Origin of the sequence: Actinoplanes campanulatus (assembly GCF_014647795.1) — a bacterium.
Lineage (GTDB): Bacteria > Actinomycetota > Actinomycetes > Mycobacteriales > Micromonosporaceae > Actinoplanes > Actinoplanes campanulatus.
The window spans coordinates 738,242-1,098,338 of sequence record NZ_BMPW01000001.1 but is presented as its reverse complement, the minus strand read 5'-3'; the positions used below and the strand labels follow the sequence as shown (position 1 = coordinate 1,098,338).

The 360,097-nt window shown below is 71.7% G+C and carries 313 protein-coding genes, 4 tRNA genes and 1 pseudogene (1 of these 318 only partly in view); 204 read left to right on the top strand and 114 right to left on the bottom strand.

Annotated features, from left to right (window positions below; all coding sequences use genetic code 11):
* The 11 genes from IEZ13_RS04840 to IEZ13_RS04790 form a co-directional block, all read left to right on the top strand.
* A partial coding sequence (locus IEZ13_RS04840; RefSeq protein WP_189285727.1) for a non-ribosomal peptide synthetase occupies window positions 1–10,838 on the top strand: 10,838 nt, incomplete at its 5' end.
* Between the two features lie 68 nt (window positions 10,839–10,906).
* A complete protein-coding gene (locus IEZ13_RS04835; protein ID WP_183217007.1) occupies window positions 10,907–12,154 on the top strand; it encodes an MFS transporter in 1,248 nt (415 codons plus the stop codon).
* A 291-nt stretch (window positions 12,155–12,445) separates the two neighbouring features.
* Window positions 12,446–12,709, top strand: coding sequence for a hypothetical protein (locus IEZ13_RS04830; RefSeq protein ID WP_183217005.1), 264 nt, complete (start codon window positions 12,446–12,448; stop codon window positions 12,707–12,709).
* A 39-nt stretch (window positions 12,710–12,748) separates the two neighbouring features.
* Window positions 12,749–15,022: an MMPL family transporter gene (locus tag IEZ13_RS04825; RefSeq protein ID WP_183217003.1), complete on the top strand. Its 2,274-nt coding sequence runs from the start codon at window positions 12,749–12,751 to the stop codon at window positions 15,020–15,022.
* 2 nt (window positions 15,023–15,024) lie between these two features.
* Window positions 15,025–15,651 carry a DUF4097 family beta strand repeat-containing protein gene (locus IEZ13_RS04820; protein WP_229794440.1) on the top strand — a complete coding sequence of 209 codons (627 nt, stop codon included), beginning with the start codon at window positions 15,025–15,027 and terminating at the stop codon, window positions 15,649–15,651.
* A 108-nt stretch (window positions 15,652–15,759) separates the two neighbouring features.
* Complete coding sequence (locus IEZ13_RS04815) at window positions 15,760–16,527, top strand: thioesterase II family protein (RefSeq protein WP_183216998.1); 768 nt, start codon at window positions 15,760–15,762, stop codon at window positions 16,525–16,527.
* Window positions 16,524–16,802 carry an MbtH family protein gene (locus IEZ13_RS04810; RefSeq protein ID WP_183216996.1) on the top strand — a complete coding sequence of 93 codons (279 nt, stop codon included), beginning with the start codon at window positions 16,524–16,526 and terminating at the stop codon, window positions 16,800–16,802. The genes IEZ13_RS04815 and IEZ13_RS04810 overlap by 4 nt, the downstream gene beginning before the upstream one ends.
* A complete protein-coding gene (locus tag IEZ13_RS04805) occupies window positions 16,799–22,468 on the top strand; it encodes a non-ribosomal peptide synthetase (protein ID WP_183216994.1) in 5,670 nt (1,889 codons plus the stop codon). The genes IEZ13_RS04810 and IEZ13_RS04805 overlap by 4 nt, the downstream gene beginning before the upstream one ends.
* Before the next feature lie 96 nt (window positions 22,469–22,564).
* On the top strand, window positions 22,565–22,894 hold the full coding sequence (locus tag IEZ13_RS04800; RefSeq protein WP_183216992.1) for an ArsR/SmtB family transcription factor: 330 nt from the start codon (window positions 22,565–22,567) through the stop codon (window positions 22,892–22,894).
* Between the two features lie 8 nt (window positions 22,895–22,902).
* Entirely contained in the window at window positions 22,903–23,175 is a 273-nt protein-coding gene (locus tag IEZ13_RS04795; protein WP_229794459.1) for a hypothetical protein, read from the top strand.
* Between the two features lie 85 nt (window positions 23,176–23,260).
* A complete protein-coding gene (locus IEZ13_RS04790; RefSeq protein WP_183216988.1) occupies window positions 23,261–26,428 on the top strand; it encodes a non-ribosomal peptide synthetase in 3,168 nt (1,055 codons plus the stop codon).
* Window positions 26,429–26,497: 69 nt separating this feature from the next.
* Here IEZ13_RS04790 and IEZ13_RS04785 read toward each other — a convergent pair whose 3' ends face one another.
* Window positions 26,498–27,784, bottom strand: a complete 1,287-nt coding sequence (locus IEZ13_RS04785; protein WP_229794439.1) for a lamin tail domain-containing protein — start codon at window positions 27,782–27,784, stop codon at window positions 26,498–26,500.
* 311 nt (window positions 27,785–28,095) lie between these two features.
* Between IEZ13_RS04785 and IEZ13_RS04780 the strand changes: the two genes are divergently transcribed.
* Window positions 28,096–28,851 carry a pentapeptide repeat-containing protein gene (locus IEZ13_RS04780; protein WP_183216986.1) on the top strand — a complete coding sequence of 252 codons (756 nt, stop codon included), beginning with the start codon at window positions 28,096–28,098 and terminating at the stop codon, window positions 28,849–28,851.
* Between the two features lie 9 nt (window positions 28,852–28,860).
* Entirely contained in the window at window positions 28,861–30,075 is a 1,215-nt protein-coding gene (locus IEZ13_RS04775) for a TerC family protein (RefSeq protein WP_183216984.1), read from the top strand.
* Here IEZ13_RS04775 and IEZ13_RS04770 read toward each other — a convergent pair.
* Both IEZ13_RS04770 and IEZ13_RS04765 read right to left on the bottom strand, forming a co-directional pair.
* Window positions 30,064–30,912: a translation initiation factor 2 gene (locus IEZ13_RS04770; RefSeq protein WP_183216981.1), complete on the bottom strand. Its 849-nt coding sequence runs from the start codon at window positions 30,910–30,912 to the stop codon at window positions 30,064–30,066. The genes IEZ13_RS04775 and IEZ13_RS04770 overlap by 12 nt on opposite strands.
* Window positions 30,913–31,072: 160 nt before the next feature.
* Complete coding sequence (locus IEZ13_RS04765; RefSeq protein ID WP_183216979.1) at window positions 31,073–31,924, bottom strand: spermidine synthase; 852 nt, start codon at window positions 31,922–31,924, stop codon at window positions 31,073–31,075.
* 81 nt (window positions 31,925–32,005) lie between these two features.
* On the opposite strand from IEZ13_RS04765, the gene IEZ13_RS04760 reads away from it, so the two are divergent.
* From IEZ13_RS04760 to IEZ13_RS04750, 3 genes are all read left to right on the top strand, one after another.
* A complete protein-coding gene (locus IEZ13_RS04760; protein ID WP_229794438.1) occupies window positions 32,006–33,556 on the top strand; it encodes a DUF1800 domain-containing protein in 1,551 nt (516 codons plus the stop codon).
* Window positions 33,557–33,560: 4 nt separating this feature from the next.
* Entirely contained in the window at window positions 33,561–34,826 is a 1,266-nt protein-coding gene (locus IEZ13_RS04755; protein ID WP_229794437.1) for a DUF1501 domain-containing protein, read from the top strand.
* Window positions 34,827–34,889: 63 nt separating this feature from the next.
* Window positions 34,890–35,228, top strand: a complete 339-nt coding sequence (locus IEZ13_RS04750) for a hypothetical protein (protein WP_183216978.1) — start codon at window positions 34,890–34,892, stop codon at window positions 35,226–35,228.
* Here IEZ13_RS04750 and malQ read toward each other — a convergent pair.
* Window positions 35,183–37,192 carry a 4-alpha-glucanotransferase gene (gene malQ / locus IEZ13_RS04745; RefSeq protein ID WP_183216976.1) on the bottom strand — a complete coding sequence of 670 codons (2,010 nt, stop codon included), beginning with the start codon at window positions 37,190–37,192 and terminating at the stop codon, window positions 35,183–35,185. The two genes, IEZ13_RS04750 and malQ, sit on opposite strands and share 46 nt — an antisense overlap.
* A gap of 84 nt (window positions 37,193–37,276) precedes the next feature.
* Between malQ and IEZ13_RS04740 the strand changes: the two genes are divergently transcribed.
* Window positions 37,277–37,510 carry a hypothetical protein gene (locus IEZ13_RS04740; protein ID WP_183217255.1) on the top strand — a complete coding sequence of 78 codons (234 nt, stop codon included), beginning with the start codon at window positions 37,277–37,279 and terminating at the stop codon, window positions 37,508–37,510.
* 22 nt (window positions 37,511–37,532) lie between these two features.
* On the opposite strand, the gene IEZ13_RS04735 is transcribed toward IEZ13_RS04740, so the two are convergent.
* From IEZ13_RS04735 to aroA, 6 genes are all read right to left on the bottom strand, one after another.
* Window positions 37,533–38,294, bottom strand: a complete 762-nt coding sequence (locus IEZ13_RS04735) for a carbohydrate-binding protein (protein ID WP_183216974.1) — start codon at window positions 38,292–38,294, stop codon at window positions 37,533–37,535.
* Window positions 38,295–38,379: 85 nt separating this feature from the next.
* A complete protein-coding gene (locus IEZ13_RS04730) occupies window positions 38,380–38,937 on the bottom strand; it encodes a DUF5709 domain-containing protein (protein WP_183216972.1) in 558 nt (185 codons plus the stop codon).
* A 29-nt stretch (window positions 38,938–38,966) separates the two neighbouring features.
* Window positions 38,967–39,683 (bottom strand): ATP-binding protein, encoded by a 717-nt coding sequence (locus IEZ13_RS04725; RefSeq protein WP_229794436.1) that lies wholly within the window; start codon window positions 39,681–39,683, stop codon window positions 38,967–38,969.
* A 143-nt stretch (window positions 39,684–39,826) separates the two neighbouring features.
* Window positions 39,827–40,627, bottom strand: a complete 801-nt coding sequence (gene hisN, locus IEZ13_RS04720; RefSeq protein WP_183216968.1) for a histidinol-phosphatase — start codon at window positions 40,625–40,627, stop codon at window positions 39,827–39,829.
* 58 nt (window positions 40,628–40,685) lie between these two features.
* On the bottom strand, window positions 40,686–41,747 hold the full coding sequence (gene rsgA, locus IEZ13_RS04715; RefSeq protein WP_183217253.1) for a ribosome small subunit-dependent GTPase A: 1,062 nt from the start codon (window positions 41,745–41,747) through the stop codon (window positions 40,686–40,688).
* A gap of 2 nt (window positions 41,748–41,749) precedes the next feature.
* Complete coding sequence (gene aroA / locus IEZ13_RS04710) at window positions 41,750–43,093, bottom strand: 3-phosphoshikimate 1-carboxyvinyltransferase (protein ID WP_183216966.1); 1,344 nt, start codon at window positions 43,091–43,093, stop codon at window positions 41,750–41,752.
* Window positions 43,094–43,192: 99 nt separating this feature from the next.
* Here aroA and IEZ13_RS04705 point away from each other — a divergent pair, with 99 nt between their 5' ends.
* The 5 genes from IEZ13_RS04705 to rsrA all read left to right on the top strand — a co-directional run bounded on the left by IEZ13_RS04705 (window position 43,193) and on the right by rsrA (window position 46,237).
* Window positions 43,193–43,870: an SOS response-associated peptidase gene (locus IEZ13_RS04705; RefSeq protein WP_183216964.1), complete on the top strand. Its 678-nt coding sequence runs from the start codon at window positions 43,193–43,195 to the stop codon at window positions 43,868–43,870.
* Between the two features lie 191 nt (window positions 43,871–44,061).
* Window positions 44,062–44,457 (top strand): WhiB family transcriptional regulator, encoded by a 396-nt coding sequence (locus IEZ13_RS04700; RefSeq protein WP_183216962.1) that lies wholly within the window; start codon window positions 44,062–44,064, stop codon window positions 44,455–44,457.
* A gap of 13 nt (window positions 44,458–44,470) precedes the next feature.
* Entirely contained in the window at window positions 44,471–45,079 is a 609-nt protein-coding gene (locus tag IEZ13_RS04695; RefSeq protein ID WP_183216960.1) for an alpha/beta hydrolase family protein, read from the top strand.
* 71 nt (window positions 45,080–45,150) lie between these two features.
* Complete coding sequence (locus tag IEZ13_RS04690; protein WP_183216958.1) at window positions 45,151–45,954, top strand: sigma-70 family RNA polymerase sigma factor; 804 nt, start codon at window positions 45,151–45,153, stop codon at window positions 45,952–45,954.
* A 4-nt stretch (window positions 45,955–45,958) separates the two neighbouring features.
* Entirely contained in the window at window positions 45,959–46,237 is a 279-nt protein-coding gene (rsrA, locus tag IEZ13_RS04685) for a mycothiol system anti-sigma-R factor (RefSeq protein ID WP_183216956.1), read from the top strand.
* 40 nt (window positions 46,238–46,277) lie between these two features.
* On the opposite strand, the gene IEZ13_RS47830 is transcribed toward rsrA, so the two are convergent.
* The gene (locus IEZ13_RS47830; protein WP_369700219.1) at window positions 46,278–46,352 is read right to left on the bottom strand and encodes a 50S ribosomal protein bL37; all 75 of its coding nucleotides are present in this window, start codon (window positions 46,350–46,352) and stop codon (window positions 46,278–46,280) included.
* Between the two features lie 137 nt (window positions 46,353–46,489).
* On the opposite strand from IEZ13_RS47830, the gene IEZ13_RS04680 reads away from it, so the two are divergent.
* A complete protein-coding gene (locus IEZ13_RS04680; protein WP_183216955.1) occupies window positions 46,490–46,705 on the top strand; it encodes a biotin/lipoyl-binding carrier protein in 216 nt (71 codons plus the stop codon).
* An 8-nt stretch (window positions 46,706–46,713) separates the two neighbouring features.
* Here IEZ13_RS04680 and IEZ13_RS04675 read toward each other — a convergent pair whose 3' ends face one another.
* A complete protein-coding gene (locus IEZ13_RS04675; RefSeq protein ID WP_183216953.1) occupies window positions 46,714–48,252 on the bottom strand; it encodes a tetratricopeptide repeat protein in 1,539 nt (512 codons plus the stop codon).
* Window positions 48,253–48,413: 161 nt separating this feature from the next.
* Here IEZ13_RS04675 and IEZ13_RS04670 point away from each other — a divergent pair, with 161 nt between their 5' ends.
* Both IEZ13_RS04670 and IEZ13_RS04665 read left to right on the top strand, forming a co-directional pair.
* Complete coding sequence (locus IEZ13_RS04670) at window positions 48,414–49,448, top strand: SIS domain-containing protein (RefSeq protein WP_183216951.1); 1,035 nt, start codon at window positions 48,414–48,416, stop codon at window positions 49,446–49,448.
* A 15-nt stretch (window positions 49,449–49,463) separates the two neighbouring features.
* A complete protein-coding gene (locus tag IEZ13_RS04665; RefSeq protein WP_183216949.1) occupies window positions 49,464–51,014 on the top strand; it encodes a sensor histidine kinase in 1,551 nt (516 codons plus the stop codon).
* Here the strand turns inward: IEZ13_RS04665 and IEZ13_RS04660 are convergent.
* Window positions 50,903–52,099, bottom strand: coding sequence for a glycosyltransferase family 39 protein (locus IEZ13_RS04660; protein WP_183216947.1), 1,197 nt, complete (start codon window positions 52,097–52,099; stop codon window positions 50,903–50,905). The genes IEZ13_RS04665 and IEZ13_RS04660 overlap by 112 nt on opposite strands.
* 382 nt (window positions 52,100–52,481) lie before the next feature.
* On the opposite strand from IEZ13_RS04660, the gene IEZ13_RS04655 reads away from it, so the two are divergent.
* The 3 genes from IEZ13_RS04655 to IEZ13_RS04645 all read left to right on the top strand — a co-directional run bounded on the left by IEZ13_RS04655 (window position 52,482) and on the right by IEZ13_RS04645 (window position 55,817).
* Window positions 52,482–54,176: a nitrite/sulfite reductase gene (locus IEZ13_RS04655; RefSeq protein WP_183216945.1), complete on the top strand. Its 1,695-nt coding sequence runs from the start codon at window positions 52,482–52,484 to the stop codon at window positions 54,174–54,176.
* Between the two features lie 154 nt (window positions 54,177–54,330).
* Entirely contained in the window at window positions 54,331–55,095 is a 765-nt protein-coding gene (locus tag IEZ13_RS04650) for a phosphoadenylyl-sulfate reductase (protein ID WP_183216943.1), read from the top strand.
* Window positions 55,077–55,817: a sirohydrochlorin chelatase gene (locus IEZ13_RS04645; RefSeq protein ID WP_183216941.1), complete on the top strand. Its 741-nt coding sequence runs from the start codon at window positions 55,077–55,079 to the stop codon at window positions 55,815–55,817. The genes IEZ13_RS04650 and IEZ13_RS04645 overlap by 19 nt, the downstream gene beginning before the upstream one ends.
* A 346-nt stretch (window positions 55,818–56,163) precedes the next feature.
* Here IEZ13_RS04645 and IEZ13_RS04640 read toward each other — a convergent pair whose 3' ends face one another.
* Window positions 56,164–56,418: a WhiB family transcriptional regulator gene (locus tag IEZ13_RS04640; RefSeq protein WP_183216939.1), complete on the bottom strand. Its 255-nt coding sequence runs from the start codon at window positions 56,416–56,418 to the stop codon at window positions 56,164–56,166.
* 408 nt (window positions 56,419–56,826) lie between these two features.
* Complete coding sequence (locus tag IEZ13_RS04635; protein WP_183216936.1) at window positions 56,827–57,777, bottom strand: diacylglycerol/lipid kinase family protein; 951 nt, start codon at window positions 57,775–57,777, stop codon at window positions 56,827–56,829.
* Between the two features lie 52 nt (window positions 57,778–57,829).
* On the opposite strand from IEZ13_RS04635, the gene IEZ13_RS04630 reads away from it, so the two are divergent.
* Both IEZ13_RS04630 and IEZ13_RS04625 read left to right on the top strand, forming a co-directional pair.
* Window positions 57,830–58,225, top strand: coding sequence for a hypothetical protein (locus tag IEZ13_RS04630; RefSeq protein WP_183216935.1), 396 nt, complete (start codon window positions 57,830–57,832; stop codon window positions 58,223–58,225).
* A 38-nt stretch (window positions 58,226–58,263) separates the two neighbouring features.
* Window positions 58,264–58,956 (top strand): FadR/GntR family transcriptional regulator, encoded by a 693-nt coding sequence (locus IEZ13_RS04625; RefSeq protein ID WP_183216934.1) that lies wholly within the window; start codon window positions 58,264–58,266, stop codon window positions 58,954–58,956.
* A 672-nt stretch (window positions 58,957–59,628) separates the two neighbouring features.
* On the opposite strand, the gene IEZ13_RS04620 is transcribed toward IEZ13_RS04625, so the two are convergent.
* Window positions 59,629–60,036 carry an ATP-binding protein gene (locus tag IEZ13_RS04620; RefSeq protein WP_183216933.1) on the bottom strand — a complete coding sequence of 136 codons (408 nt, stop codon included), beginning with the start codon at window positions 60,034–60,036 and terminating at the stop codon, window positions 59,629–59,631.
* 165 nt (window positions 60,037–60,201) lie between these two features.
* Window positions 60,202–60,606 (bottom strand): superoxide dismutase, Ni, encoded by a 405-nt coding sequence (sodN, locus tag IEZ13_RS04615; protein WP_183216932.1) that lies wholly within the window; start codon window positions 60,604–60,606, stop codon window positions 60,202–60,204.
* A gap of 85 nt (window positions 60,607–60,691) precedes the next feature.
* Between sodN and IEZ13_RS04610 the strand changes: the two genes are divergently transcribed.
* The 3 genes from IEZ13_RS04610 to IEZ13_RS04600 all read left to right on the top strand — a co-directional run bounded on the left by IEZ13_RS04610 (window position 60,692) and on the right by IEZ13_RS04600 (window position 63,377).
* Window positions 60,692–61,003: a S24/S26 family peptidase gene (locus IEZ13_RS04610; RefSeq protein ID WP_221244936.1), complete on the top strand. Its 312-nt coding sequence runs from the start codon at window positions 60,692–60,694 to the stop codon at window positions 61,001–61,003.
* A 214-nt stretch (window positions 61,004–61,217) separates the two neighbouring features.
* On the top strand, window positions 61,218–62,375 hold the full coding sequence (locus IEZ13_RS04605; RefSeq protein WP_183217251.1) for an NAD(P)-dependent malic enzyme: 1,158 nt from the start codon (window positions 61,218–61,220) through the stop codon (window positions 62,373–62,375).
* A gap of 60 nt (window positions 62,376–62,435) precedes the next feature.
* Window positions 62,436–63,377, top strand: coding sequence for a zinc-binding dehydrogenase (locus IEZ13_RS04600; RefSeq protein WP_183216930.1), 942 nt, complete (start codon window positions 62,436–62,438; stop codon window positions 63,375–63,377).
* On the opposite strand, the gene IEZ13_RS04595 is transcribed toward IEZ13_RS04600, so the two are convergent.
* Window positions 63,374–64,201 (bottom strand): alpha/beta hydrolase family protein, encoded by an 828-nt coding sequence (locus IEZ13_RS04595; RefSeq protein WP_229794434.1) that lies wholly within the window; start codon window positions 64,199–64,201, stop codon window positions 63,374–63,376. The two genes, IEZ13_RS04600 and IEZ13_RS04595, sit on opposite strands and share 4 nt — an antisense overlap.
* Window positions 64,202–64,318: 117 nt before the next feature.
* On the opposite strand from IEZ13_RS04595, the gene IEZ13_RS04590 reads away from it, so the two are divergent.
* Entirely contained in the window at window positions 64,319–64,477 is a 159-nt protein-coding gene (locus IEZ13_RS04590; RefSeq protein WP_183216929.1) for a hypothetical protein, read from the top strand.
* Here the strand turns inward: IEZ13_RS04590 and IEZ13_RS04585 are convergent.
* The 7 genes from IEZ13_RS04585 to IEZ13_RS04555 all read right to left on the bottom strand — a co-directional run bounded on the left by IEZ13_RS04585 (window position 64,474) and on the right by IEZ13_RS04555 (window position 74,364).
* Entirely contained in the window at window positions 64,474–65,583 is a 1,110-nt protein-coding gene (locus IEZ13_RS04585) for an acetate/propionate family kinase (protein ID WP_183216928.1), read from the bottom strand. The two genes, IEZ13_RS04590 and IEZ13_RS04585, sit on opposite strands and share 4 nt — an antisense overlap.
* Window positions 65,580–67,649 (bottom strand): phosphate acetyltransferase, encoded by a 2,070-nt coding sequence (gene pta, locus IEZ13_RS04580; RefSeq protein ID WP_183216926.1) that lies wholly within the window; start codon window positions 67,647–67,649, stop codon window positions 65,580–65,582. Before pta ends, IEZ13_RS04585 begins: the two co-directional genes overlap by 4 nt.
* Window positions 67,650–67,712: 63 nt before the next feature.
* A complete protein-coding gene (locus IEZ13_RS04575; RefSeq protein WP_183216924.1) occupies window positions 67,713–67,892 on the bottom strand; it encodes a DUF6104 family protein in 180 nt (59 codons plus the stop codon).
* Between the two features lie 60 nt (window positions 67,893–67,952).
* Entirely contained in the window at window positions 67,953–71,642 is a 3,690-nt protein-coding gene (locus IEZ13_RS04570; protein ID WP_183216922.1) for a multifunctional oxoglutarate decarboxylase/oxoglutarate dehydrogenase thiamine pyrophosphate-binding subunit/dihydrolipoyllysine-residue succinyltransferase subunit, read from the bottom strand.
* Window positions 71,643–71,933: 291 nt separating this feature from the next.
* Window positions 71,934–72,740 carry an ABC transporter permease gene (locus tag IEZ13_RS04565; RefSeq protein ID WP_183216920.1) on the bottom strand — a complete coding sequence of 269 codons (807 nt, stop codon included), beginning with the start codon at window positions 72,738–72,740 and terminating at the stop codon, window positions 71,934–71,936.
* Window positions 72,737–73,657: an ABC transporter ATP-binding protein gene (locus IEZ13_RS04560; protein WP_183216918.1), complete on the bottom strand. Its 921-nt coding sequence runs from the start codon at window positions 73,655–73,657 to the stop codon at window positions 72,737–72,739. Before IEZ13_RS04560 ends, IEZ13_RS04565 begins: the two co-directional genes overlap by 4 nt.
* Before the next feature lie 41 nt (window positions 73,658–73,698).
* On the bottom strand, window positions 73,699–74,364 hold the full coding sequence (locus IEZ13_RS04555; RefSeq protein ID WP_183216916.1) for a hypothetical protein: 666 nt from the start codon (window positions 74,362–74,364) through the stop codon (window positions 73,699–73,701).
* A gap of 93 nt (window positions 74,365–74,457) precedes the next feature.
* On the opposite strand from IEZ13_RS04555, the gene IEZ13_RS04550 reads away from it, so the two are divergent.
* From IEZ13_RS04550 to IEZ13_RS04520, 7 genes are all read left to right on the top strand, one after another.
* Window positions 74,458–75,219: a GNAT family N-acetyltransferase gene (locus IEZ13_RS04550; RefSeq protein WP_183216913.1), complete on the top strand. Its 762-nt coding sequence runs from the start codon at window positions 74,458–74,460 to the stop codon at window positions 75,217–75,219.
* Window positions 75,216–76,034 (top strand): lysophospholipid acyltransferase family protein, encoded by an 819-nt coding sequence (locus IEZ13_RS04545; protein WP_229794433.1) that lies wholly within the window; start codon window positions 75,216–75,218, stop codon window positions 76,032–76,034. Before IEZ13_RS04550 ends, IEZ13_RS04545 begins: the two co-directional genes overlap by 4 nt.
* A gap of 74 nt (window positions 76,035–76,108) precedes the next feature.
* Window positions 76,109–76,822 carry a response regulator transcription factor gene (locus tag IEZ13_RS04540; RefSeq protein WP_183216911.1) on the top strand — a complete coding sequence of 238 codons (714 nt, stop codon included), beginning with the start codon at window positions 76,109–76,111 and terminating at the stop codon, window positions 76,820–76,822.
* An 8-nt stretch (window positions 76,823–76,830) separates the two neighbouring features.
* The gene (locus tag IEZ13_RS04535; protein WP_183216909.1) at window positions 76,831–78,414 is read left to right on the top strand and encodes a sensor histidine kinase; all 1,584 of its coding nucleotides are present in this window, start codon (window positions 76,831–76,833) and stop codon (window positions 78,412–78,414) included.
* Between the two features lie 39 nt (window positions 78,415–78,453).
* Entirely contained in the window at window positions 78,454–79,968 is a 1,515-nt protein-coding gene (locus IEZ13_RS04530; protein ID WP_183216907.1) for a S1C family serine protease, read from the top strand.
* Window positions 79,969–80,201: 233 nt separating this feature from the next.
* Window positions 80,202–83,384, top strand: coding sequence for a cyclic nucleotide-binding protein (locus IEZ13_RS04525; RefSeq protein WP_183216905.1), 3,183 nt, complete (start codon window positions 80,202–80,204; stop codon window positions 83,382–83,384).
* A 39-nt stretch (window positions 83,385–83,423) separates the two neighbouring features.
* A complete protein-coding gene (locus tag IEZ13_RS04520; protein WP_183216903.1) occupies window positions 83,424–83,639 on the top strand; it encodes a hypothetical protein in 216 nt (71 codons plus the stop codon).
* A 4-nt stretch (window positions 83,640–83,643) separates the two neighbouring features.
* Here IEZ13_RS04520 and IEZ13_RS04515 read toward each other — a convergent pair whose 3' ends face one another.
* Window positions 83,644–83,991: a thioredoxin family protein gene (locus IEZ13_RS04515; RefSeq protein ID WP_203833597.1), complete on the bottom strand. Its 348-nt coding sequence runs from the start codon at window positions 83,989–83,991 to the stop codon at window positions 83,644–83,646.
* The gene (locus tag IEZ13_RS04510; protein ID WP_183216901.1) at window positions 83,973–84,335 is read right to left on the bottom strand and encodes a MerR family transcriptional regulator; all 363 of its coding nucleotides are present in this window, start codon (window positions 84,333–84,335) and stop codon (window positions 83,973–83,975) included. The genes IEZ13_RS04515 and IEZ13_RS04510 overlap by 19 nt, the downstream gene beginning before the upstream one ends.
* Before the next feature lie 65 nt (window positions 84,336–84,400).
* On the opposite strand from IEZ13_RS04510, the gene IEZ13_RS04505 reads away from it, so the two are divergent.
* Both IEZ13_RS04505 and IEZ13_RS04500 read left to right on the top strand, forming a co-directional pair.
* On the top strand, window positions 84,401–85,252 hold the full coding sequence (locus IEZ13_RS04505; protein ID WP_183216900.1) for a patatin-like phospholipase family protein: 852 nt from the start codon (window positions 84,401–84,403) through the stop codon (window positions 85,250–85,252).
* Window positions 85,253–85,275: 23 nt separating this feature from the next.
* Complete coding sequence (locus IEZ13_RS04500; RefSeq protein WP_372441799.1) at window positions 85,276–86,295, top strand: 1-acyl-sn-glycerol-3-phosphate acyltransferase; 1,020 nt, start codon at window positions 85,276–85,278, stop codon at window positions 86,293–86,295.
* Here IEZ13_RS04500 and IEZ13_RS04495 read toward each other — a convergent pair.
* A complete protein-coding gene (locus tag IEZ13_RS04495) occupies window positions 86,292–87,035 on the bottom strand; it encodes a hypothetical protein (RefSeq protein ID WP_183216898.1) in 744 nt (247 codons plus the stop codon). The two genes, IEZ13_RS04500 and IEZ13_RS04495, sit on opposite strands and share 4 nt — an antisense overlap.
* Before the next feature lie 140 nt (window positions 87,036–87,175).
* On the opposite strand from IEZ13_RS04495, the gene IEZ13_RS04490 reads away from it, so the two are divergent.
* Window positions 87,176–88,324, top strand: coding sequence for an FHA domain-containing protein (locus tag IEZ13_RS04490; protein ID WP_183216897.1), 1,149 nt, complete (start codon window positions 87,176–87,178; stop codon window positions 88,322–88,324).
* Window positions 88,325–88,364: 40 nt separating this feature from the next.
* Here IEZ13_RS04490 and rocD read toward each other — a convergent pair whose 3' ends face one another.
* The 4 genes from rocD to IEZ13_RS04470 form a co-directional block, all read right to left on the bottom strand.
* A complete protein-coding gene (gene rocD / locus IEZ13_RS04485; protein WP_183216896.1) occupies window positions 88,365–89,579 on the bottom strand; it encodes an ornithine--oxo-acid transaminase in 1,215 nt (404 codons plus the stop codon).
* Window positions 89,576–90,373: a dimethylargininase gene (gene ddaH / locus IEZ13_RS04480; RefSeq protein WP_183216895.1), complete on the bottom strand. Its 798-nt coding sequence runs from the start codon at window positions 90,371–90,373 to the stop codon at window positions 89,576–89,578. Before ddaH ends, rocD begins: the two co-directional genes overlap by 4 nt.
* Window positions 90,374–90,566: 193 nt before the next feature.
* Window positions 90,567–91,067, bottom strand: a complete 501-nt coding sequence (locus IEZ13_RS04475; protein WP_183216893.1) for a Bax inhibitor 1 family protein — start codon at window positions 91,065–91,067, stop codon at window positions 90,567–90,569.
* 86 nt (window positions 91,068–91,153) lie between these two features.
* A complete protein-coding gene (locus IEZ13_RS04470; RefSeq protein WP_183216891.1) occupies window positions 91,154–91,759 on the bottom strand; it encodes an ATP-dependent Clp protease proteolytic subunit in 606 nt (201 codons plus the stop codon).
* A 91-nt stretch (window positions 91,760–91,850) separates the two neighbouring features.
* On the opposite strand from IEZ13_RS04470, the gene IEZ13_RS04465 reads away from it, so the two are divergent.
* On the top strand, window positions 91,851–92,687 hold the full coding sequence (locus tag IEZ13_RS04465; protein ID WP_183216889.1) for an Fpg/Nei family DNA glycosylase: 837 nt from the start codon (window positions 91,851–91,853) through the stop codon (window positions 92,685–92,687).
* Here the strand turns inward: IEZ13_RS04465 and IEZ13_RS04460 are convergent.
* Together IEZ13_RS04460 and IEZ13_RS04455 are read right to left on the bottom strand one after the other, a co-directional pair.
* On the bottom strand, window positions 92,659–93,924 hold the full coding sequence (locus tag IEZ13_RS04460) for a polysaccharide deacetylase family protein (protein ID WP_229794432.1): 1,266 nt from the start codon (window positions 93,922–93,924) through the stop codon (window positions 92,659–92,661). The two genes, IEZ13_RS04465 and IEZ13_RS04460, sit on opposite strands and share 29 nt — an antisense overlap.
* Window positions 93,925–94,106: 182 nt before the next feature.
* Window positions 94,107–95,279, bottom strand: coding sequence for a carboxylate-amine ligase (locus IEZ13_RS04455; protein ID WP_183216887.1), 1,173 nt, complete (start codon window positions 95,277–95,279; stop codon window positions 94,107–94,109).
* Window positions 95,280–95,416: 137 nt separating this feature from the next.
* Here IEZ13_RS04455 and IEZ13_RS04450 point away from each other — a divergent pair, with 137 nt between their 5' ends.
* The gene (locus IEZ13_RS04450; RefSeq protein WP_183216885.1) at window positions 95,417–96,793 is read left to right on the top strand and encodes a carbohydrate-binding protein; all 1,377 of its coding nucleotides are present in this window, start codon (window positions 95,417–95,419) and stop codon (window positions 96,791–96,793) included.
* 9 nt (window positions 96,794–96,802) lie between these two features.
* On the opposite strand, the gene IEZ13_RS04445 is transcribed toward IEZ13_RS04450, so the two are convergent.
* Window positions 96,803–97,450 carry a DedA family protein gene (locus IEZ13_RS04445; protein WP_183216883.1) on the bottom strand — a complete coding sequence of 216 codons (648 nt, stop codon included), beginning with the start codon at window positions 97,448–97,450 and terminating at the stop codon, window positions 96,803–96,805.
* Between the two features lie 126 nt (window positions 97,451–97,576).
* Here IEZ13_RS04445 and IEZ13_RS04440 point away from each other — a divergent pair, with 126 nt between their 5' ends.
* The 6 genes from IEZ13_RS04440 to IEZ13_RS04415 are packed head-to-tail and all read left to right on the top strand — an operon-like array spanning window position 97,577 to window position 103,295.
* A complete protein-coding gene (locus IEZ13_RS04440) occupies window positions 97,577–97,924 on the top strand; it encodes a PadR family transcriptional regulator (protein ID WP_183216881.1) in 348 nt (115 codons plus the stop codon).
* The gene (locus IEZ13_RS04435; protein ID WP_183216879.1) at window positions 97,921–98,934 is read left to right on the top strand and encodes a hypothetical protein; all 1,014 of its coding nucleotides are present in this window, start codon (window positions 97,921–97,923) and stop codon (window positions 98,932–98,934) included. The genes IEZ13_RS04440 and IEZ13_RS04435 overlap by 4 nt, the downstream gene beginning before the upstream one ends.
* Window positions 98,927–100,573, top strand: a complete 1,647-nt coding sequence (locus IEZ13_RS04430; protein WP_183216877.1) for an alpha-amylase family protein — start codon at window positions 98,927–98,929, stop codon at window positions 100,571–100,573. The genes IEZ13_RS04435 and IEZ13_RS04430 overlap by 8 nt, the downstream gene beginning before the upstream one ends.
* A 49-nt stretch (window positions 100,574–100,622) precedes the next feature.
* Window positions 100,623–101,387 carry a 3-oxoacyl-ACP reductase FabG gene (gene fabG, locus IEZ13_RS04425; protein WP_183216875.1) on the top strand — a complete coding sequence of 255 codons (765 nt, stop codon included), beginning with the start codon at window positions 100,623–100,625 and terminating at the stop codon, window positions 101,385–101,387.
* A 47-nt stretch (window positions 101,388–101,434) separates the two neighbouring features.
* On the top strand, window positions 101,435–101,833 hold the full coding sequence (locus tag IEZ13_RS04420; protein WP_183216873.1) for a hypothetical protein: 399 nt from the start codon (window positions 101,435–101,437) through the stop codon (window positions 101,831–101,833).
* 1 nt (window position 101,834) lies between these two features.
* The gene (locus tag IEZ13_RS04415) at window positions 101,835–103,295 is read left to right on the top strand and encodes a glutathionylspermidine synthase family protein (protein WP_183216871.1); all 1,461 of its coding nucleotides are present in this window, start codon (window positions 101,835–101,837) and stop codon (window positions 103,293–103,295) included.
* A gap of 211 nt (window positions 103,296–103,506) precedes the next feature.
* Here the strand turns inward: IEZ13_RS04415 and IEZ13_RS04410 are convergent, their stop codons facing one another.
* The gene (locus IEZ13_RS04410; RefSeq protein ID WP_183216869.1) at window positions 103,507–103,929 is read right to left on the bottom strand and encodes a hypothetical protein; all 423 of its coding nucleotides are present in this window, start codon (window positions 103,927–103,929) and stop codon (window positions 103,507–103,509) included.
* Window positions 103,922–104,287: a hypothetical protein gene (locus IEZ13_RS04405; protein ID WP_183216867.1), complete on the bottom strand. Its 366-nt coding sequence runs from the start codon at window positions 104,285–104,287 to the stop codon at window positions 103,922–103,924. Before IEZ13_RS04405 ends, IEZ13_RS04410 begins: the two co-directional genes overlap by 8 nt.
* A gap of 76 nt (window positions 104,288–104,363) precedes the next feature.
* On the opposite strand from IEZ13_RS04405, the gene IEZ13_RS04400 reads away from it, so the two are divergent.
* Window positions 104,364–105,257, top strand: a complete 894-nt coding sequence (locus IEZ13_RS04400) for a Gfo/Idh/MocA family protein (RefSeq protein WP_183216865.1) — start codon at window positions 104,364–104,366, stop codon at window positions 105,255–105,257.
* Here IEZ13_RS04400 and IEZ13_RS04395 read toward each other — a convergent pair.
* Window positions 105,254–105,436, bottom strand: a complete 183-nt coding sequence (locus tag IEZ13_RS04395) for a hypothetical protein (RefSeq protein WP_229794462.1) — start codon at window positions 105,434–105,436, stop codon at window positions 105,254–105,256. The two genes, IEZ13_RS04400 and IEZ13_RS04395, sit on opposite strands and share 4 nt — an antisense overlap.
* Window positions 105,437–105,761: 325 nt before the next feature.
* Here IEZ13_RS04395 and IEZ13_RS04390 point away from each other — a divergent pair, with 325 nt between their 5' ends.
* Window positions 105,762–106,088, top strand: coding sequence for a hypothetical protein (locus IEZ13_RS04390; protein ID WP_183216863.1), 327 nt, complete (start codon window positions 105,762–105,764; stop codon window positions 106,086–106,088).
* Between the two features lie 7 nt (window positions 106,089–106,095).
* Here the strand turns inward: IEZ13_RS04390 and IEZ13_RS04385 are convergent, their stop codons facing one another.
* Window positions 106,096–107,076: a helix-turn-helix transcriptional regulator gene (locus IEZ13_RS04385; protein WP_183216861.1), complete on the bottom strand. Its 981-nt coding sequence runs from the start codon at window positions 107,074–107,076 to the stop codon at window positions 106,096–106,098.
* 290 nt (window positions 107,077–107,366) lie between these two features.
* Here IEZ13_RS04385 and IEZ13_RS04380 point away from each other — a divergent pair, with 290 nt between their 5' ends.
* Window positions 107,367–107,723, top strand: coding sequence for an STAS domain-containing protein (locus IEZ13_RS04380; RefSeq protein WP_183216858.1), 357 nt, complete (start codon window positions 107,367–107,369; stop codon window positions 107,721–107,723).
* A gap of 194 nt (window positions 107,724–107,917) precedes the next feature.
* On the opposite strand, the gene IEZ13_RS04375 is transcribed toward IEZ13_RS04380, so the two are convergent.
* Both IEZ13_RS04375 and IEZ13_RS04370 read right to left on the bottom strand, forming a co-directional pair.
* The gene (locus tag IEZ13_RS04375) at window positions 107,918–108,379 is read right to left on the bottom strand and encodes a hypothetical protein (protein ID WP_183216856.1); all 462 of its coding nucleotides are present in this window, start codon (window positions 108,377–108,379) and stop codon (window positions 107,918–107,920) included.
* A 10-nt stretch (window positions 108,380–108,389) separates the two neighbouring features.
* Complete coding sequence (locus IEZ13_RS04370; protein WP_183216854.1) at window positions 108,390–110,021, bottom strand: CocE/NonD family hydrolase; 1,632 nt, start codon at window positions 110,019–110,021, stop codon at window positions 108,390–108,392.
* A 90-nt stretch (window positions 110,022–110,111) separates the two neighbouring features.
* Here IEZ13_RS04370 and IEZ13_RS04365 point away from each other — a divergent pair, with 90 nt between their 5' ends.
* The 4 genes from IEZ13_RS04365 to IEZ13_RS04350 all read left to right on the top strand — a co-directional run bounded on the left by IEZ13_RS04365 (window position 110,112) and on the right by IEZ13_RS04350 (window position 114,659).
* On the top strand, window positions 110,112–111,620 hold the full coding sequence (locus tag IEZ13_RS04365; RefSeq protein ID WP_229794431.1) for a serine/threonine-protein kinase: 1,509 nt from the start codon (window positions 110,112–110,114) through the stop codon (window positions 111,618–111,620).
* Window positions 111,621–111,697: 77 nt separating this feature from the next.
* The gene (locus IEZ13_RS04360; RefSeq protein ID WP_183216850.1) at window positions 111,698–113,596 is read left to right on the top strand and encodes a capsular polysaccharide synthesis protein; all 1,899 of its coding nucleotides are present in this window, start codon (window positions 111,698–111,700) and stop codon (window positions 113,594–113,596) included.
* A gap of 143 nt (window positions 113,597–113,739) precedes the next feature.
* Window positions 113,740–114,273 (top strand): hypothetical protein, encoded by a 534-nt coding sequence (locus tag IEZ13_RS04355; protein WP_183216848.1) that lies wholly within the window; start codon window positions 113,740–113,742, stop codon window positions 114,271–114,273.
* Entirely contained in the window at window positions 114,273–114,659 is a 387-nt protein-coding gene (locus tag IEZ13_RS04350) for a SpoIIAA family protein (protein ID WP_183216846.1), read from the top strand. The genes IEZ13_RS04355 and IEZ13_RS04350 overlap by 1 nt, the downstream gene beginning before the upstream one ends.
* 18 nt (window positions 114,660–114,677) lie before the next feature.
* On the opposite strand, the gene ptsP is transcribed toward IEZ13_RS04350, so the two are convergent.
* The 5 genes from ptsP to IEZ13_RS04325 all read right to left on the bottom strand — a co-directional run bounded on the left by ptsP (window position 114,678) and on the right by IEZ13_RS04325 (window position 118,679).
* On the bottom strand, window positions 114,678–116,375 hold the full coding sequence (gene ptsP / locus IEZ13_RS04345; protein WP_183216845.1) for a phosphoenolpyruvate--protein phosphotransferase: 1,698 nt from the start codon (window positions 116,373–116,375) through the stop codon (window positions 114,678–114,680).
* Between the two features lie 23 nt (window positions 116,376–116,398).
* On the bottom strand, window positions 116,399–116,656 hold the full coding sequence (locus tag IEZ13_RS04340) for an HPr family phosphocarrier protein (protein ID WP_183216843.1): 258 nt from the start codon (window positions 116,654–116,656) through the stop codon (window positions 116,399–116,401).
* Between the two features lie 433 nt (window positions 116,657–117,089).
* Window positions 117,090–117,161: transfer RNA gene (locus tag IEZ13_RS04335), tRNA-Arg, on the bottom strand.
* Window positions 117,162–117,267: 106 nt separating this feature from the next.
* Window positions 117,268–117,882 (bottom strand): DUF305 domain-containing protein, encoded by a 615-nt coding sequence (locus IEZ13_RS04330; RefSeq protein WP_183216841.1) that lies wholly within the window; start codon window positions 117,880–117,882, stop codon window positions 117,268–117,270.
* Between the two features lie 2 nt (window positions 117,883–117,884).
* Window positions 117,885–118,679: a DUF3105 domain-containing protein gene (locus tag IEZ13_RS04325; protein ID WP_183216839.1), complete on the bottom strand. Its 795-nt coding sequence runs from the start codon at window positions 118,677–118,679 to the stop codon at window positions 117,885–117,887.
* 86 nt (window positions 118,680–118,765) lie between these two features.
* On the opposite strand from IEZ13_RS04325, the gene argS reads away from it, so the two are divergent.
* From argS to thrC, 5 genes are read left to right on the top strand one after another with little or no spacing between them, the layout of a single operon-like run.
* The gene (gene argS, locus IEZ13_RS04320) at window positions 118,766–120,430 is read left to right on the top strand and encodes an arginine--tRNA ligase (RefSeq protein ID WP_183216837.1); all 1,665 of its coding nucleotides are present in this window, start codon (window positions 118,766–118,768) and stop codon (window positions 120,428–120,430) included.
* Window positions 120,431–120,433: 3 nt separating this feature from the next.
* Window positions 120,434–121,819 (top strand): diaminopimelate decarboxylase, encoded by a 1,386-nt coding sequence (lysA, locus tag IEZ13_RS04315; RefSeq protein ID WP_183216835.1) that lies wholly within the window; start codon window positions 120,434–120,436, stop codon window positions 121,817–121,819.
* Window positions 121,816–123,114 carry a homoserine dehydrogenase gene (locus tag IEZ13_RS04310; protein ID WP_183216833.1) on the top strand — a complete coding sequence of 433 codons (1,299 nt, stop codon included), beginning with the start codon at window positions 121,816–121,818 and terminating at the stop codon, window positions 123,112–123,114. The genes lysA and IEZ13_RS04310 overlap by 4 nt, the downstream gene beginning before the upstream one ends.
* A complete protein-coding gene (locus tag IEZ13_RS04305; RefSeq protein WP_183216831.1) occupies window positions 123,114–123,482 on the top strand; it encodes a VOC family protein in 369 nt (122 codons plus the stop codon). The genes IEZ13_RS04310 and IEZ13_RS04305 overlap by 1 nt, the downstream gene beginning before the upstream one ends.
* 46 nt (window positions 123,483–123,528) lie before the next feature.
* Complete coding sequence (gene thrC / locus IEZ13_RS04300; protein WP_183216829.1) at window positions 123,529–124,578, top strand: threonine synthase; 1,050 nt, start codon at window positions 123,529–123,531, stop codon at window positions 124,576–124,578.
* Here the strand turns inward: thrC and IEZ13_RS04295 are convergent.
* Entirely contained in the window at window positions 124,575–125,147 is a 573-nt protein-coding gene (locus IEZ13_RS04295; protein WP_229794430.1) for a MarR family winged helix-turn-helix transcriptional regulator, read from the bottom strand. The two genes, thrC and IEZ13_RS04295, sit on opposite strands and share 4 nt — an antisense overlap.
* Window positions 125,148–125,186: 39 nt before the next feature.
* Between IEZ13_RS04295 and IEZ13_RS04290 the strand changes: the two genes are divergently transcribed.
* The 5 genes from IEZ13_RS04290 to IEZ13_RS04270 all read left to right on the top strand — a co-directional run bounded on the left by IEZ13_RS04290 (window position 125,187) and on the right by IEZ13_RS04270 (window position 134,308).
* Window positions 125,187–128,453 carry an efflux RND transporter permease subunit gene (locus IEZ13_RS04290; RefSeq protein ID WP_183216828.1) on the top strand — a complete coding sequence of 1,089 codons (3,267 nt, stop codon included), beginning with the start codon at window positions 125,187–125,189 and terminating at the stop codon, window positions 128,451–128,453.
* A gap of 63 nt (window positions 128,454–128,516) precedes the next feature.
* A complete protein-coding gene (locus IEZ13_RS04285) occupies window positions 128,517–129,773 on the top strand; it encodes an MFS transporter (protein WP_183216826.1) in 1,257 nt (418 codons plus the stop codon).
* A gap of 20 nt (window positions 129,774–129,793) precedes the next feature.
* On the top strand, window positions 129,794–130,738 hold the full coding sequence (thrB, locus tag IEZ13_RS04280) for a homoserine kinase (protein WP_183216824.1): 945 nt from the start codon (window positions 129,794–129,796) through the stop codon (window positions 130,736–130,738).
* 293 nt (window positions 130,739–131,031) lie between these two features.
* On the top strand, window positions 131,032–133,008 hold the full coding sequence (rho, locus tag IEZ13_RS04275; protein WP_183216822.1) for a transcription termination factor Rho: 1,977 nt from the start codon (window positions 131,032–131,034) through the stop codon (window positions 133,006–133,008).
* Between the two features lie 190 nt (window positions 133,009–133,198).
* On the top strand, window positions 133,199–134,308 hold the full coding sequence (locus IEZ13_RS04270; RefSeq protein WP_373292963.1) for a nitric oxide synthase oxygenase: 1,110 nt from the start codon (window positions 133,199–133,201) through the stop codon (window positions 134,306–134,308).
* Window positions 134,309–134,373: 65 nt separating this feature from the next.
* On the opposite strand, the gene IEZ13_RS04265 is transcribed toward IEZ13_RS04270, so the two are convergent.
* The 3 genes from IEZ13_RS04265 to IEZ13_RS04255 are packed head-to-tail and all read right to left on the bottom strand — an operon-like array spanning window position 134,374 to window position 136,943.
* On the bottom strand, window positions 134,374–134,991 hold the full coding sequence (locus IEZ13_RS04265) for an RNA ligase family protein (protein ID WP_183216817.1): 618 nt from the start codon (window positions 134,989–134,991) through the stop codon (window positions 134,374–134,376).
* Window position 134,992: 1 nt separating this feature from the next.
* Window positions 134,993–135,889 carry a phosphatase domain-containing protein gene (locus tag IEZ13_RS04260; RefSeq protein ID WP_183216816.1) on the bottom strand — a complete coding sequence of 299 codons (897 nt, stop codon included), beginning with the start codon at window positions 135,887–135,889 and terminating at the stop codon, window positions 134,993–134,995.
* Window positions 135,890–135,902: 13 nt separating this feature from the next.
* Window positions 135,903–136,943, bottom strand: coding sequence for an RNA ligase (locus tag IEZ13_RS04255; protein ID WP_183216814.1), 1,041 nt, complete (start codon window positions 136,941–136,943; stop codon window positions 135,903–135,905).
* 198 nt (window positions 136,944–137,141) lie between these two features.
* On the opposite strand from IEZ13_RS04255, the gene rpmE reads away from it, so the two are divergent.
* Window positions 137,142–137,366 carry a 50S ribosomal protein L31 gene (gene rpmE, locus IEZ13_RS04250; protein WP_183217236.1) on the top strand — a complete coding sequence of 75 codons (225 nt, stop codon included), beginning with the start codon at window positions 137,142–137,144 and terminating at the stop codon, window positions 137,364–137,366.
* 85 nt (window positions 137,367–137,451) lie between these two features.
* Window positions 137,452–138,543 (top strand): peptide chain release factor 1, encoded by a 1,092-nt coding sequence (prfA, locus tag IEZ13_RS04245; protein ID WP_183216812.1) that lies wholly within the window; start codon window positions 137,452–137,454, stop codon window positions 138,541–138,543.
* On the opposite strand, the gene IEZ13_RS04240 is transcribed toward prfA, so the two are convergent.
* Window positions 138,527–139,873 (bottom strand): outer membrane protein assembly factor BamB family protein, encoded by a 1,347-nt coding sequence (locus tag IEZ13_RS04240; protein WP_183216810.1) that lies wholly within the window; start codon window positions 139,871–139,873, stop codon window positions 138,527–138,529. The two genes, prfA and IEZ13_RS04240, sit on opposite strands and share 17 nt — an antisense overlap.
* The gene (locus tag IEZ13_RS04235) at window positions 139,870–141,366 is read right to left on the bottom strand and encodes a GGDEF domain-containing protein (protein WP_183216808.1); all 1,497 of its coding nucleotides are present in this window, start codon (window positions 141,364–141,366) and stop codon (window positions 139,870–139,872) included. The genes IEZ13_RS04240 and IEZ13_RS04235 overlap by 4 nt, the downstream gene beginning before the upstream one ends.
* Window positions 141,367–141,433: 67 nt before the next feature.
* Here IEZ13_RS04235 and prmC point away from each other — a divergent pair, with 67 nt between their 5' ends.
* From prmC to IEZ13_RS04215, 4 genes are read left to right on the top strand one after another with little or no spacing between them, the layout of a single operon-like run.
* Window positions 141,434–142,321 carry a peptide chain release factor N(5)-glutamine methyltransferase gene (gene prmC, locus IEZ13_RS04230; protein WP_183216806.1) on the top strand — a complete coding sequence of 296 codons (888 nt, stop codon included), beginning with the start codon at window positions 141,434–141,436 and terminating at the stop codon, window positions 142,319–142,321.
* 24 nt (window positions 142,322–142,345) lie between these two features.
* Complete coding sequence (locus IEZ13_RS04225) at window positions 142,346–142,990, top strand: L-threonylcarbamoyladenylate synthase (protein WP_183217234.1); 645 nt, start codon at window positions 142,346–142,348, stop codon at window positions 142,988–142,990.
* 1 nt (window position 142,991) lies between these two features.
* Window positions 142,992–143,588 carry an arsenate reductase/protein-tyrosine-phosphatase family protein gene (locus IEZ13_RS04220; protein ID WP_183216804.1) on the top strand — a complete coding sequence of 199 codons (597 nt, stop codon included), beginning with the start codon at window positions 142,992–142,994 and terminating at the stop codon, window positions 143,586–143,588.
* 16 nt (window positions 143,589–143,604) lie between these two features.
* Window positions 143,605–144,579 (top strand): L-threonylcarbamoyladenylate synthase, encoded by a 975-nt coding sequence (locus IEZ13_RS04215; RefSeq protein WP_183216802.1) that lies wholly within the window; start codon window positions 143,605–143,607, stop codon window positions 144,577–144,579.
* Here the strand turns inward: IEZ13_RS04215 and IEZ13_RS04210 are convergent.
* Entirely contained in the window at window positions 144,576–146,027 is a 1,452-nt protein-coding gene (locus IEZ13_RS04210; RefSeq protein ID WP_183216800.1) for an SDR family oxidoreductase, read from the bottom strand. The genes IEZ13_RS04215 and IEZ13_RS04210 overlap by 4 nt on opposite strands.
* A gap of 81 nt (window positions 146,028–146,108) precedes the next feature.
* Here IEZ13_RS04210 and IEZ13_RS04205 point away from each other — a divergent pair, with 81 nt between their 5' ends.
* The 14 genes from IEZ13_RS04205 to IEZ13_RS04140 all read left to right on the top strand — a co-directional run bounded on the left by IEZ13_RS04205 (window position 146,109) and on the right by IEZ13_RS04140 (window position 157,919).
* Window positions 146,109–147,419 (top strand): serine hydroxymethyltransferase, encoded by a 1,311-nt coding sequence (locus IEZ13_RS04205; RefSeq protein ID WP_183216798.1) that lies wholly within the window; start codon window positions 146,109–146,111, stop codon window positions 147,417–147,419.
* A 148-nt stretch (window positions 147,420–147,567) separates the two neighbouring features.
* Window positions 147,568–147,984 carry a hypothetical protein gene (locus IEZ13_RS04200; protein WP_229794429.1) on the top strand — a complete coding sequence of 139 codons (417 nt, stop codon included), beginning with the start codon at window positions 147,568–147,570 and terminating at the stop codon, window positions 147,982–147,984.
* A 210-nt stretch (window positions 147,985–148,194) separates the two neighbouring features.
* The gene (locus IEZ13_RS04195; protein ID WP_183216794.1) at window positions 148,195–148,431 is read left to right on the top strand and encodes an AtpZ/AtpI family protein; all 237 of its coding nucleotides are present in this window, start codon (window positions 148,195–148,197) and stop codon (window positions 148,429–148,431) included.
* 15 nt (window positions 148,432–148,446) lie between these two features.
* Window positions 148,447–149,232, top strand: coding sequence for a F0F1 ATP synthase subunit A (gene atpB / locus IEZ13_RS04190; protein ID WP_183217232.1), 786 nt, complete (start codon window positions 148,447–148,449; stop codon window positions 149,230–149,232).
* Between the two features lie 79 nt (window positions 149,233–149,311).
* Window positions 149,312–149,548 carry an ATP synthase F0 subunit C gene (locus tag IEZ13_RS04185; RefSeq protein WP_183216792.1) on the top strand — a complete coding sequence of 79 codons (237 nt, stop codon included), beginning with the start codon at window positions 149,312–149,314 and terminating at the stop codon, window positions 149,546–149,548.
* 25 nt (window positions 149,549–149,573) lie between these two features.
* Window positions 149,574–150,125, top strand: a complete 552-nt coding sequence (locus IEZ13_RS04180; RefSeq protein ID WP_183216790.1) for a F0F1 ATP synthase subunit B — start codon at window positions 149,574–149,576, stop codon at window positions 150,123–150,125.
* A complete protein-coding gene (locus tag IEZ13_RS04175; protein WP_183216788.1) occupies window positions 150,125–150,946 on the top strand; it encodes a F0F1 ATP synthase subunit delta in 822 nt (273 codons plus the stop codon). The genes IEZ13_RS04180 and IEZ13_RS04175 overlap by 1 nt, the downstream gene beginning before the upstream one ends.
* 75 nt (window positions 150,947–151,021) lie before the next feature.
* Window positions 151,022–152,584, top strand: coding sequence for a F0F1 ATP synthase subunit alpha (gene atpA, locus IEZ13_RS04170; RefSeq protein ID WP_183216786.1), 1,563 nt, complete (start codon window positions 151,022–151,024; stop codon window positions 152,582–152,584).
* Window positions 152,585–152,586: 2 nt separating this feature from the next.
* Window positions 152,587–153,516, top strand: coding sequence for a F0F1 ATP synthase subunit gamma (locus IEZ13_RS04165; protein ID WP_183216784.1), 930 nt, complete (start codon window positions 152,587–152,589; stop codon window positions 153,514–153,516).
* On the top strand, window positions 153,516–154,958 hold the full coding sequence (atpD, locus tag IEZ13_RS04160) for a F0F1 ATP synthase subunit beta (protein ID WP_221244932.1): 1,443 nt from the start codon (window positions 153,516–153,518) through the stop codon (window positions 154,956–154,958). Before IEZ13_RS04165 ends, atpD begins: the two co-directional genes overlap by 1 nt.
* A gap of 233 nt (window positions 154,959–155,191) precedes the next feature.
* A complete protein-coding gene (locus IEZ13_RS04155; RefSeq protein WP_183217231.1) occupies window positions 155,192–156,247 on the top strand; it encodes an LCP family protein in 1,056 nt (351 codons plus the stop codon).
* A gap of 81 nt (window positions 156,248–156,328) precedes the next feature.
* Entirely contained in the window at window positions 156,329–156,610 is a 282-nt protein-coding gene (locus IEZ13_RS04150) for a F0F1 ATP synthase subunit epsilon (RefSeq protein ID WP_183216780.1), read from the top strand.
* Between the two features lie 8 nt (window positions 156,611–156,618).
* On the top strand, window positions 156,619–157,086 hold the full coding sequence (locus IEZ13_RS04145) for a DUF2550 domain-containing protein (protein WP_183216778.1): 468 nt from the start codon (window positions 156,619–156,621) through the stop codon (window positions 157,084–157,086).
* 38 nt (window positions 157,087–157,124) lie between these two features.
* Window positions 157,125–157,919 (top strand): PhzF family phenazine biosynthesis protein, encoded by a 795-nt coding sequence (locus IEZ13_RS04140; protein ID WP_183216776.1) that lies wholly within the window; start codon window positions 157,125–157,127, stop codon window positions 157,917–157,919.
* A 281-nt stretch (window positions 157,920–158,200) separates the two neighbouring features.
* On the opposite strand, the gene IEZ13_RS04135 is transcribed toward IEZ13_RS04140, so the two are convergent.
* Complete coding sequence (locus tag IEZ13_RS04135; RefSeq protein ID WP_183216774.1) at window positions 158,201–158,773, bottom strand: cob(I)yrinic acid a,c-diamide adenosyltransferase; 573 nt, start codon at window positions 158,771–158,773, stop codon at window positions 158,201–158,203.
* Window positions 158,774–158,815: 42 nt separating this feature from the next.
* Between IEZ13_RS04135 and murA the strand changes: the two genes are divergently transcribed.
* The gene (gene murA, locus IEZ13_RS04130) at window positions 158,816–160,105 is read left to right on the top strand and encodes a UDP-N-acetylglucosamine 1-carboxyvinyltransferase (RefSeq protein ID WP_183217229.1); all 1,290 of its coding nucleotides are present in this window, start codon (window positions 158,816–158,818) and stop codon (window positions 160,103–160,105) included.
* Window positions 160,106–160,118: 13 nt separating this feature from the next.
* On the opposite strand, the gene IEZ13_RS04125 is transcribed toward murA, so the two are convergent.
* On the bottom strand, window positions 160,119–160,469 hold the full coding sequence (locus tag IEZ13_RS04125; protein ID WP_183216772.1) for a hypothetical protein: 351 nt from the start codon (window positions 160,467–160,469) through the stop codon (window positions 160,119–160,121).
* A gap of 111 nt (window positions 160,470–160,580) precedes the next feature.
* On the opposite strand from IEZ13_RS04125, the gene IEZ13_RS04120 reads away from it, so the two are divergent.
* A complete protein-coding gene (locus tag IEZ13_RS04120) occupies window positions 160,581–161,429 on the top strand; it encodes a 3-hydroxyacyl-CoA dehydrogenase family protein (RefSeq protein ID WP_183216770.1) in 849 nt (282 codons plus the stop codon).
* 351 nt (window positions 161,430–161,780) lie between these two features.
* Here the strand turns inward: IEZ13_RS04120 and IEZ13_RS04115 are convergent, their stop codons facing one another.
* From IEZ13_RS04115 to IEZ13_RS04100, 4 genes are read right to left on the bottom strand one after another with little or no spacing between them, the layout of a single operon-like run.
* Window positions 161,781–162,536, bottom strand: coding sequence for a hypothetical protein (locus tag IEZ13_RS04115; RefSeq protein ID WP_183216768.1), 756 nt, complete (start codon window positions 162,534–162,536; stop codon window positions 161,781–161,783).
* Window positions 162,523–165,066, bottom strand: coding sequence for an FtsK/SpoIIIE domain-containing protein (locus IEZ13_RS04110; RefSeq protein WP_183216766.1), 2,544 nt, complete (start codon window positions 165,064–165,066; stop codon window positions 162,523–162,525). Before IEZ13_RS04110 ends, IEZ13_RS04115 begins: the two co-directional genes overlap by 14 nt.
* Before the next feature lie 57 nt (window positions 165,067–165,123).
* Window positions 165,124–166,455: a hypothetical protein gene (locus tag IEZ13_RS04105; RefSeq protein ID WP_183216764.1), complete on the bottom strand. Its 1,332-nt coding sequence runs from the start codon at window positions 166,453–166,455 to the stop codon at window positions 165,124–165,126.
* A gap of 8 nt (window positions 166,456–166,463) precedes the next feature.
* Window positions 166,464–167,084, bottom strand: a complete 621-nt coding sequence (locus IEZ13_RS04100) for a DUF4126 domain-containing protein (protein ID WP_183216762.1) — start codon at window positions 167,082–167,084, stop codon at window positions 166,464–166,466.
* 70 nt (window positions 167,085–167,154) lie between these two features.
* Between IEZ13_RS04100 and nucS the strand changes: the two genes are divergently transcribed.
* Window positions 167,155–167,814, top strand: coding sequence for an endonuclease NucS (nucS, locus tag IEZ13_RS04095; RefSeq protein ID WP_183216759.1), 660 nt, complete (start codon window positions 167,155–167,157; stop codon window positions 167,812–167,814).
* A 13-nt stretch (window positions 167,815–167,827) separates the two neighbouring features.
* Here nucS and IEZ13_RS04090 read toward each other — a convergent pair whose 3' ends face one another.
* From IEZ13_RS04090 to IEZ13_RS04080, 3 genes are read right to left on the bottom strand one after another with little or no spacing between them, the layout of a single operon-like run.
* Complete coding sequence (locus IEZ13_RS04090) at window positions 167,828–169,312, bottom strand: DUF6297 family protein (RefSeq protein WP_183216757.1); 1,485 nt, start codon at window positions 169,310–169,312, stop codon at window positions 167,828–167,830.
* Window positions 169,309–169,968 carry an ABC transporter ATP-binding protein gene (locus tag IEZ13_RS04085; protein WP_183216755.1) on the bottom strand — a complete coding sequence of 220 codons (660 nt, stop codon included), beginning with the start codon at window positions 169,966–169,968 and terminating at the stop codon, window positions 169,309–169,311. The genes IEZ13_RS04090 and IEZ13_RS04085 overlap by 4 nt, the downstream gene beginning before the upstream one ends.
* Complete coding sequence (locus IEZ13_RS04080; RefSeq protein WP_183216753.1) at window positions 169,952–171,445, bottom strand: aldehyde dehydrogenase family protein; 1,494 nt, start codon at window positions 171,443–171,445, stop codon at window positions 169,952–169,954. Before IEZ13_RS04080 ends, IEZ13_RS04085 begins: the two co-directional genes overlap by 17 nt.
* A 54-nt stretch (window positions 171,446–171,499) precedes the next feature.
* Here IEZ13_RS04080 and IEZ13_RS04075 point away from each other — a divergent pair, with 54 nt between their 5' ends.
* Window positions 171,500–171,826 (top strand): hypothetical protein, encoded by a 327-nt coding sequence (locus IEZ13_RS04075; RefSeq protein WP_183216751.1) that lies wholly within the window; start codon window positions 171,500–171,502, stop codon window positions 171,824–171,826.
* Window positions 171,827–171,836: 10 nt separating this feature from the next.
* Complete coding sequence (locus IEZ13_RS04070) at window positions 171,837–172,619, top strand: alpha/beta hydrolase (protein WP_183216749.1); 783 nt, start codon at window positions 171,837–171,839, stop codon at window positions 172,617–172,619.
* Here the strand turns inward: IEZ13_RS04070 and IEZ13_RS04065 are convergent.
* The 4 genes from IEZ13_RS04065 to mce all read right to left on the bottom strand — a co-directional run bounded on the left by IEZ13_RS04065 (window position 172,600) and on the right by mce (window position 177,443).
* Window positions 172,600–173,718, bottom strand: coding sequence for an AI-2E family transporter (locus IEZ13_RS04065; RefSeq protein WP_183216747.1), 1,119 nt, complete (start codon window positions 173,716–173,718; stop codon window positions 172,600–172,602). The genes IEZ13_RS04070 and IEZ13_RS04065 overlap by 20 nt on opposite strands.
* 42 nt (window positions 173,719–173,760) lie before the next feature.
* Window positions 173,761–175,149 (bottom strand): coiled-coil domain-containing protein, encoded by a 1,389-nt coding sequence (locus tag IEZ13_RS04060; RefSeq protein WP_229794456.1) that lies wholly within the window; start codon window positions 175,147–175,149, stop codon window positions 173,761–173,763.
* Between the two features lie 228 nt (window positions 175,150–175,377).
* Window positions 175,378–176,700, bottom strand: coding sequence for a coiled-coil domain-containing protein (locus IEZ13_RS04055; RefSeq protein ID WP_183216745.1), 1,323 nt, complete (start codon window positions 176,698–176,700; stop codon window positions 175,378–175,380).
* 260 nt (window positions 176,701–176,960) lie between these two features.
* On the bottom strand, window positions 176,961–177,443 hold the full coding sequence (gene mce, locus IEZ13_RS04050; RefSeq protein WP_183216743.1) for a methylmalonyl-CoA epimerase: 483 nt from the start codon (window positions 177,441–177,443) through the stop codon (window positions 176,961–176,963).
* A gap of 81 nt (window positions 177,444–177,524) precedes the next feature.
* Here mce and IEZ13_RS04045 point away from each other — a divergent pair, with 81 nt between their 5' ends.
* On the top strand, window positions 177,525–178,709 hold the full coding sequence (locus tag IEZ13_RS04045; RefSeq protein ID WP_183216742.1) for an acetyl-CoA C-acetyltransferase: 1,185 nt from the start codon (window positions 177,525–177,527) through the stop codon (window positions 178,707–178,709).
* On the top strand, window positions 178,706–179,665 hold the full coding sequence (gene meaB / locus IEZ13_RS04040) for a methylmalonyl Co-A mutase-associated GTPase MeaB (RefSeq protein WP_183216740.1): 960 nt from the start codon (window positions 178,706–178,708) through the stop codon (window positions 179,663–179,665). Before IEZ13_RS04045 ends, meaB begins: the two co-directional genes overlap by 4 nt.
* Before the next feature lie 13 nt (window positions 179,666–179,678).
* On the opposite strand, the gene IEZ13_RS04035 is transcribed toward meaB, so the two are convergent.
* Entirely contained in the window at window positions 179,679–180,260 is a 582-nt protein-coding gene (locus IEZ13_RS04035; RefSeq protein ID WP_183216738.1) for a PadR family transcriptional regulator, read from the bottom strand.
* 52 nt (window positions 180,261–180,312) lie between these two features.
* On the opposite strand from IEZ13_RS04035, the gene IEZ13_RS04030 reads away from it, so the two are divergent.
* From IEZ13_RS04030 to IEZ13_RS46290, 4 genes are all read left to right on the top strand, one after another.
* On the top strand, window positions 180,313–181,476 hold the full coding sequence (locus IEZ13_RS04030; protein WP_183216736.1) for an FAD-dependent oxidoreductase: 1,164 nt from the start codon (window positions 180,313–180,315) through the stop codon (window positions 181,474–181,476).
* Between the two features lie 31 nt (window positions 181,477–181,507).
* Window positions 181,508–183,181, top strand: a complete 1,674-nt coding sequence (icmA, locus tag IEZ13_RS04025) for a coenzyme B12-dependent isobutyryl-CoA mutase large subunit (protein ID WP_183216734.1) — start codon at window positions 181,508–181,510, stop codon at window positions 183,179–183,181.
* A 106-nt stretch (window positions 183,182–183,287) separates the two neighbouring features.
* Window positions 183,288–184,217, top strand: a complete 930-nt coding sequence (locus IEZ13_RS04020) for a tetratricopeptide repeat protein (RefSeq protein ID WP_183216732.1) — start codon at window positions 183,288–183,290, stop codon at window positions 184,215–184,217.
* 61 nt (window positions 184,218–184,278) lie between these two features.
* The gene (locus tag IEZ13_RS46290) at window positions 184,279–186,480 is read left to right on the top strand and encodes an arginase family protein (protein WP_229794428.1); all 2,202 of its coding nucleotides are present in this window, start codon (window positions 184,279–184,281) and stop codon (window positions 186,478–186,480) included.
* Between the two features lie 417 nt (window positions 186,481–186,897).
* Here IEZ13_RS46290 and IEZ13_RS04010 read toward each other — a convergent pair whose 3' ends face one another.
* Entirely contained in the window at window positions 186,898–188,796 is a 1,899-nt protein-coding gene (locus IEZ13_RS04010) for a penicillin-binding transpeptidase domain-containing protein (protein ID WP_183216730.1), read from the bottom strand.
* Between the two features lie 209 nt (window positions 188,797–189,005).
* Between IEZ13_RS04010 and IEZ13_RS04005 the strand changes: the two genes are divergently transcribed.
* Window positions 189,006–193,874 carry an NAD-glutamate dehydrogenase gene (locus tag IEZ13_RS04005; protein WP_183216729.1) on the top strand — a complete coding sequence of 1,623 codons (4,869 nt, stop codon included), beginning with the start codon at window positions 189,006–189,008 and terminating at the stop codon, window positions 193,872–193,874.
* A 260-nt stretch (window positions 193,875–194,134) separates the two neighbouring features.
* Here the strand turns inward: IEZ13_RS04005 and IEZ13_RS04000 are convergent, their stop codons facing one another.
* Window positions 194,135–195,592, bottom strand: a complete 1,458-nt coding sequence (locus tag IEZ13_RS04000; RefSeq protein WP_183216727.1) for a glycoside hydrolase family 3 protein — start codon at window positions 195,590–195,592, stop codon at window positions 194,135–194,137.
* 173 nt (window positions 195,593–195,765) lie between these two features.
* Here IEZ13_RS04000 and IEZ13_RS03995 point away from each other — a divergent pair, with 173 nt between their 5' ends.
* Genes IEZ13_RS03995 through IEZ13_RS03985 form a run of 3 tightly spaced genes read left to right on the top strand, consistent with a single transcriptional unit; the run spans window position 195,766 to window position 198,707 of the window.
* The gene (locus IEZ13_RS03995) at window positions 195,766–196,944 is read left to right on the top strand and encodes an ROK family transcriptional regulator (protein WP_183216726.1); all 1,179 of its coding nucleotides are present in this window, start codon (window positions 195,766–195,768) and stop codon (window positions 196,942–196,944) included.
* A gap of 44 nt (window positions 196,945–196,988) precedes the next feature.
* The gene (locus IEZ13_RS03990; protein ID WP_183216725.1) at window positions 196,989–197,816 is read left to right on the top strand and encodes an ABC transporter ATP-binding protein; all 828 of its coding nucleotides are present in this window, start codon (window positions 196,989–196,991) and stop codon (window positions 197,814–197,816) included.
* A complete protein-coding gene (locus tag IEZ13_RS03985; protein ID WP_183216723.1) occupies window positions 197,817–198,707 on the top strand; it encodes a ribokinase in 891 nt (296 codons plus the stop codon).
* Here the strand turns inward: IEZ13_RS03985 and IEZ13_RS03980 are convergent.
* A complete protein-coding gene (locus tag IEZ13_RS03980) occupies window positions 198,704–199,165 on the bottom strand; it encodes a DUF6232 family protein (RefSeq protein WP_183216721.1) in 462 nt (153 codons plus the stop codon). The genes IEZ13_RS03985 and IEZ13_RS03980 overlap by 4 nt on opposite strands.
* A gap of 86 nt (window positions 199,166–199,251) precedes the next feature.
* Here IEZ13_RS03980 and IEZ13_RS03975 point away from each other — a divergent pair, with 86 nt between their 5' ends.
* Together IEZ13_RS03975 and IEZ13_RS03970 are read left to right on the top strand one after the other, a co-directional pair.
* Window positions 199,252–200,025: an enoyl-CoA hydratase/isomerase family protein gene (locus IEZ13_RS03975; protein ID WP_183216719.1), complete on the top strand. Its 774-nt coding sequence runs from the start codon at window positions 199,252–199,254 to the stop codon at window positions 200,023–200,025.
* Window positions 200,026–200,104: 79 nt separating this feature from the next.
* Window positions 200,105–202,093: an Hsp70 family protein gene (locus IEZ13_RS03970; protein ID WP_183216716.1), complete on the top strand. Its 1,989-nt coding sequence runs from the start codon at window positions 200,105–200,107 to the stop codon at window positions 202,091–202,093.
* Between the two features lie 15 nt (window positions 202,094–202,108).
* On the opposite strand, the gene IEZ13_RS03965 is transcribed toward IEZ13_RS03970, so the two are convergent.
* Genes IEZ13_RS03965 through IEZ13_RS03955 form a run of 3 tightly spaced genes read right to left on the bottom strand, consistent with a single transcriptional unit; the run spans window position 202,109 to window position 203,200 of the window.
* Window positions 202,109–202,441, bottom strand: coding sequence for a PLD nuclease N-terminal domain-containing protein (locus tag IEZ13_RS03965; protein WP_183216714.1), 333 nt, complete (start codon window positions 202,439–202,441; stop codon window positions 202,109–202,111).
* A gap of 38 nt (window positions 202,442–202,479) precedes the next feature.
* Window positions 202,480–202,833, bottom strand: coding sequence for a DUF202 domain-containing protein (locus tag IEZ13_RS03960; RefSeq protein ID WP_183216712.1), 354 nt, complete (start codon window positions 202,831–202,833; stop codon window positions 202,480–202,482).
* Between the two features lies 1 nt (window position 202,834).
* Window positions 202,835–203,200, bottom strand: coding sequence for a YidH family protein (locus IEZ13_RS03955; protein ID WP_372441801.1), 366 nt, complete (start codon window positions 203,198–203,200; stop codon window positions 202,835–202,837).
* A 409-nt stretch (window positions 203,201–203,609) separates the two neighbouring features.
* Here IEZ13_RS03955 and IEZ13_RS03950 point away from each other — a divergent pair, with 409 nt between their 5' ends.
* The 11 genes from IEZ13_RS03950 to IEZ13_RS03900 all read left to right on the top strand — a co-directional run bounded on the left by IEZ13_RS03950 (window position 203,610) and on the right by IEZ13_RS03900 (window position 218,277).
* On the top strand, window positions 203,610–204,386 hold the full coding sequence (locus IEZ13_RS03950; protein WP_183216711.1) for an electron transfer flavoprotein subunit beta/FixA family protein: 777 nt from the start codon (window positions 203,610–203,612) through the stop codon (window positions 204,384–204,386).
* Window positions 204,387–204,406: 20 nt separating this feature from the next.
* Window positions 204,407–205,339, top strand: coding sequence for an electron transfer flavoprotein subunit alpha/FixB family protein (locus IEZ13_RS03945; protein ID WP_183216709.1), 933 nt, complete (start codon window positions 204,407–204,409; stop codon window positions 205,337–205,339).
* A gap of 620 nt (window positions 205,340–205,959) precedes the next feature.
* Window positions 205,960–207,135, top strand: a complete 1,176-nt coding sequence (locus IEZ13_RS03940; RefSeq protein WP_183216707.1) for a cysteine desulfurase family protein — start codon at window positions 205,960–205,962, stop codon at window positions 207,133–207,135.
* 9 nt (window positions 207,136–207,144) lie between these two features.
* Window positions 207,145–208,233: a tRNA 2-thiouridine(34) synthase MnmA gene (gene mnmA / locus IEZ13_RS03935; protein WP_183216705.1), complete on the top strand. Its 1,089-nt coding sequence runs from the start codon at window positions 207,145–207,147 to the stop codon at window positions 208,231–208,233.
* The gene (locus IEZ13_RS03930; RefSeq protein ID WP_183216703.1) at window positions 208,226–209,221 is read left to right on the top strand and encodes a methionine synthase; all 996 of its coding nucleotides are present in this window, start codon (window positions 208,226–208,228) and stop codon (window positions 209,219–209,221) included. The genes mnmA and IEZ13_RS03930 overlap by 8 nt, the downstream gene beginning before the upstream one ends.
* Window positions 209,222–209,268: 47 nt before the next feature.
* On the top strand, window positions 209,269–211,488 hold the full coding sequence (ligA, locus tag IEZ13_RS03925) for an NAD-dependent DNA ligase LigA (protein WP_183217223.1): 2,220 nt from the start codon (window positions 209,269–209,271) through the stop codon (window positions 211,486–211,488).
* A gap of 125 nt (window positions 211,489–211,613) precedes the next feature.
* Window positions 211,614–213,674, top strand: a complete 2,061-nt coding sequence (locus IEZ13_RS03920) for a putative bifunctional diguanylate cyclase/phosphodiesterase (RefSeq protein WP_183216701.1) — start codon at window positions 211,614–211,616, stop codon at window positions 213,672–213,674.
* On the top strand, window positions 213,647–213,946 hold the full coding sequence (gatC, locus tag IEZ13_RS03915) for an Asp-tRNA(Asn)/Glu-tRNA(Gln) amidotransferase subunit GatC (protein ID WP_183216699.1): 300 nt from the start codon (window positions 213,647–213,649) through the stop codon (window positions 213,944–213,946). The genes IEZ13_RS03920 and gatC overlap by 28 nt, the downstream gene beginning before the upstream one ends.
* 2 nt (window positions 213,947–213,948) lie before the next feature.
* A complete protein-coding gene (gene gatA / locus IEZ13_RS03910) occupies window positions 213,949–215,412 on the top strand; it encodes an Asp-tRNA(Asn)/Glu-tRNA(Gln) amidotransferase subunit GatA (protein WP_183216697.1) in 1,464 nt (487 codons plus the stop codon).
* Between the two features lie 13 nt (window positions 215,413–215,425).
* Window positions 215,426–216,907: an Asp-tRNA(Asn)/Glu-tRNA(Gln) amidotransferase subunit GatB gene (gene gatB / locus IEZ13_RS03905; protein WP_183216695.1), complete on the top strand. Its 1,482-nt coding sequence runs from the start codon at window positions 215,426–215,428 to the stop codon at window positions 216,905–216,907.
* 176 nt (window positions 216,908–217,083) lie between these two features.
* Window positions 217,084–218,277, top strand: a complete 1,194-nt coding sequence (locus IEZ13_RS03900) for a hypothetical protein (RefSeq protein ID WP_183216693.1) — start codon at window positions 217,084–217,086, stop codon at window positions 218,275–218,277.
* 61 nt (window positions 218,278–218,338) lie between these two features.
* On the opposite strand, the gene IEZ13_RS03895 is transcribed toward IEZ13_RS03900, so the two are convergent.
* The 3 genes from IEZ13_RS03895 to IEZ13_RS03885 form a co-directional block, all read right to left on the bottom strand.
* A complete protein-coding gene (locus tag IEZ13_RS03895) occupies window positions 218,339–220,072 on the bottom strand; it encodes a metallophosphoesterase family protein (protein WP_183216691.1) in 1,734 nt (577 codons plus the stop codon).
* A 48-nt stretch (window positions 220,073–220,120) separates the two neighbouring features.
* Window positions 220,121–221,281, bottom strand: coding sequence for a PQQ-dependent sugar dehydrogenase (locus tag IEZ13_RS03890; protein WP_229794426.1), 1,161 nt, complete (start codon window positions 221,279–221,281; stop codon window positions 220,121–220,123).
* 65 nt (window positions 221,282–221,346) lie between these two features.
* Window positions 221,347–221,742 carry a PH domain-containing protein gene (locus IEZ13_RS03885; RefSeq protein WP_183216687.1) on the bottom strand — a complete coding sequence of 132 codons (396 nt, stop codon included), beginning with the start codon at window positions 221,740–221,742 and terminating at the stop codon, window positions 221,347–221,349.
* Window positions 221,743–221,934: 192 nt separating this feature from the next.
* Here IEZ13_RS03885 and IEZ13_RS03880 point away from each other — a divergent pair, with 192 nt between their 5' ends.
* Window positions 221,935–224,448 (top strand): putative bifunctional diguanylate cyclase/phosphodiesterase, encoded by a 2,514-nt coding sequence (locus IEZ13_RS03880; protein WP_183216685.1) that lies wholly within the window; start codon window positions 221,935–221,937, stop codon window positions 224,446–224,448.
* Here the strand turns inward: IEZ13_RS03880 and IEZ13_RS03875 are convergent.
* Entirely contained in the window at window positions 224,445–225,458 is a 1,014-nt protein-coding gene (locus IEZ13_RS03875; protein WP_183216684.1) for a LacI family DNA-binding transcriptional regulator, read from the bottom strand. The genes IEZ13_RS03880 and IEZ13_RS03875 overlap by 4 nt on opposite strands.
* A gap of 261 nt (window positions 225,459–225,719) precedes the next feature.
* On the opposite strand from IEZ13_RS03875, the gene IEZ13_RS03870 reads away from it, so the two are divergent.
* The 4 genes from IEZ13_RS03870 (at window position 225,720) to IEZ13_RS03855 (ending at window position 230,137) form a co-directional block, all read left to right on the top strand.
* Window positions 225,720–227,003, top strand: coding sequence for an ABC transporter substrate-binding protein (locus tag IEZ13_RS03870; protein ID WP_183216682.1), 1,284 nt, complete (start codon window positions 225,720–225,722; stop codon window positions 227,001–227,003).
* 70 nt (window positions 227,004–227,073) lie between these two features.
* Window positions 227,074–228,054 (top strand): carbohydrate ABC transporter permease, encoded by a 981-nt coding sequence (locus tag IEZ13_RS03865; protein WP_183216680.1) that lies wholly within the window; start codon window positions 227,074–227,076, stop codon window positions 228,052–228,054.
* On the top strand, window positions 228,051–228,905 hold the full coding sequence (locus IEZ13_RS03860; protein WP_183216678.1) for a carbohydrate ABC transporter permease: 855 nt from the start codon (window positions 228,051–228,053) through the stop codon (window positions 228,903–228,905). Before IEZ13_RS03865 ends, IEZ13_RS03860 begins: the two co-directional genes overlap by 4 nt.
* A gap of 344 nt (window positions 228,906–229,249) precedes the next feature.
* A complete protein-coding gene (locus IEZ13_RS03855; RefSeq protein WP_183216676.1) occupies window positions 229,250–230,137 on the top strand; it encodes a hypothetical protein in 888 nt (295 codons plus the stop codon).
* A gap of 427 nt (window positions 230,138–230,564) precedes the next feature.
* Here IEZ13_RS03855 and ilvD read toward each other — a convergent pair whose 3' ends face one another.
* Entirely contained in the window at window positions 230,565–232,412 is a 1,848-nt protein-coding gene (ilvD, locus tag IEZ13_RS03850; protein WP_183216674.1) for a dihydroxy-acid dehydratase, read from the bottom strand.
* 101 nt (window positions 232,413–232,513) lie between these two features.
* Between ilvD and IEZ13_RS03845 the strand changes: the two genes are divergently transcribed.
* The 5 genes from IEZ13_RS03845 (at window position 232,514) to serA (ending at window position 240,198) form a co-directional block, all read left to right on the top strand.
* Complete coding sequence (locus tag IEZ13_RS03845; protein ID WP_229794425.1) at window positions 232,514–234,868, top strand: putative bifunctional diguanylate cyclase/phosphodiesterase; 2,355 nt, start codon at window positions 232,514–232,516, stop codon at window positions 234,866–234,868.
* A gap of 144 nt (window positions 234,869–235,012) precedes the next feature.
* Window positions 235,013–236,842: an acetolactate synthase large subunit gene (locus IEZ13_RS03840; protein ID WP_183216672.1), complete on the top strand. Its 1,830-nt coding sequence runs from the start codon at window positions 235,013–235,015 to the stop codon at window positions 236,840–236,842.
* Window positions 236,843–236,930: 88 nt separating this feature from the next.
* Window positions 236,931–237,449: an acetolactate synthase small subunit gene (gene ilvN, locus IEZ13_RS03835; RefSeq protein ID WP_183216670.1), complete on the top strand. Its 519-nt coding sequence runs from the start codon at window positions 236,931–236,933 to the stop codon at window positions 237,447–237,449.
* A 78-nt stretch (window positions 237,450–237,527) separates the two neighbouring features.
* Window positions 237,528–238,541, top strand: a complete 1,014-nt coding sequence (gene ilvC / locus IEZ13_RS03830; RefSeq protein ID WP_183216668.1) for a ketol-acid reductoisomerase — start codon at window positions 237,528–237,530, stop codon at window positions 238,539–238,541.
* A gap of 58 nt (window positions 238,542–238,599) precedes the next feature.
* Entirely contained in the window at window positions 238,600–240,198 is a 1,599-nt protein-coding gene (gene serA / locus IEZ13_RS03825) for a phosphoglycerate dehydrogenase (protein ID WP_183216666.1), read from the top strand.
* 310 nt (window positions 240,199–240,508) lie between these two features.
* Here serA and IEZ13_RS03820 read toward each other — a convergent pair whose 3' ends face one another.
* Complete coding sequence (locus IEZ13_RS03820; protein ID WP_183216664.1) at window positions 240,509–242,344, bottom strand: hypothetical protein; 1,836 nt, start codon at window positions 242,342–242,344, stop codon at window positions 240,509–240,511.
* A gap of 587 nt (window positions 242,345–242,931) precedes the next feature.
* Here IEZ13_RS03820 and IEZ13_RS03815 point away from each other — a divergent pair.
* From IEZ13_RS03815 to IEZ13_RS03795, 5 genes are all read left to right on the top strand, one after another.
* On the top strand, window positions 242,932–243,951 hold the full coding sequence (locus tag IEZ13_RS03815; protein ID WP_229794424.1) for a hypothetical protein: 1,020 nt from the start codon (window positions 242,932–242,934) through the stop codon (window positions 243,949–243,951).
* Window positions 243,952–244,040: 89 nt separating this feature from the next.
* On the top strand, window positions 244,041–247,784 hold the full coding sequence (locus IEZ13_RS03810; RefSeq protein ID WP_183216660.1) for a hypothetical protein: 3,744 nt from the start codon (window positions 244,041–244,043) through the stop codon (window positions 247,782–247,784).
* A 14-nt stretch (window positions 247,785–247,798) separates the two neighbouring features.
* Window positions 247,799–248,128, top strand: a complete 330-nt coding sequence (locus IEZ13_RS03805) for a hypothetical protein (protein ID WP_183216658.1) — start codon at window positions 247,799–247,801, stop codon at window positions 248,126–248,128.
* A 334-nt stretch (window positions 248,129–248,462) separates the two neighbouring features.
* Complete coding sequence (locus tag IEZ13_RS03800) at window positions 248,463–249,488, top strand: 3-isopropylmalate dehydrogenase (RefSeq protein WP_183217219.1); 1,026 nt, start codon at window positions 248,463–248,465, stop codon at window positions 249,486–249,488.
* Window positions 249,489–249,611: 123 nt separating this feature from the next.
* On the top strand, window positions 249,612–250,709 hold the full coding sequence (locus IEZ13_RS03795) for a branched-chain amino acid aminotransferase (protein ID WP_183216656.1): 1,098 nt from the start codon (window positions 249,612–249,614) through the stop codon (window positions 250,707–250,709).
* A gap of 115 nt (window positions 250,710–250,824) precedes the next feature.
* Here IEZ13_RS03795 and IEZ13_RS03790 read toward each other — a convergent pair whose 3' ends face one another.
* The gene (locus tag IEZ13_RS03790) at window positions 250,825–251,715 is read right to left on the bottom strand and encodes an RpnC/YadD family protein (RefSeq protein WP_183216654.1); all 891 of its coding nucleotides are present in this window, start codon (window positions 251,713–251,715) and stop codon (window positions 250,825–250,827) included.
* Window positions 251,716–252,412: 697 nt separating this feature from the next.
* Here IEZ13_RS03790 and IEZ13_RS03785 point away from each other — a divergent pair.
* On the top strand, window positions 252,413–252,679 hold the full coding sequence (locus tag IEZ13_RS03785; protein ID WP_183216652.1) for a hypothetical protein: 267 nt from the start codon (window positions 252,413–252,415) through the stop codon (window positions 252,677–252,679).
* A 688-nt stretch (window positions 252,680–253,367) separates the two neighbouring features.
* Here the strand turns inward: IEZ13_RS03785 and IEZ13_RS03780 are convergent.
* Window positions 253,368–254,114, bottom strand: coding sequence for a hypothetical protein (locus tag IEZ13_RS03780; RefSeq protein ID WP_183216650.1), 747 nt, complete (start codon window positions 254,112–254,114; stop codon window positions 253,368–253,370).
* Between the two features lie 255 nt (window positions 254,115–254,369).
* A complete protein-coding gene (arfB, locus tag IEZ13_RS03775; RefSeq protein ID WP_183216648.1) occupies window positions 254,370–254,792 on the bottom strand; it encodes an alternative ribosome rescue aminoacyl-tRNA hydrolase ArfB in 423 nt (140 codons plus the stop codon).
* Between the two features lie 126 nt (window positions 254,793–254,918).
* On the opposite strand from arfB, the gene IEZ13_RS03770 reads away from it, so the two are divergent.
* The 5 genes from IEZ13_RS03770 to thrS all read left to right on the top strand — a co-directional run bounded on the left by IEZ13_RS03770 (window position 254,919) and on the right by thrS (window position 260,623).
* Window positions 254,919–256,232, top strand: a complete 1,314-nt coding sequence (locus tag IEZ13_RS03770; RefSeq protein WP_183216646.1) for a M16 family metallopeptidase — start codon at window positions 254,919–254,921, stop codon at window positions 256,230–256,232.
* Window positions 256,229–257,569 (top strand): M16 family metallopeptidase, encoded by a 1,341-nt coding sequence (locus tag IEZ13_RS03765; RefSeq protein ID WP_183216644.1) that lies wholly within the window; start codon window positions 256,229–256,231, stop codon window positions 257,567–257,569. Before IEZ13_RS03770 ends, IEZ13_RS03765 begins: the two co-directional genes overlap by 4 nt.
* Window positions 257,570–257,727: 158 nt before the next feature.
* Complete coding sequence (locus tag IEZ13_RS03760; protein WP_183216642.1) at window positions 257,728–258,723, top strand: endonuclease/exonuclease/phosphatase family protein; 996 nt, start codon at window positions 257,728–257,730, stop codon at window positions 258,721–258,723.
* Complete coding sequence (locus tag IEZ13_RS03755; RefSeq protein ID WP_183216640.1) at window positions 258,720–259,253, top strand: GNAT family N-acetyltransferase; 534 nt, start codon at window positions 258,720–258,722, stop codon at window positions 259,251–259,253. Before IEZ13_RS03760 ends, IEZ13_RS03755 begins: the two co-directional genes overlap by 4 nt.
* Window positions 259,254–259,402: 149 nt before the next feature.
* The gene (gene thrS, locus IEZ13_RS03750) at window positions 259,403–260,623 is read left to right on the top strand and encodes a threonine--tRNA ligase (protein ID WP_183216638.1); all 1,221 of its coding nucleotides are present in this window, start codon (window positions 259,403–259,405) and stop codon (window positions 260,621–260,623) included.
* On the opposite strand, the gene cimA is transcribed toward thrS, so the two are convergent.
* Window positions 260,590–262,176 (bottom strand): citramalate synthase, encoded by a 1,587-nt coding sequence (gene cimA / locus IEZ13_RS03745; protein ID WP_183216636.1) that lies wholly within the window; start codon window positions 262,174–262,176, stop codon window positions 260,590–260,592. The genes thrS and cimA overlap by 34 nt on opposite strands.
* A 256-nt stretch (window positions 262,177–262,432) precedes the next feature.
* On the opposite strand from cimA, the gene IEZ13_RS03740 reads away from it, so the two are divergent.
* A complete protein-coding gene (locus tag IEZ13_RS03740; RefSeq protein ID WP_183216634.1) occupies window positions 262,433–263,185 on the top strand; it encodes a tyrosine-protein phosphatase in 753 nt (250 codons plus the stop codon).
* A gap of 224 nt (window positions 263,186–263,409) precedes the next feature.
* Here IEZ13_RS03740 and IEZ13_RS03735 read toward each other — a convergent pair whose 3' ends face one another.
* The gene (locus IEZ13_RS03735; protein ID WP_183216632.1) at window positions 263,410–264,351 is read right to left on the bottom strand and encodes a 3-methyladenine DNA glycosylase; all 942 of its coding nucleotides are present in this window, start codon (window positions 264,349–264,351) and stop codon (window positions 263,410–263,412) included.
* A gap of 133 nt (window positions 264,352–264,484) precedes the next feature.
* Here IEZ13_RS03735 and IEZ13_RS03730 point away from each other — a divergent pair, with 133 nt between their 5' ends.
* The 4 genes from IEZ13_RS03730 (at window position 264,485) to IEZ13_RS03715 (ending at window position 267,375) form a co-directional block, all read left to right on the top strand.
* Entirely contained in the window at window positions 264,485–265,414 is a 930-nt protein-coding gene (locus IEZ13_RS03730; RefSeq protein ID WP_183216630.1) for an ABC transporter ATP-binding protein, read from the top strand.
* Window positions 265,411–266,253, top strand: coding sequence for an ABC transporter permease (locus IEZ13_RS03725; protein ID WP_183216628.1), 843 nt, complete (start codon window positions 265,411–265,413; stop codon window positions 266,251–266,253). The genes IEZ13_RS03730 and IEZ13_RS03725 overlap by 4 nt, the downstream gene beginning before the upstream one ends.
* A gap of 17 nt (window positions 266,254–266,270) precedes the next feature.
* On the top strand, window positions 266,271–266,513 hold the full coding sequence (locus tag IEZ13_RS03720; protein ID WP_183216626.1) for a helix-turn-helix transcriptional regulator: 243 nt from the start codon (window positions 266,271–266,273) through the stop codon (window positions 266,511–266,513).
* 67 nt (window positions 266,514–266,580) lie between these two features.
* Window positions 266,581–267,375, top strand: a complete 795-nt coding sequence (locus IEZ13_RS03715; RefSeq protein WP_183216623.1) for a fumarylacetoacetate hydrolase family protein — start codon at window positions 266,581–266,583, stop codon at window positions 267,373–267,375.
* On the opposite strand, the gene IEZ13_RS03710 is transcribed toward IEZ13_RS03715, so the two are convergent.
* Complete coding sequence (locus IEZ13_RS03710; protein WP_183216621.1) at window positions 267,364–268,068, bottom strand: TetR/AcrR family transcriptional regulator; 705 nt, start codon at window positions 268,066–268,068, stop codon at window positions 267,364–267,366. The two genes, IEZ13_RS03715 and IEZ13_RS03710, sit on opposite strands and share 12 nt — an antisense overlap.
* Window positions 268,069–268,115: 47 nt before the next feature.
* Here IEZ13_RS03710 and IEZ13_RS03705 point away from each other — a divergent pair, with 47 nt between their 5' ends.
* The 4 genes from IEZ13_RS03705 (at window position 268,116) to IEZ13_RS03690 (ending at window position 269,522) form a co-directional block, all read left to right on the top strand.
* On the top strand, window positions 268,116–268,919 hold the full coding sequence (locus IEZ13_RS03705; RefSeq protein WP_183216619.1) for an NAD(P)H-binding protein: 804 nt from the start codon (window positions 268,116–268,118) through the stop codon (window positions 268,917–268,919).
* A gap of 63 nt (window positions 268,920–268,982) precedes the next feature.
* A tRNA-Gln gene (locus IEZ13_RS03700) sits at window positions 268,983–269,054 on the top strand.
* A 52-nt stretch (window positions 269,055–269,106) separates the two neighbouring features.
* Window positions 269,107–269,179: transfer RNA gene (locus IEZ13_RS03695), tRNA-Glu, on the top strand.
* Between the two features lie 270 nt (window positions 269,180–269,449).
* Window positions 269,450–269,522 (top strand) — tRNA-Glu (locus tag IEZ13_RS03690).
* Window positions 269,523–269,566: 44 nt separating this feature from the next.
* Here IEZ13_RS03690 and IEZ13_RS03685 read toward each other — a convergent pair.
* The 4 genes from IEZ13_RS03685 to IEZ13_RS03670 all read right to left on the bottom strand — a co-directional run bounded on the left by IEZ13_RS03685 (window position 269,567) and on the right by IEZ13_RS03670 (window position 274,709).
* Entirely contained in the window at window positions 269,567–270,316 is a 750-nt protein-coding gene (locus IEZ13_RS03685; RefSeq protein ID WP_183216617.1) for an MBL fold metallo-hydrolase, read from the bottom strand.
* Window positions 270,313–271,101: an alpha/beta hydrolase gene (locus IEZ13_RS03680; RefSeq protein WP_183216615.1), complete on the bottom strand. Its 789-nt coding sequence runs from the start codon at window positions 271,099–271,101 to the stop codon at window positions 270,313–270,315. The genes IEZ13_RS03685 and IEZ13_RS03680 overlap by 4 nt, the downstream gene beginning before the upstream one ends.
* Window positions 271,102–271,155: 54 nt before the next feature.
* A complete protein-coding gene (locus IEZ13_RS03675) occupies window positions 271,156–273,921 on the bottom strand; it encodes a helix-turn-helix transcriptional regulator (RefSeq protein ID WP_183216613.1) in 2,766 nt (921 codons plus the stop codon).
* Between the two features lie 101 nt (window positions 273,922–274,022).
* Window positions 274,023–274,709, bottom strand: coding sequence for an IclR family transcriptional regulator (locus IEZ13_RS03670; protein ID WP_014447202.1), 687 nt, complete (start codon window positions 274,707–274,709; stop codon window positions 274,023–274,025).
* Window positions 274,710–274,758: 49 nt separating this feature from the next.
* Between IEZ13_RS03670 and leuC the strand changes: the two genes are divergently transcribed.
* The 4 genes from leuC (at window position 274,759) to IEZ13_RS03650 (ending at window position 278,347) form a co-directional block, all read left to right on the top strand.
* The gene (gene leuC, locus IEZ13_RS03665) at window positions 274,759–276,213 is read left to right on the top strand and encodes a 3-isopropylmalate dehydratase large subunit (RefSeq protein ID WP_183216612.1); all 1,455 of its coding nucleotides are present in this window, start codon (window positions 274,759–274,761) and stop codon (window positions 276,211–276,213) included.
* 20 nt (window positions 276,214–276,233) lie between these two features.
* Complete coding sequence (gene leuD, locus IEZ13_RS03660; protein ID WP_183216610.1) at window positions 276,234–276,824, top strand: 3-isopropylmalate dehydratase small subunit; 591 nt, start codon at window positions 276,234–276,236, stop codon at window positions 276,822–276,824.
* 166 nt (window positions 276,825–276,990) lie between these two features.
* Complete coding sequence (locus tag IEZ13_RS03655) at window positions 276,991–277,803, top strand: HU family DNA-binding protein (protein WP_183216608.1); 813 nt, start codon at window positions 276,991–276,993, stop codon at window positions 277,801–277,803.
* A gap of 88 nt (window positions 277,804–277,891) precedes the next feature.
* Entirely contained in the window at window positions 277,892–278,347 is a 456-nt protein-coding gene (locus IEZ13_RS03650; RefSeq protein WP_183216606.1) for a hypothetical protein, read from the top strand.
* Here IEZ13_RS03650 and IEZ13_RS03645 read toward each other — a convergent pair.
* From IEZ13_RS03645 to cofC, 4 genes are read right to left on the bottom strand one after another with little or no spacing between them, the layout of a single operon-like run.
* Window positions 278,274–279,167 carry an NUDIX hydrolase gene (locus IEZ13_RS03645; RefSeq protein WP_183216604.1) on the bottom strand — a complete coding sequence of 298 codons (894 nt, stop codon included), beginning with the start codon at window positions 279,165–279,167 and terminating at the stop codon, window positions 278,274–278,276. The two genes, IEZ13_RS03650 and IEZ13_RS03645, sit on opposite strands and share 74 nt — an antisense overlap.
* Window positions 279,167–281,539 (bottom strand): RNA degradosome polyphosphate kinase, encoded by a 2,373-nt coding sequence (locus IEZ13_RS03640; RefSeq protein ID WP_183216602.1) that lies wholly within the window; start codon window positions 281,537–281,539, stop codon window positions 279,167–279,169. Before IEZ13_RS03640 ends, IEZ13_RS03645 begins: the two co-directional genes overlap by 1 nt.
* Before the next feature lie 55 nt (window positions 281,540–281,594).
* Window positions 281,595–281,792, bottom strand: coding sequence for a cold-shock protein (locus tag IEZ13_RS03635; RefSeq protein WP_183216600.1), 198 nt, complete (start codon window positions 281,790–281,792; stop codon window positions 281,595–281,597).
* 20 nt (window positions 281,793–281,812) lie between these two features.
* Entirely contained in the window at window positions 281,813–282,454 is a 642-nt protein-coding gene (gene cofC, locus IEZ13_RS03630; RefSeq protein ID WP_183217217.1) for a 2-phospho-L-lactate guanylyltransferase, read from the bottom strand.
* 181 nt (window positions 282,455–282,635) lie between these two features.
* On the opposite strand from cofC, the gene IEZ13_RS03625 reads away from it, so the two are divergent.
* The 4 genes from IEZ13_RS03625 (at window position 282,636) to IEZ13_RS03610 (ending at window position 285,919) form a co-directional block, all read left to right on the top strand.
* Entirely contained in the window at window positions 282,636–283,361 is a 726-nt protein-coding gene (locus IEZ13_RS03625; protein WP_183216598.1) for a lysophospholipid acyltransferase family protein, read from the top strand.
* Window positions 283,358–284,350: an NAD(P)H-dependent glycerol-3-phosphate dehydrogenase gene (locus tag IEZ13_RS03620; protein ID WP_183216596.1), complete on the top strand. Its 993-nt coding sequence runs from the start codon at window positions 283,358–283,360 to the stop codon at window positions 284,348–284,350. The genes IEZ13_RS03625 and IEZ13_RS03620 overlap by 4 nt, the downstream gene beginning before the upstream one ends.
* Window positions 284,347–285,468, top strand: a complete 1,122-nt coding sequence (locus IEZ13_RS03615; RefSeq protein WP_183216594.1) for a cystathionine gamma-lyase — start codon at window positions 284,347–284,349, stop codon at window positions 285,466–285,468. The genes IEZ13_RS03620 and IEZ13_RS03615 overlap by 4 nt, the downstream gene beginning before the upstream one ends.
* A gap of 88 nt (window positions 285,469–285,556) precedes the next feature.
* Window positions 285,557–285,919 (top strand): hypothetical protein, encoded by a 363-nt coding sequence (locus tag IEZ13_RS03610; protein WP_183216592.1) that lies wholly within the window; start codon window positions 285,557–285,559, stop codon window positions 285,917–285,919.
* Window positions 285,920–286,330: 411 nt separating this feature from the next.
* Here IEZ13_RS03610 and IEZ13_RS03605 read toward each other — a convergent pair whose 3' ends face one another.
* Window positions 286,331–286,771, bottom strand: a complete 441-nt coding sequence (locus tag IEZ13_RS03605; RefSeq protein WP_183216590.1) for a hypothetical protein — start codon at window positions 286,769–286,771, stop codon at window positions 286,331–286,333.
* Between the two features lie 119 nt (window positions 286,772–286,890).
* On the opposite strand from IEZ13_RS03605, the gene IEZ13_RS03600 reads away from it, so the two are divergent.
* The gene (locus tag IEZ13_RS03600; protein WP_275408346.1) at window positions 286,891–287,985 is read left to right on the top strand and encodes a D-alanine--D-alanine ligase family protein; all 1,095 of its coding nucleotides are present in this window, start codon (window positions 286,891–286,893) and stop codon (window positions 287,983–287,985) included.
* Window positions 287,986–287,988: 3 nt separating this feature from the next.
* Here IEZ13_RS03600 and IEZ13_RS03595 read toward each other — a convergent pair whose 3' ends face one another.
* Both IEZ13_RS03595 and IEZ13_RS03590 read right to left on the bottom strand, forming a co-directional pair.
* Complete coding sequence (locus tag IEZ13_RS03595; protein WP_183216586.1) at window positions 287,989–288,609, bottom strand: DUF3515 domain-containing protein; 621 nt, start codon at window positions 288,607–288,609, stop codon at window positions 287,989–287,991.
* Window position 288,610: 1 nt separating this feature from the next.
* Window positions 288,611–288,844 (bottom strand): Lrp/AsnC ligand binding domain-containing protein, encoded by a 234-nt coding sequence (locus tag IEZ13_RS03590; protein ID WP_014447186.1) that lies wholly within the window; start codon window positions 288,842–288,844, stop codon window positions 288,611–288,613.
* A gap of 98 nt (window positions 288,845–288,942) precedes the next feature.
* Between IEZ13_RS03590 and IEZ13_RS03585 the strand changes: the two genes are divergently transcribed.
* Both IEZ13_RS03585 and IEZ13_RS03580 read left to right on the top strand, forming a co-directional pair.
* Window positions 288,943–289,881: a thiamine-phosphate kinase gene (locus tag IEZ13_RS03585; protein WP_183216584.1), complete on the top strand. Its 939-nt coding sequence runs from the start codon at window positions 288,943–288,945 to the stop codon at window positions 289,879–289,881.
* 20 nt (window positions 289,882–289,901) lie between these two features.
* The gene (locus IEZ13_RS03580; RefSeq protein ID WP_183216582.1) at window positions 289,902–290,360 is read left to right on the top strand and encodes a GNAT family N-acetyltransferase; all 459 of its coding nucleotides are present in this window, start codon (window positions 289,902–289,904) and stop codon (window positions 290,358–290,360) included.
* Window positions 290,361–290,857: 497 nt separating this feature from the next.
* Here IEZ13_RS03580 and IEZ13_RS03575 read toward each other — a convergent pair whose 3' ends face one another.
* On the bottom strand, window positions 290,858–291,829 hold the full coding sequence (locus IEZ13_RS03575; protein WP_183216580.1) for an endonuclease domain-containing protein: 972 nt from the start codon (window positions 291,827–291,829) through the stop codon (window positions 290,858–290,860).
* A gap of 618 nt (window positions 291,830–292,447) precedes the next feature.
* Window positions 292,448–292,639: a 50S ribosomal protein L28 gene (gene rpmB, locus IEZ13_RS03570; protein WP_026207002.1), complete on the bottom strand. Its 192-nt coding sequence runs from the start codon at window positions 292,637–292,639 to the stop codon at window positions 292,448–292,450.
* A gap of 200 nt (window positions 292,640–292,839) precedes the next feature.
* Between rpmB and IEZ13_RS46285 the strand changes: the two genes are divergently transcribed.
* From IEZ13_RS46285 to IEZ13_RS03550, 3 genes are read left to right on the top strand one after another with little or no spacing between them, the layout of a single operon-like run.
* Window positions 292,840–294,774, top strand: a complete 1,935-nt coding sequence (locus IEZ13_RS46285; RefSeq protein ID WP_203833601.1) for a DAK2 domain-containing protein — start codon at window positions 292,840–292,842, stop codon at window positions 294,772–294,774.
* Window positions 294,771–296,951: an ATP-dependent DNA helicase RecG gene (gene recG, locus IEZ13_RS03555; protein WP_183216578.1), complete on the top strand. Its 2,181-nt coding sequence runs from the start codon at window positions 294,771–294,773 to the stop codon at window positions 296,949–296,951. The genes IEZ13_RS46285 and recG overlap by 4 nt, the downstream gene beginning before the upstream one ends.
* Complete coding sequence (locus IEZ13_RS03550; protein WP_183216575.1) at window positions 296,948–297,283, top strand: DUF952 domain-containing protein; 336 nt, start codon at window positions 296,948–296,950, stop codon at window positions 297,281–297,283. The genes recG and IEZ13_RS03550 overlap by 4 nt, the downstream gene beginning before the upstream one ends.
* Here IEZ13_RS03550 and IEZ13_RS03545 read toward each other — a convergent pair.
* Window positions 297,273–297,437, bottom strand: coding sequence for a hypothetical protein (locus tag IEZ13_RS03545; RefSeq protein WP_183216573.1), 165 nt, complete (start codon window positions 297,435–297,437; stop codon window positions 297,273–297,275). The two genes, IEZ13_RS03550 and IEZ13_RS03545, sit on opposite strands and share 11 nt — an antisense overlap.
* Before the next feature lie 38 nt (window positions 297,438–297,475).
* Window positions 297,476–298,411 carry a hypothetical protein gene (locus IEZ13_RS03540; protein WP_183216571.1) on the bottom strand — a complete coding sequence of 312 codons (936 nt, stop codon included), beginning with the start codon at window positions 298,409–298,411 and terminating at the stop codon, window positions 297,476–297,478.
* A 279-nt stretch (window positions 298,412–298,690) separates the two neighbouring features.
* On the opposite strand from IEZ13_RS03540, the gene rsmD reads away from it, so the two are divergent.
* The 9 genes from rsmD (at window position 298,691) to mutM (ending at window position 304,864) form a co-directional block, all read left to right on the top strand.
* Entirely contained in the window at window positions 298,691–299,254 is a 564-nt protein-coding gene (gene rsmD / locus IEZ13_RS03535) for a 16S rRNA (guanine(966)-N(2))-methyltransferase RsmD (RefSeq protein WP_183216569.1), read from the top strand.
* Complete coding sequence (gene coaD / locus IEZ13_RS03530; RefSeq protein WP_183216567.1) at window positions 299,251–299,730, top strand: pantetheine-phosphate adenylyltransferase; 480 nt, start codon at window positions 299,251–299,253, stop codon at window positions 299,728–299,730. Before rsmD ends, coaD begins: the two co-directional genes overlap by 4 nt.
* Window positions 299,731–299,794: 64 nt before the next feature.
* Entirely contained in the window at window positions 299,795–300,292 is a 498-nt protein-coding gene (locus IEZ13_RS03525) for an ATP synthase subunit B family protein (protein WP_183216565.1), read from the top strand.
* 86 nt (window positions 300,293–300,378) lie between these two features.
* Window positions 300,379–300,942, top strand: coding sequence for a YceD family protein (locus IEZ13_RS03520; protein ID WP_183216564.1), 564 nt, complete (start codon window positions 300,379–300,381; stop codon window positions 300,940–300,942).
* Between the two features lie 5 nt (window positions 300,943–300,947).
* The gene (rpmF, locus tag IEZ13_RS03515; RefSeq protein WP_043527495.1) at window positions 300,948–301,121 is read left to right on the top strand and encodes a 50S ribosomal protein L32; all 174 of its coding nucleotides are present in this window, start codon (window positions 300,948–300,950) and stop codon (window positions 301,119–301,121) included.
* Between the two features lie 35 nt (window positions 301,122–301,156).
* Window positions 301,157–302,122 carry a phosphate acyltransferase PlsX gene (locus IEZ13_RS03510; protein ID WP_229794455.1) on the top strand — a complete coding sequence of 322 codons (966 nt, stop codon included), beginning with the start codon at window positions 301,157–301,159 and terminating at the stop codon, window positions 302,120–302,122.
* Window positions 302,115–302,840, top strand: coding sequence for a ribonuclease III (rnc, locus tag IEZ13_RS03505; protein ID WP_183216560.1), 726 nt, complete (start codon window positions 302,115–302,117; stop codon window positions 302,838–302,840). Before IEZ13_RS03510 ends, rnc begins: the two co-directional genes overlap by 8 nt.
* Window positions 302,837–304,000 (top strand): mannosyltransferase family protein, encoded by a 1,164-nt coding sequence (locus IEZ13_RS03500; protein ID WP_183216558.1) that lies wholly within the window; start codon window positions 302,837–302,839, stop codon window positions 303,998–304,000. The genes rnc and IEZ13_RS03500 overlap by 4 nt, the downstream gene beginning before the upstream one ends.
* A 12-nt stretch (window positions 304,001–304,012) precedes the next feature.
* A complete protein-coding gene (gene mutM / locus IEZ13_RS03495) occupies window positions 304,013–304,864 on the top strand; it encodes a bifunctional DNA-formamidopyrimidine glycosylase/DNA-(apurinic or apyrimidinic site) lyase (RefSeq protein WP_183216555.1) in 852 nt (283 codons plus the stop codon).
* 93 nt (window positions 304,865–304,957) lie between these two features.
* Here the strand turns inward: mutM and IEZ13_RS03490 are convergent, their stop codons facing one another.
* From IEZ13_RS03490 to IEZ13_RS03480, 3 genes are read right to left on the bottom strand one after another with little or no spacing between them, the layout of a single operon-like run.
* Window positions 304,958–305,509, bottom strand: a complete 552-nt coding sequence (locus IEZ13_RS03490; RefSeq protein ID WP_183216553.1) for a spherulation-specific family 4 protein — start codon at window positions 305,507–305,509, stop codon at window positions 304,958–304,960.
* Window positions 305,506–307,665 (bottom strand): hypothetical protein, encoded by a 2,160-nt coding sequence (locus tag IEZ13_RS46280; protein ID WP_229794423.1) that lies wholly within the window; start codon window positions 307,663–307,665, stop codon window positions 305,506–305,508. Before IEZ13_RS46280 ends, IEZ13_RS03490 begins: the two co-directional genes overlap by 4 nt.
* Window positions 307,662–309,206, bottom strand: a complete 1,545-nt coding sequence (locus tag IEZ13_RS03480) for a DUF3492 domain-containing protein (protein WP_183216551.1) — start codon at window positions 309,204–309,206, stop codon at window positions 307,662–307,664. The genes IEZ13_RS46280 and IEZ13_RS03480 overlap by 4 nt, the downstream gene beginning before the upstream one ends.
* A 652-nt stretch (window positions 309,207–309,858) precedes the next feature.
* On the opposite strand from IEZ13_RS03480, the gene IEZ13_RS03475 reads away from it, so the two are divergent.
* The 3 genes from IEZ13_RS03475 to IEZ13_RS03465 all read left to right on the top strand — a co-directional run bounded on the left by IEZ13_RS03475 (window position 309,859) and on the right by IEZ13_RS03465 (window position 314,462).
* The gene (locus IEZ13_RS03475) at window positions 309,859–310,053 is read left to right on the top strand and encodes a hypothetical protein (protein WP_183216550.1); all 195 of its coding nucleotides are present in this window, start codon (window positions 309,859–309,861) and stop codon (window positions 310,051–310,053) included.
* Window positions 310,054–310,257: 204 nt separating this feature from the next.
* Complete coding sequence (gene smc / locus IEZ13_RS03470) at window positions 310,258–313,839, top strand: chromosome segregation protein SMC (RefSeq protein ID WP_183216548.1); 3,582 nt, start codon at window positions 310,258–310,260, stop codon at window positions 313,837–313,839.
* 8 nt (window positions 313,840–313,847) lie between these two features.
* On the top strand, window positions 313,848–314,462 hold the full coding sequence (locus IEZ13_RS03465; protein WP_183216546.1) for an HAD family hydrolase: 615 nt from the start codon (window positions 313,848–313,850) through the stop codon (window positions 314,460–314,462).
* Window positions 314,463–314,467: 5 nt separating this feature from the next.
* On the opposite strand, the gene IEZ13_RS03460 is transcribed toward IEZ13_RS03465, so the two are convergent.
* Entirely contained in the window at window positions 314,468–316,147 is a 1,680-nt protein-coding gene (locus tag IEZ13_RS03460; RefSeq protein WP_183216543.1) for an alkaline phosphatase D family protein, read from the bottom strand.
* 139 nt (window positions 316,148–316,286) lie between these two features.
* On the opposite strand from IEZ13_RS03460, the gene ftsY reads away from it, so the two are divergent.
* From ftsY to IEZ13_RS03420, 8 genes are all read left to right on the top strand, one after another.
* Entirely contained in the window at window positions 316,287–317,480 is a 1,194-nt protein-coding gene (gene ftsY / locus IEZ13_RS03455) for a signal recognition particle-docking protein FtsY (protein ID WP_183216541.1), read from the top strand.
* An 82-nt stretch (window positions 317,481–317,562) separates the two neighbouring features.
* Window positions 317,563–318,360 carry an aminoglycoside phosphotransferase family protein gene (locus IEZ13_RS03450; protein WP_183216539.1) on the top strand — a complete coding sequence of 266 codons (798 nt, stop codon included), beginning with the start codon at window positions 317,563–317,565 and terminating at the stop codon, window positions 318,358–318,360.
* Window positions 318,361–318,598: 238 nt separating this feature from the next.
* Window positions 318,599–319,984, top strand: coding sequence for an ammonium transporter (locus tag IEZ13_RS03445; protein WP_183216537.1), 1,386 nt, complete (start codon window positions 318,599–318,601; stop codon window positions 319,982–319,984).
* A 36-nt stretch (window positions 319,985–320,020) separates the two neighbouring features.
* Window positions 320,021–320,359, top strand: coding sequence for a P-II family nitrogen regulator (locus IEZ13_RS03440; RefSeq protein ID WP_183216535.1), 339 nt, complete (start codon window positions 320,021–320,023; stop codon window positions 320,357–320,359).
* Window positions 320,360–320,363: 4 nt separating this feature from the next.
* Window positions 320,364–322,631, top strand: coding sequence for a [protein-PII] uridylyltransferase (locus IEZ13_RS03435; RefSeq protein WP_183216533.1), 2,268 nt, complete (start codon window positions 320,364–320,366; stop codon window positions 322,629–322,631).
* A 66-nt stretch (window positions 322,632–322,697) separates the two neighbouring features.
* Complete coding sequence (locus tag IEZ13_RS03430) at window positions 322,698–325,160, top strand: glycosyltransferase family A protein (protein ID WP_183216531.1); 2,463 nt, start codon at window positions 322,698–322,700, stop codon at window positions 325,158–325,160.
* Window positions 325,157–326,191, top strand: coding sequence for an O-methyltransferase (locus IEZ13_RS03425; protein WP_183216529.1), 1,035 nt, complete (start codon window positions 325,157–325,159; stop codon window positions 326,189–326,191). Before IEZ13_RS03430 ends, IEZ13_RS03425 begins: the two co-directional genes overlap by 4 nt.
* A 2-nt stretch (window positions 326,192–326,193) precedes the next feature.
* Window positions 326,194–328,179 (top strand): acyltransferase family protein, encoded by a 1,986-nt coding sequence (locus IEZ13_RS03420; RefSeq protein ID WP_183216527.1) that lies wholly within the window; start codon window positions 326,194–326,196, stop codon window positions 328,177–328,179.
* 178 nt (window positions 328,180–328,357) lie between these two features.
* Here IEZ13_RS03420 and IEZ13_RS03415 read toward each other — a convergent pair whose 3' ends face one another.
* Entirely contained in the window at window positions 328,358–330,742 is a 2,385-nt protein-coding gene (locus IEZ13_RS03415) for a glycosyltransferase family A protein (protein ID WP_183216526.1), read from the bottom strand.
* An 83-nt stretch (window positions 330,743–330,825) separates the two neighbouring features.
* Here IEZ13_RS03415 and IEZ13_RS03410 point away from each other — a divergent pair, with 83 nt between their 5' ends.
* From IEZ13_RS03410 to IEZ13_RS03390, 5 genes are read left to right on the top strand one after another with little or no spacing between them, the layout of a single operon-like run.
* Window positions 330,826–333,009 carry a glycosyltransferase gene (locus tag IEZ13_RS03410; RefSeq protein WP_183216524.1) on the top strand — a complete coding sequence of 728 codons (2,184 nt, stop codon included), beginning with the start codon at window positions 330,826–330,828 and terminating at the stop codon, window positions 333,007–333,009.
* Window positions 333,006–333,662 carry a hypothetical protein gene (locus IEZ13_RS03405; protein ID WP_229794422.1) on the top strand — a complete coding sequence of 219 codons (657 nt, stop codon included), beginning with the start codon at window positions 333,006–333,008 and terminating at the stop codon, window positions 333,660–333,662. The genes IEZ13_RS03410 and IEZ13_RS03405 overlap by 4 nt, the downstream gene beginning before the upstream one ends.
* A complete protein-coding gene (locus tag IEZ13_RS03400; RefSeq protein ID WP_183216520.1) occupies window positions 333,659–335,230 on the top strand; it encodes a hypothetical protein in 1,572 nt (523 codons plus the stop codon). Before IEZ13_RS03405 ends, IEZ13_RS03400 begins: the two co-directional genes overlap by 4 nt.
* Complete coding sequence (locus IEZ13_RS03395) at window positions 335,227–336,195, top strand: glycosyltransferase family 2 protein (RefSeq protein WP_183216518.1); 969 nt, start codon at window positions 335,227–335,229, stop codon at window positions 336,193–336,195. The genes IEZ13_RS03400 and IEZ13_RS03395 overlap by 4 nt, the downstream gene beginning before the upstream one ends.
* Window positions 336,182–336,553 carry a GtrA family protein gene (locus IEZ13_RS03390; protein WP_183216516.1) on the top strand — a complete coding sequence of 124 codons (372 nt, stop codon included), beginning with the start codon at window positions 336,182–336,184 and terminating at the stop codon, window positions 336,551–336,553. The genes IEZ13_RS03395 and IEZ13_RS03390 overlap by 14 nt, the downstream gene beginning before the upstream one ends.
* Window positions 336,554–336,902: 349 nt before the next feature.
* Here IEZ13_RS03390 and IEZ13_RS03385 read toward each other — a convergent pair.
* Window positions 336,903–338,172, bottom strand: a pseudogene (locus IEZ13_RS03385) (nucleotide sugar dehydrogenase).
* Window positions 338,173–338,195: 23 nt separating this feature from the next.
* Window positions 338,196–339,947 carry a stealth family protein gene (locus IEZ13_RS03380; RefSeq protein WP_183216514.1) on the bottom strand — a complete coding sequence of 584 codons (1,752 nt, stop codon included), beginning with the start codon at window positions 339,945–339,947 and terminating at the stop codon, window positions 338,196–338,198.
* A 238-nt stretch (window positions 339,948–340,185) separates the two neighbouring features.
* Between IEZ13_RS03380 and IEZ13_RS03375 the strand changes: the two genes are divergently transcribed.
* From IEZ13_RS03375 to IEZ13_RS03360, 4 genes are all read left to right on the top strand, one after another.
* Window positions 340,186–340,416, top strand: a complete 231-nt coding sequence (locus IEZ13_RS03375; RefSeq protein ID WP_183216512.1) for a hypothetical protein — start codon at window positions 340,186–340,188, stop codon at window positions 340,414–340,416.
* Window positions 340,417–340,478: 62 nt separating this feature from the next.
* Complete coding sequence (gene ffh / locus IEZ13_RS03370) at window positions 340,479–342,038, top strand: signal recognition particle protein (RefSeq protein WP_183216510.1); 1,560 nt, start codon at window positions 340,479–340,481, stop codon at window positions 342,036–342,038.
* 50 nt (window positions 342,039–342,088) lie between these two features.
* On the top strand, window positions 342,089–342,706 hold the full coding sequence (locus IEZ13_RS03365; protein ID WP_183216508.1) for a Uma2 family endonuclease: 618 nt from the start codon (window positions 342,089–342,091) through the stop codon (window positions 342,704–342,706).
* Between the two features lie 17 nt (window positions 342,707–342,723).
* Window positions 342,724–343,800 carry an amidohydrolase family protein gene (locus IEZ13_RS03360; protein ID WP_183216506.1) on the top strand — a complete coding sequence of 359 codons (1,077 nt, stop codon included), beginning with the start codon at window positions 342,724–342,726 and terminating at the stop codon, window positions 343,798–343,800.
* Here the strand turns inward: IEZ13_RS03360 and IEZ13_RS03355 are convergent, their stop codons facing one another.
* Together IEZ13_RS03355 and IEZ13_RS03350 are read right to left on the bottom strand one after the other, a co-directional pair.
* Window positions 343,801–345,279, bottom strand: coding sequence for an outer membrane protein assembly factor BamB family protein (locus IEZ13_RS03355; protein ID WP_183216504.1), 1,479 nt, complete (start codon window positions 345,277–345,279; stop codon window positions 343,801–343,803).
* On the bottom strand, window positions 345,269–345,772 hold the full coding sequence (locus IEZ13_RS03350; protein ID WP_183216501.1) for a SigE family RNA polymerase sigma factor: 504 nt from the start codon (window positions 345,770–345,772) through the stop codon (window positions 345,269–345,271). The genes IEZ13_RS03355 and IEZ13_RS03350 overlap by 11 nt, the downstream gene beginning before the upstream one ends.
* An 83-nt stretch (window positions 345,773–345,855) precedes the next feature.
* Here IEZ13_RS03350 and proS point away from each other — a divergent pair, with 83 nt between their 5' ends.
* From proS to IEZ13_RS03285, 13 genes are all read left to right on the top strand, one after another.
* Entirely contained in the window at window positions 345,856–347,262 is a 1,407-nt protein-coding gene (gene proS / locus IEZ13_RS03345; RefSeq protein WP_183216499.1) for a proline--tRNA ligase, read from the top strand.
* An 8-nt stretch (window positions 347,263–347,270) separates the two neighbouring features.
* Window positions 347,271–347,924, top strand: coding sequence for a ribonuclease FAU-1 family protein (locus tag IEZ13_RS03340; protein ID WP_183216497.1), 654 nt, complete (start codon window positions 347,271–347,273; stop codon window positions 347,922–347,924).
* 310 nt (window positions 347,925–348,234) lie between these two features.
* Window positions 348,235–348,699: a 30S ribosomal protein S16 gene (rpsP, locus tag IEZ13_RS03335; protein WP_183216495.1), complete on the top strand. Its 465-nt coding sequence runs from the start codon at window positions 348,235–348,237 to the stop codon at window positions 348,697–348,699.
* On the top strand, window positions 348,677–348,934 hold the full coding sequence (locus IEZ13_RS03330) for an RNA-binding protein (protein WP_014447131.1): 258 nt from the start codon (window positions 348,677–348,679) through the stop codon (window positions 348,932–348,934). Before rpsP ends, IEZ13_RS03330 begins: the two co-directional genes overlap by 23 nt.
* Window positions 348,935–348,940: 6 nt before the next feature.
* Entirely contained in the window at window positions 348,941–349,507 is a 567-nt protein-coding gene (gene rimM / locus IEZ13_RS03325; protein ID WP_183217212.1) for a ribosome maturation factor RimM, read from the top strand.
* Between the two features lie 40 nt (window positions 349,508–349,547).
* On the top strand, window positions 349,548–350,312 hold the full coding sequence (trmD, locus tag IEZ13_RS03320; RefSeq protein WP_183216493.1) for a tRNA (guanosine(37)-N1)-methyltransferase TrmD: 765 nt from the start codon (window positions 349,548–349,550) through the stop codon (window positions 350,310–350,312).
* Window positions 350,313–350,438: 126 nt separating this feature from the next.
* A complete protein-coding gene (gene rplS / locus IEZ13_RS03315; RefSeq protein ID WP_183217210.1) occupies window positions 350,439–350,795 on the top strand; it encodes a 50S ribosomal protein L19 in 357 nt (118 codons plus the stop codon).
* A gap of 166 nt (window positions 350,796–350,961) precedes the next feature.
* Window positions 350,962–351,855 carry a signal peptidase I gene (gene lepB, locus IEZ13_RS03310; protein ID WP_183216491.1) on the top strand — a complete coding sequence of 298 codons (894 nt, stop codon included), beginning with the start codon at window positions 350,962–350,964 and terminating at the stop codon, window positions 351,853–351,855.
* Window positions 351,852–352,511 carry a signal peptidase I gene (gene lepB, locus IEZ13_RS03305; protein WP_183216489.1) on the top strand — a complete coding sequence of 220 codons (660 nt, stop codon included), beginning with the start codon at window positions 351,852–351,854 and terminating at the stop codon, window positions 352,509–352,511. The genes lepB (IEZ13_RS03310) and lepB (IEZ13_RS03305) overlap by 4 nt, the downstream gene beginning before the upstream one ends.
* A 24-nt stretch (window positions 352,512–352,535) precedes the next feature.
* Window positions 352,536–353,012: an NUDIX hydrolase gene (locus IEZ13_RS03300; protein WP_229794421.1), complete on the top strand. Its 477-nt coding sequence runs from the start codon at window positions 352,536–352,538 to the stop codon at window positions 353,010–353,012.
* Window positions 353,013–353,852, top strand: coding sequence for a ribonuclease HII (locus IEZ13_RS03295; protein WP_183216487.1), 840 nt, complete (start codon window positions 353,013–353,015; stop codon window positions 353,850–353,852).
* Window positions 353,849–354,172, top strand: a complete 324-nt coding sequence (locus IEZ13_RS03290) for a DUF2469 domain-containing protein (protein ID WP_014447123.1) — start codon at window positions 353,849–353,851, stop codon at window positions 354,170–354,172. Before IEZ13_RS03295 ends, IEZ13_RS03290 begins: the two co-directional genes overlap by 4 nt.
* A gap of 73 nt (window positions 354,173–354,245) precedes the next feature.
* Window positions 354,246–354,713 (top strand): murein hydrolase activator EnvC family protein, encoded by a 468-nt coding sequence (locus IEZ13_RS03285; RefSeq protein ID WP_183216485.1) that lies wholly within the window; start codon window positions 354,246–354,248, stop codon window positions 354,711–354,713.
* Here IEZ13_RS03285 and IEZ13_RS03280 read toward each other — a convergent pair.
* From IEZ13_RS03280 to IEZ13_RS03270, 3 genes are all read right to left on the bottom strand, one after another.
* A complete protein-coding gene (locus IEZ13_RS03280; RefSeq protein WP_183216483.1) occupies window positions 354,694–355,881 on the bottom strand; it encodes an aminotransferase class V-fold PLP-dependent enzyme in 1,188 nt (395 codons plus the stop codon). The genes IEZ13_RS03285 and IEZ13_RS03280 overlap by 20 nt on opposite strands.
* Window positions 355,882–355,899: 18 nt before the next feature.
* Window positions 355,900–356,886 (bottom strand): tyrosine recombinase XerC, encoded by a 987-nt coding sequence (locus IEZ13_RS03275; protein ID WP_183216481.1) that lies wholly within the window; start codon window positions 356,884–356,886, stop codon window positions 355,900–355,902.
* Between the two features lie 124 nt (window positions 356,887–357,010).
* Window positions 357,011–357,316 carry a hypothetical protein gene (locus tag IEZ13_RS03270; protein ID WP_229794420.1) on the bottom strand — a complete coding sequence of 102 codons (306 nt, stop codon included), beginning with the start codon at window positions 357,314–357,316 and terminating at the stop codon, window positions 357,011–357,013.
* A 623-nt stretch (window positions 357,317–357,939) separates the two neighbouring features.
* Here IEZ13_RS03270 and IEZ13_RS03265 point away from each other — a divergent pair.
* Window positions 357,940–358,125: a regulator gene (locus tag IEZ13_RS03265; protein WP_067698744.1), complete on the top strand. Its 186-nt coding sequence runs from the start codon at window positions 357,940–357,942 to the stop codon at window positions 358,123–358,125.
* Between the two features lie 209 nt (window positions 358,126–358,334).
* On the opposite strand, the gene dprA is transcribed toward IEZ13_RS03265, so the two are convergent.
* Window positions 358,335–359,540 carry a DNA-processing protein DprA gene (gene dprA, locus IEZ13_RS03260; RefSeq protein ID WP_229794419.1) on the bottom strand — a complete coding sequence of 402 codons (1,206 nt, stop codon included), beginning with the start codon at window positions 359,538–359,540 and terminating at the stop codon, window positions 358,335–358,337.
* Window positions 359,541–359,736: 196 nt separating this feature from the next.
* Window positions 359,737–360,097, bottom strand: the 3' end of a protein-coding gene (locus IEZ13_RS03255) for a YifB family Mg chelatase-like AAA ATPase (RefSeq protein ID WP_183216478.1). 1,175 nt of this gene lie beyond the right edge of the window; only the last 361 of its 1,536 coding nucleotides appear in the window; the start codon falls outside the window, past its right edge — the gene reads right to left on this strand; its stop codon occupies window positions 359,737–359,739.

Genomic DNA, 360,097 nt, shown 5'->3' with positions numbered 1-360,097 from the left:
TCTCCGCCGCCCTCTCGGCCTGTGCGGGTGTCCGTGAGGCGGTCACCGTCCTGGCCGACGGTCGCCTGGTCGGCTACCTGGTTCCGTCCGCCGGCCGGCTGGACACCCGGGCGATCCGCGAGACGATCGCCCGCACGCTGCCCGACTACATGGTTCCGGCCGCCCTGGTCGAGATCGACGCGATCCCGCTGACCACCAACGGCAAGCTGGACAAGCGGGCCCTGCCCGCCCCGGACGGCGGTCAGCTCCCGGCCGCCACCGGGGTCGCCCCGCGCACCCCGCTGGAGCAGCAGCTCGCGCTGGTCTGGGCGCAGGTGCTGGACCTGCCGCAGGCCGGGGTCGAGGACTCGTTCTTCGACCTGGGCGGCGACTCGATCCGGGCGGTCAGCCTGGTCGGCGCGGTCCGGGCGGCCGGCCACGACATCTCGGTCACCGACGTGTTCGAACGGCGTACCGTCGCCGCGCTCGCCGAGCTGATCGGCAGCCGGACGGCTCCGGCCGAGCCGCACCGGGCCACCGCGCCGTTCGCGCTGATCAGTGACGCGGACCGGCGGCTCGTGCCGGACGGGGTGGCGGACGCCTACCCGATGCTCCAGGCGCAGGCCGGCATGCTGTTCGAGCTGGAGGCCGGCGAGGTGGCGCACTACCACAGCACCGGCGGCTACAGGGTGATCGACGACGCGCCGTTCGATGTGGACGCGCTGCGGGCCGCGGTCCGGGCAGTCTGCGCCCGGCACGAGGCGCTGCGGACGTCGTTCGACCTGTCCACCTACTCGATCCCGCTCCAGCTGGTGCACGAGCGGGCCGAACCGCCGGTCGGCGTGGTCGACCTGCGCGGCCTGGACGACGCGGCGCGCGACGCCGCGCTGGACGACTACGTCACCGGCGAGCAGTCCCGGCCGATCGACCCGGCCGCCGTCCCGCAGCTGCGGATCGGCGCCCTGGTCGCGGACGACGGCTGGTGGCTGGCGCTGTCCCGGTCCCACATGATCACCGAGGGCTGGAGTCAGCACGAGATGCTGATGGAGCTCGTCGACTGCTACCGGGCGCTGCGCGACGGCGCCACCCCAGCGCGGCCGGACACCCTCGGGGTCCGGTTCGCCGACACGGTCGCCGCCGAGCTGGCCGCGCTGGAATCCCCGGCGCACCGGGAGTTCTGGCAGGGCGTCGTCGACGACCGGATGCCGTTCCGCCTGCCCGCCTGGGGCGACGCGACCGGGCCGGACGAGGCGTACCAGATCACGGTTCCGGCCATGGACCTGGAGGGGCCGCTGCGCGGGCTCGCCATGAGCTCCCGGACGTCGGTGAAGAGCGTGCTGCTCGCCGCCCACCTCAAGGTGCTCAGCCAGCTCACCAACGAGCCGGCCTTCCACGCCGGGCTGGTCTGCGACACCCGGCTGGAGGTGCTCGGCGCGGACCGGGTGCACGGCATGTTCCTCAACACCCTTCCCTTCCCGTACGACCGGTCGGCCGCCACCTGGCGGCGGCTGGTCCGCGCGGTGTTCGACGCCGAGGTGGCCATGTGGCCGCACCGCCGCTTCCCGATGGCCGGGGTCTCCCGGCTGGCCGGCGGCACCGGGCGGCTCGTCGACGTCATCTTCAACTACCAGGACTTCCACAACCTGGACGGCGAGCGGATCGACCTGGCGGCGGGCTTCGGCACCGGCACCAACGAGTTCGGGCTGACCGTCACCACCTCCAACGGCGGTCTCACCCTCAAGACCCGTACGTCGGTGCTCTCCCGCGAGCACGCCGACCGCCTCGCCTCGATGTACCGCCAGGTGCTGGAGGCGATGGCCGCCGACCCGGAGGGCGACGCCACCCGGGTGTTCCTGCCCGCCGACGACACCGCCCGGATCGCCGCCTGGGAACCGGCCACCGAGGACACGGTCACCGACCGTCCGGTGCCGCTCTCCTTCGCCGGGCAGGCCGCCCGTACCCCGCGGGCGCTCGCCGTCCGCGGCGACGGCTTCGAGGTGACGTTCGCCGAGCTGCTGGGCCGGGCCGGCGCGGTCGCCGGGCGGCTCCGGGCGGCGGGGGTGTCCCGCGGTGACCGGGTCGGTGTGCTGGTGGACCGGGGTCCGTGGCTGCACGCCGCGATGCTCGGCGCCTGGTTCGCCGGCGCCGCCTACGTGCCGGTCGACCCGGCGTTCCCGGCGGCCCGGATCACGGCGATGCTGGACGGCGCGGCCGCCCTGGTCACCGACGCGGACACCGCGTTCGACGGCCCGGTGGTCCGGGTCGAGGGCCTGGAGCCGGCCGTGTTCGAGCCGGTCGACGTCGACCCCGACGAGCTGGCCTACGTCATCTACACCTCCGGTTCGACCGGAAAGCCGAAGGGCGTCGCGGTCTCCCACCGCGGCCTCGCGAACCACGTCGGCTGGGCGGTGCGCGATCTGGCCGTCGCGGGTTCGAAGACCGGCGGGGGTACGGGCGGAGCCGTCTTCTCCTCGGTCGCGTTCGACCTGGTCGTCCCGAACGTGTGGGCGCCGCTGCTGGCCGGTCAGCCGGTCGAGATGCTCCCGCCGGACCTGGACCTGTCCGAGCTGGGCGCACGCCTGCACTCGGCCGGCCCGTTCGCCTTCCTCAAGCTCACCCCCGGCCACCTGGAGGTGCTCTCCCACCAGCTCACCCCGGAGCAGGTCACCGACCTGGCCGGCGTGATCGTGGTGGCCGGTGAGGCGCTGCCCGGCACGCTGGCGGGCCGCTACTCGCCGTCCGGCCGGGTCGTCAACGAGTACGGCCCCACCGAGGCGAGCGTCGGCACCTGCATCTTCCCGGTGCCCGCCGACCCCGGTACGGGTGTGGTGCCGATCGGCGCCCCGCTGCCCGGCATGGTGATGCGGGTCCTCGACGAGCGCCTCAACCAGGTGCCGGTCGGCGCTCTGGGTGAGCTGTGCGTCGGCGGCACCGGCGTGGCCCAGGGCTATGTGGACCGTCCCGGCCTGACCGCGCAGAAGTTCGTGCCCGACCCGTACGGCCCGGCCGGCTCCCGCCTCTACCGCTCGGGTGACGTGGTCCGCTGGCGTGGCGACGGTGTGATCGAGTACCTGGGCCGTTCCGACGACCAGGTCAAGATCCGTGGCTACCGGGTGGAGATCGGCGAGATCGAGACGGTGCTCAACGAGCACCCCGCGATCACCGAGGCTCGTGTCCTGCTCGTGGGGGGACGGCTCATCGCGTACGTCGTCGGGTCTTCGGAAGTCGGGTCTTCCGAAGGGGTTGCCGCGTTCTGCGAGCAGCGCCTCCCGGAGTGCATGGTCCCGGCCGCGTTCGTCGAGCTGGACGTCATGCCGCTGAACGCCAACGGCAAGGTCGACCGCCGGGCGCTGCCCGAGCCGCCGGCCGCCGGGCCGGAGACCGTCGACGACACCCCGATGACCGCCGTCGAGACGGCCGTCGCCGAGGCGTTCCAGCGGGCGCTGGGCGCCGCCCCGATCGGCCGCAACGACCGCTTCTTCGAGCGGGGCGGCGACTCTATCCGGGCCGTCGCGGTGGTCGGCGCGCTCCGCGGCCACGGCTTCGACCTGACCGTGCGGGACGTCTTCGCCCAGCGCACGGTCGCCGACCTGGCCGCCGTCCTGGCCGGCCGGGGCGCGGGCGTCGCGGCGCCGGCGGTCACCGAGCGGTACGCGCTGATCAGCGCCGCCGACCGGGCACTGCTCCCGGCCGGAACCGTCGACGCCTACCCGCTGGGCGAGGTCCAGCTCGGCATGGTGGCCGAGTACTTCGCCAGCGGTGAGCGCCGGACCTACCACAACGTGGCCGCCCGGCGGATCACCGACGGCCGGCCGTTCGACGAGGCCGCGTTCCGCCGCGCCGTCGAGGTGATCACCGCCCGGCACGAGAACCTGCGGACGTCGGTGCACCTGACCGGCTACTCGGTGCCGATGCAGATCGTGCACGGGACAGCCGAGGTGCCGGTGCGGGTGGTGGACGCCCGCGGCGCCGACGAGCGGCTGCTCACCGCCGAGGTGGCGGCCGAGCGGGCGAACCCGATGGACTTCCGGTCCGCGCCGCTGATGCGGCTGGCCGCGCTGGTGGAGAACGACACCACCTGGTGGCTGCTGATCACCTGCTCGCACGTGATCACCGACGGTTGGAGCAGCGCCACCTTCGAGATGGAGCTGGCGAACGCGTACCGGGAGATCCGCGACACCGGCGCGCCCGCCGCCTACGAGCCGCCTGCCGTCCGCTACGCGGACGTCATCGCCGGAGAGCTGGCGTCGCTGCGTGATCCGGAGGACGCCGCGTTCTGGAAGCGGGTGGTCGAGGGGCACGCACGGTTCGACGTTCCGGCCGCGTGGGCGGTCACTCCGGGCGACAGGCCGGAGGCGTACGGGGTGAGCGTCCCGATCGACGACCTGGCAACCGATCTGCGGGCCCGTGCGGCCGAGGCTGGTGTCCCGTTCAAGACCCTGCTGCTCGCCGCCCACCTGGAGGTGCTCAGCCGGGTGGCCGGCGCGCCGGCCTTCCACACCGGTGTGGTGTTCCACGGCCGGCCCGAGGCGGTCGGCGCGGAGCGGGTGCTCGGCATGCACCTCAACACGCTGCCGTTCCCGCACCGGGCCGGCGCCCGGACCTGGCGTGAGCTGCTCACCCGGGTCCTGGAGCAGGAGACCGAGGTCTGGTCGCACCGGCAGTACCCGCTGTCCCGCATCCAGCGGGACGCGGCCGTCGACGGCCGGCTGATCGACGTGCTCTTCAACTACATCGACTTCCACCAGGTCGACGGCGAGATCGTCGACCAGGGCTTGGCGGTCAACCAGCGGGCCAACGACTTCGGTCTGTCGGTGCACGCGTTCGGCGACCGCCGGATCGGCATCGCCACCGACGGCGTGCTGCTCGCCCCGCGGTACGCGGACCAACTCGCGGCGCAGTACCGGTCGGTTCTGACCGGGATCGCCGCCGGACTCGACGAGGAGGCGACAGTGCTTCACGATGGCGACCCGCTCGCACACGACCCGCTCGCACACGAGCTGTTCGAGGCCCGGGTGGCCGCGGACCCCGATGCTGTCGCGGTCGTGGCGGGCGATGACGAGCTCACGTACGCCGAGGTCAACGCCCGGGCCAACCGTCTCGCGTGGCTGCTGCGCGACGCCGGGGTGGGCCCGGAGGACCTGGTCGGCGTGCACCTGGAACGCGGCCTGGACCTGGTGCCGACCCTGCTGGGCGTGCTCAAGTCCGGGGCCGGTTACCTGCCGCTGGACCCGGCCAACCCGGTCGAGCGCCTCGGCTACGTGCTGGAGGACGCGGGCGCGGACATCGTGGTCACCTCGGCCGCCCTGGCGCCCGGCCTGGCCGACGTGTTCGACGGGAAGCTCATCCTGCCGCCCACCGAGGGCCGGATCGACAACCCGCCGCGGGTGTCCACCCCGGAGAACGTGATCTACACGATCTACACGTCCGGTTCGACCGGGAAGCCCAAGGGCGTGGTGCTGACCCACCGCAACGTGACCCGGCTGCTCGACACCGCGCAGGAGCACTACTCCTTCGACGACGCGGACGTGTGGTCGATGGCCCATTCGTACGCCTTCGACGTGTCGGTCTTCGAGATGTGGGGCGCCCTGGCGTTCGGCGGCCGCCTGGTGGTCGTGCCGCGGGACGTGTCCCGCTCGCCGGAGGACTTCCTGAACCTCCTGGTCGACCAGCAGGTCACCGTCCTGTCGCAGACGCCGACCGCGTTCCGGTCGGTGGTCACCGCGGCGGCCGGCGGTGACCGGCGGATCAAGCTGCTCAGCCTGCGCGCGGTCGTCTTCGCCGGCGAGAAGCTGGAGGTGGCCGAGCTCAAGCCGTGGGTGGACCGGGTCGGACTGGGCCGGGTGGCGCTGGTCAACATGTACGGGATCACCGAGACCACCGTGCACACCACGTACCACCGGCTCACCAAGCGCGACCTCGCGCCCGGCGCGGGAAATCCGATCGGCCGGCCCCTCTCCGACCTGGAGATGCACCTGCTGGACGAGGGCGGCAACCCGGTTCCGCCGGGTGTCACCGGCGAGATCTACGTGTCCGGGCCCGGCGTGGCCCGCGGCTACCTGGGCCGCCCGTCGCTGACCGCGCAGCGGTTCGTGCCGGACCCCTACGGCCCGGCCGGCAGCCGCATGTACCGCAGCGGCGACCTCGCCCAGCAGCGCCCGGACGGCGCCTTCGAGTTCTTCGGGCGGGCCGACGACCAGGTGAAGATCCGCGGCTTCCGGATCGAGCTCGGCGAGATCAGCGCGGCGATCAGCGGCTGCGACGGCGTCCGCGAGGCGGTCACCGTGCTCGGCGCGGACGGCCGGCTCGTCGGCTACGTGGTGCCGGCCGAGGGGCAGACCCCGGACCCGCGGGCGATCCGGGAGACCATCTCCCGCACCCTGCCCGAGTACATGGTCCCGGCCGCGCTGGTCCCGATCGCCGCGATCCCGCTGACCACCAACGGCAAGCTGGACAGGCGGGCCCTGCCCGCGCCGGAGGCGAGCCAGTGGCGCAGCGGCGGCGAGTACGTCGCCCCGCGCACCCCGCTGGAGGCCTCGGTCTCGCAGATGTGGCAGTCGGTGCTCGGCATCGACCGGGCCGGCGTCACCGACAGCTTCTTCGACATCGGCGGCGACTCGATCCGGGCCGTGGTGCTCATCGGCACGCTGCGCGACCACGGGTACGACGTCGAGGTCAAGGACCTGATGCGGCACCCGGTCCTGGGCGAGCTGTCCGCGCTGCTGGCCCAGCGTGCCGGAGCCGCCGCGCCGGCCGACCCGGTGCGGCCGTTCAGCCTGATCAGCGAGGACGACCGGGCGCTGCTGCCGGACGGTCTGGACGACGCGTACCCGCTGCTCCAGGCGCAGACCGGCATGCAGGTCGAGATGCTGGTCGGCGGGGAGCACCCGCCGTACCACGTGGTCACCAGCGTCCGGATCCGCGACGGCCGCCCGTTCGACGCGGAGCGGTTCCGGGCCGCCGCGGCCCTGCTCGCGCCGCGCCACGACGTGCTGCGCAGCACCGTCAGCCTGGACGGCTACTCGACACCGATGCAGCTCGTGCACACCGAGGTGCCGGTGATCGTCCCGGTCGCGGACCTGAGCGGACTCGACGAGGCCGAGACCGCCGCGGAGATCGAGCTGTTCGTCGCCGACGCCGGCCGGCACCCGCTCGACCCGGCCGGGCCGCCACTGCTGAAACTCGCCGTGCACCTGTGCGCGGACGGCAGCTGGCAGCTCACCGCCATCAACTCGCACGTGGTGCTGGACGGCTGGAGCCGGCGGACGCTGTTCGTCGAGCTGTTCGAGGCGTACCACAACCTGATCGAGGGCCGTCCGGTCGAATGGGCGCCGCCGGCGCTGCGGTTCGCCGACACGGTCGCCGCCGAGCTGGCCGCGCTGGCCTCCGAGCCGGAGCAGGAGTTCTGGCGCTCGCAGGTGGAGAACTGCCCGCGGTTCTCGCTCCCGGCCGGCTGGGGTGTCGCGGACGGCGAGCCGGGCGGCACGATCGTCGTGGACATCCCGTTCGCCGACCTGGAGGACGGACTGCGCACGGTGGCCGCGCGGGCCGGCGCCCCGATGAAGAGCACGCTGCTGGCCGCACACCTCAACGTGCTCGGCGGGCTCACCCCGGAGTCGTCGTTCCTGTCCGGGCTCACCCACCACGTACGGCCGGAGTCCGCGGACGCCGACCGGGTGCACGGCATGTTCCTCAACGTGCTGCCGCTGCGCCACGACCGGGGTGCGCGCACCTGGCGGGACCTGGTGGCGGCCACCTTCGCCCGGGAGCGGGAGGTGTGGGAGCACCGGCACTTCCCGATGCCGCAGATCGAGCGCAGCCACGGCGACGGCGGCCGGATGATCGAGGCCTACTTCAGCTACCACGACTTCACCGGGCTGGGCTCCAGCCTGGACGGTGAGGTGGCGGTCGGCGACAGCCTCGGCCACAGCAGCAACGAGTTCGGGCTGTCCATCTCGACTGGCCCGGGACTGCTGCACCTGCGCTGCAACCTCCAGCTGCTGTCCCGCGAGCACGCTTCCCGGCTCGCCTCGATGTACCGCTCGGTGCTGGAGGCGATGGCCGCTGACCCGGAGGGTGACGCCACCCGGGTGTTCCTGCCGGTCGGTGAGGCCGAGACGGTCGCCGGTTGGGAGTCGGCGGCCGAGGGCGCGGTGACCGACCGTCCGGTGCCGCTCTCCTTCGCCGGGCAGGCCGCCCGTACCCCGCGCGCGGTCGCGGTCCGTGGTGACGGCTTCGAGCTGTCGTTCGCCGAGTTGCTGGGCCGGGCCGGCGCGGTCGCCGGGCGGCTCCGGGCGGCGGGCGTGTCCCGCGGCGATCGGGTCGGTGTGCTGGTGGACCGGGGTCCGTGGCTGCACGCCGCGATGCTCGGCGCCTGGTTCGCCGGCGCCGCCTACGTGCCGGTCGACCCGGGCTTCCCGGCGGCTCGCGTGGAGTCGATGCTGGACGGCGCGGCCGCTCTGGTGACCGATTCCGATCGGTTTGCCGACGGTCCGGTGGTCCGGGTCGAGGGCCTGGAGCCGGCCGCGTTCGAGCCGGTCGACGTCGACCCCGACGAGCTGGCCTACGTCATCTACACCTCCGGTTCGACCGGAAAGCCGAAGGGCGTCGCGGTCTCCCACCGCGGCCTCGCGAACCACGTCGGCTGGGCGGTCCGGGACCTCGCGGTGGCCGGCTCCCTGATCGGCGGGGGCACCGGTGGCGCGGTCTTCTCCTCGGTCGCGTTCGACCTGGTCGTCCCGAACGTGTGGGCGCCGCTGCTGGCCGGTCAGCCGGTCGAGATGCTCCCGCCGGACCTGGACCTGTCCGAGCTGGGCACGCGCCTGGAGGCCGCCGGCCCGTTCGCGTTCCTCAAGCTCACCCCCGGTCATCTGGAGGTGCTGTCGCACCAGCTCACTCCCGAGCGGGTCACCGGCCTGGCCGGCGTCATGGTGGTCGCCGGCGAGGCGCTGCCCGGAGCCCTGGCCGGTCGCTACTCCCCGTCCGGCCGGATCGTGAACGAGTACGGCCCGACCGAGGCGAGTGTCGGCACCTGCATCCACCGGGTGCCGGCCGACCCGGGCTCCGGCGTGGTGCCGATCGGCGCCCCGCTGCCCGGCATGGTGATGCGGGTCCTCGACGAGCGCCTCAACCGGGTCCCGGTCGGGGCGGTGGGCGAGCTGTTCGTCGGCGGCGAGGGCGTGGCCCGGGGCTACCTGGACCGTCCCACGCTGACCGCGTCCCGGTTCGTGCCCGACCCGTACGGTCCGGCCGGCTCCCGGCTCTACCGCTCGGGCGACGTGGTCCGCTGGCGGGGTGACGGGGTGGTCGAGTACCTGGGCCGTTCCGACGACCAGATCAAGATCCGTGGCTACCGGGTGGAGATCGGCGAGATCGAGGCGGTGCTCAACGAGCACCCCGCGGTCACCGAGGCCCGGGTGCTGCTGGTCGACGACCGGCTGACCGCGTACGTGGTCGGCTCCGCCACCGGTCTGCGGGCGTTCTGCGACGAGCGGCTGCCCGACTACATGGTCCCGGCCGCGTTCGTCGAGCTGGACGTCATGCCGCTGAACGCCAACGGCAAGCTGGACCGGCGCGCGCTGCCCGAGCACACGCTGTCGATGGACGACTTCGAGCCGCCGGTCACCGAGACCGAGCGCGGCCTCGCCGAGGTCTTCACCGAGCTGCTCGGCGTCGAGCGGGTCGGCCGTGGCGACGGCTTCCTCGCGCTCGGCGGCCACTCCATCCTGGTGATCAAGGCGGTCGCGACCGCCCAGCGCCGGGGGCTCCCGCTGTCGCTGTTCATGATGTACCAGCACCGGACCCTGGCCGCGCTGGCCGAGGCGGTCGACGAGCAGATCGCGACCGAGGCCGCCGCCAAGGCCGCGCCGCAGGTGGCCGCGCCCGGCCTGGTGTCCCGTCAGGAGTGGCGCGACGCCATGGAACGGCACCACGTGCCGGGCCTGAGCGTGGCCGTCATCGCCGGCGGCGAACTGGTCGAGGTGGAGACGTTCGGGCAGGCCGCGGCGGGTGTCCCGGTCACCGGGCGGACGCCGTTCCAGGCCGGCTCGCTGAGCAAGCACCTCACCGCGCTGGCCGTGCTGCGGCTGGTCGACGAGGGCCGGCTCGACCTCGACGAGGACGTGAACCGTTACCTGACCGGCTGGCAGGTCCCCGCCGGGGACGGTCCGGTCACGCTGCGGCAGCTGCTGGCGCACCGCTCCGGCCTGTCGTCCACCCCCGGCGGCGGCTTCCTCCCGGGCGGTCCGGCGCCCTCGCTCACCGAACTGCTCGACGGGGTCACCCGGATCGAGGCGGCCGGCGCCGGCTTCCGCAAGGCCAACGTCCACTACGTGGTGGTGCAGCAGATCCTGGGCGACGTCACCGGGGAGCCGTTCGACGGGCTCATGCGCCGGCTGGTGCTGGACCCGCTGAGCATGGTGGACAGCGGCTTCGACCAGGACCACCCGGCCCGGTCGGCCGGCCCGGTCGCCCACGGCCACGACCGCGACGGGGAGCCGATCGAGGGCGGCTGGCGGGTCCGCCCGGACGCCGCCGCCGCCGGTCTCTGGTCCACGCCGGCCGACCTGGCCCGGGTGGCGATCGAGCTGCGACGGTCCGCCCTGGGCCGCCCGCAGGCCCTGCTCCGGCGGGACACCGCGGCCCTGATGATCACCCCCTACGAGGACAGCCTGTACGGGCTCGGCACGGTCGTCGACCCCAGCGCCGGGACCGAGTTCGGTCACGGCGGCACGCCGACCGGCTACCACGGGCTGTCGGTGATCGCGCTCAGGTCCGGTGACGGGCTCTGCGTGATGACCAACGGCGACGCCGGTGAGCAGGTCGTCAAGACCGTCGCCGCCCGGCTGCGCTCCCGATAGTCCACCGTCCACGGCCGGCCGGCTCGCCCATCGAGCCGGCCGGCCATTCCCTTTTCCGGAGCTTGCTGATGACCTCGACCTCGCACATCACACCGGGCGCCGAGGCGCCGGCCCCGGTGCCGCCACTGCGCCGTAACCGGGACTTCCGGATGCTCTGGGTGGGCGCCGGCGCCTCGCTGCTAGGGACCCGGGTGGCGGTCGCCGCGTACCCCCTGATGATCCTGTGGGGTGGCGGCACGCCGGCGGACGCCGCGCTGGTGGCGTTCGCGACTCTGCTGCCGCAACTGCTGTTCGTGCTGCCGGCCGGCGCGCTCGTCGACCGGTGGAACCGCCGCCGGGCCATGCTGATCTGTGACGCCGTCGGGTTCTCCGGCATGGCGAGCCTGGTGGTGGCGCTGCTGTTCGGCGAGGTGTGGCTGCCGCACGTCATGCTGGTCGCCTTCCTGGACGGCGCCGCCGTGATCGTCTACCGGCTGGCCGAGCGCGCCTCGGTACGCCACGTCGTGCACCCCACGCACCTGGGCGCCGCCCTGTCCCAGAACGAGGCCCGCGGCCAGTCCACCGGCCTGATCGGGCAGCCGGCCGGAACCGCCCTGTACTCGGTGTTCCGGTGGCTGCCGTTCGCCTTCGCCACCGTCACCCACCTGGTCGCCTTCCTGACGCTGCTGACCGTGCGCCGGGACCTCCAGGACGAGCGGGTCAAGCCACGGCGGATGCTGACCACCGAGATCGCCGAGGGGTTCGCCTGGGTGTGGCGGCACCGGTTCATGCGGTCGGCGATCCTGCTGGTCGGCGGCAGCAACCTGGCGTTCCAGGTGATCAACCTGACCCTGGTGCTGATCATCCGCGAGGGCGGGCATCCGCCGTACATGGTCGGTCTGCTCGGTCTGCTCGGCGGCCTGGGCGGGCTGCTCGGCGCGCTGGGCGCCGCCCGGGTGATGCGGCGGGTGCCGGTCCAGGGAATCCTGATCGGCGTCCTGGGGCTGTGGGCCGTCCTGATCGCCCTGGTCGCCGTCACCACCCTCCCGGCCGGGCTGGGTGCGCTGATGGGCGGCATGGCGGCGCTGGGCGCGCTGCTCAACGTGGCCGCCGCGACCTACCAGATCCGGGTCACCCCGGACGTCATGCAGGGCCGGGTGACGAGTGTGTTCGCGCTGATCGGATCGGGTCTGAACTCGGTCGGCGCGCTGCTCGGCGGGGTCCTGCTGAGCGCCGCCGGAACGTCCCGGGCCGCCCTGATCGCGGCCGCCGGCATGGCTGTGCTGGCCCTCCTGGCGCTCTGTGTGCCGTCGATCCGCCGCCCACCCGTCGAGTGAGACAAACACGTGTCAGTTTTCTTTGACAGGTGCCCGACCCTCCTGTAAGTTTTTTCTTACACATGAAGTGCCCTGCTGATAGGGGTCCCCCTGGAACCCGTTTGATCACCCCGAACGAGGCCGGTCCGCCCGAAAAATCCACTTAGGATCACTTCGAGGCAAGCCGGGCCGGGGTTCAGATCACGTCAGCAGGCCGCGAGAAGGGGATGGCCACATGAGCGAGCTTGCGAGCGAATCATCCAGCTCAGTCCTGAACTCATTGCGACACCGGAGCGCAGCGGAGGTGGCGCGATGAGCTACGGCAACGACCTCACCAGCGTGCTGGCAGTGGTGGGAATCGTCCTGGTCCTGGTCCTGATCATCACTCAGGTCGCCGCCACCTGGCGGGCCCGCATCGTCGCCCAGCGGGACGACGACCACTACCGCGAGCTCAGCCAGCGGTATGCCGAGCTGGTCCTCGAGCACGACGAGCTGCGGCAGCGGGTGGCCGGCGAGCTCACCGGCGTACGTGAGTCGGTGGTCTCGATGGAGCAGATGATGCGCGAGCTGAAGTGAAACCCCTCCCCCCTCTCAGCTGATCCAGGAAGGACAGTCATGTCACGGAAGGCGTCGTCGACGACGGCGAAGGGTCCCCTGTTGGAGCGGATGGTGGGCTGGTCCGCCCGCCATCCCAAGAAGGTCATCGTGGGCTGGATCCTCCTGGTCGCCGTGGCGGTGCTGCTCGGCGACGCGGCGGGATCGGGCGCCAAGACCACCGACGCCGGTGAGGCCGGTCGTGCGCAGAGCATGATCCGCGAGCAGAAGGTCACCTCGTCGTACACCGAGAACGTGCTCATCGAGGCGCCGGGCCGGGACAAGCCGTTCCTCGGCAGCGCCGAGCTGGAGAGCACCGCCAAGGACCTGAGCGACCGGATCAGGGCGCTGCCCGGTGCCACCACCGAGATCGTGACGCCGCTCGACAACGAGCGGACGCGCGCCGTCCTGGTCTCCGAGGACGGGAAGTCCGGCCTGGTCAGCTTCACGATCCCGGGCCCCGGGGCGGAGGCGGACAAGCACTTCGCGAAGATCAGGACCGAGGTCGAGGCGGTCCAGGCCGCGCACCCGGACGCCCGCGTCGCGATGGCCGGTGACATCTCACTGACCTCCGCGGTCGACAAGGCCGCCGACGAGGACCTGGCCCAGGCCGAGCTGCTGTCCCTGCCGGTCACCCTGATCATCCTGGTGGTCGTCTTCGGCGCGCTGATCGCCGCCGCCGTCCCGCTGTTCCTCGCCGCCACCGCGGTGCTCGCCGGCCTCGGCGTCCTCGGCCTGGTCGGCACGGTCATCCCGGCCAACAGCACGGTGTCGTCGGTGGTGCTGCTGATCGGCATGGCGGTCGGCGTCGACTACTCGCTGTTCTACCTGCGCCGTGAGCGGGAGGAACGGGCCGCCGGTAGGGACGCGGCCGAAGCGCTCAAGATCAGCGCCCGGACCTCGGGGCACGCCGTGGTCGTCTCCGGCATCACCGTGGTGCTGTCGCTGGCCGGCCTCTTCCTGGCCCAGATCGACACGTTCAACGGCATGGCCATCGGCACGATCATCGTGGTGAGCCTGGCGGTGCTCGGTTCGGTCACCGTGCTGCCGGCGATGCTCAGCCTGCTCGGCCGTCGGGTCGACGCGCTCCGGCTGCCGTTCCTCGGCCGTTCCCGGACCACGGCGACCACCTCCCGCGGCTGGTCGGCGATCGCCGGCGGCGTGACCCGCCACCCGGTCGTCTTCGGCGGCATCGCCCTGATCGCGCTGGTGGCGCTCGCCCTCCCGGCCTTCGGCATGAAGCTCAGCGAGCCCGGTCAGCTCGACTCGCTGCCGCGCAGCATCCCGGCGGTCGACGCCGGTGTCCGGCTCCAGCAGGCGTTCCCCGGCGGCGCCGACCCGGCGCAGGTCGTGGTCTGGGGCGCCGGCGCCACCACCGGCGCGGCCGACCAGGCCGTCGAGGAGCTGCGCCGGCAGGCGGCCGCGAGCGACCTGCTCGGCGACCAGATCTCGGCCAACCCGGTCGGGGACGTGCTGAGCATCAAGGTCCCGCTCGCCGGCGGCGGCACCGACGACACCTCGGTCGAGGCGCTGCGCACCCTGCGCGAGGACGTGCTGCCGCAGGCGTTCGCGAACACCTCCGGCCTGGAGTACGCGGTGGGCGGCCGCACCGCCGGCCTGCACGACTTCGCCACGGTGCTGGAGACGCGGACCATCTGGGTGATCGGCTTCGTCCTGGTCCTGTCGTTCATCGTGCTGGTCATCGCGTTCCGGGCGCCGCTGGTCGCCGCGGTGTCGATGGTGCTCAACCTGCTCGCGATCGGCGCGGCGATCGGCATCGTGGTCCTCGGCTTCCAGAACGGCAACCTCGCCGGGCTGCTCGGCTTCTCCTCCTTCGGCGGAGTCGTCAACTGGCTGCCGCTGTTCATGTTCGTGATCCTCTTCGGACTGAGCATGGACTACCACGTCTTCATCCTGAGCCGGGTCCGGGAGCGCTGGGCCCGCGGCGAGTCCGCCAAGGACGCGGTCATCCACGGCGTCGGCAGCAGCGCCGGCGTGGTGACCAGCGCGGCGGTCGTCATGATCGCGGTCTTCGCGATCTTCGCGACGCTCTCCGGCATCGAGTACAAGATGCTCGGCGTCGGCATGGCGGTCGCCATCCTGATCGACGCGACGATCGTCCGGGGCGTGCTGCTCCCCGCGTCGCTGTCGCTGCTCGGAGACCGGGCCTGGGCCCTGCGCGGCCGGCCCGCCCCGGTCGTCGAGCCCGAGCCGACCACAGAGAACACGATCGAGCCCGGCGAGGACGTCAAGGTCCTCAGCCAGGTGGGCGCCACGGAGGAAGGAACCCGATGAAGATGACCAAGGCAGGCGTGAGCACGCTGGCGATCGCGATGTGCGCGCTGCTGGCGGCCGGGTGCGACCCGAACGCGAGCGGATCCGACCAGAGCGCCGGGAACACGTACGACATCAGCGACAAGGTGAGCACCATCTCGCTGGACGCCCGCGGCGGCAACGTCACCCTCACCGCCTCGGACACCTCCGCGGTGAAGGTCACCGAGGACCTGAACTACTCGGACACCAAGCCGGAGACCTCGCACAGCGTCGACGGCGACACGCTCAAGCTGGTCGACAAGGGCTGCGGCGGCGACAGCTGCCACGTCAACTACAAGATCGAGCTACCCAAGGGCACGGTCGTGCAGATCAAGACCGCGGGTGGCGACATCACCGGCCACGGTCTCGGCGCGAACGCCACGGTCGACACGTCGGGCGGTGACGTCAAGCTGGAGTACTCCACGGCGGCGACCCTGGTCGACGCGACGAGCGCGGGTGGCAACGTCACGATCAAGGTGCCGGCCGGGCCGTACGAGGTGGACGCCAAGACCGACGGCGGCAACCGCGAGGTGTCGGTGCAGGAGGTCCCGGGCTCGTCGAACAAGATCAAGGCGAAGTCCGGCGGCGGCAACGTCACCGTCTCCAGCTGACCGGGCGAAACACAATAAATATAGATAGACGCGGCACAGTGGGGTCCCGGACGGTCGTCGCCGTCCGGGACCCGGCCGTTCCGGCCACGAGCAGAGAGTCTGCACGCCATGACTGTTGCCAAGCACGTAGCGGCGCGTGACTGCTTCCGGGTGATAGCGCCTCGGCCCGCCGCACGGTTGACCCTCTTCTGTTTCCCGCACGCGGGTGGCGCCGCCAGCTCGTTCCATCAGCTGGCCACGCTGCTCCCGCCCGACATCGAGCTGGTCGCGGTGCAGTACCCGGGCCGGCAGGACCGGTACGGCGAGCCGATGCCCCGTACCCTCGCCGAGCTGGTCGACGAGATCACCGGCGCCATGCTGGAGCGCCTCGACCGCCCGGCCGCCTTCTTCGGTCACAGCATGGGCGCCACGGTCGCCTTCGAGACGGCCCGCCGCCTGCGCTCCCGGCGGCCGAACGCGCTGCGGCGCCTGTTCGCCTCCGCCCGCCGGGCCCCGCACCACGACAACAGCAGGGCGCTGACCTTCCCGGACGACGCGTCGGTGCTGCGCTATGTCGACTCGCTCGGCGGTGCGGGCGCCCAGTTGCTCGCCGACGCCGAGCTGCGGGAGCTGGCCATGCCGATCCTGCGCGGTGACTTCCGGCTGATCGCCGACTACCGGTACGCCCCCGGCGCCCCGCTGACCTGCCCGATCACCGCCATCGCCGGGGACATCGACGCGTCCTTCACGGTCGACCACGCCACCGAGTGGGCCCGGCACACGGTCGCCGGGTGCGAGGTCCGCGCCGTCCAGGGCGGCCACTTCTACACCGAGACCGCGCCGGGCGCGCTGGCGCGGCTGATCACCGAGAAGCTCGCCGCGGAGGTGACGGCATGAGCGCGAACCCGTTCGACGACAGCGAGGCCCGGTTCCTGGTGCTCACCAACGAGCACGACCAGCACTCGCTGTGGCCGGCCACGGTCACCGTGCCGGCCGGCTGGAGCGTCGCGCTCGCCGAGTCCGCGCGCGACGAGTGCGTCCGCTACGTCGAGCGCAACTGGACCGACCTGCGCCCGCGGGGAGCCTCGCCAATGAGCGAGCTTGCGAGCGAATCATCGAGCTCAGCATCCCTCGCATGCCGGCACCGGAGCGAAGCGGAGGTGGCGGCATGAGCGCGGCCAAGCTGCCCGAGGGCATCGAGTCGGCGCTGCCGCTCACCCCGCTCCAGGAGGGCCTTCTGCTGCACGCGGTCCAGGAGCAGGACGACGGGGCGGGGATCGACGTCTACGCCACCCAGCTGCGGCTCGACCTCGACGGCGACCTCGACCCCGCTCGCCTGCGGTCGGCCGCCGACCGGCTGATCGCCCGGCACGGCGCGCTGCGCGCGGCCTTCCACCATCGTGGGCTCAAACGGCCGGTGCAGCTCATCCACCGCGAGGTGCCGGCGGCCTGGAGCGAGCACGACCTGACCGGTACGCCCACCGCGTCCCGCGAGGACGAGGCCGCCCGGATCGCAGGAGCCGAGCGGGCGGCCGGGTTCTCCCCGCACCGGCCGCCGCTGCTGCGGTTCGCCCTGCTCCGTCTCGCCCCCGGCCGCCACCGGCTGGTCCTCACCGTGCACCACCTGCTGTGGGACGGCTGGTCGGTGCCGGTGGCGCTGGGCGAGCTGTTCACCCTCTACGCCGGGCGGGACGCGACGCTGCCGCCGGCGCCCCAGTTCCGCGACTTCCTGGCCTGGCTGCGCGCCCGGCCCACCGAGCCCGCCGAGCAGGCGTGGACCGGGGCGCTCGCCGGCCTCGGGACGCCCACGCTGTACGCGCCGCAGGCCGCCGAGCTGCCCGCGATCATGCAGCACGAGGTGCGTGCCGTGCTGCCCGCGGAGATCGCCGACCGTCTCGCCGAGCAGGGCCGCCGGCACGGCTGGACCCTGAGCACCGTGATCCAGTTCGGCTGGGGCGTGCTGCTGTCCCGGGTGCTGGACTCGGGTGACGTGGTGTTCGGCACCACCGTCTCCGGCCGCCCACCGCTGCTGCCCGGCAGTGACCGGATCGTCGGCCTGCTGCTGAACACGGTGCCGGTCCGCCTGCGCCCGGAGGCGGGGGAGACCGCCGCGAGCTGCCTGGCCCGGCTCCAGACCACCCAGGCGGAGCTGATCGAGCACCACCACACCCCGCTCGCGGCCATTCAGCGGGCCGCCGGGCACCCGGCGCTGTTCGACACGACGACGGTGTTCCAGAACTTCCCGCTCGACCACGAGGCGGTCACCGCGCCGCTGACCGCGGCCGGCGTACGCGTCACCGGATACCGGATCGAGGACAGCACCCACTACCCGCTGCGCCTGGCGGTCACCGCGGGCGACGGGCTGGAGATGCGTCTCGGCCACCGCCCGGACGTGGTTCCGGCGGACGAGGCGGCGGCCCTGCTGGACCGGCTCGCCCGGCTGCTGACCGCGGTCGCCGAGAACCCGGACGTCGCCGTCGACGACCTGGACCCGCTCAGTGCCGGGGAGCGCGCCGACGTCCTGTACCGGTGGAACGACACCGCGGCGGAGGTGCCCGGCGGCACGCTGATCTCCCGGTTCGAGGAGCAGGCGGACCGGACCCCGGATGCCGTCGCCCTGCGTTTCGAGGGCGCGGCTCTCACGTACCGTGAACTGGATGAGCGGGCGAATCGCCTGGCCCGGCGGCTGATCGCCGAGGGCGCCGCGACCGGCCGCCTGGTCGGTGTGGCCCTGCCCCGCTCGTTCGACCTGGTCGTGGCGCTGTACGCGGTGCTCAAGACGGGCGCCGCCTACCTGCCGATCGACCCCGACTACCCGCCCGCCCGGATCGCCCGGATGATCGAGGACGGCGACCCGGTCTGTGTCCTGACCGAGGACACCACGGTCGACCTGACCGGGGTTCCCGCCCACCGGCTCACCGCGGCCGAGCGGCGGCCCGCCGGCCCGGACGACACCGCGTACGTCATCTTCACCTCCGGATCGACCGGCCGCCCGAAGGGTGTGGCCGTCCCGCACCGCGGCATCGTCAACCGTCTCGTGTGGATGCAGGAGCGGTACGGCCTGCGCCCCGGCGAGCCGGTCGCGCAGAAGACGCCGGCCGGTTTCGACGTGTCGGTGTGGGAGTTCTTCTGGCCCTGCCTGGTCGGCGCGACCCTGGTCATCGCCCGTCCGGAGGGGCACCGCGACCCGGCCTACCTGGCCGCGCTGATCCGCGACGAGCTGATCACCACGGTGCACTTCGTGCCGTCGATGCTCGGCGAGTTCCTCCGGGAGCCGGCCGCCGCCGGCTGCACCGGGCTGCGCCGGGTGATCTGTAGCGGCGAGGCCCTGCCGGTGGACCTGGAGCGCCGGTTCGCCGAGCTGCTGCCCGGGGTGGAGCTGCACAACCTGTACGGCCCCACCGAGGCGTCGGTCGACGTGACCGCCTGGGAGTGCCGCCCCGAGCCGGGCGCGGTGACCGTGCCGATCGGCTCGCCGATCACCAACATCCAGGTGTACGCCCTGGACCGCCGCCTGCGCCCGGTCCCGCCCGGTGTGGTCGGCGAGCTGTACCTGGCCGGGGTGGGCCTGGCGCACGGCTATCTGGGCCGGGCCGGGCTCACCGCGGAACGGTTCGTGGCCTGCCCGTACGGCCTTCCCGGCGAGCGCATGTACCGCACCGGCGACCTGGTCCGCTGGCGTCCCGACGGCGCCCTGGAATACCTGGGCCGCAGTGACCACCAGGTCAAACTGCACGGGCAGCGGATCGAGCCGGGCGAGATCGAGGCCGCGTTCGCCGCCTGCCCGGACGTCTCGCAGTCGCTGGTGCTGGTCCGCGAGGACCGTCCCGGCGTGCAGCGGCTGGTGGCCTACGTGATTCCCGAGCCGGGAACCGCCCCGGATCCGGCCGGCCTGCTGGAGTCGGTGGCCGGAACGCTGCCCGCGCACATGGTCCCGACCTCGCTGGTGCTGCTGGACGCGTTCCCGGTCACCCCGAACGGCAAGGTGGACCGCAACGCGCTGCCCGCCCCGGAGACGCCCGTCGTCGGCCGTACCGGGGGTGACGAGCCGCGGTCGGCGGCCGAGACGGTGTTCGCCGACGCCTTCGCCGCGGTGCTGGGCCAGGAGCGGGCCGGTGTCTCGGACAGCTTCTTCGACCTGGGCGGCGACAGCATCCTCGCGATGCGGGTGGTGTCGCTGGCCCGGCAGGCCGGCTGGATCGTCACCGCCAAGGACGTGTTCCGGCTGCGCACGGCGGCCGCGTTGGCCGCGGCCGCCCGGCCCGCCGACGCGGTCACCGTGGAGAGCGCGGACGCCGCGATCGGCCGCGCGCCCCTGCCGCCGCTCGGGTCGTCGCTGGTCGCCCGGGGCGGTGAGTTCCGCGGCTTCCACCAGGCCGTCGTGGTCGAGACACCGGCCGGGCTGGACGACGCCACGCTCGCCGCCGCGCTGCGCGACGTCGTGCGTCACCACCCGGTGCTGCGGGCCCGTCTGCTGCCCGGGAACGACGGCTTCGAGATCCCGCCGCCCGCCGGTGACGACGTGGAGATCCTGCTGCCCGCGCCGGGGGAGACGTCGGCACACGACGCGGCCGAGTTCGCCGCCCGCCGTCTCGATCCCGGTCAAGGTCAAAACCTTCTGGGCGTACGGGTGAGCGCCGACCGTCTCGTGCTCTGCGCGCATCACCTGGTCGTCGACGCCGTCTCCTGGCAGGTGCTGCTGCCCGACCTGGCCGCCGCGGCCGCCGCCCGCACCAGGGGTGGGTCACCCACCCTGGACCCGGTGCCGGTCTCCTACCGCACCTGGGCCGTCGGCCAGGCGGCCGGCGACGTGCGGAGCACCACCTACGGTGTGGCCGGCGACGCCCGGCACGACGAGATCACCGTGCCGGCGGACGTGGTCGAGCGGCTCGAACGGGTGGCGGAGAAGTTCCACGCCCGGCTCGACGACCTGCTGATCACCGCGCTGTCCCGGGCCCTGCCCGGACCCGGCGGGCCGATCGACGTGGAGGGGCACGGCCGCGACACGGACGCCGACCTGTCCCGTACGGTCGGCTGGCTGACCAGCGTGCGCCCGGTCCTCGCGGAGGGTGCGGGCGCCGACCGGCGGGCCGCCCTGATGCGGGTGAAGGAGCAGGTGCGGTCCGGCGCCGCCACCGTTCCGGCGGCGGTGCTGTTCAACTACCTCGGCGCCGTCGGCGGGGCGATCCCCGGCGCGTGGCCGCTGGTCACCACGGAGGCACTGCCCTCCGGCACCGACCCGGGCATGCCGCTGGGCTACCGCACCGAGGTGCACGTCCAGGCGCGCCCGGGGGAGCGGGGGACCACCCTGCACGCCCGGTGGATCACCGCGGCCGGGTACCGGGTGCCCGCCGAGCGGTGGCGCGACGAGCTGACCGGCCTGGCCGCACTGGCCGATCCGGCGGTTCCGGGCGGGCGTACCCCCTCCGACCTGCCGCTGGCCGGGTTGTCCCAGGCGGAGGTCACGGCGCTGGAGGCCCGCGTACCGGATCTCGCCGACGCCCTCGCGCTGAGCCCGCTCCAGGAGGGTTTCCTGTTCCACGCCGCGGAGGCGCGCGACGGCGGCACCGACGTCTACACCACGCAGGTGCGGCTCGACCTCTCCGGGAACGTGGACCCGGCCCGGATCCGGGCGGCCGGTCAGGCGCTGATCGACCGGCACTCGGCCCTGCGTACCGGCTTCCACCAGCTCGAGAGCGGCGCCGCGGTGCAGGTCGTCCGGCCCGTCGGGGTGCTGCCGTGGCGGGAGACCGACCTCGGCGTGCTGCCCGCCGAGGAGCGGGAGGCGGCGGCCGACCGGTTGGCCGCCGCCGAGCGGGGCGGCTTCGACCTGGAGCGGCCGCCGCTGCTGCGGCTGGCCCTGATGCGGCTCGGCCCGGACGCGTGGCGGCTGGCGGTCACCGGCCATCACATCGCGCTCGACGGCTGGTCGATGCCGATCCTGGTGGACGAGCTGCGCCGGTTGTGGAGCGACCCGGAGGCGTACGCGGACACCGTCGCGCCGGCCCACCGCGCGCACGCCGAGTGGCTGTCCACCCGGGATGCCGGCGCGGCCGAACGGGCCTGGGCCGGGAACCTGCACGGACTGCCCGGCCCGCTGCTGGTCGCCCCGGAGACCCCGGGCGCGGCGGTCACCGCTCAGCGGCAGACCATGCGGGAGCTGCCCGGCACGGTCGTCCGCCGGCTGCTCGACTCGGTCCACCCGCTGGGCGTCACGCTCAACACCGCGGTCGAGTTCGCCTGGGGCCTGGTGCTGGCCCGGATCACCGGCCGGGAGGACGTGGTGTTCGGCACCACCGTCTCCGGCCGCCCGGCCGACCTGCCCGGCGCGGACCGGGTGATCGGCCTGTTCGTGAACACCGTGCCGGTGCGGGTGCGGCTCGACTCCGGCCGGACCGTCGGGCAGGCGCTGACCGCGTTCCAGGACGAGCAGACCGAACTGCTCGACCACCAGCACCTCGGGCTGGGCCGGATCCACCGGCTGACCGGCTGCACCCAGCTCTTCGACACCACGACGATGCTGGTCAACTACCCCTTCGATGTGGAGTCGCTGGCCGAGGAGGACGGCGCCGGCATCCGGGTCACCGGGCTCGGCCTGGACGACGCCACGCACTATCCGCTGCGGCTGGTCGCGGTGCCGGGCCCGGACGACGGCCTCACCGTACGTCTCGGCTACCGGCCCGACCTCGTCACGCTCGCCGAGACCGAGGCCCACCTGGACCGGGTGATGCTGGCGCTGGAGACCCTGGCCGACGGCCTGGACCGGCCGGTGCGCGAGATCGACCTGCTCAGCGCGGCGGAGCGGGATACGGTCGTGGCGCAGTGGGGAGGCTACTGATCACGTGACAGAATTCTCTGACACCTGTCATGTCTCATTGACACCTCTCCGCGCGTGTGAAAGGCTCTGCATGCGCCGGAAATGAGGTTCACGCGGATGGATGTCACAGGGGATGACCTGCTGAAAATGCTGACGGCGCTGAGCAATCAGCACCGTCTCAGGATCGTGGGGCTGCTCTCCGTCGAGCGTGACTATGTCAGCCGGTTGGCGGGGCGCCTGGGCATGAGCCGGCCGCTCCTGCACATGCACCTCGCCCGGCTGGAGGCCGCGGGCCTCATCGAGGGGAGCCTCGAGCTGTCCGCGGATGGCAAGGCGATGAAGTTCTTCGAGGTCACACCGTTCGCGCTGCATCTGACACCGGAGTCGGTGGCGGAGGCGGTGAAGACGCTGAGTGACGACCGGCGCGGCGATGGCGACGAGAAGTGAAGGCGATGGTGAGTGCGTTGGGTTCCACGAGCGACGACTGGGTGGGCGTGCTGGCTGCCGCCGGGATCTTCGCGGTGCTCATCGTGATCGTGTGGCAGGTCGCCGCCACCTGGCGGGCGCGCCTGGCCGCGGCCCGCGAGAAGCAGTACCAGGAGCTTGCCGAGAAGTGCGCCCGGCTGCTGGAGGAAAATGCCGAGTTGCAGCGGCGGACCGTCGCCGAGCTCCTCCAGGTGCGGGAGGCCACCTCGGCGATGGAGAAGATGATGCGCGAGGTCGGGTGACACCAGAAATATAGGCCTCATCGACACAGTGGAGCCCTGCGATTCCCCCGTATCCAGGGCTCCACTGTCGTGAGATGAGAGACCTATGCAGCTACCTTTGTCAGCCGGGCAGATGGGCATCTGGCTCGGGCACGAACTCGACCCGACCGGGCACGCCTACAACATCGCCGAGTTAACCGAGGTGGACGGCGAGCTGGACCAGGACGCCTTCGAGCAGGCCTGGTCCCGCGTCCTGGAGGAGGCGCCCACCTTCAAGGCGATCGCGGTCCGCCGCGACGACCAGGGCGAACTCCGCCTGATCATCAACGACGCGCGTGCCGGGATCAGCCGCGTCGACCTGCGCGCCGCACCGGACCCGGAGGCCGCCGCCCGGCGGTTCATCCAGGCGGACATGGACCAGCGGATCGACCTGGAGGCCGGGGGCCTGTTCACCTTCGCGCTGCTGCGGGTCGCCGACCGGCGCTTCCTGTACTACGCCCGCGGGCACCACATCGCCTGCGACGGCTACGCGGCCTCGCTGCTGTTCCGCAAGATCGGCGTCTACTACACCGAGATCGTGACCGGGGAGCCGGTCGACGGCGCGCCGCCGGTCGCCGGGCCGCTGGCCGAGACGCTGGCCGCCGACATCGAGTACCGCGAGGGCTCCGACTTCCAGGAGGACCTGCGGTTCTGGCGCGAGCACGCGGGCTCGGCCAGCCCGGTCAAGCTCAGCGACCACTGGGCCACCCGCGGTCCGGCCGCACCCGACCCGGGCGTCGTGCACCTGCGCCGTTCCGGCCACGTCACTCCGGGGCAGACCGGCGCCATCGCCGAGGTGGCCCGCGAGCTGCGGACCCGCTGGCCGGTCCTGCTGATCGCCGCCACCGCGGCCTTCCTGCACCGCTGCACCGGGCGTACCGACGTGGTCCTCGGCGTGCCGGTCACCGGCCGGACCAGCAAGCTGCTGCGGGCCACCCCGAACCTGTCCTCCAACGTCGTGCCGCTGCGCGTCGAGGTGAACCCGGGCGACACCCTGCGCGAGCTCGTGCCCCGGGTCTCCGGCGAGTTGCGGCAGGCGCTGCGCCACCAGCGGTGCCGCTTCGAGGACTGGCAGCCGGAGCGCACCGCCGGCACCGGCTGGGGCACGGTCGTCAACGTGATGGCGTTCGACTACCAGGTGACGCTCGCCGGGATTCCCACCGTCACCCACAACCTCTCCCTCGGGCCGGTCGACGACCTGTCGCTCGGCTTCTACGACCGGGGTGACGGCAGCGGCTGGCGGCTCGACGTGGACGGCAACCCGGACCGCTGGTCGCGCGACGACCTCGCCACGGTCCAGGGCCTCTACCAGCGGTTTCTGCTGGCCGTGACGGCCCTGCCGGACGCCGCCGTGGGCCTGTTCGAGCTGACCACCGCGGACGAGCGGCGGCGGATGCTGATCGAGTGGAACGGGTCGCCGGCCGCCGCTCCGCGGGGCGACCTGGCCACCGCCTTCGCCCGGCAGGCGGCGCTCACCCCGGAGGCGGTCGCCGTCGTCGACGGGACCCGGGAGATCACGTACGCGCGGCTGGACGCCGCCGCCGACGCGCTCGCCACCCGGCTGGTGAACCGGGGGATCCGGGCCGAGGAGCCGGTGGGCATCCTGGCCGAGCGCTCGGCGCTGGTCGTGCTGACCACGCTGGCCATCATCAAGGCCGGCGGGGCCTACCTCCCGCTGCGGCCCACCGATCCGCCCGCCCGGCAGGAGGCGATGCTGGCCGACGCCGGGGTCCGCCTGCTGCTCACCGACGCGCCCGCCGGGCTCCCGGTCGAGGTGCTCTCCGTGTCGGCCGCCGACCTGGACGCGCCGGCCCCGGCCGTCACCCCGTCGCGGCCCGGTGACCCGGACCGGCTGGCCTACATCATGTACACCTCGGGATCCACCGGGCGGCCCAAGGGCGTCGCCATCACCCACGGCAACGTGCTGGCCTTCGCCTCGCACGGGCGGTGGCGCGACGGTGACCACGAGCGGGTCCTGATGCACTCCTCGCACGCCTTCGACGCGTCGACGTACGAGATCTGGGTCCCCCTGCTCGCCGGCGGCCGGATCGTGGTGGCTCCGCCCGGGCAGCTCACCACCGACGAGGTGGCCCGCCTGGTCCAGGCGCACGGCGTGACCGCGGCCTTCCTCACCACCTCGCTGTTCAACCTGATCGCCGGCACCCGGGCGGCGGCGTTCGCCGGGCTGCGCACGGTGCTCACCGGCGGCGAGGCGGCGTCCGGTGAGGCGATGCGGGCGGTTCGGGCGGCCTGCCCCGGCACGAAGCTGGTCAACGCGTACGGGCCGACCGAGACCACCACGTTCGCCACGCTCATGCCGGTGGACGAGGTCGACGGGGTGCCGCCGATCGGAGCGCCGCTGGACGCCACGCAGGTGTACGTGCTCGGCCCGGATCTGCGCCCGGTGCCGGCCGGTGTCTCCGGCGAGCTCTACCTGGCCGGATGGGCGAACGCCCGCGGCTATCTGAACCGGCCGGCCGTCACCGCCGAGCGGTTCGTGGCCTCGCCGTTCGGCCCGCCCGGCTCGCGGCTGTACCGCACCGGCGACATCGTCCGCTGGCGTGCGGACGGCGTCATCGAGTACGTGGGCCGTGGCGACCAGCAGGTGAAGATCCGTGGCTTCCGGATCGAGCTGGGCGAGGTCGAGGCGGCGCTCACCCGGCTGCCGGAGATCTCGCAGGCCTACGCCACCGCCCAGGAGACCGCCCCGGGCGTGAAGCGGCTGGTGGCCTATGTGGTGGGCGCCGAGGGACACACCCCGGAGCCGGCCGCGGTCCGCGAGGGCCTGCGCGACACCATGCCGGACTTCATGATCCCCGCCGTCGTCATGGTCCTGCCCGCGCTGCCGCTCAACGCCAACGGGAAGGTGGACCGCAAGGCCCTGCCCGACCCCGAGGTCACCGTGAACCTGGGCCGGGAGGCGTCCGGCGCCGCCGAGCGGGCGCTGGCCACCGCCTTCGCCGAGGCGCTGTCGGTCACCCGGGTCGGCGCCTCCGACTCGTTCTTCGACCTGGGCGGCGACAGCATCCGGGCGATCCAGGTGGTCACCCGGTCGCGCAGCGCCGGCTGGCAGATCAGCGTGAGCGACGTGCTGACCCTGCACACGGTCGAGCGGATCGCCGAGAAGGCGGTGCCGGCCGGCCCGGAGACCGCCGCCGGGCCCTCCGCCGAGGATCTCCTCGCGCTGGACGACGACGACCTGGCGGCCCTGGTCTCGGCCCTCGCCGAGGACTGACCCCTCCGGAAAGACGAAACGGCCCTCCGGGTTGCTCCCGGAGGGCCGTCGTCGTGTCGCTACGACTGATCAGCAGTTGGTGTAGCCGCTGCCCGGCTTCGTCCACTTGCAGGTGTCGATCGTCTTGTTGGCGCTGGTGCGCACGTAGGCGACGTCGCCGCCGTTGTTCCACACGTGCTTGGTCTTGCCCCAGTAGCGGGTGGACGAGGTGTTCGAGCCCTTACCGGTGCGGACGTAGACGTTCTTGCCCGCGCCCAGGTAGTAGTTCGCGGTGAACCGGTAGAGGTTTCCGGCGGCGTCCCGCACGATCCAGCCCTTGAGGTTGACGGTGCTCTTGGTCTTGTTCGTGAGGCGGAAGTACTCGCCGTTGATGCTCTTGTTGGTCTTCTTGTCCACGCCGGGAGCGTTGTACTGGATCCGGGTGAACTGGATCGAACCCACCGCGGGGCCGGCCGGGGTCGTCGCCGGAGGCTTGGTCGGCGACGTGGTCGGGGGCTTGGTGGGCGTCGTCGTCGGCGGAGTGGTGGTCGGCGGCGTCGTCGTCGGCGGGGTGGTGGTGGTCGGCGGCGTCGTCGTCGGCGGCGTCACCACACCGGTGTCGTACACCGGCGACGGGAGCCGGTTGGCCGGCGGCACCCCGTGGCTGCTGCCGCTACCGACGGTGGCCGGCTGGTTCTCCGAGTAGTTCGCGACGATGTAGTTGGACTCGTCCGCCCAGTCCGTGTCGTCGCCCTCGAGGAACGCCCGGTAGTACGAGGTGCCGGCCGGCTGGCTCGCGGCCGAGCCGCTCCAGGTGGCGGCGTTTCCGTCCTGGACGGTCGCGCCCGTGGTCACGTTCCTGACCCAGGTGCCGCCGTCGTAGCGCTGGATCTCGATCGGCAGGCCCGGCTGCGACGGGTCGGTGCTGACGTCGAAGTTCACCGTCGTGCCGCTGACGCTGACACTGAGGTCCGCCTTGACGCGCAGCGGCGCCTTGCGGATCTGCGAGTAGTCGCTGCCCACGCCGACCATGAACACGTGGCCCGAGTCGAGGTTGCGACTGATGGTCCACTGGCCGCTGGAGTTGGCCGTGGTGTGGACGAAACCGCCGTTGTCGTAGTCGACGGCCTTCTCCTGGGAGAGCCGCGCCTTGTCCCAGTCGGCACCCCACACGTACGCGTACTCGTAGAGCTCGACCGTGGAGTTGGGCGCCGCCGTGCCGGTGAGCGCGACCGGCCCGAACGCGGTCCGCAACGGGACGATGTTGAAGGTCGGCGCGGTCGCGGCCGACACCGGGCTGACGCCGAACACCGCCGCGGTGGCGGCCAGTGCACCGGCGGCGACGCTGCCGAGAATCGTTTTCGGTCGTCTTTGCATGTCGTTAGAGATCCTCCGTGGTGAGGGCAGCACCCAGAGCGCCCGCTCCGGCATTGAACGTCGACGCTATCGAGAATCGATGCGCATGGTTATCGTTCATCCCGCCTGGGCACCCTACCCGCTGGTGCTACCCGCATGTCGTCCCTCACGGCACGCAGTGATCAAAAGCGCAGGTAAACGGCCCGATGAACCGCTGTCGGTAAAGTGACGCAGGTACCGGCCACGGTGATATTGGGCGATTTCAGTCAGCCGCCCGATTTCGCCGATAACGGCCCGGTGCGCGAAACCCGCAGTTCTATGAATCGGATGACATGACTGACTTGACTGCTGATTGTGCGCGGTGCGCTGCACTCTGTTGTGTCGCCCCGGCCTTCGCCCGTTCCTCGGATTTCGCCGTCGACAAGCCGGCCGGCCAGCCCTGCCGCAACCTGGGCGCCGACTTCCGCTGCACCATTCACGAACGGCTGGAACAGCGCGGTTTCCACGGCTGCGTGGTGTTCGACTGCTTCGGCGCGGGTCAGCGCATCACCCAGGAGACGTTCGGCGGGCGGGACTGGCGGTCCACCCCGGGAATCGCCGGGGACATGTTCGCGGTGCTGCCGGTGATGCGTCAGTTGCACGAATTGATGTGGTACCTCACCGAGGCGCTGGAACTGGCCGAGACGCGGAAGCTGCACCCCGAACTGCGAGCCGCTCTCGACGAGACCGATGCGATGGCGGGCCGGTCGCCGGCCGAATTGCGAGAAATGGACGTGGACGCGTACCGGGGAAGGGTTGTTCCGCTTCTGCGCAGAGCGAGTGAAATGGCCCGGGCGAGCCGCCGGGGGCCGGACCACAGCGGCGCCCGCCTGATCGGCCGCCGCATGCGCGGCGCCGATCTGCGCGGCGCCAGTTTCCGCGGCGCGCTTCTCATCGGCGCCGATCTGCGCGACGCCGACCTGCGCCGGGCCGATTTCACCGGGGCCGACATGCGCGGTACGGATCTGCGCGGCGCGAATCTGAACGGGGCTCTCTTCCTGACCCCGTCCCAGTTGCGTGCCGCAGTGACGGACGACGATCGACCCTAGGATGGGTGGATGCAGCAGGTGTCCGGCGTGGTGTGGGTTCTGACCGTCCTCGGAATCGTCGGTCTCCTGCTGTTCGACTTCTTCTTCCACGTCCGCAAGGCGCACGTGCCCCGGCTGCGCGAGGCCGCCCTGTGGACCTCCGTCTACGTCTCCGTCGCCATTCTGTTCGGGGTCGGGGTGTGGGTGTTCGGCGGTTCCACGATGGGCGCCGAGTACTTCGCGGGATACGTCACCGAGGAGGCGCTCTCGGTCGACAACCTGTTCGTCTTCCTGCTGCTGCTGGGCAGTTTCAAGGTGCCCCGGGCGGACCAGCAGAAGGTGCTGCTCTTCGGGATCGTGGTCTCGCTGCTGGCCCGGACCGGGTTCATCCTGCTCGGCGCCGCGCTGATCAACTCGTTCGCCTGGATCTTCTACCTGTTCGGCCTGATCCTGCTGGTCACCGCGGGGAACCTGCTGAGGGAGAAGCATGACGGCGAGGGCGAGCCGCCGAACAACATCGTGATCCGGCTGGCCCGCCGGTTCCTGCACACCTCGGAGACGTACGACGGGGACAAGCTCTTCACCCACCAGGACGGCAAGCGGGTGCTCACCCCGATGCTGCTGGTCATGGTGGCGATCGGCGGCACCGACATCCTCTTCGCGCTGGACTCGATCCCGGCCATCTTCGGCCTCACCCAGAACGTCTACCTGGTCTTCACCGCCACCGCCTTCTCCCTGCTCGGGCTGCGGCAGCTGTACTTCCTGATCGACGGGCTGCTGGACCGGCTGGTCTACCTGTCCTACGGGCTGGCCGCGATCCTCGCGCTGATCGGCGTGAAACTGGTGCTGCACGCCCTGCACGAGAACAACGTGCCGTTCATCAACGGCGGCGAGCCGGTCGAAGTGGTCGAGATCCCGACCGCCGTGTCGCTCGGCGTCATCGTCGGCGTCCTGCTGATCACCGTGATCGCCTCGCTGCTCAGCCCCAAGGGCCGGGCCCGCACCTCGGTGGCCGCGGCCCGCCGGCACGCCACCGAGTTCCTCGACGTCGAGACCGATCCGGCCTACTGCGACGAGATCTACCACCGGCTGCTGGCCGAGGAGGAGAATCTCAAGCGCCTGCCGGAGCGGTACCGGGCCCGGGTCCGGGAGCAGGCCGAACTCATGGACCTGCTCCAGCGGGCACACCGGCGGCACGGCGAGCGGGTCGCCGCGGGGCACTGCTTCGCCCCGTCAGCGACCTGAGCGGTAATCCTCGTCGAGGTAGGCGGAGAGGTTCGTCTGCCCGCCCTCGGGAGCCTCCGAGACCAGGTTGGCCACCCGTGCCGCCAGGCTGGCCGCGCGCGACGCCAGATCCGGCTCGGCGCTGCGGGAGTCCCGCTCGGCGCGCATCGCCTCCTCCGCGCGGAGCGCGTCGGCCTCCCGGCCGGGACGATCGGCGTACGCGCGGGGTCCGGAGACCGGGGCGTCCTCCTGATGGACCGGCTCCGGCTCGGGCTCGGGAAGCTCCGGGGCGGGCACCGGCACCGAGCCGAGCACCGTCACGGTCTGACCCGCGCCGCCCTGGAAGTTGCTGAACTCGGGGCCGATCGCCAGGCGGGACAGCATTCGCACCTGCGGCGCCGGGACGCCGATCAGGTCGGCGTTCTCCACCCGGAAGTGGGCGATGGTCTTCCGCAGCAGGTTGGCGAGCCGGTCCGCGTCGCCGACCGTCGCCAGGTCGCCGCCCGCGAAGATCAGCGCCGGATAGGTGCCGGCCGGGCCGACGCAGACGAGCTGGATCTGGGTGACCGTGGCGTTGCGGCCGGTCTCCCGGTTGCCGGGCTGCACACGCAGGTGCTGCGGCCAGAGCCAGAACAACTCGCCACTACTCTGCGTTCCGTCGGCCACGTGCACGTACCGGACCCGGCGATCCGTGACGATGACGTCGGTCTCCTCCGGAAGCGTCCACCGGGGCAGCGACGAGGCCTCGTCGAACGCGTACTCGGCGACGGCGCAGCGACCGCGCCACAGCACCCGCTCACCGCTGTCGAGCGGTCCGAGGTCCGTGCCGATGGCGGACAGGAAGTGCTGGTGGTACATGTTCGCCTTCCCCCGGTGGTCGCCGCGATCAGGATCTCGCGGCAACATCGATTACAACCGGCTACCGCCGGTGTTGCCAGTGGCCGGGCGTGAATCACACCCGAACTCGAGAATTCGACACAACACGGTGATCATTGGTGCACCTTCGGCCTCTCGGTGGTTACTTTCGGTTACCGAAAAGGCCTTCCGGTGGCAGGGGAGAGGCTACCGCCGCGGAGTCAGGAACGGGTGCCGCTCCGGCCGCGAACCGGTCCAGATCCGTCTCCACCCGGCCCGGGAACCAGTCCCCCGCGGCGCGCCGGGACAGCTCGGCGACCGGCGGCGGGGTACGCCCGGCGACCACCACGAGATTGCCGAAGCGCCGCCCGCGCAGCACCCCGGCGTCGGCCACCAGGCAGGCCTCCGGCAGCGCGGCCCGGATCGTGGCCACCTGACCGCGGGCGAACCGCAGCGGCGGGCCGTCGGCCACGTTGGCGATCAGCCGGCCGGCCGGATCCAGGATCCGTGCCAGCTCGCCGGCGAACTCGGCCGAGGCGAGGTGGGCGGGTGTGCGGGCGCCTGCGAAGACGTCCAGGACGATCAGGTCGTAGCCGGAGTCGCGCATCCCCTCCACGGCGGCCCGGGCGTCCGCGACCCGGACCCGGATGTTGGCCGAGGACGGCAGGGGCAGCGCCGAGCGGACCAGCTCGACCAGCGGCCCGTCGATCTCCACGACCCGCTGCGCCGAACCGGGCCGGGTGGTGGCCACATAGCGCGGCAGCGTCAGCGCGCCGCCGCCCAGGTGCAGCACCCGCAGCGGGCGGCCCGCCGGGGCCGCCAGATCGATCGCGGCCGCCATCCGCCGGATGTACTCGAACTGCAGGTGGGTGGGGTCGGCCAGGTCGACGTGCGACTGCGGGGCGCCGTCCAGCAGCAGGGTCCACGCGGTGTCCCGGTCCGGGTCGGGGACCAGCTCGGCGACCCCGGAGGCGACCGTCTCCACCCGCCGTCGCGACGCCCTGCGCTGTGCCATCCGGCCAGTATCCCGGTAGCAGGTGGGTAGCGCGGAGCGGGGAACCCACAGGTCTCAGCGGAAACACCCGACCTCTGACCTGTGAGCATCTTCGAGCAGACGGTGACGCGCCGGGGCGTCGTGGGCGGGATGGCCGCGGTCGGCGCCGCGGCCGCCCTGGCCACCGGCACGCCTGCCGTCGCCGCCGTCGCCGCGCCGGCCCCGGCCGCCTTCCTGCCCACCGACCCGCTGCTGCACCTGCTGCGCCGGGCCACCTTCGGGCCCAGCCCGTCCTCGATCGCCGAGATCCGGCGGCTGGGCGCCAAGGCGTGGCTGGACCGGCAGCTCGACCCGTCCTCGATCGCCGACCCGGTGGCCGACGGCGTGCTCGCCCGTCTGCCGCTGGCCCGGCTGAGCATCGACGGGATCCGTGCCCGGGTCGCCGCCGGCACCCTCAAGCAGCACAGCTGGGAGCCGATGTGGCAGCTCGGCTTCGCGGCTGTGACCCGGGCCCTCTGGAGCGAGCGGCAGCTGCTCGAGGTGATGACCGACTTCTGGAGCAACCACCTCAACGTGACCTGCCCGTCCGGTGACGTCTGGGACAGCCGGATCGACTACGACACGATGATCCGGCAGCACGCCCTCGGGAGGTTCTCCGACCTGCTCAAGGCGTCGGCCCGGCACCCGGCGATGCTCACCTACCTGGACAACCGCTACTCGACCCGGACCGCGCCCAACGAGAACTACGGGCGGGAGCTGCTGGAACTGCACACCGTAGGGCTGGCGTACACCGAGGCCGACGTGAAGAACGCCGCCCGGCTGCTCACCGGCCTGACCGTGGACCGGGCCACCGGCAGGTACCGGTACGACGGCGCCGAGCACGGGACCGGGGCGATCCGGGTGCTCGACTTCCAGCACGCCAACACCACCGCGACCGGGGGCGAGGCGGCCGCGCTGGCCCTGCTCGACCACCTGGCGATGCACCCGTCGACCGCCCGCCGGATCGTCACCAAGCTGTGCGTCCGTTTCGTTGCCGACGAGCCGCCCGCCTCGCTGATCACCAGGTTGGTCAAGGTCTACCTCGACAACCGGTCGGCGATCGCACCGGTGCTGCGGGCGCTGTTCGGGTCCGCCGAGTTCACGGCGTCGATCGGGGCCAAGACCCGGACACCGTACGAGGACCTGGCGGCGACCGTGCGCATCCTCGGCTACGGCCCGGCCACCAGCGGCACCAAGTTCCTGGAGAGTCTCTACGGGATGGCGCGCGACGCCGGTCAGGCGCCGCTGTCCTGGGGGCCGCCGAGCGGCTACCCGGACGTGGCCGCCGCCTGGGACTCGCCGTCCGGGCTGCTGGTGCGGTGGAACTCCCACCTGTCGATCGCGGCCGGCTGGTGGCCGGAGACGCTGGTCCGGCCCGCGTCACTGCTCACCGGGATGGTGGGCGCGCTGCCGGCGACCTACGGCGCGCTGATCGAGAAGACCGCGGTCCGCCTGTGCGGAATCGCTCCCACCGCGAGCCAGATCGCCGCGCTGGCCGAGTTCTACGGAAAGACGCCGGCGTCGCCGCTCAAGGCGAACGACCCGGCGGCCGGTTGGATGTATCCGTACCTGATGGGGATGCTGCTCAACTCCCCGTCCTTCGCGTTGAGGTGAGCCTGTGACGACTTCCGTGTGTGGATGCGAGGACAACCGGCAGGCCGTGCTCTCCCGGCGGCGGCTGCTGGCGGGCGGCGCCGCGGTGGCCGCCGGAGTGGCCGGGGCCACCGTCGACACCGGGTACGCGTTCGCCGCCGACCCGGCGTACGCCGGTGACGTGCTGGTCCTGATCTCGCTGCGGGGCGGCTTCGACGGGCTGTCCGCCGTGGTGCCGGCCGGCGACCCCGCCTACTACGCCGCCCGGCCGACCATCGGGGTGCCGAAGGCGCAGCTGATCGGCGGCGACGCGTTCTTCGGGCTGAACCCGGGGCTGGCGCCATTGCTGCCGTACTGGACCGGCAAGCAGCTCGCCGCGGTGCACGCGGTCGGCCAGCCGGCGCCGAACCGGTCGCATTTCTCCGCGATGGAGGAGCTGGAGCGGGCGGCCCCCGGCACCTCGCTGCGGACCGGCTGGCTGAACCGGATGCTCGGCACGGTCGGCTCCGGCGACCCGTTCCAGGCGGTCGCGATGGGAACCGCCATGCCGGCCCGGGTGCTGGGCGGGCCGGCGCCGTACGTCGGGGTCACCGCGATCGACCGGATGGCGCTCACCGGGGAACAGGCCGACCGGCCGATCGCCGCCACCATGACCAAGCTGTTCGAGGGCGCGCCCACCTCGCTCCGGGGCACCGTCGGGCAGTTGACCGGCGGCCTGCAACAGGTCGCGAAACTGCGGGCCAAGGCGTACACGCCGGCCAACGGCGCGGTCTACCCGGGCAGCGACCTCGGCAACGCGCTGCGCGACGTGGCCCGGCTGGTCAAGACGAACAGCGGGCTGCGGAGCGCGACGGTCGACTCCGGCGACTGGGACATGCACGAGAACCTCGGCGTCGCGGCGCCCGGCAAACGGATGTACGACCAGCTCAAGGCGTTCGCCACCGCGCTCGCCGCGTTCGCCGCCGACCTGGGCCCGGAGCACCTGCGCCGGGTCACCGTGATCACGATCAGCGAGTTCGGGCGCCGGGTGGCGCAGAACGGCTCGGGCGGCCTGGACCACGGCTACGGCAACGCCATGTTCGTGCTCGGCGGCAACGTCAAGGGCGGCAAGGTGTACGGCCGGTGGCCCGGACTGACCGCGGCCCAGCTGCGTGACGGCGACCTGGCGGTGACCACCGACTACCGCGCGGTGATCGGCGAGATCCTGCGCTCCCGGTGCGGGGTGGGCGACCTGAACGGCGTGTTCCCCGGCGTCACCGCGGCGGGCCTGGGGATCGTCACCGCAAGGTGACGAACCCTACGATATTCGGCAAAACCTCTATAAGCCCCATCAGGTGCGTTCCACACTGATCGCATGTTGAGCAACCTGCTTGCCGAGATCATCGGCGCGCAGCGGCGGCCGCCCGCCACGGACCGGTCACCGGCCGGGCCGCCGCTGCGGATCCGCCGCCACGCCGCGGCCGAGGGCGCGCCGTTCTGGCGGTGGGACTGCTCGGGCTGCGGCGAGTACGGCGGTGGCCAGCACCACGACGACGCCGTCAGCCGGGCACTGCGGCACTGCCGGGAACACCCGGAGCACCGCTCCTCCCTGGTCCCACCGGCCTGCTGCCGGCAGGAGCGCACCTACCTGCCGCTGCACCCGATGCTCTACGCGCTCGACGACGACCCGCCGCCGGAGCCGCTGGCGACCTGAGCGGTCCCGGCCGCCGGATGCCGGCCCGGCAGCGGCCGCTGCCGGCCGCCGAGGATCCCGGCCACCCTGCGGAACAGCGGATCGGCGACCACGCCGGCCACATCCCGGCCGAGCGGGATGCGCCAGTTCGGGTACTCGTCGAAGGTGCCGGGCAGGTTCGGCTGGCGGCGCTCCATCAGGACGTCGTGCAGCGAGGCGACGACGAGACGGCAGGGCGTACGGGCGAGGAACTCGTGCATGGCCGCCACCACCTCCCCGGCCGGCGGCTCGGCCCCGGTCAGCAGGCCCTCGGCGCGCAGCCGGTCCAGCAGCTGCGCCCGGTCCTCCCGCCAGGCCGCCCGCTCCCGCTCGACCGGGCCGGTCAGCTGGCCCAGCGCGGCGCGCACCTCCACCTGCTCGCCGGCCAGGAAGCCGGACGCGGTCGGCAGATCGTGGGTGGAGACGCTGGCCAGCGCGTTACGCGGATATCCGGCCGAAGGACGGTAGCCGCCCGTCTCGTCCCGGGTGAACCAGAGCACCGCCGAGCCCAGCATGTTGGTCCGCTCCAGCCACTCGGTGACCACCGGCATGACCGTCCCGAGGTCCTCGCCGATCACCACGGCCCCGGCCCGGTACGCCTCCAGCGCCAGGATCCCCAGCATCGCCTCCGGGTCGTAGTGCACGTACGTCCCCTTGGCCGCCCCGAGTCCGGACGGCACCCACCACAGCCGCCAGAGCCCCGCCACGTGGTCGACCCGCAGCCCGCCCGCGTGCCGGAAGATCCGCCGCAGCATGTCCCGGTAGGCCGCGTACCCGGTCTCGACCAGCCGGTCCGGCCGCCACGCCACCCCGCCCCACTCCTGGCCGAGCTGGTTGAACGCGTCCGGCGGCGCCCCGGTCCGGGCCTCCATGGCCAGCACGTCCTGGAGCAGCCACCCGTCGGCGCCGCCCGGCTCGACCGCCACCGCGAGGTCGTGCACGATGCCGACCGGCATGCCGTGCTCCCGGGCCGCCTCCCCGGCCGTGTCGAACTGCTCCTCCAGCAGCGCCTGCAACCAGACGTGGAAGGCGATCCGGTCACCGCGGTACGCCAGCACCGCCGGCGCGTCGGGGCGGCGCAGCTCCTTCGGCCACTCCCGCCAGTCCGGCCCGTGCTCCTCGGCCAGCGCGCAGAACCGGGCGAAATCGGTGAGCCCCGGATCCCGGTCCAGGTCGACCGGCCCGGCCAGCGGCCAGAGCAGGTCCAGCGCCGCGAACTTGGCGGCCAGCACGGCGTCGTAGTCGATCAGACCGTCCGCCGGTGGCGCCGGCCGCAGCGCGTCCACCCGGGCCCGCAGCGCCGGATCGGCCCGCTGGTACTCGGCGGTGTCGGCCACCCGCAGGTAGAGCGGGTTGGCGAAGCGCCGGCTCGACGGCGAGTACGGCGACGCCGGCACCGGCCGGGTCGGCGTGACCGCGTGCAGCGGGTTCAGCACCACCAGCCCGGCGCCGGCCGACCCGGCCACGAAGTCGCGCAGGTCACCGAGGTCGCCCATGCCCCACGAGCCGGCCGAGTGGAGCGTGTAGAGCTGCACCATCCAGCCCCAGGTGTCCGGCGGCTCGGGCAGCCGGGTGGGCACCACCACGAGGGTGACCTCCTGGCCGCCGCAGCGCAGCCGGTGCCAGCCCAGCGGCAGGTCATCGGGCAGCCGCCGGTCCACCGTCCGGACGCCGCCGTCCTCCAGCCGGATCTCGGCCGGCCCGGGCAGCGGCCGCCCGGCGCCCTCGCGCAGCACGATCGTGCCGGGCAGCCGGTCAGCGGTGTCCCGGCGCCGGGCCGCGGCCAGCGAGGCACGGACCGCCGCCGGTGTGCCCGCGTCGACGCCCAGCATGCCGAGCACGCCGATCAGCGACTCGGCGGCCACCTCGGTGCGTTTACGCCGCCAGTTCTCGTACCACGTGGCCACCCCGTGTGCCTCGGCCAGCGCCACCAGATTCGCGTCCATCGTCCGTCCCCTTCGGTCGCAACACCTCAGTAAACGATCCCTCACTCGTTGCGTACATCGGTCAGCATGGGGCACATGGCTGACATGACCTCAGTGATCAAGAAGTGGCTCACCGCGGCATTGGCCGGCGTGACGATGGCGTTGCTGGTCCCGGCGGCGGCCTGGGCGTCGACCGGCACCGGCGAGATGGTGATCGAGGCGGCCCGCCGCGGCCGGCGCGGTGGCTTCGGCTTCCTCGGAGCGCTCTGCTGTCTGGCCGTGGTGGGGATCATCGTCATCGTGGTCCTGCTGATCTCCCGCGGCCGCAGGCGCCGCTGAGGGCCTCGACCACGACGTTTCGCTAGACCTTCAGGAACAGCGCCGGCACCAGGTTCGGATCCCAGCCGGGCAGGGACGTGTGCGGCTCGCGCACCCGGTAGACGACGTTCCGCTGGGAGACCAGATCCCCGGTCCGGTAGGCGGTGAACGCCCGCCACGCCGGCGCGGATTTCGACGCGATCGGGGCGGTGGTCCGGGCCGTGACGGTGATCGCGTCGACCACCATGCCGGAGGAGCGGTAGCCGCCGCCGGACGCCGGGTTCAGCACGAAGGAGTACGGCCGGCTGTCCTTCTCGAGGGTGAGCCGGAGCACCTCGCGGCCGTCCAGTGACCAGGTCAGGGTGGCTGGGGTCCAGTCGACGGCGTACGTGTGGAAGTCGTCGCCGTCCACCCGGTCCGAGCCGAGCACCTCGACCTGTCCGTCCGGCGCCCGCCCGTCGGCGCCGAGCACCCCGAGGGGCCGCCGGGCGCCGTCCTCCCGGTTCACCAGGATTCGCGCCTCGGCCCGCCCGTACGCCTGCCCGAAGGTCTTCCGGGTGCGCAGCGCCGAGCCGAGCAGGAGGTGCCCGTCACCGTCCAGCCAGGGGGAGGACCGGCGGTCGCCGTCGGTGTCCCAGCGGCCGGCGTCGGGGGCGTCGCCGCGGTCGCCGGAGAAGTCGTCGCGGAGCACCACGCGGTTCACCGTGTCGGCCACGGCGGCGGCGGGTGTCACCGTCACCGCCGCCGTCCCGGAGACGACCACCACGGCCGCGGCCAGCGCGCGCCGCAGGCTCCCGCTCAGCATCGAACAACCCCCACTCAGATCAGCAGGGTGCACTGTGCGGACCTGGGAGCGCTAACAGCAAGGGTTTCGCGGAGAAATTTATGATCTAGTCGTAGTCCGGCCCACGGGTCTCGTGCATCGCCAGTTCCTCCGCGCTCGCGCCGCCACCGGCGGCGCCCGCGTCGTAGGCGATGCTCTCCGCCTCGTCGTCCCAGCCGGAACCACTGTCCGGCGCGACCAGGCGGCCCACCCGGCGCGGATCGTCGTCGTCCAGCTGGCCGTCGTCGTAGAGTGAGATCGGCGACCGTGGATCAGATGTCGGGCCCTGGCCCCACACGTCCCGGTCCAGGTCACGCCGCTCCGGATCGTCGAGCGTCTCGTTCAGTGGGTCACGGCGCGGCGGGTTGGCCGGCTCGGCCCCGAAGTCCGGCTCCTCCTGGCGCAGCCGACGATCCAGCGACTCGCCCCGGCGCTGCTCCTCGGCGGTGTCGCCGAACCGGTTCGACCCGCCTGGTCCGGTGCCGGCGAGCGCGGCCGGGTCCTGGCCGTCGCTCCACCGCGGGCTGTTCACCTCGTCGTACGCGGTCGAATCGTCATCGGCGGTGTCCGGCAGTCCGGAGGCCTCCGGATCGATGACCTCGGTTGGGTAGTCGTTGTCTCGCATGCCCGTTGACTACCCACGCCCAGGGCGGCTCATGCCCCTTCGAGGCAAGCCCAGACGACCTTCCCGTCGGCCAGTGCCAGATGACCCCAGCGGGCCGAGACCGCGTCGATCAGCAGCAGGCCACGACCACCGTACGAGGTGACCGGCACCGGCCCGGTGAAGCGCGGCGGCACGGGGGAGCCGTCGCGCACCGCCACGCTCATCGTCGCGCCGTGCAGCGCCAGCAGGACCCGCATCGGCGTACCGGCGTGCGCCACCACGTTGTTGACCATCTCGGTCGCCACGATGCAGGCGTTGCCGGCCAGGCCGGGCCGCTCCCAGCGCCCGCACGCCTCGGTGATCATCTCGCGGGCGGCCCGGGCCGCGCCCGCCACCGGATCCAGGTCCAGGCCGGCTCGGTGATCGACGGTCGGCGGGCCCAGGGCCGCGAAGGCGCCGGCCGGATCGGGCCAGACCGGCCATCCGGTGGCGCGCCAGGCCGGTGCGTCGGCCGGGTCGCAGAGCATCAGGTGGCTGCCCGGCCAGTAGCGGGTCTCCTCGCGGATCTCGCGCAGTACACCCACCGCGGCGGCCCGGGACACCCGCAGGTCCGCCACGTCGACCACGAGTGCCTCGGGCTGGGTGGCGAGCACGGCGAGTAACGCCGCGCGGATCGGAGCGGTGGTGTCGTCGTCGAGCACTCCGGTGATCCGGACCAGCGGGTAGCCATGATCACTGTCCACCCGGTGACGAACCTCGCTCGGCATGATCGCTCCATTGTGCATAACACGTCCCGTCCTCGCATTTCGGCGCGTGAGGATCCGGTGCCGCGGTCAGCCGCAAGGGGCGCTACGACGGGCATGTCCGAGGTGGTACCCCGGTCTGGGACGGGTATGCCGGAAAGAGCGGATCAGCTCCGGCGGGCCAGCGCGGTCAGCACGCTTTCGTGCAGTAGACCGTTGGTGCCGATCACCGAACTCTTGTCGGCGGTCGGCCGCCCGTCCAGGTCGGTGATCCGGCCGCCCGCCTCGGTCACGATCGGGATGAGCGCCGCCATGTCCCAGAGCGACAGCTCCGGCTCGGCCATCGCGTCCAGCGCGCCCTCGGCCAACAGCATGTAACCGTAGAAGTCGCCGTAGGCCCGGCTGCGCCACACCCCGAGCAGGATGTCCATCATCTGGTCCAGGCGCCCGATGTCGGCCCAGCCGTTCAGGCTCGCGTAGCAGAAGCTGGCGTCGGTCATCCGGCGCACCGAGGAGACGCTGATCCGGGTCGCCGAGTGCTGGTTCTTCCCGGCGAAGGCGCCCAGGCCGCGACCGGCCCACCAGCGCCGGCCCAGGGCCGGCGCGGACACCAGGCCGACGACCGGGGTGTCACCCTCCATCAGCGCGATCAGGGTGGCCCAGATCGGCACGCCACGGACGAAGTTCTTCGTCCCGTCGATCGGGTCGATCACCCAGTACCGGCTGCCCGGTCCGGCGGCCGCGGCCGACCGGCCGAACTCCTCGCCCAGCACCCCGTCCCGGGGGCGCGCCCGGGCCAGCGTGGAGCGGATCGCCTTCTCCACGGCGGTGTCCGCGTCGGACACCGGGGTGAGATCCGGTTTCGACTCCACCCTCAGGTCGAGCGCGCGGAACCGGGCCATCGAGATGGTGTCGGCCGAGTCGGCGAGGACGTGGGCAAGCGCAAGATCGTCGGCATATCCGGCCATGCCGAAAAGCTAGCCCATCCGGCGCCGGCCAGCGTGCCGGGTTTCCCGCTTTCCAAGATCAGATTTCCTCCGCGGGCTGATCCCGCACGTCACCCTCGCCGGCACGCGAGGCCAGCAGGCGACGGTACGACGCCAGGCGGCGCCCGTCGGCCTTCCCCTCGGCCACCCAGGCGTCCAGCCGGCAGTCCCCGTCGGCGGCCGTGTGCCCGCAGTTCGGCTGATCATCGAGCGTGCCCTCGACCAGGTCCGGGAACCCGTGCAGCAGGCTCTCCGCGCTCACGTGCGCCAGCCCGAAACTGCGGATCCCGGGAGTGTCGACGATCCAGCCCGGGTCCCGGCGGGAGCGGCCGACCGCGGGCAGGCGCAGCGCCACCGCGCTGGTCGAGGTGTGCCGCCCCTTGCCGATCGCGCTGACCGCGCCGACCGCCCGCAACGCGTCCGGCACCAGGCGGTTGACCAGCGTCGACTTGCCCACGCCGGAGTGCCCGACCAGCACCGAGATGCGGCCGGCCAGCCGGGCGCGCAGCTCGTCCAGGTCGCTGCCCGGCCGGACCAGCACGTGCGGCAGGTCCAGTTCGGCGTAGTAGCCGAGCACGCCCTCCGGCCCGGCCAGGTCGGCCTTGGTGAGGCAGAGCAGCGGTTCCACGTCCGCGTCGTACGCCGCCACCAGGCAACGGTCGATGAACCCGGTCCGCGGCGGCGGGTCGGACAGCGCGCTGACGATCACCAGCTGATCCGCGTTGGCCACCACGACCCGCTCCAGCCGGCCCTCGGGGGTGGTGTCGTCGTCGTCCGCCGTCCGGCGGAGCACCGACGAGCGGTCGCTGATCCGGACGATCCGGGCCAGCGCGCCGGGCGCCCCCGAGACGTCCCCGACCAGGGCCACCCGGTCGCCCACCACCACCGACTTGCGGCCCAGCTCGCGGGCCCGCATCGCGGTGATCACCTCGGTGCCGCCGCCCTCCTCACGGACGCAGCCGTACCGACCCCGGTCGACGGTGATGACCAGGGCGTCGACCGCGTCGTCGTGCTTCGGTCGCGTCCGGGTACGCGGACGGGACGACCTGCCCGGCCGGATCCGGACGTCGTCCTCGTCGTACTCCCGTTTACGCGCTGGCAGATCTAGCTCCTCGCCACGAGTCCCGCCCAGAGTTCCGGGAACTCGGGCAACGTCTTCGACGTACAACCTACGTCGGTCAGGTGGACGCCCGGCACGGCGAGTCCGATCACGGCCGCGGCGTGCGCCATCCGATGGTCCGCGTACGTCTCGAAGGTGGCCCCGCGCGGCGGCCCCGGGACGATGCGCAGCCCGTCGCGGAACTCGGTCACCTCGGCGCCCACCTTTCCCAGCTCGGTGGCGAGCGCGGTGATCCGGTCGGTCTCGTGGCCCCGGATGTGCTCCACCCCGCGCAGCTCGGACGGCCCCTCGGCGAGCGCGGCCAGCGCCGCCACCACCGGGGTCAGCTCGCCCACCTCGGAGAGGTCGGCGGCGATGCCGCGCAGCGTGCCGGTGCCCCGCACGGTCAGCCCCTCGGCGGACCGGGTGACCTCGGCGCCCAGCGCCCGGAAGATCCCGATGGCCTGGTCGACCGGCTGCCAGCTGTCGGCCGGCCAGCCGGCCAGCGTGACGGCGCCACCGGTGACCGCGGCCGCCGCGAAGAACGGCGCCGCCCCGGACAGGTCGGGCTCGATGACCCACGTGCGGCCGCGCAGCGGGCCGGGCTCGACCCGCCACACGTCGGCCACGCTGTCGTCGATCACCGCGCCGGCGGCCCGCAGCATGTGCGCCGTCATCCGCAGGTGCGGCGCGGACGGCACCGGCGGGCCCTCGTGCCGCAGGGTCAGCCCCTTGGCGAACCGGGCCGCGGAGAGCAGCAGGCCGGAGACGAACTGGCTGGACGCCGAGGCGTCGATCACCGCCTCGCCACCCTCCACCACGCCGGTGCCGTGCACGGTCAGCGGCAGGCCGTCGATCGGTGAGGCGTCCACCGTCACGCCGAGCGAGCGCAGCGCCGCGACGATCGGGCGCAGCGGCCGCTTGCGCATGTGCGGGTCGCCGTCGAACTCGACGACGCCCTCGGCCAGCGCGGCGGCCGGCGGCAGGAACCGGGTGATGGTGCCGGCCAGCCCCACGTCCACCCGGGCCGGGCCGCGCAGCGGGCCGGGGGTCACGGTCCACCGGTCGTCGGCCGAGATGTCCACCTCGACGCCGAGCGCACGCAGGCCGGCCGCCATCAGCACGGTGTCACGGGCCCGCAGCGGCGCCTCGATCACCGAGGGGCCGTCGGCCAGCGCGGCGAGGATCAGGGCACGGGCGGTCATCGACTTGGAGCCGGGCAGCCGCACGGTCGTGGTTACCGGGCCGGTGGCGGTCGGGGCGAGCCAGGGACGGGGTTCTGCAGTCACGCCGCCATTCTGCCGCCGCCGTACGACGGTTCCGGGCCGCCTTCCCGCCTCCCGGGACATGCGTCACCCGGCTGGGCGTGGGCCTTGAGGCAGCACTGAGGGCCGGCCGGACGTGTGGCGGGGCGGACGAGTGTTCGAAACCGGCGTACCGTGCTGCCCATGTGCGGGCGATACGCGACCACCCGGAGCAACGCGGACCTCACCAGGCTGTTCGAGGCCGTGGATGTGGCCGAGCCGTTGCGCGCGAGCTGGAACGTCGCACCCACCGATCCGGTCCCGCTGATCCGGATGTCGAAGGAGCACGAGGGCCGGGTGCTGGACACCGCCCGCTGGGGTCTCGTGCCGCACTGGGCGAAGGACCTGAAGGTCGGCGCCCGCATGATCAACGCGCGCGCCGAGACGGTCGCCGAGCTGCGGTCGTTCGCCCCGTCGTTCGCCAAGCGGCGCTGCCTGGTCCCGGCCGACGGCTGGTTCGAGTGGGTCCGCGACGGCAAGGAGAAGCAGGCGTTCTACATGACGCCGGCGGACGGGTCACCGCTCGCCTTCGCCGGTCTCTGGTCGGCCTGGGGCCCGGAGTCGGTGCTCACGTGCAGCGTGGTCACCACGGCGGCGGTCGGCGGGCTGGCCCGGGTGCACGACCGGATGCCGCTCGTCCTGCCGCCCGAGCGGTGGGCGGACTGGCTGGCCGGTGGTGGCGAGCCGGAGCGGTTGCTGCGCCCGCTCTCCGCAGCGGAAGTGGAAGCCATCGAAATCCGTCCGGTGGGACCGACGGTCGGCAATGTGCGCAACGACGGACCCGAGTTGATCGAAGCCGATCCGCGGGTAACGCTTTTTTGAACAAGTGAAGATCAACGAAGGTCTTTGTCGGTTTATGTGGCCATTCTCGTTGGTCAACTTTGTTTCAAGATAGATCACCCCCTTGTTCTGATCTTGTACCCTGCGGTACAAACCAGCGCCGGAGTGGTGCCGGACCGTAAGGTGCGGCCCGGCCGCCACAGCAGTTCCGGTCCCACGGGGGAGGTGGGCTGATGACACGAGCACGCATGCCGCGTCCGCACGAGGTAGCCATCGCGCGACGCGACCCGCGGCTGCTCGAGGCGATCGCGCAACGACGTACCGACGAGGCCTGGCGCACACGGGGCGCCTGCCGCAGCGTGGATCCCGAGACGTTCTTTCCGGCACCGAACGAGCCGTCCGGTGGCGCCGTCGCCCTGTGCGGCACGTGTGAGGTGCAGGGCCCATGCCTGGCCTGGGCGCTCCAGGTCGGCGACTGCCACGGCGTCTGGGGCGGCACCACGCCACGGGAGCGCCGGGCCATGCTGGTCGCCTGGCGGGAGCGGATCCAGGCCGACGGTGAGGAGATCGACGACTCGCCGGACGCCGAGGATCGCCGTCTGCTCAACCTGATTCCGGTCAGTCGCTGATACAACGGGACTCGTGTCCCGATCGGATCTTGAAATCGAAACGCCGCGCGGCCCCGCGGTCGTGGCCGTCAGCGACCCCTCGAGTCCGGCGCTGTCCCTGCTCGTCCTCGGTCACGGGGCCGGTGGCGGGGTCGATGCGCCGGACCTGGTGGCGGTGTGCGACGCCGCGGTGGCCGCCGGGGTCCGGGTCGCCCTGGTCACGCAGCCGTACCGGGTGGCGGGCCGTCGTGCGCCCGCGCCGGCCGGGCACCTCGACGAGGCCTGGACCGCGGTGGTGCGCGCGATCGGCGTACCGGGGATGCCGTTGATCGTGGGCGGGCGCTCCAGCGGAGCGCGCGTCGCGTGCCGGACCGCGACCACGCTCGGCGCCGCGGGGGTGCTCGCCCTGGCCTTCCCGCTGCATCCGCCGGGTAGGCCGGAGAAGAGCCGGGCGGGGGAGTTGCCCACCGATCTGCCGGCACTGGTGATCAATGGTGACCGGGACCCGTTCGGGGTGCCGGAGCCGGCCGGCACGGTCGAGGTGGCCGTTCGGCCGGGCGCCGTGCACGATCTACGCAAAGGCCTCTCCGACTCGGTGGTGATCGCGATCGAATGGCTCCGTCGCCATTCCTGGGCACGCTGAGATCGGGAATGTGAGGCACCCTTGCCGGCGTTGCAGCCGATGAGACTTTGTCGGCGGGAAGGGGTTCTGTGGTGCGTGCCGGTACCGAATGCGTCGAGCGTGACGGCCGGGGGGCGAACCGGGTGCGGGGCCTTCTGAGTTCCCCCGAGTGGCCCGCGGCCGAGACTCCGCCGGTGTCGCCGTCGGTGAGCGTGAGCACACCCGCGGTTTTCGAGAGCGGCACAGGGGCTCTACCCGTATCCTCGGCGGGGCGGTCGAGGGGAGAGTCCAGGGTGGTCCAGAGGGAGCGGATCGAGGAGCGCCGAGAGCGCTTCGAGCGTGAGGCGTTGCCGTTCGTCGACCAGTTGTACGCGGCCGGCCTGCGAATGACGCGGAATCCGGCCGACGCCGAGGACCTGGTGCAGGAGACGTTCCTGAAGGCGTTCTCCGCCTTCCACCAGTTCGAACAGGGGACGAACCTCAAGGCCTGGCTCTACCGGATCCTGACGAACACGTACATCAACTCGTACCGGCGCAAGCAGCGGCAGCCGGTGCAGGCGCCGACCGAGGAGATCACCGACTGGCAGCTCGCGTCGAGCGAGTCGCACACGTCGCAGGGTCTGCGGTCGGCCGAGACCGAGGCGCTGGACCGGCTGCCGGACAGCGACATCAAGGAAGCGCTGCAATCCCTGCCGGAGGACTTCCGGCTCGCCGTCTACCTCGCCGATGTCGAGGGTTTCTCGTACAAGGAGATCGCCGACATCATGGGCACGCCGATCGGCACGGTCATGTCCCGGCTGCACCGCGGCCGGCGCAACCTGCGCAAGCTGCTCGAGCAGTACGCGGCGGACCGGGGCATCACCCGGGCCGCGACCTCCGAGCCGCAGGGGGCGTGACGACATGGAGCCCGAGGAGAATGAGAACGACTGCGGGATCGTCCTGAGCGAGGTCTACCTCTACCTGGACCTGGAGTGCTCGGAGGAGCGCCGCCGGCTGATCCAGAAGCACCTCGACGAGTGCGCCGGCTGCCTGCGTGAGTTCGGCATCGAGCACGACGTTAAGGCGCTGGTCAGCCGGTGCTGCGGCGACGAGCGGGCGCCGGCCGAGCTGCGCGACCGGCTGCGTCACAAGCTGGGGCAGCTCGAGGTCCAGACGGAGACCAAGGAGTTCCTGCCCTGAAATGACGAAAGGCCCGGCGATCGCCGGGCCTTCTCGCTTTTCAGCTGTTGGGGCGCTTGCCGTGGTTGGCGCCGCTCTTCTTACGGGCCTTCTTCTTGCGAGCCTTCTTGGCCATGTCGCGTCTCCTGTTCGTGGTGCTGGAACTCGTTGCCGATCGTAATGGGCCGGTCCGGCCGGACCGGACTCACCCGCGTCGGATCCGTGGTTTGATGACCTTCACCGAACCGTGCCGACGGACGAGGAGGCCGAGTCATGGCGGACGAGATCCGTGCCGAGATGGGGGCCAACGTGTGGAAGGTCGTGACCGCGCCCGGCGCCACCGTCACCCAGGGGGACACGCTGGTCATCCTGGAGTCGATGAAGCTGGAGGTCCCGGTGCAGGCCGAGACCACCGGCACGGTCGCCCGGCTGGCCGTGCACGAGGGTGACACGGTCCAGGAGGGCGACCTCATCGCCGTCATCGACTAGGGCACGTCCTAGTCGCGCCGCCAGCGCAGCAGGGAGCGGCCCCGGCCCCGCTGACGGGGGACGGCCGGGACACGGATGGTGGCCGCGGCCAGTTCCCGGGTCGGCCGGTCCAGGGCGGGCGCGGCCAGGGCGAGTTCGGCGACCGCGCGGGCGTTCGGCCGGGAGGCGGTCTCGGTGAGCCGGGCCGCCACCACGGCGGCCACGTCGGCCCGGGCGTCCGGATCCACCCAGGCGTAGGCGACCAGGGCGAACAGCGCGGCCTGGGTCACCCGGTCCACCTCGCCGTCGAGCAGGCCGAGCAGCAACCGGCGGCGGCTCGACTCCGGCCAGGGCTCCTCGGCCCCGTGGTGCAGCAGCCCGAGGCAGGCCCACACCTCCAGCCCGTTCTGCTGGTCGGCGCGGGCGGTCTCCGGATGGGCGAGCAGGGCCAGCAGTTCCCACGGCTCGACCAGGACCAGACCCAGCGCCCGGTCGTAGGCGCCCGGCGGGTGCGGCCAGGTGGGGCCGGAGATCCGGTGCAGCCGGTGCAGCGCGTCGGCGGACGGCTCGGCGTTGACCGGCGCCCGGCCGGCGGGCAGCGTCGCCCCGGCCGGGAGCCCGCCCAGCCACGGCGTCTCCCGGCAGCACTCCTCCAGGTCGGTGTGCTCGTGGGCGTCGTCCGGGTGGCCGCGGATGAAGTCGGCCAGGTCGACCAGGTGGGCGACGTCGCCGTCGGCGCGGTAGCGCAGCCGGTGGGCGGTGTGCACCACGCAGTCGAAGTCCGGGTCGCGCTCCAGGGCGAGTTCGGTCCAGCGGAGCGCCTCGTCGAGCCGGCCCAGGTCGGCCAGGGTGGCGGCGACGTCGGCGTACACCGAGAGGTCGTCGGGGTCGTAGGCGACGGCGCGGCGCAGTGCGGCGAGCGCCTCCGGCATCCGGCCGGCACTGCGGTACGCGTACCCCAGCCAGATCTCGGCGAGCTTGGACGGCTGCGCCCGGGCGCCCCGCCCGGCCCAGTCGACGGCCAGCCGCACCTCACCGAGCCGGCGGGCCAGCGCCGAGCCGGCGCCGAGCAGCATGCCGTGTTCGCCGTGGGCGGCGATCGCGTGCCGGACCACCTCGAGGTACGGCCGCAGCGAGGTGACCGAGCCGGCCGGGGCCGGGTCACCGACCGCGGTGCAGAGCCGCATCACGGTACGCGCGAGCACCCCCGGATCGATTCGCGCACCGAGGGCCGGGTCGCCGACCCAGGGCACTCCGGCCCAGTCCAGCCCGGGGCTGTGCCCGCTGGCGGCGGCGAGCAGTGGCAGCCCTTCCTCGGGGCGCCCGGTGGCGGCGAGCAGGTGCGCCCGGGCGGCGAGCCGGCCGACCGGCGCGTGCGCCTCCATCGGGAACAGGTCCAGCCCGCCGTCGACTCGTGCCGCCAACCGGCTGAGCAGCTCGTGGGTGTCGGGCAGGGTGGGGGCGTGGGCCAGAGCGGCGGCGATGTGCCCGGCCGCGGACGCGGTGTCGCCGCGATCGAGGGCGTCACGAGCACGCGCGAGGTCACGGTGGGCCGAGGGGGAATCCACGAGTGATGACCCTAGGGGAAGCGCCGCTCGTTGTCAGTCCTCACGTTTGCGCGTTCATGCACGAAACCTTGACCTAGTAAGCTGTTTCTTGCAAGACTGCGCACAGAATGCGCAAAGAGCGCGCGAAAGGGGAGGATCACGTGACACAGCGAGGCCAAGGGATGGCAGCGGACATCGCGGAGCAACCCGCCGGTTTCGCGCGGCTGCTGGAGGACGGGCCCGCCGGCGCCATCGCCGAGGTGGCCGCCGAGGTGGCCCGCCGGGCGCCGCGCAGCGTCCTGTTCGTCGGCCGCGGCACCTCCGATCACGCCGCGCTCTACGGCGCCTACCTCGCCGAGATCCGGCTCGGCCTGCCGGTGGCCAGCGCCTCCCCGAGCGCCATCACGCTCTACGGCGCCCGCCCCGACCTGACCGGCACGCTGGTGATCGGCGTCAGTCAGAGCGGCGGTTCGCCCGACCTCGCCGGGGTGCTCAACGTGGCCCGGGAGACCGGCGCGCTCACTCTGGCGGTCACCAACAACCCGTCATCACCGCTCGCGCAGGCCGCCGAGCTGTCGATCGACGTGGTCGCCGGGCACGAGCGGGCGGTCGCCGCCACCAAGACCTACACGGCCGAACTGCTCGCCCTGCTGCTGCTGGTCGAGGGCATCCGGGCCGGCGACGGGCGGCTGCCCGCCGACGAGCGGGCGGCCCTCGACAAGCTGCCCGAGCTGGCCGCCGAGGTGCTCGCCGACCGGTCCGCCGAGGAGCTGGCCCAGCGCTACCGGTTCGCCTCCAGCCTGGTGACCACCGGGCGGGGGTACGCGTACCCCACCGCCCGGGAGACCGCCCTCAAGCTGATGGAGACGTCGTACCTGCCGGCGCTCTCGTTCTCCGGCGCCGACCTGCTGCACGGCCCGCTCGCCATGACCGACCCGGACGTGCCGGTGCTCGCGGTGGTCGGTGACGGTCCGGGTGGCCGCTCGATGCGGGACGTGGTGACCCGGCTCGGGGAGCGCCGCGCCGACGTGGTGACCATCGGCGCCGCCGACGTGCCCGGCGCCTCGGCCCGGCTCGCTGTGCCGGCCGTCGACGAGCGCTACTCGCCGCTGCTCGACATCCTGCCGTTGCAGCGGCTCGCGCTCGCGCTGGCCCTGGCGCGTGGCGAAGATCCCGATGCTCCTCGCGGTTTGAAGAAGGTCACCACCACGCTTTAGAAATAGGCTGGGCCGGTGTCCACCCTCCGCGACCTCGTCGAAGAACACACCGGCCTGAGCCCCGCCGACATCGATCACCTGCACCGGATCGCCGGTGACTGGCAGCTGCTGTCCGACCTCTCCTTCGCGGACCTGCTGCTCTGGGTGCCGATCAAGGGCGAGCCGCGACAGCCGCGGGAGTTCCTCTGCATCGCGCAGGTGCGGCCCACCACGGCGCCCACGGCGTACCAGGACGACCAGGTCGGCAAGATCGTCGGTGGGCCGGAGGTGGCGCACCTCGACGTCGCCATCACGCAGGAGCGGATCTGGCGGGAGGGCGACCCGGTCTGGTACGGCGACACCCCCGCCCGGCACGAGGCCATCCCGGTCCGGCTGCGCGACGCCACCGACCTGGAGGAGGCGCTCAGCGAGGTGATCGCGGTGATCGGCCGGGACACCAACCTGAGCACCGCGCGCACCCCGAGCCAGCTCGAGCTGAACTACCTGACCACGGCCGACGACCTGGCGCAGATGGTGGCGGACGGGACGTTCCCGCCGCCCCGTCTGCCCGGCGAGATCACCTCGGCGCCCCGGGTCGGGGACGGGCTGATCCGGCTGAACGCCTCCGGCAAGGTGACCTACGCCAGCCCGAACGCGCAGTCGGCGTACCGGCGGCTCGGCTTCAACGCGCACCTGGTCGGGGAGGAGCTGGCCAAGCTCGCCAGCCGGCTCTCCGGCGACCCGCTGGAGGGCAACGACGCGGCCGAGCGGATCCTGGCGTCGCTGCGCGGCGAGTTCCCGGCCCGGATGGAGGTGGAGGCGCGCGGCGCCACCGTCCTCACCCGGGCACTGCCGCTGCTGCCGGCCGGTGTGCCGATCGGCGCCCTGGTGCTGGTCCGGGACGTGACCGAGGTCCGCCGCCGGGAGCGGGCGCTGATGACCAAGGACGCCACCATCCGGGAGATCCACCACCGGGTGAAGAACAACCTGCAGACCGTGGCCGCGCTGCTGCGCCTCCAGGCCCGCCGGGTGGACGCGCCGGAAGCCCGGATGGCGCTGGAGGAGTCGGTCCGCCGGGTCGCCTCGATCGCCCTGGTCCACGAGACGCTGTCGATGTCCAGCGACGAGGCGGTCGAGTTCGACGGCATCGTGGACCGGGTCGCCCAGGCCGCGACCGAGGTGGCCACCACCGGCTCCCCGGTCCGGATCCGGCGGGACGGCACCTTCGGCGTGCTGCCCGCCGAGATCGCCACCTCCCTGGTCATGGTCCTCAACGAGCTGCTGATCAACGCGGTCGAGCACGGCTTCCCGGAGCCCGAGGAGGACGAGGAGGAGGCTGGCGCCCCGGCCCACAGCGACGGCGAGGTGGTCGTCTCCGCACACCGGTTCCGCAAGCAGCTGCACGTCACCGTGGCCGACAACGGGCGCGGCCTGCCGGACGGCTTCAAGTTCGAGGGCAGCAACCGTCTCGGGCTTCAGATCGTCCGGGCGCTGGCCACCGGGGAGCTGCGTGGCAGCATCGAGCTGCGCAACCGGGCCGGCGGCGGCACCGAGGCCGTGCTGGTGGTGCCGCTCGGCAAACGCTGACGCAGCGCCTGCTGCTGGGGAAGCCCGAGCGCGGCCACCAGGACCACCGCGACCACCGCGCGCAGCCGCAGACCGCGCAGCGCGGCCGCGGCCAGCAGCACGACCGCGGGCAGGGCGAAGAGCACGTAGCGGGGATCCCACAGCGGGCCGGTCAGGAAGGACGCGGCGAGCAGCGCGACCGGCGGCAGGACGGCCAGCACCGTCAGCTCCCGCAGCAGCGCCCGGTCCGGCCAGCGGGCGGCCAGGGCCAGGCCGGCCACCAGCAGCCCGGCCCCGGCGGCACCGAAGAACGCCTCCGGGGCGGCGCGCAGCATCTCCCACGGCGTGCCGGGCCGGTAGAGGAAGAGCGCGGTGTGCTGACGCACCCCGAGGGCGACCAGCGGCGCCGGGATCACCAGGGCCAGCAGGGTCACCGGGAACCACCAGAACAGCGAACGCTGCCGGCTGAGCCGCCACCGGGACACCACGGTGTACGTATGCCCCGCCAGCACCAGCAGGGTCGCCGGATGCGCCAGCCCGGCCACCGCGACGGCCAGCCCGTACCCGATCCAGCGCAGAGCCCCCGGCCGGTCCAGGGCGAGGTAGAGCAGCAGTGTGGCAGTGGTGGCCGCGCACAGGGCCAGGGCGTGCGGGCCGGCCTGCTGGGCATACCGGCTGGTCACCGGCAGCGCCACCAGCAGCAGCCCGCCGCACAGGCCGGCGCCGGGGGTGAGCAGCCGGCGCCCCAGCTCCCCGGTGAGCCCGGCGGCGAGCGCCATGGCGAGCAGCGACGGCGCCCGCAGCGCGACCACCGAGTCGCCGGCCATCTGGCTCCAGTAGTGCAGCAGGAGCCGATAGGGGACCAGCACGGCGTCGGCCGCGCGGCCCGCCTCGACGAGGGCGGCCGGGGAGCCGCCGGTCAGCGCCTCCCGCGGGCCGGGCGCCGGGCCGGTCAGCCCGATCCGGCCGACGGTCAGCATGGCCGCGGCCGGCAGCAGGGACGGGATCCACGTCCAGAACAGGGTGGCCGCCCGGCGCGCCGGGCGACGGTGCGGGCCGGAGAGCGGCCGGGTCGGTGAGTCGTCGTGGACGGCCTGAGCCTGCATGAGCGCCTCCGGCCAGAGTGTCGCAACTCCGGCTCGTAATGCGCTACTCACGGAGCGTAGCAATACAGCTTAGGGGCCAACTGTTACAAGATGTTGCCGTTGTGCGACTCGGCACACTCCCGAAATCTGGACCGTGCTGGCCGAGAATCGCTGGGCGTGAGAGGCTAGCCGACATGACCGCTGCAGTTGACCGCCGCTTCGTGGCCCGCCGCCACGTCGACTACGGCCGTGTCCGCAGCGCCATGTGTCCGGCTTCCTGACGACGCCCGATTTCCATTTCCGGGCGCTCGACCGCCGGGCCCAACTCCTGACACAGATGTCACGAGCCTCCCACGGGCCGTGAGCGGCACAGCGCGCCCACGAAACCCGGAGGAACGCCGAGATGGCGCCCAGCAACACTCCCGCTGCAAGGCCGACCGCCCGCCCCCGCAAGGCGCGCGGCGAGGGTCAGTGGGCGCTCGGACACCGCGAGCCGCTCAACCCCAACGAGCGCAGCAAGAAGGACGACAACCCGCTCAACGTGCGGGCCCGGATCGAGAACATCTACGCCCACGGCGGGTTCTCCTCGATCGACCCGGCCGACCTGCGCGGCCGGTTCCGCTGGTGGGGCCTCTACACCCAGCGGCGCGCCGGGATCGACGGCGGCCGCACCGCGGTGCTGGAGCCGGAGGAGCTCGAGGACGAGTACTTCATGCTCCGCGTGCGGATCGACGGCGGCGCGCTGAACCTCGCACAACTGCGCGTCATCGGCGGCATCGCCACCGAGTTCGCCCGGGACACCGCCGACATCACCGACCGGCAGAACATCCAGATGCACTGGATCCGGGTCGAGGACATGCCGGAGATCTGGCGCCGGCTCGAGGCGGTCGGCCTCCAGACCACCGAGGCCTGCGGTGACTGCCCCCGCGTCGTGCTGGGCAGCCCGGTCGCCGGGGTCTCGGCCGACGAGGTGATCGACGCCACCCCGGCGATCGACGAGATCGTCGAGCGGTACGTCGGCGACCCGCGCTACTCGAACCTGCCACGCAAGTTCAAGTCGGTCATCTCCTGGCTGCCCGACGGCCCCTACCAGGCGAACGACATCGCCTTCGTCGGTGTGCACCACCCCGACCACGGCCCCGGCTTCGACCTCTGGGTCGGCGGCGGCCTGTCCACCAACCCGCGCCTGGCCGAGCGGCTCGGCGTCTGGGTGCCGCTGGCCGAGGTCCCGGACGTCTGGGAGGGCGTCGTCGGGATCTTCCGGGACTACGGCTACCGCCGCCTGCGGCACCGCGCCCGGCTCAAGTTCCTGCTCGCCGACTGGGGCGTGGCGAAGTTCCGCGAGGTCCTGGAGAAGGAGTACATGGGCCGTGCGCTGATCGACGGCCCGGCCCCGGAGCTGCCGGAGAAGCCGCTCGACCACATCGGCGTGCACAAGCAGATCGACGGGCGGAACTACATCGGCGCGGCCCCGGTGGTCGGCCGGTCGTCCGGCACCCAGCTGACCACGCTCGCGGACCTCGTCGAGAAGCACGGGTCGGAGCGGGTGCGGCTCACGGCGTACCAGAAGCTCCTGGTCCTGGACATCGCCGACGACCAGGTGGAGCCGATCATCGAAGGTCTCCGCGGCATCGGGCTGGAGGCCCGTCCGTCGGCCTTCCGCCGGGGCACCATGGCCTGCACCGGCATCGAGTACTGCAAGCTCGCCATCGTCGAGACCAAGGCGCGCGGCGAGGAGCTGGTGGCCCGGCTCGAGGACCGGCTCAAGGGCTTCGACGCCGAGCTGTCGATCCACATCAACGGCTGCCCCAACGCGTGCGCCCGCACCCAGGTCGCCGACATCGGCCTCAAGGGCCAGCTCGTCCTGAACTCGCACGGCGAGCAGGTCGAGGGCTTCCAGATCCACCTGGGCGGCGCGCTGGGCATGGCCAAGGGCGAGACCGCCGGGTTCGGCCGCAAGGTCCGTGGCCTCAAGGCCACCGCCGAGGAGCTTCCGGAGTACGTGGAACGCGTCGCCCGGCACTACCTGGACGGCCGTGACCAGGGCGAGACCTTCGCCAACTGGGTGATGCGGGCCGACGAGGAGCTCCTGAAATGAGCGATGCCAGATCGGCCCCCCTGTACTGCCCTTACTGCGGTGAGGAGGACCTCCGCCCCAACGAGTCCTCGCACGGCGCCTGGGAGTGCCACTCCTGCGCCCGTGTGTTCTCGGTCAAGTTCATCGGCCTCTTGTCCAAGGGAGTGAGTTCGTCATGAGTCTCCTCAACGCCTCCGGTCTTGGTCTGGTCAACCTCGGCGCGCCCGCGGTCAGCGCGGACTCCGAGCGCCGGAAACCCGAGGAGCTGAAGGCCCTCGCGCTGGCGGCCGCCGAGATGCTCGAGGGCCGGCCCGCCGAGGAGATCGCCAAGTGGGCGACCGACACCTTCGGCGCGCGGTTCTGCGTCACCAGCTCGATGGCGGACGCCGTGGTGGCGCACCTCTTCTCCCGGGTGTCGCCCGGCGTGGACGTGGTCTTCCTGGACACCGGCCTGCACTTCCCGGAGACGCTGAAGGTCCGGGACACGGTCGTCCGGACGATGAACGTCAACGTCCGCTCGATCCGGCCGCGCCTCACCGTCGGCCAGCAGGACGGCGAGTACGGCCCCCGGCTGTTCGCCCGCAGCCCCGACGAGTGCTGCTTCCTGCGCAAGGTGGAGCCGCTGGAGCGGGCCCTCGCCGAGTACGACTCCTGGGCCACCGGCCTGCGCCGGGACGAGTCGCCGACCCGGGCCAACACGCCGGTCGTCGCGTTCGACGCCAAGAAGGGCAAGGTGAAGGTCAACCCGATCGCCGCCTGGACCCAGGCCGACGTGGACGCCTACATCAGCCGGTGGAACGTGCCGGTCAACGAGCTGTTCAAGAAGGGCTACGGCTCGATCGGCTGCTGGCCGTGCACCCGGCGGACCAAGGCCGGCGAGGATCCGCGGGCGGGCCGCTGGGCGATGTTCGAGAAGACCGAATGCGGTCTGCACGTCTGACCTTCGCGTACCGGCCGGCCGTGGTCCTGGTGGCCCACGGCAGCCGGGACCCCCGGGCCGCGGTGTCGACCGAGGCGCTGGCCCGGGCGGTGCGGCGGGCCCGCCCCGACTGGACCGTCCGGGCGTCGTACCTCGACCACGACGGGCCCCGCCCGCTGGACGTGCTGGCCGCTCTGCCCGGCCGGCGCGTGGCCCTGGTGCCGCTGCTGCTCACCGCCGCCTACCACGGCCGGGTGGACCTGCCCGCGGTGATCCGGGAGGCGGAGCCGCTCCCGCTCACGGTGACCGCCACCGACGTGCTCGGCCCGGCGTCCCCGCTCCTGCTGGCCGCTCTGGAGCGGCGACTCCCGGGAAATGATCTGGACGCCGTCGTGCTGGCCGCTGCCGGCACGAGAGACGACGCCGCACGCGCGACGGTGGCCGAGGCGGCCGCGGCCCTGGGGCGGCGTCTGGGGCTGCCGTCCGCGGTGTCCTACGCCTCCGGGCCCGGTGCCCGCTCCGGCGAGGCGGTGGCCCGGCTGCGGGCGGCCGGCGCCCGGCGGGTCGGGGTGGCCGCCTACTTCCTGGCGCCCGGGCTTCTCTACGACACCGCCGTACGGGCGGCCGTCGAGGCCGGTGCGGTCACCGCCGCCGAGCCGCTGGGCGACGCCCCGGAGCTGGTCCGGCTGATCGGCGCACGGGCCGAGGCGGTCCTGAGCGAGCCGCTGCCCGTCGCGGCCTGAGTCGCGGCCCGAGGCGAGTCGGCCGGCTCTCAGAGCTGTTTCGGGCGGCCTGAGACATTCCTGAGAGCCGGCCGAATTGATCACTACTCTGCGCGACTGCCACTCTGCGTTCGGCGACGGCCTTGATGTGATTGGCGTCCCGATCCCGATCGTCCATTGCGGAGTGTGTGTGACTCGCAACGCAAAGCGTCATGGACGGAATTTCGAGATCATTTCGGCGGGGCCGGGGAAACGTACCGTGATCAAATTAGCGCGCATTGAAGTTGTCGGCTGTGAGGAACCTGAAACAGCAAGACGCCCCGGTGCCGTACGGCCCGGGGCGCAAATGCTGTGTTGGGGGATTGATTCAGGCGGTGGGGGCGCTGATCCGAAGACCGCCACGACGCTTGACGGCGCGCCGCTCGTCCTCGCTCATCCCACCCCATACGCCGGCGTCCTGACCGGACTCGAGTGCCCACGAGAGGCATTCCTCGGTCACCGGGCACCGGCGGCACACGGCCTTGGCCTGCTCGACCTGCAGGAGCGCCGGACCACTCGTCCCGATCGGGAAGAACAGCTCGGGGTCCTCGTCGCGGCAGATCGCATCGTGACGCCAGTCCATGGCGGCAAACTCCTTGTTTCGGATGGGGTAATGAAAACAGTGCTGTTTACCTATATGCGAGCGCAGTGATGGCGACGGCTTGTGCCCGTACGCTCACCGATGCGTCAGCAAGCTTTGGTGTTTGGTGCTGTTTGCGCTTCCGGATTAAGGAACGCGCACAACCGGCAACCGGTTACTTCTTATCGCTTGTGAATGCTTTCACGAACTCACGCGATGTCAAGGGTAGCGCTGGAAGTTTCTCCCGGCGGGTGAGCTGGCTCACGCACCCATATGTCCGGTTCCGCCGCTGTCGCCGGAGCCGGTTGACGAACGCTCCCATCAATGTAGTACGGTCCCGGCCATCTCGCAGACCTTTTGCCCGCGCTCTGTAACTGATCGTGAGCACGTGCGGAGACACGTACCCCGACGTCAGCAGATCACACGCAGAGCCGAGGGGACGGACACGAAGTGCACCTTCTGTCGGTCCCCTAGGTAGTCACCGTCCAGCTGGAAAGGCTGTGGCCGGGACGCCACGACGGTGAACTCCGCGATGTCATGCAGACGCAACACCTGTTTACCGCGTGGATCACCGCTACGCCACGCGAGTTGTGTCACGGTCCGCGCTCCGGCCGCGATCGTGAGGCGGCGCAGGGCGGTCACATCCAGACCCAAATCGAACGAGGCGTCCGGATTCAGATGGACCGGACGGTCACCGACGTACGTCCATGGGGCGGTGTTCTGCACGATCACCGTGGCCAGCCCGGTGTCCGGCGTCTCATCCGGGCGCTCCAGGGTCAGCGGCGGATCCTTACGGTCCAGGCCGGTGAAGAACTGGCCGAACGTCGCGCGCATGTAGAGGGCCGGCGTCGACGTACGGCCCCGCAGCCGGGACTGCTCCACCCGGCGGATGGTCGCCGCGTCCCAGCCCAGCCCGGCCGTGAAACAGAAATAGCGGTCGTCGGCGCGGCCCAGCCCGATCACCCGGTGCCGGCCGTCCCGCAGCCCGTCCAGGATCACGCTCGTCCCGTCCGCCCAGTCACGGGGCATGCCCAGCGCTCGGGCGAAGACGTTCGTGGAACCACCCGGGACCACGGCCAGCGCCGGCAGCCGGTCCGCCGGGGTCGCGGAGAGACCGTCGAGCGCGGTCGGGGCGGTCAGCAGACCGTTCACCGCCTCGTTCACGGTGCCGTCCCCGCCGAGCGTCACCACCAGGTCGATCCCGCTCTCGGCGGCGTCCCGGGCCAGCCTCGTGGCATGACCGCGCCGCTCCGTGTAGGACACCGTGAGGTCCACCGCGCTGCGCAACGCCCGCACCAGCACGTCGCGGGCCCGTTCGCTGGTCGTCGTCGCCCGGGGGTTGACCACCAGCAACGCTCGCATGCGCGGCACCTTACCCGGCGGAACCCCCGGAAGCTGTCGGTATGGTGCAGCGGTGACCGGTGAGAAGCCCGCAAGTGCCGACGCAGCCACCCTCGACTGGGGGGTCCGCCTGCTCTACCTGCAGTGCGCCGGACTCGTGGCGCTCACCGCGTACCTGATCGTCCTTGATCTGACCAGCGACGACATCATCGTCGCGATCGCCGTCTCGCTCACCGTGATGTCCGCGCTGGCCGCGCTCGCCGTCTTCGCGGTGGCCCGCGCCCTCGGCCGGCGCTCCGTCCGGGCCCGTGGCCCGGCGATCGTGGTGCAGCTCTTCCTCCTCGCCACCGGCGGCTTCCTGCTCCAGATCGGCCCGCGGTGGGCCGGCGCCGGACTGCTCGCCCTGGCCGCGCTGACCGCATCGCTGATCCTTCTTCCACCCAGTAGCCGAGCGTTGGGCGTCGATTAGCCGGTCTTCCGGTGCGGATCAGGGCCTAACCTGGACGGGTGACCGGCTCAACGGTGCGCCCGCCCGCCTACCAGCAGCTCGCCGACGAGCTACGCGCGGAGATCACGTCCGGCCGCCTCCAACCCGGCGAGCGGCTACCACCCGAACCCGAGTTGTGCGTCAAGATCGGCGTCAGCCGGAGCACGGTGCGTGAGGCCCTCCGCCTTCTCGCCAGCCAGCACCTCATCGTCACGACGCGAGGTGTCACCGGCGGCAGCTTCGTCGCACACCCCGACGCCGGCCAGCTCGCCGACGGCCTCTCCACCGGCTTCGCGCTGCTCGCCCACTCCGCCGACGTCGGCCTCGCCGACCTGCTCGAGCTGCGCCGCGCCCTGGAGGTCCCGGCCGCCGGCCTGGCCGCCGTCCGCCGCGCCGACAACCACCTCACCGAGCTGCGGGGCGCCCTCTTCGACCCGGCGATCGACGACTTCGACACCATGATGGCGGCACACGCCGCCTTCCACCGGGCGATGGCCAAGGCCACCGGCAACCCGCTCTTCGAGCTGGTCAGCCTCCCGCTGTACGAGGCCACCTACGGCGAGGAGGTGACCAGCGGCCTCCCCGCCGACTACTGGAACCGCATCGACGCCGATCACCGCGCGATCCTCGACTGCGTGGTCGCCCGCGATGCCGACGGCGCCACCCGGACAGCGGCCGCCCACCTCGAATTCATCGCCGAAACTGTCCGCTGACCAGGCCGTCTTCGGCCGGGCGGTTCCTTTCGGTGAGAGGGGTGCGCTTCTCTTTTCAACCCCTTTCCGGTACGGGCTGCGCCGCCCCCGCCGAATCCTGGTAGTCCCGTCGGTTCACGCGAGCGACTGCCACTCCAGCCTGTGCCGCGCCCGCCGGGCTGAGCTCGGTGGTCCAGCTTGACCGGGCGGCTGGCACCGCACGGTCCGGCCCGAGCGGCTGGCGCCGCACGGTCCACCGGGTCCAGCCGAAAAGATCAACCAACCAACCCTGCCGACTGGATCTTCGCGGCTAGCCATGAGCGCTGTTTCGTGGGGCTTGAGACGGCGCTGATCCTGCTGGCCAATTGATCGCCGCCTACTTCCCCGGCCCGTTTCGCGCCGGTTAGCGCGCACGCGACGACGTCCGTGGTCGCTCACCCTCGTTTTAGCGGCAGCCCGGGCCCACGGGCAGCGCAACGTGTGCGCTCACCCGGCCGGAAGGCGGGCAGCGATCGGCGCTAGTCGTTGAGGTCCAGCTGGACCCGGTGGCCCGTGCGGCGCCAGCCGCCCGGGTCGGACCGTGCGGCGCCAGCCGCCCGGTCAGGCTTGGCCCGGCATGACGGTCGCGGGGTGCCACGGGGCGGCCGGGATTCGGCGGGGGCGGCGCACCCCCCCGTACCGAAAGAAGGGGTTTTAGAACTCGGTGCGGCGGGTCAGGAGGCGGATCGTGGCCTGGCGGCCGTTGGCCTCGGCGGCGGCGCTCGTGGTCAGGGCCGTGAGGACCTTCCACGCGAAGGACGACTCGGAGGGGAGGCGGGCGCCGCGGACGGTGGCGACGGTGACCTCGACCGTGAGGGCGTCGTCGGTGACCGCGAAGCGGCACTCGAGCTCGGCGCCGCGGGTGGCGATGGCCAGCAGCATGGCGCACGCCTCGTCGACGGCGATGCGCAGGTCCTCGATCTCGTCGAGGGCGAAGTGCAGGCGGGCCGCCAGGCCGGCGGTGGCCGTCCGGAGGACGCTGAGATAGCCGCCGTCGGCGGGCACCGTCAGTAGTACGACGTCGTCTCCGACGACCGGCTCCGTGTCGATCAGCTGAGTCATCCGAGGCCTCCTCCCGATGGAGAGACTCTAGCGGCTGCGGGACGCTGCGGGAGCACCCGGTGACCGCGAGTTCCGATGTGTGGGTGATATGGCCTGGAAAACGGGGGAGTGAGACGCCGACGGCCGGCTCGCACGGGGCGGGCCGGCCGTCGGCACAGGCGCGGATCAGGCCTGCTTGGTCTCCCAGAAGATCTTGGAGATCTCCTCGATCTTGCCGAGCAGCTGCTCGGCGATCGCCGGGTCCACCGAGCCCTTGGCACCGGCGGCGCCGGCGAGCTTGGTGGCCTCGTTGAAGAGCTGGTGCAGGTTCGGGTACTTCTCGAAGTGCGGGGCCTTGAAGTAGTCCGTCCACAGGACCCAGAGGTGGTGCTTGACCAGCTCGGCCCGCTGCTCCTTGATGAGGATGGCCCGGGTGCGGAACTCGGGGTCGGTGTTCCCCTGGTACTTCTCGGCGATCGCCTTGATCGACTCGGCCTCGATCCGGGCCTGGGCCGGGTCGTAGACGCCGCACGGCAGGTCGCAGTGCGCGCTGGCCACGGTGCGCGGGGTGAGGAAACGCGGAAGTCGCATCAGGACTCCTCCATAGAGTTTGCGATGATCCGAGGTTGACCCTACCCCTTACAGCCCGGACGTAACGCGACGGAGGCTTGATGCGTTGAGATGGCAATTACCACTGTTCGCGGTGCTTGTGAACGGGCCCTCGATGGCTCCGACTCTGCGGTCCGGAGATGCCCTGATCGTGCGCCGGGGGGAAGATCATGTAAGGGCTGGGGACATCGTCGTCGGCGAGTTCCGTTCCCGGCCGGGTCTGCTGGTCGTGAAACGGGCCGTGGAAAAGCGCGACGGCGGGTGGTGGCTGGTCGGTGACAATCAGTTCGTGGAGGACGATTCCCGTGCTCACGGCGTCGCCGATGTCATCGGGCGTGTGATATTTCGCTACTACCCGAGACCCTTCCGGTTAAGTTAGTGTCCTCTAATCCCCAGCGCACACCCGTGCTGTGGACGGTTTACCGGGTGATCCCCGCATGCACCGCCGCCTGGCGCATACTCGCGACCAGGACCCGCTGGTGCCACGTATCAATGTCGATGCAGTGTGGAGTTTCACCGTGTCTTTCTTCAGTTTCGAACTCGATCCCGCCCTCGCCGCCGATCCCGTCTTCGACCTGCACCGCCGGGGCAAGATGACGATGAGCGCGACCATTCCGCTGGCCAGCCGTGACGATCTTTCGCTGGCCTACACGCCGGGTGTCGCCCGGGTGTGCGAGGCGATCGCCGAGGACGAGTCGCTCTACGCCGACTACACCTGGACGTCGAACACGGTCGCCGTGGTCACCGACGGATCCGCCGTCCTGGGTCTCGGCAACATCGGTCCCAAGGCCGCCATGCCGGTCATGGAGGGCAAGTCGGTCCTGTTCAAGCAGTTCGGCGGCGTCGACTCCATCCCGATCGTGCTGGACACGCAGGACGTCGAGGGCATCATCGCCACGGTCAAGGCGATGGCGCCGTCGTTCGGCGGGATCAACCTCGAGGACATCAGCGCGCCGCGCTGCTTCGAGATCGAGCGCCGCCTCGACGCCGAGTTGGACATCCCGGTCTTCCACGACGACCAGCACGGCACCGCGGTCGTCACGCTGGCCGCCCTGCGTAACGCCGCGAAGCTGCTCGGCCGCTCCTTCGGTGACCTGCGCGTCGTCGTGAGCGGGGCCGGCGCGGCCGGTGTCGCGATCACGAACACCCTGATGGCGGCCGGTGTCCAGGGCGCCAACATGATCGTCGTCGACTCGCGCGGCATCATCCACGCCGAGCGCGGCGACCTGAACGGGATGAAGGCGGAGCTGGGCGCCGTCACGAACGTCTCCGGGCGTACCGGGGGGATCGCGGAGGCGCTGATCGGCGCCGACGTGCTCGTCGGCGTCTCCGGCGGCAACATCCCGGAGGAGGCGCTGACCGGCATGGCCCCGGGCGCGATCATCTTCGCGCTGGCCAACCCGACGCCGGAGGTTCCGCCGGCGATCGCGCACCGGTACGCGGCGATCGTCGCGACCGGCCGCAGCGACTTCCCGAACCAGATCAACAACGTGCTGGCCTTCCCCGGCATCTTCCGGGGCGCGCTGGACGTCCGGGCCACCACGATCACCGACCGGATGAAGGTGGCGGCGGCCGACGCGATCGCCGCCATCGTCGCCGACGACCTCCGCCCGGAGGCGATCGTGCCGTCGCCGCTCGACCCGCGGGTCGCCCCGGCGGTCGCCGCCGCCGTCGCCGCGGCCGCGATCGAGGACGGGGTCGCCCGCCGGACCGCCACGCCGGCTCCGGCCCAGACGCGGCAGAGCGTTTAGTCGACGGTGTTCAGGGGATCACGCTTCTGTGGTCCCCTGAACCAGCCCTAAGGTCGGGTCATGCGAGCTGCTTACGCCTCCGCCCTGCACCCCGAAGCGCCGCTCGACGGCCTGACCGTGGGTGACCTGCCGTTCTCCGTCCCGGACGGCTGGGTGCCCGTCGACGTACGGGCATCCTCGCTCAACCACCACGACATCTGGTCCCTGCGCGGGGTCGGCCTGCCCGCCGACCGGCTGCCGATGATCCTCGGCTGTGACGCGGCCGGGGTGGACCCGGACGGCAACGAGGTCGTGGTCTACCCGGTGGTCGAGGACAAGGCCGATCCACGGGGCTTCTCGCTCTTCTCCGAGCGGCACCCGGGCACGCTGGCCGAGCGTCTCGCCGCGCCCCGGGAGAACCTGATCCCGCTGCCGGCCGGGGTGTCCTTCGCCGAGGCCGCCTGCCTGCCGACCGCCTGGCTCACCGCCTACCACATGCTGTTCACCCGGGGCCGGGTCGCCGAGGCCGGCTCGGTGCTGGTCCAGGGCGCGGGCGGCGGCGTGTCCACGGCGGCCGTGGCGCTCGCCGCGGGCCTCGGCAAGCGGGTCTACGTGACCAGCCGCGACGCCGCCAAGCGGGAGCGGATCGCCGAGCTGGGCGCCACCGCGGTGGAGTCCGGCGCCCGGCTGCCGGAGCGCGTCGACGTGGTGATCGAGTCGGTCGGCGCGCCCACCTTCGAGCACTCGATGAAGTGTTCCGCCCCGGGCGCCCGGATCGTGGTGTGCGGGGCGACCGCCGGCCACCTGGCCCAGGTCGACCTGCGCCGGGTCTTCGCCATGCAGCTGGAGATCCTGGGCAGCAGCATGGGCACCCCGGACGAGCTGGCCGCCCTGCTCGAGCTGGTGGCGTCCGGCCGGGCCCGCCCGGTGATCGACTCGACCTTCGCGTTCGACGCGGTCGGTGAGGCGTTCGCCCGCCTCGCCGCCGGTGACGTCTTCGGGAAGGTCGTCGTCGCCTTCTAGAAGGCGCTGGTCAGGCCGGCCACGCCGGTCGACGAGGCGTCCTGCGGCAGTTTCTGCTTGGCGGCCTCGTCGCCGTCCAGGGTCCAGTGCCAGAAATCCGTGGTGGTGGCGGCCACCACGGCCGGCTGGTCCCGGTGCGGCAGGTGGGTGCCCTGCGGAAGCTCCAGGAAGCCCTTGGGCCAGCTCACCTCGTTGTACGCGCCGTACGCCTGCTCGTAGGTCACCGTCGCGTCGAGCTTGCCCTGGACGAACAGCAGCGGCGCCGGCGTGCCGGAGAACGGGGCGGGCTGCGGCATCTGCCGGCCGGCGATCAGCACCCCGGCCTTGAGCCGCTCGTCCCGGCTGCCGCTGAACAGGCCGATCGTGGTGATCGCGCCGGCCGAATGCCCGGCCGCCGCGATCCGGTTCGCGTCGATCCGGCCGGGCAGCGCCTTCAGCACCTCGGTGATCACGAACTGGGCGTCGGCGGGCTGGTTGACGATGTCGTCGGCGTTGTACTCGGGCGCCTCGTGCCAGGTGTGCGGGTACTTCGGGGCGGCCACCACGAAACCGGCGGCCTGCCAGGCGGTCAGCAGCTCGGCGTAGTCGTCGGGCTGGGAGGTCAGGCCGTGGCTGAAATAGATCAGCGGGCGGGCCCCACCGGCGGCGGGCAGCCACACCTTGGTCGGCAGGGGGCGGTCGCCGCCGCGGTTGAAGTCGAACTCGGTCGTACCGGCAGGGGTGGTGGTCTTCTCCGGGACGGGTTCCGCTTCTTTCTGAGGAGCGGAGGTGCAGGCGGCCAGACCGGCCGTGGCGACAAGGGCGAGGAGGGAACGGCGCAACACGCCGACCATTGTGCCGTCAGAAGATCAGAGTTCCCTGGTAGCGGACATCACACCGGGTTACGCCGAACAGGTGGATGTGTTTCGCCAACCTTGACCTGTGTGGTTAGGGTCGGCCCCATGCCTGACAACCAAGTCGACCCGAGCGGCAACACCGAGGCGTTCCGGGCTTTCTCCCGGACGGGGCCGGACGACGCGGCACCGTCCAAAATGCCCTACCTCGTCGGTGGCGCCGTGGCGGTCCTGCTGATCGCCCTGCTGGCCTGGCTGGTCCTCTAGGCCCCGACCGCCCTACGGGCCTCGGAGGCGATCTCCAGCTCCTCCTCGGTGGGCACCACGCAGACCGTCACGGGGGAGCCGTCGGGAGAGATGATCGAGGCGTTGGCCCGGTTACGGTCCGGGTCGATCGCGATGCCGAGGGCCTCCAGGCCCGCCATGGTCGTCGCCCTGATCTCCCGTGAGTTCTCCCCGACCCCGCCGGTGAAGGTGATGGCGTCCACCCGGCCCAGGACGGCCAGGTAGGAGCCGGTGTACTCGCGGATCCGCCGGCAGTAGATGTCGTAGGCCAGGGTGGCGTCCGCATCGCCGGCCGCCCACCGCTCCTGCACCGTACGCATGTCGTTGTCCCCGGTCAGGCCGAGCAGCCCGGACCGGCGGGTCAGCATCTCCTCGATCTCGTCCAGCGACTGCCCGGCCACCCGGTGCAGATGGAAGATCAGGCTCGGGTCGATGTCGCCCGAGCGGGTGCCCATCACCAGCCCGGGCAGCGGGGTCAGGCCCATCGAGGTGGCCACGCTGCGCCCGCCGCGGACCGCCGTGGCGCTGGCCCCGTTGCCCAGGTGCAGCGTGATCACGTTGGTGTCGGCGACCGGCCGGCCGAGCACCCGGGCGGTCTCCCGGGAGACGTACGCGTGCGACGTCCCGTGGAACCCGTAGCGCCGCAGCCCCCACTTGCGCGACACCTCCCGGTCGATCGCCCAGAGCGCGCCCTCCGGCGGGATCGTGGCGTGGAACGCGGTGTCGAAGACGGCCACCTGCGGGACTCCGGGCAGCAGGTCACGGGCCACCCGCAGCCCGGTCAGCGCGGCCGGGTTGTGCAGCGGGGCGAGCGGGATCAGCTCCTCGATGGCCGCCAGCACCTCGTCGTCGACCACGGTCGAGGCGGTGAACCGCTCGCCGCCGTGCACCACCCGGTGCCCGACCGCGGTCAGCCCGGACAGGTCCAGCTCGTCCATGAGCCGCCGCAGCGCGGCACCGTGGTCGGCCGCGTCGCCGCCGGGCTCGCCGATCCGCTGGATCAGGCCCTTGGCCAGCACGTCCGAACCGTCGAAGAGCCGGTACCGCAGCGACGACGAGCCGCTGTTGAGCACGAGCACCCGAGTCATTTCGCTCCCGCCTGGATCGCCGTGATGGCGACCGTGTTCACGATGTCCTTGACCGTCGCGCCGCGGGACAGGTCGTTGACCGGTCGCCGCAGGCCCTGCATCACCGGGCCGACCGCGACCGCGTTCGCCGATCGCTGGACCGCCTTGTAGGTGTTGTTGCCGGTGTTCAGATCCGGGAAGACGAAGACCGTGGCCTTGCCGGCGACGGCGCTGCCGGGGAGCTTGGCGGCGGCCACCGCCGGGTCGATCGCCGCGTCGTACTGGATCGGGCCCTCGACCGGCAGATCGGGCCGCCGCTGCCGGACCAGCGCGGTCGCCGCCGCCACCTTGTCCACGTCGGCGCCCGCCCCGGAGCTGCCGGTGGAGTAGGAGAGCATGGCGACCCGCGGCTCGATCCCGAACGCGGCGGCGGTCTGGGCCGAGGACAGGGCGATGTCGGCGAGCTGTTCGGCGTCCGGGTCGGGGTTGACCGCGCAGTCGCCGTAGACCAGCACCCGGTCGGCGAGCAGCATGAAGAACACACTGGACGCCACGGTCAGCCCGGGCACCGTCTTGATGATCTCGAAGGCCGGGCGGATCGTCGCGGCCGTGGTGTGGGTGGCGCCGGAGACCATGCCGTCGGCCAGACCGCCGGCCACCATCAGGGTGCCGAAGTAGTTGACGTCGGTGACCACGTCGTAGGCCAGATCCAGGGTGACGCCGCGGTGCTTGCGGATCTCCGCGTACCGGGTGGCGAAATCCTGCCGCCACTCGCTCGTGGCCGGGTCCACCAGCCGCGCGCCGGCGATGTCCACGCCGATCTCCCGGGCCCGCCGGTTGATCTCCTCCGGGTCGCCGAGCAGGGTCAGATCGGCCACCCCACGCCGCAGCAGCGTCTCCGAGGCCCGCAGGATGCGCTCCTCGGTGCCCTCCGGCAGCACCAGGTGACGGCGGTCGGCGCGGGCTTTTTCGATCAGATCGTTCTCGAACATCAGCGGGGTGACCCGGCTCGACCGGGCCACGTCGAGCAGCCGGGACAGCTCGGCGGTGTCCACGTTCTCCTCGAAGATCCCGAGTGCCGCATCGATCTTGCGAGGGGTGCTGAGCTGCGCCGTGATCCGGTCGGCCGCGGCGATCGTGTGGTAGCTGTCGGTCTTGGTGCCCAGCATGGCCAGGCCGGTGTTGAGGCGCTCGATGACGCGGAGCGCGCGCTCGTCGGCCGGTTCGCCCAGGGTCAGCACCAGCCCGGCCAGCGTGACGTTGCCGGCCGCGTGCGCCGCGCTCGCCGCGACCAGCAGGTCCGCCCGGTCGCCCGCGGTGATCAACAGCGCTCCGTCGGTCAGCGCGCCCAGCACGGTCGGCACCTGCCCGGCGCCGACCACGTAGTCCAGCACGTCCCGCTCCAGCGATCCGGCGGAACCGGCGATCACCTCGGCGTCCAGCGCGGCGGCCACCTCGCCGACGGTCGGCGCGGCGATCGCGGGGATCTCCGGAAGGGCCCAGAACGGCACCGGCAGCCCTTCGGGCTCACCACCCATGGCCGCTGACGGGACCCGGTTGGCGATCACCGCCACCACCGTCGTGCCAAGATCGACAAGCGAGTGGTACGCGCCGCGCGCGGCCCCCGCGAGCGAATCCCGGGACCGGCCCTCGCCGCTGACCACCGGCACCACCACGCTGCCGAACTCGTTCGCCAGCCGGGCGTTGAAGGCGAACTCCCGGGGCAGCTCGTCCTGCCCCTCGCCGGGCTTGTCGGCGAAGTCGCTCCCGATGATCACCACGGCGCTCGCGTGCCGCTCGACCTCCCGGTAGCGCTCCACGATCCGGCCGATCAGCTCCTCCCAGCGGCCGTCGGCGACCAGCGCGGACGCCTCGGCGAGGGTGACGCCGTACGCATCCGCGGGGTTCGGTCCCGGATAGCGCTCGTGGAGCACGGCGAGCAAGGGATCGGGGTTGCCACCGGAGATCATCGGGCGGAAGACGGCCACCGAGGCGACCTGCCGGGACAGCGCCTCGACGATGCCGAGCGCCACGGTCCCCTTACCGACGGACGGGCCCAAACCTGCTACGTAGACGCTGCGTGCCACGCCTTCAAACTACCGGCCGGGAATGCCCCTGGCCGGGCCAAAGGTCCCGGATCTACTGATCATCTAGTCCTCGTCGTCCTCGTCGCCGCGGGCCAGCCAGGTGGCGAGACGCTCGATCGGGGTCTCGAACTCCGGGTTCATGTCGACGAAGGTGCGCAGCTGCTCGCCGAGCCACTCCAGTGTCACGGTCTCCTCGCCGCGCCGCTGGACCAGTTCCTCGATGCCACGATCGGTGAAGTACATGATGCGGATATTAGGAGGGGCCGCCCCGGTTTCCGGAGCGGCCCCTACCTTTTCAGCGTGTCACGGACGCGGCAGCGCGGCCTCGACCAGCGCGGCCTGCTCGGCGTCGTGCATCTTCGCCGAGCCGACCGCCGGGGCGGCCGCGGCCGGGCGGGAGATCCGCCGCAGGCGGACACCCTCCAGGTGCTCCAGCAGGTTGAGCGCGACGAACGACCAGGCGCCCTGGTTGGCCGGCTCCTCCTGCACCCAGGCGAAGTCCTCGGCGTTCGGGTACTGCGCCAGGACGGCCTTGAGCTCCTCGACCGGGAGCGGGTAGATCTGCTCCATCCGGATGATCGCGGTGTCGGTGATGCCCCGGTCACCACGCGCCTGGAGCAGGTCGTAGTAGACCTTGCCGGAGCAGAGCAGCACCCGCTTCACCGAGGCGGCGTCGAGCTGCTGGCCGTTGTTGCCGGCGTCGCCGAGGACCGGCTGGAAGGCGCCCTGGGTGAACTCGTTGACCCCGGAGACCGCCAGCTTGTGCCGCAGCAGCGACTTCGGCGAGAAGACCACGAGCGGCTTGCGCTTGGTGGACAGGGCCTGGCGGCGCAGCAGGTGGAAGTAGTTCGCCGGGGTGGTCGGGTTCGCCACCCGCATGTTGTCCTGCGCGCAGAGCTGGAGGAAGCGCTCCGGGCGGCCGGACGAGTGGTCCGGGCCCTGGCCCTCCATGCCGTGCGGGAGCAGCAGCACCAGCGACGACTGCTGGCCCCACTTCACCTCGCCGGAGGAGAGGAACTCGTCCACGATCGACTGGGCGCCGTTGACGAAGTCACCGAACTGGGCCTCCCAGAGGACCAGCGCGTCCGGGTTCTCCACCGAGTAGCCGTACTCGAAGCCCATCGCCGCGTACTCGCTGAGCAGGGAGTCGTGCACGAAGAACCGGGCGTTCCCGGTGATCAGCGACGACAGCGGCAGGAAGTCCTTGCCGGTCTTCGAGTCGACGATGGCCGCGTGCCGCGAGGTGAAGGTGCCCCGGCGCGAGTCCTGGCCGGCCAGCCGGATGGTGACGCCCTGGGCGAGCAGCGAGCCGAAGGCGATCAGCTCACCGAAGCCCCAGTCGATGCCGCCGTCGGTGGACATCTTGGCCCGCCGGTCGAGCAGCTGCTGGACCCGCTTGTGCGGGGTGAAGCCCTCGGGCAGCTCGACGTGCGCCTGGCCGACGGCCCGCACCACGCTCGCGTCGACGGCGCTCGCCACCTCGGGCTCCGGCTCCTCGGCGATGATCCGCGACCGCTGCGGGCTGCCCGCCGCGTCCCGGGTGGCCTTGAAGACCTCCTCGAGCCGGCCCTGGTAGTCGCGCAGCTGCTCCTCGGCCTCCTGCACGGTGATGTCGCCGCGGCCGATCAGCTCCTCGGTGTAGAGCTTCCGCACGCTGCGCTTGGTGTCGATGATCTGGTACATGCGCGGGTTGGTCATCGACGGGTCGTCGCCCTCGTTGTGACCGCGGCGCCGGTAGCAGATCATGTCGATCACGACGTCCTTGTTGAACGCCTGCCGGTACTCGAAGGCCAGCTTCGCGACCCGGACCACGGCCTCGGGGTCGTCCCCGTTCACGTGGAAGATCGGGGCCTGGATCATCCGGGCGACGTCGGTCGAATACATCGACGAGCGGCTGTACTCCGGGGCGGTGGTGAAGCCGACCTGGTTGTTCACGATCACGTGCACCGTGCCGCCGGTCCGGTAACCGCGCAGCTGCGACAGGTTGAGCGTCTCGGCGACCACGCCCTGGCCGGCGAACGCGGCGTCGCCGTGCACCAGCAGCGGCAGCACCGTGTAACCGTGCAGGCCCAGGTCGAGGCGGTCCTGCTTGGCGCGGACGATGCCCTCCAGGACCGGGTCGACGGCCTCCAGGTGGGACGGGTTCGCGACGACGCTGACGGTGGTCGAGTACTGCCCGTCGGGCGTGGTGTACTTCCCGGTCTGGCCGAGGTGGTACTTGACGTCACCGGAGCCGTGCGCCGACTTCGGGTCCATCTGACCCTCGAACTCGTTGAAGATCTTCTCGTACGGCTTGCCGACGATGTTGGTGAGCACGTTCAGCCGGCCGCGGTGGGCCATGCCGATCACCATCTCGTCCAGCCCCGCCTCGGCGGACGACTGGAGCACGGCGTCGAGCAGCGGGATCAGCGACTCGCCGCCCTCCAGCGAGAACCGCTTCTGGCCCACGTACTTCGTCTGGAGGAAGGTCTCGAACGCCTCGCCGGCGTTGAGCCGGTGCAGGATGTGCTTCTGCTCGTCGGTGTCCGGCTTCGTGTACTTGACCTCGATGCGCTCCTGGACCCAGCGGCGCTCCTCCGGGTCCTGGATGTGCATGTACTCGATGCCGACCCGGCGGCAGTAGGTGTCGCGCAGGACGCCGAGGACGTCGCGCAGCTTCATCCGCTGCTTGCCGGCGAAGCCGCCGACCGGGAAGGTGCGGTCCAGGTCCCACAGGGTCAGGCCGTGCTGGAGCACGTCCAGGTCGGGGTGCTTGCGGATGGTGAACTCGAGCGGGTCGGTGTCGGCCATCAGGTGACCGCGCACCCGGTACGCGTGGATCAGCTCGACCACCCGGGCGGCCTTGTCGATCTGGCCCTCGGAGGTCCGGGCGACGTCACGCACCCAGCGGACCGGCTCGTACGGGATCCGCAGTGAGGTGAAGATCTCGTCGTAGAAGCCGTGCTGGCCGAGCAGCAGCTCGTGCATCACCTTGAGGAACTCGCCGGACTGGGCGCCCTGGATGACCCGGTGGTCGTAGGTGCTGGTCAGCGTGGTGACCTTGCTCACCCCGTGGTCGGACAGGGTCTCGTCGCTCATCCCGGAGTAGGGGGCCGGGTACTCCATGGCGCCGACGCCGATGATGGCGCTCTGCCCGTTCATCAGCCGGGGGATGGAGTGGACCGTGCCGATGCCGCCGGGGTTGGTCAGCGAGATCGTGGTGCCGGCGTAGTCGTCCATGGTCAGCTCGTTGCGGCGGGCGCGCCGGACGATGTCCTCGTACGCCTGCCAGAACCCGCGGAAGTCGAGCGTCTCGCAGTTCTTGACCGAGGGCACCACCAGCGTGCGGGACCCGTCCTTCTTGACCAGGTCGATCGCGATGCCGAGGTTGACGTGCTCCGGCTGGACCAGGGTGGGCTTGCCGTCGATCTCGGCGTAGGTGTTGTTCATCTCCGGGTGGGCGATGACCGCCCGCACCAGGGCCCAGCCGATCAGGTGGGTGAAGCTGACCTTGCCACCGCGGCCGCGGGACAGGTGGTTGTTGATGACGATGCGGTTGTCGACCATCAGCTTCGCCGGGACCGCGCGCACCGAGGTGGCGGTGGGGACCTGCAGCGAGGCCTCCATGTTCTGCACGATCTTGCCGGCCACACCGCGCAGGGTGGTGGTCCGGGCGCCGGCCGGGGCGGCCTCGGCCGGCTTCGGCGCGGGCTTGGCGGCCGGCTTCGGGGCGGCCTGCGGGGTCACCGGCTTCGGCTCGGCGACCGTGGTGGCGGCCGGCGCGTCGGTGCCCGCCTTGGCGGCGGTGGCCGTGGCGTTCGCCGCGGTGGCCTGGTCCGGGGTCGCGATCGGTCCCTGGGAGGTCGCCGGCTTGTAGTCGGCGAAGAAATCGTGCCAGGCGGGGTCGACACTGGTCGGGTCGGCCAGGTAGCGCTGGTACATCTCATCGACGATCCACTCGTTGGGACCGAAATCCGCGAGTGGATTGTCCTGCGAAGTCTGCTGCGTCGACACTGCCGCGTTCGCCTCTTTCACCGTTTTGTCATCACGTGACTGCTCCGTCACGCGGGACGGGTAGGATTCGGTGTCCAGGCTACGCCGTGGATGGGCGCTGTCGGTGCGGACGTCCACCCTGTGACCTACGGCTCCGGCACCCGCCGCACCGTCGCGACGGGGCGACACTACACCCTCCGTTTTCTCGCCGACCGGCGCACCGGAGACCTCCCAGGACCACGTTTTCGCTGGTCGTGCCAACGAAAAACGCACGACCGGACAGGCCGGCCGTGCGTCGTTCGCAAACTCTGGTTACGAGATGTCCCGTCGCTTGGTGACCAGTGTGCCGATCACCGACATGATGGCCGCATAACCGATCAGGATCACACCGCCGACCCAGCGGGGCGGGTCGTCCGGCAGCGACGGCCCGGAGATCAGCAGGTCCGAGGCGAACGTCGGGACCAGCACCCGGAGAGCCATGAACCCCTCCCAGACGTACTCGTCGAGCACGAAGAAGACGATGCTGAGCAACTGGGTGCCGATGACGTAGACGACGGACAGCGTGATCGTCGCGCCGATCTGGCTGCGGATCAGCACGCCGGCGCCGACGCCGAGCAGCGACCAGAGCACGAAGGCCAGCCCGTTGAGCCCGATCGCCTGCCAGACGAAGGACTCGCCGAGGTACGTCGGCTGGTCCATGGTGCCCAGCACGATCGGGCTGAGGGCCAGGTTGAGCACGGTGGTGAAGAGCCAGACCGCCACCGCGATGATCACCGCGACGACCATCTTGGCGACGATCACCCGCTCCCGCCGGGGCGTGGTGAGGAACGTCGACGTGGCGGTCAGGTGGAAGAACTCGCTGGTCACCAGGATCGCGCTGAGCAGCAGCACGAGCAGCACGCCGGCGAACTGGCCGCTGGTGTAGAGGCCGGAGACGAGCCGTTCCACGTCGCCGAGCCCGGCCGCCTCGATGTCGGCCTCGCTCAGGCTCAGCGCCGCGTTCATGCTCAGCCAGTTGAAGCCCAGCGCGAGACCCCAGAGCGGCACCAGGATGATCGCGAAGATCCACCAGAGCGCGGTGGTCCGCAGCTTCAGCAACTCGGCACTGATGAGGTTCATCGGGCCCCCGCCTTTCCGGCCGTCAGCTCCAGGAAGACCCGCTCCAGGTCGGCGGCCTCCCCGATCAGCTCGTGCAGCTCGACTCCGGCGGTGAAGGCGACGTTGCCGACCTTCGCCGGCTCCGCGCCGAGCACCTGCAGCGAGCCGTCCGCCTGGGCGGACACCTCCAGTTGGGCGTCGCGCAGCGCGGCGGACAACTGCTCCGGCTGCGGGGTGCGGACCCGCACCTTCGCCACCCCGGCGGTCTCGCCGAGCACGTCGCTGACCGGGCCCTGCCGGATCAGCCGGCCGGCCGCGATGATCACCACGTCGTCGGCGAGCTGCTGCATCTCACCGAGCAGGTGGCTGGAGACGAGGACCGCGCGGCCCTCGGCGGCGAACGCCTTGAGCAGGTCGCGCATCCAGCGGATGCCCTCCGGGTCGAGGCCGTTGGTCGGCTCGTCCAGGATCAGCACCCGCGGGTCGCCGAGCATCGCCGCGGCGATGCCCAGCCGCTGCTTCATGCCCAGCGAGTAGCCCTTGAACTTGCGGCCGCCCACGGTGTGCAGGCCGACCATCTCGAGGACCTCGTCGGCCCGGCGGTCCGGCAGCCCGGAAGCACGGCAGATGACCCGCAGATGGTTGCGGGCGGTGCGGCCACGGTGCGCGCTGGAGGCCTCCAGGATCGCGCCCACGTGGCGGATCGGATCGGGCAGGTCCGCGTACCGGACGCCGCCGATCGTCGCGGTCCCGGAGGTCGGCGTGACCAGACCCAGGATCATCCGCAACGCGGTGGTCTTGCCCGCCCCGTTCGGGCCCAGGAAGCCCGTGACACGGCCGGCGTGCACCGTGAAGGAGAGATCGTCGACGGCCCGCACCTTCGAGTACTGCTTGGTGAGATGCTCGACGCTGATCTCCGCATGGTTGGGCCGGCTCATGATCGCGGCTCCTTCCCCGTCAGCTGGAAGCGATCAAGGTACTAGACCAGGGCGAGCCATGTGGCCCTCGCGTACGCCAGACGCTCCCCGTCCGGACCGTACAGGGCCGAGTCCACCGTCGCCTTGCGGCCGTCCACGCCCGACAGCGCGCCGACCACCACACACTCCGTCCCCGGGCCGGGCAGCGCGCCGACGGCCGCGGTGATCCGGCCCAGCACGTACGGCCGGCCGCCGGAGCCGATCGCCGTCCACCCGCCGGGGCAGTCCAGCGCGGCCCAGACGGTCTCCGGGGTGACCTCGCCGGGGACCGTCCACGGGGCGGCCGTACGGTCGCCGGGCAGCGGCCCCGGGAAGATCCGCAGCCCGTCGCCGGGCGCCCGGTCCGGCCCGCAGACGTAGCAGCCCGGGAACGGGTGGGCGGTGAAGCCGGGATAGCCGCGGGACGCCGTCACCGCCTCGGCGAACGGCACGCCGGGGACCCCGGGACCGGCGTCGGCGGCCTCGGCCACCTCGGCGACCAGGGTCCGGTCCGCCCAGACCGACCCGTCCCGCAGCTCCAGCGGGGTCTCCAGGGGCGGCGGCACCCGCAGGGTCACCTGATGGGGCGGTCCACCGGGCCGGGCGCCGGCGGCGGCCGCGAAGGCGCCCGCGCACCAGCCGCCGTTGCCGGAGCCGGGCGGGCCGTTGAAACGAGCCGGAACGATCATCCCCAGACCTTCGCACACGTCGTTCATCCAGCGGTCACACATCGCCACCGAACCGGACACGCCATCGGCAGACGTCGGGCTTACACAGATCACATGGCAGTTCTGATGACCGCCGCCGCACCCACCGGGACCAGCGGCTACACCCTGCTCCTCGCCGACGACCCGGGTCTGGTCGAGGCCGCGCAGCGCCTGCGCCACGAGGTCTTCGCCGGCGAGCTCGGCGCCCGTCTCCCGGGCACCGCGGACGGCGTCGACGCCGACGAGTTCGACGCCTACTGCGACCACCTGATCGTCCGGGACGACGCGACCGGCGAGGTGGTCGGCACCTACCGGATGCTGCCGCCGCGCGCCGCCGAGCTGGCCGGCCGCCGGTACGCCGACGCCGAGTTCGACCTGAGCGCCCTGCGCCCGCTGCGCGACCATCTCGTGGAGATCGGCCGCTCCTGCGTGCACCCCGATCACCGCTCCGGCGCGGTGGTCAACCTGATGTGGGCCGGCATCGCCCGCTACCTGCACCTGAACAACCTGCGCTGGCTGGGCGGCTGTGCCTCGGTGCCGCTCGGCGACGGTGGCGCGACGGCCGCCGGGGTGCGTGAGCGGATCAACGGCCGGCACCTGTCGCCGCCCGCGCTGCGGGTCCGGCCGCGCCGCCCGTGGACCGTTCCGGACGGCGTGGTGGCCGACCCGAAGGTGGCGGTGCCGCCGCTGCTCCGCGGCTACCTGCGGCTGGGCAGCTGGGTGTGCGGCGAGCCGGCCTACGACGCCGACTTCGACTGCGCCGACTTCTACGTGCTCTTCTCGCTGGACCGGCTGGACCCGCGGTACCGCCGGCACTTCCTCGGAGCATCCCGATGAGCGAGCTTGCGAGCGGAATCATCGGGCGCGGCGGAGACGGGGCGATGAGCGCGACGCTGTGGCAGCCCGCGTCCGGCTGCGACGACCGCTGCCGGGACGGTGGCTTCCGGCGGGCCGGCGCGGTCGCCGCCGCCGCGCGGGTGACCGTGCTCTGGGCCGTACTCCTGCTGGGTCTGCTGCCCGCGGGTCTGCTGGGTGGCGCCGCGCTGCGGGTCCTGTGCCGCGCCATCCTCGCGGCCCTGGGGGTCCGGACGGTCTGGCGCGGTCCCCGGCCGCGCCCCGGCAGCCTGCTGGTCGCCAACCACGTCTCCTGGCTGGACGTGGTGGCGCTGGGCGCGCTGCTGCCCGCGGCGCCGGTGGCGAAGCACGACGTGGCGGCCTGGCCGGGCATCGGCGGCACCGCGCGGCGGGCCGGCGCGATCTTCATCGACCGGACCCGGCCGAGGGCGCTGCCGGGCACGGTGGCCGAGGTGGCAGCCGCGCTGCGGGCCGGGCGATCGGTCGCCCTCTTTCCGGAGGGTACGACGTTCTGCGGCCCCGACCAGGGCAGGTTCCGTCCCGCGCTGTTCCAGGCGGCGATCGACGCGGGCGCCCCGGTCGTGCCGGTCTCGATCGGCTACGACTCGACCGAGGCGTCCTTCGTCGCGGCGGACACCCTGTGGGAGTCGGTGCGCCGGGTGGCCCGGGTGCGCCGCCTGACGGTGACCCTGGTGGCCGCCCCCGCGATGCGCCCGGCACCGGGCGCGGACCGGCGGGCGCTGGCCCGGGCGGCCCAGGCCAGCCTGGGTGGGGCGGGCTACCGCCTGGCCGCCTGACCGGGTCCGGCGCTCACAGATAATTTTCAGCGAGTGTGCAGGCAAGCCGCAGCGGTCGGGTAAAGAATGACCCCATGGCCATCCAGACCCAGCCCAAGCAGAGCGAGGCGAAACTCCTCGTCGTCGAGGACGACGCCAACATCCTGGAGTTGCTCTCCGCGAGCCTGCGTTTCGCCGGGTTCGAGGTGACCACCGCGACCAGCGGCAGCGCCGCGGTGAGCGCGGCCCGCAGCTCGACGCCGGACCTGGTCGTCCTCGACGTGATGCTGCCCGATCTGGATGGCTTCGAGGTGATCCGGCTGATGCGTGAGGGCGGCCAGCGGACCCCCGTGGTGTTCCTGACCGCCCGGGACGGCACCGACGACAAGATCCGTGGGCTGACCCTGGGCGGCGACGACTACGTCACCAAGCCGTTCAGTCTGGAGGAGCTCACCGCTCGGATCCGGGCGGTGCTGCGCCGCACCAACGCCACCGACGAGCAGCCGTCCCGCCTGGTCTTCGCCGACCTGGAACTGGACGAGGAGACGCACGAGGTCTACCGGGCCGGCGCCCGGGTGCAGCTCTCGCCGACCGAGTTCAAGCTGCTGCGCTACCTGATGCTCAACGCCAACCGGGTGCTCTCCAAGGCGCAGATCCTGGACCACGTGTGGAAGTACGACTTCCGCGGTGACGACAACATCGTCGAGTCGTACATCTCGTACCTTCGCCGCAAGGTGGACAACGTTCAGCCGCGCCTGATCCACACCCTGCGCGGCGTGGGCTACGTGCTGCGCAAGCCAGCCGTCTAGGCCACGGGATGAGTTTGACCGAGCGGGTCCGCGAGCGGATCCCGCGCCACCCCACCCTGCGCCGGATCTCGCTGCGGACCAAGCTGGTCGCCTCGGTGCTGGTCCTGGTCTTCGCCGCGCTCACCCTGATCAGCGCCGCCAGCACGTACGCGCTGAACACCTACATGGTCGGCCGGCTCGACAAGCAGCTCGACATGATGGCCGACAGCGCCGCCGTGGACATGGCGAACCTGCACTACCGCGCCGTCTTCGCGCCACCCGACTACATCGTCGCCTTCACCTCCGTGAGCGGGGAGGCCGCGGTCGGCACGTTCGGCTTCGGCGTCGCCGCCGACGACACTCCCCGGCTGCTCAGCGGCGTCGACGTGATCGCCGCCCACGACGGCAAGGCGTACACCGTCAAGGGCCGCAACGGGAAGTACATGTGGCGGATGCTGGTGCGCCGCCTGCCCGACGACAGCGTCCTGCACATCGGCCAGCGGATGGCCGGCATCGACGACGTGATCGCCCGGCTGATCTGGGTGGATGTGCTGGTCGGCGTGGGGGTGCTGGTCACCCTCGCCACGGTCGGCGCCGCCCTGGTCCGGCAGAGCCTGATCCCGCTGATCCAGGTGGAGCGCACGGCGGCGGCCATCGCGGCCGGCGACCTCACCCGCCGGGTGCCCGACCCGGAGGAGTCCGGCGGCCATCCCACCACCGAGCTGGGCCGGCTCTCCGGTGCCCTGAACACGATGCTCGCCCAGATCGAGGCGGCCTTCCTGGCCCGGGCGCAGTCCGAGCAGGCGGCCATGGAGGCGGCCGAGGCGGCGCAGCGCTCCGAGTCCCGGGCCCTCGCGTCGGAGTCCCGGGCGTTGCAGTCCGAGGAGAAGATGCGGCGGTTCGTCGCGGACGCCTCGCACGAGCTGCGCACCCCGCTGACCACTATCCGCGGTTTCGCCGAGCTGTACCGGCAGGGCGCCGTCTCCGACCCGGAGCAGGTCGCCCGTCTGGTCCGGCGGATCGAGGACGAGGCCGCCCGGATGGGCCTGCTCGTCGAGGACCTGCTGCTGCTCGCCCGGCTGGACCGGGAGCGGCCGCTCACCCTGGCGCCGGTGGAGCTGCCGGTGCTGGCCGTCGACGCGGTGCAGGCCGCGCAGGCGACGGCCCCGGACAAGGAGATCGGCCTGGAGGTGCGGGACTCGCCGGAGCGCCTGGTGGCGTACGGCGACGACGCCCGGTTGCGCCAGGTGATCGGCAACCTGATGACGAACGCGCTGGTCCACACCCCGCCCGGCGCCTCGGTGACCCTCCGGCTGTATGCCGGGGAGGAGGGCCGGGCCGTGGTCGAGGTGGCCGACACCGGGCCCGGCATGAGCGAGGAACAGCGCGCCCGGGTCTTCGAGCGGTTCTACCGGGTGGACGAGGCGCGGACCCGCAACACCGAGCGCGCGGCCACCGGAACGGGCCTGGGGCTGGCCATCGTGGCCGCCATCGTGCGAGCCCACGAGGGATCCGTCGAGGTGCTGTCGGAGCCCGGTGCCGGAGCGACGTTCCGCGTGTCATTGCCGACCATAAATGCGGATAAAGGGTTCACAGAAAACGTCCAGGACTAACACAGTTCGGTACGAGTACGACGGGGCAGAGTTATTCACATGAACGAGAACGAGACCAACCCGCAGACCGCGGACGCCGCCGCTGACCACAGCAGCACGGAGCGGGTGGCGTCTGAGCAGCCGACTCTTGCGCAGCCGCCGGTTGCTCCGCAGTCCGGTGCTCCCCAGTCCGCGGCACCCCAGCAGCACAGCGCCTGGGCACAGTCGCCCTGGCAACAGCAGCAGCCCGTCTCCGGGCAGCCCGCTTCCGCGCAGCCGGTGTCCACCCAGCCGGTCTCCGCGCAGCCGGGCCAGGTTCCCTACGGCCACCCGCACTACGGCTACCAGTCCCCGCAGGCCGGCTACCCGGACTATGCGCAGCAGCAGTCGGCGTACCAGGCCTGGCACGCCGCCGCGACGGCCCAGGCGGCCGGCGGCGCAGGCTCCGTCCCGCCGGGCTGGGGCGCGTCGCAGGCCGCCGGTGTCCCGGGCCGGCCGGGCTCGGGCCGCAAGGTCCTCCTGGCCGGAGCGGCCGCGCTGCTGATCGCGCTCACCGCGGGCGGCGTCGGCGCCGCCACCGCGCTGGCCCTCGACGGCGGCAACGCGGTCAACACCGTGCAGAGCGGCAACTCGTCGGTCACCCGGGTGGTGGACCGGTCGTCGCTGGCCCAGATCGCCGCCGCCGTCCAGGACAGCGTCGTGTCGATCACCACCGGCTCGGGCGAGGGCTCCGGCGTGGTGCTGACCGCCGACGGCTACATCGTGACCAACAACCACGTGGTCTCGACCGCCCAGGGCTCGAACGTGACGGTCATCTTCGCCGACGGCACCAAGACGCAGGCCACCGTCGTCGGCACCGACGAGCGCACCGACCTCGCGGTGATCAAGGCGACCGGCGTCTCCGACCTGAAGGCCGCCACCTTCGGCGACAGCGGGCAGATTCAGGTCGGCGACACCGTGCTGGCTCTGGGCAGCCCGCTCGGCCTGGAGGGCTCGGTCACCGCCGGCATCATCAGCGCCAAGGACCGCACCATCCAGTCCGGCGGCGAGGAGCAGCAGAGCCCGTTCGGCAGCCAGCAACAGCAGCAGCAGTCCGGGACCACCACGATGACCGGCCTGTTGCAGACCGACGCCCCGATCAACCCGGGCAACTCGGGCGGCGCGCTGGTCAACACGAACGGCGAGGTGATCGGCATCAACTCGGCGATCGCCACCTCCGGCTCCAGCACCGGCAACATCGGCCTCGGCTTCGCCATCCCGAGCAACAAGGCCAAGCAGGTCGCCGAGTCGCTCATGCAGGGCAAGAAGGTCAGCCACCCGGCGCTCGGCGTCAGCGTCACCGACGCGGAGAACGGCGGGGCCCTGATCAGCAACGTCACCAGCGGCAGCGCGGCGGACAAGGCCGGCCTCCAGACCGGCGACGTGGTGACCGAGGCGGACGGCAAGGCCATCGACGACTCCGACGACCTGGTCGCGGTGGTCCAGGCGGGCACCGTCGGGCAGAAGATGACGCTGAACTTCACCCGCAACGGCAGCAAGCAGACGGTCACCGTCACTCTGCAGGAGACGCAGTAACCATTGGCTCTTCCCGCCACGGCGGGTGACGTACCCGGGGGTGGGTGCGTCACCCGCCGTGATTGTGTCTATGCCGGGATTCGGGACCTTAGCGACCAACAGGACGGTTTCCCCGCGTGGGGCTCGCGTTTGTGCAGGCGACCGCCTAATCTCCATTCGCCATCGGCGACGCCTTCGCCAGTCGCCGGCGAGCAACCCCCCACCACGACCGGCGGAGTGAAGGGCCTCCTGAGTTGACGTACGTCGAGACCCGGACCAACGTCTGGGAAGCCCTGGCCGGCCGGGCTCCGGGAGTGCCCTCCGGCCCCGCCGACACCGGCCTCTGGCACACCGTCGCGGACCGGCTCAACCCGGCCAGCGCCCGCCCGATCCTGCGCTCCGGCATCGAGGTCCGGCATCGTACGGCGGTACGCGGCGGACGGTACGTGATGCTGCGCTCGCCCGAGGACGGCGGCCGCAGCTCGTACCTTCGGCTGACCCCGGAGGAGTACCAGCTCGCCCTGATGATGGACGGCGACAGCACGGTGGCCCGGCTGGTCGCCGAGTTCGCCCGGATCGCCGGCCGCCTCGCGCCCGACCAGGTCCGCCGGGTCGTCGCCGACCTGGCCGCCAACCGGATGCTCGAAGAGCTGCCGATGGACGCCTTCCGCTCGCTGCGCGACCTGCGCCGGGACCCGCTGCCCCGGCGGATGGGCGACTCGCTGGCCGCCGCCGCGCGTGGCCGTGTCGTCCTGTCCTTCCCGGTCGACGGCCTGGTCACCACCCTCTACAACACCGTCGGCCGGCTGCTCTTCACCCGGGTCGCGGTGTGGATCGGCGCGGTGGTGGCGGCCCTCGGCTTGCTGCTGTTCGCGGGCACCTGGCAGCGGGGCAGCCGGTCCCTCTTCCTGGTGGGTGACTCGTACCTGCTCGGCGCGCTCGCCCTGGTGTCACTGAACGTGCTGGTCCTGGCGGTGCACGAGCTGGGGCACGCGCTCGCCGCGAAACGGGTCGGCCGGGATGTCCCGGTCGCCGGCCTGATGCTCTACTTCGGAGTCCCCTCGGTCTTCGTCGACGCCAGCGACGTCTGGATGGCCGGCCGCCGCGCCCGGATCGCGGTCACCGCGGCCGGCCCGGCCACCGCCCTGGGCCTGGCCGGGCTGTTCCAGCTGACCGGTCTCGCCATCCCGGCCGTCGCCGGGGTGACCTTCAAACTGGCGTTCCTGTTCTACCTGCACACGTTCTTCAACCTCAGCCCGCTGCTGCCGCTGGACGGCAAGTACCTGCTGATGGACTGGCTGGAGATCCCGGACGTCCGGGCCCGCGCGCTGTCCTGGATGGGCGGCCGCCTGCGCCGCCGCGGACCGGGCTGGAAGGCCCTGGACCGGGAGGGCCGGCTCGTCGCCCTCTACGGCTTCCTGTCGCTGCTGTGGCTGGTCAGCGCCATCGGGCTGGGCTATCGACTGTGGACCGACCGGATCGAGGGCCTGATCGTCGGCCTCTGGTACGCGGGCGTCGCCGGCGCGCTGCTGCTCCTGGTGATCGTCCTAGGGGTCGTCGCGCCGCCGCTCTACTTCCTGCTGGGCCGCCTGGTCCGGGCCGTCCGCCGGGCGCGCCAGCAGATCGCCGAGCGCGACCGGGAGGCCGACCTGCCCCGCCGGGTGGCCACCCTGCGCGCCTCCGAACTGGGTGGCCTGCCCGAGCCGTCGTTGAACGCGCTCGCCGCCCGGGCCCGGTGGTACCGTCCGGCGACCGGCCGTCAACTGGTGCTCGCCGGGGAGACCCAGGGCGCCGTCTACGTGGTGGCCGAGGGCGCGCTGCACGGCCGCCGTCCCGGTGACCCGGGCGGCACCATCCGGCACCACGTCGGCCCGGGTGGCGTGGTCGGCCTGGCCACCGCGCTCACCGGCCGCAGCGCTCAGCTCGACTGGCACACCGCCGGCGTGACCCTGCTGACCCTGCCCACCTCCACGGTGGCCACCGTGGTCGGCCCGATGCCCGGCCCGCCGCCGCAGGAGCGCGCCGAGGCCGAGGCCCTGTTCGCCGACACCCCGGCGCTCGCCGCGCTGGAGGAGGACCAGCGGCTGGCCCTGATCGCCGCCGCGCACCCGGCCGACCTGGACCCGGGCGCACCGGTGATCCTGCCCGGCCCGACCCACGCGGTGGTCGTCGAGTCCGGCGTGATCGCCATGCCGGACGGCGTCGAACTGCGCCGCGGCACCCTGGTCGGCCCGGTCGGCGACGGCAGCCCCGGCATGGTGGCCCAGGCCCGGACCCCGGTCCGGCTGTGGGTCATCCCGGACGCCTCCGACCTGCCCCCGCTGATCGGCTCGTACGGCCCCGGCGTCCCGATGCCGGCGCTGCGGCCCAGCACCCCGGCGGTGGCCCGGCCCGGCGCCGCGCACCCGCCCCTCGCCGTGCCGCCCGGCCCGCCGGACGCCGACGAGCAGTACGACGTGGACCGTCACTTCGAACGCCGGATGTGGGGCTTCGTGAGCCTGCTGGTGGTGTTCGCCCTCGGCAGCCTGCTGGTGAACGTGAGCTCCGGACCGGCCTGGGCGGAGATGCCCGCCGAGCGGGTGCTGCTGTCCGTGCAGCGCGGCTCCGCCACGGCGGTGGCCGACCGGGAGTCGATCGCGCTCGGTCCGGACGACCGCCGCTACCTCGCGGCCGGCGCCGAGATCGAGGTGCCGGGCCGGGGCGTGGCCCTGCTGACCTTCCCGGGCGGCGCCGCGGTGGTGCTGTGCGGCGGCTCGCGGACCGAGGTCACCGCGGTGGGCGTGGACAACGGGCGGCGGTCCACCCCGTCCGGGCGGCTCACCCTGGAGAACGGGCGGCTGCTGGCCGACACGAGCAGCCCGAGCGGGGCGTACCAGCCGCTGGATCTGACCGTGCTGCGCACCCAGGGTGACGTGACCAGCGACGGCCGGGCGTGGTATTCAGTGGACACCGCCGGTGTCGCGGTCTCGGAGGGCGCCGTGAGCGTCGGCGGTTCCCGTAACGAGGCCGACAACCAGCCGCTGAACTGCGGCGACGGCGTGCCGGTCACCCCGCCGACCGAGGCCGAGCCGACCCCGGACCCGACCGAGGAGTCGTCCCCGGCCGAGGCGCCCGCCATCCCGGCGCCCTCGACCGACCCGACTACCGTTCCGGGCACCGAGAACGAGCCGGTGGACGGCTCGGACGACGGCGACCCGGCGACGACGACGAACCCGACGACGACCCGGACGACGACCCGGCCCACCACCGGCAACCCGACGATCACGGTGCCGACCAACCGGCCCACCACGACGAAGCCGACGACCACGAAGCCGAACACGCCGAAGCCGACGACCACGGCGCCGGATCCGGATCCGACCACCACGCAGCCGGACCCGGACCCGACCACCACCCAACCGGATCCCGAGCCGACGACCACGGCGCCGTCCAGCAGCTGACCATGGGCGGCCGCCCGACGTGAGAAGGAGTGGCCGCCCATGTTGTGCTGGTTCTGCGCCGAGGGGGCGCGTGCGATCTGCCGGTTCTGCGGGCGCGGGGTGTGCGCCGAGCACGCGCGCTTCGGGCCGTACCTGCTGGAGGTGACCCGGTCGGCCCGCCGGGACCGGGCCGAGGCGCTGGTGGTCGAGGACGCGGTGCAGTGCGGCACCTGCCGTCCCCGGCCACAGCCGGTCGCGATGCCGGAGCTGGACTAGCCGGCTAGACGTTCGCGTACGGCGTGATGAGGTTGGTGATCGCCGGCCGGAGCACCGACTTCGGCCGGGCGCCGACGATCGTCTGGGTGACCGTCCCGTCCCGGAGGAACAGCAGGGTCGGCATGGAGTGCACCCGGTAGGCGATGGTGGTCGACGGGTTGGCGTCCACGTCCAGGGTGGCGATCAGCACCCGGTCGCCGAACTCGCCGGCCAGCTCGCTCAGCACCCGCTTCAGCGGCCCGCACGGCGGGCACCACTGGGCCCAGAAGTCGACGAGCACCGGGACCTTCGCCGACAGCACGATCTCGGCGAAGGTGGCGTCGGTGACGGTGGTCAGGGTGTCATCTGGCATCGGATCTCCTTCAACTGGTCCTGGAGCCGCTCCCGTACGCCGGTGAGGCGGTCCAGCAGGTCGTCCACTTCGGCCAGTCGCCGCCGCAGCACGACCGCCGACTCCGGGCAGACGTGCCCGGCGCTGTTGCCGGCCCGCAGGCAGGCGACGAACGGTTTGATGTCGTCCACGCCGAATCCGTCGGCGAGCAGCGTGCGGATCTCGTGCACCACGCGCAGTTCCGCGTCGTCGTACTGCCGGTAACCGTTGGCGTCCCGGCGCGGACGGATCAGCCCGTGCTCCTCGTAGTAGCGCAGCGTTCGCGGGCTGGTGCCGGCCCGGTCGGCCAGCTCTCCGATAAGCATGAGCCGACGGTAAGCCCTGACATCGGTGTCAGGGCAAGGATGAAAGATCGTGCGAGGATGGTGACATGGTCGACGGTCCGGTGGCTTTCGTGCTCGGCGGCGGGGGCGTGCTCGGCGCGGTCGAGGTCGGCATGCTGCGGGCGCTCTTCCGGGCCGGGTTCCGCCCGGACCTGGTGGTGGGCACGTCGATCGGTGCGGTGAACGGCGCTCTGGTCGCCGCCGACCCGGCCGAGCACGTCACCGAGCGCCTGGTCCGGCTCTGGACGTCGCCGGAGGCCGCCGCGGTGTACGGCGACTCGCTCGGCCGCCAGATGCGCCGGTTCGCCGCCCGTACCCATCTGCACTCGCCCCGCCCGCTGCGCCGCCTGCTGGAGAGCGAGCTGGGGGAGAACGCCACGTTCGCCGATCTGAAGGTGCCGTTCCACTGCTGTGCGGCAAGCATCGAGCGGGCCGCCGAGCACTGGTTCGACAGCGGCCCGCTGGTCGACGCGGTGGTCGCCTCGTCGGCCGTGCCGGGGCTGCTGCCGCCCATGGAGATCGACGGCGAGCACTACGTCGACGGCGGGATCGTCAACTCGATCCCGATCGGCGAGGCCGTCCGGCTCGGAGCGAAACTCATCTTCGTGCTCCAGGTCGGCCGGGTGGAACGCCAGCTCAGCGTGCCGAAGCGGCCGTGGGAGGTGGCGCAGGTGGCGTTCGAGATCGCCCGGCGGCACCGGTTCGCCCGCGAGCTCGCGTCGCTGCCGGACGACGTCCGCGTCCACGTGCTGCCGAGCGGCGGCGGGGAGAACCGGGACGACTCGCCGTGGGCGTACCGGGACATGGCCGCGGTGGGGCGCCGGATCAGCCGGGCCTACACCGCCTCCCGCCGCTACCTGACCGCCAACGTGAACCCGCTGCCGGGGCCGGGCCGCTGATGCCCCCGGTCTGGGTGCGCCGCATGGTGATCGCCCCGGCCGTCGTGCTGCTCGCCTTCACCCTGCTCACCACCCTGCCGGTCTGGCTGCTGATCGCGCTGGCCGTCTCGCCCGTGGTGCCGGGCCGGCTGCGGGTGCCCCGGGTGGTCTTCCTGCTCATCGTCTACCTGGTGTGGGACGCCGTGGCGCTGGCCGGGCTCGCGGTGCTCTGGGTGGCATCCGGTTTCGGCTGGAGGATCCGCGGCCCCGCTTTTCAGCGGGCGCACTACGTGCTGACCGGCTGGTTCCTGCGCAGCCTCTTCTGGTTCGCCCGCTGGTCGCTGCACCTGACGATCGACGTGGTCGGCACCGACCCGGACACCGCGCAGCCCGGCCGCCCGGAGATCGTGGTGAGCCGGCACGCCGGGCCGGGCGACTCCTTCACCCTGATCCACGCGCTGGTCAACTGGTTCGCGCGGGAGCCGCGGATCGTGCTGAAGGCGGCCCTGCAGTGGGATCCGGCGGTGGATGTGCTGCTCAACCGTCTGCCCAACCGGTTCATCTCGCCGGGCCGCACCGGGACGGCGACGCTGGAGCAGCAGATCGGTGAGCTGGCCACCGGACTGGACGACAACGACGCCTTCGTGATCTTCCCGGAGGGCGGCAACTTCACGCTCCGCCGTAGGGCCAGTGCCATCGCCCGGCTGTGGTCCCGTGGTCTGCACGACCTGGCGGCCAGGGCGGAGAGTCTGAACAACCTGCTGCCGCCGAAGCCGGGCGGGCTCTTCGCCGCGATCGACGCGGCCCCGGACGCCGGGGTGATCTTCGTGGCGCACACCGGCCTGGACCGGATGACGAGCGTCGCCGACGTGTGGCGGGAGCTGCCGATGGACAAGCGGCTGGTGATGCGGTTCTGGAGTGTGCCGCCGGAGGAGGTGCCCACCGGCGAACAGGAGCGGATCGACTGGCTCTACGACTGGTGGGCCCGCATCGACGCGTGGATCGACGAGAACCGTCCGGAGCCCCGGCCGCTGTGGACGCGGCCGGGGCGCGCCGAAGCCTAGGCCGTCTGGCTCAGCGACTTGAGCATCTCGGCCGGCATCTCGGTGACCTCGGCGGCCGGCGGGGCCTCCACCGACACCGGGGTGCCGAAGTCGGAGTAGGTGGTCGTCATCTTGCCGGCGCCGGCGCCCAGCGAGCTCATGTCGATGACCAGCTCGGTGAGCCGGCCCTCACCGTCCACCTTGGCGGTGAACGGGACGGCGGACGCCTTGTCGCCCAGGGCCTTCAGCGACTCCGGGTCGACGGTCGGCGACTTGGTCATGTCGAGCGTGCCGGAGAACGTGTCCCCGTTCTTCTCCACCTTGACCGCGGTCTGCGCGAAAGCCGACGCGTCCGCCATGTTCTTCGGGTTCATCGAGCTGCTCGCCGGAAGCTTCGACACGTCGAGACGCCACCACTTGGCGCCCGCGGTGGCGCCGTACTTCATGAACATCTCATCGCCGACCAGGCGGACCGCGATCTCCATGGTCTGCCCGGCGGCGCCGACGCTCATCACCATGTCGACCTTCTTGCCGGCGAGGTCGGACACGCCGCTCGCCTCGATGCCGCCCGGCATCTCCATCTTCATCTTCATCGTCTCGGTGCCGAGCTTCTTCGACGCGGCGACGAACTCGGCCAGCGGGTCGGCGGCGGCCTGCGTGGTGGCCGCGGGCTTCGAGTCGGTGGTGGCCGAACCGCAGCCACCCATCCCGGTGAGGGCCGCGATCGTCACCGTGACGACGGCCAGCCGTTGGAACCTCATGTGTGTCTCCTTGTCGATTCGTCGAGCGGCGCCCACCATAGCGGCCAGGTCCGACAAATACCGGCCCGATTTCCCCGGCGATCATGGGCGGGGCATGATGGGTCGGAGGGGCCGCACGCGTACGTAACAGGGGAGGACTCGTGAGATTCGAGGTCAGCAAGGTCCTCGATGCCATCGAGGCCCGGCTCACCACCGATCCGGCACTGGCCCGGGGCGTGGTGGATCTGTCAGAGGTGGTCCGTTACGCGGACCTCGACGGGGGCCGCCCGGCCAGTCTGGTCCGCCTAGGTCTGCTGATCGACGCCCTGGGGCGGTATGTGTCGGAGGAGAGCGTCCCGGTCTACGCGGTCGCGCCCCGGGCGCTGCTCTCCGACGCCGACCTGACGTCGAACGAGCGCATGGTGGTGCGCCGCTGGGCGGACGACGGCAAGGTCGAGGTGGTTCCGCAGATCGAGGACCGGGTGCTGGAGGTGGCCGAGATGCTCGGCCTGCCGGTGCTCACCCGTGACCGGGAGGACCGGTTCCGGGACCGCAGGCCGTGGGTGACCGATCCGGGCCGGCTGCTCGCCCTGGTGTCGAACCAGGGCGGCCCGGTGCTGGTGGCCCGGGTCGGCCGGGGCGAGGCGGTGCCGCCGGTGCCGCGGTCCCCGCTGGGTGAGCGGCTGCTCGCCCGAGTGTGGCGCTGCCCACAGATGAACTGCAACACCTACGGCGACGGCGGCGACCCGGACAGCCCGTTCGCCGACATGCGCACCTTCACCAGCCCGGTGTCGCAGCCGCCGCCCGCCCTGCGGGCCGGCGCACCGACCTGCCCCCGGCACGGCGACCGGCTCAAGGACATGGGCGCGCGCCCGGCCACCGAGGTCTTCTCGGTGCGCATCGACGGCGTGATCCGTCAGCGTTTCGTGGTGTCCGAGGACAAGGCCGTGGTGATCGGCCGCGCGCCGGAGGGCGGCGGCGGGGTCATGCTGGGCCAGTGGCTCACCGAGGACGCCCGGAAGTGGATCAGCCGCGGGCACGTCCGGCTGTCGCTGCGCGGCGGTGAGGTGACCGCTCAGGACATCAGCACCAACGGCACCGGGATCCGCCCGGGCGGCTCACTCGACGACGACCAGCGGCTCACGCTGCGCCGCGACGAGCGCCGGGTGCTCGGCCCGGAGGACATCGTCGAGCTCTACGCCCAGGTGCACGTGGGCCGGTCGAAGATGTGGGCGACCGGCGGCGTGGTCCAGCCGGAGTCGGTGATGAGCGAGGCTCCCACCATGGCGTTCCGGCCGGTCGGCCGATAGCGATGCGCCGCCGCCGGTCCGGCGGCGGCGCATGCTCCGATCAACCCTGGAGTACGGCGGCCAGCTGCGCCAGCGCGTGGTCCAGGTCCTCCTCGGTGACCACGAGCGGCGGCGCGAGCCGGATCGTCGACCCGTGGGTGTCCTTGGCCAGCACACCCCGCTCGGCGAGCCGTTCACAGGCCTGCCGGCCGGTCATCAGCACCGGGTCGATGTCCACCCCGGCCCACAGCCCGCGGCCGCGGACCGCCACCACACCGTGGCCGATCAGCGCCTCCAGGCCGGCGTGCAGCCGTGCGCCGAGACGGGCCGAGCGCTCCTGGAACTCGCCGGTGGCGAGCAGCCGGACCACCTCGGCGCCGACCGCGCACGCGAGCGGGTTGCCGCCGAAGGTGGAGCCGTGCTCGCCGGGCCGCAGCACACCGAGGACGGCCTGGTCGGCGGCGACCGCGGAGACCGGCACGATGCCGCCGCCGAGGGCCTTGCCGAGCACGTACATGTCCGGGACGACGCCCTCGTGCTCGATGGCGAAGGTCTTCCCGGTACGCCCGAGCCCGGACTGGATCTCGTCGGCGATCATCAGCACGTTGTTCGTGTCACACAGCTCACGCAGCCCGGCCAGGAACCCGGCCGGCGGCACCAGCACACCGGCCTCGCCCTGGATCGGCTCCATCAGCACCGCCACGGTGTTCGGCGTGATCGCGGCCCGGACCGCGTCCAGATCGCCGTACGGCACCACGACGAACCCGGGCGTGTAGGGCCCGAAGTCGGCCCGCGCCTCCGGATCGGTGGAGAAGCTGACGATCGTGGTGGTACGCCCGTGGAAGTTGTTCGCCGCCACGATGATCTCGGCGCGCTCGTCGGCGACGCCCTTGACCCGGTAGCCCCACTTGCGGGCCACCTTGATCGCGGTCTCCACGGCCTCGGCGCCGGTGTTCATCGGCAGCACCATGTCCTTGCCGCACAGCTCGGCCAGTCCGCGGCAGAACGCGGCGAACTGGTCGTGCACGAAGGCCCGGCTGGTGAGGGTGACCCGGTCGAGCTGGGCGTGCGCGGCGGCGATCAGGCCGGGGTGCCGGTGCCCGAAGTTGAGGGCCGAGTAGCCGGCCAGGAAATCCAGGTAGCGGCGGCCGTCCACGTCGGTCACCCAGGCGCCCTCGGCCTCGGCCACGACCACCGGCAGCGGGTGGTAGTTGTGGGCGGTCCAGCGCTCGGCGTCGGCCAGCGCCCCCGGCGTACGGAATTCAACCGTGGTCATGAACGCACCTCCAGCGTGCAGCACTTGGGTCCGCCGCCGGCCTTGCGCAGCTCGGACATGTCGACCCCGATGGTCCGGTATCCGGCCGCACGCAGCGCGCCGGCCAGGTGGGTGGCCTGCTCGGCCAGCACCACGGTCTCACCGTCGCTGACCGCGTTCAGGCCGAGCACGGCGGCGTCCTCCGGCGTGGCGATGATCGCGTTGGGGAAGAGCTGCCGGAGCACGGCCTGCGAACCGGGCGAGAACGCCTGCGGCAGGTACGCGATGTTGGTCTCGTCCAGCACGCAGAGGGCGGTGTCGAGGTGGTAGTACGCCGGGTCGACGAGCTGGAGGGTGATCACCGGCCGCTGGAGGAACTCCTGGGTCTCGGCGTGCGAGGCGTGCGAGGTCCGGAAGCCGGTGCCGGCCAGCAGCACGTCTCCGGCGAGGAGGATGTCGCCCTCGCCCTCGTTGGTGTGCTTGGGCTCGAGCACGTCGAAGCCGTTCTCACGGAACCAGGCGGCGTACGCCGGGGCCTCGTCGGCCCGCTCGGCGTCGCGGAACTGCACACCCAGGGCCCGGCCGTCGACGACGGTGGCGCCGTTGGCGGCGAAGACCATGTCGGGCAGCCCGGGTAGCGGGTCGATCAGCTCGACGGTGTGGCCGAGACCCAGGAAGGTCTGCCGGAGGTTCTCCCACTGGCTGATGGCCAGCGCGTTGTCGTACGGCGCCGTCGGGTCCATCCAGGGATTGATCCGGTAGGTGACGGCGAAGTGGGTGGGCCGACACATCAGGTAGCGGCGCTTGAACGTCATGGAAGAAAACGGTAGGTCGCGGGGACCGTCGGATGCCCCTGATCAACCATGCGTGACGCGGCCGATCGTTGCGTGATCGCGGCGGCCCGCGGCGATTCGTTGCAAAGGCCCCGGCGGGGCGGCGAACCGCCACCCATGCCGGGGCCTTGGCGTCCTCCGCGAACCGCTGAAGGACTTGTGAGACGAATACCCGTCAGATCCGGTTCGCAAACTGTGAGTCGAGCCACGTTCTGAGTTCCCCCGCCGAGTGGGTGCCGGTGTCCAGCCACCAGACCTGACCGGTCAGCGCGAGCACGCCCAGCACGATCGCGCCGATGGACAGGACCATCCCGATCAGCGCGCTGGTCTTGCCGGCCACGTGCCGCTTACGGGTCGCGAAGACGCCGGCGAGCGAGATGATCAGGGCTACCGCGGCGACGCCGACGCCGTACCCCAGAAGGGGGCCGGAGAGCACGAGCATCGCGCCCGCCACCGCGAGGATGAGGCCGAGGGTGGCCAGGAAGCCGGTCCGGGCCCGCGGAGCGGGCGACGGGATGGCGACCGGCTCGGAGATGGTCCGGGCGCGCTCGGTCTCGGAGCGGACCGGGGGCAGGGTCGTGGTGGTCGCGCCGTCGTCCCGGCGGGGGGTCACCGGAGTCCGCCCGGTGGCCGTGTCCTCATCCGTGGACTGGCGCGGGAAGGTAGGAATCCGCACGTCAGCACCTCCTTGTCAGGTTCTGACGTGGTTATGTACCCGCGCCGCCCGGAATTGACACGGGCGGCGCGGGTGACGGTCCTTCCTCAGACCAGCGAGGACACCGCGTTCACGTCGGTCGCCTTGGCGATCACGTGGTCGACGAGGCCGTACTCCTTCGCCTGCTGGGCGGTGAACCAGCGGTCCCGGTCCGAGTCGCGCTCGATCTCCTCCGGGGTGTGCCCGGTGTGGAAGGCGATCCGTTCGTTCATCACCTGCTTGATGTGCAGCATGCTCTCGGCCTGGATGGCGATGTCCGCGGCGGTGCCGCCGATGCCGCCGGAGAGCTGGTGCATCATCACCCGGGCGTGCGGCAGCGCGTACCGCTTACCGGGGGTGCCGGAGCAGAGCAGGAACTGGCCCATCGAGGCGGCCATGCCCATCGCGATGGTGGCCACGTCGTTCTTGATGTATTGCATGGTGTCGTAGACCGCCATGCCGGCGCTGATCGAGCCGCCCGGAGAGTTGATATAGAGAGCGATGTCGCGCTCGGAGTCCTCGGAGGCGAGCAGGAGCATCTGCGCGCAGATCCGGTTGGTCACCTCGTCGTTCACCTCGCTGCCGAGGAAGATGATCCGCTCCCGCAGCAGCCGGTCGAACACCTGGTCGTCGAAGGACGCGCCGCCGCCCCGCATGGTCGTCTCAATGCTCATGAACCCACCTTCTCCCACTCGGTCCCCGGATCCCAGCGATTCGCCTCAGGGCGAATCCGCTCACGGCATAATGCCCGGCTACCTTTGGTGCGTGCCGGAGGGACATACCATTCACCGCCTCGCGACCCGCCACCGTGAGCTCTTCGCCGGGCATCCGGTGCGGGCGCACAGCCCGCAGGGCCGCTTCACCGCGGGGGCCGCCCTCATCGACGGGCGTGTGCTGCTCGACACCGAGGCGTGCGGCAAGCATCTGCTGCACCACTACGAGGGCGATCGCATCCTGCACGTCCACCTCGGGCTGTACGGCAAGTTCGCCGACGGCGAGCTGCCCGCCCCCGCCCCGGTCGGCCAGCTGCGGATGGTCCTGACCGGTTCTGGTCACTGGCTGGAGCTGCGCGGCCCGACCGCCTGCGAGGTCCTCGACCCGGCCGCGGCCGACCTGCTGCGGGCCCGTCTGGGCGCCGACCCGCTGCGCGACGACGCCGACCCGGCGTTCGCGTACGGCCGGATCCGGTCCAGCACCAAACCGCTGTCCGCGTTGCTCCTGGACCAGTCCATCGTGGCCGGTTGCGGCCTGATCTACGCCAACGAGGTGCTGTTCCGGGCCGGCCTGTCGCCGGCCACCCCGGGCGTCGCGATCGACCCGGACCGCTGGACGGCGATCTGGGACGATCTGCGGGCGCTCATGAAGGAGGGCGTGGCCCGCGGCCGGATCGACACGGTGCACACCGAGCACACCCCGGAGGCGATGCGCCGGGCGCCGCGGGTGGACCGGCACGGCGGCGAGGTGTATGTCTACCGCCGCCCCGGCCAGCCCTGCCTGGTCTGCGGCACCCCGATCGCCCGGGGCCCGATGGCCGGGCGCAACCTCTACTGGTGCCCGGCCTGCCAGCCGCCGGTCACAGCGCCGCGGAAGCGCTCGGCGTAGCGGACGGCGTCTCGGCCGGGGCGGTCGAGGGCGTGGGCGTGGGCTCCGACGGGGTGGGGGTCGGCTCGGACGCCGCGCCCGGGACGCCGACCTGGAAGTTCTCCACCAGCCAGGGGAGCAGTTCGGCGTACGCGGCCGTGGTGTCCGGCTGGTTGAAGTCGTGCGACAGCACGATCGCGCCCGGCCGGGTCTCCTTCCTGACCTGCGCGACGATCCGCTTCACGTGCTGCTCGGAGGTCTCGCCCTCGGGGTGCTCCCAGTCGCGCGGGTCCACCTCCCAGTAGAGGGAGGTCATGCCGTCGCCGTACGCCGTCTTGACCAGCCGGTCGGTGAAATTGCCGCCGGGCGCCCGGAAGTAGGGGATCTCGGCATCCGGTACGGCCGCGCGGATCGCCGCGTTCGTCCGTTCCAGATCAGCGAGGATCTGGTTGGGCTTCTTCTTGCCGATCCGCAGGTCGTGGCTCCAGGTGTGGTTGCAGAGCACGTGCCCGGCGTCGGCGATCTGCCGGACCAGGTCCGGATGCCGCCGCGCCTGCGTGCCGACCAGGCAGAACACCGCCTTCACCTGATGCTTCTCCAGCAGTGCCAGGATTTTCGGCGTCTCCTCCGGGTCCGGCCCGTCGTCGAAGCTCAGCATCACCACCTGCGATCCGGTGGTGCGCAGCGAGTTGAACGGCCCATCGCCGACCGGGACCACGACCTGCTCCGGCCGCTTCTCGGTGGGCTGGACGGTGGGCGTGACCGACGGCGCCGGCGGTGAGGGCGCCACCGACGGGTCGACGGCCGCCGGAAGGGCCTGGACCGGGTCCGGCTCGGCCTTCTTCTCCGGCTTCTTCTTCTCGCTCTTGCTGATCACGCCGACCGCCTCGGCGGCGGCCGTCATCACGCTGTTGCTCTCCCCGCCGGACTGCGGGATCGGCACGGCGGTGAGCAGCAGACCCGCGGCGACGAGCGTGCCGAGCAGCACCTGCGGCCGGTTCCGGGCGGCCTGCACCCAGGCCTCCACCGGCAGGCTGTTGGGCGCGCGATGCGCGCCGGCGGATGCCCGGTCCGTCGTGGACCCGCGCCGGTTCTGCGCGTGCCTGGCCTCCGCGGCGCGCGTCCGGCGGGCGGCTGTCCGGGAGGATCCATACGATTCGTCCGCCCCGGCGCGGTGCCGTGCGGAGCCGCCGCCGTCCAGGAAGGCGACCCGGGGAACCGGGATCCGGGGCAGGGGGACGGTTGACGCGTCTGGCACCCGGTGCCGCCCCACCGGTCTGTCCCCTTGGGACGTCGGCGCTGGTGAGAGCGAAGAGTGCGGCGGCATCCGTCATGCCTACCGTGCCGCAAGATCAAGCGCGATACCGAATTAGTCACCTTGTCGGCACACGCGGTGATATTTCCAGCTCATGTTATGCGACTACGGAGCGCAAACATCCGTCAGATCGATGAAGTAGCGTCCTCTCCACGGGTGGCGGCGGCCAGCCAGGTCACCACATCGGCCACCGAACCACCCCGGGCCAGCAGCGCCCGCTGCCGTGCCGCGCCGGTCCCGTGCTCGCGCAGCCGTCCCATCAGGAGGGTGACGGTGGCCAGGTCGCCGTGCCGGTCCAGCTCCGGCCGCACGTAGTCGAAGAGCTGCCGGAGCAGGCGCCAGGCCGGGCGTGGCTGCCGGGTGGCCATGTCGATGTTCAGCCCCTCGAGGCCGTCGTGCGCGGCCCGCCAGTGCGCCGCCATCAGCAGCGGGTGCGGCACGTCCGGCGCCTCCACCCCGGCGCGCACCTCGTGGAGCAGGGTGGCGACCAGGGCCCGGGTCAGCGCGGCGAGCAGCACGGCGTCGTCGGTCGTGGGCATCACGTCGCCCATCCGGATCTCCACGGTGGGGTAGTGCGCGGAGAGCCGGGCGTACCAGTAGAGCATCCCCTCGTCGAGCATCGCGCCGCTCTGCTGGAGGTCGGCGACCAGGGTCAGGTAGTGCTCGTGCGACCGCAGGTACGGCGTCGGCCCCACGGTGGGCCACCGCTCCCACATCATCGAGCGCCAGCTGGCGTACCCGGTCTCGTGCCCGGCGAAGAGCGGTGAGTTGGCCGTGGCCGCCTGGAACACCGGCAGCCACGGGCGCAGGTGGTTGAGCACGCGGACGCCGGTCTCCGGGTCGGGGATGCTGACGTGCACGTGGGTGCCGCACATGCCCTGGCCGGGGGAGAGGTCGCCGAAGTGCTCCCGCATCCGGTGGTAGCGCGGGTCGTCGACGATCCGGATGCAGGGCCCGGCGGCCGGCCCGGTGCCGACCGCGAGCAGGCGCGCGCCGGCCCGTGCGGCGGCGTCGGCCACCCCGGCGCGCAGCCGGCGCAGGGCCGCGGCGAGGTCGTCCAGCTCCAGCTGCGGCGGGCCGGCCACCTCGATCTGGCTGCGCTGGTACTCGTGCTGCACCACGTCCCGCAGTTCCCCGGGCACCTCGGCGAAGACCTTCTCGACGGCCTCGACGGCGTGCGGCTCCACCGCGTCGACCAGGAGGTACTCCTCCTCGACGCCGAGGGTGAGCAGGTCTTCGCGTTCGGCCTTGGCGGCGAGTTCGGGGGAGATCGCCGTGCCCTCGGTGGCGGTTGTCATGGGCACCGGGATACCCGGCGCCCTCTCCCCGGAAACGATCGGTGAACTTCCATGTTGACAACTCCCGGAAACAAGCGTGCAATCTGTGAGAGCGCTCTCTCCCGACAAATCCCCCTCCCCGTGAAAGGCGCGTCCCCATGAAAATCCCCCGACGCATACTCGCCGTGGCCACCGCGGTGCTCGCGGTCGGCGCCTCGGTCACCTTCGTCGCCCAGGCCGAGGCCGCCGTCCCCTCCGCCCCGGCGGGGATGAGCCTGGTCTTCAGCGACGACTTCACCGGCGCGGCCGGCACCGGCCTCAACCGCTCCAACTGGCTCTACTCCACCGGCACCGGCTATCCCGGCGGCGCGTCCAACTGGGGCACCGGCGAGATCGAGACGATGACCGACTCGACCGCGAACGTCTACCAGGACGGCGGCGGCAACCTGGTGATCAAGCCGATCCGGGACTCCGCCGGCCGGTGGACCTCCGGCCGGGTCGAGACCCAGCGCACCGACTTCGCCGCCCCGACCGGCGGGAAGATGCGGATGGAGGCGCGGATCCAGCAGCCCAACGTGACCGGCGCGGCCGCGGCCGGCTACTGGCCGGCGTTCTGGGCGCTCGGCGCGGCGGCCCGCCCGGTCGGCGCGACCAACTGGCCGAGCATCGGCGAGATCGACATCCTGGAGAACATCAACGGCCGCTCCAGCGTCTTCTCGGCCCTGCACTGCGGCAGCAACCCCGGCGGGCCGTGCAACGAGACCACCGGGCTGACCAGCGGTGAGCGGGCCTGCAACGGCTGTCTCGGCAGCTTCCACACCTATGCCATGGAGTACGACCGGAGCACCTCCCCGGAGCAGCTGCGGTTCTACCTGGACGGGTCCAACTACTTCACCCTGACCTCCACCGCGGTCGACTCCACCACCTGGAACAACGCCCTGCACCACGGGTTCTTCATGATCCTCAACGTGGCGATCGGCGGCGGGTTCCCGGCGGCCTTCGGAGGCGGCCCGACCTCGGCCACCCAGTCCGGCGTGCCGATGTTGATCGACTACGTGGCGGTCTACCAGTCGGGCGGCGGCACCACGCCGACGACCAGCCCCACCCCGACCCCGACCAGCGGCACCAGCCGGGACGCCTACTCCCGGATCGAGGCCGAGTCGTTCAACGGCTCCGCCGGTGTCCAGTTGGAGACCTGCTCCGAGGGCGGCCAGAACGTCAGCTACGTCGCGAACGGTGACTGGCTCCAGTTCAACAACGTCAACTTCGGGACCGGCGGGGTGAAAGACTTCGTGGGCCGGGTCGCGTCCGGTGCGGGAACCGCGGTCAGCGGCCTGGTCGAGGTACGACTGGACAGTCGCAGCAACGCCCCGATCGGCAGTTTCGCCCTGGCCAACACCGGCGGCTGGCAGACCTGGACCTCGGTCCCCGCCAACGTGTCGAACGTGACCGGATCGCACACCGTCTACCTGACCTTCACCAGTGGTCAGCCGGCCGACTTCGTGAACGTGAACTGGATCCAGTTCCGGAAGTGACGGAAGTTCTCACGTGCGGGCGGCGGCGCGCTGCCGCCGCCTGCGCACCTTCTTCACCACCCAGGACGCGATCGCGACGGCGAAGAACGCCATGATCGCGTAGTCGAACCAGTGGCTGTACCTCTCCACATCCTGCCAGCGGGAGCCGAGCGCGTACCCGGCGCCGATGAACAGCGCGTTCCACACCCCGCTACCGATCGCGGTGCAGAGGATGAACCAGCCCATCGGCATGCGGTTGGCGCCCGCCGGGATGGAGACCAGACTGCGCACCACCGGGGCGCACCGGCCGAACAGCACGGCGGCCCGCTCGTGCCGCTCGAACCAGCGGTCCGCCCTGTTCAGGTCGTCCGGGTCGACCAGCGGGATCCGGTCCAGCCAGTGCTTCAGCCGCTCCTCGCCCAGCCCACGGCCCAGCCAGTAGAGCGCCACCGCCCCGAGCAGCGCGCCCAGCGTCGCGGTGACCCAGACCAGGACCGGATTCACCCGGCCCTCGCCGGCCAGGTACCCGGCCATCGACAGGACGATCTCGCTGGGGATCGGTGGGATCAGGTTCTCCAGGGCGACCAGCAGGCCGACCCCCACCTCGCCGAGCGATTCGATCACCGAGGCGACCCAGCCGGTCAGTCCGCCGAGATTGCCGAGATCGCCGTCGGCCATGTGCGCGCCTCCATGGGTTGAGCGTTGGGAACTCTCTACACAGTGCAGCCGGTTGCTGAGAGTTACCCGAGAAAGATGCTGTGAACCGCCCCCCGTATATACCTGTCATCGGTATATGCTTCCGGCATGAGTGAGAGCCCGATGCGGGAGCCGACGTTCCTCGTGCTCACCGCCCTGGCCGAGGAGCCCCGGCACGGTTATGCCGTGATCGAGGACGTGGCCACCATCACCGCGGGGCGGGTCCGGCTGCGCGCCGGCACGCTCTACGCCGCCCTCGACCGGCTGCGCGCCGAGGGCCTGATCGAGGTCGACCGGGAAGAGGTCGTGCAGTCCCGGCTGCGGCGCTACTACCGGCTCACCGGGGCCGGGGCGATGAGCCTGGCCGCCGAGACCGCCCGCCTGCGCAGCCAGGCGACCATCGCCGAGCGGCGCCTGCGTGCCCGCCGCGCCGAACTCGGAGGGGCCCCCGCGTGACGACCCTGGAAGTGCGCTACCGCCGCCTGCTGCGGATCTATCCGTCCGGCCATCGGGCCGCCTACGAGGAGGAGATGGTCGGCGTGCTGATGTCCGGCGCCGAGCCCGGCCGCCGCTTCCCCTCCCCGGCCGACGCGCTGGATCTGCTGCGTGCGGGCCTCACGGCCCGTCTGGGTCACTCCTTCCACACCCAGCGGGGTACGGGGTGGCGCGCCGCCGCCGCGGTCACCGGCCTGTTCGTCGCGCTGGCGCTGGCCGGTGGCGCGGTCAGCCGGCTGGCGGCCGGCCTGCTGCTGTGGGGCCGGGGCGACCCGATGCGCGCCCTCGGCGTCGACGGCCTGATGCTGGCCGACCCGGCGGCGCGCACGACGATCTGGCTCCTGGTCGTCACCGCGGCGGTGCTGGGCCTGCGGCGGGCGACGGTGGCGCTCGCGGCCGTCGGCGTGCTGGTGCAGGCCGGGGCGATGCTCCTGTGGTCGGCGATCGTGCCGGGGTTCGCCATGTTCCTGCTCTGGCAGCTCGGTCTGGCGGTCGTGGTGACCGGCCTGTTCGCGTTCTCCGACCGCCCGGTCCGGGCCGTTCTGAGCGGCCGTGGCCTGGCCCTCGTCGCCGCCGGGACGGTGGTCGCGGCGGCGACCGAGGCGATCGCCCGGTCTCGCGCCCAGGAGCGCCCGTGGTTCGACCCGCGGTTCTTCGAACTGTTCTGGGACCTGGCCTACTACGGGTTGCCGGTTCTGGCCCTGGCCGCCGCGGCGTGGACCGCCGGCCGCCGGGTGCGCGGCCGGATCGCGGTGCTGTCCGCCGTCGTCCTGATGATCGCTTTCGTCCTCCAGGCGCTGGACCAGGTGGTGACCGAGTGGCGCTACTTCGGCCCGACGGTTGGCGGCGTCCTGTCCGCCGTGGTGCTGTTCCTGCTGCCGTTCCTGGTGCTCGGTGGGGGCGTGCTGCTGCTGGGCCTCCGGGAACGTTTGGCCGGCCGGGGCCACGGACATGTAAGGGCGCATGAATGACCGGTGGTACTCGAAAGCCGTCGTCTACTGCCTCGACATCGACTCGTTCGCCGATTCCGACGGCGACGGCTGCGGTGACATCCGCGGCCTGATCGGACGGCTCGACTACCTGGCCCGGCTCGGCGTCAACTGCCTGTGGCTCAACCCGATCCACCCGTCGCCCGGCCGCGACGACGGGTACGACGTGTCCGACTTCTACAACGTGGACCCCCGGTTCGGCAGCCTGGGCGACTTCGCCGAACTGCTGCATCAGGCCGCCAACCGGGGCATCAAGGTGATCATCGACCTGGTGGTGAACCACACCTCGGACCAGCACCCGTGGTTCAGGTCCGCGCGTTCGTCGCCGGACTCGCCGTACCGTGACTGGTTCGTCTGGAGCGAGACCGCTCCGCCGGACCGGGACCAGGGCATGGTCTTCCCCGGCGAGCAGGAGGCCACCTGGACCTACGACCGTACGGCGAAGCTCTGGTACTACCACCGGTTCTACAAGTTCCAGCCCGACCTGAACGTCCGGAACCCCGAGGTCCGGGCCGAGATCAAGAAGATCTGCGCGTTCTGGTTGCAGCTCGGGGTGGCCGGATTCCGGATGGACGCCGTGCCGTTCATCATCGAGGAGACCGAGCCGGGCAACCCGTCCTCGCCGATGGACTTCGGCTTCCTCACCGAGCTGCGCCAGCACGTGCAATGGCGGCGCGGCGACGCGATCCTGCTGGCCGAGGCCAATGTGGAGCCGGAGCGGCTGGTCGCCTACTTCGGCGACGAGAGCGGCTCCGGCAACCGCATCCACATGCTGTTCGACTTCATGCTCAACGCGAAGATGGTGCTCGCCCTGGCCCGGCAGGACCCGGAGCCGATCATCGACGCGCTGCGCGACACGCCGAAGCTGCCGGACGGCGGGCAGTGGGCCAACTTCCTGCGCAACCACGACGAGATCGACCTGTCCCGGCTCACCGCCGAGCAGCGCCGCGAGGTGTTCGAGCGGTTCGGGCCGGACGAGGCCATGCAGCTGTACGGCCGGGGCATCCGCCGTCGCCTGGCCCCGATGCTGGGCAACGACCGGCGCCGGCTGGAACTCGCCTACTCGCTCCAGTTCAGCCTGCGGGGCACTCCCGTGCTGCGGTACGGCGAGGAGATCGGGATGGGCGACGACCTCGCGCTGCCGGGGCGCAACGCCATCCGTACCCCGATGCAGTGGTCCCTGCTGCCGAACGGCGGCTTCTCGAGCGCCGGGGAGAAGGACCTGATCCGGCCGGTGATCTCCGGCGGCGAGTTCGGGTTCGAGAAGGTCAACGTGACCCTGCAACGGCACGATCCGGCGTCGCTGCTGTCCTGGTTCGAGCGGATGATCCGTACCCTCCGGGAGGCCCCCGAGATCGGCAGCGGCCGCTGCACCCACGTCGACGTGCCCGCCCCGCGCGGCGTGCTGGCGCATCGCGCCGACGACGGCACCGGCACCATGCTGTTCGTGCACAACCTGAGCGACGCCGACGCGGTGGTCGATCTCAGCGGCCTGGCCGGGGAGGCCGAGTTCCCGAACGACGTGCTGGCCGACCAGGAGTACCCGGAACCGGACGGACTGGACAAGATCAAGGTCAGCGGGTACGGATACCGGTGGATCCGGATGCGCAGAACCGCCTGACGGGGTTTAGGCTCGCCTCCAATCGCGGAGATCACTGCTGGAGGCCGCAATGTCGCAGTCCGTACCCTCTCGTGTCGCCATCGTGACCGGAGCCGCCCGCGGCATCGGCGCCGCGATCGCCCGCAAGCTCGCGGCCGACGGCCTGGCCGTGGCGGTCGTCGACCTGGACGAGAAGTCCGGCGCCGAGACGGTGGCCGCGATCGAGGAGGCGGGCGGCCGGGCGATCGCCATCGGCGCCGACGTGGCCGACTCCGATCAGGTGGTGGCCGCCGTCGAGCGGACCGTCGCCGAGCTGGGCGCGCCGACCGTGCTGGTCAACAACGCCGGCGTGCTGCGCGACAACCTGCTCTTCAAGATGAGCGAGGACGACTGGGACACGGTGATGGCCGTCCACCTGCGCGGCGCGTTCCTGTTCAGCCGGGCCGTCCAGCAGCACATGGTCGCCGCCGGGTACGGCCGGATCGTCAGCCTCTCCAGCACCTCCGCCCTCGGCAACCGCGGCCAGGCCAACTACGCCGCCGCCAAGGCCGGGCTCCAGGGCTTCACCAAGACCCTCGCGATCGAGCTGGGCAAGTTCGGCATCACGGCGAACGCGGTGGCGCCGGGCTTCATCGTGACCGACATGACCAAGGCGACCGCCGCCCGGATCGGCGTCGACTTCGCCGACTTCGAGAAGCACACGGTGAGCCAGATCCCGGTGGCCCGTGCCGGCCGCCCGGAGGATGTGGCGAACACGGTCGCCTTCCTGGCGAGTGAGGGTGCCGGATTCGTCTCCGGACAGGTGATTTACGTGGCCGGCGGACCGAGGGACTGAGGGAACGTGGTTGCTGGCAACTTGCTGAGAAGAGTTACAAAGAAATCATGAACCGACGCATGAGTTCCCGGACCGTGTCGTTGACCAGCACCTTCCTCCTGCTGGCCGCGGGGGGTACGGCGGCGTGCGACAACGACGAATATGTCGACGAGGGTTTCTACTGTGCCGACGCCAACGGTGTGATCGTCGACGAGGACTACTGCGACGACGACGGTGGCGGCGGCGGGGGCGGGAGCGGCTTCTTCATCTGGCACTCCGCCGGCTACCGGTCGGGTTACCTGGCCGGCCAGAAGCTGCCCTCCGGCGGGTCCAAGTTCGCGTACAACGACGCCGCCTCGCGTGCCAAGTACGGGCTGCCGTCGACCGGGCGGATCAGCAACGGGACGGTCAAGACGAGCGTGGTCGGCAAGGGCGGCGGCGGCTCGTCGAGCAGGTCCGGGGGCTGAGGTGCGGCGGATCCCGTACGGTCCGGTCCGGGACGGTTGGCAGCTCACCAACTACAGTCTCGGGCTGACGTACAACGACGACGTCCTGCCCGACGGGACGGCGTACTCGTACTGGCAGGAGGGCCCGTACTACGAGTTCACCGCGGCCGAGATCGAGGAGCTGGAGGCGGCCACCACCGCCCTCTACGCCATGTGCCTGGAGGCCGGCGACTGGATGGCCGGTCAGTGCCCGCGGCGCACCGCCGAGGGCCGCCGCCAGGGCTTCTTCACCTCGGTCTGCACCGCGGACTCGTGCTTCCTGACCCGTATCGGGATCCCCGAGTACACCCACGAGCAGATCCTCCGGACCTGGTTCGACGGTGACGCCGAGACCTGGACGCACCGCGACAAGGATCCGGACGGCCGCCTGCCGATGCAGACGCCGGACTACTCGCCGACCGTCTACGGCCGTTTCGACCTCTGGTACAACGGCGCCGGCACGGTCCCGAGGCTGCTCGAGTTCAACGCGCAGACGCCGACGTCCCTGGTCGAGGGCGCGGTCATCCAGTGGCACTGGATGGACCAGACCGGTGTGGCCCAGCACGAGTGGCGGCAGTGGAACTCGATCCACGAGCGCCTGGTCGGCTGGGAGGACCAGCCCGGCGAGCCGGGCGATCCGGGCGCGTGGCGGCGCAACATCGCCAAGTTGCGCGAGGCGCGTCCCTGGCTCCCGGAAAAACCCAAGATCTATTTCGCGTACGAGACGAGCGAGACGTCCGGCGAGGACCGGATGAACGTGGCGTACCTGATGGCGACCGCGGAGGAGGCCGGCTTCCCGGTCGAGCTGATCGCGATGAGCCAGATCGGGTGGGACGTGGCCGGCGACCGGGTGCTCTTCGTCCCCGGGCCGGGCCAGGAACACCGGGCCGAGCCGATCGACGTCGTCTTCATGCTCTACCCGTGGGAGTGGTTCTGGCACGAGGAGGGCGGCAAGGCGTTCTTCCGGAACATGGCCGACCCGGAGAAGCGCGGGACGGTGTGGATCGAGCCGCCCTACAAGGCCGCGCTGCTCGGCAACAAGGCCCTGCTCCCGGTGCTGTGGAAGCTCTTCGGCGATGATCCGGAACGGTCGAAGTACCTGCTCCCGTCCTACTTCGCCGAGTCGTCCGGCGCCGGGTCGCTGAGGTCGTACGCGAAGAAGCCGGTCTGGGGCCGCGAGGGTGGCTCGGTCACCCTGGTCCGCGACGGCGTCCCGCTCACCTCGACCCCCTCGGAGTACGGCGCGGACGGCCGCTACATCGTCCAGGAGCTGTGCGAGCTGCCGTCCTTCGACGGCCTGGAGGGCACCGTCCACCCGGTGATCGGCTCCTGGCTGATCGACGGCGAACCGGCCGGCATGGGCATCCGCGAGGGCCTCGGCACCGCCGGTCTAGTGACCACCAACACGTGTAACTTCGTTCCCCATGTTGTTGGTATTGCCTGATTGCTGTGCCTGATTGCTCCGCTTCGCTCCGCGGCAAAACGCCTTGTAACCGGTGACGGGGCGGCTGATTTTCCGCCACCGCAAACCCCGCGGCGTCGGAAAATCAGTCGCCCCGTCACCGGCGGCGTTTTGCGGGTTGTTCTGTGGCATGGGGCTCACTGGAAAGCGGCGGGGTGAGTGGTGGCGCGGGTGTGGTGGACCTACGCCCTTGCTACTCGGGCTTGTGGCGCCAGATCCACCACAAGCCGATGAAAGGCAGGACCAAGGGGACGTAGCCGTAGCCGCTGCCGAAGTTGGACCAGACGGTGGCGTCCGGGAAGTCGCCCTTGTCCAACACGCTCAGGGTGCCGATGATCAGCACGCCGATCAGCTCGATGGTGCAGCTGATCAGGGCGATCCGGCGGCCGCGCGGGCCGCCGCGGGCCAGGCCCACGGTGGCCGCGATGTAGACCAGGCCGGCCATGGCGGACAGCAGGTACGCCAGCGGCGCCTCGTCGAAGTGGGTGGTGATCTGCACCAGTGCGCGGGCGCTCGCGGAGAGGGCGAAGATCCCGTAGACGAGCAGCAGCACCCGGCCGAGGCCGGAGCCGAGCGCGGCGTCGCTGGGGCGGGTAGCGGTGGTTTCCTCAGGCACCGGTCACCGACGCGATCTGCTGCAGGCGCAGCACGAGAACGGGCAGGACGAGGCAGGCGACCCCGAGGATCACGCTGCCCCAGCGGGTCGGCTCCATCTTGGCGAGCACCAGCGCCGTCGGGACGAAGGCGATCGTCGTGATCAGATAGCCGGCGAAGGTCCCGGTGTCGGCCGGGCGGCCGCCGTCGAAGAGGCCGGCCACGGCGACCACGACGAGAACCACGACCAGCGCCGCGAGCACGACGGCGGCGAGCAGGTCGAACCGGCTGGGCGCGCGGTCGAGCGCGGCCCGCAGCAGATACCACGCCGCCAGGACTAGGGCGGCGATGATTGTCGCCACCGACAGGGGACCGTTCACCCGGCCAGGTTACTGAGGGCCTGCCGGCCTGGTAACTTCCGGCCCGGAGATCAGTGACGTGAAGGTGGTCGATCCGGTGCGCTTCGGACTTTTCGGTACGGGCCCGTGGGCTCAGTTGGCACACGCCCCGGCGCTTGCCGACTCACCCGGTGTGGAGTTCGCCGGCGTGTGGGGGCGTGATCCGGAGAAGGCGGCCGCCCTGGCCGGTCAGTACGGCGTCCCCGCCTACACCGACGCGTCCGCCCTGATCGCGGACGTGGACGCGGTCGCGGTCGCCCTGCCGCCGGACGTGCAGGCGCCGCTCGCCGTCGAGGCGGCCACCGCCGGACGGCATCTCCTGCTGGACAAGCCGATCGCCACCCGCACCGCGGACGCCGATGCGCTCGTGGCCGCGGCCGCGGACGTGGCGTCGGTGGTCTTCTTCACCCGCCGGTTCACCCCGGTGCTGGACGACTTCCTGGCCGGGGCGGTCGCGGCCGGCGGCTGGACCGAGGCACGGGTCGACCACCTGGGCTCGATCTTCACGCCGGACAACCCGTTCGGGGCGTCGCCGTGGCGGAAGGAGCGGGGCGGCCTCTGGGACGTCGGCCCGCACGCTCTGGCCCTGGTGCTCCCGGTGCTGGGCCCGGTCGCCGAGGTGGCCGGGATGGCCGGCGGGCGTGACCTCACCCATCTCATGCTGCGGCACATCGGCGGGGCGGTGAGCCGGTTGACGCTCGCCGTCGACGCCCCGCCCGCGGCCGCCCGTGAGGAGGCGGTCTTCGCCGGGGAGGCGGGGGTGTGGAGCGTCCCGCAGGTCGACTGGGCGCCGGTCGACGCGCTGCGCCGTGCCCTCTCCGGGCTGCTGACGGCGGCGGAGGGCGGTGAGCGGCCGTCCTGTGACGTGCGGTTCGGCGCCGAGGTGACCGCGATCCTGGTCGCCGCCGAGCGGGCGGTCACTGAACGGACCACGATCACCCTGGCCGGCTAGGGAACCGTGCGCTCGATCGCGGCGGCGCCGTCGCGCTCGAGCTCGGCTTTGGCGCGGGCGATGTTCTCCGGCGTCGGGTACTTACCCTGCGCGACGGCCAGATCCTCCGGATCCCAGGGCTGCTCAGCGCCTGTCCGCCAGTTCGGTGTGTTCGGCCGGGTCTCGGTGCTGCTCATCATGGCCCCCTCCATGAATCGGGTGTGATCGGCGGATACCCGATTCCGGGCGTTCTACGCGGGGTCGGCAACGAGGACCGGTCGAACTGAGCGCTAACTGGACAGAGCCTGCGCGTTACGGATGGACGCATAGTAGCGAGCCGAATACATTTTCGGCTTGTCACGCGCACCGGGGGGACGGCCCGGTGGCGGCTGTCGCGGGCCCGCGACGACCGCCGGGCGCGTGTCGGGGTGAGGGGATGCATTGCATGACCGACCGCACAGCAAGAGGCACGACGGATTGCACCGCAGCCGGAGCGAAGCCGGCCCGGCTTGGGGGAGCGCCGGCGTGACCAGCCTGTGGGACGCCGAGCGGGACGCGTCCGCGGTGGTCCAGGCCCTGTCCGGCCTGGCCGAACTGCTGCGCGACGTGGAGACGGCCGATCCCCGGGTGCTGCGGAGCCTGGTTGAGAACGGTGAGGCGGCCGCCGAGCGCGTGGTCGCGTTCCTGCGGCAGCAGTGCCGGGCCGGTGACGGCGAGGTGGCCACGGTGCCGCCGCGCCTGGCGGCCTGGAGCGACTGGACACCGCTGCGGGGTCACCTGTTCGGGGCCTCCGCGGCGCCGCGAAGCACCGGAGGGGTGCCACAGCCGCGCCGCTGCGACCCCGGGGAGTGACACCCGATCAGGTGTTCCCGGCCCGCAATGTCTCCGACGGCGAGACGCCGAAACGCTTCCGGTACGCCGACGCGAACCGGCCGAGATGGGCGAACCCCCAGCGGTGCGCCACCTCGGCCACCGTGACGGCGGCCGGATCGCCGTGCCGCAGCGCCTCGTGCGCCCGGGTGAGCCGGACGTCCTGGAGGTAGGCCCTCGGCGCGCAGCCGACGTGCCGCCGGAACCCGGACTGGAGCGAGCGGACGCTGATCCCGGCGATGGCGGCCAGCTCGCCGACCGTGAAGGCGTACTCCGGCTCGTCGGTGATCGCCGCCATGGCCCGGCGGATCGGCCGGGGCGGTCCGGCGGCGGACGGAGTCACCAGCTCCTCGTGGTACCGGTGCGGGACACTGAGCAGCAGTCCGCTGAGCACGCTGCCGCACAGCTGCTCGGCGATGACCGGCTCGTAGATCAGGCTGCTCTCGTGCTCCAGCTCGTCGCGGAGCAGCCGGATGAGCCGGCTCCAGCTGTGCGCCGGCCCCTCGGTCAGGTCGAACGCCGGCGGCAGGTCGATCGGTCCCTCGATCGGGTGACCCAGCAGCCCGGCGAGCTCCGCCTCCAGGGCCCAGCTCTCGATCCGGACGCCCAGCTCCGCGCTGTTTGGCTCGTGCCGCAGGCGGATCCGGTCCCCGGGCCGGAACGCCAGCGCCGTGGCCGGGGTCGCGGTCAGCTCCCGCCCGCCGCGCCGCATCCGTACCAGCCCCGCCGTGGGCAGCGTGACGTGGTAGGCGCCGGCCTCGGCGACCTCCAGAGTTGCGCTACGAGCGAACGTCAGGTGACCCACGGTGAGCGGTCCGAGTTGGATCAGCTCGGCGCCCAGTTCGAGATCGGCCCCGATCGACGCAGGGTGGTAGAAACGATTCAGGACCTCACGGGCACGCTCACCGTCGACACTGTCGAAGTAGACGGATCCCGGCGCCGACGTGGCGCGCGGAAGGGCGTCAACCATTCCGGCCGGAGCTCCAACGCATACGGTGAGTTTCGGTCCGAGTCAGTGGACAGTCAACGTGGCCGCCACGCGGTGACCGTTCCAGCGCATTCCGGCCATATGAACTACTCTGGCGTTCCGCGCCTACGTGGCGTAACTTGCAGACCAGCGGATTGTTGAAGGTACGCGGGTTCCGGTCGGCGTCCTCCAACGATCGCCTCCAGCGCACGGCCCCTTTCTCCGGCCGGCGCACCGAGTGTCCCGCGGCATGTCGGCGTCAGCCCCGGCTGTGCGCCAGAAAGAGGGCAGCTGTGTATCTGCCGATCACGACCCGCCAGCTGGCTGACGGCACCGTCGAGATCGCACCTAGCGGCGAGATCGATCTGGATAACGCACACGTCATGCGGGACGCGGTGAACGACGTCCTGACCGGCATGACGCCGAGCCGGATCTGCCTGGACCTGCAACGGGTGATGCTGATCGACAGCATCGGGATCGGCATCCTGGTCGCCTGCTTCCACACGGCCGCGGCGAGCGGCGTGAAGCTGGTGGTCAGCCACCCGAGCGCCACCGTCTACCGGCAGCTGTGGGTCTCCGGGCTGGTCGGCCTGCTGGGCTGTGCCGAGCCGCCGAGCCCGCGGACCTCGGTGGGCCTGCGCCCGTCCTGATGTCACCCGTCCGGGGAGGGCCGGCCGATCGTGGCCGGCCCCACCGATGGATGCCCTAGTGCGGGGCGGATCCCGCTTCAGTCGCTCGTCCCCGCTCAGCGTGGAGAGCGGCTTCTCCTTGTTGACCTCTCATTAGCGCATCCGTTCGCTCGCGCAACGTGCGCCCCAGGTGAACTTGCAGTTTGTGCAAAAAGTTAATCGTTGAGCTGGGCCCGCTCGATCTCGGCGAGGGTCGCGGTCCACCACGGGGCGAGCGGCCGGCCGGCCAGCAGGTCGGCGAGCAGCACGGCGGCGTTACGGGCCAGCGCGTCCGGTTTCGGGGGCGGTGTCCCGTCCTCGTCCAGCACCCCGAGCGCGCCGGCCAGCAGCCAGAGCACCACCTGCGGGTCGGCCTGTTCGGGCCAGGACCGGACACAGCTCGCCAGCGTGGCCCGTACGTCGTCGGCGGTGAGCCCGTCCGGATGGCCGTCCTCGAGCAGCAGGCGCACCGCGGTGCCGAGAACCAGGCCGCTCTGCGCCGGATCGAGCCCGGCCAGGGCGGTCACCGCGTCGTCCAGGGCCGTCGAGTCCTTCGCCCGGACCGCGGCGACCGCGGCGGTGGCCGAGGCGGCGATCGGGCGGGCCGGTGCGGGCAGATGCCGCCAGGTATCGGTCATGGAGGCGACCCTACGGCCGGACGGTCACCGGGATCAGCAGCCGGGTGCCGGACAGGTGGACGGTGTGCAGGCAGGGCGCCATGTGCCGGCCCTCGGCCGGATCGCCGGGCGTGCCCAGGTTGCGGGCGAACCGGGGGAACGCGCCGCCGGAGATCTGCAACCGCAGCCGGTGACCGGCCCGGAGCCGGTGGAAGCACGGATCCAGGGTCAGGGTGACCTGCTGGACCTGCCCGGCCGGCGTCGCCGGGTCGAGGCGCAGGTGCTTGTCGGTGATGTTGAACGACCGCCCCCGCTCGTCGACGTCGCAGATCCGGGCGAAGACGTCGCCGTACGGGTTGTCCAGCGCGACCGCCAGCTCCACGACGGGTGAGCCGATCACGTCGACCGCGGTCGGCAGCGGATCGGTGGTGAAGGTCAGCACGTCGGAACGGCGCTCCAGCCGCCGGTTGTCGCGGATCCCGGCCGCCCCGGTCAGGGTGCGCCCGCCGACCGAGGGGGTCGGGTCGGCCGGGTCGTAGGTGAACGCCGCGTTGCCCTCCGGCCGCTCGGGCGCCGCCGTGGTGAGGCCCCGGTCGGCGCGCGGGTGGAAGGCGACCGGCTCGGCCGGCGGCGGCCAGGACGGCATCTCGTGCCAGGCGTCCTGCCCGGTGCGGTAGACCCGGACCGGCTGTCTCCGGGCGGCCGGCCCACCGGCGAGGTGCTGGTCGAGCCAGGCCACGCTCTCCCGGGCGACCAGCCCGGCGGCCCGGGTGGCGACCTGGAAGTGCGTCCACGGGCCGACGGTGAGGGCCACGTCGGCGCCGCGGCCGGCGAGCACGGCGTACTGCTGGAGGGTCTGGTCGAGGAACAGGTCCTGCCAGCCGCCGATCAGCAGCACCGGCACGTCCGCCTTCGCCAGGGCGGCGCCGGCCCGGTACGGCTCCCACCACGGGTCGTCGCCGTCCGGGTGGGACAGCCACTCCCGGTACCAGGGGGCGCGCCCGCGCAGCACCGGCACCGCGGCGTGCGGCAGCGGCAGCCCGGTGAGGCCGGGCGCCACCCGGCGGGGCGCCCACGCCATCCCGAGCAGCCGCCGCAGCCCGCCGCCGTCCTCCTGGTGGGCGATCTGGTCGCTCCAGCCGAGGAAGTCGCCCAGGGTGAACGCCCCGGTGCCCCACACCGCCTCGCGGAAGTCGTGCGGCGCCACGTAGATCACCGCGGCGCACAGCTCGGGCGGCGGGTCCTGCAGGAGCGTCCACTGCGTCCACCCGAGGTAGGAGGCGCCGAGGGTGGCCAGCCGCCCGTCGAACCAGGACTGTCCGCGCAGCCACGCGACGGTGTCCTGACCGTCCTCGGTCTCCTGGGCCATCGGCCGGAACGCGCCGCCGGAGCCGAACGTGCCGCGCACGCTCTGCAACAGCACGTGGTAGCCGCGGGCGGCCAGCAGCCGCCCGTTGAGCGCCGAGGTGGGGAAGCCACGGCCGTACGGCGTACGGATCAGCACCGTCCCCCGGGCGCCGGCGGAATCCGGCGCGAAATGATCACCAATCAGTTCGGTGCCGTCGCGCATCGGCGTGCGTACTTCGGAGATCGAATACGAATGGAGCGCCGGAGCCTGCCCGAGAACCCGGCCGAGAATGCTGTCCACCGTGGAGACCACCATGCCCGCACGATATCCGAATGTGAAAGGTGAATGGCATTCGAGCGCGGCTCGGATGTGCGAATTCCCGAGCATTTCGGCAGACTGCCTCGGGTGGAGGTGGAGCGGAAACTCGGTGGCCGGTATCGGCTGATCAATGAACTCGGCCGCGGCGGCATGGCCGTCGTCTGGCACGCCCTGGACGAGGTGCTGAACCGCCCGGTCGCGGTGAAGGTGCTGGCCGGGCGTTATGCCGGCGACCCCCGGTTCGGGCTGCGGATCCTGCACGAGGCGCGGGCGGCGGCGACCCTCTCGCACCCGAACATCGCGCAGATCTACGACTTCGGGGAATGCGAGGAGAACGGGCAGCCGGTCCCCTATGTGGTGATGGAACTGATCAACGGGCCGACCCTGCAACAGCGGGTGTCGCGCGGCCGCGTGCCACCGCGCACGGTCTTCCGGATCTGCGGCGAGGTGGCCGCCGCGCTGGCCGTCGCGCACGCCGACGGGCTCGTGCACCGGGACGTCAAACTCGCCAACATCATGGTCACCCCGGCCGGCGCCAAGGTGGTGGACTTCGGCATCGCCGCCGTGGCCGGGCCCGCCTCGCCCGAGGACGCCCTGCTCGGCACACCCGCCTACCTGGCGCCGGAACGGCTCACCGGCGGCGCGATCGAGCCCGCCTCGGACGTCTACGCGCTCGGCGTGCTGCTCTACCGGCTGCTCACCGGGGGCGCGCCGTGGAGTGTGGAGACCACCACCCAGATGCTCGAGGCGCACGTCTACCAGGAGCCGCTGCCGCTGCCCGAACTGCCCGGCGTGCCCGCCGAGATCATCGACCTGGTCGGCCGCTGCCTGGCCAAGGATCCGTGGATGCGTCCGGACGCGGCCGAGGTGGCAGGCGTTCTGGGCGACGCCGCCGAGGCCGCGGGCGTGCCGAAGACCGAGGAGGTACGGGGACCCGCACCCGATTCCCAGGACGCCCCCGACGAGGTCACCCGGCGGATCGAGCCACCCGTGGACGAGTGGACGGCGCCCGTCCCACCCGTACCGAAAAGGGGTCTGAAGCGTGCCCGGCTCCTGGCCGGCGCCCTGGCCGCGGTCCTGCTCGCCGCCGTGCCGATGCTGCTCGCCGGGCGCGAGGGTGACCCGGCCGGCGAGCCCGGCGTGGCCGCTCCGCCCGCTGCCTCACCCGGAGTGACCAGAAGTGGTGCCGGCGGCCCGGCCGTCACGCGCCCCGCCGAATCCGCCACCCGGCCCACCAAAGCGGCGGTGAACAGCAGCGTCCCGCTCGTCTGGCCCAGTCTGCCGGCCGGTCCGAACGGATCGGGGAGGCCGTCGAGGCCCGGTCCGCAACCGAGCGTGACCATCACCGAGCCGTCCGGGCCGGCCGAACCGCGGAGCACCCGGCTGGAGTCGCCGGGCGGGTCGGTGGTGGCCCGGTGCGTCCCGGCGGGCGCCGAGCTGCTGGCCTGGGAGCCGCGGCCCGGATTCACCGTGGAGCGGGTCGACCGGGGCCCGTCGCTGACCGCGGTCGTCGTCTTCGCCGGTGGCCTGGCGCGCTTCCGGATGACCGTGACGTGTGTGGGGAACCGGCCGTCCGCCGTGGTGCTGCCGATATAGGACGGGGGATCCCGCGGGCTGCCGGACTGCGTCGGATGTCCGACTAAACTGCGGCGGCACGCTGCGAAGGGACATCGATGACGGCGACCGCACCCACCGACCAGAGCATGCTGACCCGGTTCCGGGCCGCGTTCCGGCTCACCCCGCCGCCACCGCTGGCCGAACCGGCCCCGGCCCCGCCGTCCGTGCTCAACCTGGTGCCGGACCCGGGGTTCCGCGGCGACCCGGCGGCCGTGCCGGTCTCCGCCGGAACGGCGGCCGAGGCCGTCGAGGTGCCCGGCCTGCCCGGCGTGACCGGCCTGCGGGTGACCGGGCTGACCGGCGACGACGACACGTTCGCGGCGCCCGCCGGGATCGTCCTGCGGCCCGGCGGCACCTACACGGCGAGTGTCTCGCTCTTCCTCGCCGAACCGCTCGGCGGCCGGCTGCACCGGTCCGCGCTGCGGCTGGCCGCCGAGTGGACGGCCGACGACGCGGCAGCCGCCGCCCCGGCCCGGTCGGCGCCCGCCCGCAACGAGCACGGGCACCACCGGATCAGCGTGACCTTCACCGTCCCGGCGGGCGCCCGGGACGCGGTCGTCCGGCTGCGCGCCGGCATGGCCGCCGGGCAGGGCGCGGTCGTCTGGTACGACTACGCGGTCACCGAGACCGCCGCCCCGATGCCCCACTTCGACGGCTCGACCCCGGACGACCCCTGGTTCTCCTACGAGTGGACCGGCGAGCCGGGCGCGTCACCGTCACGCCGGACGCTGCTGCCCGCAGCCCATGCCGCCGGCCTGCCCCGGCTCACCGCGGAAGAAGCGGCGTTCCTGCGGTCGTCCGCGGGGGACGACCCGCTGGCGCTCGCCCGGATCGCGCTGGCCGAGGACGACCTGGAGGCCGCCGGCACGGAACTGCGCCGGGTCGTCAAGGCCGGCGATCCGGACGGCGAGGCGGCGTACCGGCTGGGCCTGATCGCGCTGGCCGAGGAGCGCTGGGCGGCGGCCGAGCAGCTGCTGCGCGGCGCGGCGGCGAAGAGCCCGGAGGACTTCGAGCGGGGGTACGCGCTGGCCACCGCGTACGACCGGCTCCGGCGCCGGGACGACAGCCGGCGTGCTTCGGCGGCGGCCCTGGCGCACGACACCAAGCTGCCGTTCGACGGGCCGGCCGTGCTGGACTCCGACGTACCGGCCTTCGGCGCCCGCCGGGAGCTGGGGATCTTCCTGGCCGAGCACCTCGGGCAGATCCGTACGCAGGTGGCGCAGCGGCTGGACCGTCCGGTGCGCAGCCGCTTCGACCAGCCGATCTTCGTCTACTGGGCGCAGGGCTTCGACGCCGCGCCGCCGGTGGTCCGGGCCTGCCTCGCGGCGTTGCGGGCACACAACCCGGGCGTGCACGCGCTGTCCCGGGACGACATCGGCAACTACGTCGACGTGCCGGAGGACCTGGCCGTCGCGCTGAAGGACGACCACGGGCACTTCTCCGAGCTGCTGCGGATGCTGCTGCTGGAGAAGTTCGGCGGGGTCTGGGTGGACGCCACCTGCTTCGTCTCCGAGCCGCTGCGCCCGCACGTCGACCGGGCGCTCGCCAAGGGGAGCGTCTTCGCGTTCGACTACACCGGTCCCTACCTGTCGAACTGGTTCCTGGCCGCCCGTGCCGACAGCTACGTCATGCACCTGTGGCGGGCCGCGTCGTTCCTGTGGTGGGAGAAGCGCGGCGAGCTGATCGACCCGCTGCTGCACCACCACGTCTTCGAGATGCTGTGGCACTCCGACGACCGGTTCCGGGCCGAGTGGGACGCCGGGCTGCGGCTCAACGCTACGCCGCCGCACGCGCTGCGGTCGGTCATGCTGCGGCCGTACGAGCCGGAGATGTTTCAGACGATCATGGAGGGGGCGTTCGCGCACAAGCTGCGCCTGCGTTACGACCCGGGCGAGTTGAGCAGCGAGTCGTATCTGGCCCGGATCATTCGGGGCGACCATTCCTACGGTGCGTGACCGCGCCCTTTCGTGCATTTCTCGGGATTCCCAGGAATTGTCTCCCATAATGGGTCTCACCCGGATCTCTCATCTACCCGGGGTGAGGCGGTCCACCGCCGGAGCACGGCATCCTGCGGAGATCCGTGAGAAGGGAGCCAGCGATGGCAGTGGACACGTTCCTGGTCTATGTCGGGGCGTACTCGAGTGTGGCCCAGGCGCGGGCCGACTACGACGCGGTGAAGGAGCTGCACCGGAAAGCGAACCTGATCGACGCGTACGACGCGGCGGTCATCGAGCGCAAGGCGAACGGCAAGACCGCGATCGTCAAACAGCACGAGACGCCGACCCGGGTGGGCGGTGTGGTGGGCGGCGGCTTCGGTCTGGCCACCGGGCTGGTCGTGGCGCTGTTCCCGTTCGCGGCGATCGGCGGCGGGCTGCTGGCGGCGAGCACGGCCGGGGGCGTGGCCCTCGGGGCGCTGGCCGGTCACGCCGCGGCCGGGCTGAGCCGGCACGACCTCAAGGAACTGGGCGAATACCTGGACGAGGGCCAGGCCGGGCTGGTGGTGATCGCCGTCGCGGACATCGGCTCGAAGGTGGAGCAGGCGATGGCCAACGCCGAGAAGACCGCCACCCGGGAGTTGCAGGCCGACACCGCCGAGATCGAGAAGGACGTCGCCGAGGCCGGGGAGAAGTAATGATCGAGGTTCTGCCGGACCTGCCGGAGACCGTTCTGGGCTTCCGGTTCGCCGGATCGGTGACGCGGGAGGAATACCGTACGGTCTTCCTCCCGCGGACCCGGGCCGCGCTGGGGGAGGGCTGGCGGATCCGCTTGCTGGTGGTCGTCGACGACGACTGCGGGTGGTTCCAGCCCGGGGCGTTCTGGGAGGACCTGAAATTCGGGCTCGGGACGGCCCTGCGGCACCACTCGCTGTGGGAGCGGATCGCACTGGTCTCCGACGCCGAGTGGGTGACCCGTGCGCTGACGGTCTTCGGCCGGACCATCCCCGGCGAGGTGCGCCATTTCCCCCGGGCCGACCTGGCGGCCGCGACGGATTGGCTGGCCGTGCGGCCCGGCCACTGAACCTGTCCCGGCCCGCGCTCATTCCGTCAGCCGGCTGAGCGCGGCGCGGGCCGCGTCCCGCGCCTCGGCGGGGTCGCCTGCCGCGAGCGCCACCTCGGCGGCCCGGGAGCACTGCCGCGCCGTGACCTGACCGAGCTGCGCCCCGACCGGTCGGACCGCCGCCGCGGCCATGGACAGCGACGTGATGCCCAGGCCGAGCAGCACCGCCGCCAGCGCCGGGTCGGCGGCGGCCTCACCGCACACACCGACGGGCTTGCCCGCCCGCTGCCCGGCGCGGGCGGTGATCGCGATCAGCTGGAGCACGGCCGGCTGCCACGGGTCGGTGAGATGCGCCAGCTGGGTGGCCATCCGGTCGGCGGCCATCGTGTACTGGGTCAGGTCGTTGGTGCCGATCGAGAGGAAGTCGACGACGGTCAGGATCCGGTCGGCCAACAGCGCCGCCGAGGGGGTCTCCACCATGACACCGGCGGTCAGGCCGTACCGGCGGACCCGGCCGGCGAAGGTCGCCGCCTCGGCCACGGTGGCGACCATCGGCGCCATCACCCAAGGCCTGGTGCCGGTGACCGCGGCGGCGGCGGCGATGGCCTCGATCTGCCGCTCCAGCATGCTGGGGTCGGTGAAGGACAGCCGCAGCCCGCGGACCCCGAGAGCGGGGTTCTCCTCCGCGGCGGGAGTGGCGTAGGCGATCGGCTTGTCCGACCCCGCGTCGAGGGTACGGACGACGACGTGCCGGTCGGGACCGAACGCGGACAGCACCTCACCGTAGATGGCGGTCTGCTCCGCCACGGTCGGTTCGGTGGTCGTGTTGAGGAAGCACAGTTCGGTACGGAACAGGCCGACGCCCTCCACCGGGGCGGCCGCGGCCTGGCGTGCGGAGGCGCCGTCGGCGACGTTGGCCAGCACCTTGATGCGCTGACCGTCCGAGGTGGCGGCCGGTCCGTTCCAGGACGCCAGGGCGGCGTGCCGGATCCGTTCGGCATCGACCCGGGCGACGGCGCCGGCGGTGTCCGGATTGACCTCGATCGCGCCGGTGATGCCGTTGACGAGGACCGGGGTACCCGGGGCGACGGTGGTGGCTCCGGTGACGCCGACGACGCAGGGCAGGCTGAGCTGACGGGCGATGATCGCGGTGTGGCTGGTGGGGCCGCCCAGTTCGATCACCAGCGCGACCACCCGGGCCGGGTCGAGGCCCGCGGTGTCAGCGGGCGCGAGATCGGAGGCCACCAGGATCGACGGGACGTCGGGCAGCTCCAGGCCGGGTTCGGCGACGCCGACGATGCGGGCCAGCAACCGCTGCTCGATGTCACGCAGGTCGGTGACCCGCTCGGCCATCAGGCCGCCCATCTTCGCGAACAGGTCGGCGAACTGGTTCACGGCGCCGTGCAGGGCGTCGGGCAGATCCACCTCGCCGTCCATCCGCTTCGCCACGGCCGCCCGCAGCCCCTTGTCACGGGCCAGTTCGGCGGTGGCCAGCAGGACCTCCGCGGCGTCCCCGGACGCCTTCGCGGCCCTGTCGGCGAGACTCGCCGCGACTGCGGCCACGGCGCCGTCGAAAAGCTGTAGAGCGTCCCGCGCGGTGCCGGAGAAGCGGTCGCGGAACGCGGTGACCGCCTCCTCGGGGATGCCGGCGACGATGGTGACGACGGGCCCGAAGGCCAGGCCCGGAACCACCGGCGTGCCCTGGAGGATGCCTGCTGTCTCAGCGGAGGCGGACATGGGCCGTCCTTCTGCGACCGAGGTCAGGCGCTCAGGTCCTGAGTGACGAGAGCGGCGATCCTGTCGTGCGCGGACTGCGACGGACTGGAGACCTCGACGGGGTCTCCCAGGGCGGCGCCGAGAGCCATGATGAGCATCGCCGAGCCGGCATCGACCGGATCACCGCCGGGTATCGCCATGGTCACCTCTTCGCCCGTCTCGTTCACGGCGGCGGCGATGATGGCGGCAGGCCGGGCGTGCAGCCCGACGACGGATCCTACGACGACGGTGCTGGTCGGCATGGTGAGTCTTCCTGCACGGATGCCCGCGGACGGGCCAGATGGGTTGGCGGCGGACAGCGCGGTGCCGATCACCACCATCGCCGCCGGCTGAGTGGTGATCAGGCCACGTCGGTGACGGCGACGGTCACCGCCCCGCAACTCCTCGCCCAGGCTCGGATCTGAGTCGTGGACGTCTGGAGTCCCCCAGGCGCTCCAGGCGGCGTGTTGGCCTCTTCCCGCGTAGCCGAGGCAAGGTCGTGTCGACAACTACGCACTGTACTAGTCGAACTACCCTGAATACGTCCCAAATAAGGCATCTATGATGCAACGCAAGATGCACGCATTTATGAGGAATACGTCCCAGACCTGCTAGCCCCACGGCAGGGCCGAAGGGGAAAATGACGAGGCCACCAGGTTCGCGCTTCTCAGCGAACACATGGCGGCCTGGAACTCGTGCCCCCGGCAGGATTCGAACCTGCGCTTTCGCCTCCGGAGGGCGACGCTCTATCCCCTGAGCTACGGGGGCTCAGTGAGGATGAGCCTAGCAGGGCTCCCGAGGCCCCGGCCAATCGGTATCGCGAAAACACGGCGGGCCGCCGGCATGATGCCGGCGGCCCATCGATAAGCGCAGTTCAGGAGGCGGTGTCGAGCCGCTTCTGGAGATCCTGCATGTCGGTCAGGTCGCGCTGCTGGCTGTTGATGGAGAGCTGCGCCGACTCGACGACCTCCGGGTCGTCGCTCAGCTCCACCACCTCCTGGGCCATGTGGATGCCGCCCAGGTGGTGGTTGATCATCAGCTTCATGAAGAGGCGGTCCTCGTCGAGGCCGGTGGCCTCCCGGAGCTGCTTCAGCTCCTCCGGGGTGGCCATGCCGGGCATCAGGCCGTCCTTCACGCTCTCCGCCCCGCCCGGCATCCACGACATGGCCGGCTTCGAACCGGTCGGCTGGAGATTCCACTCGCGCAGCCACGCCTGGAACATGCCGATCTGACCCTGCTGGGTGAGAGCGATGTCGCGGGCCATCATCCGGACCTCGTCGTTGGTCGCGCGGGTGTAGGCGATCATGCCCATCTCCACGGCCTGCGAGTGGTGGGTGGACATGTCCCGTGCGAAGCCGGCCTCCGCGGAGTCGTCGGCCGGCAGGTCCTCGCCGCGGGGGATGAGGAATCCGATCGCGACGCCCAGCAGCAGGCCGGCCACCAGGGTCGCGGGCAGCCAGTAGCCGAAGCGGCGCTTCTCCGTGGACAAGGTCAGCTCTGCGGGACGACGCCGGTGGCCGACACGCCGCCGTCACAGGCCGCGGTCGGGCCCTCGATCGACGCGTTGATCCGCAGCGACTGGATGAACTCGTCGATCCGCGGGTCGTCCACCGAGTCGACCTTCAGCTGGTAGCCCCAGGCCTGGAGGGAGACGTTGCTGCTCAGGCCGGGCACCGGGCTCAGCATGAGCTTCTCCTTGCCCTCGACCCGGTCGGCCAGCTTCTCCACCTGGTCGGAGGGGAGGCCCTGCTTGTAGGTCACCCAGACGGTGCCGTGCTCCATGCTGTGCACCGCGTGCTCGTTCGCGATCGGCTCGGAGTAGACGACGCCGTTGCAGTTCTGCCAGCTCGGGTTGTGCTCACCGGCGACCGGGGGCTGCTGCTCGTACGCCAGCTTGCCGTTCTTGTGCTGGCTGCCCTTCACCAGATCCGGGTTCGACTCGCGGAAGTTGGTGATGCCCGCGATCGCGGCGGCCCGGTCGGCCCACGGCACGGCTTGCTTCTTCTCCTGCTGGATCGATGCGACGACCCCCCAGCCGATGATGCCGACCGCGATCAGGACGACGACGCCGGCGACCGCGATCGGCCCCCAGTTGCGTCCGCCGGCCACCTTGACCGGAGTGACCGGCTTGCGGCCCTTTCCGCCCTTCCCGCCCTTTCCGGCGGGCCGGTTGCCCCCTGGCCGGTTCGCGCCGGACCTCGCCGTCGGCGGCTTGCCCTGGCCAGTGGTCTTGTCGACCTTGACGGTGGACGGGACCCGTTCGGGCCCCGGCGTGCTCATGCTCATCGTGCCTCGTCGATTCGTCTGAATGGGGAGGGGCGGGGCTCGGGTGGCCGCCGAACGACGAAGTCTACCCCCGATAGCATGGTTGAGTGACTCCCGCCAACCTTGCTGACACCGTTCTCTCAGCCGCTCGTGCCATTTTCGAGACGCGTGGACTCGACGTCGGCGCGCTGCCCGCCACGACGACGGTGGAGCGTCCGCGTAACCCCGAGCACGGCGACTACGCCTCGACGCTCGCCCTCCAACTGGGCAAGAAGGTCGGGGTCGCCCCGCGTGAGCTGGCCGCGGCGCTGGCTGAGGAGCTGGGCCGCCGGGACGGCGTCAAATCGGTGGAGATCGCGGGTCCCGGCTTCCTGAACATCCGGCTCGACGCGGCCGCGGCCGGCGTGCTGGCCCGCGACATCGTGCTCGCCGGTTCAGCCTACGGGCGTACCGACCGGCTCGCCGGGGAGCGTGTCAACCTGGAGTTCGTGTCGGCCAACCCGACCGGTCCGGTGCACATCGGCGGGGTCCGCTGGGCCGCCGTGGGCGATGCCCTCTCCCGGGTGCTGCGGACCGCCGGCGCCGACGTCGGCACGGAGTACTACTTCAACGACGCCGGTTCGCAGATCGACCGGTTCGCCCGCTCGCTGCTCGCCGCCGCCAAGGGTGAGGCGGCGCCGGAGGACGGCTACGGCGGCGCCTACATCGCCGAGATCGCGGCCGACGTGGTCAAGGCCGAGCCGGAGGTGCTGTCCCAGGAGCCGGAGGCCGCGCAGGAGACCTTCCGGCGGGTCGGCGTCGAGCTGATGTTCGCCGAGATCAAGAAGTCGCTGACCGAGTTCGGCGTGCACTTCGACACCTACTTCAACGAGAAGGACCTGCACGACCGCGGCGAGCTCCAGGAGGCTCTGGACCGGCTGCGCGAGCAGGGGCACATCTTCGAGCAGGACGGCGCGACCTGGCTGCGCACCACCGACTTCGGTGACGACAAGGACCGGGTGCTGCGCAAGTCCGACGGCGACTGGACGTACTTCGCCGCCGACTGCGCCTACTACCTGGACAAGCGCAAGCGCGGCTTCGAGCGGGTCGTGATCATGCTGGGCGCCGACCACCACGGCTACATCGGCCGGATGAAGGCGATGGCCGCGTGCTTCGGCGACGACCCGGCGAAGAACCTGGAGATCCTGATCGGCCAGATGGTCAACCTGGTCCGTGACGGCGAGCCGGTGCGGATGAGCAAGCGCGCCGGGACGGTGGTCACCCTGGAGGACTTCGTCGAGGCGCTGGGCGTCGACGCCACCCGGTACGCGCTGGCCCGCTACTCCTCGGACTCCCCGATCGACATCGACATCGACCTGTGGACCCGGGCCGGCAACGACAACCCGGTCTACTACGTGCAGTACGTCGCGGCCCGTACCGCGAACGTGGCCCGCAACGGCGCCGACGCCGGGCTCACCCGGGGCGACGCCGCCGACATGAAGCCGGAGCTGCTCAGCCACGAGAAGGAGAACGCCCTCCTGAAGAGCCTGAACGAGTACCCGGACGTCGTCGCCCGCTCGGCGGAGCTGCGGGAGCCGCACCACGTCGCGCGCTACCTGGAGAAGGTCGCCGGCGACTACCACCGGTTCTATGACAAGTGCCGGGTCACTCCGATGGGCGACGAGGAGATCACCGACCTGCACCGCGCCCGGCTGTGGCTCAACGACGCCACTCGTACGGTGATCGCCAACGGGTTGGCCCTCCTCGGGGTCTCCGCGCCGGAGAGGATGTAGAGCATGCGCGCACACGAGGCCGGGGCCCTGCACGGTGACCTCGGCAGCCGCGGGCCGGCCTGGCTGCGTAGCCCGGAGGACGTGAACGCCCTGGTGCCGCAGCTGTGGCCGCGGACCGTGAGCCGTACCGGGGCCGGGTCCCTGGAGATCGGCGGCGTGAACGTCCTCGATCTGGCCGCCGACTACGGCACCCCGGCGTACCTGCTGGACGAGGACGATCTGCGGGCCCGCTGCCGGGACTTCGCGGCCGCCTTCGCCGAGGCCGACGTCTATTACGCCGGCAAGTCGTTCATCTGCAAGGCCGTCGTCCGGATCATCGACGAGGAGGGGCTCTTCCTCGACGTCTGCTCCGGCGGCGAGCTGGCGGTGGCGCTGGCGGCCGGGTTCCCGGCCGAGCGGATCGGCTTCCACGGCAACAACAAGTCGGAGAGCGAGCTGCGCCGGGCCCTGGAGGCCGGGGTGGGCCGGATCATCGTCGACTCGTTCCATGAGATCGACCGCCTGACCGCGCTGGCCGGCGAGCTGAACAAGCGGCCCGGCGTGCTGATCCGGGTGACCGTCGGCGTCGAGGCGCACACCCACGAGTTCATCGCGACCGCGCACGAGGACCAGAAGTTCGGCTTCTCGCTGGCCGGCGGTTCGGCTTTCGCGGCCGCCGCGCAGATCCTCGACGAGGGCGCGCTCGACCTGCGCGGCCTGCACTCGCACATCGGCTCGCAGATCTTCGACACCAGCGGGTTCGAGGTGGCCGCCCGGCGGATCCTGGAGCTCCAGGCGCAGATCCGGGACGCGCGCGGCGTGGAGCTGCCGGAGCTGGACCTCGGCGGTGGGTTCGGCATCGCTTACACCACTCAGGACGACCCGTCCACCCCTGGAGACCTGGCGAAGCGGATCAACAAGATCGTCGAGTCCGAGTGCGAGCTGGCGTCGCTGCGCAAGCCGCACCTGTCGATCGAGCCGGGGCGGGCCATCGTGGGCCCGTCGGTCTTCACGTTGTACGAGGTGGGGACGGTCAAGGACGTCGATGGCATCCGGACCTACGTGAGCGTCGACGGCGGCATGAGCGACAACATCCGGACCGCCCTTTACGACGCCTCCTATTCGGCCACGCTCGCCAATCGCAGCAGCGCCGGGACCCCTATGCTCGCCCGAGTGGTGGGAAAACATTGTGAGTCCGGGGACATCGTCGTGAAGGATGAATTCCTGCCCGCCGACGTGCAGCCCGGAGATCTTATTGCGGTCCCCGGGACCGGCGCCTACTGCCGGAGTATGGCCAGCAACTACAACCACGTTCCTCGGCCACCCGTGGTGGCGGTGCGCGACGGCGCGGCACGCGTCATCGTGCGGCGGGAGACCGAGGACGACCTGCTTGCATTGGATGTTGGATGAGCCCCGCCAAATCGGTCCGCCTCGCCCTGCTGGGGTGCGGCATCGTCGGTTCCGAGGTCGTCCGTCTGCTGCACGAGCAGCAGGAGGACCTGACCGCCCGGATCGGCGCCCCTCTGGAAATCGCCGGCATCGCGGTGCGGCGCCCCGGCCGTGAGCGCGGCGACCTGCCGGTCGACCCGTCGCTGTTCACGACCGACGCCCTCGGCCTGATCAAGCGCGACGACGTGGATGTGGTCATCGAGGTCGTCGGCGGCATCGAGCCCGCCCGGACCTGGCTGGTCGAGGCGCTCCGGGCCGGCAAGAGCGTCATCACGGCCAACAAGGCGCTGCTCGCCGAGGACGGCGGCGCGCTGCACGACGCCGCCGCCGAGGGCGGCGCCGATCTCTACTACGAGGCGTCGGTGGCCGGGGCGATCCCACTGCTGCGCCCGCTGCGCGAGTCGCTGCACGGCGACCGGGTGACCGCGGTCACCGGCATCGTGAACGGCACGACCAACTTCATCCTCTCCTCGATGGCCGCCACCGGCGCGGGCTTCAACGAGGCCCTGGAGGAGGCCACCGAGCTGGGGTACGCGGAAGCCGACCCGACCGCGGACGTCGAGGGCTTCGACGCCGCCGCCAAGGCCGCCATCCTCGCCTCCCTGGCGTTCCACACTCGGGTCACCGCCGCCGACGTGTTCCGTGAGGGCATGACCGCGGTGACCGCCGGCGACATGGCCAGCGCCAAGGAGATGGGCTGCACGATCAAGCTGCTCTGCATCGCGCAGCGCGGCGCCGATTCGGTGAGCGTCCGGGTGCATCCGGCGATGATCCCGCTCAGCCACCCGCTGGCCGGCGTCGGCGACGCCTTCAACGCGGTGTTCGTGGAGACCGAGGCGGCCGGGCCGCTGATGTTCTACGGCCGCGGCGCGGGTGGCCGCCCGACCGCCAGCGCGGTCCTCGGCGACATCGTGGCGGCGGCCCGCAACCGGCTGACCGGGGCCCGGGCGCCGAGCGAGAGCAACTACGCCAAGCTGACGGTCCGCCCGATCGGCGAGTCGCTCACCCGCTACCACATCAGCCTGGACGTGGCCGAGAAGCCGGGCGTCCTGGCCAGCGTGGCCGGGGTGTTCGCCCAGCACGAGGTGTCCATCGCGACGGTCCGCCAGTCCGGCCGGGCGGACGACGCGAAGCTGGTGATCGTCACCCACAGCGCGCCCGACGCGGCCCTCGCCGCGACCGTGGACTCACTGTCCCGGCTGGACATCGTCCGGTCGATCGCCAGCGTGCTGCGTGTCGAGGGAGGGGCCGGCTGATGCTGGACCACGTCGGGTTCCAATGCGCCGATCTGTCGCGCAGCGCCGCCTTCTACGACGCCGTGCTGGCGCCGCTGGGCGGCCGCCGGCTGATGGACTTCAAGGTCGCGATCGGGTATGGGTCGGACCACGCGGATTTCTGGATCGGTGAGTTCAACGAGGGCGAGGGCTTCCGCGAGAGCCACATCGCCTTCGCGGCGGCCGACCGGCCCGCGGTCGACGCCTTCTTCCGGGCCGCGGTCGAGGCCGGGGCCGAGGTGCTGCACGAGCCGGGCCTGCACCCGGAGTACCACGAGCACTACTACGGCGCCTTCGTCCGCGACCCGGACGGGAACAACGTCGAGGCTGTCTGTCACCGTCCTGAATAATGGCCGGAAATTCTCGAAGATTGACACGCGAGTGAGGAGAACGGCCATGTGGCGGGGCTTGATCGAGGCGTACCGGGACCGGCTGCCGGTCACCGACGCCACCCCGGTGGTCTCGTTGCACGAGGGGAACACCCCGCTGGTGCCGGCGCCGGTGCTGTCCCAGCGCACGGGCGCCGACGTCTACCTCAAGGTGGAGGGCGCCAACCCGACCGGTTCGTTCAAGGACCGGGGCATGACGATGGCCGTGTCGAAGGCCGTCGAGGAGGGCGCCAAGGCGATCATCTGCGCCTCGACCGGCAACACCAGCGCCTCCGCCGCGGCGTACGCGGCCCGCGCCGGCATCACCTGCGCGGTGCTCGTGCCGCAGGGAAAGATCGCGCTGGGCAAGCTGGCCCAGGCGCTCGTGCACGGCGCCCGGCTGCTCCAGGTGGACGGCAACTTCGACGACTGCCTGGCGCTCGCCTCGAAGCTGTCCCTGGACTACCCGGTCGCGCTGGTCAACTCGGTGAACATCTTCCGGCTGCACGGCCAGAAGACGGCCGCCTTCGAGATCATCGAGGCGCTCGGGGACGCTCCGGACATCCACTGCCTCCCGGTCGGCAACGCCGGCAACATCTCCGCCTACTGGATGGGCTACCAGGAGGACAAGGAGGCCGGAAACTCGACGAGGCTGCCGAAGATGTACGGCTTCCAGGCCTCCGGCGCCGCCCCGATCGTGAACGGCAAGGTGGTCGAGAACCCGTCAACCATCGCCACCGCGATCCGGATCGGGAACCCGGCCAGCTGGACCAAGGCGCTGGACGCACGGGACTCCTCGGGCGGCCTGATCTCGGCGGTCACCGACCGGGACATCCTGAACGCGTACCGCCTGCTGGCCCGCGAGGTGGGTGTCTTCGTCGAACTGGGCAGCGCCGCCAGCGTGGCCGGTCTGCTCCAGCAGGCGGAGGCCGGGAAGATCCCGGTCGGCTCCCGGGTGGTCTGCACGGTGACCGGGCATGGCCTCAAGGACCCGGAGTGGGCGATCTCCACCGCCCCGTCGCCGACCGTCATCGCGAACGACGCGCTGATCGCGGCGAAGGCGCTGGACCTGGCCTAATCCTCAGGCTCAGGCTCAGGCTCCGGGGGCGGGCACGCGGCGGCCTCCCGGAGCAGGAGCTCCATGGCTTGAGCGACGATCGCGAGCTCCTCGGCTGAGAGACGGCTGAGGAGCTCGCGCTGTTTCGTGGCGCCCGCCGTGATGATGCCATCGATGAGCTCGGTGCCCGCCCTGGTCAGCCCGATCCGGCGAACCCGCCGATCGTGCACGTCCTCCGTGCGCGTGACCAGCTCCTGCACGACCAGCCGGTCGATCATGCCGCTGAGCGCGGCCGCTCCCACACCGACCATCCGGGCCAGCTCGCCGCCGGCGATCGTGCCGTGCCGGGCCAGCAGCAGCATGATCTTCAGCTGCGACATGGTCAGGTGCGAGGAGAAGAGCGGATCCGACCGATCTCCGGCGAACAGATGCTCCAACCGGATCTGCGCGCCCATGATGTCCGCGATGAGCTGCTCTTTCTCGCCCACCGCGCGCTCCTCTTGTGACGTGCTGATGGCCGGTACGGGACCGTCCGACCTCGGACGGTACCAGTGGAACCCCGGCGAAAACCATTTGTTCGCGTCATGCAAACTATCAGTATCGACCGAACCTTTCTCGGGGGAGCCCCCATGTCAGCACTGACACGGCTTAGCCTTGCCAACCGAGGTCTCGTCGCCCTGATCGCAATCGTGATCAGCGGCTTCGGGCTCTACGCCATCCCGTCCCTCAAGCAGCAGCTCTTCCCCTCGATCGAGCTGCCCGCCGCGTTCGTGAGCGCGGTCCTGCCCGGAGCCTCGCCGGAAGCGGTCGAGGAACAGGTGACCAAGCCGATCGAGGACGCGGTCAAGGGCATCGACGGCATCGACAGCGTGACCTCGACCTCGCGCGAGAACGTGTCCAGCGTGGTCGTGCTCTTCGAGTTCGGTACGGACATCGAGTCCGCCGTCAACCAGGTCACCACCTCGGTGAACCGGATCCAGCAGCAGCTGCCGGAGAACGTCGACCCGACCGTCTTCGCGGGCGGCACCGACGACATCCCGGCGATCGTGCTGGCCGCCTCGTCCGGTGACAAGGACGAGGCCGAGCTGCTCGCCGCGCTCAACGAGACCGTGGTGCCCGAGCTCAACGGCATCGAGGGTGTCCGCGACACCCAGGTCACCGGCGCCCGCGCCCTGGAAGTGGTGATCACTCCGGACATGGCGAAGATGGGCGCCGCCGGGGTCAGCCCCGCCTCGCTCACCACCGTGCTCCAGGCCAACGGCGTCTCCATCCCGGCCGGCACCGTGGTCGAGGGCGACAAGTCGCTGACCGTGCAGGTGGGCACCCCGATCACCACCGTCGACCAGCTCAAGGACGTCTACCTGACCGGCTCGCGCGGGCCGGTGCGGCTCGGTGACGTGGCCGCCGTGGAGAGCAAGCTGCCGCCCGCGGAGTCGTACACCCGGACCGACGGGGTGAACAGCCTCGGCATCGCGGTCACCGCGCGGCCGGACGGCAACCCGGTGGACATCTCGCACGAGGTCCGGGACATGCTGCTCGACCTGGAGAAGGCTTCCGGCGCGACGCTGACCGTCATCACCGACCAGGCGCCGTACGTGGAGCGCTCGATCGAAAGCCTCACCACCGAGGGCCTGCTCGGCCTGCTGATGGCGGTCGTGGTCATCCTGATCTTCCTGATGAGCGTCCGGTCCACCCTGGTGACCGCGGTGTCCATCCCGCTGTCCGTGCTGATCGCGCTGATCGCGCTCTGGGTCGGCGACTACACCCTCAACCTGCTCACCCTGGGCGCGCTGACCATCGCGATCGGCCGGGTCGTGGACGACTCGATCGTCGTCCTGGAGAACATCAAACGCCATCTCGAGTACGGCGAGGAGAAGGTCCACGCCATCCTCACGGCGGTTCGTGAGGTGGCCGGGGCGGTGGTCGCCTCGACCCTCACCACGGTCGCCGTGTTCGCCCCGATCGCCCTGGTGGGCGGCCTGGTCGGGCAGATCTTCTCGTCCTTCGCGATTACCGTGACGGTGGCCCTGCTGGCCTCCCTCGTGGTGTCGCTGACGATCGTGCCGGTGCTGGCGTACTGGTTCCTCAAGCCGCCGCCGGCCGGCGCCGACACCGAGGCGATCCGCAAGGCCGCCGAGGAGAAGGAGCTGCGCAGCCCGCTCCAGCGTGGTTACCTGCCGGTGATCCGGTTCGCCACCACGAAGCGCTGGACCACGGTGCTCATCGGCATCGCGGTGCTGCTCGGCACGTTCGCCCTGAGCACCCGGCTGGAGACCAACTTCCTCGACGAGTCGGGGCAGGACAGCATCACGATCAGCCAGGAGATGCCGGCCGGCACCAGCCTGGCGGCCACCGACGAGGCGGCCAAGCAGGTCGAGGCGATCCTCGCGGACCAGGACGGCGTCAAGACGTACCAGGTGACCGTCGGCGGCAGCTCCGCCAACCCGTTCGCGGGTGGCGGCGGCGCCGGCACCGCCACCTACAACGTGGCGCTGGAGGAGGACGCGGACGCCGCGGAGATCTCCGACGAGTTGGACCGGAAGTTCGACGGGCTGTCCGGCGCCGGTGAGGTCAAGATCGGTCAGGAAGGCGCCGGTCTCGGCAGCAGCCAGCTGTCGGTCTCGGTGACCGCCCCCGACAACGAGGCCCTGACCACGGCCACCGAGCAGGTCCGTACGGCGATGACCGGGGTGGCCGGGGTCGCCGACGTCGACACCTCGCTCGCCGAGAGCGTGCCGCGTCTCGACGTGGTGGTGGACCGCAAGGCCGCCGCGCAGGTGGGTCTCACCGAGGCGCAGATCGCCCAGAACGTGGCGGCGCTGTTCCAGTCCGCCCCGGCCGGCCAGATCAACGTCGACGGCACCACCCAGGACGTGGTGATCTCGTTCGGCACGGCGCCCGCCGACCCGGCCGCACTGCGCGCCGTTCCGCTCACCACCCCGCGCGGCGTGGTCCCGCTGGACCAGGTCGCCGACGTCAAGCAGGTGGACGGCGCGGTCGAGATCAACCGGGTGGACGGCAGCCGTACCGTCACCGTGACCGGCGCGGTCACCGGCGACAACCTCACCCAGATCAACCAGGACCTGACCGCCGCGCTGGAGGAGCTCGACCTGCCGGCCGGCGCCGAGTGGGCCGTCGGTGGCGTCAGCGCCGACCAGGAGGAGGCGTTCGGGCAGCTCGGCCTGGCCGTGCTCGCCGCCATCGCGATCGTCTTCGTGATCATGGTGGCCACCTTCCGGAGCCTGATCCAGCCGGTGATCCTGCTGGTGTCCATCCCGTTCGCGGCGACCGGCGCGATCATCCTGCTGCTGATCACCGGCACCGCGCTCGGCGTGCCGGCCCTGATCGGTGTGCTCATGCTGGTCGGCATCGTGGTGACGAACGCCATCGTGCTGATGGACCTGATCAACCACTACCGGGCCGCCGGGTACGGCGTACAGGAGGCGGTGATCGAGGGTGGCCGGCACCGGCTGCGCCCGATCCTGATGACCGCGATCGCCACCATCTTCGCGCTCATCCCGATGGCGCTCGGCCTCACCGGCGAGGGCGGCTTCATCTCCCAGCCGCTGGCCATCGTGGTGATCGGCGGCCTGGTCAGCTCGACCCTGCTGACCCTGATCCTGGTGCCGACCCTCTACACCATGGTGGAGAACCGGAAGGAGAAGAGCCGGGCCAAGCGGCAGGCGAAGCGGCTGATCAAGGGACAGGTCGCCGGTGAGCCGAAGCACGCCGCCGACAAGCCCGTCGACGACCTGGTGCCGGCCGGTGTGGCGCCGGACTCCAGCGGCGGCGCGCACGAGGCGCCGGAGGCGGGTGGGAAGTCCGCGCTGCGCGGCCTGACCGACCAGTTCGAGGTGCTGAAGATGCCGCGGAAGCCGGCGAACCCGGCCGAGTAGGCGAGATCCGAACCGATGCCCGGCCCGCCGCGGCCGGGCATCGGCGTATCTACACTTCGGTACGTGCCAGCAGACTTCTCGGTCCTTACCCGCAACCGTGACTTCCGCCGGCTGTTCGCCGCTGAGCTGGTGGTCTTCGGAGCGGACTGGTTCGTCATGGTGCCGCTGCTGGTGCTGCTGCCGGAGCTGACCGGCGGTGGCCTGATGGGCGCTCTGGTGCTGGCCGTGGACACCGGCATCCTGGCGCTGCTGCTGCCCTTCACCGGCACGGTCGCCGACCGGGTGGACCGCCGCCGGATCCTGATCATCGCGAACGCCGCGGCCTTCCTGTCGGTGCTGCTGCTGTTCGCGGTGCGTTCCGCGGCGACCGCCCCGCTCGCCCTGGTGGCGGTCGGGGCCATCGCGGTGTCGAAGGCGTTCTACTCCCCGGCCGCGTCGGCCGCCCTGCCCAACCTGGTGGACCCCGCCGACCTGCCGGCCGCGAACACCATCGCCGGCTCCGCGTGGGGCACCATGACCGTGGTGGGCGCTTCCCTCGGCGGCGTGGTGAGCAGCGTCTTCAGTCCGTACGCCTGCTTTGCCGTGACCGCCGTCTGCCTGCTCACCGGAAGCCTGCTGACCGCCCTGATCCGGCGTCCGATGCAGGCGCCGCGCAGCGGCGACGGCGAGCCGGCCCGGGTCCTGACCGCCCTGCTCGAGTCGCTGCGCCACATCGCCCTGCGCCCCCGCCTGCGGGCGCTCGTGACGGTGAAGTCGGCGGTTGGCCTGGGCAACGGGGTGCTGACCGTGTTCCCGCTGATCGCGGCGGCGCACGGGGCCGGGGCGCTGGGCACCGGCCTGCTGTTCGCGCTGCGCGGCCTGGGCGCCCTGATCGGGCCGCTGGTGATGCGCCCGGTGCTGACCCGCCCGTCCTGGCTGCTGCCCGGTCTGGCCGTGTCCATGGGCCTGTACGGCGTCGGCTACCTGGGTGTCGCCTTCGCGCCGTGGTTCCCGCTCACGCTGGCCCTGGTCTTCGTGGCGCATTTCGCCGGCGGCAGCAACTGGGTGCTGTCCAACTTCGCGCTCCAGGGCGAGGTGCCCGACGAGTTGCGCGGCCGGGTCTTCGCCACCGACATGATGCTGGCGACGGTCGCCATCGCGGTGAGCCAGCTGGCCGCGGGCGCCGTCATCGACCGTGTCGACCAGCAGTGGATCATCGCGGGGTGCGCGTCGATCACCCTCACCTATGCGATCGGGTGGCGGCTGGCCACCCGCCGGCTCCGCCCGTCCACCGAGCCGACATTCGCCGATCACCGGGACCGTGAGCCGCCCCCGAAATGATCAGCGCCTAGCATGTGGCGATGGGTTTGTCCTTCGTCACCGAACCGGTCTTCGTCAGCACGCCGGCGACCAGCGCCAACCTCGGCCCCGGCTTCGACGCCCTGGGCCTGGCGCTGACGCTGTACGACGACCTGACCGCCCGGGTAACCGGCGACTCCTACACGGTCACGGTGTACGGCGAGGGCGCGGGCGAGTTGCCGACCGGCCCCGACCACCTGGTGGTGCGGGCCATGCTGGCGACCTTCGACGAGGCCGGCGAGCGGCCGCCGGGCGTCGCCGTCGAGTGCGTCAACCGGATCCCGCAGGCCCGTGGCATGGGCAGCTCCTCGGCGGCCATCGTGGGCGGCGTGCAGCTGGCCCGCGGACTGATCAAAGGCGGTCTCGAGCTGATCGACGACGCGGCCGCGCTGCGGATCGCGGCCCGTCTCGAGGGCCACCCGGACAACGTGGCGCCCTGCCTGCTCGGTGGCTTCACCGTCGCGTGGACCGAGCCGGACGGCGCCCGTGCCGTCACTCTGACCCCGGCCGCCGGTGTGCGCCCCACCGTTTTCATCCCCTCCGAGTTGGGGTATACGGCGTCCGCGCGCGCCGCGCTGCCGCCGGAGGTCCCGCACCACGACGCGTCGTTCAACGCGGGGCGGGCCGCCCTGCTCACGCACGCGCTCACCACGGATCCGTCCCTGCTGTTCCCGGCCACCGAGGACCGGCTGCATCAGGACTACCGCGCTCCGGGGATGCCGGGATCGGCGTCCCTGGTGGCGGCCCTCCGGGCGGCCGGGGTGGCCGCCGTGGTCAGTGGAGCCGGCCCGACCGTGCTCGCGTTGACCCAGGTCCCGGCCGATTTCGCGCCGGGTGCGCACTGGCACAGCGAAGTGCTGGGCGTGGATGACGCCGGTGCTCGTGTGAAAGGGGGTATGGTGGAACACGCCGAGCGGGGCCCTGTTGCCGCAGGTCGCACGAGTTGACTACGCTCAAGACCTAGCACAGCCGCGAAGCAAGCGATCTCTGCGGTTCGGCGCACCCCCGAGGTTTCTGGCCTACGGCCTTTCTCAACTCTCATCAAGGCAAACGCCGGGCAGCATCCATAGATCGCTGCACTCGCCGAGACCTACCCGTCAAGCCCTGACGGGCAGGGATACCGGTCGAGCTGCCGTGCTGCACTAACTCCCGCGCCGCTGTTGCGAAGCGGGTTCCGAGGGCACCCGGCCCAGGCTGCAGTTCCGGGTGGACTCGGGCTTTTTCCGACGGAAGGAATCCATTGAGCGACACCACCGACGTGACGTCGGGTGTTTCTGACGTCGCTGACGGCGCCGGCACCACCGCGACCGCTACGAAGCGCCGCCGGGGCGGCACCGGGCTGTCCGCGATGCTGCTGCCCGAGTTGCAGAGCCTCGCCGCCTCCCTCGGCATCTCCGGCACCGCCCGGATGCGCAAGGGCGAGCTGATCGCCGCGATCACCGAGCGCCAGAGCGGCGGGACGCCCGCCGCCGAGCCGGCCCCGCGCCCGCGTACCAACAGCGCCGAGGCTGTCGCCGCCCCCGCGCAGCCGGCCCCGGCCCAGGCCGCTCCGGCCGAGGCGCCCAAAACCGCAGCCGCACCCGCTGAGTCGGCTCCGGCCGAGCGCCCCGCCCGGAGCCGCCGTGAGCGCGCTTCGCGGGAGCCCCGGGAAACCGCCCCGCGCGAGCCGGAGGCGGCGACCGTGGAGGCCGCTGCGGCCCCGGCCGAGGCGCCCGCGCCCGCGGTCGAGACCACCGAGCGTCCCGAACGCGGCGACCGGCCGGAGCGCGGTGAGCGCAACCGGGACCGGCAGCGCAACCAGCGTGACGGCCAGCGTGACAACCAGCAGCGCGAGGACCGCGGCAACGACCGTGGTCAGCGTGCCGAGGGTCGTGGCGACCAGGGTCGTGGCGACCAGGGTCGTGGTGACCAGGGTCGTGGTGACCAGGGTCACGACGACGACGACAACGAAGAGGGTGGCCGCCGGAGCCGGCGCAGCCGCTTCCGGGACCGCCGCCGGGGCCGGGACCGCGACGGCGACCAGCGTGACGACCGCGGCCAGCGGGAGGGCCGGGAGCCGCACGTCGCCGAGGACGAGGTGCTCGTCCCGGTGGCCGGCATCCTGGACGTGCTGGACAACTACGCGTTCGTCCGCACCACCGGCTACCTCTCCGGGCCGAACGACGTCTATGTCTCGATGTCGCAGGTCAAGAAGTACGGTCTGCGCCGCGGTGACGCGGTCACCGGTGCGGTTCGCTCCGCCCCGCGTGAGGGTGGCAACGACGGACAGCGGCGGGACAAGTACAACCCGCTGGTCCGGCTCGACACCATCAACGGGATGGAGCCGGACGAGGCCCGCCGCCGTCCCGAGTTCTACAAGCTCACCCCGCTCTACCCGCAGGAGCGCCTGCGGCTGGAGACCGAGCCGCACATCCTCACCACCCGCATCATCGACCTGGTGATGCCGATCGGTAAGGGCCAGCGCGCGCTCATCGTCTCCCCGCCGAAGGCCGGTAAGACGATGGTCCTGCAGGCGCTGGCCAACGCGATCACCCGCAACAACCCCGAGTGCCACCTGATGGTCGTGCTCGTGGACGAGCGTCCCGAAGAGGTCACCGACATGCAGCGCACGGTGAAGGGCGAGGTCATCGCGGCCACGTTCGACCGTCCGCCGCAGGACCACACCACGGTCGCCGAGCTCGCCATCGAGCGGGCCAAGCGGCTGGTCGAGCTGGGCCACGACGTGGTCGTGCTGCTCGACTCGGTGACCCGGCTCGGCCGGTCGTACAACCTGGCCGCTCCGGCTTCCGGCCGGATCATGTCGGGTGGTATCGACTCGACCGCGCTCTACCCGCCGAAGCGGTTCCTCGGCGCGGCGCGCAACATCGAGAACGGCGGTTCGCTGACCATTCTCGCCACCGCGCTGGTGGAGACCGGGTCGATGATGGACACGGTCATCTTCGAGGAGTTCAAGGGCACCGGTAACGCCGAGCTCAAGCTGGACCGGAAGATCGCCGACAAGCGGGTCTTCCCGGCCGTGGACGTCTCCGCCTCCAGCACCCGTAAGGAAGAGATCCTGCTGGGCAAGGAGGAGCTGGCGATCATCCACAAGCTCCGCAAGGTGCTCAGCTCGCTGGAGTCCGGCGCGGCTCTGGACCTCCTGATGGACCGGCTCAAGCAGACCCGGACCAACATCGAGTTCCTGATGCAGATCGCCAAGTCGACGCCTGGCGAGTAACGGTACAAATGTGATGCGGCCCACCCAATCGGGTGGGCCGCTCCGCTTTTGTCGCACACCTTGTCTGATTCGCCCGCTACGGGGTCGTGCGAACCTCCGGTATCCCCATCCCACGACAATCCGGAGGCGCTCGATGATCGTGCCCGGTTACCGGGACCAACCGGCGGAACCCTGGGATCCGAGCTCACCCGTGGATCCCGGCGAGGCCGAGGACTTCCTACGGCGTTGCTACACCGAGAACCCACGCCTCGGACCGGTCGAGCCGCGACTCGCCATCGTCCGCGCGCAGATCGCCGCGACCGGGAGCTACGTGCACACCACGGACGAGCTGACCCACGGCGCGAAGATGGCCTGGCGCAACGCCAGCCGGTGCATCGGGCGGCTCTACTGGCGCAGCCTCCTGGTGCTGGACCGCCGGCGCGCCCGTACCGCCGACGAGATCTACTCGCTGCTGGTGCAGCACCTCCAGGCCGCCGGGAGCGGGCAGATCCGCCCGGTGATCAGCGTCTTCGCCCCGGCCCAGCCCGGCCAGCAGCACGCCCGGATCTGGAACGAGCAGCTCATCCGCTACGCCGGGTACCGGACCGAGGTCGGCGGCACGGTCGGCGACCCGCGGATGATCGAGTTCACCGAGGCCGTCCGCGGCTACGGCTGGCAGGGCAAGGACGAGGCGTTCGACGTGCTGCCGCTGGTGATCGAGACGCCCGGGGACGGGGTGCGCCTCTACGAGCTGCCCGAGCGAGCCATCCGGGAGGTGCCGCTCAGCCACCCCGACCATCCGTGGTTCGCCGAGCTGGGGCTGCGCTGGCACGCCGTACCGGCGATCTCCAACATGCGGCTCACGGTCGGCGGCGTGCACTATCCGCTCGCCCCGTTCAACGGCTGGTACATGGGCTCGGAGATCGGCGCGCGGAACCTCGCCGACGCCGACCGCTACAACCTGCTGCCGCTGGTCGCCGCGCGGATGAACCTGGACACCAGCCGGGAGTCGACGCTGTGGCGGGACCGGGCGCTGGTCGAGCTGAACCGGGCCGTCCTGCACAGTTTCGAGCGTGCCGGGGTCAAGATGAGCGACCACCACACCGAGTCGCAGCGCTTCATCACGCACCTGCGCAACGAGGAGAAGGCCGGGCGCCGGGTCCCCGCCGACTGGAGCTGGATCGTCCCGCCGATCTCCGGCGGCATCACCCCGGTATTCCACCGCTACTACGACGAGTTCGACGAGCGGCCGGCCTTCTACCTGGACGACGAGGCCGCCGATCTGGCCCGGCACGGCTCGCGGTGCCCGTACCGGGGATGATCAACCACGACTGGCCGTGAGGGCTGTCTCAACGGCGTCGAGACAGCTCTGGGAGCCGGCCGGATCTACGCGAACTCGTTGACCGGGAAGTCGTCGCGGTGACGCCAGGAGGCGGGCGTACGCACGTGGCCGGGGCGGACCCACTTCAGGACCTTGTGATCGAACTCGGACGCCGGGATGCGGCCGGTGGCGCGGACCACGAAGCCCTCCGAGTCGTCCTCGGTGCGCTGGGCGGCCCAGGCGGCACGGGCCTCGGAGAGGCTGCCGCCCCGGTAGAGGACCGGGACGACGGGCAGCTCCAGGCGGCGGGCCCAGTCGACGGTGTCGTCCCAGCCGAGCAGTGTGTCCGTCTCGTCCCAGATCCCGAAGACCAGGAAGACACCGGGCAGATCGGTGTAGGCGACGCTGCGGCGGGCCCACATGGACTCACCGCAGACACGCCAGTCGTCGGGTATCCGGTACGCCGTCATGGCCCACAGCGCCTTCGCCGGACGGTCCCACGGGTGGGTGCCGGAGTCGAGCGAGCGGGCGAACATGGTGTCCCGGGTGAAGGTGAGATTCCCGCCGTCCATCTTCTCGGTCACCACGAGCTCGCCATCCAACCAGGACAGATCATGCTGAATCCGGTCGTCGGCGGTCGCTCCCGGTGAGCCGGGCAGATGGAACGTCCGCGGGTATTTCACCCTAGAAATCTCCCTCCGCCACCTGGAACACGGTCAGGCCGAGCTGCCGCCACATGCGTACCACCTGTTGACGGTCGTCGAACACTCCGACGATCCGCCAGCGCTCCCTGACCTCACGGTCGAAGATCTCTCGCTTGACGATCGAGTCCTTCCGGCTGTCGCCCTCGGCACGCATGAACAACGCCTCGTACGGCACCCCGACGTACAGGTCCAGCCAGGCCTCGGTCTCCGGGCGGCACACCGCGTCCCGCCCGGAGCAGAAGACGACCGCGTGCCCCGCGGCGTGCATCGCCCGGACCGCGGCGATCACCGCCGGGTTGGGCTCGTCCTCGCCGACCCGGCGCCAGTCGTACGGGCTGCGGCCGTTCATCAGCGCCACCGTCCCGTCGATGTCGACCAGCACCGCCTCGGGCAGCTCCGGATCGGGCCGGTAGACCACCCCCGGCCCGCCCCGCTCGACGAACGGGACCGGCAGCGGCAGGTTCTTCCCAGCCAGATAGCGGTCGTGCAGGCGCCGGATCGCGTCCTCGCCGACCCGGTCGCCCTCGGGACGCTCGGCGTCGCGCCGGACGCACTCGCCGACCGGCACGTCGGTGAAGTCGTGCACCTCGAACGACGCCTCGAACCGGGCCGCCATCTCGGCCCACTCACGGACCGTCTTGGCACGCAGGTTCGTGTCGTCGACGATCACGCTGGCCCGGGCCCGCAGCAGCGCCTCCACGGCGGACCGCTGGGCGTGCGTGACCTGGCCCTCGGCCACCTGCGTGTAGAGCCGGCCGCCGTGCAGCATGCGGCGCAGGTCGTCCCGGTTCACCCGGACCACGCCGGGCTGGAGCTTGCGCGCGAACGTCGTCTTGCCGGAGGCCGGCAGGCCGCGCGTGATCAGAAGTCGTGTCATCCCCAGTTACCCCTCAACCGGCCGGCCGGACCCGCTGCCACAGGCCGGGACGGTAATCCTTGCCGTCCAGCCGGAGGAACAGCTCGGCGCGGTGCCCACTGCGCACCGCCTCGATCGCGAACTCCCGGCGGCCCCAGCCCTCCGGCAGCCCGGCGACGATCTCGTCGAAGGCGGCCTCGACCGCGGCCGCCCGTGCCTCGACCTCCGCGGTGAGTTCCGTCACGACACCCCGCGCCCACACGTGGAACTCGTCCGGCAGCGGCTCCAGCATGGCGTCCAGGTCGCCGCCGGTGACCAGCAGCTCCCACACGCTGCGCGGAGTGAGCCCGGTGACCAGACGGTGCAGCCGGACGTAGTCCGCGTACTTGATCTTCACCCGCTGGTCGGCGTCGGTGAAGTGCACGACCAGGCCCTCCTGGCCGTCGCGCGGCGGAGCGGCCAGCGCTTCGGTCAGCGTCGCGTAACCGAACGTCTCGACCACCGGGCCCGGCCAGCCCGGCACCGCCTCCGGGCCGAAGCTGCGGCCGGTGGCGATGTCGACGGCCCCGAGAAGCACCAGGTCGTCGAGGCCCCGATAGTCCACGACGATCCGGTTACCCGGATAGATGATCTCGACAAGCACGGTCAAACCCGCCGGGGGTACGAAGGACGCGTACCGCGTACGCAGAAGGTCTGTGGCGTGCAGTGCCTGATCCGACGCGAAGGACCCACGCGTGGCGACGGCGTAGCCGGAGCCGTCGTGATAGATCACACCGAGGCTGCCGTCGGCCTTGTCCGTCACCGAGACCCGGGCGCCCGGATCGAGCGCCGGAGCCTGCGCCTGGTCGTGGTTGAAGAACTTGCGGAACGGCCGGGCCACGATCCGGCCGCCGGCGTCCACCACCAGGCCCCGGCAGGCCAGGGTGATCGGCGTCCAGGCGCCGCTGTACTGGCAGGCCTCGGTGTAGTTGTAGATCACGAACGGCAGGCTGGGGTGGCGCTGCGTCCGGATCAGTCCGTTTCCGATCGCCTCGGTCAGTTCGACCGGATCGAGGACGTCGTGGAGCAGCGTCATGGGGTGCCTTCCCGGGGGCTGGAATGAACGGAGGGACGCTCACGTTAACCAGCATGAATCCGCTTGCGCCTCCTGATTTCCGGCCGGTACGGGAGGCATGGCAGACTGGTACATCGGCCAGTAGGGGTTCCGGTTCACGCCTTGACCACATCAGTGGGGCGACCCGGCGACCCGATCATCGAGAGGGACCGAGAAGACATGAAGAGCGGCATCCACCCCGAGTACTCGACCACCGAGGTCGTCTGCTCCTGCGGCAGCACCTTCACCACCCGCAGCACCGCCAAGGGCGGCGAGATCCGCGTCGAGACCTGCAGCGCCTGCCACCCGTTCTACACCGGCAAGCAGCGCGTCCTCGACACCGCGGGCCGGGTCGCGAAGTTCCAGGCGAAGTACGCCAAGGTCACTGCCGCGAAGAAGAAGTAACTGCTTCAACGGCGCCCGTCCCGGTTTCCGGGGCGGGCGCCGTTCGCGTGTGGTCCGCTTCTTCCTGACGACTTGGAGAGATTCGATGAGCAACGACCGTTTGAGCACGCTTCTCGCCGAGTACGCGGACCTGGAGCGGCGCATGGAGGATCCCTCGATCCACACCGACCAGGCGCTGGTCCGGCGGGTCGGCCGCCGGTTCGCCGAGCTGGCCCCGCTGAACGCCGCGCACCAGGAGCTGGAGGCCGCACGCGCCGACCTGGTCGCCGCGAAGGAGCTGGCCGCCGAGGACCCGGCGTTCGCCTCCGAGGTCGAGGCGGTCGCCGCCACGCTGCCCGCGCTGGAGGAGAAGCTCGGCGAGATGCTGATCCCGCGCGACCCGAGCGACGCCAAGGACGTGATCATCGAGATCAAGGCGGGCGAGGGCGGCCAGGAGTCGGCGCTGTTCGCCGGCGATCTGCTGCGCATGTACACCCGGTACGCGGAACGCCGCGGCTGGGTGGTCGAGGTGATCGACTCGCAGGAGTCGGACCTCGGCGGTGTGAAGGACATCTCGGTGGCGGTGAAGACCCGGGGCGTGCCGGAGGGCGGCCACGGGGTCTGGTCCCGGATGAAGTGGGAGGGCGGCGTGCACCGGGTGCAGCGGGTCCCGGTCACCGAGTCGCAGGGCCGCATCCACACCTCGGCGGCCGGCGTGCTGGTGCTGCCCGAGGCCGAGGAGGTCGACATCGACATCCAAAGCGGTGACCTGCGGATCGACGTCTACCGGTCGTCCGGCCCGGGTGGGCAGTCGGTCAACACCACCGACTCCGCCGTCCGGATCACGCACCTTCCCACCGGCACCGTGGTGAGCTGCCAGAACGAGAAGAGCCAGCTCCAGAACAAGGAGTCGGCGATGCGCATCCTGCGGTCCCGGCTGCTGGCGCAGGCGCAGGAGGCGGCCGACGCCGCGGCCGGTGACGCCCGCAAGGCCCAGGTCCGTACGGTCGACCGGTCCGAGCGGGTGCGCACCTACAACTTCCCGCAGAACCGGATCACCGACCACCGGATCGGCTACACGGCGTACAACCTGGACCTGGTCCTCGGCGGTGAGCTGGACGGCGTGCTGGAGGCGCTGGCCGCCTCCGACCGGGCGGCCCGCCTGGCCGGGGACCCGGACCTCAGCCGACGGCAGTGAACGTGATGTCGTTCCCGTCGCGGCAGCCGATGTAGCGGCCGTCGCCGTCACAGAAGCCGTCCCGGCTGATCGGGATGATGCCGAGCACCACGGACCGGCCGGTGACCAGGTCGAGCCGGCGCAGTACGGCCCGGTTGTAGTCCGGCGGCAGCGCCCGGGAGAGCAGCATGCTGCCGTCCTCGCGGTTGTGGTGGACCACGGCGCCGCGGCCGCCGGAGCCGAGCACCCGGCCGTCCACCGAACTCAGGACCGTCTGCTGGGCGTTGTCACCGTTGTCGCTGATCAGCATGCGGTCACCGGGCAGGGCGCCGGCGTTCACCTGGCCGGGCCGGCGCCAGCGCTCGATGCCGGTGGCCGGGTCGAGGGCGATGATGTCGGTGCCGGCGACGAGGCAGAGCACCGGGCCGCAGTCCTGCACGTACGGGTTCTCGTCGCTCTCCCGCTCCCAGAGCCTCTCCAGGGTGCCCACCCGGTACGCGGTGACCTTGGCGTGGTGCTGTGCCAGGTTCTCGGTGACCAGGACCAGACCGGTCGCCGTGAAGAGCGAGCTGCCCCGGCCGGTGGACGGCCGCAGCGGCGTCCACGGCAGGCGGCGGCCCACCACGGTGACGCCGTCGGCATAGCGCAGCACGGTGGTCTCGCCGTCCGCCGCGACCAGCACCACGTGCGCCGGGGTCGACCCGTCGACCTGGAGCATCGCGGACTGGGCGTCCTTCAGGCGGCGTTCCCAGAGGAGCTCGCCGTCCCGGGCCCGGACCACCCGCACCGCGGCCAGGCCGTCGCGGTCGTACTCGTACAGCAGGACCGTGCCGCGGGTGTCGGCCCACTCCTGGAAGCCGGGGTGCTTCCACAGCGGTGTGCCGGTCGCCGGGTCGAGGGCCGTGACCGTGCCGCCGTAGATCTCCACTCCCCGGCTGCCGTCCTCGTACTCCACCTCGACGGTCTGCTCGTTTCCGGGGATGAGCAGCACCTCCTCGTTCTGCCCGCCGCTCAGCCAGCTCACCTGCCCGCCGGTCACCCGGGCCCAGCGGACCTCGCCGGTCGCCACGTCGTACGCCGTGAGCTCGGCGCCGCCGGGGCGGGCGCGGTGCACGAACGCGAGATCGCCGCGGATCGCCATGGTGTCCGCCTGGCCGAACGGGACCGACCACAGCCGGCGGAACCCGGCCGGGCCGGGCGGCGCCGAGGCGCTCAGCAGCGCGGCACAGAGCAGGGTGAGGCCGACCAGCACGAGACGGCGGACCGTGCCCCGCTGGAACTCGGGCGCCGGCTCCGGGTCCGGCGGCTCGGCCGGAATCCTGCTGACGTCGCCCAGTTCGATCACTGTCACGTCGGCTTCCGGCTCGCCGCGGCGGCCGCCAGCGCGGCGCTCAGGCCACGGCCGTGGGAGCCGATCTCGGACCAGCCCGAGGCCAGCCCGATCGGCGTGCCCGGGACCAGGGCCTGCCAGTTCTCCGCGGTCGCGGCCGCGCCGATCCGGCGGGACACCTCGGCCGCCTGGTGCGGGCCGGCTCCCGGCAGGACCAGCACGAACTCGTCACCGGCGAAGCGGGCCACGAAGTCACCGCGGCGCATCACCCGGTGCAGCACCCCGGCGATCCGCTGGAGGACCAGGTCACCGCAGTGCCGGCCGTGCCGCATGTTGACCGAGGTGAACCCGACCACGTCACAGACACCGACCGCGGCCCGTTCGCCGCGGGACAGCAGGGTGTCGACATACCGCTCCAGCTGGCGGCGGTTGGGCAGCCCGGTGAGCGGGTCGGTGAGGGTCTCGTCGCCGTACCGGCCGGGGTCGCGGTGGGTCTCCTGGGCGTCCAGCCGGGCGGCGACACCGTCCAGATAGCCGTCGCGGAGCTGGTCGATGCGCTGGGCGGCGAGGCGGAACGCGTACCGGTCGGCGGCGTGCGCGGCGGCGTGGTCGCCGGCGCTGGCGTGGCAGATGCTGCGCAGCCGGGCCGGCTCGGGCGCGCCCAGCACCTCGGCCGAGACCGGCACCGCCCGGAGCATCGACAGCGCCCGCTCCGGCCGGCCGCCCGCGATGGTCAGGCAGACCGCCCCGAGATGTCGCAGGTCCCGGGTCCGGACGCTGTCGCCGCCGCCGGTCAGCCAGCGGGCGGCGTCGGCGCCGGTCGGCTCGCCCAGGGCGGCGCGGCGGGCCAGCGCGTAGCCGTAGACCGCCCGGCTGCCCGGGCGCAGCTGGTCGGTGGCGACGTAGCGGGACAGCTCGGCGTCGATGTCGCGCAGCACCCGCAGGCAGCCGTCGGTGTCGCCCTGATGGTCCAGCGCTACGGCGTTGCGCAGCCGGATGCCGGGGGCCGCGAACACCTCGGAGGCCAGGCCGGCCGCCGCTCCGACCTCCCGGGCCTGCTCGATGGCGATCAGCGCCTGGCCGTGGAAGCCCAGGTACGAGTACGCCATGGCGAGATCGTGCCAGCCCCAGGCGGTCTCCGAGTCGCGTTCCGGGACGGCGGCCAGCGCCCGCGACGCCTGCACCAGGTGGGTGACGCCGCGGTCCAGGTTGCTCTGGAGGTGGGCGCCGAGGGCCGCGAAGGCGTGCATCTGGCCGCGCAGATAGGGGTCGGGCACCTCGCGGACCGCCTCGGCGACGGCGGCCATCGCGACCGCCAGCTCGGCCACCCGGCCCAGGTTGATCAGCGCGCCGAAACGCTGGACCAGCGCGTACGCCCGGGTGGTCGGGTCGGAGGCGGAGGAGAGCACCGCGTCGAGGATCGGCAGCGCCTGCGCGGACTGCCCGTTCTGTTGCAGGTGTCCTGCGCGGCGCAGGTCCTCGACGTGTTCCGCGAGCTGGTCCAACCAACTCACCAGGCGCCTCCCACGGCCTCGGCGGGTCGCCCGCTACCCCGCGTGCGCGACGTCCCATGATTATGCCGTGACACCGCGACACGAACACCCCCGTGAAGGCACGGATCGGACCCGTCTGGCGCCGGTCCTGACCGCGGCCGCCGCCGACCTCGCGGCGGCCGGGGTCTCCTCCCCACGGGTCGACGCGGAGCTGCTGGTCGCGCACGTGCTGGGGGTGCCGCGCGGGCGCCTGCTGCTGATCGACTCGATCCGGGCCGCGGAGGTGGACCGGTTCCGGGAGCTGGTCGCGCGGCGGGCCCGCCGGATCCCGTTGCAGCATCTGCTCGGCACGGCCGCGTTCCGGTACGTGGAGCTGGCGGTCGGGGACGGCGTCTTCGTGCCGCGGCCGGAGACCGAGCTGCTGGCCGGCTGGGGGGTGGCCCGGACCGACCCGGGCGCCGTCGTGGTCGACCTGTGCAGCGGCAGCGGCGCGATCGCGGTGTCGATCGCCGACGAGACGAAGGCCGGCCGGGTGATCGCCGTGGAACGCTCACCGGCCGCGCTGACCTGGCTGCGCCGCAACACCGCCGCCCACCCGGTGATCGAGGTGGTGGCCGGGGACGTCACCGACCCGGGGCTGCTGTCCGAACTGCACGGTGCGGTGGACGTGCTGCTGTGCAACCCGCCGTACGTGCCGGACGGCACCCCGGTCCCGCCGGAGGTCGCCGGTCACGACCCGGCCGAGGCGGTCTTCGGCGGCGGCGACGGGCTGACCGTGATCCGGCCGGTGATCGAGCTGGCCGCGGCCCTGCTCAAGCCGGGTGGCTCGGTCGGGATCGAGCACGACGACGTGCACGGGGAGGCGGTGCCCGCGCTGCTGCGCGCCGACGGCCGTTTCACCGAGGTGGCCGCGCACGACGATCTCACCGAGCGTCCCCGCTACGCGACCGCACGCCGCCGGTGGGAGACCGGCTAGCCGCATGGCAGACTGCATCCCGTGATGCTCTACGACTGCTCCACCGTCACGGACCGGGACCGTGGCATCGCCGCCGCGGTCGAGGCGGCCAAGAGTGGCGAGCTCGTGGTGATCCCCACCGACACGGTCTACGGCGTGGGCGCCGACGCGTTCACCCCGCACGCCGTCAACCAGCTGCACCACGCCCGCGGCTCGGACCGCCGGGTGCCTCCGCCGGTGCTGGTCGGCTCGCGGCACACCCTGGACGGGCTGGTGTATTCGCTGCCCCGCGCGGCCCGGGAGCTGGCCGACGCGTTCTGGCCCGGCGCGCTCACCATCATCGTGGCGCACTCGCCCAGCCTGACCTGGGATCTCGGCGACACCGGCGGCCAGGTGGCGGTGCGGATGCCGCTGCACCCGGTGGCGCTGGAGGTGCTGCGCGAGGTCGGCCCGATGGCGGTCACCGCGGGCAACAAGATCGGCTCGCCCGCGCCGCTGACCGCCGAGGAGGCCCGCGACCAGCTGGAGTACACGGTTCGCGTCTACCTGGAGGCCGGCCCGGCCGCCGACCCGGCGCCGAGCACGATCGTCGACGTCACCGGAGACCTGCCCCGGGTGCTGCGGGCCGGCGCCATCCCGCTCGAGAAGCTTCGTGACGTGGTTCCGGACATCATCGATGGGCAGGCCTGATTTGCCTCCGTTCACCGTTCTGCACGTCTGCATGGGCAACATCTGCCGTTCCCCGATGGCCGAGCGCCTGCTCGCCCGGGCGGTCCGGGACCGGGCCGGCGACGCCGACGGCGACACGCTGATCCGCAGCGTGAGCGCCGGCACCGGCGGCTGGCACGAGGGTGAGGAGATGAACCCGCCGGCCGCCCGGCTGGTCCGCGCCCGCCGCGGCACCGACGAGGACTTCCTGGCCCGCAAGCTGCGCGGCGACTTCATCGACGACGCCGACCTGATCCTCACGGCCACCGCCGACCAGTACGACTACGTGGTGGCGCTGCGTCCCGAGGCGGCCGACCGCACCTTCGTACTGGGCGAGTTCGGTCGCCTGCTGGGCGCGGTCAACGCCGCCGGGCTGCCGCCGGCCGAGGCGAAGCCGGAGGCGGTGCACGCCCGCGGTGTCGCGATCGTCGAGCAGGCGGCCACGCTGCGCGGACCGGACGCGCCGCAGGCCGCCGACGACCTGGACGACCCGTGGGGCCGTGGCGACCAGACCTTCCAGCGGGTGGCCGACGAGATCGAGGACACCACGATGCCGCTCGCCGCGCTGCTGCTGCCCTGACCGGAGCCGATCCTCGATGCCCATTGCCGTGATCGACTCCGCCGCGAGCCGCATCGTCCGGCCCGATGCCGAAGGGCTGGCCCGGGCCGCGGAGATCTTGCGCACCGACTCCGTCGTCGCGTTCCCCACGGAGACCGTCTACGGACTCGGCGCCAACGCCTTCTCCGAGAAGGCGGTCGCCGAGATCTACCGGCTGAAGAACCGTCCCACCTGGAACCCGCTGATCGTGCACGTGCCCGATGTGGCCGCGGCCCGTGAACTGACCGACGAGTGGCCGGCCCTCGCCGGCGATCTCGCGGCGAGGTTCTGGCCCGGACCGTTGACCCTGGTCCTGCGTCGGGCCCGGCATCTGCCCGGGATCGGCGCCGCCAACGACACGGTCGCCGTCCGGGTGCCCGCTCACCCGATCGCCCTCGACCTGCTGAGGGCGTCCGGGCTTCCGCTGGCCGCCCCCAGCGCGAACCGCTCCGAGGGCATCTCGCCGACCACCGCCGAGCACGTGATCCGGAGCCTTCCGGACGTTCCGCTGGTCCTCGACGGCGGGACCTGCTCGTGGGGCATCGAGTCGACGGTCCTGGACGTGACCGGTGACGTGCCGCGACTGCTGCGGCCGGGCGCCCTCGGCCTGCGGGTCCTGCGGGATGCCGCCGGAGCGATCACGTTGCCGGAGTCGGAGACCGTGGACGGCGCGGAACGTCCCTCGCCGGGCATGAGCCGGCGGCACTACGCGCCGCGCGCCCGGGCCATCCTGTGCGAGGCCGTCCGGGACGTGGACCGGTCCGGCCTGGCCGAGCCGATCGCCACCCTGGTGTACGAGGGGAGCGACGGCACCGAGGTGCTCTCCGCCGACCCGCGGGAGTACGCCGCCGACCTGTACGCCGCCCTGCACCGCCTGGACGACGCGGGATTCGCGACGATCCTGATCCAGGAGCCACCGCACACCGAGGACTGGCTGGCCGTACGCGATCGGTTGTCCCGCGCCGCGGCCTAGCGTGTCTCCGCGGTCCGAGTGATGTTGCGGGCCATGCCGTTGAAGACGATGCCGTGGAAGGGCAGCACCGACGCCCAGTAGAGGTGCCCGGCCAGCCCGCGCGGCAGGAAGACGGCCCGCTGCCGGTAGACGCTCCGGCCGTCCTCGCCGCGGCACACCCGCATCTCCAGCCAGGCCCGCCCCGGCACCCGCATCTCGGCGCGCAGCCGCAGCAGCGAGCCGGGTTCGATCTCCTCGACCCGCCACCAGTCCAGGGCCTCGCCGACCCGGAGCCGGTGCCGGTCGCGCCGGCCGCGCCGCAGCCCGACGCCGCCGGCCAGCCGGTCCAGCCAGCCGCGCACCGACCAGGCCAGCGGGAACGAGTACCAGCCGTTCTCGCCGCCGACGCCCTCGATGACCCGCCACAGCCGGTCGGGTGGCGCGTTCACCGGGCGGGACCGTTCGTCGACGTAGACGGTGCCGCCGGACCACTCCGGGTCGGTGGGCAGCGGCTCGGCGGCGGCGTCCCGGCCGGCGGCGCTGGACCAGCGGGTCTCCACGTCGGCGTCGCGGATCTTGCCGAGGGCCCGGCGCACCGCCTCGTCGAAGCCCATCGGCTCGGGGCCCGGCAGCAGCGTGGCCAGGTCGTTCTCGTGGGCCACCGCCTCGTGGACGAGACTGGCCACCAGCGGGCGGGCGATGGCGTTCGGGACCGGCGTGATCAGGCCGACCCAGTGGGCGGACAGCCACGGGCTGAGCACCCGGGTGGGCAGGATGATCCGGCGGGGGAGCCCGGCCACCCGGGCGTACCGCTGCATCATCTCGGCGTAGGTGAGCACGTCGGCGCCGCCGATGTCGAAGGCGCGGCTGACCTCCGGCGGGAGGGCCGCCGCGCCGATCAGGTAGCGCAGCACGTCCCGTACCGCGATGGGCTGGATCCGGTTGCTCACCCACCGGGGCGTGACCATCGCCGGAAGCCGTTCGGTGAGATGGCGCAGCATCTCGAAGGACGCCGACCCGGAGCCGATGATCACCGGCGCCCGCAGCACCGCGGTCGGCACCCCGCTGTCCAGCAGGATGCGGGCCACCTCGGCCCGGGAGCGCAGGTGGGCGGAGGGTCGCTCATGTGCGGGCGGCTCCGGGCCGCCGAGATAGACGATCCGGCGTACGCCCGCCGCGCGCGCCGCCGCAGCGAAGTTGGCGGCCGCCTCCCGGTCGAGCCGCTCGAAGTCCCGCCGCCCGAGCGAGTGGACCAGGAAGTAGGCCACGTCGACGCCCTCGAACGCGGCCGGCAGGGTGTCCGGGTCGGACAGGTCCGCCTCGGCGACCCGCACACGGCCGGCCCACGGGACGTCGCGTAGGCGGCCGGCGCCGCGGGCGAGACAGCGGACGTCGTACCCCGCGTCGAGCAGGCGGGGCGCGAGCCGCCCGCCGATGTAGCCGGTGGCTCCGGTGACCAAGCACAACATGACTGCACAGTGTGCCCACGAAGTGACCCTCCGAAGCAATATGCTCGGAACCGGCAGGCTCCTCGAGCTCGGGAGGCCAGGGTGGGCACCTTCTGGGGGCCGGACTTCGCGGCGCTGGAACGCGAGGATCCGGAGATCGCCGACGTGCTCGTCGACGAGGTGACCCGCCAGCGGGACACACTCCAGCTGATCGCGAGCGAGAGCTTCACCTCACCGGCGGTGCTCGCGGCACTCGGCTCCACGCTCGCCAACAAGTACGCCGAGGGCTACCCCGGGCAGCGCTACTACGGCGGCTGCGGGCAGGTGGACCGGGCCGAGCGGCTCGCCGTGGAGCGGGCTCTCGACCTGTTCGTGGCCGAACACGTCAACGTCCAGCCGCACTCCGGGACGTCGGCGAACCTGGCGGCCTACGCGGCGCTGGCCGAGCCGGGCGACGTGGTCCTGGCCATGGGCCTGCCGCACGGTGGGCATCTCACCCACGGCAGCAAGGCCAGCTTCTCCGGCAAGTGGTTCCACCCGATCGCGTACCGGGTGACGCCGGAGACCGAGGAGATCGACTACGACGAGGTCCGCGACCTGGCCCTCGCGCACCGGCCCAAGCTCATCATCTGCGGCGCCACCAGCTACCCCCGCCTGATCGACTTCGCCCGGTTCCGGGAGATCGCCGACCAGGTGGGCGCGTACCTGATGGTCGACGCGGCGCACTTCATCGGCCTGGTGGCCGGGCGGGCGGTGCCCTCGCCGGTGCCGTTCGCCGACGTGGTCACCGGCACCACCCACAAGGCGCTGCGCGGTCCCCGCGGCGGCATGATCCTGTGCCGGGCCGAGCTGGCCCAGCGGATCGACAAGGCGGTCTTCCCGTTCGCGCAGGGCGGCCCGATGATGCACGCCGTGGCGGCCAAGGCGGTCGCCTTCCGCGAGGCGGGCACGCCCGCCTTCCGGGGGTACGCGAACCAGACCGTCCGCAACGCGCGGGCCCTGTGCGCCGGGCTCGCCGCCGAGGGGATGCGCCCGGTCACCGGCGGCACCGACAACCACCTGGCCGTGCTGGACCTGCGCGATCTGGGCGTGACCGGCCGAGAGGCCGAGGCGCGGTGCGCCCGTGCGGGCATCGCGCTCAACAAGAACGCGGTTCCGTACGACCCGGAGCGTCCCGCCGTGGCTTCCGGTGTCCGCGTCGGGACGCCGAGTGTCACCTCGCAGGGGATGCGGGAGGGCGAGATGCGGCAGATCGCCGGTCTGATCGGCCGAGTGGTGCGCAACGGCACGGACACCGAGGCGGGCGCGGCGGTGATACGTGAGACGGCCGCCGCGGTGAGCGAGATCGTCCGCGGTTTTCCGCCCTATCCGCTCGACACTGAATTGACGGTCGACTCCGCGCTGGCACGTTGAATCGGACAGGGATCGAATTCCGGGTGAGGGTTCCGGAAATCGCGCCTTAACGAGCGATAACCGGTGGTAGATGTGTCGGCCGGGGTGATCCGGGCGCGGTGATAGCGTTGCGCGCTGCAATGGTCCGGAGGGAGTCATGGTGAGTCAGGTGCCGACCGAGGAACGTCCGGCCGCCCCAGCGAACCCGGGTTGGCGGACCGAACACCTGCCGCTGCTTTCCGCGGTCTCGATGGCGATGCTTCTGTGTGCCGCTTCGGCCGGTTTCCTCACCGGCGGGCCGGATTCCGCGCTGGGGGCGGCGGCCGGCGTGCTCATCGTGACGGTCAGTTACACGATGTCCACCCTGGTCATCGCCTGGGCGGACACGGTACGGCCGGCCTTGCTGATGCCCCTCGGGATGCTCACTTATGTGGTGAAATATTCCTTGTTGGGGGTCATCCTGGCGTTCGGTGTGCACATCAAGTGGCCGGGATGGACCGCGCTTGGCTGGGGGATCGTCGCCGCCGTGGTGGTCTGGACCGGCGTGCAGGCCTGGTGGGTGCATCGCCGAGTCGTCCAAAAGTGATCTAGGGCACCACGTCTGCCCTGGTCAGTGAGGTGAAAACCGGGCAGCCCGCCACGATCCGGTGACCGGGCCGTTCGTGCCGTGTTCCGATTTGGCGCGACAGGAGTACCGTGTCCAGTCAGTTGCGAGACTCCTGACGCCTGGACAACCGTGGTTGTGCGGGGGGTCCCGCTTAGCTTCGTGTTTCCTGCTGATATCGTTCGGGCCGTCATGACCGGCCAGAAACCTTCCCCCGAATCCCGCGGCGACGACGGTTCGAACCCGCCTCCTGACTCAGGCGCGGGCATGACCGCACTGTCGTATCTCATCGCCGGGATTTTGGCGTGGGGTGGGATCGGCTGGCTTGTCGACCACTTCGTTGGAACCACGGGCATCTTCGCCGGAATCGGCGCCGTTCTCGGGGTCGCCGGCGCTGTGTACCTCATCGTGCGCCGTCTCGGCGCCTGACAGGAAAGGGCCATGGTGATCGGTCAGTCGACGGTCCTCGCGGCGGCATTCCCGCCCGATGTCGAGGACTTCTACCTGCCCAGCATCCTGCCGTGGGGCGCCCACGACGCCTACTGGTTCACCAAGATCACGGTGCTGGTCTGGGTGGCGGCCGCGGCGATCATCATCTTCTTCCTGGCGTCGTACCGGAAGCCGCAGTTGGTGCCGACCAAGAGGCAGTGGCTCGCCGAGAGCATCTACGGCTTCGTGCGGAACAACATCGCGGTTGACATGATCGGCCCGCAGGGTGTGCGCTTCGCGCCGTACCTGACGACGCTCTTCATGTTCATCCTGGTCAACAACTTCTTCGGCATCCTGCCACTGGTGCAGATCTCGCCGATGTCGCACATCGCCTTCCCGGCGGTCCTCGCGGTGATCAGCTATGTCATGTTCATCTGGGTCGGCATCAAGAAGCACGGCATCGCGTACTTCGTGCACGCGGTCAAGCCGAACGCTCCGATCGGCATCCTGCCGCTGCTGATCCCGATCGAGATCTTCTCGAACTTCCTCGTGCGGCCCTTCTCGCTGGCGGTTCGTCTCTTCGCCAACATGTTTGCGGGTCACATGCTGCTGCTGGTGTTCACGCTCGGCGGCTTTGCCATGATCAACGCAAACGCCTGGCTGGCGCCGATCTCGGTCCTCTCCTGGGCGCTGACCATCGCGATCACCTTCCTCGAGTTCATGGTGATCTGCCTGCAGGCCTACGTCTTCACGGTGCTGACCGCGAGCTACGTGCAGGGTTCGCTCGCCGACGAGCACTGAGAGCAGCATCTGATCTTCAAGTAGTACCCCGTTTGTCGTCCCGCGTGACAGACACGCGAGATACCAGGAGGAATTGGTAATGGAGATTCTGGCCAGCCTTACCGGCAGCACCGCCGCCATCGGTTACGGCCTCGCCGCCATCGGCCCCGGCATCGGTGTCGGTCTGGTCTTCTCGGCCTACATCCAGTCCACCGCTCGCCAGCCGGAGTCGTCCCGCCTGACCCTGCCGTTCGTCTGGATCGGCTTCGCCGTCATCGAGGCGCTCGCGCTGCTGGGCATCGCGTTCGGCTTCATCTGGCAGGGCACCGGACTCTGATCTCAACCTCGACTAGGAGGTTCCCATGATCAACCTTTACCTGGCCGTGGCCCCGGAAGAGGGTGCCGCCGAGCACAACCCGATCGTTCCCATCTGGGAAGAGATCGTGGTCGGCACGGTTGCCTTCGCGGTGCTCTGCTTCGTGCTGATGAAGTTCGTCTTCCCGCTGATGGAGAAGACGTTCCAGGCTCGCGTCGACGCGATCGAGGGCGGCATCAAGCGTGCCGAGACCGCGCAGGCCGAGGCCAACCAGCTGCTCGAGCAGTACAAGGCGCAGCTTTCCGAGGCGCGTACCGAGGCCGCTCGCATCCGCGACGAGGCCCGGGCCGACGCCGAGGGCATCCGGCAGGACGTGCTGGCCAAGGCTCGCGAGGAGTCGGACCGCATCATCGCGGCCGGCAACGAGCAGCTCGCCGCCCAGCGCGAGGCCATCGTCCGGGAGCTCCGGTCCGAGGTCGGCACGCTCGCGGTCGACCTGGCCAGCAAGATCGTCGGTGAGGCTCTCGCCGACGAGGCGCGCACCCGTGGCACCGTCGAGCGGTTCATCGCCGACCTCGACACGGCGGGACAGCGCTGATGGCGTCGAGCGTAAGCCGCGAGGCCTACGGCGAGGCGTCGGACCAGCTCGCTGCGAACACGGCGGCGGCCACGGCCCCGCAGCTGGCGACGGTCGCCGACGAGATCCTGTCGGTGGCCGCCCTGCTGCGGGCCCAGCCCCGGCTGCGCCGGGCGCTGACCGACCCGTCCCGGCCCGGTTCCGACCGTGCCGGCCTGCTGCGGTCGCTGCTCTCCGGCAAGGTCTCGGAGACGACGGTGAATGCGGTGGCTGCCCTGGTGGCCGGCCGCTTCTCCCGTCCGGCCGAGCTCCTCGACGCCGCCGAGCGGCTGGGCGTGGACGCCCTGCTCGCCTCGGCGGACCGCGAGGGCAAGCTGGCCGACATCGAGGACGAGCTGTTCCGGTTCGGCCAGATCGTGTCCGGCGATTCCCAGCTGGCCGTCACACTCAGTGACGCCAGTGCGCCGGTCGAGCCGCGGGTTAAGCTGGTGCGGGACTTGCTCGAGGGCAAGGCGCACGGCGTCACCGGCCGCCTCGTCGAGGTGGCGCTGACCGGCTTCGGTGGTCGTGGCTTCCAGGCCTCGCTGACCCGGCTCGTCGAGGTGACCGCTACGAAGCGGGACCACGAGGTGGCGTACGTGACGGTTGCCAAGCCGCTCACCGACGCCGACGAGCAGTCCCTGGCCGGGAAGCTGTCCGCCCTCTACGGCCGTGAGGTCTCGCTGAAGGTGGATGTGGACCCGTCGGTTCTCGGTGGTGTCAGCGTCCGGGTCGGTTCCGACCTTTACGACGGCACGGTCCTGCGCAAGCTGAACCAGGCCAAGCAGGCGTTCGCTAAATAGTCGTTTCCCCTCGATTCCCATCGAGAAGCCCCCTCGGCGGCGGTGACGTCCCGAGCTAGACAGAGAAGGCAGAGGATGGCCGAGCTGACCATCTCCTCGGACGAGATCCGGGGGGCGCTAGAGCGCTACGTCTCGTCCGCTACGACCGACCTCACCCGTGAAGAGGTCGGCATCGTCTCCGACGCGGGTGACGGCATCGCGCACGTCGAGGGCCTCCCCTCGACGATGGCGAACGAGCTGCTCGAGTTCGCCGACGGCACCCTGGGTGTCGCGGCGAACCTCGACGTCCGCGAGATCGGCGCCGTGATCCTGGGCGACTACGCCAACATCGAGGAGGGCCAGCCGGTCAAGCGCACCGGCCGGGTCCTCTCCGTCCCGGTCGGCGACGCCTTCCTGGGCCGCGTGGTCGACGCCCTGGGCAAGCCGATCGACGGCCTCGGTGAGATCGCGAACGAAGGCTTCCGCGAGCTCGAGCTCCAGGCGCCGAACGTGATGGCCCGTCAGCCGGTGAAGCAGCCGCTGCAGACCGGCATCAAGGCGATCGACGCCATGACGCCGATCGGCCGTGGCCAGCGCCAGCTGATCATCGGCGACCGCAAGACCGGTAAGACCACGGTCGCGATCGACACGATCATCAACCAGAAGGCGAACTGGGACTCCGGCGACCCGGACAAGCAGGTCCGCTGCATCTACGTGGCGATCGGCCAGAAGGCCACCACCGTCGCCAGCATCCGGGGCACCCTGGAGGCGCAGGGCGCGCTGGAGTACACGACCATCGTCGCCGCGCCTGCGTCCGACCCGGCCGGCTTCAAGTACATCGCCCCGTACACCGGCTCGTCCATCGGACAGCACTGGATGTACAACGGCAAGCACGTCCTGATCGTCTTCGACGACCTGACGAAGCAGGCCGAGGCGTACCGCGCGGTGTCGCTGCTGCTGCGCCGCCCGCCGGGCCGCGAGGCGTACCCGGGTGACGTCTTCTACCTGCACTCCCGCCTGCTGGAGCGTTGCGCCAAGCTCTCCGACGAGCTGGGTGGCGGCTCGATGACCGGTCTGCCGATCATCGAGACCAAGGCCAACGACATCTCGGCCTTCATCCCGACCAACGTCATCTCGATCACCGACGGCCAGATCTTCCTCGAGACGGACCTGTTCGCCTCGGGTGTGCGCCCGGCCATCAACGTCGGCACCTCGGTCTCCCGCGTCGGTGGTTCCGCGCAGGTCAAGGCGATGCGCTCGGTCTCCGGCCGTCTGCGTCTCGACCTGGCCCAGTTCCGTGAGCTGGAGGCCTTCTCGGCCTTCGCCTCCGACCTGGACCGCGCCTCGCGTGCTCAGCTCGAGAAGGGCGTCCGCCTGGTCGAGCTGCTCAAGCAGCCGCAGTACTCGCCGTACTCGACGGTCGACCAGGTCATCTCGATCTGGTCCGGCACCACCGGGCAGCTCGACGACATCCCGGTCGATGACGTGCGCCGCTTCGAGCAGGAGTTCCTGCAGTGGTTCAAGCAGCACAACAGTGACGTCTACACCGCGATCGAGTCGACGAACCTGCTGAGCGACGACAACGTCGAGAGCCTGAAGGCCGGCGTGGTCGAGTTCAAGAAGGTGTTCCGGGGCGGCTCCACCGAGAGCGGTAGCTAGGCATGGCCGGTCAGGTACAGGCGCTGCGGCGGCGTATCCGAACCGTCAAGTCGACCAAGAAGATCGCCAAGGCGCAGGAGCTGGTCGCCACCAGCCGGATCGCCAAGGCGCAGGAGCGGGTGAACGCCTCCCGGCCGTACGCGGAGGCGATCACCAAGGTCCTGGGCGCCCTGGCGACCAACGCGTCGGTCGACAACCCCCTGCTGGTCGCGCGTGAGCGTGTCCAGCGGGCGGGTGTCCTGCTGATCACCAGTGACCGGGGCCTGGCCGGCGCCTACAACGCCAACGCCATCCGCACCGCCGAGCAGCTGATCGCTCAGCTGAAGTCGGAGGGTAAGGAGGTCGCGGTGTACATCGTGGGCCGCAAGGGCTTGGGTTTCTACCGGTTCCGCAACCGGCCGGTGGCCGCCAGCTGGACCGGTTTCTCGGAGCGCCCGTCGTTCGCCGACGCCAAGCGCATCGGTGACGCCCTGATCGAGGCGTTCGAGGCCGGTTCCGACGCGGACGGCACGTTCGGCCCGGAGAACATCGAGGGCGTCGACGAGCTGCACATCGTGAGCACCGAGTTCAAGTCTCTGATGACGCAGAGCGCCAACGCGAAGCCTCTCGCGCCGGTGCAGGTCGAGAAGCAGGAGAAGAAGTCCTCCGAGCTGAAGGCGGCCTACGAGTTCGAGCCGGAGGCGGACGAGCTGCTCGACGCGCTGCTGCCGAAGTACCTCAACACGCGTCTCTACGCGGCGTTGCTGGACTCGGCGGCCAGCGAGTCGGCCTCGCGCCGTCGGGCGATGAAGAGCGCGTCGGACAACGCCGACGACCTCCTCAAGCGGTACACGCGCGAGATGAACTCCGCGCGGCAGGCTGCGATCACCCAGGAAATCAGTGAGATCGTCGGCGGCGCCAACGCGCTGGCCGCGGCGGGAAGTGATGTGTGATGACTGCTGTAGCTGAGCCCACCAAGGCGGAGACCGCTGTCGGCCGCGTCGTCCGGGTCATCGGCCCGGTCGTCGACGTCGAGTTTCCCCGTGACGCCATGCCGGCCATCTTCAACGCGCTGCACGTGGAGGTCACCCTCTCCGGCGGCACGAAGAAGCTGACCATGGAGGTCGCCCAGCACCTGGGTGACAACCTGCTCCGCGCCATCTCGATGCAGCCGACCGACGGCCTCATCCGGGGCGCCGAGGTCAGCGACACCGGCGCGCCGATCTCGGTGCCGGTCGGTGACGTGACCAAGGGCCACGTGTTCAACGCCCTCGGCGAGGTGCTCAACGTCGACCCGTCGACGCTGGACATCCAGGAGCGCTGGGCGATCCACCGCAAGCCTCCGGCGTTCGCGGACCTCGAGCCGAAGACCGAGATGCTGGAGACCGGCATCAAGGTGCTCGACCTGCTCGCGCCGTACGTGCGTGGTGGCAAGATCGGCCTGTTCGGCGGTGCCGGCGTGGGCAAGACGGTGCTCATCCAGGAGATGATCATCCGCGTTGCCCGTAACTTCGGTGGTACCTCCGTGTTCGCCGGCGTCGGCGAGCGCACCCGTGAGGGCAACGACCTCATCCTGGAGATGGAGGAGGGTGGCGTTCTCGACAAGACCGCCCTCGTCTTCGGCCAGATGGACGAGCCGCCGGGCACCCGTCTGCGGGTCGCCCTGACCGCCCTCACCATGGCGGAGTACTTCCGGGACGTCCAGAACCAGGAGGTGCTGCTCTTCATCGACAACATCTTCCGGTTCACCCAGGCCGGCTCCGAGGTCTCCACCCTGCTCGGCCGTATGCCGTCGGCCGTGGGTTACCAGCCCACCCTGGCCGACGAGATGGGCGAGCTCCAGGAGCGGATCACCTCGGTCCGGGGCAAGGCCATCACCTCGCTCCAGGCGATCTACGTGCCCGCCGACGACTACACCGACCCGGCGCCGGCCACCACGTTCGCCCACCTGGACGCGACCACCAACCTCGAGCGGTCGATCTCCGACAAGGGCATCTACCCGGCCGTGGACCCGCTGGCCTCCAGCTCGCGGATCCTCGCGCCCGAGTTCGTGGGCGCCGAGCACTACACGGTCGCCCGTGAGGTGCAGCGGATCCTGCAGAAGTACAAGGACCTCCAGGACATCATCGCCATCCTCGGTATGGACGAGCTCTCCGAGGAGGACAAGGTCACGGTCGCCCGGGCCCGTCGTATCGAGCGGTTCCTGTCGCAGAACACCTACGCGGCGGAGCAGTTCACCGGCGTTCCCGGCTCGACGGTCCCGCTCAAGGAGACCATCGAGGCCTTCAAGAAGATCGCCGAGGGTGAGTACGACAACTACCCGGAGCAGGCCTTCTTCATGTGCGGTGGCCTCGAGGACCTCGAGAAGAACGCGCACGAGCTGATGAAGGGCTGATTCAGCCCGCACGCTGTGGGGCCGCGCCGGCATACGCCGGCGCGGCCCTTCGCGCTTTCCGAGGATTCCCGTATCCCGGCCGTCATCAGGCCGCCCGGGTATGCTGGGCCGCGCATTCGCTGATCTCCTGGCCACGCCGGGGATGCAGAGTTGGGATTCCTGTGGCGAAGTCTCTCCAGCGCCGGCGTGCGCCGCGGTGGGCCCGGCTCTGTGCCGGGGCCGGCTGCATGCTGATGGTCGTGAGCGGTGGTGTGCTGGTCTCCGGCAAAGCCCTGATCGCCAGATACACCAACGGCATCGACGCGCCCGGCACCCTGATCGGCGACCCGGCGCCCGGCGCCACCAGGAAGACGGCCGACATCGAGGGCCCGCTCGACATCCTGCTCGCCGGCATCGACCCGCGCGACGACTCGCAGGCCCCGCGCTCCGACTCGATCATCGTGGCGCACATCCCGGAGACGATGGACCAGGTGTTCCTCTTCTCCATCCCCCGGGACCTGTACGTGCGGATCCCGGCCTTCTCCAAGACCGGCTTCAACGGCACCACCGCGAAGATCAATTCGGCGATGTCGTTCGGCAGTGACACCGGCAACGGCCGGCACGACGTGGGGCAGGGCTTCCAGTTGCTCGCCGAGACGGTCGGCGACGTCACCGGAATCAGGGGCTTCGACGCCGGCGCGATCATCAACTTCGGCGGCTTCAAGAAGATCGTCGAGGCCATGGGCGGCGTCACCATGACGATCGACCAGACCGTCGAGTCCGAGCACCTCCAGCCCGACGGCACGGCCCGGCCCAAGACCGCGGCCTGCCGTAACGGGGGCTGCGACCATCCGTACACCGGTCCGCGGAAGGTCTACGAGAAGGGCACCTACCACCTCCAGGCGTGGGAGGCGCTGGACTACGTGCGCCAGCGGTACGGGCTGCCCAACGGCGACTACGACCGGCAGCGGCACCAGCAGCAGTTCATCAAGGCGATGGCCGAGCAGGCGATGAGCAGGGAGGTGGTGACCGACCCCACCAAGCTGCTCAAGGTGCTGGACGCGGCCGGTGACTCGCTCACCTTCGACGGCGGCGGCAACAGCGTCCTCGACTGGGGTCTGGCCCTCCAGGGCATCGACACCGACGACATGACGCTGATCAAGCTGCCCGGTGGTGGCCTCTACTCCAACGGGAAGTACCTCGGCGAGCAGCTGGACCCGTCCAGCGAGGAGTTCTTCCAGGCGGTTCAGGAGGACCGGATCGGCGCCTTCCTCCTTGATCATCCGGAATACGTGGCCGCCGAGAGTTGACCTGCCCACCCCGTACCACATCGGCGTCGGCCGCCGATTAGACTTCACCCGAACGGAATCGCAGCGTCAAAGGGAGACAGCGTGGCCAACCAGCTGCACGTCGAGGTCGTCGCCGTCGAGGAGAAGGTCTGGTCCGGCGAGGCCGAGATGCTCGTCGCGCGCACCACCGAGGGCGAGATCGGTGTGCTCCCCGGTCACTCGCCGTTGCTGGGCCTGCTGACCGAGCCCTCCCAGGTCCGGGTCAAGCTCGCCGGTGGTGAGCAGCTGACCTACGACGTGGCCGGTGGCTTCCTCTCCATCGACGCCAACGGTGTGACGGTGCTCGCCGAGAGCGCCACGGCCGCCACGCCCGAGTCTCACTGACACCGGCGATGCGGATTCTGGAAGCCTCCGGGATCTGCGTCGTCGCGCTGTTCGCGCTCCTCTTCGCCATCTTCTTCCGCCGCCGCCTGCTCATGGTCGGCGGCGGAACCATTCGTGTGCAGGTGCGCATCAACACGATGGTGCTCGGCCGGGGCTGGTCGCCCGGGCTCGGCCAGTTCCTCGGCGACGAGCTCCGGTTCCACCGCATGTTCAGCCTGGCGATCCGCCCCAAGCGGGTGCTCGACCGGCGGGCCCTCACGGTGGAGGAGCGGCGCCCGCCGGCCGGCCCGGAGCGCCTCACCATGCCGGGGCACTGGGTGGTCCTGCGCTGCCGGACACCGGAGGGCGAGGTCGAGATCGCCATGGCGGAGACCACGGTGACCGGTTTCCTGTCCTGGCTCGAGGCGGGCCCACCCCGCGACCCGGGCAGCCTCCGCGGCCGCACGGTCTTCGGCCCCCGCCCGATGGAGAGCTGAGCCCCCACGGCGGCCGGTCCATCGCATAGCTTGAATCCATGCGGATCCGAATCGTCGACGCCTTCACCGACCGTCCCTTCACCGGCGCGCCCGCCGGGGTGCTGATCCTCGACGGCGACGCTTTCCCGTCCGACGAGTGGATGCGCCAGGTCGCCGCCGAGGTGAACCACGCCGAGACGGCCTTCGCGCACCCGCTGCCGCCCGGCTCGGATGCCGATTGGGCGCTGCGCTGGTTCACCCCCACCGTCGAGGTCGACCTGTGCGGGCACGCCACCCTGGCGATCAGCCACGTGATCGACCCGGCCGCCCCGATCCGTTACCGGACCCGCAGCGGCATCCTCACCGCAGTGCGAACCCCGGAGGGTCTGATCACCCTCGACTTCCCGACCGCCCCGCTGGCGGAACGCCCGATCGACCCGGAGCTCGCCGCTGCCCTCGGCGCCGAGATCGTCTCGGTGCACCACACGGGTTCCACGGACGATCTGCTGGTCGAGGTCGCCGACGAGAAGACGGTCCGGGCGGTCACCCCCGACCTGCGCGCGGTGACCCGGCTGAGCCGCCGCGGCGTCATCGTCACGGCCGCGTCCGACGATCCCGGCCACGACTTCGTGTCCCGCTTCTTCGCCCCGGCCGTCGGCGTCGACGAGGACCCGGTCACCGGTAGCGCCCACACCGCCCTGGCGCCGTTCTGGGCGGCCCGCCTCGGCCGCACCGAGCTGACCGGCTACCAGGCCTCCCCACGCGGCGGCACGGTCCGCGTCGCCCTCCACGGCGACCGCACCCTCCTGAGCGGCCGCGCGGTGACGACACTCGAAGGCGACCTGAGAGCCTGAAACCCTTTCCCGGTACGGGCGCCCACACACGCTGAGAGCCAGCCGGAAAGATCAACTCCCACGTGACTCGTCCTTGCCACGAAAGGGCCACCTGAGCTGAACGGCGGTACACTCGCCACCCCCGCAAAACGCCGCCGGTGTCGAGGCAGGTGATTTGCCGACGCAGCGGGGTGTGCTGCGGCGGGAAATCGCCTGCCTCGACACCGGTTACAAGGCGTTTTGCCGCGGAGCGAAGCGGAGCCATCAGGCCCAGCGTTTTGCCGCGGAGCGAAGCGGAGCCATCAGGCACCGCCGCCGGGGACCCACTTGACGTCGCCGGACGGGTTTGCCACCCGGCTGAGGATGAAGAGCAGGTCGGAGAGGCGGTTCAGGTATTTCAGCGGCAGGTCCGAGGTGCGGTCGGGCTCCTGCTCGTAGAGGGCCCAGGCGGTACGTTCGGCGCGGCGGGCCACCGTCCGTGCGACGTGCAGCAGGGCCGCTCCCGGAGTGCCGCCCGGGAGGATGAAACTGTCCAGCGGGGCGAGGCGCTCGTTGTACTCGTCGCACCACTTCTCCAGGCGGGTCACGTACGCCTCGGTGATCCGCAGTGGCGGGTACGGCGGGTTCTCGGCCACCGGGTTGCCCAGGTCGGCGCCCAGGTCGAAGAGGTCGTTCTGGATGGCGGACAGCACCGCGACGACGTCCTCGGGCAGCTCACCGAGCGCAAGCGCCACGCCGACCGCGGCGTTGCACTCGTCGGCGTCCGCGTAGGCGGCGATCCGTGGCGCGGTCTTCGGCGCCGGCTCGTTGTTGACCAGCCGGGTCTGCCCGGCGTCGCCGGTCCGGGTGTATATGCGGGTGAGATGCACAGCCATGGACCCCACCCTACGAGGCGCGGGTGGGCCACGGCTCCTACGATTGCCCGCGTGGATGTGATCAGGGTGAAGGGCGGGGCTCGCCTCGCCGGTGACGTCATGGTGGGCGGCGCGAAGAATTCGGCGCTCAAACTGATGGCGGTCGCGCTGCTGGCCGAGGGGCGCAGCGTGGTGGCGAACGTTCCCCGGATCACCGACATAGCCATCATGGCCGAGGTGCTCCGCCGGCTCGGCTGCGATGTCACGCTCGACGGCACCGAGGCGGTCATCGACGTGCCCGCCGAGCCGGGCAGTGAGGCCGACTACGACCTGGTCCGGCGGCTGCGCGCGTCGATCTGCGTGCTCGGCCCGCTGCTGGCCCGCCGGGGTTATGTGCGGGTCGCCCTGCCCGGCGGCGACATGATCGGGTCCCGTGGCCTGGACATGCACGTGTCCGGTCTGGCCCGGATGGGCGCGGAGATCTCCGGCGAGCACGGTTTCGTGATCGCGTCGGCGCCCGGCGGCCTGCACGGCGCCAAGATCTGGCTGGACTTCCCGAGTGTCGGCGCCACCGAGAACATCCTGATGGCCGCGGTCCTGGCCAAGGGCGTCACCGAGATCGACAACGCGGCCCGGGAGCCGGAGATCGTCGACATCTGCGAGATGCTCAACGCGATGGGCGCCCGGATCGAGGGCGCCGGCACGTCCACGCTGGTGATCGAGGGGGTGCAGGGTCCGCTGAAGCCGGTCCGGCACACCACGGTCGGCGACCGGATCGTCGGCGGCACGTGGGCGTACGCGGCGGTGATGACCCGTGGCGACGTGACCGTCCACGGGGTGCGGCCGGAGTTCCTGGACATCGCGCTGGACAAGCTGGCGACCGCGGGCGCGACGATCGAGCCGGGCGACAACTGCTTCCGGGTGCGGACCAGCGAGCGGCCGCGCGGCGTCGACATCGTGACGCTGCCCTACCCGGGGTTCGCGACCGACCTGCTGCCGATGGCGCTGGGCCTGGCCTCGGTGGCCGAGGGCTCGTCGCTGATCACGGAGAACATCTTCGACGGCCGGTTCATGTTCGTGAACGAGATGGTGCGGTTGGGGGCGGACATCCGTACCGACGGGCACCACGCGGTCGTCAACGGCCGGGACCGGCTCTCCGGGGCGCCGGTCCGCGCCACCGACATCCGGGCCGGGGCGGGGCTGGTCATCGCCGGGCTCTGCGCGGACGGGGTGACCGAGGTGGGCGAGGTGCACCACATCGACCGTGGCTATCCGGACTTCGTGGCCGACCTGGCCCGGCTGGGTGTCGAGGTGGAGCGCACCGACGTGCCGGAGCCGACCTTCGACTTCTAGAAGGATTCGACTTCTAGAAGGAGCCGACGAGGCGGCGGGCCTCCTCGACCTCTTCGCAGAAGACGAGGACGCTCACCCGCCCGTCGCGCCGGATCGCTGTGGTGGCACGGATTCCCGCATCGGCTAGGAGCCGCCGGATCTCGTCGGCCACCTCCGGGTGTTCGGTGACGGCGGCCGGGAAGAGCAGGCCGTAGTCGTCCCGCTCGCCGAAGATCGCCAGGCCGTCCGCGTACCCGTCCCGGCCCGGCCTTCCGGGGGAGCCGGTGGGCTGCAGGCCCATGCGCCAGAACACCGCGCCGAGGAAGCCGACCAATCCGAAGGCGATCAACGGTCCGATGAGGTACCAGCCGTCGCTCGTGGCCATACGCACAGTCTGGCATCGCGATTCCCGGTATTCCGGCGATTCGCCCTGATCGGGGGCGGTGCTGAACCTGCGTTAAGCTGACGGCGCCTCGGCGCTAACGAAGGAGTGAGCATGGCGGGTCGTCTCGCGGTCATCGGTTCCGGATTGATGGGTTCCGGCATCGCCCAGGTCTCGGCGCAGGCCGGATGGCAGGTCACCATGCGGGACGTCGACGACGCCTCGCTCAACCGCGGCATGTCCGCGATCAAGGACTCGCTGAGCCGGTTCGCGGCCAAGGGCAAGATCGCCGAGGCGGACGTCGAGGCCACCCTCGCCCGGATCACGCCCACCACCGACCTGGACGCGGCCGCCGACGCCGACGTCGTGGTCGAGGCCATCTACGAGAAGATCGAGGCCAAGCACGAGGTCTTCAAGGCCCTCGACAAGATCTGCAAGGCCGGCGCGATCCTCGGGACCAACACCTCGGCCATCCCGATCACCCAGATCGCCACCGTCACCAGCCGGCCGGAATCGGTCGTCGGCATCCACTTCTTCTCGCCGGTCCCGATGATGCGGCTGGTCGAGCTGGTCCGTGGCTACCAGACCTCGGACGAGACCCTCGCGGCCGCGCGGTCCTACGCCGAGGAGGTCGGCAAGACCTGCGTCGAGGTCAAGCGCGATGTCGCCGGCTTCGTCTCCAACCGGCTCTTCTCGGCGATCCTCGTCGAGGCGATCAAGCTGGTCGAGTCGGGCGTCGTCTCCGCGGCCGACCTGGACACCGTCATGAAGCTCGGTTTCGGTCACGCGATGGGCCCGCTCGCCACCGTCGACCTGACCGGCCTCGACGTCATGCTGAACGCGGCGAGCAACATCTACCGCGACACCGCCGACGAGAAGTTCTTCCCGCCGGAGCTGCTCCAGCGCATGGTCCAGGCCGGCGACCTCGGCCGCAAAACCGGTAAGGGATTTTACTCCTACTGATCCTTTTCGGTCGCGCTCTCGGTGCCGGGTCTCGCTCAGCGGGGCCCGGCACGCTTGCGTTCGTCCTTAAAACCATTTCCGGTACGGATACACCTCCGACAACCGCAGGAGGACCGAACCCCGCCTTCGGCGGCTACCGCGGCCGGCCGGCTGCCACTCCAGGCCATACCCCGCCCGCCGGCCGAGCGGCCCGCCCAGCCGGCCGTGAGACAGCTCTGGGGGCCAGCCGGACCACCGATCTACGCCCGGCGGGCGCGGCACAGGCTTGACCCGCGACTGGATCGCGTGGCTCGGCGGGACGGCCGTTGTTGCCGGGGGCGGGGAACGCCGTACCGGAAAAGGGTTTCGGGGTCAGCGGGTTGTTGCGAATGAGAGCGAGAGGGCCGTGGCGGCGACCATGCCGCCCAGCAGGGTGAGGCCGATGCCGCCGATGTCGAGGCGGGCGTGCAGGCGGCTGTGGGCCGTGTAGGCGGCCAGCGGGACGCCCGAGGAGGGCGCGACCAGGAAGGTGAGCCAGCCGAGGCCGCGGATCACGGGGCCGCCCCAGAGCACCGTGTCGCCGAAGGTGACCAGGCCGGCCGCGATCAGGCCGGTGAGGACGGCGGTGAGCCCGCCGACCAGCGGGAGCAGCGGGAGTGTCCAGCGGGGCAGGGCGCCGTTGCCGGCCGGGCGGATCGTGACGTCGATGCGGTCGGCCGCGCGGGAGAGCAGGACCCGCGGGGACTGCCGGCCGGGCGCGATCACGTCCTCGCCGGGTTCCGGGCGGCGTTGCAGGGCGATCCGCGGCATGGCCTCGACCGGGGCGGGCTCGGGGAGCTCGCCGAGGGCGCGGACCCGGAGGCCGCCGGCGCGGCGGAGCTGCTCCCAGAGGCGGCCGGCTTCCCGGTCGACGTCGAGGACCTGTGCGGCGGCGGCGCCGGCCCAGCGGTCGGCGGCCAGGGCGTCGCTCTCGGCGCGGGCCAGTTCGCCGGCGGCCCGGGCGGCGCTGTCCTGGTAGGCCTGTTCGGCCTCGGCCACCTCGGCGTCGCGGCGGCGGGTCACGTCGGCGAGCGCGCTCACCATGAGCTGGTAGTCCCGGCCGAGCGGCTGGCGGTCACGTGTGGTCACTGTTCACCTCGTACGGGATGATCACCTCGGGCGTGCGGTGCACCGAGCGGTCGAAGAAGAGGGCCCGGCGGGGGCGCGGGTACCAGAGCGGGCCGCCCGGCTGGGGGTAGAGCGGCGCCAGTTCGGAGCCGTGGACGTCGAGTGCCACCCACGCGCCGATCGGGTCGTACCGGCCGGCCAGGTCGTCCCGGAGCCGGCCGGCGCCCCGCCACCAGCCGAGCACGTGGATCCGCTGTTCCGGGCCCTCGGTGAGCAGCGTGCGCAGGGCCGGCCGGTGCGGTGGCCCGGCCGCGTCCAGCCCGTAGCCGATCACGTAGCGGGGCACGTCGGAGGCGGGTGGGCCGAAGTGGACGTCCGAGGAGTCGTACCAGTCGGCGGCCGGCAGTTCGGCGACCAGCCGGGCCGCGGCCCGCTCGGCGGCCGGCTCCAGGCAGACGATGCTGAAGTGGGCCGGCCCCTGGGCGGCCAGCGACAGCGCGGCCGCCGCCAGCACGTCACACGCCTCGTCCGTCCGGGTGCCGAGAACCGCCAGGTTGCGGCCGGGCATCCGGCCCAGGCGCAGCCGGGCCGGACGGGCCGCCACGTCGATCCGCTCGCCGAGCACCGCGCCGGGCGAGGACCCGACCGGGGCGTCGGCGGACGGCACCCGCCCGGACGGCCGGTACGCCGACGGCAGCCGCGGGACCGCGTTCCCGTCGAAGAGCCGCGGCTCCTCGCATCCGGAGGGCCGGGACCGCCACAGCCGGCGCTGGACGGCCCGCCAGGCGGTCCGGTCGCCGGCGTCCGGCAGCCGCACCACCCGGTTCGCCCCGGCCAGGCCGGACTCGGGGTTCACGACGGCGTGATGGCGGGGGATGACCGATGCGGCCAGGTTGTCGTCGGCCAGGACCCGCCGCGCCTTGGGCAGGGCGATCCGCAGGGTGAACTGGGCGATCAGCCCGGGACGGCCCCACAGCACCTGGATGCCGGACACCTCCTGGCAGGCCAGGATCAGGTGGATGCCCTGCGAGCGGCCGCGCCGGGCCAGGTCCTCGAGCAGCTCGGCGGCCTCGTCGGCGAGTCCGTCGCGGCCGCCGAGGAGCGCCGGGAACTCGTCGATCACCGCGACGATCCGGGGCCAGTGCCCGCCCGGGTCGGCGCCGCGCAGCCCGGACAGCCGGTCGGTGTCGTGACGTTTGGCGGCCTGGGCCCGGGTGCGCAGCTCCTCGCCGAGGTGGCGGAGCATGGCCAGGCCGAACTCGCGGTCGCCGGACACGTTCACCCCGGCGAGCCGGACCTGGGGGAGCCAGCTCGGGTCGCGGGGGCCGGGCACGTACCGGGCGAAGGCCTCGCCGTCGGTGAAGTCGAGCAGGTAGAGGGCCAGTTCCTCGGGGCCGTACCGGGTGGCGAGCGAGCCCAGCCAGGTGTGGATCAGGTTGGTCTTGCCGGACTCGGCCGGGCCGCCGATAAGGGCGTGCGGCGGGTCGTCGCCGAGCGTCACCTCGACCAGGGAGCTGTCGGTGCTGTCGCCGATCGGGGCGATCAGGCCGTACCGGGAGGACTCGGCCCAGGTGCGGGCCGGCTCCAGGTCGGCGAGCCGGGCCGGGGGCGGGCCCTCGCACAGCCGCTCGGTGGTCTCCCGGCAGAACGCGGCGACCCGTTCGGCGGGTGGCGGCGGGTCCAGCTGGACCTCCAGCCGACCCAGCGAGGCGCAGGTGGCGACCCGGTCCCGGACCACGATCCGTTCGACAGCCGAATGGTCCTCCAGCTCCAGGCCGCGGACCACCAGGTGCACCCCACGGCCCACCCCGGTACGCACGATGCGGTCCAGCTGGGCCCGTTGCGCCCGGGTCATCTCCTCGGTGGTGGCCCGGTCGGCGAGCAGCACCACGAGGCGCCAGGACTCCCGTACGGCCGCCGAGCAGATGTGCTCGACCGTCTCGTCGAGCAGCGCCGTCAGTCCGCCCGGACCGACGATCCGTGGCCCGAGCGGCGCGAACGCACCCAGCGTGCCGCCCAGGCGCTCCGGGTCGTAGACGGTCAGCTCGACCTCGCCGGGCCGGGTGCTGCCGAGGGCCCGCAGCAGCAGCCCGGTGATCACCTCGTCCAGGATCGCGGGCGGCCCGCTCAGGTGCAGGTGTGCCACGTCGAGCAGCGGGACGAGGCCGGGCAGCGGGGTCGCCCCGTCGAAGCTGATGGTGCCGATCCGCAGCAGGCCGGGTGACCGGCCGGGCGCGGGCTCGCTGGGCGCCCACAGCTTCCAGGGTGCCCCGGCCGCCCCGGTGGCGCTGACCGTGGCCAGCCCGCGCAGGTGCCCGGCGAGGCGGGCGGCCTCGCCGCGGTAGCGGTCCTCGATGTCGGCGCGGGTCGCCTCCCGGGCCTCGGCGAGGCGGCTCAGGCAGGTGGCGTACGCCTCCCGGACCAGCCGTCGCCGCTGCTGGGCCTCGCCCCGGGCCGACTCGGCGGCCGCCAGGACGGCACGGGCGGTCCCCCGCGCCTCGGCGAGCTCCTGCCGGATCGCGGCGACCAGCGCGTTGCGGTGGCTACCCACGCGTTACCCCGGCGTCCATGGTGGGCGATTTTAGCCATCTTTACGGCTTTTATCCGCTTACCGGTTGCGTGTCGTGATCTCGTCCGGCGTGGCGGGCAGTGCAGGCTGCCTGGTGGCCACCTCGGTCCACAGTCGTTCGGCCACGATCATCGCGGCCTCCCGGACCCACTGCTTGGTGACCGCCTCCGGCACATACCGCCGGAACCAGTCGACGGCCAGCCGCGCCTCCCGGCTCATCCCGTCGGTCTTCGGCCGCCGGGCGTACGGGTTCAGCCCCAGCACGCAGCAGAACTGGAGCACGTTGTAGTACCGCCAGTCGTCGGTGGTGCCGAACGGGCCGGGCGGGCGCAGCGCCGAGACGGACTCCCGCAGCACCGCCCGCAACTCCCGGGCCCGCGCCCGGGGCTGATCCTCCCGCCCGGCCAGCCGCCGCTCCACCGACGGCAGATCGGTCAGCGGGCTGCGGGCCAGCCGGTTCAGGTCGCCGAAGTCGGTGAGCGCCCGCCGGGTCATCCGCAGGAACTCGGTCTCGCCGACGGTGTGCAGCCGCCGGCGCTCCCGGCGGCGCAGCAGCGCGTCCGCGTTCAGGAACAGGGCCGCCCGGTCCGAGCGCAGCCGGTCCTCGCCGGCCAGCGCCAGCCGGTCCAGCAGCCGCCGCACCTGGGCGCCCAGCCCGGCCAGCGTGGCCCCGGCCGCCAGCACCAGGAACTGGAGCGCGGCCACCCCGTCGTGCTCCGGGACCAGGAACATGGTGGCCGCCGCCGGGATCCCGGCCAGCACCAGCACGGCCAGCCCGGCGACCATCGCACGGCGCAGATCGGGCCGCAGCCGCTCACCGGCCTCGGCCGCGTGCGACACCGCCACCAGGTAGCCCACCACCAGCAGGTCCAGGCCCAGGGCGGCGATCGCGGCGCGGGCGCCCCCGGCGGTGAACAGCAGCAGGCCCAGCGCGCCCGTGCAGAGCACCGCCATCACGGTCAGCGCGACCGGGATCATCCGCGGCACCACCTGGGCGCGCAGCCGCCACAGCAGGGTCAGCCCACCGATGAGCGGGGCCAGCACCACGAGGCGGCCCGCCTGCGGCAGGAAGACGATCATCAGGAGGAACGCGGCGCCGAGGGCCAGCGCGCCGCGGTCCACCGGGCGGCGCTCGGCCGGGGTGAGCGGCAGCAGCGACACCACCGCCCCGGCCCAGCACAGCGCCGGGATGCAGAGCAGGATCTCGGCGGCATCGGAACCGGGGGCCAGCGTCCAGGCGGCCACGCCGAGGGCGTACGACACGAGGGCCGTCGCCTGCCAGCGCAGACTGGCCCGGTCCGGATCACGGCCGATCAGGTAACAGGCGAACCACCAGGCGAGGGCGAAGGTGGGTACGGCGATCGCGGGCACCCGAGAAGTCAACCAAACAGGTGACGGGTCTCGACACTCCCGATCCGCTCACGCTTACGGCGGCGACGCCGGCGCACCACCCAGACCGCCGCCCACACCAGCACCCCGAGAACGCCCAGGACGAGCACCGGAAGCACGATGGCCAGCACCGACATGACGACGCTGCCGATGTCCTCGGCCGTGCTGGCGACCGGGGCGCCGAGCCCGCCGGTGGTCGCATTGACCACAGGCCGGGACGCCGATTTCACACCGTGGACGCAGAGCGCGATCACCACCCCCGCCGCGATGGGCATCCACTGGTGCGAGCCGAAGAACGCGCCCGGGTCGGCGACGGTCACCGTCTCCGAGGAGGAGCCGGCCCCGAACGCCAGACCACCGGCGGTCGGCCGGACGAACGTCTGCACCACGTCGTTGACGTGATCGACCACCGGCACCTTGTCCGCGACCACCTCGACGGCGAGCAGAACCGCCAGAATCGTCAGGGTCCAGCCGTTCGACACCCAGGACCAACTGGACGGCAGCTCGATGGCGTCGGTGTAACGGGCCAGCAGGCCCATGGTGAGCAGGGGGATGTAGGCGTTCAGGCCGGCCGATGCGGCCAGACCGGTACCGGTCAATGCTTCGAGCACGATCTCAGCATGGCACCGCCGCGCTCGTGCCGCCCGCCCGGCGCCGGTCCGCCTCAGGTACCGTCGCTGGGTGCGTCTGGTCATCGCGAAGTGCTCCGTGGACTATGTCGGCCGTCTTTCCGCCCACCTGCCCCCGGCGGTGCGGCTGCTGATGGTCAAGGCCGACGGGTCGGTGTCGATCCATGCCGACGACCGTGCCTACAAGCCGCTCAACTGGATGAGCCCGCCCTGCAAGCTGCAGGAGGCGCCGGGCGTCTGGAAGGTGGTGAACAAGGCCGGCGAGGAGCTGCGGATCACCCTGGAGGAGGTCTTCCAGGATTATTCGTACGAGCTGGGCATCGACCCCGGCCTCCAGAAGGACGGCGTCGAGGCGCACCTCCAGGAGCTGCTGGCCAAGCACCCGGAGACGTTCGGCGAGGGCTTCACCCTGGTCCGCCGGGAGTTCATGACCGCCATCGGGCCGGTCGACCTGCTGTGCAAGGACGCCGCGGGCGGATCGGTGGCGGTCGAGGTCAAGCGGCGCGGGGAGATCGACGGGGTGGAGCAGCTCACTCGTTACCTCGAACTGATGAACCGGGATCCGCTGCTCGCCCCGGTGAAGGGCATCTTCGCGGCCCAGGAGATCAAGCCACAGGCCCGGGTGCTGGCCACCGACCGCGGCATCCGCTGCGTCGTCGTCGACTACGACGCCCTGCGCGGCATGAAGCGCGACGAGCTCACCCTCTTCTGAACCCGGTCGGCGGTCAGCGGGTGGCCAGCTCGACCCGGTCGGGTGAGGTGGTGAAGGTCAGGTAGGCGTGCACGCCCAGGTATCCGAGGCCCACCTGGAAGACCAGCAGGCTCAGGGTGGCCGGGGCGGCCGTCGCCAGGGCGACCACCGTGGGCAGTGCCAGGATCAGCAGGTCCAGGCCCGCGAAGGCGTGCAGGAGCGGGCCGGTCGGGACCGAGCCCATCGGCGTCTCCACCGGCAGCAGGTCGTTGCGGACCAGACCGGCCCGGGCCGCCCGCAGAGCGGCCACCGCGCCGATCGGGCCCAGCGCCAGGCCCAGCGGCCACCACTGGCCGGGCGGGAGCGCGCCGGTCAGCTGGAGCAGCCCCAGCGCCACGGTGGCCCAGATCGTGCCCAGCGAGGCCGGCACCCACAGCCGCTGCCACAGCGTCCGGCGTGAGGTCAGGCCCAGCAGGCGCAGCAGCACCGGGTTGGTGGCGTCGGTCTTCACGGCGGACGTCGTGGTCCGGGCGGCGAGCATCGTGCCGATCAGCAGGGTGCTGGCCAGCAACCACGGTGGGGCGCCGGACAGCAGCAGCGGCAGCGTGGTGGCGGCCGCCGCCCAGAGCAGCCGGGGGACCCGGCGCCGGGCCAGCAGCAGGTCCTGGGCGGTCAGCGGCGGCAGCCGGCGGGGCAGCGGGGTGGACCGCAGGCGGCGGTGTGCCCAGTAGCGGCGCTCCAGCATGTCGGCCAGGAAGGACGGCTCCACGCCGTACACCGAGTCGGCCAGGGTGCCCGCCGTCTTGGCCGAGTCCAGGATCAGGTCGTTCGGGGTGCGCGCGAGGTCGCGTACGGCCAGAAGGAAGCCGGCGGCGGCGACCACCGCGAGCAGCCCGGTGAGCGGGACCACGACGACGGCCGGCGGCCACCCACCGGGAGTGGGCGGCGTCCACCCGGCCTCCTCGGCGACCAGCACGGCCAGCCCGGCGGCGACCGCCACCCGCCCGGCCGTGTCGGCGATCCGGGACACCCGGGGCCGCGCCTGCGCGGTCGCGGCGGCCACCGCGAGCAGGACGCCCAGGACGGCGCCGGTCGCCACCAGGACGATCGAACCGGTGGACGCGGCGTGCCCGAGGATGCCGAGCGCCGCGGCGGCGCCCGCCAGGGCCGCGCCGACTGTCGCGACGGTCAGCGTGGGCGAGAGCAGGCGGCGGCGGCTGACCGGCGCGGTGAGCAGGAAGTACGCGGCCGGGCGGCTGACCGTGACCGGGCCCAGCCGGCGCAGCGTGGCGAAGAGCAGGCCGGCGCAGACGGCGGCCCAGGCCAGCGCACCGGAGCCGGTGAGGTTCGGGACCAGCGGGCTGAAGACCGCGGCCAGCGTCTCCTGGGCCATGGCGGCCAGCACCAGGATCGAGAAGACGACGACGTACGCCGTGGTGGCGGTCTCCCCGCGATCCCGGTGGGCGGACTGCGTGCGGCGGATCCAGCGGCGCACCGGCCGCAGCTCGACGACGGTCACAGCATGTCCATCGAGACGATCTCGGCGCCCGAGGCGACCGCGAACTTGTCGTCGTGGCTGGCCAGCAGCAGCGAACCGCCGCCGGCCAGGTAGTCGGCGAGCATGCCGGCGACCACGGCCCGGCCGTCCGGGTCCAGGCGCTGCTCCGGCTCGTCCAGGATGAGCAGCGCGCTCGGGCGCAGCAGGACCAGCGCCAGGGTGAGCCGCTGCTTCTGGCCGGAGGAGAGCGACGGCGGGATGGCGTCGGCGTGCCCGCCCAGCCCGAGCCGCTCCAGCGCCTCGTCGATGCCCGCCTCGGCCGGATCCTGTCCGTGCGCCCGGCAGACCAGTTCGGCGTGCTCGTGGGCGGTCAGGCCGGGGTACCAGGTGGGCGGCTCGACCGTGGTGGCCACCGCCCGCCAGAAGTCCGGACGGTCGCCCGGCTCGCAGCCGTTCACCCGGATCACGCCCGAGTCCGGGCGCTGGAGGCTGCTCACACAGCGCAGCAGAGTGGACTTGCCGATGCCGTTCTCGCCGGTGACGCAGACACCGGCGCCGGCCGGGACGGTGAGCCCCACGTCGACCAGCACCGGGGTCGAGCCGTAGCTGACATTCAGATCATGGACTTCGACTGCGGGATGATCGGCCACCCCTTCGAGGCTAAGGCTTCCGTCCATAGAGCAGACGCAGGGCCTTCACGATCTGCTTCACCTGGGCCGGGGTGCGCTCGAAGGTCATCGCCGGGAGCAGGGACGGGCCACGCCGGACGGTGATCGCCTTGGCTCGGGCGAACTCGCGCAGCCCGTCGTCGCCGTGGATGCGCCCGAAGCCGGACTCGCCGACCCCGCCGAACGGCAGGTTGCCCATGCCGACGAAGGTGAGCGTCCCGTTCACGGCGACCATGCCGGAGCGCAGCCGGCGGGCGATCCGGATCGCGTTCTTCTTCCCGAAGACGGAGCCGCCCAGCCCGTACGGCGTGTCGTTGGCCTTCGTGACGGCCTCGTCCGCGTCCCGCACCTTCGTGATGGTGAGGGTCGGGCCGAACGTCTCCTCGCGCATCTCCGACGAGTCCTCGGGCACGTCCACCAGCACGGTGGGGGAGACGTACGGCGCCTGCACCGCCTCCGCGCCGCCGAGCACCGCCCGGCCGCCCTTGGCCAGCGCGTCCTCGATGTGGTCGCGGATGATGTCGAGCTGCTTCGGCATGGTGATCGGGCCGATCTCCTCGCCGGTGCGCAGCTTGCCGGCCTTCGCCACGACGGCGTCCACGAACCGGTCGTAGACCGGCTCGACGGCGTAGACCCGCTCGATGCCGATGCAGGTCTGCCCGGCGTTGGTCATGGCGCCCCAGACGGCGGCCTCGGCGGCCGCCTCCACGTCCGCGTCGGCGTCGACGATCAGGGCGTCCTTGCCGCCGGCCTCGAGCACCACCGGCACCAGGTTCTCCGCGCAGGCGGCCATCACCTTCTTGGCGGTGGCGGTCGAGCCGGTGAAGGAGATCTTGGCCACCCCGGAGCGGCACAGCGCGCCGCCGACGTCGCCGAGCCCGTGCACCACCTGGAGCACCGGGTGCTCCGGCACCACCTCGGCGAACGAGTCGGCCAGCCACTGCCCGACCACCGGCGTGTACTCGCTCGGCTTGAAGACGATCGCGTTGCCGGCCGCGAGCGCGCCGCTGATCGGGCCGACCGGGGTCACGATCGGGTAGTTCCACGGGCCGATCACGCCGACCACGCCGTACGGCTGGTACTCCAGGTGGCCGGAGTGCTCGGCGACCAGCAGCCGGGTCCGGACGCGGCGCGGCCCGAGCACCCGCTTGGCGTTGCGGGCCGCCCAGTCCAGGTGCTCGACGGCGGCGGTGGCCTCGATCAGCCCGTCGGTGACCGGCTTGCCGGACTCCCGGTGGGTCAGCTCGGCCAGCTCCTCGATCCGCTGCACGATCAGCGAACGCCAGCGCAGCATGCGGGTCCGGCGGCCCGCGAAGCCGAGGCCCTGCCACCAGACGGCCGCCTCCCGGGCGCGCTCGACGGCCGCGAGCACCGCCTTCTCGTCGGCGACCGGTACGCGGCCGGCCTCCTCACCGGTGGCCGGGTTCGTCGAGATCAGCCGGCCGTCCTCGATCACTGGCAGGCCGGGAACGTGAGTCGCCGTCATGTCCGCGAGTCTAGGGTGATTGTTACCAGTGAGTCACTACGTACGCTTGAGCTTGTGAGCCCCCGCCGTAATCGCCCCCGGTCCGCCAACAAGGACGAGGAGCGGCCCGACCGTCCCGGCATCACCGAGGACCGCGTCCAGCAGTGGCAGGACGGTGACTTCATGGTGCGGAACGTGTTCGGTGCGGCGGCCGTCAAGACCTACCGCTGTCCGGGGTGCGTCCAGGAGATCCGGCCCGGTGTGGCGCACGTGGTGGCCTGGCCGGTCGACGACCGTGGTGACCTGACCGACCGCCGCCACTGGCACTCCGGCTGCTGGCGGGCCCGTGACCGCCGGGCCCCAGGGGTGGAGCGGTCGCGCAACGCCCCACGCTATGGGTAATGATCGCGGCATGAGCAACCACATCCGTGCCAACTCGATCCTCCCGGCCCACCGGGAGGACATCGAGCTGCACACCGCGGACGGCGTCACCCTCGTCGGTGAGCTGGCCCGGCCGCTCGACCGCGAGCCGGTGGCCACCCTCGTCTGCCTGCACCCGCTGCCCACCCACGGCGGCATGATGGACAGTCACGTCTACCGCAAGGCCGCCTGGCGGCTGCCCGCCCTGGCCGGGATCGCCGTGCTGCGCTTCAACACCCGCGGCACCAGCAGCGTCCGGGGCACCAGCGGCGGGGCGTTCTCGCAGGCGGTGGACGAGCGCTACGACGTGGCCGCCGCCATCGAGTTCGCGGAGTTCGCCGACCTGCCGAACATCTGGCTGGTCGGCTGGTCCTTCGGCACCGACCTGACCCTGATGTACGGGCTGGACCCGGCGGTCGCCGGCGCGATCCTGCTCTCCCCGCCGCTGCGCTTCTCCCGGCCGGAGCATCTCGCGGCCTGGGCCGGCGACGGCAAGCCGCTGACCGCGCTCATCCCGGAGTTCGACGACTACCTGCGCCCGGCCGAGGCGGCCGAGAGGTTCGCGGCCATTCCGCAGGCCGAGGTGGTGCCGGTTCCGGGCGCCAAGCACCTGTGGGTCGGCGACGCCGAGAAGGTGCTCGACGAGATCGTCCGCCGGGTGGCGCCAGAGGTGCCGACGCCGCTGCCCACCACCTGGGATGGTCCGATGGAAACCGGCGACGCCAGCGCCTATGCCGACCGGACAGTGGCCGCTTTCAACGGTCCTCAAGACTAGGGATCGCCACCTCGCGCATGATCAGCTGGATGGCGGCCACCATCGGGATGGCGACCAGGGCGCCGATGACGCCGAAGAGCCCCACTCCGACCAGGGCCGCCACCAGCGCCGCGACGTCGCTCACCCGGACCGACCGGCGCATCACCCGCGGGTAGATCAGATAGTTCTCCATCTGCTGGTAGACGATGAAGAACACGATGCAGACGATGCCGGCGGTCACCGATTCGGCGAAACCGACCAGGCTGACCACGACGGCGCCGATGGTCGCGCCGATCTGCGGGATCAGGTCGCAGATCGCCACCACCACGGCCAGCGCGAACGGATAGGCCAGGCCGAGAGCGAGCGCCAGCCCGAAACTGCACACCCCGGCCAGCACGGCGATCGCCAGCGCCCCGACCATGTAGGCGCCCACCTTACTGAGGATCTCGTCGGTGAGCAGCGCGACCCGCTCCCGGCGGCTGGCCGGCACGAGGCGGTAACCGGTCGCCTTGATCCGGTCGAAGGCGGCCATGAAGTAGATCGTCAGCACCAGCACGGTCAGGATGTTGAAGATGGTGCCGAACAGCAGCCGGGCGCCGCCGACCACCCCGCCCAGGGCGTTGCCGATCGTCCCGGCGTTCACCGCGCCCTGCACCTTGGTCGCGATGTCGTAGCGCTGCACCAGATCGTTGACCGTCCGGCTGCGGCGCAGGCTCTCCACCACCTCGGGCGCGTTGTTGATCAGCTCGGTGGTCTGGGTGACCAGCGGCGGGATCAGCGCCACCAGACCGCCGACCAGCAGCAGCACCACGCTGAGCGCGACGACCGCCACGGCCGCGCCGCGCGGCAGGCCCCAGCCGCGCAGCCGGGTCACCGCCGGGTTCAGCCCGATCGCCAGGAACAGCGCGATGAAGATCAGAACCAGGATCGAGGCCGCATTCCGTACGCCCAGGAAGAGCGTGTACGCCAGGATCAGGCCCAGCCCGAAGAGGAAGCCGAGCAGGAAGGGGTTACGCCGGTTCAGTGGGGGACCGGGCGTGCCGAAGGGCGGCCGCTCCTCGACCGGCGGCTGCTCCTCGACGGGCGCAGTCTCCTCGGGCACGGGTGGCTCGGCGGACATCAACTGAGGCTATCGCCGCTGGGCCACCCCTGCCACCGGTAGTCAATCGGCGTCGGCCGCCACCCGGCTCGCCTGCGGGACGGTCACCTTCGCCGAGGCGGTGACCTTGGCGGGCGGCTCCTTCTCGGCCGGCTGTGTGGTCACCGAACCGGCGGGATCGGCGGGCTTCTCGTCGTCCTCGGGCTCGGCGGCGGCGGCCAGCACCGCGGCGGCGGCCAGCTCGGCCACCCGTTTCGCCTCTTTCTGCACCTGGCGGCGGACCTCGGCGGCATGCCGCTCGGCGGCCTCACCGGCGCGCTTGGCCTCGGCCGTCCGGTTCAGCTCGGCCTCCAGCTCCTGCTTCGCCTCGGAGAGCCGTTGCGCGACCTGCTCGGTCTCCTTCTCGGCCGCCTTCGCCGCCTCCTGCGCGGCGTTCCGCCGCTTCTCTGCGCCGGACGTCTCGACCAGAGCGGTCTCCAGATCGCGGCCGGCCTGAGCGATCTTCTCCTGCTGCGCGGCGATCTCCTTGCGTACGGCGGTGGCCTGGTCGTCGGAGCGGCGCAGCACCTCCTCGGCGTACTTGTCGGCCTCGCTGCGCAGGTCGGAGCACTGCTTCTCGACGCCGGCGCGCATCTGGCCCAGCTCCTCGATCACCGAGTGCCGGCGCAGCGCCAGCTCGTGCTCCACGGCCGCCTTGAGGTCGGCCTGCTCCCGCTCCGCCTCGGTGCGCTGCGCGGTGATCTCCTGCTGCGTCTTCTCCCGCAGCGCCTTGAGCTCCTGCTCGGCCTGCATCCGGGTGGACTGCACGTAGCCGTCCACTTCGGCCTTGGTCCGCTGAGCGTCCTGAGTGGCCTTCTCGGTGATGTGCTTGCCCTCGTTGCGGGCCCGCGCCAGCACCGCCTCGGCCTCGGCGCGCTTCTGCTCCGCGGCCTGCCGGGCGGCGGCGATCGCCTTGTCGGTGGCGACCCGCTTCGCGGTGTCGGCCTTCTCCTCCTCGGCGCGGCGCGCGGCCAGGGTGATCTCGAAGTCCCGGATGCCGTTGTGGGCGTGCGCCTCGGCCTCGGCCCGGATCCGCTCCGCCTCGGCGAGCCGGCTCGCGATGTCGTCGGTGGCGGACGCCTTGATCGCCTCGGCCTGCTCCTCGGCGAGGAGCAGGATCTGCTCCACCCGCTTGCCGAGGTGCCGGAACGACACCTCGCCGGTGATCCCGGATTCGCGCCGGGCCTGGGTGAGCTCCGCCTGCAGGCCCTTGATCTGCGCGCTCAGCGCCTGGATCTGCGAATACGCCTGTTCGCGGTCGTTGAGGAGGGCGGCTATCTCGTTCTCCGCCCGGGTGACGTATCGCTCGACCTGCTTCTTCTCATAGCCCCGGAGGGCCGTTTCGAAGCTGGGCTCGGTGGCCGCCTCTCCGCCGAGACCGAAGATTTCACCGCCGTGCGACATGCTGTCCATCCTCACATACGCATCGTCCCGTGGCGTGTCGATACACACCGGGTTGGAAGAGACCATGCGTGTAGTTGCGATTTGTCTGACCTCGGTTGGCAAACCCAGGCAAGCGCGAAACGAGTCAGGCCGTACCGGAGAAACTCCGGTACGGCCTGATTTCGTCATGTACCGCCCGGCGGGTTCACGGTCGCGTATCCGCGACGGGTCCGCAAGCGGAGGAAGCTGAGAGCCCGGTCAGGAATTGGTCTGAGCCGCCACCGGCTCGTCACCGGTCTCCGCCTCTTCGGTCTCCTCGGCCTCCGGCTCAGCGGCCCGCTGAGCAGGGGCCGCGGCGGCGGCCACGGCAGCGGCGGCCGCCGCGGCCGGAGTGGCGGCACCGCCGACCCCCGGAACCAGGCCGGAGAGACCGGACAGCATCTGGCCGAGCTGGTTGGTGACCGCGTCCTTCTGACGGGTGAGGTCCTCGACCTCGCGGCGCGCCGCCTGGGTGGTCAGCTCCGCCTCGGTGCGGGCTTCGCTGAGCAGTCGGTTGCCCTCGGCGCGGGACTCGGTGACGGTCTTCTCCGCCAGGGCGCGCGCCTTCTCCACGGTCTCCGAGGAGTACCGCTCGGACTCGATCCGGCGAGCCTCGGCGCGCTGCTCGATCTCCTTGGCGCGGTCCTCGGCGGCGCGGGCCCGCTCCTCGGCCTCGGACACCATCTTCTGGGTCGCGGCGACCTGGGCGGCGTGCCGCTCCGACTCCTCGCGCTCCGCCTTCTCCCGGCGCTCGGCGATCTCCAGGGCCAGTGCCTGCAGATCCTTGTCACGCTTGTCACGGGCGTCGGTGAGCAGCTTGGTGGCCTCGGCGCGCTTCTCCTCGGCCTCCCGGGCGGCCTTGGCCCGGGCCTGGGTGATCTCCCGCTCGGCGGTGGCGCGCAGCGACGCGACCTCACGCTCCACGGTCGACTTGAGCTCGGCGACCTCGTGGGCGGTGACGGTACGGAGTTGCTTGGTCTCCCGGTCGGCGTCCGACCGGAGCGTGTCGGCCTCGCGGCGGGCCTGCACCCGGGTCTCGGCGGCCTCCCGCTCGGCGTGGGTGCGCACCTGCCCGGCCTCGCGCTCGGCGGTCGCCTTCATGGCGGCGGCCTCGGCGCGGGCCTTGTCGGTGATCTCCCGGGCCTCGAGACGGGCCGCGGAGAGAATGCCCTCGGACTCCCGCTTCGCCTCGTTCCGGTGGTCGTTCGCCTGCTCCTCGGCGAGACGCAGGATCTGCTCCACCCGGGTGCCCAGCCCGGAGAGCGTCGGCCGGTTGTTCTCCTCCAGCAGCTTGTTGCTGTCGGCCAGTTTCTGCTCGAGCGCGTTCAGTCGCTGCTCGGCCTGGCGCAGACGCCGCTGAGCGTCGTTCATCCGTTGCTCGGCCTCGCCGCGGGCCTGCTCGGACTGGTTCAGCGCGGCGAGCAGCCGGCCGATGTGTCCGTCGACCTGGTGACGGTCGTAGCCGCGGAGGACGACCGTGAAGTCGTGCTGCGAATTCGCGGTCTCGAAGAAGGCCAGGTTCTGATCCTGCTGCTGGGGCATTGCGCCATCCTGGCGAGAAGGGGGCGGACATGCAAGAGCCGAGGGGCATCCGAACCGCATAGTAGATCAGCTTTGACCTGGACCGTCGCGCGGCCCCGGACCGTTCGGGTGACGGCCCCGGCCGCACCGGCCGGTCCGGTGCCGTCCCGCCGCGACCTGGTCAGTCGGGGCTTCGGGTGATCACGATTCCGGCGCAGACGTCGTCGGCGCTGCTCAATGGCCCCGATCCTGCCAGGAGACCGGGGCCGCGTCAGGTCGATTCACCCGACCGGCGTACCCCCTCCGGCGGGCTCGACCAACTCGACCAGCACGCCGCCGGCGTCCTTCGGGTGGACGAAGTTGATCCGGGATCCGGCGGTGCCGCGTTTGGGGGCGTCGTACAGAAGGCGCAAACCGCGGGACCGCAGGGCCGCGGCGGTCGCCTCCACGTCGGCCACCGTGTACGCCAGCTGTTGCAGACCGGGACCGCTGCGGTCGAGGAACCGTGCGATCGCCGAGTCCGGCCGGGCCGGGGCCAGCAGTTGCAGCCGGGGGCCGTCGCCGTCGCCGACCGCGAGCATCGCTTCCCGTACGCCCTGCTCCTCGTTGGTCTCCTCGTGCACGCAGCGGAGCCCGAAGTTCGCCGCGTAGAAGGCGATCGCCTCGTCCAGGTCGGGCACCGCTATCCCGACGTGATCGATGCGGAGCAGTCCGGGGAATGTGACATTCTCGTCCCGTCCAGCGCTCGGTGTGTCGTCTGTCATGCGGTTAGTCTCTGACCTGACCCATCGTTAAGGCCACCCCGGGTGCCCCCAGGCCCGGTCGTCGCAGATCGGATCGTGACCATGACCAGCTCCGTCATCGTCAGTGGCGCCCGGACCCCGATGGGGCGCCTGCTGGGCAACCTCAAACACCTCCCCGCCACCGCTCTGGGCGGTCACGCGATCGCGGCGGCGCTGAGCCGCGGCGGCGTCGACCCCGAGCGGGTCCAGTACGTGATCATGGGTCAGGTGCTCCAGGCCGGCTGCGGCCAGATCCCGGCCCGGCAGGCCGCGGTGGCCGCCGGCATCCCGATGACCACGCCCGCCCTCACTGTCAACAAGGTCTGCCTCTCCGGCATCGACGCGGTGGCGCTGGCCGACCAGCTGATCCGGGCCGGCGAGTTCGACGTGGTGGTGGCCGGCGGCATGGAGTCCATGACCAATGCGCCGCACCTGCTGGCCGATCAGCGCCAGGGCCGTAAGTTCGGTGACGTGCTGGTGCGTGACCACACCGCGATCGACGGCCTGATGGACCCGTGGGCCGGCATCTCGATGGGCGAGTCCACCGAGGCGAGCGGCGCCCGCCTGGGCATCACCCGGGAGCAGCAGGACGCGTTCGCCGCCCGCAGCCACCAGCGGGCCGCCGCGGCCCAGCGCGACGGCCGGTTCGCCGAGGAGATCGCCGCGGTCCCGGCCGGCGGCCGGGACGCCGGTCAGGTGATCGACACCGACGAGGGTGTCCGCCCCGGCGCCACCGCCGAGTCGCTGTCCACCCTCCGCCCGGCCTTCACCCCGGACGGCACCATCACCGCGGCCAGCTCCTCGCCGATCTCCGACGGCGCGGCCGCGCTGATCGTGATGAGCCGGGCGAAGGCCGAGGAGCTGGGCCTCACCTGGATCGCAGAGATCGTGTCGCACGGCAACGTCGCCGGGCCGGACAGCTCGCTCCAGTCCCAGCCGTCCAATGCCATCAAGCACGCGCTGGACAAGGCCGGGCTCGAGGTGGACGATCTCGACCTGATCGAGATCAACGAGGCGTTCGCTCAGGTGGCCATCCAGTCGGCCCGCGAGCTGAAGGTGGATGAGGAGATCGTCAACGTGAACGGTGGCGCCATCGCGCTCGGCCATCCGATCGGGATGTCCGGCGCCCGGCTGGTGCTCACCCTGGCCCTGGAGCTGCGGCGCCGCGGCGGCGGGCTGGGCGCGGCCGCGCTGTGCGGCGGCGGTGGCCAGGGCGACGCGCTGATCATCAAGGTGCCGGCGGCGTGACGTCGAGGCGGACCCGTGATGTGCCCTCCCTCGTCGCCAAGGCCCGGGAGGGCGACGCGCGGTCCGTGGCCCGGCTGATCAGCCTGGTGGAGAACGGCGATCCCGCGCTGCCCGAGGTGGCCGCCGCAATGGCGCCGTTCGCCGGCCGGGCCCAGGTCGTCGGCTTGACCGGCGCGCCCGGCGTGGGCAAGTCGACCACGACGAACGAGCTGGTCCGGGCCCTCCGCGAGGCGGGGAACCGGGTCGGGGTGCTGGCCGTCGACCCGTCCAGCCCGTTCACCGGCGGGGCGATCCTCGGCGACCGGATCCGCATGCAGGACCACACCGCCGACTCCGGCGTCTACATCCGCTCGATGTCCAGCCGCGGCCAGCTGGGTGGGCTCTCCGCGGCCACCCCGCAGGCGGTCCGGGTGCTGGAGGGCGCCGGCTGCGATGTGATCCTGGTCGAGACGGTCGGTGTCGGGCAGGCCGAGGTGGAGATCGCCTCCCTCGCCGACACCACGCTCGTGCTGCTCGCGCCGGGGATGGGCGACGCCATCCAGGCGGTCAAGGCCGGGGTGCTGGAGATCGCCGACGTCTTCGTGATCAACAAGGCGGACCGGCCCGGCGCCGACGCCACCTATCGCGACATCCAGGGGATGCTCGCGCTCGGCGAGCGCGGCCCGAACGAGTGGCGGCCCCAGGTGGTGCGCGCGATCGCGGCCAAGGGCGAGGGCATCGACGACGTGGTGGCCGCCGTCGGCAAGCACCGGGACTGGCTGGAGAGCACCGGCAACCTGCGCCGGCGCCGGGAGCACCGGGCGTCGGCGGAGATATCGGCGCTGGCACTGGGCACGCTGCGGGCCCGGATCGGCGATCTCAGCGGCGGCACGGCCCTGCCACTGCTCGCCGCCCGCGTCGTGGACGGTGAGATCGACCCGCACGCCGCCGCCGCCGAGCTGGTCGCCGGCCTGTAGGGCCTGTCCGGCCCTAGCCGAAGCGGGCCAGCGTCTCGTCGATGAGCGCGCGGTCCCAGCTCAGGCTGCCGTCGTCCAGGTCGGCGACGATCCCGCGCAGCCAGCCGATCTCGGCCCGCAGCACGGCCGCCCGGTACTCGTCCTCGATCAGGAAGAGCCGGGGCAGGCCGGGCGGCGCCTGCGCGTCGATGGCCGCGACCCGGTCGGTGAGCGTCTCGAGCCGGCGTTCGAGCAGCTCCCGGGTCTCGGCCGGGCTGAGGATCGGCAGGAAGGCGAGCGCCACCGGGAACTCCGGGAACTCACGGGCCGGCTCGGGCAGCATCTCCAGCAGCCAGCGGCGCAGCGTGGCGGCGCCCTCCTCGGTCACCTCGTAGACGGTCCGCTCCGGGCGCCCGGCCTCCCGGCTGGTGCCGCCGGGGCGGGCCAGTCCCTCCCGGACCAGCCGGTCGAGGGTCTGGTAGACGCTGTTCCGCTGCGCGACGTTGACCAACTGGTCCTGACCGCGCTGCTTGATCACCTGCTGCATCCGGTACGGGTGCATCGGCGCCTCCACGAGCAGGGCCAGCAGAACCATCGCCAGAGGAGACCGCTTCATGCGGCCAGCTTAGGACTTGACGATTCTTAGTCATGGCATCAATAGTTATTACATGACTAACGAAGCTGTCGTAATCGGTGGCGGCATCGCCGGGACCGCCACCGCCATCGCCCTGCACCGTGCCGGCTGGCGCCCGGTGATCTACGAGGCCGCCGAGCGGGACGCCGGTGAGCGGGGCGTCTTCGTGACCCTCGCGGTCAACGGGGTGACCGCCCTGCGCGCCCTCGGCCTGGACCCGGCCACGGTTCTGGCCCGCGGGTTCGCCACCCCGGTGATCGCGCTGCACGGCGCCTCCGGCCGGCTGCTCGCCGAGGTCCCGCTCGGTGGGCCGCTGCCGGACGGGACGGTCAGCACCACGATCCGTCGCTCCGATCTGTACTCGGCACTGCGCGCCGAGGTGACCGCCCGCGGCATCCCGATCGAGTACGGCGCCCGGCTGACCGGCGTGTCCGGCGCCGTGGCCGAGTTCGCCGACGGCCGCACGGCGCGGGGAGACCTGCTGGTCGGCGCGGATGGACTGCACTCGCGTACCAGGGAGGTTCTTGATCCGAAGGCTCCCGCGCCGCACTATCTCGGCCTGCTCAACACCGGTGGCTTCACCGACGGCCCGGTCCGGGACGCGCCGCCGCCCGGGGTGATGCGGATGTCCTTCGGCCGGCGTGCCTTCTTCGGCTGGGTGACCGCCCCGGACGGCTCCGTCTGGTGGTTCGCCAACCCGCCGCGCCGGCGGCCGGCCGAGCCCGGCGAGTTCACCCCGGACGGTTGGCGGACGTACCTGCTGGAGTTGTTCGCGGGCGAGCCGGCGGCCGATCTGATCCGGGCCAGCAGCGAGGTCCTCGGGCCGTGGAACACCCGGGACCTGCGGCGGGTGCCGGTCTGGCACGGCGAGCGGATCGTCCTGACCGGCGACGCGGCGCACGCTGTCGCCCCGTCCTCCGGCCAGGGCGCGTCGATGGCGCTGGAGGACGCCGTGGTCCTCGGGCACAGCCTGCGCGAGAACCCGGACGTCCCGGCGGCCCTCGCGGCGTACGCGGCCGCCCGCCGCCCCCGGGTGGAGAAGGTGGTCGTCCAGGGCCGGCGCAGCAGTTCCTCGAAGGTGCTCGGCCCGGTCCGCGCGGCGCTGCGGGACGCCACCCTGCCTGCGATCATGCGGCTGCTCCACCGCAACGGCGACCCGCAGGCGTGGATCTTCGAACACCGGCTCCCGGGGGCTTAATGATCGTTCAGTTCTGCTCTACGATGGCCGCATGGACGCTGCCGAGATCCATGCCGGCCGGGAACGCTGGCAACGACGCTACGATGCGGCCCGCAAGCGGGACGCCGACTTCACCACGCTCTCCGGCGTGACGGTCGACCCCGTTTACGGGCCCCCCGAGGGCGCCGCCTATCCCGGATTCGAGCGGATCGGATGGCCGGGCGAGTTCCCGTACACCCGGGGTCTCTATCCGACCGGATACCGCGGACGGACCTGGACCATCCGCCAGTTCGCCGGCTTCGGGAACGCGCGGCAGACCAACGAGCGCTACAAGATGATCCTGGCCGCCGGGGGCGGCGGTCTCAGCGTCGCCTTCGACATGCCCACCCTGATGGGCCGCGACTCCGACGAGCCCGAGTCGCTCGGCGAGGTCGGGCACTGCGGCGTCGCGATCGACTCGGCCGCCGACATGGAGGTGCTGTTCGAGGGCATCCCGCTCCAGGACGTCACCACCAGCATGACCATCTCCGGTCCGGCGGTGCCGGTCTTCTGCATGTACCTGGTGGCCGCCGAACGGCAGGGCGTCAACCTGCGCGACCTCGACGGCACCCTCCAGACCGACATCTTCAAGGAGTACATCGCGCAGAAGGAGTGGCTCTTCGAACCGGAGCCGCACCTGCGCCTGATCGGCGACCTGATGGAGTACTGCGCCGCCGAGATCCCGAAGTACAAGCCGCTGTCGGTGAGCGGCTACCACATCCGCGAGGCAGGCTCGACCGCCGCGCAGGAGCTGGCGTACACGCTGGCCGACGGCTTCGGCTACGTCGAACTGGGACTGTCCCGCGGCCTCGACGTCAACCAGTTCGCGCCCGGGCTGAGCTTCTTCTTCGACGCGCACGTGGACTTCTTCGAGGAGATCGCCAAGTTCCGCGCGGCCCGGCGGATCTGGGCCCGGCACCTGCGCGACGACTACGGCGCCACCAGCGAGAAGGCGCTGTGGCTCAAGTTCCACACGCAGACCGCCGGGGTCTCGCTCACCGCGCAGCAGCCGGTCAACAACGTGGTCCGGACCGCCATCGAGGCGCTCTCCGCGGTCCTCGGCGGCACCAACTCGCTGCACACCAACGCCCTCGACGAGACCCTCGCGCTGCCCACCGACGAGTCCGCCGAGATCGCCCTGCGCACCCAGCAGGTGATCATGGAGGAGACCGGGGTGGTCAATGTGGCCGACCCGCTCGGCGGATCGTGGTATGTGGAGGCCCTCACCGACCGGATCGAGGCCGAGGCGGAGGAGATCTTCACCCGGATCCGCGAGCTCGGCCACGACGGCAGCATCACCGCCGGCATCCTGCGGGGCATCGAGGACGGCTGGTTCACCGCGCACATCGCCGAGGCCGCCTTCGCCTACCAGCAGGCGCTGGAGAAGGGCGACAAGAAGGTGGTCGGCGTCAACGCGCACAACAGCACCCTGGCCAAGGAGCTGGAGATCCTGCGCGTCTCCCACGAGGTCGAGCAGGTGCAGCGGCGCGAGCTCTCCGCTCGCAAGACCGACCGCGACGGGGTACGGGTGAAAGCGGCCCTGGAACGGATGGTGGCGGTGGCCCGCAGCGGGGAGAACATGATCCCCGCGATGCTCGACGCCGTCCGTGCCGAAGCCACCCTCGGCGAGATCTGCGGTGTGCTGAAATCGGAGTGGGGGATCTACCGGGAGCCGCCGCGCTTCTGACCACCGGACCCGGCCGGCTCCCGGCCGGCCGGGTCGTTGTGACGTCCGATATCGAGGGGCTGGTGGCGACGCGAACAGGCGTGACAGCGTGCGAGACTAGGTAACCATGAGCGACCCACGGACCACTCCGTCGATCTTCACCCGCGGCGCGGTCGATCTCAGCGCGCTGCGCCCCGCGGCACCGGCCAAACCGGCCGCCCCGAGCCGTCCCGCCGCCCCCGAGGCCACCCCCGCCGCGGGCGTCCCGGGCACGGTGCCCGGTGTCAACCCGGAGACGGTCATCGATGTCACAGAGGCCGATTTCCAGGCCGTTCTGGAGCGGTCCCTGACCACTCCGGTGCTTCTGGACTTCTGGGCCGACTGGTGCGACCCGTGCAAGAAGCTGTCGCCGGTGCTGGAGCGCCTGGCCGCTGAGTACGGCGGTTCGTGGATACTCGGCAAGGTCAATGTGGATCTCAACCCGCGCCTGGCGCAGGTGTTCCGGGTGCAGGGCATCCCCCAGGTGACCGCGGTGATCGGCGGCCAGCCGGTGGAGGGCTTCAGCGGGGTCCTGCCCGAGGCCCAGATCCGGCAGTACATCGACGCCGTCCTCAAGGCGGCCGGGGTCGAGGTGGCCACCCCCGAGGACCCGCGCCTCGACGCGGCCGACGACGCCCTGATGACCGGCGACCTGGACGAGGCCGAGGCGGCGTACCGGAAGATCCTGGCCGAGTCGCCCGCCGACGCGGCCGCCGAGTCCGGCCTGGCCCAGGTCGAGCTGTACCGGCGGATCAGCGGCGTCGACCCGTCGTCCGCGCTGGCCAAGGCCGCCGCCGACTCCGACGACGTGGCCGCCCAGCGGATCGCCGCCGACATCGAGGTGCTCAGTGGTCAGGCGCCGGACGCGTACGCCCGCCTGATCGCCCTGATCAAACGGACCGCCGGCGACGACCGGGAGGCCGTCCGCAAGCATCTGCTGTCGCTGTTCCTCGTGGCCGGCCCGGAGGACCCCGCGGTCGCCGGCGCGCGGCGTGCGCTGGCCAGCGCACTCTTCTAGCCCGCGGTTCTCGTAGGCTGCGGTTCTCGTAACCCGCGGTCATCGAACGAAGGAGGGCGTCGTGCGCCGCATCGCCGTTCTGGACGCGCCGTCCAATCTCGGCCTGCGCCCGCCGACCGCGACGTCGGTGCCGGGCTGCGCCAAAGCGCCCGGCGCCCTCCGCGATCAGGGCCTGCTCACCCGCCTCGCCGCCCGCGACGCGGGCTGCCTCACCCCGCCGCGGTACGACCCGGGCGACTGGCGCCCCGGCGACGGGGTGGCCCACGCCGCCGAGATCGCCGCGTACTCGCGGGCGCTGGCCGACCGGATCGGCGCCATCATCGACGGTGGCGAGTTCCCGGTCGTCCTCGGCGGGGACTGCTCCATCCTGATCGGATCGGGCATCGCCATGCACCGGCTCGGCGACGCGGTCGGCGGCCGCATCGGGCTGGTGTTCGTGGACGGTCACTCCGACTTCCGGCACCCCGGCAACGCGTCGTACGTGGGCGCCGCCGCCGGTGAGGACCTCGCCCTGGTCACCGGTCGCGGCCAGGCGAACCTCGCGGCGATCGAGTCCCGCCGGCCGTACTTCCGCGACATCGACGTGGTCGTCCTCGGCATTCGCGCCCAGGACGAGCACCGTCTCGACCTCCAGGCCGCCGGCATAGTCACCCGGCCGGTCCCCGCGCTGCGCGCCGAGGGCGCGGCCCGCAGCGCCCAGTGGGCCCGCGACCAGCTCGTCGACTGCGCCGGCTACTGGGTGCACGTGGACGTCGACGTCCTCGACCCGGCCGTCATGCCCGCCGTCGACGCCCCGGACCCGGGCGGCATCGCCTTCCCCGAGCTGGAACTGCTGCTGGCCGGCCTGGTCGAGTCCCCGCACTGCCTGGGCGTCGAGATCACCGTCTTCGACCCGGACTACGACCCGGACGGCCGGTACGCCGCCGAGATCACGTCCGCCGTGGTGAGCGGGTTGTCCCCGGTCCGGGCCACGACCCCGCGCCCGGACCTGGTCGCGGCCCGCCGCGACCTGGCCACCACCGCACCGGGCGTCAAGGCGGCCGACAGCGACCCGCCCGTGCCCACCGTGCCGGACCGCAAGGTGCCCGGCAGCGACCCCACCGCGCCCGCCATGCCGGATCTCAAGGTGGCCGGCAGCGTTCCGGCCGCGCCCGCCGTGCCGGATCTCAAGGTGCCCGGCAGCGATCCGGCCGCGCCCGCCGCGCCGGACATCGAAGCGGCCGGCAGCGAACCGGCCGAGGAACCTTTCCGCGAGTCGGTCGGCGAGCGGTCCGGATCGGCGGCGACCGGCGACTCCGCTGGTGGAACGTCGCTCGCCGAGTCCGCGCCCGGAGCCGGGCCGGGCCCGGAAGCTTCCACCGGCGGCGCATCGGTCGGCGAGCCGAAGTCCGGGGCCGCGTCCGGTGTGGCAGGGGCCGTCGATTCCGCTGACGGGACCTCGTTCGGGGAAGCGCCGGTCTCGGCCGGGTCCGGGCCGGGGACGGTCGATCCGGGCGCCGGCACGCCGCTCGGCGAGGCGGCAGTCGAGGTCGGGCCGGGTGTCGCGGCGCGCGGTGCGATACCGGTACAGGTGGGCCCGTCCTCCTCCGGTGACGCCGTGACGGAGAACGACCGGGGTGTGTCCGCGTCGGCTCGCCCGATGAAGAACACGCTGCCCGTGGACGCTGAGTTCGTCCTGGCGGCGGCACTCGGCACATCGCGGAGCGGCAACGGCCGCCGGACGGCTGGCATCGGGGACGACGCCCCGGCAGCCCATGACCGATTCGGCTCAGCCCCGGCATCGAGCGACGCGACGGGCAGCGAGGCCGTAGCCGAGGATGAGGTCTCCCGCCGAGGCGACGAGTCCGGTGACAGCCCCGGCATGGACACCGATCCGGACCGATCGGACCCGGAAAACTCGGGCCACACCGATACGGACCGCGCCGACCAGGGCCGCGCAGATCCGGAGAGCGCCGATCCTGGCGACGCGGAGCCGGACGGCTCAGACCCCGAGGAGACCGAGCCGGAGGCGTCAGCCGAACCGGCCGATCAAGAAACCGTGCCAGTGCGCGACAAACCGGACACCAGGTCCGGGTCGAACGAGGTGCGCCTGCTATCCCGGCTGCTCGGTTCCGCTCCGCTGCTCGACTCGGAGCCGATCCCCGCGACCCGTCCCGGCATGCTGCGCCCGCGCCCGCCGGCGGATCCGCCCGTGGCCGGCGACTTCGGCCCGCCGACCGCCGGCCCGGGCCCACTCGACGGCTTCCCACCCGGCGCTGCCTGATCGAGCTCCACCCATCCGCACACGCTCGGCCTCTCCGGAGGGCGGGCGCACACGCTCGGGTGGTCGGAGCCGAGGTGACCGCGCACGGAAGACCTTGCGTGGGTGGCCGCCGCGGTCATATGCCACGCAGGCGACCACGACACTGCCATCGTGTGTGCCCACTCACCCTCATGGAACCGTGAACACCCGTCCAGGGTGGCCGAAGCAGGGGCGCCGTGCGGAAGTGGCGGTCGGGGCAGCGAGGCGGCGCCGGGACCGGCTGGGCCGTTTCGGCTGGTTGTGGGTGGTGGCGGGACGGGTGAGGGTGACCGGAGGCATCAGCCCGGCGGGCGCGTCACGGCCTTGACCGGGCAGATGCTCGCGGTGCGCCACGGGACGGTCCACGTTGGCGAGTGCGGTCCACCCCGTACGAAATGGTCAGTTCAATGCGGTGAGGAAGCGTTTTACGGCCGGGACGGCGGCCTCGGTGCCGGCGCCGCCCTTCTGGACCATGACGGCGAAGGCGATGTCGCCCTGGTAGCCGACGAACCAGGAGTGGGTGTCGGCGGAGCCGGTCTGGAATTCGGCGGTGCCGGTCTTGCCGTAGACCGGCTTGCCGGGGACGGCGCGGAGGCCGGTGCCCGTGCCGGAGGTGACCACCTCGCGCATCATCGAGCGGAGCGCGGTGACCGCCTCCTGGTCGAGTTGCTGGGTGGGGGTGGTGGCGGGCGCCGGGTCGAGGACCAGGGTGGGCGCCTGGAACTGTCCCTTGGCGACGCCCGTGGTGGCTGCGGCCATGGCGAGCGGGCTCACCACCGTGCTGCCCTGACCGAAAACGGCCGCTGCCAACTCGGTGGCGGTGCCGCCGTCGGAGACCTGGCCGGTGTAGGCGTCGACGCCGAGGTCCCACTTTCCGCCGAGGCCGAGGACGCCGGCCGCCTCCTGGAGCCCGGCGGCGCCGAGTTTCGGGGCGAGGGCGGCGAAGGCGGTGTTGCAGGACTTGGCGAAGTCGACGTGGAACGGGACCTTGCCGAGGGCGGCGTCGTGTGAGTTCTTGAACTCGCGGCCGTCCACGGTGAGGGTCTTCGGGCAGTCGACCGCGGTGTCGGCGGTGATCGCGTCGCGGGCGAGCAGCCCGTACGCGGAGATCATCTTGAAGGTCGATCCGGGCGGCACCTGCCCGGTGAATGCGGTGTTGACGCCGCCCGGGTCGGGCCCGTTGGCGGCGGCCAGCACGGCGCCGTCGCTGACCCGGATCGCCACCAGCGAGCTGGGCTGTTTCTCGGCGGCGACGGCCTGGTCGGCGGCGTTCTGCACCCGGGTGTCCAGGGTGATCTTCACGGGTTTGCCGGCGACCGGCTCGGAGGTGAAGAGCTTGGTGTCCTCGGTGGCGCCGTCGGCGGCCTCGCGGGCGATGACCACCGAGAGGCCGGAGACGCCGCGCAGGGTGGTGTCGTACTTCTCCTGGAGCCCACCGTGCCCGGCGTTGTCGCCGACCGCGAGCACCCCGCCGGAGTTGGCGATGTCCTCCTCGGTGGCCTGGTCGACGGTGCCGAGCAGGGAGCGGGCGAATTCCCGGGTGGGCGCCAGTGACCGGGTCTCCTCGCGGAAGACGGTGCCGGGCAGCGGCCGGACGTCCGCCCGGATCTTGTCGTAGACCGCCCGGCGCAGCGTGACGAGCTCGATGAAGGCGCCCGGGTCGGACTGTTCGACGCGGGTCTTCAGGGTGCCGAGGTCGACGTCGACGTCCACCTTGCGGAACGCCGCGGCCAGGTCCTTCTGGAGCGGGGCGAGGTCTTTGATCTTCTCCGGGCTGACGCCGATGACGACCACCTTCTGCGGTCCGAAGAGCGCCTTGCCGTTCGCGTCGACGATGGCGGCGCGTTCCGGGGCGACCCGCCGGAGCCGGAGCTTGTCGCCGGTGGCGAGTTCGGGCTGGACCATGGCCGGCTCCCAGACGACCTGCCAGCCGTCGCTCTTGGCCTTGGTGAGCCGGACGGTGCTCGGGTAGCTCCACTCGACGCCGCCGGGCAGCGCCCACTTGACGGTGACCGGGGCGGTGGCGTCGTCGCCGGTGGTCTTGACGTCGCCGGCGCCGGACACGGTGACCTTCTGGTCCAGGAGGTCACCGTAGAGGTCGCGCATCTGGGTCTGCACCTCCGGCGCGGGGACCTCGGCGCCGGCCGCGGTGACGAAGCCGACCTTGTTGAGATCGCCCCCGGACCAGCCGCTCAGGAAGGTGGAGACGGTGTCGTCGGGGCCTTCCGCGGAGCAGCCGGTCAACCCGCCCGCGGTCAGCAGAAGCAGTGCGGCCAGGCCCGCCGGGGTGCGGCGCATGTGGTTCCTCCAGGAGACGACCGTGACAACCATGATTGGCTAGGTCGCACGGTAATGGGTACAAGCCCGTTGTGGGGGTTCCCGGATAGGGCGATACCGCCCAAACGCCGCTGGCACACCCGGGGTGTGAGGTGCGCCATGGGCATGGTTCTAGGCTGTGCTCGAAACGTTCGAGCCCACAGTGCCGTGGGTGAGGGGAGCGCCGGACCATGGCTGTCGCCGACGAGGCAGCGACCGATTCTGATCAGACCGTTCTCGACGATGTGCCTAACGCTGAGCGGTTGGTGGCGCAGGCTGTCGAACAGGCGGGGGACGACCACACGACCGCATCTCTGGTGGGCCGCTTCTGGCGGTTCGCACCCGACGAGGAACTGGTCGGATACACACCCCAGGAGATGTTCGCGGCCGCGGCGGAGCACCGCGAGCTGGCCCGCAACCGCCTGCCCGGTGAGCTGAAACTAGCCATCACCGAGCCGTCCGGGTCGCAGTCGCACAGCGTCCTGCGGATCGTCACCGACGACATGCCGTTCCTGGTCGACTCGGTGATCGCCCTGCTCAACGCCCACAACCTCCAGGTGTACCTGACGGTTCACCCGCTGATCGTGGTGCGCCGCGAGCCGCTCGGGGCGCTGGCCCAGCTCGAGGCCGAGGTGGAGCCGGACGACGCCATCGAGGGCGATCTGGTGGAGAGCTGGATCCGGATCGAGATCGACCCGGTCCGCCGCCCAGAGGCCCGCGAGCAGCTGCTCAACGAGGTGCGGCGGGTGCTCACCGACGTGCGGGACGCGGTGGAGGACTGGCCGCGGATGCGTCAACGGGCCTTGGTCATCTCCGACGAGCTGGCCGCCGCCCGGGGCTCGAAGAACCCCTCACCGGTGCCGGACAAGGACCTGACCGACTCGATCGAGTTGCTCAAGTGGCTGGCCAACGATCACTTCACCTTCCTGGGGTACCGGGAGTACCGGCTGGACGACGGGGTCCTGTCCGCGGTTCCGGGCACCGGGCTGGGCATCCTGCGCGGGGCGAGCAAGCCGCGCCGGCTGGCCGAGGAGATGGCCCCGGAGATCTACGAGCGGGCCATGGAGAAGCGGCTCCTGGTGATCACCAAGGCCAACTCCCGGGCCAGCGTGCACCGCTCCGCGTACCTCGACTACATCGGCGTGAAGCTGTTCAACGAGGCTGGCGAGGTGGTCGGCGAGCGGCGGTTCCTCGGCCTGTTCTCCAGCTCGGCGTACAGGACGAGCGTGCGTGAGCTGCCGGTGGTCCGGCGCAAGGTGCAGGAGGTGATGGACCGTTCCGGCCTGTCGCCGCGCGGCCACTCCGGCAAGGACCTGCTCCAGATCCTGGAGACCTACCCCCGGGACGAGCTCTTCCAGATCAAGACCGACGACCTGTACGAGGCGGTCATCGGGGTGCTGCGGATGGCCGGCCGCCGGCAGCTTCGGCTCTTCCTGCGCCGGGACGGGTACGGCCGGTTCATCTCCTGCCTCATCTACCTGCCCCGGGACCGGTTCACCACCGGCAACCGACTGCGCATGCAGGAGATCCTGCTCCGTGAGCTGAACGGTGTCGGGGTGGACTACACCACCCGGGTCACCGAGCGGATGCTGGCGCGGGTGCACTTCATCGTGCGTACCGACCCGGCCGCCCCGCCCGGCCAGCTGGACCCGAACGAGCTGGCCGAGCGGCTCGCCGACGCGACCCGGATGTGGGACGACGACTTCTCCCTGGTGCTGGAGCGCAAACTCGGCGACGAGCAGGCGCGGCGGCTGTTCCAGCGGTATTCGGCGGCCTATCCGGAGAGCTACAAGAACACGCACACCCCGTACGAGGGGATGCAGGACCTGGCCAAGCTCGAGCTCCTCGAGGAGCCCGGCCAGCTGGCCATGCACCTGTTCCGCCGGCGGCGGCTGGGCGCGGACGGCACTCCGCAGCCGGACGAGCGCGACGTCCGGTTCAAGGTCTACCGGTACGGCGAGCCGATGATGCTCTCCGCCGTCCTGCCGGTGCTGCACTCACTGGGCGTCCGGGTCACCGACGAGCGGCCGTACGAGATCCGCCGCCCCGACGGCACCATCTACCTGTACGACTTCGGCCTGCTGCCCCCGGCCGGCCACCGTGAGCTGGCCGAGGTCCGCCCGCAGGTGGAGAACGCGTTCGCGGCCGCCTGGCGGGGCGAGACCGAGGTGGACGGCTTCAACGAGCTGGTGCTGCGGGCCGGGCTCACCTGGCGGCAGGTGGTGGTGCTGCGGGCCTACGCCAAGTACCTGCGCCAGGCCGGGAACGTCTTCACCCAGCAGTACGTGGAGTCCACCTTCACGGCGTACCCGGAGATCGCCGGCCTGCTGGTGCGGCTCTTCGAGGTGCGGTTCTCCCCGGCGCTGCCGATCGGCGAGGCGGAGCGGACCCGTCGTGCCGGCGAGCTGCGGGGCCGGATCACCGAGCTGCTCGACCAGGTGGAGAGCCTGGACCAGGACCGGATCCTGCGCTCCTACCTGACCCTCATCGAGGCGACCCTGCGGACCAGCTTCTACCAGCGCGGGGCGGAGGGCCGGCCCAAGTCGTACGTGGCCTTCAAGCTGGACCCGCAGGCCATCCCGGAGCTGCCGCAGCCCCGGCCGAAGTTCGAGATCTTCGTCTACTCGCCCCGGTTCGAGGGCGTGCACCTGCGGTTCGGCGCCGTGGCCCGGGGCGGTCTGCGCTGGTCGGACCGGCGGGAGGACTTCCGGACCGAGGTGCTCGGCCTGGTCAAGGCGCAGATGGTGAAGAACTCGGTGATCGTGCCGGTGGGCGCGAAGGGCGGCTTCGTGCTCAAGCAGAAGCCGGGCGACCGGGACGAGGCGGTGGAGTGCTACAAGCGCTTCATCACGGCGCTGCTCGACGTCACCGACAACATCCTGAGCGGCAAGATCGTGCCGCCGGAGGACGTGGTCCGGCACGACGGCGACGACCCGTACCTGGTGGTGGCCGCGGACAAGGGCACCGCCACGTTCAGCGACATCGCCAACGAGATCTCGGTCCGCAAGGACTTCTGGATGGGCGACGCGTTCGCCAGCGGCGGCTCGGCCGGTTACGACCACAAGAAGATGGGCATCACCGCCCGGGGCGCGTGGGAGTCGGTCAAGAAGCACTTCCGGGACCTGGGCACCGACACCCAGTCCGAGGATTTCACGGTGGTCGGCGTCGGCGACATGTCCGGCGACGTCTTCGGCAACGGCATGCTGCTGTCGCAGCACATCCGGTTGGTGGCGGCCTTCGACCACCGCCACATCTTCCTGGACCCCGACCCCGATTCCTCGATCTCGTACGCGGAACGCAGGCGCCTGTTCGATCTGCCCCGGTCGTCCTGGGCCGACTACGACGCGTCGCTGATCAGCGAGGGCGGCGGGGTGTACCCGAGGTCGGCCAAGTCGATCCCGGTGAGCCCGCAGGTCCGGGCCGCGCTGGGTCTCGGCGAGGCGTCCACGATCAGCCCCGCCGAGCTGATGCGCGCCATCCTCAAGGCCCCGGTCGACCTGCTGTTCAACGGCGGCATCGGCACCTATGTGAAGGGCGCCGCCGAGTCGCACGCCGAGGTGGGCGACAAGGGCAACGACGCGATCCGGATCAACGGCTCGGAGCTGCGGGTCAAGGTGGTCGGCGAGGGCGGCAACCTGGGGCTGACCCAGCGTGGGCGGATCGAGTTCGCCCGCGCAGGGGGTCGGGTCTTCACCGACTTCATCGACAACTCGGCCGGCGTGGACTGCTCGGACCACGAGGTCAACATCAAGATCCTGCTGGGTGGGGCGGTCGTCGACGGCGAGCTGTCCCTGCCGGAGCGGGACGACCTGCTCGCCGCGATGACCGGCGAGGTCGGCGAGCTGGTGCTGCGGGACAACTACGAGCAGGCCATGGCGCTGGGCAACGCCCGCTCGCAGGCGCACTCGCTGCTCCCGGTGCACCGGCGGCAGCTCAAATCGCTGGAGGAGCGCGGCGAGCTGAACCGGGAGTTGGAGGCCCTGCCGTCGGACCTGGAGCTGGCCGCCCGGTACGAGAACGGCCAGGGTCTCACTCCTCCGGAATTCGCGGTGCTCCTCGCGTACGTCAAGATCAGTTTGGAGCGTGAGGTCCTCACGGACGAGCTGGTCGACGAGGCCTGGACCACCGATGTGCTGTCCGGGTATTTCCCGACCCCGCTGCGCGAGCGGTTCGCCGGGCGGATGGCCGGGCACCGGCTGCGCCGGGAGATCATCTCGACGGCGCTGGTGAACGAGGTGGTCAACCGGGGCGGCACCTCGTTCGTCTACCGGGCAATGGAGGAGAGCGGGGCGTCGGCGGCCGACGTGATCCGGGCCTACGTGGTGGTTCGCGACGTCTTCGGCCTGGAGGAGATCTGGGCGGCCGGTGAGGCGCTGGACAACCGGGTGCCGACCTCGGCGCAGACGCTGGTCTTCCTGGAGACCCGGCGGCTGCTCGACCGGGCGGTCCGCTGGCTGGTCAGCACCCGGCGCTCGCCGCTCGACGTGCCCGGTGAGATCGCCAAGCTGCGGCCCGGCATCTCGGCGCTGCTGCCGCTGCTGCCCGAGGTGATCGTCGGCGCCGAGCGGCGGGCCCTGTTCGACCGGATCGCCGAGCTGGTCGCGAAGGATGTGCCGGAGGATCTGGCGGCCGCGGTGAGCCGGGTGTTCTACGGTTTCGGGCTGCTGGACGTCCTGGAGACGGCCGCCGCCATCGACCGGGACGCGGAGGAGGTGGCGCAGGTCTACTTCGTGCTCTCCGAGCGGTTCGGGGTGGACGCGCTGCTGTCGCACATCTCCCGGCTGCCGCGTGGCGACCGCTGGCAGACCCTGGCCCGGATGGCGCTGCGTTACGACCTGTACGCCGCGCTGGCCGCTCTCACCGCCGAGGTGCTCCATTCGACGCCGTCGTCGGCGCCGCCGGAGGACCGGGTCTCCGAGTGGGAGCAGGTGAACGCGGCGTCGATCGCCCGGGCGTCCAACGCGATGGGCGACGTCGACGACTCGCCGGCCGACCTGGCGGCGCTGTCGGTGCTGCTGCGCCAGATCCGCACCCTGGTGAAGACCTCGTCGGCGGGGTGACCACGGCGAAACGGTGATGAGCCGGGCAGGGCGTGCTGCTCCCGAAGTCACGCCCTGCCCGGCTCACCGTCCGCGTCGCGGCATCCCGACTGGTCCCGAGCCGATCCCGCGACGTCCCCAGATCCACCTTGTGGCCATCACGCTAGGTGACGTCCGGGCGTGCGGGAAGCGGGCGGTGTGCGGATTACCCGTTCGGTTGGCCCGATTAGTGCCGTAAGTTCTCACATTTACGACATAAGAGAGATATGCGCCCGTACTGATTACGCAGAGTGGTGCAGACGTAGCGCCTCGGCCGCGGCGCGGCCGTTGGCGAGGCTCGCCCCGTGGGTCACCACGTAGACCCGGACCCGCTCCGGCCGCCACGGCGACGGCCACCCCATCTCGATGACGCCGACCGGCCGCTCGGCGGCCAGTTTCCCGATCAGGGTGCGGGCCGCCGGGGAGCTGTGCAGACGACGGCCGACCAGCACGATCGGCCGGTCGCCGGCGGCCGCCGCCAGCGCCTCCGGGGTGGTCCCGTCGGCCGGCACCTCGATCTGCTCGATCCCGCCCAGGTGCGGCCCGAGACCCCACGGCACCCGGCCCTCGGCGATCGAGTGGCCCGCCACGAACTGGACCACCAGCGGGGATCGCAGCTCGGCCGGGTCGCCCTCGACGATCATCCCGCGGCGGGCGGCCTCGACGCCGAGGTCGCCGTCGACCGGCTCGGCCGGGCGCGGGGTCGCGCTCCAGGCGGCAAGTTCAGCGGTACGGGCGACCGCGTCCTCCAGCCGGGCGAGCGCCAGCCGCCCGTCCCCGGTGGCCGCGGCGATCTCGGCGGCGATCGCCTCGACCAGCGCCCGGTCCACCACGGCCCCGATGCAGAGCAGGTCGGCCCCGGCCGCCAGCGCCGCCACGGCGGCCCGCGGGATGCTCCCCGCCGTGGCGGCCGCGCCGCGCATCTCCAGCGCGTCGGTGACGATCGCGCCGCGGAAGCCCAGCTCGCCGCGGAGCAACCCGGCCAGCGCGGCCCGGCTGAACGTGGCCGGCCCGTCCCCGGTCAGCTCGGGCACCCGGATGTGCGCGCTCATCACGGCGCGTGTGCCGGCCTCGACGGCGGCCGCGAACGGCGGCAGGTCGCGCTCCCGCAGCACGGCCAGCGGCACGTCGACGGTGGGCAGCTCCAGGTGCGAGTCGGTGACCGTGGCGCCGTGCCCGGGGAAGTGCTTGGCGCACGCCGCCACCCCGTTGGCCTGCAGTCCGGCCACGGCCGCCCCGGTGTGCCGGGCGACCAGCGCCGGGCCGGCCCCGAACGAGCGGGTGCCGATGATCGGGTTCTCGGCGACGCTGTTCACGTCCACGGTGGGCGCCAGGTTCAGGTTGATCCCCACGGCCGCCAGGTCGGCGCCGATCGCGGCGTAGATCCGCCGGGTCAGCTCCGGGTCGTCGGCCGCGCCGAGCGCCGCGTTACCGGGGTAGGGGCTCCCGGTCCGGTGCCCCAGCCGGGTGACGTCGCCGCCCTCCTCGTCGATCGCGATCAGCGCGTCCGGGCGGGCCGACCGCAGCTGAGCGGTGAGCCGTGCGACCTGCTCCGGCTCGCCGACGTTGGCGCCGAACAGGGTGTGCCCGGCCAGCCCCTCGGCGAGCAGCTCACCCGCCCAGTCCGGGGCGGCGTGCCCGGGAAAGGCGGCGAGCAGCGTGTTCAGGGCGAGTCGGCGGAGGCCGGGGTCGATGGCCATGGTGTCCTTCCGAAGACGCAACTCTGGCCGTTTTCCGCCGGGAGCTGCCATGATCGCTCGCAGTCGATGAGCGTCCTTGCGGTGCGGCGACGTTGCCTACCGTTACGCTGCGGCTGCGTGTCGTGCGTCGACACTGTAACAGGAAAGAATCTTTCTTATTAGGGGACGAACGTATGGCCGCCACCCGCCTCCCGGGCACGCCCCGGTTGCTGCGCGCTCTCAACGACCGCGCGGCGCTGGATCTGCTGCTCACGCGAGGTCCGCTGACCCGGGCGCAACTCGGCGAGATGACCGGGCTGAGCAAGGTCACCGCCTCGCAGCTGGTGGAGCGGCTCGAGGAGCGCGGCCTGGTCCGGCGGGTGGGCGAGCAGGCCGGTGGCCGTGGCCCCAACGCCCAGCTCTACGCGGTGACCCCGTCCAGCGCCCACGTCATCGGGGTGGAGGTCGGCCCGGACGGTGTGGTCGCCGCCTGCGCCGACATCACCGGCGCCGTGATCAGCCGGGTCGAACAGAGCACCAAGGACACCGACGACCCGGTCGGCGTGGTGCACAACGCGGTGGTCCAGGCCGCCGGGGAGGCCGGCGCCGACATGTCCTCGGTCCGCCGGGTGGTGCTCGGCACCCCGGGCCTCGTCGACCCGCAGTCCGGTGAGATCTCCTTCGCCCACGACCTGCCCCGCTGGCACCGCGGCCTGCTCGCCGACCTGCGCCGCGACCTGAACATCCCGGTCTTCTTCGCCAACGACGTCAACCTGGCCGCGGTCGCCGAGTCCGGCACCGGCGCGGCCACCGGGGTCGCCGACTTCGCGCTCGTCTGGATCGGCCGGGGCGTCGGTCTCGCCACCGTCCTCGGCGGCCGCCTGCACCAGGGCGCCACCGGCGCGGCCGGCGAGATCGGCTACCTGCCGGTGGCCGGCGCCGATGTGCCGCACAACGCCTCCCGCCGCGGCGTGAAGGGCGCCTTCCAGGCGATCGCCGGCGCCGACGCGGTCAAGACGATCGGCAAGCAGTTCGGCTTCCGCGGCACCGAGGCGGCCGACGTGGTGCGGGCCGCCGTCGCGGCCGGCCCGGCCGGCGAGCCGGTGCTCGACGAACTGGCCCGCCGCCTGGCGCTGGGCGTGGCCGCGACCTGCGTGGTGCTCGACCCGCCGCTGGTGGTGCTGGCCGGTGAGGTGAGCCGGGCCGGTGGTGCGGCGCTGGCCGACCGGGTGGAGCGCGAGGTGGCGGCGATCACGCTGGTGTCGCCCAAGGTGGTGGTCACCCGGGTGGCGTCCGAGCCGGTTCTGCACGGTGCGCTGCGGATGGCCCTGGACGCGGTCCGTGACGAGGTGTTCGGCTCGACCACCGACTGAGGTTCGGCACCGGCACGCCGTCCGGCCCGCGCTGGCGAACATGGTTGGATGGACGCGTGCTGGAGGCTGCCGTATCCATTCCGCCCGACGAGGACACCGTCATCGCCTTCGACCGCGTCAACGTGGTGCGCGGCGGAAACTTCCTGATCCGTGACCTGTCCTGGCAGGTCGAGCTGGACGAGCGGTGGGTGGTGCTGGGCCCGAACGGTGCGGGCAAGACCACCCTGCTCAACCTGGCGTCCGCCCGGATGCACCCGACCCGTGGTAACGCGTACGTGCTGGGTGAGAAGCTCGGGCGTACCGACGTGACCGAGCTGCGGACCCGGGTGGGCATCACCACCGGCCGGTTCGCCGACCAGGTGCCGCCCGCCGAGCGGGTGCTCGACGTGGTGGTCACCGCCGCGTGGTCGGTGGTCGGCCGCTGGCGGGAGAGCTACGACCCGCAGGACGAGGCCCGCGCCCGGGAGCTGCTCGAACAGCTGGGCATCGCGGCGTTCGCCGACCGTGAGTTCGGCACCCTGTCCGAGGGCGAGCGCAAGCGCACCCAGATCGCCCGGGCACTGATGACCGACCCCGAGCTGATGCTGCTCGACGAGCCGACCGCCGGGCTCGACCTGGGCGGCCGGGAGACGCTGATCGGCCACCTCACCGAGCTGGCCCTGGACCCGGACGCCCCGGCCATGGTGCTGGTCACCCACCACGTCGAGGAGATCCCGCCGGGCTTCACCCACGGCCTGCTGCTGCGCGAGGGCACCGTGGTCGCGTCCGGCCTGCTCGGCGAGGTGATGACCGCGGAGAACCTGACGAAGACCTTCGGCCTGCCGCTGATCGTCGACCGGTTCGGCGACCGCTACACCGCCCGGGCCGGCTAGATGGCGCCCCGGGTCGTCGTCGCCGGCAGCGCGAACATGGACCTGGTCGGGCTGGCGCCGAGCCTGCCCCGGCCGGGCGAGACCGTGCTCGGTGACGACTTCGTGATGACGCCCGGCGGCAAGGGCTCCAACCAGGCCATCGCCGCCGCGCGGGCCGGTGGCGAGACGACCTTCCTCGGCGCGATCGGATCGGACGCGTTCGGCGTCACCCTCAACGCCCGGCTCGCGGCCGCGGGCGTCGCCGTCGACCTGGTCCGGACCAGCTACGGCTCCTCCGGCGTCGCCGTGATCATGGTGGACCGTGCCGGGGAGAACTCGATCCTGGTCAGTCCCGGGGCGAACCGCACCTTCGTCGACCTCACCGCCGACGAGACGGCCGCCATCGCCGCCGCCGACGTGCTGCTCTGCCAGCAGGAGATCCCGATGGCCACGGTGCTGGCCGCGCTGCGGGCCGGCCGCGCGGGCGGCACCCGGACCATCCTGAACGCGGCGCCCGCCCGGGTGCTGCCGCCCGGCCTGCTCGACGAGGTCGACCTGCTGGTGGTCAACGAGACCGAGGCGCGGGCCATCACCGGCCGGGCCGAGCCGGACATGGCGTCGCTGCTCGCCCTGGTGCCCCGGGTGGTGCTCACCCTGAGCGGCAACGGCTCCCGGTACGCCGACCGCGACGGCGCCGACGTGCACGTGCCCGCCTTCAAGGTGGAGGTGGCCGACACCACGGCGGCCGGGGACGCGTTCACCGGAGCGCTGGCCGTCGCCTGGGGGGAGGGCCGCGACCTGATCGACGCGATCCGCTGGGCGAACGCCGCCGGGGCGGCCTGCGTGCGCCGGGTCGGGGCGAGCAACGCCCTGCCGGAGCGGGCCGACATCGAGGCGCTCTACGCGGGCTAGCGGCGGACCGCGGGCTCCAGCGCGCGCTGCAGGGCCCGGTAGACGCGGCCGAACCGCTGGGCGTCGTTCGTCCGCAGGAGCAGCACGTCGCCCTCCCGCACCCGGCCCCAGATCTCCAGGTTGCGGCTGCCCCGGTCGTACGACAGGTCGACCCGCTCCAGCAGCAGGTCGGCGACCGGCACCACGGCCAGGCCCAGCAGAGCCCCGGCGAGCACCCAGGTCAGCGTGGTGGTGAACGAGGCGTCCATGGCCAGCGCCACCAGCACGGCGAACCCGCCGGCCAGCAGCGGGAGAAGGATGGCCAGGCCGAGCGCGCCCCGCCAGGCGATGACACCCCAGGAACGGGCGCCCTTCGTGTACCACACCCGGATCAGCTCGGGCAGGCGGAACTCGTGACCGTTCATCCGCACACCGGATGAGGTGATGAGCACATCCGGATCCCGGTAGTACGTGGTCATCTTTGTCCTCCCCAGGGGACCCAATGTAGTCGTTACCCGTCGTACGCTGACGGCAAAACAGCAGGAGTGAACAGGAGGGCACACCGGTGGGTGAGTTCGTACGGCTCGAGGTCGCGGACGGCATCGGCACCATCCGGCTGGAGCGGCCGCCGGTCAACGCGCTCAACACTCAGGTGCAGGAGGAGTTGCGGGTGGCGGCGCAGGCCGCGGCCGGTGACGACGAGGTCCGCGCGGTGGTCGTGCACGGCGCCGGCAAGCACTTCGCGGCGGGCGCCGACATCACCGAGTTCACCACGGTGACGTACCAGGAGATGGTGGTCCGGGCCGGCGCGCTGTCCAGCGCCTTCGACGCGGTCGCGCAGATCCCCAAGCCGGTCGTCGCCGCCATCACGGGGTACGCACTGGGCGGCGGCTGCGAACTGGCCCTGGCCTGTGACTGGCGGGTGATCGCCGAGGACGCCAAGCTCGGCCAGCCGGAGATCAAGCTCGGCATCATCCCGGGCGCCGGCGGCACCCAGCGGCTGGCCCGGCTGATCGGCCCGGCCCGCGCCAAGGACCTGATCTTCTCCGGCCGGATGGTCGACAGCGACGAGGCGCTGCGGATCGGCCTGGCCGACCGGGTGGTCCCGGCCGATCAGGTGTACGCCGCGGCAGTCGACCTCGTCCGGCAGTACACGACCGGTCCGGCCCTGGCCCTGCGCGCCGCCAAGCAGGCGGTCGACGGCGGGCTCAGCGTCGACCTGGCGGCCGGGCTGGCCCTCGAGTCACACCTGTTCGCCGGCCTCTTCGCGACCGACGACCGGGTCGAGGGGACCACCGCGTTCGTCGAGAAACGGGCCCCCAAGTTCACCGGAAAGTAGGGCCCGGGTGATCTTTACCGTCGGGAATCCGCCTGACGGGAGGGATCGTAAGCGGGCTGTCATTGCCTAGACTGCGGGCATGCCCATCGACCAGGGTGGTCCGAAGCGGTACGCCCTCGGCGTCGACTTCGGCACCTCCAACACCGTCGCCGTGGCGCGATGGCCGGACGGCCGTGCCCGCCCGATCCTGGTCGACGGCTCCCCACTGCTGCCGTCGGCCGTCTTCGCGGACTCGGACGGCAGCCTGCTCGTCGGCCGGGACGCGGTGCACAGCGCCCGGCTCGACCCGGCCCGCTTCGAGCCCAACCCGAAACGCCGTGTCGACGACGGGCTGGTGCTGCTCGGCGAGCGGGAGTTCGAGACCGTCGAGCTGATCGCCGCGGTCCTGGCCCGGGTCGCCGAGGAGTGGCACCGCGCGGTCGGGCCGCACCGGCCGGAGGTCACCCTCACCTGCCCGGCCACCTGGGGAGCGGCTCGCCGCACCCTGCTCGCCGAGGCCGCCGCCCGCGCCGGGCTGGAGGGCGCCCGCCTGGTCGCCGAGCCGGTCGCCGCGGCCACCTACTTCGCCGAGGTCCTCGGGCGGGACGTGCCGATCGGCTCGGTCGTGGTGGTGCACGACTTCGGCGCGGGCACCTTCGACACCAGCGTGGTCGCGCGCACCTCGTCCGGTTTCGAGGTGCTCGCCGTCGACGGGCGTGACGACCTGGGCGGCCTCGACGTCGACGCGGCCGTCGTCGAGCACCTGCGCACCGGCGACTGGGCGCGGCTCATGGAACCCTCCACCGTCGAGGAGCGCCGGGCCCGCCGTCAGCTCTGGGACGACGTCCGGATCGCCAAGGAGCGGCTCTCCCGGGCGCAGGCCGCCGACTTCGTGGTGCCGCTGCTCGACATCGAGGCACACCTCACCCGCGAGGAGCTGGAGACGGTGGCCCGGCCGGTGCTGGAGCAGACCGTCGAGATCACCCGGAACCTGTTGCGCTGGGCCGACCTGCCGGACGGGCGGCTGGCCGGGGTGTTCCTGGTCGGCGGCGCCAGCCGGATCCCGCTGGTGGCGACCCTGCTGCACCGGGCGCTCGGCGACCCGCCCGTGGTGATCGAGCAGCCCGAGCTGGTCGTGGCCGAGGGCAGCATCCTGGCCGGGGCCGCCCTGCTGACCACCGAGCCGGCCGCGCCGGGGCCCACCGAGGAGCTGCGGCTGCCCTCCAAGTACCTTCCGGCCCGCGCCGAGGAGGACGGGCCGACCGTGCTGGCGGCGCCGCCCGTGAAGCGCGAGCCCGAGGTGGTCGAGCCCGACCAGCCGACGGTTCTGGCGAGCCCCGCGGATGTCGCGGCCGTCGCGGACGAACCGGCGGAAAAGGAGCCGGTCTCGCCCCCGGCGCCGGTGGAAGCCGACCGGCCGACAGTGGTGGCGGGCAAGCCGCTGACCACGCCTGTTCCGGCCGTTCCGTCCGCGACCGCCGTCGACGTGCCGGCGCTGCCCGGCGCCGGCCGGGCCGAGTCGCCACCACCGCACCGGCCGCGTGCCGACGGCCCGCCTCAGCGGCAGGACCGCCCGTCCCGGCCGCGGCCGCCCGCCGACACCCCACCGCACCTGCTTCCCCCGGTGGACCCGTGGCCGCACGCGGCCGACAGTTGGCGTTCCGATCCGGACGCGACGGTCGCCACCAGTCCTCCCGAACACGAGAGCCGGACTCCCGTACCCCCGAGGCAGCCCCGGCAGCCGGGGCGCGTGCCCCGGCCGCAGCAGCCGGTGGTGGCACACGCCCGGCCGGTCTCGCCCGCCGTGGGCTCGGCCCGCCCGGTCTCACCGCCCGCCCGCCCGGTCTCACCGCCCGCCCGCGCGGTCGTGTCCGCTCCGCAGCCCCAACCGCAGCCGCAGCCCCGACCGGCCCGGGTGCGCCGCCGTGGGCGTCTCGGCCGCGTGATCCAGATGCTGCTCAGCATGATCGTGATGGTGACCGTGCCGATCGTGGCGCTGATCCTGGCCTACGGTTACGGCAACGGCGAGCCGTTCGACCAGGACGCCGTCGAGGTCTTCACCGACATCGGGAGACTGCTCGGACTCTGACCGGGGGCACCGGCCTCACGGACGGTCCGGCTCGTCGTCCTGCCGGAGGTCCTGCTCCCACTCGTCGAGCAGTTGACGGTCGCGACGGGACTGCTCGCTGTCCATCGAACGCAGGAAGTCCGGGTCGTCGTCCGGCGACGAGGGGCGGCGGATCGGGCGACGGGACCGGCTGATCGGGCGGCCCCACAGGAGGTAGGCGGTCGGTCCGGCGATCGGTATCAGCAGGATCGCGAGGATCCAGACGGCGCGGGGCGCGTTGCGGACCCGCTCCGCCGACAAGGCGCTGATCAGGGCCAGGATCAGCAGGACGAGGGCTGCCGCGGCCAAGAAGATGAACAACCGGACCATGCCGCAATGATGCTCCTCGAAAGCCGGGTCGGCGACGATCAGAGCATGACAACCCATCCGCCGAGGACGGCCAGGGCGACGATGAGGAAGGCGTAGGCCCGGATCGGGCGGGGCGCCGGCCCGGGGAACCGGGTTCGCAGGTCCCGGCCCCGGTGCAGGGCGATCGCCACGATCGCCGCCCAGGTCGTCATCGAGGCCGCCGCCGCCAGCCATTCGGCCGGGCCGGCGCCGGGCGCGAAGGCCGGCCGGAGAGCCAGCAGCGCCACGGCGGACGCCGACAGGCCGGTGCGCCGCCAGGCGAGCCGGGTCCGCAGCGCGGAGGCGCCCGGATCGCGGGGCACCCTGGCGCAGGCCCCCGGGTCCCGGGTGTGCTGACCGCACGGCTCGCTCATCTCAGAAGACCTGGACCAGCACCGCCGCGATGATCACCACCGCACCGGCCGCCACCGCGACGGCGAGCACGGCCGGGAACCGGGAGCGCGGCAGGTCGGTGCCGAGCCGCATGGCCCGCTCGGTCCGCACCCAGTGGTCGACCGCGCGCAGCGCCACCAGGGCGCCGAGCACCAGCAGCAGGATCGCGATGATCTCGCGCAGGTGGCGCACCGGCAGTGGTGGCAGGAACTGCGCGCATGCCAGGCCACCCGCGATCAGCGCCAGGCCGGTCCGGATCCAGGCGAGGAAGGTGCGCTCGTTGGCGAGGGAGAAACGGTAGTCCGGAGTGGTGCCTGTCTGTGACGGGTTGAACCACTCTCGCAACACACCGTTGATTATCGACTCATCGGGTCAAGAAGGTGGTGCCACAGATTGCGGACTTCGTCACTCACACAGGCCTCCCGTGGGCGCCCGCAGAGGCACCACGGAGAGTCCGGGCCGCCTCGTCCATGGGACTGCGGCTTCAGCTCTTCGGGACGTGAGGGAGTATGGGTCGTGGATGGGCGCACGCCCTCCACGAGTGAGACGTTTTGACCGGACATGTCTGACACCTCCTCATTGCCCACTGTAGCGATCACGCTAGGGGCATGGGTGAGGTGTGTCACTCTGGGTGGCCGCAACAGCGATGCTACTGACGGGTAACCTGGCTGACATGTCCGCCGCCCGGCAACTTCGGCGGCCGTGGACAGGGTCGACCGCAACGGTGCGTCCAATACAGGAGAGTCCTAGGAGCGCGATGAACATCGTCGTACTGGTGAAGCAGGTGCCCGACTCCGGTGCCGAGCGCACCCTTAGCGCTGACTACTCGGTCGACCGGGCGTCGGCGAGCAACGTCATCAACGAGATGGACGAATACGCCATCGAGGAAGCGCTGAAGATCAAAGAAGCGCACGGTGGCGAGGTGACCGTCCTGACCGTGGGGCCGGCCGGCGCGACCGAGTCCATCCGCAAGGCTCTCTCCATGGGCCCGGACAAGGCCGTCCACGTGCAGGACGACGCCCTCCACGGCTCCTGCGCGGTCGCCACCTCCAAGGTGCTCGCCGCCGCGCTGCGCACCCTGAACGCCGACCTGATCATCAGCGGCGCCGAGTCCACCGACGGCCGCGTCCAGGTCGTCCCGCACATGCTGGCCGAGCTGCTCGGTGTGGCCGCCCTCACCGGCGCCCGCAAGCTCACCGTGGACGGCTCCCAGCTGACCGTCGAGCGGCAGACCGACGAGGGCTACGAGGTCGTCACGGCCGCCACCCCGGCGATCGTCAGCGTCTGGGACACCATCAACGAGCCGCGGTACCCGTCCTTCAAGGGCATCATGGCCGCCAAGAAGAAGCCGGTGCAGAGCCTGTCCCTGGGCGACCTGGGCGTCTCCGCCGGTGAGGTCGGCTCCGCCGGCGCCACCAGCCAGGTCCTCGAGTACTCGAAGCGCCCGGCCCGTACCGGCGGCGCCAAGGTCGTCGACGAGGGCACCGGTGGCGAGCAGCTCGTCGCGTACCTGGCCACCGAGAAGTTCGTCTGAGTCCGAGGGGATAGAGAACAATGGCTGAAGTACTGGTCGTCGTCGAGAACGGCGTCAAGAAGGTCACCCTCGAGATGCTGACGATCGCCCGTGGCCTCGGGTCCGTCTCGGCGGTCGTGTTCGGCGACGCCGACACCGCGAAGCTCGGCGAGTTCGGTGCCGAGAAGATCTACACCGCGTCCGGTGAGGACGTCGACGGCTACCTGGTCGCCCCCAAGGCCACCGTGGTCGCCGAGCTGGTGAAGCGGGTCCAGCCCGCCGCCGTGCTGCTCGCCTCCACCCAGGAGGGCAAGGAGATCGCCGCCCGCCTGGCGATCAAGCTGGACAACGGCCTGCTCACCGACGCGGTCGGGCTCGACGCCGACGGCACCGCCACCCAGGCGATCTTCGCCGGCTCGGCGATCGTCAAGTCCAAGGTCACCAAGGGCCTGCCGATCGTCACCATCCGCCCGAACTCGGTCACCCCTGAGCCGTCGGCCGCCACCCCGGCCGTCGAGGAGCTGACCGTGGCCGCGTCGGACGCCGACAAGCTGACCAAGGTCGTCGAGCGGGTCGCCGAGCAGAAGGGCTCCCGCCCCGAGCTCACCGAGGCCGGCATCGTCGTCTCCGGTGGCCGCGGCGTCGGCAACGCCGACAACTTCAAACTGGTCGAGGAGCTCGCCGACCTGCTCGGGGGCGCCGTCGGCGCGTCCCGCGCGGCCGTCGACTCGGGCTACTACCCGCACCAGTTCCAGGTCGGCCAGACCGGCAAGACCGTGTCGCCGCAGCTCTACGTGGCGCTCGGCATCTCCGGCGCGATCCAGCACCGGGCCGGCATGCAGACCTCGAAGACGATCGTCGCGGTCAACAAGGACGCCGAGGCGCCCATCTTCGAGCTCGCCGACTTCGGCGTGGTCGGTGACCTCTTCAAGGTCGTCCCGCAGGCGGCCGACGAGATCCGCAAGCGCAAGTAGTCCCACGGCCCGGGCGATCGCCCACCCTCGCGGGGTGGCCGATCACCCGGGACCCGCACGTGCTCGGCCCGGCGTTCCTGCGCCGGGCCGTTCGCTTTCCAACCCGGATTCGGTACGCCGTTCGTCGCTCCCGACCGCACCACTGCAGTCCCGCCCTACCGGCGATCTCACCGCTCCCTCCCGCCCGGTGCCGCCCGCGCCGGGCGGACCCGCCGCCCTCACCCTCACCCCGGCGATCCGCCGCCCTCGCCCTCACCGTTCCGGCGTTGATAGGAGGGTGGGCGCACACGTGGGCCGCTGCGTGGGCACCGACCAAGCCCATTCGCCGGGTGGGCGCACACGGCGGTGCGACCGTGTGCGTCCACCCGGCTCGGCAGGGAGGGTGGCAGGCCCCTGAGGGTGAGGGCGGCGGGTCCGCCCGGGTGGGGTGAGGGTGACGGCGGCGGGTCCGCCCGGTGCGGGCGGCAATAGGCGTGAGGGTGCAGTGAGGTCGCCGGTAGGGCGGGGCGGAAGTGGTGTGGTCGGGGGCGGGGGACGGCGTACCGGAGCGGGGTGGTGATTTTGATCTTGGGAGGGCTCGGACGGTAGTGGTGACGGGAGGACGGCCTAAGCTGGAGGCGATGGCCTACCTGGATCATGCGGCGACCACGCCGATGCTGCCTGCCGCGCTCGACGCCTATGTCGCCGCGGCGCGTGAGCTTGGAAACCCGTCTTCGCTGCATGCGGCGGGTCGTGGGGCCCGGCGCCTGGTCGAGGAGTCGCGGGAGCGGATCGCGGCGGCGCTGGGAGCCCGGCCGTCCGAGGTGATCTTCACCGGTGGCGGGACCGAGGCGGACAATTTAGCGGTCAAGGGGATCTTCTGGGCCCGGCGGGACGCCGACCAGCGGATGCGCCGCGTGGTGGCCTCGGCCGTCGAGCATCACGCCGTGCTGGACGCGGTCGACTGGCTGGGGCGGCACGAGGGCGCCGAGACGGCACTGCAACCGGTGGACGCGGCCGGGCGGGTGGATCCGGAGGCGTTCGCCGAGCTGGTGCGGGCACACGGTCACGAGATCGCCGTGGTCAGCGTCCAGTGGGCGAACAACGAGGTCGGCACGGTGCAGCCGGTCGCCGAGCTGGCGGCGCTGTCCGCGGCCGCCGGGATCCCGTTCCACACCGACGCGGTGCAGGCGGTCGGGCAGGTGCCGGTGGACTTCGCGGCGAGCGGCGCCGCGGCGCTCACCCTCACCGGGCACAAGGTGGGCGGTCCGGTCGGTGTCGGCGCGCTGCTGCTGGGCCGGGACGTGACCTGCACACCGTTGCTGCACGGTGGCGGCCAGGAGCGGGACGTGCGATCCGGGACCCTGGACACCCCGGGCGTGGTGGCCTTCGCCACGGCCGTGGAAGCCGCGGTCGCCGGCCGGGAGGAGCACGTCAGCCGGGTGGCGGCGCTGCGCGACGACCTGGTGGAGCGGGTGCGCGCGGCGATCCCGGACGCGATCTGCAACGGTGACCCGGCCGATCGGCTGCCGGGCAACGCCCACTTCTCCTTCCCGGGCTGCGAGGGCGACGCGCTGCTGCTGCTCCTGGACGCGCAGGGTGTCTATTGCTCGACCGGTTCGGCGTGTTCGGCCGGGGTGGCCCAGCCGAGCCACGTGCTGCTGGCGATGGGCGCCGACGACCCGCGGGCCCGCTCGTCGCTGCGGTTCAGCCTCGGGCACGACAGCACGAAGGCGGATGTGGACGCGCTGCTCGCGGCGCTGCCGGGCGCGGTGGAACGCGCCCGCCGGGCGGGGGCCTGGAAGACATCCAGATAGGCTGGGACCATGCGTGTTCTCGCAGCCATGTCGGGCGGTGTCGATTCGGCGGTCGCCGCCGCGCGCGCCCGTGACGCCGGCCATGATGTCACCGGCGTGCACCTCGCGCTCGCCCGTAACCCCCAGACGTTCCGGACCGGGGCGCGCGGCTGCTGCACCCTGGAGGACTCGCGGGACGCTCGCCGGGCCGCCGATGTGATCGGCATCCCGTTCTACGTGTGGGACATGGCCGAGGAGTTCCACGACAGCGTCGTCGACGACTTCGTGAACGAGTACGCGGCCGGCCGCACCCCGAATCCCTGCCTGCGCTGCAACGAGAAGATCAAGTTCGCGGCCGTGCTGGACCGGGCGGTGGCCCTGGGCTTCGACGCGGTGGTCACCGGCCACCACGCCCGCCTGGGCGCCGACGGCCTGCTGCGGCGCAGTGTCGACCTGGCCAAGGACCAGTCGTATGTGCTGGCCGTCCTGACCCGCGCTCAGCTCGACCGGGCGATCTTCCCGCTCGGCGACTCGACGAAGGAGCGGGTCCGGGCCGAGGCCGCCGAGCGTGGGCTGGCCGTGGCCGACAAGCCGGATTCGCACGACATCTGCTTCATCGCCGACGGTGACACCCGCGGGTTCCTGGAGAGCCGCCTCGGGTCGGCGCCCGGCGACATCGTGGACGGGCGGACCGGCGAGCGGCTGGGCGCCCACAACGGGGCGTACGGGTTCACCGTCGGCCAGCGCAAGGGCCTCGACCTGCGGGTTCCCGCCGCCGACGGCCGCCCGCGCTACGTGCTGTCGATCACCCCGGTGACCAACACGGTGACCGTCGGCCCGCGTGAGGACCTGGAGGTCGACGTGGTCACCGCCGACCGGCCGATCTGGCACGGCGTGGACACTCGGGTGGATTGCGAGGTTCAGCTGCGAGCGCACGGCGAGGTGGTCCCGGCTTCGGTGTCGGTCGCCTCCGATGCCCTGGTCGCCACTTTGCAGTCGCCGGCGCGAGGCGTCGCCGCAGGTCAGGCGATCGTCGCCTACCAGCCGGATCCCGAGGGGGACATCGTGCTCGGCTCGGCGACGATCACGGCCGGTTCCCGGGTGTCGTCGCATGCCTGAGTTCCCCTGGGGCGCGGGCGTCGCCACCGGCATCGGCTCGCTGCCCGGCACCGACATCGCCGAGGCCCAGCGGATCGTGCTGGGCGAGCTGCCCGGCCTGCCGCACCTGCCCGAGCTGCCCGAGCGCGGCCCGGGCGCCGACATGATCGGCCGGACCGCCGGGTTCCTCGTCGAGCTGCCGGTGCAGGTCTATGCCGGCCGCTGGCAGGTCGCCGCGCGGCCGGGCCAGGACCTGCGGCGGACCGCGGATCTGCTGGAACGCGATCTGGACCAGCTCACCGAGCAGGCCGACGGATACTCCGGCCCGCTGAAGATCCAGGCCGCCGGGCCGTGGACCCTGGCCGCGAACCTGGACCTGCCGATCGGCGGGCGGATGCTGCGGGACCCGGGCGCGGTCCGGGATCTGACCGACTCGCTGGCCGAGGGGCTGCGCCGGCACGTGGCCGAGGTGCGCAAGCGGGTGCCCGGTGCCACCGTGCTGCTCCAGCTCGACGAGCCGTCGCTGCCCGCCGTCCTGGCCGGGCAGGTGCCCACCGAGAGCGGGCTCAGCGCCTATCGGGTGGTGGACGGACCGGACGCCGCGTCCCGTCTGCGCAGCGTGGTCGAGGCGGTCGACGCCCCGGTGATCGTGCACTGCTGCGCGCCCGAGATGCCGTTGCAGGTGATCCGGGACGCCCGGGCCGCCGCGGTCGCCTTCGACCTGTCGCTGCTCAAGGACCTCGACCCGCTCGGTGAGGCGATCGAGGCCGGGCTGGGGATCTTCGCCGGGGCCGCGCCGACCCGCCCGGTCGCCGGCCGCCGTCCGGAGTCGAAACAGATCGCCGACCGGGTGCGGACCCTCTGGCAGCGGCTCGGCTTCCCGGCCGCCCGGCTGCCCGGGCAGGTCGTGATCACCCCGGCCTGCGGGCTGGCCGGCGCGCCGATCGGCTATGTCCGCGCGTTGCTGAAGGCGTGCACGGAGGCCGGCCGCCGGATCGCCGAGGTCTGAGAGCGGAAAGTGTCAGGGGGTGGGGCTACCGTGCCACCTAGGTATTCCTGACACGGAGGTTCGGTTCAGTGGCTACACCAGAGGCATCTTCCCGGCATGCCGAGCTGGCCGACGAGATCCGCGAGCACCAGCACCGCTATTACCAGCTCGACGCGCCGACGGTGTCGGACGCGGAGTTCGACCTCCTGCTGCGCGAGCTGGAGGCGTTGGAGGCGGAGTTCCCGGAGCTGCGCACCCCCGAGTCGCCGACCCAGATGGTCGGCGGCACGGCCACCGGCGACTTCCCCAAGGTCGAGCACGCCGAGCGGATGATGTCGCTGGACAACGTGTTCAACCTCGACGAGCTGACCGCGTGGGCCGAGCGCGCGGTTCGGGACGCCGGCGGCCCGGTGCGGTTCCTGTGCGAGCTCAAGATCGACGGTCTGGCGATCAATCTGACGTACGAGAAGGGCGTTCTGGTTCGCGCCGCCACCCGTGGCACCGGGCGGGTCGGCGACGACGTGACCCCCAACGTGCGGACCATCGGGGACATCCCGGAGCGGCTGACCGGTGACGACGTGCCCGACCTGGTCGAGGTGCGCGGCGAGATCTACTTCCCGGCCGAGGCGTTCGCGGCGCTCAACGCGATGCTGGTGGAGCAGGGTAAGCCGACGTACATGAATCCCCGTAACGCCGCCTCCGGCAGCCTGCGGCAGAAGGATCCACGGGTCACCGGGTCGCGCGGGCTCGGCATGGTGGTGCACGGGCTGGGCGCGCGGGAGGGGTTCAGCCCGGCCTCGCAGTCGGCGGCCTATGCGGCGATGAAGGCGTGGGGCCTGCCGGTCAGCGAGCGGTGGAAGCTGGTCGACGACCTGGCCGGGGTGCGCGAGTTCATCGAGTTCTACGGCAAGCACCGGCACGACGTCGAGCACGACATCGACGGTGTCGTGGTGAAGGTCGACGACGTCTCGATCCAGGGCCGGCTGGGGTCGACCAGCCGGGCGCCGCGGTGGGCGATCGCGTTCAAGTACCCACCGGAGGAGGTCACCACCAAGCTGCTCGACATCCGGGTCAATGTGGGCCGCACTGGCCGGGTCACACCCCAGGCGGTGGTGGAACCGGTGGTGGTGGCCGGGTCGGAGGTCGAGTTCGCCACCCTGCACAACGCACAGGAGGTGGTCCGCAAGGGTGTGCTGATCGGCGACACCGTGGTGCTGCGCAAGGCCGGTGACGTCATCCCGGAGATCCTCGGGCCGGTGCTGGAGCTGCGGCCGGCGGATGCGCGGGCGTTCGTGATGCCGACCGAGTGCCCCGACTGCGGGACGCCGCTGGCCCCGGCGAAAGAGGGTGACATCGACATCCGATGCCCGAACTCGCGGTTCTGTGTGGGGCAGCGGCGGGAGCGGCTGACCTACATCGGGCAGCGCAATGTTCTGGACATCGACGTGCTGGGGGAGAAGTCGGCGCACGCGCTGATCGATTCGGGTGTGCTGTTCGACGAGGGTGATCTGTTCACGCTGACCGCCGACGACCTGCTCCGGGCGCCGTTCTTCGTGAAAAAGGACGGAACGCTCGGGGCGAACGCGGAGAAGATGCTGCTGAGCCTGGCTGAGGCGAAGGGGCGGCCGCTCGCCCGGATCGTGCGGGCGCTCTCGATCCGGCATGTCGGGCCGACGGCGGCGGAGGCGCTCGCCCTGGAATACGAGGCGATGGAGGCGATCGAGGAGATCGTCGCGCGGACGGCGGCGTTGCCCGAGGTCGAGGCGCTGGTGCCGGCGGTCGTGGAGGAGCCGGACGAGGCCGACGTCGCGGAGAACCCGGCGACGACCGGGAAAGCGGTGGTCAAACGGACCGTCAAGGTCGTCGACCCGCTGGCCGAGGTGGACGGCGTCGGCCCGATCATCGCCGAGAGCCTGCGTGAGTGGTTCGCCGTCGACTGGCACCGGGAGATCGTCGAGAAGTGGCGGGCCGCGGGCGTGCGGATGGCCGACGAGCGGGTGGAGACCGGCCCCCGCACGCTGGACGGCCTGACCGTCGTGGTCACCGGCACCCTGGCCGGCTACACCCGCGACCGGGCGGCCGAGGAGATCACCACCCGGGGCGGGAAGGTGACCGGCTCGGTGTCGAAGAAGACCGGGTTCGTGGTGGTCGGCGACAACCCGGGCAGCAAGTACGACAAGGCGCTCGCCCTCAAGGTGCCGGTGCTCGACGAGGCGGGTTTCGGGGTTCTGCTGACGGACGGCCCGGAGGCGGCCAGGGCGGTGGCCGAGAGCACCCCGGAAGGGTGAATCCCGGCGGATCGCACGTCTGAGAGCTAACCGACGTCTAACAACGTTTAGGCGCTTTCGGACAAAAAGCGCCATATGGATCTATGGTGTAGGCGATCGGTGATCGAGGCCATCGTGGAGGTCGCATGGATGCCGCTCGCCCACGGTTGGCCGGTCCGGACCACCGCCGTGCCGTGCTTGTCACCACCGTGCCTGCCGTCGTGGCCGCCGTCCCGCTGATCTGGGCGAGCGGCGGCCTGCCACCGGCCTTCTGGACCATGGCGGTGCTGGCCGTCGTGGTGGACGCCCGTCCGTACGTGGTGCCCGGCCGCCGCGCCAGCTCGGTGATCCTGCCCTCGATCTGCTTCACCTTCGGCATCGCCCTCGCCTGGGGAGCGTTGCCGGCGGTGGCCGTGCAGACGGTGGCGGTGGCGGTGGCGGGCGCCCGGATGCGGCATTCGCCCCGGCGCACCCTGCACCTGACCGTGCAGCACGCCGCGGCGCTGATCGCCGCGTCGACCGTCGCCCACCTGGTGTCGCTGCGCGTCGACGACAGCCCGGGCTGGTGGGCGGTGGTGCTGATCTGCTTGGCCGCCGTCACGTGGATGCTCGCCCGCTATTCGGTGGCCGCCCTGGCCCGGGTGCTGACCTCGGACGCCCCGCCCCGCCGGCGCCGCCGCGGCCACGCCGACCTGTTCGCCACCGCGGCCCTGCTGCTGCTCGGCCCGGTGGTGCTGGTCGCGGCCCGGGTCAGCCCGGCCCTGCTGCCGCTGGCCCTGCTGGCGCTGCACGCCGTGCACCGGATGGTCCGCTGGGCCGGCGAGTTCGAGCGGGCCACCCGCTTCGACCCGCTGACCGGCCTGCCCAACCGGCGTGGCCTTCAGGCCGCGATGGCCGAGCGCGACCCGGACCGGCGCCGCGCCCTGCTCCTGATCGACCTGGACCGGTTCCGCACGGTCAACGACGCCCTCGGCCACGGCGCCGGGGACCGGCTGCTGACCCGGGTCGCCGACCGGCTGACCGCCGCGGTGCCCACCCACGACCTGGTGGTCCGGCTCGGCGGCGACGAATTCGCGGTGCTCGCCACCCGGGTCGAGGACCCGGCCTCGGCCCGGCGCATCGCCCAGCACCTGACCGACGAGCTGAGCCGTCCGTTCCCGCTGGACGGCACCCCGGTCGAGCTGAGCGCCTCGATCGGGATAGCACTGCAATCGGGCCGCCGCGACGACAGCACCCTGCTGCGCGAGGCCGAGTCGGCCATGTACGAGGCGAAGGAGCGCGGTGACCAGGTGGCCGTGCACGGGCCGGACGTGGCCGAGCACACCCCCGACAAGCTCACCCTGGTCGCCGACCTGCGCACCGCGCTGCGCCGGGACCCGCCCGACGACGGGATCGTCCTCTACTACCAGCCGCAGGTCGCCATCGCGACCGGCGAGGTGGTCGGCGTGGAGGCGCTGCTGCGCTGGCGGCACCCGCGGCGCGGCACGGTCGGCCCGGAGGAACTGCTCCGCGCGGCCGAGCCGACCCCGGTGATGCGGCTGCTCACCGCACGTGTGCTGGAGGAGGTGGTGGCCCAGCTCGCGGCCTGGCGGCGGGATCGTGTGCCGCTGCGGGCCGCGGTCAACGTCAGCGCCCGCGACCTGCACGCCGGGGACATCGCGGACCGGGTGGGCGCGCTGCTCGGCCGGTACGGCGTACCCGCTGATCTTCTGCAGTTGGAGATCACCGAGAGCGCGCTGATGGCCGACCCGCACCGGGTCCTGGAGACCACCACCCGGCTGAGCCGGATGGGCGTGGGCATCTCGCTGGACGACTTCGGCACCGGTTACTCGTCGTTGCAGCATCTTCGGCGGTTGCCACTCGCCGAGGTGAAGATCGATCGCTCGTTCGTGCTGGGCATGACCACCGACCGGGGCGACGCCGCGATCGTCCGCTCGGTGATCGGCCTGGCCGACTCGCTGGGGCTGCGCGCCGTCGCCGAGGGCGTGGAGGACGAGGCCACCTGGCGGATGCTCGCGGCCGCCGGCTGTCACACGGCGCAGGGCTGGTTCCACGCCCGTCCCATGCCGGCCACCGATCTCGCCACGTGGCGACGGCGGTACCGCCCGGTCAAGGCCGGGAATCGCGGCGAAATAGACTCAGGCCCGGCAGTTAAACCGTCAAACGATGAGGGGGCAGGATGGCCGCCATCTCCCGCGAAGAGGTAGCGCACCTGGCGCGCCTGTCGCGGCTCGCCGTGACCGAAGAAGAGCTCGATCGATTCGCGGGGCAGCTCGACGTGATCCTGCAGTCGGTCGCGCGGGTCGGTGAGGTGGCCGCGGAGGACATCCCGCCGACCTCCCACTCGGTGCCGCTGACCAACGTGTACCGCGAGGACGTCCCCACCACGAGCCTCACGCAGGACGCGGCGCTCTCCGGCGCTCCGGACGCGTACGAGAGCCGTTTCCGGGTGCCGCGCATCCTGGACGAGGAGGACTGATCGTGACCGACCTGACCAGGCTTTCCGCCTCCGATCTCGCTAAGTTGATCTCTACAGGAGAGGTCTCCGCCGTCGAGGTCGCCACCGCGCACCTCGACCGGATCGCCGCCGTCGACGACCGGGTGCACGCGTTCCTGCACGTCGACCGGGCCGGCGCCCTCGAAGCCGCCGCCGCCGTCGACCGCGGGGAGATCACCGGCCCGCTGGCCGGGGTGCCGATCGCCGTCAAGGACGTGGTGACCACCAAGGGCGTCCCGACCACCGCCGCCTCGAAGATCCTCGAAGGATGGAAGCCGCCGTACGACGCGACCATCGTCGAGCGGCTCAAGAAGGCCGGCATGCCGATTCTCGGCAAGACCAACATGGACGAGTTCGCGATGGGCTCTTCCACGGAGTACAGCGCGTACGGCCCGACCAACAACCCATGGGACCTGGGCCGGATCCCGGGCGGCTCGGGTGGTGGCTCGGCCGCCGCGCTCGCCGCCTACGAGGCCCCGCTCGCGATCGGCACCGACACCGGTGGCTCGATCCGCCAGCCCGGCGCGGTCACCGGCACGGTGGGCGCGAAGCCCACCTACGGCGGCACCTCGCGCTACGGCCTGATCGCCTTCTCCTCCTCGCTGGACACGCCCGGCCCCTGCGCCCGGACCGTCGAGGACACCGCCCTGCTGCACGCGGTGATCGCCGGCCACGACCCGCGTGACTCCACCTCGATCCCGCAGCCGGTGCCGGACGTGGTGGCGGCCGCCCGCCTCGGCGCGACCGGTGACCTGACCGGTGTGCGGCTCGGCATCGTCAAGGAGTTCGCCGGCGACGGCTCCGAGCCCGGCGTGACCGCCGCGTTCCAGGAATCACTCCAGAAACTGGTCAAGCTGGGCGCCGAGGTCGTCGAGGTGTCCTGCCCGCACTTCGAGTACGCGCTGCCGGCCTACTACCTGATCGCCCCCAGCGAGTGCTCCTCCAACCTGGCCCGCTTCGACGGCGTCCGGTACGGTCTGCGCGCCGGCGACGACGGCAACCGCTCGCTCGAGGAGGTCATGTCGCTGACCCGGGAGGCCGGCTTCGGCCCCGAGGTGAAGCGCCGGATCATCATCGGCACCTACGCCCTGTCCAGTGGCTACTACGACGCCTACTACGGCCAGGCGCAGAAGGTCCGCACCCTGATCACCCGCGACTTCCAGTCCGCGTTCGAGAAGGTGGACGTGCTGGTCTCGCCGACCACCCCGTTCGTGGCGTTCCCGTTCGGATCCCGGACCTCCGACCCGTACCAGATGTACCTCGCCGACCTCTTCACCATCCCGACGAACCTGTACGGCGGACCGGCCATCTCGGTCCCGTGCGGGCTCTCCGAGGGCCTGCCGGTCGGCTTCCAGATCATGGCCCCGACGTTGGCCGACGACCGGATGTACCGGGTCGCCGCCGCGCTCGAGTCCGCCGTCGGCACGTTCACCCCGCCGGCCCTGTGAGGAGGGAGCAGAGATGAGCTACGAAGAGATCCTCACCCGGTACGAGCCGGTCATCGGCCTGGAGACCCACGTCGAGCTGGGCACCGCGACCAAGATGTTCTGCGGCTGCAAGACCGACTTCGGCGCCGAGCCGAACACCCAGGTCTGCCCGGTCTGCCTGGCCCTGCCCGGCGCGCTGCCGGTGATGAACCGCGCCGCCATCGAGGCGACCATCCGGATCGGCCTGGCGCTGAACTGTGACATCGCCGAGTGGTGCCGGATGGCCCGGAAGAACTACTTCTACCCGGACATGCCGAAGAACTTCCAGACCTCGCAGTACGACGAGCCGCTCTGCGTGGACGGCTACGTGGACGTCGAGGTCGACGGTGTCACCCACCGCATCGGCATCGAGCGGGTGCACATCGAGGAGGACACCGGCAAGACGCTGCACGTCGGCGGCGCCACCGGCCGGATCCACGGCGCCACCGAGTCGCTGGTCGACTACAACCGGGCCGGCATCCCGCTCGTCGAGATCGTCACGAAGCCGGTCCCCGGGCTGGGCGGGCTCGCTCCCGAGATCGCCAAGGCGTACGTCGCCGAGCTGCGCGACATCATCCGCTCGCTGGGCGTCTCCGACGTGCGGATGGAGCAGGGCTCGATGCGCTGCGACGTCAACACCTCGCTGAACCGCCCGGGCGAGGAGTGGGGCACCCGGACCGAGACGAAGAACGTCAACTCGCTCCGCTCGGTCGAGCGCGCCGTCCGCTCCGAGATCATCCGCCAGTCCGGGATCCTCGACGGCGGCGGCAAGATCCATCAGGAGACGCGGCACTTCCACGAGGACCGGGGCGACACCAGCCCCGGGCGCTCCAAGGAGACCGCGACCGACTACCGCTACTTCCCCGAGCCCGACCTGGTGCCGATCGCTCCGGACGCGGCATGGGTCGCCTCCCTGAAGGCGGCTCTCCCGGAGAAGCCCAGCACCCGCCGGGCCCGCCTCCGCGAGGAGTGGGGCATCTCCGAACTCGACATGCAGTCGGTGGCCAACGCCGGCGCCGTCGAGATCATCGAGGAGACCATCGCGGCCGGCGCGTCCCCCGCGGGCGCCCGCAAGTGGTGGATGGGCGAGCTGGCCCGCCGCGCCAACGAGCTGAACATCGAGCTCGCCGCGGTCGGCGCCACGCCGGCCCAGGTCGCGGCCCTGCAGAAGCTGGTCGACGAGGGCAAGCTGAACGACAAGCTCGCCCGTACCGTCCTGGAGGGCGTCGTCGCGGGCGAGGGCGACCCGGCCGAGGTGATGGCCGCCCGCGGCCTCGAGGTGGTCAACGACACGGGTGCCCTCACGGCCGCCGTCGACGAGGCCATCGCCGCGAACCCGGACATCGCCGCTAAGATCCGAGACGGCAAGATCGCCGCCGCGGGCGCCCTGGTGGGCGCGGTCATGAAGACCACGCGAGGCCAGGCGGACGCCAAGACCGTCCGCGAGTTGCTCCTGGAGCGCCTCGGCGTTTCCTGACCGATTTTGTACGGCTACGCCCGGCCCCGGGAATCCATGGGGGCCGGGCGCTGCCGTCCCCGGCCCTTTGCCGCCCGTTCCGGGCGGAGCTGCCGACTCCCGCTCACGGCCGCGCGGTGGTATGAGAGCGGACCGATCCCCGCCGGGAAACGGGCAATTTGTCATACTCTGCGGAAATGTCACTGTTCTCCGCGTTCGGGGTGCTCGCCACGGTCGTCCTGACCGGCCTGAACTCCGCCGGCGGCCCCCTGCTCGACGCCATGACCCCGGCCGCGCAGCTCAGGGTCGGTGGCCGCCTGCTCGCCGCCGTGGCCCCGAACGTCGAGCAGTTCACGGTCGGCGGCCCGCTGTTCGGCCCGGTGCCTACGCGCGAGCGGCTGACGGCCGGTGGCCCGCGGTCCAGCGCCGTGGCCCCGGGTATCGAGCGGCTCACGGTCGGCGGCCCCGGCGCGCTGGTGGACGCCGACCGGCTCGCCATCGTCCGGTTCGACGCCACCGCCGGGCAGCGTCTCACCGTACTGGCCGAACGCCGAACCCTCACCGCGGCCGACAACACCGACGTGATCATCCGCCGCATCGACGAGAAGGTGGCCGAGGGCACCCTGCTCACCACCTGGTCGGCCGCGAGCGTCGATTTCACCGCCCCGGCGACCGCCGGCTACATCATCGAGGTCAAACCCCGGGTCGCCGAACACGGAACCGTACTGGTCAGCCTGCGCGGATCCACCTCGGGCACCCTCGTTCCCGGCGGCCCGCCCCGGAAGGTCACCATCGGAAAAGCCGGCGAACGAGCCTTCCTCACCTTCCCGTCCCCGGCGGGACGGAAGCTCACCCTGGTGGCCCGGCGCGGCACCCTGCCCCGGCAGGAGTACACCGACCTCAAGGTGACCACCCCCGCCGGCGAGACCGAGGTGCTCGGAGCGCTCGGCGAGGACAGCGACTTCCGGACCCTGAACTTCGACACCACGGCCGGCGGCGTCCACACCATCGAGGTCAACCCGGACACCACACACACCGGGACACTGACCGTCCAACTGGTCGGCACCGTCTCGGCGCGCCTCACCGCCGGCGCCCCACCGTCCCGCGTCACCCTGGCCCGGGCCGGCGAGCGAGCCTACGTCACCTTCCGAGCCAAGGAGGCCGAACAGCTCCGCCTGACCGTCCGCCGGGGTTCCCTGACCACCACCGGCCAGACCTGGGTACAACTGCAGACACCCCTGGGCCTGGACGCCGGCTCCGGGACACTGACCGCCGAAAGGCCCACCGCGTCGCTGGCTTTCAGCACCTCGGCCGGCCTCTACACGATCGAGATCGACCCAGAGGGCATGGACACCGGCACACTCCTGTTGGACCTCCGCCGAATCCCCTGACGGCCCCACCACCCCACCCTGCCGCCGGCCCGCTGGCCCGCGGCCGTGGGGCGGGGGTCGGTCAGCGGGATGGCTGGATCGACGAGAGTGAGGGCGCCGGGGTGGGAGTCGGCTCCGGTTCGAGGCCGATGACGTTGCGCTGCATCTCCACGTTCGACTCGCCGGTGCCGCCCAGCTGGATGTCGTCGTATGCCTTCAGCTCGTTGTTCTCGTCGAAGTAGAGGACCGACAGGCTCAGCGGGGTCGCGTCCTCACCCTCCAGGCCGCGCAGCCCGGCGCCGCCGGTGGAGCCCTCCACCATGAGGCGTGTGGTGAAGGTGGGTGGGGGCGCCGTGGACGCCGACGGGACCGGGGAGGCCGACGTCGACGGGCCGGGCGGCGGCGCGGTGGGTGCGGGCAGCGTGCTCACCACGCGGCGGTGCAGGTGGCCGGCGAGCACCAGGGGGACCACGCCGGACAGCGGCTGGGCCATGGCCGGGTCGTGGACCAGGGCGATGTCGACCTTTTTGCCCGAGTCGCGGATCGTCTGTGCCAGCCGGTCGCCGGCGGCGGTCAGCAACTCGGGGCCGGATTCGTCGCCGGCCACGTTCGTCTCGCTCTTGTCGGGGGTGAACTGGGGGTCGCCGATGCCCGCGATGGTCAGCCCGTCGATCTCGGTGAGCGCGTCGTCGAGGACCACGGCGTTGCTCTGCCGGGCCACCGCCGCCTGGATCGCCGCCGAGTCGTGGTTGCCCCGCACGTAGATGTAGGGGACCTGGACCGACGGGATGGAGGCGACGAACGACGTCTCGGCGCTGCTGCCCCAGTCGACGATGTCGCCGGTGTCGATCACCGCGTCGATGTCGAAGGTGTCCACCACGGTCCGGATGAGGCCCCACGACGTCGGGTTCAGATGCAGGTCGGAGACGTGCAGCAGGCGGGTCGTGTTGCCGGCCGGCTCGTAGACCGGCAGCGCCGAGATGGTCGAGTAGACCCGGCTCACGTTGCCGAGGATGGCCTGGAGCTGCTCCGAGTAGCGCCCGTAGTTGTCGGCGATCCGCCGGGCGTCACCGACCACGGCGGGCGCGTTGACGAGCAGGCCCTCATAGCGGGGCTCGCTGATCGAATTCGGTCGCAGCGTGGCGGCGGCCAGGCCCAGGCTGCCGCCGGTGACGACCAGTGCGGTCAGGCCGGCCGCCGCGGTCCGCCGTGTGTCGCGGAAGATCAGCGCGGCCAGGACGAGCGTGCTGAGCACGGCCAGGCCCATGGTGCGCAGACCGAGCCGGGCCACCCCGGCGACCACCTCGTCGACCGCCCGCTCCCCGGCCGTGCTGATCGCGGCCGGGTTGTCGATCAGCGCCTCGGTCCGGCTCTGGTCCAGCGAACCGAGATCCACCCGCAGGTGCACCGGGCCCCGGTGACTGTCCAGGTGCAGTGAGCCGAGCGGTGGGATGTTCACCTCGGTGCCGCCGTGCACGGACGGGATCACCGACATCTCGGCGCTGAACGGGCCGACGTTCAGATCGGAGCGGGCGAACAGCATCACCCCGATCAGCGAGCCGACGACGGCGGTCAGCCCGACCGCCGCGGCGACCCGGAGCCGCCGGGACCAGCGATGCCGGACCGCCCGGCCGGTCAGGCCGGTGGCCGCCCGGAAAAAGCCGGCGCCGGCCCGAAGCGGCCCGGCCGGCGCCCTGAGGAAGCCGGCGAACCCGGCGGCCGACCGGAAGAGCCGCGCCACCGATTCGGCAAGAGCGGCGGCACGTCGGCGTCCGCTCTGCCCGGGCGGTTCCTGGTTGGTCGGCGCCTCGCTCATCGGGACCTCACCTGCCCGATCCTGATCGTCGCGAAACAGTCATCGCCGTCAACTCCGGCCGGCGCCGCCGTCGGAGAAGACCAGCCGGAGAATGCGGTCGTCCTCGGGGCCGGGCTGCCCGGCGTCCTCCTGGTTGGAGGTGGCCACCCAGAACGATCCGTCCGGCGCGGCGGCCAGGGCGCGCAGCCGGCCGAACTCGTCGGTCAGCAGCTCCTGTGGGCTGCCCAGCACCGTGCCGTTGCCCGTCACGTTGAGCAGCTGCAACCGCCGGCCGAGCACGCACGCGGTGGCGACCATGCTCTCCAGCGTGGCGACACCGGCGCACGACGACGTGTCGGTGGGCCAGGAGACCAGGGGATCGGTGTATCTCGGGTCGGTGGCGGGGCCGTCGGCCTTCGGCCAGCCGTAGTTCTTCCCCTTCACCACCACGTTGAGCTCGGCGGTGCGCGGCTGGCCGCGGTCGGTGGCGAACATCCGCTTCGTCTCGTCCCACGCCAGGCCCTGGACGTTGCGGTGGCCGGACGACCAGACCGGCGAATTGCGCACCGGGTTGCCGGGGGCGGGTCTGCCGGCCGTGGTGATCCGCAGGATCTTGCCGCCCAGGCTCTTCGGGTCCTGGGCCTGGCCGCCGCCGTCGGTGCCGTCGCCGGTGCCCACGTAGAGCAGGCCGTCCGGCCCGAACGCCAGGGCGCCGCCGTTGTGCTGCTCGGACCGGGGGATGCCGGTGAGGATCGGCTGGACCGGCCCGTCCCCGGCGATCTTGGCGATCCGGTTGTCCTCGGCGGTCGTGTAGTAGACGAAGAGGGTCTTGTCCGACTCGAACTTCGGTGACACGGCCACGCCGAGCAAGCCGCCGTCACCACCGGCCGTGACCTCGCCGAGCCGCCGCAACTCGGTGACCTTGAGCCCGCCGGCGGTCGACTCGGGACCGATCTTGAGGATGCGGGCGGTGTCGCGCTCGGTGACCACCGCACCGCCGTCGGGCAGGAAGGCCATGCCCCACGGGACCTCGAGATCCTTCGCCAGCACGCTGAGGGCGACCTCGCGCTCGGCGTCGCCCTCAGCGGCGGTCGGCGCGACCGACGGGCGGGGCAGGTTGGGGGGCGAGCCGGCCTGATCCGGGCCCGGTGGCCCGAAGCTGCAGCCCGCGGTCAGCGCCAGCACGGCGCCGGACGTCGCGGCCACAGCGCGGACCCGGCGGAATCGCACGACAAGCCACCCCTCTCGACATCTGCCGACCAGGGTAGCCGTGAGGTCCGACAGAACCCCGCCGCTCATTGACCGGCGGCGCCCCGGTCGGTCACCGGGTGGCCGCTGGCCTCGAGGACGAGCGGAAGATTCTTGCTGGTGACACCGGTGAGCCGGATGACGTTGCCGTTGTCGAGCAGGGCGGAGACCCGGCCGTGCTCGTCCGGCGCCAGCTCCTCGACCCGGCTCCAGGGCACCCGGCTGCCGCCGAAGAGGGCGCGCACCCGCAGCTCGTCGGGGTAGACGTCGGTGCCGGCCCGCCACGCCCAGACCAGGGCGGCGAGCGGGATCAGCAGGATCGGGGCCAACTGCCAGGCGGAGCCGGCGAGCGGGACCGTGCCGACGAGCGCGATCAACGCGGCGACCAGCACGGCGCCGGACTTACGGACGCGGAGGACGGGACGACTGCTCACATCCCCCATCCTCCCACCCGGTACGCCGGGCCCGTCCGGCCGGTCACCGGTTGACCGTCATCGTTGAATGGCAGACGATTCCGTTCGTGGGACGGCGACACGCCGTGCCGTAACCCGATCCGGGGACCCTCGTTGACCCGGTGCAGCTCCCTCTAGCTCCGCCCCACCCCGGCTCGCCGGGCCGACAGCAGAGGACCGCCGATGACCGCCGTGCCGCCCGGCTCCGCTGTCGCGGCGCTGGCGATCGTCGTCGCCGGCCTCGGTGCGGCCGCCGTCCTGATCCGCGTGGCGCTGTCGATCCACCGCGCCGACGGCACCTTCGTGGCCTGCCGGGGCGCCGGTTTCGTCGGTCTGGGCGCGCTGGCCACCGGGCTGACCGGGCTGATCCCGCGGTGGGCGCCGGAGCACCGGGCCGTCTGGCTGACCGCCGGGCTGGCCGTCGCCGCCATCTGCTTCGTGACCGGCACATCGCTGCTGCCCGGCGCGGCCCGGAACTGGGTGGTCCGGCTGCGGCGGATGTTCGACGGGGTGGGGCTCGGGGTGAGCCTGGGCTTCGCGGCCTACCTGATCCCGGCCACCACCCGGCGCCCCGAGCTGGTGCCGGCGCTGCTCATCGCGGCCGGCGGCGTCGCGATGGTCACGGTGATCGTGCTGCGGGCCCGGCCCCGCCCGGTCCCGGCCATGTGGTGCGGCGCCGGATCGTCGCTGGTCCTGATCGGGCTGGGGATCCTCGCCTACCGCTCCACCGGCCCGCTGCTCTGGCCGGCCACGCTGCTGGTGGTGGGTGGGCTGACCGCGTCGGCGATCGGCGGCTCCCGGCGGGACCTGCCGCCTCCGCCGCTGGAACCCCGCCACCCGGATCAGTACCTGGCCAGCTACCCGCTGCTGGCGGTGCCGGCCGCGGTCGGCGTGGTCGCCGCGATCTGGCACCTGGTGACGGTCCGGGACTTCGACACCGAGGCGATCATCTTCGGTCTCGTGATGGTCAGCGTCCTGGTCGTACGGGAACTGCTCGTGGTGCGCGACATCCGGCGGTACGCGGGCCGGCTGCGGGTGGCCGAGGCGCATTTCCGCTCCCTGGTGGCCGGTGCCACCGACCTGACCCTGGTGCTGGACGAGAAGCTGACCGTCCGCTGGCAGTCCCCGGCCGCGGCCCGCCTCTTCGGGCTGCGTGACGAGGAGGTGATCGGCCGGGAGTTCCGTGAGCTGATCCACCCGGACGACGCGGCGGACGCGGACGCGGTGATCGGGTCGATCCTCGCCGGTGAGCACGAGGGCGGGCCGCCGGTGCTGGTCAACGCCCGGCTGCGGGACGGCGCCCAGCTCTGGCGGGACACCGAGTCGACGATCTCCGACCAGCGGGCCGTCCCCGAGGTGGCGGCGCTCGTGGTGCACGTCCGGGACGTCGGCGAGCGCCGGCACCTGGAGCGCACCCTGAGCCGGCTCTCCTATCTGGACCAGTTGACCGGCCTGGCGAACCGCCGGGCGCTGATGCGGGACCTGCTGGCCTTCCGCCGCCGGGCCGGGCAGCAGGGCACCCTGCTGGTGATCGACCTGCACGGGCTGGCCGAGGTCAACGACACCCGGGGCCGGGAGATCGGCGACGCCGTGCTGATCGAGGTGAGCCGCCGGATCCGGGGCCTGCTCGGTGGCGAGGACGTGGCGGCCCGGCTGGGCGGCGACGAGTTCGCGGTGCTGACCGGTGAGTCGGCGGTGCCCGCGTACGCCCTGGCCACCCGGATCGTCACCACCCTCGGTGAGCCGTACCCGCTGCCCGGGGCGACCGTGACGCTCTACACCAGCGTGGGCCTGGCCGAGCTGGCCGGCGGCGCCGACTCGGACGACGTGCTGCGCCAGGCGGACCTGGCCCGGCAGCGGGCCCGGCAGCTGGGCCGGGACCGGGTCGAGTGGTACGACCCGGACGTCGAGATCCAGCTGCACCGCCGGATGGAGCTGGAACAGCAGCTGCTCGGCGCGGCCGGGCGCGGCGAGCTGGATCTGGTCTTCCAGCCGGTGTCGGCGCTGCGCGACGGTCGCCCGGCCGGGGTCGAGGCGCTGCTCCGCTGGCGGCACCCGGAGCTGGGCACCATCCCGCCGGGGGAGCTGCTGCCGATCGCCGCGGCGCTGGGGATCACCGCCGAGCTGGACGAGTGGGTGCTCGACGAGGCGTGCCGCCGCCTCTCCTCCTGGACGGTGCGCGACGATTTCTGGCTGTCCGTGAACGTGGGACCGCGTGAGCTGCTCACCGCCCGTTTCCCGGAGCGGGTCGCCACCATCCTGCGGCGCCACGGACTCCTTCCGGAACGCCTGGTCGTGGAGGTGGCCGAGACCTGGATCGCCGAGGACGTGCCGGCGATCGTGGCCGCCCTGGCCGGGCTGCGCAAACTCGGTGTCCGGGCCGCGCTGGACGACTTCGGGTCTGGCCAGACGTCGCTGTCACATCTGCGGCGGCTGCCGGTGGACATGCTGAAGCTGAGCCGGGCGCTGATCGACCCGCCCTCGGAGGCGGTGGTCGGCGGCGGCCCGGCGGTGCTGGACGTGGTGGTCAGTCTCGGTCGCAGGCTGGGCCTGGACGTGGTGGCCAAGGGTTTGGAGACCGACGAGCACATCGCCCGCGCGGTAGCGGCCGGCTGCCGGTACGGCCAGGGTTTCGCGCTCGGTTACCCGGGCCCGGCCGAACGGGTCGAGGCCTACCTGGAGAGTCACCGCGGCTAGCGCGGCGGTGCCGTGCTCCCGCGTGGGGTGAGGTGCACCCGGCCCGCCTCCACGTTGCCCACCTTGGTGCCGTCGATGGCGTTGAGCAGCTCCCGGGCCGCCTGTGCCCCGTACGCCGAGATGTCCCGGCTGAGCGCGGTGAGCGGCGGGTGAACGAGGCTGCACAGCGGCGAGTCGTCCCAGGCGACGATGGACAGGTCGCCCGGTACGGAGAGGCCCATCTCCTGTGCCACGGCCAGGCCGGCGACCGCCATCACGTCGTTGTCGTAGATGATCGCGGTGGGCCGGTCCCCGCCGATCAGCAGGCGCCGGGTGGCCCGGCTGCCCTCCTCGCCGGTGTAGTCGGCCGGGATGGTGATCGAGTGGTCCAGGCCGAGGGCCGCGCAGACGCCCTCGAAGGCCTTGGTCCGGTTCTGCGTGTGCAGCAGGCCGGGCGGGCCGCTGACCCGGGCGATCCGGTGGTGCCCGAGGGCGACCAGGTAGCGGACCGCCTCGGTGATGGCGCCGGCGTCGTCGGACCAGATCTGGGCGATCGGCCCGGTGTCGCCGGGGCCGCCGATCACGATCGCCGGGAGCTGGAGTTCCTGGAGGACCGGGATGCGGATGTCGTTCTCCCGGATGTCGGTGACGATCACGCCGTCGATCCGGCGTTCGCCCCACCAGCGGCGGTAGACCTCGACCTCCTGTTCGGGGGTGGCCACCACCTGGAGGGTCAGCGCGTACGACCGCTCGCCCAGCTCGGCCTCGAAACCGCTGATCAGGCCCATGAACCAGGGCTCTATGCCGAGCAGCCGGGCGGGCCGGCACAGGGTCAGGCCGACGGCCCGCGCGCGGGCGCCGGACAGTGCCCGGGCCGCGCTGTTGGCGTTGAACCCGATCTCCTGGGCGATCGACAGGATCCGCTTGCGGGTCGCCTCGGAGACGCCGGGCTGGCCGTTCAGCGCATATGACACGGCGCCCTTGGACACGCCCGCCCGCCGTGCGATGTCGGCGATTGTGGGCCGCTTCACTCAGTCTCCTCTGTCCCCACTGCCGCCGAGCTTATCGGGCGCCGGGTGCACGCCGACGGAGTCCCTCGACGTCCGACACACGCTTGATCGGTTAAGTGTTACGGCACACATCGGACAATGTAAACCTGGTGTCCGAATAATCCGGACTGGGTGGGGTTGGGAGCGCGCCCGTAACGCGGTATTGACATGGCTGAAAGCCGGGCTTACGGTTCCCCCAACTTACCCGGTTCAGTGATGCGCATCTCCTTGCGGAGGAATGACATGGAACGTTTCGGACGTCGCGCCGCGCGCGTGGGGGCCGCCGGCCTCGCCGCCGCGCTGGCCATCGCCGGTTGCAGTGGCCAGGCGCTGGAGGGCAACGACTCCAGCACCGAAGGCGGCCAGGTCACCCTGAAGGTCAACTTCTGGGGTGACATGGGCCTGGATCAGCTCAAGGCCAAGTACGAGGCCGACCACCCCAACGTGAAGATCGTCCTGAACTCGGGCGAGTACAACGCCCAGCACGAGGACCTCCAGAAGAAGCTGGTCGCCGGCTCCGGCGCCCCGGACATCTCGGCCGTCGACGAGGGCTTCATCGTTCAGTTCCGCAGCCAGGCGGACCAGTTCGTGAACCTGAACGACAAGGGCGCGAGCAGCTTCGAGTCGAAGTACCTGCCGTGGAAGTGGCAGGCCTCGCAGTCCACCGACGGCAAGCAGATCGGTCTCGGCACCGACGTCGGCGGTCTGGCCATGTGCTACCGCACCGACCTGTTCAAGGCGGCCGGTCTGCCGACCGAGCGGGACAAGGTCTCCGAGCTCTGGAAGACCTGGGACCAGTTCATCGAGACCGGCAAGACCTACACCGCGAAGACCGGCAAGAAGTTCGTCGACTCGGCGACCAACCTGTTCAACCCGGTCCTCTCGCAGCAGCCGGTCGGCTTCTACGACCCGCAGGAGACCCTCCAGATGGAGGGCGGTCCGAAGGCCGGCTTCGACGTCGCCATGAAGGCGATCGACGCCGGGCTCTCCGCCAACCTGGCCAGCTTCCAGCCGAACTGGGACCAGGGCTTCACCAAGGACCAGTTCGCCGTCCTCGCCTGCCCGGCGTGGATGCTCGGCCACATCCAGAAGACCGCGCCGAACCAGGCCGGCAAGTGGGACATCGCCGCGATCCCGGGTGGTGGCGGCAACTGGGGTGGCTCCTGGTGGACCATCCCGAAGCAGGGCAAGAACGTCGACGAGGCGTACAAGTTCGTCGAGTGGCTGGTGCAGCCGGAGCAGCAGATCGAGGTCTTCAAGAAGGTCGGCAACCTGCCCTCGCAGCCGGAGCTGTACAAGAACAAGGAGATCCTGGACTTCAAGAAGGAGTTCTTCTCCAACGCCCCGACCGGCCAGATCTTCGCCACCACCGCGGAGAACCTGAAGCCGCAGTACCTGGGCAAGAAGAACGGCCCGACCCGGGTCGCCGTGGAGAACGTGATCAACCGGGTCCAGCAGGGCCAGCTGAAGTCGGCCGACGCCTGGGCTGAGGCGGTCAAGGAAGCCGAGAAGGCCTCGAAGTCCTGATCCGAACCCTTCCGGTACGGCGGGGCGGCCCTGAGGCCGTCCCGCCGTCCGGCCCGTTAGAGGAGTTGTCGTGTCGCTCACCGACGTCCGCCTGACGCGGTCCGAGGAGCCGAAGCACGCGCCCCCGCCGCGCGCGAAGTTCTGGCTCTACCGCTTCGACACCAAGACCGTGCCCTACCTGCTGATCGCGCCGTTCTTCATCCTGTTCGCGATCTTCGGACTGTTCCCGATCATCTTCAACGGCGTGGTGGCGCTGCGCCACTGGCGCCTGGACGACCCGACGCTCACCGGCTGGGCCGGCATGGAGAACTTCACCAAGCTGGCGAGCGACACCGATTTCTGGGACGCCCTGGTCAACACGTTCGGCATCTTCATCCTCTCCACCGTTCCGCAGTTGCTCATCGCGCTGATGCTGGCGAACCTGCTGAACCGCAAGCTGCGTGGCGCCACGTTCTGGCGGATCGGCGTCCTGCTGCCGTACGTCACCCCGGTGGCCGCGTCGACCCTGGTCTTCGCGGTCTTCTTCAGCCGCGACTACGGCATGGCCAACTGGCTGCTGTCGCTGGTCGGCTTCGGCGAGGAGCAGCCGCTCGACTGGCGGGCCACCACCTGGAGCAGCTGGATCGCCATCGCCACCATGGTCAACTGGAAGTGGATCGGCTACAACGCGCTGCTCTACCTGTCCGCCATGCAGGCCATCCCGAAGGACGTCTACGAGGCGGCGGCCGTCGACGGCGCCGGCCCGTGGCGTCAGCTCTGGCGGATCACGGTGCCGATGATCCAGCCGGTCGTGCTGTTCACCGTCATCCTCTCCACCATCGGCGGGCTCCAGCTCTTCAACGAGCCGATGCTCTTCGACGAGAACCCGGCACTGGCCAACGGCGGTTACGACCACCAGTGGCGGACCATCGCGCAGCTGATCTACAAGGTCGGCTGGCGTGACCTCAACCTCGGGTACGCGGCCGCGATGAGCTGGGCGCTGTTCCTCATCATCCTGATCGTGGCCGCGATCAACGCGCTGGCCACCCGGCGCCTGGGAGGCGGAAAGTGAGCACCCGCCTGTTGAGCCGCGCGCCCCAGGACACCCCCGGCACCTGGAAGTCCTACCTCGGGCTGTTCGCCATCCTGGCGGTCTCGGCGTTCCCGGTGTACTGGATGTTCGTCATCGCCACGAGCACCGACGACGCCGTCATGAAGTCGCCGCCGTCGGTGATCCCCGGCGACCAGCTGATGGTCAACCTGCGCGAGGTCTTCACCCTCCAGGACGTCTACTTCACCGCCTCGCTGATCAACAGCCTGATCGTGTCCCTCGCGGTGACCGCGTCGACGCTGTTCTTCTGCTCGCTGGCCGGCTTCGCCTTCGCCAAGCTGCGCTTCAAGGGCAACAACGTCCTGATGTTCGTCGTCATCCTGACGCTGACCGTGCCGAACCAGCTCGGCGTGGTCGCCCTCTACATCCTGATGGGCAAACTGGGCTGGAACGGTCAGCTGATCGCGGTCATCGCGCCCGGCCTGGTCAGCGCGTTCGGCGTCTTCTACATGCGCCAGTTCATCGGGCACGCGATCCCGGACGAGCTGGTCGAGGCCGCCCGGATCGACGGTGCGCTCACCCTGCGGATCTACTGGACCGTCGTGGTCCCGGCGATCCGGCCGGCCCTCGCCGTGCTGGGCCTGCTCACCTTCGTGGCCACCTGGAACGACTTCCAGTGGCCGCTGATCACGCTGAACGGCACCGACTTCCCCACCTCGATGGTGGCCCTGTCGGACCTGGCCAGCGGCAACTACGTGATCTACCGCCGGGTGCTGGCCGGCGCCTTCGTCGCCACGGTCCCGCTGATCGTCCTGCTGCTGATCGGCGGCCGGCAGCTGGTCCGCGGCATCATGGAGGGCGCTCTCAAGTAGCGCCCTCCACGATCAAGTGGGTCGAGGCCCGTCCATCGCTTCCGGTGGGCGGGCCGCACCCCTTTCCACAGACCTCGGGGGTACGGGTGAGGCCCGCTCGCCGAAGCCGACGTGACTTCCGCGCGGCCCGCCCGAACCGGCGAGCCGCCTCTGGCGTGTCGTTGCCTTCGATGCCTACCCTGAGGCCCCGTCGGAGACCGGGATCCGAGAGAGGCCGACCGGCGATGGCACAGCCGAAGAAACGTCCCCGCACCCGTCATCTGACCAGCCCCGAGACCCTCCCGAGGCAGCACCCGACGTCCACACCGGATGTTCCTCCGGAGGTTCCTCCCGCTCCGCGGCCGGTGGCCGAGACCCGTGACCAGGACGGCCGGATCAGCTCCCGGGAGCTGGTGGCGGTCGGCTCCAGCCTGCTCCTGCTGCTGTTCCTCATCAAGATCTACGGCGTCGCGCGGTATTCGCTGACCACCACGACCGCCCTGCTCGCCGCGACTCCGGTGCAGGTGGCGCTCGGCACGGTGACCATCTATGCGTACTACATCCTGCCCGCGATCGCCCTGGGCACGATCTGGTTCGCGATCCGCTACCGTGCCCGGATCCAGCCCGCCCTCTGGCCGCTGATCCTGATCGTGGCCGCGGTGACCGCCCTGGCCTCGCCGTACTCGTACCTGCGCCGTTGCCTGGCCGTGGTCATCACCGCGCTCTGCGTGGAGCTGGTGATCCGCCACTTCCGCCACCGTTGGGCCCGCTCCAGCGACGAGCGGCTGATCAAACGTGGACACACGCTGACCGGTTGGCAGGGGTTGTCGGTCGTCTACCTGGGCGCTGCCGCGCTGGCGTTCCAATTCATGAACAGCCTCGACGCGCCGTGGGTGTCCGCGCAGGCCTTCCTGATCAACGGCACCGCGGTGACCTCGACGCAGGACCTGGGCGACGGCGTCAACGATCTCCAGGTGCGCCCGGAGAGCCGGTTCATCGGCTACCCGATCGCCGAGACCGAGGAGTGGCTGACCGTCCTGCACGCCGACACCCGGTATGTCATGCGGATCCCGCAGTCCGCCGTCGACACCCGGCTGACCTGCCACAACGAGTTCGACCAGCTGGCCGGCGACCAGCCGCTCGTGGAGAAGCTGAAGGGCCACACCTACAGCTCGCCCAACCTGGACTGCCGCAAGGTGCTGGAGTACCTGGGCCGCAAACAACCCGGCCAGCCCCTCCCCACCTGGAACTGACTGAGCTGCTCGGCTGGGCCTGATGGCTCCGCTTCGCTCCGCGGCAAAACGCTGGGCCTGATGGCTCCGCTTCGCTCCGCGGCAAATCACGTGCCTCGACACCGGCGGCGTTTTGCGGGGGGCGGGGGGTCAGTGGGCCGCCGTCCAGCTCAGGGCGCGCTCCGTGGCCGGGACGAGTGGATCTTCGCGGCTGGCTCTGGGGCTGTTTCACGGTCGGCGAGACAGGACGGGGGCCGACCGTGAAGATCTTTTTGGGTGACCACCCGCGTCGGCCCGGCGGGCGCGTTACGGCCTGGAGCGGGCAGCGCCTCGCGAGGTGCGGCGGAACGGCCGCCGCTGTGGTTGTGCACGGCGATGCCCGTACCGATCAAAAAACGAACGCCGTGGGGCCCGAAAGCCGCCACGGCGTCGCTGAGAGAAACCCTTATTACTCCGGAACCTTGCGGTAGGCGCCGTCGCTGGCGCTGGTCGCCATCGAGGCGTAGGCGCGCAGCGCCGCCGAGACCGGGCGCTGCCGATCGACCGGCGTGTAGGGCCGAGGCCGGCGCTCCTGCTCGTGGCGGCGCTGGGCCAGGACGTCGTCGTGCACGTTCAGCGTGATGCTGCGGCCCGGGATGTCGATGGTGATCTCGTCGCCGGTCTCGACCAGCGCGATCAGGCCGCCGCCCGCCGCCTCGGGGGAGACGTGGCCGATGGACAGCCCGGAGGTGCCGCCGGAGAACCGGCCGTCGGTGATCAGCGCGCACGCCTTGCCCAGCCCCCGGCCCTTCAGGAACGAGGTGGGGTAGAGCATCTCCTGCATGCCGGGGCCGCCGCGGGGGCCTTCGTACCGGATGATCACGACGTCGCCCTCGACCACCTCCTTGCCGAGGATGCCGGTGACCGCGTCGTCCTGGGACTCGTAGACCCGGGCCGGGCCGGTGAACTTCCAGATCGACTCGTCGACGCCGGCGGTCTTGACGACGCAGCCGTCCGGGGCGAGGTTGCCGAAGAGGATGGCCAGGCCGCCGTCGACGGTGTAGGCGTGCTCGACCGACCGGATGCAGCCCTCGACCGCGTCGGTGTCGAGTTTCGCCCAGCGGTTGGTGGTGCTGAACGGCTCGGTGGTGCGGACTCCGCCGGGCGCGGCGTGGAACAGCTCCAGCGCCTGCTCGGTGGGTGATTCACCCCGGATGTCCCAATCGGAGAGCCAGGTGGAGAGGTCCGGCGAGTGCACGGCGCGGACGTTCTCCTTCAGAACCCCGCCGCGGTGCAGCTCACCGAGCAGGGCGGGGATGCCGCCGGCGCGGTGCACGTCCTCCATGTGGTACTTCGGGCTGTTCGGCGCGACCTTCGACAGGCAGGGCACCCGGCGTGAGATGGCGTCGATGTCGGAGACGCTGAAGTCGAGCTCGGCCTCGCGGGCCGCGGCCAGCAGGTGCAGGATCGTGTTGGTCGACCCGCCCATCGCCACGTCGAGGGCCACCGCGTTCTCGAAGGCGTCCCGGCTGGCGATCGAGCGCGGCAGCACCGACTCGTCGTCGTTCTCGTAGAACTCCTTGGCGATCTGCACGATCAGCCGGCCGGCCTCGGTGAACAGGGCCTTGCGGGAGGCGTGCGTCGCCAGCGTCGAGCCGTTGCCGGGCAGCGACAGGCCGATCGCCTCGGTCAGGCAGTTCATCGAGTTGGCGGTGAACATGCCGGAGCAGGAGCCGCAGGTCGGGCAGGCGGACCGCTCGATCGTGTCGAGCTGTTCCTCGGTCACGTTGTCGTTGGCGGCCGCGCTCATCGCGTCGACCAGGTCGAGCTTCTCGTGCACGATGCCCTCGATGGCGACCGTCTTGCCGGCCTCCATCGGGCCGCCGGAGACGAAGACCGTCGGGATGTTCAGCCGCAGGGCGGCGATCAGCATGCCGGGGGTTATCTTGTCGCAGTTCGAGATGCAGACCAGGGCGTCGGCGCAGTGCGCGTTCACCATGTACTCCACGGCGTCGGCGATCAGCTCGCGACTGGGCAGCGAGTAGAGCATGCCGCCGTGACCCATGGCGATGCCGTCGTCCACCGCGATGGTGTTGAACTCGCGCCCGACGCCGCCGGCCTCCGCGATCGACTCGGCGACCAGGCCGCCGAGGTCCTTGAGGTGCACATGACCCGGTACGAACTGGGTGAAGCTGTTGGCGATGGCGACGATCGGCTTGCCGAAGTCGTCGTCGGTCATGCCGGTGGCGCGCCACAGGGCGCGCGCGCCGGCCATGGTGCGACCGTGGGTCGAGGTCCGGGAGCGCAGCTCAGGCATCCCCCAATAGTGCCACCGGCCAGGCCCGGAACCACCCACGCCGTCCACAGCGCGGGACGCCGGGGGTGTCGGAATCGAAGAAGATCGGGCACAGTGTGTCCGTGCACTCACCGTCCGGTATGGATCTGGCGGGACTTGTGGGCCTGCTGGTCGCCGTCCCGGCGGTCGCCTACCTGGCCCGTTCCGGCCACCGGCACACCGGCGCGGCCCGGCGGGCGCACCTGCTGCTGGCCGCCGGTGGCGCGCTGGTCACCGCCGCGGCGCTGGCCGGCCTGGTCACCGCGCTGATCACCGGTCACCAGCACACTCCCGGGCACGCCCAGGCGCTGGCCACGGCGGTCGCCGCCGGCACCGCGATCGGCGTGGTCGCCCTGCTGGCCGGGACGGTGGCGCTGCCCGGCGCCGCCCGCGGCCCGGCCGCCGCGGTCCGGCACGTGCTGGACGGGCTGGTCATCGCGGCCGCCATCTGGTTCGTCGGCTGGGTGCTGATCAGCCGGCCGACCCGGATCCTGGGCGACGCGACGCCGTACCGGTGTCCCGCGATCGTGGTCCCGGCCGTCCTGGTGGTGCTCTCCCTCGGCCTGACCGCGGTCCTGGCGCTGCACGCCCATCGGCCCCGGCGGCACACCGTCCGGGTGTCGGCCGGTGTCGGCCTGGTGGCCGTCGCAGCGAATGTGCTGGCCGCCGGGATCTGCCGGGGCAACGACGGGTTCACGCTGGCCAGCGGCCTGTTGCTGACCGCCGGGCTGACCGTGGTGGCCTGGGCGGTGCGGGCCGCTGACCGGCCGGTCCAGGTGACCGGTGACGTGCTGGAGCGCGGCGGGGCGTATGCGGTGCTCCCGATGCTGGCCCTGCTCAGCGCGCTCGGTCACCACCTGGCCATGGGCGGGACGCTGGACGCGGCCGGCTACTTCGGCGCCGCCGTGGTGGGCCTGGCCCTGGTCGCCCGGCAGTACCTGGCGCTCGACGACGTCCGCCGCTACACGCTGCGGCTGCGGCAGAGCGAGGCGCACTTCCGTGAGCTGGCGCACACCGATCCGCTGACCGGCCTGGCCAACCGGCGTGGCCTCCAGCGGGCGCTGCGCTCCTCCACCGGGGCGGCCGCGCTCATCGGCATCGACATGGACGGCTTCAAGACCGTCAACGACATGCGCGGCCACGACGTCGGCGACGCGGTGCTGGCCGAGGTGGGCGCCCGGCTGCGGCGCAACCTGCTGGCCGGCGACGTGGCGGCCCGGCTCGGCGGCGACGAGTTCGCGGTGCTGATGCGCGGCGACGCCGACGAGGCGGTGCTGGCGGCACACCGGCTGCTCGCGGTGCTCGGGGAGCCGTACGAGGTGGACGGCGGCTCGATCTTCCTGTCCGCGAGCCTGGGCGTGGCCGCCACCGGCGAGCTGCTGCACGACGCCGACCTGGCCCTGCGCTACGCCAAGCAGCGCGGCAAGAACCGGGTCGAGCGCTACCAGGCGGGGTACGACGAGGTGCTGCGCCGCCGCGGCACGCTCACCGGCGAGCTGCGGCACGCCATCGACCGTGGCCAGCTGAGCCTGGTCTTCCAGCCGGTGGTGGCGCTGCCGTCGATGCGCCCGGTCGGCGCCGAGGCGCTGCTCCGCTGGACCCATCCGGACCTGGGCAGGGTGCCACCGGTCGAGTTCATCCCGGTGGCCGAGGAGGCCGGGCTGATCAACCGGATCGGCGCCTGGGTGCTGGAGGAGGCGTGCAAGCAGCTCGCCGAGTGGCGGGCCAAGGGGCACGACGTCTGGCTGTCGGTGAACCTGTCGCCCAAGGAGCTGCACAACTCCGACTACGCCGCCCAGGTCGCGGACGTGCTGGCGGAGTACGGCGTCCCACCGCAGCGCCTGGTCCTGGAGGTGACCGAGCACGCCGTCGCCACCGACATGGAGGAGCTGGTCCGCCGCCTGGCCGAGCTGCGCAAGACCGGGGTGCGGATCGCGCTGGACGACTTCGGCGCCGGCTACTCGTCGCTGGGCCAGCTGCGGACCCTCCCGGTGGACATCCTGAAGATCGACCATGCGCTGGTGGCGGAGCCGGAGTCGCGTACCGGCACGGCCGCCCCGCTGGTCGACGTGGTGGTCCGCCTCGGGCACCGGCTGGGCCTGGAGGTGCTGGCCGAGGGGATCGGCACGAAGGACCAGCGGAAGATCGTCGAGGAGGCCGGCTGCCGGCTCGGGCAGGGCTCGCTGTTCGGCTGGGGCGTGCCGGCCGAGCACTTCGAGTCCCGGCTGCGGACCCTGCGCCCGGCCGGGCCGCGCCCGCTGCCGACGCCCCGGGCCACCCCGCCCAATGACGCGCCGGCCCGCAGCCAGGTGGTCCGGCTCGGTCCGGGAATGCGGCAGGTCAGAGCGCTGTTGCCGAGTGATCCGGATTTCGTCACCACCCGTGGTGATCAAAATGTGGGATCAGTTGACTCAGGCCGTGAGATGGGGCAAGGTTAGCCGCATGTGCTTCGCGTCCCGAGTACTTATCTGAGCGCACTGTCCTCGAGTGAGGAGAGTGCGCTAGGTCCCGTGCATCCCGCACGAGGGCCTTTTTTGTTGCTCAAGTACCGGTGCGACCAACCCGAAAAGGTCTGAACTGCCATGACGAGACCCACTCCTGAATCCCTCGCCCACCGAGTCACTCCGGCCACCGTCGCGGCGGCCGTGAACCCCGCTTCCACCACTGTGGCCCCGGTAGCCACCACCGGTGCCGGCGCGCTCGTCCGGTCGCTCGAGGCCCTTGGGGTAGAGGTCGCGTTCGGCATCCCGGGCGGAGCGATCCTGCCGGCGTACGACCCGCTGTTCGACTCGAAGGTGCGGCACATCCTGGTCCGTCACGAGCAGGGCGCGGGCCACGCCGCCACCGGGTACGCGCAGGCCACCGGCAAGGTCGGCGTCTGCATCGCGACCAGTGGCCCGGGCGCCACCAACCTGGTCACGCCGATCGCCGACGCGTACATGGACTCGGTCCCGATCGTCGCGATCACCGGGCAGGTCGGCCGGCCCTACATCGGGACGGACGCCTTCCAGGAGGCGGACATCCAGGGCATCACCCTGCCGATCACCAAGCACAACTTCCTGGTGCAGAACGCCGAGGAGCTGCCCCGGATCCTGGCCGAGGCGTTCCACCTGGCGGCCACCGGCCGGCCCGGCCCGGTCCTGGTGGACATCCCGAAGGACGTGCTCCAGTCGCAGACCACCTTCCAGTGGCCGCCCGCGCTGGACCTGCCCGGCTACCGGCCCACCCTGCACCCGCACGGCAAGCAGATCCGCGAGGCGGCCCGGCTGATCGCCGCGGCCAAGCGCCCGGTGCTGTACGTGGGCGGCGGCGTGCACAAGGCCGGCGCCACCGACGGGCTGCGCAAGCTGGCCGAGTTGACCGGCATCCCGGTGGTGACAACGCTGATGGGCATCGGCGCGTTCCCCGACTCGCACCCGCAGCACCTGGGCATGCCCGGCATGCACGGCACGGTCCCGGCGGTGTACGCCATGCAGAAGGCGGACCTGCTGGTCACCCTGGGCGCCCGCTTCGACGACCGGGTCACCGGCAAGCTGGACTCGTTCGCCCCGGACGCCAAGATCGTGCACGCCGACATCGACCCGGCCGAGATCGGCAAGAACCGGCACGCGGACGTCCCGATCGTCGGCGACGCGCGGCACGTGATCGACGAGCTGATCGCGGCGGTCTCCTCCACGGCCGGCGGCACCGACCAGTACCCGGCCTGGTGGTCGACCCTGAACGACATCCGTGAGCGCTACCCGCTGGGCTACGAGGAGCCGACCGACGGCACCCTGGCCCCGCAGTACGTGATCGAGCGGCTCGGCGAGATCGTCGGCCCGGACGCGATCTACTGCGCCGGCGTGGGTCAGCACCAGATGTGGGCGTCCCAGTTCATCAAGTACGAGAAGCCGGGCACCTGGCTGAACTCGGGTGGCGCCGGGACCATGGGCTACGCGGTCCCGGCCGCGATGGGCGCCAAGGTCGCGCAGCCGGGCACCACGGTGTGGGCGATCGACGGCGACGGCTGCTTCCAGATGACCAACCAGGAACTGGCCACCTGCGCCCTGGAGGGCATCCCGATCAAGGTCGCCGTGATCAACAACGGCAACCTGGGCATGGTCCGGCAGTGGCAGACCCTGTTCTACGACGGCCGCTACTCGAACACCGAGCTGGGCACGCACAAGCACCGGATCCCGGACTTCGTGAAGCTGGCCGAGGCGCTCGGCTGCGTCGGCCTGCGCTGCGAGTCGAAGGACGACGTCGACAAGGTCATCAAGCAGGCCATGGAGATCAACGACGCCCCGGTGGTCATCGACTTCACGGTCGGCAAGGACGCCATGGTGTGGCCGATGGTCGCGGCCGGCACCAGCAACGACGAGATCATGTTCGCCCGGGACGTGCGCCCGACCTTCGACGAGGACGACCTTTAGTCATGACCAACTGCACCGAGCGGCACTCAGCCGCAGCTGACAACGGCCTCGCAGGCGAGGGCCGGGCGGGCATGACCAAGGAGGCACAGTGACAAACAAGCACACGCTGAGCGTGCTGGTCGAGAACAAGCCCGGCGTGCTGGCCCGGGTCAGCGGGCTGTTCTCCCGGCGCAGCTTCAACATCGACTCCCTTGCGGTCGGCGAGACGGAGAACCCGGACGTCAGCCGCATCACGATCGTGGTGGACGCCGAGTCGTCCCCGCTGGAGCAGGTCACCAAACAGCTCAACAAGCTGGTGAACGTCCTGAAGATCGTGGAGCTGGACCCGGCCCAGTCGGTCCAGCGCGAGCTCCTGCTGGTCAAGGTGCGTGCCGACCGGGCGCAGCGCAGCCAGGTGCTCGAGACCGTCGAGCTGTTCCGGGCGCGAGTGATCGACGTCGCTCCGGACACCCTGACGATCGAGGCCACCGGTAATCCCGACAAACTGGATGCGTTGCTGCGCGACCTCGAGCCGTACGGCATCAAGGAGATGGTCCAGTCGGGCCTCGTGGCCATCGGCCGCGGATCCCGCTCCATCACCACGGGCCCCGCGCTCCGCGCCGCCTGATCCTCCATCCGACTGCCCCACCCGCCGCCCGTAAAGCGGACTGAAGGCGCTACCAGCCAGCCAGAGAAGAAGGAAGTCATGACCGCGGAAGTTTTCTACGACGGCGACGCCGACCTGTCGATCATCCAGGGCAAGAAGGTCGCCGTGATCGGCTACGGCAGCCAGGGCCACGCCCACTCGCTGTCGCTGCGCGACTCCGGCGTCGAGGTCGTGGTGGGTCTGCAGGAGGGCTCGAAGAGCCGCCCGAAGGCCGAGGAGCAGGGGCTCACCGTGAAGACCCCGGCCGAGGCCGCCGCCTGGGCCGACGTGATCATGGTGCTCGCGCCGGACACCGCGCAGCGCAAGATCTACACCGAGTCGATCGAGCCGAACCTGTCCGCGGGCAAGGCGCTCTTCTTCGGCCACGGCCTGAACATCCGCTTCGAGCTGATCAAGCCGCCGGCTGACGTGACCATCGCCATGGTCGCCCCGAAGGGCCCGGGCCACCTGGTCCGCCGTCAGTACGTCGACGGCAAGGGCGTCCCCGCGCTGATCGCCGTCGAGCAGGACCCGACCGGCGAGGGCCAGGCGCTGGCGCTCTCCTACGCGAAGGCGATCGGTGGCACCCGCGCCGGTGTCATCAAGACCACGTTCAAGGAGGAGACCGAGACCGACCTCTTCGGTGAGCAGGCCGTCCTCTGCGGTGGCGCGTCCGCGCTCGTGCAGACCGGTTTCGAGGTGCTGACCGAGGCGGGTTACGCCCCCGAGATCGCCTACTTCGAGTGCCTGCACGAGCTCAAGCTGATCGTCGACCTCATGTACGAGGGCGGCATCGCCCGCCAGCGCTACAGCGTCTCGGACACCGCCGAGTTCGGTGACTACGTCTCCGGCCCGCGCGTGATCAACGCGTCGGTCAAGGAGGAGATGAAGAAGATCCTCGCCGACATCCAGTCCGGCGAGTTCACCCGCCGCCTGATCGCGGACGACGATGCCGGCGCGCCGGAGCTCAAGAAGTTCCGCGAGGAGGCCGCCAAGCACCCGATCGAGATCACCGGTGCGAAGCTGCGCGGCATGATGAGCTGGGTGGACCGGCCGATCACCGAGACCGCCTGATTCATTCACGATCGAAGGCCCGGCCGGATCACCGGCCGGGCCTTTAGTATCGAAGTCCATGAGTCCTGTCGTGCTCGTCACCGAGGAACTGGCAGCGGCCGCACTCGACGTGCTGGCTGAGGATTTCGAGGTCAGGCACGTCGACGGGACGGATCGGGCGGCGTTGACGGAAGCCCTTGCCGACGCCGACGCGGTGATCATCCGGAGCGCTACCCGCATCGACGCACCGATCCTGGCCGCGGGGCAGCGGCTGAGAGTCGTCGCCCGCGCCGGGGTCGGCCTGGACAACGTCGACGTCCCGGCCGCCACCGCCCGCGGGGTGCTCGTCGTCAACGCGCCCACTAGCAACATCGTCTCCGCCGCCGAGCAGGCCGTGGCGCTGCTGCTGGCGGTGGCCCGGCACACCGCCGCGGCGAGTGCCGCGCTGAAGGCGGGCGCCTGGCGGCGCTCCACTTACACCGGCGTCGAGGTGCAGGGCAAGACCGTCGGGGTGGTCGGGCTGGGCCGGATCGGCGTCCTCTTCGCGCAGCGCATGGCCGCCTTCGGGGTACGCCTGGTCGCGTACGACCCGTACGTGCAGCCGGCCCGTGCCGCCCAGCTCGGAGTCCGGCTCGTCACCCTGGAGGAGTTACTCCGGGAGAGTGACTTCGTCTCGGTGCACCTTCCCCGTACCCCGGAGACCGTGGGTTTGATCGGGGAGAAGGAACTGGCGCTGGTCAAACCGGGGGTGCGGATCGTCAACGCGGCCCGGGGTGGGCTGGTCGACGAGCGGGCGCTGGCCGAGGCCCTCGCCGACGGGCGGGTGGCCGGCGCCGGGCTGGACGTGTTCGAGACCGAGCCGCTCACCTCGTCGCCGCTGTTCGCCCTGGACAATGTGGTGGTCACCCCGCACCTGGGCGCCTCGACCGTGGAGGCGCAGGACAAGGCCGGCCTGGCCGTGGCGCGCAGCGTCCGGCTGGCGCTGCGCGGCGAGTTCGTCCCCGACGCGGTGAATGTGCGGGCCGGTGGGCCGGTCGACGAGGAGGTCCGACCGCTGCTGCCGCTGGCCGAGAGGCTCGGCCGGGTCTTCACCGCGGTGGCCGGTGGGGTCGCCGCCGGTGTCACGGTGCAGGCCCGCGGCGAGATCGCCGGGCGTGACCTCTCGGTGTTGCGGCTGGCCGTCGTCAAGGGGCTGTTCGCCCCGATCGTCGACGAACGGGTGACCTACGTGAACGCGACGCAGCTGGCCGCCGATCGCGGGGTCGAGGTACGGCTGAGCGCCGCCGACGACGCCGGTGACCATGCCGGCCTGGTGGTGGTGCACGGCGCGCTGCCGGACGGGCGGACCGTCGCGGTGGCCGGCGACGTAACGATCACCGGATCCCGTGAGACGGCCCGCCTGACCGAGGTCGACGGGTTCGACCTGGACCTGCCGGCCGACGGGGTCCTGGTGTTCTTCGCCTACACGGACCGGCCCGGTGTGGTGGGGGCGATCGGCATGGCGTTCGGCGAGGCCGGCATCAACATCGCCGCGATGCGGGTGGCTCGCCGTGCGGCCGGCGGTGAGGCGCTGATGGTACTGACCGTGGACTCGGCCGTGTCCCCCGAGTTGCTGGCGGGAGTGGGTGCGGTGATCGGGGCGTCCCGGGCCGCCACCGCCGATCTGCGGGCCGACTGAGGATCAGAACGCCCGGTACACCGAGCCGTCCTGCAGGTCGAGCAGGTCGAGGTGAAACTCGGCGGCGTACTTCTCGATCGTCTCCAGCGCGATGTCCGGGCAGCCCACGTCCAGCCGCATCTGGATGTGGTCGGGTTCGGCGTACAGCGGCGCATGGTGCCATCACCGGTGCCCTCGGTCGTGAAACGGGTCGCCGACACGCGGAGAAGAGTGTGCGGGTGAGCGGCATGACCGCTCACCCGCACAGGGTCCTCAGCGAACCTTCGTCACCGTGGCGGGGGTCGGCCGACCCCCGCCACGGTGACAGGGTTCAGTGGGTGATGCTGATGTCGTCGAGGTGGGCACCGAAGCCGCCGGTCTGGGCCGCCTGGTCGTAGGCGATGTCGAGTCGCGTGATCGACCGCCCGTTGAACAGCGCGCCGAGCGGCACGGTGACCTCGTTCCACTCGTTCGTCTTCAGCTTGCCGCACTGGAAGCTGGGGTGGGCACGGTTGCCGTTCTGGTCGACAGCACCGGAGTCACGCAGGTTGGCGCCGTTGCTGAACATCAGGTCCACGGCGACGCAGGTGCCGTTGCCGCCGGTCGCCAGGTCATTGCTGGGGAAGATCCAGTAGGTCAGCTTGGTCGTCGGCTTGACCACGATCCGGTCCAGGTTCAGCGCCTGGAAGTAGGCGAAGGACCTGGTGGCGTCCAAGTCGTTGCCGATCACGCGAACGGCGTTGCCGCCGGTGCGCGCCCTGGCGGTGGAGATGCCGAGCTCCGGCTTCTTGGCCTTGCAGGCCGCGAACTCCGCCTTGGCCTCGGCGAGCTTCGCCTTGGCATCGGCGATCGCCTTCTTCGCCCCCGGCACCTTGGCCACCAGCTTCGCCCGCTCCGCCGCGGTGGAGGCATTCTCGATCTGCATCTCGAGCTGTTCCAGGTCCATCTCGGCCCTGGTCACCTCAGCGTCGGCCCTGGCGACCTGTGCGTTCAGAACCCTTACGGTGAGCGGCATGCAGCCGTCGACGTTCACGAAGCCGCTCTTCGGAGTGGGGCTGTTCGACCAGGTCAGGCCCACCTCATTGGCTTCGAGGCCGGTGGTCAGCTGGAGGTCGTACTGGCCGACGCGGATGAAGAGGTCCAGGTCCTCGGCGGTTCCGGCGAGCGCCTTCCGGGCGGCGTGCACCACGTTGAGGTGACCGTTCTCGGTGGCGGCGGTGATGAGCGCGTCAGCCTTCGCGACGTCGGCCTCGTACTTCTTGCGCGCGGCGCGCTGCCGGTCGATCTCCCGGGCCTCGTGGATGCCGGTGTGGATGTAGGCGTTCCAGTCGGCCGGTTCGCGGCTGAGGACGGCCCGCTCGGCGGCGCCGCGAACCTCGGTGCCCTCCGCGGCGTTCTCCCAGATGTAGGTGATGAAGTCACGGTCGCTGGCGGCGAGCATGCCGTCGGTGGCCGCGACCAGGAGGACGGCGAGGGCCCGCTTGCGGGCGGCCTCCTCGATCAGCTTGAGGCGCAGCGCCTCGTCGTTTGCGGCCTCGATCCGGATCTGCTCCTCCCGGTCGGCTTCGTGAGCGGTCACGATGCCGTCGCCGAGGAAGGTGAGCTGGTCGGCGTGGGCGGCGTCGTAGGCGGCCTGGGCGCCCGCCTTGACCCGGGTGCCGGCCTTGTCGCTCTTGCGGATCAGGTCGACGAAGTTCTTCACGGTCAGCCCGAGGTCGTCGGTGCTGATCGTGAGGCCGATGGTGAGCGCGGCCTTCTGCTTGAGTTCGCGTTCGATGCGGTTCTGCTCCTCGGCCGCGACCTGGATGGCGACGTCACGCTGCTTGGCCGCGAACACCTCGGTGCGGATGAACAGGGTGCACTTGCTGGCGTCGCCGCTCAGCGATGCCGGGTCGCTGAAGGCGGACACCGCGGCGGTGCGGACCTCGCCGCGGAACTCCTGTCCGTCGAGGGCCTCCCAGATGGCGACCGTGAGATCGCAGTCCTTGTACCCGGTGCGGGTGGGAGTCGGCTCGAGGCCCAGGGCGCGGAGCGCGGCGGCCTTCTCGGCCAGCGTCGCGGGCGTCTCGGCGGCGTATGCGGGAGCCGGCAAGGATGTCGCGGCCAGCACGACCGCGGTGGCGGCGCCCGCGAGGCCGGTCAGCCTTGCACGCGTGATGATGTTCACGTCGGCCTTTCTGAGTTCAGGGGTAGGCGAGCAGCCGCGCAGGGGGACAGCCGCTTCGGCTGCACGGAGGCAGCAGGCATCACCGACACACCGCGGGCGTGTCGTCGGATTTCTGGGTGAGGTGAAGGGTGCGGGTCCCCGGTGGTCAGCGGGACCGGCGTGCGGTGTCCGCGGTGTCGTCGGTCGAAACTGACACAGCGCAGGCGGAAGCCATTGATCGGTGCATGCGGAACCCCGTAATTCATTGCGCGATGCGTCCACACCAGGTGTGGCCGGCGTCCCCGTATTCCGGATGCGTCGCGGTCGGCCGGATGCTATCGAAGTGATCGATGCGTGCGCAAGGCGGATCGTAGCTCCCCGTCTCCATGCGGAAGCGAGGGGTGAATGGTCGCTCTTTCATGTGGTTCAATGCCCACGGCGTGAATCCATTGGTCCGGATGGATCACGCCTTCGCTGCGCCGTTCCGTGCCGGGCGATCCTGCGCCCTGCCAGCGGCGATGGTCATTGTCGAGTTCCACGGGGGAGCCTGCATGCATGCGCGCGTTCTGGCTGCGGTTATTGCCGCGGCAACGCTCACTCTCGGCAGTGTGACAGGAATCGCAGGCTCGGCGCTGGCGAGCCCGCCCACGATTTCCGCTGCCGGAGAATCGACGGTCAATGACGCAGAGTACGAGTTCGTGCTCTGGCTCGCCGACTACGACGAGCGCGCAATCGTGCGCTCCACCGCATGGACCGCCCTGCTCGAAGAGGATGTCGCGGCGGGCATTCTGCGATTCTTCCAATCGGAATGGGAATACGCAGAGTCACTGGCGGCGGATGGTCAGGAACGCAATAGCGACTTCGTGAAGTACATCGTGGACACCTGTGTCCCGGAGTATTCGCCGGAGGTCTGTGCGGCGGCTCAGCACGCGTGGACCGGCACACCCGCCGATCAGGAGACGTTCGCCGGCACCGGCTACGCCGCGGCCAAGGAACGTGACCGCCGGGTCCGGGAGCAGGACGGCGAACAGGCCGCCGCGCTGGTCGCGACGGACCGGGCCTATGTGGCGCTGCTGCGTGACAACGACCCCGGCGCGCAGGTGCGGCTCGCCGCGGCGTGGGCACTGCGCGACGGCGCCACCGACGGTGATCTGGTGGAGTTCTTCAGCCACGGCTGGGCGTACTCGGCCGGTCTCGACGTGCGGGCCCACCGCAGCGAGGTCGCGGTCCGGGAGGCGACCTGGCGCCGTGAGGTCGCGCGCCTGACCATCGAGGCGAGGAACGCCGAGGAGAAGGCCCGCACCGCCGCAGGCGAAGCCCTCGTCCAGGCCCGTGCCGCCGCCGCCCGCGCCTGGGGCGGCATCGCTCAGAACGCCGGCCCGGCCCGGGTGGTGTGGCAGGACGCCGAGCGGATCGCCCTCGGCCAGGCCGAGGCCTGGCGCCAGGTTGCCGCCGCGGCGGCCGCCGCCGACAGCGCCAACTGGAAACCGATCCTGGACGCCTCCGGCGACATCGGCGGGCAATGGTCGGCCGAGCGCACGACGGCCCGCGACCAGGCCACCTACTGGGCAGATCTGTACCAGACCGCGGTCGCCGCCGAGCACGCCTGGTCCAAGACCCCCGCCTGATCGGTCCCTGATTCCCGCGCTCCGAGGTCGCCCAGCCTCGGAGCGTCCTTGCCTGCCCAAATGCGGGCCCACTGCGGAACGGATGTGTTGTGAAACTCCAAACGCGGCTACGTGCCGCCCTGATCTCGCTGCTGGCGGCCACCGTCGTCGGCGCGGGACTCCACGCCCCTCCGGCCTTCGCCGCCGACCCCACCCCCACCCCGACACCCACCGCGACCGAGGAACCCCGCCCGGAGATCAACATCCCGGAGCTGGTGACCGAGTCGTGGAACGGCACGACCGGTGTCGACACGATGGCGGAGCGGTGGCGTAAGGCCGTCGCCGACGTCGCCGAATTCACGCCGGAGCCGGAGGTCCGTGACGCTGCTCTGGCCGCGTTGGCGACCGGTGATCCGGCGACGATCCAGAAGTTCGCCATCACCGACAAACCGGCCCTGGACAAGCAGGTAGCGGCGCGGAAGAAGCAGGAGGCCGCCGACAACCTGGCCAAGATCAAGGCTTTGAGGGGTACGGGTGGCCCGTACTTCAATGCCGAGGTCGAGCGGGTTCTGGCCGGTAGCGACAGCGACCGGGCGGCGTTCCTCGCCTACGGGGCTCAGATCGCCCGTGATCGTGATGCCAAGGTGACCGCTGACGCTGCCGAGCGGGCGGCGGTGTTGCGTGAGCGGGTGCGGCTGATCGCCGCGATGGCTCCGGCCGAGTCGAATGTGAAGCGGGCTGCGGATGCGGCGTTCGCCGATGACGACGCGGCGATCAACGCGTTCCTCAACGGTGGCTATCTGACCGCGGCGCGAGCCGACGCGGCCGAGCGTGAGCAGTACCTGAAGGACCTCGAAGCCCGGAACGAGGCGGCCGAGGAGCTGACCGAGCTGGCGCAGAAGTCGGCGCGGGCCTCGGAAGCCCGCCGGCGGCTCCTGGTCGCGCACGGCGAGGGTGTACGGGCGTTGCAGCAGGCGTCGAACGCGATGGCGGCGGCGGCGAACGGTGCGCGGCATTCGGCGCGGGTGCTGGCCGGAACCGGCACAGCGGCGTCGAAGGCCGCTGAGCTTTCCGCTGCCAACACCGAGGTGAAACGGCAGCTGGGCTACGCGCAGGCCGCCGCACGGGAGGCGGGGATCGCGGCGCAGACCGCCACCGCGGCCGCAGACGATCTGATCGACACCGGCCTGGAGCACGGGGCCGAGTGGTCGCAGATCGCGCAGGGCATGAGCGAGGCGGCGACCGCCGCGGTCGGGGCGACCCAGACGGCGGTGCACGCTTCCGACGCGACGATCGCCACGAACAACGCGCAGGGCGCCCAGGCGCAGGCCGAGGCACATGCGGCCCAGGCGGTCAAGTGGCGTGAGCACGCTGAGGAGCACGCGAAGTCGGCGGCGAAGCTGGCGGCTGAGGCGGCGAAGCAGGCGACCGCGGCCAAGACCGCCGCGACGCGCGCGAAGAAGGCCCGTGAGCAGGCCGAGGCCGCCGAGGCGAAGGCGTGGGCGGAGGCGGAGAAGACCCGCCGGCACCGGCAGGAAGCCGAGGCCCAGGCCGCCGAGGCCAAACGCCAGCGCCAGATCGCCCAGCAGGAGGCGGCCAACGCGGCGGCTCACCGTGCCGAAGCCGAACGACAGGCGGCCGCGGCACGTACCGCGCGGGCGAACGCGGAAGCGCAGGCCGCCGTCGCCGACGGCGCCGCCAACCGTGCTTACGATGCCAACGACGCGGCGGAAGCCGCCGAAGGCCGTGCGTGGCAGAAGGAACGCGAGGCGGGCCAGGCCCGGGACGCGGCGTTGGCCGCGGAGCGCAATCGGCAGACCGCCGAGGCCAAGGCGCAGGCCCTGCGGTCGCAGGCCGCGAGGGCGGACAGTGAGGACGGCCGGGACGAAGCACAGGCCGCAGCCGACGATGCCCAGCGTGAATATCTCGTCGCCGACGGCGCCGCCCGATCGGCTCGCGGACACGCGAACACGGCGACAGGTGCGGCCGCCAACGCCCGCTCTGCGGCGAACGCGGCAGCCGCTGCGGCGCGACGGGCCTGGGCAGCCGCCGAGAACGCCCGGGCGGCCGCGAGGGCCGCGGATGCGGCGGCGGACAAAGCGGAGGCGAGTGCCAAGGCCACGCACGCGGCACGGGTACGAGCGGACTCGCGAGCCGCGGAGGCCACGGCGCAGCAGATCAAGGCCGCGGAGGCCGCCACGTCTGCGGTCCGTCTCGCCGGGCAGGCCGCCGAGGAGGCGGTACGCGCGCTGTGGTCGGCCAACCGCACCAAGGACGAGGCGGCCGCGGCCACCAGCGAGGCGGTCGCCGCCGCGGCACAGGCCGAGATCGCCGTGCGGGCGGCCAGTGCCGCTCGCGACTCGGCCGCCGGTATCGCGGCTCCCACGGACACCGCGATCGCCATGGTCCAGCCGTTCACCGGCACCGACATCGACGCCGACTTCACTCAGCTCGTCGCTGAGCAGGCCCTATCGATCGGGGAGGAACAGGCTGCCGCGGCACAGGCGCGCGCGGCCGAGGCGATCACCGCGGCGGAGAAGGCCGAAGCCGCCGCGAATCTCGCCAACGACCAGGTCAAGCCGGCATTCAATGCGGCGGCCCAGGCTTCGCGGTCGGCTGCTGCTGCGGCGGCTTCGGCAGCCGAGGCGAAGAAGGCGGCCGCACAGGCAGCGGCCGAGGGGGCCGCGGCTCGTGCGGCCGCGGCGAGTGCCGCCCGCGCGGACGCCCAGGCTCGCGCGGATGCCGTGGCCGCCCGGCAGGCCGCCAACGAAGCCGCCCAGGACGCGGCGATCGCCGGCCGTAGTGCCCAGGCCGCTCAGGCGGACGCCGATGCCGCCGGCGCCGCGGCCACCAGGGCCGAGGACGATGCGGCGGCTGCCCGTAATGCCGCCACGGCTGCCGAGCAGGACGCGGCGGATGCCAAGACCGCGGCGGAGACCGCGCAGAGGTACGCGGACAGTGCCGCCATCGCGGCCAGCAAGGCGCTGGAGCATGCCGTGGAGGCGCAGAAGGCCTACGAACGGGCTGAGGCAGCGGACCGTGAGCGGCTCGAGGCGGCGCTTGCCGAGCCCGATCCGAGCACCGACGAGCAGAGCGAGATCCTCGAGCAGTTGACCGCTGAGCAGCAGGAGCTGTACCGGCAGGCGATGGCGCTGTCGGGGCAGGATCTGATGGATTTCCTCCAGCAGGAGGGACTCGGCTTCCTGAAGGGTCTGATCGTTCCGGAGGACCTGGAGGAGTGCGCCCGCAACCCCAACTTCGAAGCGTGCTTCTGGACGGTCATCGACCTCATCCCGTGGAGCAAGTGGCGCAAGATCAAGAACGTTTACGACCTCTACAAGAAGTACGAGAAGTGGGTCGAGAAGATCCGGGACGCCCGCAAGAAGCGCGACGAGCTGAGGGACCTCGCAAAGGCGCTGCAGAAGTGCCTGACCGGCAAGTCCAAGCGGGTCACACCGGCGGGGTTCACCGCTGCACCGGCGGCGTTCACCGTCGCGGCGGCGGCGAGTTCGGACGGCGGGCTACCCTGCCTGAAGATCGCGCTCGACGACGTCAACAACGCCTTCCACAGCGCCACCTGGCCTTCCCCCGAGAAGAACTTCCTGGATCACTACAAGCGGTGGGGAGCCACCATCGGCATGACGCAGCAGCAGTATCTCGACTCGGCCACGTCGCTGGTCCAGCGTCTGCGGCAGCCCCGTGGGACGGTCGGCTGGAATGTGGACCTGATCGATGTCGGATTCGCTGACGACAAATTGAAGGGCCGCAAGTACAAGAATCTGACCACCGGCGAGCTGCTGATCACCACGCTGGATGGCAAAGTCATCACCTACCACCCGGTGGCCGGCGGCTGAAGGATCTTGACGACATGGAACTGAGCTTCATGGACGCTTTCACCCTCTGGTGCCGGGCTCCCTATCCCTCACTCGGCTCGACGCCGGAGCTGAAGTCGCTTCGCGCTGATCTCGGCGCGGCTGACGAACAGGCCTCGGTGGTGAAAGCCTTCCTGAGGACCGGCCGGTTCCGTCCGTCGGGTGCGGATGTCCTTGCCGAACTGGGTGACATCGTCTCCCGGGCCGACGCCATGTGCGCGGAGTACGAAGGGAGCGACCTGGAGGCCGCGCGGGAGATTCGCGCGTACGCGGCACTGTTGGCGGTCGTCTATGCGGGTTTTCTCAAGGAGGGGGAGTCCGGCTGACGTCCTCCGGTCGCCCGCCGACACGACCCGAACCGGGTCGGCGGGCGACACACGGGGCGTGTGCCTTGCGCGCCATAAGTCCGACTCGCTAGCGTTGTCCTAGCCGCACGTCTCGAACGGGCCTATCTTCGGGTGATGGTGTCCGTCTCCGGGCGAGTGGTGCGCATCCCGGCGGGATTTCTCGTCGCAGCAGCCTCCGTGACCGTTTGCCGCGGTCCCGGGGGCTGTTCGCATTTCCCGGGAGTTCACTTCGTGGGACTTGCGTTCCGATGATCGGGACCGGCGGGTAGCCTGGCCGGGGTTTACCGGAATGGTTGGGGGAGTTGACGTGAGCGTGGCGCGGATCGCGGTTGTCGGCGGCGACGGCATCGGCACTGAGGTGACCGCGCAGGCCCGCAAGGTCATCGATGCCGTTCTTCCCGGGGTCGACTACAACGAGTACGACCTCGGCGCCCGCCTCTACCACCGCACCGGCGAGGTCCTGCCACAGCCGGTTCAGGACGAGCTGGCCGGCCACGACGCCATCCTGCTGGGCGCCATCGGCGACCCGAGCGTCCCGCCGGGCATCCTGGAGCGCGGCCTGCTGCTGAGGCTCCGCTTCGACTTCGATCAGTATGTGAACCTTCGCCCCAGCAAGCTGTGGCCGGGCACTACCAGCCCGCTCTCCGGCGTCAAGGCCGGCGAGATCGACATGGTCGTGGTCCGGGAGGGCACCGAGGGCCTCTACGTCGGCGCCGGCGGCGTTCTGCACAAGAACACCCCCGCCGAGATCGCCACCGAGGAGAGCCTGAACACGCGGCACGGCGTCGAGCGGGTCATCCGCGACGCGTTCGCCCGCGCCCAGCGCCGCGACCGCCGCCACGTCACCCTGGTGCACAAGACCAACGTGCTGGCCCACGCCGGCAACCTGTGGTCCCGGGCCTTCGCCGCCGTGGCCGCGGAGTTCCCCGAGGTCACCACGGAGTACCAGCACATCGACGCCGCCAGCATGTTCATGGTGAGCAACCCGCAGCGGTTCGACGTGGTGGTGACCGACAACCTCTTCGGTGACATCCTCACCGACATCGCCGCTGCCGTGACCGGCGGCATCGGCATGGCGGCCAGCGGCTCCGTCAACCCGGAGCGGAAGTACCCGTCGACGTTCGAGCCCGTGCACGGCTCCGCTCCGGACATCGCAGGCAAGGGCATCGCCGACCCGGCGGCCGCCATCCTGTCCGCCGCCCTGCTGCTGGAGCACCTGGGCAAGCTCGACGAGGCCCGGCGAGTAACCGAGGCGGTCGCGGCCGAGGTCGCGTCCCGTGCTCCGGGCGCGCCACTGCGTACCGCCGAGGTCGGCGACCGGGTCGCCTCCGCCCTCTGAGCGGGCTTCACCCGTCACGTCACCCGCGGCCGTTGTGTTAACGGCCGTTCGGGGTAAATTCATGGGGCACTACGGGTGCCCCCGCATGCTTGTATTCTTCTGTGGAAAGCAGGTCAATTCGCCATGAATGGTGATGACAACCTCAATTTCGAAATCCGTCCGAATCCGGCACCCGTGAGCGACGCCGACCGCGTCGCCCTGCTGTCGAACCCCGGCTTCGGCCGCATCTTCACCGACCACATGGTCACCGTGCGCTACGCCGACGGCAAAGGGTGGTACGAACCCCGCGTCGAGGCCCGCGCGCCGATCCCGATGGACCCGGCCAGCGCCGTGCTGCACTACGCCCAGGAGATCTTCGAGGGTCTGAAGGCGTACACGCTGCCCGACGGCGGTGTCGCGATGTTCCGCCCGGACGCCAACGCCAACCGGTTCAACCTGTCCGCCCAGCGGATGGCCATGCCGGCCCTGCCGGTCGAGACGTTCCTCCAGTCGCTGCACGAGATCATCCGCATCGACCGCAGCTGGATCCCCCAGGACCCGGAGGGCAGCCTCTACCTGCGCCCGTTCGCCTTCGCGAGCGAGGTCTTCCTCGGTGTCCGCCCCGCCACCGAGTACCTCTACCTGGTCATCGCCTCCCCGGTCGGACCGTACTTCTCCGGCGGCGTCAAACCGGTGACGATCTGGGTGTCGCCCGACTTCACCCGGGCCGCCCCCGGAGGCACCGGCGCGGCCAAGTGCGGCGGCAACTACGCGGCCGGCCTCTCGGCGCAGGCCGAAGCCGCCGAACACGGCTGCGAGCAGGTCGTCTACCTCGACGCGGTGCAGCGGAAGTACATCGACGAGCTGGGCGGCATGAACGTCTTCCTGGTCCTCGACGACGGCTCCCTGGTCACCCCGCCGCTGACCGGCACCATCCTCTCCGGCATCACCCGCGACTCGGTGATCAAGCTGGCCCAGCGGGCCGGCCGCCGCGTCGAGGAACGCCCGATCAGCCTCGACGAGTGGCGTGAGGGCGCCGCCTCCGGCCGGGTTCGCGAGGCCTTCGCCTGCGGCACCGCCGCGGTGATCACCCCGATCGGCACGATCCGCGGCGAGGACGGCGACTTCACCGTCGCCGACGGCGGCCCCGGCGAGGTCACCATGGGCATCCGCAAGCAGCTCGTGGAGATCCAGCGCGGCCTCGCCGAAGACCCCTTCGGCTGGGTCCACCGCGTCCTTTGACCCATTTCCGGTACGGGTGAGCCAGCGATCAACCGCAACCCACCCCGAACCGCCGGCTCCACGCGGCGCGCTGCGACCTCCCGGCCGCAGCGCGCCCGCCGGGCTGACGCCTTCCCTAACGGATCTCCAGCCCCAGATCCTCCACCCGCTCGACGGTCACTGCTCGCCGGAGCCATTCCTCGAGCCGTTCCAGGTCGGTGCACCGGGTGATTTTCGCCCGGTCATCGTCGGAGACGTCGAAGCCCCGGGTCGCCAGCACGGTGAGGATCGCATTGGCTTCGCCCTCGGCCTTGCCCTCGGTCTTGCCCTCGGCTCTGCCGGCAGCGAACTGCCGTCGCGCCCAGTCACTCTTGTACGGGTAGTCGGTGGTGGTCATGAAATCCTCCAGCAGCTTGCGGGTTGCGGCTGACAACGCCGTGAGCATGAAGTCATGGTATAGAGCCGCGCGGTCGACATCGACCGCGTCGAGAGCTGCGAACAGAGCCCTGAACAGCGGAATGGGATCAGCGCGGTCAGCGTGGGCGAGGGTGGACAACACGGTCAGCTCAGGCAGCCGCTGGGCAGCCGCCGGGTCGGTGACGACGGGAACCTCATCGGGCCCCAGGGCCACCGGAATCACCTTCGACGCAGGTGGGCCGATCTCGATCGGGTTGGCGGCCCAGCCGGCCACGCCCCCGTCCGGACATATCACCAGCAGGGCGACGGGACAGCTCAAGCGTGCGTGCAGAGTGGCCACATAGGCCAGCCAACTTCGTCGTTTCCGGGCGTCGATGCGGAGTTGAACCTCCACCACGACGGCCAGGACGTCGGTTCCTGCGCGGGTCAGTCTGATCACCGCGTCGGCGCGGTACTCGGTGGGGGCGACATCCGTCAGCTCGGCTGAGGAGAGGTGCGCCTCGTCGTACTCGGGGAGATCTCCGTGCAGCGGGCCATCGAGCAGCTCCGCAGCCAGGGAGGGCCGTCCCCGAAACATCTCGATGAGTATTTCGTGCAGGTGTGACGGCATGAGGGTTAACGTAGCGCCAGTTGCGCCATGACACTAGTCGCCAGTCACCCACAAGAGTGACGTCAGTCGAAATCTCCGCCTCGGCCGCGCTTCACCTGGGCCCGGTGCATCTTGTCGGCGATGCGCCGCTCGACCGAGCCGCGGGTCGGTTTGGTGGCGCGGCGCTGGCGGGGGCGGCGGCGTGATGGCGGCGGCCACGACGGAGGCGAGCCGGGCCTCGGCGGCCTCGCGGTTGCGCAGCTGCGAGCGGTGTTCCGAGGCTGTGATGGTCAGCACGCCGGTGACCAGGCGGTTGCCGGAGCGAGACCGTGGGATTTTATGACTACGGTCCCGCCTTCGGTCGTCCTATCGCCGCTCGGACTCCGAAGGTTCGTCACTAGACGACCGCCATCAAGGGCGGGCAGACGCCCGAGACCGTCACGCTCCCGCCCGAACTGATGGCGAGCGCCGCCATTCACCGCCCGACCGCCCCCATCGCCCGCTCCGCCGACCGCCCGAGCCACCGCCCGGCGCGTGGATCGCACGCACGTTTTCTCAGTTCGTATTCGACCATCCGGCCTGCCCCGCGCCGATTCGCGAGGCGTACGCGGCGTTCGTAGCGGCTAACGAAACAACCGCCGCCGAACGTGAGAAGTCTGACGCTATTCGCAACGAGGCCGAGGGCAACCGCACCGCCATCCGACGCCTCGCGAGTGCATTGTCGGTTCTCGGCCATCGCTCCACCGACGCCGGTCGGGATTCCGCCGATGGCCGGATCGTCACAGGACACTACCGGCGCATCTGGCAGGGTGACCCGCTTTGCCACATGCCCGGACGCGAGAACCGTCTCGTGTTGGCATGGGCGGACCTCGATGCCTACATGACCGGCATCGACACCGAGGCGTATAGCATCGATCCGTTGCCGGACAAGTCGCCGGTCACCGGCAACGGTGCGACGGACCGGCAGCCGGAGCGGAGCCGTTAGTGCGCTCTGACGAGGACCGCATCGCTGATGCCGTAGCCCAGGCCACCGCGCGAAGGCGCCTCGCCCGACTCGCGAGGTCTTCATCGACCACACCGTGAGACGTTTCCACCTCACGCCCGAGATGGCAGCCCACATCGACGCGGACACGCCCACGGAGATCACCCGGCAGGGTCGCGAGTTGAGCTACCAAGCCGCCCTCGCTCAACCGGCCTCCGAGACGGGAGCCGCGATGAAGCCTGCTCTCGTTCCCGGTCACGGCGTCCCCGATCAGTCACCGCAGGACTTCGATCCCGACGCGATCGTGCGAAGTCTCCGCGAGAGCTGAACAAGACAACGAAACGGTCCGACCGCCATCGCTCGCGGTCGGACCATGCGGAGCGCCGGCCAACGAGGTCGACCGCATCGAGCACGGCGACGACCACGACTCGAGCAACCTCCAGGCGATATGCCGTTGGCGCCACGGGCGGAAGACTGCGGCCGAAGGTGCGGCTGCGCGGCAGCCACGGCCGACTCAGCGACGAAGATCACCGCGCGCATGGCCCACACACGGACGCGCCGGAGACCCCCGGTGGTGCGAGGGCCTCCGGCGAGCCGGTTCCGTGCGGTGGATCAGGATCCGCGAAGGATCAGGGTTGCCGTTGCCGCTTGTTTCGCTGGCGCGGTTTACGGCGCCGCATTCCCCGCGGCTTTATCCCGCTGGCGTTTCGTTCAAACCCAAACCACGCAGGATGTTATCGCGGTCCGCGTTTGCGCGCAGCGCGGTCAAGGAATTCAAGCGGCCCAGCAAAGTCGTGGAAGATGCGGGGCATTTCAGGTCTTGAATCGCCGACAAGGTCTTTTCAAAACGTTGGATGCGGCTTTCAAGGTCCGTTCCACTCGGAAAGTTCGCATTCTTGAGCGCTACCTGCGCGTTCACTTGGGCTTGAGTGGGTGGGCAGCGACCGGGAACATTTACCCCGGTAGGGCCCACGCGGTCGGCCGTCGCGTTCGGATCGCCCGGGCTGAAACCCAGCGCCGGCACCAAAGCGTCGATGTTACCGGAGCCGGCTCCGGCGTTCCCCGTCGCTCCACTCTGGTCCGAACCCGTGTCGGGCTGGTTCGCCGGGGGATTCGCGGCCGGCGGCGCGGCGATGTTCGCGGTGCAGCCGGCCTGCTGACGCTGCACGTTGATCATGTCGACCACGGCCTGGCGGTTCGCCAGCACGGCGTTGGTCTGCGCGTTGGGGTTCGCACGCTGTTCGGCCATGAAGGAGAGAGTGTCGCGCAGCGACTGGTCCAGGCCGGAGCAGTTGGTGGCGGCGTTGCTCATGCCCGTGCTGACGGCGAACGCGCCGCCGGCCAGGGTTGCGACGGCGAGTCCGATGGCGATCTTGCGGTTGCGCCCGGTGAGTCCACTGCCCGGCCGCCGGTATGCACTGCTGCGTGATCTCCTCATGCCCGTGTTTACGTGCCTCGTTCGCCAGCGGACGGGGTTCGTACCTTAAAGATCCTTAAATGCTGCAACCCCGCAGGGACTCGGGTGCGTGCAGGCGCAACGAGACGCCCACCATGACGACGAACGCCAACGGAACGGTCCAGGCGGCAGGCTGACCGACGAGCACCGCCGGCCACCCGCGATCGTTGCGCTCTTCAAATAGGAAAGCCCCTGCCCAGGTAGGTCCTGGGCGGGGCTTCTCTGGTTAGTGCCGATTCAGTCGATGTCTCCGCGTCGGCCGCGTTTTACCTGGCCGCGCCGCTTCTTCTCGGCGATGCGCCGCTCCACCGAACCGCGGGTCGGCTTCGTCTGCCGACGGGCGCGCGGCGGCGGCGCGACGGCCGCCGCGACGACGGCCGCGAGCCGCGCCTCGGCGGCCTCACGGTTGCGAAGCTGGGAGCGGTGCTCCGACGCCGTGATCGTCAGTACCCCGGTGACCAGGCGGCCGGCCAGCCGCTCGATGGCTCTGACCTTCAACGCCGACGAGAGCACGTCGGACCCGGCCAGGTCCCAGGACAGCTCAACACGCGAGTCCGTCGTATTCACGCCCTGCCCACCCGGGCCGCTGGAGCGGGAGAACCGCCAGCTCAGCTCGGCCTCGGGGATGGCCAGTCCGGGCCGGATCGATATGTCAGCCATCTGGTCATTCTCCCCGGGGCACGTCCTCGAACACGGCGCCCAGCATCGCACCCGCCGTGATCACGCGCCATCGAGAATGACATCCGGCCGCGCCGGAATCGTCCGGGACAGGGCAAGATTGGTCGGGTGACGTCACCAATCGCACCGGTCGCCACGACCGGTTATCCGTGGCCCATCGAAACCACGCGGCTCGCGAACGGCCTGCGCGTCGTCGTCAGCGAGGACCGGACGGCGCCCGTCGTCTGCGTCAACCTCTGGTACGACGTCGGCTCCCGGCACGAACCGCCGGGCCAGACCGGGTTCGCGCACCTCTTCGAGCACCTGATGTTCGAGGGGTCGCAGCACGTGAAGAAGACCGAGCACATGAAGCTGGTGCAGGGCAACGGCGGCTCGCTGAACGCGACGACCAACCCGGACCGGACGAACTACTTCGAGACCATGCCCTCCGAGCACCTGGAGCTGGCGCTGTGGCTCGAGGCGGACCGGATGGGCGGGCTGGTTCCGGCGCTCACCCAGGAGACGCTGGACAACCAGCGCGAGGTGGTGAAGAACGAGCGGCGCCAACGGTACGAGAACGTGCCCTACGGCGACGCCTGGCTGCGCCTGCTGCCCCTGCTCTACCCGCAGGGCCATCCGTACCATCACGCCACGATCGGGTCGATGGAGGACCTGAACGCGGCGGACCTGGACACCTTCAAGGCGTTCCACCAGCAGTACTACGCGCCGAACAACGCGGTCCTCACGGTCGTCGGCGACACCACCGCAGCCGAGGTGTTCGCACTGGCGGAGAAGTATTTCGGGGCGATCGCCACGGTGCCGGACATCCCGCCGGCGCCGGACGGCACGTTGCCCACCCCGGCCCCCGAGCCGGCCCGGGAGGAGGTGACGGCCGCGGTGCCGGCCCCGCGGATCTATCTCTCGCACCGGACCTATCCGTTCGGGACCAAGGGGTACGACACGATGACCGTCCTCGCCACGGTGCTCGGCAACGGGCGGGGCAGTCGCCTCTACCAGCGCCTCGCCGACGGCGCCCGGATCGCCCAGCCGGACTACATCGGCGCGTACGGCGTGGACCTGGCACACGCCCCCGCCCCGCTCATCGTCACGGCCACCGCCAAGGACGGCGTCTCCCTGGAGACCCTGGAGGCGGGCCTGTCCGACGTGATGCGCAGCCTGATCGACGAGCCGGTCACCGACGACGAGCTGAACCGGGCCAAGGCGCTGCTCACCACCGCCTGGTGGCGGCAGGTGTCCACGGCCGGCGGCCGGGCCGACACTCTCGGCCGGTACGCCACGCAGTTCGGTGACCCGGCCGCGGCCGCCGAGCGCCTGTCGCAGTGGCTGGCCGTCACTGCCGAGGACCTCACCGCGGCGGCGAAGGAAGTGCTGCGCCCCGAGTCCCGCGTCACCCTCACCTACCTTCCCGGGGAGCCGTCATGACCCTCGTCACGTCCCGCCCGGCCCCGGGCGACGCCCGCCCGTACGCGTTCCCGGCCGTCCGCCGGATCTCCGCGCACGGCGGCACCGTCATCGCCGCCCATCTGCCGGGCCAGATCCTGGCCAGCGCCGTCCTGCTGCTGGACGCCGGCGCCGCCCGGGAGACCGACGGCCGGGAGGGCACCGCCACGGTGCTCGCCAAGTCGATGGAGGAGGGCACCCGCAAGCGTGACTCGGCGGCGTACGCCCTGGCGCTGGAGGGCCTGGGCGCGGAGCTCGCCCCGTCGGTGGACTGGGACGCCTTCCGGGTCGGCGTGTCGGCGCCCGGCCCGCTGCTGGCCGGCGCGGTCCGCCTGGCCGCCGAGGCCGCCCGGACCCCGAAGCTGGATCCGGCGGACGTGGCCCGCGTCCGCGACGACGAGGTGACCGCGCTGCGGATGGACTGGGCGCAGCCCGGTCCGCGGGCCGACGCGGCCCTGCGCGGCGACCTGTTCGGCGCCGACGGGAGGTACAGCCGCCCGCTGCACGGCGACCCCACCTCGGTGGCCGCGGTGACGGTGGAGGACGTGCTGGCCTTCCACGAGGCGTGGCTGCTGCGGCCGGGCGTGCTGCTGGTCGCCGGTGACCTGGACGGTCTGGATCTGAACGCGCTCGCCGAGGCCGCCTTCGAGGGCACCTCGGGGGAGCCGCTGGAGCCGGCCGGCCCGCTCGGCGTGGTGCTGCCCGACCGGCGGCGCACGATCCTGGTGGACCGGCCCGGATCGGTGCAGTCGACGCTGCGGCTGGGGCACCGGGCGCCGGAGCGGGCGACCCCCGACTACGTGCCGATGACGCTGGCCGCGACCGTGCTGGGCGGCGCCTTCACGTCCCGGCTGAACCACCTGATCCGCGAGGTGAAGGGGTACACGTACGGCATCCGCGGCTCGTACGCGATGACCCGCCGGTCCGGCCGGTTCGAGGTGGCCGCCGGGGTGCAGACCGCGGTGACCGCCCCGGCGATCCGGGACACCCTTGGCGAGATCGCTCGTACCGAGGCCGAGGGGGTGACCGAGGCGGAGCTGGAGGTGGCGCGTTCCTGGCGGGCCGGCCAGCTGTCGGTGGAGATGCAGACGCCGGGCGCGATCGCCGGCGCGCTGGCCACCCTGGTGGTGCACGGCCTGCCCGACGACTACTACGAGACGCTGCGCCGGGAGTATCTGGAGGCGACCGTCGAGCAGGTGTCGCGGGCAGCCGCCGACCATCTGTCGACCGACCGGCTGACCCTGGTCGTCGAGGGTGACGGCACGGTGATCCGGGACGAGCTGGCCGAGTTCGGCGACCTGGCCGACGCCGAGGTCTGACGGTGGGGAGTCCGGCTGGTTGTCAGGGCTGTCTCAGCGGCGCTCAGACAGCCCTGACAACCAGCCGGACTCCGCCCCGGGCTGCCGTCGGCGTCGATGATGTGACGTGAACCGCGTTGACCGTCGGCCGGTGGCGGCGGGCGGATAACGTCGCGGCCATGACGATCACCGACGCGCCGCCGGCGGCCCGCCCGGCCCGGCGCCGCCGCATCGTTCTCACCGTCCTGCTCTGGTTGTCGCTGATCCCGGCCGCCGTCTGGCTGCTGGGGCGCACCTTCGGGTGGGAGGCCGGCCACTGGGTCATGTTCCTGGCGTTCACGCCGTACGTCGCGGTGTGGACCCTGATCCCGCTCGCCGCGTCGCTGATCGCCCGCCGGTGGGCGGCCGCCGCCGTGGCGGCGCTGATCGCGTTCGGTTTCGCGGTGGCCGTGGTGCCGCGCGCCCTGCCCGACTCGGACAAGGGGCCGGAAAGCGGCGTCGAGTTGCGGGTGATGACGGCGAACCTGCTGTTCAGCGGCGCCGACCCGGAGGCGGTCGTGAAGCTGGTCCGGGAGCAGCGGGTGGATGTGCTGGCCGTGCAGGAGTTCACCGAGCGCGGGCAGAACGCGTTGCAGGTGGCCGGTCTCGAGGAGATCCTGCCCCATCGCCAGTTCGCCCCGGAGTGGGGTGCGAGCGGCTCCGGCCTCTACTCCCGCTACCCGTTCGCCGAGCAGGCCGCCAAGCGCAACACCGGCGGCTTCCAGCAGGCCCACGCCGCCGTCCAGGTGCCGGGCGCCGGGACGATCTACGTCGAGTCGGTGCACCCGCTCGCCCCGTCGGAGCGGGACCGGATCCCCGGCTGGTCGACCGATCTGCGGGAGCAGGTGCCGGCCGAGGGCGGGCTGCCGAAGATCCTGATGGGCGATTTCAACGCGACGCTCGATCACCGGCAGCTGCGCGATCTGATCGGCACCGGCTACCGGGACGCCGCCGACGCCGTCGGGAAGGGCCTGGTGGGCAGCTGGGGGCCGTACGACGGGGATCCGATCCCACCGGTCACCATCGACCACGTGCTGGTCGACGAGCGGATCGGGGTGAAGGACGTGAAGGTCTATCCGGTGGCCGAGTCGGACCACCGAGCGGTGATCGCCTGGGTGACGGTGCCGACCGCATGATCACGATCCGCCTGATCAGCCCGGCGGACGCCGAGGAGCTGGCCGTCCTGGTGCGGGCCAACCGGGAGCACCTGGCGCCCTGGGATCCGGAGCGCTCCGAGGAGTTCTACACCACCGCGGGTCAATGGCAGATCATCTCCGACACGCTGCGCCAGGGCAACGCGCTGCCGCACGCGATCGTCGAGGCCGGCCGGATCGTCGGCCGGGTCAACCTCTCCAACGTCGTGCACGGGCCGTTCCAGTCGGCGAACCTCGGCTACTGGGTGGCCGCGGCGGCCGCCGGGCGCGGGGTGGCGAGCGCCGCCGTGGCCGCGGTGGCCGAGCAGGCGTTCACCACCTACGGCCTGCATCGGCTGGAGGCGGGCACGTTGCTGCACAACGTCCGTTCGCAGCGGGTCCTGGAGCGCAACGGCTTCCAGCGTTTCGGGATGGCCCCGCGCTATCTGCGGATCGCCGGCGACTGGCAGGACCACTACCTCTATCAGCTCCTCGCCGAAAACTGGCTCGCCGCGCGCGGCGGCGCCGCCTAACCTCGTGGGCATGATGCCGAGCTCGATCACGACCACGCCGGGGTGTCCCGGCGTCCGATCGCGCTGAGCTGACAGCGACGACCACGGCCCCGGGTGACCTGCCCGGGGCTGTGTCGTTCCGGGGTCCCCGTTTTCGAGGGAGACCCACGATGTCCGTAGATCACCGCCGGCTCGGCCGCGAGCTGGACCTGTTCGACTCCGACCCGCTGATCGGCGCGGGCCTGCCGTTCTGGCTGCCGGACGGCGCGGCCGCCCGCCACGAGGTCGAGTCCTATCTGTACGAGCTGGAGCGCCGCGCCGGCTACCGGCACGTCCACTCCCCGGCGCTGGGCAGACGCCGGATGTACGAACTGTCCGGGCACTGGCACAACTTCGCCGATGAGATGTTTCCGCCGATGCGGGTCGGTGCGGACGACCTGGTGCTGCGTCCCAGCCTCTGCCCGCATCACGCCCTGATCTTCCGGTCGCGCGGTCGTTCGTACCGGGAATTGCCGTTGCGGATCGCCGAGCTGGGACCGATGTACCGAGCGGAACGCTCGGGGGTTCTCGGCGGCCTGTCCCGGGTCCGGTCGATGCTGCTCAACGACGCGCACGTCTTCTGCGCCGAGGAGCAGGCGGGCGCCGAGGTGGCCGGGGTCCTGCGGCTGATGCGCGAGGCGCACGCCGCCCTCGGCGTGGGCCCGGTCTCCTTCCGGCTGTCGCTGCGCGGGCCCGGGAAGAAGTACGGCGGCGACGACGCGATGTGGGCGCGGGCCGAGGGGCTGCTGCGCGCCGCGCTTTCGCAAGAGCGGATCTCGTACGCCGAGGCGCCGGGCGAAGCGGCGTTCTACGGCCCGAAGATCGACGTTCAGGTGGTCGATCCGTCCGGCCGGGAGTGGACCCTCGCCACCGTCCAGGTCGACTACCACCAGCCGGAGCGGTTCGAGCTGGAGTACGTGGACGCGAGCGGCGGCCGGTCCCGTCCGGTGATGGTGCACCGCAGCCTGGCCGGGTCGATGGAGCGGCTCTTCGGGCACCTGATCGAGGTGCACGGCGGCGCGTTCCCGGTCTGGTACGCCCCGGTCCAGCTGGCGATCCTGCCGGTCGGCGCGGACCAGGACGAGGCGGCCCGGGAGTTCGCCGCGCGGGCCGCCGACCTGCGGGTGGAGGTGCTGCACGACGGTTCGGTCGGCGCCCGGATCCGGGAGTGCCGGAAGGTCCCGTACCTCGCGGTGATCGGCGCCCGGGAGGCCGCCGACGGCAGCGTGGCGCTACGGCTGCGCGACGGCCGTCAACTGGCCCCGATGCCCGCGGCGGCCGCGATCGAACTGATCAGCGCGGCCGCCCGGGAACAACGTCAGGCGGGAGTGGAACTGCGTGCCAGACCGTAGGTCAGGGAGTCGACGAGGGCGGTCCAGCTGGCCTCGACGATGTTCTCGTGGACGCCGACCGTGGTCCACTCGCGGTTGTGGTCGCTGGTCTCCAGCAGCACCCGGGTGATCGCGTTGGTGCCGTGGCTGCCCTCCAGGATCCGCACCTTGAAGTCGGAGAGCTCGAACGTCTTCAGCTGCGGGTAGTGGTTGCCGAGGGCGGTGCGCAGCGCCTCGTCCAGGGCGTTGACCGGGCCGTTGCCCTCGGCCGTGGCGATCACCCGTTCGCCGTGGGCCCGGACCTTGACGGTGGCCTCGGAGATGACCGTGCCGTCCTCGCGGTGCTCGACCAGCACCCGGTACGACTCCAGGGTGAACGGCCTGACCACGTCCGTGCCGGGCAGCTCGTTGCGGACCAGCAGCTCGAAGGAGGCGTCGGCGGCCTCGAAGGACCAGCCCTCGGCCTCCAGGTCCTTGACCCGCTGCGTGACCTTCGACAGGGTGTCGGGGTGGCCGGCCAGGTCCAGTCCGAGCTCACGGCTCTTGAGCTCGATGCTGGCCCGGCCGGCCATCTCGGTTACCAGGATCCGCATGTCATTGCCGACAACCGACGGGTCGATGTGGTTGTAGAGCAGCGGATCCACCTTGATCGCGCTCGCGTGCAGGCCCGCCTTGTGGGCGAACGCCGCGGCCCCGACATAGGCCTGGTGGGTGTCGGGGGCGATGTTGGCGATCTCGGCGAGCGCGGTGGAGACCCGCGTCGCCTTCTCCAGGCATCCGTCCGGTAGGACCTTCAGCCCGAGCTTGAGTTGCAGGTTGCTGACCGTGGCGAACAGGTCGGCGTTGCCGGGGCGCTCGCCGTACCCGTTGGCCGTGCACTGGAAGTGCTGGACCCCGGCCTCGACCGCGGCGACCGTGTTGGCGACCGCGCAGGCGGTGTCGTTCTGGCAGTGGATGCCGAGCCGGTCCGGGGTCACGCCGGTCCGCTCGACCACCTCGTTGATCGCCTTGGTGATCATCGAGGGGAGCATGCCGCCGTTGGTGTCGCACATGACGACCCGCTCGGCGCCCGCCTCGATGGCCGCCTTCACCACGCTCGCGGTGTACTCCGGGTCGTACCGGAAGCCGTCGAAGAAGTGCTCACAGTCCACGAAGGCGCGCCGGCCGTTGGCGACCAGGTGCCGGACGGTGTCCCGGACCATGTCCAGGTTCTCGTCGCCGGTGGTGCGCAGCGCCCGTTCGACGTGCCGGATGTCGGACTTCGCGACCACGCACACCACCGGGGTCCCGGCGTCCAGCAGCGCCTTGACCTGGGGATCGCCGGCCACGTCGACGCCGGCCTTGCGGGTCGCCCCGAATGCGACCAGCACCGCGTGCCGTAGCTCCAGCTCGGTCTTCGCCCGTTCGAAGAACTCGGTGTCCTTGGGCATGGCGCCGGGCCAGCCGCCCTCGATGAAGCCCACTCCGAACTCGTCCAGCAGGCGCGCGACGGCGAGCTTGTCGGCGACCGTGTAGCTGATTCCCTCGCGCTGCCCACCGTCGCGCAGCGTCGTGTCGAACACCTGGTACTCCATCAGGGGATGTCCTTTCGGTCGGTCACCCACAGCAACAACAAAAAGACCCCCCGCGGATGCGGGAGGTCTGCGCGTCGGCGAGAGAGTCAGCCGGCGCGCTAGGTGCGAATAATCAGCACGGAGTGGGTCACGGGTGGAAGCATGCCACGGGCTACCGCAGTAGACGCCGGAAATCCAATAGCTGAGACGCAAGGTACCGGCAAGAGTGACGAAATCGACCGGTGAGGCGATCGGCGCCGGCGGATAGGTTGGAGGCGTGGTGGCCGAAGCGTATTCACGAAACCTGCCGTTCTCCAAGGCCTACAACTTCCGAGACGTGGGCGGTTACGCCGGTCTCGACGGGCGCCGGGTGCGCTGGAGGCGGCTGTTCCGGGCCGACGCGCTGCACAGCCTGGACGAGAAGGACGCCAGGATCTTCGCGGCTCTCGGGGTCCGGACGGTGATCGACCTGCGGCGTCCGTTCGAGGTGGAGAAGTTCGGCCGGGTCGCCGAGTCGCACGGTGTCGACTACCACAACCTGGTGCTCCGGCACGTGGACTGGGACGGGCTCGAGCACCCGGAGGACGCCGTGCGCGCCCGCTGGCTGGCCGACCGCTACCTCAACTTTGCCGAGGACGGCAGGGAGGGCATCGCCGAGTCGCTGCGCCTGATCGCCGACCGGGAGGCCGCGCCGGTGGTGGTGCACTGCATGGCAGGCAAGGACCGGACCGGCACGGTGTGTGCGCTGACCCTGTCGCTGCTGGGGGTGTCCGACGAGGACATCGCCGCCGACTATGCGCTGACCACCGAGGCGATGCGCCCGCTGACCGAGTCCATTCGCCTGACGAGCCCGGAGTCGATCCAGGGCAAGGACCACATGTTCGACTCGCCGGCCGAGGCCATGCACCTGTTCCTCGACGACCTCCGTGAGCTGCACGGATCGGTCGAATCCTACGTCAAGGAGATCGGTCTCACCGACGACGAGCTGGCGGCCCTGCGGTCCCACCTGCTCACCCGTTCAGGTACTTAGCACCTGTCATGGGACTACCTGTCGTCACGCAACTGGCGGTATGCTCAGCGTCATGCCCGGCCTGGTGGCAACTACCCGATATGTGGCAGCCAGGCCGGGCCCCAGTTGCGGCCCACGTGGAGTGCGTCCCCAGGTGACGGGCCGGCTGGAGGCGGTCTCCGACACGGCCGCCGGCTCGGCTCGGGTGGTTCAGCGCGGAGCCGCCCGAGCCGGGTCCTCCCTGATCAGCGCTGGTTGAAGGGGGCGACGGCCTCGCGGTTCTGTGCGGCGGCCTCCGGCCCGAGCAGGGCCTCGCAGACGCGGATCAGCCGGCTGCGCAGACCGGCCGCCCGGCGGGCCAGCTCACGCTGACGAGCCACATACTCCGCCTTGCCCTCCGCGGTCTCTATCTTGACCGGGGGATGGCCGTAGGACGTCAGATCGTACGGACTCGCCTGCATGTCCAGCAGCCGGATCTCGCCGGCCAGGGCGAAGCAGTCCAGGGCCAGCGCGCCCGGGACGGCGGGCCCGAGCTTCTGCGCCCACTTGTGCACGTCCATCGCGGCGTGCAGGCAGCCGGGCTGGTCCAGGTCGACCTGCGTGGCGCGGGTGGGCTGCAACCGGTTGAGCCCGACCGCCTCGGGCGTGAAGAACCGGAACGCGTCGAAGTGGGTGCAGCGGATGCTGTGCTGCTCGACCACCTGGTCGGTGCCCTCCTGGCCGAGGCGCAGCGGCAGCTCGTGGCGGTGCTCCGCGTCGCGGTAGACCATGGCCCACTCGTGCAGGCCGAAGCAGCCGGAGAAGACCGGGCGGGACGCGGTCGCGGTGAGCAGGCCGTGGATGTAGCGGACGCTCTCGGCGCGGGCGTGCATGAACGCGTCCTGGTCGAGGGTGACGACCCCGCCCTCGTACGTCATGTAGAACTTCCAGCCGGCGTGCTCGGCCAGGCCGTCGGGGGCCGGGGAGAGGCCGGTGCCGACTCCGGGATGCCAGCGGCGCAACAGCGACGGGCGGGTCCCGTAGTAGTCGTACAGAAAGTCCTCGATGGCGTGCTTGTCGCCCGTCGCGCGACGGGCACGGTGGCCCGCGGTCATCTGGTCGGCGCGCTCGGAGTGCGCCCGGGCGAGGGGAATCCAGGTGACCGAGGGCAGCGTGGTGGTGAGTGCCCTCACCTGCTTGATCCCCATCGCACCAATGTATCTAGCCAAGGCGATCAACACGATCACCGTTTGGCGCGAATGAGTTCCGCCACCAGAAGTGGCACTAAAGACGTACGCTGATGTGTAGTACATGTACTACGACTTTGATAGTGTGCTCGACATGACGGGATCGGTATTGGCCGCGGGCTCCGTGGCCGACACGCCGGGGGCGGAGCCGGTCATCGAGGTCCGCGATCTCCGCATGTCCTACGGCGACAAGGAAGTGCTGGCCGGCGTCGACTTCACGGCGACCGCCGGCGAGGTGCTCGTCCTGCTCGGGCCCAACGGCGCGGGCAAGACGACCACGATCGAGATTCTGGAGGGCTTCCGCCGGCGGTCCGGTGGCGAGGTGCGCGTGCTCGGTGTCGACCCGGAGCAGGGGGCGGAGCTGTGGCGGGCCCGGCTCGGTGTGGTGCTCCAATCGTGGCGCGACCACAGCAAATGGAAGGTCCGGGAGCTGCTGCACCATCTCGGCGGCTACTACGCGGAGTTCTCGACGGGCGACCGTCCGCGTCCCTGGCCGGTCGACGAGTTGCTCGAGGTGGTGGGGCTGACCGAGTCGGCGGGCACCCGGATCGCCCGGCTGTCCGGTGGCCAGCGGCGCCGACTCGACGTCGCGATCGGCATCGTCGGGCGCCCCGAGCTGCTCTTCCTCGACGAGCCGACGGTCGGCTTCGACCCGGAGGCGCGGCGCGAGTTCCACGATCTGGTGCACCGGCTGACCGATGTGGACGAGACCACGATCATGTTGACCACGCACGACCTCGACGAGGCGGAGAAGCTGGCCGACCGCATCCTGATCCTGGCCAAGGGGCGGATCGTCGCGGACGGCTCGGCCGACGAGCTGTCCCGGCAGGTGGCCGGCGAGACGGAGATCCGCTGGACGCGGGCGGGGCAGCGGTTCGTGCACTCGGCGGCGGACGCGACGGGGTTCGTGCGGGAGCTGTTCCGCCAGCACGGCGACGCGATCGGTGACCTGGAGGTGCGGCCGAGCAGCCTCGAGGAGACGTATATGAAGTTGGTCCGGGAGGCCGAGGGGGGTGCGCGATGACGCGGGTGGTGGGGTTGGGCCTGCGGCGCGGCCTGATCGAGTTGCGGCAGACCCTGAGCAGCGGGACAGACCTGTTCGGTTATGCGCTGCCCGCCGTGTTCCTGGTGATCGCGCTGGTCTGGATGCGCGGCAGCACCATTCCGGGCACCGAGATGGCGCTGGGCGCGCACAGCCTGGTGGGTTCAGTGGCCATGCTCATCGTGATCAGCGGGCTCATGACGATGATGCAGTACCTCGCGATGGACCGGGAGGACGGCACGCTGCTGCGTGCCAAGGCCACACCCAACGGGATGACCGGCTACCTCTTCGGCAAGATCGTCGTGGTCGCCGGGGTGGCCGTGATCAGCTGCCTGTTCGTCCTCGTGCCCGGCCTCTTCCTGGTGGACGGCCTGACCGTGGGAGTCGACGGCGCGCTGGTCCTGCTCTGGCTGCTGCCGCTGGCGTTTCTGGCCACCATGCCACTGGGCGCGGTGCTCGGCGCCCTCTTCGACAATCCGCGCCAAGCGTCACTCATGATGCTTCCGCTCCTCGGGCTGACCGCGGTCTCCGGCGTCTTCTACCCGGTCACGGCGCTGGCCGGCTGGCTGCAGGGCGTCGCGCAGGTGTTCCCGGTCTACTGGCTAGGGTTGGGCCTGCGATCGGCCTTCCTGCCGGATGCCCTGGCGGCCGCGGAGATCGGCGGCTCCTGGCGCCATCCGCAGACGGCCGGTGTGCTGGTGGCGTGGTCGATGGCCGGGCTGGTGCTGGCGCCGGGCATTCTGCGCCGGATGGCCCGCCGGGAGTCCGGTTCCGCGGTGGCGGCGCGGCGCGAGCGGGCGATGACCCGGATGACCGTCTGAGGGAGCGCGGAAGAGGCATGGCCAGTGAGGTCACCTACAACCGGATCGCGATGCTGCGCGCCGAGCGCGGCATCACCCGGCGGCAGCTCGCCGACGCTCTAGGGGTGCACTACCAGACGGTCGGCTACCTGGAGCGCGGCGAGTTCAGCCCGAGCCTGCACCTGGCGTTGCGGATCTGCACCTACTTCGAGGTGCCGGTCGAGGTGGTGTTCGCCCTGGAACCATTCCCGCGGCTCGGTGCGGAAACCCGATCGGCATAGGTTGTAGGGGAATGCCCGGCCCCGACAGCCCGGCCGGGCGCCCGCACCGCTACAGATGGGATTACCCGTGCGTTTCGCCCGCTTTGTTCATGCCGGTGGAGTGTCGTTCGGCGTCGTCGAGGGCGACGGCTCCTCGGGCCTGACGGTCGCCGAGATCGACAGCCTGCCCTTCAACGAGGTGCGCTTCACCGGGCAGCGGTGGGCCCTGGCCGACGTCCGGCTGCTAGCCCCGATCTTCTCCAGCAAGGTGATCGGAATCGGCCGCAACTACGCCGACCACGCCAAGGAGATGGGCAACGAGGTGCCCAAGGAGCCGCTGATCTTCATCAAGCCGTCCACCTCGGTGATCGGCCCCGGCGACGCCATCCGCATCCCCTCGGTGACCAGCCAGGTCGAGGAGGAGGCCGAGCTGGCCGTGGTGATCGGGGCTGCCGGCGCCCGCCGGGTCGACCGGGCCGGTGCCGAGAAGGCGATCTTCGGCTACACCTGCGGCAACGACGTGACCGCCCGTGACCTCCAGCGCAGCGACCCGCAGTGGACCCGCGCCAAGGGCTTCGACTCGTTCTGCCCGATCGGCCCGTGGATCGTCACCGGGCTGGACGTCAGCGACGTCGAGGTGCGCTGCGAGGTCGGCCAGGACCCGCAGAACCTGGAGGTCCGCCAGATCGGGCGTACGAAGGACATGGTCTTCGACATCCCGACCCTGATCTCCTACGTGTCGCACGTCATGACGCTGCTGCCCGGCGACATCATCCTCACCGGCACGCCGGCCGGGGTCAGCAAGATCGTCCCGGGGGACACCGTCTCGGTCAGCGTCCAGGGCATCGGCGAGCTGCGGAACCCGGTCGTGTCACTCGACTGACCGCTCGATCCCGTCCAGCAGCAGGGCCAGGCCGTAATCGAACGCGGCCTGGTCCTCGAAGCCGCCCGCGTTCCACAGCGCGGTCATCGCCGGGTACGCCTCCACGTCGAACCACTTCTCCCAGAACTCGCCGCGCTCCGACCACCACGACTCGGTGGACTGCCCGCTGACCCGGCTGAGCCGCGCGTCCTCACCGGCCTCCCGGGCGAAGGCGTAGACGTACGCCGTCACCGTGATCGCCGCCCGGTTGATCTCCCCGACCGGCAGGCCCAGGCCGCTCAGTGTGGCGATCATGTACTCCCGCTCGGCCATCGTGCCCGGCCCCAGCGGCGGCCGCACCAGCGACACCTCGGTCAGCCAGGGGTGCGCCACGAACATCTCCCGGGTACGCGCCGCGAAGACCGCCACCCGCTCCCGCCAGCCCTCCTCGGTCGCGCCGAGCCGCCGGGTCAGCAGCGCCTGGTCGACCATCAGATCGACCAGGACCGAGCGGGAGGGCACATACGTGTACAGCGTCATGGTCGCCACCCGGAGATCGGCCGCCACCCGCGCCATCGAGGCCGCCTCCAGGCCGTCCGCGTCCGCGATCCGGACGGCCGAGGCCACCACCGCGTCGACGCTGAGCCGGGGCGGGCGCCCGGCGGCCTTCTTCGCGGGCAGATTTCCGCGCCAGAGCAGGGGGTAGTTCTCCATGATTCCGTATACCCTACGGGAAAGCAGTTTCCGTAGGGGGTACGAGAATGAGGATCCTTGTCACCGGCGCCACCGGGAACGTGGGCCGGATGGTCGTCGACGAGTTGCTGGCCCGTGGCGCGGACGACGTCCGGGCGCTCACCGTCGATCCGGAGCGGGCCGCGCTGCCACCCGGCGTCGAGGTGGTGCGCGGCTCCTTCCGCCGGCCGGCGACGGTCGCCGCGGCCCTGGCCAGCGTGGATGTGGTGTACCTCGCGCCCGACCCGGCCACCGTCTTCGAGGTCTGCCGGATGGCCGCCGAGGCCGGGGTGCGCCGGATCGTCGACATGGCCGGCGCGAAGGGCGACCACTGGCAGGCGGTCGAGGACGGCGTGGAGGCCAGCGGAGTGCCCTTCACCCATCTGGAGCCGGGCGAGTTCATGGCCAACGCCACCATCTGGGCCCCGCAGATCCGGGCCGGCGACGAGGTGCGGGACGCGTTCCCCGGCGCGATCAACGCACCCATCGCCCAGGAGGACATCGCCGCGGTCGCCGCCGAGGTGCTGCTCGGCGACGGTCACGAGGGGCGCTCCTATGAGCTGACCGGCCCGCAGGCGCTCAGCCGTCCGGAGAAGGTCGCCGCCCTGGCCGAGGGTCTCGGCCGGGACCTCACCTACGTCGAGTTGACCGGCGAGGCGGCGGTCGCCCAGTTCGAGCTGGCCATGGGGGAGTACGGGCGCTGGTACCTGGACGGGCTCGCCCAGCTCACGGCACATCCCCAGCGGGCGGTGTCGACGGTCGCCGATCTCCTCGGCCGTCCCGCGACCGCCTACGTCAAGTGGGCGCGGCATCACGCTGATCTATTCGGGTGACCCGATTTGGCGGGCCGGTTGGCCTCAGGTAAAGTTCTCTCCGGCGCGGCAAGCCGGGCCAAATGGGGTATGGGGTAATTGGCAGCCCGGCTGATTCTGGTTCAGCTAGTCTAGGTTCGAGTCCTGGTACCCCAGCGCGGCCCTCCTCCGGGAGGGCAGTGCTGGAAGCAGTGAAACAGCACGTTCTGGTCCCGTCGTCTAGCGGCCTAGGACGCCGCCCTCTCAAGGCGGTAGCGAGGGTTCGAATCCCTTCGGGACTACATCGGAAACGGCCCGCATCTTCGGATGCGGGCCGTTTCGCTTTCCGGGGTACGAAGCAGAGCCCGCGCTTTGGCCAGGCGGCGCTCACGTCGCGCCGTTCGTGTGCGCGGCCTGGCGTCATGGCGTGGGCGGGCGACCACGGACGCCGTTACGTGTGCGCCAGTGGGGTCGGGCCGGGGCTGTGAGGTGGGTGGATATCCGATTTCGGCTGCGGGCCAGGGGCTGATAGAGTTCAGCGCGCCGCCGGGGAAAGCCGGAGGCGAATATGGGGTCCCGTCGTCTAGCGGCCTAGGACGCCGCCCTCTCAAGGCGGTAGCGAGGGTTCGAATCCCTTCGGGACTACAGCGAGAGCGGCCCGCACCGATCAAGGTGCGGGCCGCTCTGCTTTAGACCGTGGTGGGCACGCCGGGCGTGAGCCAGGTCAGGGTGCCGGGCGGGAAGGCGGCCTCCACACCGGCACGGCCCTCATGGAAGTGGGACCAGCCCTCGTAGTGGACCGGCACCACCTTCCGCGGCCGCAGCGACTCGACGAGGCGGGCCGCGTCCCGGCCGTTCATGGTGTAGCTGATCGGGCCGGTGAGCCCGAACCGGACGTCGCCGAGGTGCAGGATCGCGGTGTCGACGGTGAACCGGGACGCCACCTGCCGGACCCCGCCGAACAGCACGGTGTCCCCGGAGATCCAGATCACCGAGGTGCTGCCCGGCGGCCGCAGGGCGAACCCGATCGCCTCGCCGACGATCGGCCGGCACAGCGGCGGGCCGTGCCGGGCCGGGGTGGCGGTGACCTCGATCTCACCGACCCGGGCGGACCGCCACGGCGCCAGCCCGGTGGCGTTGCCGCCGAGCCGGCGGGCCCCGCTCACCGTGGTCAGCACCACCGGCACGGACGGCAGCAGCGCCCGGCCCGCGACGTCCAGATTGTCCCCGTGGTGATCGTGGGTGAGCAGCACCGCGTCGATCGGCCCGAGCTCGCCGGCGGCCACCGCCGGGCCGGCCGTCTTGACCGATGACGTGCCGAGGCCGAACGAGTACCGCCGGCCCGGCTCGTCGAAGGTCGGGTCGGTGAGCAGCCGGACCCCGGCCAGTTCGATCAGGGTGGTGGGGCCGCCGACGTGGGTGATCCGCAGGTCGTTCACCGGGCGTGCCGGAGGGCCCAGTCCAGGACCTCGTCGGCGATCTGCTCCCAGCCCTTCTGTGCGGGCAGCAGATGGGCGTAGCCCTCGTACTCACGGATCTCGGTCACCGTGTTCGACCGGTAGTGCTTGTGGTTCGACCGCTGCACCTCGGGCGGCATGATGTGATCCTCGGAGCCGGAGACGAACAGCAGCGGCGCCCGCCCGTCGTTGTGGTAGTCGACCCAGGTGTCCTGGTGGCCGGGCTGGAAGTTGGCGAGCACGCTGCCCCACAGGATGCCCCCGTTGGCCGGGACGGCGTACCGCTCGTAGAGGGCCTTCGACTCCTCCGGGGTGAACGTGTTGGTGAACGCGTAGGTCCACTGTTCCAGCGTCAGCGGCACCGCCCGGTGCCGGTTCGCCGGGCTCCTCAGCACCGGGAAGGTGGACTTCACCTGTGACAGCGGCACCACCCGCACACCCTCGGTGGGCGCCGAGTTCATCGCCACGCCGGCCGCGCCGTACCCGTGGTCCAGCAGGATCTGGGTGAACGCGCCGCCGGCCGAGTGACCGATGATGATCGGCGCCTCGGGCAGCTCCCGGATCTGCTCCTCCAGGTGCGCGATGATCCGCGGCACGGTGACGTTCAGGATCGGGGTGGGGTCGGCGTTGAGGGATTCCACCTCGACCTCGAAGCCGGGGTAGGCGGGCGCGATCACCCGGTGGCCCTTGGCCTCGTAGTGGGCGACCCAGTTCTCCCAGCTCCGCGGCGTGACCCAGAATCCGTGCACAAGAACGATCGGCTTCATGTCCTACGATCCTGGTGGGAACGCGCCCACCGGCGAATCCCGTGGAACTCGTAGTCAGTCGTGCAACACGCCGCGCAACCGCCGCCGCGAGGTGACGCCGAGCTTCCGGAACACCTTCCGCAGGTGGTAGTCGACCGTGCTGGGGCTGAGGTAGAGGTGCGCGGCGATCTCCGCGTTCGTCGCCCCGGCGCCGGCCAGGCGGGCCACGGCGGCCTCCTGCGGGGTCAAGGCCGTTTCGCGTTCCTTCGGTACGGGTGAGCGCACGCTTTCCCCGGTCGCCCCCAGCTCGGCCCGGGCGCGCCCGGCGAACACCGTGGCCCCGGCCTCCTCGAACATCTCCAGCGCCGTGGCGAGCTGGTCCCGGGCGTCCCGCCGGCGCCGGCGGCGGCGCAGCCACTCGCCGTAGAGCAGCCGGGCCCGGGCCAGGTCGCCCCACGCCGGTGTGGCAGCGAGCCGCTCGACGGCGGCGCGATAGTGCTCCTCGGCCTCCTCGGGCGCGGCCAGCAGGGCCCGGGACCGGTCGAGCAGGCCCAGGGCCCGGGGTGTGCCGCTGTTACCGGCGGCCGACGTCAGGTCGGCACAGGCGAGTTCGGCCGTCGCGCGGTCGCCGGACCGGAGGGCGGCCTCGACGAGGTCGGGCAGGGCCCAGGCGTACCGGCGGGGCCGGCCCAGGTCGACGATGTCCAGCAGCAGCTCGACCGCGGCCGGATAGGCGCCGCTCGCGATCTCCAGCCCGGCCACGGCGAGACGGGTGACCGTGTGCATGCCGCCCATGTGCAGCATCTCGAAGACTCCCAGGGCCTGCGGAACCGTCTCCCGGAAGCCGTCCGGGGCCCGCCAGGCCACCAGTTCGGGATGCCGCCACACCTGCTCCTGCTCGGCGGTGATGCCGATCGACCGGCGCAGCCGCTGCCCGGCGGCGTCGTGCCGGTCGGCGTGCCGCAGCCGGCCCAGCACCGCGTCGGTCATCGCGCCGACGAAGTGGACCAGGTCCAGCGTGTGCAGGGCGCCGGTACGCCGGGCGGCGGCCTCGGCCCGGTCCAGCAGCAGCAGTTTGGTGTCGTCGTCCCAGAGCAGGTTGCAGTAGTTGATCCCGACGACGAACCGGCGGCGCAGCGTCTCGTCCGGGAGGGCCGGGTCGGCGATCGCGGCGATCGCCCGGCGCAGCAGGGGTACGCAGGCGGCGTACCCGTCCTGGATGAACGACGCGTAACCGGCCAGCAGGAGCCCGTCCAGCCCGTCCGGATCGGTGGCGGCGAGCCGGGCGGCCTCGGCCGCGACAGTGGTCTCGCTCACCGACGACAGGTGTTCCGCGCCGATGGCGTGGTCGACGGCCTGCACGGCGGCCCGCCGGGCCCGGCCGTGGTCGGCGCCGAACGCGCCGGCCGCCTCCAGGCAGAGCGCGGTGGCGTCCCGCAGCGCGGTGGGCGCGCCGGTGTTGACCGTGGCGAGGGCCCGGGTGAGCAGCGCCGACCCGCGGGCCGGCCCGGACAGGTGATCGTCGCCGGCGGTCTCCAGCAGCAGCAGGGCCCGGACCGGCGCGCCGGCCGCCATCGCGGCGGCGGCCGCCTCCACCCGGCGTCCGGTGCGGACCGTCTCGTCCGGGGTCAGTTCGGCCGCCCGGCTCAGGAAGGTGGACCGGGCGGCCTGCCCGCCGCGGGCGCCGGCCCGGTCGGCACGGCGCTCCAGCTCGGCGGCGACCGTCTCGTCCGGCGCGGCGGTGGCGGCGGCCAGGTGCCAGGCGCGACGGTCGGCGTCGGCGTCACCGGTGATGACGGCCGCCAGGGCGGCGTGCACGGCCCGGCGGCGCGGGGGCGGGGCGTCGCCGTAGACCGCCGAGCGGACCAGGGGATGCCGGAACACCACCGGCGGGGTGCCGGACACCAGCCGGTCCGACTCGGCGGGCGCGGCGTCCTCCGGTCGTACGGCCAGGAGGCCGGCGGCGGCCAGCAGATGGTCGTGGCGGGCGCCCGCACCGGCCGCGGCGAGCACCAGCCAGGTCCGGGTGGCCTCCGGGTAGCCGCTGACCCGCGCCGAGTAGTGCGCCTCCAGGCGGCTGCCGATCGGCACCGGATCGGGCAGCGGGGAGGCGCCGCGCAGCTGCTCGGCGGTGAGTTCCCGGCCCAGGTCGGTGAGGGCCAGCGGGTTGCCTCCGGTGCTTTCCGCGACGTGCTCGGCCAGACCCAGGTCCAGGTCGCCGGTGACCACGTCGGAGAGCAGCGCCATGGCGGCGTCGCGGGCCAGGCCGGTGATCTCCAGCACGTCCACGCCGGCGAGCAGCCCCGGATCCTCGGCGACCACCCGCTGGCCGAAGAGCAGGACGACCCCCTCGGCGTGCAGGCGGCGAGCCACGAAGGCGAGGGCACGGGCCGAGTCCGGGTCCAGCCAGTGCACGTCGTCGACGACGCAGAGCCGGGGCGCGGCCGCCAGCAGGGTGAGCGCCGCGAGGCTGACCAGGTAGAGGTCGGGGGTGGGGCCGTCGGTGAGACCGCAGGCCACCTCCAGGGCGGCGCGCTGGGCGGGCGGGAGGTGGCCGCGTTCCGGCAGGAGCGGGATGAGCAGGCGGTGCAGTCCGGCGTACGGCAGCCCGGCCTCCGCCTCGACACCGCTGATGACGAGCGTCCCGGCGCCGCTTCCGGCCGGTGCGCCGGTTGCCGTGCTCAGCGCGTACCGAAGCAATGCGGTCTTGCCCGTGCCGGCCTCGCCGCGCAGCACCAAGGCCGCGCTGTGCCCGGATCGCGCCTCGGAGAGGAGGCCGTCGAGGACGGCGCACTCGGTTTCGCGCCCGAAGAGCCGATCGCCCTGCCCGAAGAGCCTCACGGCGGCAGCCTATCCACTCATCGAGATCTCTCGCCGGAAACGAAGCCGCCCCGCGCGGAGGCGGGGCGGGCGGGCGGAGGGGAAGGAGAGGGGAGGGAGGGTCAGAGGCCGGACAGGCGCTGGCCGGCGCGGACGACGGCCATGGCGTGGCGCTCACCGGGGCGGCGGCCCAGTCGCTCGATCGGACCGCTTATCGAGATGGACGCGATCACCCGGCCGGTCCGGTCGCGGATCGGCGCGGAGACGCTCGCCACACCCGGCTCGCGCTCGGCGACGCTCTGTGCCCAACCGCGGCGGCGCACCTCGGCCAGCGTGCGGCCGGTGAACTTGCAGCGCGGCAGGAGCGGCATCACCGCCTCGGGCGGCTCCCACGCGAGCAGGATCTGGGCGGCCGAACCGGCGACCATCGGCAGCACCGAGCCGACCGGCACGGTGTCGCGCAGGCCACTGGCGCGCTCGGCGGCGGCGACGCAGATGCGCTCATCGGCGCGGCGCAGGTAGAGCTGAGCGCTCTCGCCGGTCGCGTCCCGCAGTGCGGACAGCAGCGGCTCGGCCGCGGTCAGCAGAACGTCCGGTGCGGCATTGGCCAACTCGCCCAATCTCGGTCCTGGACGCCATCTTCCTTGAGTGTCCCGCACCAGCATCCGATGAATCTCCAGAGCCTGGGCCAGGCGATGTGCGGTCGCCCGCGGCAGCTTGGTGCGCTCGACGAGTTCGGCCAGGCTGGCGCCGTCGACACACGCGGCGAGGATGACTACCGCCTTGTCGAGAACGCCTACACCGCTCATACTGTGTCCCACAAGCCGAAACATACATTCCAGAATTTAGGATGTCCAGATGGTGGGAGTCACTCCCCAGAGCGGGAAACCCAGGACCCTGGCCGAGAAGGTCTGGGATGACCACGTGGTGCGCACGGCCGAGGGCGAGCCCGACCTGCTCTTCATCGACCTGCACCTGCTGCACGAGGTCACCAGCCCGCAAGCCTTCGACGGTCTGCGGATGGCCGGCCGGCCGGTTCGCCGGACCGACCTCACGCTCGCGACGGAGGACCACAACACCCCGACCGGGTATGCGGACCCCGCGTTCAACACCAAGCGCGGTGAGCTGTTCACGATCGCCGACACGACCTCGCGCACGCAGATCGAGACGCTGCGGAAGAACTGCGCCGAGTTCGGTGTCGAGATCCGTCCGCTGGGCGATGTGAACCAGGGCATCGTGCACGTGATCGGCCCGCAGCTGGGTCTCACCCAGCCCGGCATGACGATCGTCTGCGGCGACTCGCACACCGCGACCCACGGCGCGTTCGGCGCGCTGGCCTTCGGCATCGGCACCAGCGAGGTCGAGCACGTGCTCGCCACCCAGACACTGCCGCAGTCCAAGCCGCGGACGATGGCCGTCACCGTGGTCGGCGAGTTGGGCCCGGGCGTCTCCGCGAAGGACCTGATCCTCGCCCTGATCACGCAGACCGGCACCGGCGGCGGCAACGGCCACATCGTGGAGTACCGCGGCGAGGCCATCCGCAAGCTCTCCATGGAGGGCCGGATGACGATCTGCAACATGTCGATCGAGTGGGGCGCCAAGGCCGGCATGATCGCGCCGGACGAGACCACGTTCGCGTACCTCGAGGGCCGTCAGCACGCCCCGAAGGGCGAGCAGTGGGACGCCGCGGTCGAGTACTGGAAGACCCTCGCCACCGACGAGGACGCCGAGTACGACACCGAGATCATCCTGGACGCCTCGCAGATCAGCCCGTTCATCACCTGGGGCACCAACCCGGGCCAGGGCGCGGCGCTGAACAGCGTGGTGCCGAGCCCGGAGGACTTCCTGGACGAGGTCGAGCGCGGCGCCGCCGAGCGCGCGCTGGCGTACATGGACCTCACCCCGGGCACCCCGTTCCGTGCGGTCCCGGTCGACGTGGTCTTCGTCGGCTCGTGCACCAACGGCCGGCTCGAGGACCTGCGTGCCGCCGCCGACGTGATCCGTGGCCGCAAGGTGGCCGACGGCGTCCGCATGATGATCGTGCCGGGCTCCTACCAGGTGCGCGAGCAGGCCGAGGCCGAGGGCCTGGACAAGGTCTTCACCGAGGCGGGCGCCGAGTGGCGGTTCGCCGGCTGCTCCATGTGCCTGGGCATGAACCCGGACACGCTCAGCCCCGGCCAGCGCGCCGCGTCCACCTCCAACCGCAACTTCGAGGGCCGGCAGGGCAAGGGCGGGCGTACCCACCTGGTCTCGCCGCAGGTCGCCGCCGCCACCGCGGTGGTCGGCCGGCTGGCCGCCCCCGCCGACCTCTGACCAGCCGGGAGACATCAGTCATGGACAAGTTCGTCGCCCACAGCGGCAAGGTCATGCCCCTGCGCCGCTCCGACGTGGACACCGACCAGATCATCCCGGCGGTCTACCTGAAGCGGGTCACCCGGACCGGCTTCGAGGACGGGCTCTTCAACGCCTGGCGTGAGGACCCGGACTTCGTGCTGAACCGGCCGCGGCACGCGGGCGCCACCATCCTGGTCGCCGGACCGAACTTCGGCACCGGCTCGTCCCGGCAGCACGCCGTCTGGGCGCTGCGCGACTGGGGCTTCAAGGCGGTCATCGCCTCCCGCTTCGGTGACATCTTCCGCGGCAACTCCCTCAAGGAGGGCCTGCTCCCGATCCAGTTGGACCAGAAGATCGTGGAGAGCCTCTGGGACCTGGCCGAGAGCGAGCCGGAGAAGGAGATCACCGTCGACCTGGAGGGCCGCGTGGTCCGGGTGGACGACGCCGCCTACGGGTTCCCGATCGACGATTTCAGTCGCTGGCGCCTCATGGAGGGCCTCGACGACATCGGACTGACGCTGCGGCACGAAGGCGCGATTACCGCGTACGAGAAGGGCCGCCCCGCTTTCAAGCCGGCCGTCGTTCTTTAGTTCCTCTTCGCCAATTCGCCCCTGCCGGGTCACCCGGCAGGGGCGAATTCGTTGGGACACAACGCATTTTTCCCCTGAATGTTTCTGTAACCGGGTCACAGGGCATACCGTGCGCGCAGAATGGCCTTCGACGGGCCAGTTCTCACGTCACGTCCAGGAGGAAATCGTGAACAAGGCCGAGCTCATCGAGGCGCTCGCCGGCAGGCTGGGAGACAGGAAGACGGCGACCCTGGCTTTGGACGCGTTCATCAGTGAGGTGCAGAACGCCGTTGCCAAGGGTGACAAGGTCGCGCTCACCGGATTCGGTTCGTTCGAGAAGCGGGCACGCAATGCGCGCACCGCTCGAAATCCGCGGACTGGTGAGCCGGTCAAGGTGAAGAAGACGTCGGTCGCGGTCTTCAAGGCGGGCAGCGCATTCCGCGAACTGGTGGCGAGCGGAAAGCCGGCGAAGGCGGCCGGCGCCGCCAAGAAGACGGCGACCACCGCGGCCGCGAAGAAGACGACCGCCACCAAGACGGCGCCTGCCAAGACGACCGCTACGAAGGCGGCCACGAAGACGGCCGCCACCAAGGCCACCAAGGCCACCAAGGCCACCAAGGCCACCAACGCCACCAAGGCGGCCAAGGCGACCACGGCGAAGACCGCGGCCGCCAAGAAGACGACCGCCACCAAGACGGCGCCTGCCAAGACGACCGCTACGAAGGCGGCCACGAAGACGGCCGCCACAAAGGCCACAAAGGCCACAAAGGCGACCACCGCGAAGACCGCGGCCGCCAAGAAGACGACCGCCACCAAGACGACCGCCACCAAGACGGCGCCGGCCACGAAGACGGCCACCAGGAAGGCCACCACGGCGCCCGCGAAGAAGACGGCGACCACCGCGAAGGCCACCCCGGCCAAGCGGACCGCCCGTAAGACCGCCACCCCGGCCGCGGCACCGGCCCGGGCTCGTACCGCCTCGGCACGCAAGGCCCGCTGAGCCGAGGCGACGAAAAGGCGTCCACCGTTGGGTGGACGCCTTTTCCGTGTGGCCGCGCGGTTCGGTTCCGGCGGCCTACGGTCCGGGCATGGACCGATCGAGACCGCGTGGCCTGACCGCCCGGGCCACCGCCGCGGCGGCGCTGTTCGCCGTCGCGGTCGTACCCGGGTGGACTCTCGGCGACCTGGCCGAGGACCGTACCGGGTGGCCGGTGCTGGACTGGCTGATCACCTGCGGATGGTCCGGGATCGCGGTCTGCTGGGCGGCGCCGCGGTGCTCGTACCGGAGGCTGGACGGATGGCTGGGCGCCGTCCCGCTCTACGGGTGGTACCTGGCCGGGGTGCTGAGCTGGCGCCTCGCCCTGCTGCCCCACCGGGATTGGGAACCCCGCCGGGACGAGCTGTGGCGGGCCCGCTGGCTGACCGGCGACCAGATCGGCCTCTGGCGGGCGGACCCGCCCGGCCGTGCCGTCACAGCCGGGACGCGCCCATCAACCGGTCGCCGGACCAGGTCAGCAGCCAGCCGTCGCCCTTCGGCGTTCTGAACCGCTCGGTGGCGTCGTCGTCGTGCAGCGACGCGAGCAGCTGCGGCATCAGCTTGCCCTGGCTGCACACCACCACGCGCTCGTGCGCGCGCAGCTCGGCCAGCCGGGACCGGGCCGCGGCCAGCCGGGCCGGCAACCAATCCGGGCCGGGCGGCTCGGCGACCGCGCTGTCCCGCACGATCGGCAGACCGCCGAGCGCCGCGGCCAGCGGTTCCAGCGTCTGGGCGCAGCGCAGCGGCGGCGCCGCCACCAGGCGCCGCGGTCGCAACGGGGTGAGCAGGTCGGCGATCCGGTCCGCCTGCTTCACGCCGACCGGATCGATCGGCCGCAGCTCGTCACGGCCGGCCCACTTCTTCCGCTCCCCGGCCCGGGCATGGCGGACCAGCGCGATCACCGCGGTCACCGGCGGCAGAGCGGCGACATGCGCCACGATGTCGCGTTCATCGGCGTACGTCAGCCGCGCGGCCGCCTCGTCCAACGGCAGCCAGGCCAGCTCGTCGACCTCGTCGGTGTCCTGCACCGGACCGTCCGAACCGGCCCGCATCAGCCAGAACGCCACGTTCTTCGGCCGCCCGCCGGGCAGCGGATAGTCGACGTCGGGCAGCCGCAGCTGCGGTATCCCGGCGGTGCCGGTCTCCTCCTCGACCTCCCGGACCGCGGCGGCCAGCGGCGGCTCGCCGTCGGACAGTTTGCCCTTGGGCAGGCTCCAGTCGTCGTACCGCGGCCGGTGCACCACACAGATCTCGAGACCGGCAGCGGCCGGGCGGTAGAGCACCCCGCCCGCCGCCCGCTCCACGGCCCCGGTGGAACCAGCCGGCATCAGTGCTGCTTCTTGCCGATGATCCGGCGCAGCATGGCGGCCTGGAGGTGCACCTGAGGACGGCCGGGGGTGCCGGCGCTGCGGTGCCAGAGACCGTCGGCGTCCAGATCCCAGCCCTCGGTCTGCTCGGCCATCGAGAACTCCAGCACGTGCCGCAGCTCCTCGCGGGCCGACGGCAGGGTCACCTTGACCAGCGCCTCCACCCGGCGGTCCAGGTTGCGGTGCATCAGGTCGGCGGAGCCCATCCAGTACTCGGCGTCCGGCCCGGGACCGAACCGGAACACCCGCGAGTGCTCCAGGAACCGGCCGACGATCGAGCGGACCCGGATGTTCTCCGACAGGCCGGGGATGCCGGGCCGCAGCGCGCACATGCCCCGGATGATCAGATCCACCTTGACCCCGTCCTGCGAGGCCCGGTACAGCGCGTCGATGGTCTTCTCGTCGACCAGGGAGTTCACCTTGAACTGGACCAGCGCCTCGCCGCCCTCCCGGGCGATCCGGGCCTGCTCGTCGACCCGCTCCAGCAGGCCCTTGCGGACACCGTGCGGCGCCACCAGGAGACGCCGGTACGTGGTCTGCCGGCTGTATCCGGTCAGCACGTTGAACAGGTCGGTGACGTCGGCGCCCACCTCCGGGTCGGCGGTCAGCATGCCGAAGTCCTCGTACAGCCGGGCGGTCTTGGGGTGGTAGTTGCCGGTGCCGATGTGGCAGTAGCGCCGGATCTGGTTGCCCTCCTGCCGCACCACCAGGGCGGTCTTGCAGTGCGTCTTCAGGCCGACCAGGCCGTAGACCACGTGGCAGCCGGCCCGCTCCAGGGTCCGCGCCCAGGCGATGTTGGCCACCTCGTCGAACCGGGCCTTCACCTCGACCAGCACCACCACCTGCTTGCCGGCGGCCGCCGCGTCGACCAGGGCGTCCACGATCGGGGAGTCGCCGGACGTCCGGTACAGCGTCTGCTTGATGGCCAGCACGTTGGGGTCGGCCGCCGCCTGCTCGACGAACCGCTGCACGCTGGTGGAGAACGAGTGGTACGGGTGGTGCACCAGGATGTCCGACTCGCGCAGCCGGTTGAACACGCTGCGCGGCACCTCGCCGTCGGCCAGGTGCGGGTGGGTCGCCGGCACGAACGGGCGGTCCTTGAGATCGTCGCGGTCGCACTCGCCGAACACCTGCCACAGCGCCGACAGGTCCAGCAGGCCGGGCACCCGCAGCACGTCCTGGCTGTCCATGTCGAGCTCGCGGACCAGCAGGTCGAGCACGTGATCGCTGATCGACGCGGCCACCTCGAGCCGCACCGGCGGACCGAACCGGCGCTGCGCCAGCTCCCGCTCCAGGGCCTGGAGCAGGTCCTCGTCGCGGTCCTCGTCGACCTCCAGCTCGGCGTTGCGGGTCACCCGGAACAGGTGCCACTCCAGGATCTGCATCCCCGGGAAGAGCTGATTCAGATGTACGGCGATGAGCTCCTCGACCGGGAGGAAGCGCACGCCGCGGCTGTCGTTCTGCACGGTCACGAAGCGGGGCACGTTGTTCGGCACCTTGACCCGGGCGAACAGCTCGGGCGAGTCGCCCTCCGGGTAGCGCAGCGCCACCGCCAGGTTGAGCGAACGACTCGAGATGTACGGAAACGGGTGCGCCGGGTCGACGGCGAGCGGCGTCAGGACCGGGAAGACCTGCTCCCGGAAGAAGGTCCGCAGCCGCCCCTGCTCGGCAGCGTCCAGCTCCTTCCACGAGACCAGCTCGATGCTCTCCGCCGCGAGTTTCGGCCGGACCTCGTCGGCGAAGCAGGCGGCGTGCCGGGTGACCAGGTCGGCGGTCCGCTCGGTGATCATCTCGATCTGGTGCCGCAGCGGGGACCGGTCACCGCCGCGGACCGGCAGGCCGGCGCTCAGCCGGCGCTTCAGGCCGGCCACCCGGACCATGTAGAACTCGTCGAGGTTGCTGGCGAAGATGGCCAGGAATTTCGCCCGCTCCAGCAGAGGCGTCCCCGGGTCCTCGGCCAGGGCCAGCACCCGGGCGTTGAAGTCGAGCCAGGACAGCTCCCGGTTGTGGAACCGGTCCTCCGGCAGCAGATAGCCGGGCGTCTCGTCGAGGTCCTCGTCGTCCTCGTCGTCGTTCAGGTCGGCGACCATCTCACTCCCGGTGAGTTCAGACACCTCGCGCTCCGTGATCACGGCCTCGGCCACAGCCGCCGGGCTCACCGGTTCCGCGGCGGCGACCTGCTCGGTCACCACCAGCTCGGTGGCGGCCGGCTCAGAGGCGGTCACGGGATCGGGGGCCTCGATCGGCTGCGCCTCTGTCTGCTCCGGCCTGGGCAGAAAGCGGCCGTTGGGGCCACGCCGGCGGGTCTCGGGGGTCCGGGGCGGGGTCTGCATGCGTCCATCATCGCCGCTTTCGGCGGAACGTGAAACGAACTAGCGGATGATCAATTCAGGCGACTCCGGGAATCAACACACGGCGGACCGCTCCCGCCTCATCCGGCTCGATGGTGACCCGCTGACCGAGGCGGAGGAGCCGCAGCCCGGAGCGGTCGAACGCCTCCGGGCCGAAGACCAGCGGCGTTCCGTCGTCGAGAAGCAGCGAGCCGCTGCGGGTCTGCGGGTCGAAGGTCGCGATCGTGCCCTGCATGACATCGCACGCTACCCGGTTCAGGCGGCCGGCGCGCACTCCGTGGTGAGTCCGAGATCACGCAGCAGGCCACACGTCCGGGGTCCCGCACCCAGAGTGAGCACCGCGTCCAGGTCGGCGGCGGTGTCCACGTCCTGCCGCAGACCGGGCCACTCCCGGACCAGCCGGACCGCCCCGCTGGCCGCGTGCGCGGCCGCCGACGGACCGCCGAACCGCGGGTCGAGCGGCCGCCCAGGCGGCGCGGCGAGCAGCACCGTCCCGATGCCCGCGGCGTCCGGCACGAAGCTGCGGGCCGACACCCGGCCGAGCGCCTCGTCCAGTTGCTCCGGGCGCAGCGCGGGCAGATCACCGGCCAGCACCGCCCGGTACGTGCCGAGCCCGGCCGCCTGGTCGGCGCCGAACCGCATCGCCGCGTTCAGCCCGCCACCCGGATCGGGCACCACCCGGGCGCCCAGCTCCCGGACCGCGCCGCCGACCGCCGGATCGTCGGTCACCACGATCAGCCCGGCGACCGTGGTGGCGGAGAGCACCGCGGCGGCCGTGTCGCGAACCATGGCGAGCGCCAGATCCGGGTGCCGGTCCGGCGGAACCGCGCCGCGCAGCCGCGTCTTCGCCAGGCCCAGCCGCTTCACCGGGATGACCACCGTCCAACTCCGCACCACCACCCGGCCAGTCTGCCGTACCCGGCGGTCCCGCCCCGCCGCGCGCGGGCCGTTCCGCCTGGTGTGTCCGTCACCTGCGACGCGACTGTTCGACCCCTGCCTGGTTCCACCGGGCGGGAGCGGGCATGATTTCGTCGCAGGTGAACGCAGGGGCGTCGCCGATCGAGGGACGGGGGATGCCGTGGCACAGCTCAGGCTCGGTTTCTGGCAGCGTCTCGCGGTGATGCTGGTCCTCCCGGTGATGACCGTGCTCACCCGCAAGACCTGGCACCGGATGGACGACGTCCCGGCCACCGGGCCGGTGATCCTCGTCCCGAACCACGTGTCGCACTTCGACCCCCTGGTCGTCGCGCACTACGTCTGGCGGTCCGGCCGGTGGCCGCGGTTCCTCGGCAAGGCCAGCGTCTGGAAGGTGCCGGTGATCGGGTTCCTGCTCCGCAAGACCCGGCAGATCCCGGTCGAACGGGGCAGTGTGGAGGCGGTGAAGTCGCTGGACACGCTGGTCGAGGCGCTACGCGAGGGCGGTGCCGTGGTGATCTACCCGGAAGGGACGACGACCCGGCACCCCGAGCTGTGGCCGATGCGGGGCAAGACCGGCGCGGCCCGGCTCGCGCTGCTGACCGGCGCCCCGGTGGTGCCGATCGCGAACTGGGGCGCCCAGGAGATCTTCGACCCGCGTACCAACCGGCTGAAGCTGCGCCGCTCGCACGTCACGGTGACCACCGGCGCGCCGATCGACCTCAGCCGCTGGGCCGGCGTCGAACCCACCCGGGCGGTGCTCGAGGAGATGACCGAGGCGATCATGCTGGGCATCCGGGACCTGCTCGCTGAGATCCGCGACGGCGAGCCGCCGGCGCTCTACGACCGGCCCGCGCGTCGGGCCACTACCTCGGAGGATGCCCCATGAAGGCGGCCGTCATCGGATCCGGATCCTGGGGCACCGCGTTCGCCAAGGTGCTCGGCGAGGCCGGGTCGGAGGTGCGCATGTGGGCGCGGCGGGAGGCGGTCGCCACAGAGATCCGGGAGAAGGGCTCCAACGAGGGCTCGCTTCCCGGCATCCGCCTCGGGCCGACCGTCACCGGGACCACCGACCTGGCGGAGGCCGTCACCGGCGCCGAGCTGATCGCCATCGCGGTGCCCGCCCAGACCCTGCGCGGCAACCTGGCCGACTGGGCCGGCTCGTTCCCCGGCGACGCCACCGTGGTCTCCCTCATGAAGGGCATCGAGCTCGGCACGCTCAAGCGGATGAGCGAGGTCATCGTGGAGACGGCCGGTGTCGCCCCGGACCGCGTCGTGGTCGTCTCCGGGCCCAACCTGGCCCCCGAGATCGCCGCCGGGCAGCCCACCGCGACCGTGGTGGCGTGCTCCGACGAGAGCCGTGCCCGGCAGGTCCAGCACGCCCTCGCCACGCCCCACTTCCGCCCCTACACCAGCGACGACGTGATCGGCTGCGAACTCGGGGGCGCCTGCAAGAACGTGATCGCCCTGGCGTACGGGATGGCCGTGGCGATCGGCCTCGGCGACAACACCCGGGCCTCGCTGATCACCCGCGGCCTGGCCGAGACCGCCCGGCTCGGCGTGGCGCTCGGCGCCGACCCGCTCACCTTCGCCGGCCTGGCCGGCCTCGGCGACCTGGTCGCCTCCTGCTCGTCGCCGCTCGCCCGGAACCGCACCTTCGGCGAACACCTGGGCCGTGGCGACTCCCTGGAACAGGCGCAGATCGCCACCCGGCAGACCGCCGAAGGCGTCAAGAGCTGCCTGTCCATCCGCGACCTGGCCCGGGCGAACGGCGTGGAGATGCCGATCGTCGAACAGGTCGAGCGGGTGTGCCACGAGGGCGTGGACCCGCGGGTCGCGGTGAAACTGCTGATGACACGGGAGATGAAACCCGAGTGAGCTCCTCGTTTTCGGACTCCTTCTCCGACGGCACGCGGTCGGTGCACGCCGGGCTGCCCGCTCCGGTGGTCGGTGAGCCGTTCCTCCCGGGGCCGGTGTTCGCGGCGCCCTACCACCTGGACCCGATGACCGGGCCGGGGGAGAACGGGTACGCCCGCACCGAACACCCGACCAGGCGGGCCCTGGAAGCGGCGATCGCCTCCCTGGAGGGCGCGCCCACGCTGGTCTTCGCCAGCGGCCAGGCGGCGATCACGGCGCTGCTGCTCGCGGTGCTGCGCACCGGCGACACGGTCGCCCTTCCGGCGGACGGCTATTTCACGGTACGGGCATTCGCCGAGGGCACCCTCCGTGACCTGGGTGTGAAGACGATCCTGGTGCCGACCGCCGGACCGTACCCGGACTTCACCGGGGTGCGTCTCGTGCTGCTGGAGACGCCGGCCAACCCGGGACTCGACGTGTGTGACGTGACAGCGGTGTCCGCCGCCGCCCACGAGGCCGGTGCGCTCGTGGCGGTCGACAACACCACCGCCACGCCGCTCGGGCAGACGCCGCTCGCGCTCGGCGCCGACCTGGTGGTCGCGTCCGGGACCAAGGCGCTGACCGGGCACTCCGACGTGCTGCTCGGCTACGTGTCGGCCAGTGACCCCGAACTGCTGGCCAAGGTCGAGACGTGGCGCAAGCAGACCGGCGCGGTGCCCGGGGCGTTCGACTCCTGGCTGGCGCACCGGTCCATCGCGACGCTCGACCTGCGGCTGGCCCGGCAGAGCGCCAACGCGGCCGCGGTCGCCGAGCTGCTGCTCTCCCGTTCCGACGTGACCGGCGTGCGGTGGCCGGGACTACCCACCGACCCGTCGTACCCGGTGGCCTCGGCGCAGATGCGGCGGGTACCCGGCATCGTGTCGTTCGACCTGGGCTCGGCCGAGCGGGCCGGGCGGTTCCTGTCGGCGGCGAAGCTGGTGTTCGCGGCCACGTCGTTCGGCGGGGTGCACACCACGGCGGACCGGCGGGCCCAGTGGGGTGACGACACGTCGCCCGGCTTCCTGCGCTTCTCCTGCGGCATCGAGGACACCGCCGACCTGCTGGCCGACATCACCACCGCCCTGGACGCATCGTCGTGACCACCGCTCCCGGCCGCCCGGCCCCCTTCCTCGCTGCCGCTCCCGGCCTTTGCGGTAGCCGATTCGGCGGCCGGGCGTTGGTCCGGTCGTGACGGCCTGGAGCGGCTTCAGCGGTGACGAGGTGGCGGCGCTCACCCAGGGGACGAGCTTCTTCGCCGACCCGGGCGAGCGGGACTGCCCGGCCTGCGGGCAGCGGCGGCTGCGCGCCTACTTCACGACACCGGCCAACGCGAAGCGGCCCACCCTGGTCAGCTACGTCTGGTGCGGTGCCTGCGACAAGTTCGTGGGCACCCGCGCCAAGCACCCGGAGGGCCTGATCTTCTCCGATCCGCTGGCCACGCTCCCCGCCGACGAGCGGCGCGCCCTGGAACGCAGCCTGACCGGCTTCCTCGCCCACCTCGACGCCCTCTGGGACGCCGGAGCCCTCCCCCAGACCTTCACCACGGCCTAGCCGATCTCCCCTGCTGGCCCTCAGCGCTGTATCAGGCCCCGTGAGACAGCCCCCAGGGCCAGCTGGGGAGATCCACTCTCACGGCACGTCCTGGCTGCGGAACGGTCACGCTGAGGTGGACGGTGGTGCACTCGACGTCCCCCGCAAAACGCCGCCGGTGTCGAGGCAAGTGATTTGCCGACGCCAGCGGGGTGTGCTGGCGGCGGGAAATCACCTGCCTCGACACCGGTTACAAGGCGTTTTGCCGCGGAGCGAAGCGGAGCAATCGAGCTCAGCCCGGCGCGGGCGGCAAAGGCTTGCGCCGCGCTGAGGTCGCCTTGAACTGGCGGGACGGGGTGGATTCTGTGGGGGCTTTCCACCTCGTACCGGAAACGGGTTTGAAAGGTGTGACGGGAGCCGGCGGCCGGATGATCAGCCGTGGGTGGCGACGAAGTCGTGCAGCCAGTCGGGGGCGATGGGCGTGCCGGACGGGCCGGTGCGGCGCAGCGCCTCGCCGGGGCGGATGCCGAGCAGGGCGAGCGTCATGGTGGCCAGCAGTGTCGACCGGCCGTTGTCGGCCGCCGCCTGGGTGACCACGAAACGGCCCGCGCGGACCTCGCGGGCGAGACGGACGGCCAGCGCGACCACCCGGTTGGCCTCGTCGCGGGTGGCGGTTCCGTCGGAGATCGGGAAGGGCACCACCTCGATGCCGGCGGTGTCCGGGCCGGGCTCGGCGGACGACACCAGAATCTGCACCCCGGCCCGGGCGAGCGCGCTCAGCTCCTGCGGTGACCAGGGCTCGTCGGCCGGGTGAGCCATCGTCGCCAGCTGCCCCGGACCGGGTCCGGCGATCACGTGGAGTGCTGGAGCCATGAACGCTTCGTCCTCCCTGCCTTGCACATCTTCACGGGTGCCGCCACGAATCCCGATTCTGGCTTACGCAGAGTAGGGTCACCCCCGGCATGCCCGCTAGCTGGAAGGCGCAGAGAAGAGTGACGTCCCCCCGCAAGACCCGCGTCGCGATCGTGTTCGGTGGTCGCAGCACTGAGCACGCTATTTCCTGTGTCAGTGCCGGTGCGATCCTGGGTGCCCTGGACCCGGATCAGTACGAGGTTCTGCCGGTCGGAATCACCCGTGAGGGTCGCTGGGTCCTCGCCTCGGGTGACGCCTCGCAGCTCGCGATCAGCGACCGGCGGCTGCCGGAGATCACGGCCGAGTCCGGCAGCGCCGTGGTGTTGGCGGCCGACCCGACGGCGACCGAGCTGATCGTGCGCGACCCGGCCGAGGGTGTCTCCGAGCTGGCCGGTGTGGACGTGGTGTTCCCGGTGCTGCACGGGGCGTACGGCGAGGACGGCACCATCCAGGGCATGCTGGAGATGGCCGGTATCCCGTACGTGGGCGCGAACGTGTTCGCCTCGGCGGCGGCCATGGACAAGGAGTTCACCAAGAAGCTGGCGGCCGCCGAGGGCATTCCGGTCGGGCCGTACGCGGTGCTGCGCGCCGGGACGTCGCTGTCCGAGGCGGACAAGGAGCGGCTCGGCCTGCCGGTCTTCGTGAAGCCGTCCCGGGCCGGGTCGTCGACCGGCATCACCAAGGTCAGCGACTGGGCCGACCTGGACGCGGCCATCGCCAAGGCCCGCGAGATCGACCCGAAGGTGCTGGTGGAGGCCGCGATCGTGGGCCGCGAGATCGAGTGCGGGGTGCTGGAGGGCGAGGCCGGTGGCGTGCCCGAGGCGTCGCTGCTCGCCGAGATCCACGTCGACGACGCCGACTGGTACGACTTCGAGACGAAGTACCTGGTCGGCAGCCGCTACACGATCCCGGCGCCGGTGTCGGAGGAGCTGACCAGGCGGGTGCGGGAGTTCGCGCTGCGGACCTTCACCGCGCTGGACTGTGCCGGGCTGGCGCGTGTCGACTTCTTCGTCACGGCGGACGGCGAGATCTTCCTCAACGAGATCAACACCATGCCGGGCATGACGCCGACCTCGATGTTCCCGCAGATGTGGGCGGCCACCGGCCTGGAATACCCCAAGGTGGTGGACCGTCTCATCCGGACCGCGCTGCGCCGGGGAACCGGGCTGCACTAGGGCTCAGGCGCAGCCGCTGGGCATGGCGTCCTCGGGCTTCGACTTCACGGTCTTCACGACCGTCTCGGAGAACTCGTTGGCCCACTGCGCCGGATTCTCGTACGCCGACGGCACGGTCACCCGCACCGGGACCTCACGGTCCATCGTGGTGAGGACGGCCGTGCCGCCGTCGTTCTTGCCGAACCAGCAGACCCCGTCCATGAGCAGCAGCTCGGTGTCCATCGGGACGCAGCCCGGGGTCCGGTCGTCGAGCCTCGTGCACATGGCCGGCTGCGGGACGCCACAGGAGACGACCACCGGGGGCTCGCCGTAGGCCGCGTTCTGTTCCGGCCCGGCCGAGACCTTGCGCGCCTCCAGATCCCGGATCTTCGCGGGCAGCTGGGAGGTCACCGCGAGGCAGACCTGAGCGGCCTTCTCGTCCAGCCGAGGGGCGTCGACCTGAACCGGGGTGCTCGGAAGGGCCTGGGGGGCTTTGGCTGGTTCATCCGATTTCTCCGGAATCAAGGAGAAAAAGGCGACGAGACCTACGATCAAAGTCACCGGTACGGCCACAGCGGTCGCCCACAGCGCGGCGGCCCGGCGGGTCCGGTCTTCGTCGATCTTCGAGGTCTCGAGGTCCACCATGTCAGAGGTTTACCACGGAGCAGGTGAGCGTCCTCGTGATGCCCGGCACGTACTGGACCTTGCTCACAATGAGGCCACCCAACTCGTCCACGGTGTGCGCCTCGGTCAGCACGACCACGTCGTACGGACCGGTCACGGCGTCGACCCGCACCACCCCCGGTATCTTCTCGATCGCGGCGGCCACGTCACGGGCCTTCCCGACCTCCGTTTGAATCAGGATGTATGCCTGGACCACGATCGACTCCTATCCGCCAGCGCGTCGGTGATCCCCGGTCGTGAAACTACCGTACGAAGCGGCCCGGCAGCGGGTCGCCACCATCGAAGGACTTAGACGTGAGCATCGCAGAGGCCGGTGAATTCGGGCTGATCGGCCGAATCGTCTCCCGGCTCGGCTCCGGATCCGCCACCCTGCTCGGTCCCGGCGACGACGCCGCGGTGGTCCGCGCCGCCGACGGACGGGTGGTCGCCTCCACCGACGTACTGGTCGAAGGACGCCACTTCCGCCGGGACTGGTGCGGGCCCGAGGACATCGGCCACCGCGCCGCCGCCGCCAACCTGGCCGACATCGCCGCCATGGGCGCCACCCCGACCGCCCTGCTGGTGGCGCTCTGCGTACCGACCGGGCTCGACGTCACCTGGGCCGAAGGGCTCGCCGACGGACTCTCCGCCGAGGCCGGGCTGGTCGGCGCGACAGTGGTCGGCGGGGACACCTCGGCCAGCCCGACGCTCACCATCGCCGTCACCGCACTGGGTGACCTGGGCGGGGTGGCGCCGGTCCGGCGGGACGGGGCCCGGCCCGGTGACGTGGTCGCCCTGTGCGGGCGGATCGGGTACGCGGCGGCCGGCCTCACCGTGCTGTCCCGTGGCTTCCGGACGCCGAAACTGCTGGTCGACGCGTACCGGCGGCCGGACGTCCGGTACCCGGCCGGACCCGAGGCGGCCCGGCTCGGCGCCACCTCCATGATCGACGTGTCCGACGGGCTGCTCCAGGACCTCGGGCACATCGCGGAGGCCAGCGTGGTCGGGATCGACGTACGGCGGGACTCCTTCGAGCCGCCCGCCCAGATGCTGGACGCGGCCAAGGCACTCGGCGTCGACCCGTACGTCTGGCTCCTCGCCGGAGGCGACGACCACCCGCTCGCCGCGACCTTCCCGCCCGGGGTGACCCTCCCCGAACACTGGCGGGTGATCGGCTCGGTGCTCGACGGCGCCGGGGTCACCGTCGACCGCAAACCCTGGACCGGCGGCACGGGCTGGGACCATTTCCGCTGACCTCGATTAGTCTTGCCCGCGTGCAGGACATCAAGATCAAATCCGCGGGGTTCGGCGACCCGGCGGTCCAGTCACTCGTCGCCGAAAACCTGCGAGACCTCTCCGAACGGTACGGCGGCAGCGGCGACGACACCCCCATCACGGCAGCCGACTTCGCCCCGCCGAACGGCGACTTCCTGGTCGCCGTCGAAGACGACCGGCTGATCGCCAGCGCCGGCTGGCGACGGCACGGCGACGACGCCGAACTCAAGCGCATGTTCACGACGAACGCCGCCCGCGGCCGCGGCCTTGCCCGCCGCATGCTCGCCGCCGTGGAGGCCTCCGCCACGGCGGCCGGCTGCAAGCGCATGATCCTGGAGACCGGCGACCGTCAGCCGGAGGCCATCGCCCTGTACGAGTCCGCCGGCTACGTGCGCATCCCCGACTTCGGCCACTACGCCGGTCACCCGGGCGTCCTCTCCTACGCCAAGCCCCTCTAACCCCACCGCCCCCACGCATGCGCCCGCACCCCGCGGCCCACGCATGCGCCCGCACCCCGCGCCCCACGCATGCGCCCGCACCCCGCGCCCACACATGCGCCGCAGGCGTTCTTGGACGTTTTGCCACCCCTGCCACCCCCCAGAGGTGGCAAAACGTCCAAGAACGCGCCCCGCGCCCCGCGGTGCCTGGCCTGTCGCTCGCCGCGCGCCGCATCCCGCGTGGCTCGCGGAAGCGCCGTTGGCGATCTTGGGCGTTTTGCCACCTCTCGCGGTGGGGAGGCGTACAAGAACGGCGCGGTGCCTCGCTCGCCGGACGTCGCTCGTCGCGTGCCTCGCTCGTCGCTCGCCGCGTGCCTCGCTGCTCGTTGCTCGCCGGATGCTGGTCCGCACGTCGCACGGCTCGCGGGTGCGTTGTTGGCGATCTTGGGTAGTTTGCTAACTCTTTCGGTGGGGAGGCGTCCAAGATCTGATGAGGGGTGTTCGGGGGTGGGTCCTGTTTACCCCTCGTTTTTGGATCTTGGACTTTTCGCCACCGGGAGAGGTGGTGAAGTATTCAAGAACGGGATGGGTCGGAGGGCGGCGCGGAGCTGGGCCGTTATCTCGGCTGGGCGGTGGCGGATCGCCCAGGCCGGGAAGCGGAGGACGCGATCGCCGGGAATCCACAGATCGTTCTGGCGGCGCATGTCGGCCCACCAATGCTCGACGTCCATGTGATGGCCACCGTCGATCTCGACGTGCAGCCTGCATTCCTCGAAGTACGCGTCCAGGTAGTTTCGCCGCCCGTGTGCGTCTCGGCGGGCATGCTGGAGGAGCGGCTCGGGAAGTCCGGCTCGACGGCATAGGCGGAGGAAATCGGCTTCGGCCGCCGAATGCACTCCACCCGAGGACCAGGTGACCGCCTCGGAGATCAGCGCCCGGCGTTTGGCCCGGGGCATTCGGGCGAGAACTGTTCGGACGTCATCGGCGTAGACCAGGCGCTGCTGGAATCCGGCCGCGATGATGGCCCAGGCCCGCTGATCGGAGATCGCCCATTGGGCCGCGTCGACGAGTGACCGGGCCGGCATGGTTCCCGGCGGTCGGCGCATCAGGTGGATGTCCGATGCGGGCAGGATGCCGGTTCGGTGAACCACGACCCCGGCCGGGGGACCGCTGGGTGTCTTCTCAGCCCGAACCAGCACATCGATCCGGTCGGTGATGAAACCACGGAACCCGACGGTCTCGAGTGCGGACAGGCCGCCGAGCAGCGTGCCATCGCCCGTGCTCAGGACCGCGATCCAGCGCCGGGCCTCGCGGTCGACCGGGCCGGTGTGTGCGACGTAGACGCCGCGATGCGCGTGCTGCCATCGTCGCGAACCGAGGCGCCGCTCCACCATTCGGGCGGAGAGATGCCGCAACGCTTGTGAGCGGCTGAGTACACCGGCCTGTCGTGCCAGCAGTTCCAGCAGTGGGGGATCGGTCTCGGCGGACATGGCCGAGATGTTGCCGTTCCCGGCCGTACCGGACGAACGGATTCCACCGTCCCTGTGGACGCCCGTCCCCGACGGGGTCTTCCTGTGGATAACCGAGTCAAGTGAGGACTGGCCGGCGTCGTGGGAGTCACCCTGAAGGCCGAACCCGGGCGCCGCGCCCGCGCAGGCCGGGGTGCGTCGCCCGCGCAGGCCGGGGTGCGTCGCCTAGGTGGCCCGGGTTGCGCCGTTTGGGCAGAGCTGGGTGTGTCGCTTGGGCAGACCTGGGTGCCTCGTCTGGGCAGGCCCGGGGTGCGTCGCCTAGTGCCCGGGGCGCCGTTTGGGCAGACCTGGTTGCGCCGTTCGGGTAGAGCTGGGTGTGCCGCTTGGGGGCCTGGGTGCCTCGTCTGGGCAGGCTGGGGTGCGTTGTCTGGGCAGGCGCTCGACCCGCGGGTCGGCGGCTGCGCGAGGTGGCCTGCTGATGGGGGTGGCGTTGCCGGAGGGCTGGGGCGAGCCTGGTGGAGGCGGGCCACGCGGTGCCGGTGGGTCGGTGGTACATCGTGCGGTGAATGGCGGGCAGAACAGCGGATAGCCGCTGAACCCGGGGGTTCAGCGGCTATCCGATCAGCCAGAAAGGCTCGGTCAGGCGCGGACGACCTTGCCGGCCTTGATGCACGAGGTGCAGACCTTGAGCTTCTTGGTGGTCCCGCCACCGGCCGGGGTGCGCACCGACTGGATGTTCGGGTTCCAGCGGCGGTTGGTCCGCCGGTGCGAGTGGGACACGTTGTGGCCGAAGCCCGGTCCCTTGCCACAGACGTCGCACACGCTAGCCACGGGATACTCCTGGGTTTGATACGAAACTGACCTGATCCAGCAACCGGAACTGATCCGATCCAGAAACTGGAGGCGCCCAGGGAAGCAAGCATCGCCCAGGCAACCCGGCAAGGTTACCCGATCCCCGGCCGGGGGAGCCAATCGCCCCCGGTCAGCGTGCGTGCGCGGCGATTGTCGGAGGTCGCAAGTACGATTTTCGCGTGCTGGAGACCCTCGATGCCGCCGCGGTACGCCGCTGGTGCGATGGTGGGCTGGAGGCACTTCGGGCGCATCAGCGTGAGATCGACGATCTGAACGTCTACCCGGTGCCCGACGGCGACACCGGCACCAACCTCGTTCTCACCCTGACGGCCGCGCATGAGGCGGTTGCCGGTCCGGTGGAGCCGGAGCCGGGGCCGGAGGGCATGACCGCGGTGGCCCGGCTGATGCGCCGGATGGCGCGTGGCGCCCTGCTCGGCGCCAGGGGCAACTCCGGCGTCATCGTCTCGCAGATCCTCCGCGGCATGGCCGACACCTTCGCGGCCGCCGTCGCGGTGCGCGGCGGTGAGCTGGCCCGCGCCTTGCGGACGGCGACGGACGCCGCCTACGCGGCGGTGGCCCGTCCGGTCGAGGGCACCGTGCTGTCGGTGGTGGCCGCCGCGGCCGAGGGCGCCGGGCGGACCAGGTCCGACGACCTGGCCACGGTGGCGAAGGCGGCCGCGCAGGCCGCCGCCGAGGCGCTGGATCGCACCCCGCAGCAGCTACCGGTGCTCGCCCGGGCCGGCGTGGTCGACGCCGGCGGGCGCGGCCTCTGCTTGCTGCTCGATGCCCTGGTCGAGGTGGTCGCCGAGGGCGAAACGCCCCCGACGGCGCTTGCCCGCGACAGGCTCCCGGTGGTGTCTGACGGTGACAGGCTCCCGGCGGTGTCTGACGGTGACAAGCCCCTGGTGGTGCCCGACGGCGACAAGCCCCTGGTGGTGTCTGACGGCGAGACGCCTCCGGCGTCCGCGCACAGCGGCATGCAGCCGATGGTGGCCGGCGGCCCCGCGGTGCCCGGCTCCGGAAGCGGCGATCCGGAGGACCCGGATCCGGCCGTCTGCAGCAAGCCGTTCACCCCGATCGGCGGCCCGGCGGCAACCACTGTGCTGCCGATTTCCGGCCATCCGGCGGACCGGGCGGACCCGGGCCAGGGGCAGGCGGTCTGGAGGGGTGAGGACCGGGTGGACCTCAGCCATCCGGCGGGGCACGAGGACGAGTGCGCCGGTTACGGGTTCGAGGTGCAGTACCTGCTGGAGGCCACCGAGGAGGCCGTCACCCGGCTGCGGGGCGCCCTGGACGGCCTGGGTGACTCCCTCGTCGTGGTGGGCACCGGCGACGGCGACCCCCCGACGTGGAACGTGCACGTCCACGTCACCGACGTCGGCCCGGCGATCGAGGCGGGCATCGAGGCGGGCCGCCCGTTCCGGATCCGGGTGACGCCGCTGGTGGGCCACCGCCCCGGCCCGGAGCGGCGGGCCGCCGTGGTGGTCGCGGCCGGGGACGGGTTGACCGCTCTCTTCGAGGGGGAGGGCGCCACCGTCGTGGACCGTAATCCGTCGACCGCCGAGTTGCTGGCGGCCGTGCACAAGACCGGCGCCGGTTCGGTGGTGCTGCTGCCCAACGACGCCAATACGCAGGCGGTCGCCGTCTCGGCCGCGCGGGAGGCGGAGGCCGCCGGCATCCGGGTCAGCGTGGTGCCCACCCGTTCGCCGGTGCAGGCGCTGGCCGCGCTGGCGGTGCGGGACGAGCAGCGCCCGTTCGCCGACGATGTGATCGCGATGGCCGAGGCGGCCGGCGCCTGCCGGTACGGCGAGGTCTGCACCGCCCAGCGGGACGCTCTCACGGTGGCCGGCCCGTGCCGGGCGGGTGACCTGCTGGGCCTGGTCGACGGCGAGGTGCACGTGATCGGCGGCGATCTGACCGACGTGAGCCACCGCCTGCTGGACCGGATGCTGGGCGGGGGCGGCGAGCTGGTCACCCTGGTGCTGGGGGCGGCCGCCCCACCCGGTCTGGAGGCGGATCTGCGCGGTCACGTGCACCGCACCTGGCCGTTCATCGAGTTGCAGTGCTACGCCGGCGGCCAGCCCCGGTACCACCTGCTGGCAGGAGTCGAATGACCACCACGGACACCCCGCTGACCAAGGTTCTGGGTGCGAAGACCGCCAAGGCCCTGGAGCAGCATCTGGAGTTGCACACCGCCGGTGACCTGATCTACCACTTCCCGCGGCGGTACGACGAGCGTGGCGAGCACACCGACCTGCGCAGCCTGAAGGTGGACGAGCAGGTCACCCTGCTGGCCCAGGTGCAGGGGATCAACGTGAAGCCGATGCGCCAGCGCCGCGGCAACATGCTCGAGGTGACCATCGGTGACGGCTCCGGTGCGACGCTGACCTGCACCTTCTTCAATCAGGCGTGGCGGGAGCGGGAGCTGCGCAAGGGCGTGTGGGGGCTGTTCGCCGGCAAGGTGACCGAGTTCCGCGGCAAGCGCCAGCTGAACGGCCCGGCGTACCAGCTGCTCAGCGCCGATGCCACGCAGGACGACGCGGCCGCCGAGATCGAGGAGTTCGCGGGTGCGCTGATCCCGGTCTATCCGGCGGCCCAGGCGGTGCCGACCTGGGTGATCGCCAAGTGTGTGCGGACCCTGCTGGACACGTTCGAGCCGCCGCCCGACCCGATGCCGGCCGAGGTGCGGGCGAAACGGAACCTCACCGGCATCGGCACCGCGTTGCGGGAGATCCACCGGCCGAGTTCCGAGGAGGCGCTGTACAGGGCGAAGCACCGTCTCAAGTGGGACGAGGCTTTCGCCGTACAGCTGACGCTTGTGCAACGCCGGGCACGTGCGGCCGCGGCTCCCGGCACCGCCCGGCCCCGCGTGCAGGCCGGGTTGCTGGCGAGGTTCGACGCCGGTCTGCCCTATGAGCTGACCGAAGGTCAGCGTGACGTGGGTGAGGAGATCGCGGCCGACCTGTCCCGGCCGCATCCGATGCACCGGCTGTTGCAGGGTGAGGTCGGCTCGGGCAAGACGCTGGTGTCGGTGCGCGCGATGCTCCAGGTGGTGGACGCGGGCGGGCAGGCCGCCCTGCTCGCGCCGACCGAGGTTCTGGCCACTCAGCACTTCCGCGGGATCAGCGCCCAGCTCGGCGCGCTGGGCCGGGCCGGTGAGCTGGGCGGTGATCCGGAGGGCACCCGGTTGACGCTGGTCACCGGGTCGCTGGGGGCGGCGGCCCGGCGTGCCGCGCTGGCCGAGGTGGCGGACGGGCGCGCCGGCATCGTCGTGGGCACGCACGCCCTGCTGTACGAGGGTGTCGACTTCAAGGATCTCGGCCTGGTCGTGGTGGACGAGCAGCACCGGTTCGGGGTGGAGCAGCGGGATGCGCTGCGCGCCAAGGCGGCCCGGCCCCCGCACGTGCTGGTGATGACGGCCACCCCGATCCCGCGCACGGTGGCCATGACGGTCTACGGCGACCTGGAGACCTCGATCCTGTCGCAGCTGCCGCGCGGCCGTTCGCCGATCGCCTCGCACGTGGTCCCCGGCGACAACCAGGCGTATGTGAACCGCACCTGGCAGCGGATCAGGGAGGAGGTCCGGGCCGGCCACCAGGCGTATGTGGTGTGTCCCCGGATCGGCGACGGCCCGGAGGACGAGGAGTCCCCGCCGAAGGACGCCGAGCCGGCCCGCCGCCCGCCGTTGGCCGTGACCGAGGTGCTGCCGCTGCTGCGCGAGCAGTACCTGCACGGTCTGCGGATCGACATGCTGCACGGGAAGATGCCGCCGGACGAGAAGGACGCGGTGATGCGCCGGTTCGCGGCCGGTGACCTGGACGTGCTGGTGGCGACCACGGTGATCGAGGTGGGCGTGGACGTGCCGAACTCGACCGTGATGCTGATCCTGGACGCCGACCGCTTCGGCGTCTCCCAGTTGCACCAGCTGCGCGGCCGGGTGGGGCGGGGTTCGGCGCCCGGCATCTGCCTGCTGCACAGCGAGGCCGCGGAGGGTTCGGCGGCCCGGGAGCGGCTGGACGCGGTGGCCGCCACGACGGACGGTTTCAAGCTCTCCGAGATCGACCTGGAGCAGCGCCGGGAGGGTGACGTGCTGGGCGCGTCGCAGTCCGGCAAGCATTCGCACCTGCGGCTGTTGTCGCTGCTGCGGGACGAGAAGCTGATCAAGGAGGCGCGGGCGGAGGCGTCCGCGCTGATCGGCGACGACCCCGACCTGTCCCGTTACCCGGCGCTGGCGGCCTCGGTCGCCGCGCTGGTCGACGAGGATCGCGCCGAGTACCTGGAGAAGGGTTGATCTTTCACATCTGCCCCCGCGACGCGTGGGCCACAGCCATCACCGAGGGCTTCATACCCGTCGGGGCGGAAGGCTTCATCCACTGCTCCGCGGCGGACTGGGTGCACATGCCGGCCACGCTGCGTTTCCGCGGGCGTACGGATCTGCTGCTGCTGGAGATCGACGAGGAGCGGCTCGACGTGCCGGTCGTCTGGGAGGACGGTGTCCCACCGGAGCCGGACGGACGGCAGTTCCCGCACCTCTACGGCCAGATGGACGTGGGCGCGGTGGTAGCCGTTCACGACTATCCACCGCGCCCGGACGGTTCTTTCCCGGAATGGGTCAGGCCGTGAAGTCGACCTTGCGGCGGCGGGCCGGGAAGAAGAGCACGCCACCCACGACGAGCAGCAGGAACACCGTGAAGGTCAGGGCGTCCTTGGCGGCGGGGCCGAACTTCTTGACCGATGCTGCTCCTGGGGTGGGGAACGGAAGGGGCGCGCCGACCACAGTCGACGCGCCCCGGTGTTACAGGTGGTTCAGGTGGATCAGGCGGTGAACTTCACCTTGCGGCGACGCGCCATGACGAAGAGCAGCGCGCCGATGGCCAGCAGCGCGGCGGCACCGCCGGCGATGCCACCCGCGGCGGCGCCGGTGACCGGCAGACCCGGCTCCTCACTGTCCTCGTAGCCCGCGGGCTCGACGTAGTCGACCTTCACGGTCTCCGAGTAGGTCTCGCCCTCGTAGGTGACCGTGATCGTCAGGTTGACGAAGAAGCCCTCCTTGGCGGAGAACGTCTCCGAGCCCTTGGTGCCGGGGGCGACGGTGCGCTCGCGCTTCTCGCCCTTGCTGGTCTCGTAGCCCAGCTTGATCGGCAGGCTGTCCTTCGGGTTGTCGAACCCGATGGTCATCGTGTCGCAGGTGAGCTCGAAGATCGGCTCGGGCTCGCCCGGCAGGTCGTCCGGAATCTCCGGCTCCTCGGACGGCAGGCTCGGGGACGGCGACGGGGAGGACGGCGACGGCGAGGCCGGCGGCTGCTCCTTCTCCTTGTCGCAGGTGCCCTCGAAGTTCGCGGTGTTCTCCCGCGGGAGGTCCTTGTGCTGGTTGTCGAACTCGACCTCGACACCCAGGCGGGCGAAGGTCTTGGTGCCCTCGACGCGCTGGACCGCCGTGATGGCCTTGTTGGTGTCGTAGGTGTACTCGTTGCCGACCTTGTACTCGGGGAGCTCCACCTCCTTGACCGGGGTGCCCTCTTCGGCCTTCACGGCGTTGAAGCGGAACTTCTCGACGCCGTCGGGGGCGTTGCCGGTGACGGTCCAGGTGACGACCCAGTCGCCGGTCTTGGTGTCGCAGTCCGCCGAGTAACCGATGACGCTGTCGGTGGCGTACGCCGGGGAGGCGGCCACCGCGACACCGGCCAGGCCGAGAACGGCGCCGGCAGCCAGACCGGCCACGCGGCGGAGCGGGGATTTAGACAGGTTCACGCCTTCTCCTGTGAAAGGGGTTCGGGAGCGCGTGGGAGGCGGCCGACTGTCGCTGGTGGATGAAACCGGGTCCAGAGACGACGCCTAACCCCGCGGCTGCCCGACCCTAGCCATTCCCGGAGATCAAAGAAACGTCTCAGCGCTCGCTAAGGAGCTTGTTGCAGATCTGTGATCTTCGCTTTACCGAACGGAACCGTATCGTCGCGCGTCGTGCCCGTGACGAGGGAATTGTTCATGCGAAGGTGGCTCACGCGAGGTGGTGAAGTAGCGTCGGCACTGATGACCAGGATTATCGCGGGTGCGCACGGCGGCCGTCGGCTGTCCGCTCCGTCCGGCGCGCACACGAGGCCCACATCGGACCGTGTCCGGGAGGCGTTCTTCAGCGCACTGGAGACGATGACCGACCTGTCCGGCTCGCGGTTCGCCGACCTGTATGCCGGATCCGGCGCCGTCGGCCTGGAGGCGCTGTCCCGCGGCGCCGACCACGCGCTTCTCGTCGAGTCGGACGCCAAGGCCGCCCGGGTCGTGCGTGACAACATCGTGGCGCTGCGTGTCGGTTCGGCCGCCAGGCTGGTCACCGGCAAGGTCGTGCAGGTCCTCGGCGACCCGCCGGCCGGCGGACCGTACGACGTGGTGTTCGCCGATCCGCCGTACGCGCTCGGCGACGACGAGATCGACACCGTTCAGGAGGAACTGGTGGCCAACGGCTGGCTCGCGCCCGGCGCCGTGGTGATCTTCGAGAGGTCCACCCGGGGTGGACCGTTGAGCTGGGTGGACGGTCTGGCGGGCGACCGTACCCGGCGTTATGGCGAGACCACGCTTTGGTACGGTCGCCGATCATGAGACGAGCGGTGTGTCCCGGCTCCTTCGACCCGGTCACCAACGGGCACCTCGACATCATCGGACGGGCCAGCCGGCTCTTCGACGAGGTCATCATCGGAGTCCTCATCAACCAGTCGAAGACCGGCCTGTTCACCATCGACGAGCGTATCGAGATGCTCGGCGAGGCGACGGCGCAGTACAGCAACGTCCGGGTGGCGTCCTTCCACGGCCTGCTGGTCGACTTCTGCCGGGACCAGGGCGCGGCCGTGGTCGTCAAGGGCCTCCGCGCGGTCAGCGACTTCGACTACGAGTTGCAGATGGCGCAGATGAACATCGGGCTCTCCGGTGTGGAGACCCTGTTCATGCCGACCAACCCGCTCTACTCGTTCCTGTCGTCGAGCCTGGTCAAAGACGTGGTCAAGTGGGGTGGGGACGCCTCGTCGTACCTCCCGGACAATGTGCTGGCTCGCCTGGTGGGTCGGTTGAAGCAGAATTAGGCGGGCGCGAAGTAACGTGATCGCACCACGTTGGGTGGCGGTTCGACGACGGGAGTGAGGCACGGTGGATCCGCTCGACCGCATCGACGAGATCATCGACCTTGTGCAGGACGCACGCTCCGTGCCGATGTCCCGGACGAACTTCATGTTCGACCGCGCCGAGATGATCGACCGGCTCGAGATCCTCCGCTCCGAGCTGCCCGAGGCGCTGCGCCGCGCGGCCGCTGTCCTGGACGAGCGGGACCGGATCGTCGATGCCGGCCGCCGCGAGGCCGACCGGATCGTCAGCGAGGGTGAGACGGAACACGCCCGGCTCGTGTCGGTGAACGAGATCACCGTCTCGTCCGAGCACGAGGGCGCCCGGATCATCGCCGAGGCGCGGACCGAGGCGCAGCGTCTGCGTGAGGAGGTCGACGACTACGTCGACACCGCGCTGGCCAACTTCGAGCAGTTCCTGACCCGGGCGCTGGCGTCGATCGAGCGGGGCCGTGACAAGATGCACGCGCTCCGCGAGATCGGCAACTTCCAGGGGGAGGACGCCGAGCGCCCGCTCCCGTTCTGACCACGTTTGGCAAGCAGCCCGATTCGACGACGTCCTACAAGCTCAGGTAATGTTTTCGGTCGGCCTACCATGGCTGAGGAATCACGATGCCCAAGTCACCGCAGAGTCACCTGGACCCCAGGCAGCCGCTGGTCGTCGACACGACGAAGCTCCCCCGGCAGCCTGGTGCGACGCGTGCCCTGAATCGGGTGGTGCCGGCCCCGGCGGACCTCGGTCTGGAGCTGATCTCGGTCCCCGAGGGCTCCGATCTCACGATCGACGGGACCCTGACGTCGGTCTCCGAGGGGGTCTACGTCAGTGGCACCGTCAGCGGCTCGCTCACCGGCGAGTGCGGGCGTTGCCTCAACGAGATCGACAAGTCGTTCGAGGTCTCGATCGCGGAGCTGTTCGCCTACGAGGACAGCACCACGGAGGAGACCACCGACGAGGACGAGGTCGGCCGGATGTCGGGCGATCTGCTCGACCTGGAGCCGGTGGTGCGGGACGCGATCGTCCTGACCCTGCCGACCAATCCGCTCTGCCGGCCGGACTGCCCAGGGTTGTGCCCCGAGTGTGGGGTGCATTTCGACGAACTCCCGGCTGATCACAGCCATGAGGAAGTCGACTCCCGCTGGGCCGCTTTGCGCAATCTGTCAAAAAACGAGGAGTAGGAACCGTGGCCGTCCCCAAGCGCAAGATGTCGCGCAGCAACACCCGCTCGCGCCGGGCGAACTGGAAGGCGACCGCGGTGGTTACCGCGGCCTGCTCCCAGTGCAAGTCGCCGAAGCTGCCGCACGCCGCCTGTGGCGTCTGCGGCACCTACAACGGCCGTCAGGTCCTCGAGGTCTGACGTCGCGCGTGACTCGCCCGATCATCGGGCGGGTCGTGCCCGAGCGGTGGCGAACCACCGGTGCCACGGCTCCCGGACAGCGCACTGTCGGGGAGCCGGGCACCGCGCGGATCGCCGTCGACCTCCTCGGCGGGGACCAGGCTCCCGCCGTCGTGGTTGACGGCGCTCTGCGCGCTTGCCGGGCCGATCCGTCCCTCCACCTGACTCTCGTCGGTCCGGCCGATGCCGCCGACGCGGTGCTCGCCGCCCTGAAACCGGGCGACCGGCGCCGGATCACCACCGCGATCACACCCACCGACACCATCAGCGGTGCGGTGGCCGCCGTCGCCCAGGGCCGCGCCGACGCGTTGGTCTCCGCCGGCGACACCCGGGCCACGGTTCTCGCCGCCGCCCGCGAGCTGGGCCGCTGGCCCGGCATCCGACGCCCCGCCCTGACCGCCGTGCTGCCCACCGTGGCCGGCCGGGTGGTCCTGCTCGACGTCGGCTCCAGCGTTGACCCGGACGAGGAGACCCTCGCCTGGCACGCCCGGCTCGGGGCCGCGTACGCCGCGGTCGTCTACCAGGTCCCCGCGCCCCGTGTCGGCCTGCTCACCATCGGCACCGAGCCCGGCAAGGGCGACCGCCTGCGCCGCGCCCTGCCCAACCTGCTCGTCGATCTGCCGCTGCCCGGCGGCGCCCGCTACGCCGGACTGGTCGAGGGCGGCGACATCGTCCTGGGCCGCGCCGCCGACGTGGTGGTGACCGACGGTTTCACCGGAAACGTGCTTCTCAAAGGCCTGGAGACGGCGTACGCCCTGACCCGGCCCCCCTCCCCGGACAAGACTCCACCACCCCGCGCCGCGCTGCTGCTCGGGGTGTCCGGCACGGTCGTGGTCTGCCACGGCGCCGCCGCCGGCCCGGATCTCGCCGCGGGCATCGCGCTCGCGGCCGACCTGCACCGCCGCGCCTCGGTCGCGGCGATCGCCGATCTGCTGAGGTACAGCGAGGTATCGCATGATTGACAAGCGCCGTCGTCCGTCCACCGAGCCACTCGAGGAGGCGTTCGGTGTCCCGTTCAAGCCGGAGCTGCTGGAACGGGCGCTGACCCACCGGTCGTACGCGTACGAGAACGGGGGTCTCCCGACCAACGAGCGCCTGGAGTTCCTGGGCGACTCGGTGCTCGGCGTGGTGATCACGTCGGCGCTCTTCCACAACCACCCGGATCTGCCCGAGGGACAGCTCGCCAAGCTGCGGGCCAGCGTGGTCAACATGCACGCGCTCGCCGACGTGGCCCGCGGCCTGGGCCCGGCCGGGCTCGGCCCGCACCTGCTGCTCGGCAAGGGTGAGGAGACCACCGGCGGGCGGGACAAGGCGAGCATCCTGGCCGACACCCTGGAGGCCCTGCTCGGCGCGATCTACCTGGAGCACGGCCTGGAGATCGCCAGCGAGGTGATCCACCGGCTGTTCGACCCGCTGATGGCCGAGTCGGCCGGCCGGGGCGCGGCCCTGGACTGGAAGACCAGCCTCCAGGAGCTGACCGCGGCGCTCGGCCTGGGCGTGCCGGACTACGAGATCGAGGACTCCGGCCCGGATCACGCCAAGACCTTCACGGCCTGGGTGGTGGTGGCCGGCGAGCGGTACGGCGGTTCTGAGGGCCGCAGCAAGAAGCAGGCCGAGCAGCGGGCCGCCGCCGCCGCTTGGCGGACCCTGACCGAGCAGGCCGAGAAGACCGAGCCGTGACCGCGGTGCTGGAGAAACCCACGACAGACAAATTGTGGGACAAAGCGGGCGGATGGAACGGTGTCCTGACGGCCGTCGGCATCCTCGCTCTCACCCGCGTCGGCCAGCTCATCATGATCGCCTGGCTGGGCGGCGCCACCGAACAGCCACGATCCGTCTGGGAGCGGCTCCTCGTCTGGGACGCCGGCTGGTTCCTCCGGGTCGCCGTCGACGGCTACCCCGAGGGCTACACCTACAGCAACACCGGCCAGCTGGAGGGCAACGAGCTCGCCTTCTTCCCGGTTTACCCGATCCTCATCCGGGCCGGCGCGGCGATCGGCATCGAGCCCAGCGCGGCCGCCCTCGGCGTGGCCTGGCTCGCCTCGATCGCCGCCGCGATCGGGCTGTACCTGCTCGGCACCAGCCTCTACAGCAGGCGGGCCGGCTGGGCGCTGGTGGCGATCTGCTGCGCGGCGCCGGCGTCCGTGGTGCTGTCCATGGCGTACTCGGAAAGTCTCTTCATCGCCCTGGTCGCCGGCATGTTCGTGGCCGCGCATCGTCGGGTGTGGTGGGCCGCCGGCCTGCTCGGCCTGGCCACCGCGCTGACCCGGCCGACCGGCGCCGCCGCCGCGCTCGGCCTCGCCGTGGCCGCCCTGCTCGCGATCCGCGACGGCGACCAGCCGAAATGGAAGCCGCTGGCCGCCGCGGCCGCCGCGCTCGCCGGGGTGCCGCTCTACCTGGGCTGGGTCGCCTACCGGGTGGGCGAGCTGAACGCCTGGTTCAAGATTCAGACGGCCGGCTGGGGCACCTCGTTCGACTACGGCGAGAGCACCGGAAAATTCCTCTGGACGACTCTGCGCGAGGGCGACGGCTGGATCCCGCTCAGCGTCGCGTTCATCCTGCTGGCGGCCCTCGCCGCGGCCGGGGTGGCGCTCGCGCAGAAGCCGTGGCCGCCGCTGGTCGTCTACGGCGTGGTGGCGATGATCCTCGTCTACGGGCAGGCCGGTTTCTACCACTCCAAGCCACGGCTGCTGTTGCCCGTACTGTTGACGCTGCTGCCGGCCGTCGTGGCCGCCGCCCGCGCCCGCCCCCGGGTCGCGGTCCTGGCGATCACCGCCTGGGCGCTGTTCGGTCTCTACTACGGCGCCTACCTGGTGACCGTCTGGCCGTACACGTTGTAAAGGACACCGCCAGTGCCCGAGCTTCCCGAGGTCGAGACCGTCCGCATGGGCCTGGCCAAGTGGGTGACCGGCCGCACCATCGCCACCGCCGAGGTGCTGCACCCCCGGGCCATCCGCCGCCATCTGCCCGGCGACGCGCACTTCTCGGCGGTGCTCGCCGACCGGACCGTGCTGGACATCTCCCGCCGCGGCAAGTATCTGTGGCTGCCCCTGGACTCCGGCGACGCGATCGTCGGCCACCTCGGCATGAGCGGCCAACTGCTGATGCAGCCGGCCGAGGCCGCCGACGAGAAGCACCTGCGGATCCGGTTCACCTTCACCGACGGCGGCCCGCAGCTGCGCTTCGTCGATCAGCGCACGTTCGGCGGCCTTGCGGTCTCCGAGGGCGGCGCCGAGCTGCCCGACGAGATCTCCCACATCGCCCGTGACCCGATGGACCCGCTCTTCGACGACGTGGCCTTCACGGCGCGCATCCGGGGCCGCCACACCGAGGTGAAACGGGCCCTCCTCGACCAGACCCTGATCTCCGGCATCGGCAACATCTACGCCGACGAGGCCCTGTGGCGCGCCAGGCTGCACGGCGCCCGCCCCACCGACCAGCTCACCCGTCCCGCGGTCGAGCGCCTGCTCGGCCATGTCCGCGACGTCCTGTCCGAGGCCATCGTGGCCGGCGGCACCAGCTTCGACGAGCTCTACGTCAACGTGAACGGCGAAAGCGGCTACTTCGACCGCTCCCTCAACGCCTACGGCCGCGAGAACGAGCCCTGTCACCGCTGCGGCGCGATCATCCGCCGCGAGCAGTTCATGAACAGGTCCTCGTTCAGCTGCCCGCGCTGCCAACCAAAACCCCGCAAAACCCCTTGATCTGGTACGCGCGAGGGCACTTCCCCGCGATCTTGGACGCTCTCCCACCCGAATCGGTGGCCGATCGTCCAAGATCGCCTGCGTTGGGGGTGCTCAGCCGCGTGATGTGGTTGTGGCGGTGATGCGGGGGGCGGCGTCGGTGGCCAGGCCGAAACCGGCGCCCCGGCGGCCCATCAGGCGGCGGGCTGCCGTGAGCAGGGGGGCCGGCACGCCGTGGACGATGTGCCCGTCGCCCGGGCGGACACCGTCGCCGTCCCAGCTCTGGTAGGCCGACCACGGGCCCTCGAACGTGCAGATCCGCACCCCGAGGTCCCGGTAGAGCGGATGGGTCGGCACCCCCGGATTCAGCACCACCCGGTGTAGCCCGCGCCGGGCGGCCAGCCGGACGGTCAGCGCGACCGGCCCGACCCCGCCCGAGCCGGCCGGCGCCCGGTCCAGGAACAGCCCCTCCACCCCGTCGGCCCGCCAGGCGTCCACGTCGGAGAGCACGTCGGCCAGGGAACGGCTGCCCCAGTCCAGGTCGATCCGGCCCAGCGACTGGTGCAGGGTCCGCCGGTCGCCGGGCTGTTCCCGGACGATCCAGGTGTCGGCGTCGAGCTCCAGGCAGGGCGACGGGTGGGCGTACGGGGGAAAAAGGGTCTTCACGGCGTTCTCCGAAGGTCGGCGGCGGTCAGGGCGACGATGAGCAGGCCGGCGAGGTGCGTCGCGGCGAGTACGGCGACGGCGGCGGGCAGCATCCCCTCCGGCGGGGCGGACATGGCCAGCACCGCGGCGGCGATCGGCGGGAAGGCGGCCAGGACGGCGGCGATTCCGTGCCGGGACCGGGCCGCCAGCAGGAAGGTGACCGCGAACACCCCGCCGAGCAGGGTGCCGGCGGCCAGTGCGAGCACCGCGTCACTGGCTCCCGGCACTCCGGCGAGCCCGTACGGCAGCCGGTACGCGGCCAGCAGCAGCCCACATCCGGCGGCCAGCGGCGGCACCAGCCCGGCCAGGGTGATCGCGGTGACGTTGCGGACGTGGCGGTCGAACTCCTCCGGCGTCTCGGCCGAGTCCAGCCCCGCGTCGAGCCGGGCGGTGTGCCAGCCGATCAGCCCCTCCAACAGGGGTACCGCCACCAGCAACGGCAGCACCGCCGGCACCGGCATGGCGGCCGGCCCGCCCCGCCAGAGCAGCACCACACTGACCGCCTGAGCGACCCCGATCACCAGGTAGGCGACACCGCGCCGCCGTTCGGCCGGGCTGAGCCGGGCGGGCCGCGTGGTCCGGCCGAGCACGGCGGGCCGGAAGGCGCGCACCGTCACCGCCACGATCGCGGCTGGGAGCAGGGTCTCCACCGGCACGGCGGCGATCCGGTCCAGCCCGGCGGAATCGGCCAGGGTCGCGGCGGCGAGCAGCCAGCACGGCGTGAACCAGGCGGCCACCGAGGCCTCGGCCCGGGTGACGAGCGCCGCGGTGACGCAGCCGAGGCTGATCAGCCCACCCAGTCCCACCGTGGCGGCCAGTGCCCGGTCCGGTCCGAGCAGCACGCCCGGCGCGACCCACACGAGCGCGAACCAGAGTCCGATGACCGCGGCGAACCCGGAGGCCACCATGCGTGCCGCGGCGGCCGGACCACCCCGGCGGGCCACGCTGACCCCCATGGCCGCCAGCCCCTGGGCGGCGGTCCACCCGAGCAGGAGCGTCACCGCCGGAACCTGCCATGCGACCCGTCCCAGCGACTCCGCCCCGGCGACGGCCAGGCTGAGCGGCCCGAGATACAGGACGCACCGGACGAGCGCGGCGACCAGATACCCGCCGGGAGCGCGCCGGGCACGGGTCACTTGCGCCGAGCGCCGCCGTCCGGCCGGCCGGTGCTCCCGCTCACTCCTTTCCGGGTACGCGTCCCGCGCGCCCGCTTCACCGTGGAGGGAGACGCTCCCGGCCGGCTCGTCCCGGAGTCCCGAAGCCGCGGCCGTCCCGTCGCTCTCCCACCCCCGCACCGGCAGGCCCTCGACCGCACCGGTGCCCGTGGCCCAGGCGTCGGGCGCGGCGGTGGTTCCGGTGAGAGCGCTCGCGGGCCAGACCCAGGAGCCGGTCAGGTTGCCGCCGGCTCCGTCCGCCGTCTCCCACCCACCGGTGAAGCCGCTCTCCGGCGCCCCGGCCCAGCTCTCGGCGGCGTTCCCGCTGCTGCCGGCCCATCCCTGGGCGGCGTCCGTGCTGGTGTCGGTCCATTCCGGGGCGGTGGTCCGGCTCGTGCGGGCCCACTCCTGGGCGGCGTCCGTGCTGGTGTCGGTCCATTCCGGGGTGGTGTGCCCGCTGGTGCGGGCCCACTCCTGGGCGGTGTTCGCGCTCGTGCCGGCCCACTCCTGGACGGCGTCCGTGCTGGTGTCGGTCCATTCCGGGGCGGTGTGCCCGCTGGTGCCGGCCCACTCCTGGGAGGTGGTCCCGCTCGTACGGGCCCATTCCTGGGTGGAACCGGCGGCCGGGGACGCCCCGGACCAGAAGGCCCGCCCGTCCACGACCCCCGAACCCTCCAACGGGTCGGTGATGCTCGCGGCCGGGAGCTTCTTCTCGGCTGCCGCCCAGGGGTCCCAACTCGCCGGAGCCCGGGACTCCACATCCGGGAGCGCCGACCCGGTGGGGGCCTCCACCTCCGGTTCGGCGGCCGCGTGGCGGCCGGTGCGGCGCCGTGGTGGCGCCAGTTCCGGCTGGTTCCCGGCGACATACCGGGGGTCGGCGGCGTTCTGCCGGCGGCGATTGCGGACGCGTACGGAACGCGTCGTCGTCGTCCCACCCGTGCCGCGTGGGGGAGTGATCCTCATACCTTCTCCCGAGTTAGCCAGCGCACGGTCGCCGGCGTGGTGATCCGGGGCGCGGGAACGGTGAGTGCCAGTTCGAAGGCCGGCGCCGGCGGTGGCGCGGCCAGATCGCTGTAGAGGGCGCCGTACACCCGCACCACCCGGTCGACGGTGAAATGGGTGAGGGCCCGCTGCCGGGCCGCCTCGCCGAGCGCCCGGCGCCGGTCGGGGGACCGGAGCAGTCCGACGATGGCGATGGCCAGCTCGGACGGGTCGCCGGGCGGCACCAGCAGACCGGTGTCGCCGAGTGTCTCGCCGGCCGGCCCGACGTCGACGCCGACCACCGCGCGGCCGGACATCATGGCCTCGACCAGCCGGTACGGCGGATCCGCCGGCCCCGGAACGTGCGCCACCACCTGCCCGACGGTGTACCGGTCGCGCGGATCGGCGGGCAGTGGATGCAGCCGTACGGCCCGGCCGAGCCCGGTGCGCTCGATCTGTTCGGCGCACTGCTCCTCGTGGGCCGCGGTGATCCCGACCAGGTGCAGAACCGCCCCCGGCACGGCCGCGGCCACCTCGGTGAACGCCTCCAGCACACAGGACAGCCCACTGTCCGGCCCACCGCTGCCGGCCCACACCACGGTCGGCGTGCCGGCGGGTTCGGCGGCCCCCGGATACTCCCGCGGGTCGACCCCGGCCGGCACCTGAACGAGCCGGGTCGGCTGCGCGCCGTGCTCCAGCGCCCAGCCGTGGTGATAGGTGGAGAGCGGCGCGATCAGCGCCGCCTCGGCGTACCCGGTACGGGCGACCGACGTGCGGAACCGGCGCAGCACGGTGCGCACCCCGGGGGACAGCCGCTCCTCGGCGGGCCGTTGCCGGGGCACCGCGGTGCGCGCCTCGGTGAGCAGCAGCGGAATTCCGGTACGCCAGCGCCCGGCCAGCGCGCTGAGCAGCGGGGTGGTCCCGCCCACGCAGTGCACCAGTTCCACCTCGGGCAGCGGTACGGCCAGCGCCCGCATGGCGTGCCGGATCAGGGTGGCCGCGGTCCGGGCGTCGCGCACGCTGAGCCGGGGCATCGGCGGCTGCCCGTCCGAGGCGTCGGCCTGGCGCTGCCGCCAGGCCTCGAGCAACGCCTCGGTGAGCGGTAGCGACGACAGCGGACCGGCGCGACCGGAGTCCTCGGTGGGCGGGCAGAACCCGGTGATGCGGCGCAGGCCCTCGCCGAACAGGGCGGTGACCGGGGAGACGTCGCCGAGCAGGCCCCGGCAGAGCAGAGTGGCGGCCTCGGCGGCCTCGGCGGCGTCGTCGGCGGCCGCGCCGCGCCGCCGGTCGGCACGTGCCGGGTCGCGGCCGAGCGCGATGGCACGCGCCGAGCCGACGTTGAACGGAAGCGGGTACGCCGGCGCGGACGGTGGTTCACGGTCCGTGACGGTCAGCAACTCGAAGCGGAACCGGCGCAGCCCTTCGACGAGGGTCCGGCACCATCCGCCGAGGGCGTCCCGCCGGTACGGGTACCCGCCGCCGGTGAGCAGACAGATGCGCTCGCGTGACGGGGTCGGATTCACGCTGGAGGCAACGACACAAACCGCCGAAGTCACCGGAGCATGTCGGCTAGGCGACACAATTACGTACTATTTGTACCGGTTTGTCGGCCACCTTTGCCCGGTTTTACCCGAAAGGCCATGACGTGCGCGCCTACTTCCCGCGCTCGTGCCCGTACCGTCCGTCGATCTCCACCCGTCCGGGCCCGCGATGTGGCCGTGCCGCCGGCTCGTGAACCCCTTCGGGCGATCCGCCCAGACCCGTGTCCCGAACCGTCAGATCTTGCGGAAAATGGCGGTGCCGGATGGGATCGAGATCCCCGCCGACGGTGCATAATCCCAGCTGAAGCGCTGTGGTGGCGTGATTCACCCGACTCCGGCACGCCCCCGGCTCAGCCCCGGCTTGACGGAGAGTGGGTATCGGCGGACTATGGAGTTGTCGCCAGTCGCGCCCACTCATGCCCCGGACCATTCGTGGCTTGGGTCGTTGCACCATCTAGAGCCTCGCTGTGTTCTTGGCGGGATTCTGTGTTCACGCGTGCCCGTGAACATGTGGTGCGTTCAGTTCGCACTGAGTTGGTTACTGCGTACTGAGTCAGCTCGCTGGGCGCCACGTTGGCCGGCCTTTCCGGCAACGCATCACAAATCGAGACGCAGCGCGTCACAAGGAGTCACGATGGCGAAGGCCCTCTTTGGCCACGTAGGTGCGGCGCCCGACCGGCGCCTCCTCGACGAGGTCACCCGACTGCGTTCCAGGGTGCAGGCCCTGGAGTTCGAGGTCACCCGCCTCAGGGCGGAGAATGATCGTCTCGCCGCGGCAGCGGTGGAGGCAGACGATTTCGCGCGGCTGACCGAGCCCGCCCTGACCTGAGCTCCATCCTGATGCCGGTGGGTACTGCGGGGTAGTCCGGCCGGCGTCACCATCCCCTCGCACACCAGACGCACCGAAGAAAAAGCGCGCCTCCACTCCCGTGGCGGCGCGCAGCTTTTTACCCACGTGATTCCGCTGCTGGACAGCACCGGCGGGTAGCCTGCCTCCCAGCAGACGTACCCGGCCGACCCTTCTCGGAGATCCGTGCACCTCAAGAGCCTGACGGTCAAGGGCTTCAAGTCCTTCGCCTCCGCCACCACGTTGCGGCTGGAGCCCGGCATCACCTGTGTGGTGGGGCCGAACGGCTCCGGCAAGTCCAACGTCGTCGACGCCATCGCCTGGGTTCTCGGCGAGCAGGGCGCCAAGGCGCTGCGCGGCGGCAAGATGGAGGACGTCATCTTCGCCGGCACGGCCGGGCGGGCGCCACTGGGCCGCGCCGAGGTGACCCTCACGATCGACAACAACGACGGCGCTCTGCCGATCGAGTACACCGAGGTGTCGATCACCCGCCGGATGTTCCGGGACGGCGCGAGCGAGTACGAGATCAACGGCAACTCCTGCCGGCTGCTCGACATCCAAGAACTGCTCAGCGACTCCGGCATCGGCCGGGAGATGCACATCATCGTCGGGCAGGGCCGGCTCGACGCCATGCTGCACGCCAAGCCCGAGGACCGCCGCGCCTTCATCGAGGAGGCGGCCGGCGTACTGAAGCATCGCAAGCGCAAGGAAAAGGCGATCCGCAAGCTGGACGCCATGGGGGTCAACCTGAACCGCCTGGGTGACCTGACCACCGAGCTGCGGCGGCAGCTGAAGCCCCTCGGCAAGCAGGCCGAGGTGGCCCGGCGGGCGGCCGGCATCCAGGCCGACCTGCGCGACGCCCGGCTGCGCCTGCTCGCCGACGACCTGCACACCCTGCGCACCACCCTGGACCGGGAGATCGCCGACGAGTCGGCGATGCGGGAGCGGCGCGGCCAGGTCGAGGAGGAGAACCGCGAGATCCAGCGCTGGCTGGCCGACCTGGAGCTGGCGCACGCCGAGGACGCTCCGCTGCTCCAGGCCGCGCAGGACACCTGGTACAAGCTGTCCGCCCTCCAGGAGCGGTTCCGGTCCACCGAGCAGCTGGCCACCGAGCGGCTGCGGCACCTGGCGGCCACCCCCGACGACGAGCGTCCCGGCCGTGACCCGGAGATGCTCGAGGCCGAGGCCGAGCAGGTCCGCGAGCAGGAGGAGGAGCTCCGCGAGGCGCTCACCGACGACCAGATGCGCCTGGCCGAGGCGGTGGAGCACCGGCAGGATCTGGAGCGCCAGCTGGCCGCCGCGGAGGGCGAGCTGCGGACGGCCGCCAAGGCGATCGCCGACCGTCGCGAGGGCCTGGCCAAGCTCACCGGCAACGTGAACGCGGCCCGTGCCCGTACCAGCAGCGCGGCCGAGGAGATCGAGCGGCTCGCCGCCGCGCACGACGACGCGATGATGCGGGCCGAGGCCGCCCAGGCGGAGGTCGACCTGGTCTCCGCCGAGTCGACGGAGGCCGACCGGGACAACGCCGACCTGGACGCGCGGCACGACGAGGCGGTGGCCGCGCACGACCGGGCCGCGGCCGTGGTCCGCGAGTTGAACGACGCCGAGCGGGCCGCCGAGAAGGACGCGGCGAGCTGGAAGGCGCGCGAGGAAGCCCTGGCCATGGGCCTCAAGCGCAAGGACGGCGCCGGGGCGCTGCTGGCCCGGGCCGGTCAGGTGCCGGGGCTGCTGGGCAGCCTCGCCTCGATGCTGACGGTCCGGCCCGGTCACGAAGTGGCGCTCGCCGCCGCGCTGGGCGGGCTGGCCGACGCGGTCGCCCTGGCCGGCGTGGACGAGGCGATCGAGGCCATGCGTACCCTCAAGATCGCCGACGCGGGCCGGGCCGACCTGGTCGTCGCCGGATCCGCCGGGCCGGGCATGCGGGGCTCGCTCGCGAGCCTGCGGCCGAACCTGCCGGAGGGCGCCGTCTGGGCGCCCGAGGTGATCGACTGCCCGGAGCAGATCCGGCCCGCGCTCAACCGGGCGCTGCGCGACGTGGTGCTGGTCCCCGACCTGGCCGCCGCCGCGCGCCTGATCGCGGCGAACGCCGAGCTGCGTGCCGTGACGCCGGAGGGCGACGTGCTGGGCGCCCACGCGGCGGCCGGCGGTTCGGCGAAGGCCACCAGCTACATCGAGGTGCAGGCCGCGGTCGACGAGGCCAAGGCACGGCGGGCCACCGCCGAGCAGAGCATCGCCGAGATCAAGGAGCGACTGGGCGAGGCCCGGGCCGAGGTGGCCGAGCTCAAGCAGGCGGTCGGCGTGGCCGCCCAGGAGAAGCGGGCCGCCGAGGGCGAGCGCAACGCGGCCGCCCGCCGGCTCGCCGAGCTTGGCGCCGCCGCCCGGTCCGCCAGGGCGGAGACCGAACGGCTCGGGGCCTCCCTGCAGAAGGCGCAGGCCGCCCGGGAGACCGACCTGATGCGGGTGGCCGAGCTGGAGGAGCGGCTGCGGCTGGCCGAGGACACCCCGCTCGACGAGGAGCCGTCCACCGAGGAACGCGACCGGCTGGCCGCTCTGGTGCCGCAGTCCCGGCAGAACGAGATGGAGGTGCGACTCGCCGTCCGTACCGCTGAGGAGAGGGTCTCCTCCATCGCGGGCCGGGCCGACTCGCTGATGCGGCAGGCCAACGCGGAGCGGCAGGCCCGGGAACGGGCCGCCGCGAGGCGGGCCGCCCGCGCGAGAGGCGCCGAGATCGCCCGCGCGGTCGCACTCGGTGCGGCCGCCGCGCTGGAACGGGTCGCGGTTTCCGTGGTCGCGGCGGCCGAGCACCGCGACCAGCTCGCGCAGGCGCGGACCAGCCGGGAGGCGGAGCTCCAGGAGGTACGGGCGACGGCCAAGCGCCTGGTCGCCGAGTTGGAGCGGCTGACCAGCGAGGTGCACCGGGACGAGATGGCCCGCGCCGAGCAGCGGATGCGCATCGACCAGCTGGAGGCCAAGGCCGCCGAGGACTTCTCGCTCGACGTCGAGACGCTGATCAGCGAGTACGGCCCGGACCAGCTCGTGCCGCCGACCCAGGCCGACGTGGCGCAGGCCGAGAAGGACGGCAAGCCGGCGCCCGAGCCGGTGCCGTTCCACCGGCCCACCCAGGAGAAGCGGGCCAACAAGGCGGAACGGGACCTCACCCTGCTCGGCAAGGTCAACCCCCTGGCGCTGGAGGAGTTCGCGGCCCTGGAGGAGCGGTACAAGTTCCTCTCCGACCAACTGGAGGACCTCAAGGCCACCCGGCGGGACCTGCTCACCGTCGTGAAGGACGTGGACGACCGGATCCTGGAGGTCTTCACGTCGGCCTTCGAGGACACCGCACGTGAGTTCCAGGCCGTCTTCCAGGTGCTCTTCCCGGGTGGTGAGGGCCGGCTCATCCTCACCGACCCGGAGGACATGCTCACCACCGGCGTCGAGGTGGAGGCCCGGCCGCCGGGCAAGAAGATCAAGCGGCTGTCGCTGCTCTCCGGTGGCGAGCGCTCGCTGACCGCGGTGGCCATGCTCTGCGCCATCTTCCGGGCCCGGCCCTCGCCCTTCTACATCATGGACGAGGTGGAGGCGGCCCTCGACGACGTCAACCTGGGCCGGTTGATTACCCTCTTCCAGCAGCTCCGTGAGAAGAGCCAGCTGCTCATCATCACGCACCAGAAACGGACGATGGAGGTCGCGGACGCCCTGTACGGCGTCACGATGCGCGCCGGCGTCACCCAGGTGATCAGCCAGCGCCTCGTCCGCGACCCGGAGGAGTAGGAAAAAGCATGCGCGACCGCGCCCAGGCCCTGTTGATCGACCTGGACGGCGTGCTGCGCCGCTGGGATCCGGCCCCGATGATCACCGTCGAGGTCGAGTTCGGTCTCAAACCCGCCTCGCTGCTGGAGACGGCGATGTCGTGGGACATCTACCGGCCCGCGATGGCCGGGGAGATCACCGACGCCGAGTGGATGAGGCTGGTCGCCGACCGGCTGCCGCTGTCCGCGGACGAGTCCACCGCGGCGGTCGCGGCCTGGCAGGCGTACCGGGGCGAGGTGGACCCGGAGGCGCTCGCCTTCGTGCGGGAGGTGCGGGCCGGCGGCCGGAAGGTGGCGATCGCCACCAACGCCACCGACCGGCTCCGCGACGACCTGGACGCCCTCGGGCTCACCGCCGAGGTGGACCTGGTGCTCAGCTCGTGGGAGCTGAAGGTCCACAAGCCGGCCCCGGAGTACTTCGAGCAGGCCTGCCAGGCGATCGGCGAACTGCCCAAGCACGTGCTCTTCGTCGACGACGACGACCGGGTGATCCGGGGGGCGCGCTCGGCCGGGCTGTCCGGTTACCGCTGGGCCGGGCCCGAGCACGTCCCCTATCTGCGCAAGGTCCTCGACCTGCCGGAGTGAGCAGGTCAGGGGTGGTAGTCGGCGGCCGCCACCTCGACCAGGTCGCCGTCCTTCGTGGTGCCCTCGATGCGGGCGGTCGCGGTCGCGCCCTCCAGGCGGAGGGTGCCGACCGCGTTGCCGAAGTACGGGCCGGACAGCCGCTTCCAGCGCAGCGCCGGCTTGTGCACCGACAGGGTGCGAGCGAGGCCCCGGACCAGCTGCGCCACCGCGCGTGACCAGGCGATCCGCATCAGCGGGCGCATCGGCAGCGGCACCTCGTTGTGGATCGGCGAGCAGGTGAGCTGGTACACCGGTGTGGTCATGGCGTGACCGAAGTCGGCCCGGGCCACGTAGGAGTGGTGGACGTCACCGGAGAGGACGCTGATCGAGGCGGGCGCCGCGTACACCTCGCCGGCGCCGACCCGGCGGCCCTCGGTGGTCGGGCGGCCCTCGCCGAGCCGCCGGAACAGCTCGCCCAGCGCCGCGAACGACTTGCCGAACGCGGCCCAGTGCTCCAGGTCGAAGGCCCGCCGGACCCGCTCGCCGAACGCGGCCGCCCAGGGCCGGTGCGACTCGGCCAGCCGTTCGTTCCACGCCTCCAGGTAGTGGATGGCCGGCGGCATGAGCCACGGCAGCGACGAGCCGATCACCAGGTGGTCGTAGTCGCCGTGGGCGCGGTCCAGGAACCAGTCCCACTCGGCGGGCGGCAGCATCGCCCGGGCGCCCGGGGTGAGGACCCGGTTGCAACGGTTGTCCAGCACCACGATCCGGGTCCGGCCCAGATCGAGGGCGAAACTCCACTGGAACGGCACGTCGGTGTTCTCCGCCGACTCCGGCTCGTCCACCCGGTGACCGAACTCGCGCAGCAGCTCGGTGGCGTCCTCGGCGGCGGAGACCTTCTGGAACAGCGGGTCGGCGGCCAGCTCGTCCGGGCTCAGATTGCCCAGGTGCTGGTAGATCCAGTACGAGGCGAGGCCACCGGAGATCCGCTCCCGCCACCACGGCTCCCGGGCCATGTCGGCACGCCAGGAGGCCGAGGTGTTCCAGTCGTCGATCAGCTCGTGGTCGTCGAAGATCATCACGCTCGGCACGGTGCTGAACAGCCAGCGCACCTCCGGGTCACGCCAGGACTCCAGGTACAGCTTCGTGTACTCCTCGAAGGAGACCACCTGGTTCTCCGGGCCGGCGTGCCCGTCGCGGCGACGGCGGCGCAGGAAGCGGCGCACCTTGGCCGAGGTCTCGTCGGCGTACACCTGGTCGCCGAGCAGGACCAGCAGGTCGGGGTGCTGCGTGGGGTCGGCCATCAGACGGCGGGCGTAGGCGTCCAGCGCGTCCGGCGGCAATCGGCGGCGGCTCGACTGCGGGGTGGCCTCCCGGCACGATCCGAAGACCAGGCTCACCGGCTGCCCACGGTCGTCGGCGGCCCGGGTGCGGATCACCGGCGGCGGGTGCTCCGCGCCGGCCTCCGGCCAGACCTGCCGGTCGTCGAGGAACAACCGGTACGGATTCGCGGAATCCGGGGACAGGCCGTCCACCACCACGAGAGCGTAATGATGTCCGTACGCCGAAAAGGTCTGTGCCGAGCCGGCGCCCGCGGTCTCCACCTCGACCCGCACCCGGGCGGGCTCGCTGGTCTCCAGCCACAGGGTGGCGCGGTCGTCGACGACCCGGCGGAGAACCGGGCCGATGAGAAGCTGAGCGGTCACCGGACCGGTCCGGGGGTGTGCCGCATGGGGGGTCCTCCACGCTGTTGAAAGGGGCGCTCCATCCTCCGCCACGAGGGCCCGGAATCGCCAGTGCGTGACCTCTCCCACGGCCGGACGGCTCATCTGTCAGGATTCGGGCATGGAATACGTGGTCGCCGCAGTGATCCTGCTCGTCGTCCTGGTCGTGGGCGCGGTCGGGCTGGTGGTGCCGAGGATGCGCCGCCGCGAGCTCCCGCCGCCGCCCGCACCGGGCTCGACCACCACCCTGGAGCGCCCGCCCGCCGCGCCCACGGTGCCGCCGGTCGAGGAGGAGATCCCGCCGCTCATCGAGCCGCCCGCGCCGGTCGTGGCCGAGGAGCAGCCGGCGCCGGTGGTGCTCGAGGAACCGGTCCTCGAGAAGCCGGAGCCCTCGGTCGGCCGCCTGGTCCGGCTGCGCGCCCGGCTGGCCCGATCGCAGACCGCGCTCGGCCGGGGCCTGCTCAGCGTGCTCTCCCGGGACCACCTGGAGGACGACGACTGGGACGAGATCGAGGAGAGCCTGATCACCGCGGACGTGGGGGTCGAGGCCACCCAGGTGATCGTCGAGCGGCTCAGGGAGCGGGTCCGGATCCTCGGCACCCGGAGCGTCTCCGAGGTGCGTGACCAGCTCGCCGAGGAACTCGTCGCCGCCCTGGAGCCGGAGATGGACCGGAGCCTGCGGACCGCCCCGCACGACGGCCGGCCCGCCGTGGTCCTGGTCGTCGGCGTGAACGGGGCCGGCAAGACCACCACCTGCGGCAAGATCGGGCGGGTGCTGATCGCCGACGGCCGTACCGTGCTGTTCGGCGCGGCCGACACGTTCCGGGCGGCCGCCGCCGACCAGATCCAGACCTGGGGTGAGCGGGTCGGCGCCGAGACCGTCCGCGGCCCGGAAGGGGGAGATCCGGCCAGCGTCGCGTTCGACGCCGTGAAGCGGGGTATCGACACGAGCGTGGACACCGTGCTGATCGACACCGCGGGCCGCCTGCAGAACAAGGTCGGCCTGATGGACGAACTGGGCAAGGTCAAGCGGGTGGTGGAGAAGCACGGCCCGGTCGACGAGACGCTGCTCGTGCTGGACGCCACCACTGGGCAGAACGGTCTCGAGCAGGCCCGGGTCTTCACCGAGGTGGTGGATGTCACGGGAGTGGTGCTCACGAAACTCGACGGCACCGCCAAGGGTGGCATCGTCATCGCCGTGCAGCGGAAACTCGGGATCCCGGTCAAGCTGGTGGGACTGGGTGAAGGTCCGGACGATCTCGCGCCGTTCGAGCCCGTCGCGTTCGTCGAGGCCCTCCTTGGTGGGGACGCGTAGGCTCACGCAGGGACCGGCCTTTCCCCCCGTTCTACGGGCGGCGGGTGGGGCGGCGGATGGGTTTGACCGTGGGAGGCCGTGAGTGACGCATGAGCCGGTGCGCGAGATACCGCTGCACGGTGGCAACGTCAGCACGGTCTCCCGGATCGGTGACACCGTCCGGCGCAACGCGGGGCCGTGGACGCCGGCCGTGCACGCCCTGCTGCATCACCTGGAGCGGGTCGGGTTCACCGGCTCGCCGCGTGCCCTAGGGATGGACGAGAAGGGCCGGGAGGTTCTCTCCTACCTGGACGGCGAGTGCGGGGAGTACCCTCTGGCGCCCCACTGGGTGACCGAGGAGGCGCTGGTCACCGTCGCCACCATGCTCCGGATGTTCCACGACGCGCAGTACGGTTTCGTCCCACCGCCCGGCGCGGTCTGGCGCTCGTTCGGGCCGCCCCCGCCGGACACCGAGGTGATCTGCCACCACGACGCCGCCCCGCACAACGTGGTGTGGCGGCCGGACGGGACACTCGCGCTGATCGACTTCGATCTGTCCTCGCCCGGGTCCCGGCTCTACGACGTGGCCTACGCGGCGTGGACCTGGGTGCCCCTGTTCAGCGACCGGGACTCGTACACGCTGGGGTGGAAACGGCCCAACCGGCCGCGGCGGCTGCGGTTGTTCGCGGACGCGTACGGGCTGATCCCGCGGGACCGGCACCGGCTGGTGCGGACCATCCGGAAACGGATCGTCGACCACGTCGAGGGGATCCGGCGGATGGCCGCGGCCGGTGATCCGGCGTTCGTCCGGATCGTGCACAAGGGCCACCTGCGCCGCCCGATGCGCGATCTCCGCCTGCTCGACTACGAGCGCCACATCCTCGAGTACGCGCTGCGCTGAGCCCCGCCGAAGTGTTCCGAGCCGGGCGAAAACGGCGATATCGTCGCAGCTCAGAGGGCTTGATCACACCGACTGTGAGTTTTTCTTCACACGTCGGAAACAACGCGTGACGTTCTGGAAATCGCGTGTAGACCGTGCTCGAAACAGCCGACCGGAAGGCTTCCCGCCGAACCGGCCGACAGGCGACGTTGCCCCAGGTCCGGTGTGAGAGGACACCTTAATTCCGAGAGGAGGCAGCGTGGAGATCAACACCGGCAATACCGCCTGGTTGCTCCTGTCGTCTGCGCTCGTATTGCTCATGACACCCGGTCTGGCGCTGTTCTACGGTGGCCTCAACCGGTCCAAGGGCGTCCTGAACATGATGATGATGAGCTTCTCCGCCATCGGGCTCGTCAGCGTCCTGTGGGTCGTCTACGGCTTCACCCTCGCCTTCGGTGTCAACGAGAGCGAGGGCCTCCAGAACATCATCGGCAACTTCGACTACCTCGGTACCGATGTTGCCAAGATCAGTGAGGAGTGGCTGTTCTTCGGGGCCAACACCGGCATCCCGACGTACGCCTTCCTGGTCTTCCAGATGATGTTCGCCGTCATCACCGTCGCGCTGATCAGCGGCGCGGTCTCGGACCGCATGAAGTTCGGCGGCTGGGTCCTCTTCGCGCTCGGCTGGTTCACCCTGGTCTACATCCCGGTCGCCCACATGGTCTGGGGTGGCGGCTTCATCGGCACCACGATCCGCGCCCTCGACTTCGCCGGTGGCACCGCGGTGCACATCAACGCCGGCGCCGCGGCCCTGGCCCTGGTGCTGGTGCTGGGCAAGCGCATCGGGTGGCCGAAGGAGAACATGCGGCCGCACAACGTGCCGTTCGTGGCCCTCGGCGCCGGCCTGCTCTGGTTCGGCTGGTTCGGCTTCAACGCCGGCTCCGAGCTGACCGTCGACGGCACCACCGTCATCGCCTTCATCAACACCCAGGTCGCCACCGCCGCCGCGCTCCTCGGCTGGGTCGCCGTCGAGTGGATCCGGGACCGCAAGCCGACCCTGGTCGGCGCCTCCTCCGGCGCGGTCGCCGGTCTGGTCGCCATCACCCCGGCCTGTGGCTTCGTCGCCCCGCTGCCGGCCGTGCTCATCGGTCTGCTCGCCGGTGCGGTCTGCGCCCTCGCGGTCGGCCTCAAGTACCGGTTCGGCTACGACGACTCGCTCGACGTGGTCGGCGTCCACTTCGTCGGCGGCTGGATCGGCTCGCTGGCGATCGGCTTCTTCGCCACCGACGCCGTCAACTCCGGCATCACCGACGAGAAGATCCTGAACGCCAGCAACGGTCTCTTCTACGGCGGCGGCGCCACCCAGCTGCTCCGCCAGTTCGAGGCGAGCGCCCTGGTCACGGTCTACTCCTTCGGGGTCGCACTGCTCCTCGCCTTCATCCTCAAGGCCGTCAAGCTCCTGCGCGTCAGCGAGGAGTCCGAGGTCGGCGGCATCGACATCGCCGCACACGGCGAGACCGGCTACGAGTTCACCCCGGCCGCGGGCTCCGGCAACGGCGGCGCGTTCGCTCTCGCCGGTATCGGCCAGAAGGAGACCGTGGACGCTGACGGCAAGGCTTCCGTCAGCCAGAAGGTTTCCGGCTAAATTCCCCCGATGGCTGCAGCAATGGAAGGACTGAGCATGAAGCTGGTGACCGCGGTCATCAAGCCGTACCAGCTCGACGCGGTGAAGGAGGCTCTGCACGCCCTGGGCGTCGCCGGGCTCACCGTGAGCGAGGTACAGGGGTACGGCCGGCAGAAGGGCCACACCGAGGTGTACCGGGGCGCCGAGTACACCGTGGAGTTCCTGCCCAAGATCAAGGTTGAGGTGCTGACCGACGAGATCGACGTCGAGAAGATCGTCGACGCCATCGTCACCGCCTCGCGGACCGGCAAGATCGGCGACGGCAAGGTCTGGGTCACCTCGGTCGACGAGGTGGTCCGGGTCCGCACCGGCGAGCGCGGCCTCGACGCCCTCTAAGCCCATGACGAACCCGTTGAGCGAGCCGCCGGCCCCTCCGGCGCGCCCGGCCGCAGGCGGCTCGCTCGACAAGCTCAAGGAACACATCGGCGCCGCCGCCCGCGACGAGCGGGCGGCGGCGCTCGACGTCTGGCTCAGGCAGCTCTTCCCGTCCCACCTGCCCGGGGTCAGCCTGCTCGCGGTCGGCGGGCTCGGCCGGCGCGACTGCGCGCCGTACAGCGACCTCGACCTGGTGCTGCTGCACCGCGGCGCGGCCGGCATCGACCGGATCGCCTCCGCTCTCTGGTATCCGATCTGGGACGCCCGCCTCGGCCTGGACCACTCGGTACGGACCCTCCCCGAGGCGCTCTCCGTCGCCCACGACGACGTGAAGGTGGCCCTCGGCCTGCTCGACGCCCGGCACGTGGCGGGCGACGCGGCGCTATCCGAGGAACTGATCACGGCCGCCTCGGAGCAGTGGCGGCGGACCGCGGTACGCCTCGTGCCGCAGCTCAAGGAACTCACCACCGCCCGCTGGACCAGCCGCGGCGAGCTGGCCTTCCTGCTCGAGGGCGACCTCAAGGAGGCGTCCGGCGGGCTGCGCGACGTCACCCTGCTGCGCGGCGTCGGCCGGGCCGGGATCGCCGACACCATGCGGCCCGCCGTACGCGCCGCCACGCTGCGCCTGCTCGACACCCGTGACGCCCTGCACCTGGCGGTCGGCCGCCGGGTGGACCGGCTCGTCGCCCAGGAGCGCAAGGCCGTCGCCGACCTGCTCGACATCGAGGACCCGGACACGCTGCTGCGCCGGGTGTCCGGTGACGCCCGGACCGTCGCGCACGCCGTCGACGACGCCTGGCGCGCCATCGACCGGCTGCGCGGCGGCCGCCGCCGGGGTGGCCCGTCCGGCGCCCCGTCCCGCCGCCCGGTCGCCCGGGACGTCGTCGAACAGGACGGTGAGCTGGTCCTCGCCCGGACCGCCATCGGGCCGGTGCCCGACCCCAGCCTGTCGCTGCGGGTGGCCGCCGCGGCCGCCATCGTGCGGCTGCCCATCGCCCGGGCCACCAGCGAGTGGCTCGCCTCGTTCTGCCCGCCGCTGCCCACCCCGTGGCCGCCCGCCGCCCGCGCCGCGCTGGTCTCGCTGCTCGGCTCCGGCCCCGGCCTGCTGCCCACCTGGGAGACCTGCGACCGGTACGGCCTGATCGACGCCTGGCTGCCCGAGTGGGCCCGGATGCGCAGCCTCCCGCAGCACCACCCGATCCACCGGTACACCCTCGACCGGCACCTGGTGCAGACCGCCTACGAGGCGACCGCCTACACCCGCGAGGTGGACCGGCCCGACCTGCTGCTGATCGGCGCGCTGCTGCACGACGTCGGCAAAGGGCTGCCCGGTGACCACAGCATCGTGGGCGCCCCGATCGCCGCCGAGATCGCCACCCGGATCGGCCTGCCGCCGGCCGACGTGGCCACCATCGAGAAGATGGTCCGGCTGCACCTGCTGCTGCCCGACGTGGCCACCCGCCGCGACCTGAGCGACCCGAAGACCATCTCCACGGTCGCCGAGGCGATCGGCGACCCGGCCACCGTCGACCTGTTGCACGCGCTGGCCCGGGCCGACTCGCGGGCCACCGGTCCGGCCGCCTGGTCCGACTGGAAGGGCCGGCTGATGGCCGAGCTGGTCGGCAAGGTGCACACCGCCCTCGACACCGGCGCCCTCCCGGAGCCGCCGGAACCCGACCCGGAACTGCTCGACGGGACGCTGCCGGTGGTGCACCTGGACGGCGACCGGGTCGCGGTGGCCGCCGCCGACCGGCGCGGGCTGCTCGCCGGGGTGGCCGCCTGCCTGGCCATGCACCGGCTCGACGTGGTGGGCGCCAACACCGTCACGGTGGGCGGGCGGGCCATCGTCGAGTTCTACACCCAACCGCGGTACGGGTCGCCGTACGATCCGGTTGCTCTCGCGGCCGATCTGCGCCGGGTCGGCGCCGGCGACGTCTCGGTGACCCAGCGGGTCCGCGCCCGCGCGATGAGCGCGCGCGGCGGCACCGCCTCGCCCCGGGTGGTCTGGCAGCGTGACGTGGCCACCGACGCGGTCGTGCTGGAGCTGCGCGCGGCCGACTCGCCCGGCCTGCTGTACCGGGTGACCCACGCTCTCGACGAGGCCGGCGCGGAGATCCGGGCCGCCCGCATCTCCACGCTCGGCACCGACGTGGTGGACGCGTTCTACCTGGTCGGCACGTGGTCCCCGGCGGACCGGGACCGGGTGGCCGCGGCCGTCCTGGCAGCGGTTTAGCGTCACCCGGGCCGTCACCCCGGCGTTGATCCGAGCGGATCATCACCGGGTACGGACGGAGAGCCGATGGCTGACGCGCAGCCGGTCGCATTGCTGGACGATCATGTGGCCCTGGCGGGCGCCGGGGCGGAGGTTTCGCTGCCGAACTCGGCGATGCGCACCCGATCGGTGGCGGCCCGCCGGGTCCTGGCCCGCGCGGCCGGAGTCACCCTCGAGGAGGCGCTGGAGGCGGCCCGGGCGGGCGACGCGCGCCGGCTGCGGCGCCGGGCCGACCCGGCACGTCTCGCCGGGCTGGCGCAGACCATCGCCCTCCAGGAGGAGCTGCCCGGTGACCGGGACGACGCGCTGGCCCTGTACGGGCTGCTGCGGTCCGCCCTCCCGCCCGAGCACCAGGCCCTGCACGCCCAGCTGACCTACGCCTGGCAGGGGCCGGAGAAGGCCCGGGAGCTGCTCGGGGCGTACCGGCGGATCCCGGCCCCGGCCCGGGAGGCGCTGGAGATCGACCTGGCCAACCCGTACGCCGGTGGAACGGTCCCGGAGGAGGTCTGGCTGGCCCGGTTCGGCCGGCTCTTCCCGGACCCGCCGCCGGTGCTGACGGCCGCCCCCGAGCGGACCCCGTTCGACCGGCTCGCCGGATCGGCCGGGCAGCCCGCGGAGACCGGTGGCGAGCGGGTCACGGTCGTGGTGACCTCCTACCGGCCCGGGCCGGGCCTGCTCACCGCGGTCCGGTCGATCGCCGCCCAGTCCTGGCCGGACCTGGAGATCATCGTGGTGGACGACGCGTCGCCGCCGGAGCACGACGCCATCCTGGCCGCCGCCGAGGACCTGGACCCCCGGGTGCGGCTGGTCCGGCTGCCGGAGAACGGGGGCACCTACGCGGCCCGCAACGCCGGGCTGGAGGTGGCCCGCGGCGACTTCGTCACCTTCCAGGACTCCGACGACTGGTCGCATCCGCGCCGGATCGAGCTGCAACTGCGGCCGCTGCTCGACGACCCGGCCGTGGTGGCCTCCACCTCGGAGGGGCTCAGTGTCACCGACCAGCTGGTGATGACCCGCCCGGGGATCCGGCGCGGCCGGGTCAACGTGTCGTCGCTGCTGTTCCGCCGGGAGCCGGTGATCGGGCGGATCGGCTGGTTCGACGAGGTGCGCAAGGCCGCCGACTCGGAGTTCCTGGAGCGGATCCAGACGGTCTTCGGCAAGCGGGCGGTCCGGCGGGTCAGCCGTACGCTGGCCCTGATCCGGCTCTCCGAGGGCTCCCTGTCGCGGGCCGAGATCCGGGCCTACTGGATGCACCCGGCGCGGACCGCGTACATGTCGGCGTACCGGTGCTGGCACGCCTCGGCCGGTCCGCTGCACCGGGCCCGGTCCGGCGCCGACCGCCCGTTCGTGGCGCCGGCCCATCTCAGCGGCGGCACGGCGGCCCGCCGGTACGACGTCGTGGTCGCCGCCGACTGGCGGTTCCTGGCCGGGGCCCAGCGGTCCGCGCTCGCCGAGATCGCCGCCCTGCGCGAGGCCGGCCGAACGGTCGCGATCCTGCACCTGGAGGCGCTGCGCTCGGTGCACCGGCAGCGTCGCGGCCTCAGCCCCGGGGTGCAGCGCCTGATCAACGCCGGCCGGCTGGACCAGGTGCTGGAGACCGATCCGGTCGAGGCCGAGATGGTGCTGGTCCGACAGCCGGAGGTGCTCCAGTTCGCGCCGGAGGACGGCTGCCGGATCCGGCCCGGCCGGGTGCTCGTGGTGGCCGACCGGGCGCCGGCCCGCCGGGACGGCGCCGACCGCCGGTACACCGTGGACGCGGCCGGCGCGGCGGCCGCCCGGCTCTTCGGCGCCGACCCCCTCTGGTGCCCGCAGGACCGGGGCGTACGCGCGCTGCTGGACGGCGTGGAGCTGACCGCCTTCGACCTGCCGGCCGTGGTCGAGCCGCACGATGTGGCCCGCCCGCTGCCCGACCCGCACGGCCCGGCCGTGATCGGCACCGACCTGTGCGACGTCGCCGAGTGGCCCGCCGACCTGGCCGCGGCGCTGGACGTGCCGCGCCGGTGCGCCGGGGCCGACGTCCGGCTCCGGCTGCCGGAGAGCCCGCTGCGACCGTCCGGCGTGCCCGCGTCGTGGCTGGTCTACGAGGCGGCCGACCTGGACTCCCGGACCTTCGCCGCGCAGCTCGACTTCTACTTGCACTTCCCTCCGGACGAGGCGGTCGAGCTGGTGTCCCGGCCGGCCCTGGAGGCGGCCGCCACCGGCTGCGTGGTGCTGGTGCCGCCGCGTCTCACGGCCGCGTTCGGGGACGCCGCGGTGCCCTGCGCCCCGGCCGACGTGCCGGCCCTGGTGCGCCGCTACCAGTCCGATCCGGACGGCTACACCGCGCTGAGCCGGCGGGCCCGGACGGCCGTCGAACGCGACCATCGCCCCGGGCTTCTGGCCGAGCGGCTCGGCGCTCTGCTCCCGAGTGCACCGGCCGAGGGCGTAACGAGGCCCCGATCCGCCCCGTTACCCCGGGGGAAGTGCACCCAGGAGGAGTTGTCAGCATGAGCACCCTGAGCCGAACACGTCGCCGGCTGCCGCGTTTGACCAGCCCGCAGGTCGCGGTGCCGGTGTCCGCCGGTGTCCTTTGCGCCGGGGCCGTGGCCACCGCGGTCACCGGGTACGACCAGATCGCAGTCGCCCTGCTCGCGCTGCTCGGCGGCGTGATCGTGGCCGGCCTGCTGCTGGTGTACCGGCGTCTTGCCAAGGTGCAGAAGGCCGGCGTCGCCGCCCAGCGGGATCTGCGGACCACGGTCGAGGAGATGCAGCGCCGCCTGATCGCCGCCGTGGAGCGGGAACGGCTCACCGCCGGCGACCGGCACCTGGAGCTGGCCGAGGCGGTCGCCCGGGTCCGGCAGCTCACCGAGCGCAAGGCCGGCTCCGCCCAGGTGCTCTCGCTGCCCCGCGAGTTCGAGGCGACCGTCCAGCTGTTCCAGGGCTTCACCCCGCGGGCGCCGATGCCGTCGTCCGGTGACTTCGCGCTCAACCCCACCGGCCTGCTGGAGCTGCTCCACCTGATCCGGACCCGCAAACCGCGCCTGGTCCTGGAGCTGGGCAGCGGCACCTCGTCGGTGTGGATCGCCTACGTGCTGGAGAAGTCCGGTGGCAAGCTCGTCTCGCTGGACCACGAGCCGGGGTACGCGAACCGGACCCGGCAGGCACTGACCGCCCACGGGCTCACCAAGGTCGCCACGGTGCGCGACGCACCGCTCGCCCCGGTCAACATCGAGGGCCGCGACTACCCCTGGTACGACCCGGAGGCGCTGGCCGACCTGCACGACATCGACTTCGTGCTGATCGACGGCCCGCCCGCGGCGGTCGGCGCGGATGCCCGCTACCCGGCCCTGCACATGATCGAGAAGCGGCTCGCCGACCGAGCCACCGTGGTCTTCGACGACGCCGGGCGACCCGACGAGCAGGCCGCGCTGGCCGCCTGGACAGAGCGGTACGACGGGCTGACCCGGGAGGGTGAGCTGCTCGGCCGGCACGCGGTGCTGGCGTTCGCCCGGCCGCCGGCGATGGCCGCCACCCGCGGCTGAGCATGACCGTCACGCTGCCCGGGCGCCGGAACCGTCCGGCGCCCGCCGCGGCGCACCCGGCGTACCGGGGCGACATCGAGGGGCTGCGCGCCGTCGCGGTGCTGCTCGTCGTCCTGGCCCACGTGGGCGTGCCCGGGGTGGCCGGCGGGTTCCTCGGCGTCGACGTCTTCTTCGTCGTCTCCGGGTTCCTGATCACCACGCTGCTGCGCCGGGAGATCGCGTCGACCGGGCGGGTCGATCTGGTGCGGTTCTACGCGCGCCGGGCCGTCCGGCTGCTGCCGGTGGCCACCCTGGTGATCCTGGTGAGCCTGGCCGGCGCCTGGCTCTGGGCGCCGCCCACCCGGTTCGCCTCGTTCGCGCACGACGCGCTGGCCGCCGCCACCTACACGATGAACCTGCGTCTCGCCGGCGCCGAGACCGACTACTTCGGGGACCCGGCGCCGTCGCCGTTCCAGCACTTCTGGTCACTGGCCGTGGAGGAGCAGTTCTACCTGGCCTGGCCGCTGATCCTCCTGCTGGCCCGGGGCCGGTGGGCGCTGGGCGTGCTGACCGCTGGCACGGTCGCCTCGTTCGCCTGGAGCATTCAAGAAACCGGATATTTCGGTACGGAGGGGAGAGCCTGGGAACTCGGCGCCGGCGCGATCCTCAGCTACCTGGCGATCCGGCGGGAACTGCCGTGGCTGGGCTGGACCGGGCTCGCGGCCGTCCTGCTCGGGGCGGTCACCGCCGACGAGGGCCACACCTTCCCCGGGCTCGCGGTCGCCGGCACGGCCGCCGTCATCGCCGCGAACGGCAACCGACTGCTGGAGACGGCGCCGATGCGCTGGCTCGGCCGGATGTCCTACGGCTGGTACCTCTGGCACTGGCCGTTGCTGCTGCTGATCGCGCCCGCCGGCCTCGCCGCCCGGACCGCCGCCGCCACCGTCGCACTGGGACTCGCCGTCGCGAGCCACCACCTGCTGGAGAACCCGGTGCGCCACCACCGCCTGTGGACCGTACGCCCCCGACACGGCCTGTTCCTCGGGCTCGGCCTGTCCGCCGCGGCCGCCGCGATCGCCGGTGCCGGCATGATCCACCCGCCGGCCGTCCCCGCCAAGGGAACCGCCGCCGACGCACGGCGGGCCGTCGCCGCGGCCGGGAACCCGGCGATCACCCTGAACCGGCTGCTCCTCGCCGGGCAGACCGCCACCGACCTGCCGCGCAACCTGAACCCCACGCTGGCGGGCGCGGCCCGGCAGCGGCTCGCCCCGCAACTCGACGGCTGCCACGTCGGGCTGTCCGGACCGTTCCGGCCGAAGAGCGACTGCGCCTACGGCGACCGAGCCTCGAACCGGGTGGTGGTGCTGTTCGGCGACTCGCACGCCCTCCAGTGGTTCCCCACCATGGAGGCGCTCGCCCGGCGGCACGGCTGGCGGCTCTACAACTTCACCCGCAGCTCGTGCAGCCCGGCCGAGATCGCCCTCGACGAGCGCCGGGCCCAGGCTCGCTACCTGGAGTGCGACGACTGGCGGCGGGAGGTGCTGACCCGGATCGCGCGACTGCGGCCCGGGCTCGTGGTGGTCTCGTCCAGCGTCAACTACCGGCAGGTGCTGGCCGACCCGTCGGCCGCACCGGACGCCGTCTGGCAGACCGGCTGGGTACGCACCCTGGCCGCCCTGAAACGCGCCTCCCGGAACGTGACGATGCTGGTCGACACGCCGTTCCTCACGGTGGTGCCGGCCGACTGCCTGAGCACCCGGTCGACGTTGGTCTCCAGTTGCGCCGCCCCGCGCCGGGACGTGCTGCCCGAGCCGCGGTGGCGGGAGATCCAGCGCGCCACGGCGGTGGCCGCCCGGATCCCGGTGGTCGACCCGGTGCCGTGGCTGTGCGCCGCGAAGTGCCCGCTCGTGGTCGGGGACACCCTGGTCTACCGGGACAGCAATCACCTGACGGAGGCGTACGCCAAGGTCGTCGCTCCGTTGATGGAGCCACACCTGCCGCGGGTGTGAGATGGGGCGTGCCCCCGCCCGTGGGGTGACGGACGGGGGCACGCGCGCGGTGCGGGGGCACCGCGCGGGCCGGGAAGGGGGTTCCGGCCCTGCCCCCTTCTCATCGGCGGCCGCCGCGCGGGCTCGATCCTTCCGTCGGGTGCCTTCCCGTCACCACCCGGTTGCGGTGGACGGCCCGTCACCCCTTGAGGAGGGCGGTGACCGCGTCCCCGTAGCGGGCGTGGGCGTGATGGGACTCGGCGAAGGCCAGGCCCAGCTCGCTCTGGGCGAGCAGGGCGGCCCGGTCGCCGTGCAGGCGGGTGATCACGCCCGGGACGTCCTCGGCGGTGGTGTAGACAGCCGCCGGGCCGAAGTCGGGGCTGAACCGGTGCGGCAGGACCGGTACGCAGCCGGCCGCCATGGCGGTCAGCACCTCGGGGCAGCCCGGGTCGGCCGGGTCGTCGTCCGGCGGCAGGTGCAGGTAGAAGTCCAGTTGGTGGAGGAATCCGCGGGTGTCCAGGTCGGCCGGGTGGTAGACCAGCCAGCCGCGGGGCGGTTTCTGGGCCGGGCGGTTGAGGTCCAGCATCCGGACGTCGACCTGCGGGGACCGGGGCAGGATGCCGCGCAGCCGCTGCCATTCCGCCGGGCCGCCCGCGCAGATCCGGCCGATCACCGGGCGGTCGGCGCGCGGGCCGGGCCGGTGCAGCTGCCAGCGGCGCAGGTCGACGGTGCCGGGCACATCGGCGGCGGTGAGCCGGGCGCCGAACGGGCCGGCGGTCAGGCAGGCGCGGGACGACGGTCCGGTGGGCGCCCACAGCGGCTCGACGCCGAACAGCCGGCGGGCCTCGGCGGCGCAGTGGGCGGCGGCCGGAGCCCACGCCGGGTCGGACTCGATGACCACCAGGTCGCCGCGGACCATGGACGGGGTGCCGGGCGCGAACCCGAGCCCGGCCGGGCCGTGCACCAGGATCAACCGGGCGTGCACCTCGTCGGAGAGCACCACCTGGTCCACCTCTCCGGCGTTGATCATCTGTTGCAGGCCGGGATCGATCCGGGCCGGGCGGCCCGCGACGCCGGTCAGCTCGTCGAGGTGCAGCACGGCGACCGCGCGGCCGGGCCGCAGCGCCGCCCGTACCCGCTCGGCGACCGGCCAGGCCAGGTCGCCGCGGATCCGCCAGTCACCGGCCAGGATCACGTCGAAGGTGGACCGCCGGTCCGCCGCGTCCCCGGCCAGACCGCGGGGCACGGCGAACGGCCGGTGCTCCGGCGCGCTCGGCCGGACCGCCGGTTCCTGCCCGGCGGCGACCCGGGTGTGCCAGGCCTGGAAAGCGGAGAGGTAGGCGTGCCGCGCCGGGATCATCCAGCCCGGCCCGATGTCGGTGCCGGACAGTGACCCGGCGCCGAGCCGGATCAGGGCCAGCGGCTCGGCGTCCAGGTGCCGTACGGCGGGGCGGCCGAAGACGGCACGGGCGCGTTCCACGTACTCGGCGTCGGCGCCCTTGCGTACCGGATCGAGGTAGCCGAGCCGGTCCAGGGCGGCCTCCCGGCGGATCATCAGCGACGACAGGTTGTACGACCGGAACTCGGCGAACCCCGGCCGGGTCACCACCAGGTCCTCGGTCACCCGGATGGCCGCCGAGGTGGTCGCCACCGGCCCGTCCGCGGCGAGCAGCGGGGTGACCTGGCGCTCCAGCCGCAGCGGGTGGGACCAGTCGTCGGAGTCCTGGAAGGTGACGAACTCGCCGCTCGCGTGGTCGAGGCCGATGTTGCGGGCCCGGTAGGTGCCGCCGTTGACGGGCATCCGGATGATCCGCACCCGTGGGTCCAGCTGCGCCGCCCGGGCCAGCACCGCCCCGTACGCGTCCCCGGACCCGTCGTCGACGACCAGGATCTCGTGATTGGTCCAGCTCTGCGCCACCAGGGACCGGACCGCCGTGATCAGTTCCGGTCCCGGCCGGTACGTCGTGACTATCGTGGTGATCCGGTGCGCCGAGCCGGTGCGGGTCACCGTCCCGGACCGGATCCGGTCGAAGGAGGTCGCCGCCACGCCGTCCAGCGACAGCCCCGGGGCGGGCAGCAGCCCGGCGAACCGGCCCGGCCACTCCTCCTTGGTGGCCAGGTCGACGACCAGCGCCTCACGGACCGGCGCGGGCACGTCCGGATAGTCGGCGAGCAGCTTGGCGACGCGGACCGGGTCGCCGGCCGCGAACGCGATCTGGGCGTGCAGCCCCTGATGGAGCGGCGCCACCCCGGCCGGCCCGAAGGTCCGCAGCAGCGAGTCGAACAGGGCCAGCCCGTCGGACCGGTCGCCGGGGTACAGATCCTGGCACGCCACCACCCGGGCCAGCTCGCCGAGCGTCCACGGGTCGGCGTCCTGGAACAGCCGTCCCTCCCGCGCGGCGGCGACCAGCTCGTCGGCGGAGCGGCGGGCGGTGGCGTACGCCAGTAGTGTCCGGGCCGCCGCCGACCGTGTGTGCAGGGCGGCGGTGGCGGGCCCGGTGGCCGCCACCGCGGTCAGTTGCCGCCAAGAGCGTTCCAGCAGTTCCCTGCCGTACGCGTCCGGTGTCGTGTGCTGCCTGCGCAAGGACCCCCCTCAACTGTCGGCAGGATCAACGCACCGGGGCGGGGGAGCGTGACGCCGGGCGTGGACGGTTCGTTGATCCGACCATGACCGCGACCGTCCACGACGTGGCGATCCTCTCGGATTTCCGGTACCCGGGTGGCACCTCGGCCAGCATCGCCGCCGAGATCCGCGCCCAGGCCCGGGCCGGGCTCACCACGGTGCTGGTGCACGTGAGGTCGCCGCACCTCAAACAGAACCGGCCGTTCCATCCGCTGCTCACCGAGCTGATCAAGGATGGTTCGGCGTACCTGGCGGCCGAGGGTGAGGAGGTCACCGCACGGCTGCTGGTGGTCCGGCAACCCCGGATCTTCACCGAGGACCTGAAAACCGTGCCGCCGATCCGGGCCGGGCGCGCCGTGATGGTGCTCAACCAGGCGCCCGGCGACGCCGGCGACCCGGCCCGCTACTACGACTTCGCGGCCGTCCGGCAACGGGTCCAGGGATACTTCGGAGCCGGCATCGAGTGGGCGCCGATCAGCCCTCAGGTGCGCGCCGAGGTGCTCCGGGCCGACCCGGGCGCGACCCTCACCGGCGCCGACTGGCACGAGATCATCGACGGGTCCGAGTGGTGGACCGACCGGCCCGGCCCGGTCAGCGCGGTTCCGGTGATCGGCCGGCACGGACGGCCCGACCCGGTGAAGTGGCCGCGGACCGTGCCGGAGCTGCTCCAGGCCTACCCGGACACACCCGGCATGCGGGTCCGCATCCTCGGCGGCGGCGAACTGGCCGTGGAGAAGCTCGGCCGTACCCCGGCGAACTGGGAGATCATCGAGTTCGGCACGAGAGAGCCGGCCGAGTTCCTGCGCGGGATCGACTTCTTCGTCTACTTCCACGACCCTGACCTGATCGAGGCGTTCGGGCGGACCATCATGGAGGCGATGGCGGCCGGCGTACCGGTGGTCATCGGTGAGCATTTCCGGCCACTGTTCGGCGACGCGGCGCTCTACACCACCCCCGAGGGCGTGGTCCCGCTGGTCCGGGCCCTGTACGCCGACCCAGGCCGCTACCGTGCCGTGGCGCTGCGGGCCCGCGAGTTCGTCGAGGCCCGGTTCGGCTACCCGTCCCACGTGGCCCGGCTGGCCGACCGCGGCGTACGCCCGGGCGCCCCGTCGCCCCCGGCGCTGGCCCCGCCGCCGCCCCCGCCACCCGGTGCGGTGCTGCTGGTCAGTGACAACGGGGTCGGTCTCGGCCACCTGTCCCGGCTGATGGCGATCGGCCGGCGGCTGCCCGGCGACACCCCGGTGGTGGTCGCCACCCAGTCGCACGGCGCCCTGGTGGCACACAAGGAGGGGTTCCTCACCGAGTACATCCCGTCCCGTTCGGTGCTCGGCCTGGCCCGTTCCGGCTGGGCCGAACTGCTGCGCAGCCGCCTCGAGTACCTGATCGAGCTGCACCGCCCGGCCGTCGTGGCGGTGGACAGCGTGCCGCACGACGGCATCGTCGCGGCGGCCCGGGCCCATCGCGGGATCACCTGGGTGTGGGTGCGCCGCCCGATGTGGCGGCGCGACACCGGCGCCGAGTGGATCGAGCGGCGGGACGCCTTCGACCACGTCCTGGAGCCGGGCGAGTTCGCGGCCGCCGCCGACGAGGGCCCGACCGTCGAGGACCGGGCCGGGGTGCGGCTGGTCGGCCCGATCACCTACCTCGACCCGGACGAGCTGGCCGAGCCGGAGGACGCCCGGGAGGCCCTCGGCATCGAACCGGGCCGGCCGGCCGCCCTGCTCCAGCTCGGCGCCGGCAACATCAACGACATCGTGTCGCCGGTCGCCCGGATCGCCCGGCACCTGCGCGACGCCGGTTTCCAGCTGGTGCTGGCCGAGTCGGCGATCGCCACCGAGCCGATGCCTCCGGTGGAGGGGGCACAACTCGTGAAGCTCTACCCGATGAGCCGGTATCTGCGCGGATTCGACCTGGTGGTGAGCGCCTCGGGTTACAACTCGTTCCATGAGCTGATCGCCTTCGGCATCCCGTCCGTCTTCCTGCCCAACCGGGAGACCGCCCTGGACGATCAGGTGAGCCGGGCCCGGTTCGCGGCGGCCGCGGGCGCCGCGCTGATCATCGAGGACCCGGACGGCCCGGACCTGGACCGGGTGCTGGCCCGGGCGGTACGCGCCGACGTCCGGGAGGCGCTGAGCCGCCGGTGCGCCGAGGTGGCCCCGCTCAACGGCGCCGCCGACGCCGCCGGATGGCTGGCGGCCTTCATCGACCGACCGGAGGATGCACGGTGACCGACAGCGGCGAGGAGATGCAGGCGCTCGTGGTCCGGCTGCGTACCGTCGAGCAGGAGCGGGACGCCTGGCGGACCCGCTGCGCCGGCCTGGCCGGGGAACGCGACTCCGAACGCGAGCAGGCCCGGCGGCTGCGCGGCAGCGGCTCCTACCGGCTGGGCCGCACCCTGGTCTCCTTCGCCCGGGAGCCGTTGCAGGGCCCGCCGCGGCTGATCCGGCGGCTGGTCGGCCGGATCCGCCGCCGCCCGGACGCGCCGGCCCGCCGCACCCGTACGGCCAAACGCCCCCTGCCGGCCCGCCTGTACGTGGCGATGGGCCTGGACCTGCCGGCGCTGCGGGAGCTCGTCCAGACCCTGCGGCGGCGGCTGACCGTCGAACCCGACCACCGCGCCGTGGTGCTCACCGACAACCCGGAGTTCTCGCTGCTGCGCAAGGCCGGCCTGATCCTGGAGTACCTGCCGGACCGGTGGACCTGGGAGCGGCACCGGCCGGACCGGGCCTGGGACGAGGTGCTCGCCGGCCGCCTGTCCCGCCTGTACGCCGAACACGCCGCCACCCACGTGGTCTTCGTCGATCCGGAACGGCCCCCGGCGCTGACCGACCTGCTGGACGACACAACCCCGTCGGCGCCGGGCTCGTTGCAGCAGACATGACGGCCCAAACCACCGTGATTCCGGCGCTGGCCGCCGTGGCGCCGCCGGCCCCTCCGCCACCCCCGACCCGCCTCTGGGGACACGTGGCCCGGCGCTGCGTGCTGGCGCCGATCGTGGTGCTGGCCCCGCTGCTGGCGGTCGCGCCGTCCCGGGACCATCGGTTCAACGTCTACTGGCACGGCGGCATGTTCCGCGGCGACCCGGGCGCGATCGTGTCGCACACCATCGCGAGCGGGGACGTCTACCTGCGGCTCGGCAACTTCCGGCCGCTCGGGCGGATGCTGGAGAAGTCGCTCGACCTGCTCGCCTTCACCGGCACGCAGCAGCTCGGCCTGCCGGTCAACGTGACGCTGCGGGCCGTCTCGATCGGCGCGGCCGTTCTGCTGACCCTGGCCGTGGTGCTGTTCGCGGAGAGCGTGCTGACCCGGGGGCGGCTGTTCGGCGGAACCCCCTCGCGGGTGGCGCTGCTGCTGCCGTACGCCGTCGCCGCCGGATTCGTGGCGGCCGGCCAGGACAGCACCACGATCCTGTTCGGCGGCCTCTACCTGACCACCGCGGCGCTCGTCCTCACGGTCGCCGCGACGGCCTGCCGGCTGGACCGGCTGCGCTGGTGGAACGGGGTGCTCGCGGTGACCGCCGGGGCCGCTCTCGCGGTGTTCAACGAGCCCGCCTACTTCGCCGTGCCGCTGGCCACCGCCGCCGTGCTGATCCGCGGCCGGTTCGTGCTCGGGCTGACCGGGCGGGAACTGCTCACCTCGGCCGGGGTGCGGTTCGCCGGCCTGCTGTGGGCCGGGTTCCTGCCGGCCTTCGCGACGGTCCGCTGGATCATCCGCGGGTTCTGCGCCCAGGGCGGCTGCTACCAGGGGTCGGACCTGATCGTGGACGGGCGGTCGGTGCTGCTGCTGCCGGTCCGGATGGTGGCCTGGCTGCCGCCGCTGCAATGGCGGGCGGCCACCGCCGCGACGCCCGGGGACTGGCTGCGCGGGGTGGTGCCGGTGGTGGCGCTGCTGCTGCTCGGGGCGCTCGCCGCGCGTACCCTCACGCTCCTGCCGAAGTCGAGTGTCCCGGCCGCGCGCCCGCTCCTGGGTCTCGCCGCGCTCGGCGTGGTGGTCCTGGCCTGTGGCGCGCTGCTGGCCACGCTGAGCGTCGCGGTGCGCAGCGCGATGAGCGGCCGGGAGCTGTGGGAGCAGGGCTGGCGGGACTCGGCGCTGACCGTCCCCGGCGGGATGCTGCTGGTGGTGGCGCTGGTGCTGCTCGCCGGGCGTCGGATGACCATGAGTGCGCTGGCCGCCCTGGTGCTGCTGGGCGCGGTCTCGGCCACCGCCAACCGGGCGTACGCCGACACCGTCTCGGTCCAGCGTGCCGCCCAGCTCGACAACCGGATCGCCGCGGCGATGGGCTCGTTCGACCGAAGCCGGGCCGGTGACGCCCGGCGCTGTGCGCTGCTCGACGAGGCGATCGCCACCAACCAGGGCAAACCGTTCCTGCAACGGCGTTACCGGGACTCGCTGGACGTGGCGGCCCGCTCCCTGGCCGGCGTCCCGTTCTGCGAGCGGGAAGCTGGATGAGCCCGTTGATCTCGGTGATCGCGCCGATCTTCAACGAGGGCGCCGGCGTCGACCGGTTCGTGGCCCGGCTCGCCGACGTGCTCGGCGACGCCGCGCTCGACTACGAACTGGTCCTGGTCGACGACGGCTCGTCCGACGACTCGTGGTCCCGGATCGCCCACTGCGCGCTGGTCGACCCGCGGGTCCGCGGGCTGCGGCTGTCCCGCAACTTCGGCAAGGAGGCGGCGCTGCTGGCCGGCCTCGAACACGCCGCCGGCGACGCGGTCGTGGTGATCGACTCGGACCTCCAGCATCCGCCGTCTGCCATCCCGGCGATGGTCCGCCGCTGGCAGGACGGCGCGCACGTGGTCGAGGCGGTGAAACGCAACCGGGCCGGACAGGGCCTCGGCAACCGGCTCGGGTCGCGGCTCTTCAACCGCGCCTTCACCCGGCTCACCCAGGTCGACCTGGTCGACGCCACCGACTTCCGGCTGCTCGGCCGCCCGGCCGTGGAGGCGCTGCGGCGGATGCCCGAGCACTCCACGTTCTTCCGCGGCACCAGCAGCTGGATCGGCTTCACCCGGGCCACCGTCGAGGTGGACATCGACCACCGGGAGGGCGGGGCGTCCCGGTGGACCCTGCGCGGCCTGTTCCGGCTCGCCGTCAACGGGCTGACCTCGTTCACCTCGGCCCCGCTGCACATGGTCACCCTGGCCGGGCTGGCGTTCGCGGTGTTCGCCGTGGTCCTCGGCGTGCAGACGCTGGTCCGGTGGATCAGCGGCGGCTCGGTCGCCGGTTTCACCACGGTCATCCTGCTGCTGCTGGTGACCGGGACGTTCGTGCTGATCGGCCTCGGCGTGATCGGCGAGTACCTGGCCCGCATCCACGACGAGGTCCGCGCCCGGCCCCGCTACCTGGTCCAGGAGCGCGCCGGGGCGCCGGACAGCGCCGAACGCCGGGTGGTCGAGCAGCGTGCCGAACGTTGACCGGCTGTTCCGCTACGGCGTGAGCGGCGGGATGAGCGCGCTCACCCACTTCACGGTGGGCCTGGCCGGAATCGGTCTCGGGCTGTCCCCGGTGCCCGCCTCGACGGCCGGTTTCGCGGCCAGCGTCGCCGTGTCCTACCTGCTGCAACGGACCTGGGTCTTCCGGTCCGGCACCGCGCACACGAGCACCGCGCCGCGGTTCCTCGCGGTCACAGCGGCCGCCCTCGCCCTGAACACGACGGTCCTGTGGATCGGCGCCGACCTCCTGGGCGCCCCCTACCCGATGATCCAGGCCGTCGCCCTGCTCCTCATCCCGGTGGTCAATTACCTGCTCAACTCACGCTGGACCTTCGCCTGAAGACCCTTTTCCGGTACGCGGTGGAACGCCCCCAACCGCAGCCACCCCGTCCCGTAGCGCACCGCGAGCTCCGTGCGTGGCTCAGACCGTGCCGCGCCCGCCGGGCTTGAGCGGGTGGTCCCTTTCGGCCACGGCCGCCGCGCCGGTCCGGCCAGCGTGCGTGCCCGGCCACCGATCTCCGCCCGGCGGTGCCTCGCGGGCGGGACCACTCGCGGAGTTCGCGGTGCGCCACGGGACGGGATGGTTGCGGTCGGGGACCGTCCACCCCGTACCGGAAAGGGTCTTGAAAAACGGACGGCCCGGCGCCGGAGCAGAGGGAGCGGCCCGGCGCCGGATCGGAAGGGCCGGATTACAACCGATGGGCCTCGCGGGTCGTGGTCACGCCTCGGGTGTCGAAGAAGCGTTTTTGCGGTGCGGGCCAGTTCGTCCGGGTCGTATTCGCGGTGGTTCTGGACCAGGATCACCAGGTCGGCCGCGGCGGTCGCGCCGGTCAGGTCGTCGGTGCGGGAGACCGGAACCCCGTCCAGGTCCCAGGTCGTCACGTGCGGATCGTGGTAGGCGACCGTCGCGCCGAGCGCGGCCAGCTGGCGGGCCAGCGGGGCGGCCGGCGACTCCCGCTGATCGGCGATGTCGGCCTTGTAGGTGATGCCGAGCAGCAGCACGGTCGCCCCGCGGACCGCCTGGCCGTCGGCGTTGAGCAGGTTCTGGGCGCGCCGGGCCACATAGGCCGGCATGGTCGTGTTGATCTCCTGGGCCAGCTCCACGAACCGGAACGGGTAGCCGAGCTTGCTGCGCACGTTGTGCGAGAGGTAGTTCGGGTCGATCGGGATGCAGTGCCCGCCCACGCCCGGCCCCGGATAGAACGCCTGGAACCCGAACGGCTTCGTGGCCGCCGCGCGGATCACGTCCCACAGGTCGATGTCCAGCTCGTGGCAGAACCGCGCCATCTCGTTGACCAGCGCGATGTTGACGTGCCGGTAGGTGTTCTCCAGCAGCTTGGCGGTCTCCGCCTCCCGGGTCGACCGGGTCCGTACCACGGTCTCCACGAACCGGCCGTAGAACGCCTCGGCCCGGTCGGTGCACTTCGGCGTGTACCCGCCGACCACCTTCGGCGTGTTGTGAGCCCCGTAGACCGCGTTGCCCGGGTCGATCCGCTCCGGCGAGAACGCCAGGTGGAAGTCGATGCCCGCGGTCAGCCCGGACAGTTGCTCCAGCCGGGGGCGCACCTCGTCGTCGGTGGTCCCGGGATAGGTGGTGGACTCGAGCACCACGAGCATGCCGGGCCGCAGGTTGCGGCCGATCGCCGAGGTGGCACCGAGGACCGCCCGCAGGTCCGGCCCGTCGCCTTCGGCGAGCGGCGTGGGCACGCAGATCACCGCGGTCCGGGCCTGTCCGATCAGGGTCTCGTCGGTGGTCGGCTGGAAGCCGCCGGCCAGCATCTTCTCCACGTCCGTGCCGCTCAGGTCGTCCACGTGGGAGCGGCCCTCGGCCAGGCTCAGGACGACGCTCTCGTCGACGTCGACGTCGAAGCCGAGCACCGACATGCCGGCCCGGATCGCCTGCTGCGCCAGCGGCAGCCCGACGTACCCGAGTCCGAGGATGACGACGTCGTAACTCAAGGATGTCTCCTTCAAACGTTTGGTCAGGCGACGGGCGGCAGCGCCACATCGGGCGGGACCGGCCGGTCGGTGTTCGGCCGCCGCGGCGCCGCGATCGCCCGGAGGACCCGGTGCTGCGTTTCGAACGGCGAGACGAACGGCAGGTAGGCGGGAAGGAACTCGGCGACCAGCGCCTCCTGGTCGGCGACCGCGGCGCTGTGCACGTCCACGTCGTTGAGGCAGAACGCGTCGACGTCCCGGGAGCGCAGCAGCCGGGCGAGCCGCAGCGGCGTGGCCGGCTGGGCCAGATCGGTGTAGAGGTAGCGGATCCGGCCCGGCGCGGCCCGGCCGGTCAGGTACGCGTAGTACTGCTGGAGCGAGGAGAGCAGCGAGATGTCGTCCGGATGCCGGAACTGGTGCCCGGCCGTGGCCCGTACATGCTCGGCGAACCGGTCCTCGATCTCCTCGATGACGCTGCGCCGCGACGGGTGCGGGGTGTGCATCATCTTGCGGGTCAGCATCCGGCCGAAGGTCTCCTGGATGAGCCGCCGGTTGTTCTTGGCGGCCGAGTCGGCGGGCCGGTCGGCGGGACCGCGCGGCGCGGTGTCCACCCGGGCCGCCGACGCGAAGAACTTGGCCAGCCCGCCCGGGGTGAAGAACAGTTCCGGGCCGACCGGACGGCCCAGGATCACGTCGTCGTTGAGGTAGAGGAAGTGCTCGGCCAGCTCCGGGATCCGGTGCAGCCGCGACTCGATGGCCTGCGAGTTGAAGGTCGGCAGGGTCCCGGTGTCGCCGAAGATCTCCCGGTGGCTCACCAGGGTGAGCCGCGGGTGCGCCCGGTCCAGCCAGGACGGCGTCTGATCGTCGGTGACCAGGAAGACCCGGCGTACCCAGGGGGCGAAGCAGTGCAGGGCGCGCAGGGAGTAGCGCAGCTCGTCGCGGCTGACGTACCGGGAGTCGTTGGCGGCCTGCGCGCTGACGTCGCCGATCCACGGGTTCCGCTCCAGGGCCCGGGCCTTGCGCTGCTGCCACTCCGGGTCGCCGCCGTCCACCCAGGTGTAGACCACGTCGATCGGGAAGTCGATGCGGTCCGGGTCGACCGTGGTGAACACCCGCCGGGTCCGGTACTCCGTGGTGTCGTCCCGCGCCGCGAACGACCCGAAGACCGGTTCGGCGGCGGTCGTCTCCGGCTCGTCCGCCGGGATGTCGTCGGCCACCGGATTGCGCCGCGGCGAGATCAGCCGGTCCTTCGTCACCCGCCAGAACTCGACCTCGCAGCCCAGTTCGGGGCCGAGCACCAGACTGCCGCCGGGGTCGGTGACCGGCCAGGACACCGACACCACCTCGGCCTCACGCCGTCCGCGCCGGCCGGCCGGGAAGACCGTCCGCAGGGTGCCGTGATCCCCGGTGACGAGCTCGGCGAGCAGGCGCAGGGTCCGGTCCCGGTCGGTGCGGCGGACCGCCACCGAGGTCCGGACCGCGGCCCGGACCGGCACCCGGAACCAGTCGATCCCGGCCCGGTCCAGCGCCTGGACGACCCGGTCCAGGTTGCGGCGGCGGACGTCGGCCGGTGCGGCGGCCGGGTCGACGCGGGCGGTCAGCCAGCCGGCCGGGGTACGGACCCGCAGCGCGGTGACGTCGGCGGGGCGCCGGCCGGGTCCCAGCGGCATCAGGGTCCGGGCGATCCGGAGGCGCCGTTCGGGGGCGACGCGGGGCAGGACACGTGTCTCGACCGTCTCGAAGATCCGCCGTCGAACCGACCAGGGGGTCAGCCGCAGGATCTGTCGCAGGGCCACGCCTTAGTCCTTTCGCCGCACGTTCGACGAGATAACGCCAGGGCCGAGACGGAAGTTGCGGTCTATATCAGGAGTTGCACCTGTTATCTGGGGTATACACCGGTTCGTCCTGGTATCAAGGGGAAACGCGGAAGCCCCACCCTTAGGGGAACGGATCGGGGTCTCGGCCGATGCGGGCGGTTGCGCGGACAGGCCATGGTGGAAAGCGGCGACGACGCGACGACGGCGGGAGGCCGCGATGGGCAAGGCAATCGGATATCTGGTGGCACTGATCGCCGGAGTGGTCGTGGTGGGCTGGGTGGCCAGCGCGATCCTCGGCCCGGTGCTCTTCTACCTGATCGTGGGCGCTCTCGTGCTCGGCGGCGGCGCTCTCCTCTACGCGAAGGTGAAGAAGGGCCTGGCCCCCGGCACCCGGACGCAGCGGCGAATCGAGGCGGCCGCGCGGACGTACCGGATGCGGAACCGGTGACCTCGCGAGGGTCCGGCTAGGCTTGCGGTCTCCAGCAGTTACGACCAACGGGAAGTCGCATCGTGTTTGACACCTTGAGTGACCGCCTCTCCGGGATCTTCGGCAAGCTCCGCGGCAAGGGCCGGCTCACCGATGCCGACATCGATGCCACCGCCCGCGAGATCCGTCTCGCGCTGCTGGAGGCGGATGTCGCGCTCCCGGTGGTCAAGGCGTTCATCGCCAACCTGAAGGAGCGGGCGCGCGGCGCCGAGGTCTCCCAGGCCCTCAACCCGGCACAGCAGATCATCAAGATCGTCAACGAGGAGCTCATCCAGATCCTCGGCGGCGAGAGCCGGCGGCTGCAGTTCGCCAAGCAGCCGCCGACCGTGATCATGCTGGCCGGTCTCCAGGGCTCCGGTAAGACCACGCTGGCGGGCAAGCTGTCCCGCTGGCTGAAGGGCCAGGGCCACCAGCCGCTGCTGGTCGCCTGTGACCTCCAGCGCCCCAACGCGGTCAACCAGCTCCAGGTGCTCGCCCAGCGGGCCGGGGTGGACGTCTACGCCCCGCAGCCGGGCAACGGCGTCGGCGACCCGGTGCAGGTCGCACGTGACTCGATCGAGCACGCCAAGCGGACCGCCAAGGACATCGTCATCGTCGACACCGCCGGCCGCCTCGGCATCGACGCCGAGATGATGCAGCAGGCCGCCGACATCCGCGCCGCGGTCGACCCGGACGAGGTCATCTTCGTCATCGACGCGATGGTCGGCCAGGACGCCGTGCGCACCGCCGAGGCGTTCCGCGACGGCGTCGGCATCACCGGTGTGGTCCTCTCCAAGCTCGACGGTGACGCCCGCGGTGGCGCCGCGCTCTCCGTCCGGCACGTCACCGGCCAGCCCATCCTGTTCGCCTCCACCGGTGAGAAGCTGGAGGACTTCGACGTCTTCCACCCCGACCGGATGGCCGGGCGGATCCTCGACATGGGCGACCTGCTGACCCTCATCGAGCAGGCCGAGCAGGCCTTCGACGAGGATCAGAAGGAGAAGATGGCCAGCAAGCTGCTCGGTGGCGAGCAGTTCACGCTGGAGGACTTCCTGGACCAGCTGATCGCGGTCCGCAAGATGGGCCCGATCGCCAACATCCTCGGCATGATGCCCGGGATGGGCCAGCTCAAGGGCCAGCTCGACGAGCTCGACGACAGCCACTTCGACCGGGTCACCGCGATCATCCGCTCGATGACGCCCGGCGAGCGCAGCAACCCGAAGATCATCAACGGTTCCCGCCGGCTGCGTATCGCGAACGGCTCCGGCGTCACCGTGATGGACGTCAACCAGCTTCTGAACCGCTTCACCGAGGCGCAGAAGATGATGAAGCAGATGACCGGGATGATGGGCCTGCCCGGCGCCCGGCGCAGCGCCACGAAGAGCTCGAAGAACAAGCGCAAGGGCACCAAGGGCGGCAACCGGCCCCGCGTCGGTGGGCGGCCGGGCGGCATGCCTGCCGGATTCCCGGGTGGGATGCCGCAGCTGCCGCCGGGCCTCGACCCGGGCGCGCTCGGTGGTGGGCAGGGGATGCCGCCGGGCTTCAAGCTGCCGAAGCTCGACTTCAACAAGCTGAGCAAGCCCCCGAAGGATGACAATCGCTGATCTAGTCACCCGTCAGGCTGTATTGCGCTAGATGTCAAGGAGCAAGTAGCATGGGCGGCGATCCACGTGAGGAGGAGCTCGTGACCGCTGCCCTTCAGTTACCTGACAAGCAGGACTGGACCGTCGACGACCTGGCCAGCCTTCCGCCGGATCTCAACTATGAGTTGATCGACGGAAGGCTGATCTTGCCGTCCCCCACCGGCCTGCATCAGATCCTTGGAAACAAGATCGCAACCGCTCTGGAGCAGGGTTGTCCTGAGGGCTACAGCGTCGTGACCGACTACTCGATGGAGGTCGATCGCCGCAATGAGCCTCGGCCGGATGTCGTGGTGGTGCACGACAGTGTCATCCTGAGGACTCCCGCACCCATCGACCGGGCGATCCTCGCTGTCGAGATCATTTCGCCCAGTTCGCACTGGCGTGACATGCATGCCAAGGCGCGTGTCTACGCCATGGCCGGCATCGGCACCTACCTGGTCGTCGACCCGGTCACCTTCGATCACGGCGTGGTGCTGACCGAGTCTCGGATCAGCGACAGAGGCGACTACGAGATCGTCACCAGCACCAGCGAGGTCTTCGAGACCGAGAAGCCTTTCCCGGTCAAGATCAATCTCGCGGCGTTCACGGCGCTGCGTGATAGATACCTCGCTGCACAGGACGATGCTTGATCCGGTAGGACTTACCCATGGCGTTTCATGTGCGTGGGACGGTTCTGCCGGACGGTGAGGTCCGGGATCTGTGGCTGGTCGGCGACAGGGTCACCTTCGAGCCGGTGGCCGATGCCGAGACGATCAGCGACGGCGGGTTCGTCGTGCCGGGGCTCGTCGACGCGCACTGCCATCTCGGGATCGCCTACGGGGCCAAGCCGATCGAGAGCGTCGGCCAGGCCCGGGAGCTGGCCCATCAGGATCGTGACGCGGGAGTGCTGGCGATCCGGGACGCGGGCTCGCCGTACCCGTACCCCGAATTGGACGACGAACCGGGCGTGCCCCGCCTCGCCCGCGCCGGGCGGCACGTGGCCGCGCCCCGCCGCTATCTGCGCGACATCGGCGTCGAGGTGGCCGGTGAGCAGGTCGCCGCCGCCGTCGCCGAGCAGGCGAAGGCCGGCACCGGCTGGGTGAAGCTGGTCGGCGACTGGATCGACCGCTCGGTGGGAGATCTCGCCCCGAGCTGGGACGCCGCGACCATGACCGCCGCCGTCGAGGCCGCGCACGCCGCGGGCGCCCGCGCCGCCGTCCACACCTTCTCCGAGGAGGGGGTGGAGACCATGGTCAGGGCCGGGGTCGACTCGGTGGAGCACGGCACCGGGCTCACGCTGGACCTGATCGACGAGATGGCCCGGCGGGGGACCGCGCTGGTGCCCACGATGATCAACATCCGGACCTTCGGGAGCATCGCCGACAACGCGCGCGGCAAGTTCGACGGTTACGCCGACCACATGATCGCGCTGCGCGACCGGTTCCCGTCGGTGGTGCTGGCCGCGCACGAGGCCGGCGTCCCGATCTACGTGGGCACCGACGCGGGCGGCGGCATCCGGCACGGGCTGGCCGCCGAGGAGATGCTCTACCTGCACGAGGCCGGCATCCCGGCGGTCGACGTGCTGGCCGCCGCCTCCTGGCGGGCACGCGAGTGGCTGGGCTTTCCCGGCCTGGTCGAGGGCGGTCTCGCCGACCTGGTGGTCTACGACGCCGACCCGCGCGCCGACCTGCGCGTGGTGCGGGCCCCGCGCCGGATCGTGCTGCGCGGGGCCGTCATCAGGTGATCAGCGGGTGAAGCGCCAGATCCGCAGCTCCCGCCCGGCCGGGCAGGTCAGCACCGTCTCGTCCCAGTCGCACCGCCCGGAGACCTCCGGGAGCACGCCCAGCCTGCTCTTCTTGTAGTCGATGGTGGAGACGCCGCGGGCGGTGTACTGACGATCGCCCGCGTCCTGGGTGAGGGTGAGCACGTTGCCGTCGTCGATGAAGCCCCCGAACCCGTTGTCGGAGTACATCGCCTGGCCGTTCGGGTCGTAGAGGGCCGTGCCGCCCCCGCCGCCGAAGCTCATCAGGAGACGGCTGGTCCGCAGCGCGGCGATCCCGTCGCCCGGCACCGCCCCGGTGGTCCGGAGCACCGTCCCGGTGGTGGCGTCGATCATGACGGTGCGGGCCTCCCGCTCCTCGCGGGACTCGAAGACGCAGAGCCGCTGGCGCCCGCACGGGACGAAGTCCTCCCACCGCCAGGGGGCCTGGGAGCGGTGCAGGATCCGATCCGGGGTGCCGATCTGTAGGCCCTGCTCGGTGTATTCGGTGAGGTAGACGGTCCCCTCGTAGGCGGTGACCGATTCGACGCCGGTCGGGTCCGCGCCGTTCGAGTAGACGTCCATGGCGCCGATCCGGCCCTGGACGGTCGACTGGATCTGGCCGGTGCGGATGTTTCGGATCACCACCTTCCCCTTGCGGGTGACCTGGACCAGGCGGTCGTCGGTGTACGGGAATGCCTTCTCGGTGGACGGATCGAACAGCCCGTTGTTGCCACTGCCGTATTGGTGCGCGTCCGCCTCGGTCACCATCCCGTCCATCAGCAGCGGACGGTCGGCACCGGCCGGCGCCGACCACAGCCTGCGCCCGGTGACCAGGTCGTACGCCTCGGTCACCCCGGTGGTGTGCACCAGCCGGACCAGGACCTTCTCGTGCAGTACGAGCCGGTCGTGGTCGGTGTGCCGCAACTCCCAGCGCTTCGCCCCGGTGGCCGGGTCGTGGAAGTACAGGATCCGGTCCTGCGGCCCGTCGCTCGGCAGGTTCAGCTCGCGGAGCAGCATCACCGCCTCGGCGGTGGCCGCCACCCCGCGGTAGTAGGTGTCCGAGCTGGAGATCCGCCACAGCGTCGCGCCGGTGGAGGAATCCACGGCAACGGTCTCGTGGCCGCCGTCACCGACCGTGGAGAAGCCGATCACCCGGTTCCCGGAGATCCGGGCGTTGTTCCACATCCGGCCCTCGGCGAGCCGCAGCGGCTCGCCGACCGGCGACAGGCCGCGGACCCGGGACGGGGTGGTGGCCGGGAGGATCGGCTCGGCGTGCCGGTCGCGGGTGACGGCCACGCCGGCGCCGGTGAGCACCAGCAGCACCGCGATGCCGGCCAGCACGGCGCGGTTGCGGGCGCGGCGCTGCCGGCCGCGCTGCCGGGCCCCGTCGGCGCCGGTCAGGGGGAGCGTGTCGGCCTGCCGGCCCAGGGCGGTGAACAGGTCGTCCAGGTCAGCGGGCACGGCGGGCTCCTTCCGTGGTGACGGTGGCGCGGGTGTCGTCCAGGGCGGCCGCCAGCGCGGCACGGCCCCGGGACAGCCAGGATTTGACGGTGTTCTGTGAGGCGCCCGACTCGGCGGCGATCTCGGCGATCGACCGGTCCAGCAGGTAGTGCAGGGCCAGGGCACGCCGCTGCTTGTCCGGTAGTTCGCGCATCGCCCGGACCAGCAGGACCACGTCCTCCGACGGCGGGTTGACCGGCGGCAGCGGTGGTTCGGCGGCGGCCCGTGCGCGGCGGACCCCGAGCCGGCGCCACCGGTCCGCGGACAGCCGGTTCACCACGAGCCGCAGCCAGGCCTCGGGGTCGTCGTACCCGGACACCTTGCGCCAGCGCTGCCACGCCCGCGCGTACGCCTCCTGCACCAGATCCTGAGCCTCGCCCGGATCGCCGGTGAGCCCGTACGCGTATCGCAACAGCCGCCGGGACGTGTCCCGGTAGAAGCCATCGAAGTCCATCCGTCACCCCGTCTTTCTCCGATGAGGGACACGGGATGCCCACCCCGGCGGTTGCGGTTCAGGCGGGACTACGATGCTTCCTCATGGCTCGCGTGCTCACTCCCCGTGCGGAGGACTTCCCCCGCTGGTACCAGGACCTCATCGCCAAGGCGCAGCTCGCCGACAACGGCCCGGTGCGCGGGACGATGGTGATCCGTCCGGTCGGCTACGCGATCTGGGAGCGGATGCAGGCCGACATGGACGCCCGGATCAAGGAGCAGGGCGTTCAGAACGCGTACTTCCCGCTCTTCATCCCGGAGAACTACCTGCGCCGCGAGGCCGACCACGTGGAGGGCTTCTCGCCGGAGCTGGCCGTGGTCACCCACGCCGGCGGCAAGGAACTGGCCGAGCCGCTGGTGGTGCGCCCCACCAGCGAGACGGTGATCGGCGAGTTCATGGCCAAGTGGGTCGACTCGTACCGTGATCTGCCTCTCCTGCTCAACCAGTGGGCCAACGTGGTCCGGTGGGAGCTGCGCCCGCGGACCTTCCTGCGGACCACCGAGTTCCTCTGGCAGGAGGGCCACACCGCGCACGCCACCGAGGCCGACGCGCGGGAGCACGCCCGGGACATCCACCGCAACGTCTACCAGGCGTTCATGGAGGAGTTCCTGGCCATCCCGGTCATCCCGGGCCGCAAGACCCGTGGCGAGCGCTTCGCCGGCGCCACCAACACGATGACCGTCGAGGCCATGATGGGCGACGGCAAGGCGCTCCAGATGGGCACCTCGCACGAGCTCGGACAGAACTTCGCGAAGGCGTTCGACATCACCTACTCGTCGGCCGAGCGGACCGTCGAGCACGCCTGGACCACCTCGTGGGGCACGTCCACCCGGATGGTCGGCGGTCTGATCATGGTGCACGGCGACGACAACGGCCTGCGGCTTCCGCCGCGGCTCGCGCCGATCCAGGTCCAGATCATGGTGGTCAAGGCGGGCGAGGGCGTCGCGGAAGCGGCGGCTCAGCTCACGGCAGACCTCAAGACCGCGGGCGTACGGGTGAAGCTCGACGACCGCGCGGACGTCCCCTTCGGCCGGCGTGCCGTGGACGCCGAGCTCCAGGGCATCCCGATCCGGATCGAGGTCGGCCCGCGTGACCTGGCCAACGGCAATGCCGTGGTGGCCCGCCGGATCGACGGCACCAAGTCGCCGGTCGCCCTGGCCGAGGTGGTGAACGAGGTCGTCGCCGCCCTCAAGGCCGACCAGCAGCGGCTCTTCGACGACGCGCTGGCGTTCCGGGTGGAGCGCACCGTCGAGGTGAAGACGCTCGCCGAGGCGATCGAGGCGGCGCAGACCGGGTTCGCCCGGGTGCCGTGGTCGGCGGTCGGCGAGGCCGGCGAGAAGGAGGCGAACGGCAAGGCCGTCACGGTCCGCTGCCTCACCCGCGAGGACGGCTCGATGCCGGAGTCGGACGAGGAGCCGGGCCTGATCGCCTACCTGGCCCGCTCCTACTGAGCGCTCGGATGGGTTTCGCGCCGGGCCGGCTGATCCTGCACCGGGACACCCACCACGGCCGGATCGCCTTCGTGCATCCCGGCCGGGTGGTCTCGGACGACGACCGTGGGCTGCTCATCTGGGTGGCCCGCGGTTCGGTGATCGCGGTCGAGACGACGCTGGACGGCCGTTTCCCGCGCGATCTCGCGTTCGCCGACTGGATGGCCGCCGAGCGGGCGCCCCGGACCGCCCGTTGGCGCGGCCCGGGCGTGCTGCGGTTCTTCCCGCCCGGGGAGAACCACTCGGTCTGGTTCTTCCGCGACGACGAGGGCCACTTCACCGAGTACTACGTCAACCTGGAGGAGTCCGCCGTCCGCTGGGACGACGGCGTGGCCGCCGGGATCGACGTGATCGACCAGGATCTCGACATCGTGGCCCGGCCGGGCGGCGCCTGGCGCTGGAAGGACGAGGACGACTTCGCCGAGCGCCTGGCCCACCCGGACCTCTACTGGGTCCCCGACGAGGCCGCGGTCTGGGCCGAGGGCCACCGAGTGATCAAGAAGATCGAATCCGCCGAGTTCCCGTTTGACGGCACCTGGACCGATTTCCGCCCGGATCCGTCCTGGCCCACTCCCGGCGAGCTGCCGGATGGCTGGGACCGCCCGGTCGTCGCACGGTCTTGATCTTCACCACTCACGCAGAATGAAGGGCCAGGGCCGGCGGAGCTGGGCCCCGGCCCGGCCTCGGCGGGAGCGACGGTCTGCACCATGCAGTCAGATGCGACATATCAGTTGTGAATTTGATCTTCGGTCCTAATCGCATCCCGATTGGGACCCACCCCTGGTCGTCTGGCAGAATGGCTCGTTGGTATCCGGCACGCTGCAGGCGCCCTCTAACCCCTGACAGCGCAAGCCAGTCCACGAGGCATCGGTCCCACATCCCCACGTGGGTTCCGGTCGGCTCACCCACGCAGTCATCAGGAGCGAAAACACCGTGGCCGTTAAGATCCGGCTCCTGCGGATGGGCAAGATCCGCAACCCGCAGTACCGCATCGTCGTCGCCGACTCGCGCACCAAGCGTGACGGCCGCGCCATCGAGTACATCGGCATCTACCAGCCGAAGGAACACCCCTCGGTCATCGAGGTCAAGTCCGACCGCGTGCAGTACTGGCTCTCCGTCGGCGCCCAGCCGTCCGAGCCGGTGCAGCGCATCCTGGAGAAGACCGGCGACTGGCAGAAGTTCAAGGGCCTGCCCGCTCCGGCCCCGCTGCTGGTCGCGCCGAGCAAGCAGAGCAAGGCCGAGGTGTTCGACGCCGAGTCGAAGGCCGCCGCCGGCGTCGCCGACAAGCCCGCCACCGCGAAGAAGGCGTCGAAGCCCGTTGAGGCCGCCGAGCCGAACCGCGAGGCTGTCGCCGAGACCGCTGAGGACCCGGCCGGTGCCGGCGCCGACGCGAGCTGACGGGGCGCTCCGGCCCGCGCTGGAGCACCTCGTCAAGGGCATCGTCGACAACCCGGACGACGTCCGGGTCCGGCTGGTCGACTCGCGCCGTGGCAAGCGGCTCGAGGTTCGCGTTCACCCCGAGGACCTGGGAACGGTCATCGGGCGTGGCGGGCGGACGGCCAAGGCCCTGCGTCAGGTGATCGGGTCGATCGGCGGTCGTGGCATCCGGGTCGACATCGTCGACGCGTACTGATCGATGCTGCTCGTCGTAGGCCAGATCGGTAAACCGCACGGCATCCGGGGCGAGGTCTCGGTGGTCGTGCGGACCGACGAGCCCGAGGAACGCTTCACCGCCGGGTCGGTGTTCATCACGGAGGTCCCCCGGGACCGCCGGGTGGGCGCCGGCCCGGCGGCCGCTCCCGCTCCCGGTGCTCGTTTCGAAGTCCCGAAGCAACTCACTCTCGAGTCGATCCGCTGGCATCAGGGCCGTGGGATCGCCGTCTTCGAGGGCATTCACGACCGTAACGTCGCCGAGGCGCTCAAGGGCGTCTTCCTCCAGGTGGACAGCGCCGGTCTGGCGCCCCCGGAGGACCCGGAGGAGTTCCACGACCACCAGCTCATCGGGCTGCGGGTGGAGTCCCTGGACGGCACCGAGCACGGCACCGTGCAGCGGATCGAGCACGCTCCGGCCTCGGACCTGATCGTGCTCGCGAAGAAGGGCGGCGGGACGGCTCTCATCCCGTTCGTCACCGCGATCGTCCCGACCGTGGACCTGCCCGGTGGCCGGGTCGTCGTCGACCTCCCGGAAGGCCTGCTCGACCTGTGACGGCTCTCCCTGTGGCGGCTCTCCCGGTTCGGGCTCTCCGGTGAAGGTCGACATCGTCTCGATCTTCCCGGACTATTTCGCGCCGCTCGAACTCTCGCTGATCGGCAAGGCGCGGACCACCGGCACGCTGAAGCTCGCCGTACACGATCTGCGCACCTGGACGTCCGACGTGCACCGGACCGTGGACGACACCCCGTACGGCGGTGGCCCGGGCATGGTGATGCGGCCGGAGCCGTGGGGCCAGGCCCTGGACGCGGTCGCCTCGCCGGGCGCCACGCTGATCGTGCCGTCCCCGGTCGGCCGGCCGTTCACCCAGGCCGACGCCCACGAACTGGCCGAGTTGGACCATCTGGTCTTCGCGTGCGGCCGCTACGAGGGCATCGACCAGCGGGTGATCGACGACGCCGCGGAGCGGATGCCGGTACGTGAGGTGTCGCTCGGTGACTACGTGCTCTTCGGCGGCGAGGTCGCGGTCATCGTGATCATGGAGGCGGTCACCCGGCTGCTGCCCGGGGTGCTCGGCAACGCCGACTCGCTCACCGAGGAGTCGCACGCCGCCGGCCTCCTGGAGGCCCCTGTCTACACCAAGCCGCAGTCCTGGCGCGATCGCGAGGTGCCGGAGGTGCTCCGCTCCGGCGACCACGGCCGGATCGCCCGCTGGCGGCGGGACCAGAGCCTGCTGCGCACCGCGTCCCGCCGGCCCGACATGTATGCCGCCTACCCCCCGGAGAATCTGAACAAGAAAGACCGGGTGGCGCTCACCGAGGCCGGATTTCAGATCCCGCCTCCGCGTGTGGCAGAGTAGGGAGGTTGCCGTCTACGCCCCGCGCCGCGGGGTGCGGACGAGGACTCTCCGAAGGCATGGAGGGTCAGAATCACCCATCCGCGTACCGAACTCCCGGTGCGCAACGAGTACGACGAGGATGCAGCGATGAACACGCTGGACGCTCTTGACGCCCAGTCGCGGCGTACCGACCTTCCCGACTTCCGGGCCGGTGACACGCTCAAGGTGCACGCCCGGGTCGTCGAAGGTAACCGTTCCCGTGTCCAGGTCTTCCAGGGCGTCGTGATCGCCCGCCAGGGCGCCGGTCTGCGTGAGACCTTCAAGGTCCGCAAGATCAGCTTTGGCGTCGGCGTCGAGCGGACCTACCCGCTCAACAGCCCGGCGATCGACCGGATCGAGGTCATCACCCGTGGTGACGTCCGCCGCGCCAAGCTCTACTACCTGCGTGAGCTCCGTGGCAAGAAGGCCAAGATCAAGGAGCTTCGGGAGAAGCAGACCGTCTGATTCACGCGGTGCGGCGGGAACGGGTGCGGGCGAACTACGCTTGCGGCTGTGCCTGGCGCGCTGTAGGTGAACCTTTTCAGTCCTACCGCTCGTAAATTTCCCTAAGCCGGGAAACTCGGGCGGTAGTGCTGTATCCGGGGGCGGTTCGGCCGGTAGGCGGCGGGAGATGCGAAGCGTGGATCCGATGGAAGGCTATCGGCCGTCTGAACGACGGCGGGCCGCGATGCGGCGCAAGGAGATGCCACTGTGGCAGGAGTTGCCGCTCCTGCTGATCGTGGCGTTCTGCTTGGCCGTTCTCATCCGGACCTTCTTGGTCCAGGCCTTCTACATCCCGTCGGGGTCGATGGAGAACACCCTGGCGATCCAGGACCGGGTCCTGGTCAACAAGGTCGTCTACGACATGCGTGACCCGCTGCGCGGCGAGATCGTCGTGTTCCGCGGCACCGACGACTGGGCGCCCGAGGTCACCGAGTCGGTCAGCAACACGTTCATGGCCAAGCTCGGCCGGACCATCGGTGACCTGGTCGGGGTCAGCCGTCCCGGCGAGCGCGACTTCATCAAACGGGTGATCGGCCTTCCGGGTGACAAGGTGGCCTGCTGCGACGAGCAGGGCCGGATCACCGTCAACGGCGTCGGCATCGACGAGGCGTACATCGCCGAGGGTTTCAACTCCGATCTGAGCCAGCCGCCGATCGCCGGGCAGTGCACCAGCCGCCGGTTCGCCGAGGTGACCGTCCCGGCCGGTGAGATGTTCGTGATGGGCGACCACCGTTCGGTCTCCCAGGACGCCCGCTGCCAGGGGACCGTGCCGATCGAGAACATCATCGGCCGGGCCTTCGTGGTGGTCTGGCCCAGTGACCGGTTCACCAGCCTCAACGTCCCCGACGTGTGGAAGCGGTATGCCGAGCAGTACCCGTCGGCGGCCGCCGCACACCCGGTCAAGGCCCGTGCGGAACGCCCCGCGGTGGCCACGGACGGGTTCCCGGTTCTGCTCGCACTGGCCCTATCCGCGCGTTCCGGCATGTCGTTGGTGACTCGACGACGTAGGCTCCGAGCGTGATTGACGAGCAGACCGAAAAACGCAAGGGCTCTTTCTGGCGCGAGCTCCCCATCCTGCTTGGCGTGGCGATCCTCGTCGCCTTCCTGGTCCGGGCGTTCGTGCTGCAGACGTTCTACATCCCGTCCCCCTCCATGCAGCACACGCTGGAGCTGTGGGACCGGGTGCTCGTCAACAAGCTGGTCTACGACTTCCGGGAGCCGCGCCGCGGCGAGATCATCGTCTTCAAGGCGCCGACCGCCTGGCAGTCCGGCGCCGACGGTGAGGACTTCATCAAGCGCGTCATCGGGCAGCCCGGCGACAACGTGGTCTGCTGCGACCAGCAGCAGCGGCTCGTCATCAACGGCAAGTCCCTCGACGAGCCGTATGTGTACGTCGAGGCCGACGGCACCCGCAACCAGGTCGCCGACCAGAATTTCGACATCACCGTCCCGGAGGGCCGCCTCTGGGTGATGGGTGATCACCGCGAGGCGTCCGGCGACTCGCTGGAGCACTACGAGCAGAGCGGCGCGGCCGACGAGGCCGGCAAGATCCAGGACGCGACGATCCCGGTCGACTCGGTCGTCGGCCGGGCCTTCACGATCTTCTGGCCGGCGAGCCGGGCGACCTGGCTGACCGTTCCGGGGGAGTTCGATTCCATCCCCGACGCGGGTAAGTAGCCATCCGAGCATAGGCTTGGTCGCGTGACCGAGGTGATTGACCGCCGTGCCGGCCGGGTTCTGCTGGTCGATCTGGCCGGCCGGGTCCTGCTGCTGCACGGCGGCGACCCGGCGCGCCCGGAGCAGCGCTGGTGGTTCACGCCCGGCGGCGGCCTGACACCGGGCGAGACGGTCGCCGACGCGGCCCGCCGCGAGCTGTTCGAGGAGACCGGCCTGCGGATCGGCCCGTCCGATCTGGGTGAGCCGGTCCACCACGAGGTGACCGAGTTCTCCTACGACCGTCGGCAGTACCGTCAGGAGCAGGACTTCTTCCTGGTCCGGGTGGCCGATTGGCAGGTCGACACGGCCGGGATGGAGGAGGCCGAGCGGCTCACCATCACCGAGCATCGATGGTGGTCGGCCGCCGAGATCGAGGCGAGTGCCGAGCAGATCTTCCCGGTCGACCTGGCCGCCCTGCTGCGCCGGCACACCGCCGACGCCGTACCGGATGGACGTTGTTAGATGCTGGCCCCACCACGCACCGTGGTCCGCCGCGAGGCCGGGCTCTACGCGCTGGAGCAGGCGCTTCAGCGCCGTGGCTTCCGGCACGTGGCCGGCGCCGACGAGGCGGGCCGCGGTGCCTGCGCCGGTCCGCTGGTCGCGGCCGCCGCGATCCTGCCCGAGGGCCGGCGCGGGGAGATCCCCGGCCTGGCCGACTCCAAGCTGCTGACGGCGGCGGCCCGGGAGCGCGTCTACGACCAGGTCGTCGCCAAGGCCCTGGCCTGGTCCGTGATGATCATCCAGCCGACCGAGGTCGATGCGCGCGGCCTGCACGTCTGCAACCTCGCGGCGATGCGCCGCGCGCTGGCGTCGCTCACCGTCCGCCCGGAGTACGTGCTGACCGACGGCTTCCCGGTCGACGGCCTCGGCGTGCCCGGTCTCGCGGTGTGGAAGGGCGACCGGGTCGCCGCCTGCGTCGCGGCCGCCAGCGTCCTGGCGAAGGTCACCCGGGACCGGCTCATGGTCGAGCTGGACGAGAGGTATCCGGACTACGGTTTCGCCGTTCACAAGGGCTACATCACCGAGGACCACAGCACCGCGCTGACCAGGCACGGACCGTGCCCCGAGCATCGATTCTCGTACGTCAACGTGGCCGCCGCCTCGGGGCGCGGCAACCGGCCGCCGCGGGCACGGCGTCCCGTTTCGTCATCGGCGCCTTCTTTGTTCGACGATGTATCCGTTACCGAGCCGCTGCTGCTTCCGGAGGCGGCGGCGGGTACCGTCGGCGTGGCGTCAGGCGAGCAGCCTCGGCCGTCGCCGTCAGTGGGGGAAGATGAGGCCATGGAGGGCGAAGAACGATGAGCGCAGAGGATCTCGAGAAGTACGAGACCGAGATGGAGCTGCAGCTCTACCGGGAGTACCGCGACATCGTCCGCCAGTTCTCCTACGTGGTGGAGACCGAGCGCCGGTTCTACCTGGCCAACCAGGTGGACCTGCACGTGCGCAACTCCGACGGTGAGGTGTATTTCGAGGTCGAGATGCACGACGCCTGGGTGTGGGACATGTATCGTCCGGCCCGCTTCGTGAAGAACGTGCGAGTGATGACGTTCAAGGACGTCAACGTCGAGGAGCTGGAGAAGCCGGACATCTCGCTGCCCGACGACGCCGGCTTCGGCGGCTGACGCCTCATCCACAGTTCGCGGCTGTCCACAGGGCCGGCCGCGTGCCGGCGGCTGACCGGGCAGGCTCTCCGGCATGCCCGGAATCGTCGCTCTCCTGTCCCTGCTGCTGTTCGTCGCGCCGTCCGGTTACACCTGGCCGGTGACGTCGCCGACGGTGCTGCGGCGCTTCGATCCGCCACCGCAACCCTGGCTGGCCGGGCACCGCGGGGTCGACCTGGGCGCCCCCGCCGGGGCGGTGGTGCGGTCCGCGGGCGCCGGCGTCGTCCTCCACGCGGGGACCATCGCCGGCCGCGGCGTGATCAGCGTCGCCCACGCCGGTGGTCTGCGGACCACCTACGAGCCGGTCACCGCCACGGTCGCGGTCGGCGAGCCGGTCACGGCCGGCCAGCCGATCGGCACCCTCCAGGCCGGGCATCCCGGCTGCCCGCAGGCCGCCTGCCTGCACTGGGGCCTGCGCCGCGGCCCGGCCTACCTCGACCCGCTCGCCCTGCTCGGGATCGGCCGGGTCCGGCTCCTGCCGCTCACCGCCGCATCTCCCTGATCAGGGCGGGCAGGCGTTCCGCCAGCAGGTGGTAATCCTCCGGCCGGTTGTAGATCTGCGCGCTCAGCCGGAGCAGCCCGCGCCCGCCCCACGCGTTCACCGCCACCTCCGCGGCCAGCTTGTCGGCGATCCGCAGCCGCAGCTCGAGAGCCTCCGGCGGGGTGCTGGCCAGCCCGGCCGGCAGCGGCACCACCCGCATGGACACCCCCGGTCCGCCGGGGCCGGGCAGATCGGCGGGCGCGAGGCCCAGGGCCTCACCGACGACCCGCTGACCGTAGGCCGCGAGCGCGACGTTGTGCTCCCGGACCGCCTCCAGCCCCAGCGTGCGCAGCGCGAAGACCCCGGCCGGGGCCGCCAGCCACGACGTGTAGTCGATCGTCCCCTGGAACTCCACGGACAGCGGGAAGCCCTCATCGTGCTCCCACGACACCACGAGCGGGTCGATCCGGCGGCGCCAGGCCGGCGCCACGGTCAGCAGGGCGGTGCCGCGGGGCGCCCAGCCCCACTTGTGCAGGTTCCCGGCCCAGAAATCGGCGCCGATCGCGGACACGTCCACCGGCAGCATCCCCGGCACGTGGGCGGCGTCCACCAGCACCGGGATGTCGTGCTCCCGGGCGGCGGCGACGATCTCGCGCACCGGGAAGAGAGCCGCCGTCGCCGACGCCACCTGGTCGACCACCAGCAGCCTGGTCCGGCCCGGCCGCAGCGCCGCCCGGATCCGGGCCGTGACGTCCGCGGCGGAGGCGCCGAGCGGGACCGCCACCGTCCGCGCCGTCGCCCCCGAGCGCCGGCACTGCCTGCGGACCGCCATTGTCACGGCCCCGTAGGCATGATCGGTCAGCAGCACCTCGTCGGCCGCCCGCAAGCCCACCGACTGGAGGATCAGCGAAACGGCGGCCGTCGTGTTCGGCACCAGGGCGCTGCCGTCCGGGTCGGCGCCGAGGAAGGCCGCCAGATGACGTCGGGTGTGGACGATCCGGTCCATCAGCCCGGAGCCGTAGAAGCGCAGCGGATTCGCCTCGACCTCGTCCCGGAGCCGCTGCTGGGCCCGCTGCACGCTGATCGGCATGGCGCCGAACGAGCCGTGATTCAAATGGGACACCGACGGATCCAGCGAGAAGAGCAGACGGGCGCCCGGAATGGGCCGCGGAATCTCCGGGGCGGTCATGTTGTGGATCGTACGATGTCAGGCCCGCGGGTGCGCCTGATTGAAGGCCGTACGCAGGCGCTCGGTCGACACATGGGTGTAGATCTGGGTGCTCGCCAGCGAACTGTGCCCCAGCAGCTCCTGCACCGCCCGCAGGTCAGCGCCCCCGTCCAGCAGATGGGTGGCCGCCGAATGCCGCAGATCGTGCGGCCGGGTGTGCGGCAGCCCCGCCGCCCGGGCCGCGCCCGCCACGATCCGCCGAACCACGGTCGGCTGTAGGCGGCCGCCCTTCACCCCCAGGAAGAGGGCGTCCCGGCTCCCCCTCGCCACCAGCTCGGGCCGCCCCCGGCGAAGCCAGTCGTCGAGCGCGCGGCGAGCCGGATGCCCGAAGGGCACGGCGCGCTCCTTGGCGCCCTTCCCGAAGACCCGGACCACCTGCCGGGTGTGATCCACATCGGAGCGGTCGAGATTGCAGAGCTCACTCACCCGGACACCCGTCGCGTAGAGCAACTCCAGAACGGCCCGGTCCCGCAGCTCCAGCACACTCCCGGCGCCGCTTCCACCACCCTCCGCGTGTTCTCGCGGATCGTCCCGCTCACTGGCCGGGCCCGGGCCGGGTGAGGTGGTCACCAGAGTCGCGGCCTGGTCGGCGCGAAGGACCGTCGGCAGGCCGCGATGTGCGCGCGGGGTCACGAGCTGCGTGCCCGGGTCGGTGGGAGCCCGGCCGGTGCGATGGGCCCAGCCGGTGAAGGCGCGGGCCGCCGCCGCACGCCGGGCCTGCGAGGTACGAGCCGCGCCCGACCCGATCCGGGCGGCGAGCCACCCGCGCAGCAGTGTGATGTCCAGTTCGGCGACGCTGGACCGGCCCTCGTAGGCGGCGTGGTCGAGGAGCGAGACGACGTCCCCGGTGTAGGCACGCACGGTGTGCTCCGAACGGCCCTCCACCACCGCCAGGTGCCGGCTGAACTCGTCCACCGCCTCGCGCAGCCCCCGGGGCAGTCGCTCGTGCATCTCACGGATCCGCATCACTCCTGACCGTCCTACCGTCGGACCGTGCCGTCAAGCTTCCGCGCCCACATGTGAGGTGGAACGGCGCCACCGTCCCGGGGTGCCGACCGGCTCGTCCCATCCGGGAGTCTGTCCGGACGCGCTATCGGCCGCGCGTCCAGGAGATGAAGCGCTCGTACAGGTTCAGCGGCGCGGACTCGCCCTGGGCTGTGAAGTCGTCGAGCGCGTCGTACATCTGCGCCGACAGGTAGATCTTCAACAGTGACGGGAATTCGGTGTACTCGGCCAGGAGTCGCTTTTTCGCCTCGGCGCAGGGCCATGGCTCCCGGCAGACGCGGCAGAGCCAATGAGGACGGTCGTGCAGATGTTCTGCCTCGTGTTCGATGGACAAACGTTCCCCCGAAAGGATCGGCTGTTTGGTGGTGGGCGGCGATTTCCGGCCGTTCATTCGTCGCCGTTGTGAGAGCCGTATGAGTCCGAGCCGAGGTGGTCAGTGGCCGTGACGTCGACGCCGGCGTGTGGGGCGGCCGTTCTGCCGGGCCCGATGTTCCTGAGCCGGGGTGAGACGGCCGGCGCGCCCGACGTCGAACTCTCCGGAGGTGCGGGCAGGCGCGGGTGCTCGGGGCCCGGAGGCGCCCGGGTGTGCGGGAGGCTTGGGACCGGAGGCCCCCGGACGAGTGGGAGGTCTCGGTGCGGGCGTGGCTCCCGTGGGAGGCTGGGGCCCGGCCGGGGTGTCCGGGCCGGGACGGACGGCCCTCGACCGGTAGAGGCCCGGCCGACCCCGTGGCACCTCCTGGTCCACGGCCGGGGGCCGGGGCGGATAGGGCGGCGGTGGTGAGGGTGGGATGCGGTCGATGCATGGCGCGGGGAGGCCGCATATGCAGCGACGCCACAGGGTCCGCCAATCGCGTCGATGGCGAGGGTGATGGGGTACCGGCTCGGCTGAATCGCGACGAGAGGTCATCGGCTCACCTTACTTGCCTGGTGACAACCTGTCCCATAGCAAGTTGATTGTTGACTAATTGACCCGCGCCTACGGTCGATCGCGTGGGAGTGAAGCCGATCCGACTCATGGGCGCGCACGAAATCCGTATCCGTCTGGGTGGTGTCAGTCGCCAGCGGGCGTACCAGATCACCAGCCGCGCGGACTTTCCGAAGCCGGCCGCCGACCTGGCGCAGGGCAAGGTCTGGCTGACCGAAGACGTCGAGGCCTGGATGAAGGTTCACCGCCGTGACCTGGACGAGTCCGAGGACTGACCCGTCCGGTCACGTGTCGTGACCCGTTGACCGGCTCGTGTGCCGGCCGCCGTTCCGGCGGTGGCCGGCACTCTCGACGAGCCGGTCGCAGCCGTGCCCTTCGGCTGATGACGGTTGTCGATGTAAGCCATCGATGGCCCGGCCATCCCGTGGCCTCTCGATAGGTGGGCGATCAGTCCGGATAGTCCGAACGTTCGGATGGGATGCGATCACTCGTCGGAGTGACGGATGGGCCGCTGGTCGGGTGACAGCGCGAATCCGTCCCCGGTGCGGACCACCAATGCGGCCATCTCCAGCAGGGAGAGCCGCCGCAACACGGTCCGCAGGCTCAGTCGCGCGCCGACGGCGAGCTCCTCCGGCGTGAGCGCTCCCCGCGACGGCAGGGACTCCATGATCAGGGCCGACTCCTCGTCGAGGCTGTCGCGCCGGTGCTCCGGGCCGCGCGGCGGATCCGCCAGGTATTCGCCGATCCGGCCGACCTCCTCGAGCACGTCCGTGGCCGAGGTCACCACCCGGGCGTACGGATGGCCGCGCAGGATCTCGTGGCAGCCGACCGACATCGCCGACGTGACCGGGCCCGGCACCACCATCGCGGGCCGTCCGAGCGCCAGCACCCGGCTCATCGTCTGGGTCGCGCCGCTGCGGGCCGCCGCCTCGACCACGACCGTGCCGGCGGTGATCGCGGCGATCACCCTGTTCCGGATCAGGAACCGGTGCCGGAACGGCGCCGCGCCGATCGGCCACTCGCTCACCAGCAGGCCCCGCTCGGCGATCCGGTCGAACATCGCGGAGTTCCCCGCCGGGTAGGGCCGGTCCACGCCGCAGGCGAGGATCGCCACCGTCCGGCCGTCGGCGGCCAGCGCGCCGCGATGGGCGGCCGTGTCGATCCCGAACGCGCCGCCGGAGACGACGGTCCATCCCTTACCGGAGATCGAGTACGCCATGTCGGTCGTGACGTGTCTGCCGTAGGGGGTGGAGGCCCGGGCGCCGACGATCGCCACCGATCTCTCCAGCGTCTCGCCGAGGGCCGGCGCACCGCGCACCCAGAAACAGAGAGGTGGCCTGGTGTCCTGGTTGACGATCCCGCCGGCGTCGAGCTCCAGAGTCGCCAGGTCGTCGACCCGGGTGGGCCACTCGTCGTCGGCGGGTACGACGAGGCGGGCGCCGAGCCGGTCCGCCCGGCGCAGAGCGATCTCCGCCACCCGGCGTGGATCACCGGACCTGAGCCGGGCGGTGACCGCCGAGCGCAGGCGGGCGTCCGGGATGTCACCGTCGAGCAGCCGGTCCAGCGCGGCCGGTGCGCCGGCCTGCTGGACGAGTGTCCACACCGCCCGGTTGCCGGGCTCGGCGAGCCAGGTCAGCGCGACACGGGCGGCCCGGTCGGCCGGCTCACCCGCGCCGGGGCAGCCGCTCATGCCGGACATCCCGCGGCGATCACGAGAACAACGGCGATCACGGCGACGAGCGCCGCACGGGTGACGGCACGAGCCGTGGCGAGATTCATCAAAAGGCTCCTGAAAGGTACGGCGGGGAGAGCCGCCTCGGGCGCGGGGCAGCCGAGTCGGTGAAGCGGTCGGTAACGGGCGGGGGAGACGCCGGGACGGATGGCGATCAGGTGGCGGAGCGGGTGGTTGGCTCGCCCATGCGCAGCTGGTATGCCTCACAGACGTCCCCCACCGCGGGCCGGTCCCGCCCGTCCAGGTCGGCGATGGTCCAGGCCAACCGCAGACACCGGTCGAAGCCGCGCGCCGACAGCACCCCGATCTCCAGGGCGTCGTGCAGCACGGCCGTGTCCCGGGATGGCAACCGCCACGGCGGCCGCCGCAGCCGGTGCCCGGGGACCTCGGCGTTGACCCGCCAGCCGCCGGTCGCCCATCGGGCCGCGGCCGCCGTCCGGGCGCGGGCCACCCGGGCCGCGACGGCCGTGGACGGCTCGGCGGGCTCGGTGGCGACGGTCAGCTGGGCGGCCCGT

What these genes read in the sequence shown, in the direction of transcription:
- IEZ13_RS04810 (WP_183216996.1), top strand. Translation starts at nt 16,524, where the DNA reads ATGAGCGCGAACCCGTTCGACGACAGCGAGGCCCGGTTCCTGGTGCTC.
- IEZ13_RS03765 (WP_183216644.1), top strand. Translation starts at nt 256,229, where the DNA reads ATGACCCTCGTCACGTCCCGCCCGGCCCCGGGCGACGCCCGCCCGTAC.
- IEZ13_RS03410 (WP_183216524.1), top strand. Translation starts at nt 330,826, where the DNA reads ATGACCGCGACCGTCCACGACGTGGCGATCCTCTCGGATTTCCGGTAC.
- IEZ13_RS04350 (WP_183216846.1), top strand. Translation starts at nt 114,273, where the DNA reads ATGATCGAGGTTCTGCCGGACCTGCCGGAGACCGTTCTGGGCTTCCGG.
- IEZ13_RS04055 (WP_183216745.1), bottom strand. Translation starts at nt 176,700, where the DNA reads ATGCCCCAGCAGCAGGATCAGAACCTGGCCTTCTTCGAGACCGCGAAT.
- thrB (WP_183216824.1), top strand. Translation starts at nt 129,794, where the DNA reads ATGGGTTTGTCCTTCGTCACCGAACCGGTCTTCGTCAGCACGCCGGCG.
- IEZ13_RS04585 (WP_183216928.1), bottom strand. Translation starts at nt 65,583, where the DNA reads ATGACTCGGGTGCTCGTGCTCAACAGCGGCTCGTCGTCGCTGCGGTAC.
- IEZ13_RS04620 (WP_183216933.1), bottom strand. Translation starts at nt 60,036, where the DNA reads ATGACTCAGCTGATCGACACGGAGCCGGTCGTCGGAGACGACGTCGTA.
- IEZ13_RS04070 (WP_183216749.1), top strand. Translation starts at nt 171,837, where the DNA reads ATGAGCAACCACATCCGTGCCAACTCGATCCTCCCGGCCCACCGGGAG.
- IEZ13_RS04830 (WP_183217005.1), top strand. Translation starts at nt 12,446, where the DNA reads ATGAGCTACGGCAACGACCTCACCAGCGTGCTGGCAGTGGTGGGAATC.
- IEZ13_RS03790 (WP_183216654.1), bottom strand. Translation starts at nt 251,715, where the DNA reads ATGCCGTCACACCTGCACGAAATACTCATCGAGATGTTTCGGGGACGG.
- IEZ13_RS03980 (WP_183216721.1), bottom strand. Translation starts at nt 199,165, where the DNA reads ATGACCACGTACTACCGGGATCCGGATGTGCTCATCACCTCATCCGGT.
- IEZ13_RS04180 (WP_183216790.1), top strand. Translation starts at nt 149,574, where the DNA reads ATGATCAACCTTTACCTGGCCGTGGCCCCGGAAGAGGGTGCCGCCGAG.
- IEZ13_RS04120 (WP_183216770.1), top strand. Translation starts at nt 160,581, where the DNA reads ATGGCGGGTCGTCTCGCGGTCATCGGTTCCGGATTGATGGGTTCCGGC.
- IEZ13_RS03720 (WP_183216626.1), top strand. Translation starts at nt 266,271, where the DNA reads ATGGCCAGTGAGGTCACCTACAACCGGATCGCGATGCTGCGCGCCGAG.
- IEZ13_RS04530 (WP_183216907.1), top strand. Translation starts at nt 78,454, where the DNA reads ATGAACGAGAACGAGACCAACCCGCAGACCGCGGACGCCGCCGCTGAC.
- IEZ13_RS03995 (WP_183216726.1), top strand. Translation starts at nt 195,766, where the DNA reads ATGGCCGCCACCCGCCTCCCGGGCACGCCCCGGTTGCTGCGCGCTCTC.
- IEZ13_RS04540 (WP_183216911.1), top strand. Translation starts at nt 76,109, where the DNA reads ATGGCCATCCAGACCCAGCCCAAGCAGAGCGAGGCGAAACTCCTCGTC.
- IEZ13_RS03945 (WP_183216709.1), top strand. Translation starts at nt 204,407, where the DNA reads ATGGCTGAAGTACTGGTCGTCGTCGAGAACGGCGTCAAGAAGGTCACC.
- IEZ13_RS04255 (WP_183216814.1), bottom strand. Translation starts at nt 136,943, where the DNA reads ATGACGCTGCTCCACGACGTCCTCGATCCGGTCGAACTGACCGAGGCG.
- IEZ13_RS04775 (WP_183216984.1), top strand. Translation starts at nt 28,861, where the DNA reads ATGCAGCAGGTGTCCGGCGTGGTGTGGGTTCTGACCGTCCTCGGAATC.
- IEZ13_RS04820 (WP_229794440.1), top strand. Translation starts at nt 15,025, where the DNA reads ATGACCAAGGCAGGCGTGAGCACGCTGGCGATCGCGATGTGCGCGCTG.
- rplS (WP_183217210.1), top strand. Translation starts at nt 350,439, where the DNA reads ATGAACACGCTGGACGCTCTTGACGCCCAGTCGCGGCGTACCGACCTT.
- IEZ13_RS04670 (WP_183216951.1), top strand. Translation starts at nt 48,414, where the DNA reads ATGGCAGCGGACATCGCGGAGCAACCCGCCGGTTTCGCGCGGCTGCTG.
- IEZ13_RS03395 (WP_183216518.1), top strand. Translation starts at nt 335,227, where the DNA reads ATGAGCCCGTTGATCTCGGTGATCGCGCCGATCTTCAACGAGGGCGCC.
- rocD (WP_183216896.1), bottom strand. Translation starts at nt 89,579, where the DNA reads ATGACCACGGTTGAATTCCGTACGCCGGGGGCGCTGGCCGACGCCGAG.
- IEZ13_RS04430 (WP_183216877.1), top strand. Translation starts at nt 98,927, where the DNA reads ATGAATGACCGGTGGTACTCGAAAGCCGTCGTCTACTGCCTCGACATC.
- IEZ13_RS04470 (WP_183216891.1), bottom strand. Translation starts at nt 91,759, where the DNA reads ATGAGCATTGAGACGACCATGCGGGGCGGCGGCGCGTCCTTCGACGAC.
- IEZ13_RS04385 (WP_183216861.1), bottom strand. Translation starts at nt 107,076, where the DNA reads ATGGTTGACGCCCTTCCGCGCGCCACGTCGGCGCCGGGATCCGTCTAC.
- IEZ13_RS04185 (WP_183216792.1), top strand. Translation starts at nt 149,312, where the DNA reads ATGGAGATTCTGGCCAGCCTTACCGGCAGCACCGCCGCCATCGGTTAC.
- IEZ13_RS03965 (WP_183216714.1), bottom strand. Translation starts at nt 202,441, where the DNA reads ATGGTCCGGTTGTTCATCTTCTTGGCCGCGGCAGCCCTCGTCCTGCTG.
- IEZ13_RS03950 (WP_183216711.1), top strand. Translation starts at nt 203,610, where the DNA reads ATGAACATCGTCGTACTGGTGAAGCAGGTGCCCGACTCCGGTGCCGAG.
- IEZ13_RS03760 (WP_183216642.1), top strand. Translation starts at nt 257,728, where the DNA reads ATGACGATCACCGACGCGCCGCCGGCGGCCCGCCCGGCCCGGCGCCGC.
- IEZ13_RS04785 (WP_229794439.1), bottom strand. Translation starts at nt 27,784, where the DNA reads ATGCAAAGACGACCGAAAACGATTCTCGGCAGCGTCGCCGCCGGTGCA.
- IEZ13_RS03680 (WP_183216615.1), bottom strand. Translation starts at nt 271,101, where the DNA reads ATGAAGCCGATCGTTCTTGTGCACGGATTCTGGGTCACGCCGCGGAGC.
- IEZ13_RS04155 (WP_183217231.1), top strand. Translation starts at nt 155,192, where the DNA reads ATGGTCGTGAGCGGTGGTGTGCTGGTCTCCGGCAAAGCCCTGATCGCC.
- IEZ13_RS03795 (WP_183216656.1), top strand. Translation starts at nt 249,612, where the DNA reads ATGAATGGTGATGACAACCTCAATTTCGAAATCCGTCCGAATCCGGCA.
- IEZ13_RS04780 (WP_183216986.1), top strand. Translation starts at nt 28,096, where the DNA reads ATGACTGACTTGACTGCTGATTGTGCGCGGTGCGCTGCACTCTGTTGT.
- IEZ13_RS03285 (WP_183216485.1), top strand. Translation starts at nt 354,246, where the DNA reads ATGCCCGGAATCGTCGCTCTCCTGTCCCTGCTGCTGTTCGTCGCGCCG.
- ilvD (WP_183216674.1), bottom strand. Translation starts at nt 232,412, where the DNA reads ATGCCTGAGCTGCGCTCCCGGACCTCGACCCACGGTCGCACCATGGCC.
- sodN (WP_183216932.1), bottom strand. Translation starts at nt 60,606, where the DNA reads ATGCGACTTCCGCGTTTCCTCACCCCGCGCACCGTGGCCAGCGCGCAC.
- IEZ13_RS04575 (WP_183216924.1), bottom strand. Translation starts at nt 67,892, where the DNA reads ATGTACTTCACCGATCGTGGCATCGAGGAACTGGTCCAGCGGCGCGGC.
- hisN (WP_183216968.1), bottom strand. Translation starts at nt 40,627, where the DNA reads ATGGCCGGATATGCCGACGATCTTGCGCTTGCCCACGTCCTCGCCGAC.
- IEZ13_RS04145 (WP_183216778.1), top strand. Translation starts at nt 156,619, where the DNA reads ATGCGGATTCTGGAAGCCTCCGGGATCTGCGTCGTCGCGCTGTTCGCG.
- ptsP (WP_183216845.1), bottom strand. Translation starts at nt 116,375, where the DNA reads ATGTCCGCCTCCGCTGAGACAGCAGGCATCCTCCAGGGCACGCCGGTG.
- IEZ13_RS04325 (WP_183216839.1), bottom strand. Translation starts at nt 118,679, where the DNA reads ATGAGCATGAGCACGCCGGGGCCCGAACGGGTCCCGTCCACCGTCAAG.
- IEZ13_RS04005 (WP_183216729.1), top strand. Translation starts at nt 189,006, where the DNA reads ATGGCTGTCGCCGACGAGGCAGCGACCGATTCTGATCAGACCGTTCTC.
- IEZ13_RS04440 (WP_183216881.1), top strand. Translation starts at nt 97,577, where the DNA reads ATGAGTGAGAGCCCGATGCGGGAGCCGACGTTCCTCGTGCTCACCGCC.
- malQ (WP_183216976.1), bottom strand. Translation starts at nt 37,192, where the DNA reads ATGGACGCGAATCTGGTGGCGCTGGCCGAGGCACACGGGGTGGCCACG.
- IEZ13_RS04635 (WP_183216936.1), bottom strand. Translation starts at nt 57,777, where the DNA reads ATGCGAGCGTTGCTGGTGGTCAACCCCCGGGCGACGACGACCAGCGAA.
- ilvC (WP_183216668.1), top strand. Translation starts at nt 237,528, where the DNA reads ATGACCGCGGAAGTTTTCTACGACGGCGACGCCGACCTGTCGATCATC.
- IEZ13_RS04260 (WP_183216816.1), bottom strand. Translation starts at nt 135,889, where the DNA reads ATGACACGACTTCTGATCACGCGCGGCCTGCCGGCCTCCGGCAAGACG.
- IEZ13_RS03595 (WP_183216586.1), bottom strand. Translation starts at nt 288,609, where the DNA reads ATGGTGGACCTCGAGACCTCGAAGATCGACGAAGACCGGACCCGCCGG.
- IEZ13_RS04030 (WP_183216736.1), top strand. Translation starts at nt 180,313, where the DNA reads ATGACTAACGAAGCTGTCGTAATCGGTGGCGGCATCGCCGGGACCGCC.
- IEZ13_RS04655 (WP_183216945.1), top strand. Translation starts at nt 52,482, where the DNA reads ATGGCGCCCAGCAACACTCCCGCTGCAAGGCCGACCGCCCGCCCCCGC.
- IEZ13_RS03940 (WP_183216707.1), top strand. Translation starts at nt 205,960, where the DNA reads ATGGCCTACCTGGATCATGCGGCGACCACGCCGATGCTGCCTGCCGCG.
- IEZ13_RS04660 (WP_183216947.1), bottom strand. Translation starts at nt 52,099, where the DNA reads ATGCAGGCTCAGGCCGTCCACGACGACTCACCGACCCGGCCGCTCTCC.
- IEZ13_RS03425 (WP_183216529.1), top strand. Translation starts at nt 325,157, where the DNA reads ATGAGCACCCTGAGCCGAACACGTCGCCGGCTGCCGCGTTTGACCAGC.
- IEZ13_RS04805 (WP_183216994.1), top strand. Translation starts at nt 16,799, where the DNA reads ATGAGCGCGGCCAAGCTGCCCGAGGGCATCGAGTCGGCGCTGCCGCTC.
- IEZ13_RS04555 (WP_183216916.1), bottom strand. Translation starts at nt 74,364, where the DNA reads ATGATCGTTCCGGCTCGTTTCAACGGCCCGCCCGGCTCCGGCAACGGC.
- rpmE (WP_183217236.1), top strand. Translation starts at nt 137,142, where the DNA reads ATGAAGAGCGGCATCCACCCCGAGTACTCGACCACCGAGGTCGTCTGC.
- coaD (WP_183216567.1), top strand. Translation starts at nt 299,251, where the DNA reads ATGAGACGAGCGGTGTGTCCCGGCTCCTTCGACCCGGTCACCAACGGG.
- IEZ13_RS04835 (WP_183217007.1), top strand. Translation starts at nt 10,907, where the DNA reads ATGACCTCGACCTCGCACATCACACCGGGCGCCGAGGCGCCGGCCCCG.
- lepB (WP_183216491.1), top strand. Translation starts at nt 350,962, where the DNA reads ATGCGAAGCGTGGATCCGATGGAAGGCTATCGGCCGTCTGAACGACGG.
- IEZ13_RS03710 (WP_183216621.1), bottom strand. Translation starts at nt 268,068, where the DNA reads ATGGAGAACTACCCCCTGCTCTGGCGCGGAAATCTGCCCGCGAAGAAG.
- IEZ13_RS04565 (WP_183216920.1), bottom strand. Translation starts at nt 72,740, where the DNA reads ATGAACCTCATCAGTGCCGAGTTGCTGAAGCTGCGGACCACCGCGCTC.
- IEZ13_RS04765 (WP_183216979.1), bottom strand. Translation starts at nt 31,924, where the DNA reads ATGGCACAGCGCAGGGCGTCGCGACGGCGGGTGGAGACGGTCGCCTCC.
- IEZ13_RS04605 (WP_183217251.1), top strand. Translation starts at nt 61,218, where the DNA reads ATGACGATGAGCGCGACCATTCCGCTGGCCAGCCGTGACGATCTTTCG.
- IEZ13_RS04370 (WP_183216854.1), bottom strand. Translation starts at nt 110,021, where the DNA reads ATGGTGGTCTCCACGGTGGACAGCATTCTCGGCCGGGTTCTCGGGCAG.
- IEZ13_RS04210 (WP_183216800.1), bottom strand. Translation starts at nt 146,027, where the DNA reads ATGTTGTGCTTGGTCACCGGAGCCACCGGCTACATCGGCGGGCGGCTC.
- IEZ13_RS03645 (WP_183216604.1), bottom strand. Translation starts at nt 279,167, where the DNA reads ATGCCGGCTGGTTCCACCGGGGCCGTGGAGCGGGCGGCGGGCGGGGTG.
- IEZ13_RS04730 (WP_183216972.1), bottom strand. Translation starts at nt 38,937, where the DNA reads ATGCGAGACAACGACTACCCAACCGAGGTCATCGATCCGGAGGCCTCC.
- rsrA (WP_183216956.1), top strand. Translation starts at nt 45,959, where the DNA reads ATGGAGCCCGAGGAGAATGAGAACGACTGCGGGATCGTCCTGAGCGAG.
- gatC (WP_183216699.1), top strand. Translation starts at nt 213,647, where the DNA reads ATGGCCGCCATCTCCCGCGAAGAGGTAGCGCACCTGGCGCGCCTGTCG.
- IEZ13_RS03435 (WP_183216533.1), top strand. Translation starts at nt 320,364, where the DNA reads ATGACGAACCCGTTGAGCGAGCCGCCGGCCCCTCCGGCGCGCCCGGCC.
- IEZ13_RS03430 (WP_183216531.1), top strand. Translation starts at nt 322,698, where the DNA reads ATGGCTGACGCGCAGCCGGTCGCATTGCTGGACGATCATGTGGCCCTG.
- IEZ13_RS03295 (WP_183216487.1), top strand. Translation starts at nt 353,013, where the DNA reads ATGCTGGCCCCACCACGCACCGTGGTCCGCCGCGAGGCCGGGCTCTAC.
- IEZ13_RS03670 (WP_014447202.1), bottom strand. Translation starts at nt 274,709, where the DNA reads ATGAGCGGTGTAGGCGTTCTCGACAAGGCGGTAGTCATCCTCGCCGCG.
- IEZ13_RS04545 (WP_229794433.1), top strand. Translation starts at nt 75,216, where the DNA reads ATGAGCGAGCTTGCGAGCGGAATCATCGGGCGCGGCGGAGACGGGGCG.
- IEZ13_RS04035 (WP_183216738.1), bottom strand. Translation starts at nt 180,260, where the DNA reads ATGAAGCGGTCTCCTCTGGCGATGGTTCTGCTGGCCCTGCTCGTGGAG.
- IEZ13_RS04815 (WP_183216998.1), top strand. Translation starts at nt 15,760, where the DNA reads ATGACTGTTGCCAAGCACGTAGCGGCGCGTGACTGCTTCCGGGTGATA.
- fabG (WP_183216875.1), top strand. Translation starts at nt 100,623, where the DNA reads ATGTCGCAGTCCGTACCCTCTCGTGTCGCCATCGTGACCGGAGCCGCC.
- IEZ13_RS04500 (WP_372441799.1), top strand. Translation starts at nt 85,276, where the DNA reads ATGGTGATCGCCCCGGCCGTCGTGCTGCTCGCCTTCACCCTGCTCACC.
- IEZ13_RS04305 (WP_183216831.1), top strand. Translation starts at nt 123,114, where the DNA reads ATGCTGGACCACGTCGGGTTCCAATGCGCCGATCTGTCGCGCAGCGCC.
- IEZ13_RS04420 (WP_183216873.1), top strand. Translation starts at nt 101,435, where the DNA reads ATGAACCGACGCATGAGTTCCCGGACCGTGTCGTTGACCAGCACCTTC.
- IEZ13_RS03280 (WP_183216483.1), bottom strand. Translation starts at nt 355,881, where the DNA reads ATGACCGCCCCGGAGATTCCGCGGCCCATTCCGGGCGCCCGTCTGCTC.
- atpD (WP_221244932.1), top strand. Translation starts at nt 153,516, where the DNA reads ATGACTGCTGTAGCTGAGCCCACCAAGGCGGAGACCGCTGTCGGCCGC.
- IEZ13_RS04740 (WP_183217255.1), top strand. Translation starts at nt 37,277, where the DNA reads ATGACCTCAGTGATCAAGAAGTGGCTCACCGCGGCATTGGCCGGCGTG.
- IEZ13_RS04355 (WP_183216848.1), top strand. Translation starts at nt 113,740, where the DNA reads ATGGCAGTGGACACGTTCCTGGTCTATGTCGGGGCGTACTCGAGTGTG.
- IEZ13_RS03350 (WP_183216501.1), bottom strand. Translation starts at nt 345,772, where the DNA reads ATGGACTTCGATGGCTTCTACCGGGACACGTCCCGGCGGCTGTTGCGA.
- IEZ13_RS04165 (WP_183216784.1), top strand. Translation starts at nt 152,587, where the DNA reads ATGGCCGGTCAGGTACAGGCGCTGCGGCGGCGTATCCGAACCGTCAAG.
- mce (WP_183216743.1), bottom strand. Translation starts at nt 177,443, where the DNA reads ATGACAGACGACACACCGAGCGCTGGACGGGACGAGAATGTCACATTC.
- IEZ13_RS04080 (WP_183216753.1), bottom strand. Translation starts at nt 171,445, where the DNA reads ATGACGGCGACTCACGTTCCCGGCCTGCCAGTGATCGAGGACGGCCGG.
- IEZ13_RS04645 (WP_183216941.1), top strand. Translation starts at nt 55,077, where the DNA reads ATGCGGTCTGCACGTCTGACCTTCGCGTACCGGCCGGCCGTGGTCCTG.
- leuD (WP_183216610.1), top strand. Translation starts at nt 276,234, where the DNA reads ATGGACAAGTTCGTCGCCCACAGCGGCAAGGTCATGCCCCTGCGCCGC.
- IEZ13_RS04770 (WP_183216981.1), bottom strand. Translation starts at nt 30,912, where the DNA reads ATGTACCACCAGCACTTCCTGTCCGCCATCGGCACGGACCTCGGACCG.
- IEZ13_RS04560 (WP_183216918.1), bottom strand. Translation starts at nt 73,657, where the DNA reads ATGAGCCGGCCCAACCATGCGGAGATCAGCGTCGAGCATCTCACCAAG.
- IEZ13_RS04310 (WP_183216833.1), top strand. Translation starts at nt 121,816, where the DNA reads ATGAGCCCCGCCAAATCGGTCCGCCTCGCCCTGCTGGGGTGCGGCATC.
- IEZ13_RS03475 (WP_183216550.1), top strand. Translation starts at nt 309,859, where the DNA reads ATGGCGAAGGCCCTCTTTGGCCACGTAGGTGCGGCGCCCGACCGGCGC.
- aroA (WP_183216966.1), bottom strand. Translation starts at nt 43,093, where the DNA reads ATGTCCCGGGAGGCGGGAAGGCGGCCCGGAACCGTCGTACGGCGGCGG.
- thrS (WP_183216638.1), top strand. Translation starts at nt 259,403, where the DNA reads ATGTCCGTAGATCACCGCCGGCTCGGCCGCGAGCTGGACCTGTTCGAC.
- IEZ13_RS04510 (WP_183216901.1), bottom strand. Translation starts at nt 84,335, where the DNA reads ATGCTTATCGGAGAGCTGGCCGACCGGGCCGGCACCAGCCCGCGAACG.
- IEZ13_RS04725 (WP_229794436.1), bottom strand. Translation starts at nt 39,683, where the DNA reads ATGCCGAGCGAGGTTCGTCACCGGGTGGACAGTGATCATGGCTACCCG.
- IEZ13_RS04800 (WP_183216992.1), top strand. Translation starts at nt 22,565, where the DNA reads ATGGATGTCACAGGGGATGACCTGCTGAAAATGCTGACGGCGCTGAGC.
- gatB (WP_183216695.1), top strand. Translation starts at nt 215,426, where the DNA reads ATGAGCTACGAAGAGATCCTCACCCGGTACGAGCCGGTCATCGGCCTG.
- IEZ13_RS04360 (WP_183216850.1), top strand. Translation starts at nt 111,698, where the DNA reads ATGACGGCGACCGCACCCACCGACCAGAGCATGCTGACCCGGTTCCGG.
- serA (WP_183216666.1), top strand. Translation starts at nt 238,600, where the DNA reads ATGAGTCCTGTCGTGCTCGTCACCGAGGAACTGGCAGCGGCCGCACTC.
- IEZ13_RS04505 (WP_183216900.1), top strand. Translation starts at nt 84,401, where the DNA reads ATGGTCGACGGTCCGGTGGCTTTCGTGCTCGGCGGCGGGGGCGTGCTC.
- IEZ13_RS03640 (WP_183216602.1), bottom strand. Translation starts at nt 281,539, where the DNA reads ATGCAGACCCCGCCCCGGACCCCCGAGACCCGCCGGCGTGGCCCCAAC.
- IEZ13_RS04640 (WP_183216939.1), bottom strand. Translation starts at nt 56,418, where the DNA reads ATGGACTGGCGTCACGATGCGATCTGCCGCGACGAGGACCCCGAGCTG.
- IEZ13_RS03730 (WP_183216630.1), top strand. Translation starts at nt 264,485, where the DNA reads ATGACGGGATCGGTATTGGCCGCGGGCTCCGTGGCCGACACGCCGGGG.
- rnc (WP_183216560.1), top strand. Translation starts at nt 302,115, where the DNA reads ATGATTGACAAGCGCCGTCGTCCGTCCACCGAGCCACTCGAGGAGGCG.
- IEZ13_RS03840 (WP_183216672.1), top strand. Translation starts at nt 235,013, where the DNA reads ATGACGAGACCCACTCCTGAATCCCTCGCCCACCGAGTCACTCCGGCC.
- prfA (WP_183216812.1), top strand. Translation starts at nt 137,452, where the DNA reads ATGAGCAACGACCGTTTGAGCACGCTTCTCGCCGAGTACGCGGACCTG.
- icmA (WP_183216734.1), top strand. Translation starts at nt 181,508, where the DNA reads ATGGACGCTGCCGAGATCCATGCCGGCCGGGAACGCTGGCAACGACGC.
- leuC (WP_183216612.1), top strand. Translation starts at nt 274,759, where the DNA reads ATGGTGGGAGTCACTCCCCAGAGCGGGAAACCCAGGACCCTGGCCGAG.
- IEZ13_RS04825 (WP_183217003.1), top strand. Translation starts at nt 12,749, where the DNA reads ATGTCACGGAAGGCGTCGTCGACGACGGCGAAGGGTCCCCTGTTGGAG.
- IEZ13_RS04065 (WP_183216747.1), bottom strand. Translation starts at nt 173,718, where the DNA reads ATGTCCGCCGAGCCACCCGTGCCCGAGGAGACTGCGCCCGTCGAGGAG.
- IEZ13_RS04395 (WP_229794462.1), bottom strand. Translation starts at nt 105,436, where the DNA reads ATGATGAGCAGCACCGAGACCCGGCCGAACACACCGAACTGGCGGACA.
- IEZ13_RS04450 (WP_183216885.1), top strand. Translation starts at nt 95,417, where the DNA reads ATGAAAATCCCCCGACGCATACTCGCCGTGGCCACCGCGGTGCTCGCG.
- IEZ13_RS03635 (WP_183216600.1), bottom strand. Translation starts at nt 281,792, where the DNA reads ATGCAGGGCACGATCGCGACCTTCGACCCGCAGACCCGCAGCGGCTCG.
- IEZ13_RS03920 (WP_183216701.1), top strand. Translation starts at nt 211,614, where the DNA reads ATGGATGCCGCTCGCCCACGGTTGGCCGGTCCGGACCACCGCCGTGCC.
- cimA (WP_183216636.1), bottom strand. Translation starts at nt 262,176, where the DNA reads ATGGAGTACCAGGTGTTCGACACGACGCTGCGCGACGGTGGGCAGCGC.
- IEZ13_RS04175 (WP_183216788.1), top strand. Translation starts at nt 150,125, where the DNA reads ATGGCGTCGAGCGTAAGCCGCGAGGCCTACGGCGAGGCGTCGGACCAG.
- IEZ13_RS03400 (WP_183216520.1), top strand. Translation starts at nt 333,659, where the DNA reads ATGACGGCCCAAACCACCGTGATTCCGGCGCTGGCCGCCGTGGCGCCG.
- IEZ13_RS04060 (WP_229794456.1), bottom strand. Translation starts at nt 175,149, where the DNA reads ATGGACAGCATGTCGCACGGCGGTGAAATCTTCGGTCTCGGCGGAGAG.
- IEZ13_RS04520 (WP_183216903.1), top strand. Translation starts at nt 83,424, where the DNA reads ATGTTGTGCTGGTTCTGCGCCGAGGGGGCGCGTGCGATCTGCCGGTTC.
- IEZ13_RS03705 (WP_183216619.1), top strand. Translation starts at nt 268,116, where the DNA reads ATGAGGATCCTTGTCACCGGCGCCACCGGGAACGTGGGCCGGATGGTC.
- IEZ13_RS04020 (WP_183216732.1), top strand. Translation starts at nt 183,288, where the DNA reads ATGAGCGACCCACGGACCACTCCGTCGATCTTCACCCGCGGCGCGGTC.
- IEZ13_RS03575 (WP_183216580.1), bottom strand. Translation starts at nt 291,829, where the DNA reads ATGTCCGCCGAGACCGATCCCCCACTGCTGGAACTGCTGGCACGACAG.
- IEZ13_RS04290 (WP_183216828.1), top strand. Translation starts at nt 125,187, where the DNA reads ATGTCAGCACTGACACGGCTTAGCCTTGCCAACCGAGGTCTCGTCGCC.
- IEZ13_RS04125 (WP_183216772.1), bottom strand. Translation starts at nt 160,469, where the DNA reads ATGGCCACGAGCGACGGCTGGTACCTCATCGGACCGTTGATCGCCTTC.
- lysA (WP_183216835.1), top strand. Translation starts at nt 120,434, where the DNA reads ATGCGCGCACACGAGGCCGGGGCCCTGCACGGTGACCTCGGCAGCCGC.
- ftsY (WP_183216541.1), top strand. Translation starts at nt 316,287, where the DNA reads ATGGAATACGTGGTCGCCGCAGTGATCCTGCTCGTCGTCCTGGTCGTG.
- IEZ13_RS03755 (WP_183216640.1), top strand. Translation starts at nt 258,720, where the DNA reads ATGATCACGATCCGCCTGATCAGCCCGGCGGACGCCGAGGAGCTGGCC.
- proS (WP_183216499.1), top strand. Translation starts at nt 345,856, where the DNA reads ATGGCTCGCGTGCTCACTCCCCGTGCGGAGGACTTCCCCCGCTGGTAC.
- IEZ13_RS03265 (WP_067698744.1), top strand. Translation starts at nt 357,940, where the DNA reads ATGGGCGCGCACGAAATCCGTATCCGTCTGGGTGGTGTCAGTCGCCAG.
- IEZ13_RS04140 (WP_183216776.1), top strand. Translation starts at nt 157,125, where the DNA reads ATGCGGATCCGAATCGTCGACGCCTTCACCGACCGTCCCTTCACCGGC.
- IEZ13_RS04650 (WP_183216943.1), top strand. Translation starts at nt 54,331, where the DNA reads ATGAGTCTCCTCAACGCCTCCGGTCTTGGTCTGGTCAACCTCGGCGCG.
- arfB (WP_183216648.1), bottom strand. Translation starts at nt 254,792, where the DNA reads ATGGCTGACATATCGATCCGGCCCGGACTGGCCATCCCCGAGGCCGAG.
- IEZ13_RS03930 (WP_183216703.1), top strand. Translation starts at nt 208,226, where the DNA reads ATGCCTGAGTTCCCCTGGGGCGCGGGCGTCGCCACCGGCATCGGCTCG.
- IEZ13_RS03650 (WP_183216606.1), top strand. Translation starts at nt 277,892, where the DNA reads ATGGACCGATCGAGACCGCGTGGCCTGACCGCCCGGGCCACCGCCGCG.
- IEZ13_RS03900 (WP_183216693.1), top strand. Translation starts at nt 217,084, where the DNA reads ATGTCACTGTTCTCCGCGTTCGGGGTGCTCGCCACGGTCGTCCTGACC.
- IEZ13_RS04535 (WP_183216909.1), top strand. Translation starts at nt 76,831, where the DNA reads ATGAGTTTGACCGAGCGGGTCCGCGAGCGGATCCCGCGCCACCCCACC.
- IEZ13_RS03780 (WP_183216650.1), bottom strand. Translation starts at nt 254,114, where the DNA reads ATGAGGAGATCACGCAGCAGTGCATACCGGCGGCCGGGCAGTGGACTC.
- IEZ13_RS03520 (WP_183216564.1), top strand. Translation starts at nt 300,379, where the DNA reads ATGCCCAAGTCACCGCAGAGTCACCTGGACCCCAGGCAGCCGCTGGTC.
- IEZ13_RS03420 (WP_183216527.1), top strand. Translation starts at nt 326,194, where the DNA reads ATGACCGTCACGCTGCCCGGGCGCCGGAACCGTCCGGCGCCCGCCGCG.
- IEZ13_RS03880 (WP_183216685.1), top strand. Translation starts at nt 221,935, where the DNA reads ATGACCGCCGTGCCGCCCGGCTCCGCTGTCGCGGCGCTGGCGATCGTC.
- IEZ13_RS03605 (WP_183216590.1), bottom strand. Translation starts at nt 286,771, where the DNA reads ATGGCTCCAGCACTCCACGTGATCGCCGGACCCGGTCCGGGGCAGCTG.
- IEZ13_RS04195 (WP_183216794.1), top strand. Translation starts at nt 148,195, where the DNA reads ATGACCGGCCAGAAACCTTCCCCCGAATCCCGCGGCGACGACGGTTCG.
- IEZ13_RS03885 (WP_183216687.1), bottom strand. Translation starts at nt 221,742, where the DNA reads ATGGGGGATGTGAGCAGTCGTCCCGTCCTCCGCGTCCGTAAGTCCGGC.
- IEZ13_RS03985 (WP_183216723.1), top strand. Translation starts at nt 197,817, where the DNA reads ATGGCGCCCCGGGTCGTCGTCGCCGGCAGCGCGAACATGGACCTGGTC.
- IEZ13_RS03290 (WP_014447123.1), top strand. Translation starts at nt 353,849, where the DNA reads ATGAGCGCAGAGGATCTCGAGAAGTACGAGACCGAGATGGAGCTGCAG.
- IEZ13_RS03365 (WP_183216508.1), top strand. Translation starts at nt 342,089, where the DNA reads ATGGGCGGCGATCCACGTGAGGAGGAGCTCGTGACCGCTGCCCTTCAG.
- IEZ13_RS03440 (WP_183216535.1), top strand. Translation starts at nt 320,021, where the DNA reads ATGAAGCTGGTGACCGCGGTCATCAAGCCGTACCAGCTCGACGCGGTG.
- IEZ13_RS04000 (WP_183216727.1), bottom strand. Translation starts at nt 195,592, where the DNA reads ATGGCCATCGACCCCGGCCTCCGCCGACTCGCCCTGAACACGCTGCTC.
- IEZ13_RS04790 (WP_183216988.1), top strand. Translation starts at nt 23,261, where the DNA reads ATGCAGCTACCTTTGTCAGCCGGGCAGATGGGCATCTGGCTCGGGCAC.
- IEZ13_RS03960 (WP_183216712.1), bottom strand. Translation starts at nt 202,833, where the DNA reads ATGAGCGAGCCGTGCGGTCAGCACACCCGGGACCCGGGGGCCTGCGCC.
- IEZ13_RS03970 (WP_183216716.1), top strand. Translation starts at nt 200,105, where the DNA reads ATGCCCATCGACCAGGGTGGTCCGAAGCGGTACGCCCTCGGCGTCGAC.
- IEZ13_RS04700 (WP_183216962.1), top strand. Translation starts at nt 44,062, where the DNA reads ATGACACGAGCACGCATGCCGCGTCCGCACGAGGTAGCCATCGCGCGA.
- recG (WP_183216578.1), top strand. Translation starts at nt 294,771, where the DNA reads ATGACCACCACGGACACCCCGCTGACCAAGGTTCTGGGTGCGAAGACC.
- IEZ13_RS46280 (WP_229794423.1), bottom strand. Translation starts at nt 307,665, where the DNA reads ATGAGGATCACTCCCCCACGCGGCACGGGTGGGACGACGACGACGCGT.
- IEZ13_RS04455 (WP_183216887.1), bottom strand. Translation starts at nt 95,279, where the DNA reads ATGACAACCGCCACCGAGGGCACGGCGATCTCCCCCGAACTCGCCGCC.
- IEZ13_RS04135 (WP_183216774.1), bottom strand. Translation starts at nt 158,773, where the DNA reads ATGGCTGTGCATCTCACCCGCATATACACCCGGACCGGCGACGCCGGG.
- IEZ13_RS04225 (WP_183217234.1), top strand. Translation starts at nt 142,346, where the DNA reads ATGCTCTACGACTGCTCCACCGTCACGGACCGGGACCGTGGCATCGCC.
- atpA (WP_183216786.1), top strand. Translation starts at nt 151,022, where the DNA reads ATGGCCGAGCTGACCATCTCCTCGGACGAGATCCGGGGGGCGCTAGAG.
- mnmA (WP_183216705.1), top strand. Translation starts at nt 207,145, where the DNA reads ATGCGTGTTCTCGCAGCCATGTCGGGCGGTGTCGATTCGGCGGTCGCC.
- IEZ13_RS04085 (WP_183216755.1), bottom strand. Translation starts at nt 169,968, where the DNA reads ATGGACGGAAGCCTTAGCCTCGAAGGGGTGGCCGATCATCCCGCAGTC.
- IEZ13_RS03735 (WP_183216632.1), bottom strand. Translation starts at nt 264,351, where the DNA reads ATGGGGATCAAGCAGGTGAGGGCACTCACCACCACGCTGCCCTCGGTC.
- IEZ13_RS04215 (WP_183216802.1), top strand. Translation starts at nt 143,605, where the DNA reads ATGCCCATTGCCGTGATCGACTCCGCCGCGAGCCGCATCGTCCGGCCC.
- IEZ13_RS03375 (WP_183216512.1), top strand. Translation starts at nt 340,186, where the DNA reads ATGGGCAAGGCAATCGGATATCTGGTGGCACTGATCGCCGGAGTGGTC.
- IEZ13_RS03360 (WP_183216506.1), top strand. Translation starts at nt 342,724, where the DNA reads ATGGCGTTTCATGTGCGTGGGACGGTTCTGCCGGACGGTGAGGTCCGG.
- IEZ13_RS04010 (WP_183216730.1), bottom strand. Translation starts at nt 188,796, where the DNA reads ATGCGCCGCACCCCGGCGGGCCTGGCCGCACTGCTTCTGCTGACCGCG.
- IEZ13_RS03275 (WP_183216481.1), bottom strand. Translation starts at nt 356,886, where the DNA reads ATGCGGATCCGTGAGATGCACGAGCGACTGCCCCGGGGGCTGCGCGAG.
- IEZ13_RS03805 (WP_183216658.1), top strand. Translation starts at nt 247,799, where the DNA reads ATGGAACTGAGCTTCATGGACGCTTTCACCCTCTGGTGCCGGGCTCCC.
- rsmD (WP_183216569.1), top strand. Translation starts at nt 298,691, where the DNA reads ATGACCAGGATTATCGCGGGTGCGCACGGCGGCCGTCGGCTGTCCGCT.
- IEZ13_RS03895 (WP_183216691.1), bottom strand. Translation starts at nt 220,072, where the DNA reads ATGAGCGAGGCGCCGACCAACCAGGAACCGCCCGGGCAGAGCGGACGC.
- ddaH (WP_183216895.1), bottom strand. Translation starts at nt 90,373, where the DNA reads ATGACGTTCAAGCGCCGCTACCTGATGTGTCGGCCCACCCACTTCGCC.
- IEZ13_RS04495 (WP_183216898.1), bottom strand. Translation starts at nt 87,035, where the DNA reads ATGAGGTTCCAACGGCTGGCCGTCGTCACGGTGACGATCGCGGCCCTC.
- IEZ13_RS03270 (WP_229794420.1), bottom strand. Translation starts at nt 357,316, where the DNA reads ATGAACGGCCGGAAATCGCCGCCCACCACCAAACAGCCGATCCTTTCG.
- IEZ13_RS03340 (WP_183216497.1), top strand. Translation starts at nt 347,271, where the DNA reads ATGGGTTTCGCGCCGGGCCGGCTGATCCTGCACCGGGACACCCACCAC.
- IEZ13_RS03620 (WP_183216596.1), top strand. Translation starts at nt 283,358, where the DNA reads ATGAAGGCGGCCGTCATCGGATCCGGATCCTGGGGCACCGCGTTCGCC.
- IEZ13_RS04680 (WP_183216955.1), top strand. Translation starts at nt 46,490, where the DNA reads ATGGCGGACGAGATCCGTGCCGAGATGGGGGCCAACGTGTGGAAGGTC.
- IEZ13_RS03465 (WP_183216546.1), top strand. Translation starts at nt 313,848, where the DNA reads ATGCGCGACCGCGCCCAGGCCCTGTTGATCGACCTGGACGGCGTGCTG.
- IEZ13_RS04515 (WP_203833597.1), bottom strand. Translation starts at nt 83,991, where the DNA reads ATGCCAGATGACACCCTGACCACCGTCACCGACGCCACCTTCGCCGAG.
- IEZ13_RS04045 (WP_183216742.1), top strand. Translation starts at nt 177,525, where the DNA reads ATGACCAGCTCCGTCATCGTCAGTGGCGCCCGGACCCCGATGGGGCGC.
- IEZ13_RS04590 (WP_183216929.1), top strand. Translation starts at nt 64,319, where the DNA reads ATGCCTGACAACCAAGTCGACCCGAGCGGCAACACCGAGGCGTTCCGG.
- IEZ13_RS04750 (WP_183216978.1), top strand. Translation starts at nt 34,890, where the DNA reads ATGTTGAGCAACCTGCTTGCCGAGATCATCGGCGCGCAGCGGCGGCCG.
- dprA (WP_229794419.1), bottom strand. Translation starts at nt 359,540, where the DNA reads ATGAGCGGCTGCCCCGGCGCGGGTGAGCCGGCCGACCGGGCCGCCCGT.
- IEZ13_RS04550 (WP_183216913.1), top strand. Translation starts at nt 74,458, where the DNA reads ATGGCAGTTCTGATGACCGCCGCCGCACCCACCGGGACCAGCGGCTAC.
- thrC (WP_183216829.1), top strand. Translation starts at nt 123,529, where the DNA reads ATGTGGCGGGGCTTGATCGAGGCGTACCGGGACCGGCTGCCGGTCACC.
- IEZ13_RS03725 (WP_183216628.1), top strand. Translation starts at nt 265,411, where the DNA reads ATGACGCGGGTGGTGGGGTTGGGCCTGCGGCGCGGCCTGATCGAGTTG.
- IEZ13_RS04600 (WP_183216930.1), top strand. Translation starts at nt 62,436, where the DNA reads ATGCGAGCTGCTTACGCCTCCGCCCTGCACCCCGAAGCGCCGCTCGAC.
- IEZ13_RS04705 (WP_183216964.1), top strand. Translation starts at nt 43,193, where the DNA reads ATGTGCGGGCGATACGCGACCACCCGGAGCAACGCGGACCTCACCAGG.
- IEZ13_RS04340 (WP_183216843.1), bottom strand. Translation starts at nt 116,656, where the DNA reads ATGCCGACCAGCACCGTCGTCGTAGGATCCGTCGTCGGGCTGCACGCC.
- IEZ13_RS04375 (WP_183216856.1), bottom strand. Translation starts at nt 108,379, where the DNA reads ATGACCGATACCTGGCGGCATCTGCCCGCACCGGCCCGCCCGATCGCC.
- IEZ13_RS04445 (WP_183216883.1), bottom strand. Translation starts at nt 97,450, where the DNA reads ATGGCCGACGGCGATCTCGGCAATCTCGGCGGACTGACCGGCTGGGTC.
- IEZ13_RS03870 (WP_183216682.1), top strand. Translation starts at nt 225,720, where the DNA reads ATGGAACGTTTCGGACGTCGCGCCGCGCGCGTGGGGGCCGCCGGCCTC.
- IEZ13_RS04735 (WP_183216974.1), bottom strand. Translation starts at nt 38,294, where the DNA reads ATGCTGAGCGGGAGCCTGCGGCGCGCGCTGGCCGCGGCCGTGGTGGTC.